General features: G+C 68.2%; 436 protein-coding genes and 34 pseudogenes (1 of these 470 running past the window's edge). 220 read left to right on the forward strand and 250 right to left on the reverse strand.

The window, feature by feature from the left end; all coding sequences use genetic code 11:
- Positions 1-126 precede the first annotated feature (126 nt).
- The 7 genes from FBY35_RS18320 (at position 127) to FBY35_RS18350 (ending at position 4,431) form a co-directional block, all read left to right on the forward strand.
- Positions 127-357, forward strand: coding sequence for a hypothetical protein (locus tag FBY35_RS18320; RefSeq protein ID WP_222123085.1), 231 nt, complete (start codon positions 127-129; stop codon positions 355-357).
- 217 nt (positions 358-574) lie between these two features.
- Complete coding sequence (locus FBY35_RS18325; RefSeq protein ID WP_142211803.1) at positions 575-1,150, forward strand: hypothetical protein; 576 nt, start codon at positions 575-577, stop codon at positions 1,148-1,150.
- 145 nt (positions 1,151-1,295) lie between these two features.
- Positions 1,296-1,595 (forward strand): hypothetical protein, encoded by a 300-nt coding sequence (locus tag FBY35_RS18330; RefSeq protein WP_186356836.1) that lies wholly within the window; start codon positions 1,296-1,298, stop codon positions 1,593-1,595.
- Between the two features lie 41 nt (positions 1,596-1,636).
- Complete coding sequence (locus FBY35_RS18335) at positions 1,637-1,981, forward strand: hypothetical protein (RefSeq protein WP_142211804.1); 345 nt, start codon at positions 1,637-1,639, stop codon at positions 1,979-1,981.
- 127 nt (positions 1,982-2,108) lie between these two features.
- Complete coding sequence (locus tag FBY35_RS18340; RefSeq protein WP_142211805.1) at positions 2,109-2,825, forward strand: hypothetical protein; 717 nt, start codon at positions 2,109-2,111, stop codon at positions 2,823-2,825.
- Positions 2,826-3,182: 357 nt separating this feature from the next.
- On the forward strand, positions 3,183-3,440 hold the full coding sequence (locus FBY35_RS18345; RefSeq protein WP_142211806.1) for a hypothetical protein: 258 nt from the start codon (positions 3,183-3,185) through the stop codon (positions 3,438-3,440).
- A gap of 88 nt (positions 3,441-3,528) precedes the next feature.
- Positions 3,529-4,431 carry a replication-relaxation family protein gene (locus FBY35_RS18350; RefSeq protein WP_142211807.1) on the forward strand — a complete coding sequence of 301 codons (903 nt, stop codon included), beginning with the start codon at positions 3,529-3,531 and terminating at the stop codon, positions 4,429-4,431.
- Positions 4,432-4,549: 118 nt separating this feature from the next.
- On the opposite strand, the gene FBY35_RS36640 is transcribed toward FBY35_RS18350, so the two are convergent.
- From FBY35_RS36640 to FBY35_RS18375, 8 genes are all read right to left on the reverse strand, one after another.
- Positions 4,550-4,762 carry a DUF6336 family protein gene (locus tag FBY35_RS36640; RefSeq protein WP_222123086.1) on the reverse strand — a complete coding sequence of 71 codons (213 nt, stop codon included), beginning with the start codon at positions 4,760-4,762 and terminating at the stop codon, positions 4,550-4,552.
- 362 nt (positions 4,763-5,124) lie between these two features.
- A complete protein-coding gene (locus tag FBY35_RS18355) occupies positions 5,125-5,928 on the reverse strand; it encodes an MBL fold metallo-hydrolase (protein ID WP_142211808.1) in 804 nt (267 codons plus the stop codon).
- A gap of 200 nt (positions 5,929-6,128) precedes the next feature.
- Complete coding sequence (locus tag FBY35_RS38040; protein ID WP_222123087.1) at positions 6,129-6,425, reverse strand: DUF6336 family protein; 297 nt, start codon at positions 6,423-6,425, stop codon at positions 6,129-6,131.
- Positions 6,416-6,649, reverse strand: a complete 234-nt coding sequence (locus FBY35_RS37200; RefSeq protein WP_260848425.1) for a hypothetical protein — start codon at positions 6,647-6,649, stop codon at positions 6,416-6,418. The genes FBY35_RS38040 and FBY35_RS37200 overlap by 10 nt, the downstream gene beginning before the upstream one ends.
- 43 nt (positions 6,650-6,692) lie before the next feature.
- A complete protein-coding gene (locus FBY35_RS37205) occupies positions 6,693-6,887 on the reverse strand; it encodes a hypothetical protein (protein ID WP_260848710.1) in 195 nt (64 codons plus the stop codon).
- Positions 6,888-7,080: 193 nt separating this feature from the next.
- Positions 7,081-7,731: a hypothetical protein gene (locus FBY35_RS18365; protein ID WP_142211809.1), complete on the reverse strand. Its 651-nt coding sequence runs from the start codon at positions 7,729-7,731 to the stop codon at positions 7,081-7,083.
- A gap of 236 nt (positions 7,732-7,967) precedes the next feature.
- Positions 7,968-8,600 carry a hypothetical protein gene (locus tag FBY35_RS18370; protein ID WP_142211810.1) on the reverse strand — a complete coding sequence of 211 codons (633 nt, stop codon included), beginning with the start codon at positions 8,598-8,600 and terminating at the stop codon, positions 7,968-7,970.
- On the reverse strand, positions 8,597-10,051 hold the full coding sequence (locus tag FBY35_RS18375; RefSeq protein ID WP_142211811.1) for a hypothetical protein: 1,455 nt from the start codon (positions 10,049-10,051) through the stop codon (positions 8,597-8,599). Before FBY35_RS18375 ends, FBY35_RS18370 begins: the two co-directional genes overlap by 4 nt.
- A gap of 702 nt (positions 10,052-10,753) precedes the next feature.
- On the opposite strand from FBY35_RS18375, the gene FBY35_RS18380 reads away from it, so the two are divergent.
- From FBY35_RS18380 to FBY35_RS18395, 4 genes are read left to right on the forward strand one after another with little or no spacing between them, the layout of a single operon-like run.
- Entirely contained in the window at positions 10,754-11,686 is a 933-nt protein-coding gene (locus tag FBY35_RS18380) for a conjugal transfer protein (RefSeq protein WP_142211812.1), read from the forward strand.
- On the forward strand, positions 11,683-12,024 hold the full coding sequence (locus tag FBY35_RS18385; protein WP_142211813.1) for a hypothetical protein: 342 nt from the start codon (positions 11,683-11,685) through the stop codon (positions 12,022-12,024). Before FBY35_RS18380 ends, FBY35_RS18385 begins: the two co-directional genes overlap by 4 nt.
- The gene (locus FBY35_RS18390) at positions 12,021-12,599 is read left to right on the forward strand and encodes a hypothetical protein (protein ID WP_142211814.1); all 579 of its coding nucleotides are present in this window, start codon (positions 12,021-12,023) and stop codon (positions 12,597-12,599) included. Before FBY35_RS18385 ends, FBY35_RS18390 begins: the two co-directional genes overlap by 4 nt.
- Positions 12,596-14,980 (forward strand): ATP-binding protein, encoded by a 2,385-nt coding sequence (locus FBY35_RS18395; protein WP_260848711.1) that lies wholly within the window; start codon positions 12,596-12,598, stop codon positions 14,978-14,980. The genes FBY35_RS18390 and FBY35_RS18395 overlap by 4 nt, the downstream gene beginning before the upstream one ends.
- A gap of 118 nt (positions 14,981-15,098) precedes the next feature.
- Here FBY35_RS18395 and FBY35_RS18400 read toward each other — a convergent pair whose 3' ends face one another.
- Together FBY35_RS18400 and FBY35_RS18405 are read right to left on the reverse strand one after the other, a co-directional pair.
- The gene (locus tag FBY35_RS18400) at positions 15,099-15,947 is read right to left on the reverse strand and encodes an NAD(P)-dependent oxidoreductase (RefSeq protein ID WP_142215138.1); all 849 of its coding nucleotides are present in this window, start codon (positions 15,945-15,947) and stop codon (positions 15,099-15,101) included.
- A complete protein-coding gene (locus FBY35_RS18405) occupies positions 15,947-16,972 on the reverse strand; it encodes a hypothetical protein (RefSeq protein ID WP_260848712.1) in 1,026 nt (341 codons plus the stop codon). The genes FBY35_RS18400 and FBY35_RS18405 overlap by 1 nt, the downstream gene beginning before the upstream one ends.
- A 925-nt stretch (positions 16,973-17,897) precedes the next feature.
- On the opposite strand from FBY35_RS18405, the gene FBY35_RS18410 reads away from it, so the two are divergent.
- The 11 genes from FBY35_RS18410 to FBY35_RS18460 all read left to right on the forward strand — a co-directional run bounded on the left by FBY35_RS18410 (position 17,898) and on the right by FBY35_RS18460 (position 28,328).
- Positions 17,898-18,383, forward strand: coding sequence for an ATP-binding protein (locus tag FBY35_RS18410; protein ID WP_260848713.1), 486 nt, complete (start codon positions 17,898-17,900; stop codon positions 18,381-18,383).
- Positions 18,380-18,802, forward strand: a complete 423-nt coding sequence (locus tag FBY35_RS18415; protein ID WP_142215140.1) for a DUF6415 family natural product biosynthesis protein — start codon at positions 18,380-18,382, stop codon at positions 18,800-18,802. The genes FBY35_RS18410 and FBY35_RS18415 overlap by 4 nt, the downstream gene beginning before the upstream one ends.
- Complete coding sequence (locus FBY35_RS18420; protein WP_142215141.1) at positions 18,799-19,410, forward strand: DUF6302 family protein; 612 nt, start codon at positions 18,799-18,801, stop codon at positions 19,408-19,410. The genes FBY35_RS18415 and FBY35_RS18420 overlap by 4 nt, the downstream gene beginning before the upstream one ends.
- A complete protein-coding gene (locus tag FBY35_RS36650) occupies positions 19,347-19,550 on the forward strand; it encodes a DUF5999 family protein (protein WP_142215142.1) in 204 nt (67 codons plus the stop codon). The genes FBY35_RS18420 and FBY35_RS36650 overlap by 64 nt, the downstream gene beginning before the upstream one ends.
- A 267-nt stretch (positions 19,551-19,817) precedes the next feature.
- Positions 19,818-20,204 carry a hypothetical protein gene (locus FBY35_RS18430; protein ID WP_142215143.1) on the forward strand — a complete coding sequence of 129 codons (387 nt, stop codon included), beginning with the start codon at positions 19,818-19,820 and terminating at the stop codon, positions 20,202-20,204.
- 472 nt (positions 20,205-20,676) lie between these two features.
- Complete coding sequence (gene fxlM, locus FBY35_RS18435) at positions 20,677-21,882, forward strand: methyltransferase, FxLD system (protein ID WP_142215144.1); 1,206 nt, start codon at positions 20,677-20,679, stop codon at positions 21,880-21,882.
- Between the two features lie 65 nt (positions 21,883-21,947).
- On the forward strand, positions 21,948-22,139 hold the full coding sequence (locus FBY35_RS18440; protein ID WP_142215145.1) for an FxLD family lanthipeptide: 192 nt from the start codon (positions 21,948-21,950) through the stop codon (positions 22,137-22,139).
- An 86-nt stretch (positions 22,140-22,225) separates the two neighbouring features.
- Positions 22,226-25,129, forward strand: a complete 2,904-nt coding sequence (locus FBY35_RS18445; RefSeq protein WP_142215146.1) for a lantibiotic dehydratase — start codon at positions 22,226-22,228, stop codon at positions 25,127-25,129.
- On the forward strand, positions 25,126-26,364 hold the full coding sequence (locus FBY35_RS18450; protein WP_142215147.1) for a lanthionine synthetase C family protein: 1,239 nt from the start codon (positions 25,126-25,128) through the stop codon (positions 26,362-26,364). The genes FBY35_RS18445 and FBY35_RS18450 overlap by 4 nt, the downstream gene beginning before the upstream one ends.
- Positions 26,365-26,383: 19 nt before the next feature.
- Complete coding sequence (locus tag FBY35_RS18455) at positions 26,384-27,214, forward strand: thiopeptide-type bacteriocin biosynthesis protein (RefSeq protein ID WP_142215148.1); 831 nt, start codon at positions 26,384-26,386, stop codon at positions 27,212-27,214.
- Entirely contained in the window at positions 27,198-28,328 is a 1,131-nt protein-coding gene (locus tag FBY35_RS18460) for a hypothetical protein (RefSeq protein WP_142215149.1), read from the forward strand. Before FBY35_RS18455 ends, FBY35_RS18460 begins: the two co-directional genes overlap by 17 nt.
- 835 nt (positions 28,329-29,163) lie before the next feature.
- Here FBY35_RS18460 and FBY35_RS18470 read toward each other — a convergent pair.
- The 3 genes from FBY35_RS18470 to FBY35_RS18480 all read right to left on the reverse strand — a co-directional run bounded on the left by FBY35_RS18470 (position 29,164) and on the right by FBY35_RS18480 (position 33,524).
- Complete coding sequence (locus FBY35_RS18470) at positions 29,164-29,619, reverse strand: hydrogenase maturation nickel metallochaperone HypA (protein WP_142215150.1); 456 nt, start codon at positions 29,617-29,619, stop codon at positions 29,164-29,166.
- Between the two features lie 199 nt (positions 29,620-29,818).
- Complete coding sequence (locus tag FBY35_RS18475) at positions 29,819-31,627, reverse strand: fatty acyl-AMP ligase (protein ID WP_160159280.1); 1,809 nt, start codon at positions 31,625-31,627, stop codon at positions 29,819-29,821.
- 73 nt (positions 31,628-31,700) lie between these two features.
- Positions 31,701-33,524 (reverse strand): fatty acyl-AMP ligase, encoded by a 1,824-nt coding sequence (locus FBY35_RS18480; RefSeq protein ID WP_142215152.1) that lies wholly within the window; start codon positions 33,522-33,524, stop codon positions 31,701-31,703.
- A gap of 278 nt (positions 33,525-33,802) precedes the next feature.
- Here FBY35_RS18480 and FBY35_RS18485 point away from each other — a divergent pair, with 278 nt between their 5' ends.
- Positions 33,803-35,110 carry a beta-ketoacyl synthase gene (locus FBY35_RS18485; protein WP_260848715.1) on the forward strand — a complete coding sequence of 436 codons (1,308 nt, stop codon included), beginning with the start codon at positions 33,803-33,805 and terminating at the stop codon, positions 35,108-35,110.
- On the opposite strand, the gene FBY35_RS18490 is transcribed toward FBY35_RS18485, so the two are convergent.
- Complete coding sequence (locus FBY35_RS18490; protein WP_142215153.1) at positions 35,094-35,804, reverse strand: response regulator transcription factor; 711 nt, start codon at positions 35,802-35,804, stop codon at positions 35,094-35,096. The genes FBY35_RS18485 and FBY35_RS18490 overlap by 17 nt on opposite strands.
- A gap of 313 nt (positions 35,805-36,117) precedes the next feature.
- Between FBY35_RS18490 and FBY35_RS18495 the strand changes: the two genes are divergently transcribed.
- From FBY35_RS18495 to FBY35_RS18505, 3 genes and pseudogenes are all read left to right on the forward strand, one after another.
- Entirely contained in the window at positions 36,118-37,095 is a 978-nt protein-coding gene (locus FBY35_RS18495) for an AraC family transcriptional regulator (protein ID WP_160159282.1), read from the forward strand.
- A gap of 174 nt (positions 37,096-37,269) precedes the next feature.
- Positions 37,270-37,471: pseudogene (locus FBY35_RS38045) on the forward strand (VOC family protein); the annotation flags it as partial.
- A 274-nt stretch (positions 37,472-37,745) separates the two neighbouring features.
- The gene (locus FBY35_RS18505) at positions 37,746-38,411 is read left to right on the forward strand and encodes a hypothetical protein (RefSeq protein ID WP_142215156.1); all 666 of its coding nucleotides are present in this window, start codon (positions 37,746-37,748) and stop codon (positions 38,409-38,411) included.
- A gap of 26 nt (positions 38,412-38,437) precedes the next feature.
- Here the strand turns inward: FBY35_RS18505 and FBY35_RS18510 are convergent, their stop codons facing one another.
- Complete coding sequence (locus FBY35_RS18510; protein WP_142215157.1) at positions 38,438-38,668, reverse strand: hypothetical protein; 231 nt, start codon at positions 38,666-38,668, stop codon at positions 38,438-38,440.
- A gap of 870 nt (positions 38,669-39,538) precedes the next feature.
- Here FBY35_RS18510 and FBY35_RS36125 point away from each other — a divergent pair.
- From FBY35_RS36125 to FBY35_RS18520, 3 genes are all read left to right on the forward strand, one after another.
- Positions 39,539-39,685 carry a hypothetical protein gene (locus FBY35_RS36125; protein ID WP_160159284.1) on the forward strand — a complete coding sequence of 49 codons (147 nt, stop codon included), beginning with the start codon at positions 39,539-39,541 and terminating at the stop codon, positions 39,683-39,685.
- Between the two features lie 895 nt (positions 39,686-40,580).
- Entirely contained in the window at positions 40,581-43,826 is a 3,246-nt protein-coding gene (locus FBY35_RS37750; RefSeq protein ID WP_313904679.1) for a DNRLRE domain-containing protein, read from the forward strand.
- Complete coding sequence (locus tag FBY35_RS18520; RefSeq protein WP_142215158.1) at positions 43,814-44,335, forward strand: hypothetical protein; 522 nt, start codon at positions 43,814-43,816, stop codon at positions 44,333-44,335. The genes FBY35_RS37750 and FBY35_RS18520 overlap by 13 nt, the downstream gene beginning before the upstream one ends.
- Positions 44,336-44,809: 474 nt before the next feature.
- On the opposite strand, the gene FBY35_RS18530 is transcribed toward FBY35_RS18520, so the two are convergent.
- Positions 44,810-45,205: a hypothetical protein gene (locus tag FBY35_RS18530; protein WP_142215159.1), complete on the reverse strand. Its 396-nt coding sequence runs from the start codon at positions 45,203-45,205 to the stop codon at positions 44,810-44,812.
- Positions 45,206-45,226: 21 nt separating this feature from the next.
- Here FBY35_RS18530 and FBY35_RS18535 point away from each other — a divergent pair, with 21 nt between their 5' ends.
- Positions 45,227-45,640, forward strand: a complete 414-nt coding sequence (locus FBY35_RS18535) for a hypothetical protein (RefSeq protein ID WP_142215160.1) — start codon at positions 45,227-45,229, stop codon at positions 45,638-45,640.
- Here the strand turns inward: FBY35_RS18535 and FBY35_RS18540 are convergent.
- From FBY35_RS18540 to FBY35_RS18555, 4 genes and pseudogenes are all read right to left on the reverse strand, one after another.
- Positions 45,624-46,830 (reverse strand): annotated as a pseudogene (locus FBY35_RS18540) (IS3 family transposase). The gene FBY35_RS18535 and the pseudogene FBY35_RS18540 overlap by 17 nt on opposite strands.
- Before the next feature lie 36 nt (positions 46,831-46,866).
- Complete coding sequence (locus FBY35_RS18545; protein ID WP_160159285.1) at positions 46,867-47,748, reverse strand: DUF4158 domain-containing protein; 882 nt, start codon at positions 47,746-47,748, stop codon at positions 46,867-46,869.
- Positions 47,749-47,975: 227 nt separating this feature from the next.
- Positions 47,976-49,569 (reverse strand): annotated as a pseudogene (locus tag FBY35_RS18550) (MFS transporter).
- 134 nt (positions 49,570-49,703) lie between these two features.
- A pseudogene (locus tag FBY35_RS18555) lies at positions 49,704-50,632 on the reverse strand (NAD(P)/FAD-dependent oxidoreductase).
- A gap of 155 nt (positions 50,633-50,787) precedes the next feature.
- Here FBY35_RS18555 and FBY35_RS18560 point away from each other — a divergent pair.
- The 10 genes and pseudogenes from FBY35_RS18560 (at position 50,788) to FBY35_RS37240 (ending at position 58,326) form a co-directional block, all read left to right on the forward strand.
- Positions 50,788-51,378, forward strand: a complete 591-nt coding sequence (locus tag FBY35_RS18560; protein WP_222123146.1) for a helix-turn-helix domain-containing protein — start codon at positions 50,788-50,790, stop codon at positions 51,376-51,378.
- Positions 51,379-51,505: 127 nt separating this feature from the next.
- A complete protein-coding gene (locus FBY35_RS18565; RefSeq protein WP_142215163.1) occupies positions 51,506-52,378 on the forward strand; it encodes a trans-aconitate 2-methyltransferase in 873 nt (290 codons plus the stop codon).
- Between the two features lie 680 nt (positions 52,379-53,058).
- Positions 53,059-53,397: a hypothetical protein gene (locus FBY35_RS18580; protein ID WP_260848716.1), complete on the forward strand. Its 339-nt coding sequence runs from the start codon at positions 53,059-53,061 to the stop codon at positions 53,395-53,397.
- Positions 53,394-54,062 (forward strand): nucleotidyl transferase AbiEii/AbiGii toxin family protein, encoded by a 669-nt coding sequence (locus FBY35_RS18585; RefSeq protein ID WP_142215165.1) that lies wholly within the window; start codon positions 53,394-53,396, stop codon positions 54,060-54,062. The genes FBY35_RS18580 and FBY35_RS18585 overlap by 4 nt, the downstream gene beginning before the upstream one ends.
- Before the next feature lie 298 nt (positions 54,063-54,360).
- A complete protein-coding gene (locus tag FBY35_RS18590; RefSeq protein ID WP_142215166.1) occupies positions 54,361-54,645 on the forward strand; it encodes a hypothetical protein in 285 nt (94 codons plus the stop codon).
- A 314-nt stretch (positions 54,646-54,959) separates the two neighbouring features.
- A pseudogene (locus tag FBY35_RS37755) lies at positions 54,960-55,224 on the forward strand (transposase); the annotation flags it as partial.
- Positions 55,206-55,535: pseudogene (locus FBY35_RS18600) on the forward strand (IS30 family transposase); the annotation flags it as partial. The pseudogenes FBY35_RS37755 and FBY35_RS18600, both read left to right, overlap by 19 nt.
- 63 nt (positions 55,536-55,598) lie before the next feature.
- Positions 55,599-55,781 (forward strand): annotated as a pseudogene (locus tag FBY35_RS37230) (integrase core domain-containing protein); the annotation flags it as partial.
- A 532-nt stretch (positions 55,782-56,313) separates the two neighbouring features.
- Positions 56,314-57,879 (forward strand): pyridoxal-dependent decarboxylase, encoded by a 1,566-nt coding sequence (locus tag FBY35_RS37235; RefSeq protein WP_260848717.1) that lies wholly within the window; start codon positions 56,314-56,316, stop codon positions 57,877-57,879.
- An 84-nt stretch (positions 57,880-57,963) separates the two neighbouring features.
- Positions 57,964-58,326 (forward strand): hypothetical protein, encoded by a 363-nt coding sequence (locus tag FBY35_RS37240; protein ID WP_260848718.1) that lies wholly within the window; start codon positions 57,964-57,966, stop codon positions 58,324-58,326.
- A 453-nt stretch (positions 58,327-58,779) separates the two neighbouring features.
- Here the strand turns inward: FBY35_RS37240 and FBY35_RS18625 are convergent, their stop codons facing one another.
- The 4 genes and pseudogenes from FBY35_RS18625 to FBY35_RS18640 all read right to left on the reverse strand — a co-directional run bounded on the left by FBY35_RS18625 (position 58,780) and on the right by FBY35_RS18640 (position 61,273).
- Positions 58,780-58,989, reverse strand: a complete 210-nt coding sequence (locus FBY35_RS18625) for a hypothetical protein (protein WP_142215169.1) — start codon at positions 58,987-58,989, stop codon at positions 58,780-58,782.
- Between the two features lie 686 nt (positions 58,990-59,675).
- A pseudogene (locus FBY35_RS18630) lies at positions 59,676-59,951 on the reverse strand (transposase); the annotation flags it as partial.
- A gap of 49 nt (positions 59,952-60,000) precedes the next feature.
- A complete protein-coding gene (locus tag FBY35_RS18635; protein ID WP_186357012.1) occupies positions 60,001-60,468 on the reverse strand; it encodes a hypothetical protein in 468 nt (155 codons plus the stop codon).
- 10 nt (positions 60,469-60,478) lie between these two features.
- The gene (locus tag FBY35_RS18640) at positions 60,479-61,273 is read right to left on the reverse strand and encodes a hypothetical protein (RefSeq protein ID WP_142215170.1); all 795 of its coding nucleotides are present in this window, start codon (positions 61,271-61,273) and stop codon (positions 60,479-60,481) included.
- 1,221 nt (positions 61,274-62,494) lie between these two features.
- Between FBY35_RS18640 and FBY35_RS18645 the strand changes: the two genes are divergently transcribed.
- Positions 62,495-63,229, forward strand: a complete 735-nt coding sequence (locus FBY35_RS18645; RefSeq protein ID WP_142215171.1) for a dienelactone hydrolase family protein — start codon at positions 62,495-62,497, stop codon at positions 63,227-63,229.
- A gap of 328 nt (positions 63,230-63,557) precedes the next feature.
- Positions 63,558-64,352, forward strand: a complete 795-nt coding sequence (locus tag FBY35_RS18650) for a hypothetical protein (protein WP_142215173.1) — start codon at positions 63,558-63,560, stop codon at positions 64,350-64,352.
- Between the two features lie 52 nt (positions 64,353-64,404).
- Here FBY35_RS18650 and FBY35_RS18655 read toward each other — a convergent pair whose 3' ends face one another.
- The 5 genes from FBY35_RS18655 to tnpA form a co-directional block, all read right to left on the reverse strand.
- Entirely contained in the window at positions 64,405-64,785 is a 381-nt protein-coding gene (locus FBY35_RS18655; protein WP_186357013.1) for a hypothetical protein, read from the reverse strand.
- Positions 64,782-65,039, reverse strand: a complete 258-nt coding sequence (locus FBY35_RS18660) for a hypothetical protein (RefSeq protein WP_142215174.1) — start codon at positions 65,037-65,039, stop codon at positions 64,782-64,784. Before FBY35_RS18660 ends, FBY35_RS18655 begins: the two co-directional genes overlap by 4 nt.
- A 470-nt stretch (positions 65,040-65,509) precedes the next feature.
- Entirely contained in the window at positions 65,510-65,764 is a 255-nt protein-coding gene (locus FBY35_RS18665; protein WP_142215175.1) for a transposase, read from the reverse strand.
- A 163-nt stretch (positions 65,765-65,927) separates the two neighbouring features.
- Positions 65,928-67,220, reverse strand: coding sequence for a hypothetical protein (locus FBY35_RS18670; RefSeq protein ID WP_142215176.1), 1,293 nt, complete (start codon positions 67,218-67,220; stop codon positions 65,928-65,930).
- Positions 67,221-68,840: 1,620 nt separating this feature from the next.
- On the reverse strand, positions 68,841-69,269 hold the full coding sequence (tnpA, locus tag FBY35_RS18675; protein ID WP_142215177.1) for an IS200/IS605 family transposase: 429 nt from the start codon (positions 69,267-69,269) through the stop codon (positions 68,841-68,843).
- Between the two features lie 50 nt (positions 69,270-69,319).
- Here tnpA and FBY35_RS18680 point away from each other — a divergent pair, with 50 nt between their 5' ends.
- A complete protein-coding gene (locus tag FBY35_RS18680) occupies positions 69,320-70,513 on the forward strand; it encodes an RNA-guided endonuclease TnpB family protein (RefSeq protein WP_142215178.1) in 1,194 nt (397 codons plus the stop codon).
- Between the two features lie 49 nt (positions 70,514-70,562).
- On the opposite strand, the gene FBY35_RS18685 is transcribed toward FBY35_RS18680, so the two are convergent.
- Positions 70,563-71,828, reverse strand: coding sequence for an MFS transporter (locus FBY35_RS18685; RefSeq protein ID WP_260848719.1), 1,266 nt, complete (start codon positions 71,826-71,828; stop codon positions 70,563-70,565).
- A 146-nt stretch (positions 71,829-71,974) separates the two neighbouring features.
- Here FBY35_RS18685 and FBY35_RS18690 point away from each other — a divergent pair, with 146 nt between their 5' ends.
- Positions 71,975-73,057, forward strand: a complete 1,083-nt coding sequence (locus FBY35_RS18690; protein WP_142215180.1) for a DUF5937 family protein — start codon at positions 71,975-71,977, stop codon at positions 73,055-73,057.
- A gap of 578 nt (positions 73,058-73,635) precedes the next feature.
- Here FBY35_RS18690 and FBY35_RS18695 read toward each other — a convergent pair.
- Positions 73,636-74,487, reverse strand: coding sequence for a hypothetical protein (locus FBY35_RS18695; RefSeq protein ID WP_142215182.1), 852 nt, complete (start codon positions 74,485-74,487; stop codon positions 73,636-73,638).
- Between the two features lie 412 nt (positions 74,488-74,899).
- Here FBY35_RS18695 and FBY35_RS18700 point away from each other — a divergent pair, with 412 nt between their 5' ends.
- Positions 74,900-75,634, forward strand: coding sequence for an alpha/beta hydrolase (locus FBY35_RS18700; protein ID WP_142215183.1), 735 nt, complete (start codon positions 74,900-74,902; stop codon positions 75,632-75,634).
- Positions 75,635-76,300: 666 nt separating this feature from the next.
- Here the strand turns inward: FBY35_RS18700 and FBY35_RS18705 are convergent.
- Positions 76,301-76,891, reverse strand: coding sequence for a flavodoxin family protein (locus FBY35_RS18705; protein WP_142215184.1), 591 nt, complete (start codon positions 76,889-76,891; stop codon positions 76,301-76,303).
- Between the two features lie 109 nt (positions 76,892-77,000).
- On the opposite strand from FBY35_RS18705, the gene FBY35_RS18710 reads away from it, so the two are divergent.
- The 5 genes and pseudogenes from FBY35_RS18710 to FBY35_RS38060 all read left to right on the forward strand — a co-directional run.
- Entirely contained in the window at positions 77,001-77,435 is a 435-nt protein-coding gene (locus FBY35_RS18710) for a helix-turn-helix domain-containing protein (RefSeq protein WP_142215185.1), read from the forward strand.
- A 224-nt stretch (positions 77,436-77,659) separates the two neighbouring features.
- Positions 77,660-77,748, forward strand: a pseudogene (locus FBY35_RS38050) (site-specific integrase); the annotation flags it as partial.
- Between the two features lie 238 nt (positions 77,749-77,986).
- Positions 77,987-78,355, forward strand: coding sequence for a PQQ-binding-like beta-propeller repeat protein (locus FBY35_RS18715; protein ID WP_160159286.1), 369 nt, complete (start codon positions 77,987-77,989; stop codon positions 78,353-78,355).
- A pseudogene (locus FBY35_RS38055) lies at positions 78,279-78,446 on the forward strand (PQQ-binding-like beta-propeller repeat protein); the annotation flags it as partial. The gene FBY35_RS18715 and the pseudogene FBY35_RS38055, both read left to right, overlap by 77 nt.
- Positions 78,374-78,676 (forward strand): annotated as a pseudogene (locus FBY35_RS38060) (ISAzo13 family transposase); the annotation flags it as partial. The pseudogenes FBY35_RS38055 and FBY35_RS38060, both read left to right, overlap by 73 nt.
- A 302-nt stretch (positions 78,677-78,978) precedes the next feature.
- Here the strand turns inward: FBY35_RS38060 and FBY35_RS18730 are convergent.
- Positions 78,979-79,761 (reverse strand): DUF6585 family protein, encoded by a 783-nt coding sequence (locus FBY35_RS18730; RefSeq protein WP_222123147.1) that lies wholly within the window; start codon positions 79,759-79,761, stop codon positions 78,979-78,981.
- Between the two features lie 104 nt (positions 79,762-79,865).
- Between FBY35_RS18730 and FBY35_RS18735 the strand changes: the two genes are divergently transcribed.
- Positions 79,866-80,057, forward strand: coding sequence for a hypothetical protein (locus FBY35_RS18735; protein WP_142215188.1), 192 nt, complete (start codon positions 79,866-79,868; stop codon positions 80,055-80,057).
- A gap of 719 nt (positions 80,058-80,776) precedes the next feature.
- Here the strand turns inward: FBY35_RS18735 and FBY35_RS36455 are convergent.
- Positions 80,777-80,974: a hypothetical protein gene (locus FBY35_RS36455; protein ID WP_186357014.1), complete on the reverse strand. Its 198-nt coding sequence runs from the start codon at positions 80,972-80,974 to the stop codon at positions 80,777-80,779.
- Between the two features lie 171 nt (positions 80,975-81,145).
- On the opposite strand from FBY35_RS36455, the gene FBY35_RS18745 reads away from it, so the two are divergent.
- Positions 81,146-82,165: a DNA polymerase thumb domain-containing protein gene (locus tag FBY35_RS18745; protein WP_142215189.1), complete on the forward strand. Its 1,020-nt coding sequence runs from the start codon at positions 81,146-81,148 to the stop codon at positions 82,163-82,165.
- A gap of 4 nt (positions 82,166-82,169) precedes the next feature.
- Here the strand turns inward: FBY35_RS18745 and FBY35_RS18750 are convergent, their stop codons facing one another.
- From FBY35_RS18750 to FBY35_RS18765, 4 genes are all read right to left on the reverse strand, one after another.
- Positions 82,170-83,225: a DUF6292 family protein gene (locus FBY35_RS18750; protein ID WP_142215190.1), complete on the reverse strand. Its 1,056-nt coding sequence runs from the start codon at positions 83,223-83,225 to the stop codon at positions 82,170-82,172.
- Between the two features lie 67 nt (positions 83,226-83,292).
- Positions 83,293-83,748: a hypothetical protein gene (locus FBY35_RS18755; protein ID WP_142215191.1), complete on the reverse strand. Its 456-nt coding sequence runs from the start codon at positions 83,746-83,748 to the stop codon at positions 83,293-83,295.
- 287 nt (positions 83,749-84,035) lie between these two features.
- Positions 84,036-84,530 carry an LLM class flavin-dependent oxidoreductase gene (locus FBY35_RS38065; RefSeq protein WP_399208435.1) on the reverse strand — a complete coding sequence of 165 codons (495 nt, stop codon included), beginning with the start codon at positions 84,528-84,530 and terminating at the stop codon, positions 84,036-84,038.
- Positions 84,531-84,784: 254 nt separating this feature from the next.
- The gene (locus tag FBY35_RS18765) at positions 84,785-85,552 is read right to left on the reverse strand and encodes an MBL fold metallo-hydrolase (protein WP_142215193.1); all 768 of its coding nucleotides are present in this window, start codon (positions 85,550-85,552) and stop codon (positions 84,785-84,787) included.
- 58 nt (positions 85,553-85,610) lie between these two features.
- Here FBY35_RS18765 and FBY35_RS18770 point away from each other — a divergent pair, with 58 nt between their 5' ends.
- Positions 85,611-86,234: a CGNR zinc finger domain-containing protein gene (locus FBY35_RS18770; RefSeq protein WP_142215194.1), complete on the forward strand. Its 624-nt coding sequence runs from the start codon at positions 85,611-85,613 to the stop codon at positions 86,232-86,234.
- 120 nt (positions 86,235-86,354) lie between these two features.
- Here FBY35_RS18770 and FBY35_RS18775 read toward each other — a convergent pair.
- The 5 genes and pseudogenes from FBY35_RS18775 to FBY35_RS18795 form a co-directional block, all read right to left on the reverse strand.
- A pseudogene (locus FBY35_RS18775) lies at positions 86,355-86,795 on the reverse strand (peptidase dimerization domain-containing protein); the annotation flags it as partial.
- 261 nt (positions 86,796-87,056) lie between these two features.
- Positions 87,057-88,112, reverse strand: coding sequence for an asparaginase (locus FBY35_RS18780; protein WP_142215195.1), 1,056 nt, complete (start codon positions 88,110-88,112; stop codon positions 87,057-87,059).
- Between the two features lie 3 nt (positions 88,113-88,115).
- Entirely contained in the window at positions 88,116-88,367 is a 252-nt protein-coding gene (locus tag FBY35_RS18785) for a hypothetical protein (RefSeq protein WP_142215196.1), read from the reverse strand.
- Between the two features lie 549 nt (positions 88,368-88,916).
- Positions 88,917-89,840, reverse strand: coding sequence for a glutamate ABC transporter substrate-binding protein (locus FBY35_RS18790; protein ID WP_142215197.1), 924 nt, complete (start codon positions 89,838-89,840; stop codon positions 88,917-88,919).
- A gap of 555 nt (positions 89,841-90,395) precedes the next feature.
- A complete protein-coding gene (locus FBY35_RS18795; protein ID WP_142215198.1) occupies positions 90,396-91,136 on the reverse strand; it encodes a response regulator transcription factor in 741 nt (246 codons plus the stop codon).
- A gap of 434 nt (positions 91,137-91,570) precedes the next feature.
- Here FBY35_RS18795 and FBY35_RS18800 point away from each other — a divergent pair, with 434 nt between their 5' ends.
- The gene (locus FBY35_RS18800; protein WP_142218048.1) at positions 91,571-92,503 is read left to right on the forward strand and encodes a LysR family transcriptional regulator; all 933 of its coding nucleotides are present in this window, start codon (positions 91,571-91,573) and stop codon (positions 92,501-92,503) included.
- On the opposite strand, the gene FBY35_RS18805 is transcribed toward FBY35_RS18800, so the two are convergent.
- Positions 92,498-92,785 (reverse strand): Rid family hydrolase, encoded by a 288-nt coding sequence (locus tag FBY35_RS18805; protein ID WP_260848721.1) that lies wholly within the window; start codon positions 92,783-92,785, stop codon positions 92,498-92,500. The two genes, FBY35_RS18800 and FBY35_RS18805, sit on opposite strands and share 6 nt — an antisense overlap.
- Before the next feature lie 137 nt (positions 92,786-92,922).
- On the opposite strand from FBY35_RS18805, the pseudogene FBY35_RS18810 reads away from it, so the two are divergent.
- Positions 92,923-93,510, forward strand: a pseudogene (locus FBY35_RS18810) (LysR family transcriptional regulator); the annotation flags it as partial.
- A 480-nt stretch (positions 93,511-93,990) separates the two neighbouring features.
- On the opposite strand, the gene FBY35_RS18815 reads toward FBY35_RS18810, so the two are convergent.
- Entirely contained in the window at positions 93,991-94,992 is a 1,002-nt protein-coding gene (locus FBY35_RS18815; protein ID WP_142215199.1) for a GlxA family transcriptional regulator, read from the reverse strand.
- 74 nt (positions 94,993-95,066) lie between these two features.
- On the opposite strand from FBY35_RS18815, the gene FBY35_RS18820 reads away from it, so the two are divergent.
- The 8 genes from FBY35_RS18820 (at position 95,067) to FBY35_RS18855 (ending at position 100,383) form a co-directional block, all read left to right on the forward strand.
- Positions 95,067-95,651: a cysteine hydrolase family protein gene (locus FBY35_RS18820; RefSeq protein WP_142215200.1), complete on the forward strand. Its 585-nt coding sequence runs from the start codon at positions 95,067-95,069 to the stop codon at positions 95,649-95,651.
- A 403-nt stretch (positions 95,652-96,054) separates the two neighbouring features.
- Positions 96,055-96,657, forward strand: a complete 603-nt coding sequence (locus FBY35_RS18825) for a hypothetical protein (protein WP_142215201.1) — start codon at positions 96,055-96,057, stop codon at positions 96,655-96,657.
- Positions 96,658-96,675: 18 nt separating this feature from the next.
- The gene (locus FBY35_RS18830) at positions 96,676-96,813 is read left to right on the forward strand and encodes a phosphatase PAP2 family protein (RefSeq protein ID WP_142215202.1); all 138 of its coding nucleotides are present in this window, start codon (positions 96,676-96,678) and stop codon (positions 96,811-96,813) included.
- A 311-nt stretch (positions 96,814-97,124) separates the two neighbouring features.
- The gene (locus tag FBY35_RS18835) at positions 97,125-98,117 is read left to right on the forward strand and encodes a YihY/virulence factor BrkB family protein (RefSeq protein ID WP_142215203.1); all 993 of its coding nucleotides are present in this window, start codon (positions 97,125-97,127) and stop codon (positions 98,115-98,117) included.
- 75 nt (positions 98,118-98,192) lie between these two features.
- On the forward strand, positions 98,193-98,612 hold the full coding sequence (locus FBY35_RS18840) for a phage holin family protein (RefSeq protein WP_260848434.1): 420 nt from the start codon (positions 98,193-98,195) through the stop codon (positions 98,610-98,612).
- Complete coding sequence (locus tag FBY35_RS18845; protein ID WP_142215204.1) at positions 98,609-99,073, forward strand: DUF3618 domain-containing protein; 465 nt, start codon at positions 98,609-98,611, stop codon at positions 99,071-99,073. Before FBY35_RS18840 ends, FBY35_RS18845 begins: the two co-directional genes overlap by 4 nt.
- On the forward strand, positions 99,070-99,336 hold the full coding sequence (locus tag FBY35_RS18850) for a DUF4235 domain-containing protein (protein ID WP_142215205.1): 267 nt from the start codon (positions 99,070-99,072) through the stop codon (positions 99,334-99,336). The genes FBY35_RS18845 and FBY35_RS18850 overlap by 4 nt, the downstream gene beginning before the upstream one ends.
- A 654-nt stretch (positions 99,337-99,990) precedes the next feature.
- A complete protein-coding gene (locus FBY35_RS18855; protein WP_260848722.1) occupies positions 99,991-100,383 on the forward strand; it encodes a dirigent protein in 393 nt (130 codons plus the stop codon).
- Positions 100,384-100,881: 498 nt separating this feature from the next.
- Here the strand turns inward: FBY35_RS18855 and FBY35_RS18860 are convergent, their stop codons facing one another.
- A complete protein-coding gene (locus tag FBY35_RS18860; RefSeq protein ID WP_142215207.1) occupies positions 100,882-101,121 on the reverse strand; it encodes a DUF6480 family protein in 240 nt (79 codons plus the stop codon).
- Positions 101,122-101,774: 653 nt separating this feature from the next.
- Between FBY35_RS18860 and FBY35_RS18865 the strand changes: the two genes are divergently transcribed.
- The gene (locus tag FBY35_RS18865) at positions 101,775-102,152 is read left to right on the forward strand and encodes a hypothetical protein (protein WP_142215208.1); all 378 of its coding nucleotides are present in this window, start codon (positions 101,775-101,777) and stop codon (positions 102,150-102,152) included.
- A gap of 677 nt (positions 102,153-102,829) precedes the next feature.
- Here FBY35_RS18865 and FBY35_RS18870 read toward each other — a convergent pair.
- Positions 102,830-103,018 carry a DUF6381 family protein gene (locus FBY35_RS18870; protein ID WP_142215209.1) on the reverse strand — a complete coding sequence of 63 codons (189 nt, stop codon included), beginning with the start codon at positions 103,016-103,018 and terminating at the stop codon, positions 102,830-102,832.
- 692 nt (positions 103,019-103,710) lie between these two features.
- Here FBY35_RS18870 and FBY35_RS18875 point away from each other — a divergent pair.
- Positions 103,711-103,935 (forward strand): DUF5133 domain-containing protein, encoded by a 225-nt coding sequence (locus FBY35_RS18875; RefSeq protein ID WP_142215210.1) that lies wholly within the window; start codon positions 103,711-103,713, stop codon positions 103,933-103,935.
- A gap of 183 nt (positions 103,936-104,118) precedes the next feature.
- Here FBY35_RS18875 and FBY35_RS37250 read toward each other — a convergent pair.
- Positions 104,119-104,280, reverse strand: a pseudogene (locus FBY35_RS37250) (phosphatase PAP2 family protein); the annotation flags it as partial.
- Positions 104,281-104,966: 686 nt separating this feature from the next.
- Here FBY35_RS37250 and FBY35_RS18885 point away from each other — a divergent pair.
- The gene (locus tag FBY35_RS18885) at positions 104,967-105,212 is read left to right on the forward strand and encodes a DUF5133 domain-containing protein (protein ID WP_142215211.1); all 246 of its coding nucleotides are present in this window, start codon (positions 104,967-104,969) and stop codon (positions 105,210-105,212) included.
- A 543-nt stretch (positions 105,213-105,755) separates the two neighbouring features.
- Here the strand turns inward: FBY35_RS18885 and FBY35_RS18890 are convergent.
- From FBY35_RS18890 to FBY35_RS18905, 4 genes are read right to left on the reverse strand one after another with little or no spacing between them, the layout of a single operon-like run.
- Positions 105,756-106,136, reverse strand: a complete 381-nt coding sequence (locus FBY35_RS18890; RefSeq protein WP_142215212.1) for a hypothetical protein — start codon at positions 106,134-106,136, stop codon at positions 105,756-105,758.
- The gene (locus FBY35_RS18895) at positions 106,123-106,557 is read right to left on the reverse strand and encodes a hypothetical protein (RefSeq protein WP_142215213.1); all 435 of its coding nucleotides are present in this window, start codon (positions 106,555-106,557) and stop codon (positions 106,123-106,125) included. Before FBY35_RS18895 ends, FBY35_RS18890 begins: the two co-directional genes overlap by 14 nt.
- Entirely contained in the window at positions 106,557-107,786 is a 1,230-nt protein-coding gene (locus tag FBY35_RS18900) for an NRAMP family divalent metal transporter (RefSeq protein WP_142215214.1), read from the reverse strand. Before FBY35_RS18900 ends, FBY35_RS18895 begins: the two co-directional genes overlap by 1 nt.
- Positions 107,783-108,241: a hypothetical protein gene (locus FBY35_RS18905; RefSeq protein ID WP_142215215.1), complete on the reverse strand. Its 459-nt coding sequence runs from the start codon at positions 108,239-108,241 to the stop codon at positions 107,783-107,785. Before FBY35_RS18905 ends, FBY35_RS18900 begins: the two co-directional genes overlap by 4 nt.
- 446 nt (positions 108,242-108,687) lie before the next feature.
- On the opposite strand from FBY35_RS18905, the gene FBY35_RS18910 reads away from it, so the two are divergent.
- The 3 genes from FBY35_RS18910 (at position 108,688) to FBY35_RS18920 (ending at position 110,386) form a co-directional block, all read left to right on the forward strand.
- On the forward strand, positions 108,688-109,014 hold the full coding sequence (locus FBY35_RS18910) for a plasmid stabilization protein (RefSeq protein ID WP_142215216.1): 327 nt from the start codon (positions 108,688-108,690) through the stop codon (positions 109,012-109,014).
- 326 nt (positions 109,015-109,340) lie between these two features.
- On the forward strand, positions 109,341-109,901 hold the full coding sequence (locus tag FBY35_RS18915) for a hemerythrin domain-containing protein (protein ID WP_142215217.1): 561 nt from the start codon (positions 109,341-109,343) through the stop codon (positions 109,899-109,901).
- A gap of 68 nt (positions 109,902-109,969) precedes the next feature.
- Positions 109,970-110,386 (forward strand): CBS domain-containing protein, encoded by a 417-nt coding sequence (locus tag FBY35_RS18920; protein ID WP_142215218.1) that lies wholly within the window; start codon positions 109,970-109,972, stop codon positions 110,384-110,386.
- Positions 110,387-111,251: 865 nt separating this feature from the next.
- Here the strand turns inward: FBY35_RS18920 and FBY35_RS18930 are convergent.
- The 5 genes and pseudogenes from FBY35_RS18930 to FBY35_RS18950 all read right to left on the reverse strand — a co-directional run bounded on the left by FBY35_RS18930 (position 111,252) and on the right by FBY35_RS18950 (position 116,407).
- Positions 111,252-112,100 (reverse strand): galactosyltransferase-related protein, encoded by an 849-nt coding sequence (locus FBY35_RS18930; RefSeq protein WP_222123148.1) that lies wholly within the window; start codon positions 112,098-112,100, stop codon positions 111,252-111,254.
- Positions 112,082-113,107 carry a UDP-N-acetylglucosamine--N-acetylmuramyl-(pentapeptide) pyrophosphoryl-undecaprenol N-acetylglucosamine transferase gene (locus FBY35_RS18935; RefSeq protein WP_142215221.1) on the reverse strand — a complete coding sequence of 342 codons (1,026 nt, stop codon included), beginning with the start codon at positions 113,105-113,107 and terminating at the stop codon, positions 112,082-112,084. The genes FBY35_RS18930 and FBY35_RS18935 overlap by 19 nt, the downstream gene beginning before the upstream one ends.
- Complete coding sequence (locus tag FBY35_RS18940; protein WP_142215222.1) at positions 113,104-114,174, reverse strand: glycosyltransferase family 4 protein; 1,071 nt, start codon at positions 114,172-114,174, stop codon at positions 113,104-113,106. The genes FBY35_RS18935 and FBY35_RS18940 overlap by 4 nt, the downstream gene beginning before the upstream one ends.
- Entirely contained in the window at positions 114,171-115,082 is a 912-nt protein-coding gene (locus FBY35_RS18945; RefSeq protein WP_260848933.1) for a glycosyltransferase family 1 protein, read from the reverse strand. Before FBY35_RS18945 ends, FBY35_RS18940 begins: the two co-directional genes overlap by 4 nt.
- A gap of 920 nt (positions 115,083-116,002) precedes the next feature.
- Positions 116,003-116,407: pseudogene (locus FBY35_RS18950) on the reverse strand (SRPBCC family protein).
- A gap of 212 nt (positions 116,408-116,619) precedes the next feature.
- Here FBY35_RS18950 and FBY35_RS18955 point away from each other — a divergent pair.
- From FBY35_RS18955 to FBY35_RS36130, 4 genes and pseudogenes are all read left to right on the forward strand, one after another.
- Positions 116,620-116,943, forward strand: a complete 324-nt coding sequence (locus FBY35_RS18955; RefSeq protein ID WP_142215224.1) for a plasmid stabilization protein — start codon at positions 116,620-116,622, stop codon at positions 116,941-116,943.
- Between the two features lie 783 nt (positions 116,944-117,726).
- Positions 117,727-118,617: an SDR family oxidoreductase gene (locus FBY35_RS18960; protein WP_142215225.1), complete on the forward strand. Its 891-nt coding sequence runs from the start codon at positions 117,727-117,729 to the stop codon at positions 118,615-118,617.
- Positions 118,618-119,248: 631 nt separating this feature from the next.
- The gene (locus FBY35_RS18970) at positions 119,249-119,797 is read left to right on the forward strand and encodes a phosphatase PAP2 family protein (protein WP_260848723.1); all 549 of its coding nucleotides are present in this window, start codon (positions 119,249-119,251) and stop codon (positions 119,795-119,797) included.
- Between the two features lie 391 nt (positions 119,798-120,188).
- Positions 120,189-120,395: pseudogene (locus FBY35_RS36130) on the forward strand (NAD-dependent epimerase); the annotation flags it as partial.
- Positions 120,396-120,427: 32 nt separating this feature from the next.
- On the opposite strand, the pseudogene FBY35_RS18975 reads toward FBY35_RS36130, so the two are convergent.
- The 3 genes and pseudogenes from FBY35_RS18975 to FBY35_RS18985 all read right to left on the reverse strand — a co-directional run.
- Positions 120,428-120,622, reverse strand: a pseudogene (locus FBY35_RS18975) (gas vesicle protein K); the annotation flags it as partial.
- A 189-nt stretch (positions 120,623-120,811) separates the two neighbouring features.
- The gene (locus tag FBY35_RS38070; RefSeq protein ID WP_260848724.1) at positions 120,812-121,552 is read right to left on the reverse strand and encodes a hypothetical protein; all 741 of its coding nucleotides are present in this window, start codon (positions 121,550-121,552) and stop codon (positions 120,812-120,814) included.
- On the reverse strand, positions 121,549-122,262 hold the full coding sequence (locus FBY35_RS18985) for a YqjF family protein (protein WP_142215226.1): 714 nt from the start codon (positions 122,260-122,262) through the stop codon (positions 121,549-121,551). Before FBY35_RS18985 ends, FBY35_RS38070 begins: the two co-directional genes overlap by 4 nt.
- Positions 122,263-122,710: 448 nt before the next feature.
- Here FBY35_RS18985 and FBY35_RS18990 point away from each other — a divergent pair, with 448 nt between their 5' ends.
- From FBY35_RS18990 to FBY35_RS19000, 3 genes and pseudogenes are all read left to right on the forward strand, one after another.
- Entirely contained in the window at positions 122,711-124,171 is a 1,461-nt protein-coding gene (locus tag FBY35_RS18990; RefSeq protein WP_142215227.1) for an aminotransferase class I/II-fold pyridoxal phosphate-dependent enzyme, read from the forward strand.
- A gap of 204 nt (positions 124,172-124,375) precedes the next feature.
- Positions 124,376-125,335 carry an LLM class F420-dependent oxidoreductase gene (locus tag FBY35_RS18995; RefSeq protein ID WP_142215228.1) on the forward strand — a complete coding sequence of 320 codons (960 nt, stop codon included), beginning with the start codon at positions 124,376-124,378 and terminating at the stop codon, positions 125,333-125,335.
- An 84-nt stretch (positions 125,336-125,419) separates the two neighbouring features.
- Positions 125,420-126,123 (forward strand): annotated as a pseudogene (locus tag FBY35_RS19000) (metal ABC transporter permease).
- An 82-nt stretch (positions 126,124-126,205) separates the two neighbouring features.
- Here FBY35_RS19000 and FBY35_RS19005 read toward each other — a convergent pair.
- Both FBY35_RS19005 and FBY35_RS19010 read right to left on the reverse strand, forming a co-directional pair.
- Positions 126,206-127,239, reverse strand: a pseudogene (locus FBY35_RS19005) (IS701 family transposase).
- A 481-nt stretch (positions 127,240-127,720) separates the two neighbouring features.
- A complete protein-coding gene (locus FBY35_RS19010; protein ID WP_142215229.1) occupies positions 127,721-129,058 on the reverse strand; it encodes an FAD-dependent oxidoreductase in 1,338 nt (445 codons plus the stop codon).
- A 425-nt stretch (positions 129,059-129,483) separates the two neighbouring features.
- Here FBY35_RS19010 and FBY35_RS19015 point away from each other — a divergent pair, with 425 nt between their 5' ends.
- Positions 129,484-130,029, forward strand: a complete 546-nt coding sequence (locus FBY35_RS19015; RefSeq protein WP_142215230.1) for a hypothetical protein — start codon at positions 129,484-129,486, stop codon at positions 130,027-130,029.
- Positions 130,030-130,297: 268 nt separating this feature from the next.
- Here FBY35_RS19015 and FBY35_RS19020 read toward each other — a convergent pair whose 3' ends face one another.
- The 8 genes from FBY35_RS19020 to FBY35_RS19055 all read right to left on the reverse strand — a co-directional run bounded on the left by FBY35_RS19020 (position 130,298) and on the right by FBY35_RS19055 (position 138,615).
- Positions 130,298-131,335 carry a phosphotransferase family protein gene (locus FBY35_RS19020; protein WP_142215231.1) on the reverse strand — a complete coding sequence of 346 codons (1,038 nt, stop codon included), beginning with the start codon at positions 131,333-131,335 and terminating at the stop codon, positions 130,298-130,300.
- Positions 131,328-132,110, reverse strand: coding sequence for an SDR family oxidoreductase (locus FBY35_RS19025; protein WP_142215232.1), 783 nt, complete (start codon positions 132,108-132,110; stop codon positions 131,328-131,330). Before FBY35_RS19025 ends, FBY35_RS19020 begins: the two co-directional genes overlap by 8 nt.
- A 1-nt stretch (position 132,111) precedes the next feature.
- Complete coding sequence (locus FBY35_RS19030) at positions 132,112-133,341, reverse strand: acyl-CoA dehydrogenase family protein (RefSeq protein WP_142215233.1); 1,230 nt, start codon at positions 133,339-133,341, stop codon at positions 132,112-132,114.
- A gap of 45 nt (positions 133,342-133,386) precedes the next feature.
- The gene (locus tag FBY35_RS19035) at positions 133,387-134,205 is read right to left on the reverse strand and encodes an SDR family oxidoreductase (RefSeq protein ID WP_142215234.1); all 819 of its coding nucleotides are present in this window, start codon (positions 134,203-134,205) and stop codon (positions 133,387-133,389) included.
- Positions 134,206-134,349: 144 nt separating this feature from the next.
- On the reverse strand, positions 134,350-135,042 hold the full coding sequence (locus tag FBY35_RS19040) for a TetR/AcrR family transcriptional regulator (protein WP_142215235.1): 693 nt from the start codon (positions 135,040-135,042) through the stop codon (positions 134,350-134,352).
- Positions 135,043-135,126: 84 nt separating this feature from the next.
- On the reverse strand, positions 135,127-136,650 hold the full coding sequence (locus FBY35_RS19045) for a class I adenylate-forming enzyme family protein (RefSeq protein WP_142215236.1): 1,524 nt from the start codon (positions 136,648-136,650) through the stop codon (positions 135,127-135,129).
- A gap of 139 nt (positions 136,651-136,789) precedes the next feature.
- Positions 136,790-137,416 (reverse strand): HAD family phosphatase, encoded by a 627-nt coding sequence (locus FBY35_RS19050; RefSeq protein ID WP_142215237.1) that lies wholly within the window; start codon positions 137,414-137,416, stop codon positions 136,790-136,792.
- A complete protein-coding gene (locus FBY35_RS19055) occupies positions 137,416-138,615 on the reverse strand; it encodes an acetyl-CoA C-acyltransferase (protein WP_142215238.1) in 1,200 nt (399 codons plus the stop codon). Before FBY35_RS19055 ends, FBY35_RS19050 begins: the two co-directional genes overlap by 1 nt.
- 387 nt (positions 138,616-139,002) lie before the next feature.
- On the opposite strand from FBY35_RS19055, the pseudogene FBY35_RS37260 reads away from it, so the two are divergent.
- A pseudogene (locus FBY35_RS37260) lies at positions 139,003-139,302 on the forward strand (alpha/beta fold hydrolase); the annotation flags it as partial.
- A gap of 42 nt (positions 139,303-139,344) precedes the next feature.
- On the opposite strand, the gene FBY35_RS19065 reads toward FBY35_RS37260, so the two are convergent.
- The gene (locus FBY35_RS19065; RefSeq protein ID WP_142215240.1) at positions 139,345-139,608 is read right to left on the reverse strand and encodes a substrate-binding domain-containing protein; all 264 of its coding nucleotides are present in this window, start codon (positions 139,606-139,608) and stop codon (positions 139,345-139,347) included.
- 759 nt (positions 139,609-140,367) lie between these two features.
- Positions 140,368-141,336, reverse strand: a complete 969-nt coding sequence (locus FBY35_RS19070; RefSeq protein ID WP_160159290.1) for an endonuclease/exonuclease/phosphatase family protein — start codon at positions 141,334-141,336, stop codon at positions 140,368-140,370.
- A 532-nt stretch (positions 141,337-141,868) separates the two neighbouring features.
- On the opposite strand from FBY35_RS19070, the gene FBY35_RS19075 reads away from it, so the two are divergent.
- Positions 141,869-142,120, forward strand: a complete 252-nt coding sequence (locus FBY35_RS19075; RefSeq protein ID WP_260848726.1) for a GntR family transcriptional regulator — start codon at positions 141,869-141,871, stop codon at positions 142,118-142,120.
- A 314-nt stretch (positions 142,121-142,434) separates the two neighbouring features.
- Here the strand turns inward: FBY35_RS19075 and FBY35_RS19080 are convergent, their stop codons facing one another.
- On the reverse strand, positions 142,435-142,998 hold the full coding sequence (locus tag FBY35_RS19080) for a hypothetical protein (protein ID WP_186357015.1): 564 nt from the start codon (positions 142,996-142,998) through the stop codon (positions 142,435-142,437).
- Positions 142,999-143,185: 187 nt separating this feature from the next.
- On the opposite strand from FBY35_RS19080, the gene FBY35_RS19085 reads away from it, so the two are divergent.
- The gene (locus tag FBY35_RS19085; protein WP_142215243.1) at positions 143,186-144,412 is read left to right on the forward strand and encodes a cytochrome P450; all 1,227 of its coding nucleotides are present in this window, start codon (positions 143,186-143,188) and stop codon (positions 144,410-144,412) included.
- 650 nt (positions 144,413-145,062) lie between these two features.
- Here the strand turns inward: FBY35_RS19085 and FBY35_RS19090 are convergent.
- Positions 145,063-145,440, reverse strand: a complete 378-nt coding sequence (locus FBY35_RS19090) for a hypothetical protein (protein WP_142215244.1) — start codon at positions 145,438-145,440, stop codon at positions 145,063-145,065.
- A 349-nt stretch (positions 145,441-145,789) separates the two neighbouring features.
- On the opposite strand from FBY35_RS19090, the gene FBY35_RS19095 reads away from it, so the two are divergent.
- Positions 145,790-146,239, forward strand: a complete 450-nt coding sequence (locus FBY35_RS19095) for an HD domain-containing protein (protein WP_142215245.1) — start codon at positions 145,790-145,792, stop codon at positions 146,237-146,239.
- 295 nt (positions 146,240-146,534) lie between these two features.
- Here the strand turns inward: FBY35_RS19095 and FBY35_RS19100 are convergent, their stop codons facing one another.
- From FBY35_RS19100 to FBY35_RS19130, 7 genes are all read right to left on the reverse strand, one after another.
- Positions 146,535-147,128, reverse strand: coding sequence for an ATP-binding protein (locus FBY35_RS19100; RefSeq protein ID WP_142215246.1), 594 nt, complete (start codon positions 147,126-147,128; stop codon positions 146,535-146,537).
- A gap of 204 nt (positions 147,129-147,332) precedes the next feature.
- Entirely contained in the window at positions 147,333-148,205 is an 873-nt protein-coding gene (locus FBY35_RS19105; protein ID WP_142215247.1) for a hypothetical protein, read from the reverse strand.
- A 191-nt stretch (positions 148,206-148,396) separates the two neighbouring features.
- Positions 148,397-149,353 carry an ROK family protein gene (locus FBY35_RS19110; RefSeq protein WP_142215248.1) on the reverse strand — a complete coding sequence of 319 codons (957 nt, stop codon included), beginning with the start codon at positions 149,351-149,353 and terminating at the stop codon, positions 148,397-148,399.
- On the reverse strand, positions 149,353-150,132 hold the full coding sequence (gene nagB / locus FBY35_RS19115; protein ID WP_142215249.1) for a glucosamine-6-phosphate deaminase: 780 nt from the start codon (positions 150,130-150,132) through the stop codon (positions 149,353-149,355). Before nagB ends, FBY35_RS19110 begins: the two co-directional genes overlap by 1 nt.
- 1 nt (position 150,133) lies before the next feature.
- A complete protein-coding gene (locus FBY35_RS19120; protein WP_142215250.1) occupies positions 150,134-150,466 on the reverse strand; it encodes a hypothetical protein in 333 nt (110 codons plus the stop codon).
- A complete protein-coding gene (locus tag FBY35_RS19125; protein ID WP_142215251.1) occupies positions 150,463-150,729 on the reverse strand; it encodes an HPr family phosphocarrier protein in 267 nt (88 codons plus the stop codon). Before FBY35_RS19125 ends, FBY35_RS19120 begins: the two co-directional genes overlap by 4 nt.
- A gap of 39 nt (positions 150,730-150,768) precedes the next feature.
- The gene (locus FBY35_RS19130) at positions 150,769-152,004 is read right to left on the reverse strand and encodes a PTS transporter subunit EIIC (RefSeq protein ID WP_142215252.1); all 1,236 of its coding nucleotides are present in this window, start codon (positions 152,002-152,004) and stop codon (positions 150,769-150,771) included.
- Between the two features lie 341 nt (positions 152,005-152,345).
- Here FBY35_RS19130 and FBY35_RS19135 point away from each other — a divergent pair, with 341 nt between their 5' ends.
- The 6 genes from FBY35_RS19135 (at position 152,346) to FBY35_RS19155 (ending at position 156,432) form a co-directional block, all read left to right on the forward strand.
- Positions 152,346-153,071, forward strand: coding sequence for a GntR family transcriptional regulator (locus FBY35_RS19135; RefSeq protein WP_222123149.1), 726 nt, complete (start codon positions 152,346-152,348; stop codon positions 153,069-153,071).
- 215 nt (positions 153,072-153,286) lie between these two features.
- Positions 153,287-153,517, forward strand: a complete 231-nt coding sequence (locus tag FBY35_RS37265) for a PTS transporter subunit EIIB (RefSeq protein ID WP_399208453.1) — start codon at positions 153,287-153,289, stop codon at positions 153,515-153,517.
- Positions 153,514-153,639 (forward strand): hypothetical protein, encoded by a 126-nt coding sequence (locus tag FBY35_RS37270; RefSeq protein ID WP_260848989.1) that lies wholly within the window; start codon positions 153,514-153,516, stop codon positions 153,637-153,639. Before FBY35_RS37265 ends, FBY35_RS37270 begins: the two co-directional genes overlap by 4 nt.
- A 56-nt stretch (positions 153,640-153,695) precedes the next feature.
- Entirely contained in the window at positions 153,696-154,379 is a 684-nt protein-coding gene (locus tag FBY35_RS19145; protein ID WP_142215253.1) for an HAD family phosphatase, read from the forward strand.
- The gene (locus tag FBY35_RS19150; RefSeq protein ID WP_142215254.1) at positions 154,376-155,416 is read left to right on the forward strand and encodes a Gfo/Idh/MocA family protein; all 1,041 of its coding nucleotides are present in this window, start codon (positions 154,376-154,378) and stop codon (positions 155,414-155,416) included. The genes FBY35_RS19145 and FBY35_RS19150 overlap by 4 nt, the downstream gene beginning before the upstream one ends.
- Positions 155,413-156,432, forward strand: coding sequence for a Gfo/Idh/MocA family protein (locus tag FBY35_RS19155; protein WP_142215255.1), 1,020 nt, complete (start codon positions 155,413-155,415; stop codon positions 156,430-156,432). Before FBY35_RS19150 ends, FBY35_RS19155 begins: the two co-directional genes overlap by 4 nt.
- 44 nt (positions 156,433-156,476) lie before the next feature.
- Here FBY35_RS19155 and FBY35_RS19160 read toward each other — a convergent pair whose 3' ends face one another.
- The 6 genes from FBY35_RS19160 to FBY35_RS19185 form a co-directional block, all read right to left on the reverse strand.
- Positions 156,477-157,259 (reverse strand): hypothetical protein, encoded by a 783-nt coding sequence (locus tag FBY35_RS19160; RefSeq protein WP_142215256.1) that lies wholly within the window; start codon positions 157,257-157,259, stop codon positions 156,477-156,479.
- A 41-nt stretch (positions 157,260-157,300) separates the two neighbouring features.
- On the reverse strand, positions 157,301-158,827 hold the full coding sequence (locus FBY35_RS19165) for a sugar ABC transporter ATP-binding protein (protein WP_142215257.1): 1,527 nt from the start codon (positions 158,825-158,827) through the stop codon (positions 157,301-157,303).
- Positions 158,828-158,971: 144 nt separating this feature from the next.
- Positions 158,972-159,970, reverse strand: coding sequence for a sugar ABC transporter substrate-binding protein (locus FBY35_RS19170; RefSeq protein ID WP_142215258.1), 999 nt, complete (start codon positions 159,968-159,970; stop codon positions 158,972-158,974).
- 109 nt (positions 159,971-160,079) lie between these two features.
- On the reverse strand, positions 160,080-161,111 hold the full coding sequence (locus FBY35_RS19175) for an ABC transporter permease (protein WP_142215259.1): 1,032 nt from the start codon (positions 161,109-161,111) through the stop codon (positions 160,080-160,082).
- Complete coding sequence (locus tag FBY35_RS19180; RefSeq protein ID WP_160159291.1) at positions 161,108-162,085, reverse strand: Gfo/Idh/MocA family protein; 978 nt, start codon at positions 162,083-162,085, stop codon at positions 161,108-161,110. The genes FBY35_RS19175 and FBY35_RS19180 overlap by 4 nt, the downstream gene beginning before the upstream one ends.
- Positions 162,082-163,005: a Gfo/Idh/MocA family protein gene (locus tag FBY35_RS19185; RefSeq protein WP_260848727.1), complete on the reverse strand. Its 924-nt coding sequence runs from the start codon at positions 163,003-163,005 to the stop codon at positions 162,082-162,084. Before FBY35_RS19185 ends, FBY35_RS19180 begins: the two co-directional genes overlap by 4 nt.
- 3 nt (positions 163,006-163,008) lie before the next feature.
- On the opposite strand from FBY35_RS19185, the gene FBY35_RS36460 reads away from it, so the two are divergent.
- The 10 genes and pseudogenes from FBY35_RS36460 (at position 163,009) to argJ (ending at position 171,641) form a co-directional block, all read left to right on the forward strand.
- On the forward strand, positions 163,009-163,377 hold the full coding sequence (locus FBY35_RS36460; protein ID WP_186357179.1) for a hypothetical protein: 369 nt from the start codon (positions 163,009-163,011) through the stop codon (positions 163,375-163,377).
- Between the two features lie 130 nt (positions 163,378-163,507).
- The gene (locus tag FBY35_RS19190) at positions 163,508-164,407 is read left to right on the forward strand and encodes a helix-turn-helix domain-containing GNAT family N-acetyltransferase (protein WP_142215262.1); all 900 of its coding nucleotides are present in this window, start codon (positions 163,508-163,510) and stop codon (positions 164,405-164,407) included.
- Between the two features lie 126 nt (positions 164,408-164,533).
- Positions 164,534-164,707, forward strand: a pseudogene (locus tag FBY35_RS37275) (IS630 family transposase); the annotation flags it as partial.
- Between the two features lie 330 nt (positions 164,708-165,037).
- Positions 165,038-165,421 carry a hypothetical protein gene (locus FBY35_RS19200; RefSeq protein WP_142215263.1) on the forward strand — a complete coding sequence of 128 codons (384 nt, stop codon included), beginning with the start codon at positions 165,038-165,040 and terminating at the stop codon, positions 165,419-165,421.
- On the forward strand, positions 165,418-165,813 hold the full coding sequence (locus tag FBY35_RS19205) for a hypothetical protein (protein ID WP_142215264.1): 396 nt from the start codon (positions 165,418-165,420) through the stop codon (positions 165,811-165,813). Before FBY35_RS19200 ends, FBY35_RS19205 begins: the two co-directional genes overlap by 4 nt.
- Positions 165,814-166,401: 588 nt before the next feature.
- Complete coding sequence (locus FBY35_RS19210) at positions 166,402-167,478, forward strand: site-specific integrase (protein ID WP_142215265.1); 1,077 nt, start codon at positions 166,402-166,404, stop codon at positions 167,476-167,478.
- Positions 167,475-167,798: a helix-turn-helix transcriptional regulator gene (locus FBY35_RS19215; RefSeq protein WP_054231981.1), complete on the forward strand. Its 324-nt coding sequence runs from the start codon at positions 167,475-167,477 to the stop codon at positions 167,796-167,798. Before FBY35_RS19210 ends, FBY35_RS19215 begins: the two co-directional genes overlap by 4 nt.
- Positions 167,799-167,803: 5 nt before the next feature.
- Positions 167,804-169,090, forward strand: coding sequence for a hypothetical protein (locus tag FBY35_RS19220; RefSeq protein ID WP_222123150.1), 1,287 nt, complete (start codon positions 167,804-167,806; stop codon positions 169,088-169,090).
- Positions 169,091-169,242: 152 nt separating this feature from the next.
- Entirely contained in the window at positions 169,243-170,052 is an 810-nt protein-coding gene (locus tag FBY35_RS19225) for a bifunctional 2-polyprenyl-6-hydroxyphenol methylase/3-demethylubiquinol 3-O-methyltransferase UbiG (RefSeq protein ID WP_067385110.1), read from the forward strand.
- 392 nt (positions 170,053-170,444) lie between these two features.
- Complete coding sequence (argJ, locus tag FBY35_RS19230; RefSeq protein WP_142215266.1) at positions 170,445-171,641, forward strand: bifunctional glutamate N-acetyltransferase/amino-acid acetyltransferase ArgJ; 1,197 nt, start codon at positions 170,445-170,447, stop codon at positions 171,639-171,641.
- A gap of 525 nt (positions 171,642-172,166) precedes the next feature.
- On the opposite strand, the gene FBY35_RS37280 is transcribed toward argJ, so the two are convergent.
- Positions 172,167-172,421 (reverse strand): hypothetical protein, encoded by a 255-nt coding sequence (locus FBY35_RS37280; protein WP_260848731.1) that lies wholly within the window; start codon positions 172,419-172,421, stop codon positions 172,167-172,169.
- Between the two features lie 339 nt (positions 172,422-172,760).
- Entirely contained in the window at positions 172,761-173,351 is a 591-nt protein-coding gene (locus FBY35_RS19240) for a TetR/AcrR family transcriptional regulator (RefSeq protein ID WP_142215267.1), read from the reverse strand.
- Between the two features lie 106 nt (positions 173,352-173,457).
- Here FBY35_RS19240 and FBY35_RS19245 point away from each other — a divergent pair, with 106 nt between their 5' ends.
- The gene (locus FBY35_RS19245; protein ID WP_142215268.1) at positions 173,458-174,423 is read left to right on the forward strand and encodes an NAD(P)-dependent oxidoreductase; all 966 of its coding nucleotides are present in this window, start codon (positions 173,458-173,460) and stop codon (positions 174,421-174,423) included.
- 313 nt (positions 174,424-174,736) lie between these two features.
- Here FBY35_RS19245 and FBY35_RS19250 read toward each other — a convergent pair whose 3' ends face one another.
- A complete protein-coding gene (locus FBY35_RS19250; RefSeq protein WP_142215269.1) occupies positions 174,737-175,384 on the reverse strand; it encodes a type III effector protein in 648 nt (215 codons plus the stop codon).
- Between the two features lie 128 nt (positions 175,385-175,512).
- Here FBY35_RS19250 and FBY35_RS19255 point away from each other — a divergent pair, with 128 nt between their 5' ends.
- The 3 genes from FBY35_RS19255 (at position 175,513) to FBY35_RS19265 (ending at position 176,941) form a co-directional block, all read left to right on the forward strand.
- Positions 175,513-175,944 (forward strand): Hsp20/alpha crystallin family protein, encoded by a 432-nt coding sequence (locus FBY35_RS19255; RefSeq protein ID WP_142215270.1) that lies wholly within the window; start codon positions 175,513-175,515, stop codon positions 175,942-175,944.
- 93 nt (positions 175,945-176,037) lie between these two features.
- A complete protein-coding gene (locus FBY35_RS19260; RefSeq protein WP_142215271.1) occupies positions 176,038-176,433 on the forward strand; it encodes a DUF2267 domain-containing protein in 396 nt (131 codons plus the stop codon).
- Positions 176,434-176,506: 73 nt separating this feature from the next.
- The gene (locus FBY35_RS19265; RefSeq protein WP_399208462.1) at positions 176,507-176,941 is read left to right on the forward strand and encodes a DUF2267 domain-containing protein; all 435 of its coding nucleotides are present in this window, start codon (positions 176,507-176,509) and stop codon (positions 176,939-176,941) included.
- Positions 176,942-177,107: 166 nt separating this feature from the next.
- Here the strand turns inward: FBY35_RS19265 and FBY35_RS19270 are convergent, their stop codons facing one another.
- Positions 177,108-178,169, reverse strand: coding sequence for a LacI family DNA-binding transcriptional regulator (locus FBY35_RS19270; RefSeq protein ID WP_313904681.1), 1,062 nt, complete (start codon positions 178,167-178,169; stop codon positions 177,108-177,110).
- Between the two features lie 332 nt (positions 178,170-178,501).
- On the opposite strand from FBY35_RS19270, the gene FBY35_RS19275 reads away from it, so the two are divergent.
- Genes FBY35_RS19275 through FBY35_RS19290 form a run of 4 tightly spaced genes read left to right on the forward strand, consistent with a single transcriptional unit; the run spans position 178,502 to position 183,416 of the window.
- Positions 178,502-179,800, forward strand: a complete 1,299-nt coding sequence (locus FBY35_RS19275; protein ID WP_142215273.1) for an ABC transporter substrate-binding protein — start codon at positions 178,502-178,504, stop codon at positions 179,798-179,800.
- Positions 179,801-179,811: 11 nt separating this feature from the next.
- Positions 179,812-180,867, forward strand: a complete 1,056-nt coding sequence (locus tag FBY35_RS19280) for a carbohydrate ABC transporter permease (protein WP_142215274.1) — start codon at positions 179,812-179,814, stop codon at positions 180,865-180,867.
- The gene (locus FBY35_RS19285) at positions 180,864-181,697 is read left to right on the forward strand and encodes a carbohydrate ABC transporter permease (protein WP_142215275.1); all 834 of its coding nucleotides are present in this window, start codon (positions 180,864-180,866) and stop codon (positions 181,695-181,697) included. The genes FBY35_RS19280 and FBY35_RS19285 overlap by 4 nt, the downstream gene beginning before the upstream one ends.
- 45 nt (positions 181,698-181,742) lie before the next feature.
- The gene (locus FBY35_RS19290; protein WP_142215276.1) at positions 181,743-183,416 is read left to right on the forward strand and encodes a glycoside hydrolase family 13 protein; all 1,674 of its coding nucleotides are present in this window, start codon (positions 181,743-181,745) and stop codon (positions 183,414-183,416) included.
- 200 nt (positions 183,417-183,616) lie between these two features.
- On the opposite strand, the gene FBY35_RS19295 is transcribed toward FBY35_RS19290, so the two are convergent.
- The 8 genes and pseudogenes from FBY35_RS19295 to FBY35_RS19325 all read right to left on the reverse strand — a co-directional run bounded on the left by FBY35_RS19295 (position 183,617) and on the right by FBY35_RS19325 (position 190,316).
- Entirely contained in the window at positions 183,617-184,591 is a 975-nt protein-coding gene (locus FBY35_RS19295; RefSeq protein WP_186357017.1) for a GNAT family N-acetyltransferase, read from the reverse strand.
- A 303-nt stretch (positions 184,592-184,894) separates the two neighbouring features.
- Positions 184,895-185,047: pseudogene (locus FBY35_RS37285) on the reverse strand (DDE endonuclease); the annotation flags it as partial.
- On the reverse strand, positions 184,998-185,480 hold the full coding sequence (locus FBY35_RS36465) for a hypothetical protein (protein ID WP_186357018.1): 483 nt from the start codon (positions 185,478-185,480) through the stop codon (positions 184,998-185,000). The gene FBY35_RS36465 and the pseudogene FBY35_RS37285, both read right to left, overlap by 50 nt.
- 146 nt (positions 185,481-185,626) lie before the next feature.
- Positions 185,627-186,667, reverse strand: a complete 1,041-nt coding sequence (locus FBY35_RS19305; protein WP_142215277.1) for a zinc-dependent dehydrogenase — start codon at positions 186,665-186,667, stop codon at positions 185,627-185,629.
- Positions 186,664-187,110, reverse strand: coding sequence for a PTS sugar transporter subunit IIA (locus FBY35_RS19310; protein ID WP_142215278.1), 447 nt, complete (start codon positions 187,108-187,110; stop codon positions 186,664-186,666). The genes FBY35_RS19305 and FBY35_RS19310 overlap by 4 nt, the downstream gene beginning before the upstream one ends.
- Positions 187,103-188,500: a PTS mannitol transporter subunit IICB gene (locus FBY35_RS19315; protein ID WP_142215279.1), complete on the reverse strand. Its 1,398-nt coding sequence runs from the start codon at positions 188,498-188,500 to the stop codon at positions 187,103-187,105. Before FBY35_RS19315 ends, FBY35_RS19310 begins: the two co-directional genes overlap by 8 nt.
- Complete coding sequence (gene pfkB, locus FBY35_RS19320; protein WP_142215280.1) at positions 188,497-189,558, reverse strand: 1-phosphofructokinase; 1,062 nt, start codon at positions 189,556-189,558, stop codon at positions 188,497-188,499. The genes FBY35_RS19315 and pfkB overlap by 4 nt, the downstream gene beginning before the upstream one ends.
- Entirely contained in the window at positions 189,555-190,316 is a 762-nt protein-coding gene (locus FBY35_RS19325; protein ID WP_142215281.1) for a DeoR/GlpR family DNA-binding transcription regulator, read from the reverse strand. The genes pfkB and FBY35_RS19325 overlap by 4 nt, the downstream gene beginning before the upstream one ends.
- A 271-nt stretch (positions 190,317-190,587) precedes the next feature.
- Here FBY35_RS19325 and FBY35_RS19330 point away from each other — a divergent pair, with 271 nt between their 5' ends.
- Together FBY35_RS19330 and ptsP are read left to right on the forward strand one after the other, a co-directional pair.
- Complete coding sequence (locus FBY35_RS19330) at positions 190,588-190,854, forward strand: HPr family phosphocarrier protein (protein WP_142215282.1); 267 nt, start codon at positions 190,588-190,590, stop codon at positions 190,852-190,854.
- Positions 190,851-192,500 (forward strand): phosphoenolpyruvate--protein phosphotransferase, encoded by a 1,650-nt coding sequence (gene ptsP / locus FBY35_RS19335; protein ID WP_142215283.1) that lies wholly within the window; start codon positions 190,851-190,853, stop codon positions 192,498-192,500. The genes FBY35_RS19330 and ptsP overlap by 4 nt, the downstream gene beginning before the upstream one ends.
- A gap of 318 nt (positions 192,501-192,818) precedes the next feature.
- On the opposite strand, the gene FBY35_RS19340 is transcribed toward ptsP, so the two are convergent.
- Complete coding sequence (locus tag FBY35_RS19340; RefSeq protein WP_142215284.1) at positions 192,819-193,250, reverse strand: SCO4225 family membrane protein; 432 nt, start codon at positions 193,248-193,250, stop codon at positions 192,819-192,821.
- 722 nt (positions 193,251-193,972) lie between these two features.
- Here FBY35_RS19340 and FBY35_RS19350 point away from each other — a divergent pair.
- Complete coding sequence (locus FBY35_RS19350; RefSeq protein ID WP_142215285.1) at positions 193,973-194,641, forward strand: class I SAM-dependent methyltransferase; 669 nt, start codon at positions 193,973-193,975, stop codon at positions 194,639-194,641.
- 243 nt (positions 194,642-194,884) lie between these two features.
- The gene (locus FBY35_RS19355; RefSeq protein ID WP_142218055.1) at positions 194,885-195,706 is read left to right on the forward strand and encodes a MerR family transcriptional regulator; all 822 of its coding nucleotides are present in this window, start codon (positions 194,885-194,887) and stop codon (positions 195,704-195,706) included.
- A 158-nt stretch (positions 195,707-195,864) separates the two neighbouring features.
- On the opposite strand, the gene FBY35_RS38075 is transcribed toward FBY35_RS19355, so the two are convergent.
- From FBY35_RS38075 to FBY35_RS37290, 9 genes and pseudogenes are all read right to left on the reverse strand, one after another.
- Complete coding sequence (locus tag FBY35_RS38075; RefSeq protein WP_399208468.1) at positions 195,865-196,194, reverse strand: helix-turn-helix domain-containing protein; 330 nt, start codon at positions 196,192-196,194, stop codon at positions 195,865-195,867.
- The gene (locus tag FBY35_RS36135; protein ID WP_399208471.1) at positions 196,085-196,387 is read right to left on the reverse strand and encodes a hypothetical protein; all 303 of its coding nucleotides are present in this window, start codon (positions 196,385-196,387) and stop codon (positions 196,085-196,087) included. The genes FBY35_RS38075 and FBY35_RS36135 overlap by 110 nt, the downstream gene beginning before the upstream one ends.
- A gap of 554 nt (positions 196,388-196,941) precedes the next feature.
- Entirely contained in the window at positions 196,942-197,808 is an 867-nt protein-coding gene (locus FBY35_RS19365) for an AraC family transcriptional regulator (protein WP_142215286.1), read from the reverse strand.
- Positions 197,809-198,221: 413 nt separating this feature from the next.
- Positions 198,222-198,647, reverse strand: a complete 426-nt coding sequence (locus tag FBY35_RS19370) for a DUF3592 domain-containing protein (protein WP_142215287.1) — start codon at positions 198,645-198,647, stop codon at positions 198,222-198,224.
- 268 nt (positions 198,648-198,915) lie between these two features.
- Entirely contained in the window at positions 198,916-200,034 is a 1,119-nt protein-coding gene (locus tag FBY35_RS19375) for a haloacid dehalogenase-like hydrolase (protein WP_142215288.1), read from the reverse strand.
- A gap of 354 nt (positions 200,035-200,388) precedes the next feature.
- Entirely contained in the window at positions 200,389-200,781 is a 393-nt protein-coding gene (locus tag FBY35_RS19380; RefSeq protein WP_142215289.1) for a nuclear transport factor 2 family protein, read from the reverse strand.
- Positions 200,782-200,846: 65 nt separating this feature from the next.
- Entirely contained in the window at positions 200,847-201,590 is a 744-nt protein-coding gene (locus FBY35_RS19385) for an alpha/beta hydrolase family protein (protein ID WP_399209454.1), read from the reverse strand.
- Between the two features lie 20 nt (positions 201,591-201,610).
- Positions 201,611-201,759: pseudogene (locus FBY35_RS38080) on the reverse strand (IS5/IS1182 family transposase); the annotation flags it as partial.
- Positions 201,760-201,911: 152 nt separating this feature from the next.
- A pseudogene (locus tag FBY35_RS37290) lies at positions 201,912-202,103 on the reverse strand (SAM-dependent methyltransferase); the annotation flags it as partial.
- Between the two features lie 132 nt (positions 202,104-202,235).
- Between FBY35_RS37290 and FBY35_RS37765 the strand changes: the two are divergent.
- Positions 202,236-202,541 carry a hypothetical protein gene (locus FBY35_RS37765; protein WP_313904682.1) on the forward strand — a complete coding sequence of 102 codons (306 nt, stop codon included), beginning with the start codon at positions 202,236-202,238 and terminating at the stop codon, positions 202,539-202,541.
- Entirely contained in the window at positions 202,538-202,792 is a 255-nt protein-coding gene (locus FBY35_RS37770) for a hypothetical protein (protein ID WP_313904731.1), read from the forward strand. The genes FBY35_RS37765 and FBY35_RS37770 overlap by 4 nt, the downstream gene beginning before the upstream one ends.
- Here the strand turns inward: FBY35_RS37770 and FBY35_RS19405 are convergent.
- Positions 202,740-203,015 (reverse strand): transposase, encoded by a 276-nt coding sequence (locus FBY35_RS19405; protein WP_399208475.1) that lies wholly within the window; start codon positions 203,013-203,015, stop codon positions 202,740-202,742. The two genes, FBY35_RS37770 and FBY35_RS19405, sit on opposite strands and share 53 nt — an antisense overlap.
- Positions 203,016-203,630: 615 nt before the next feature.
- Here FBY35_RS19405 and FBY35_RS19410 point away from each other — a divergent pair.
- A complete protein-coding gene (locus tag FBY35_RS19410; protein WP_160159293.1) occupies positions 203,631-205,142 on the forward strand; it encodes a S8 family serine peptidase in 1,512 nt (503 codons plus the stop codon).
- 590 nt (positions 205,143-205,732) lie between these two features.
- Here the strand turns inward: FBY35_RS19410 and FBY35_RS19415 are convergent.
- On the reverse strand, positions 205,733-206,434 hold the full coding sequence (locus tag FBY35_RS19415) for a metalloregulator ArsR/SmtB family transcription factor (protein WP_260848934.1): 702 nt from the start codon (positions 206,432-206,434) through the stop codon (positions 205,733-205,735).
- Positions 206,435-206,518: 84 nt separating this feature from the next.
- On the opposite strand from FBY35_RS19415, the gene FBY35_RS19420 reads away from it, so the two are divergent.
- The 3 genes from FBY35_RS19420 to FBY35_RS19430 all read left to right on the forward strand — a co-directional run bounded on the left by FBY35_RS19420 (position 206,519) and on the right by FBY35_RS19430 (position 209,713).
- Complete coding sequence (locus FBY35_RS19420) at positions 206,519-206,956, forward strand: hypothetical protein (protein ID WP_142215292.1); 438 nt, start codon at positions 206,519-206,521, stop codon at positions 206,954-206,956.
- A 189-nt stretch (positions 206,957-207,145) separates the two neighbouring features.
- Positions 207,146-208,261 carry a transaldolase gene (gene tal, locus FBY35_RS19425; protein ID WP_142215293.1) on the forward strand — a complete coding sequence of 372 codons (1,116 nt, stop codon included), beginning with the start codon at positions 207,146-207,148 and terminating at the stop codon, positions 208,259-208,261.
- A gap of 201 nt (positions 208,262-208,462) precedes the next feature.
- Positions 208,463-209,713 (forward strand): NAD(P)/FAD-dependent oxidoreductase, encoded by a 1,251-nt coding sequence (locus tag FBY35_RS19430; RefSeq protein ID WP_142215294.1) that lies wholly within the window; start codon positions 208,463-208,465, stop codon positions 209,711-209,713.
- Between the two features lie 499 nt (positions 209,714-210,212).
- On the opposite strand, the gene FBY35_RS19435 is transcribed toward FBY35_RS19430, so the two are convergent.
- The 3 genes from FBY35_RS19435 to FBY35_RS19445 all read right to left on the reverse strand — a co-directional run bounded on the left by FBY35_RS19435 (position 210,213) and on the right by FBY35_RS19445 (position 214,743).
- Entirely contained in the window at positions 210,213-211,271 is a 1,059-nt protein-coding gene (locus FBY35_RS19435; RefSeq protein WP_260848733.1) for a hypothetical protein, read from the reverse strand.
- A gap of 434 nt (positions 211,272-211,705) precedes the next feature.
- Positions 211,706-213,736, reverse strand: coding sequence for a spermidine synthase (locus FBY35_RS19440; protein WP_142215295.1), 2,031 nt, complete (start codon positions 213,734-213,736; stop codon positions 211,706-211,708).
- A gap of 659 nt (positions 213,737-214,395) precedes the next feature.
- Positions 214,396-214,743, reverse strand: a complete 348-nt coding sequence (locus tag FBY35_RS19445) for a hypothetical protein (RefSeq protein WP_142215296.1) — start codon at positions 214,741-214,743, stop codon at positions 214,396-214,398.
- A gap of 215 nt (positions 214,744-214,958) precedes the next feature.
- Here FBY35_RS19445 and FBY35_RS19450 point away from each other — a divergent pair, with 215 nt between their 5' ends.
- Positions 214,959-215,900 (forward strand): hypothetical protein, encoded by a 942-nt coding sequence (locus FBY35_RS19450; protein ID WP_142215297.1) that lies wholly within the window; start codon positions 214,959-214,961, stop codon positions 215,898-215,900.
- A 358-nt stretch (positions 215,901-216,258) separates the two neighbouring features.
- On the opposite strand, the gene FBY35_RS19455 is transcribed toward FBY35_RS19450, so the two are convergent.
- Positions 216,259-217,980: an acyl-CoA dehydrogenase family protein gene (locus FBY35_RS19455; protein WP_142215298.1), complete on the reverse strand. Its 1,722-nt coding sequence runs from the start codon at positions 217,978-217,980 to the stop codon at positions 216,259-216,261.
- Between the two features lie 109 nt (positions 217,981-218,089).
- Positions 218,090-218,647: a PadR family transcriptional regulator gene (locus tag FBY35_RS19460; protein ID WP_142215299.1), complete on the reverse strand. Its 558-nt coding sequence runs from the start codon at positions 218,645-218,647 to the stop codon at positions 218,090-218,092.
- A gap of 253 nt (positions 218,648-218,900) precedes the next feature.
- On the opposite strand from FBY35_RS19460, the gene FBY35_RS19465 reads away from it, so the two are divergent.
- The 4 genes and pseudogenes from FBY35_RS19465 to FBY35_RS19480 form a co-directional block, all read left to right on the forward strand.
- Positions 218,901-221,936 (forward strand): FAD-binding and (Fe-S)-binding domain-containing protein, encoded by a 3,036-nt coding sequence (locus FBY35_RS19465; RefSeq protein WP_142215300.1) that lies wholly within the window; start codon positions 218,901-218,903, stop codon positions 221,934-221,936.
- Between the two features lie 47 nt (positions 221,937-221,983).
- A complete protein-coding gene (locus tag FBY35_RS19470) occupies positions 221,984-223,786 on the forward strand; it encodes a thiamine pyrophosphate-requiring protein (RefSeq protein WP_142215301.1) in 1,803 nt (600 codons plus the stop codon).
- A 22-nt stretch (positions 223,787-223,808) separates the two neighbouring features.
- Positions 223,809-224,939, forward strand: a complete 1,131-nt coding sequence (locus FBY35_RS19475; protein WP_142215302.1) for an enolase C-terminal domain-like protein — start codon at positions 223,809-223,811, stop codon at positions 224,937-224,939.
- 623 nt (positions 224,940-225,562) lie between these two features.
- Positions 225,563-226,017 (forward strand): annotated as a pseudogene (locus FBY35_RS19480) (transposase); the annotation flags it as partial.
- A gap of 65 nt (positions 226,018-226,082) precedes the next feature.
- Here FBY35_RS19480 and FBY35_RS19485 read toward each other — a convergent pair.
- Positions 226,083-227,261 (reverse strand): hypothetical protein, encoded by a 1,179-nt coding sequence (locus FBY35_RS19485; RefSeq protein WP_142215303.1) that lies wholly within the window; start codon positions 227,259-227,261, stop codon positions 226,083-226,085.
- Between the two features lie 404 nt (positions 227,262-227,665).
- Between FBY35_RS19485 and FBY35_RS19490 the strand changes: the two genes are divergently transcribed.
- A complete protein-coding gene (locus FBY35_RS19490; protein ID WP_142215304.1) occupies positions 227,666-229,072 on the forward strand; it encodes a hypothetical protein in 1,407 nt (468 codons plus the stop codon).
- Between the two features lie 108 nt (positions 229,073-229,180).
- Here the strand turns inward: FBY35_RS19490 and FBY35_RS36140 are convergent, their stop codons facing one another.
- The 4 genes and pseudogenes from FBY35_RS36140 to FBY35_RS38085 all read right to left on the reverse strand — a co-directional run.
- Positions 229,181-229,357 carry a hypothetical protein gene (locus tag FBY35_RS36140; protein WP_160159294.1) on the reverse strand — a complete coding sequence of 59 codons (177 nt, stop codon included), beginning with the start codon at positions 229,355-229,357 and terminating at the stop codon, positions 229,181-229,183.
- Positions 229,358-229,650: 293 nt separating this feature from the next.
- On the reverse strand, positions 229,651-230,712 hold the full coding sequence (locus FBY35_RS19495; RefSeq protein ID WP_142215305.1) for an IS630 family transposase: 1,062 nt from the start codon (positions 230,710-230,712) through the stop codon (positions 229,651-229,653).
- Positions 230,713-230,889: 177 nt separating this feature from the next.
- The gene (locus tag FBY35_RS37295) at positions 230,890-231,081 is read right to left on the reverse strand and encodes a hypothetical protein (RefSeq protein ID WP_260848734.1); all 192 of its coding nucleotides are present in this window, start codon (positions 231,079-231,081) and stop codon (positions 230,890-230,892) included.
- Positions 231,082-231,101: 20 nt separating this feature from the next.
- Positions 231,102-231,296: pseudogene (locus tag FBY35_RS38085) on the reverse strand (transposase); the annotation flags it as partial.
- A 550-nt stretch (positions 231,297-231,846) separates the two neighbouring features.
- On the opposite strand from FBY35_RS38085, the gene FBY35_RS19505 reads away from it, so the two are divergent.
- Positions 231,847-232,743 carry an oxygenase MpaB family protein gene (locus FBY35_RS19505; protein WP_142215307.1) on the forward strand — a complete coding sequence of 299 codons (897 nt, stop codon included), beginning with the start codon at positions 231,847-231,849 and terminating at the stop codon, positions 232,741-232,743.
- Positions 232,744-232,860: 117 nt separating this feature from the next.
- On the opposite strand, the gene FBY35_RS19510 is transcribed toward FBY35_RS19505, so the two are convergent.
- The gene (locus tag FBY35_RS19510) at positions 232,861-233,064 is read right to left on the reverse strand and encodes a cold-shock protein (protein ID WP_142215308.1); all 204 of its coding nucleotides are present in this window, start codon (positions 233,062-233,064) and stop codon (positions 232,861-232,863) included.
- Positions 233,065-233,468: 404 nt separating this feature from the next.
- Between FBY35_RS19510 and FBY35_RS19515 the strand changes: the two genes are divergently transcribed.
- On the forward strand, positions 233,469-233,936 hold the full coding sequence (locus FBY35_RS19515) for a hypothetical protein (RefSeq protein WP_142215309.1): 468 nt from the start codon (positions 233,469-233,471) through the stop codon (positions 233,934-233,936).
- 274 nt (positions 233,937-234,210) lie between these two features.
- On the opposite strand, the gene FBY35_RS19520 is transcribed toward FBY35_RS19515, so the two are convergent.
- Positions 234,211-234,816: a TetR/AcrR family transcriptional regulator gene (locus tag FBY35_RS19520; protein ID WP_142215310.1), complete on the reverse strand. Its 606-nt coding sequence runs from the start codon at positions 234,814-234,816 to the stop codon at positions 234,211-234,213.
- A 71-nt stretch (positions 234,817-234,887) separates the two neighbouring features.
- On the opposite strand from FBY35_RS19520, the gene FBY35_RS19525 reads away from it, so the two are divergent.
- The gene (locus tag FBY35_RS19525; RefSeq protein ID WP_260848935.1) at positions 234,888-236,261 is read left to right on the forward strand and encodes a cytochrome P450; all 1,374 of its coding nucleotides are present in this window, start codon (positions 234,888-234,890) and stop codon (positions 236,259-236,261) included.
- A 320-nt stretch (positions 236,262-236,581) separates the two neighbouring features.
- Here the strand turns inward: FBY35_RS19525 and FBY35_RS36145 are convergent, their stop codons facing one another.
- A complete protein-coding gene (locus tag FBY35_RS36145; protein WP_160159295.1) occupies positions 236,582-236,734 on the reverse strand; it encodes a hypothetical protein in 153 nt (50 codons plus the stop codon).
- 603 nt (positions 236,735-237,337) lie between these two features.
- Between FBY35_RS36145 and FBY35_RS36150 the strand changes: the two genes are divergently transcribed.
- Both FBY35_RS36150 and FBY35_RS19530 read left to right on the forward strand, forming a co-directional pair.
- The gene (locus tag FBY35_RS36150) at positions 237,338-237,487 is read left to right on the forward strand and encodes a hypothetical protein (RefSeq protein WP_160159296.1); all 150 of its coding nucleotides are present in this window, start codon (positions 237,338-237,340) and stop codon (positions 237,485-237,487) included.
- 437 nt (positions 237,488-237,924) lie between these two features.
- Positions 237,925-238,878, forward strand: a complete 954-nt coding sequence (locus FBY35_RS19530) for an IS481 family transposase (protein WP_142215312.1) — start codon at positions 237,925-237,927, stop codon at positions 238,876-238,878.
- A 39-nt stretch (positions 238,879-238,917) separates the two neighbouring features.
- On the opposite strand, the gene FBY35_RS19535 is transcribed toward FBY35_RS19530, so the two are convergent.
- Both FBY35_RS19535 and FBY35_RS19540 read right to left on the reverse strand, forming a co-directional pair.
- A complete protein-coding gene (locus FBY35_RS19535; RefSeq protein ID WP_142215313.1) occupies positions 238,918-239,658 on the reverse strand; it encodes a class I SAM-dependent methyltransferase in 741 nt (246 codons plus the stop codon).
- Positions 239,659-240,042: 384 nt separating this feature from the next.
- Positions 240,043-240,735: a hypothetical protein gene (locus tag FBY35_RS19540; protein WP_142215314.1), complete on the reverse strand. Its 693-nt coding sequence runs from the start codon at positions 240,733-240,735 to the stop codon at positions 240,043-240,045.
- Positions 240,736-241,194: 459 nt separating this feature from the next.
- Here FBY35_RS19540 and FBY35_RS19545 point away from each other — a divergent pair, with 459 nt between their 5' ends.
- Positions 241,195-241,419 carry a hypothetical protein gene (locus FBY35_RS19545; RefSeq protein ID WP_142215315.1) on the forward strand — a complete coding sequence of 75 codons (225 nt, stop codon included), beginning with the start codon at positions 241,195-241,197 and terminating at the stop codon, positions 241,417-241,419.
- Between the two features lie 624 nt (positions 241,420-242,043).
- Here FBY35_RS19545 and FBY35_RS19550 read toward each other — a convergent pair.
- From FBY35_RS19550 to FBY35_RS19560, 3 genes are all read right to left on the reverse strand, one after another.
- Complete coding sequence (locus FBY35_RS19550; RefSeq protein WP_142215316.1) at positions 242,044-244,671, reverse strand: NACHT domain-containing protein; 2,628 nt, start codon at positions 244,669-244,671, stop codon at positions 242,044-242,046.
- A gap of 249 nt (positions 244,672-244,920) precedes the next feature.
- Positions 244,921-246,549, reverse strand: coding sequence for an acyl-CoA dehydrogenase family protein (locus tag FBY35_RS19555; RefSeq protein ID WP_142215317.1), 1,629 nt, complete (start codon positions 246,547-246,549; stop codon positions 244,921-244,923).
- On the reverse strand, positions 246,546-247,145 hold the full coding sequence (locus tag FBY35_RS19560; RefSeq protein ID WP_142215318.1) for a TetR/AcrR family transcriptional regulator: 600 nt from the start codon (positions 247,143-247,145) through the stop codon (positions 246,546-246,548). The genes FBY35_RS19555 and FBY35_RS19560 overlap by 4 nt, the downstream gene beginning before the upstream one ends.
- A 502-nt stretch (positions 247,146-247,647) precedes the next feature.
- Here FBY35_RS19560 and FBY35_RS19565 point away from each other — a divergent pair.
- Positions 247,648-248,463, forward strand: a complete 816-nt coding sequence (locus FBY35_RS19565) for a DUF899 domain-containing protein (RefSeq protein WP_142215319.1) — start codon at positions 247,648-247,650, stop codon at positions 248,461-248,463.
- Positions 248,464-248,631: 168 nt separating this feature from the next.
- Here the strand turns inward: FBY35_RS19565 and FBY35_RS19570 are convergent, their stop codons facing one another.
- Positions 248,632-249,249, reverse strand: a complete 618-nt coding sequence (locus FBY35_RS19570; RefSeq protein ID WP_142215320.1) for a TOPRIM nucleotidyl transferase/hydrolase domain-containing protein — start codon at positions 249,247-249,249, stop codon at positions 248,632-248,634.
- A 489-nt stretch (positions 249,250-249,738) separates the two neighbouring features.
- On the opposite strand from FBY35_RS19570, the gene FBY35_RS19575 reads away from it, so the two are divergent.
- The 3 genes and pseudogenes from FBY35_RS19575 to FBY35_RS37300 all read left to right on the forward strand — a co-directional run.
- On the forward strand, positions 249,739-249,990 hold the full coding sequence (locus tag FBY35_RS19575; protein WP_160159297.1) for a PD40 domain-containing protein: 252 nt from the start codon (positions 249,739-249,741) through the stop codon (positions 249,988-249,990).
- A 474-nt stretch (positions 249,991-250,464) separates the two neighbouring features.
- Complete coding sequence (locus tag FBY35_RS19580) at positions 250,465-251,013, forward strand: DUF1062 domain-containing protein (protein WP_142215322.1); 549 nt, start codon at positions 250,465-250,467, stop codon at positions 251,011-251,013.
- A gap of 123 nt (positions 251,014-251,136) precedes the next feature.
- Positions 251,137-251,245 (forward strand): annotated as a pseudogene (locus FBY35_RS37300) (VOC family protein); the annotation flags it as partial.
- Between the two features lie 348 nt (positions 251,246-251,593).
- On the opposite strand, the gene FBY35_RS37775 reads toward FBY35_RS37300, so the two are convergent.
- Entirely contained in the window at positions 251,594-252,328 is a 735-nt protein-coding gene (locus FBY35_RS37775) for a hypothetical protein (RefSeq protein ID WP_313904683.1), read from the reverse strand.
- A gap of 1,265 nt (positions 252,329-253,593) precedes the next feature.
- Here FBY35_RS37775 and FBY35_RS36665 point away from each other — a divergent pair.
- Both FBY35_RS36665 and FBY35_RS37305 read left to right on the forward strand, forming a co-directional pair.
- Positions 253,594-254,067 (forward strand): DUF5994 family protein, encoded by a 474-nt coding sequence (locus tag FBY35_RS36665; RefSeq protein WP_222123153.1) that lies wholly within the window; start codon positions 253,594-253,596, stop codon positions 254,065-254,067.
- Positions 254,068-254,627: 560 nt separating this feature from the next.
- The gene (locus FBY35_RS37305; RefSeq protein WP_313904684.1) at positions 254,628-255,251 is read left to right on the forward strand and encodes a flavodoxin domain-containing protein; all 624 of its coding nucleotides are present in this window, start codon (positions 254,628-254,630) and stop codon (positions 255,249-255,251) included.
- A 132-nt stretch (positions 255,252-255,383) separates the two neighbouring features.
- On the opposite strand, the gene FBY35_RS19605 is transcribed toward FBY35_RS37305, so the two are convergent.
- The 5 genes from FBY35_RS19605 to FBY35_RS19630 all read right to left on the reverse strand — a co-directional run bounded on the left by FBY35_RS19605 (position 255,384) and on the right by FBY35_RS19630 (position 259,509).
- Positions 255,384-256,253, reverse strand: a complete 870-nt coding sequence (locus tag FBY35_RS19605) for an IS5 family transposase (protein WP_142215324.1) — start codon at positions 256,251-256,253, stop codon at positions 255,384-255,386.
- A gap of 97 nt (positions 256,254-256,350) precedes the next feature.
- Positions 256,351-256,764, reverse strand: coding sequence for a RacP protein (locus FBY35_RS19610; RefSeq protein ID WP_142215325.1), 414 nt, complete (start codon positions 256,762-256,764; stop codon positions 256,351-256,353).
- A 2-nt stretch (positions 256,765-256,766) separates the two neighbouring features.
- Positions 256,767-257,822, reverse strand: coding sequence for a DUF6192 family protein (locus FBY35_RS19615; protein WP_142215326.1), 1,056 nt, complete (start codon positions 257,820-257,822; stop codon positions 256,767-256,769).
- Positions 257,823-258,163: 341 nt separating this feature from the next.
- The gene (locus tag FBY35_RS19625; protein ID WP_142215328.1) at positions 258,164-259,189 is read right to left on the reverse strand and encodes a pentapeptide repeat-containing protein; all 1,026 of its coding nucleotides are present in this window, start codon (positions 259,187-259,189) and stop codon (positions 258,164-258,166) included.
- Between the two features lie 173 nt (positions 259,190-259,362).
- The gene (locus tag FBY35_RS19630) at positions 259,363-259,509 is read right to left on the reverse strand and encodes an alkaline phosphatase (protein ID WP_260848735.1); all 147 of its coding nucleotides are present in this window, start codon (positions 259,507-259,509) and stop codon (positions 259,363-259,365) included.
- A gap of 100 nt (positions 259,510-259,609) precedes the next feature.
- On the opposite strand from FBY35_RS19630, the gene FBY35_RS19635 reads away from it, so the two are divergent.
- Positions 259,610-261,613 (forward strand): DUF1996 domain-containing protein, encoded by a 2,004-nt coding sequence (locus FBY35_RS19635; RefSeq protein WP_142215329.1) that lies wholly within the window; start codon positions 259,610-259,612, stop codon positions 261,611-261,613.
- Between the two features lie 251 nt (positions 261,614-261,864).
- Positions 261,865-262,497: a hypothetical protein gene (locus tag FBY35_RS19640; RefSeq protein ID WP_142215330.1), complete on the forward strand. Its 633-nt coding sequence runs from the start codon at positions 261,865-261,867 to the stop codon at positions 262,495-262,497.
- 95 nt (positions 262,498-262,592) lie between these two features.
- On the opposite strand, the gene FBY35_RS19645 is transcribed toward FBY35_RS19640, so the two are convergent.
- Both FBY35_RS19645 and FBY35_RS19650 read right to left on the reverse strand, forming a co-directional pair.
- Positions 262,593-263,732: a protein kinase family protein gene (locus tag FBY35_RS19645; RefSeq protein ID WP_260848736.1), complete on the reverse strand. Its 1,140-nt coding sequence runs from the start codon at positions 263,730-263,732 to the stop codon at positions 262,593-262,595.
- A 150-nt stretch (positions 263,733-263,882) separates the two neighbouring features.
- A complete protein-coding gene (locus FBY35_RS19650; protein ID WP_142215332.1) occupies positions 263,883-264,872 on the reverse strand; it encodes an NAD-dependent epimerase/dehydratase family protein in 990 nt (329 codons plus the stop codon).
- A gap of 819 nt (positions 264,873-265,691) precedes the next feature.
- On the opposite strand from FBY35_RS19650, the pseudogene FBY35_RS19660 reads away from it, so the two are divergent.
- Positions 265,692-266,336: pseudogene (locus tag FBY35_RS19660) on the forward strand (tyrosinase family protein); the annotation flags it as partial.
- A 117-nt stretch (positions 266,337-266,453) separates the two neighbouring features.
- On the opposite strand, the gene FBY35_RS19665 reads toward FBY35_RS19660, so the two are convergent.
- From FBY35_RS19665 to FBY35_RS19690, 6 genes and pseudogenes are all read right to left on the reverse strand, one after another.
- Complete coding sequence (locus FBY35_RS19665) at positions 266,454-267,458, reverse strand: BtrH N-terminal domain-containing protein (RefSeq protein ID WP_142218058.1); 1,005 nt, start codon at positions 267,456-267,458, stop codon at positions 266,454-266,456.
- A gap of 288 nt (positions 267,459-267,746) precedes the next feature.
- Entirely contained in the window at positions 267,747-268,292 is a 546-nt protein-coding gene (locus FBY35_RS19670) for a GNAT family N-acetyltransferase (RefSeq protein WP_142215335.1), read from the reverse strand.
- Between the two features lie 262 nt (positions 268,293-268,554).
- Positions 268,555-270,717, reverse strand: a complete 2,163-nt coding sequence (locus FBY35_RS19675) for an NACHT domain-containing protein (protein WP_142215336.1) — start codon at positions 270,715-270,717, stop codon at positions 268,555-268,557.
- The gene (locus tag FBY35_RS19680) at positions 270,714-271,055 is read right to left on the reverse strand and encodes a cellulose biosynthesis cyclic di-GMP-binding regulatory protein BcsB (RefSeq protein ID WP_142215337.1); all 342 of its coding nucleotides are present in this window, start codon (positions 271,053-271,055) and stop codon (positions 270,714-270,716) included. The genes FBY35_RS19675 and FBY35_RS19680 overlap by 4 nt, the downstream gene beginning before the upstream one ends.
- 384 nt (positions 271,056-271,439) lie before the next feature.
- Positions 271,440-271,886, reverse strand: coding sequence for an ester cyclase (locus FBY35_RS19685; RefSeq protein ID WP_142215338.1), 447 nt, complete (start codon positions 271,884-271,886; stop codon positions 271,440-271,442).
- Between the two features lie 444 nt (positions 271,887-272,330).
- Positions 272,331-272,765: pseudogene (locus tag FBY35_RS19690) on the reverse strand (1-acyl-sn-glycerol-3-phosphate acyltransferase); the annotation flags it as partial.
- On the opposite strand from FBY35_RS19690, the gene FBY35_RS36470 reads away from it, so the two are divergent.
- Complete coding sequence (locus FBY35_RS36470; RefSeq protein ID WP_186357180.1) at positions 272,717-272,950, forward strand: hypothetical protein; 234 nt, start codon at positions 272,717-272,719, stop codon at positions 272,948-272,950. The pseudogene FBY35_RS19690 and the gene FBY35_RS36470 overlap by 49 nt on opposite strands.
- 119 nt (positions 272,951-273,069) lie before the next feature.
- Here the strand turns inward: FBY35_RS36470 and FBY35_RS19695 are convergent, their stop codons facing one another.
- Positions 273,070-273,453: a VOC family protein gene (locus tag FBY35_RS19695; RefSeq protein ID WP_142215339.1), complete on the reverse strand. Its 384-nt coding sequence runs from the start codon at positions 273,451-273,453 to the stop codon at positions 273,070-273,072.
- Positions 273,454-273,652: 199 nt separating this feature from the next.
- Positions 273,653-275,161 (reverse strand): alpha/beta fold hydrolase, encoded by a 1,509-nt coding sequence (locus FBY35_RS19700; RefSeq protein WP_142215340.1) that lies wholly within the window; start codon positions 275,159-275,161, stop codon positions 273,653-273,655.
- 97 nt (positions 275,162-275,258) lie between these two features.
- Between FBY35_RS19700 and FBY35_RS19705 the strand changes: the two genes are divergently transcribed.
- A complete protein-coding gene (locus tag FBY35_RS19705) occupies positions 275,259-276,179 on the forward strand; it encodes a MerR family transcriptional regulator (protein ID WP_142215341.1) in 921 nt (306 codons plus the stop codon).
- A gap of 413 nt (positions 276,180-276,592) precedes the next feature.
- Positions 276,593-276,991, forward strand: a complete 399-nt coding sequence (locus tag FBY35_RS19710) for a DUF6221 family protein (protein ID WP_142215342.1) — start codon at positions 276,593-276,595, stop codon at positions 276,989-276,991.
- A 113-nt stretch (positions 276,992-277,104) separates the two neighbouring features.
- On the opposite strand, the gene FBY35_RS19715 is transcribed toward FBY35_RS19710, so the two are convergent.
- Positions 277,105-278,682 (reverse strand): alkaline phosphatase family protein, encoded by a 1,578-nt coding sequence (locus FBY35_RS19715; protein ID WP_160159299.1) that lies wholly within the window; start codon positions 278,680-278,682, stop codon positions 277,105-277,107.
- A gap of 733 nt (positions 278,683-279,415) precedes the next feature.
- On the opposite strand from FBY35_RS19715, the gene FBY35_RS19720 reads away from it, so the two are divergent.
- Both FBY35_RS19720 and FBY35_RS19725 read left to right on the forward strand, forming a co-directional pair.
- A complete protein-coding gene (locus tag FBY35_RS19720; protein ID WP_399209457.1) occupies positions 279,416-280,696 on the forward strand; it encodes an MFS transporter in 1,281 nt (426 codons plus the stop codon).
- 100 nt (positions 280,697-280,796) lie between these two features.
- A complete protein-coding gene (locus FBY35_RS19725; RefSeq protein WP_142215345.1) occupies positions 280,797-281,825 on the forward strand; it encodes a TolB-like translocation protein in 1,029 nt (342 codons plus the stop codon).
- Between the two features lie 132 nt (positions 281,826-281,957).
- Here FBY35_RS19725 and FBY35_RS37310 read toward each other — a convergent pair whose 3' ends face one another.
- Positions 281,958-282,182, reverse strand: a complete 225-nt coding sequence (locus tag FBY35_RS37310) for an aminoacyltransferase (protein WP_260848737.1) — start codon at positions 282,180-282,182, stop codon at positions 281,958-281,960.
- 175 nt (positions 282,183-282,357) lie between these two features.
- Between FBY35_RS37310 and FBY35_RS37315 the strand changes: the two genes are divergently transcribed.
- Together FBY35_RS37315 and FBY35_RS19740 are read left to right on the forward strand one after the other, a co-directional pair.
- Positions 282,358-282,837, forward strand: a complete 480-nt coding sequence (locus FBY35_RS37315; protein WP_260848738.1) for a hypothetical protein — start codon at positions 282,358-282,360, stop codon at positions 282,835-282,837.
- Between the two features lie 66 nt (positions 282,838-282,903).
- Positions 282,904-283,731 carry a transposase family protein gene (locus FBY35_RS19740; RefSeq protein ID WP_142215348.1) on the forward strand — a complete coding sequence of 276 codons (828 nt, stop codon included), beginning with the start codon at positions 282,904-282,906 and terminating at the stop codon, positions 283,729-283,731.
- A gap of 166 nt (positions 283,732-283,897) precedes the next feature.
- Here the strand turns inward: FBY35_RS19740 and FBY35_RS19745 are convergent, their stop codons facing one another.
- Positions 283,898-284,113: a hypothetical protein gene (locus tag FBY35_RS19745; RefSeq protein WP_260848740.1), complete on the reverse strand. Its 216-nt coding sequence runs from the start codon at positions 284,111-284,113 to the stop codon at positions 283,898-283,900.
- Positions 284,114-284,441: 328 nt separating this feature from the next.
- Complete coding sequence (locus FBY35_RS19750) at positions 284,442-286,787, reverse strand: immune inhibitor A domain-containing protein (RefSeq protein ID WP_142218059.1); 2,346 nt, start codon at positions 286,785-286,787, stop codon at positions 284,442-284,444.
- Between the two features lie 305 nt (positions 286,788-287,092).
- Here FBY35_RS19750 and FBY35_RS19755 point away from each other — a divergent pair, with 305 nt between their 5' ends.
- The 4 genes from FBY35_RS19755 (at position 287,093) to FBY35_RS19770 (ending at position 292,115) form a co-directional block, all read left to right on the forward strand.
- Positions 287,093-287,599: a SigE family RNA polymerase sigma factor gene (locus FBY35_RS19755; protein WP_142215349.1), complete on the forward strand. Its 507-nt coding sequence runs from the start codon at positions 287,093-287,095 to the stop codon at positions 287,597-287,599.
- A gap of 657 nt (positions 287,600-288,256) precedes the next feature.
- Entirely contained in the window at positions 288,257-289,537 is a 1,281-nt protein-coding gene (locus tag FBY35_RS19760) for a bifunctional glycosyltransferase family 2/GtrA family protein (protein ID WP_142215350.1), read from the forward strand.
- A 173-nt stretch (positions 289,538-289,710) separates the two neighbouring features.
- Complete coding sequence (locus tag FBY35_RS19765; RefSeq protein WP_260848741.1) at positions 289,711-290,856, forward strand: glycosyltransferase family 39 protein; 1,146 nt, start codon at positions 289,711-289,713, stop codon at positions 290,854-290,856.
- A 32-nt stretch (positions 290,857-290,888) separates the two neighbouring features.
- Entirely contained in the window at positions 290,889-292,115 is a 1,227-nt protein-coding gene (locus FBY35_RS19770; RefSeq protein ID WP_260848742.1) for a hypothetical protein, read from the forward strand.
- Here FBY35_RS19770 and FBY35_RS19775 read toward each other — a convergent pair.
- Complete coding sequence (locus FBY35_RS19775; RefSeq protein ID WP_260848743.1) at positions 292,090-292,530, reverse strand: nuclear transport factor 2 family protein; 441 nt, start codon at positions 292,528-292,530, stop codon at positions 292,090-292,092. The genes FBY35_RS19770 and FBY35_RS19775 overlap by 26 nt on opposite strands.
- Positions 292,531-292,580: 50 nt before the next feature.
- On the opposite strand from FBY35_RS19775, the gene FBY35_RS19780 reads away from it, so the two are divergent.
- The 3 genes from FBY35_RS19780 to FBY35_RS19790 all read left to right on the forward strand — a co-directional run bounded on the left by FBY35_RS19780 (position 292,581) and on the right by FBY35_RS19790 (position 294,595).
- Positions 292,581-293,063, forward strand: coding sequence for a MarR family winged helix-turn-helix transcriptional regulator (locus FBY35_RS19780; RefSeq protein WP_222123154.1), 483 nt, complete (start codon positions 292,581-292,583; stop codon positions 293,061-293,063).
- Positions 293,064-293,456: 393 nt separating this feature from the next.
- Entirely contained in the window at positions 293,457-293,888 is a 432-nt protein-coding gene (locus FBY35_RS19785; protein ID WP_142215352.1) for a subtilase-type protease inhibitor, read from the forward strand.
- Between the two features lie 323 nt (positions 293,889-294,211).
- A complete protein-coding gene (locus tag FBY35_RS19790) occupies positions 294,212-294,595 on the forward strand; it encodes a hypothetical protein (RefSeq protein ID WP_313904686.1) in 384 nt (127 codons plus the stop codon).
- A 63-nt stretch (positions 294,596-294,658) separates the two neighbouring features.
- Here FBY35_RS19790 and FBY35_RS19795 read toward each other — a convergent pair whose 3' ends face one another.
- The 4 genes from FBY35_RS19795 to FBY35_RS19810 form a co-directional block, all read right to left on the reverse strand.
- Positions 294,659-295,708 (reverse strand): M4 family metallopeptidase, encoded by a 1,050-nt coding sequence (locus FBY35_RS19795; RefSeq protein ID WP_142215354.1) that lies wholly within the window; start codon positions 295,706-295,708, stop codon positions 294,659-294,661.
- A 402-nt stretch (positions 295,709-296,110) separates the two neighbouring features.
- The gene (locus tag FBY35_RS19800) at positions 296,111-297,025 is read right to left on the reverse strand and encodes an AAA family ATPase (protein WP_142215355.1); all 915 of its coding nucleotides are present in this window, start codon (positions 297,023-297,025) and stop codon (positions 296,111-296,113) included.
- A 2-nt stretch (positions 297,026-297,027) separates the two neighbouring features.
- Complete coding sequence (locus tag FBY35_RS19805) at positions 297,028-298,236, reverse strand: RNA ligase (protein WP_142215356.1); 1,209 nt, start codon at positions 298,234-298,236, stop codon at positions 297,028-297,030.
- Positions 298,237-298,408: 172 nt separating this feature from the next.
- The gene (locus FBY35_RS19810) at positions 298,409-298,666 is read right to left on the reverse strand and encodes a hypothetical protein (RefSeq protein ID WP_142215357.1); all 258 of its coding nucleotides are present in this window, start codon (positions 298,664-298,666) and stop codon (positions 298,409-298,411) included.
- Between the two features lie 1,021 nt (positions 298,667-299,687).
- Here FBY35_RS19810 and FBY35_RS19815 point away from each other — a divergent pair.
- Positions 299,688-300,239 carry a DUF3455 domain-containing protein gene (locus tag FBY35_RS19815; protein ID WP_260848744.1) on the forward strand — a complete coding sequence of 184 codons (552 nt, stop codon included), beginning with the start codon at positions 299,688-299,690 and terminating at the stop codon, positions 300,237-300,239.
- A gap of 257 nt (positions 300,240-300,496) precedes the next feature.
- Here FBY35_RS19815 and FBY35_RS19820 read toward each other — a convergent pair whose 3' ends face one another.
- The 3 genes and pseudogenes from FBY35_RS19820 to FBY35_RS19830 all read right to left on the reverse strand — a co-directional run bounded on the left by FBY35_RS19820 (position 300,497) and on the right by FBY35_RS19830 (position 301,647).
- Positions 300,497-300,889 carry a nuclear transport factor 2 family protein gene (locus FBY35_RS19820; protein WP_142215359.1) on the reverse strand — a complete coding sequence of 131 codons (393 nt, stop codon included), beginning with the start codon at positions 300,887-300,889 and terminating at the stop codon, positions 300,497-300,499.
- Between the two features lie 53 nt (positions 300,890-300,942).
- Positions 300,943-301,183: pseudogene (locus FBY35_RS19825) on the reverse strand (VOC family protein); the annotation flags it as partial.
- Positions 301,184-301,236: 53 nt separating this feature from the next.
- Positions 301,237-301,647, reverse strand: a complete 411-nt coding sequence (locus FBY35_RS19830) for a hypothetical protein (RefSeq protein WP_160159300.1) — start codon at positions 301,645-301,647, stop codon at positions 301,237-301,239.
- Positions 301,648-302,091: 444 nt separating this feature from the next.
- Between FBY35_RS19830 and FBY35_RS19840 the strand changes: the two genes are divergently transcribed.
- A complete protein-coding gene (locus tag FBY35_RS19840; RefSeq protein ID WP_260848746.1) occupies positions 302,092-302,415 on the forward strand; it encodes a hypothetical protein in 324 nt (107 codons plus the stop codon).
- Between the two features lie 37 nt (positions 302,416-302,452).
- Here the strand turns inward: FBY35_RS19840 and FBY35_RS19845 are convergent, their stop codons facing one another.
- The 3 genes from FBY35_RS19845 to folE all read right to left on the reverse strand — a co-directional run bounded on the left by FBY35_RS19845 (position 302,453) and on the right by folE (position 305,151).
- Entirely contained in the window at positions 302,453-303,121 is a 669-nt protein-coding gene (locus FBY35_RS19845) for an NUDIX hydrolase (protein ID WP_142215361.1), read from the reverse strand.
- A gap of 69 nt (positions 303,122-303,190) precedes the next feature.
- Complete coding sequence (locus tag FBY35_RS19850) at positions 303,191-304,495, reverse strand: CynX/NimT family MFS transporter (protein ID WP_260848747.1); 1,305 nt, start codon at positions 304,493-304,495, stop codon at positions 303,191-303,193.
- 122 nt (positions 304,496-304,617) lie between these two features.
- Positions 304,618-305,151: a GTP cyclohydrolase I gene (gene folE, locus FBY35_RS19855; RefSeq protein ID WP_142215362.1), complete on the reverse strand. Its 534-nt coding sequence runs from the start codon at positions 305,149-305,151 to the stop codon at positions 304,618-304,620.
- 545 nt (positions 305,152-305,696) lie between these two features.
- Between folE and FBY35_RS19860 the strand changes: the two genes are divergently transcribed.
- Positions 305,697-306,353, forward strand: coding sequence for a hypothetical protein (locus FBY35_RS19860; protein WP_313904687.1), 657 nt, complete (start codon positions 305,697-305,699; stop codon positions 306,351-306,353).
- A 36-nt stretch (positions 306,354-306,389) separates the two neighbouring features.
- On the forward strand, positions 306,390-307,010 hold the full coding sequence (locus FBY35_RS19865; protein ID WP_260848748.1) for a hypothetical protein: 621 nt from the start codon (positions 306,390-306,392) through the stop codon (positions 307,008-307,010).
- Between the two features lie 71 nt (positions 307,011-307,081).
- Here FBY35_RS19865 and FBY35_RS19870 read toward each other — a convergent pair whose 3' ends face one another.
- On the reverse strand, positions 307,082-307,690 hold the full coding sequence (locus tag FBY35_RS19870) for a BlaI/MecI/CopY family transcriptional regulator (protein WP_142215363.1): 609 nt from the start codon (positions 307,688-307,690) through the stop codon (positions 307,082-307,084).
- 451 nt (positions 307,691-308,141) lie between these two features.
- Positions 308,142-309,077, reverse strand: coding sequence for a hydroxymethylbilane synthase (hemC, locus tag FBY35_RS19875; protein ID WP_142215364.1), 936 nt, complete (start codon positions 309,075-309,077; stop codon positions 308,142-308,144).
- Between the two features lie 978 nt (positions 309,078-310,055).
- Here hemC and FBY35_RS19880 point away from each other — a divergent pair.
- From FBY35_RS19880 to rox, 6 genes and pseudogenes are all read left to right on the forward strand, one after another.
- On the forward strand, positions 310,056-311,141 hold the full coding sequence (locus FBY35_RS19880; protein ID WP_142215365.1) for a hypothetical protein: 1,086 nt from the start codon (positions 310,056-310,058) through the stop codon (positions 311,139-311,141).
- Between the two features lie 108 nt (positions 311,142-311,249).
- A complete protein-coding gene (locus tag FBY35_RS19885; RefSeq protein WP_142215366.1) occupies positions 311,250-311,516 on the forward strand; it encodes a hypothetical protein in 267 nt (88 codons plus the stop codon).
- A gap of 9 nt (positions 311,517-311,525) precedes the next feature.
- The gene (locus FBY35_RS36155; RefSeq protein ID WP_160159301.1) at positions 311,526-311,672 is read left to right on the forward strand and encodes a hypothetical protein; all 147 of its coding nucleotides are present in this window, start codon (positions 311,526-311,528) and stop codon (positions 311,670-311,672) included.
- Positions 311,673-311,940: 268 nt separating this feature from the next.
- Positions 311,941-312,599, forward strand: a pseudogene (locus FBY35_RS19890) (glycoside hydrolase family 15 protein); the annotation flags it as partial.
- Between the two features lie 7 nt (positions 312,600-312,606).
- The gene (locus tag FBY35_RS19895) at positions 312,607-313,548 is read left to right on the forward strand and encodes a cyclase family protein (RefSeq protein ID WP_186357019.1); all 942 of its coding nucleotides are present in this window, start codon (positions 312,607-312,609) and stop codon (positions 313,546-313,548) included.
- A gap of 309 nt (positions 313,549-313,857) precedes the next feature.
- A complete protein-coding gene (gene rox / locus FBY35_RS19900) occupies positions 313,858-315,285 on the forward strand; it encodes a rifampin monooxygenase (protein ID WP_142215367.1) in 1,428 nt (475 codons plus the stop codon).
- A gap of 41 nt (positions 315,286-315,326) precedes the next feature.
- On the opposite strand, the gene FBY35_RS19905 is transcribed toward rox, so the two are convergent.
- Positions 315,327-315,779 (reverse strand): iron chaperone, encoded by a 453-nt coding sequence (locus FBY35_RS19905; RefSeq protein WP_142215368.1) that lies wholly within the window; start codon positions 315,777-315,779, stop codon positions 315,327-315,329.
- 282 nt (positions 315,780-316,061) lie between these two features.
- On the opposite strand from FBY35_RS19905, the gene FBY35_RS19910 reads away from it, so the two are divergent.
- Together FBY35_RS19910 and FBY35_RS19915 are read left to right on the forward strand one after the other, a co-directional pair.
- Positions 316,062-316,547 (forward strand): gluconokinase, encoded by a 486-nt coding sequence (locus tag FBY35_RS19910; RefSeq protein WP_142218066.1) that lies wholly within the window; start codon positions 316,062-316,064, stop codon positions 316,545-316,547.
- A 168-nt stretch (positions 316,548-316,715) separates the two neighbouring features.
- Positions 316,716-318,296 (forward strand): GMC oxidoreductase, encoded by a 1,581-nt coding sequence (locus FBY35_RS19915; protein WP_142215369.1) that lies wholly within the window; start codon positions 316,716-316,718, stop codon positions 318,294-318,296.
- A 430-nt stretch (positions 318,297-318,726) separates the two neighbouring features.
- On the opposite strand, the gene FBY35_RS19925 is transcribed toward FBY35_RS19915, so the two are convergent.
- From FBY35_RS19925 to FBY35_RS19930, 3 genes are all read right to left on the reverse strand, one after another.
- Positions 318,727-319,692, reverse strand: a complete 966-nt coding sequence (locus FBY35_RS19925) for an NAD(P)/FAD-dependent oxidoreductase (protein ID WP_260848749.1) — start codon at positions 319,690-319,692, stop codon at positions 318,727-318,729.
- Between the two features lie 168 nt (positions 319,693-319,860).
- The gene (locus FBY35_RS37320) at positions 319,861-320,085 is read right to left on the reverse strand and encodes an FAD-dependent oxidoreductase (RefSeq protein WP_313904688.1); all 225 of its coding nucleotides are present in this window, start codon (positions 320,083-320,085) and stop codon (positions 319,861-319,863) included.
- A 6-nt stretch (positions 320,086-320,091) separates the two neighbouring features.
- Positions 320,092-320,931, reverse strand: coding sequence for an SDR family oxidoreductase (locus FBY35_RS19930; RefSeq protein WP_260848750.1), 840 nt, complete (start codon positions 320,929-320,931; stop codon positions 320,092-320,094).
- A gap of 499 nt (positions 320,932-321,430) precedes the next feature.
- Here FBY35_RS19930 and FBY35_RS19935 point away from each other — a divergent pair, with 499 nt between their 5' ends.
- Positions 321,431-322,039, forward strand: a complete 609-nt coding sequence (locus FBY35_RS19935) for a hypothetical protein (protein WP_142215370.1) — start codon at positions 321,431-321,433, stop codon at positions 322,037-322,039.
- A gap of 134 nt (positions 322,040-322,173) precedes the next feature.
- On the opposite strand, the gene FBY35_RS19940 is transcribed toward FBY35_RS19935, so the two are convergent.
- From FBY35_RS19940 to FBY35_RS37780, 3 genes are all read right to left on the reverse strand, one after another.
- Positions 322,174-323,514, reverse strand: coding sequence for a cytochrome P450 (locus FBY35_RS19940; protein WP_260848751.1), 1,341 nt, complete (start codon positions 323,512-323,514; stop codon positions 322,174-322,176).
- Between the two features lie 300 nt (positions 323,515-323,814).
- A complete protein-coding gene (locus tag FBY35_RS19945) occupies positions 323,815-325,242 on the reverse strand; it encodes a cytochrome P450 (RefSeq protein WP_142215371.1) in 1,428 nt (475 codons plus the stop codon).
- Between the two features lie 256 nt (positions 325,243-325,498).
- Positions 325,499-325,771: an FxLYD domain-containing protein gene (locus FBY35_RS37780; RefSeq protein WP_313904689.1), complete on the reverse strand. Its 273-nt coding sequence runs from the start codon at positions 325,769-325,771 to the stop codon at positions 325,499-325,501.
- A 535-nt stretch (positions 325,772-326,306) separates the two neighbouring features.
- Here FBY35_RS37780 and FBY35_RS19955 point away from each other — a divergent pair.
- Positions 326,307-327,494 carry a damage-control phosphatase ARMT1 family protein gene (locus tag FBY35_RS19955; RefSeq protein ID WP_142215372.1) on the forward strand — a complete coding sequence of 396 codons (1,188 nt, stop codon included), beginning with the start codon at positions 326,307-326,309 and terminating at the stop codon, positions 327,492-327,494.
- Between the two features lie 91 nt (positions 327,495-327,585).
- Here FBY35_RS19955 and FBY35_RS19960 read toward each other — a convergent pair whose 3' ends face one another.
- The 7 genes from FBY35_RS19960 to FBY35_RS19990 all read right to left on the reverse strand — a co-directional run bounded on the left by FBY35_RS19960 (position 327,586) and on the right by FBY35_RS19990 (position 332,690).
- Positions 327,586-328,404, reverse strand: coding sequence for an SGNH/GDSL hydrolase family protein (locus tag FBY35_RS19960; protein ID WP_142215373.1), 819 nt, complete (start codon positions 328,402-328,404; stop codon positions 327,586-327,588).
- On the reverse strand, positions 328,391-328,531 hold the full coding sequence (locus FBY35_RS19965; RefSeq protein WP_260848753.1) for a hypothetical protein: 141 nt from the start codon (positions 328,529-328,531) through the stop codon (positions 328,391-328,393). The genes FBY35_RS19960 and FBY35_RS19965 overlap by 14 nt, the downstream gene beginning before the upstream one ends.
- A 126-nt stretch (positions 328,532-328,657) precedes the next feature.
- On the reverse strand, positions 328,658-329,845 hold the full coding sequence (locus FBY35_RS19970; RefSeq protein WP_142215374.1) for an RNA polymerase sigma factor: 1,188 nt from the start codon (positions 329,843-329,845) through the stop codon (positions 328,658-328,660).
- Between the two features lie 6 nt (positions 329,846-329,851).
- On the reverse strand, positions 329,852-330,262 hold the full coding sequence (locus FBY35_RS19975) for a YciI family protein (protein WP_142215375.1): 411 nt from the start codon (positions 330,260-330,262) through the stop codon (positions 329,852-329,854).
- 228 nt (positions 330,263-330,490) lie between these two features.
- Positions 330,491-330,625 (reverse strand): hypothetical protein, encoded by a 135-nt coding sequence (locus FBY35_RS37325; protein WP_260848754.1) that lies wholly within the window; start codon positions 330,623-330,625, stop codon positions 330,491-330,493.
- Between the two features lie 41 nt (positions 330,626-330,666).
- Complete coding sequence (locus FBY35_RS19985) at positions 330,667-332,091, reverse strand: MFS transporter (protein ID WP_142215376.1); 1,425 nt, start codon at positions 332,089-332,091, stop codon at positions 330,667-330,669.
- Positions 332,088-332,690, reverse strand: a complete 603-nt coding sequence (locus FBY35_RS19990) for a TetR/AcrR family transcriptional regulator (RefSeq protein WP_142215377.1) — start codon at positions 332,688-332,690, stop codon at positions 332,088-332,090. The genes FBY35_RS19985 and FBY35_RS19990 overlap by 4 nt, the downstream gene beginning before the upstream one ends.
- A gap of 177 nt (positions 332,691-332,867) precedes the next feature.
- Between FBY35_RS19990 and FBY35_RS19995 the strand changes: the two genes are divergently transcribed.
- From FBY35_RS19995 to FBY35_RS20020, 6 genes are all read left to right on the forward strand, one after another.
- A complete protein-coding gene (locus FBY35_RS19995) occupies positions 332,868-333,254 on the forward strand; it encodes a cupin domain-containing protein (RefSeq protein WP_142215378.1) in 387 nt (128 codons plus the stop codon).
- 213 nt (positions 333,255-333,467) lie between these two features.
- Positions 333,468-334,547, forward strand: coding sequence for a GlxA family transcriptional regulator (locus FBY35_RS20000; protein ID WP_222123156.1), 1,080 nt, complete (start codon positions 333,468-333,470; stop codon positions 334,545-334,547).
- The gene (locus FBY35_RS20005; RefSeq protein WP_222123157.1) at positions 334,544-336,307 is read left to right on the forward strand and encodes a thiamine pyrophosphate-binding protein; all 1,764 of its coding nucleotides are present in this window, start codon (positions 334,544-334,546) and stop codon (positions 336,305-336,307) included. The genes FBY35_RS20000 and FBY35_RS20005 overlap by 4 nt, the downstream gene beginning before the upstream one ends.
- Positions 336,279-336,932: an SRPBCC family protein gene (locus tag FBY35_RS20010; RefSeq protein WP_142215379.1), complete on the forward strand. Its 654-nt coding sequence runs from the start codon at positions 336,279-336,281 to the stop codon at positions 336,930-336,932. The genes FBY35_RS20005 and FBY35_RS20010 overlap by 29 nt, the downstream gene beginning before the upstream one ends.
- Positions 336,929-337,948 carry a 3-oxoacyl-ACP synthase III family protein gene (locus FBY35_RS20015; RefSeq protein WP_142215380.1) on the forward strand — a complete coding sequence of 340 codons (1,020 nt, stop codon included), beginning with the start codon at positions 336,929-336,931 and terminating at the stop codon, positions 337,946-337,948. Before FBY35_RS20010 ends, FBY35_RS20015 begins: the two co-directional genes overlap by 4 nt.
- A gap of 441 nt (positions 337,949-338,389) precedes the next feature.
- Positions 338,390-339,043: a TetR/AcrR family transcriptional regulator gene (locus tag FBY35_RS20020; RefSeq protein ID WP_142215381.1), complete on the forward strand. Its 654-nt coding sequence runs from the start codon at positions 338,390-338,392 to the stop codon at positions 339,041-339,043.
- A gap of 37 nt (positions 339,044-339,080) precedes the next feature.
- On the opposite strand, the gene FBY35_RS20025 is transcribed toward FBY35_RS20020, so the two are convergent.
- The 3 genes from FBY35_RS20025 to FBY35_RS20035 all read right to left on the reverse strand — a co-directional run bounded on the left by FBY35_RS20025 (position 339,081) and on the right by FBY35_RS20035 (position 342,732).
- Positions 339,081-339,560 carry a diadenosine tetraphosphate hydrolase gene (locus FBY35_RS20025; protein WP_142215382.1) on the reverse strand — a complete coding sequence of 160 codons (480 nt, stop codon included), beginning with the start codon at positions 339,558-339,560 and terminating at the stop codon, positions 339,081-339,083.
- Between the two features lie 165 nt (positions 339,561-339,725).
- Positions 339,726-341,375 (reverse strand): carboxylesterase/lipase family protein, encoded by a 1,650-nt coding sequence (locus tag FBY35_RS20030; protein ID WP_142215383.1) that lies wholly within the window; start codon positions 341,373-341,375, stop codon positions 339,726-339,728.
- 112 nt (positions 341,376-341,487) lie between these two features.
- On the reverse strand, positions 341,488-342,732 hold the full coding sequence (locus FBY35_RS20035) for a choice-of-anchor Q domain-containing protein (RefSeq protein WP_142215384.1): 1,245 nt from the start codon (positions 342,730-342,732) through the stop codon (positions 341,488-341,490).
- 596 nt (positions 342,733-343,328) lie between these two features.
- On the opposite strand from FBY35_RS20035, the gene FBY35_RS20040 reads away from it, so the two are divergent.
- Positions 343,329-343,778: a DUF3592 domain-containing protein gene (locus tag FBY35_RS20040; protein ID WP_142215385.1), complete on the forward strand. Its 450-nt coding sequence runs from the start codon at positions 343,329-343,331 to the stop codon at positions 343,776-343,778.
- A gap of 314 nt (positions 343,779-344,092) precedes the next feature.
- Here FBY35_RS20040 and FBY35_RS20045 read toward each other — a convergent pair whose 3' ends face one another.
- Complete coding sequence (locus FBY35_RS20045; protein WP_142215386.1) at positions 344,093-344,503, reverse strand: Fur family transcriptional regulator; 411 nt, start codon at positions 344,501-344,503, stop codon at positions 344,093-344,095.
- A gap of 205 nt (positions 344,504-344,708) precedes the next feature.
- Here FBY35_RS20045 and FBY35_RS20050 point away from each other — a divergent pair.
- Together FBY35_RS20050 and katG are read left to right on the forward strand one after the other, a co-directional pair.
- Positions 344,709-345,055 (forward strand): annotated as a pseudogene (locus FBY35_RS20050) (transcriptional repressor).
- A gap of 33 nt (positions 345,056-345,088) precedes the next feature.
- Entirely contained in the window at positions 345,089-347,320 is a 2,232-nt protein-coding gene (gene katG / locus FBY35_RS20055; protein WP_142215387.1) for a catalase/peroxidase HPI, read from the forward strand.
- Positions 347,321-347,385: 65 nt separating this feature from the next.
- Here the strand turns inward: katG and FBY35_RS20060 are convergent, their stop codons facing one another.
- The 6 genes from FBY35_RS20060 to FBY35_RS20085 all read right to left on the reverse strand — a co-directional run bounded on the left by FBY35_RS20060 (position 347,386) and on the right by FBY35_RS20085 (position 356,405).
- Positions 347,386-348,945, reverse strand: a complete 1,560-nt coding sequence (locus FBY35_RS20060) for a serine/threonine-protein kinase (RefSeq protein ID WP_160159302.1) — start codon at positions 348,943-348,945, stop codon at positions 347,386-347,388.
- 169 nt (positions 348,946-349,114) lie between these two features.
- Positions 349,115-349,894, reverse strand: coding sequence for an alpha/beta fold hydrolase (locus tag FBY35_RS20065; RefSeq protein WP_142215389.1), 780 nt, complete (start codon positions 349,892-349,894; stop codon positions 349,115-349,117).
- A 67-nt stretch (positions 349,895-349,961) separates the two neighbouring features.
- Positions 349,962-350,201 carry a hypothetical protein gene (locus FBY35_RS36475; protein ID WP_186357020.1) on the reverse strand — a complete coding sequence of 80 codons (240 nt, stop codon included), beginning with the start codon at positions 350,199-350,201 and terminating at the stop codon, positions 349,962-349,964.
- A 70-nt stretch (positions 350,202-350,271) separates the two neighbouring features.
- Positions 350,272-352,584: a transglycosylase domain-containing protein gene (locus FBY35_RS20075; protein WP_142215390.1), complete on the reverse strand. Its 2,313-nt coding sequence runs from the start codon at positions 352,582-352,584 to the stop codon at positions 350,272-350,274.
- A 129-nt stretch (positions 352,585-352,713) separates the two neighbouring features.
- Positions 352,714-355,200: a SpoIIE family protein phosphatase gene (locus FBY35_RS20080; RefSeq protein ID WP_260848755.1), complete on the reverse strand. Its 2,487-nt coding sequence runs from the start codon at positions 355,198-355,200 to the stop codon at positions 352,714-352,716.
- 110 nt (positions 355,201-355,310) lie between these two features.
- Complete coding sequence (locus FBY35_RS20085) at positions 355,311-356,405, reverse strand: PP2C family protein-serine/threonine phosphatase (protein ID WP_313904690.1); 1,095 nt, start codon at positions 356,403-356,405, stop codon at positions 355,311-355,313.
- Positions 356,406-356,977: 572 nt separating this feature from the next.
- Here FBY35_RS20085 and FBY35_RS20090 point away from each other — a divergent pair.
- Positions 356,978-357,484 (forward strand): hypothetical protein, encoded by a 507-nt coding sequence (locus FBY35_RS20090; RefSeq protein ID WP_142215392.1) that lies wholly within the window; start codon positions 356,978-356,980, stop codon positions 357,482-357,484.
- A 109-nt stretch (positions 357,485-357,593) separates the two neighbouring features.
- Here the strand turns inward: FBY35_RS20090 and FBY35_RS20095 are convergent, their stop codons facing one another.
- From FBY35_RS20095 to FBY35_RS20100, 3 genes are all read right to left on the reverse strand, one after another.
- Entirely contained in the window at positions 357,594-358,091 is a 498-nt protein-coding gene (locus FBY35_RS20095; RefSeq protein WP_399208514.1) for an Asp23/Gls24 family envelope stress response protein, read from the reverse strand.
- A 141-nt stretch (positions 358,092-358,232) separates the two neighbouring features.
- Entirely contained in the window at positions 358,233-358,400 is a 168-nt protein-coding gene (locus tag FBY35_RS36480) for a hypothetical protein (RefSeq protein ID WP_186357021.1), read from the reverse strand.
- A gap of 33 nt (positions 358,401-358,433) precedes the next feature.
- Positions 358,434-358,790 (reverse strand): PRC-barrel domain-containing protein, encoded by a 357-nt coding sequence (locus FBY35_RS20100; protein WP_142215393.1) that lies wholly within the window; start codon positions 358,788-358,790, stop codon positions 358,434-358,436.
- A 1,096-nt stretch (positions 358,791-359,886) separates the two neighbouring features.
- Here FBY35_RS20100 and FBY35_RS20105 point away from each other — a divergent pair.
- Together FBY35_RS20105 and FBY35_RS20110 are read left to right on the forward strand one after the other, a co-directional pair.
- Complete coding sequence (locus FBY35_RS20105; protein ID WP_160159303.1) at positions 359,887-361,293, forward strand: asparagine synthase C-terminal domain-containing protein; 1,407 nt, start codon at positions 359,887-359,889, stop codon at positions 361,291-361,293.
- Positions 361,290-361,952 (forward strand): lasso peptide biosynthesis protein, encoded by a 663-nt coding sequence (locus FBY35_RS20110; protein ID WP_142215395.1) that lies wholly within the window; start codon positions 361,290-361,292, stop codon positions 361,950-361,952. Before FBY35_RS20105 ends, FBY35_RS20110 begins: the two co-directional genes overlap by 4 nt.
- A 398-nt stretch (positions 361,953-362,350) precedes the next feature.
- Here the strand turns inward: FBY35_RS20110 and FBY35_RS20115 are convergent, their stop codons facing one another.
- Entirely contained in the window at positions 362,351-363,004 is a 654-nt protein-coding gene (locus FBY35_RS20115) for a TetR/AcrR family transcriptional regulator (protein WP_142215396.1), read from the reverse strand.
- Between the two features lie 210 nt (positions 363,005-363,214).
- Between FBY35_RS20115 and FBY35_RS20120 the strand changes: the two genes are divergently transcribed.
- The 4 genes from FBY35_RS20120 to FBY35_RS20135 are packed head-to-tail and all read left to right on the forward strand — an operon-like array spanning position 363,215 to position 368,118.
- On the forward strand, positions 363,215-363,772 hold the full coding sequence (locus FBY35_RS20120; protein WP_142215397.1) for a (2Fe-2S)-binding protein: 558 nt from the start codon (positions 363,215-363,217) through the stop codon (positions 363,770-363,772).
- Positions 363,769-364,761 (forward strand): xanthine dehydrogenase family protein subunit M, encoded by a 993-nt coding sequence (locus FBY35_RS20125; protein ID WP_142215398.1) that lies wholly within the window; start codon positions 363,769-363,771, stop codon positions 364,759-364,761. The genes FBY35_RS20120 and FBY35_RS20125 overlap by 4 nt, the downstream gene beginning before the upstream one ends.
- Positions 364,758-366,920, forward strand: coding sequence for a xanthine dehydrogenase family protein molybdopterin-binding subunit (locus FBY35_RS20130; RefSeq protein ID WP_142215399.1), 2,163 nt, complete (start codon positions 364,758-364,760; stop codon positions 366,918-366,920). The genes FBY35_RS20125 and FBY35_RS20130 overlap by 4 nt, the downstream gene beginning before the upstream one ends.
- Positions 366,913-368,118 (forward strand): XdhC/CoxI family protein, encoded by a 1,206-nt coding sequence (locus FBY35_RS20135; RefSeq protein ID WP_142215400.1) that lies wholly within the window; start codon positions 366,913-366,915, stop codon positions 368,116-368,118. The genes FBY35_RS20130 and FBY35_RS20135 overlap by 8 nt, the downstream gene beginning before the upstream one ends.
- Here FBY35_RS20135 and FBY35_RS20140 read toward each other — a convergent pair.
- Together FBY35_RS20140 and FBY35_RS20145 are read right to left on the reverse strand one after the other, a co-directional pair.
- Positions 368,087-369,043, reverse strand: coding sequence for a hypothetical protein (locus tag FBY35_RS20140; RefSeq protein ID WP_260848756.1), 957 nt, complete (start codon positions 369,041-369,043; stop codon positions 368,087-368,089). The genes FBY35_RS20135 and FBY35_RS20140 overlap by 32 nt on opposite strands.
- A 250-nt stretch (positions 369,044-369,293) precedes the next feature.
- Positions 369,294-369,767: a cupin domain-containing protein gene (locus tag FBY35_RS20145; protein ID WP_142215401.1), complete on the reverse strand. Its 474-nt coding sequence runs from the start codon at positions 369,765-369,767 to the stop codon at positions 369,294-369,296.
- A gap of 3 nt (positions 369,768-369,770) precedes the next feature.
- Between FBY35_RS20145 and FBY35_RS36160 the strand changes: the two genes are divergently transcribed.
- The gene (locus FBY35_RS36160) at positions 369,771-369,929 is read left to right on the forward strand and encodes a hypothetical protein (protein ID WP_160159304.1); all 159 of its coding nucleotides are present in this window, start codon (positions 369,771-369,773) and stop codon (positions 369,927-369,929) included.
- A 435-nt stretch (positions 369,930-370,364) separates the two neighbouring features.
- Positions 370,365-371,402 carry an NAD-dependent epimerase/dehydratase family protein gene (locus FBY35_RS20150; protein WP_142215402.1) on the forward strand — a complete coding sequence of 346 codons (1,038 nt, stop codon included), beginning with the start codon at positions 370,365-370,367 and terminating at the stop codon, positions 371,400-371,402.
- A 33-nt stretch (positions 371,403-371,435) separates the two neighbouring features.
- Here the strand turns inward: FBY35_RS20150 and FBY35_RS20155 are convergent, their stop codons facing one another.
- Genes FBY35_RS20155 through FBY35_RS20190 form a run of 8 tightly spaced genes read right to left on the reverse strand, consistent with a single transcriptional unit; the run spans position 371,436 to position 374,774 of the window.
- Positions 371,436-371,714, reverse strand: coding sequence for a gas vesicle protein K (locus FBY35_RS20155; RefSeq protein WP_142215403.1), 279 nt, complete (start codon positions 371,712-371,714; stop codon positions 371,436-371,438).
- The gene (locus FBY35_RS20160; protein WP_142215404.1) at positions 371,711-371,908 is read right to left on the reverse strand and encodes a gas vesicle protein; all 198 of its coding nucleotides are present in this window, start codon (positions 371,906-371,908) and stop codon (positions 371,711-371,713) included. Before FBY35_RS20160 ends, FBY35_RS20155 begins: the two co-directional genes overlap by 4 nt.
- Complete coding sequence (locus FBY35_RS20165) at positions 371,905-372,705, reverse strand: GvpL/GvpF family gas vesicle protein (protein WP_142215405.1); 801 nt, start codon at positions 372,703-372,705, stop codon at positions 371,905-371,907. The genes FBY35_RS20160 and FBY35_RS20165 overlap by 4 nt, the downstream gene beginning before the upstream one ends.
- A complete protein-coding gene (locus tag FBY35_RS20170) occupies positions 372,702-373,040 on the reverse strand; it encodes a gas vesicle protein (protein ID WP_142215406.1) in 339 nt (112 codons plus the stop codon). The genes FBY35_RS20165 and FBY35_RS20170 overlap by 4 nt, the downstream gene beginning before the upstream one ends.
- Positions 373,037-373,285, reverse strand: coding sequence for a gas vesicle protein GvpG (locus tag FBY35_RS20175; protein ID WP_142215407.1), 249 nt, complete (start codon positions 373,283-373,285; stop codon positions 373,037-373,039). Before FBY35_RS20175 ends, FBY35_RS20170 begins: the two co-directional genes overlap by 4 nt.
- A gap of 3 nt (positions 373,286-373,288) precedes the next feature.
- Positions 373,289-374,005, reverse strand: coding sequence for a GvpL/GvpF family gas vesicle protein (locus FBY35_RS20180; RefSeq protein ID WP_142215408.1), 717 nt, complete (start codon positions 374,003-374,005; stop codon positions 373,289-373,291).
- On the reverse strand, positions 374,002-374,427 hold the full coding sequence (locus tag FBY35_RS20185) for a gas vesicle structural protein GvpA (RefSeq protein ID WP_142215409.1): 426 nt from the start codon (positions 374,425-374,427) through the stop codon (positions 374,002-374,004). Before FBY35_RS20185 ends, FBY35_RS20180 begins: the two co-directional genes overlap by 4 nt.
- A gap of 41 nt (positions 374,428-374,468) precedes the next feature.
- Positions 374,469-374,774, reverse strand: a complete 306-nt coding sequence (locus FBY35_RS20190; protein WP_142215410.1) for a gas vesicle protein — start codon at positions 374,772-374,774, stop codon at positions 374,469-374,471.
- 149 nt (positions 374,775-374,923) lie between these two features.
- Between FBY35_RS20190 and FBY35_RS20195 the strand changes: the two genes are divergently transcribed.
- The 3 genes from FBY35_RS20195 (at position 374,924) to FBY35_RS20205 (ending at position 378,298) form a co-directional block, all read left to right on the forward strand.
- The gene (locus tag FBY35_RS20195; RefSeq protein WP_142215411.1) at positions 374,924-375,214 is read left to right on the forward strand and encodes a hypothetical protein; all 291 of its coding nucleotides are present in this window, start codon (positions 374,924-374,926) and stop codon (positions 375,212-375,214) included.
- A 103-nt stretch (positions 375,215-375,317) separates the two neighbouring features.
- On the forward strand, positions 375,318-377,798 hold the full coding sequence (locus tag FBY35_RS20200) for a molybdopterin oxidoreductase family protein (RefSeq protein WP_142215412.1): 2,481 nt from the start codon (positions 375,318-375,320) through the stop codon (positions 377,796-377,798).
- Positions 377,795-378,298, forward strand: a complete 504-nt coding sequence (locus FBY35_RS20205; protein WP_142215413.1) for a hypothetical protein — start codon at positions 377,795-377,797, stop codon at positions 378,296-378,298. The genes FBY35_RS20200 and FBY35_RS20205 overlap by 4 nt, the downstream gene beginning before the upstream one ends.
- 124 nt (positions 378,299-378,422) lie before the next feature.
- Here FBY35_RS20205 and FBY35_RS20210 read toward each other — a convergent pair whose 3' ends face one another.
- From FBY35_RS20210 to FBY35_RS20220, 3 genes are all read right to left on the reverse strand, one after another.
- Positions 378,423-378,653: a DUF5133 domain-containing protein gene (locus FBY35_RS20210; RefSeq protein WP_142215414.1), complete on the reverse strand. Its 231-nt coding sequence runs from the start codon at positions 378,651-378,653 to the stop codon at positions 378,423-378,425.
- Positions 378,654-378,769: 116 nt separating this feature from the next.
- Positions 378,770-379,315 carry a hypothetical protein gene (locus tag FBY35_RS20215; protein ID WP_142215415.1) on the reverse strand — a complete coding sequence of 182 codons (546 nt, stop codon included), beginning with the start codon at positions 379,313-379,315 and terminating at the stop codon, positions 378,770-378,772.
- 531 nt (positions 379,316-379,846) lie between these two features.
- Positions 379,847-382,777: an AAA family ATPase gene (locus FBY35_RS20220; RefSeq protein WP_142215416.1), complete on the reverse strand. Its 2,931-nt coding sequence runs from the start codon at positions 382,775-382,777 to the stop codon at positions 379,847-379,849.
- Positions 382,778-383,129: 352 nt separating this feature from the next.
- Here FBY35_RS20220 and FBY35_RS20225 point away from each other — a divergent pair, with 352 nt between their 5' ends.
- Entirely contained in the window at positions 383,130-384,248 is a 1,119-nt protein-coding gene (locus FBY35_RS20225) for an isoafricanol synthase (RefSeq protein WP_222123158.1), read from the forward strand.
- A gap of 74 nt (positions 384,249-384,322) precedes the next feature.
- On the opposite strand, the gene FBY35_RS20230 is transcribed toward FBY35_RS20225, so the two are convergent.
- Complete coding sequence (locus FBY35_RS20230; RefSeq protein ID WP_142215417.1) at positions 384,323-384,973, reverse strand: TetR/AcrR family transcriptional regulator; 651 nt, start codon at positions 384,971-384,973, stop codon at positions 384,323-384,325.
- Between the two features lie 85 nt (positions 384,974-385,058).
- Here FBY35_RS20230 and FBY35_RS20235 point away from each other — a divergent pair, with 85 nt between their 5' ends.
- On the forward strand, positions 385,059-387,257 hold the full coding sequence (locus FBY35_RS20235; RefSeq protein ID WP_142215418.1) for an MMPL family transporter: 2,199 nt from the start codon (positions 385,059-385,061) through the stop codon (positions 387,255-387,257).
- Positions 387,258-387,370: 113 nt separating this feature from the next.
- Here the strand turns inward: FBY35_RS20235 and FBY35_RS20240 are convergent, their stop codons facing one another.
- Together FBY35_RS20240 and FBY35_RS20245 are read right to left on the reverse strand one after the other, a co-directional pair.
- Positions 387,371-387,562 carry a DUF6381 family protein gene (locus tag FBY35_RS20240; protein WP_142215419.1) on the reverse strand — a complete coding sequence of 64 codons (192 nt, stop codon included), beginning with the start codon at positions 387,560-387,562 and terminating at the stop codon, positions 387,371-387,373.
- Positions 387,563-387,643: 81 nt separating this feature from the next.
- Positions 387,644-387,925: a hypothetical protein gene (locus FBY35_RS20245; RefSeq protein WP_142215420.1), complete on the reverse strand. Its 282-nt coding sequence runs from the start codon at positions 387,923-387,925 to the stop codon at positions 387,644-387,646.
- Positions 387,926-388,017: 92 nt separating this feature from the next.
- Here FBY35_RS20245 and FBY35_RS20250 point away from each other — a divergent pair, with 92 nt between their 5' ends.
- The gene (locus FBY35_RS20250) at positions 388,018-388,668 is read left to right on the forward strand and encodes a formylglycine-generating enzyme family protein (RefSeq protein WP_399208525.1); all 651 of its coding nucleotides are present in this window, start codon (positions 388,018-388,020) and stop codon (positions 388,666-388,668) included.
- A 24-nt stretch (positions 388,669-388,692) separates the two neighbouring features.
- Here the strand turns inward: FBY35_RS20250 and FBY35_RS20255 are convergent, their stop codons facing one another.
- Positions 388,693-389,082 carry a helix-turn-helix domain-containing protein gene (locus FBY35_RS20255; protein ID WP_142215422.1) on the reverse strand — a complete coding sequence of 130 codons (390 nt, stop codon included), beginning with the start codon at positions 389,080-389,082 and terminating at the stop codon, positions 388,693-388,695.
- A gap of 127 nt (positions 389,083-389,209) precedes the next feature.
- Here FBY35_RS20255 and FBY35_RS20260 point away from each other — a divergent pair, with 127 nt between their 5' ends.
- The 7 genes from FBY35_RS20260 (at position 389,210) to FBY35_RS20290 (ending at position 394,223) form a co-directional block, all read left to right on the forward strand.
- Positions 389,210-389,734, forward strand: coding sequence for an STAS domain-containing protein (locus FBY35_RS20260; RefSeq protein ID WP_160159305.1), 525 nt, complete (start codon positions 389,210-389,212; stop codon positions 389,732-389,734).
- A gap of 125 nt (positions 389,735-389,859) precedes the next feature.
- Positions 389,860-390,930: a YihY/virulence factor BrkB family protein gene (locus FBY35_RS20265; protein ID WP_142215424.1), complete on the forward strand. Its 1,071-nt coding sequence runs from the start codon at positions 389,860-389,862 to the stop codon at positions 390,928-390,930.
- A gap of 187 nt (positions 390,931-391,117) precedes the next feature.
- Entirely contained in the window at positions 391,118-391,537 is a 420-nt protein-coding gene (locus FBY35_RS20270; RefSeq protein WP_142215425.1) for a phage holin family protein, read from the forward strand.
- The gene (locus tag FBY35_RS20275; RefSeq protein WP_142215426.1) at positions 391,534-391,965 is read left to right on the forward strand and encodes a DUF3618 domain-containing protein; all 432 of its coding nucleotides are present in this window, start codon (positions 391,534-391,536) and stop codon (positions 391,963-391,965) included. The genes FBY35_RS20270 and FBY35_RS20275 overlap by 4 nt, the downstream gene beginning before the upstream one ends.
- A complete protein-coding gene (locus FBY35_RS20280) occupies positions 391,962-392,228 on the forward strand; it encodes a DUF4235 domain-containing protein (protein WP_142215427.1) in 267 nt (88 codons plus the stop codon). The genes FBY35_RS20275 and FBY35_RS20280 overlap by 4 nt, the downstream gene beginning before the upstream one ends.
- A gap of 28 nt (positions 392,229-392,256) precedes the next feature.
- On the forward strand, positions 392,257-393,816 hold the full coding sequence (locus tag FBY35_RS20285) for an FAD-dependent oxidoreductase (RefSeq protein ID WP_142215428.1): 1,560 nt from the start codon (positions 392,257-392,259) through the stop codon (positions 393,814-393,816).
- Between the two features lie 140 nt (positions 393,817-393,956).
- Positions 393,957-394,223 (forward strand): GlsB/YeaQ/YmgE family stress response membrane protein, encoded by a 267-nt coding sequence (locus tag FBY35_RS20290; RefSeq protein WP_142215429.1) that lies wholly within the window; start codon positions 393,957-393,959, stop codon positions 394,221-394,223.
- Between the two features lie 150 nt (positions 394,224-394,373).
- On the opposite strand, the gene FBY35_RS20295 is transcribed toward FBY35_RS20290, so the two are convergent.
- From FBY35_RS20295 to FBY35_RS20360, 14 genes are all read right to left on the reverse strand, one after another.
- Entirely contained in the window at positions 394,374-395,558 is a 1,185-nt protein-coding gene (locus FBY35_RS20295; RefSeq protein WP_142215430.1) for an alcohol dehydrogenase catalytic domain-containing protein, read from the reverse strand.
- An 87-nt stretch (positions 395,559-395,645) separates the two neighbouring features.
- Complete coding sequence (locus tag FBY35_RS20300) at positions 395,646-396,176, reverse strand: hypothetical protein (RefSeq protein WP_260848757.1); 531 nt, start codon at positions 396,174-396,176, stop codon at positions 395,646-395,648.
- A gap of 18 nt (positions 396,177-396,194) precedes the next feature.
- Positions 396,195-396,653, reverse strand: coding sequence for an SRPBCC family protein (locus tag FBY35_RS20305; protein WP_142215431.1), 459 nt, complete (start codon positions 396,651-396,653; stop codon positions 396,195-396,197).
- A 94-nt stretch (positions 396,654-396,747) separates the two neighbouring features.
- Positions 396,748-396,960: a CsbD family protein gene (locus tag FBY35_RS20310; protein ID WP_142215432.1), complete on the reverse strand. Its 213-nt coding sequence runs from the start codon at positions 396,958-396,960 to the stop codon at positions 396,748-396,750.
- Between the two features lie 98 nt (positions 396,961-397,058).
- Positions 397,059-397,319 (reverse strand): gas vesicle protein K, encoded by a 261-nt coding sequence (locus FBY35_RS20315; protein WP_260848937.1) that lies wholly within the window; start codon positions 397,317-397,319, stop codon positions 397,059-397,061.
- 74 nt (positions 397,320-397,393) lie between these two features.
- Positions 397,394-397,654 carry a gas vesicle protein gene (locus tag FBY35_RS20320; RefSeq protein WP_399209460.1) on the reverse strand — a complete coding sequence of 87 codons (261 nt, stop codon included), beginning with the start codon at positions 397,652-397,654 and terminating at the stop codon, positions 397,394-397,396.
- A 5-nt stretch (positions 397,655-397,659) separates the two neighbouring features.
- The gene (locus tag FBY35_RS20325; protein ID WP_142215435.1) at positions 397,660-398,460 is read right to left on the reverse strand and encodes a GvpL/GvpF family gas vesicle protein; all 801 of its coding nucleotides are present in this window, start codon (positions 398,458-398,460) and stop codon (positions 397,660-397,662) included.
- A complete protein-coding gene (locus FBY35_RS20330; protein WP_260848758.1) occupies positions 398,457-398,840 on the reverse strand; it encodes a gas vesicle protein in 384 nt (127 codons plus the stop codon). Before FBY35_RS20330 ends, FBY35_RS20325 begins: the two co-directional genes overlap by 4 nt.
- Entirely contained in the window at positions 398,837-399,286 is a 450-nt protein-coding gene (gvpO, locus tag FBY35_RS20335; RefSeq protein ID WP_142215436.1) for a gas vesicle protein GvpO, read from the reverse strand. The genes FBY35_RS20330 and gvpO overlap by 4 nt, the downstream gene beginning before the upstream one ends.
- 3 nt (positions 399,287-399,289) lie before the next feature.
- Positions 399,290-399,541, reverse strand: a complete 252-nt coding sequence (locus tag FBY35_RS20340; protein ID WP_142215437.1) for a gas vesicle protein GvpG — start codon at positions 399,539-399,541, stop codon at positions 399,290-399,292.
- Positions 399,542-399,543: 2 nt separating this feature from the next.
- Positions 399,544-400,350 (reverse strand): GvpL/GvpF family gas vesicle protein, encoded by an 807-nt coding sequence (locus FBY35_RS20345; protein ID WP_260848759.1) that lies wholly within the window; start codon positions 400,348-400,350, stop codon positions 399,544-399,546.
- Positions 400,347-400,790 (reverse strand): gas vesicle protein GvpJ, encoded by a 444-nt coding sequence (gene gvpJ / locus FBY35_RS20350; RefSeq protein WP_142215438.1) that lies wholly within the window; start codon positions 400,788-400,790, stop codon positions 400,347-400,349. Before gvpJ ends, FBY35_RS20345 begins: the two co-directional genes overlap by 4 nt.
- Positions 400,791-400,796: 6 nt before the next feature.
- Entirely contained in the window at positions 400,797-401,873 is a 1,077-nt protein-coding gene (locus FBY35_RS20355) for an SRPBCC family protein (RefSeq protein ID WP_142215439.1), read from the reverse strand.
- A gap of 6 nt (positions 401,874-401,879) precedes the next feature.
- Complete coding sequence (locus FBY35_RS20360; RefSeq protein WP_142215440.1) at positions 401,880-402,368, reverse strand: hypothetical protein; 489 nt, start codon at positions 402,366-402,368, stop codon at positions 401,880-401,882.
- Positions 402,369-403,246: 878 nt separating this feature from the next.
- On the opposite strand from FBY35_RS20360, the gene FBY35_RS38090 reads away from it, so the two are divergent.
- Positions 403,247-403,687, forward strand: coding sequence for a DUF5133 domain-containing protein (locus FBY35_RS38090; RefSeq protein ID WP_142215441.1), 441 nt, complete (start codon positions 403,247-403,249; stop codon positions 403,685-403,687).
- A gap of 10 nt (positions 403,688-403,697) precedes the next feature.
- Here FBY35_RS38090 and FBY35_RS37330 read toward each other — a convergent pair whose 3' ends face one another.
- The 4 genes from FBY35_RS37330 to FBY35_RS20380 all read right to left on the reverse strand — a co-directional run bounded on the left by FBY35_RS37330 (position 403,698) and on the right by FBY35_RS20380 (position 406,528).
- Positions 403,698-403,868 carry a hydrophobic protein gene (locus FBY35_RS37330; protein ID WP_142215442.1) on the reverse strand — a complete coding sequence of 57 codons (171 nt, stop codon included), beginning with the start codon at positions 403,866-403,868 and terminating at the stop codon, positions 403,698-403,700.
- Between the two features lie 473 nt (positions 403,869-404,341).
- Positions 404,342-404,473 (reverse strand): hypothetical protein, encoded by a 132-nt coding sequence (locus tag FBY35_RS37335; protein ID WP_313904691.1) that lies wholly within the window; start codon positions 404,471-404,473, stop codon positions 404,342-404,344.
- Positions 404,474-404,564: 91 nt separating this feature from the next.
- The gene (locus FBY35_RS20375) at positions 404,565-405,452 is read right to left on the reverse strand and encodes a hypothetical protein (protein WP_142215443.1); all 888 of its coding nucleotides are present in this window, start codon (positions 405,450-405,452) and stop codon (positions 404,565-404,567) included.
- A 317-nt stretch (positions 405,453-405,769) separates the two neighbouring features.
- Positions 405,770-406,528: a hypothetical protein gene (locus FBY35_RS20380; RefSeq protein ID WP_260848760.1), complete on the reverse strand. Its 759-nt coding sequence runs from the start codon at positions 406,526-406,528 to the stop codon at positions 405,770-405,772.
- 196 nt (positions 406,529-406,724) lie between these two features.
- Between FBY35_RS20380 and FBY35_RS20385 the strand changes: the two genes are divergently transcribed.
- From FBY35_RS20385 to FBY35_RS20420, 8 genes are all read left to right on the forward strand, one after another.
- Complete coding sequence (locus FBY35_RS20385; protein WP_142215444.1) at positions 406,725-407,117, forward strand: helix-turn-helix transcriptional regulator; 393 nt, start codon at positions 406,725-406,727, stop codon at positions 407,115-407,117.
- Positions 407,114-407,416 (forward strand): hypothetical protein, encoded by a 303-nt coding sequence (locus FBY35_RS20390; protein ID WP_260848761.1) that lies wholly within the window; start codon positions 407,114-407,116, stop codon positions 407,414-407,416. The genes FBY35_RS20385 and FBY35_RS20390 overlap by 4 nt, the downstream gene beginning before the upstream one ends.
- Before the next feature lie 146 nt (positions 407,417-407,562).
- A complete protein-coding gene (locus tag FBY35_RS20395; RefSeq protein WP_260848762.1) occupies positions 407,563-407,979 on the forward strand; it encodes a cation diffusion facilitator family transporter in 417 nt (138 codons plus the stop codon).
- A 231-nt stretch (positions 407,980-408,210) separates the two neighbouring features.
- Positions 408,211-408,621, forward strand: coding sequence for a hypothetical protein (locus FBY35_RS20400; RefSeq protein WP_186357023.1), 411 nt, complete (start codon positions 408,211-408,213; stop codon positions 408,619-408,621).
- 102 nt (positions 408,622-408,723) lie between these two features.
- Positions 408,724-409,398 carry a DUF6766 family protein gene (locus FBY35_RS20405; protein ID WP_142215445.1) on the forward strand — a complete coding sequence of 225 codons (675 nt, stop codon included), beginning with the start codon at positions 408,724-408,726 and terminating at the stop codon, positions 409,396-409,398.
- Positions 409,399-409,453: 55 nt separating this feature from the next.
- Positions 409,454-409,990 (forward strand): cysteine hydrolase family protein, encoded by a 537-nt coding sequence (locus tag FBY35_RS20410; protein WP_142215446.1) that lies wholly within the window; start codon positions 409,454-409,456, stop codon positions 409,988-409,990.
- Positions 409,991-410,133: 143 nt separating this feature from the next.
- The gene (locus tag FBY35_RS20415; protein ID WP_142215447.1) at positions 410,134-410,796 is read left to right on the forward strand and encodes an HAD family hydrolase; all 663 of its coding nucleotides are present in this window, start codon (positions 410,134-410,136) and stop codon (positions 410,794-410,796) included.
- Between the two features lie 48 nt (positions 410,797-410,844).
- On the forward strand, positions 410,845-411,816 hold the full coding sequence (locus FBY35_RS20420; protein WP_142215448.1) for an LLM class F420-dependent oxidoreductase: 972 nt from the start codon (positions 410,845-410,847) through the stop codon (positions 411,814-411,816).
- 21 nt (positions 411,817-411,837) lie between these two features.
- Here FBY35_RS20420 and FBY35_RS20425 read toward each other — a convergent pair whose 3' ends face one another.
- Positions 411,838-412,161, reverse strand: coding sequence for a plasmid stabilization protein (locus FBY35_RS20425; RefSeq protein WP_142215449.1), 324 nt, complete (start codon positions 412,159-412,161; stop codon positions 411,838-411,840).
- Positions 412,162-412,540: 379 nt separating this feature from the next.
- Positions 412,541-412,897 (reverse strand): DUF6479 family protein, encoded by a 357-nt coding sequence (locus FBY35_RS20430; RefSeq protein WP_142215450.1) that lies wholly within the window; start codon positions 412,895-412,897, stop codon positions 412,541-412,543.
- A 277-nt stretch (positions 412,898-413,174) separates the two neighbouring features.
- Here FBY35_RS20430 and FBY35_RS20435 point away from each other — a divergent pair, with 277 nt between their 5' ends.
- Complete coding sequence (locus FBY35_RS20435) at positions 413,175-413,456, forward strand: CDGSH iron-sulfur domain-containing protein (RefSeq protein WP_142215451.1); 282 nt, start codon at positions 413,175-413,177, stop codon at positions 413,454-413,456.
- 53 nt (positions 413,457-413,509) lie between these two features.
- On the opposite strand, the gene FBY35_RS20440 is transcribed toward FBY35_RS20435, so the two are convergent.
- Positions 413,510-414,163, reverse strand: a complete 654-nt coding sequence (locus FBY35_RS20440) for a HemK2/MTQ2 family protein methyltransferase (protein ID WP_142215452.1) — start codon at positions 414,161-414,163, stop codon at positions 413,510-413,512.
- Complete coding sequence (locus FBY35_RS20445; RefSeq protein WP_142215453.1) at positions 414,160-415,170, reverse strand: iron-containing redox enzyme family protein; 1,011 nt, start codon at positions 415,168-415,170, stop codon at positions 414,160-414,162. Before FBY35_RS20445 ends, FBY35_RS20440 begins: the two co-directional genes overlap by 4 nt.
- 139 nt (positions 415,171-415,309) lie before the next feature.
- On the opposite strand from FBY35_RS20445, the gene FBY35_RS20450 reads away from it, so the two are divergent.
- Positions 415,310-416,581 (forward strand): peptide ligase PGM1-related protein, encoded by a 1,272-nt coding sequence (locus FBY35_RS20450; RefSeq protein ID WP_142215454.1) that lies wholly within the window; start codon positions 415,310-415,312, stop codon positions 416,579-416,581.
- A 108-nt stretch (positions 416,582-416,689) separates the two neighbouring features.
- Here the strand turns inward: FBY35_RS20450 and FBY35_RS20455 are convergent, their stop codons facing one another.
- Positions 416,690-416,902 carry a CsbD family protein gene (locus FBY35_RS20455; RefSeq protein WP_142215455.1) on the reverse strand — a complete coding sequence of 71 codons (213 nt, stop codon included), beginning with the start codon at positions 416,900-416,902 and terminating at the stop codon, positions 416,690-416,692.
- A 306-nt stretch (positions 416,903-417,208) separates the two neighbouring features.
- On the opposite strand from FBY35_RS20455, the gene FBY35_RS20460 reads away from it, so the two are divergent.
- The 4 genes from FBY35_RS20460 (at position 417,209) to FBY35_RS20475 (ending at position 420,573) form a co-directional block, all read left to right on the forward strand.
- Positions 417,209-417,913 carry a UdgX family uracil-DNA binding protein gene (locus tag FBY35_RS20460; protein WP_142215456.1) on the forward strand — a complete coding sequence of 235 codons (705 nt, stop codon included), beginning with the start codon at positions 417,209-417,211 and terminating at the stop codon, positions 417,911-417,913.
- Positions 417,910-418,278 carry a low affinity iron permease family protein gene (locus FBY35_RS20465; RefSeq protein WP_142215457.1) on the forward strand — a complete coding sequence of 123 codons (369 nt, stop codon included), beginning with the start codon at positions 417,910-417,912 and terminating at the stop codon, positions 418,276-418,278. The genes FBY35_RS20460 and FBY35_RS20465 overlap by 4 nt, the downstream gene beginning before the upstream one ends.
- Before the next feature lie 193 nt (positions 418,279-418,471).
- Positions 418,472-420,187 (forward strand): cytochrome c oxidase subunit I, encoded by a 1,716-nt coding sequence (gene ctaD, locus FBY35_RS20470; RefSeq protein ID WP_142215458.1) that lies wholly within the window; start codon positions 418,472-418,474, stop codon positions 420,185-420,187.
- Positions 420,184-420,573: a cytochrome c oxidase subunit 4 gene (locus FBY35_RS20475; protein WP_142215459.1), complete on the forward strand. Its 390-nt coding sequence runs from the start codon at positions 420,184-420,186 to the stop codon at positions 420,571-420,573. Before ctaD ends, FBY35_RS20475 begins: the two co-directional genes overlap by 4 nt.
- 31 nt (positions 420,574-420,604) lie before the next feature.
- Here FBY35_RS20475 and FBY35_RS20480 read toward each other — a convergent pair whose 3' ends face one another.
- On the reverse strand, positions 420,605-422,242 hold the full coding sequence (locus FBY35_RS20480; protein WP_142215460.1) for a ubiquinol-cytochrome c reductase cytochrome b subunit: 1,638 nt from the start codon (positions 422,240-422,242) through the stop codon (positions 420,605-420,607).
- Positions 422,243-422,692: 450 nt separating this feature from the next.
- Between FBY35_RS20480 and FBY35_RS20485 the strand changes: the two genes are divergently transcribed.
- Positions 422,693-423,109: a VOC family protein gene (locus FBY35_RS20485; protein WP_142215461.1), complete on the forward strand. Its 417-nt coding sequence runs from the start codon at positions 422,693-422,695 to the stop codon at positions 423,107-423,109.
- Positions 423,110-423,260: 151 nt separating this feature from the next.
- On the opposite strand, the gene FBY35_RS20490 is transcribed toward FBY35_RS20485, so the two are convergent.
- Positions 423,261-423,596, reverse strand: coding sequence for a hypothetical protein (locus FBY35_RS20490; protein WP_142215462.1), 336 nt, complete (start codon positions 423,594-423,596; stop codon positions 423,261-423,263).
- A gap of 419 nt (positions 423,597-424,015) precedes the next feature.
- Here FBY35_RS20490 and FBY35_RS36485 point away from each other — a divergent pair, with 419 nt between their 5' ends.
- Positions 424,016-424,663, forward strand: coding sequence for a DUF6300 family protein (locus tag FBY35_RS36485; protein ID WP_186357024.1), 648 nt, complete (start codon positions 424,016-424,018; stop codon positions 424,661-424,663).
- 44 nt (positions 424,664-424,707) lie between these two features.
- Here FBY35_RS36485 and FBY35_RS20500 read toward each other — a convergent pair whose 3' ends face one another.
- Positions 424,708-425,442 (reverse strand): YoaK family protein, encoded by a 735-nt coding sequence (locus tag FBY35_RS20500; protein ID WP_142215463.1) that lies wholly within the window; start codon positions 425,440-425,442, stop codon positions 424,708-424,710.
- A gap of 199 nt (positions 425,443-425,641) precedes the next feature.
- On the opposite strand from FBY35_RS20500, the gene FBY35_RS20505 reads away from it, so the two are divergent.
- Positions 425,642-426,262: an L-threonylcarbamoyladenylate synthase gene (locus FBY35_RS20505; protein ID WP_142215464.1), complete on the forward strand. Its 621-nt coding sequence runs from the start codon at positions 425,642-425,644 to the stop codon at positions 426,260-426,262.
- Positions 426,263-426,483: 221 nt separating this feature from the next.
- On the opposite strand, the gene FBY35_RS20510 is transcribed toward FBY35_RS20505, so the two are convergent.
- The 4 genes and pseudogenes from FBY35_RS20510 to FBY35_RS20525 form a co-directional block, all read right to left on the reverse strand.
- Positions 426,484-428,415, reverse strand: coding sequence for an NAD(P)-binding protein (locus FBY35_RS20510; protein WP_142218078.1), 1,932 nt, complete (start codon positions 428,413-428,415; stop codon positions 426,484-426,486).
- Positions 428,416-428,677: 262 nt separating this feature from the next.
- Positions 428,678-429,130 carry a hypothetical protein gene (locus FBY35_RS20515; RefSeq protein ID WP_142215465.1) on the reverse strand — a complete coding sequence of 151 codons (453 nt, stop codon included), beginning with the start codon at positions 429,128-429,130 and terminating at the stop codon, positions 428,678-428,680.
- 241 nt (positions 429,131-429,371) lie between these two features.
- The gene (locus FBY35_RS20520; RefSeq protein ID WP_160159306.1) at positions 429,372-429,521 is read right to left on the reverse strand and encodes a hypothetical protein; all 150 of its coding nucleotides are present in this window, start codon (positions 429,519-429,521) and stop codon (positions 429,372-429,374) included.
- Between the two features lie 23 nt (positions 429,522-429,544).
- Positions 429,545-430,375: pseudogene (locus tag FBY35_RS20525) on the reverse strand (GTP-binding protein); the annotation flags it as partial.
- Positions 430,376-430,881: 506 nt separating this feature from the next.
- Between FBY35_RS20525 and FBY35_RS20530 the strand changes: the two are divergent.
- On the forward strand, positions 430,882-431,073 hold the full coding sequence (locus FBY35_RS20530) for a DUF6381 family protein (RefSeq protein ID WP_142215467.1): 192 nt from the start codon (positions 430,882-430,884) through the stop codon (positions 431,071-431,073).
- A 300-nt stretch (positions 431,074-431,373) separates the two neighbouring features.
- Positions 431,374-431,649, forward strand: coding sequence for an isoamylase early set domain-containing protein (locus tag FBY35_RS20535; RefSeq protein ID WP_142215468.1), 276 nt, complete (start codon positions 431,374-431,376; stop codon positions 431,647-431,649).
- A gap of 244 nt (positions 431,650-431,893) precedes the next feature.
- Here FBY35_RS20535 and FBY35_RS20545 read toward each other — a convergent pair whose 3' ends face one another.
- Positions 431,894-432,199 carry an amidase family protein gene (locus FBY35_RS20545; RefSeq protein WP_142215469.1) on the reverse strand — a complete coding sequence of 102 codons (306 nt, stop codon included), beginning with the start codon at positions 432,197-432,199 and terminating at the stop codon, positions 431,894-431,896.
- A gap of 144 nt (positions 432,200-432,343) precedes the next feature.
- Here FBY35_RS20545 and FBY35_RS20550 point away from each other — a divergent pair, with 144 nt between their 5' ends.
- The 3 genes from FBY35_RS20550 (at position 432,344) to FBY35_RS36490 (ending at position 437,124) form a co-directional block, all read left to right on the forward strand.
- The gene (locus FBY35_RS20550; RefSeq protein WP_142215470.1) at positions 432,344-434,473 is read left to right on the forward strand and encodes a SpoIIE family protein phosphatase; all 2,130 of its coding nucleotides are present in this window, start codon (positions 432,344-432,346) and stop codon (positions 434,471-434,473) included.
- A gap of 2 nt (positions 434,474-434,475) precedes the next feature.
- The gene (locus FBY35_RS20555) at positions 434,476-436,905 is read left to right on the forward strand and encodes a SpoIIE family protein phosphatase (protein WP_142215471.1); all 2,430 of its coding nucleotides are present in this window, start codon (positions 434,476-434,478) and stop codon (positions 436,903-436,905) included.
- A gap of 72 nt (positions 436,906-436,977) precedes the next feature.
- The gene (locus FBY35_RS36490; protein ID WP_186357025.1) at positions 436,978-437,124 is read left to right on the forward strand and encodes a hypothetical protein; all 147 of its coding nucleotides are present in this window, start codon (positions 436,978-436,980) and stop codon (positions 437,122-437,124) included.
- A gap of 30 nt (positions 437,125-437,154) precedes the next feature.
- On the opposite strand, the gene FBY35_RS20560 is transcribed toward FBY35_RS36490, so the two are convergent.
- The 6 genes and pseudogenes from FBY35_RS20560 to FBY35_RS20585 form a co-directional block, all read right to left on the reverse strand.
- A complete protein-coding gene (locus FBY35_RS20560; protein WP_142215472.1) occupies positions 437,155-437,376 on the reverse strand; it encodes a DUF5999 family protein in 222 nt (73 codons plus the stop codon).
- A gap of 300 nt (positions 437,377-437,676) precedes the next feature.
- A complete protein-coding gene (locus tag FBY35_RS20565; RefSeq protein WP_142215473.1) occupies positions 437,677-438,858 on the reverse strand; it encodes a 4-hydroxybenzoate 3-monooxygenase in 1,182 nt (393 codons plus the stop codon).
- Positions 438,859-439,139: 281 nt separating this feature from the next.
- Positions 439,140-439,633 (reverse strand): annotated as a pseudogene (locus FBY35_RS20570) (lyase family protein); the annotation flags it as partial.
- Between the two features lie 41 nt (positions 439,634-439,674).
- On the reverse strand, positions 439,675-440,865 hold the full coding sequence (locus tag FBY35_RS20575) for a thiolase family protein (protein WP_142215474.1): 1,191 nt from the start codon (positions 440,863-440,865) through the stop codon (positions 439,675-439,677).
- A 31-nt stretch (positions 440,866-440,896) separates the two neighbouring features.
- Positions 440,897-441,550 (reverse strand): 3-oxoacid CoA-transferase subunit B, encoded by a 654-nt coding sequence (locus FBY35_RS20580; protein WP_142215475.1) that lies wholly within the window; start codon positions 441,548-441,550, stop codon positions 440,897-440,899.
- Entirely contained in the window at positions 441,550-442,305 is a 756-nt protein-coding gene (locus tag FBY35_RS20585; protein WP_142215476.1) for a CoA transferase subunit A, read from the reverse strand. Before FBY35_RS20585 ends, FBY35_RS20580 begins: the two co-directional genes overlap by 1 nt.
- A 179-nt stretch (positions 442,306-442,484) precedes the next feature.
- Here FBY35_RS20585 and FBY35_RS20590 point away from each other — a divergent pair, with 179 nt between their 5' ends.
- Positions 442,485-444,164: an IclR family transcriptional regulator C-terminal domain-containing protein gene (locus FBY35_RS20590; RefSeq protein ID WP_142215477.1), complete on the forward strand. Its 1,680-nt coding sequence runs from the start codon at positions 442,485-442,487 to the stop codon at positions 444,162-444,164.
- Between the two features lie 36 nt (positions 444,165-444,200).
- On the opposite strand, the gene FBY35_RS20595 is transcribed toward FBY35_RS20590, so the two are convergent.
- From FBY35_RS20595 to FBY35_RS20610, 4 genes are all read right to left on the reverse strand, one after another.
- Positions 444,201-444,965: a YqjF family protein gene (locus tag FBY35_RS20595; RefSeq protein ID WP_142215478.1), complete on the reverse strand. Its 765-nt coding sequence runs from the start codon at positions 444,963-444,965 to the stop codon at positions 444,201-444,203.
- An 89-nt stretch (positions 444,966-445,054) separates the two neighbouring features.
- On the reverse strand, positions 445,055-446,071 hold the full coding sequence (locus FBY35_RS20600; RefSeq protein WP_142215479.1) for an NAD(P)/FAD-dependent oxidoreductase: 1,017 nt from the start codon (positions 446,069-446,071) through the stop codon (positions 445,055-445,057).
- Positions 446,068-446,613, reverse strand: coding sequence for an isoprenylcysteine carboxyl methyltransferase family protein (locus FBY35_RS20605; protein WP_142215480.1), 546 nt, complete (start codon positions 446,611-446,613; stop codon positions 446,068-446,070). Before FBY35_RS20605 ends, FBY35_RS20600 begins: the two co-directional genes overlap by 4 nt.
- Positions 446,614-446,625: 12 nt before the next feature.
- A complete protein-coding gene (locus tag FBY35_RS20610; protein WP_142215481.1) occupies positions 446,626-447,681 on the reverse strand; it encodes a type III polyketide synthase in 1,056 nt (351 codons plus the stop codon).
- 120 nt (positions 447,682-447,801) lie between these two features.
- Between FBY35_RS20610 and FBY35_RS20615 the strand changes: the two genes are divergently transcribed.
- Positions 447,802-448,671 carry a UbiA family prenyltransferase gene (locus FBY35_RS20615; protein ID WP_142215482.1) on the forward strand — a complete coding sequence of 290 codons (870 nt, stop codon included), beginning with the start codon at positions 447,802-447,804 and terminating at the stop codon, positions 448,669-448,671.
- Between the two features lie 18 nt (positions 448,672-448,689).
- Here the strand turns inward: FBY35_RS20615 and polX are convergent, their stop codons facing one another.
- Positions 448,690-449,522: the 3' end of a DNA polymerase/3'-5' exonuclease PolX gene (polX, locus tag FBY35_RS20620; protein ID WP_142215483.1), read on the reverse strand. 901 nt of this gene lie beyond the right edge of the window; the window shows 833 of its 1,734 coding nt (coding positions 902-1,734); its start codon lies off the right edge, out of view — the gene reads right to left on this strand; its stop codon occupies positions 448,690-448,692.

The raw sequence follows: 449,522 nt of genomic DNA on the forward strand, positions 1-449,522 counted from the left end.
GCGCGAGCTCGGCCGCCCGGCGCGGATCCTGAAGGTCATGGGCCTGCGCAGCGACGAGGGCCCCGACCGCAGGAAGCGCCCGCCATTCCAGAGGGTGCTGACCAACTCGGCGCGGATTGTGGACGAGTGGCTGCCGGTCAAGGACTGGCCAACCGCCGCGGCGAAGAGATCATCCGTAACCTCGGCGACCGCATCGAAGAGGCCCGCGCCAACGGCTGGCTCGGCGAGGTCCAAGGACTCCAGACCAGTCTCGAAGCCGCCCGCAACAAGCTCGCTTCGCTCGACCGACTCACCCGAACCCGCAATCGCACGCCCGTTGTCCTGGGCATGCCGATCATCCCAGGAAATAATCTGTGACCCAGCAGACGCACATAACCGAACCCCTTCCGCCAAACTATCTCCCTGCCTGAATCAACGACCTACACTGGTCGGATGCAGCATCGGCTCCCAGTTGGGAGATTGGGTTGGCGTGCGACACATGCCCAGATAGAGGAGAGCAGGCGGGACGCTACGGCACCCATACCTTCCGCTCTGGGAGTAGGTAGATCTCCGCACACTCGGGGGGAGCGGCGCAGTGGAGCATGCATTCGACCTGCTAGATGGCAAGGATTTCAATTTAGTCACCCTCGCACTGGCTGGGATTGGCGCCGCCCTCAGTACAATTGCCACCCACTACAGCAGGCGCGCACTATTCCCGCCTAAACGGCAATTGACATGCCTCATCGACGCGTGCATGGACATCACCCCTTCAGCATGGATGATCAGTTTTCGCCTACAGAACACCGGGCGCCATGCCGTGGCGAGCGAGCACTTCGATCGCGACAGGCCCTTGGAAGTCGACCTTGGGGTTCCCATTAAAGAACTATTTCCCGGGAAGGGCGCAGCCAGCAGTTTCCGCTACGAAGGTTCCAAGATTTACTTTGGTCCAGAATTTATAGACAGAAAGAAATCAGTCCGCTGCGGTGCGTCCATTAAAGGTGAACCCACAGTGACAATACAGAGCTTCCTAGTGGACGCTACAGTAAAAGCGAAATGGGTGACACCGGAAGCCAAGAAGATGAATCGGTCTTGCCTTCTGGGCTGCTTGGTACCTATTATATTTTATACATTATTCGCGATTGCTGCACTCAATGGTGTCATAAATAGGTGACTCACTTCATTTTCATGCCTCTTGATCGAGCGCCATAACTGATATCAATTTCGTTCTCACCTCTTGAGCAACGGTCAGTGCGCTCTACAGCTTAAGGCGCCTCGTCGGCGCAGAAGTTCGGTAAAGCTGTTCCTGCTCGATGTGCGTGTTCGCCTCCAAACGCGACGTACTGCTCACTCTCGGCCGGCGGCCGCGGCTGGCCGCCCTGTACGCCGAGATCGAGCAGGTGCGCGACGACAGCTTCTGCGCCGGCTGGCGAATCACCGATCTGATCCGCCACGCCGAAAACTGCGGGGCGCCCGACCCCGGCATCGTCTGCCCGGACGACGGCCCGGAGTTCACCGCCCTCGAGAACCAGGCGCGGGCAGCGCTACAGGAAGAGCCCCGCAAGGAACCCAAACTGGCCCGCGGCAGCGGCCGCGCCATGTGCGACGGCTGCGGCTGACCACCACACCCGCCTTCACCCCCTTGTCGGAGGGATACTCAATGACGATGACAACGACCCAGCGCATCCTCGACCTCGCTGCGGCGGCACCGGCCAGCCACGGCGAGGACCTGGCGCTGCTCCTGAGCAAGGCGAACGAGCTGTACCAGCAGGGTCTGCAGGATCTGCATCGGAGTGTGGCAGCGCGCCTTGGCGGGCGGGCCACTGCGGAGCTGATGTTCGCCGCGGACACGGCCGGTATGCCCTGCGATGCATCGCAGGACCGCGACGAGGTAATCCTGTTGCTGGCCTTGGCCGAGTGGGAGATGACGCCGACCGCCCTGGCGTACGCGGAGATGGCGGAGGACGCCGCGCGCCGTGGCGTCTGCTTGATCCCTGAGGATTGAGCCGTGAGCGCGGCCGTCCGGGAAGAACCTTGAACCGCGGGCTAGACTTCCAACCGCAACTCCTGCCATTATTTGCGTTTTGAGCCGGGCAGGCCGGCCCACTTCTGACAGGACGGATGGTTCTGCCATGACTTCGCGCCGTGAGCCTCGCCTGGCCGACGCTGCCGAGATCGCGGCTGAACAGGGCCTGACGCCCGCGCGCATCAGCGGCCTCTACACCGAGCGCGCGGAAAACGCGGCCGGCGTGCCCTTCCCCGAGATCGCGGACATGCGCGGCCGCGCCCGCCTGTGGGACCACGCGCAGGTCACCGAGTGGTTCGCCCACCGCACGCCGGCAAGGCTCCAGGAACACACACCGCCCTCCCGCGACCCGGAGGAGTTGCTGAACGCGGCGGATGCCTCGCGGTTCCTCGGCTACAAGAACTCCAACCAGGTCACCACCTTCGTCCGCGACCACCCGGGTTACTTCCCCGACCCGGACGTCGTCGAAGAGTTGGGCACGGCCGAGAACCCCTACCGCCGGCAGCTGTGGCGCGTGCAGACTCTGCTGGACTGGATGGCCACCCGGCCCGGCCGCGGAAGACGAGCGGGAGCCAAAGCGGTACGGCCCCTGCCCGATGTCCCCGTCGACGGCGATCCCGACGAACTTCTGGGAGCGACGCAGGCGGCCGCCTTGCTGGGGTACAAGAGCGTCGGCTCCTTCTCCAGCAGCCTGTCCCAGGGCAACCTGCCGCTGCTGAAAACGCCGGACGCGCTCGCCGAGAATGCTGGGCGCCAGAACGGGCGCCGACGGTGGACGCGCCGACACATCCTCGAGCAGGCCGCCCAGCGGTCCAGGAAGTAGAACCCGGCGGTGAGCGCACATCCGCCCACCGTCCCATGAACGCGGCAGCCGGTTACGGGCGTTGGTCCCTTGCGGGCCGACTGTCGCACGATGGCCGGCATGGCGTGGCTCGCCACCGCGCCCCGCAGCAGCAGATGCTGCTGCGGACCGGCCATCGCCGAACTTCTAGGTGCCGCCCTCGCAGCCTCGTGGTCGGGGGCATGGATGCCGACCACGGTGCAGACCACGAGGTTGTTTCGAGTTCGTGAACATGGTCGGGGCTTCGTGGTCGGGGATCTGGTCGGGGACCACGGGTTTCCTCATCAGCAACCGAAGGTTCTGACGGAGACCGCCACGGCCCGCGGAAGGAAGACCCCCATGAGCAGCGCTTGGACGTGCGACGGCTGCGGCGTCCCCAACATCGACCGCGCGTCGTGCGAAGCGTGCGGTACGAGCAGCCCGACCGCCACCGGTGCCGATCTCGCGAGAACTGCTCTGAAGGACGCGGCTGCGGCCCGCGCGGCCCAGGTCGAGGAAGCCGCTCGCGGCAATCACCGGTTGGCTGACCACCTCGGCAGCGTGACCGATGCCCACCTCGACGACGCCCTCGCGATGCGACGCCTCGGCATCGCGTGACCGGCACGTCGAGGGACCCGTGTTCTTGTGCGTGGAGCCGCCCAGTGCTCAGCGCCCAGGCCGCAGGCGTGCGTCGAAAGGATTTCGCATGACCAGCACTCCGGCCACGAGCTTGGCTCCCAGCCCCGCTGAACCCCTGAGTCACCAGGTGCTGGCCGCGCTCGGCCAGCACCGCATCGCCACCACCAGCCAGCTGCGCCGGATGCTGCGGCCGGACGGCACACGGCAGCTGCTGTCCCGCGTCCTGAACAAGCTGCGCTCCGACGGCTTCGTCGACTGCACGGTGCTACCGGACGCCAACCGCTCACGTACCCACGCCTGGTACCTCACGCAGGAAGGCTCGCGCCTGACCCGGGATCTGCCTGTCCTGCGGGGGCGGCCGCCCTACCCCATCACCTCGGATACGGCAGCGTCGCTGAAGACCCCGCACACGCTCGCCGTCGTGCGCGCCCATCTGGCCTTTGCCGCGGACGCCCGCCGGCTCGGGCACGAGCACGGCCCCTGGGACTGGACCCCTGAGGTATCTCACTCCATCGGCGAAGGCGACCGGATTGTGGCCGACGCTGTCATGTACTACACCGCCGTCGAAAGCGAACACCGGCGAAAGCTGCGCGCGTTCGTGGAAGTCGATCGCACCACCATGAGCAGCGAGCGGCTGGCCGTGAAGTTGATCGAGTACGCCCGTCTGTTCCAGTACGAAGCCCAGCCCGTCGGCCGCCGCAGGCCGGCCGCCACAGGCCCTGCCTGGCTCCGCTGGTATCCGGTCTTTCCCCGCGTGCTCTTCGTGCTCACCGGCGCCTCCCGGGCCAGACTGGACAATCGGATCAGCGATCTGCAGGCGATGGTTGCCCAGCACCCACTCGTAACGGCCCTTGCCCGCGAAGTCCGGCTCGGAGCCGCCGTGCTGGAAGACATCGAGCAACACGGTCCCGCCCAGGCCGTGTGGGTGCCTCTGGCCGGCGGCAAGCCTCGCCCGTGGACCGAGTTGTGAGTCCCCTGCGCGAGCGATCGGGGGTGACCAGCCTGCCGCCCCAGGACTGGTGTCCTGAAGCGGCAGGCGTTCACGACGCCCCGGGCCATCGCCTGGGGCGTCCCGCGTCCGTCCCGGCTTAACTCCCGTACAGCCAGCTGTCGTATGCGGAGTTGTCGACCAGGTGGTAGAGCCCGAGGGCGCCGGGGAAGAGCACCAGGGCGAGGACACCGGCCCGTACGAGAACGGGGGCCTTGATCATGACGCAACCTGTCTGGCCGGTGATCGTACGCACGTCACGCCACCGCCTGATGTCACCCCCGTAGGCCGTCCAAAAGAGGCCCCCGAACACGATCCCGGTCCCGGTCCCGCGAGCACCGCGGAGAATCCTGCCACCACGGCAAGGAACGTTTCGCGGTCATGGTGAACATTCCCATGGCTTTATCGAGCAGTAGTGACGTCACTTGTCGATGGGTTTGGGAGGCGCCCAAAACCACGGTCGGGTGATGTCGATGAGTTTGGGAGGCATGGCAGCTCTTGCCGGGGCAGCATCGGATGCTCTTTGTGAAAGGTGCTGGTCATGCCGCAGATGTCGAAGGTCGAGCTGTACGCGGCGATCCGGCGTGACCATCGCGGCGGCATGGTTGCCTGATCCGGCACTAGACGGCCGAGCGGCTGCGCGCGCTCGCGGAATGACCGGCCCCGCCGGGTGGGTCAGCGGGCGATGAACGGCTCGGTCAGGTGCGGGGTCGCAAGGTAGAGGGTGCTGGCGGCCCGGCTGTGGAGCACCTGTTCCCTTGAGGCCCTTGCCCGCTCAGGGTCCATCTCGTGAGCGTAGGCGAGTTCGGGGTGGAGCAGCTGGATCGCGTGCACGAGCAGGTCACCGGTGACGGCGACCAGTTCGCGCCCGGACGCGACGAGCACGCTCTGGTGCCCGGGCGTGTGCCCGGGCGTGGCGAACACGCGCTCGCCGCTGCGCAGCGGGGTGTCGCCGTCGAGCAGCCGTAGCTGATCGGTCTTGCGGAGCGGGTCGATCACAGTGGACCGCAGCTGCGGGTTGACCTCCTCGATCACGTCGAGTTCGGCCTGCTGCAACAGGTATTCGGCGTTCGGGAAGAACGGCCGCGTCTGCTCGCCGCCGACGACGGCCCAGCCCACGTGGTCGGTGTGGAGGTGCGTGAGCACCACGGTGTCTACTTCGGATGGTTCGATACCCGCGGCGGCCAGCGAAGCCGGGAGCGCCCCGGGCACGGGCGCCCACGAGGCCGCCGGGCTGTCGGCCGGGCCGATCCCCGCGTCGACCAGCGTCACGCCCTGGTCGCTGCGGATCGCGAACGCGCGGAACTGGAGCCGCCAGCGCCCGTCGGCGTCGAGCGCGCCGGGATCGAGCTGGTCGGCCGCCGCCCACTGCTCGGTGGTGGCGCCGGGGAACGCCTCCGACCTGGGGGAGAAGAAGGGGCCCGCGCCGTCGGCGAGCGCGATGACGGTGTACGGGCCGACCTGAATGGAAGGGGGCATCCCACAGATAGTGCCACCGGCGGGCGGCCCACGACCAGGCGGGTTGCCCCGGAGTTCACTCCAGGTCGTGGGCGCATCGCAGAACTGACAGACCTTGACCTCGTGCATGGCTCGGGCGTCGGCCGCTTCCGTCTCAATTGACACGCGCGTACTTCTTCAGGACCACAAGCCTGCCTCCCGCGCAGATTGTGCCGTCATTCTCATCGACAATCAGGCGACGAGAGGCCACCAACCGCCTCCCAACCCCATCCACATCTGCTGTTCCTAGAGATGCACAACGCCATTCCCACGAAGAGCAGGACGACGACGGCGATTCCCTGCACCGCCCCTCGCACCACCACGTCCTTGAAGAGCAGCCGCGGCAGACGTACCCCATCCTCATCCGGGGCTACCGACGAAATGCGCTGCTCCGGGTGACGAAAGTCTGCAGTGATCGTTTCCCGTGATCCTTTCCCAGTCCGCTGTTCAGGCTGGGGCGACGCCAGGACTACGGCCACACGACCTCGCCGTCTCGAACCACCAAGGGCTCGAACCGGTCCGACTCGCAGAACCTGGTCCAGCCCAGCTGGACCGTAGCGGTGGAGGGACGGTGCCGGTCATCGACTTTGGTAGCCAGCCAGCTGAGCAGTTCACCAGTGCGGTCGAATTCGTCGGGGTGGATCTCCTGCCGAACGGCCAGAGCCCACGACCCGTAACCGGCGTCCTCCGGACGCAGCAGCACTGAGACGAGTGCTCGTCCACTCTCCAGGCCTGGCCGTGTCGGCCTAGCAGAGGCACAGGATCGTCCTCTGTGACGAGTTCGCCGCGGTCGTCCTCCACCACGACCGGAAACTCGGCACGATGTGGAGAATCTCCGGCTTGGGGCCCAGCCCGAGATGCCACCGAAGCTCTGCGACCTCCTCGTTGGACAGATCTTCCCCGAGGTTCAGGACGATCGAGAGCTCATAGATGTCAGCCATAACTCCGAATCGTCCACGACTGGTGAGGAACTCGCGGTCCACGCCCGCACCAGCGATCGACCGGTCAGCCCCTTCAAGGCACGGGCGAGCGCAGAGACAAGCCTGATGCGACAAGGAAGTCGGTACCCCAAGTTGGCGACCATATATGTCAAGAGGGCCGCCGGGACTGGCCCGACGGCCCTCCCATGGTCGGTCACGTCAGCTTGAAGAAGAGGGTGTCTTGGGTGTACCAGTCGACGTTCTTCGTGGCGTACTCCCACTCATTGTGCTCGAAGTCGAGCTTGTCGATGAGCTCCTGGACGTCGTACCGAAAGTCCGGGTCCATCCGATCCAGGACGGCGCGGTAGGCGTCGGCGGCGGGCTTTGTCTTGGCCAGCGGCAGGTGGCCAATAGCCGGGTAGCCGTCTATCGAGTACGGGACGTAGGGGAAGTCGTCGGGCAGCCCGCCGTAGAAGTAGCCGTGGGGCAGGAGGTCGGCCGGCACGCCGAGGCGGCGCATCTCATCGTCCACCAGGCCAAAGAACGTCGAGGGCTTGGAGTAGGTGCCCAGCTGGGAGGGGTCGGAAGCGTTGTGATCGATGATGTGCTGCAAAGCGGAGTTGTACGCGTTGCCCGCACACTCCGCGTCCGAATCGGTGCGCCCGGCGATGAGGTGATCGAGAGCGTCAGGGATGGACAGGCCCCAGTCGACGCCCTGGCGGTCGAGATCATCCTGAAGGGCCCGGGCGTCCTTGCGCATGCCGTCGAGGCGGCGCCGCTGGTCCCCCGAGAGGTTGCCGTTACTGCCCAGGTAGGCCAGGACGTCGGCCTTGTCGGCGGTGGAGTACGCAATGTTGTGACTCATGATCGCAATAGTGCCAAGAGGCACTGACATCTGGTCGTCGGTGGGTCAGAGTTGAGCAGGGTCACTCCCCGGCGTAGCGCCACGCGCTGGGCACCACGACCGGGGATGCGGTGGTCGATCCGGTGCTCGTTCTTGGTGCAGCCCGCCCGCCCACCCGGCGCGGCACCGGTTCGCCTGCCGGTGCCGCGCCCTGCCCTCGCCTGAAGCGGGGCAGGTGACGCAGCAGTCGTCGAAGGTCAGCCCCAGGGCACGCGGTTCATAGCCGTCACGGCCGTCGGCAGCATGGAGGACGTAGGTGTGCGCGGCGGCCAGGCGTGCAAGTACCGGGCAGCGGACGGGTCTCGGAGGATCCGGACATGCTGTTGGGCGCGGACGTCGAGCCGGTCGGGCAGATCCTCGGCGAGCAGCGGGGCCAGCAGCGCCAGGGGCAGGGCGATTCCGACGGGAACACCGTGGACGATCGCGTACAGGGCCGCGGCGCAGCCGACGAGAGCCAGCAGGGCCGCGGCGTAGCGCAGCGACCCGGGGATCGAGGCCGCCAGGCCGATGCGCCGGGCGGGCCGCCGGGTGAGCCAGCGCACCGCCAGACTGTCCGCATGCGTCGCGGCGGGCGGGAGAACACCGATGCGATAGGGCAGTTCGGGCAGGCTGCCATCGGCGGGAACTGTCCAGGCGAGCCATCCCCATCCGGTGCGTTCGTGGACCAGGCAGGGCTCGCCAGCCGTGGTGGAGGCTCCGGCGTCGTCGTACGGGAGATTCCCGGTGTGCAGAGCGCGGTCTCGCTCCGCCTCCCACCGAATGGGGTCGTGGGCGAAGGGCCGCAAGGGGGCCGTGGCGGCAGGCGGTGGAGTGTGCAGGGTGTCCGTCATGATCTGCTTCCTTCGCTCTCGCGGGTCAGCGCTGCATGGCAGGTGGTGCAGCTGCCGTCACCGTCGGGGTGGGCGCGCCGCGGTGTGGGGCCAGGGCACGTCTGGCACAGCGGCCAGCGCAGGCAGGCCGGGCAGAGGTCTTCGCCGGGGGCGGTTCCGGGAACGCCGCAGCCGGCGCATTCGACGAGGGCCCGATAGGTCAGGGCCTCGGTCGCGGTGCGGGCGGCGGACGCTGTCGATGAGCGTTCGGTTGTCGCCGGCGTGAACGGCTCGTCCCACGGGGGCGCGTCGTGGTGGTCCGCTGCGATGGCGGGCGGCGGGTAGGCCTGGGCGGCGCGGAGCCGGGCGGCGATGATCGCACCGGCCGAGGTACGCACCGGGGTCGGCAGGGGGCGGTCGGTGATGACGTGGCGCAGCTGCGCGGGGCTCCAGCCGGCGTCCATCATCACGGTCGCCACGCGGCCCTGATCGGTCAGCGCTTTCCCGGTCAGCAGCAGTTCAGGACGGCTCGCCCCGATCTCCAGCAGCAGCCGGATTCCCGGATGCATCTCGTCTGCCGGAGGCGGCGGTGCCAGGGACGCTGTCGCGTCCGAGGGGCCCGTCCTTCCGTTGGTGCGCGCGGCGTCGCCGCGGTCGCACGGACGGAGGGGGTGGGTCTTCTGCTTGTTGGTTTTCTTACTGATGGTGTTCTTAGTGCCGGGATCGGCCAACCCTGGCTCAGCCAATCCTGGATTACCCGACTCTGGTTGTGAGCTGGGGTTTTGCAGGGCAGGCAGGTCGGTGATGAAGTACAGCGCCTGCCCGAGGGTGCCGTCGGCGTTGCGGTCGCGTTCGCGCAGCAGGAATCCGTGCTTCTGCAGTTCCTCCAGGCCGGTGGTCACCGCGTCTACGCGTTCGCGGCCGTGTCGGGCCAGGTTGGCGACGGTTACCTGCCAGCCGTCCCGGTGGGTGCTGATGTAGCCGAAGAGCCCTTTCGCCTTGAAGGAGATCCGGCTGTCGCGGAACAACCCGTTGGCGATCTGCGTGAACTGATCTCCCGCCATCACCCCCCGGCGGATCCCCGCGCCGAAACCTGCGTCGCTGCCCGGCTCCTGGAAGGCGGGTGCCGATGCCGGGGCGATCAGCGGGACCTCCGAGGCGGCGGGGCAGTCGGTGATGCTGTAAGCGATCTCTCCGAGGGTGCCGTTCGGGCGGCGCAGGCGATCGCGGACCAGATAGCCGCACTTCTCCAGCTCGTTCAGCCCCGCCCGCACTGCATCCCGTCCGTCGGGGCCCAGGGCGACGAGCGCGGCGATGGTCACCAGCCAGCCGTTTCGGTGCGTGCTGATGTAACCGAAGAGCCCCTTCGCCCTGTACGAGATCCGGCTGTCACGGAACAACCCGTTGGCGATCTGCGTGAACTGATCAGCCGCCATCACCCCACGGCGGACCCCGGCCCCGAAGCCGCTCATCGCCCTGCCCCTGGCGCAGGCCGTGCGTAGTGGCCACGGAAGTGCACCGTGCCCACCGGGGTGGGGCGGCCGGTGGGCACGGGTGCGGAGGCGTACGCGAGTTCCATGCCCTCAGCTCACCCGCCGACCCCGACCAGGCTGACGGCCACCAGCCCCGACCATCGGTCACGATCCGGCAACACAGCCCTCTAGCTGCCGTGGTCGGGGTCACGGTCGGGCCACGCGTCCCCAGCACCGGCGCACATGTGGTTGCGCAGGCCGAATGCGCAGCCCCGGCCGGGCGGTGCGCAATCGATCTGCGCAACCGATCTAGGTTCGTGCGCAGTCAGGTTGCGGAGAGCGGATGCGCACTCCCGCCCACGGCGCCCGATGTCCTGATGCTCAAAGCCGGGTGCCGCAATGCGCAGGCGCCTGCCGCAGCCGGGCAACGTCCGTCTGCGCAACGGCGTACGGGGCCAGCCGCGGTATGGCATGTGAGCGTCACCGCGCTCGCCGGCCGGGGACTGGTGGCCGACAGGTTGAGCTCCCACCGACCGACGGCCAACCCGTGGTCGGGCCCGTGGTCGGGCCGACCATGACCCCGACCATGAGCTTCGTATCCCCATCGTGACCGTGGTCGGGGTCTCGTGGTCGGTGGTCAGGTCGGGGTCGCCGGGTTTTCTCAAGGTCAGCAATCACACACTCTGACCTGGGAGTTTGACCATGTCTCCTGGCAAGCAGGCCTCAGGCAACGAGACCGCTGCTCCGATGGTCGCGGGCGCCCGGCTGGAGGCGATGCGGCGCCGCGTACGCCTTTCACGCCTGGCGGTCTGGACCGTCATCGCAGCCGGACCCGTCGCCCTGGCCGCCGCCATCACCTCCACCCCGACCACGGTCGAGACGGCCGCCGCCGCCAAGCCCACCGCCGTGCGCACCACGGCGCACGCCGCCGACCCGGGCGGCTATGCGCAGCTGTTCGTCAGCGCGTGGCTGCGCAGCAGCGCGGACGACGCCACCAGTGCGCAGGCGCGGCTTGCGCAGTCGATGGCGCCGGACGTCGAACTGCCCGACCCAGCCACGGATGCGCAGTCGAAGCCTCAGTCCGTGACCACGGTGCGCAGTGCGCAGCGCGAGGGCGGCACCTGGTCGGTGACGGTGGCCGCGCAGTACGCCGACGGATCGGTGCGGTACTACGCCGTACCGGTGGCCGCGGACCGCGCAGGCGCCTCGTTCACGGTGACCGGTGCGCCCGGCGTGGTCGCCGGCCCGGCCAGGGCCGCGGCGCCGACGCCGCCGTATGGCGTGAGCGTCCCGGAGGGTGATCTGTCCTCCGCCGTCGGGGAGTTCCTTGCCGCGTACCTGACTGGTGCCGGGGAGGTCAGTCGCTACCTCGCGCCCGGCGTCAAGGTGTCGGCCGTCTCCCCCGCCCCGTACACGACGGTCGCGGTGCAGCAGGTACTCGCTGTCGAGGAGGCGGCGGCCGCCGAGCAGGTGCCGGCCGACGGCACCGAGGTCCGCATCCTCGTTCAGGTGGAAGCCCGGGACGAGGGCGGGCGGTGGCCGCTGGCGTACGAGGTCGCGTTGAAGGCCCGCTCCGGCCGGTGGGAAGTCGCGGCGCTGGAGTCCGGAACCGCCCAGGCGGGGGGTGCCCGGTGAACACGGTGCACAGCCTGATGCTCGCCGGGCAGCTCGACGACCTCGGCGACTCGTGGATCAACATGTTCAAGGACTGGGCGACCAAGGGTCTGCAGGCCGGTCTGGTCTGCCTGGTCGTCATCATCATGATCCAGAAGTTCAGCCTCAAGGCCGGGATCGGCGCCTTGCTGCTGATGATCATCGCGCTGGGGTTGTACAACTCCCGCGAAGACCTGGCGAACATGTTCAAGGACGAGGTCAAGAACCCGGCCAAGGGCGCGCCCGCCGTCCCCGGCATCGTCCGTGGTCCCGATCCCGTCATGCGGGAGCACTCCGCAGGTGCGGAAGGCCGGCTGTGAGCGCGGCCGCCGCCGGACGGGTAGGACGTTTCTACACCTCGGCCCGCCGCCATCCCTGGGTGCTGGGGAAGGTGGCGGACTGGAAGATCCCGCTCGGGCCGTACACCCCTGCGCAGATCGCGGTCGCCGTCGGCGGCGGCTTCCTTCTGGTCAAGACCATCAGCTGGTGGTCGTGGATGGGGCCCGTACCGATCGCGGCCTGGCTGCTGGCGATCTGGGCGGTGCGCCGCCCGAAGATCCGGGGCCGCGCACCGATGCAGGCGGCGCTGGGCTGGGTGCTGTTGGGCTGGCAGCCCCGAGGAGGCCGGATCGGCGGGCGAGCCGCCCGCGACCGTGCTCCCCGCCCGCTGCTCGGCGGCTTCACGATCGAGGACGCACTCACCCCCACCACGGCGGCCACACCGGCCCATGCGGCTCGGCGGCCTGCCGACCGGACACCGCGCCAAAGTCCCGCCCCAGTTCCCTCCTCCGCCCGCCATCGCACCCAGACGGCTGCTCCCGCGGCGCCGGTACAGCCGGTGTCGGGCATGCAGCAGCTGCTCGCACTCGCCGAGCGGGGCGGTGGTGTCCGGTGAGGATCCCGATCCGGCACATCGCCGGACACCTTCTCTGGTCGACGCACGGCAGCGTGTGGGCCCTCTACCGACTGCACCCCGGCCCGGACGCCCGCGGCCGCCGCGAGGAAACCGTCCAGGGCACGTACGTGCCCGCCGCGGTCCGCGACGAACAGCTCGCCAGGATCACCCACCTGATCCGCTCCCTGTCCGGCGCGCCACGACTGATCGGGCTGTGTGCGCAGATCGATCCGGGCGAGGTCGCCCTGCGCATGATCGAAGGCATCGAACCGGCCGACACCGCACCGGATGACGGCCCGCACCCGTGGGTGGAAAACGTCGAGGCCACGCTGGATCTGCTGGACGGCCAGGAGATGCACCGCCGCACGCTGTGGCTGGCCGTACCGCTGCAGACCGAGACAGCCGGCCTTCAGGTGTCGGCGTCGCTCGGGGCCATGTGGGCGGAGCTGTCCCCGATGCTGGGCATGCGCCCGGCGCCGGTGACGCGCCATGAGGTGAGCGCCTACCGCGAGCAGGCCGCCCGGGTGGAGGCCGCGCTCGCCGGCGGCGCCGCCTTCCGTCCGGCCCGTCCGGCAGAAATCGTGTGGATCGTCCAGCACGCCCTCCACCGAGGCCTGCCTGAACCCCTGCTGGCCGAAGCCGAAGCAAGCGATCTGTACGGCGGACAGGTCCGTGATGGCGTACTGCGCTCCCCCAGCTACGCCGACCTCGGACAAGTGCGCCTGCAGGAAGGCGGCATCAACCCCGCACTCGACAACGTGGAGAACCTCAACAGCGCAGGCCAGATCACGCGGTCGGGGCGCAAGGCCTGGTGGCGGCTGAACAGCGCCTCCCCCCTCAGGCGGCGTTGGCTGCAGGTCGAAGCCGACGCCGGCACCGGCTACCAGGCACAGTTGGCGCTGGCCGAATGCCCACCCGCCGTCAGCCAGGACTCGGCCGACCTCTTCGCCCAGCTGGAAACCCTGGACTTCCCCGTCGACTACACCGTCGACCTCGCCCTGGTGCCCGCAGAGAAGGCTCGCGACCAGGTGCGGCGCAAGAAGAACGAACTGATCGACCAGGCCGACCAGTACGAGGCCCGGCCCACCGGGATGCCGGCCTCGCTGACCGATGCCGCCCGCGACCTGGGCGAGCTGGACGCCCGCCTCTCACGCACCTCGGTCGAAGTCGAGGTCCAGTCCGTCACTGTGCTGACGGTGTGGGGGCCGACCGCAGCCGTCTGCGACGCGCGGGCCCGGGCGTTGGCCGCGCTGCTCGGCGGGGCCGACTACCGGGCGGTGCGCCCGGCCGGCCTGCAGGAGGCCCTGTTCACCCTGGGGCTGCCCGGCACGGTGCGGCCCGGAGTGGTGCGGGAGTTCACCCAGCATCAGGTCTCCGAGGACTGGGCGCTGGGCGGGGCCTTCACCGCCTCGGAGGTCGGTGACCCGAACGGGATGTTCCTCGGTATCGACCTGGACTGCGGCACGACGCGCCCCGTGACGATCAACGTTGCGGACGCCCCCAAGGTGGATGCGTCCGCGTCAATGGGGATCGTCGGGGACCTGGGGGCAGGCAAGAGCGTCCTGGAGAAGCTGATCGCGGAGGCGGTGTGGGCGCGCGGCGGCTGCGCGATCTGCATCGACCGCACCCCCGTGCGCGAATGGGCGACCTTTGCCCGTACGGCCGCGAAGGGCCGCGTCCAGATCATCGACGCCGCCAAGGCCGAGGTGTCGATCGACCCGCTGCGCATGTTCAACGGACCCGAGGGCCGCCACTACGCCCTGTCCTACCTCACCCTCCAGCTCGGCATCGGCCCGATGAGCACCAGCGGCGAGGTCCTGCACCACGCCGTCGAGCAGGCCGCCGCCAGCGATGCCCCTTCCATGCACCGCGTGCTTCAGGTCCTCGAGGAGATGGCCACGAGCGAGGCCGGCAAGCGGCAGGACGCGGCCGCCACCCTCGCCGGACTCGTCCGTGTTGTGGCCACCAACTCCCTGGCCCGGATGGTGTTCGACCCGACGCTGCCGCCGGTGCGGCTGGACGCCTCCAGCACATCCGACATGATCGTGATCACCACGACCGGGCTGAAGCTGCCCGAGAATCGGTTGACGGCCTCCGCAGTTACGTACCTCGGCTCCGCCGACGGACAGTGCGGATGGTGGCTCCACTACACCAGGCGCGAGGAGGGCTTCGGTGAAGATGGCGACCTGGCCCACGTCCTCACCCTCATCGCCCCTTGCGCCTGCGGCACCTACATCACCGTGGAACTGGTCGACGAAGACGCGCTGATCGTGATGCTCGACGAACTCGACACCCCGCCCGTCGCCTGCAACTACCGGTTGCGAGTCCGGGAGGCCAGCTGGGCCGACGCCCGGCACGACAGCACCGAGGCGCCCTTCTAGGGCCCGCGCATACTCCCCGGGCGCAGACCGCACGATGCAGCGACCCGTGGCTGGTCACCCGCCGGTTGGCCCGAGGGGCGTTTCGCGGGGCCGTTCGCCCGATCGGGCGTGCCAGTGATCATTGGTGCCCGAGGTCCGTCCTTCGCAGGTGGGCGAGCACGTCGGCGAGCGGGAGATCGTTCTGGTCCTTGTCTTTCTCCCAGAGCTGCATTACCGCGGCCGCCGCTTCGGCCATCTGTGGAGGCAGGCCTGCCGCACGCAATGCTTCCGCGACCTCGCCCATCTCTGGCGCCCATCGCCAGGCTCGCGCCGCGACACTCGGCAGGTAGCCCGGGTCGGAAAGGATCTCGGACGTCATGACCTTCGCTTCCGCGGTCAGAAGGTGAGCCACTCCGTATTGCTCGGCGAGTGCGTGTGAGACGCCGGCGAGGGTGCGGGCGACCTTCTGGAAGCTGGCGAAAGCCATCTTCAGTGCCGATGCCGCGCCAAGTTCTGCGCCAGCCCGCCTGACATCGATTTCCGTGTTCTCAAACAACTCACCGATCAAGCCAACGACATGGGGGTCTCCAGAGAGGTAGAGACGGGCACGCCGGCCCTGGCCAGGCGGCGGACCGATGATCGCACCGTCCAGGATTGCGCAGCCGGGTGCCATTCTTTCCGCGGTCCGAAGCATTCGCTGCGGGCTGATCGCGTTGGCATCCACATACGTGCCCTCGAACTCGTGCGTCGCCACCGCGGCCGCGACGCTCTCGGCGGCCTGCGGTGGGCAGACGGAGAGCACGATCTCGCTCGCCGCCAAGGCCTCACCGAGCGACGAGCACGGGATGAGTCCTGCCTTCTCGGCTCGCGAGCGCGTGAGATCGCTGCGGCCTTCGGCAACCCACAGAACCCGATGGCCGGACAGCACCGCCTGAGCGGCAAGTGGTGCGCCCATGGAGCCGGGGTGGAGCAGGGTCACCGTGGTCACTACATGCCTCCGGATGGCAGCTCGAGGGCGTGCCGTTCGTGATGGGTGGCGAGAGCCTCGCGCAGTCCGATCGCCGTCGGCGCCTTGGCCCCGGGGTGGAGGGCGAGGTTCCGCGTGAAGTGCCCGAGCCGCTTCCTGACACTTTCCGTGCCGCGCCGCGCATTGACCTCAAGCACGGCGTGCACCTGGTGTGCGGCGCCGTCCAGGTCTCCACGGCCCATGCGAGCCATGGCCAAGTCCATGCGGGCCAGTGACATCTCGCCGAGCCGACGTTGTTCTGGAGCAGCTGACTCGAAAATGGTGACCGCTTCGTCTGCGGCTGCTTCAGCATCGCCAAGGTGCTCGCTTCCACCGAGCCACAGATGGGTGCTGCTGGCGTAGAAGAGCTGCTTCTCGAAAGGGAAGGACAGCATCCCGCCGGGCAGATCGTCGCCGGCGGTGACTCGCTCGCGCATGGCCTCGGCTTCGAGAAGGGCGGCGAGTGCGTCGGTCGGCTGGTTGAGCTGGCCGTGAGCACGTGCCTTGATGCTCATCAGCCGGATGTGAGCCGTTCCCTGCTCGGGCATGAATCCACTGCCGGCTTCTGCAAGCCGTACCGCGTCGCCGGGGCGGCCGTCCCAGTAGGCAATCAGAGCCTGCAACCCACGAACCCAAGCTCGCAGGCCATTGTGTCCGGCGAGCTCACCACACATGAACGCCGTACGAGCCTGCGTCTCGGCGGCGACGTATTTCCCGAGGTCGAAGCTCGCGTTCGCCAGCACACCGCAGAGCACGCCGGCGGCCACGTACAGATCTCGGGTGAGATGTGGGGCCTGGCGGCCTTCCAGAAGTTCGAAGGAGCGGTTGCGGAGGTCCCTGACCTCGTGAAACAGCGGCCCCACGGGACGGTTCGGATAGGTGATCACTATCCGCCGAATGTCCGCCTCCAACTGCTCCATGGTGTGTGGGCCGCAGTTGCTGCCCTCCACCCTGGCCGCAAAGCTGGCCGACTCGTTGGCCGCTGCCATCACCACATCCTCGGGCACGTACTCGCTCTGCACTCCTGCCCCGCATTCTGCGGGATCGCCAACGGCGAGAGCGGGCCGGGCAGCCGCCTGCGCTGCCGGTGCGAAAAGCGCACTGATCGGAGTCGGGCGGAAGAGGTACTCAAGGATGCGCCTGGCCTCTGTCCTGGGGAGCCCCTTCATCTCGCCGTGGGCCCACCGAAGGAACTGTCGCCGCTCAATTGTGGCGGTGGCCAGACCGGTCGGGCCCTCAAGACTGGCGAGCTCTCGCGCGGCGTTCTCGTACCGCTGCCGGAACACCTCGTAGCTCTGCCAGTGGCGCTCGTTGATCAGTAACTGGAAGAGGGTCCGATCTGTCGGCTCCATGACCACCTCTTGGGCTCGTGATTGCGCTGCCACCCACGCTAGACAGCAACTGCGGCGCCCAACAGTGGCGTTGGCGCTCGGGAAGCGCCATGCGAGAAGAAGACACAACTAAGGCAGAAGACGGCACAACAAGACACAGCTATGGCACTCGTTAAGTCCTGGTGCCCGAGCCAGACTGCCACTCCACCGTCACAGATACCGATCTGCCAATCACTTTCCGTTCAACTACGTACGGATGGCTGACGAGGGGAAACTCGATGGTCTCGGCCATGACCGCCACCATGGCACCCTGCCGCGCCGACAACGCTCGTCGTCGGAGGGCTGCGTCTGGCCAGCAGGTCGTTTCCTTCGCATGCACTCGGCCATCCTCCGGGGAGGAAACCAGACCGGAGGATGCTCGCCGCGTGGCCCAGATCCGCCGATTAGCCTGCGCCTCACTGCGTTTCCGGGGTTTTGACATGGTCACCGTGTCGGCGGCGCTCTTGATCAGCGAGCTCGTCACCAACGCACACCAGCAGGACCTGGGCCCCGCCGGCCTTCCCAATCCACTCGCAGGGCATACCAGGGGAGGCGGAGCGCAATGACGGCTGGATCCGCCGAGAGCCTCGCCGAGCGACCGGCATTCACCCCCGAGAGCGTGCGCGACGACCTGGCCCTGCGCATCGAGCGCGGGGCTAGAGCGGAAGGCGAACCCATGCCGGAGTACGAAGGACAGTGGGTCGGACGCCTTCGCCGGATTGGCGCCGCCAAGCTGCGCCACTGGGGACTCCCGTGCCTCGTCGAGAGCGCTGAACTTTTGATCAGCGAACTCGTCACGAACGCGCTGAGGCATGGGACGGGCGGCGAAGTCGCTTTTCGATTCCTCCTCGCCATGGACGTGCTCGTGATCGAGGTAGACGACGGTTCCCCTGGCCGGCCCCGCGTCCACGAAGCCGACCCGGATGAAGAGAGCGGCCGCGGCATGCTCATCGTCGCCTCTGTCGCCGCGAGCTGGGGCGTGAGTCCCGACGGAACCACGACCTGGTGCACCCTCACGATCCCCACAACCACGCGGAGCAGCCGATGACCGTCTCTGTGACCGAGGCTCCAGTGATCGCTGTTGCGAGCGTCAGACGGTACTCGGGCGACGTCGGAACCCGGACCCGAGTGCTGGCCAGACTCAGGGAAGTGGCCCTTCAAGACTCGGCCGAAATCCCCGCGCTGGACGCCGTATTCGACGACCTCGAATCCGTGCTTGGCGAACGTGCCGAACTGACGGGGGACGAAGTCAAGTTGCTCACTCCCTGTTTACACAAGGTCTTCCGGAGGATTCTCGGGATGGCGGAGGCGTCCAATGTCGGAGTAGCCCCTGACACGATCGGGCGCGCTCGCGAACTTCTGGTGGAGCGGTTTCCCGGGGACTTCTTACCTGCCCGCGCGCACCTTCGGCGACTGGCCATGGCTGTTGAGGACGTGTTTGACCAGTTGCTGGAGGACATGCCGTGACCGCTCGCGTTGCTCGTTTTAGCCAGCATGAGCTTCCGCCACTGACGATCGCTGTACTGCCCGCGCGCGAGGCGTACGACTACGAAACCTTCAGGCATCGGCTGGCAGACGTCTCGGTCCTTGACCAGAGCGTTGCGATTCGCGTCTTCCGGATTCCTCTCCTGGCCGTCCCGGCCGGCGGCCGACGCCGAGGCGGCTACTTCTCCACCGCCAGCCTGTCCGTCGGCCTGGCCGTGCGAGGCCTGCTGCAGGGCCGTCCCGGCTTCACGTCGCCGCGCCTGCGCTGGTCGCCCTACCGGGATGCCTGCCACATCGTCGAGTGGGGCGAGACACCGCCCAGTTGCTGGGACGACGTAGCCCGGGGCCGCTTCTACGGCGACAGCGACATCGCCTTCGCCGACTTCTGCGCCGCGCTGCCGCCGCCGCTGCCCGCGGCCCATGACCCCCTCTTCGGCGTTCCGGAGCCGTTCCCCCGCAGCTTCGTAGAACGCCGAAGAGGGCCCACCTCCCCATCAAACGAGCACGCCCGAGAGGAAGAGCGCACATGTGTCGGCATGTTCCCCCCTGTCCTACAACTGAGGCGCCCGATCGCGAAGCCGCCACGGTGATCGCGCGCCACGACGATCAGGGCTGGTCGCTGCTGTGCAACGGCCTCCCCCTTTTCGAGGACACCGGTGGATTGCTGCCCGACGGCAGCGTGGTGGCGCCCCACCGCCCCATCCCTGCCGCTCAGAAAGCGGCCGCATGAGCCAGCGCCAGTTCTTGTGGAATGGCCTTCGTGTGCCCTTCATCGCGCCCTGGTCGAGCGAGAAGACGCGTCCGGGCACCATCGTGCTGCGGCGTGGTGCCGACGGCGACGGTATCGGCTATGCGGACGAGTGCAGCAGGTCCGATCGAAGGGACGGCGCGCTGCGGGTCCGGATGGCCGCTGTACGCGGAGTCGGCAGGCCGCTCCTCGCCAAGGTCCACGCGCTGCGCCAGCGGCAGGCGATGAATCACATGCTGTGTCAGGTCTGTGGCGTGCTCCACTCTGGGCCGCGGCACCGAGCGGCACCTCTTCCTGATGCGCGACACGGACGGGCGGCCCATCCGTGAGGGCGAGCAGACGGCCATGCCGCCCATCCACGAGACGTGTGCGTCCGAAGCGATGCGGGACTGCCCGCATCTGCGGGAGGGCTGTGTGGCGGCGCTGGTGGAGTACGCCCCCGCATGGGGTGTCGCCGACATCGTTCACGAACCAAAGACGCCCCAGCCGCTGCCACCCGAGGACGGCGCGGAGCTCACGTTCGTGGCGTACCGCGACCCGAGAATCCGATGGACCCTTGCAGCACGCGATGTCGTCGTCCTGCAGGGCTGCGCCGCCGTCGACCTGGACAATCTCGCGGCTCGCGCCGCGGCCTAGATGACCACCCGGCGGGCCGGCTGCTTCGGCCCGGCCCGTTGGGTGGTGCAAGACCCGGCGCGGGGCGACAGCTTCACGCCCCCGTCCCCGCGAAGGGAAACCCCGCGTCGGGACACAAAAGGCAAGGTCTCAGCCACCCTCGGCGCGCGGCCCCTCACGAAAGGCAACCGGTGAATAGCCTCCTCAACGTGGAAGCCGCAGGGCACCAGCGCGGTGCGCAGATAGGGCCTTTAGCCGCCCCCGAGGGACATGGGCGCGACGCCGACCTGCCCGCCCAGCGCGGTCGGTCTCCTCGCGGCGGCCCCGGCCCGGTCTACCGCGTCTACCCGGCCAACACCCGCGATGACCATCGCGGGCGACCGGGTCGTCGGCAAGGTCCACAGCCGGATGTCCTGGCCCCGGTGCGTAGCAGTCGGGAGCCAGGAGTCATGCACCACTCCGACAATAAACCCCAACAGAAACAGGTAATCGGATGACTGCTATTGGTGGCTCGACTGTTCGTGATCCCGACGCGCTGCGTGCGGGCATGGTCCGCGCGCTCCGTGACCAGGACGCGATCACGTCAGAGCCTGTCGCCGCTGCCTTCGCCGCAGTGCCCCGTCACCGGTTCGCACCCGACGCGCCCCTGGACCTCGCCTACGACCTCCACCGCACCGTGCCCGTCAAGAAGGACGAGGACGGCCTGGACATCAGCGTCATGTCCGCCGCCCACCTCCAGGCCGTGATGCTGGAGCAGGCCGACATCGAGCCCGGCATGAAGGTCCTGGAGATCGGCTCCGGCGGCTACAACGCCGCGCTCATCCAGGAACTCGTGGGCAGCGACGGGACGGTCACCACGGTCGACATCGACCGCGACATCGTCGATCGCGCCCGGCTGTGCCTGGACGACGCCGGGTACGGCCAGGTGAAGGTGGTACTCGCCGACGGCGAGGCAGGCGTTCCCGACGGGGCCCCGTACGACCGGATCATCGTCACCGCGGCCGCGTGGGACATTCCTCCGTCGTGGATCAGCGAGCTTGCCGAGAAGGGCAGGCTCGTCGTCCCTCTGACGTCCCGCGGCACGACCCGCTCGATCGCGTTCGACCGCGACGGCGGGGACCTGCTCAGCCGTTCCTACTGCCTGGCCCGCTTCGTGCCCATGCAGGGCGACGGCGCCGCCGAGGAGCGCAAGGTGATGCTGCGTGATGGCGTTGCTGTGCAGACCGATGACGTGCGGGTGCGTCTCGCTGGCCAAGCGCTGAACCAGGCTCTGGACACCCCGACGCTGGAGCGCTGGTCCGGGGCAGCCTATGACCTGCCGGACGAGCTGGAGTTGTACCTCTCGCTCAACCTTCCGCGCGCGGCCCGGCTGCACGCGGCTGAGCACATCGTCGAGCAGGGGCTCGTGGAGCCCTCGGCGCTGTACGGCGTGCCCGCCCTGGTCGGCGAGGACAGCATCGCTTATCGCACCCGCCGTGAGAACGAGGACACCGGCGGATTCGAGAGCGGCGTAATCGCCCACGGTCCGCAGGCCGAAGCCCTCGCGGACGAGTACGTGGACCTGCTCCGCCGCTGGGCCCAAGACCACCGCCGCCGGGGAGCTGCGACGTTCCGGTACCTGCCGGGCCCCGCCCCGTCCTCCCTGCCCCAGGACGCCGTGCTGAAGCGCCACGGCATCGTCACGGTGTCCTGGCACTAAGACTCCAGGGCCTTCTCGGGCCCTGGGACCTTGCACCATCAGCCCACTGCCCCATGGAGGCATACATGACCGTTCAGCTGGAGCGCCCGGTTGCTCCTGCGCAGCTGGCCGGCGAAGACCAGCAGGCGCCCGGCCTGGCTGACTTCGACCTGGACATCACCATCGTCGAAGGCGGCCCCGCCGCGGACCAGCTCATCCGCCTGACGAGCGACGGCTGCAACTCGACGTGCGCGACCGCGTGCGTGAGCTGCCCGTAGCAGCACCGGACCGGCGTTTATCGCGGTGCCCGGCCGCGCCTGACCCATGGGCGCGGCCGGGCACCGCATGGCCACAGGAGGTGTGTGTGTATCGGTACGTTGATGCAGCAGTGGTACGGGCGGCCGCGTGGAGCCCCGACCGTCAGGTGGTCTGGCCGGAGCTGACCGGACCGTCCGCGAACACAGCGTCGTGGCGGGCGTGGCTGCAACAGACCTGGCAGACGGCCGACTTCGCGGCCGCCGTCACAGCCGCCAGCCCGGACCTCGCGAGTCGAGTGGACCAAATCTGTGCCGGCCGACCGCTGCCGGACCCTGACGTACGCCGCGCGGTGCTGTCCGTGCTGCGCTACCTGCTGCGCGCCCGCACGCGCGCCACCCCGTTCGGTCTGTTCGCCGGGGTCGCGGCCGCGCGAATAGCGTCCGCCCCCGCGTTGCGCGTGGGCACCGCGCACCAGGCAGCCGCCAGGCCCGACGCGGCATGGACCACGGCCCTCATCGACCGGTTCGAGGAGCACAGCGGACTGCGGCCCCATCTCATGCTGCTCACCTCCAACCTCACCGTCGAGTACGACGGGTACGTGGTGATCGAGCACCGCCCACGCGGCGAGCGCGACGGCGCTCCCGAACACGTGCAGATGCGCGTGACCGAGCCGGTCCGCGAAGCCCTGGACAGCGCGCGGACTCCGATCCTGTGGAGCGACCTCACCGCAAAGCTCTCCACCAGCTACCCGACCGCGCCGCTCGCCGCGATCGCGAAGCTACTCGCCGGCCTTGTCAGGCAACGATTCCTGATCACCAGCCTCCGCCCTGCGATGACGGTCACCGACCCGCTCGCCGCCCTCCTCACATACACGCAGCATCTCGCGCCCGCTGAGGCAGCAGAGTTACGCAAGGCCCCCAAGCCCGCGCTCGACCTGCGGGTGGACTGGGATCTGGTCGTCCCCAAGACGGTGGCGAAGGAGGCGGCAGCGGCAGCCAAGGCGCTCACCCGCCTCGCACCCCTTGCGGCGCTGACCGGATGGACCGAGTGGCAGAGCCGGTTCCTTGAGCGGTACGGGCCAAGGGCGGTCGTACCCGTCGTGGACGCCGTCGACGCGCTCGGATACCCGTGCGGCTATCTCGGGGCCACCACCGCGCAGGCGCCCTCCCCGCTGCCCGACCGCGACAGCCGACCCATCAAGCTCGCTCACGCCGCCGGGATGCGGCGCCGCCTCGAAGTCCAGCTCGACGATGCCGCGCTCGAGGAACTGGCCGCCACAGATCCTGGGCACCCCGTGCAGCCAAGCACCGAGGTGACCGTCCGCATCCACGCCGCGAGCGTTCCGGCACTGGAACAGGGCGAGTTCACACTGCACGTCGTCGGGGTGGCACGCTCGGCCGGAGCGACCACCGGCCGCTTCCTGGGCGTGCTCGACGCTAAAGACCGCGATCGCATGACCGAGGTGTACGCCGGACTGCCCGGCGTACAGCGGGACGCGCTCGTCGCCCAGATCAGCACCACCCCGCTGTACGTACGCGCCCAGAACGTCGCACGCGCACCTCAGGCGACAGAGCTCGTCATCTCACTCGGCGACTACCAGGGCTCGGACACGAGCCTCATTCCCGTGACGGATCTGGCCGTGACCGCCGACGCCGAACGACTGCACCTGGTCTCGCTCTCCCGCCGCCGCCCGGTGCACACGCTGCTGCTGAACGCCGTGGATCTGGGACACCACACCCATCCGCTGGCACGGTTCCTGATCGAGGCACCCGTCGCGCTGGCCGTCCCGTGCACCGGGTTCATGTGGGGCAGCGCCGCCTCCAACCTGCCGTTCCTCCCTGCGCTGCGCTACGGGCGCACAATCCTGTCCCCGGCCCGCTGGAACCTCAACAGCGACGACCTGCCCAGCGCGCCGGCACCATGGCCGCAGTGGGACGAAGCCCTGACCCAATGGCGCCGCGATGTTCATCTGCCCGTGAGGGTGTACCTGAGCGAGGCCGACCACAGCATGGCCCTGAACCTGGCGGAGCCCTCACACCGGGCCCTGCTGCGTACGCACCTGGACCGAGACGGCAAGGTGACGCTGCGCCCCGCGCCCAAGCCCAGGGACCTGGGATGGACCGGCGGCCGCGCTCACGAGGTCGTCATCCCCCTGGCCGCAGCAGACCAAGCCATCGCCCCTGTCGTGGGACGGGGCCACGTTGCCAGCCGCGAGCACGGCCATCTGCCCGGCTGTGACAACCGCATCTACCTCCAGCTCCACGGGCACCGCGACCGGCAGAACCCCCTCCTGACCCGGCACCTGCCGACCCTGCTGGAAGAACTGGGCGGAGTTCGTTGGTGGTTCGTTCGTTACCGAGACCCCGAGGATCACCTCCGCGTCCGTCTGACCTGCGCGCCCGGCACCCTCGGCTCCGCCATCGAGAAGGTCGGCGAGTGGACCCGGCAGCTTCGGCACAGAGGCCTGATCACCCACGCCAGCGTGGAGACCTACCACCCGGAGACCTGCCGCTTCGGCGGCCCCGCAGCCATCGACGCAGCCGAGGCGTATTTCGCCGCCGACACCGCCGCCGCCCTGGCTCAACTCGCCGTCCAGGCCGGGAAGAACGTACCCGACCCGCGCGCGCTGACTGCCGCGAGCATGGTGGACATCGCCGTCGGCCTGCTAGGCAAACACGCCGAGGCGATGCGCTGGCTGATTGACCACACCCGCACGGAGAGGACCCCGCCGCCCCGCCACGTCTATCGCCAAGCCGTCGGCCTGGTGAACGCGGCCCCTGCGGGCCTGGAGCGCGTCACCACGGCCTGGTCCGCACGCCGCGTGGCTCTGGCCGCCTTCCGCAGTGCGCTGGAGAACGGGGCGACGCGCCCCCAGGACCTGCTCGCGGACCTGCTGCATCTCCACCATGTCCGCATGTGCGGGCCGGGACTGCCCCAAGAACGCGCCCACCTGCACTTGGCCAGAGCCGCCGCCCTGAGCTGGACGGCACGAGCAAGGAGGACACCGTGACCACGACAGCCCCCGCCGCGCTGTCGACCGCCGATCAACTGGCCCACGCCCTGGCCGACCCCCGCGCCGTGTGGCCCGGCGGCCGGCCGGACGGCGGCCGCTCCTGGCCGCAGTCGCTCGCCGGGGGAGCCTCGGGCATCGCTCTGCTGCACATCGAGCGCGCCCGGACCGGCCGCGGCGACTGGGACACCGCGCACACCTGGCTGGCCACGGCCGTGCACGGCGAAGTGAGCGCAGCAGCCAACGCGAGCCTGTACTTCGGCGCGCCGGCCCTCGCGTTCATCACGCACCGCGCGGCCACGGCATCGAGCCGGTACCTGCGTGTCCTGGGACACCTGGACGAGGCGACCCTCACCGTTACCCGGACCCGCCTGGCCGAGGCCCACCGGCGCATCGACCGCGCCGAGCGGCCCCCCATGGAAGAGTTCGACCTGATCCAGGGCCTGTCTGGGCTGGGGGCCTACCACCTGAGCCGCCACCCGCACGACGAGATCACCCGGGACGTCCTGGCCTACCTGGTGCGCCTGACCGAGCCCATGCCCGATCCGGCCGGACTGCCGCCGTGGTGGATGAACGTCGCCCCTACCGGTGCACCCAGCGCCGACTACCCCCAGGGGCACGGGAACTTCGGGCTCTCCCACGGCATCGGCTCCGCCCTGTCCGTGCTGTCTCTGGCTCTGCTGCGCGATCTGGCCGTGCCCGGCATGGTCGACGCGATCGAACGGATCTGTGCCTGGACCGACCACTGGCGCCAAGGTGATGAGACCGGCCCGTGGTGGCCGGGCCTGATCTCGATGGAGCAGGCGAGCGACGGGCACGTCCATCGCAACCTTCGTCCTCGGTCCTCCTGGTGTTACGGCGTCAGCGGCACCGCCCGCGCCCAGCAGTTGGCCGGACTCGCGCTCCGCGACCCGGCACGCGTTCAGGCAGCCGAGAACGCGATCCTCGCGACCCTGCGCGAACCGCTCCAATTGGACAAGCTTCCCGAGATCGGGCTGTGCCACGGCACGGCCGGACTGCTGCACGCGGCGTGGCGGATGGCCACCGAGACGGGCAACACCGCCATCACAGCGGAGCTGCCGCGCCTGGCCGACCGCCTGATCACAGCTCTCGACCAGGACGACCACGACCCGGAACTCCTCGACGGAGCCGCCGGCGCGGCCCTCGCCCTGCACACCCTCGGCACGGGCAGCACGCCCGGACCGCACTGGGACACCTTCCTCACCCTGGCGTGAACACCCCGGAGACCGCCTCATGAACTCACCCACCTGGTGCCAGGCAAACGTCGCATTCCCGGACTGGGAACGCGCCGAGATAGTTGCTCTGGCCCAACTCGCCCCGCTCCTGCTCGCCGCAGAGGGGGAGGGCGCGCTCACCGCGTGGTTCCTCGTCCGTAAGCGTCCGTGCTGGCGGGTGCGCTACCTGCCTGCAGCCGGCACGCAGGACCGCATCGGCCCGAGCCTGGACGCGCTGATCGCCGACGGGTACATCAGCGGGTGGACGGAGATCGTCTACGAACCCGAGGTGTACGCCTTCGGCGGCGCCGACGCCATGGCATCCGCTCACCGCCTCTTCCACCGCGACAGCCGCAGCATGGTCGGCCACCTCCAAGGCGACGCCGGCAGACACCGGCGCGAGACATCCCTCATGCTGTGCAGCCTCCTGATGCGCTCCGCCGGACTCGACTGGTACGAGCAGGGCGACGTCTGGGCACGCGTCGGCGCCCACCGCGCGCTCTCCCCTGACACCGAACGCAACAGCCGCGACCGACTTCACGCCGCCGTGCACCGGCTCATCTCCGTGAACGCGGAAGAACTGATGCGCACGGGCGGAACACTGGCCCACGCCGCCGACTGGGCCCACGCCTACACCGACGCCGGACGGGAACTAGCCCACCTCGCATCTTCCGGGCAGCTTCACCGCGGCATGCGTGACGTCCTGGCCCATCACGTGCTCTTCGCCTGGAACCGGATCGGCCTGCCCTACGCCACACAGGCCGCCCTCGCCGCCGCCGCCAAGACCGTCATCTTCGGCCCGGACCCCACCACCGAAAGGAGCGCTGCGGACCATGTGGAAACTTCCTGACGCCGTAGCCCAGCGCTTCCCGCTCATCGCTCGTCCCCGCCCTGCCTGCCTCCCTCTGCCCCAGAGGGTGCACGCCCTGGTCGAACTCGCCGACACCGCAGCGAACCTGGGCGACCCGAGCATGGCCTCCACGGTCTACAACCAGGCCGCGCTGATCGCCTCCGACGTAGGCGCCCCGGAAACCGCCCGCGCGATGTGCCACCAGCACGCCGCCGCCTACCTGCACGCCGCCCCCTTGCCCGGCAGGGTCGCGATCCGCGCACTCGAACCCGTCGTCAACCTCGCGCGCCTCCAAATCCGCGCCGGGCAGCACGACGTCGGCCGCCAACGCCTCCTTGCACTGTTCGACGCTGTCAGCACCGGGGCTCCTGCCCAGGTCGAGGACATCGCCGTACCCGCTTACCTCGTAGCGAACGCCGACGACCGACAAGAGGTCCGGGTCTGGCTATGGAGCGTCCTCCTCGCCGACGGCACACGCGCCCTGGCCACTGCCGGCCGCTGGGCCGAAGCACTCGCCCACGTCGAGGCGCACCGCGGCGTCGGACAGCGCATGCTCGATGGCCGCCAAGTCGCCGTCCTCGCCGCCCTCGCGAGCGGAAACACCCTCGACGCCAACAGTCTCCTGGCCCACACAGTGTCCGGAGAGGCATGGGAAGGCGCCGTCACGGACTGCCTGACGGTCCTGTGCCGCCGCATATCGGGGCCGACCTGGCGGCGCTCCCTGCAGAACCTGGTGACCACCTACCTCGAACGTCCAGACAGGGACGACATGACCGTCTTCAACACGCGGCTGGGACTTGCAGTGCTGGACGTGATCGCTTCGCCCGAGGATCCGGCTGCCCGACTGGTGGTCGTGGAGCTGCACCGCCGGACGAACAAAGCAACCGATGGCTACGCGGCCCGAGAGACCCTGGCGCATCCTCTGTTCACCGCCCTCGCTACCGATCGAGAGGCGCAGGACTGCCGAGCTCTCCTCCACGCCTGCGCACTCGGAACCGGGTCGCTCCCCAACGAGCTGCGCGGCCAACTCGTCAAGGCGCTGCGTAAGAGCGCCCACGTGATCCGGCAGAGCGTTGCCCATCTGGAGCGGGCTTGCCCAATTGGGCAAAAATGATCTTGGTACGCGGTGGTAACCCGCTGTTGCCGCGAGTCGATCAGCCGCCGGAAAGCCTCATCGGTCACAGGCGTTTCAGACGTCGGCGATTCGGCCATTCCTTGCTGCCAGACGAGGGCCCCAGCGCGGCGGCCGCACGTTCGACCCCTTGCGGTTCAAGGGGTTCAGCACGTCTGGAATCGAGCGCGTTCGATTCCTCCGCCGCGTCGTTATGCCGTGCACTGCCGAGCCACCAGGTGCGGTACCAACTCCACGGAGGGATGCAGGGTGACCGTGACTGACGCCTCGACTGCAAAAGTGGAGATGCCGCACCCTCCACCTCCGGCCAACCTCAGCTTCGAGGGGAAGTACGGCCAAGAACCCGCTGGCAGAGGCAAGTTTCGCGAAGATGTGCGGGCGCCTCCCCTCGGTGCTGAGGCACACCGCGTGCATGGCTTGGGCGGTGGACCGGACCGCCGTCGTGCTGCTGCTTGCCTGCCAGGTCCTCACAGGAGCTGCGGCCGCCCTCGGCCTCGCATTCACCGCTAAGGCAATGACGCACATCCTCGGAACCGGCCAGGTGTCCGAACGGCTCCACGCTGCGCTGCCCGCGCTCACCGTCGTGACGGCGGCCGCGGGCGTGGGCCGAATCAGCAGCGCCTTGTCCTCCTACGCCGACGGGCGGGTCACACCTCTCCTGATGACGGAGGCGGACGTCGCTCTCGTGGCTGCGGTGTGCCGCGTCGAAGCCTCCACATACGGAGAAGACGGGTTCTCCGACCGGCAGGAGGCCGCCGAAGTCGGCGTCACACGCACACGGATGATGGTGCAGGACGCCCAGCGGTTCATGGCCTCCCTAGTACGCATGATCGCTGCCGGCGGCGTCATCACGGCGCTCCACTGGATGATGCTGCCCCTCCTGCTCCTCGGAAATGGGTTCACGGGTGCGTTGGTGCCCCTCGCCGTCCTCCACGTGCACGGCGGCGATCTGCAGTTCGCGGCCCGAGAGCAGTTCGTCAGTCGCCTTTCCGCACAGCGGACAGCACAGCTGCGGCGGCATGCCGACCGCCCACTCGTCCGCGCAGGCCTCGCAGCGGGCACGCCCCGGGACGGACTCCGTGACCAGCTCGGCACCTTCCAGCACGGTTCCGGCACAGGCCAGTTCGAAGCAGAAGGCGAGGGCGTCGGGGACCACGCCGGCCAGCTCGCCGACGAGGAGCCGTACGGACGTCACGGCGGCGACATCGCCTGCCTCGGCGGCCGCCCGCTCCACCTGGTCGACGACAGCCACCGCGATGGACATCTCGAGCATCTCCGTCCTGGCGCAGGCCGACCGCGGTCGAACGCTCCGGGCCCGGTGGGCGTCGCCCGCCCGCGCAAGCTGAGGTCTGGGGGCCGTTCGGCACCCATTACAGGCCGGGACCACGTGGCCCGGAGCCCGGCACGCCGTCGCGGCCGGGCTGCGTACGCCGTTCGGGGCAGCGGCGGACATCACCGCCAACGACTGATCCCTACTCGATCAGGGCGGCCTCGAAGGAGCCCCCGAGGTACCGGTCCCGGCTGTCGCGCCGTTGCAGCTTGCCGGTCGTCGTCAGTGGCAGCGTCCCCGGCTTGAGAAGGACGACATCGTGAACCTGGATGCGGTGACCTGCATGGACGGCGCGCCTGATCTCCCGCTTGATCTCCTGGGCGTTCACCGGCTCATCACTCTCGCCGCCGGCTGCGGTCGTCGTCTCAGCGAGCACGATGAGCCGCTCGTGTGCGCCGTCGTCGACCGACACTGCGCACGTACCGAACTCGCGGACTGCCGGGTGGCTGGCCTCAACGGTGGCCTCGATGTCCTGCGGGTAGTGGTTGGCACCGGCGATGATGATGACGTCCTTCGCCCGACCGGTGATGAACAGCTCACCGCTGTGCAGGAATCCGAGGTCACCGGTACAGAGAAACCGCTCGCCCGGCTGGTCGGGAAGGGTCCCCATGAAGGTCTCGGCACTCTCCTTGGGAGCATTCAGGTAGCCCGTCGCAACGCTCGGGCCGGACACGAAGATCTCGCCCACCTCGTCCTCCTCGCAGGGCTTGCGTTTCTCCGTGTCGACAGCAATAGCCGTGCTCAACGGATGGATCGGGCCGCAGCCGACCAGCTCCCGACTGTCCTGTGCCGACGCGGCTGGGCGCACCTTTCCGGCGGCGAGCGCCTCGGAGTCCACCCGCAGGACTTCCGGGTCCTTGCCGACCGGACAGGCCGTGACCATCACTGTCGCCTCGGCGAGGCCGTACGCGGGGGACAGCGCCTCGCGTCGGAATCCGGCCTCTGCGAATGCCTCGCTGAAGCGGTCGAGCGTATCGGCGCGGACGGGCTCGCCTCCGACCAGAGCCATCTCCCAACGACTGAGGTCGAGTTCACGGCGCTGGGCGTCGGTCACCCGGCGGACGCACAAGTCGTAGGCGAAGTTCGGCGCGCAGCTGTCCGCGCGTCCGAGCCGGGAGATCGCTCGCAGCCAGGTGAGCGGACGCTGTACGAATGTCATCGTGGGCAACAGGGTGACGTCGCGGCCGGAGAAGAGGGGGTCGAGGACGTTGCAGATGAGGCCCATGTTGTGGTGCGACGGCAGCCACGACACCGACGACGGGCGGGGCAGCCCGGCATCGTCGGCAGGCCGGCGCGTGTTGTCGTATATCAACGACAGGTTGTGCAGCACATTGCCGTGAGTGATCGCGACGCCCTTCGGCACGCCGGTCGATCCCGAGGAGTACTGCAGGTAGGCGACCATCTCGGCGGCGGCCACCGGCGGGGTCCACTGGATGGCCCGGTCCATGCAGACCTCGTCGGTCGCCACCCGTGTGAGTCGGACGAGCCCGTCGATGCCGGTGAGGACCGGCTCCGCGGCGGCAAGCATCGGGCCGGTGGACAGGAACAGGGAGGGCTCGGCACTCGCGGCGATCGACTCCACCCGGGTCCACTTGGCGTTGCCCCGCGTTCCGTCGAGCGGAGCCACCGGTACAGGGATCAGACCCGCGTAGATGCAGCCCAGGAAGGCGGCGTGGAAATCCAGTCCCGGCGGGTAGCTCAGCAGCGCGCGTGCGCGCGTGGTGGGAACCTGCTTTCGCAGCGTCACGGCGATCGCCCGTGCGTGGTGGTCGAGTTTCGCCAGGGTCAATGAGTCCGATTCCTCGACCCCGTCGCCCAGGAACACAAAGCTCTTCCGGTCGGGCTCGGCCGCCGCACGAGCGCGGCACAGGTCGGTCAGCGTCGGCAGCTCGCCGTACTCGCCGGCCACCCCCTCGGGCAGTCGGACACCGTGCTGTTGATCAGTACGCATGAGACCACTCCAAACGGAGGAAGGAGGAAGGAGGCGGCGGCAAAGTGCCCGCCCTGCCTGCACGGAGCGAGGTTCAAACAGTCTCGAACGCCCGCGCCCGGTACCTGGACCGGCACTGGGCGCGCTGCAGCTTGCCGCTGGTGGTGAACGGCAGCGAACCGGCCTTGAGGAGGAGAACGTCGTCAGCCCGGAGGCCGTGGCCTGCGAAGACGGCCTCGCGGACGGCTTCTTCGACCTCATCCGCCCCCACGGTCACGCGGGCACCTGACGGGGTCTCCGGGGCATGGCCCGCTGCCACGCGGAAGCGGCTGTTGATCTCGGCCAGGACCACGAGGCGCGTGCGTCCGCCGTCCTCGACGGTGAAGGCACAGCAGCAGCCGTCCCGTATCGCGGCGTGGCTTCCTGCCGCGGACGCCTCGATGTCGTACGGGTAGTGCTGCATGCCTTCCACGACGATGAGGTCGGCCACCCGGCAGGTGACGAAGAGCTGACCGCCGTCCAGAAAGCCGAGGCTGCCAGTGCGCAGGAACCGGCGGCCCTCGTGTCCGCGCACGGCGGCGTTGAACGTACCTGCCGTCTCCGCGGGGGCGTTCCAGTACCCGGTACCGATACTCGGTCCGGAAGCGAGGATCTCGCCCGTCTCGTCCCGGGCGCACGGTTCGCCGGTGGCCGGATCCACCACCGCGATGGTCATGGACGGGTGCAACTGGCCCAGGCCGACCAGTCGGCGGGCCTCGTCCTGGGGCGCGGACGGCTGCACCTTGCCCTTCGCCAGCGCCACCGCGTCGAACCGGCGGATCACCGGTTCGGGCTCCACCGGCCCGCCGCTCAGCATGACGGTGGACTCGGCGATGCCGTAACTCGGGAAGAACGCCTCGCGGCGGAAGCCGAAGGGGGCGAGCATGGCGCTGAACTGGTCGATCATCTCTGCACGCACCGGCTCGTCCCCGACCACCGCGATCTGCCAGCCGCTGAGATCGACGTAACGCAACTGCTGCTCGGACACCCGCCGCAGGCACAGTTCGTACCCGAAACCGGGTGCCGAACTGATGCCGGCCCCGCGGTCCGATATCGCGCGCAGCCAGTTGGCCGGCTGCTGAGTGAACGCCGTGGGCGGCATCAGCACGGCGTCGTACCCGACATAGATCGGCTGAAGAACTCCGGAGATGAGTCCCATGTCGTGGAACACGGGCAGCCAGGACACGACCGGCGGCTGCCGTGCGAGATCGTCCGTGGCCCGGGAACCGTTGGCCAGGATCAGCGAGAGGTTGTGCAGGACGTTGCCGTGGGTGAGCACTACGCCCCGGGGCGGACCGGTCGTGCCGGAGGTGTACTGCAGGTAGGCAACCGTATCGGGGCCGATCCTGGGGGCGTTCCAGCCATCCGCGTCCGCCTCACCGATCTCGTCCGTCGCCACACAGGTCGGCCGGTGCGGTGTGGACATGTCCTTCAGCAACGCCTCAACACGGCTGAGCCTGGACCCGTTCGACAGCAGCAGATCCGGCCGGCAGTTGTCGACGATCGCCTGGAAGCGCGTATAGCGGTCGTCGACGCCGACGCGCAGCACCGGAGGAGCGGGCACGGCGATCAGGCCGGCATACAGGCACCCGAAGAAGGCGGACACGAAGTCCAGGCCCGGCGGGAAACTCAGCACGGCGCGGGCGCCCGGCGCGGCGTGCCTGCTCAGACGCACGGCGATCGCCCTTGCGCGGGCGTCTAGTTGGGCGAGGCTGAGCGAGTCGGACTCGTCGAGGCCGTTCTCCAGGAAGGCGAACATCCGTCGATCGGGCTCCCTGGACGCGCGATACGTGCAGAGCTCGACCAAGGTCGTCGGCTCGGGTCGGGAATCTGTGTTGGCATCCTCTGACATCGTGGTCCTCCTGTTCGGCTTGGCCATTGGCGTTGCCTTTGCCGTTGCACTCGAAGAGATGCTAAGTCGGCGGAGGAGTATGGGGTATTCGCCGTCGGACGGTGTCCCTCCCCTACCGGAGGCAAGTGCCGAGTAGCCCGGAAGGCGGACAGAAATTAGCCTTCGGTCGCCCTCACGGTTCCGTCCGTCGGCCGTTACGGAAAGCGTCTCGTACTGGCTACCGTCATGACCAAGGGCAGTGGACGACAAACGGCCCACGTCCAAGGGAGAACATTTCCCCAGAAGGCTTCAGAAAGGGAACCGTGATGTCCTACGAAGCATCTGACGACTACTTCATGGGTTATCCGAAGCTCCCGGATCTCCCCGTTCTCCCCGGTCTCCCGAACGGAACAGTCATCCGTACGACAGGCGTTGTGGTCACGGGTTTAGGAATGACGACGCCCCTGGGTGCCGACGTCCACTCCACGTGGACCGCTCTGCTCGCCGGCGAGTCCCCGATCGCCGTGCTGGACGAACCATGGGCCCGCGACCTGCCCGTACGACTGGCAGGCCGGCTGAGTCAGGAACCGACCGAGGTACTGGGCCGGGTTGAGGCCCGGCGTATGGACCGCTGCCAGCAGATGGCCATGGTGGCCGCACGACAGGCGTGGGCCGACGCAGGCGCACCCGAGGTGGCGCCGGAGCGGCTGGCCGTGGTGATCGGCACCGGCCTCGGCGGAGGAAAGACGCTGGTCGAGCAGCATGACGTCTCCTCGGCGAAGGGGCCGGACCGCGTGTCGCCGTTCGCGGTGACGATGCTGATGCCCAACGGTTCGGCGGCCGCCGTGAGTCTGGACCTCGGCGCCCGCGCCGGCGCCCACGCGCCGACCAGTGCCTGCGCCTCCGGAGCGGAGGCAATCGCCATGGGGCTCGCCATACTGCGTGCGGGGCGTGCCGATGTCGTTGTCGCCGGCGGCACCGAGGCGTGCATCGGCCGGTTGTCCATGGCGGCCTTCGCCCGTATGGGAGCCCTGTCCAGCCGTCATGAGGACCCACAGGCCGCGTCGCGGCCGTTCGACAGCGCCCGCGACGGCTTCGTCATGTCCGAAGGCGCCGGTGTCGTCGTACTGGAGCGAGCCGAATCCGCACGAACTCGCGACGCGCGGACGTACGCCACGCTCGCCGGTACGGGCATGAGCTCCGACGCGCACGCCATGACAGCTCCTTCGACGGACGGTCAGGTCAGGGCCATCCGCCGGGCCTTGCGCGCCGGTGGCCTCAGCCCGCAGGACGTCATCCACGTCAATGCGCACGCTCCCGGTACGCCCGTCGGGGACCGCATCGAAGCAGCGGCAGTGCTGGAATCGATCGGACCGCATGCCCTCGTGACGGCGACCAAATCGACAACGGGCCATCTCATAGGAGGATCCGGCGCGATCGAGGCCATCTTCACGGCCCTGAGCGTATTCACCGACGTGATTCCCGCGACCAGGAACCTCCACGACAAGGACCCCGAGGTGAAGGTGGAGCTCGTCACGGGAAGTCCGCGGCGCACCGAGGTCACCGCGGCCATCTCCAACTCCTTCGGTTTCGGAGGACACAACGTGGTCCTGGCGTTCACCAAGCCCGCCTGACCGCGGGCGCGGGACGGCCGGGAGGCTCAGTAGTCCGGGGTGACTGAACGAGGCCGCTCCGCTGGGCCATCAATGCCGCGTGCATCCGGTTCGGCAACTCGAGCTTGGCGAGGATGCGCGAGACGTGGGACTTCACGGTGGCGGGCGACACGTGCAGCTCGTGGGCGATCTCCTGGTTCGACCTGCCCATGGCTATACCCCACAGGACTTGCCTCTCCCGGCCGCTCAGGGCAGCCAGAGCGGCCGCGTGAGAACGCTCGTGCGGCGGCGGGAGGATCTCGAACCGATCGATCAGCCGCCGGGTCATCGTGGGGCAGATGAAAGCCGCACCGCGGGCGACCGCACGGACGGCTGAGGTCAGTTCCTCCTGGCTTGCGCTCTTGAGCAGAAACCCGCTCGCACCCGCCTTCAGCGACCCGAACAAATGACTGTCAAGGCCGATGCTGGTCAGGACAATGATTCCGGGTGCTGGCGCCTGGGCAGGCCGAGCGAGTTTCTGAATGAATTCGTATTCGGCGTCGAGGAGTACGACCTGCGGTCGCCGCTGCTCGACCATTCGGCATGCCGTCTCGCCGACCCTCGTATCGGCGACCACGGTAATATCCGACGCCTCCGCGAGGGCCTGCCGAAAACCCCTGCGCACAAGATCCTCATTGTCGACCAGCATCACTTCCACCGTGCTGAATTCGTACATCAATCACTCCGTCCGGGCGATTCGGAAATTCCATTACAGCGGTTGCACACGCGATGGCTGTGGGATGCGCCGAACCCCGGGCGACCATGGCTGATACCGCCTACGCGCGCTGGCCCGCACACGCATCCCGGATAGGCTGAATGGCAGCCCGCGGCGGGATACGCCGCATCGATCCCTTCCGATGCTAGGGGGATTGGTCGTGCTTGTTCCAGGCAAAGGCAGCCATGCTGTTGGCCGTTCCGGACACAAGGCGACAGCCGAAGTCTCCACAACTCCGCGGCTGTTCCAGCGAGGCATCGCAGGCGTCCGCACGATGGTCGACGTCGGGGTCGAGCACGGAGTGCCCGTACTGGCCTGCCTCGACGGCAGTGGCGTGGACCGGAACGCTCTCGCCGACGACACCGCACACGTCCGAGCCTGGCAGGAGCTCGTCGTGGCTCAGAACCTGGTCCGCGCCACAGGCGATACTCCCGGCCTGGGCCTTGAGGTCGGCAGCCGGATTCCGCTGCGCACGTACAGCGTGTGGGGCTTCGCACTCCTCGCCAGCCCGACGCTGCGCGAGGCGGCGGCTGTGGGACTGCGCTATCTGGAACTCACCTTCGCCATGGTCGGGATCCACCTTCAGGAAGACAGAGACGAGGTCCGCCTCGTCCTGGACGACAGGCTCGTGCCCCAGCCCGTCCGGCACTTCTTCGTCGAGCGGGAAATGGCCAACATTCGTACCATCCTGGACACCATTGTGGGCCGGCCCTTCACACCCCTCCGGCTGGACCTGCGCTTCCCACAACCTGAAGGGCCTTCACCGTACGAGGCGTTCGCCGAAACGCCGATCGCCTTCGGGGCGCCGCGCAACGCGATCGTCACCCGCGCAGCGGCACTGGATCAGTCGCTGCCGCAGGCGGACCGGCACACAATGCAGATATGCGAACGCGAGTGCGACGTCTTGCTGGCCCGCCGCGCCGACACCGGATTCGCAGCGCGGGTACGGGAAGTGCTCATGCAGTGGCAGGACGGGATCCCCGACATGGGTGTTGCCGCGGCCGAGCTGTACGTCTCCACCCGCACGCTGCACCGCCGTCTGGCCGCGGAAGACACGTCCTACCGGCGCCTGGTGGACGAAGCGCGGCACGCTCGCGCCGTCGAGATGCTGTCCACCCGCGCACTCGGAGTCGACCAGATTGCCGCACGGCTCGGCTACGCCGATGCGGCGACATTCATCCGCGCGTTTCGCCGGTGGACGGGCGCGACCCCGGGCGCTTACCGGGCCAGCGTGCCCACCTGGCGCTTCTGATCATTTCAGGACGGCCTACGGAGCGAAGTCCCACGGATTGAAGGCGGCGGCGACCGGGCGGAACGGCGGGGGCGGCAGCATGCCGACGTTCACGTGCCGGGGAGTCGCCCCGATGACCGGCAGCACGCGGCCTAATCTGCCAGAACTCACGTCTCATCACGAAAGGAACACCTCGTGCCCTCTCGCCTCAACCCGTACATCGCCTTCGACGGCGACGCCCGGCAAGCCATGGAGTTCTACAAGGGGATCTTCGGCGGCACCCTGGCGGTGAACACATTCGGCGACCTTCAGCCGGAAGGAAGCCGGAGACGCCGCCGACAAGATCATGCACAGCATGCTCCAGACCGACAGTGGCTTCACGCTCATGGCCGCCAACAACGCTGCTTGCGTTGGGGCATGTCGGGGACGACCTGCAGGACGGAAAGGGCGGGGTGGACGACGCTGGGAGTGTGCAGGGCACGGGGAATGACGCCGGTGACGTGGCCTCCGGCAGTGAGGGCGGCGTCAGCGAGCGCCAGGCTTCGGCGGGTGAGCAAGCAGGTCTCGTCGCCCTCCGCAGCAAGTCGTGCTGGAGACCGCCCCCTCGGGGCACCGCCCGGACAGGAGCGGGACCTCCGTATGATCAGCGGCTCACGACAAGGGGCGGGGACATGACGAGCGGCAGATACACGCGCTTCGCGGTGGCGGGGGCGACTGCGATGGTCCTGGTGACGGGATGCGCAACGGGCGGCGACAACCCGCCCGCGAAGGACACGAAAGCTACCGCAGCACCCAAGGCGGGTGCGGCCGTACTCAATGACAAGCAGGTGGGCGTCGCCCTACCGGAAGTGAATGCCGTCCCAGGGCTGAAGAACGGCATGCGGACCCCGCTTCCCGTTTGGGATCCGAGCACCGGGGACTGTGTCGCTGGGCAGCCGAATGGCTTCCTCTGCATGGGAGCCGTCTCCGTCGGGTCCTCCGTCTACACCGCGAAGGGGGAAGCGAGCGCCCACTTCATCCTCTACGCCTATGAGGACACCAAGGCGGCAGCCAACGCATACCGTGCGCTCCGGACCAAGAATCAGGTGGATCGAATCCTGAGCGAAGTACCCCTCAAGGCCATCGGGGAGCAGGGCACCGCCTGGCGGGGTACGGCCAAGACCACGGGTTACCCCAGAACTACCACCCAGGTACAGGTGGGTACGACCGTGCTGACGATCGACGCAGTCGGCAGTGCCAAGTACACGGAGATCGACCGGCTCACTGCCTGGGCCACGATGTTTGCCGAGCGCTCGCGAAAGGCGCAGGACAGCGCCGCGCTCCCCCCGGCCGGCTGAGCCCGCGACATCGGGGAGGGGCGGCCTCAGAACTCGCTCTGCAGCTGAAATGCGTTGCGGCCGCGTCCTTGTCCGGGGCGGGCGGTGTGAACGAAGGGCAGGTTCGCGCGGGCGCCCGAGTGGAATTCAACGCCGACGCACGGGTGCATGGCCGGGGTCGGACGGTCGCTGTAGCTGTAGGCGCGGGCGATCTCGTCGGAGGCGGCATTGACGAGGAGCGCCGCGAGGTACGGCTCGGCCCGCGCAGGGATGATCATTCCCTGTTCGTACAGTGCCGGCAGCGGCACTTCGGCAGGCGGCTCTCTCCTCACCGGCTTCTCGGGCTGGTCGAGTTTCTCGCCGGGGCGCGGCGACGCCGGTGATGCCGGCCCACAACTGCGCACCGGAGCTGAAGGTGATGGCGAGGCCTCGGGGACGTGAGCCTTCTTCGCTCCACCGCTCCACCGCGTGGATGTCCGGGCCCTTGGGGAGCGCGGCCAGGCAGAACTGCTGGAACCGTTCAGAACGCACGAGGCGGCGATCGCGTCGGGGGTGGTCGACGTGGGTGATGTGGCCGGGTGCGGTGGCGTCGGCGGCCATGGCGGCCAGCGTGCAGTTGCTCGCCGATCCGATCGTGGCGTTGATCCCGTGCAGGGCTAGGACGCGCAGTCTCACCAGCTGGGCCAGTTGGCGGGGGTCACGGTCGAAGTAGCGCAGCGAGCCGGTGTTAGGAACAGCTGGGCTGTCTCAAGGGCCGCGTTGTCTCAACTGAGCTGGTGGCCCTGAGGGCATGGACCGTTCTAATCACCGGGCGGGGCGTCTCAAAGGACGAGTGGGAACTTCATCCGTCGTCCGTGGCGGCGCGCATGCTGCTGGTTGACGGTGTCGTGGTACGGGTTCACGCGAAGGCGGAGCAGAGTGGGAGCGACCCGGCGTCGTCTGAACCCCGCATGGGTGGCGTGCACCACCGCGACGGCAGGTTTGCCACGGACGTGCCCGGCTTGCACTGCGCGCAGGCAATCACCTACTCCACCACCTTCACCAGTCGGGCGTGCAGGCTCTGCCACCGTGTTTCGGCCTGGTCGCGGCTTTGGCTCCCTTTGACTTGGCAAGGGCCGGTGGCGGGTCGGTGGGCACCGACCTTGCTGGTGAGCACGCACGATCGTGGAATCGACCGCGATGTCACAGTCGATCTCTCCGGCGACATCCGCCGCGGCCCGGACGGCCGCTCGCGGGGCGATCTCACCACCAAGTTCCACCTGAGCGCGGTGGGCTGCGGCTGGCTCCTGCCCTGAGCGTCACGATCCGCGTCCTCCGGCCGGGGCGAGGCAGACCGCGCAAGAAGCCGGACCGCCTCGCCGCCCACAGGCGTGCAGCATCGGGCCCTGAACTCAACTACCTGGGGCGAAAGGGTATTCTGCACGCCATCCTGGAGAAGACCGACAGTCAGGCGGCCGGCCTGCGCAAGGGCTCACGCGGCGGACGCCCACCCGGTTTCGACAAAGAGCCGTATAGGAAGCGCAACACCGTCGAGTGAGCCATCAACATCCGGGCCGGCCACCTGTCCCGCCGTCGGCGGCTCTGCCCCCGGGACGCCCAGCCGCCCCTTCATGCCTGACTTCCTTGCGACAGAGCCGAGTTGCCCACCTTTCAGGTCCCACATTCCGGAGCTAACTCTCCAACCGAAGCGCCATATTTCAAACTGGGGCACCAGAGTCGATTTTCATGATCGAAATATTTCGACGACCGATCGTCTTGATTTCTTGATCGACTTTACACTCCCTGTACCTCTTGGTTTGGCGTGAAGGCACCCTCGTTCGAAGCGAGTTGCTCAGCTCAAGGCCAGATCTGCACAGAAAGGTAAAGATTCACCTAGATCATTCCATTGCTGTCCCTTTACCTTTCATTGCAGTTGAAGCCCCTCCGCGGCATCGGCCAAGATCCTTCAATACGGGCATATCCCCGTCCGCCTTCCCGTGGCCGACCCGTTTTCGCAACTCCGTGGCACCCCCGGTTGGAGCACCGCTGGACCCCGGACTGTAAATCTCCTGCTTGATCCCCTGTGTGGAGATCTATTGAAGGAGACGTAATGGGTTTTCGGTTCACGAGCGGCCACCGGGGTGGCTCAGCGTGTCCCCTGCGCCGACCGCACGTAGACGGCTGCGCCGGATAGCTGGTTCTCTGTCGTTGTTGCTGGCCTTTGAGACGGCCATGGTGGTGGAGTCCACCGGGGAAGCAATAGCGCTGACCGCCGAGAGGCCAGCCGCATCCGCCCCGTCTGTGGTGGCGCCGGGGCCGGCAGAGGCACAGGATGAGGCTTCCGCGCTGCTGACGGCGCGGCTTCAGGACCGGAAGATCGAAGTCCTGTCGGAGCGGACGGCGGACTCGACAACGTATGCACTGCCGACCGGGGAACTGCAGACGTCCAGCTACGCCGGGCCCATCCGGGTCGACCAGAACGGCGTCTGGCGGGACATCGACACGTCGCTGTCCGACTCCGGTCCTGCGCTGACACCGGACGTCGCGGCCGCCGAAATCACCGTCGCCGACGGCGGCGACACTGCCCTCGCGAGCGTGTCCAAGGGGGAGAAGTCCTTCGGGCTCGGCTGGGCCAGCAAGCTCCCCACGCCGACGGTGAAGGACGACACCGCCTCGTACGGTCTGGGTGAGGGGCAGACGCTGACGGTCACTGCCCTGCCGCAAGGCTTCTCGCAGAACGTGCTCCTGGACAAGGCCCCGGCCGGTGCGGTGTCCTACCGCATGCCGCTCGACCTGGACGGGCTGAAGCTGTCCCAGGCCGACTCCGGTCATCTGCTGCTGCAGGACTCCAGCGGCAAGCTGGTCGCCGAGGCACCGGCACCGATGATGTGGGACTCGAGCAAGAACCCCGTCTCCGGTGAGCCGGAGCACCAGGCCAGGATCGCCACGAAAATCGAGACAGCCGCTGACGGATCCCAGACCCTGGTGCTCACCCCGGACGAGCACTTCCTGACCGAGGCCACGTACCCGGTGACGGTCGACCCGACCTCCACACTCGCGGTCACCACGGACACCTGGCTCCAGACTCCGGATTACACCGACTCGCAGGTCTCTTCGACTGAGCTGAAGTCGGGAACGTACGACGGCGGGACGCACAAGGCGCGCTCGTACCTCAACTTCGACGTGTCGAAGTTCGCGGGCAAGCACATCACCGACACGAACCTGTCCCTGTACTCGTACTACTCCTCGACCTGCTCCACGTCCGGGGCAGGCACGCAGGTCCGCCGGATCACCTCCAACTGGTCCTCGTCGACCATCACCTGGGGTGCCCAGCCGACAACCACCACCACGGGCGCGGTGACCAACACCGCCGCACTGGGCTACAGCTCCTCCTGCCCGGCCGGCACGATGAACTTCGACATCGACGCCATCGTGCAGGCCTGGGCCAACGGCTCGGCCAACTACGGCCTTCAGATCCTCGGGGCCAACGAGACCGACACCCTGACCTGGCGCCGTTTCCGCTCGGCGAACTACATCTCCGGGGACAACTCGGTCGAACCGCATCTGACGGTCACGTACAACTCCTATGCCACCACTTCGGCGCTGGCTATCTCGCCGTCGGTGGTGAACGCCTACAACGGCAAGCGGTACGTCACCTCGCTCACCCCCACGCTGTCGGCCAAGGTGAGTGACGCGGACGGCGGTAGCGCCCAGGCTCAGTTCGAGCTCACCGCGGATCCGGCCTACAGCGACACCACCTACGCGTACACGGCTTACGGCAAGACAGTGCCGACAGGGTTCACATCGACCCTTGCGGTGCCCTCGGCCAACGCCTTTCCGGCCGGCACTCACCTGCGCGCACGGTCTCGGGCCTTCGACGGCACCGACTACGGTTCCTGGTCTGGCTACACCACCTTCGTGCTGAACACCGGTCTGCCGGCCGCACCGACCGTGTCCTGTGCCACCTACGCTCAGGACACCTGGGCGGCCAAGGCCGCCGGGGCGGTGACCTGCACGCTGGATACAACATCCACCGACGGCCAGGGCTTCAAGTGGGGCCTGGACGACCCGGCTTTGTCCAAGCGGGTGGACGACACCGCCGATCACTCCATCCAGGGCCAGACCGTCACCGACACCGACACCGGCGGCCAGACCTACGCCCGTACCTACACCTACGACAACACCGGCCGCCTGACCCGGGCCGACGACACCGCCCCCGACGGCACCTGCACCCGCCGCGGCTACACCTTCGACAACAACACCAACCGCACCGCACTGGCCACATCCACCAGCGCGGCCGGTACGGCCTGCACCTCCACCGGCGCGACCACAACCACCAGCACTTATGACAGCGCCGACCGGCTGGTGAAGGCGGGCATCGTCTACGACGCCTTCGGCCGCACCACCACCCAGGCCTCCGGCGCGACCATCGGCTACTACACCAACGACCTCGTCCGGCAGCAGACCACGGCCACCAGCCGCCAGACCTGGACCCTGGACGCCGCCCAGCGCCTCGCCGCCTGGACCACCGAAAGCACCGCGGACGGCGGCGCCACCTGGACGCAGACCAGCGCGAAGACCAACCACTACGGCGGCGACGGCGACAGCCCCGACTGGATCAAGGAGGACACAGCAGGCGTCACCACCCGCAACGTCCAAGGAAGCAGCGGCAACCTTGACGCCACCACCAGCACCACGGGTGACACCGTCCTGCAACTGACCAACATCCACGGCGACGTCACCGTCCAGCTCCCCCTGGACACCACCAAGCCTGTCGTCGCCCTCGCCCACGACGAATACGGCAATCCGGAAGCCGGCACCGCCGCCACCCGCTACGGCTGGATCGGCAGCAAACAACGCTCCAGCGAAACCGTCACCGGCGCCATCCTCATGGGCGTCCGCCTCTACGACCAGGCCCTCGGACGCTTCCTCTCCGTCGACCCAATCCCCGGCGGCAACGCCAACGCCTACGACTACTGCACTGCCGACCCGGTCAACTGCTACGACCTCGACGGACGGTTCGGCTGGGGCAAATGGATCGACCGGGTAGGCACCGGACTTGCGATAGCCGGCATGTTCGGTTGCGCCGCCTGTTCCGCCATCTCCGCGGGGATCTCCCTCGGCCGCGGCATCTACAAGGTCCGCCACGGCGACCGGAGCGGCTGGATGGACATAGCCGGAAGCGCCACGTTCGGTGCCGGCAAGGGCTTCCGCTACGCCGGAAAATTCTGGAAGGGCCGCAAGATGGCCCGGTATGCCAAGGGAGCTCGCGGCCGCGGAAGGTACAACAAGCGGATGCGCAGCAGAGCAGCCAAGGCACACCGCCTATACCATCACCACTACACGCGGCGCGCGGACGGGATCGACCGGTGGTACGGCGGAGGTTCCATGGCCTACGGGCTGTACGGGGAGCATCACTCCTACCGGCAGCAAGGATGGCGACGATGGCTGTGGTGATCAAGAATCGCGAGCGGATCCTGCGAGCCTGCGAGACCCGCCTGGCCACTCTGGCGTTCCTCGTTTTCGCAAAAGGGGATCGAAAGGAAGCGGCGATCGCAGCCGCTGAAGCCGACAAGGCTGTGTCGGACCTACTCCAGGCGCGGCCCGGAAAGATCCGCCAGCAGGATGCGTGCGGCGTATGGCGTCCGGCTTCTGACGCACTGGCCCTTCGCTCATGGCTGTGGTTCGTGATCGCAGTCCTGCTCGGGGTCGGAAGTCTCTTGCTGATCCCGGGCAGTACAACCGCAGAGCAGTACGTGCGGATTGCGCTCTCGTTGGTCCCTGCAGTGCCCAGCGCGTTGTTCGTATCACGCCAGCTGAGCCACATGCTGGCCCAACGGTCCCTGAGAGCCGAGATGGCCGGACAGAATGTTCTCGTCTGGATCGGCCGCTGGCTCAGTGAAGGCGCCGTTCTCGTCCTCACGGTGGGAATGTGGGCGCTCTGGGTGACGGTCCTCGTCATTTAGTCCCGTCTACTCCTCCACTCAGCAATGCGGGGCGCCAGCTACCTGGCGCCCCGCATTCGGGGCGGGAACGGTGCCCCGCGCCCAGACGCGATAAGTACCGCGCCCGAGTCGACGTTCGTCCATGACTCGTCAAAGGCGAACTGCGTTTCAGCATCAGTGAACCGCTGGCCGGACAGCCACTCGTGGTGCACACAAGTCCAGCCCGTCCCGCCGCGCCAGACCCGCCCTGCCGCAGCAACAGCTTGGAGACCCGGTTGCGGGCATGGGCTAGGTCCCGGAAGGACGTCGTCCCGGCCCCGGACGAGATCGCGGGCGGCATCCTCGGTCGGCGTCGGCACCGCACCGCCGGCAGCTCGTCCATCCGCAGCAGCTTCGCCAGCCGCTGGGCATCCCGCTTGTCCGTCTTGATCCGGTGCCGTTTCCGTCGGTCAGCAGGGCCACGGCTTCGGCACGACTCATCCCACGTGGACAGTCCTATTTGGCGGAGGAGAAAGGGGCGAGTCTCCGGTTGTTGTCGCGCTTCTTCAGCGCCAGGTTCTCGTAGTACAGGTTCGCGGTGACCGCCGCGAGTGCGTCGAGTTTGCTCTGAAGTTCGGTCACCGTCGCTTTCGCCTCACGAAGCTGTCTGCGTAATACGGCAATGGTCTCGTCGCGGGCCGTCTCGCCCGGGGGGCGCAGCACGGGGCAGGCGACCTGGGCGTCCCATTCGGCCAGCACGTTCTGGGCCCGGTGCATGGTGGCGTGGCTGACCTGGGCCTCGCGGGCGAGGTTGGTTTTGGTCAGTGCGCCGCTGGTGTGCTGGGGCTGGCCGGCCAGCAGCCGGGCCATGGCGGCGCGTAGTTTCGCCTCGGTGGCGGCAGAGACGGGCATCAGGGGCTGTCTTCCTGTGGGTTGAGCGCATGGGTGATGCGCTGGACGTCGGCGAGGGCGGGCCAGGACGGCCTCGCGGCGGGCCGGGGCCAGGCGCCGGTCTTTGAGGGTGGCCATCAGGTCGTGTTCCTCAGCAATCCAGATCGGGGCGTGGGACGCGGTGATGGTGGAGTTGCGGCAACGGGCGGGCTGGCAGGCCCCGATCAGCGGGGCTTGGCCTCGCTGGTCATCGGGCAGGCCGCTCTGGCATTCGGCGGTCTCTGGTTGCCGCAGGCAGTGGTTGAGGGTGCCCAGGCGCAGGTCGGTGAACTCCTCGCGCAGCAGGGCACGTACGGTGCGCTCGTCGGCGTGGTGGGCTTGCAGCCCGCCGTGGGGGCGGAGGGCGTTGAGGTGACCCCCGGAGTGTGGACACAGGGTTTCATGCTGCGAGTGTGAGTCTACGTTCTCTCTGGTGTTGCTGTTCGAACTCGACGGGCGAGAGATAGTTGAGGGCGCTGTGGCGTCGGCGGGCGTTGTAGTACGTCAGCACTGGAAGATCTCCAGCCTCGCCTGACGCATCGTCGAGGAGAGTCTCTGGTGCATCGCTTCTCTCTTGAGGCCCTGCCAGAAACTCTCGGCTGGAAGACCCCAGCCGAAGCCCTCAACGAGCATCTACTATCGGCCCAGGAAGCCGGTGTTGCGACGACCGGTTGAGTCCAGGCTGCGAGCCGCGGTCCGCGTGGAAGATCACCCCGTCAACGGTGCCGCCGCGGGTCGCCACGGCCATCTTCAGGGCGTCGATGACCAGTTCGGCCCGCATGTGCGGGGCCATCGACCAGCCGAGCACCCGGCGCGAGCAGATGTCCAGGACACAGGCGAGATACAGCCACGTGCCGCCGACCTGGACGTATGTGATGTCGCCGCACCACTTCTCGTCCAGCCGCCTGGCGTGGAAGGTGCGGTTCACCAGGTCCGGGGCGGGCGGCGCGAGCCGGTCCGGGACCGTCGTGCGCTTGCGTCGCCGCAGGTGACGGCCCTCGAGCCCGTGCTTGCCATCAGGCGCTCGACGCGCTTGCGGTTGACGGCGTGCCCGAAGCCTCGCACAGCGTGGACACGGCGGATCCCATAGGTTCCCTTGTGATGGGTGTGGATCTCGTGGATCTCCGCGGCCAGGGCATCGTCGGCGGCCTGGCGCTCGTCACGGGCCTTCGCGCCGGCGAGCCACCGGTAGTAACCGGAGCGGGAGACCTCAAGGACCCGGCATATCCGCTGCACGCCAAAGGTCTCGGCATGGGCGGAGACGAAGTCCCAGCGGTGGGTCTTCACTTCATCTCCTTCGCGAAATACTGGGCCGCCCGGCGCAGGATCTCCCGCTCGAGCTCCCACTCCTTCTCGGCCTTGCGCAGCCGACCGTTCTCCGCACGCAGCCTCACCAGCTCCTCGTCCCGGCTCTCCACGGACTGCTCACCGCGGCCGCTGGTGCGGCCGGCCTGCTCATCGGCCTGGCGCACCCAACTGCGCAGGGTCTCCCCGGTCACGCCGACATCTGCAGCGACCGCCGCATACGTGCGCTTCCCACCCGCTCCCCGGTACAGCGCCACTGCGTCATTCCTGAACTCCGCCGGATACGGAGACCTACGTCTCACCAGGACACCTTCCCTCGGATCCACAAGATCCATTGTTCAGAGTGTCCACACCACGGGAGTCACCTCAACCACCCGCTCTACGCGGGCCGGCCGTTGGCCGGCCGGCCAGGCGCCGGTCTCCGGCGAGGTCGGAGACGGCCTGGGCGCGGGCGGCCTTGGCGAACCGCACCAGGGCCTGCAGCCGTCCCGGCGGTATCGCGTCCCCGGAGCCGCCGAAGGTGCGCAGGGATTCGTAGCGTTCCAGGGCCTTGCCCACGCCGCGCGCTGAGATGTCGCGCGGGGAGCGGCGCAGGCGGTCCAGCTCGAGAGGCGCTTGCCCGCGGGGACCACGACCAGCTGCTGCAGACGCTCGGCCTGCTCCGTGATCGGGGCGGCAGCGAGGGTGGCCCACAGGCGCTTCTCGGCGCGCTCGCGGGTGCCGGAGACCAGGCGTCCCAGCACGGTCACCCCGGGCAGCACCACCTTCTTGTCCACCAGGTGGCGAGGTCGAACAGCAGGGTGGGTCGTTCGTTGCCGATCCAGGCCCGCTGGTACATCCAGCGGGCGAGCCCGAACCACTGGTCGAACTCGAACTTCGTGTACCCGTAACTCCGTGCGGATCTGCTCCTGGTGATCCCAGCGGGCCTCACCGGTGCCGTACCCGGCGAGCTCGCCAGGGTCCAGACCGAGCTGCTCGGCGACATAGCCGACCACCACGGCGGGCACCTCCTCAGGATTCTCCAGGAAGGTGCCCAGGTAGCGGATGGTGCCGAGCTGAACGGCCCAGCCGATCCGGTTGCGCCCGCTGCGGACGGCTATTGCCCGGCGCCGTGCGGTCGGATCCAGTAGGAAGGACCCGGCGAGCTGTCCCTCGTCCGGGTCCTCGGTGAAGTGACCGAAGCGCCTGCGCTGTTCGTCGCTCAGAAAGTTGGTGGGCACCGCCCGCTCCTTGACCTGTCGGCGTGATTCGCGCGCGACGGTGCCAGGTGACCTGACGGTGCGTGAGACGATCCCTGGTTCCAGACCAGAGCATTACCCCATGTGATAGACCAGGTCACGAACCCGGCGCACGATCAGCCGGGCCGTGACCCGGTCGGCTGATCGTGCGGCTGGCGAACGCGGTGTACGCGGAGCGGTCTGCTTGCTGTGCGCCGGCTCTTGTGCGGTCAGCAGGCGGCGACGGCCTCAGCGGCTTCTGTCTCGTCCGCGACCGCGGAGGGCGTGTTCTTGGGGCCGCGGAAGGCGATGTAGACGAACAGGACGCCCATGACGGCGGCGCCTGCCCACATGGCCTGCTGCCAGCCGTCGACGAAGGACTGCTGGGCTGCGTGGAGCAGGTCCTGTGCGTTCGGGCCGGTGCTGCCCGCCGCTTCAACGGCGTTGGCGACGCCTTCACGGGCGGTGTCCGCGGCCCCCTGGGGGATGCCGTGCAGCCTGTTGTCGATGGCGCTGCGGTAGCCGGCGGACACGAGCGCGCCGAGCAGGGCGATGCCGAGTGCGGTGCCGAACTCGCGGGTGACGTCGTTGAGGGCGGAAGGCGACGCCCTGCTTCTCGCGCGGCAGGGAGGCGGTGATGGCCTCCGTGGACGGGGTCATCGACAGGCCCATGCCGACGCCCATGGCGAGCAAGCCGGGCAGGATGGACAGGTAGCCGCCGCCGACGGAGACGAACAGGGCCATGAGAGCCATGCCGACGCCGGCCATCGCAATGCCCACCACCATGGTCGAGCGAGCGCCGATACGTGCGGCAAGCTTGGGGGCCAGGCCGGAGGCCATCATCATCATGACGGCCATGGGCATCATCGCCACCGTGGACAGCAGGCCCGACCAGCCGAGTACGGCCTGGAAGAACGGGAAGAGGACCACGCCGATGCCCGCCTGGACACCGAAGACCAGCAGAAGCGTGACCGAGCCGCCGACCAGACCGCGCTCCCGGAACAGCCGCACGTCCAGCAGGGAGGCGTCGCGGCGGTGAAGCTCCCAGGCCACGAAACCGACAGTGGCGATGAGGCCGACGGCGAGGCTGATCAGCGTCTCGGGGGCGGTCCAGCCGCGTTCGGGGCCTTCCTGCAGGACGAAGATGAGGCCGACCACGGCGACGGTGGAGACCAGTGCGCCGACCGTGTCGAATCGGTAGGCCGAGGTTTCGCGGGAGTTGGGAACCGACTTCACCGTCATGGCCAGGGCCACGAGGACCAGGACCACCGGCAGGACGAACAGCCAGCGCCAGTCGGCGACGTCGACGAGGAGCGCGGAGAGGAACATGCCCAGGATGCCGCCGCCTCCGGCGACACCGGTCCACACGCCGATCGCCTTGCCGCGCTGCTCTTCGGGGAAGGTGGAGGTGATGACGGCAAGCGTGATCGGCATGATCATCGCGGCGCCGATACCGCTGGCCACGCGCGAGGCGAGCATCATCTCCGCCGTCGGGGCCAGGCCCGCGGCAACGGTGGCGATGCCGAAGACACCCAGTCCGGCGATGAGCATGGGCTTGCGGCCCAGGCGGTCGCCGAAGGCGCCGAGCGGCAGCAGCAGCGCGGCCAGGGCAAGGGTGTAGATGTTGATGATCCACAGGACCGTGCTCTGGGAGGCGCCGAATTCCACGGCCATGTGGGTCTGCGCGACGTTCAGCCCGGTCACCGACGCGATGACCGCCATCAGGGCGATGGAGACGGCGATCAGGATTGTGCGCTGTTGACGCTCGTCGGGGACACCCCCGCCGCTGGCTTGCGCGGCCTCTATGGGCTGGTTCGTACTCATGGATTCCTCTCAAAATGGGCATGTCGAGTCAGCGCCGGAGCAGCGCCGGTCGCCGAGTGAAGGGGTGGGCGGGCCAGGGCGCCGCGCGCATAGCTGAGTGCGGTCGAGCGGTGGGCCGGTGCCATGCCGGGACGTCAGGGGGCGGGGGTCTCGCCCTGGGCTGCGGCGAGGGCCGCGTCGGTGTCCGCGGTGGCCAGCAGGCCGTTTATGTGGGAGCCGGCCAGGGCGCCGGCCGCTGCGGAGGCGCCGACCTGGGCGGTGAGGTCGGTGGCGTTGCCGGCCACCCACACGCCCGGCACCTCGGTGGTACCGGCCATGCCGGAGGCAAAGCGGCGGCCCATGTTGTCGGGCAGGTCCTCCATCGGCAGCTTCAGACCGTCCAGGCCCTCGATGCGGGCCTGCATCTGCGTGGCGACCGCGAGGACGCGGCGGGCCACGACCTGGCCGTCGGTCAGGCGCACCCCGGCGAGGGTGCCGTCCTCGTTGGTGATGATCTCCTGCACCGGGGTGTCGACGATGCGGATGCTGCGGGCGGCGAAGCGGGCGCGGGTGTCCTCATCCAGGTGAGTAGCGTTGGTGAAGTAGGTCAGGTCCTCGGAACAGGAGTGCGTGGGCGATGGAGGCCGGCCGGTGGCGAGGATGCCGATGGGCTCATCGCGCACCTCCCAGCCGTGGCAGTACGGGCAGTGCACCACACTGTGTCCCCAGTGCTCGGCGAGGCCGGGGACCTCGGGCAGCACGTCCCGCAGGCCGGTGGCCACTTAGGACCCGGCGCCCGGTCACGCTTCGGCCGTCGGCCAGGGTGATGGTGAAACGCAGATCCCCGTCAGCCGACGGGGCGGCGGGCTCGGCCGAGCCCACCTCGCCGAAGACGATGCGCCCGCCGTACTGGCGCACCTGCTCCCGGCTCCGCCGAAGGATCTCGCGGGGGGGTGCCGTCCAGGACGATGAAGCCGTGCATGGCCTCTGCCGGCGCGTTGCGCGGGGAGCCGCTGTCGATCACGCCGAAGCGGGCGAGCATCAGCGCACCGTTCAGCCCCGCGGCGCCCCCGCCGATCACCACCGCGTCTACGGTCTCACCGGGCAGTGCGTCGCTCGCGTACGGAGAAGTCGTCACAGCCCTGTCCACCTACCCTTTCCTCGTGCGTGGTCCCAGACGTTGCGGACCATCTGCACGACGCTAACCCCGCGTTGCATCAAGGGCATACGATGTTGCTCATGACGCAAGAAGGTGGAGAGCTGGACAGCCTCGTACGCAAACGCATCCGCGCTCTGCGGGTGGCGCAGGGCTGGTCGCTGCAGGAACTGGCCACCCGCGCCCACCTCAGCCAGTCCTCACTGAGCCGCATCGAGAACGGCCAGCGCCGCCTCGCACTGGATCAGCTGGTCACTCTCGCCCGCGCCCTGGACACCACGCTGGATCAACTCGTGGAGACCGCCACCGACGACGTCATCACCAGCCCGACGATCGACAGCACCCACGGCCAGATGCGCTGGACCGTCAAGGCCGACCCCGGGATGAGCGTGGTGCGCCAGCGCATGACCGAACCACCCCCCGAGAACCCGGCGCGCATGCGTGCCCACCCGGGGCACGAATGGCTCGTCGTCCTGTCCGGCACCGCGATCCTCATGCTCGGCCACCGCCGCTTCCGCCTCGAGACCAACCAGGCCGCCGAGTTCCCCACGATGATGCCGCACGCGATCGGCGCCGAGGGCGGGCCCTGCGAGATCCTGGGCATCTTCGACCGCGACGCCCGCCGCGGCCACCAGCGCGACGGCGACGGTGGCGACGCGGGCGCTCCCGAATGACGGCGCGGGCCGCGCGACGGCCTCCGCAGCGGTGACCTCTTGCGCGTCGGGCAGCATCCCCGACCATCGTATTGCGTAAACGGGAAGATTTCGTGCCGCAGGCGCATAACGGTCTTAGCGTAAGAGCATGAACCAAGCACACACGCACATCCCCCACCACGGCGCTTCGCACGGTCACCACCACGAGCACGGAACCGACGGCCAGGCGGAGATCCTCGACCTGGACGCCGAGGTCCTCGCCGAGCACACAGCCTCCATCACCGCATGGCTGCCACTGCATACCGGCCCACACCACATCCTGGATCTGGGCTGTGGCACGGGCGCGGGCACCTTCGCCCTCCTCGACCGCTTCCCCGACGCGCACGTCACCGCCGTCGACGCATCCGCCGAACACCTTCACCGCCTGCGCACAAAGGCGTGCGCCCGCGGCATCCAGGAGCGCGTGCGCACCGTGCAGGCCGACCTCGATGAAGCCGCCTGGCCCGACCTCGGCTCACCGGACCTGGCATGGGCGTCGGCCTCGATGCACCACATGGCCCACCCCGACCGCGCACTGCGCACCGTCCACGACGCTCTCGCGCCCGGCAGCCTGTTCGCCGTCGTCGAACTGGCCGGCCACCCCCGCTTCCTGCCCGACAACGCCCCCAAGGACCGGCCCGGCCTGGAAGAGCGCGTCCACGCCGCGGCCGACCGCCGCCAAGCCGAACACATGCCCCAGCGCGGCGCCGACTGGGGCCCGATGCTGACCGCCGCCGGATTCACAGTCGAGGACGAACGCACCATCGCCGTGAACATCGAAGACTCCCGCAGCGAAGCGATCGGCCGCTACGCCCTCAGCATCCTGCAGCGCATCCGCAGCGTCATCGCAGACAGACTCTCCCCCGAGGACCTCACCGCGCTCGACCAGCTCCTCGACACCAGCAGCCCGCACAGCATCCTGCGCCGCCGCGACCTGACGGTACGCACCGAGCGCACCGTCTGGGCCGCCCGCCGCACCTGACCCCCAACACGGGCGGTTTAAGAACGTCACCAGTCGCAAACGAGGGGGTGTCACGTCCGGCGGGGCCGCGCTCAGCAACGCGTCCGGCGACTGCGTAGACGCCGGGTCGGGCGTACCGCCCCAGAGAACAGACGGAGGCATGCCGTACCGCCGCTGTTCTGGGGGCAACCGCGCTCCAGCAGGCACAATCACCTTCGCGTGCGAGGCACTGCTTGTCCTTCGCGTTCGGCACCATGGCGCCGAACGAGGGATCAAGGACAAGGCAGTGAGGAACCAGCCCGGCACGTCCGTGTAACGCAGGGTCATTCTCACAATGACCGTTTCTGCAGGTCGCCATTCGCAGAAGTCCTCTCAGAACTCGGGTGTTCTGCGAGACACTTCTGACACACTGATCGCGTGGATCTGGCGCCCAATCAAGCCGCAGCTGCGGTAGAACGAAACGACTGCCCGAAGTGCGAGGTGCCCGGCGGAAGTCCGTGCCGCACGCGCGGCGGGAAGACCGCCTCGAAGTACCACACCCTGCGCTTCGTTCTCATTGCCGCGCTGTGCGAGCAACTCGAAGTGCCCGTGCCCGCCGACCGTGGACCCGGACGGCCGTGGAAGGAAGGACCGGCGCCCGCCGCCGTGCCCGCCCAGCGCGGCAGGGCGCACGGAGCCCCGAAGACTGGGATACTGGTGGGGTGAGTGGAGAGATGTCGCTGCACCCGAGGTGGAGCCACCTGGCGGACCGGCTGCCGCCGTCACTGGAGGATCTGCACGGCCCCGCTACGGGTGTGGTGCGGCTTCCGCAGCACCTGGCGTGGTCCGGTCTGACCGAATTCGACCTCGGCGACGAGCAGCTCGTGATCGGCCTGTACCGGATCGTGCTGAACAACGGGCAGCGCGAAGACCTCGTGACCTACCTCAACACCGGTCTGCTCCGTGACCACTGGCCACTCCTGCGCCGCGTGATCGGCAAGCCTCTGCGCAGCTGCTGGGAGCAGCACTTCCCGCAGCTGGCTCCCGCGGCCGCCGCGTGAAACTCCCCCCTCTGCACGAGCGTCTGCTCGCCGACACGCTCCAGGCCGGCGCTCCGTATGGCCTCGTGCTCGCGGGCGGCTATGCGGTGCAGGCGCATGAGCTGGTGTCGCGGCTCAGCCAAGACCTGGACTTCGCCACCACCGACCCGGCCGGCCTGGACATCATCACCGCCCACCTCGCCCAGGAGCTCACCACCCAGGGGTGGCACGTAACGGTGATCGAGGTCGCGCCCCGCATGTCCCGGATGACCGCCACCGACCCGGTGACCGGCCAGGCATGCGAACTCGACGTCCTCCTCGAGGTCTTCACCAGTCCGCCGGAACAGACCGGCATCGGGCCGGTGCTCTCCCTCGACGACACGATCGGCCTCAAGACCCGAGCGGTACACGACCGCGGCTTCCCCCGCGACCTGATCGACGTCTACAGCGCCCGCCACCTCTACAGCACCCTCCAGATGGAACTCCTCGGCGCCCAGCACGAAGACGACTTCGACCTCGAAGAACTCCACGCCCGCCTGGAGGCAGCCGAGTTCACCCACGACCGCGAATTCACCGCCTACGGCATGACTCCGGACGACGTCGCCGACCTCCGCCGCTGGGTCCAAGACTGGGCCGACAACCTCGGACTACGCCTCGCCGCCCACTACAACGAAGAGACCGAATAGCCCGTAACGGTGTCGCTGCTGCAACGGAGCAACCGCCCGGTACGCACAGGCCGGGCCTGCCGGAACCACCGCCGGCCGGCACCGAGAGGTGCTGGCCGGTATCGAGTCAAAGCCACTGCGCGCCTGGCCGGTTTCTGCAACCCCGTCGGCCGGGCTCGTGCTGGCGGCCGTCGGCCCTGCGCATTCCACAGGGTGGCTGCACGCACACTGACCACTGCCCGGCCGAGGCCCGGGCAACCCACGGCCGAGGTCCGGCGTCCTAGGGGAGCCGGACCTTGATCCTCCCTCTGGGGAAACCATGACCTCACCTACCGCTCCGCCACAGCACCCGGTCACCACCAATACCTGGCCGATCCTCCCGCTCGCGCTCGCACTGCTGGTGTTGCGCGTCTTCGGGGACCACAGCTGGGCCTACTGGGCAGCGGCCGTGGTCGGCGGCCTCGGCATGATCGGTACCGCCATCGAGATCCCCCGTGCCGTGAAGCGCCTCCTGGCCAGGCGGCGCTCACTGGCAGCGAGCTGGACGATCGTCCTGCTGACCACTGCCTGCGTGCTGCTCGTGATCAGGCTCGCCGAGAGCTGAGCCTGGCCGCGGCGGGGGCGCAGAAGCGACGTCCACGTCCGGATCGCCGGTGTCATCGCCCACTACGGGCAGCGCGGACCACCCGGTCCGTCACCTCGCCCATGCCGATCCTGACGCCATCCGGGCCGGGGCCCACATTGGCCGGCGGAACGACGATCAGGCTTCGGCAAGCATCGATCTGCGTGGACGTGCGTGTGGCTGACCTCAGCTTTGCGGCCCACCCGGCTCAGCTAGCAGGCAACGTTTGCCCTGTTGTGATGTGACGCGCCGTACCGGTGCTGTGCCGGGCGGCGCGGGACGGTCACCCTGTCGGGGTGGCAGAACGAGTACGCGTGCGTGAGATCGATGACGACGAGGGCCGGCGGCTGTTGCGGATCATCCGCAGGGGCACCGGGTCGGTGGTGACCCGGCGGCGGGCCCAGATGGTGCTGCTGTCCGCGCAGGGCATGCCGGTGGCGAAGATCGCCGAGGTGTCGCTCACCAGTGACGGGGGTTCGCGACGTGATCCACAACTTCAACACCGACGGCTTCAACTCGCTGTATCCGAAGTACAAGGGCGGCCGGCCCAAGACGTTCACACACTGACCTGGGACCAGGGTGCGGAGATGGCCCAGCACGCTCAACTCCGCGTCGATACCGGCCTGGAGATCTACTTCGCCGATCCCCACAGCCCGTGGCAGCGCGGCACCAACGAAAACACCAACGGCCTGCTCCGGCAGTACTTCCCCAAGGGCACCGACCTGGCCCGGCACACGCGCGGCGACCTCGACGCCGTCGCTTCCGCCCTCAACTCCCGCCCACGCAAGACACTCGGCTGGCGAACTCCCGCGGAAGCCCTCAACGATCACCTACTCTCGCTACAGAGCAGCGGTGTTGCAACGACCCCTTGAACCTGAGCAGTACACTTCTCGGGAACTCGGGGGAAACTCCGCTCTTTGGGTCTCAGGGCATGAGTAGGCCGCACCGGAGTCTGCTGGGACAATGTGATGGCCGAATCATTTTTCGGCGCTCTGAAGAACGAGCTCGTGCACCGAACCTCGTTCCCTACGCGTCCACATGCCCATCGTGCGATCGTCCGCTACATCGAGATGTTCTACAATCACCAACGTCTCCACTCCGGACTCGGCTACCGAACCGGGCTGTGTGACCCGGGCCCGGCCAGTCCGTCGGGCGGGAGCCGCGTGGCGTTTGTGTGCCGCATCCTCCCGCCCGGCGGTGCCTTCATCGCTCTGACGGCTCATACGGGGTGTGGGCGGGCGTAGATGAGGTGGCTGACGTCTCCTGTCGACCCGTGTGGAGCCGATGACGTGGGCGCCCCTCCCGCCCCGATCCGGCCCGATGCGGGCCTGGCCATCCAGGATCTGCCGTCCGACGCGGCGGCAGACTCCGCCCACCTGCACCAGCCGGCCCGGACGCTGCACCATGGCGAGCACCGGGCATTGGGTCTTCCCGGCCACGTGGACGTCGCCCTGGCGGAGCTCGCTGCGCTGGGGGTGTGCTGCAACAGCGCGGACGGCCCCTACTCCCCCGACACCGCCGGCATCAAGACCGGTCCGTATGAGCTGGCGGTGCTGGAGTATTTCGCCCATGTCACTGGGGCCTTGCTGTCCGATGTGGACGGGCAGGTGGCGTCTTCCTCCAGTGGGGCGCTCCTGCGCTCTCTGGCCATTGCGCGCCAGGGTGTACGCCTCCGACCAGGCCCACGACAGCGTCAGGCGGGCGTGCGACCTGCTGCGCATGGAGCTGGTGAGGGTCGCGTCGCTGCCCGAGGGGGCCATGGATGCCGAGGACTTGCGGCTGCAGGTGCTGCTTCGGCGCCGCAGGGCAGGCGGCGCGATCGTGGTGGCGACCTGCGGCACACCGATGCGCGGCGCTGTCGACGACATCGTCGCACTGCGCGCGGCCGCCGAGGCGGCCGGAACGGTGCACCTTCATGTCGATGCTGCGGGCGGCGGTCTGGTCGCCGCGCACACCAGCCCGCAGCCGAACTGGTCGTTCGCCCACGGCGCCGACTCGATGAACATCTCCGGACACCCGGTCCTGGGGCTGCCGGTTCTGTCCGGTATCTCGCTGGTGCGCCGCGAGTTGCTGCTCGAGCCGGTCCGCGGGCAGTACATCGAGTCCGCCGACCGCACCCTGCCCTGCTCGCACAGCGGGCCGGCATCGCTGCTGCTGTGGGCGCGGCTGCGGGTCCTGGGGCGCAGCGGGATGGCCGCGCTGATCGGACGGTGCCAGGAAGTCGCCGCCTATGCCGTCGGCCGGCTCGGGGAAGCGGGGGCCGACCCGGGACGAGTGCCCGGCTCCCTGACCGTCACCTTCGCCCGGCCTCCCGACCGGGTGGTGGACACGTGGCATCTGGCCTGCGCGGGGCGCTTGGCGCACCTCGTCACCGCCGGGCCTGTCACCTACGACGGTGGACGCCCTCGCCGCGGATGTGGCCGCCACACGCCTGGAGGCCGCCGCGTGATCCCCGCCGTGCCCCTGCCTCGTTCGGTGCCTCCTCTGCCTGCCCAGGTGGGTGAGTTGGTGGACCACACCCCGCAGTCCGCGTACGCGCATCTGCGGGACACCAGTGCGGACTTGTTCCTCACCCCGCCTGGGGACGGCGCGATCGGCATCAGGCGCTGGCCGGTGACCGAAGGCCAGGTCATTCACCGCGACCAGAGGTGGATGCTGCTGCAGGACCCGGTCGTCTTCCCGGACGGCCGCCATGGCCGGTACCTGCGCATGGTCTCCCCGCAGCCGCAGCCGGAAACGGGCGCGGCCGTACTGCCGCTGCTGGGTGGCAACGTGGTCCTCATCCAACACTTCCGGCACGCAACCCGGGCCTGGCGCTGGGAAATCCCCGGGGCGGCGGCACTGCCGGACAGGCCGATGTCGACAACGCGGCCAAGGAGCTGCAGAAGGAGATCGGCGCTCCGGCGAGGGAGTTCATCGGCCTCGGAACGGTGCATCCCGACACCGGAATCCTGGCGGAGACGGTCCAGCTGTATGCGGCGCGGATCGGCGCGGTGGGAGCCATCGAGCGCGGCGAGGGCATCCGGCGGGCTCGCACCTCCCCTTCGCCGAAGCGGAACAGCTGGCCGAGGACGGCCAGATCACCGACTGCATCACCATCACCGCCCTCTTCAGGGCCCGCCGGGCCCGTCTCGCCGCCTGAGTGCCCGCCCGGTCACGGCTTCCATCGACAGCGTTGGAGGGCCGGTGAAGGCTGATGCGGCTGAGCCGGGCTGAGCCGGCAAGCCTGAGCCGCAAGTCAGATGCCATGGCGCGGTCTCCTCTGGCAGGATCTCCCCATGGCGTTCTACAGAAAGGCCCATGTCGCGTAAGCGGCCAGGGCAAGTCCGGGCGGGGCAGCACCTGCGGGACCATCTCACCTACCGGCCACGCATCCGTGGCCTGTCCTCGGCTGCTCATGCCGAAGTCGCCAGGGTCGAGACAAGCCGGAACCACCTGTACGTCGGATACACGGCCGACGCCGTCAGGATGTGGCGCAATCTCGTACACAATCCGTACCGCAGGCTCTGGGTCGAGTACGAGCACGACGGCTGCGGAGTGTGGCAATGCTGCGGCAGCCCCTTCGAGGCACGGACGTTGCTAGAAGCTGTGATAGTCGGCATGTCCCGACGCCGAGCTCGCGAGCTGCGGTCCCTCGTCGATCAACTCGACGACTTGTACTGAGCGTTCGGGCCAGACGTCAAAAGAGAACCTAAGCGGTGGACTGTCTCCGTTTGGCGGGTGGGCAAGTCTTGTCCCGTGCTCCCTGGTTGGGCTCGTCATGATGCAGTCGCAGCAGTACGGGATTCTCGTAGACGGCGGCGATGCCCTGGCCTCCAGTTCTCTCAAGGAGTCCGTGTCTCGGCGCGAACGGCTGCCGTTCGAGACGTACCTTCCGCCGGAAAGGCAGTGGGAGTTCACGGCGCGCTGTGTGATGCTCGGCATCCCAGGCTCCGGTTTGCTGCCGCCTGGGCCTTCGTCGTGCTTCCTGCTGGTGGGCGCGGACGGTTTCGAACCGCCAGCATCTGCTTTGTAAGTTCGAACCAAGCTCACAACGGTCTGCCGGAACCAGTCCCGCGCCTGACGGCAGGTATACCGGGGACCATCATGATCTGTAGCCGTCCGGCAGTGTTGATGTCACTTGGTGGTCTCAGCTTCCGACCGCTGCTTCTGGATAAAGCGAACCGTGTGCTCAGCAGCGGCGGCGATTGCAAGTGCCAGCAAGGCAGCAAAGAGCACTCGTCGCCAGACAGTTGTGTCCCAGATGACGTGCCCGCCAGACCACACAGTGGCGAACAACCACCACACGGGCCGCCAGTCGCGTCGACGTTTGTCGGCCGCCGTCATGCTGTTCTCCACTTGGCTATCGGGGGGCGGTGAGGATATCGCACGCGCAGGTGCGGATTTAGCGCGAGCTCCAGTTTGGAAGATCGCGTGACCGGGTCTGGCCTGACCTGGCGAGACGGTGACCTGCGCGTTCCCGGCGCTTCCGCCGACAATCCCCGTTGTTCCCCGCTGGTTACCTTCTGATCGGGCGCGGAAGGGGCACATGTGTCCTTCTGGGTGCTGCTCGGGCGGTCGGCGGCATTGGGAGCCGACGAGTCTCGACGGCTCCCTGTGCCGCCCCTAGCGCTCGTCGGGCTCGCGTGCCCAGTCGTAGGGCATCGGTTCAGTGTTGTCTATTACCCACGGGTGGGGGTATCTGGCGTGACATCCGGCGCACCGCGCGACGAATGTCCCGATCTCAGGGTTCGTCATGATGCTGTAGTGCGAGGACGGCACCGCACGGATCATGTAGCCATTGGCCGTGGTTTCGAGCGCTGGCCAGCTGGGCGAGCACTCACAAGACACGTTCGCTGCAAACGTCTCATCGTCGGGTGCGTGGTGGGTGCTCTTGAGTGTTTTGAAGAGCTCTTTCAGTGCCTGCACGGTGCTCTCGCATTCTGTGATCGTCTGACGTGCCGATCACGTAGCTCCCCCTGGAGCGGACACGGTATCGCGCGGTCGGTGTAGCGGCTTTGGGCTGGTCGGAGTCAAGCCGCTTGCGCGACCGGTGGGGCTGGGGTGAGCACCCGCCCGTCGCGCAGGAGCGCCCACAACACACCCGCCCGTCGGCGGGCAAGGGCGATGACGGCCTGGACGTGCTTGAGGCCTTCGCGGCGCTTCTTGAGGTAGAAGTCCCGGTTGGGGCCGTCGCGGATGATGCTGGTCTGCGCGGACATGTAGAGCACCCTGCGCAGGCGGCGGCTGTATCGCTTCGGACGATGAAGGTTGCCGGTCCGGCGGCCCGAGTCCCGGGGGACGGGAACTCGTCACCTGTTGGGTCTGCTGGGGGCAACAGCACTTCGCTCGCGCAGCTCACCGGACGGGCTCCAGGGCCCGGCGCGAGGCGGCCGCGACGACAGCGGCGAGGAGGACAGGGAGCGCCAAGGCGACCGGGAGACTGCTGAGCGAGGCCAGGGCGCCGATGACGACGGGTCCGCAGAGCATGCCGAGGTTGCCGGTGGACGCGACGGCGGCCACCGTGCGAGGCCCGCCTCGGCCTGCCGCGGTGTAGAGCGCCGGGATCACGGTGGACAGGCCCAGCCCGAGGGCGGCCCAGCCCGCCCGGGCGGCGGGTACGGTGCCGACGGCCAGCCCCGCGCCAAGGCCTGTGGCAGCCAGCGCGGCTCCGGCGCGGACCAGCGCGGCAGAGCCGTACCGGGCGGTGAGGCGGTCCCCGGCCAGGCGACCGGCGGTCATGGCAGCGCTGTACACGGCGTAGGCGAGGGCCGCGACCCAGGCGGAGCCGCCGACGGTGTGGACATGGACAGCCGACCAATCCACTGCCGCCCCCTCACCCACCAGGCACGCGGCGGACAGTGCGGCCAGCAGCCAGACCCGGGGCCGAGATATGCGCGCTGGACGTGCGGCGGCTGGGACTTGGCTGCCGATGGCAGCCTCGTTGAGGCCGGACAGGGAACGGGTCGCCCGAAGCGGTAGCCGCTGCTGCGGTCACGACGACGACCAGTTCGGCGCGGGGCCGGTAGGGCTGTTCCATCCGGTCGAGCAGGTCGGCCAGCTTCAGGCCGCTGCTGGTGACGAGTTCCCTGGTGGCCTGGTCGAGTTCACCGGCGGCGGCCATGGCCGGGGAGAGTACCGAGGGCGGCGGATGGCTTGCGAGGGCGCGCATGTGGCAGGACCAGGCGGCTGCTGCGGCGATCCATCCGAGCTCCAGTCCCTGGGGTGCTTCAGCGTAGCGTCGGTATGTCCAGCTGCCGAGCCAGGCGGTGAGCTGTGCTTCGTCGCTTGCAGGATCGCGCAGCAGGTCGGCGGCCAGGTCGCCGGGCGTGAGCTCACGCAGCGCTCCCAGGTCGGCGGCGCTGATGGCCAGTTGCCGCTGTCCGTCGTCGAGTTGCAGCCACCGGCGAAGGGTCTCCTGCTGCCCCCGGCAGACCTCCTGCAGGCTGAGGCGGGCGATCCCGTCCGCGCTGCGTACGGCGCCCGTCTCCCCCACGGCCGGTGCCTGCGCGCTCCCACAGGGGACCGGGTCAGTGTCGGTGTCGCCGTACGCCAGGGCGTAGGCGTCCGGTCCCGCCTCGGTCAGGAAACTGCGCAAGTCGTCGGGAAGGGAGGTGGTCTGCTCGCTCATCGCGGGACTCTCTGCTCGGCGGTGGCACGTGCGGCCGTGGACGGCGGCTGGCCGCAGCTTGCCCACGATCACGCCGGTCCGGCGGCGGAGCTCAGAAGCACTCCCGCGTGGCGGAGCGACCATCGGCAGTGACGTCCCGCAGGGCGGGAGGATGCGTGCGCGTCGGCCTGCCTCTGAGCCGGGCCTGGGATGCGCCTGCAGCGCCACAGCCGGGGCTGTCAGGCGTCGTCGCTGCGGTCATCCGCCGTGCCGGGCTGCTGCTGCGACCCGCCGTGTGCGATCCTTCTTGGGCCCGGCGGTGCGCCCATCATTGAAGCCGATGCCGGCCGGAGGCCGGAGGGGCGCGAAGACCGTACCGGACCGGGACGTTGCGAATCGGTCCGACAGGGGCCGACACGAAAGCAGCAGCCGCACGGGGCGGTGCCTGTGCCGCTTCTTGCTGTTATCAAGAATCCTGCCCAAGGCGCTGCGGGCGGGTCGGGGGCAGCTCTAGGGTGCGGGACGCGGCATCGCTGCTGCCGCGGATGAGGGGGAAGAAATGAGCGCGCCGCTCGCAGGAACCCCGCCGGACCCACCCAGCCCGCCAACCTCCGACCCGGACCCGCCCAGCCCGCCAACCTCCGACCCGGACCCGGACGTCCGACGAGAACGGGATGCTGCGCGCCCAATGGGGCCTGGCCGCAGCAACCGGCCTACCCGGACTCGCCGGCATCGCCTATGTGACTCAACGGCTTCCGCAGCCAGGAGCCTCGCATCACTCACCGCGAGATCATCCCGGACGCGATCCACCGCCCCTGAAAGCTCACTCAGCGTCATGGAACTGCCGACGCCAGCTACGAATACGCGACGCCTCAACATGCGGAGCTGGCCTGTGCGGCTCTCAGGGCATGATCCGCACGGCTGCGCCCGCAAGAGAGTTCGGCGCTCCTGGGCCTGCGCGTCGACCGGGTTCAGGATCCGAGACGCTGACCGAGATCATTCTCGCGAACAGCACTGTGGCCTTGGGGGTTGGCATCGATCCTGTCCGGTGGGCTACGTTGTGCGGCGATGACTACCGGGACGGCATTGCGCCACACACGGATTGGTGACCCGGCGCTCCTCTGAGCGCCGTACGGGCCGGTGCTGGCCCGCTGTTGGATCGAGGATCTGGCGCTGCTGCGCGGGCTCCGCCTCCTGTCGTGTTGATCACAGCTCGACACGTCAACCACGACAGGAGAACTCATGCCCACCAAGATGCTGCACATTCCCACCGCGGACGGCCAGGCCGACGCTTTTGCCGCCTTCCCCGACGGTGGTGAGCGGCACCCAGGGGTGCTGATGTACGCGGACGGCTTCGGCATCCGGCCCGTGCTGCGGGAGCTGGCCCGCGAACTGGCCGGGCACGGGTATTACGTGCTCGTCCCCAACCTCTTCTACCGGCACGGGCCCGCACCGGTCATCGAACTTCCCGAGCACATCGGAGAAGAAGTCCGGCCCGCGGTCTTCGCCCAGCTGATGCCCTTGATCGAGGCACACACTGCCGAACGTGTCCTGAGCGACGCCGACGCCTACATCAGGTTCCTCACGACCCAGCCCGAGGTCGGCGCCGGACCGGTCGCCGTGACCGGCTACTGCATAGGCGGCCTCCTGGCGATGCGCACCGCCGCGGCCCACCCCGGCCAGGTGGCCGCTGTCGCCGGATTCCACGGTCCCGTGGGCGCCGACGGGCCAGACAGCCTCTCCAAGCTCACGGCCCAGGTCCACCTCGGCCACGCCGAAGGCGACATGACGCCCGAGGCCCTCGGCGAGCTCAACCAGGCCCTGGACGCCGCGGGGGTCGGCTACACCTCCGAGATCTATCCCGGCACCATCCACGGCTTCACCATGTCCGACACCGACGCCTTCAACCCCGCCGCGCTGCAGCGCCATTGGGACCGCCTGCTGCTCCTCCTCGACCGCACCCTGGCCAACAGCTGAGGCTCCAGCTCGGAAACCAAACCGGCAGTACATGGCTCCGGAGTCCTAGCGATGTTTTGAAGCCGGTGTGAGGGCGGGCGCAGCCTTCCCTTACCGATTGGGACGCTACGCTACCGCGACCTACTTTGGGGTGGTGTCTGAGCTAGGACTCCCGGGCCGTACAGGGGTTCTCGGTGAACCCGTCGTCGGCCTCGCGGTAGCCGCGCGCATCAACGTGGAGCCCTCGGCCAAGCCGCCTCGTCAGCCACTGCGGGCTGCTCGGCGTGCCCGGGCGTACTGCTAAAGCCATAGGGCGGCCCACTGCCAGTTGCCGGACGAGCTGCATGAGATGGCCCTCTACTATCGGGCCAAAGCCCACCGTGATCTTGGCCGCTCCGAAGACTCGCGGCACGGAATGCAGTACGTCGCCGACCGTGGTGGCCGCCTCGCGCCCGCCGCCCCCCGGCGGGGCCTGGCACACCTGGCCCGCCTCGCAGGCGACTTCCCCGCCGCCCTCGCCACCGCCGACACGCTCGGCTGGGACGGCCGCCAACCTCGCGTCCGCGGACACATCTGGTGGCCGCACGGTGACATGCATCAAGCAGCCGCTGCGTATGAAACCGCTCGCACCGAAGCCGAGGAGCACGGCATCGCCGGCGAACGCGCCACCAGCCAGGCCCAACGCGCCTTCGCCCTCGCCTTCATGAGCCCCGACCAAGCCGCCGACGAAATCGAGCTGGCCGAACAACTCCTGACCGGGCTCGTCCTGCGCGTGACCAGCGCGACCGTCCGCATCGCCGCGCTCATCCGCGACGCCGGCACCACCCAGGACACCGAAAACCGCGCCGAGCTGCTGCGCACCGAGATCGGCCTCGCCGGCGTCACAATCGCCGAGCCCATCCTCGAACTCGCCCTGTGCTTCCACCACGCCGTCGTCGGCGCCGACGATGATGTGACCGCCGCGATCTCCCGGCTGCGCGACCTCACCCGCAGCGGCGACTACGCCGACATCGCCCACTTCATGGCCGACCTTCCTCACGACAGCCCCTCACCAGCACAGTGGCTCAACGGAGAACAGGCCACCCGCCAGCGGTGGCGGGACCTGGTCGCCGCCCGGCGCGATCACCTGCGCACCGCGGAGTGACGCACTGCGGCCCCTCCTGATCCGGCGGGGCCGCAGTCGTCTGCTGCTGTGATCAGGGGGTGAGGTCCAGTACGCGGACCGGCTCCCCTGCCCACCGGTGCGGGGCGGTGGTGGCGATGATCGCTCCGTCGGGACGGTCCGGGGTGGGCTGCGCCGCATACTGGCTGTGCGCCGCGGCCCAGGTCTCCTGCCTCGCGACGGCCAGGGCGGCAGCCAGGTCCAGATCGAGGACGGTGATGCCGGGCAGGGAGGCCAGATGCTCGGCCGTGCCGGGCCGGGCGCGATCGGCTTCGACTAACGCACACGCCGGGGCGTACAGGAACCAGTCCGCTTCGGCGTGGGCGCGGTGGATCAAGCGGGAGGCGAGGACGTTGCCCTGGCCGGCCGCGGCCATCGCGGTGTCGTCCAGGACGATGTGCACGGCGTCGCTCACCGGCCGGTCACCTGAGCCAGGCGCCGGTCCAGCTCGCTGTCCAGGTCCCGCTCCTCGGCGGCGGTCGGCGCGTAGCCGTTCCACTCCTTCAACGCGGCCAGGGCCTTCTCGGCCCGCTCGGCACGCTCCTCCGGCGTCAGAAGCGTCTCGGCGAGACGGGCGAGATACGCGCGCAGCGACAGACCCTCAGCGGCCGCGATCGCGGCCAGCCGGTCCTTGGCTTCCTCGGGGATACGGACGTTGGCATCGGACATCGTCGTGCTCCTTTCCATCCCGCCAGGGTACGGGTACGTACCCGTACCCGTCACGTGCAATCCATTTTCAGTCACGACCCTGCTGCGGCCGAATCCGGTGCAATGCTGTGCCGACGGTGATCCTCTAGCCCCCGGCGGAGCCCCCACCTGGACGCGCCGTCCATCCCGGCCTCCCCACGGGAGGGCCGACGTCTGCCCGCATTACACGCTCCGGCCGTTCCTCGAGCGCGGCGCCATCGGGGCTTGTTGAACTCGACGTCAACGTTGATCCGTCCGGCGACGGAGGCGCCAGTGAGCCGAACGTGTCCGTGTGCGCGCATCTCTGGCGCCCACAAGCCGGCCCCGTTCGCGCCTGGTTGAGCTGCAGCACCGACTCGGTCGTGCGGCGCCGTGAACTCCGCCGGCTTCCTGAAAGCGCCCCAGAGATCTGCCCCCGCCGAGCCGCACACCGACCCGCATACGGCAGTCCGTCATTCGCAGCACCCCGCGACCCTGTTGGTCGTGGCAGCCGGTGCATCCAGCGAGGCGTGCACGGTCTGGTCGTCCATCACGATCGCGGACGGATCCTCGTGCCGCTCCCGCGACTCTCGCGCGACCCGGGCCTGGTACAGGATCGCGTTGACGATCTCCCGCAGCTCGTACCGGCCCTGATGCCCGCTGACCGACGGATGCAAGCCCTCAATCCGGACAACGGCACCCACCACTCCCAGAGCACTCTCCGACATCGGCCTAGTCAGCCAAGGCATCCACGTTCTGTCCCAGCTCCTCGGGGGCGTGAGCGTGCCGCGTGCACGCATCCTCCGGCGTAAGGCAGCCGCACGGTCCGCCGCCGCGCCCAGGGCATGACGCACTCGGACGTCGCGGCCATGAGCCCTTCTTGCCGAGGCGTCAGCGACCGGCGTCGGAGACGAAAGGCGGCTCCGTTGCGTCCGCGTCCCTGGAGGGGGGAGCGTCCTGGACCTCCCGGTGCTCTTCGGCCACGTCCCCGGTGTCGGGGAAGAAACGCAATTCCTCGACGCGACCCAGCTGGACGAGGAGGTGGGCCAGCCGGAAGTCCCCGTGCAGGTCGTTCTTCAGTGCCGCGCGCAGCTCATCGAAATGGCCCAGTTCCGCCAGTACGCGAGCCATCTGCTGGTCGCTTGATTCCCGGGCGCCGGGAACTCGGGCGGCAGCCCGTCGGACGGCGACGGCATCGTCGATGCGGTCCTCATCGAGGAGCAGCTTGACGAGTCTGTCGGGGCTGTGGGGGTGGGCCTGGAGGAGGGTGATGGCCTCGTCCACCTGTCGCTGCTCGGCCAGGAGATCGACCAGCCGGAAAACGGCGTAGACGTCGTCGGCGTCGGCGCGCGCCCGCAGCTGGTCGATCCGGCCATGCTCGGCAAGCATCTCGGCCAGCCGGTAGGCAGGCGCGTGGTCGTCGGGCCGCGCCTCGGTGCGGGCGACCCATACGGCGATGGCGTCGTCGATACGGCCCTGGTCGGTGAACAAACGGGTCAGTCTGTAAGCAGCGAGATCGGATTCGCCGACGAGAGCGCGCAATTGGTCGATACTGCCACGCTCGGCGAGCAGATCGATGAACGCGGACACCTCGCGGTCACTGCGCGGATTCTCCAGCTGACGGGCGAGTGCGACGGCGGCGTACGTGTCACCGTTGTCGACAAGGACCCGCAAGTCTCCCGTACTGCGCTCCTGGAGCAGAAAGATCAGGCAGTCGCGGGCGTAACTGTCCCCGGCGTCGGCCCGGGCCCGCAACTCCTCCACACAGTCCTGCTCCGCCAGCATGCGGGCCAGGGCATCACAGGCCGCTTCCCGGGCGTCGTCACTGTCGCCGGCGTCGGCACGCCTCCGCAGCTCGTCGAGACGGCCGTGTTCCAGCAGCAGGAAAGCCAGTCGATCGGCGGCGTCGCTGTCGCCGGCGTCGGCACGGGCCCGTTGGATGTCGAGAGCCTCCTCCACCCGGCCGCGGTCGATCAGCAGGCCGACGAGAAGGCCGAGAAGAAAACCTGCGTCGGGAGATGTGTGGACCGCATCGAAACGTGCCTCTACCGCGACGGCATCGTCGAAGCGTCCAGCGTCGACCAGCGCGCTCACCAACTTCCCGGCGGCGTAATAGTTTCCGGCCTCGGCGCGGGCCTCTAGTACGTCGAGGCGGCCCTGCGCCGCCAGCGTGCTGTGCAGCAACTGGGAGACGATGTGTGAGTCGCTGGTGTCAGCAAGATCGCGCAGTTCATCGATCCGACCCTGCGCTGCCAGCAGACGCGCCAGATGCTCGGCCGCACAACTGTCGCCCGCGTCGGCCGGGCCCGCAACTCATCACTGCGGCCCAGCTTTGCCAGCAATTCACCCAGCCTGTACGCCACGCGTCTGTCGCCCGCGTCGAAGCGCGCCCGTAGTGCCCTGATCTCACGCTTGACGGAACGGCGCTCGCTGAAACGGCCATAGTTCACCATTGACACTATGACGTCACCTACCCCCGGCCACAAGGGCGACAATGTAGGCCGCTGTTGGGCCGCCTCTCACGCTCCGCGTTGCCGGCGAGGGGCACGGCGGTCACGACGCCGTGGGTCCCCGTTCGGATGTCAGTAGCGCTCGACCGTAGTTGCCCCGTTGTCTGCGGAATCGGGGTAGAGGGTGTGCTTCAGATCTCGCCGGACCTCAGGCGCTTGAGAGGGCGAGGGAGGTAAGGAAAGGTGGCGGGTTTCGCGTCGGCCGAGGCCGTGGATGGCGACGAGCGCGACGACGAACCTCGCCATCGCGGCGTCGGACCGGTCGAGCAGACGCGGAGCCGGTCGGTAGGGATGTGGACAGGCAGGCGCTCGACGGTCGGCAGTGAGAGTTTGCGGGTGGGGTCGCGGAAAAAGCTCACAGAACGACCTCTGAGCGTACTTCCGACGGTCGGCGCCCATCGGCCGCCCAGCCATCGCCCGAAACCAGGCTCCCCGATGCTGCACACGATGTCCGTGGCACCGTGACGTTGCCGCCATCCGGCCGCCCCGTCCACCGAAGTTGCCCATTACGTCTGTCTCCGGGCGAGCCGCCGACCGACGGCACGGGGCCGCTGCAAGCCCACGCCGTAGGCTTGCCGGGGAAGCAGCTACGCTCCTGATAGCGCACCTCCACGCCACATCAGAGGCTCCGGCCGGACAGGGGCTTGGTCGCGGGCGTAAAGGTAGGTGAGGTGGGGCAGGGCGTAGAGAGCGGCGTGTGCGGACGCCTCGCCAGCCGGTGAGACAACCGCGCCAGTGAGACAACCGCGCCCGCGTCGATGAGCAGCTCCAGTTCCCGCAGCGCCCGGTCCCGACCGTAGCCCGAAACTGTCGCGGCTTCCTCCAGGGTGAATCCCGTACCGGGGCAGCATCGTCAACCGGAGCAGCGCGGCACGCTGCGGCTGGGCCAGTTGCCCCGGTCACCAGAAGAGAGCCCAGGATGATGGCATGGTGCATTCTCAGCCCGACACCGACGGCGTAATACCCCAGCATGACCAGCGCGAACGAAGCCGCAGTGCCGCTGACCGGCAGATCGACCTGCGCGCCCGCGTTGCGTCAACCGGTTTGCGCGGCAAACTTCATGCAGGAGAACTGAGCTTCCACGCGTCGTCCCGCGTGGCGCGCCGGTGCGGGATGCTCGCTTCCCGGGATCAGCATGGTCACGCCACCCCTCGACGGCCCTGAGCCGACCGCCCGTCCTCTGCTGTCCATCCCTGATCTTCGCAGGGAATCCCGGCCTTCAGGCCGGGAGGGAATGCGATCCCTGGCCCGGAGGCGCGAAGGGCCGGAGTTCCCTCCGGCTCCGTGGTGACGGTCAGGCGGGCCGCTTCTGGTTCTCGATGTAGTCCTTCACCACCTGGAGTGGTGCGCCGCCGCATGATCCGGCGAAGTAGGACGGTGCCCAGAGGTGGCCGTGCATGATTGCCCGGTTCATCGTGCCGGTGTATTCCTGTCGCAGGTACCGGGAAGAGACGCCCTTGAGGCTGTTGACCAGCTTCGACAGGGCGACCTTGGGCGGGTAGTGCACCAAGAGGTGGACGTGATCGCCCTCGCCATTGAACTCACGTAGGTCGGCTTCGAAGCCTGTGCACACGTCGCGCATGATCTCCTCGCAACGGGTCAGCATCTCGTCGGTGAAGACGCCGTGCCGGTATTTGGTGACGAAGACCAGATGGGCATGCAGGTGGTAGATGACGTGACGTCCTCGGCGAAGATCGGGGTTTGGTTCCCAGCGTGGTGACATAGACCAAGCGTAGTATGATCAAGTGGACTCGACCGAAGGGGGTGGGCTGGATGATCCGCGCGTACAAGTTCCTCCTGCGGCCCACCGTCCGCCAGGACCAGGCTCTTCGCGAGATGCTGCGCGATCACTGCTCGCTCTATAACGGCGCCTTGCAGGAACGCCGCAACGCCTACCGACACGCCTCGAAGACCACGGTCCGATACGGGCAGCAGTCCGCGCAGCTCAAGGAGATCCGGGCATGCGATCCGGAATGTCAGGGCCGCTGGTCGTTCTCTTCCCAGCAGGCGACCCTGCGCCGGTTGGACAAGGCATTCGCCGCGTTCTTCCGCCGCATCAAGGCCGCAGACAAGCCCGGATACCCGCGCTTTCGTGGAGCGGCCCGCTTCGACACCGTGGACTTCCCCAAGGACGGCGACGGCTGCCGCTGGGACTCCACTGCGCACGACCCCGTTACCCGCGTACGCCTCCAAGGTGTTGGGCACGTCAAGGTGCACCAGCACCGGCCCGTGGTCGGCACAGTCAAAACGATCAGCGTCAAGCGCGAAGGACGCCGCTGGTATGTGATCCTGACCGCCGAGCAGACCGTCCCCGAGCCGCTGCCGCGGACCGGCAGCGTGGTCGGCATCGACATGGGCCTAGCCAACTTCCTCGCCGACTCAGGCGGCGGATTCGTGCCCAACCCGCGTCACGGGCAGAAGGCCGCCGCGAAACTCGGAGCAGCTCAACAGGCGCTCAGCCGGTGCAAGCGCGGCTCCAAACGTCGCGGCAAGGTCGTTGAGGAGGTTGCCCGGCTGCACCGCAAAGTGCGCCGTCAGCGGCTCGACCACGCACACAAGACCGCGCTTGACCTCGTGCGCGAACACGACTTCATCGCGCACGAAGACCTCAAGATCCGCAACATGAGCAAGGCCCCCGAGCCGCGTCCGAACGAGGACGGCACCTACGCCCCGAACGGAGCTGCGGCAAAGGCCGGGCTGAACCGCTCGATCGCCGATGCCGGATGGGGGGTGTTCCTCGCGGTCCTGAACGCCAAGGCAGAGTGCGCCGGACGGGAAGTGATGGCGGTGGACTCCCGCAACACCTCCCGGCGGTGCCCCGCATGCGGGCACACCGTCAAGGAGAACCGGCCCACCCAGGAGAAGTTCCACTGCGTCTCATGCGGCCACAGCGCGCACGCGGACACAGTGGGAGCCACCAACGTTCTACGGGCCGGGCTGGCCCGACGCGACGCCAACCCGGCATAGCGAGAAGCCCCCCGTTTAGAGGGGGAGGAGTCACGACCAACGATGCCGCTCAGTCCCCGTATCCGCGTGGGGTGTGGTCGGCAGGAGTCCCCCATCGTATGGCGACAGCTGCCAGCATGGTGGTGCCCGCCAGGACACCCCACAGCAGTCCCGGACCGACCTCGAGCAGCCCAGTGAGCGCCGCGGGTGCCATGGACCGGGCGATGCCGGTGGACAGCTGCCAGCGGGCGAGTGCCCGTCCCAACAGGTGCGGTGAGGCCGTGGCGATCACCAGAGCGGTGCCACTGCCCGTGTAGAGGATCTCTCCAGCTGTGTAGAGCACCGCCACTGCGGCCAATGCCGCTGTGCCCGCATGCCCGCCGAGCGAGCCCGCAGCCCAGAATCCGAGGTAGGACACGGCGAGCACTACCCCGGAGCCGGCCAGCACCATTCGCCTCGATCGTCGCGCGAGCCACAGCACCACCGTCACCTGGGTAACCACAACCATGAGGGTATTGCCCACGAAGATGCCTGCTGACCAGGACGGGGAGGCATGCAGGTGAGTCAACAGCAGTGCGGGCAACGCCACTTCGAGTACGTCGTAGCAGAATGCGTATGCCAGATTCGCGATCCCAAGGACGGCGACATGGCCCAGACCGCTGCCGCCATCACCGTCGGAGATGTCCTGGCGCTCGTTCCCCACGGACCCAACGGGCACTCGCATGGACCACACCAGGGCCGCCGCCACGAGGTAGCCCAGTGCCGTTACTACCGCCGCGCCCCGCAGTGCGCCGGTGCCGGCGGTCACCGCCACGGTGGCAATCAGCGCGCCCACCCCCAGACCAGCGTTGCGGAGCGACCTGCCGGCCGCCAGAGCCGCGTCCCGATGCCGGTCGTCCGCCAGGGCGGCGACCATCGCCGCGTGGGCGGTTGGCCAGCATTGGTTGCCGATGCCCAGTAGCACCGCCGCCGCGGTGAACCCGAGCGGCCCTGTGGCCGCCAGCAGCACGGCCGTACCCGCGACCCGGACCAGTAGCGTTGCGGCCACCGGGGCAGTGCGGGCGCCGTGGTCGATCCACCGGCCGGTCAGCGGGACCGCCCCCAGACCCGCAAACATCCCGATGGACAGCGCAAGCCCGGCGGTTCCCGGATCCAGGCGCATCACGCTGATCCCGTACAGCAGCAGGAAGGGCCTCAGCAATCCCGCAGCGAGAGCGTCTACCGCCAGAGCCGAGGTGTACCGGCCACCACCGGAGGCCCGGAGTAGTGCGGCCAGCGTGGGGCGCGTTGGGGGTTGCTCGGTGGGTCCCCGTGTCCGCAACCGGATGTCTGCCACTGGCTACCACCCGCAATTCTCATCGGTTTTGTGCCGTTCAGCGCTCATGGCCGCCACGATGCGCGCCCGCCAGCCGTCGGGCCTGACGATTGACCGTCAGCGATAATCCGCCGGACCCCGCCCGGCAAGGCTGCAACGATGGCGTGATGAGCGTGACCATTGACATCGCGGGTCTGCCGCCCGAACGCATCCGCTTCGCGCCCTCACCGCTGGGTGAACTGACCGCGATGCTGCACGTTCTGTCCGAGCCCGGTCACCACCCGGCGCTGAGCGGCTGGGCCGTCGCCACGGCGGCCCTGCTCGAGTCCGAGCTCGCCGACCGGCTGCTGGAAGCGGAAACCCTCTGGCGCTCCGCACGCGCCGACTTCCTCATCCCCGGCCGCCCCGGCCTGACGCTGGCCGACGAACTGGACGCCATCGACCGGATCGAAGACGAGGCGTACGTTGCCGCCGCGCTCACCTCTCAGCGAGCCTCGGCCCCCATCCACCCGATGCCCTCCCCCCTCACGGACCCGGCGGCCAGGCACCTCGCTCTGGACATCGCCCGTGCTCGCGGGCCACAGCAGGCGGCCTTCGCAGAGCTCCTTCTCGCGGATCCCCCCGCCGTGCGTGCTTGGGTGCGGCGGCTGTTGCACGACTGCGAGGAGGCCTTCTTCGCCGACACCTGGCAGCGCATCCGTAACTTCCTCACCGCCGACGCCCGGCAGAAAACCGACCTGTTGATTCGGCAGGGCCCGGCAAAGGCAATGGCCGCTGTGTCGAGCGCCGTCACCCTCGACGAGACACGGCATCGCATCGTCATTGACAAGCTCCAGGACGTGAGCACCAGCGCTGACGGGGACGGTGTCACCTTCATCCCGAGCATCCACGGCCGGCCCCACCTGACCATCGTCTTCTCACCAGGCTGGCGACCCGTGGTGCAATACCCCGCCACCGAAACGGGCCTGCCGCATCCGGTCCCGCCAGAGGTGGTGCAGCGGCGCCTCGAGGCACTCGCACACCCGGTGCGGATCCGCCTGTGCCGCACCCTGTCTCGCGGCGGGCACACAACGGGCGAACTGGCGGCATTCTGGCAACTCAGCGCACCGGCGGTATCCCGGCATCTGGCAGTGCTGAAGAAAGCCGGACTGCTGACCACGCGCCGCCGCGGCCGCTACGTACTGTACGAACTCGACCTCGACACCAGCGCCCGCCTCGGGATCGACCTGCTCGAAGCCGTGCTGCGGTAACGGCCGACTGCAGCAGCGCGCCGACGGCGATACCGTCGGCGACGCATCCATGCTGCCGGGCTGCTTCGCGGTCAGACAGCCCCCATCGGGATACACCCATCCGCAAGATCACCACCCGAACCGAAAACCTCAGTAGTTGGTCTCAGCCCGTCCCTCAGCCTCGGACCGGACCCGCTCGGGCAGCTCATGGGGAGGGACCCCGGGCCCCTTGTGCCGGCCCCAGCGGAGTGTGCCAGTTCCGGGGACCGAGCGAGTCGACTATTCGTTCATCGACCTCCGCCGCACCTTCCGGTGATCGTCTCCGGCCGGGTCACGACCCACCACCGGGACCGAGTCCGTCCAGTCGCGCAGGCCCAGTTGCGCCGTGTCTGCGCCCTGCTGAGACGGCGGCAAGAAGGTGCCGGGCCGCAAACGGCAGGTGATCACAACTGAGCGGTTTTCGTCGATCGTGTCCCCCTGCCGTGATGGAGGGGATCAGCCCTCGGTAGTGCCGGGGAGGGCCTGGGTGCCGGCGGTGGCAGAGACGGTGGCCATGCTCTCTTCGGAGAGGCAGCGGCGGGGGAAGCTGCCCTGGTCCCCTAGGGCGCCGCCAACGGGGCCGCGGATGCCGTTGGCGGCGGGGTTCGGTCAGCCGCTTCCCGGTAGTTCATGAACCAATGGGTGTCGAAATAGCGGGCCATCGTGAACGGGTGGTGCGGGTCGATGAGGATGCGGCAGACGAACTCCGCGGCCTGGCAGCCGAAGGGGACGTCCTCGCCGTCGAAGGACCGGACCACGACGGGCCAACGGTCGGGGTCGTCGGCGTCGACCCTCCAGCAGTACAGATCCTCGTGCTCCGTGCCCGCCCAGATGACCAGGCCGTCCTCCCTGAGGTCCGTCCACGGCTCCTGGTTCAGGGTCAGCCATCCGTCGAAGGCGCCCTCGCCGAACGTCTCGACCATGCGCTTGTAGTCGCTCGGCAGCGCGGTGCCCAGGCGCGACTCCACCTCCGCCCAGTCCACGTCCGGCCGCTGGGCGGGCTGCGTCCAGCCGGTGATCCGTATGAGCCGCTCCACCCAGTCGACGTCCTCGTCCTCGTCGGAAGCGACCTCCAAGGGTTCGGGCACCTCCCTGTGAACGACCACCAGCACCGGCCGCTCGGTCCCCTCGGCGTCCCGAGCCGTACCCGTGCCGACCCACTGATCCCCGTACGCCCACACCCGTATCGTCACGGCCCGGTCCTCGAAGGGAACGAGGAGAGCCGCGCCCCTGGACTCGTCGACCGTCGGATCGGTGAAGCCGTCGAGAACGAGGGTCCGCGGGGCACCGTACCTACTGCCGAGCAAGTCGGTCAGGTCCTGCGGGTCCAGGTCGCTGTGCAGGTACATGTAGCCGTCCCCCGGATCGAGTTGGGCCAGCAGTTCGTCGACGGTCGCTTGCGTGAGCTCCATGGCGACAGTGAAGCGCACCGCACTGACAATGGACGCGCTCACAGAGGTACCGGCGCCCTGCCCCCGCCGACCGCATGCGGGCCCGTTGGGCGACCGGCTACGCATCGTCCATCGCGGCTGCGCAATGCACAATCGGGCTGCGCGTCCTCTGCGCAATTCCTCTCGTCGGCGTGTGCGCGAGCCCAAGGAGTTCTGCGTGGTGTTCCGACTCCTTGGCATCGGCCACTGACCTCGCGCACGAACCCGTTTGGCGGACCACCGCGACCGCTGTTACGTTTCCGGAAGCCGTGCGAGAGATTGAGGAGGTGGTACCCGTGAACGCAATATCGACATGGGTGCTCCCCTCCGGGGTCACGGTCGGGCGGTAGGTCGTCCGGGAGCGCCGTTCAGTGCACTCCCGAAAGGCACGACCATGCATTTCACTTCTGAGCAGCGTCTCGACGACGGTGTCCTCGAGCGCGAATTCACCCTCGGTGAGATCCCCGGCATCCTGTGGACGCCTACATCCGCGTCCGCACCGGTGCCGCTGATCCTGCTCGGCCACCCCCCGCTCGGACTGCGCAAGATGTACCCCCGGCTGGCGGGGCGGGCCCGGCACGCCGCGGCGGACGGCTTCGCCGCGGCCACCATCGAGCTCCCCGGGAGCGGTGAACGGCCCCGTTGGCCCGCCGCCGAGCAGGCCCGCGCCGCCCTGCGCGGGGCCATGGAGGCCGGCGAGCCGGTCGGCGACGAGATCATCGACGCCCTCATCCTCCCGCTCGTCGAAAAGTCGGTCCCGGAATGGAGGGCCGCCTTGGACGCCCTCCTGTCGCTCCCCGAGATCGGCGGCCCTGTCGGGTACTCGGGGGGAGTGATCTCCATCGGCGTTCGCCTTGCGGTGGTCGAGCCGCGCATCGCGGCCGCCGGTCTCTTCGCCGGGAGTCTCGTGCCTCGCGCCATGTTCGAGGAGGCCCGCCAGGTCACCATTCCGCTGCATGTCCTGCTGCAGTGGGACGATGAAGGGAACGACCGGCAAGCGGCCTTGGACCTGTTCGACGCCTTCGGTTCCAAGGAGAAGACCCTGCACGCCAATATGGGCGGGCACACCGGCGTCCCGCAGTTCGCGGGGAACGCCGCGGCCCAGTTCTTCACCCGGCACCTGAAGTGAAGCCGGGCCGTCAGGCCGCCAGCAGACAGTAAGCCGCGCTGACCAGGATGCTGCTCGCCGGGGGAAGGTCCCGGCGCTCCTCTGCTGCTTGTGCGTGGCCCCTGCCAACTCGGCAGGGGCCCACGCTGCCCGAAGCCATGACCAGTTCGATTTCTGCAGTGCTTCAAGTGGGCGCAACAGGCGGTTGCGTTTTCCTTTCACGGCCCGGGGGCGGGGCCCTGCGCCACCCCCGGGGCCGCAGGCCTGGCTACTTGGCCAGTTGAGCCATACGGGCATCAGCAGATACCAGTAGCCCTCACCGGGCTGGACATCTCCGGCCCGTAGACGACGTTCCACGGGCCTGCCGTCGGCTTCGCTCGGGGCTCCAGCACCATCACGACCGGTTCCTGCCATCCGAACGGGATCACCGTGTGACGGGCCGACTCGGTCCTCTCGCCGAGCAGCCACCTGGTGACAATGCCCGTGCACGTCTCGCCAGTCTCGGGATGCTCCCACGACACCCAACTACGCCGCGAGAAGGCCCCGGCACAGTGCCCCTACGGCGATCCCGCCGCCAGGCCCGCACCTTATCCGGGGTGTCAAGGGCGTAGGACGGTTACATAGGGAAGAGCCCGTCACCTCGGCCTCGGTGACGGGCTTTTCCGCTGTGTGCGGCCGGGTACGGCGTCAGGCGGCGACGGCCGCCCGGCCTGCGATGAATGTACGAGCGGTCTCCGCAACCCGGCCGCCGAGGTGCTGCGCGGTCGCGATGTCGGCCTTGTGCACGCCCTCCGGACCCTCGTCGGAGTTCGTCTGGGCACCGGCGCCGAAGAAGAAGCCGAGGCGGTTGAGGTCGTGCTCTGAGCCCTCCGTGGAGTTCCATCCGGGCTTCAGTCCGAGGTTCACCCAGTGCATGCCGTGCTGAGCGGCAAGCGTCGCGAAGTACTGCAGGGTGTGCAGCTTGTCGCCGCTCTTGGAACCGGAGTTGGAGAAGCCGGCCGCCAGCTTGTTCTTCCAGGCATCGGTGAACCAGCGCTTGGAGGAGTCCTCGGCGAACGTGTGGAACGCGCCGGAGGCGGTCCCCATGTAGGTGGGTGACCCGAAGACGATGGCGTCGGAGCCGTCGAGCAGCTCCCACTGGGCCTCGTCGATCTCGTCGACCTTGATCAGGTGGACGGTGGCACCGGCGGCGGACGCTCCGTCGCGGACGGCCTCGGCGATCACGGCGGTATGGCCGTAGCCGGAGTGGTAGGCGATCGAGACAACAGGCGTGGTCATGTAGAGGCTCCTCGAAAGCGATGTGCTCGTCGTTGGGGACCCCAGAGAAACACTAACTTTCGGAAAGCGCAACCCTCCCGTTAGCACTGTGCGCTAGTATGGTTGCAGTATGGAGACCAGCGAGACCAGTACCCAGGAAGAGAGCAGCGGAGCCTGTCCGGACGATGGCCTCGCCTTTGACGTGTTTTCCCGCAACTGCCCCTCGCGCGGCACGCTGGAGCACGTCACCGGCCGCTGGGGCAGCCTCACGGTCGGGGCGCTGCACGACGCCACATTCCGCTTCAACGAGCTGCGCCGCCGGGTCGACGGCGTCAGCGAGAAAATGCTCTCCCAGACCCTGCAAAACCTCGAGCGCGATGGCCTCGTACAACGGGAGGCGCAGCCAACGAACCCACCACGGGTCGACTACGAGCTCACCCCACTGGGCCACGAAGTCGCCGAGCGGCTACTGGACCTCATCCACCTCCTGGAAGGCCGAATGCCCCAGGTGCTCGCCGCACGGGAGCGCTACGACCAGACGCACAAAACCCATGGCAGCCGCTGACAGCCGAGGGCACAGCGCCGCCACCGGCCCACCGCCCAGCACCGCCCCACCCGCCGCCGAGTCCCGGGCGAAAGCCCCAGACTGCAGCAGGGATCCACTCCCCCACCACCGGACCTGCGCCCCCGCCCCCGAGGGGCAAGAGCGTCAGCCCCAACTGACGCGCAGGCCCCGGGCCCGGGGCCTGCGCTAGCCCCCGCAGCTCGCACAGCCACAACCGGACGTAGCCCGGAGACGTCCGCCGCTACTTCAAGCCGTCCCCAGAGGCGATCTCCGAGCTGACGAGCAGCTCGCTCCCGGCGGTGGCAGCCGATGAGTCTCGTTCCTTGATCGTTTTCAGCGCTGACTGTGCCAGCCCCATTCTCCTCGTACGGCCTGTCCCTTGACACTGCGTCGCCCTTTCGCGCCTCGAGGGGACGCGGCCGCTGAGGAAGTAGCGGTGCGTCGCCGCGGAGCCGTGGCCTTCCGCTGCTCCGGTTTTTGGGAGAGCCTGCGGGATAAGCCCGGACCGGTCGTGTGGTTCGCGGCCGCGAGGCGGAGGCGGGGGTACGTCTGTGAGTTCCGGCGCGTGCAGGCAGCGGTGGCGTTTGCGAATTGGGGACACGACGGGTCTGACCGTGGTGGACGGTGTGGTGTACGTCACCGGAAATTCAGAGATCTACGCCCTGGATGCCGCAACCGGGCGGCAGGAATGGCAGTTTTCCACCGAGCAGTACTGGAACGGTCTGTCGGCGCCGACGGTGGCCGGCGGGGTGGTGTACTTCGGCAGCAAGCCCCCCGACGGTCACCTGTACGCGATGGATGCGCTCACCGGACAAGCAGCTGTGGCGGACTACCACCGGTTCCCTGACTACCTCGCCCGTCACAGTGGACGGGAGGTGCGTCTACATCGGCACCCTCAGCGGCCTGTGTGCCGTGGATAGCGCCCCCGGACAGCAGCGCTGGGAGTTCTCCGGCGGCACGGTGCTGGCTCGTCCCACGGTCGCCGGCGGGGTGGTGTACGCGAGTGTCGCGCCCCAGGACGGCGGCGGCCTGTACGCACTGGACGCCGTCACCGGAGAGCAGAAGGCGACCAGAACCCGGCCGTCCGCAAGGCGCTTCTCACACTGGTCGAGCCCGATGTCCGGGGAGATCCCATGTCGCCCCTGCGCTGGACCACCAAGTCCACTCGCAAGCTCGCCGGGCAGTTGACCCGACCAGGCCACAGGATCTCTGCGGATACGGTTGGCGGTCCCTTGCGCGAGTAGGGCTTCAGCCTGCAGAGCAACGCCAAGACGCTCGAAGGCAAGCAGCACCCCGACCCGGGACTCGGTCGCGATGAAGACGTACGGCATAGAGTTCGCCCGCCTCTGCGCCGTGGACAAGATCCGGACAGAGGCCCTGACTGCGGGTTATGACGCCGGTCATCTCGTTGAAGACGAAGCCGGCGGTTCGCCAGTCCGAGGTCGGGGCGAGCCCGAACTCATCGCAGGGCAGGCGTGCCGGTCTGCTCCGCTGCCAGCGCGGTTTGCGCGACCGCTGTGGGAGGACGACGTCGGCGCGGGGGTCAGTGACTGCTCTGCTCCCCGGGCAGCTGCTTGGCGAGCGTAACGAACAGATGGGCGTTGGGAATCGCGTCAATCGGCTCGCTGACCCATTCCTCGCCGTGGGTGTCCCTGATGGCGACGTGGCGCGGGTGGAGCACCAGGCTCTGCGCCTGCTCCCAGGTGAGGGTCCTCCCGCCGTGGTGGACTCCTCGGCTGTCGAGCGCGAGGTTTCCGAAGACGACCGTGCCTCCGGCGCGTACGGTCTCCAGCGCACCCGGCAACCGTGCCTCGGTGACTCTCTCCGAGACAAGCGACACCAGTTCGCCACTCGCTACGAGACCGTCGATACCGCGCGCATAGTCCGTCCCGTCCTCCCTGCGTAGGGTGATGGTACTGGCGGAGTACGTGACCCCGTTAATGGTTGCTGTATCTCTACTCGTGCGGTACTCGACGACTTCCTCCCAAAAGACCACGCGCGGGACCTTGCCCAAGTAGTCGATGAGCCCGTTCGCGTGGACCTCCACGCGGTTCGACGTCTCCCACTTGATCAACCGGCTCGTGTGGACCCACATCCAGGCGATCAATCCGATGCCCAGGCCCGCTACGCTGCCCGCGAAAAGCAGCGAACTTCCCCTTCCGAGCAGGACCAGGCCGAATATCAGGAAGACACCACACGCCACCACGGCTGTACGCGTGGCAGCGGCTCTTCGCCGTTCGGCCGGGGGCTTTCCACCCAGATCGACGTGAGCGAAAACCCGCTCGCGGCGTCCCAACTCCTCGTCAAGCCATGCCTGGTCCCCCACAACCCCTCCACCCCTTCGACGTACCGACATTCTGAGACAGCTGAGCGCCGCCCGCAGCGCCCCGCCGAAAATCACGGTGATCACCTGGTGCCGAAGCGGCTTGCATGTTCCCGTCCGGCAGCCGTCCGCCGTGCGGCGGACACCTGGACTGCGAGGGCGGGGTGATGTGGGCGACCGGCCGCCGCTGCGACGTGTGCGCCGAAGTCGTCGCTGAGAAGTTCGCCGCCCGCCAGCGCACCCGGCTCCCGGGGCAGGTTCTGTACTCCTGTCCGCTGGTCGAACTCATTCCGTCGTAAGACAGGCGTGCCGGATACGGGAATTACCTTCTCCCGCTGCCCGGTCGGCCAATCCGGGGCCGGGGTCCTGACCTGCTGACGGCTCACCCAGAGCCCAACCCCGCGGAGCCGGTCGCGTGGCGTCGGCCGGCGGGGCCATGCGACGGGACGGCCGCCCGGGTCGGTGCGCCACCAGGCGGGGCCCGGATCATCTGCCCTGGCCAGGTGCTGACGATCCCCTGGCGGGGAAGTCATCCCACTGGACGGGCTGCCGGATGTCGAAGCCGTACCGGCCGGGCGAAGGCCGGCCAGCTCGGGTCGTCGCGCTTCCCTTCGGCCGCGGCAGTTCGTAGGTCAGGGTCTGCTCGCGGGTGAGGAGAACTCGCTCGATCTTGGCCCAGCAGTTGGTGCGTGCGACCCAGTCGCGTCGGATGTCGTCGCCGGAGCAGTCGAAGTCTCCGATGTAGAGCAGGACTGCAGGGCGCGGTTCGCCGGCGGCGCGCGCGGGCGATGTCGACGTAGGACTGCGAGCTGAAGCCTCGTACGACCAGGACCGGGGTGCCGAGGTCGGCGAGCCAGTCGGTGGACATGCGGCGCAGGGTGTCTTTCTCGGCCGCGACGTACAGAGCGGTCTTCTGGCCGGCGGTTCGTTCCAGGGCGAACCAGTCGGGGACGTCGGCGAGGAAGTCGCGGGCGTCGGCCCCGGGCCGGGAGGACGTGGACTTCGCGGAGGGCGTCGATCAGGTCGGGGAAGTGGCCGTCGCGGCGTGCCTGCGCGAGTCGGGAGGACAGGCGCCGGTAGGTGGGCGGGTGTTGGGGATGAGGCCTTCGGCGACGAGCCGGTAGTGGACCTGGCGCAGTGTGCAGCCCAGCTCCCCGTAGCCGGTCACGATGTCCCGGGCGCGGTCGACGATGGCGGACCAGTGGATGCGTCCCATACCGGTACATTTGTACCCGTCCGCCGTTGTTCCAGTTCAGGCGGCTGAGCAAGTCTCGGGGCGTGTGGTTGGACAAGTCTGGGATGTCGGTGGGCAAGCCCCTGTAGGGGCTGCCGCGAACGATGTGCGTTCGATTTTTGTTCGAGTACGGTGAGGGTGGGAGGTGTCGTCATGGACGAGCAGCACGACCAGGCCGTGGGGGCCGGTTCGCCGATCCTCCATCTGCGCTGCCCGATGGACGTGGATCCCGAGCTGTACCGGCTGCTGCTCCGCCTGGCAGGCGAGGTGACGCCGGTGGTACAGGCCCTGCCGCCGGCCGCTCTGGCGGCGGACGTCTCCGGCAGCGTGCGGTTCTTCGACCGGGATCCGGCCGAGCTTGCCCGCATGATCCGGACTCGGGCGCTGGCTCTGTACGGGCTGCCGGTGGCGATCGGTGTGGGGCCGAATTGGACGATCGCTGCAATGGCGTCGCGGGAGCCGGGGCCGGGCGGGGTGCGCGCGGTCGGCTCCAGTCCGGAAGCGGTGGCGGCATTCCTCCATCCGCGGCCGGTCGGCGAGCTCCACGGAATCGGCCGCGCCCAGGAACGCACCCTGACCACCTACGGGGTGCACACGATCGGACTGCTGGCGAGCCTGCCGGAGGCGACGGTGCAGAGGGTGCTGGGCGAGAAGTCCGGCCGACTGCTGCGCGAGCGTGCCCGCGGCGTCGACCGGCGGAAGGTGATGCCGGCCGACCTGCCGCACAGCGCGGCCGCGCAGCGCCGCTTCCCGACCGACACCCTGGCCCCGGAGTTGGTGGGGGCCGCGCTGCTGTCACTGGCGGTCGAGCTCGGGGAGCGGCTGCGGAATCGCCGGCAGGCGGCGAGGGCCGTGACGCTGACGGTGACCTTCGCCGACCGTACCCAGATCCATCGCAGCCGCCAGCTGCCCGGCGGCCCGTCCGCGCACACAGACGATCTGCGTGACGCGGCGTACGAGATGTACCGGGCCCTGGGTCTGCAGCGTGCCCGGGTGCGGGCGGTCGCCCTGCGCTGCGAGCAGCTGCTGGACGCGGCTGCGGTCGCCGAGCAGCTCTCCTTCGATGCCGGCCGGGAGCACCGGCTGCGTGCCGAGCGGGCCGTCGATGAGCTCAACGCCCGCTTCGGCTCCGGCACCGTGGGTCCTGCAGCAAGCTACCCGCAGACCGGCTGATCCCTCAGCTACTGAAGGCCTTGGGACGCTTGGAGCCCTTGCGGCCGTCGGCAAGCGCCTCGAGCAGCTCGGCCGGCTTCGGCCGGATGCTGCTGCCGAGGTAGCGGATGCCCTCGCCTTCCGGGGCGCTGTCGGTGTCCTTGCCGATCGGGTGGCGCCGGCTGGTCGCAGTGCGCCATCCGAACCGCTCGTCCCACACCAGTGCCGGCGACGGCTGCCCGGCGGTGAGCGGGAGCGCCGCCGCCAGGTGTTCGTCGGCCAGCTGCCGCACCTCGACCTGGACCGGCTCGGCTACGCCGGCCTCGGCCAGGGCGTCGGCCACCTGCTGCAGGTACGGGCGGGCCCGGCGGGTGCGCAGCTCGGCCTCGGCGATCGCCACGGCGCCGCGGTGGGTGACGGTGGGGTAGCCGAGCCGCTCGGCGGCCTCGAGCGGGGTGAGCGCGGGCTCGGCCTCGACCAGGTCGGCGATCCGCCGGCCGCGCACCTGCGCGAGGCCGGCCTGGGCGGTGGGGAACTTCGCGATGCCCAGGGTGTCCGCGGCTTCGGTGAGCGTGATTGCCCGGTTGTCGTCGAGCAGTTCGGCGATCCGGGGCAGGATCTCATCGCGCGGGATCATGTCGCCGCTGCCGGCGCGGCGGCCGCCACCGGCGCCGCGGCCGGGCCGGGATGCCTTGAACTTACGGACGATGTGCCGCGGCCAGTGCTCGGTGCCGCCTTCGCCGGCCGGGACCAGGACGACGTGCTCGGACAGCTTCGGGTCGCTCTTGTACTTGTTCCAGCTGCCCGGCGCCACGCCCAGTACGGCCGCGGCCTCGTGACGGTCCAACAGGTCCTCGTCGCTGTCGACGTCCGGCAGGGCCGGGACGGGCTTGCCGGCGTAGAAGGCGGCGGTCTGCTCGCTGTCCCACAGCAACGCCCGCGAGTCAGGGGAGCTGATCGGGGCCGGGTGCCCTTCCTGGGTGTGCGGCCTCTTGTTGCGGAAGGTGCCGAGCGGCACGCCCAGATGGGCGGCCAGGTCGGCCATGGTCTGCGCGTACTTCAGGCGTCCGGCGCGAATCATCTTCTTCGTCTCTCCATCACGGGGCGAGCAGGGCGCCGGTGTCAGCGCCCCGCCCGGAACGGGAGGTTCAGGTGGTTGAGGGGGCCGGCAGGCAGTTCGGCAGGCACGGCTCGCCGGGCTCGGCTCTGCATCCCTCGCAGCCGCGAGCGGCGGCATCGATGAGCGTCTTCAGGTAGGCGAGGACGCCCGCGGCGTGAGTGAGCGGGACCAGGGCCACGGCGGTGACGACATACAGGGGTGCGGGGTGCGGGGCGCGGCGCGTGGTGCGCACGCGGATACCGGCGGTGTCGCCCGGGCCCGAGGCGAAGTCCCGCAGGACGAGACCGTCGGGGTGCCACTGCACGGTGACGCCGGCGTCGGCCAGGTCGCGGGCGAGCTCGGCGAGTTCGGTAGCCGCGGCGGTGGCGGGCCGGGCCAGGTGCGCGCTGTCGAAGGCGGCTCGGTCGGCGGCGTCGCTGACGGCGGGGGCCTCGAGTTCCTGGACGTGGGTGTCGGCATCGCGCCGGGTGAGGTAGACGGGCATGGGGCTGCTCCTTGCGTGGGGTGTCTTCGGTGCTGGCGTGCTGCCACCGCACACCAACGAGAAAACAATACCACCTTTACATCATCCTCGGCAAGCAGGCCCGTACCGCCGTGTCGTGCGGATACACTCGATGACGAGATACGCCTCTCGGGTTCTCCCGCGGAGTGTGTGTTTTCGGTTGGCCGGCGCCCTTGCCACCCGCCTCGGCGGATTGGGCGCCGGCCGTTTGCGTGCCCACCGATCCCGCTCCGTGGCGCCGGACTCGCGAGAACTCAGGCGCCAGCCCCTCACCTCACCGAGCCAGCGCCAATGTGACGCACGGCATCTCCAGGACGTACTGCCGGATCGCTGGGGCCTGGCCGGCGGTGGTGGGAACACCGAGCCGACCTCCCAGCTAGACGGACAGTTGCGTTGTCCGGGCTGCTGAGCAGGTTGGTGCCGGGCGGGAGCGCCTCGCTGGGGCCAGTGGCCGGGCCGGTGAACACGTGCAGACCGCGCCGGGTCTGGTCGGTGAAGTGATGTATCGGGACGTCGACTTCGTAGCGGGACAGCTGTGTCATGACGTCCATCTCCACTCGTGCAATCGGAGCCTGGTTGGTGCCCGGGGCGCGGCCCAGACCGAGGTCGATCCGGCCCCGGGCGAGGGCCTGAAGCAGGCCGTACTGCTCGGCGACGATCAGTGGGGGATGGTTGGGCGGCATCACTCCGCCCGCCCCGAGCCGCAGCCGCGTGGTGTGCGCGGTCAGCCGGGCCAGCCGGACGGCGGGGCTGCAGGAGGACACGCCGGGCATGGAGTCGGTGCTCGGTCTCCCCGTAGCGGGTGAAGCCGCGCCTCTCGGCGTCGGCGGCTGATGCCGCGGCTGGCCAGGGCGGTGTCGAGGATGGACAACGGCGCGGGAGCGGATCCGCGAGCCGTGCCCTCGATCGGGTCGTTCACGGGGTTCTGGGGTGCATTGGTCCCGGTGCAGGGTGGTAGGACCGTGGAAGGGGCGCTGCTGTGCGCTCGTGGCGCACCGCAGCGGCCGGGCCGGCGGGTTCAAGCCAGTTCCACGCGGTCGTTCAGGCCGGCGGTGGTGAAGGCGTCCACCAACTGCTCGCGGCCCTCGGTGAAGTGGGCCCAGCTGTCGAAGTGCACGGGCACAATGCGGCGGGCGCCCAGGATGCGGGCCGCCTCGGCGGCCTGAGCGCTGTTGAGGGTGAGCAACTGGCGCTCCAGGACGGAGGTGCGGACCGCGCCGGCGAACAGGACGGCGGTGTCCACCGGCCCGAAGCGGTCGGCGATCTCGCGGACCAGCGTGAGTTGGGCGTTGTCGCCGCTGACGTAGACGGTGGGCAGGCCATCACCGGTCAGGACGAAGCCGACGACCTCGCCGACGACCGGCTCGAGGTCCTCGCGCGCCCCGGGGCCGTGCAGGGCCGGAACCCCGGTGATGGTGATCTTGCCGCCACCGGGGCGGTTCAGCTCGATGGACTCCCAGTCCGGCAGGGGACGGGCGGTGCCGCCCAGGCGGCCTGCGCCACTGGGCGTGGTCAGGGTCAGGGGTACGTCGGCGAGCAGGGCGCGCCCCGAGGCATCGAGGTTGTCGTCGTGCTCGTCGTGCGACAGCAGCACCACGTCGATACGGCCCAGGTCAGCGGGTGCGGCGGAGGCGGGCGCGGTCTTGGTCAGACCCGAGGCGTAGGTGCCCGGGGCATCGAAGGTCGGGTCGGTCAGGAACCGCAGCCCGCCGTACTCGATGAGCGCCGTCGGCCCGCCGAAGACACGGACGGGGACCTGCTCACTGGACGTGTCGGTTACTGCCATGACGAAATCACCTCACGGATAGGTTGGCGTACATCCGTGACCCTAGGCGTGGTCACGGATGAAGGCAAGCTGTACCGTGAGATGCGTGAGTAAGACCGCTACCGCCGACAACCCCGGACTGCCGCCGGCGTCGGGCGCCGGGCAGTACCCCGCGCTTGACCTCGCCAACAGCGCCATCGCCCTGCCAGGCGACCGGTTCCTCGACCTGCTGGGCACGCCGTCCGACGCCAACCAGTGGCTGGTCGACCACAACCTGGCCCCCGCGGACGCCGGACTGCAGGAGATCTGCGCGGCACGCATGCGCTCTCTGCGCGAGCAGGTACGCACCCTGCTCGCCGCCCAGGTCGGCGGCCATCCCGCCCCAGCCGCCGCGCTGGCCGCCGTCAACGACGCCCTCACCCGGGTCCCCACGGCCTCCCCGCTCGGCTGGGATTCCGTCCGAGGCATGCACCGCACCGCGCCACACCCCATCGACCAGATCGTCGACCAGGCCCTCGGCATCCTCGCCGCCGACGCCGCCGATCTGCTCACCGGCCCCGACGCCGAACGGCTGACGGCCTGCCCCTCCGCGCCCTGCAACCGCTACCTGCTCCGCGCCGGACGCCGCCACTGGTGCTCGGTCCGCTGCGGCGACCGCGCCCGTGCCGCCCGCGCCCGCCATACCCAGACCACCACCGACTAAGTTCCGCCAGCCCGCCCCGCCGACGGTCACGGAGGCCCACGCCGGGGCGCGGTCCCGCACACCCTCAAGCCGCCGGTACGGACGGGCACGCCTTGCCCTCCACCCGGACTTTTCCCCATTCTCGAGTTCGGCCCGTGCCTCCGCCGGACCCTCATAGAGCCGGACGCCAAGTCTGCCCTCGGCAACCAGAAGGTCGGGCACGCTGCTCGCCCAGTCACCCGAGCGCAGCGCGCCCACGGACAGCGGATACGGAATCGCGTACTCGGCCATCAGCGGATCAGGGCTGGTGTTGCGCCGCGCCTCGAGGCGAGCCAGTGCGTGGTGGATCGGCAGATACGCGTCGATAGCACTGACGCCCGTGTAGCGGGTGCTGGCGTGGGTCGCTTTGCCCGGCACCTCGATACAGAAGGTGAGCGCGCCGGCGTTGGCGGTCACCAGAGTCCCGCCGGTTGGTTCGGTGATGAGGCAGGCATCGCCGGTATGACCACGCCGGAGCGTGCCGAATGCACCAAGACCGCCGTCCTCCTCGCTGACCACAGAGGCTAAGCGGCCCCGGGATGCCCGGGCGGCGTCGCGGGCCATGGCTGTCGCCTGGCTGCGTTGTCGTCAGTCGCCGACGCTCCGCGTGGACTCTCCCCCTGCCTTCGACAGGGGGACCCCCATCCTCCGCCTTGCCGGACTCGGCCCTCGACCCTCCCCCCATAGCCCTTCGAGCACGGGAGGCGCCCCCACCTTCACCCACCCGGACTTCCCCGGCACCGCTTAGTTGGCGGTATACGCCTGGGCCTTTCGCTGTGTTCCCATGGCGCCGGCCGTCTGCTCCTATGCTTCAGAAGCCGGCGGTACGGCGGGAAGGTCGAGGGTCAGTGCACCGGCGGCTCTTAGACTGCCGATCATGGTCATGCCGCTCAGTAAGGGCCTGTTGGCGAATTCGGCGAGGGCGTCCCGGTCGACTCCGCACAGCGCGAGAGCCGCTGCGGCCACCGGCATCCGGGCACGGTCGGCTCCGTCGGCGATTTTCACCCCGACAGCGCGGCCATCTGGCAGGGCGGCCACTTGGACCCCTTCGAACCCGTCCTTGGCCAGCAGGCCCGGGACGGCTCGCATCAGCCGTGCGACATCCCGCCAACTCCCGGAAGCCATCTCCGGATACTCGCGTATGGCGTCGGCGACACTGGCCTCCATGGTGCCCGGCGCCGCAGCGGCGATCCGAGCCACAGCTCGGGTGAGGCCGTGCAAGGAGACGGAGAAGAGCGGTGCTCCACACCTGTCGACCGTCACTTGCGCGATACTCTCCCCCGTCAGATCCTCCACCGCAGCGGCGATTGACTGCTGCAGCGGATGCCCGGAGTCGAGGTAAGTGTCGAGCGGCCAGCCCCGGGCCTGAGCCGTCATCAGCATGGCTGCATGCATGCCGGAACCGTTCTGCGCGAGCCGGGACAAGCCGTGTCCACCACGGACCCACGCTTCACGCACCGCGGGATCGCATGGCCAGTCGGGCGTATTGCCCAGGTCGGCTTCCATCAGCCCGGCAATCGCCAAGAGGCGCAGGACGCCGACCAGATGGCGCTCCTCGCCCGAGTGACTGGCCGCAGCCAGCGCCAGCAATTCGCCATCCAGGGGCAGCCCCGCGCGCAGCAAGCCCACGACCTGGACCGGCCGGAGTGCGGAGCATGGGCAGAACGCCGCCTCGATGTCGCCGGTTTGGAACTGCACGCCGCCGTCGGCGGACAGGATGACGACCGAGCCGTAATGGACCCCTTCGATGAGGTCTCCGCGCACCGCATGGGCGAGCGGGGCATGGCGGGGCTCACGAATAGCTGCCGCCTTTGCCGGCGCACGCTCCGGGTTGCCAACTTCCCCGTCGGTCTGCGCCACCCGTCAGGCCCCGAACTCACTGTCCGCGGCTACCGCGGCGCTGGGTATGGTGTCCACCCGGCGGCTGGCCACGAAACAGCCGTCGACCGGGGCGGCCACGGCCAGCGGCAGGCACAGCACCGGGGTGCTGTATGCCCCCTTGTCGGCATACATCAGCAGCTGGTTTTGGGCGTCGGTGGCCCAGGGCAGTTGGTAGCGGGCTCGGGTGACCCGGCAGTCCTCGCAGCGGGTCCACAAGAGTAACGAGCAGACCATGATCAGGCTCCAGGTGCCGAGGGGGCCGGGGCCGCTGGTCGCCCGACAAGCGCGTAGGTTTCGGTAGCCAAACCGCCACTGTGCCAATGGTCCTTGTTCATTCAGAGACCACACTCCGCCGCCTCCTAGCGAACTGAGTCAGTGATCCGTCGCCGGATGGTTTGAGTCCTCCCGGAAGTGATAATTCAGGCGCGGCTCTCTTTCCCCGGCTGCGTGCGCTTGTTCATCCGTACGCAGCGAGGGGCTCACGCGTAGGGGGCGAGTGGGTCGGCGCCGCGCGGTCACGGATCGCTCTTGAGCGCGCTGTGGGCCACACACGCGATCGTCGAGCTGGAGATCGGCCCTGCTCACCGCCGCCTCCTACCGGCGGTTAGTGATCTGGGCTTGAGTTGCCTCGTCGCATCGTGAGTCGCGTTCCGTCCCGGATTGGTGGTGTGGATGGTGCTGGGGTGTGCGGTCTGCTGTTGATGTGGGTGACAACAGGCTTGAGCCGCTGGTGTTGTCCGATGCCGAGCGTCGGATGTTGCAAGGGTGGACCAGGGCCTCGTGTCAGTAGCGCTCGACCACCGGCGCCCCGCCGTACTTCGAGCCGGAAAGACCAAGCGTCGCGGCGTACGCCCTCTTGTGGTCGCCGTTCTCGTCGTGCGCCTCGAGCGCGGCCGTCACCGCTTCACGCAGCACCTCGTCGTCCTTGTTCATGCCGATGCCGTAGGGCTCCTCGGTGAACGGGTTGCCGACGACCTTCAGCTTGCCCGGGCGCTGGGCGGCGTAGCCCATCAGGATGGCGTCGTCCGTGGTGACGGCGTCGATCTTCTTGTCGAGCAGTTGCTGGACGCACTCCGTGTCCTTGGTCGACTCGACCGTCGTGGTGTTGTAGTCGGGCTTCTGGATCTCCCGGAGGGCGGTCGACCCCTTGACCGCGCAGACCGTCTTGCCCTCCAGGGAGTACGGGCCCCCGATCGTGCTGTCGTTCTTGCGGACCAGGAGGTCGGCACCGGCCATGTAGTACGGGCCGGCGAAGCCCACCTTCTTCTTGCGTTCGTCGTTGATCGTGTACGTGCCGACGTACAGGTCGACCTCGCCGCTTGAGATGGCGGCCTCACGGTTCTTCGTGTCGACCGTCTTGAACTCGATCTTGTCGGGCGAGAACCCGAGATCCGCCGCGACCATCTTGGCGATCTCGATGTCGAAGCCGGAGCGCCTGCCGTCCTTCTCCTCGAAGCCGAGGAACGGCTGGTCGTTATGGGCGCCGATGACGAGCTTGCCGGCCTTCCGGGCCTTGCGCAGGGTCGGGGAGTCGATCTTGACGTTCTTGGCGACCGTGTACGTGGGCAGCCGCGGGTGGGTTCCGTTCGAGCTGCTGGTGGGCTCGTCACCGGAGGCCTTCCCGGACTCTCCGCTGCAGGCGGTGGCGGTGAGGGCGACCGCGAGTGCAGCGATCGTCGCGAAGGCAGCGGACTTGGAGGAATTCATAATGCAGCGTCCTTTATTTTCTCAACAGGTTGAGTAGCCTGCGCCCCGAGCCGATCCCGCCGAGCAGGGCCGCGCCGCGGTCCTGTCGATCGGTGCCTGACAGTTAGGCCTGGTCGAGCTCCTTGCCGGCAGGCCGTCGTGGAGATCGTCGCCGACGCCGGCTACCAGGGAGCCGAGCTGTATGGCTCAGCGCAGCATGTGTTCGCCTGGCGTTCGATCAGTTGCCAGGCGGCGGCTGCACCATTTCGCCGGCCTTCTGCATGGGCGGCGTTGACGACATCCCGGAGGATGCCGTCCTGTCTGTCGGGACAGTCCCATATCCCGATAGTCACCGGTTGGGTCCCCCCACCGGTTCGTTGGACATGACGAATGTTCCCTTTCCTGTACGGGAGACGGTGCGGCCCACTGCAGGGCCCTGCAACCTCGCGGATCAGACGGCTGACTTCCGGCTGCCGGCAGAGCTTCGCCTATGAGGGCAGGGTGGTTTCCGCCGAACCCTGTCAGACTGTCCGGCAGGTTCAGGCGAGGAATGGTGCTTGGCATGCGGACGTGCTGTCAAAGGGGGTCTCGCCGCGTGTAGCGGGAAGTTGGGGAGCGCCCCACGGCCTCGCCGCACTGGGGCAGGGTGCCTGGATCTCTTGCACTCCCGGTGCGGAAGGTGGCCAGCCCCCACTGCTGATCGACGACCAGTTCCAGGGCGTGATCAGCGAAGGTGGGCAGCAGCCGCCGTATCCGTGCTCTCAGTGCCCGCAGTGTCATGGGAAGGCATGGCGTTCCCAGGAGCAGTCTCAGATGGTGGCAGCAGACGGGATCCTGCGCTCTGGCGAGCACGTCGAACAGGAGGCGCTGGCTTGCGGTGCCCGTCGCATACGCAGGAGGCGGCGGTGTGGGCGGGCAGCGTCTCAGGTCGGCATGGATGCGCCAGGCCAGCTCAGCGGCCGGGGCTCGCCGGTCGATGACATCGAACGCCCCGCCGGTGAATGCGGCGACGGCATCGACTCCCTCGTGCCGCAGCACGGCAACGGGGGCGATTAATGACGCGGCCCGGACGAGCCTGGCCATGCTGTCAGCCTCTGTCGTGGGCAGATCGAGCAGCATCATCGCTGGTCTTCGTTCCAGCAGGGAGGCACAGGCCGACTCGCTTCCCCACCGCACAGCTCCGCTGAGAGCGAGGCCGGCACGTTTCAGCCGCGGGGCCAACGTCGAACCCGAGGGCTCATCCATCGACACCACGATCGGCTGCTTTTCTTGAACCGGAAGATCAGGATAAATCCGCCGTACTGACTGCTTTTGCATCGCTTGTTCCTTTGTCGTGCTGCTTTGGGCTCGTCGCCGCTGCGGAAAGGCAGTGGGTGTGTCTTGGCGGACCGAGAACAGTGAAGAGCAGGTTTCAAGCAGCTCCCGCAAGAGCCGGGAGGAGAGCGACCAGCGCGCGGCTGGGCAGGCCGGGCGCAGCGAGCAGGACAGGTGATCGCGCTGAGGATTCAGGGACGGACGGACGGCAGGGTCACAGCCGGATGGTCGTCCCTGGCGGCCGCCAGGATCGGTCAGTGCGTCCGATCAGGAAATGTGGCACGGAGCAGCCTTGTGAGCGTGATCCGCGGCAGGTAGTGCACGGAGCGGTGGTCGGCTCTGCAGCACGCGACCACTGTGCCGACAGACAGCCCCTTGTTCCAGCGCATGTTTTCGAGCAATATTCATTGAGAAAACCGACTGTTCGCGAGGTCTTGATGTTTGATCTACATCGGCTCCGCCTTCTGCGGGAGCTCAAGCACCGCGGCACGCTTGCCGCGGTCGCCTCCGCTCTGTCGTACAGCCCTTCCACAATCTCCCAGCAGCTCGCGCTTTTGGAATCAGAAGCTGGGGTCCCTCTCCTAGAGCCCGTCGGCCGACGCGTGCGCCTGACTCCGCAGGCCGAGATCCTCGTCGCCCACACCGAAGCCCTGCTCGAGCGGCTCGAACAGGCGGAAGCCGACATCGCCACCTCCTTGACCGACCTCGTCGGCACCATGCGCATCGCCTCCTTCCAAACTGCTGCGCTGGCTCTCGTCCCGACGGCGCTGACGCTTCTCCGCAACGCCCATCCGCTCCTGCGCGTCCATGTCACCCAGATGGAGCGGGAAAGCGCTGTACCGGCTTTGCTCTCGCGCGATTTCGACCTGGTCATTGACGTGGAATACCCGGGCGATCCCAGCCCTCGTCCCGCTGAACTCGAGCAAGAGGACCTGTGCGAAGACTCCCTGCACCTGGCTCGACCGGGCAACGCCGACTCGAGTGCGCCTCAGGAGGCGCTGCGCGCGCTGGCTGACCACCCGTGGATCATGGAACCGGAGGGGACGGTCGCCCGCCGGTGGTCGATGACCCTGTGCCGTGATGCGGGATTTGAACCCGATGTGCGCTACGAGTCCACCGACCACTACCTTCACCTGCGGCTCGCTGAGCAGGGGCATGCCGTCGCGCTCCTCCCGGCCCTCGTGTGGCAGGTCTGTCCGCCGACCGTGGCCTTGCACCCGCTGCCGGCAGGCCACCAGGCGCGCAGACTGTTCACCGCCGTACGCCGCGGCAGCTGTCAGCACCCCGCCATCCAGGCCATTCGGCAGGCGCTCCGGCAAGCGGTCAGACAGACCTCCCGTGTGGCAGACGACAGCCCGCCATCCTCATAGGCGTCGCGAACAGGTGGGGATCGGCGAGACCGCAGCATCGTGGCGGCCGACCGGACCTCGCCACCGGCGCAGGACCGGCCAGCAGGGCTCGAAGTCGGCCCGATCGGGCAGCAGATACCGCACCCGCACCACGTCGGCGAAGGTGCACTTCGCCTCGGCCAGCGCAGCCTCGATGTTGCGCAGGCACTGCTCGGCCTGCTCCACCACGTCCTCGGAGATCGTCATGGTGGCGTAGTCGAAACCGGTCGTCCCGGACACATACACCCAGTCGCCGTCGACCAAGCGCGGGCATAGCCGATCTGCTCCTCGAACGTCGAGCCGCTGAGGATCGCACGTCGCTCTGTCCTGCGCCGAACGCTAAGGGACCAGCACAAGTACGTCGATTACGGCCACAGCCATGGTCCGATATCTCTGAGCATATGGAGCGTCCCGAACTTCCCCCTCCCACAGCTGCACGCCTTCGTCGTGCTCGCTGAGGAACTCCACTTCGGCCACGCCGCTGCCCGCCTGGGCGCGCACAGCCCCCGCTGAGCCAGCAGATCCGCCGCCTGGAAGACAAGGTCGGCCACCCTCTGTTCAGCCGCGAACCGGGACGCATCACGCTCACCCCGGCTGGCCGAGAGGTGCCGCCCGCCGCTCAGCGGGCCCTCACTGACCTCACGGACGGCCTGGCGGCAGCCCGGGCCGTCGGCAGCGGCAGGTCGGCCGCCTGCGGATCGGCTTCGCCGCCTCCCTCGCGCTGACCGTCCTGCCCGGCCTGCTGCGCACCTTCCGGGAGCGGTTCCCCGGCGTTCACCTGGACATCTACGAGATGACCACCACGCCGCAACTCGCAGCCCTGCACGACAAGACCATCGACATCGGCCTGCTGCGTGAGCCACCCGCCGACGAAACACAGCTCGGATTCAAAACGGTACTCACTGAGCCCTTCGTCGCCGTGCTGCCCTCCGCGTCCGATTACGGCCCAGCGAGCCGTCCAGGTAGGGCAGTTGGCGAACTCGCCGTTCGCCAGCCAGCTGCCTGGAGTGTGGAGCGTCCTGGACCGTGGGTGTCGAACGTCCCGTCTCGGCAACGTACTGCTCTCCCCGCTGTCGCAAACGGGCCTGGCACAGGCGGCGCACGCAGCAGCGCGAGTTGTGAGACCGCGTATCCGGCAGCTGTAGAGCCGCTCCTACCAGCGGTCCCGCTCCGTATGTAATCCCGGATCAGCGCGTATCCACCCTCGCCTGGGCAGGGCTCCGGCCAGCCTCAATTCCCCGGCATTGGCCCAAGACCCATCTCGGACATGTCCTGATCGCCACCGGACTCAACTTCCACCGGGATGCGTGGTCGAGTGACAGCCCGGTCGGCACCACTCACGTCAGCAGATTCGCCCGGCTCGGATTGGAACTCACTTCCCGATCGGAACCCATCCGCCACAAAGTCCTTCAGGCGGTGGACGAAGCCAAGGAGTCTGCTGCCTGAAGGTAATCGGCGATGAACGCCGTCTATCGTGCGAAGGGGCTGCTGCCGGCCGCTTCCGCTGCCGGAGCCGTGCTGAACGCGGCTCGGTAGGCGCGCGGGCTGGTGGCGAGGCGCGATGCGAAGTGCTGGCGCATGGTGACCTCGCTGCCGAAGCCGGCGCGGCGGGCGACCTCGGGCATGGGGAGATCTGTGCGTTCCAGGAGCTTCTGTGCGGCGGCGATGCGCTGGTCGAGGAGCCAGCGGAGGGGGGTGGTGCCGGTCGCCGTGGTGAAGTGGCGGGCGAAGGAGCGCGCGGACATGCCCGCGTGGGCGGCCAGGCGGGCGACCGTGAGCGGTTCGTGGAGGTGGCGGAGAGCGTGTGCGCGTACGGCGGCCAGGGCGTCGCCGTCGCGGTCCGCGTGAGGGGTGGGGTGCTCGATGAACTGTGCCTGGGTTCCGGTGCGGAAGGGCGCTGTGACCATGGAGCGGGCGATGCTGGCGGCGGCCTCGGCGCCGTGCGCGGTGCGTACGAGGTGGAGGCAGAGGTCGATGCCGGCGGCGGTCCCGGCCGCGGTCCAGATGTTGCCGTCCTCGATGAAGAGGGCGTCGGGGACGACATTGACGTGGGGGTGCTGTGCGCGGAGGAGCTCGACGAGCTTCCAGTGGGTGATGGCGCGGCGGCCGTCGAGGAGGCCGGCCTGGGCCAGGGTGAAGGCGCCGCCGCAGAGGGCTGCGATGGTGGTGCCGCGGGCGTGGGCGCGGCGGAGGGCATCGAGGACGGGTGGGGGTGCCGGGGTGATGTGGTCGTCGAGGCCGGGGACCACGATGAGGTCGGCGCGGGACAGCCAGGCGAGGGTGCGGTCGGGGAGGAGGGTAAGGCCGCCGCGCATCGGGACCGGGATGGTGTCGGTGGCGGCGCGGTGCAGGTCGAAGGCGGGGAGGCCGTGGTCGGTGCGGTCGGCGCCCCAGACTTCGGTGATGACGGAGACGTCGAAGGCGCGGATACCGGGGAAGGCGACGAGTGCGACGCGGTAGCTACGCTCCATGCTGGCAGTAAATCATCGATCACTGACTTTTGTGGATCTGGGGTGAGGATGTCAGCGGCGCCAGGCTGGTGAGCATGGACATCGCACAGAACGCAGCGCTAATTGTCGTGGACGTACAGAAGGGCTTCGAGGAGCTCGACTACTTCGGACCGCGGAACAACCCCGGGGCGGATGACAGCATCGCGTCCCTCATCGACGTCTGGCAGGCAACGGGCCGGCCGGTCGTCGTCGTCCGCAACGACTCGGACAAGCCGGACTCGCCTCTGCGGCCCGGGTACGAGGGCAACGACTTCAAGGAGTACGTGCAGCAGCGGCGCGGCAAGGGAACCGGAGCGGAACTGCTCGTGACGAAGTCGGTGAACTCCGTCTTCCTGGGCACGCCCGATCTGGACGCCTGGCTGAAAGCGGCGGGCATCTCTCAGCTTGTCCTGGTCGGGATCCAGACCAACATGTGTGTGGAGACGACCGCGCGGATCGGCGGGAATCTGGGGTACGACGTGCTGTTCGCGTACGACGCGACGTACACCTTCGACATGGAGGGCCCGTTCGGCTGGCGGCGGACAGCGGACGAGCTGTCGCAGTCGTCGGCGGTGTCCCTGCACGGGGGCGGCTTCGCTCGCGTGGTGACGGCGAAGGAGGTCGTTGACGCGGCGAAGTGACCCGCCGCCCCCGAGAGGCAGGTCGGTCCTTCTTTCCGGAGGCCGGTTCGTTCGGGGCCGCGGCCTCAAGCCGCTTCCAAAGCGGCGATGACCGCGGCCCGTACACCGTGGCCTGCCTGGGGTGGCTGCGCACGCCTTCACCGTGCCGGTCGCTCAAGCACGGCCGCGCCCTGCCCCAGGGGCAGCCGTTTCCATCAGTGGCCACGGGACGACGATCTCGCACCGCCAGCCGCCGCCACGGCACCCGTCACGGTCGGGGATCACCTCACCGGGGTCGCCCGAGCGCACCGGGATCGTCCCCGGCGTTGAACCGGTGTGACTGCGACGATCACGGCACCGAGGAGACAATGCAGTGACGTCGGAACACAGTGCGAAACCATGGTGGGCGGCGCTTGGGCAGTCAGTGTCCTCAGCGACATCGCCCGTACTGCAAATCGCTGCTGACGGCTACTGGGAAACAGCAGCGGCGGTCACCCTCGCGGAGGGTCGTATCCGTGCACTGGAGGCCGTAGAGCAGGTCGCTCGGTCGGCTCAGCACGACCTCGCCGTGGAGATCATGTGGCCGGCGAACGCCATCTTCGGCGTACGCTGGACCGTCGACCGGCGGGACGAGGCCGCCCTTCGGACCGGGCACGCATACGACGCCTTGGCTGCCGGTCACACGGCAGAGGCGGCACTGTTCGCTCTGCTTGGCGGCGCCCCGCAAGCCAGGGTGGAGTTCGCCGAACTCGGTGCGGTGAACGCTTGGCGGTCGGTCGGGCCCGTGACCCTGTGGCGCCAGGGCGAGGAACTCAGCAGGGAAACGGTCGACACCGCACTGCGCCGCCGCCCCGACATCGAGATCTGCGAAAACCCGTTGGCGGTCGAACTCGCTGTGACAAGCCCTCACCCTTGTTGGATCGGCGTCTATGTCTCGGTGCCACACCGGCAGGTCCACCGTCTCGACCGCCAGGCACTGAACGCCGTGCTCGACAGCGCGATGCCCGGTGACAAGCACAGCCCCTGATACGCACCAGCTCAAGTGATGGTGGCCACCGAACGGATCCACAGAGGTGCGCACTACCCCAGCGACGTTGCCGCCGGAGCAGCGATCGGCCTGGCCGGCGCCTGCCTTGTCCACCACACCCCTCGCCTCCTGCTGCGTCGGCTGCCGCCAGGCTGACGGCGGCCAGGGAGACACGGTCCGGACAGGCAGCGGTTGCGGCGTGCTGAACCGTTTGGTGCTGTTGGAAGTGGATTACCCGCGAGGAACGAACTGCATCCAGGAGTCACGAGGGCTTCGGCGGAACGACCCCTCCCTCGCCCGCCCCTACCGACGGCCATGCCCGCGCGCAGCCCCGGCAGATCAAGGCCCCCGCCCGCGAATCGGGCAGAGCGCCGACGGCGCACGGGGCAGGCCCGTGGCCCGACGCGGGCTGGGAACGCCCGCGGACCGGGTTGCCCTTTCCTCAAGGAAGTGGTGGTGAGTGGATCATGGCGCGACACAGGCCAGATCACAGCGAAGCGGTCGGCTCCGAGCCGGAAAGGACACGGCCGGACAGGACACGGCCTCCGGCCGAGAAGCCAACGGACCTTCCGAAAGAGTCCTGGTGGGCGGTGCTGAAACGCACGGTGGAGGAGTTCAAGGAAGACAACCTCAGCGACTGGGCGGCTGCCCTGACGTACTACGGGGTGCTGTCCATCTTCCCGGCCCTGCTGGCGCTGGTGTCGATCCTGGGGCTGCTGGGCAGCTCGACCATCAAGCCACTGATCGACAATGTGGGTGCCCTGGCGCCCGGATCGGTCCGCAACATCCTGAACAGCATGCTGACGCAGCTGCAGAGCAGCCAGGGCAAGGCAGGAATCGCGCTGATCATCGGTATCGCCGTCGCTCTGTGGTCGGCCTCCGGCTACATCGCGGCCTTCATGCGCGCCTCCAACGCCGTGTACGACATCGGCGAGGGAAGGCCAGTGTGGAAGACCCTGCCGACCCGGCTCATCATCACGATCGTCGTGGTGGTGCTGCTGGCCGCCATCGCGGTCGGTGTGATCTTCACCGGCGCCCTGGCCAAGAAGACCGGGGAAGTCCTCGGGGTCGGCGACACGGCCGTCACGGTATGGAACATCGCCAAGTGGCCCGTGCTGATCCTGCTGTTCAGTCTGGTGATCGCCCTGCTGTACTGGGCGGCCCCGAACGTCAAACGAGGATTCCGCTGGGTCAGCCCCGGCAGCATCCTCGCGGTGGTCATCTGGATCATCGCCTCCGCTGCCTTCGCGCTGTACGTGGCGAACTTCTCCAGCTACGACAAGACCTACGGCAGCCTCGCCGCAGTGATCATCTTCCTGATCTGGCTGTGGCTCTCCAACATCGCCATCCTCCTGGGCCTGGAGTTCAACGCCGAACTCGAACGCCGACGCGCCATCGAAACCGGCCACCCGGCGGAAGAAGAGCCCTACGTCGAGCCCCGCGACACCCGAAAACTGTGACCCGTCTCGAAGCGGTGAGCCGAAGCGCCGTGGCCCCGATTTGTTCAGCAGCGATGAGGAAGGCAGGTGAAGGTGATGGATTCCTCTGAGGACCGCGCCGGACACAGCGACGGCGAGGATTCGATGGGCGCGCTGGTCTCGCAGGTATCGCAGCAGCTGACGCAGCTGGTCCGCGACGAGCTGCGCCTCGCGCAGGCGGAGATGACCCAGAAAGGGAAACGGTTCGGCCTCGGCGGCGGCCTGTTCGGCGGCGCCGGAGTGGTGACACTCCTGGCGCTGCAGGCGCTCGCCGCCACCGCGATCGCCGCCCTCGCACTGGTCTTGCCGGTATGGGCGGCCGCGCTGATCACCACCGGTGTCCTGCTCGCGATCGCCGCCGTTCTCGCCGTGGTGGGCAAGAAGCAGGTCGGCCAGGCCACCCCGCCCGCGCCCGAGCAGGCCATCGACAGCGTCAAGGCCGACGTCGCCGAGATCAAGGAAAGGACGCACCGATGACCGACGAATACGATGCGAACAGCTCCGCCCCCACGCCCGAGGAGCTGCACGAGCAGGTGGAGGAAACCCGCGAGGAGCTGGGGCAGACCGTGGAGGCCTTGGCCGCCAAGGCCGATGTGAAGGCGCAGGCACAGGAGAAGGCAGCCGCCGCCAAGCAGCAGGTGAGCGAGAAAGCGGCGCAGGCCAAGGCCCAGGTCCAGGACAAGGCCACGCATGTGCTGCAGCGCGCGCAGGACAAGACTCCCGATCCCGTGCGGGAGAAGGCCGGGCAGGCCAAGACCCGGCTGAACGACACCGCCACCGCTGTGGCCGGCAAGCTCCAGGACAAGACACCGCAGCCCGTGCGGGAGAAGGCCTATCTGGCCGCGCAGGCCGCAGGGGAGAAGCGGTCTCTGCTTCTGGTCGCAGGCGCCGCGCTCGTGCTCCTTCTGCTGGTACGCCGTAGCAGGAGGCACCGATGAAGGCAGCGAAGGTGGCCTACAAGCCTGTCGGCCTGGCGCTGGGGGCCCTCAGCGGCGTCCTGGCCGGCGCGGTGTACAAGCAGGTGTGGAAAAAACTCGGGCACGAAGAAGACGCCCCCGACGCCACCGACGAGGAACGCACCTGGAAAGAAGTCCTGCTCGCCGCGACACTGCAGGGCGCCATCTTCGCCGCCGTCAAGGCAGCTGTGGACCGCGGCGGCGCCGCCACCACCAAACGCCTGACCGGCACGTGGCCCGGCTGAGACGACCGTATACGGCCTCCCAGCGCGCGGAAGAAGGGCCGGCCCTGGAGGTAAGGTCCCCGGTTGCTTTCCCGAGCGTTTGGCCGAGGACCGCGACGCACCTGCTCCCGGTGACCGACTGTCATGGCAGGTGGCCCCTGGGCTTCCCCTCGAAGACCTGGGGGCCAGCAACGTCAGGCCGTCGGCTTCAGGGAGGTGGACGGACGGCGGGTGAGGCTGCGGATGGCCGCGCTGGAGCGGGACCCCGAGGACCCCAACGCATCGCGGCAAAACAAGCCGCCCATTTCCTCACTGGCTGATCGGGCCGGTCTACCACCGGGGGTGCCTGTAGTGCTTCAGTCGTCTGCCGTCCCTGACTCCTGTCGATTCATCCGGTCTGTCGGGCAACGGCACCCGTCTTCGATGCCGGTCGGGTGGGTGGCTCCGGTCGTTTCACCTGAATGGGCAGGCGGGAGTCGCGGAGCTCTGTGATCCACATGAGGCTGATCTGGGAATCGGTTTCGTCACGTGACACATCGTCAGTGAACCGCCCCCTAGGTCCCACAGGAGCACAGTGTGCGTCACTTCAAGCATGTCGGTCTGAGCGCGGCCACCGGATTGGCTGCCCTCCTTGTCTGCTCTCATCCGGCGTCGGCTTCCAGTAGTACCGTTCCCGTGCCCGAGCAGGTTTTCCAGCTGGTGGCGAGGCAGACCCAGATCAGTTCCATCGATGTGGACGGGTCGTCCGGGCCCAGCCAAGGGGACGAACTCGTCGTCAGCGGGGATCTCCTCCGTGACAGCGCCACGGTCGGCAACTTCGGCGAGGTCTGCACAACGACCCGAACCGCCCCTGGTGATGAGTTCGACCTGCAGTGCGCGGGCTCCCTTTCCCTGACCCAGGGGCAGATCACCTTCCAGGGACGGTTCAACGTCACCGCTGCCGGCCCCGGCGACGTCAGCCTCGCTATCACCGGAGGCACGGGGAGCTACCGCACAGCCCGCGGCTTCATCCACGCCGACAATGTCAGTGACACGGATACCCAGCTCACTGTCCACCTCATCCGCTGACAAGCCAGGAGAGGCAGGCCCCCGAGCGGCTCGGCCGTCTCGGGGGCCCGACCGAACGCCAGTCCGGCAGCACAGGCCAGCCGAAGGCCCACCTTCGAACCAGGCACTGACGCTCCCTTGCTTCCTGCCGCGGCCATGCCAGACAGTGCTGTTGCGACGCTGCCCCGGGGGTATCGAGGGGGAGACTTGAGGGGTGGGCGGCGTATCGGGCGAGGGCGAGGTCCTGCCGGAGTTGTGTGATCTCTGCGGGACGACGGTCTCCGGCGGGTCGGTGGTCTACGGACTCGTGCCGGATTTCGTCGGCCATCCATGCCCATGACGCGAAGTTCGACGGGAAACGCATGGTCGTCGCGTGCTCCCGCGGGCACCTGGCCGAGCTGGTCGAGCGGTACAAACGGCGCCCGTTCGTGGATGCGGAGCGGCGGGAAAGATCGCCCGTGTGAGGGACCGGCATCCGGAGGGCGTCAGCGCGGAGGACCTGGCCGACGAGACCGGACCTCAGAAGATCAGCACGAGCGCGTAGACAAGGAAGAAGGCCGCGATCAACAGGACGAGCACGGCGATCGCTGCCATCGGGCCCTTGGCCCAGCCACGTGTACGCGTCTCGCGCGGGCCGGCCCCGGAGGAAGTGCTCGACTCTGCGGGCGGGGTCTCCCCCAAGGGCACCGAACCACCTTCCAGTCCGGCCGTGTGGCGGGGGTCGGGGTCGGGGTTGTACTCGGGATGGTCAGCACTCATATCGCTCCAGTGCCCGATTTAATCCCATTCACCGCCATCGCCGTAGTTATTTGTTGCTTTTGGGCGGGCGAATCGGCCTGCACCGCCTGGTCCACGCGCGCAACCCGGTGGGCCGCTGGTGTGCTGGGTGCCCAGCGGTGATACCGTGCACGGCTCGAAGTGGTGGCGCGTCCAGTCCGCCAGCACCAGGAAATGCCAGGCCGCCGCGCCCTGGTTTTTCGGGTCTCCCGGTTGCACTCCTCGCCCTTGACGGTCAGCATGCGCCCGTGTTCGTGCGGACGCTGCGGATTGACCGCGTGCGGTGAGGACATGCCATCCGGCGGATCGCTCCCGTACAGGAGTCGGTCCCACCGCCCGGAGAGCGACGGTACGGCCCGAGCGCGCCAGCTCCCGTGCCGGGCAAAGCCCGGCCATCCCGCCGCCGAGCACAGCGGCGCCACCCCGCGGTTGCTCTGCAGGGTCGGATACTCGGGCCCGGGAGCGCCCCCCGTTGTCCGGACACGGTCATTGCTGCACCGTGGCTGGGCTTATCGCTGCGTGTGCACCGGTTGTCTCTGGGCGGCTACCCAGCCCGCCGGACCTGACATCGGAGTGGATTACGTAAAGCCGGGCAGACGGTCCTATACCGCAACAAACAGGAAGAGGAGAGCCTCATGTCGAAGAAGCATCCGCCACACGGCGAGGGGCCCAGCCGATACAACGGACCTGACCAGCACGGATGGTCCGAAGACCTCGATGACGCGAACCAGGACAACCCCAGCGGTCACCGGTCCTTCCATCCGGATGACCATGCACCTGGGCCCAAGAGGTCCGGCCGGCCTTCTGAGCGGGACAAGGAGGCATCACTGTCCGGGACCCCGGTCGAGAGCGAGACCCGCAGCGGCGAGGACCACGCCGGGAAGTCCCAGGAGAAGGGAAGGGAAGGAAAGGGCCGCCGCGGCCGCTCCCAGCGCCCCAGCGGTTCCAAGGGCTCGTCGGCCTTCACCGGCGTTGACCCACAGGATCCGCCCACCAACCATTCCGGACGGTGAGAGCAGCCGACAACGCAAACATGTCCAAGCGGCCAGCTATGTGTCTCGAAGTGGGCGCCGGGAATTGGTGAGTAGGTACCACTCGGTGGTTCCTCGGCCCAGGCTGAAGACCGGGTCCTACCCGGAGAGCAGTGGTCGTCACCGTTGCACGACGTCGAGGGCAAGGAAGCCGCCACGGACGGCAGAAGCTGCCCGTCGAGCTGGTCTCGCTCTGAGCCATAGCGCCTTCGGGCAGCAGCGGTTCGAGAACGGCGAAGTCACCGTCGCGGGCCTTCTGCCGCTTCCCCGGGCCGGAATGCCTCAGGGCCTGCCGTGCGCCATCGCGCCACGACCGGCGCCGCGGCTCTACCGACCGCACACTCGCCCGAAGCTTGTTCGCAGCGCCGTGTCCCTCTCGCCCTGCACAAAGCCCTCGGAGCATGCGCACCCGCTCCCGCGCCACCTGGCCCTGCGGAGTGACACCACCACCCCGCGAATACCTCATAGCGACGAACTACCGCAGGGATGAAGGGACGTCACCCTCGACAACGGAAAGTCAGTAACACACCGTCGCCAGCACCTTCACGCATGGTCCGCAGCCAGACGGTGCGGGAGGACGATCTGGAGGACGGTCCGGCGACGCTGTTTCCATGGAGGAAGGCAGCGCCACCGGAGATGCCGCACACGGCGGAGACCTACTACATCGGGTCCATGCCTCGGGTGTCCGCGCCGCTTTCCTGCTCGCTCTGCTCTTCCATGCGGCGCGCCTTGTCCATCAAGCGTTGGCGCTCCTGGGGGTCGTTGGCGCGCTCTGCCGCGTCCTTCAACTCCTCTGCCTTCTGGCGCATCTGCTGGGCGCGGCCGCCGGGTTCACCTGCAACGCTCATGATCACTCCTTTGTGATGAGGGAGAGCGGTCACCCAAAGCGAAACAGCGCCGTGGGTCGACCGCACGTTGAGCAGTCACGGAACGTGATCCATCCTCGGAACGGCGCGGACTGACCCCGCAGTCTTCTCTGAGTCCGGCGAAGGAAACCGACACGTGAAACTCGTCATGCGGGAGCTGAGGGTGGTGCGTTGGGGCACCGATGAGTGCGAGTTTGGTGCCGATCGGGACGGTGGTGCCCTCTGCAACCAGGGTCTCCTTCAGAGTGCTGGAGATAGCGGAGTGGATCTTGCAGACGGACAACGCTTAACCCTTGGTAACAAATCGCTTCAGCCCACGGGTGACAGTGCTCTCAAGGATGCCGAGGGCATCAAGCAGAAGCACCGAGGTGCCACTTACGAACCGGGGGCCCTGAGTGCCAGGGCCTGGTGGATCGTCGGGCGGCGACCCGGGTCTTTCTCATCAGCCGCGTGATCAATTCCGGGAGCCGTCCCGCGCTGCGGCGGGGGCGTGGGTTCATGCCTGGGCCCCCACGATTTCGGGTTGACAGCGGCCTCGCCATGGTTCTGTGCCGCCGCGGCAAGCTGCTGAGGACGCCTCAGGGCAGGCCCCGGATGCGACAGGTGCCGACGGCTGCGACCGTATGGGTGAAGGAGTTGGCCCGGCCGGGTTACACCGGAAGGGAGAGACAGCCTTGATCGCGACAAGCCCTCCGCTCCTGCGGGAGCTGGTCGAACGATGCGAAACGCTCAGGCGCGGCCTGGCCGCTGACGCCAGCACCGAGACCGCCCGCCAGCTTGAGGCCGCGACCTACACACTGCGTGTGATCACCGGCACCCGCCAGCTGGACACAGCCCTGTTCGTCGCCCGACAACAGATGGCCGAGGCAATGAGACGAAAGCAGCCCCTCCCCCGCTGACAACAGCACCAAACGGTTAAGCACACCGCAACCGTTGCCTGCCCGGACGGTGTCTCCCCAACTGCCGACAGCCGGGGAGCAGCCGACGCAGCATGAGGCGAGGGGTGTGGCGGACAAGGCAGGCGCCAGCCAGCCGCCGGCGGCGCCGGCGGCGATGTCGCTGGGATAGTGCGCGCCGCAGTGCACGCGCTCGAGAGCCACCATCACGGTGGGGATCGCGGCGGCCGCTCCCCACCCGCGGGAAGAGACGGCCACTGCGGCCGTGAAGCCCACCGCGGCAGCGGTGTGCCCGGAAGGGAACGAGGAGCTGTCGGGCCGGTCTTCCACGTCGCCGTGCGGGATCACCTGCCGGGGTGGCTGCGCCGGTCCGAGAGCTGCTTTCCCACCACGTTCGCCAGCAGTTGCGCGGTGAGCATACTCAGCACGCCCGTCCCAGCGGCCATGCGGCCGGAGCGTCCCCAGTCGCGGCCATCAGACCGGCTATACCCCACCACAGCTTGGTGCCTTCAGCCGCGGACTCGACGACAGGCAGCACATCCTCCACCCCGGGGCGACTTCGAACAATCGCTCGACAATCGAGGCGACCGGTCCGGGCCCGCCGAAGGACACCCCCGCCGCACGGGCATGCTCGCAGGCGTCAAGCAGCACATTCAGCCCGGAACAATCGCAGAACCACACCTCTCGCAAGTCCACAACGACACGCGGAACGCCACCAGCCGAGGGGAGGACAGGTGTCGGTCGTACAGGGCCGAGTGCTCAGCAACGTGCAGACCCCGCGAGCGAAAGCGCCGAGGGCCGGCCCTCGCGGGAGGAGGCTCGGGGAGCCTCCCTGCGGACCTACAGATCCGGCGCGTAGTACGAATCGCATCCTGGCGTCCTGCAGGATTATTGATGCGACAACAGGCGCAAAAGGGTGATTTGGGCGAACAATGGCGCTGCGGTCTCCTTTCCTGATGTCGCCGATGCGCCTCGCATCTTGGCGGGCTCCGTCCTGGGCACCGCCTGGGTCCACGTCGCTTGAGGAAAATGCCATGCTGATGCCCAGTGAAGAGGTAATCACCGACGTCCTGAGCAAATACCGGCTACTAGAACGTGGAATGTTCCGCGACCCGAGCGATCCCGAGATCAGAGCTCGCTTCCATGACACCGCTTACACCCTCTGCGTCCTTATGGGCCGACGCACTCCTCTGGAGGCGGTCCGTGTGGCAGAGAGCCGCCTCGCCGTGCTCCGAGACCGCAAGAAGTCTCCGGATTCGGACACCATGGCCGCCGGCTGACCCGCGCCCACGCGTTCCGTCACATCCTCACGAAGAGCCGCTTTGCGTGCACCCGTTGGCACGTGCTCGCAACTTCGAGGAAGCTGGTTCAGGCCTCAAGGCCCACCGGCATGAGCCCTTGCACCTCCTCCGGCGGGTAGGGCCAGTGCACGAATGTCTGGCGGAGTGACCGCGCCGTCAGGATGGAAACGGCAATCAGTGCTCCGCCGAAACCGAAGCCGACGCGACACATGCCTACCTTCGACTACGGCAACCTTTCCAAGGAGGCAGTGCCAGGGCACTCGAAACTACGTTCGCGACTCAGGTCGGCTGGGCGGGGAAGGCCTGACGTCTCCACACGTATGTAGTCATCGCCGTCTGGGAAGCCGGTTCGACCGCCAGATGGTTCAGCGCAGTACCGGTGCCGATCCGCCGGACGAGGGCTCCAGCCGCTTGGCGCGGCCGGTGCCCGGCCACATTTTAGGCAAGTGGATTCCGGCGGGTAGAGGGCGAGCAGTTCCCAGGTGCCTGCCCAGTTGCGCCGACCGTGGACCACGCTCGCGTTTATGGGGCCCATTGGTGGTGCACGTCGGTGATCAGGGGCAGTTCTTTGAGAGGGCATCGCAGGTGGATGGTGGCAGGCTCGCCCAGCCGTTCGGGGAGGTGGTGGGAGGCGATGCGGTCCCAGGGGGCCCAGCGGGCACGGTGGGCTGCTTTGCGGGCGAGGCGGGCCAGTGGCCAGGGGCCTTCGACGGGGCGGTGGTCGTAGGCGACCAGTTGGGTGCGGCGCCTGGTGGCCACGACCAGGCCTTCGATCTGCAGCACTGTCGCCCCGCTGATGTCGCCCGGCGCTGGGTGTTCGACGAGGCGGACATCGCTGACGTGGCCGATCTCGGCGCCGGTGGGTTCCAGGACGCGGGCCCCCATCAGGTCAGCCAGTCGCATGACCGGCTCCCGGCAGTCGGCCGATCACGTTGTCGCGCATCCATTCCTCCAACGCGTGTACGTGGTCGTGTCCTTCGGGCAGGGCTGCGGTGAGGACGGCTCCGATGTGGGTGACATGGTGGATGCTGAGGCGGGCGGGGTCCTCGGTGCGGCTGATGCTCATCCGTCGGGTTACTGCGGCGAGCCAGCGGGCCGGCAGTCCCTGAAGACGCGGTGCCAGCGCGGCCGGCCCCACCAGGATGGCGGTGACGTGGAGCCGGCCGTGCTCATCGTGGGCGAGATCCAGGTCATCGACCTTGCACACAGGTTTCCCGTCCGGGTCGACGACCTGGCGGTCCAGGAGGTGGAAGCGTGCGCTGTAGGCCCGGCCTGCTGTACGTCGCTCAGCGTCCCTTTCCTGGCTGCGGTTGCGTGCGTTCACTACAAGCCTGCTTTCGTGATGAGCATCAGCGGGATGGCGGCGATCGCGGCGACAAGGACGACGATCAGATAGATGCCGCCCATGACGTTGGCCAGCTTTCCATTGACGGAGTTCCCCATGTATTCGGGGTCGTTGGCCACCACGAGGATCGGGAGGTAAGTCAGCGGCAGTGCCACGGCGGCGAACACCAGGGAGTACTCGGTTACCTTGATGGGATCCACGCCGGTCAGCATGAGCATCATGCCTGCGAACAGGGCGACCATGAGGACGGCGTGGAAGCGGGAGGCAGTGCGTGGCGCCGCGGTCTTTCCCCAGGTCCAGCCGAAGTACTGCGCGACGGTGTATCCCGACGACAGCGCGGTCTCCAAAGCGGCGCCGAAGGTGGCGGCAAACACGCCGAGGAGAGCCAGCCCGAGGCCGATCTTGCCGAGGGAGACAGCGACCGGCAAGGTCACCTGGGACAGATGGTCGACCGCGATCCCGGCAGGATGCAGCACCAGAGCGGCGACCGCCATGATGGCCAGGGCCAGCAGTCCGCCCAGAGGGAAACCTATGAAGGCGTTCATCCGGGCGGTGATGAGATCTTTTCGGCCCCAGCGTTCCTCGATACCGCCGGAGGAGAAGAAGAACACCTCATAGGGGGTCATGGCGCTCGCGAACAAGGCGATGCCGTAGTAGAAGTACGTCGGCAGTCCCTCACCACCAGGGACGTCAGGATGCGTTACCCGCTCCAGAACAGCGCCCCAGTCCGGGCTCAGGTGAAACACGGCGACTACGAAGACGGTCAGTGTGAGCCCGGCCAGGCCGAAGACCCGTTCCATCGTTTCAAAGCGGGTGCGCCAGATCACCAGCCACACCACCAGCCCGACCGCGGGGATCCACAGCAGGTAGGCCACCGAGGTGATGAGCTCGATCGCCAGCGCGACACCGGCGAGCTCGGCGGCGAGCGTCAGCAGCGTCACCAGCAGTGATCCGGTCAGGTTGACCAGGGCCATCCGGGGGCCGAGGCGTTCGCGCACGAGGTCGAACGTCGGCCGTCCCGCGACGGCCGCCACGCGGCCGGCCATCTCCGCATACACACAGATCCCGACGATGCCCAGGACAAGAACCCACACCAGCGAGAACCCGAACCGGGCCCCGACCAGGGAGGAAGCGACCAGGTCACCGATATCGACGAAGCCGCCGATCGCGGTCAGGATCCCCAGGGTGACGGCCAGAAGGCGTTTCACGCAGACAGCTCCTTCTCCAGCCGGTCCAACCGCTGCGCCACGCTCGGCAGATCACGGCCCGCTGCCGGAAGGTCCTGCACCTGTCCGCGACGGGCCGCGATACGCACCTGAGCGAGGGCGTCGGCCGCGTCATTGAGGATCTCCCCGAGCCGGTCCCGGACGTCGTCAGCCTCCAAGCTCGGCGGCTGCCGCGACTCGAAACTGCTCTGCGCATCCAGCAGATCCGTTTCCGCCTCCCCCAGCAGCGTGGAAACGTAAGGGCCGGTAACCCGCCCCTCACCCGCCGCCTGCACCCCAATCCGTGCGGTGTTCACCGCCGACACGGCCGCCTCGGCCGTATTCGCCGCCTTGCGCCGGTAGTCCTCATCCGTACGCGACGAACCAGCACACCCTGCCAGCAGCACCAAGACAACCACGGCCGCGACCAGACCCGCCCCCGGCCGCCGCCCGCTCATCGGCCCCTCACCACGAAATAGAAGCCCACAGCCAGCAAGACGCCCAACTGGCCCCAAGCCGCCAGCAGCACCAGACCCTGATCCATTGCACGCCACCTCGCCGTCCCTACTCGCAGATGAACTGGTACCCCCAAACTCCATCCGGAAGCGCCACGCAGCCCACCCCGCTCAGCCGCCTGCCCTGCAGGCCAACGGCCCATCGTTCGTGGAAAAAACCGGCCCGTCCGGGCGATCGTGCCGATGCCCTCGGCGCTGCTGGTGGGCGTTCCGGTCGTCCGTGACCGAGGAACGAGCGTGCGTGCATCACCCGGTTGGCGCTCTGGTGTCGCGGAGGGAACGGGTCCCAGATGGAGTGGGGCTGAGGTTGTTTGTGTGTATTCGTCGGTCGCGGGCAGGTGCAGAGCGAGACCAGACCACTCGGCTGTCCCACGGTGAGGAGAGGTGTCATGCCGGCAGGTTCCAGCCCCAAGCGGGAGCGTCAGTACGAGCACATCAAGGAGAGCGCCGAAAAGCGCGGCGCCTCCACCGGGCGCGCGAAGGAGATGGCTTCGCGGACAGTCAACAAGGAGCGGGCCAGGTCGGGGGAGGCGAAGTCCGCCGGCAAGACCTCCACGCAGGACAAGAAGTCCGCATCTCAGCGCGGCGGCGAGCGGTCCCGCAGCGGCGCGCAAGGACCGACGAAGGACCAGCTGTACGAGGAGGCGAAGAAGCGCAACATCGACGGACGCTCCTCGATGAACAAGCAGCAGCTGCGCAAGGCACTGGGCCGCTGACCTCCGGCGCACGCCTGCTGCGAGCCCGCAGCAGCCGCAACGCAAATCGGCTCGCAGCTGTCGAGCGCTGTCAGCGGCGGCCCTTCGAACGACGGCCTGTCGCATCCACGGTACGCAACATTTGCCGTAGGCCCGCAGGCGGGGGCAACAGGGCGTGACCTGCGACGCTCGCCGACATGCGTCGTACCTGGGCCCTCCGGTGAACCGCAGGCGCCGGGTGCTGCGTCGGCACCCTGCGTACTGCGCGTGTTGAAGGGCATCGGGGGTACGCGCTGTGGAACGGTGAGCTGACTTCAAGATCACGGCAAAGCGGAAGGACTTTCTTCATGGGACACGGCGGAAATGTGATTGCCGAACTCACCACCGATCACCGCGAGGTCGAGGCACTGTTCGCCAAGATCGAGACCCAGCCAGTCGGCGACAAGCAGCGCCGGGAACTTGCCGATGAGCTGACCATGGAACTCGTACGGCATTCGGTCGCCGAGGAGCAGTATCTGTACCCGGCGGTACGCGAGCACGTCAAGGGCGGGGACGAGATCGCGGACAAGGAGATCGCCGATCACGCCACGGTGGAACGGCTCCTCAAGGACCTGGAAGGGCTCGATGCTCACGATGATGAGTTCGATCACCTGGTAGCGAAGCTCAGGCTCAACGTGAGCGAGCACGTACGCGACGAGGAGCACCGGCTGTTCCCCCTCCTCGCTGCGGCCTGTACGCCCGACGCGCTGGACGAGCTGGGCGACAAGATCCGCACCGCGAAGAAGGCCGCCCCCACCCGGCCCCATCCCTCCGCACCCGACACCCCGCCGGCCAACAAGCTGTTGGCCCCCGGCGCAGGCCTGGTGGACCGAGCCCGGGACCTGCTGACCGGCCGCGGCAAGAGCTGACATACCCCGCAGAGTGTGATGCCTCCGGCGGCTGGCCGGATCAGGTGCAGAGACAAGGAGACAAGACGATGACCACCGCACGGGAAATCATGACCGAGGGCGCCGAATGTATCGGCGCGGACGAGAGCGTTCTGGAAGCGGCGAAAAAGATGAAACAGCTCGGTGTCGGAGCACTGCCCATCTGCGGCACCGACAACAGGCTCAAGGGCATGCTCACCGACCGCGACATCGTGGTGAAGGTCCTCGGCGCCGACAAGGACCCTTCCTCGGTCACGGCCGGCGAGCTGGCGCAGGGCGAGGCAGTCACGATCGGCGCCGACGACGACGCAGGAGAAATCCTGCGGACGATGATCGACCACAAGGTGCGCCGACTGCCGGTCATCGACGGCCACGACCTGGTTGGCATGGTCGCCCAGGCCGACGTCGCCCGCGGCCTGCCGGACCCGCAAGTAGGTGACCTCCTCGAAGCCTTGTCCACCGACTGACCTGGTCCCTTGCCAGGCCCCGGTTTGCCTCCCCGCGACCGGGGCCCTGTTGTTGCCTCGCAGGCCGTCGATCATTACGCACCGCGTCAGGTTCGCCCGTCAGGACCTCGCCCAGACCATTACCGGCCCGTACGCCACTACCGCCGAATCGCGGAGCACACCGGCATGACGGAGGAAGAGCTGCTGGTGGGTCGGACGCATTCGAAAGCTTCACCGCGCTGTCCCTCGACGCCGATTTCCCGGTTCGGAGGGCGAGCTGTCGGCGAAGCGAGTCTGGTGCTCACTCATGCGGTATGCGACTGGACCGGTGTCCCGCTCCCCGCCGACGAGGCGGAGGAGACAGCGCCCGACATGGTGGCCATGGTGGACGGATTCGCCACCCCGGGCCCCGGTACTGGCGGGCACGTCGTGCACGCGCCCGCCAGGAGCGGCGTCTGGAGGCGCTCATCGGGCACGAACGCGCGCGCGAACCCGACGCCGAGTGTACGGCGGGCTCCGCCCTGCGAGCCGTGGCCCTGCACCGCGACGACGGCCAGTTGCGCGGGGCTTCGAGCAGCAGCTACGCCGCCCTCTCGCGGGGCGCTGCCGACCGAGCTCCCCTGCCAGCCGAGCCTCTGCCGCGTCTGCGCTCGCGCTCACCTGTGTGGCCACCAGCACGGCGAAACTGTCAAGGACATCGGCGACATGGCCCAGCAGCTCCGAGCGCGAGCCCCTCCGGGCGCTGAGTCCGGATGGACCCACTCCGGTTTGCGGCCACGAGCTCGTCGACCACGAGGCGGCCGGAGTGGCCGGGACTGCAAGATGCAGGCTTCGGCACACCGCTTCGCCACCTCCTTGTGAGCACGGTCGGTTGGGGACAGGCGAGTCATGGCCCCCCTCTGCGGCGTGAGTCGGCCCTGACCCACATGTCGGTCGCCGAGTCGTGATGGACGAGCCCACGCCGCGCGAACTCCCTGAGCCATCCCTGCATCGGCCACACGTTCCACCGCCGTCGGTACAGCGCGCCATTGCGCAGGATGTCGTCGAGGTGCTGCACAGGGGGACTGCTCACGGGGTGGTACTGGTGGTAAGCGGGGGCGCCGCCGAGCCACCGAACATCCGCCCCTGCTTGTGAGGCAAGGCGTGCGAAGTCGGTGTCCTCGCCGCCATATCCGGTGTACTCCTCGCAGAATCCGCCGATCCGCACCCATGTGCTGCCCGTCACCGCAAAGGAGAGTGACCAGAAGAGATCGAGATCGCGTGCGGCCAGCTCCTGGTCCGGTGCAGGGGCAGGGCGCGCCGGATGGGGACTGGCCATGACAGGCAGATCCTGCAGCCGGTATCCCTCCGGGGGCGGTGGAGGGAGGTAGCTGACGGTCCCGCACAACAGCACACCGTCACGCGCCGCGGACGCATAGCGTGCCACGGTGGTGATTCCGGGCACGCAGTCCACATCCAGGAAGACCAACACCTCTGCCCCGGCAGTGAGTGCGCGCCGGGCTCCAGCGTTACGCGCGGCTGCAAGCGGCAGCCGATGTCCAGGATCCAGTACGGGAACGGCAACGGGGTCGCCCGTCGGCGTCCTACGTGCGACGAGGCGCGCGGCTGCCGGATCGTCCATGGTGACGACCACGTAGGGCTCGGGACGCACATGGCCTGCCGCGAGCCCGTCCTGCTGGAGAGCCAGGTGGCTGTGGCGTCCGGCGACGGTAGTGATCACAGCGGTTTGCGGCATGCCGACTCCTCGCTGTACCCAGCGGCCAGTCCGTCCAGGTGTGCCGCGGCTCGTTGTGCCCCGTCTCCCGGAGCCCATCGGACCCAGCCCTCTCCGCCGAGTGCTGTCGCGTCGTCGAGGACGCGGAGCCACTCGCCGGGCTCGGGCCACTGCTCCCGTACGACAGCGAGCCCGCCGGATGTCAGGGCTCGGCCGGTGGCGTGCTGCTCATTGAACGGCCGGACCTGTGGCAGGACGACAGCAGGCCTGCGTGCCGCAGCGCATTCGGCAATCGCGTTCTGACCGCCGTGCACGACGACGACATCGGCCTCGCAGAGCAATGGCCACGGGTCCTGGCACCAGACTCCGGCCGGGCCGCCGAGAACGTGCCAGTTCCACGAGGGGGTGGCGGCGCGGGCCGCACACAGCTTTTCGGCCGTGACTTCGGAGCCACCTGCACCCAGCATCATCACGACTCGCCGGTCATTGTGGCGGCACTGCTGGGTCGTGACCCGCTGCCTGCCGTCATGGCGGGAGAACGCGCCGCTGTGAACGGTCTTCGTCCGCCAGCGCTGTGGCCACGCAGGTTCCGGAAATTCGGCCGGCCACGGTGCCAGCAGCGAGAGAGCGAGATCGTAACCCAGGAGATGAGGCTCATCGGTGCGACTGCCGCGCATCGCAGCGACGACGAGGGGAACGCCCAGGAGGCGGGCAAGGCAAGAGACTTCCACGCTCACATCGCTCACCAGAAGCGCCGGGTCGGTGCGGACGATCCATTCGGCGATCGCCCCCATCCGCCCGCGGTACCCGGAATGGCGCAGCGGCGCCCAGTGCAGCCGGCCTGCGGCCTGGACATCGCGGTGATCGTTCCCGCCCGTGTCGTCCGTCAACTGCAACCAGCCGCCCGGCCACTCAGGGGGGCGGCTCAGGCTGGACAGTCCGGTTACCGGCTGCCGCAGATGCCGGGCGATGCACACGGCGCGGTGGAGATGGCCGCGCCCGTGATGGTGGATGTAGTAGCCGATCACGCTATCAGCTCCTCGTACAACCGCTCATAACGTTCCGTCATGAGGCCCAAGGAGCAGAAGCGTTCCGCCCGCTGGCGGCAGGCACGACGGCTGAGCGCCGCAGTTACGTCTACCGCCTCGGCGAGGGCGTCCACGTCGGGGAAGGGAACGAGGAGGCCGCATTCAGGGCTCAAGATCTCATGGAGAGCTCCCCGGTCGAAGCCGCAGACGGGCGTGCCGCAGGACAAGGCTTCGGCGACCACCAGCCCGTACGGCTCGTCCCAGCACGGTGTCACCAGCACGACGGCGGCACCGCCCACGAGCCGTACAAGTGCTTCACGGCCCAGATGACCGACGTATCGAATGTCCCCGTCCAAGAGCGGGACGATGCTCTCCCGGAAGAAGTGAGGGTCGGAGAGCGGACCAGCGAGCAGCAGAGACCGTCCGGCTCGGCGTGCCGCCTCGATCGCCAACTGCGGGCCCTTCTCCGCGACAATGCGCCCGAACCAGACAAGATCTCCACCGCCTGGTCCAGGCCGCCACCGTGAGGTGTCTATACCGTTGTGGATCACTTGGGCGCCGGGAACCAACGGCCGCCAGGCGCGGGCAGTATGAGCACTCACCGCCGAAAAACGGCCGGAACATGTGGCATCGGTCTGGATCGCGGACTCCAGCCACGGAGTGGGCGGAGTGTGAAGCGTCGTCAGGACGGGTGCGTGCACCGCGGGCGCCATCGCCACCGGGAGGTAGTGAAGGCTGTTGTTGTGCACGAGATCGAAGGAGCGCCCCTCTTCGCGCGAGAGGGCAACCATCAGCCGTAGGTACGCGTGGTGTTCGGCAAGGGCCTGGGGGTCGGTCATGCTGACATCGGACCGTGCGGCCGCGCTGAAGGCAGGCTTGGGTATCCGGATCTCGTGCACGCCGAGTGCGGGGTCCGAGCCGGGTGCAGCGAAGAGGGTGACGTCGTGTCCGCAGCCTACAAGGGACGAGGCAAGGGACCAGGTATGCGCCTCCAGTCCCCCAGCAAACGGTTCCCGGATGGGGTGCCGGGCCGACGCTATCAACGCGATACGCAGGCGCCGCTTCATTTCAACACGTCCTCGTACAGCACCCGGTGGGCGTCGGCGACTGCGACGCGTTCGGCGATACGCACGGAAGGCCTGGCACGCGGGGCCGGCCTGCTTTCGTACGCCTCACGTACGGCGGACTCGAGTGATGCGACATCGAGGCCGCCGTCACCCAGGTGGTAGCTGTGGCAGTGACGCTGCTGGGCGTAGTAGCCGCAGTCCGGGGCGGCAACAGCCGTGCCCAGGTCGTAACAGGCCTCCAGCCACCCGGAGTGGGTACCGAAGGTGTACGGCAGAACGGACAGGTCGAGACCGCGCAGATACTCCCAGAGCTCGTCGTCGGTGAAGTAGTCGTGAACCCGAAGATCCACCAGTCCGTCGTGTGCAAGAGAACGCAATTCACCAAGGACCTCAGGTGCGTACGCGAAGGCTTTCGGGTCGCCTGTCTCCATATGAATGTCGACCCGAAGTGTGGCCCCGGGGAGCTCTGGGATGATCTTCGCCAATGCACGGACGATCGGCACCGGCTCCATGTTGGGACGTACGCTCTTTGCGTGCACCCCCACCTGAAAGCCCTCGTGTGGGGGGCGGGGCCGGGATAGTTCCGGTTCCTCCACGACGTGGGGATGTGGCAGGACCCGCGCCCGCCGCTTCCACCGTCGTCCGATCTCCTCCGCCGCGCCGGAAGTGAGGGTGATCAATCGATCGGCAGACGGTACAAGTACGTCCAGGGCCGCATCGTGGGCTGCGGGATCCGGATGGTGAGGGTTGCGCAGATCGTGCACAGTCTGGACGAGAGGCTTCCCGTGCCGGCGCAGGACTTTGACGAGTGCTCGGAGCTGCTGCGGTGACTGGGCATCGAAGCCGAAATGCAGGTGATAGAGATCGAATTGGTCGTGATGCAGCTCCACCCACTCCGGGTCGAGCATCACCGGCGGCCACCACCGCTGGGATGTACTCGGAGCACCGTTAGGCCGCGGGTCGGCCAGACGGGTGACCTGGTCGGAGCCGTCTGGCCTGCGTATGTGGGACACGTAGACATGACCCGCAGGAACGGATGCGACACGGAGTCGTGGGACGGCGGTCGGGGCCCCCGCGCGTGGAGGGCGTTTGGGATCTACCGGCATACTCACCTGCGTCCTTCCGTCCAGGTACAGAGCGATGCGGTCCCCGGCTCAGGTCGTGCCGTGCCATCGCCCCACGAACCCTCCAACGAGCCGAGGGCGCTTACATGGGGACGGGTACCCGGTTCTTCCGATGGCATGATCCCGGCCGTTCTCCTGCCAGGAGGGCGTCGGACGGCGGTGCGGAAGGCGGCGGGGAAGTCCTGGGTCTGCCAGGTCCCGGCACAATGCTCTCCTGCGTTCGGCAGACGTCCGGCAGTTCAGCGACTTGACACTCGAGCGGCATGAGCACGTTTCCTCCCCAATGGAGAAGAATCAGCATCCGGTGCTGAGCGGATGCCACGCGACCGATGTTGGGCGATACGCGCTTGGCGTTTCCCCCTGGACACTACTATTCGGCCTCATCCTCCGTTCCGCCTGTTGACGGATCAACCAAGGGTGCGACCGTACGACGGCCGCGTGCTCGTATGCGACGCCGAACGGGGAATGCAGCACCTGGCCCCGGGCGCGGCGCCGCGGTCGAAGTCCTCGTCGACCCGACTGCGCCCGCCGCTCCGACGCGTCGCCGGGGTGCTCGCCGTCGACCAACACGGCCGGGTTGTGCATGGCATGCGACGGCGCGCATCGGCAGACTCCGTGATCACCCGTGTCAGTGAACATCAGAAGATCGCGCCGGAACCTGTGTGGCTGGTCCTGGTATGCCGGGCAGGAGCCGGCGTGGTCGATCAGGCGCCCGTGCCACCGTCGACCCTCAGCCGTACGCTCTCCTCGAGACGCTCAAGACTCCGATCGAGGTTTCGTGCACAGTCTTGTCCCCGGGATCACGCGCCTCGTCGGGGAACGAGAGGTGCACCGTCACCTCACCGGATCCACTGCCGATTCCGGCCACCTGCAGCCATCCGGTGTAGTTCCCCTCCGCCCGGGTCCCCCATTCGAGCCGCATCTGGTCCCTCTGGGCCCGCAGCAGGGCACGGGTGTCCTCGTCGATGCGGTCCTCATGCAATCCGCAATTCCTCTTGGTGAACATGGAGAGTGTCCGGCAACCAGTCGTTGAGCTGATCAACGTTGGCTGCCGGGTCAAAGATGGCTCTGGCAGGGCGGCACAGTAGTGAGCGCTCGTATTCGGTCATCGCTCCAACTTCCTCGCGCTGTCCCGCCCTCGCTCTCGGAGGCGACCAGGGCCGAGTGGCGGACAGCGCGCCTCCGGGACGTCGTTGGACATGCGGCGACACTTGCGACGATCACGCACCGACGCGGCGCTCCCGATCGCGGAAGTGCCGACGAGGACGGACGATGAATACAAACCCACACTCATCCCACATGAAATATTGAAGGAGTCGTCATGCCTCGCGGATCGAGTTCCAAGCGGGAGCGGCAGTACGAACACATCAAGGAGGACGCGGAACAGCGAGGAGAGAGCACGAAGCGGGCCAAGGAGATCGCCGCTCGTACGGTGAACAAGGAACGTGCCCGTTCGGGGGAGTCCAAGACCGCGAGCAAGAGCTCCACCCAGGACATGTCCTCCTCGAAGCGCGGTGGCCAGCGTTCTGGAAAGGGTTCGGAGGGACCCACGTACGACCAGCTGTACGCGGAGGCTCAGCGCCGCAACATCCACGGCCGGTCTTCGATGAACAAGTCGGAACTCAAGAAGTCGCTCGGCCGCTGAGCCGAAGCGGGCCGCAGACCGCCGCGCCGTGAATCAGCACGCGTGGCCGCTCGTGGGTGTCGGCGACGCACTCAGCGGCGGCTTTGGCCTGTAGCCATCATCCGGTGAGCGCCACTGCGAGTCGCCGGCTTGCATGTCGAACACGCTGTCTGTGTCGGGTCCCGCTTGTCCGGCACCGTTTGTCCTCGTCCGCGGCCTCCATTCGGAACGAGTCCTCCGGCTCGCGGGAGGTCATGTTGACGAACGTGTGGAACCCCTTGCACACCACTTGGTTACTCCTGCGGCGCCGCTGCGAACGGCTCAGCGTCGGTCGCCCGTCCTGCCTGCGGCTCGTCAAAGAGCGGCTCCGCCAAGTTTCGGCTTGACTTGCTGCTGTCGCCGGCAGAATGCGTCCCGGCTGCCTCCCGACGGGGTTGACGCTGGCGCCCCGTGGCGGCTGCCCCACCCGACGTATTGCCAGCGGGAGGCCCGGAGCGGGTAGACGTGGCGGGGGCGTCGAACGGGTGCACCGACGCATGATCACCACGACATCTGCGGACGCGAGTAGCGCGAGGACGCCGACACCGCGCCGCGCAGTGCCGCGAAGGTCCCAGCAGCGACGGGTCTGGCGACGGGAGGGGCTCGCCCCCCGTCACGAACCGCGCCGTGTCGGCCGACGAGATGAACAGGCCGGGGCAGCGAGGTGACGGCGCGGCCTCCGGGCCGTGTCTCACATCCGCCACAGCGGGTACTCGCAGCTCAGAAGCATGGAACCCACAGTCACCCCCAGTCGAGGAGGCCCTTATGGCAGCTCAGGAGAGGCACCAGGCGAACCCGGTCACGGCTCACCCTCAGCCGGATTTCCCGGACCAGGATCAGGCTCACCCAGGCTGGACAGGCCCGATGGACCCGCCACCCGATCATGGGGAGGAGTCGTACGAGGGGCACGGGCTCCTCGAAGGCCGGGCGTCGGTGATAACCGGCGGCGATTCCGGCATCGGCAGAGCGGTGGCGCTGGCGTTTGCACGTGAGGGCGCCGACGTCCTGTTCACGTATCTGCCCGAAGAGGCGGAAGAGGCGCGAAAAACCTCCCTGCTGGTGGAGGGAGCAGGCCGCAAGGCGGTAGCAGTCGACTGCGACATCCGCGAGGAGAAGCAGTGCCGGGCGCTCATCGAGCGGGCGCAGGAGGAATTCGGGCGCATCGACATCCTCGTCAACAACGCGGCGTACCAGATGTCCCAGCCGGACGGGATCAGCGCCATCACCACCGAGCAGTTCGACCGGGTCATGAAGACCAATCTCTACGGCATGTTCTGGCTCTCCAAGATGGCGCTACCGCACATTCCGAAGGGCGGCAGCATCATCAACTCGACGTCGGTCCAGGCGTACAAGCCCAGTCCGCATCTGCTCGAATATGCGATGACGAAGGCGGCTATCGTCAATTTCACGCACGGCCTGGCGCAAATGGTCGCTTCCGATGGCGTACGCGTCAACGCGGTCGCGCCCGGGCCCGTCTGGACGCCGCTGATTCCCGCGACCATGCCCGACACCGTGGAGTTCGGCAAGCAGTCCCCGCTGGGCAGGCCGGCGCAGCCTGCCGAGATGGCGCCGGCTTACGTCTTCCTCGCGTCGGGACGTGCCAGTTACATTACGGCGGAGATCGTCAACGCCACGGGGGGCACCCCACTACCTTGATCCGCTGCATCGGCGGCGGCCGCCGACTGTCCGCGCGAGTCGGCGGTCGCCCTGACTCCGGCATCCGCGACGTCCAGGACCGGCGTTCGTCACAGCGATAATATGGCCGCCTCGACCTCGGCCGCGTCTCGTTGCAGCCGCTCGGCCTGCGCGACCAGCGTTGCCCTGATCTCCCAGGGGTCGGTTCGCCTGCATGGCAGTGTCCGTGCACTCATGGATGGTCGGACTGTTGCTCCGGGGGTGTACCTCCGCCCTCGCCTCCGCCTTTGTTACCTCGGTCCGTGCCGCGAGGAGTGTCCTTCTTCGGCGCCTTCCGGCCCGACTGGGCCGCCTTGAGCTACTGACTGTCCTGCGGGGTGGCGCCGCCCTTGTCGTTGCGACGCGTCTCCGGCTGCTGGGGATTCGACATTTCCACTCCTTCCGGAAAGAACAGCACACAAACGGCGCCTGCCCAGCGCATCTGCGCCGGAACTGCCGCCTTAGCAGCCAGTCGAACCAGATCCGGGTGCCGCGTATGAGTAGCCGGGGCGCAACGCACACTTCATGGCATTGCCGGCACGCGCATCCTGCCCCAAGCCCTCTCGTGCTCGCTGGTGGTGTGGACCCGCAGGAAAGAGGGAAACCGCTGGTCATGAATGTGCTGGAGGGCCTGGACGATGGTGATCGGCGGCTGACGAAGCGGATGTCGGCCTGGGATTCATGGTGGGCTCGGCGGATGCTGCCTATGGCGGGGAACGCGGCGGAGCGGACCAAGGTGTGGTGGGCGGCGGCCGTGGTGATGTCGGCAATGGGCGGCTGGAGGGGACGCAAGGCCGCTGTGGCGGGCCTGGGCAGTGTTGCTGTGGCGGAAGTGCTGTCCAACGGGGTCGCCAAGCACTTGTCCGAGCGGCCTCGACCTCCGAAAGAGTGGATTCCCCACAAGGACGTGCAGGAGCGGCCGGAGAGTTCCTCCTTTCCTTCAGGGCACACTGCTGCGGCCGTCGGTTTTACCGCCGCTGTGGCGCCCATATGGCCGTTGGCGGGTGCCGCCTGCGCGATACCCGCCGTGATAGTGGCAGCGGAACGGGTGCACAGTGGCGCCCACTACCCAACTGACGTGGCCGCCGGAGCCGTCATCGGACTGGCCGCAGCCGCTCTGGTTCGCCGCCTGCCTCGCCTGGTGCTGCAACATTGGCTGTGAGGCAGCCGTCTGGAAAGAACGGTCACGCGTAGGCGTCAGTTGCCGCCATCAGTGGCGGTGCCCACCGTGGAGCGGCCCTGGTTCCGCAACACCCGCAGACTGCGGAAACGTGTGGCAGCCACCCGGCTCTCCAGAAACCGCGTGAGCAGCAGCTCCGCCCTCTCGCGGGCGGTGTCGGCCGCGGCGATTCCGGGCAGACCAGACGATGATCAGCCGTCCGGCGCGGACAGCGCGGTCAGCGCGTCCCGGGCCTTGCGTGCTCCTCGGGGGCCCGAGCTTCGGCTGTCCCACGGCGATGTAGCGCTCCGCCGCAAGGACCGCCTCCCTCGCTGTGCGCTCACCGATAGTGCTCATGCGCCCGGTAGCGGCCCATCAGCGAGGGTGACGACACGCATGGGGACTCCATCTGGCACCGGCGTCACCCCATCTGTTCGACGCCGTGCTGCGACTGCCTCTCCTCGATACGTCTCGCGCGCACAGCGAGCTGGACTGGCAGCCCACCCGTTCCTCCACCGAGGCAATCGAGGAGTTCCTGCGCGGTGTACGGCAGGGCAGCGGGGAGCCCACTCCGCCGCTGGTGGGCCACAAGGCGGGCTGAACGCTGCTGGGTCACAGCCGAACCGCCTCGCATCACCTGGGCAGCAACGGCCCAAGCGGCCCGAGGTCGATGTTGAGGTCTTCCGGCTCCAGGCCGAACTTCTCTCTCAGGAGCTCCATCCGGTCCTCAAGAAGCATCAGAGTGAGCCCGATCCGTTCCTCCTGCGCCCCGGTCAGGTCCCCCACCTCCACGCGACGCAGCGCCTGCCGCTCCATGAGCTGGCGCAAGGGGCCGCGCCTTCCTCCCGGCCTCCCTACGGGAGGGTCGACGGGCTGTGCAGGCGCGCCGATGTCCAGGCGGTGGTTGAGGGGGTGAGGGAGTGGAGCGGTTCCGACGAACAAATTGCCGCCGCCTGGCTGCGGGCGCACTGCCGTCAGGAATGCAGGGCCCGACCCAGGAACGCGGCCAGGCACGGTTCAGCCGGGCCAGGTCCCGGTCGGGCGGTGCACGGTGCTGGCGCGGCCGCGGTTGACAGCCGCCTTGACCGTGTCGGATCCCGCTTTCCCCTCCAGCACCACCGTGGTGATGATCCGCACGACAGCCGGTTTTCGGGGGGCCGAACCGAACCCGAAGCGCACGGCGGGCTCGACCGGCGCAAGCAGACCCAGGTCAGTCCCCTGAAATGCGGCCCTGGCCGCGGTGACGGGCAGGAGGTCCTGCGCGCCGTAATACTCCCGACGGCCCGCCCCGGCCATGCCATGTGTACGCACGCCGGGAATCAGACGGGCGGGAAGATCCATCAGTGCGCACCAGGCCGGACGGGTGGCGAGTGAGTCAGGCACGGCGCGGAGCAGGTGTCCCAGGAGACCGCGCCGACCGACGGTAAACCGCAGGGTCAGGGAGGCTGCTGCGACTGTCCAAGTCCCCTCAGCGACGTCTACGGCGACCGGTGCGATCCGCACCTCGTCGAAGGTGTAGGTCCGAGCAATGAAGTCCGCTGTTTCCCGGGAGGGAGCAAGCAAAAGACGCTCCCCGCTCGCCCGCTCGAGCATGACGTCACTAAATGGCCCGAATGGCGAACGGACCCAGTACCCCACCACGACGCGTGTTCCGGCAGAGGTCCCGATACCCGCGATCCAGCCATGGAAGCGCAGCCGTGCACGCTCAGGCCGTCTCGGTCCCAGGAGACGGCGGAATGATCGCAGACAAGGGATCATCCTGCGAGGCACACAGGTCTCGAGATACCAAGGCGCACCTGCCTGACTCCTTCGGAGAAGTGAACCAGGGGCTCTGAGCTGGGCGACGGAAGGCCTGCGGCCGTGGTCAAGTTTTCCTGGAGTTCTTCAATGCCGGCTTCGCACAGCGGCCAGGGTTCGTGCTCGACAGGCGTCTCCCAGACCATGCCCAGGCTCCGCGTATAAGCTCGCCATCGCGAGGTCAGCCACACGTCCCGGTGTGTCGGAGCGATCGGCTCGCCAGGCCGGACGGTGATCCGGTAGGAGGGTTCCCGGCCCCATCGGGAGCCGGTGTACTCGAACGAGTCCCCGTGCCGGGACATCTTCAATTTCCCCACGCTGTACGGCGCGCCCACGGCGCGGGCCGCCAGCATGAGCGGGCAATTCACGTCGATGGACAGAAACCACAGCCCGTCCCGGCCGTCCGGGCGCCTGACGTAGGTACGCAGATTGGTCTCAAGAAACATCGACAGGACAGGCGCCGCGGGCACCCCCGGCGGTCGTACGTCGGCCATGACAAAAGGCGTGAAGCTCACCCATGCCGACCCCCCGTACTCGTCCACCACCAGCCCCTCCGGCAAAAGGGCCTGGACCGAGCCCGGCGGGAAGGGCCAGTGGACAAAGGTCAGAGACAGCCAAGCCGCTTGCAACGAGGGGACATGAACCGGCTGCTCAGCTTCGTGCGACACCACGTCGAGCGAGTGCCCGTACCTCCCGCCGCGAAACGTGCCCGGAAGCGCGCTGAGCTGGTCGCTCTTTAAAGTGATCTTGCCAGAGCAGGAACGAGACGAGTGTGAACGCCGCTTCGCAGGAGGCGGCGGTCTTGTCTACCTCGTTGCGATCCCACGGAAGTACGCGAGCGCGTTGGTTGGGTAGGCCGCCCGACGAGATGCCTGCAATGTGCAGGTCCTTTTCCGCACGGCCCTCATCCGAACTGCGGAACGCGCAAGAACGTAGGCCCTGTCTGCCACTCCGTGCCCGGGACGGCACCGCGGGGCCGAGGCCGAGCACCCGTAGGTGATTCCAGTTGGGCCATACCTGGGGCGCACCTGGGTACTCGCCCGACACGGGCTCCTGCTGGGCGCCCTTTTTTGGAAGCGGCGCCACTGACAGCGAGACGTGAGGACGGCCGAAGGACCTATGGATCACTCTCAGGTACCGGTACTGCACGCGCTGGGGAAGTTCCGGCGGAGGGGCGATGTCGTATACGGCCCGCCCGGCCACAAACAAGGTCGCGGAGTTGATCCTCGCGTACTGGCCGTACTCGGCGACGGTCTCTTCCGGTCGGACGTGCTGATGATGAACGGACTTGATGACCGTCGCCTCTCGCACGGTGTGCTTCTGAAAGCCGAAGAGCTCATGGCCGACGCGGTCCGTGCGCAGCACGCGTTCTTCTCCACGTGTGGGAGTTCGCTTTCGGTCAAGACGGCGATGCTGGCCGTGGCCGGCCCCAGTGAGAAACTCCTGGTCTCTCGCAATACCCACAAGTCCGTCGTCGCGGCCTTGATCATCAGCGGCGTCGAACCGGTCTGGGTCCATCCCCGTTTCGACGCCGAGCGCCACCTGGCACACCCCCCGGAGCCGGATGACGTACGACGAGCCCTTAACGACCATCCCGACGCCAAAGGCATGCTGCTCATCACCCCGACCGACTGGGGCACTTGCGCCGACATCGCGGGTGTCGCCCGGGTAGTCCACGACCATGACGTACCGCTTATCGTCGACGAGGCGTGGGGGGCACATCTACCGTTCCATGACCGGCTGCCGACGTGGGGCATGGACGCCGAGGCCGACCTCGTCGTCACGAGCGTGCACAAGATGGGCGGCGCCATCGAGCAGAGTTCGGTCTTCCACCTTCAGGGCGACAGGGTGTCACCGACGCTGCTCAGGCAACGCGAGGACCTGCTGGGCACCACCAGCTCATCGGCGCTGGTATACGCCTCTCTCGACGGCTGGCGCCGCCAGATGGTTGAAGAGGGAGAGTCTCTCCTGGCGTCGGCGATCCAGCGGGCCCACAGGATCCGCAAGGAGATCGCCGACCTGCCCGGCCTGCGGCTACTCGGCAGGGAGGTCACCGAGGCGGGCGGGGCAGCTGATCTGGATCCCCTACGGATCACGGTCGACGTCAGCGAGCTGGCCATCAGCGGCATGCAAGCCGCTGAATGGATGCGCACCCACTGCCGCGTCAACCTCGGTGCATCGGACACGCTCCGGGTCAACGGCCAGATCACGCACGCGGACGACGACGCGACCGAACGTCTCCTCATCGACGCCTTCCAGCGGCTCACCGAGGCTGCCGCCACCATGGAGCGACGACCCGACGTCGCACTGCCGCCCCCGAACGCCCTCGAACTGGAGCAAGCGGTGCTGCCACGCCAGGCCTTCTTCGCGGACGCCGAGCAGGTACCTGCGCAGGCGACGGTAGGACGTGTCGCCGCCGAAATGGTCAGCCCGTATCCACCCGGTGTCCCGGTCATTGCCCCTGGCGAAGTGATCAACCAGCAGGTCATCGACTATCTGCGCAGCGGCGCCCGGGCGGGGATGCTGATCCCCGACGCCGCCGACCCCTCCATGGAAACCATCCGGGTCATGGCTCGCTGACCCTCGGCATGCCGCCGCCCCGACGGACCGGACGCACACCGCGAAGTCTGTCGGCGGGGGGAGCGTGTGGCCAAGCTGCGGGAGCGGCAGCGATCCCCGTGGGCTGCAGCTGGCAGCGGGGAAGCTCTGCCGGAGGAGGCACGCCGGTTTGATCCGTCGGCCCACGGCTACCCGCTCGAAGAGCATCCCGAAGGGAGGAGTGCCATGACCGCATACGGATACTTTCTGTCGTGCGAGGAGTTCGGTCCGGCTGAGCTTGTGTCGCAGGCCAGGTCCGCCGAACAGGCGGGGTTCGAAGCGCTCGCCATCTCGGATCACTACCACCCCTGGAACGGTGAACAGGGGCAGAGCCCGTTCGTGTGGTCGATGATCGGTGCGTTGTCCCAGGTCTGCTCGCTGCCCGTGACCACGCTCGTGACCTGCCCGACCATGCGGATGCACCCCGCGGTCAACGCGCAGGCCGCGGCCACGTCCGCCGTGCTGACCGGCGGCCGCTTCCGATTCGGCGTGGGCACCGGTGAGGCTCTCAACGAGCATGTGCTCGGAGATGCGTGGCCCGATGCGGAACTGCGGATGGAGATGCTCGAAGAGGCTGTCCATGTCATGCGGCACCTCTTCACCGGCAAGCAGATCACCCACCGGGGCCGGCACTACACCGTGGAGAACGCCCGCATCTACACGCTCCCCGAGGAGCCGCCACCGATCTATGTCTCGGGATTCGGTCCCCGGGCAGCGACGCTCGCGGGCCGCATCGGAGACGGGTTCGTCACAATGACGCCCGACCGGGAGCTGGTGGAGCAGTTCCGCAGCGCCGGAGGCGGCCGCAAGCCGGTCGTCGGCGGCCCGAAGGTCTGCTGGGGAACTGATCGGGATCAGGCAGTCAAGACGGTGCACCGGCTCTGGCCGAACGCGCACCTGCCAGGCGAGCTGGGTCAGATCCTGCCGACCCCGAAACACTTCGAGCAGACGTGCGAACTGGTCACCGAAGACATGGTCCGGGACAACGCCGTCTGCGGTGACGACGTGGATGAGCATGTGCGAGCGGTCCGCGCCTATTCGGAAGCCGACTTCGACGAGGTGTACGTCAACCAGATCGGCCCGGATCAGCAGGGGTTCTTCGACTTCTACCGCAGCAGCGTCCTGCCGCGGCTGCGTGATGTTTGATAACTACCGCCTGAACACGCCCTGCACAACGGGGCACGGAGGTGAACACGGCGTGGTCCTGGAGGCGGAAACCGCCTGACCGAGTTGGATGTCCTGGCTCTGGAGGACGCGCTCCATACGCGAGGCGCGGTTTACGCAGGGAGCCCTGCCGCCTACTCCATTGACGGGGTCCAACTACCAGCAGGTGCCGATCGGGGTGGTCGTCCGCCGGACTGTCGAGGGGTCCTAGACGGGCCTAGCCGTGGCCTGGGTGTGCTCTTCCCCGCCCCGTACAAGGGCCGGGCCGCGAACAAGTTCGGCCTGCTCACCGGCCAGATCGTCGCCGTGGACACCCGCAGATGGCCTGGCTGCTCGGGACCTCGGCGGTGGTTCTTCTCGGCCTGCTGGTGATGTGGCGGCCGTTGACCTTCGCCAGCGCCGACCCCGATGTCGCCGAGGCCCGCGGGGTGCCGGTGCGCGGGCTGTCGTTCGCCTTCATGCTCGCGCTCGGGCTCGCGGTAGCCCTGTCGGTGCAGGTCGTCGGCGCGCTGTTGGTCCTCGCCCCGGTCGTCACGCCGGCCGCGGCCGCCGCCCGCGTCACCGCCTCGCCGGTGCTGCTGCCCCTGCTCAGTGTGGTCTTCGCGGTGGTGTCGATCGAGGATGGCATCCTGCTCGCCCTCGGCAGCAGCATCCCCATCAGCTCCTACGTCACGACGATCTCCTTCACCATCTACGCCGTCTGCCGACTCGTCGGCGCCTACCGCACCCGCAGGTGGGGGGCCAGGAGGTCAGCCCCGCAACCCGCATGAACCAGTAGGACTCCGTTCTGGCTGGTGGTGGATGTTCTGGGCAGGGGGCGGTGGCAGGTGGTGCAGGTGCCGGTCCAGCAGTTCAGCAGGTCTTGGATGGCGTCGAGGATCTGGTAGAGGCTGAGTCCGCTGTATCGGCTTTTGGGTCCAGGCGCTGTTCGGTGAGGAACGCGTGGGCGGCGGTGACCAGGGTGACGTGGTGATGCCAGCCCATCCAGGAGCGGCCCTCGAAGTGGTCCAGGCCGAGGCCGTGTTTGAGTTCGCGGTAGTCGTGCTCGATGCGCCAGTGGATCTTCGCCAGGCGGGCCAGTTCAGCCGGCGGGGTGTCGGCGGGCAGGCTGGTGAGCCAGTAGCCGGTGGGCGCCTCGGCGCCGGCTTGCCATTCGACCAGTAGCGTCACCTCGGGCAGGACACCGTCCCAGCCCTCCCGGGCGGTGGCGGCGGCCTGGGCCAGGCGGCGGGCTCGGACCCCAGCCGGCCGCACCCGCAGCGCCAAAAGGTGCGAGCGCATCGGCCCGCGGGAGCCTTCCCGCCAGGTGACCGCGGTGAAGGCCTGCCGCCCATGGCCGGCCGCGAGCGCGGCGACCGAGGACGGTTTGTCGCGGTAGCGGCGCTGCGGCCTGCGGCCGTTTCCGGACCACGCCGGGGCGGTGGGCTGCGCGTCGTGCGGGTGGACGGTCACGTCCGAACGGACCGCCACGACATATCCGATGCCCCGCTCGCTCAGGCCGTCGCGGAAGTCGGCGTTCTGCCCGTAGCCGGCGTCGGCCACCACCACCGGCGGCACCAGACCCCACCCGGCCAGCTCGTCGAAGGTGTCCAGGGCAAGGCGCCACTTCTCGCGTGCACGCTCACCGCGACCTGACAGTTGGCCTGCTTGCCCAGCGCCCCGCAGTACTGGTGCGCGACCGCCACCGACATCTTCCCGTCCTTCGGGAACGACACATCATCGACCGCCCAGGCATCCGTGCCGATCTGCGGCACCATCCGCTGCGCGATCCGCCGCCGCACCGGCACCGGATCCCAGGTCGACTGGTTCACGAACTGCTGCAGGTTCTGCTCGTTGCCGTCCGGCAGCCGCTCCGCCATCGACTGGATCGACTTGCGCCGCAGCATCAGCCCCGCAGACAGCAGTCACCCTTCGCCCGCTGATCCTTGCGCGGCACCGACGCGAACACATCAGCCACGTATAACGCCAACTCCGCCCGAGCACGGTTGACTTCGTATGCATCCACACCCCCAACATGCCCCCAAACAGGACCGACAGGCAGACGTAACGGAGTCCTACTAGGAACCAGATCGGCAGGGTGCCCGGCCGCACGGCTGGGCACCCCGCCCGCCCACCACGATGATGCGCTCGGCACCTGATGGTGCGGCCGCGGTGACGGTACGGGAGCGACGCGGCAACTCCGGCACCCCAGCAAGCTGGGCCATGTTGCCCCGGCCGGCCAGCGCAACATCCTCCCCCGTCAGAGCTGCTAAAGGAGCTCCGCCCTGCTTCTGAATGAGAACGGATTTCGAGAACCGATCGGCGATTGAGTGGAGTCGGGCGGCCGATTGCCGATCTTGCTGGGCAAAGGACCGTTTATGAGAATGGTCAGGACTGCATGTGCTGCAGGGCTCTTATCGCGCTGTCGACGACCTCGTCGTCGGACGCCCGGGCGAGCCGGTGAGCGTGGTCGCCACCATTGAAGCCGAGGAGGACGGGCTTGCCGAAGGTCTTGTATCCGTTGACCCACCAGGGCCACAGGCCGGGGTTTTTCGGGTCGGACCATTCGATGACGTCGGCGTCCTTTTCCCAGAAGAGATTGGGGAATTCGAGCCACAGTTTGTCGAGGAGGCCGGCTCCGAGGCTTTCAATGGCCTTCTGCTTGAGGGCGGGTAGGGCCGGTTCGAAGTCGATGGTCGCGGCTTTGAGCACTCCGATCGGGACGGTGATCACTGCGCGGTCGGCCTTCACGGTGTTGCCGTCCCGTAGGGTCACGCTCACACCGTCGGTGCCGTACTCGATGCCGGTGACGACCTGCCGCCTGCGCACGGGGACGTCGCCGCGGACGTGCTCGAGGAGTCGGCTGTAGCCCTGCGGCAGCAGGAGGTCCGGGCCTTTGGGGTCGCGGCCTTCGAGGGTGGCTGTCACCGAGAGCTGATGGGGCTCTGCGGCGTATTCCAGGGGATAGTTGATGGTCAGGGCGGTGCGCAGCGCGGCGGAGGGGTTGCGGGGCATGACCGAGGCGACGGTGGCTTCGTCCGGGTCCTCGAGGTCCTCCAGCTTCTCCTCATAACGGGCGAGCTCGCGCATCGCCTGTTCATCCTCACCGGTGACGTTCTCGTAATCGAAGGTGTAGCTCGGGTCGCCTGTTTCCTTCAGGACGCGGGTCATGACGTTGCCCGAGGATCCGTGGATCCATGAGGCCCCCATCTCCGCCGGGACTCCGGCGATGTGCTGGGTCCAGATCCGCCCGCCGATGCGGTCGCGCCCTTCGAGAACCGTCACCTGGTAGTCCTCGTCGAAAAGCGCGCGAGCACAGCCGAGTCCGGCGAACCCGGACCCGATGATCACTATGTGCTCGCCCTCCTCGGCCGCGTCGATGACTTGCCTGGCCGCGCGCCGTCCACTCTCCAGAGCGCCGTGGGCTGTGGAGGGCGCCTCGGAGGACGTCGCCTCCCCGGCGAAGTACAAGCGCTCTCCCACCGGTGCGGCCAGCATTGTGCGTGCCTGCGCACCCAGGCTGCTGGGCCCGAGATAGGAGTAGGAGCAGCGGGCAAATGGGTCGATTGACCAGGACGTTCGCAGGTATCTCACCGGTTCCCGGACCCTGGGGTTGCCGCGTCTTGGCGTTGTGCCCGGCTTGCAGGAAGGCACCGTCCCGGTGACGGCCATAGCGAGAGCCGAGCCGAGCAGCCTGCGGCGCCCGATTTCGTCAGGTGACTTCATGCAAAGAAATCCTGTCCAGATGAGCGGTAAGGGAAGGTGGTTTGCAAGACCAGAGCATGACAGTCGTGGTTACGCAATTGCCGTTTACTTCCTGGCGACGACGGCTGGCTGCCCGGCCTGGCCTCGCGCAACGCCCCCGGGCGGCCGCTGAGGTCCCTTGTCGGGCGCCGGCCGCGCCGGGACTCCTTGCGGCGCGGTCTCTTGCGCTGTGCGGCCACTGCCCGTTCAGAGCGCGGCGCCCCGTGGCGCTCAGCTCCGAGGACAAGGAGGCCGAACGGGGTGGCCAGCCGCGCCTACAGGGCGCGCACGGCTGCGTCGTTGCCTGCGGAAACCGGCGCGGCCTACTGGGAATCACCAGGCATGTGTCGCACGTTCGGAGCCTCGCAGTGCATGCGCTCGCGGTGAAGGCTCCGTACGGTGACCGGATGGACAGTTCTGTCGTCTTCAACGTCGCGACCACGGGCATCGCCGTCGTCGCAGTGGTGACTTCCATCGTGTTCAGTGCGCGGCAGGCCCGCATCGCGCGGCACGCCAACCACATATCGGTGATGGTCGATTTACTTCAGGAGTTCCGGTCTGCCGAGTTTCACGAGCAGCACGACTACGTGTGCACGCGCCTGGGGGCGGAGCACGATCCGGAAGCTGGAGTGCGAGGGTTGCCGGGTGAGGCCAAGACGGCCTTCTACAGCGTCGTGTACTACTACCAGTCCTTCGCCAACCTCGCCGTCTTCGGGCTGCTCGACGAAACCCTGATGGTCACGGTCCTGCGGACCCGGATCGTCTCGGTCTGGCAGGCCGTCCGGCCGTTCGTGGAGCGGGAGCGGGAGTTGCGGGGCGAGAGCGGCGGAGGAACGTATATGTCGATCTTCGAGGAGCTGGCCCGACTGGCCGCTGAACTGCCGCCGGAGCACGTCCGCAACTGGATGACCGAGAACCGACGCAGACTGACGCGCCTGAGGCTGATGCGCTGAAGCGGGCCGTCAGGACAGCCTCTCGCGGCGCGAAGCGCGGTCGGAAGACCGGCCGTTCGACAAGCGGGTGATCAGCGCGGTTACCTTCTCTGGTTGGACTGTTGACGGATTGTCATGAAAACCTCCTCCGGCGAGATCTACCCGCATCAACTCCTCAGGGCCACGATGAGCGGCGCCCCCGCCCGTCAACCCTGGCTCGGGAGTCGATACTCAAAGGGAGCGATGGGCCACACGCCCGCCCTCGCGGGCGTGGGCCGCAGGCCCCTCTTCAGATCCCCGCTTCGTCGGCGACGCGGCATGCCTTGTCCACGAGCGCATCGATGCGTTCCACGGTGGGCGTGCCTGTGGCGCTCCTGTTCCTCGGTTCGTCGATCGCTCGCCTCATCACACCCTCGGCGATCACGGCCACCTTCCACAGCCCCAGCACGTGCCAGAACGTCAGTGCCGCCGGGTCGCGGCCTGTTTCGGCCAGGTACGCCTGAGCAAGCTCGGCGCGGTCCGGGAAGCCTTCGAGGGCGGAGGCGGCAAAATCGCCTCCGGTTTCCTCCTCGCCCGGTTCCGGCCAGTACGCCAGCAGGCTGCCCATGTCCGCCAACGGATCTCCCAGCGTCGACAGCTCCCAGTCGAGCACCGCGGTCACCTCCCCGTTGTCGTGGGAGGTGATGACATTGCGCAGATGGAAGTCGCCGTGTACGAGCGTCAGTTCGCGCTGCTCCGGGACGGCCGCCGCAAGGCGCCGGGTGAGGTCCTCGAGGGCGGGCAACTCGCGGGTCCTTGACTTCTCCCACTGGACCGACCACCGCTTGAGCTGGCGCTGCGCATACGGTTTGTGGCTGGCGAGACCGGTCAGCCCGGTCGCCTCGAGCTCGACCGCGTGGATCTTCGCGAGCGTGCGCGGCAGTGACATCCCGATCGCCCGGCGGCGCTCGGGCGTCAATGACCGCGCGACCGACATCCTGTCGGCGACCTGGCCGTCCACGAACTCCATGAGCAGCAGCGGCACATCGGTCACAAGGGGATCATCGGTCAGCCCGAGCACCCGCGGGGTCGGGACGGCGGTGCCCTCCAGAGCGGTCAGAATCCGCGCCTCACGGGCCACGTCGTGCGCCGACTCCAGCCGGTGACCCAGCGGGGGGCGCCGCAGCACCCACCTGCGGCCTTCCCGATCCCGCACCAGGTAGGTCAGGTTGGACTGGCCAAGCCCGATCCGGTCGTAGGTCAGCGGTCCGGCGAAGTCGACGCCGAGGGTCCTGAACCAGCGGTTCACCGCCCCGGCGTCGATTCCGACGATGTCAGCACTAGACACCGATGCCGACTCCTTGCCTGAACGCGAGCGCGTCACCGAGCAGTTGCCCGCCGTCGATCACCATGGTCTCGCCGGTGATCCAACTCGCGGCGTCCGAGACGAGGAAGGCGACCGCCGAGGCGATGTCGGCCGGCTCCCCTATGCGCCCGAGCGCCATCGAGGCGGAGACAGCCTCCTCGTGCTCCTTCCACAGAGCCTCGGCCAGCTTGGTGCGCACCACACCCGGTGCCACCGCGTTGACGCGGATCTTCGGCGAGAGTTCCAGGGCGAGTTGCTTGGTGAGATGGATCAGTGCGGCCTTCGACGCGTTGTACAACCCGATGTTGGCCTCGCTGGCCAGGCCGCCGACCGACGCGGTGTTGACGACCGCACCTCCGTGCTCGCCCATCCAGGCCCGGGTGGCCAGACCCGTCCACAGGACGGGAGCCCACAGGTTGACGTCGAAGGTCTTGACGAACCGACCGTGGTCCTGGTCGATGACCGGACCGAAGGCCGGGTTGGTTCCCGCGTTGTTGACGAGGATGTCCAGACTTCCGAAGCGCTCGAGCGTCAGATCCACACAGCGCCGGGCCGCCTCTTCGTCGACCGCGTGCGCACCCACGCCGACCGCTGTGTCTCCGACCTGGGCCGCGGCTACGTCCGCCGCCTCCTGGGAGCGGGAGGTGAGGACGACGTTCGCGCCGGCGGCGGCGAGGGCCTGGGCGATCGCCAGCCCGATACCGCGCGAGGCGCCGGTGACGACGGCGGTGCGACCGGTGAGATCGAGTCCCGCCATCTCAGCTCACCGCCGTCGTGGCCGTGTCGCGGTACTGCCGCAGCTCCTGCTTGGCGATGGCTCGCTTGTGGACCTCGTCGGGACCGTCCGCTATCCGCAGCGTCCGCAGGGATGCGTACATCATGGCCAGCGGGAAGTCGTCGGTGACGCCTGCTGCTCCATGCACCTGGATCGCTCGGTCGATGATCTTCAGCGCGATGTTCGGGGCCGCCACCTTGATGGCGGCGATCTCCGTGCGCGCTTCCTTGTTCCCGACGGTGTCCATCAGGTACGCGGCCTTGAGCGTGAGCAGGCGGATCATCTCGATGTCGATCCGCGCTTCCGCGATCCAGTCCTGGATGTTGGAGCGTTCCGCGATCGGAGTGCCGAAGGTCACCCGTGACTGCGCGCGGCGGCACATCAGCTCCAGCGCCCGCTCGGCCGCGCCGATCGCCCGCATGCAGTGGTGGATACGACCGGGGCCGAGGCGGGCCTGGCTGATCGCGAAGCCCTCGCCCTCGCCCTTGAGGACGTCCTTGGCCGGCACCCGTACCTCGTGGAAGTCGATCTCGGCGTGCCCCTCCCGGTCCTGGTAGCCGAACACCGGCAGGCCGCGCATCACCGTGATCCCGGGGGCGTCGATGGGGACGACCATCATGGACTGCTGCCGGTGCGGTGCGGCGGTGGGGTCCGTCTTCCCCATGACGATGAGCACCTTGCAGTTGCGGTGCAGGGCGTTGGACGCGAACCACTTGCGGCCGTTGAGCACGTACTCGTCACCGTCGCGCTCCATCCGCAGCTCGATGTTGGTGGCGTCGGAGCTGGCGACACGCGGCTCGGTCATCGCGAAGGCCGAGGCCATCGTTCCGTCGAGGAGGGGCTTGAGGTACTTCTCCTTGTGCTCGTCGCTGCCGAAGAGGGTGAGCACCTCCATGTTGCCGGTGTCGGGAGCGTTGCAGTTGCACGCTTCGGAGGCGATGTGGCTGCGTCCCATGATCTCCGCCATCGGCGCGTACTCAAGGTTGGTCAGCCCCGGCCCCCACTCGGGGTGCGGGTGGAAGAGGTTCCACAGTCCGCGCCGGCGCGCCTCCGCCTTGAGTTCCTCGATGATCGGCGGGTGGAAGTGCGGGTCGCCCGACGCGATCATCTGCTCGTGGTAGACCGCCTCGGCGGGGTAGATGTGCGCATCCATGAACTCCAGCAGATCCGCCTGGTACTTCTTGGCGCGGTCCGACATCTCAAACAAGGACATCCGAACTCCTGAGGTGTAGAGGGAAATTGGGCTTGGCTGGCGGGTTCACGGCTGCGCCAGCAGGGAGCTCTGGTAGCGGCGCATCCCGCGCAGCCACCGGTCGTAGTCCGAGCCCTTCTGCCGGTACATCTGAAGAACGTCTTCGTGCGGCAGGATCAGGAAGCGCTCGTCCTCGATCGCGGCCAGGACGGCGTCGGCGACTTCGGCCGGCTCCAGGACGTCACCCGCGGACGTGACGGCCCGCGTCGCCGCTCTTCCCAGCGCGTCCCCGGAGTCCTCTCCGGAGGACAGCATCCGGGTGTTCACGCCCATCGGGCACAGGCAGCTGACCCGGACCCCGCGGTCGCCGTAGGTGACACTCAGCCATTCGGCGAAGGCCACGGCCGCGTGCTTGGTGACGGCGTACGTGGCGGAGCCGATCTGGGTGAGCAGCCCGGCCGCCGAGGCGGTGCTGACGAAGTAGCCCTCGCCGCGTTCGAGCCACCCCGGCACCAGCAGCCTCGCCGCACGGATGTGGGCGCGAAGGTTGACGTCGATCGAGAGGTCCCAGTCCTGCTCGCTCGCCTCGAGGCCGGGGGCCCCGGCGATGCCCGCGTTCGCGAAGTAGAGGTCGACCGGACCGAAAGTGTTCTCGGCCAGGGCGATCAGCTGCTGGATCTGGGCGGTGTCCGACACATCGGCGCCGGCGCTGACGGTGCTTCCCGGATGGTCGGCGTTGACTCTCTCCGACACCGCCCGCGCGGTCTCGGCATCGAGGTCCGAGACGACGACTCTGGCACCCGCGCGAGCGAGCCGCGCGACCAGCGCGCCGCCGATGCCGCCACCACCACCGGTGACGATGGCGGCTCTTCCTGCAACGTTCACGGTGGACCCTCTCGGTTGACAGCGTGCGATACTCCCCCACCTGTATAATTGAATCCGACGTCAAGTTCAACACCTGCCCGCACGGTGCCGCAAGGAAAAAGCCGCCCATCCCCCGCGGGGATGAGCGGCTGTCAGGCAGGCGGATCAGCGGTGGCCGGGGAACCGCAGGGCGTTCGCCCAGAGCCGGGTCACCGTGGACACGAGTTCCTCGAAGTCCACCGGCGTACCTTCTTCCTGCCCCTCGCTGAGCACGAAGGCGTTGTAGGCCATGACGCTGACCATCCCCGACAGAGCACGGGACGCCATCATCGGATCGACCTCACCGTCCGCGACACCCCGTGCCTGCAGTTCGGCGATGCCCCGGGCATTGCGGCGGATGAACGCCTCCCCGCGCCGCCTTCGGAACTCACGGAACTCCGGCTCCACTTGGGCGACCTGCTCCAGCAGCGCCATCAGCTTCGCGTTCCGCTTGTACGCCGCGAGATACGCCCGGTTGCTCGCCTCGAGCACCGCATAGGGATCGTCGGTACCCTGCACCCGGCCCATGCCGGGGTGCATCATGTCCTCCTGCGCCTCCAGCAGGACGGCGGCAAGCACCTCTTCCTTGTTGGCGAAGTAGGTGTAGAAGGATCCGGCCGCGCAGCGAGCCTCCTTGGTGATGTCGGTCAGGCGCGTGTCGAGGTAGCCGTCCCGTTCGAACACCTTCCGCGCAGCCTTCACCAGAGCGGCCCGCGTCCGTGCCCCGCGCTGTGTCGTGGGCGGCTCGCGCAGCTGTGAGAAGGGCGCCACCGGCGGTGCCTGCTCGCTGTCGATCTCCTCTGGCGCAGTGGTGTCCATCCGCGGGACTTTACTTGAATCCGACGCCATAGTCACAAATCCAAAAGGGCAGAAGGGCCCGGTTGATGTCCCGGTCTCCGGGGTTCAGCGGCGGGCGGCAGCGTCGCCGAGCGCGCTGTCGCGGTTGAAAGCGCTGCGGTCGATGGACCGCTTGAGGATCTTCCCCGTCGGGCCCTTGGGCAGCGCGTCCACGAACCGGACGATGCGTGGGATCTTGTAGGCGGACAGCCGCTCCCGTGCCCAGCCCGACACCTCGGCGGCACCGAGTTCCGAACCGGGCCGGGTCGCGATGAGCGCGGCGACCTCCTCGCCGTAGTGGTCGTCGGGAACGCCGATCACGGCTGCCTCGACGATGTCGGGGTGCTCGTAGAGGACCTCCTCGACCTCACCGGGGTAGACGTTGTAGCCGCCGCGGATGATCAGGTCCTTGATACGGTCGACGATGCGCAGGTCCCCGTCCGTGTCCTTTTCGCCGAGGTCGCCGGTCCTGAACCAGCCGTCGGGTGCGATCGCCGCGGCGGTGTCCGCGGGGCGGTTCCAGTAGCCGCGCATCACCGTGGGCCCCTTGATGTGGACCTCGCCGACACCACCCGGCGGGCACTCCTTGTCGTCGGCGTCGCGCACCTGGACCTGCAGCCCCGGGACCGCCCTGCCGGTACAGCCGGTCTTGCCGCCGCGGTCGATGTCGTTGAAGGTGCCGAACGCGGTGGTCTCCGTGAGCCCGTACCCTTCGAGAATCGTGCAGCCGAATCGGTCCTCGAAGGCCCGCGCGATCTCCCCGGGCAGCGAGGCGCCGCCGGAGACGGCGACACGGAGCTGGGCGAAGTCCGCCGGGTTCGCGTGGCCCGACGCGTGCAGCATCGCGTTCCACATGGTCGGCACGCCGGCCATGATGGTGAGCCGGTCGCGGCGCAGCATCTCCAGCATCGACGCGGGGTCGAACCGGGCCAGCAACGACATCGAGCCGCCCGCGGTCAGGGCCGCCATCAGGACCGACGCCTGGCCGAAGACGTGGAACAGCGGGAGTCCGGTGCCAATACGGTCGGCGCTCGAGGCGCGGCTGCACTGGGCGCCGATCTCCCCGGCGGACAACAGGTTGCCGACCGTGAGCTGGGCCCCCTTCGGCCGTCCGGTGGTGCCGGAGGTGTACAGGATGGCCGCGGTCTCGTCACGGTCCCGGTCGACGACGTCGGCAGGGGTTGCTCCGGTGACCGACGCGCCCGGGGCCAGCGTCCACAAGGGCACCTTGAGCGCCGCGGCCGCCTCGGCGACGGCGGGGCCGAGGGCGTGCCAGGCGATCGCCAACGAGCACCCGGCGTCGCCGAGAACGTACTCGACCTCGGCCCGGGTGGCCATCGTGTTGACCGGCACCACGACACAGCCCGCGGCCTGGATCCCGAGGTAGGCCACCACGAACTCGGGCACCGAAGGCGCCGTGAGCAGCACCCTGTCCCCGGGGGACAGGCCCGCGGCGGCCAGGGCGCCGGCGTACCGGAGGCTCGCGTCACGCAGCTGAAGGTAGGTCCACTGATCGCTGGCGCCGCGCAGGGCGATGTTGTCGGGAGTGGCGGCCGCGTGGCGGCATACAGGATCGAATACGCTGGTCATGGGTGGTGCCTTCCGGCTGTGTGAGCAGATGTCGGTGCGGGTCTCGCCCTCGCGATCGGTTGGGTTGGCCCGGCCTCCCCGGCAAGCCTTCAGCCGGGGGGCCGGATGACGCACCTGGCTGCGCCGATCCGCCGAGCGGTCAGGTGGTGATACCGAAACGTTCGGCGAGTTGGCGGCGGGTGTCGGGCGCACCGGTGTGCAGCACGCCCCCGATTCCGATCCGCGCCGCCCCGTCGAGGTTCTGTTGCAGGTCGTCGATCATGACCGCCTCCTCGGGGTCGACGCCGAGGCGTTCGCATGCGATCGCGTAGATCCGGCGGGAGGGCTTGCGGATCCCGACCTCGGAGGAGATGACGACCACATCGGCGACAGCGGCGAGGTCGACGCCGTCGTAGGTGCCGGTACCGAACGAATTGGACACCAGCGCGACGGGACGACCGGCGGCTCGAAGATCACCGAGCAGCGCCAACATGTCCTGGTCGATCGACATCCCCGCTTGCATCCGGGCAGTGAGGCCCTCGGCCGGCACGTCGGCGCCGTGGACGCGGAGACGCTCGGCGAATCCTCGCTCGAAGGCCTCGGCGTCGATACGGCCGCACTCGTGGTCGGCCAGGAGGGTACGTGACTGCTGGTCGCGGGCGAGGAGGTCCAGCGGCAGGCGGGGATCGCCGCCGAGCGAGGCGCCGAAGTCGGTGAAAGCCTGCAACACGCTGGAGGTGATGACCCCGCCGAAGTCCACCAGGACCGCGGTTCGGTCCTTCCCCATCACGCGACCTCGAACAGTCCGGCAGCGCCCATTCCGCCGCCGACACACATCGAGATCACCACATACCGGACGCCTCGGCGCTTGCCCTCGATGAGGGCGTGCCCCACCAGGCGGGCACCGGTCATTCCGTACGGATGGCCGACCGAGATCGCGCCGCCGTTGACGTTGAAGCGCTCAGGGTCGATGTGCAGCTCGTCCCGGCAGTACAGCGCCTGGGAGGCGAACGCCTCGTTGAGTTCCCACAGGCCGATGTCGTCGATGGTGAGGTTGTGCTGCTTCAGCAGTTTCGGAATGGCGAACACCGGACCGATGCCCATCTCCTCCGGCCCGCAACCGGCCACGGTCATACCCCGATAGACCCCCAGCGGTTCCAGTCCGCGGCGCGCCGCCTCCCCCGCCTCCATCAGCACCGACGCCGAAGCCCCGTCCGACAGCTGCGAGGAGTTGCCCGCCGTCACGCTGGAATGCGCGCTCACCTGACCGTCGGGCAGCACCGGCGCCAGCCCGGCCAGGCCTTCGAGCCTCGTCGACGCGCGATTGCCCTCGTCCCGGGTCAGAGTGACCTCCTCGTCCCGCACCTCCCCGGACTGCCTGTCGAGCACCTTCTTGACGCTGCTGAGCGCGACGATCTCCTGGTCGAACCGGCCGGCCTCCTGCGCCGCCGCGGTGCGCTGCTGCGACACCAGCGCGAACTCGTCCTGGCGCTCCCTGCTCACACCGTAGCGTTCGGCGACGATCTCCGCCGTCTGCAGCATCGGCAGGTAGATGCTCGGCTTGTGCTCGACCAGCCAGGGATCCGTCATGCGATGGGTGTTCATGTGGTCGTTCTGCACCAGGGAGATCGACTCGACACCGCCGCCGACCGCGACCTGCATGCCGTCCGCGACGATCTGCTTGGCGGCCGTGGCAATGGCCATCAGGCCCGACGAGCACTGGCGGTCGATCGTCATCCCCGACACGGCGTCCGGAAGTCCGGCGCGCAGAGCTGCCTGGCGCGCGATGTTGAAGCCGGAGGAACCCTGCTGCACGGCGCAGCCGAACACGACGTCCTCGACCTCGCCACCCTCCAGCCCCGCGCGCTGCACCGCGTGCCGAAGGGCATGAGCGGCGAGTTCCTGCGCCTGGGTGTCGTTGAACGCGCCGCGGTAGGCCTTTCCGATCGGCGTCCGTGCCGTCGAAACGATGACTGCTTCCCTCATGTCGCCTCACTGCTTCCTGTTGGTCCGATTCGTCCGGGAGCTCGGGGCCGAAATGCCGAGCTCCGTGAGCCGGGCTCGATGCGAGGAGGCGGCCCCGAACGCCAACTGCGGCGCTGCGAGCGCGCATTGCTGTCCCCTCCCCTGACCGATGACAGCGCCATGGCCGCGGAAGGGACGGAAAACGGCCTCCGGGTCGGTTATAGTTGAACTCGGCGTCATGTTCAACCATGACCGTGAGCCGCTCGGTCTTGACAGCCCGCCTCCCCGCCTGAAGGATACCGACCAGTCGGTACGAAGAGATGGGTCGTGACCGAGCTGAGCATCTCCACCAGTGCGGGCGTGTTCGACGCGATCGTGGCGGGTCCGCGCGAGGGCCGCCCGGTGCTGATGCTGCACGGCTCCCCGCAGACGGGACTGGTGTGGCAACGACAGATCGCGGCGCTGGCCGCCCGCGGCTACCGAGTGGTGGTACGACCAGCGTGGGTACTCCCCCGGCGCCCGCCACAGAGGCCCGAGGACTATCCCATCGGCCTTCTCGTCGACGACGTGGTCGCGATCACGGAGGAACTGGGCTGGGCAGCCTTCGACCTGGTCGGCCACGACTGGGGAGGCGCGGTGGCCTGGCGGACCGCTGACGCCCGCCCGGGGCGCGTACGTACCCTGACGGTCGTCTCCACCCCGCACCCCGGCGCCCTGGCCCCGCAGCCGGACTCTGGACATCGGCCTTGTTCAGTAACGGCATGTGCTGGCTCGGATGATGAGGCGGGCGGGCAGCCTCCACTGCGGTGCGGTGCCGTCAGTTGGGCGGCCATTGTGGTCGAGGAGGAGGCGGGCCGCTGTCTCGCCTTTCTCGGTGACGGGCTGCCGGACGGTGGTGAGAGGGACGGGCGCGCTGACGGCTGAGGGGATGTCGTCGTAGCCGATGACAGCGAGGTCCCCGGGGAAGGTGAGGCCGTGATCACGGGCGGCAAGGCAGGCTCCGGCTGCCGGCAAAGCTGCGTGTCAGGCAGTGACATCGGCCCCCTGCCCGCCCTTCAGGCGCGCTCGCCGACCGGTGTCGGCTCGGGAACTGCGGCTTCCTCGACGGCCGTTCGGCGCTCGACGAACCCGAGTGCCACACCGCGATGATGATCACGCCGCCGAAGACGTGCGCGAGCCGGACTGTCTCTCCGTGGATCACCACGGCAACGAGGAGCACGGTCATCAGCGGATAGGAGGCCACGATCAAACCGTCGAAATCGACGCAACGGAGCTCGCCGTGATCCTCCGCGAACTCTGTCGCGAAAGGGCTTTCGAAGTTGAGCGGGGTCGGACTCCGGGTGGGTTGTCGCCTCGCCACGGGCGGTGAGAATCGGGCGGGTTTGGTCTGGGGCGCCTGAATTCTGAACCCGAACTGAGCGGCCACGCCCTCGCGTTGCACTCGGCGGGAATGACGACGATGCAGGGGTGAGCGCACTCCCCTGGCGGGTTCCGTGGGTCAACTCGCCTCGCGTCGCCCGCCCGGGCGATGGCAGTGGCGTCGCTCGCGGTGACGGCGGCGCTGGTCCACGGCTGTCGGCGGGCGGGGCGTCAGACCGCTCCTGCGCCGGACGAAGAGTGAAGGCATCAACCCGTGATCAAGCTCGTCGCCCGAGCCGCCCACGGCTTCCGCAATCCGGCCTACCAACGCCTACGCACACGCTCCGTCACCACCCACCGAGCCCGCGGGCACCTGCGGCCCGCCTACATTCCAAGACCCGGTATGGCAAGGGGCTAAAGGTCGAGCACCACCCAGGCGGGGTCATGATCCGATCCGTCACCGCTATGCCTGGTACGTCGGTCGATGTGCGAGCCCTTGTGCCGTGTTGTGAGGCTCTTGCTGAGCCAGATCTGGTCGAACAGCTCGTACTTCGCGGGCTGCCCGGCCTCCTTGAACCGATGGGTCCACGACCCTGAGGCAGGCGGCGGAGGATTGTCGGGCTTGGGTTGCCGGGTCTCCTCCGGATGCGCGAGCGCCTCCGTCAGGGTCAACTGGTGCGTCGGTTCGGCCAGTTTGGCGAGCGTCGGCGCATCCGGGGTGTCATTCATGTCACCCAGCACGACGTAGCTCCCATCGGGGCGGGTGCGTTCGCCGACGATCCGGACGATGGTGTCCACCTGACGGGTGCGCCGCTCGTCGGCCAGGCGCTTGCCTTCCTCGCGGTCCGTGGCCGGGTCGACGAACTGGCTCTTGAGATGGTTGTTGAAGACGGTCAGCAGATGCTGGTCGGGGTCACGCGGATCCAGTATGTGAACCTCCAGCAGGTCCCGGCTGAAGATGCGTTCACCGGGCACGTCCGGGTGGACCGCGTGCTGCCAGGAGGTCACCGCCCCGACCGGGAATTTGGACAGCACTGCGAGATCGATCAGTCGGGGATCATTGCCCTCGATCAGCGAGAGATGCGGATACGCACTGCCAAGGTGCTGGGTGACGAAGAAGCGCAGAGTGTCGATGTCCTCGACCTCCTGCACGGCCAGTATGTCCAAGTCCATTTCGCCGATCCGCCGGGCGATCACCTTCTGCGCCTCGGGGTCTTTTCCCTTGACCAGCTTGCCTTTGTACGTACGTATCCGCACCTTCTCGGGGTCGTCGAAGGCATAGCTGGAGGTCAGCTGGCCGTCGGCGCCCACCGGATGGACATCCGAGATTTCGGCATGGAAGTTGAACCGCGAAAAGAGATTGTTGAGGTTGAATGTTCCCACGGTGACATCCATGACGACCGACCTCCCAGATCAGCCCAATTGCCCCCACTTACCTCGAACGTGTCGAGCGTAACGCGACCGGCTCGTCGGCGAAAACGGAAGGGGGCCCCTGGCAGTTGAACGCGCAACGGGCCAGGCGCGCACGTGAGTCACCGCCGTATAGAGCAGAAGTCTGCGAGGGCGTTGCGGTCGACGTCACCTGAATCGCGGCGCGTCCTGCGGTCGCTTCATGCCTCAGCCTGCGGGACATGGGCCCGCTGGCGCGAGTATGGGTTCGGGCAGGCAGACTCGCTGCTGCCCGCGCTTTCCCCTTGCCCTCTACGAGGAAGAAGAACTCCACCCTTACGAACGTGGGAATGCCATCGTTGCGCGGGTCACGCCAATTGTCGCCGACTGTCGCGTAGACAACCCTATGGCCCTCAGGGCCGCGCCGTCGAAGTGCTTCAGCAAGGGCCGTGCGGCAGGTGCGCCGGCACCGGAGGGCGTCCCTTTCTTTGCGTCGGAGGGAACTCCCCTGTGCCAGACCGGCCGGTTGGCCGAGGGTGAGCGCCTGCCGACCGTGCGTCAGCTCGCCGCCGACCTCAGCCTGGCGCCGGGCACCGTGGCTCGCGCCTACCGCGAGCTGGAGGGCTCCGAGCTGATCCGCACCCACCGTGGCGGGGGCACCCGGGTCGCGGCGCTCCCGTCCGAGCCGCACGCCCACGATGCCGACCAACTCACCACGCTGGCACGGGACTTCACTTCCGCCGCCCGAGCGCTCGGCGCCGACACCGAGGACTCCTGACCGCCGCCGTTGCGCCCTGGCCCCGGAGCCCGCCTCCTCTTCCGCCACCGCCGCCAGCGGAGCCGGTAGCCCCAAGAAGGCCGAGGCGTCGGCGCACGTCACAGGAGTGAGCAGCAGACGTAAGTGACAGACGTATGGGTGATGAGCCACTGTTGCGCCACGGCGCGGCCCCTGAAGTGCTCCGTTCCTACGGTCCTGACGCAGCCGGAGAACGTCCACCCCGGATCGGCCGGAGAACAGGAACGGCGCCGGCCTGTGACGCGCCGCGTGCAGCTCCTCGTCGGACGCCGCGCAGCTTTCTGCCGGGCCGCGGTTCATCGGGGGGAAAGACTCTGCTCCAGCCGGCCAGGTCCTGGAGGGCACTGGGGTGCGCAGTCGGGGCAGACGTACACCGCCCTGGCGGGACCAACGGGGGATTCGATGATGCGCACGAGGACCGGCGCCTCGGTGCTGCGCTCGCAGCGGCAGCAGTTGCGTGCCAGCGAGCGGGGCAGTGTGGTCGCGGCCAGCGCAGTGTGGAGCGCGGAGTGCAACCGCTTGGTGCTCGTCCAGTACTGCTCTCGCGTAGGCGGAACGTGCCAGTGGAGCCCCGGCCCGAACGTACGGTGCTGGGGTGGAACCGCCATATGGCAGTTCTGTCCGAGCACTTGGACCTGCGGCGACTGCCAGTGGTCGGCGCTCCCTGGCCGGATCAGCCAGCAGAGCATGCTGCCGTAGTCGTCTTTGATCACAGCCCTCACATCGTCTCCGAGGTACTCGAGGGCACGGACTCCGAGGCTGAGCGGCACGCGTACGGCGTCCCACCACTGCCCTGCGGGCAGTGCCTGGACCTCCCGGCCGCACAGCTGCACCCATCGCGGGACGCTGTCGATTGTCATAGGCCTTCACCGGTCTCTCCTGTCGATGCCCATGACGGTAAGAGGGTACGAGAAGCGTCACTTGTCTGTACGCGTAGGGAAGTTGCCATGGCACGCAGCGTGCGCAAGGTGCTCTCGCTCCGAGTTGCTACCACGGCGTAGCGTGATGGGCCGGGTCGTAGTGGAGTTCGAACCATTGGAGTCTCAAATGGCAGACCAGCACCCTGTGGTGATAGATCCGACCGGCCGCGACATCCATGGCGAAGCCGCCCGCATACGTGAGGTGGGAGCGGTGACGCGTGTGGAGCTCCCCGGTGGTGTGGAGGCGTGGGCGGTCAGCAGTCCTCGTCTGTTGAAGGAACTGCTCACCGATCCGCGGGTCTCCAAGGATCCTCGCCGGCACTGGCCGGCCTGGATCGACGGGGAGATCTCCCCGGAGTGGCCACTGTTCACCTGGGTGGCGGTGCAGAACATGTTCACCGCGTATGGCGGCGAACACAAGCGCCTGCGGACGCTGGTCGCCAGGGCGTTCACCGCGCGTCGGACCGCCGCGCTGCGGCCGCGCATCGAAAAGATCGCCACAGGTCTGGTGGACCGTATCGCCGCGGCCGGGCAGCAGGGGGACGTGGTGGACCTGCGGGAGCACTTCGCCTATCCCCTGCCGATCCAGGTGATCAGTGAGCTCTTCGGCCTCCCCGAGGAGCACCGGGAGGAGCTGCGCCACCTCGTCGACAGCATCTTCCACACGTCCGCCGATCCGAAGGAGGTCACCTCCACCTACGCACGTCTCTACGCCGTACTGGGCGACCTCGTCACCGCCAAGCGACAGGCGCCCGCCGACGACATGACCACCGAGCTGATCGCCGCACGCGACGACGAAAGCAACACCCGGCTGAGCGAGCAGGAACTCCTCGACACCCTGGTGCTCATGATCAGCGCCGGTCACGAAACCACGGTCAATCTCATCGACAACGCCATCCACGCCATGCTCACCCACCCCGAACAGCTCGCGCAGGTACGTACGGGCCGGGCGTCGTGGGACGACGTCATCGAGGAGACACTGCGGTACGACGCCCCCGTCGCCAGTCTGCCCCTGCGGTACGCCGTTGAGGACATCACGCTGGACGGGACGGTGATTCGCAGGGGGCAAGCGATCCTGACCGCGTACGCCGCAGCCGGCCGTTGTCCCGAGCGGTACGGGGAGGATGCCGACCGCTTCGACGCCGGCCGGGCCGACAAGGAGCATCTGGCCTTCGGCCATGGCGTGCACTTCTGCCTCGGCGCTCCCCTGGGCCGCCTGGAGGCATCCATCGCGCTCCAGGCTCTGTTCGAGCGGTTCCCCGGGATTGCCCTCGCCGTGCCGCAGGAGGAGCTGCGGCCTGTGGACTCCTTCATCTCCAACGGCCACCGTGCCCTGCCCGTACGCCTCTTCTGACTGTCCCGCGGGTCGCGTCGCGGCACCGGTCGCCGTCCGCGGCGAGTCCTCCGGAGTCCTGGACCTTCGGCAGGCCACTCGGCCCCCGGACGGCGGCGAGAACCGTGGCGGCGGGGCATAGCGCATACGACCGGCCGTCGGGCCGGTTCGTCGAGGCGGACCGCCAAATCCATGCCGGGGGGGCGCAGCAGTTCCCGAATGCCACGTCGCGATGAGCAGGCCGCCAGGCGTGTTGCCCCCCTGCGCAAGGGAATTGCCGTAAGGCGCAGAGCCCACGACGACGCACAAACATGCGTGGTTCACGGAGCCTGCGGCGATCAGGAGCCTGTATTACACTCCGCGCTCAGACAACTACCGTTATCGGCCGGTTAGTACTTCGGGGTGAGTCCCCGGGAGATGCGGTACCGCAGCCGCTGCCCCGGTGACCGTCCCGCCTGAGCCGTCCGGCGAGCGCGTCGGCCAGGTCGAGCTCGGCGAGCATCGGCCGGAAGACGGTGACGTCGCGCGGGCGAGCATTTGCACATGACAGCGAGCCCTATGGAGTAACCGGACCTTGGCGCCGCCGCCCGTTTCGGCGATGGCCGGAGACGCACCCGCCACGCGAACTGGCATAGCTGGCCGCCTCGACATCTTGACGTTGTCGGCTGCTCTCACCGTCCGGAATGGCCGGTGGGCGGATCCTGTGGGTCAACGCCGGTGAAGGCCGACGAGCCCTTGGAACCGCTGGGGCGCTGGGAGCGGCCGCGGCGGCCCTTTCCTTCCATTCCCTTCTCCTGGGACTTCCCGGCGCGGTCCTCGCCGCTGCGGGTCTCGCTTTCGACCGGGGTCCCGGACAGTGATGCCTCCTTGTCCCGCTCAGAAGGCCGGCCGGACCTCTTGGGCCCAGGCGCATGGTCATCCGGATGGAAGGACCGGTGACCGCTGGGGTTGTCCTGGTTCGCGTCATCGAGGTCTTCGGACCATCCGTGCTGGTCACGTCCGTTGTATCGGCTGGGCCCCTCGCCGTGTGGCGGATGCTTCTTCGACATGAGGCTCTCCTCTTCCTGTTTGTTCCGGTATAAGACCGTCTGCCCGGCTTTGCTCAACCCACTCGGATGGTGCATCGATGGGTCAGGGCCGGCGGGCCGGGTAGCCGTCCACAGACAGTCGATGCACACGGCGATAAATGAGAGCCCAGCCCGCATCAAAACCCGCAGGTTCGGCAATGACCGTGTCCGGACAACCAGGGGGTTGCTCTGGACTGCGAAAAGTACTCACACGGGCCGGGACCTTCTTCAATGGTGCGTGCCGAGCGCCGGTCGGAACTGCCTTCAGCTGCCGGCCGCAAGCAGCCTTGCCGGGCGGCGAAGGCACGGCGCCGCCCGTAGAGTTGTACCTGTGCCGGACCTCACGCTCGACCAGGTCGAGGCGATCGCCCGCGAAGGCCACGCACGCCAGAGGGACAAGGCGGGACGGCCCTACCTGGAGCATGTGCAGGCGGTGGTTGAGGGGGTGAGGGAGCGGGGCGGCTCCGACGAACAGGTTGCCGCCGCCTGGCTGCACGACACGATCGAGGACGAGGTGCTCTCCCGCGAGTGGCTCGAGTCAGCCGAACTTCCGCAGGACGTGAAGGACCTGGTCGACGCTATGACCAAGCGCCCAGGCGAGGACGACGAGTCGTACACGCAGCGGATCCTCGCCACGCCGGGCGCCCGCCTCATCAAGGAGGCCGACCTCGCCCACAACGCCAACGCGGACCGGCTCGCCCTGCTCGACGAACCTACCCGGACCCAGCTCGTCGAGAAGTACGCGAGGATGCGGCGGCTGCTCGGCCTGCAGGAGCCGTGATGATCTCTCGGTAGACGGTGAGACACATGGTTCCTGCAACCACACGCCGACTCGTGTGACGGCGGCCCTGACCCCCGGCCGCTCGGCGCCACGGGCGCCATCCCGGCGGCCCCGCGGCATAGCTTCGAGATCACAAGGGTGTCGCCCTGAGCAACCATCAGCGGCGCCAACAGTGAACGTTCGACGCGGGAGTCCCCCCGGGCACGGAGTCCGTGAACTGCGTAGCCGTTCCACGGCTGCAGCCCCTCATACCGGCCAGGAAGAACCTTTTCTGTCTCCCGGAGCCGGCCGGTCGTCAGGGGTTCAGCTCCGCCCAGCAGGTGGACCCGCCCGCATAGTTGATCGTGCCATACCGAACCGCCATCGCGGCAACGATGAGCATGCCGCGGCCGTGTTCCTCATGCTGGCCAGTTTTCGGAGGTGGGTTGGGGCGCGGACCACCGTCGGTGACTTCAATCCGCAGGCCATGTTGCTGGATGCAGCGCACTCGCAGAGCGGCCGGCGGCAGGGCGTGGAGTACTGCGTTGGTGACGAGTTCGGAGATGATGAGCAGGGCATCGTCAAGCGCCGCAGGCGACACTTTGAGGCCCGTAAGGAATTCCTTCGCAAGGCGCCGTATCCGGCTGACGTCTCTGGCATCGGCGCTCACCACGGCGAGGCATCGGTCACGTGCGCCGTCCGGGGCGGGCCCCTGGCTTTCGCACTGGAGCTGATCGACCCTGACCCTGGAATTGGTGTTCGGTGCGAGCAGTTCGACCGAGCCAGCCGTTTCAGGGGGTGCTTGAGCAGTCATGACAACCTCGGGTTTCTGCGGATGCGACGAGCGGTCGTCGCATCCGCCGAGCGTAGCCCAGAAGTGGTAATTACCAGATACGACCAGTTTGCGCACCGGATGGTGAGGTTGTCAATTTCGATATCGCAAAAGATGCAGCAAGAACCCGCGAATTCGGTGGTGGAACGGTTCTATCGACGCCGATCCAGTCGCCTCGACCCACCGGTGGGTGGAGGCGGCCTGAGCGGACTTCCGCGAGAGGGCAAACATCATTGCCGTCACGCTCGACAGACACACACAGCGCTCCGCGACCACACAGGGTCACCGTGGTGCCCGCTGACTCCGGGCTCGAAATGCCCGTCGGTGCGACTCCCGGACCTGTTCCAGCGGGTCGCCGTCCAGTTCCCAGGGCCAGGAGGTGGCGACCGCCGCGGTGGCCTCGAAGACCGAACACGCGTCCTGCATGCGTACGGCTTTCGTCAGCACGTAGGCGAGGAGGTTCAAGTCGGTGAGTACTGCCGCGTGCCTGAGGAAGCCAGGCTGTGTCCAGGTCGCAAGGGCGTCGTCGACGAGGGGGCGTTCGTGGGCCTGGTCCCAGTGCCGGCGTGCGGTCAGCGCCGTGATTCCTCCGGCTGCCAAGGCCCTTCGGTACCGGTAGAGGCTGGCGGCGAGGCTCAGGGCCGCTACGGGGGAACCCTCCAGCCCGGGACCAACGACTGAGTCGGTGAACTGGACGGTCAGGAGGTTGGACCCGCATTCCTCCGGGGAGACGTAGTGCAGCATCTGCCAGTGAGCCTCGCGATTCCACGGATCACGCGTCTTCACGGCCGTCCATATGGGGTGTACTTGAGCCCACGGTGCCCGCAGCAGTCGGCAGCAGCTCAGCAGCGCGACCCATGGGGCTGGGTCCGCCGGCGCCAGCTCAGCCGCTTCCCGGCAGAGGGAGATCGTTGCGCCCAGATCGCTGATGGCGCCGCCTGCCCGGGTCAGGGCGATGTCGGCAAAGGCCTGAAGAAGCATGGCGTCGGCGCTGGCGGGATTCCAGGCGCGCCATTGGCCGGCCAGGACATGCGCATCGGGAAGAGTGCTGAAGACGAGCAGCCGGTGGATCCGCCGGTCCCAGTCCTCTCCCGGATCGCGCAGAGCCTGTTCTATCGGATAGGTGAGAGCGCCACGGTCGTTGCACTCAGCCAAGTTGTTGCCCTGGGCCGCGATCTGCGCTTCCAGCTGTATCAGGGCGCGGACGAGCGGCCGGTCATCGAGCTCAGGCTGCAGCCGACTTGGAGGCCGCTGACTTCGTTTTCGGGGCCACACGGTGACCTGCTCCTTCCATCCGCGGTCGACGTGTCGGCTGCGCGACGTCGTCGCTGCCGGACAGGGGGCGATTACCTCGGTGCGCGCTGTCCCGGCGCGGCGGTTTCGACGCGTCTGTTGTAGGAGTGCGGGAGTCCTGCGGCGTCTGTGGCCCGCAAGGCCGCTCCGAGGAGTCCGGCATCGGCGCCCAGGGGTGAAATGTTGACCTCGGGGGCGGCACGCCAGGTGAGTCCGTCCTGCAGGGCATGTCGGACGGGGTCGGTGAGCGCGTTTCCGGCAGCGGCCATGCCGCCGGCCAGGACGATGCGCTGCGGGTCCAGCAGGACCGTCGTGGCGACGAGCGCCCTTCCGAGGGCGTCGGTTCCCTCGGCCCACAGCCGGGCGGCATCCGGGTCGGTCTTCAGTCGTGCGGTGACGTCGGCGGCGTTCTCCGCGATGCCTCCGGCGCGGCGGTAGCGGCGGACCAGCGCACTGGCGGACACGTAGGCTTCCAGACACCCGTGCTGGCCACACGCGCAGAGCTCACCGTCGGCATGGACGGGGATGTGGCCGAACTCGCCGGCGAAGCCCTTGTCACCTCGCAGGAGCCGACCACTGCTGACGATCCCCGCGGCCACGCCGGTGCCGAGCACGACCACGAGCAGGTCCTGTATGCCGGTGCCGAGTCCGAGCCGCTGCTCGGCCAGGCACGCTGCCCGGACGTCGTGCTCGAGCGTGACTGGGAGGCGGAGCCTGTCTGCCACGGCCGCGGTGAGAGGTGTGTCGCGCAGTCCGAGATTCGAGGCGTACCGAACGACACCGGCGGCGTCGTCGATCAGTCCCGGGGCACACAGGCCGACAGCCGCAGTACCCAGCCGGACGAGGGTAGTGGCGGCCCGTACGACAGCGGCGACAACCGCTTCGGGCCCTTCGGAGAATGGGGTGGCCAGCCGCAGGGTCTCTTCCGCGACTCCCTGCGCGTTGAACCGGGCGGCTTTGATCGTGGTACCGCCGAGGTCGACGGCGACAACATGGGCGGGACGTCTCATCAGTACCCCTGCCCGGGGGGCTTGTGCTGGGCTATGTGACGGTAGTAGGGCTGCTGTTCCAGTCGGGAAGCGGCTAGCTCGTCGACCACGACCGTGGCATGCGGGTGCAATTGGAGAATCGAAGCCGGGCACATCGCGCTGACGGGTCCTTCGACGGCGGCGGCGACCGCGTGAGCCTTGTGCGGACCGGTAGCGATCAGCACCAAGTGGGATGCCCGGCCGATGGTGGCCAGGCCCTGCGTGATGACATGCCGGGGCACCTCGTCGATCCCGCCGAAGAAGCGTGCGTTGTCGCGGCGGGTCTCGTCGGTGAGGGTCTTGATCCGGGTGCATGAGGCGAGGGAGGAGCCGGGCTCGTTGAAGCCGATGTGGCCGTTGACGCCGATCCCGAGGATCTGCACGCCGAGCGGCCCCGCGGCCGTGAGCGAGCGCTCGAAACGGCGGGCCTCTTGCTGCGGGTCCGATGCCGTGCCCTGGGGGGCGTGTACCCGCGTGGGGTCGAGGTCGACGTGGTCGACCAGTTCGCGTCGTATCACTTTGGCGTAGGACTGCGGATGGAAGATCGGGAGGCCGACGTACTCGTCGAGCAAAAAAGCGTCGACACCGGCGAGAGTGAGGCCCTCCTGCCGGTGGCGGCGGGCCAGGTCCCGGTAGACGCCCAGGGGCGAGGAGCCCGTGGCCAGCCCCAGAGTCTTCGCACCATCGACGATCGCGTGCTGGATGATGCCGGCTACGGTACGGCCGGCGTCGTCGGCGTCGGGTCGGATCACCACCTCCATGTCAGGCCTCCCGCCGTTCGCCCGCTGCGTCGAGGCACGCGTCACCGATCCGCTGCGCCGTGGCACGCGCCGCCTCCGGTTTGCTGGCGCAGAGCGCGTTCGCGGCCGGGTCCTCGCACTGCTGCAAGGTGAGTTGTGCGAGTGCGTCATGGACCGGGGCGACGGCCGGAGTGGCCGGAGCCTGCCGCACGCGAGGTGTTTCATGCCCGGGATCGTCGCCTGGGCCTTCGCCGGGGTGAGTGATGACCGGTGGCAACATGCGGGGCAGTGGTGCGCATGCCGCCCCCAGGCTGACGCCGTAGCCGGTCATGGTGGTGGAGGAGGAGGCGCTCACGAGTCGAGCTCCTTGCCCGGCAGAGTTGCCCGCTCGTCCAGGACGTCCTCCGCCCGGTCACCCTCTGGGGTCAGGGTGACCTGGTCGCCGTAGCCGACGCCGAGCGCCATGAGGCCGAGCAGGTGGCCGGCGGGGACCGGGGCCTTGCCGTCGACGGCAATGGTCACCGGGACCGGTGCCTGGACGGCGGCCTGGACGAGGGTGGCGGCGGGCCGGGCGTACAGGCCACTGCCTGAGCCGACGGAGACGACGCGCTGCGCCATGGGCGGTTCCTTTCGACGGTTCATTCAGGGACGCGGCTGCTAGACCGCGGGGTGCGGATGGCGTTCTTGGACTTCGTCCGGGTTCTCCTCCTCACGGCCGGGCGTGCGCAGGTTCCAGCGCCGGATGACGAACCGGAACACCACGTAGTAGAGGGCCGCGTAGCCCAGGCCGATGGGGATCAGCAGCAGGGGATGGGTGGCCTTGCCCCAGTTGAGGACGTAGTCGATGAGGCCGGAGGAGAAGGTGAATCCGTGGTGGATGCCGAGGGCGTTGACCAGGGCCAGGGAAGTGCCGGTCAGCACGGCGTGTACGAGGTACAGCGGCCAGGCGACGAAGAGGAAGGAGAACTCGATCGGCTCGGTGATGCCGGTGAGAAAGCTGGTGAGCCCGGCCGAGAGCATGATGCCGCCGACAGCCTTGCGGTGCTCGGGGCGCGCTTCGCGCCAGATGGCCGCGGCTGCGGCCGGAAGAGCGAACATCATGATGGGAAAGAAGCCGGTCATGAAGATGCCTGCCCCGGGGTCACCTGCGAAGAACCGGTTCAGGTCGCCGTGGGCGCCGTGGTAGCCGCCGAGGATGAACCACACCACGGAGTTGAGAATGTGGTGCAGGCCGAGCGGGATCAGCAGCTTGTTCGCGGTTCCGTAGATTCCGCCGCCGATGACGCTGTTCGCGTCGACGGCCTCACCGATCGAGGTGAGGCCGTTGTTGAACAGGGGGTAGATGAGGCTCATCAGGACCCCGAGAACGACAGCGGCCACCGCCGTGAGGATGGGGACCAGTCGCCGGCCACTGAAGAATCCCAGATAGGGCGGGAGCGTGGTGCGGTAGAAGCGCTGCCACAGCATCGCGGCCAGCAGCCCGATGACGATGCCGCCCAGGACCCCGAAATTGACCACCGCCTGCTCCCCACCAAGGTCCGTTTGGCCTCTGAGGACGATGGGCGACATAGCCGTGAAGACACCGTCCAGGACGAGGTACCCGACCACAGCGGCGAGAGCGGTGGAACCGTCCGCCTTCTTCGCGAACCCGATGGCGATACCGACAGCAAAGATCAGCGGCAGGTGCGTGAACAGAGCTCCGCCGGCGGCCGAAATGACGTGTGCGGTGTCCTCGAACCCGGAGAACCTGCCCAGAACATCGTCCTGCCCCAGCCGCAGCAGGAGACCTGCGGCGGGGAGCGTGGCGATCGGCAGCATCAGGCTGCGGCCGAGCTTCTGCAGGCCCGCCAGGCCCGGGCGGCGGCCGGCGGATGGGGATGTACTGGTGCTCATGACGACCTCAAAGGGTGTGCAGGAGGGGCGGGAGCGCAAAAGGAACCAGGGCGGGAACCCAGCCCAGGACGACTGAAACAATCAATGAACAGGACCGGTAATACCTGGTCATGACCAGTTGCGGAACAGCATGGCCTCGCCGTTGCGCGAGTGTCAATGCTTACGGCGGTCCGACATCGGAGAAAAGAACGGCACTATCCGTGGGGCCGCCGGCGCCTCCAGTCGGAGAGCACGACAGGACCACGCCGAGGGGCGAACGGTAAGGTAGATGCGTGATGCATACTGGTAATAACCAGTAGGGGAGGCCATCGCGCCTCTCCCGGACCGAGAGTGGGGTCGCAGTGGCTCAGCAGATTGTCGCCAAGGGCATGTTGCCCAAGCACGCACAGCTCCGCGCGATCCTGGTCGACATGTGCACCAATCAGCTGTCACCCGGCGACGCACTGCCCAGCGAGCGCCAACTGTGCCTCGACCACGGGGTCAGCCGCGTGACGGTGCGCGAAGCGCTCGGACAGCTCGTGGCCGAGGGCCTGGCCGTCCGCGTCCACGGGCGCGGGACCTTCGTGGCCGAGCGGGCGTACCGTTCGGAACTCCGCCTGGCCTCGTTCCACGAGGACATGCGCCGCCTCGGCCTGGAGCCGGGCACTGTCGTCCTGTCCATCGGCCAGGACACCCCCTCCCCCGCCTCCACCACGGCACTGCAGATGAGCGAGAAGCAGAAGGCATGGCACGTCCGCCGCCTCCGGCTGGCCGACGGAACGCCCATCTCCATCGACGATGCGTGGTACAGCGCCGATCTCTTGCCGGATCTGGACCGCGTGGACTTCACGATCTCGATCTACGAAACGCTGGCCACACGCTTCGGATATCCCATCGACCGCGCGGAGCAGACGGTCGGGGCCGGGCCGGCCTCTTCAGAGACAGCCGCACTGCTGGGCATTCACAAAGACGCTTCCGTCATGACCTTCGACCGGATCGCCTACAGCGGCGGCCAGCCCATTGAGCACGCGTACTCATGGTTCCGCGCCGACCGGTACCAGCTACACATGACGCTCACCGACCGGTGACTCAGCAGCCTCCGAAAACCGCCTGAGGCAAGCAGACCAGACCACGCCCTCACCATCTCATGATTTGGCATGAGCATGATCTATTCTCGCTCGGCCTCCCGGCATTGCGCCAGGACACACAGAGAGGTACTGTCTAGTTATTACTGGTTACTACCAGTAAGGATGAGGCGCGGTGGAAACGTCGCAGCCACACGTGATCTATTGGGAGGGGACTGATGTCCAAAACGCGGCTGATCGTCGAAGAGCTCGGCGGGGTCGACAATGTCGCCGACATCGAGGCCTGCATCTCCAGGCTCCGCACCGAAGTGAACGACGCGGACGCCCGTCGACGTCGAGGCCCTCAAGAAGGCCGGAGCTCACAGGGTCCTCGTCGCGGCCTGCATCGTGCAGGTCGTCGTCGCCCCGAAGCGGAGTGCCTGGCCGAGGACATCAAGGAGATGCTGTGAGCCTCGCCGTCTACGCCCTCATGTCCGTCGTGCTCGACTCCCAGCCCGGATCCGCGCAACGGCCGCCTGAAACCGGCCTGATCCAGGCCGGAGCACTCATGTTCAGCTCGGCCGCGTCGTGACCGCCGCCGACATCCGCCACACACAGAGGTCCGGCCCAGCGTGCGAGGCAGTCCTCATGGACCTGGACGGCACCCTGGTGATCAGCGAGGACGTGCACCGGCGTGCCTGGCAAGCGTTCTTCGATACGTGGGGCGTGGCCGTCACCGACGCCGACTACGAGCAGCACTACATGGGACGGCGCCCCAGCGACGTCATCATGGGCGTGCCGGGACCCTGGTCGGGGACAGACGCGGCCGCCGCTCTCGCCACCATGACTGCCTTCACACTGGAACATGCCGACAGCGTGAGGGTCGTACCCGGCGCCGCCGCTCTCATCCGACAGCTACGCGTGAAGTACCCCCTATCCGTCGTCACCAGCGCCGGAGCCGCTTGGGCCCAGCACCTCCTCAACGACGTCCTCGACGTGCGCGACCTGGTCGACGTGGTCATCACCTCCGAGGAAATCACCTGCGGCAAGCCGTCACCCGAGGGCTACTTGAAAGCCTGCGCGGCCCTGCGGGCACGGCCTGAACAGTGCGTCGCCTTCGAGGATTCGCCCTCGGGAATCCGGGCGCTCGTCGCGGCCGGTGTGCGAGACATCGTCGGTGTCACGACGACCACCGCCGCAGCCGATCTCACCCGCGCCGGAGCACGCTGGACAGTTCCCGATCTCACCTCCCGACGCCTACAGAACATACGCAGCTCCATCAGCGCAAAAACGGCGGCCCGGGGACGCGACGACCAGGAGGTTGACGGATGAAGAGACTCGACGTGGCCGTGATCGGTGCCGGATTCATTGCGCGGACCCACTTGCCGGCCTGGATCGCCCTCGGGGCACGAGTGCGCGTCTATTCATCCGACGGCCAAGCCGCCCGCCTCGCCGAAGAGTTCGCAATCACCGAGACCTCCACCCTCGAAGAGGCGCTGGAGTGGGCCACGGTCGTTGACATCTGCACCCCCACTCCCACCCATCGTGACATTGCTCTGGCCGCCTTTGAGGCGGAGGCGGACGTACTGTGCGAGAAACCGATCTCGCTCACCCCGGCGGATGCTCTGGAGATGACGAACGCCGCAGAGGAAGCAGGTCGTCAGCTCTACCCCGCACACGTCGTACGGTTTTTCCCCGCCTACGTCCGGCTCCACGAGGCCATCAACTCCGGTGCGCTCGGCCGCGTTGCGGTGGCCCGCTTCACCCGCACCGGCCGCTATCCGTCATGGAGTTCCTGGTTCGCGGACACCGCGCTCTCCGGCGGCATCGTGACCGACCAGATGCTCCACGACATGGACATCGCCAGGTGGCTGTTCGGGGAAGTCGTCACCGTCCACGCCACCCAGCACGGCCACCTCACCGCACCCGCACCCGCACCCGCACCCGCACCCGAGGGGGCCGTGGCCACCGGCAGCGCAACCCTCACCCACGCTGGCGGCGTCATCTCGCAGGTCCTGGGCGTCTGGGCACCACCGGACACGCCGTTCCGCTACACCTTCCATGTCGCCGGCTCCAACGGCACCCTCACCCACCACTCGCTCGCCCACCCGTCGCTGCGCCTGATCGGCAAAGCCGGCGCCGAAGCCGACGGCGTTCCCAGCGCCGACTTCGGTGAGGACCCGTTCGCCACTCAGATCCGCGAGTTCGCAGCCGCGTTCCAGGGCGGCCCCGCCCCCCGTGTCAGCGCATTGGATGGTGTGGCAGCCGTTCGTATCGCCGCTGCCGCGCGCCAGTCCGCGGCGACCGGCCGGGCCGTTGCGGTCGAAGACACGTCTCCGCAGCAGCTCATGGAAAGAAGGCACCGATGAAGATCGCCGTCCTGTCCTTCGCCCATGTTCACGCCACAAGGTACATACAGCTACTGCGCGATCGCAGCGACGTCGAGCTCATCACCACCGACCCCGATGCCCCGCCCGGCGACCCGACGCGCGGAAAGGCCCTGGCCGACGAGCTCGGCGTCACCTACAGGGCCGGCTACGAGGAAGCCTTCGCAGAGCGCCCCCGAGCCGTCATCGTCACCAGCGAGAACACACGGCACCGGCAGCTGGTCGAACAAGGCGCCGCCGCGGGCGCACACGTCCTGTGCGAGAAACCTATAGCCACCACCGAAGATGACGCACGCGCCATGATCAATGCCTGTGAGCAGGCCGGGGTCAGCCTCATGACCGCATATCCCGTTCGCTTCCACCCGGCATTCGCCGCACTGCGCCGCACCCTCGCCGAAGGCTGGCTCGGATCCCTCCTCAGCGTCCACGGCGTCAACAACTCCTCAGCTCCTGGCCTGGATCGCCCGTGGTTCGCCGATCCCGCCCTCGCGGGAGGCGGCGCCGTCATTGACCACACCGTGCACATCGCAGACCTTCTGGACGTCCTCCTCGACGGCGAACAGCCCACACAGGTCTACGCCGTCGCCAACACACTCCTGGCACAAGGCGGAGCGGACGAACCAAAAGTGGAATCTGCCGGTCTCCTCACCCTCACCTACGCCCGCGGGCTCGTCGCCACCATCGACTGCAGCTGGAGCCACCCGTCCACCCACCCGACCTGGGGAGGCCTGACGCTCACCTGCGTAGGGGATCGCGCCCTCGCCGAATTCGATGCCTTCCCGCCGCTCCTCGATGGCTATGACACCACCCAGGCCACCTCCCGCTGGGAACACGGCACCATCGACCTCGACGCAGCCATGCTCGACAGCTTCCTCGCTGCCGCTCGCACCGGCCAAAGAGCCCACCCCGACGGCGAGACCGGACTACGCACCCTCCGAACCGTCCTGGCCGCCTACGAATCCCTACGGACCGGACAACCCGTAGCCACGGCGGCTTGAGCTGGGCCCTCCCCCGCTCAAGTTCCCGCGACCGGGTCCGCAGGTCATTGCTTCTCGGAGGCAGCTGCGAGATGGCGGCGGCAGAGGTCGACGGCCGTGACGTGGGGTTTGTGCAGCGCATCGCTGTAGAGCCGCATCTCACGAGCTGCTCGGTCGAGGTGCTGCCAGAAGGTGAGCGGCAGGTCGACGTCATCACCGAGGGTCACGCGCCTTTCGCACCTACCTGTTGGAGCGGCAGGCTCGACGCCCGCTATTTGATGCTGAAGACTGCCGAGGATGCCTGTCCCTCGCCGAATTCCCATCCGGCTATCGGCTTGTGACCGGGCAGGGCGGCGATCCGGCTGAATTCGCCAGGGGATCTGCCGGCCAAGGTAGTACGCACCGTCGCAGCGTGCGTCCTCCTCCGTCAGAGACAGCATCCGAAGGTGGCCGCGCAACCGGGTGTCCGAGATCCGGCGCAGGTTCCTCTCCCACTCCGGCTCCACCTCAGCCTCGTCCAGCAACCCGACGAGGCTGCCTGGGCCGCCCATGGTCCATGTAGCGGCACGCATCGCGTCGAACAACGTTCCGTCAGTGCCGATCCGCACAAGCAACGTCGCCATTCCCACGAGCTCATCGCTGCCGACCCCGTCCAGGCCCTCGCCGTGCGCGGCAAGCGCACGCGCAGAGTCCATACCCGACACGGCCCGCTCTGATCCATCAGCAGCGACCGAGACCGCCCTCAGCACGACCGTACTCAAGTCCACCCCGCCGCTGACGTTTCTCTGTTGGTAGCGCGGGGCGACGCGGATCGCCTCCTTGCAGGCCGCCGACAGGGCGGCCTGCAAGGAGGCGACGTCGCTGATGAGGACTCGAGGGGCCGAATTACTCAGGCGCCTTGCTGCAACGAGCCTGAGGAGATGAGCTGAACAAGTTGTGCGTGGGTGACGTCGGCCGAGGTGCCCTGCCATTCGGTTCGTCCTTGCCGTAGGACGTGGAAGCGGTCGCCGAGCGCGTACAGCTCTTCCAAGTCGTCCGAGACGACGAGGACGGCGGCGCCGGAGTCGGCGCGCTCGCGCAGCAGACGGTGGATCTGTGCCTTTGTGCCGATGTCGACGCCGGCCGTGGGCTGATCGATGACGAGCACGTCGGGATCGGCGGCGAACGTCTTGCCGAGGACGACCTTCTGCTGGTTGCCGCCGCTGAGTGTCGAGGCGTTGGCGTCGATGTCGCCCGGGGAGATTTCCAGGTCCTCGACGAGGCGGGTGCTCAGGCGCCGGACCGTGCCCCGTGGTACGACGCCCCAGCGGCCCAAGCGGCGGTGCATGGCCATGAGGCACAGGTTCCACGTCAGTGGTGCGGACAGGCTCAGTCCTTGGTGTTTGCGGTCCTCCGGTATGAGTGCCACGCCGTGGGCGATGGCTTGGCGCGGGGTTGGGAAGGTGACCTGGTTACCACGCAGGCGAAGGCGTCCGCTGGTGGGCTTTTCGGCACCGCTGAGCACTCTGCAGAGCCTGGTCCGGCCGGAGCCTACGAGACCGGCCACGCCCATGATCTCGCCTGCGCGCAGGCTGATGGTGACGTCGCGAAGGCGAGGTCCACAGCTGACCGAATCCGCTTCCAGGACGACGGGCTGCTCGTCGTCGGCGTGGTGGGAGGCGACCTCCTCGTCCAGGGTCTGTTTGAACTTCTTCCCCAGCATCAGCTCGGCCATCTGGACCACCGACAGGGACTTGGTCGGCTCCGACGCGATGGTCTTGCCGTTGCGCATCACCGTGAGCCAGTCGGTCGCCTCGCGGACCTCGTCGAGGAAGTGGGAGATGAACACCAGCCCCACGCCGCGGTCGGCCAGTTCGCGTACGACGCGGAACAGGGACTGCCGTTCGGCCTCGGACAGGCGGGCGGTCGGCTCGTCCATGACGAGCACCTTCACATCGTCCGCGAGGGCTTTCACGATCTCGATGCGTTGCCGAACGGCCGGGCTGAGTGTGCCAACGCTTGCGTCGAGGCTCTCGCCGATCTCGATGCCGACCCGCTCGACCAGGGCCTTTGCCCGGCTGTGGACTGCCCGTCGGCTGTATCGCCACCGTCCGGGCTCCTGTCCGAGGAGAAGGTTTTCGGCGATGGTCATCTCGGACACCAGGCTGAACTCCTGGTGGATGACAGCGATTCCCTCCGCTCTGGAGCGGCGTGGGCTGCCCAGCGTCGCGCGCTTGCCATCGATGGTGATCACGCCACCGTGGTCTGGGTACAGTCCGGCCAACGTCTTCACCAGGGTCGACTTTCCCGCACCGTTCTGTCCGATGAGTCCGTGGGCCTGTCCGGCGCGCACCTGAAAGTCGACGTGATCGAGCACCATGGCAGGACCGAACCGTTTGGTTACGCCCGAGAGCTGGAGCCTGATGTCGCTGGGCATGGATACTCATTCCTCTGTATGCGTTGGCGTGTCTGAACCGCGCGGAGATTCCGCGGTGGGAGATCGGCCGAGCCTGCCGGTGGGGCAGGGAGGCCAGCCCTGCGCGCCTGCGGTGCGAGATGGCAGGCGCGCAGGGCCATCAGGTCAGCCGCTCCACTCGGCGGGGTTGGTGTCCACATTGTCCTTGGTAATCAGTGGCAGCGGAATGTAGTAGTTGGGCTGCTTGACCTTGTCCTTCTGACCGGTCAGCCAGTAATTGGCGTACTGGGCGCCGAGCTTGCCTTCCAGGACAGGGCTCTGGTTGACGGTGCCGTAGAGGGCACCGGACTTGATCGCGGCCTCGACCTGCTTGGAGTAGTCGCCTGCGATGAAGCGGATCTCATTGCGCCCGATCTTCCGCGCATATTGGGCGCCGACGTACATCTCGGGGCCCTCGGCGACGATCGCGTCCAGCTTCCCCTTGGGGTACTTCGAGAGCAGGTCCTGCGTCACGGACAGGTTTTCGCTGTTCTTGAAGTTGTCGACCGGCGTGGCGACGATCTTGATGCCAGGGTGGCTCTTCAGGACGTCCTTGATGCCCTTGAGCCGCTCGACCTGCGGTGTGCTGCCCAGCGGTCCGAGCTGAACCGCGATCTTCCCGCCGTTGGGAAGCGCCTGGACGATGAGCTTGCCTTCGCCCTGTCCGTACTGGAAGTCCGAGGCGCCGATGTACGTCACCAGGTCGGCGCCGGGACTGAGCTGGGCGTTGAGTGCCATCACCGGGATGCCAGCTCGGTTGGCCTGCTTGATGGCGGGGATGACTGCGGTCGGGCTGGAGGAGCACACCAGGATCAGGTCCACTCGGCGGGCCACCAGGGTCTGAACGTTGGCAGCCTGCTTGGCGTTGTCGAGGCCGCCGTTGAGGGTGACGGTCTTCATGCCGAGCCGCTTCGCCTCGGCCTCGAAGGCGGAGTTCATGGAGGCGAGGAAGGGGATCGTGGTGTCGGCGTTGGCGAGACCGACGGTGAAGGTCTTGTCCTTGCCGCTGGATGCGGTGCTGCTGCTGTTGCCACAGGCAGCGGTGAGCACGGTCAGCGACACGACGGCGGTCGCGGCGGCCAGGCCGCGTCTGAATGTGCGGCGGGCGGGGATGGATGCGGACATGGTGCTCCCTTGGTGCGTGTCGTGCGGAAGTCCGCGGAGGACTTGGCTGGGTGCGGATTTGTGCGTGTCCTCAGCGCGTGGGTCGCGCAGGGGACGTACCAGTCGGCGGTCAGGTCGAGGCCGATGGCGTCAGTGGGGTGGTGGTGGGCGCGCCGGGCGCGGTAGAGGCGGGCAGGTTCCTGCTGCCGCGCCCGGCGCCGTTGTGGAGCCGGCTGTAGCGGTCGATGACGACGGCCAGGAGGATCACCAGTCCGGTGACGGCCGGCTTCCAGTAGGGCGAGACGTCGAGCTGGTTGAGGCCGTTGGAAATGACGCCGAGGAGGAGGGTCGCGGCGAGGACGTCCTCGATGCGCCCGACGCCGCCGGTCAGGGCGATGCCACCGACCACGCAGATGGCGATGGCCTCCAGGGGCCAGTCGGCCGCGGCCGAGGGCTGCCCGACGAGCGTCTGGCCGAGGAGCAGCAGCCCTGCCCCTGCGGCCAGCAGGCCGCCCATGGCGAAGGCGAAGATCTGCACGCGCTGTACGGGGACACCCGACAGGTGGCTGGCCTCGGCGTTGCCGCCGACGCTGTAGATGTAGTGCCCGTACTTGGTGCGGGTCAGCAGGAACCACACCGCAAGCAGGCAGCACACGAACACGGCGAAGATCACCGGGATGCCGGCGACCCGGGCGTTGGCAGCGCTCTCCAGCAGGGGCGTCACACCCTGCTTGGACTCGGCGCCAGTGGCGACGAACAGCAGGCCGGAGACGATACTGGCCATGGCGAAGGTGGCGACGAAGGCGTTGATACGGACCTTGGCGATCAGGATGCCGTTGGCGACGCCGACCGCGATGCCAGCAGCGAGGCCTGCGCCGATGGTCATGAGCGCGCCGTGACCGCGGCCGGCGACGACTGCCCCTACAACCGATGTGGTGGCTCCGACGGCTCCAACGGACAGGTCAAAGCCGCCGGAGATCATCATGACCGCCATGCCGCAGGCGACAATGCCGATGATGGCGTTCTGCTCCAGGATGTTTTCCAGGTTGGCCGAGGAGCGGAACGTCGGGGATACAACCATCAGGACGCTGGTGACGAGTGCGAACACCAGCCAGAGACCGAAGCGCCTCAGGATGCCGCTTCTGTTTGCCGTGCTCTTCATGCCGACCCGTCCTCCTGAATGTCGACGACTGTTCCGTACTGGGCTGATGTCAGGGCGGCGAGCGCGACCTGGGTGGCCTTCCAGCCGTCGTTCATCGGGACGGGTGGTGGTGAGCCGAGCCGGATCGCAGTGAGCCAGTCGTCGAGAAGCTCTGCGTCCATGCTTCGGCCATACGGCAGGTGGGCGATGGTGCCGTCCTCGTCGACGAACGAGCCGTGGCGTGCGAAGGCGTCGATCGAGAGCCGGCCGTTCTCGAACCACAGGGTCATCACCAGGTCGTTGGCCCCCGGCATGCCGACGGGACGCGACCAGCTCGGGTCGATGCTCGCCCAGGCGCCGTCGGTGGTCGTGACGACGACCTGCCCCGCGTCCTCCACGTCACCGACCCGGCTGAATCTGCCGGCCTCCGCGTAGACGGTCCGGTACTCACACCCGGTCAGCCAGCGCAGAGCATCGGCCACGTGGACCACGTGGTCGATGAGAGCACCGCCGCCCGATTCGCTGCGGGTGCCGAAGAACCCACCGGGGAAAGCGGCGTGATTGGTTCCGCTCATGGCGACCAGGGCTCCGAGCGATCCGTTCTCGATCGCCGCCTTCGCCTGCCGTACGGACTGGGCGTAGCGGACGGGAAAGGCCATCGAAAGCCAGGCACCCGCATTCAGAATGGCCTTGGCGGCCTCGGCCGACGTGCCGAGAGGCTTCTCACAAAGCACGGGGACACCGGAGGCGGCAGCCACGGCCACGTACTCGGGGTAGGTCACGTGCTCGCCGGTGATGATGACCGCGTCGACCATGGCGCACAGGTCCTCAGGGGTCGGCGCGACAGCCAGATCACGGCCGGCGGCGAAGGCGTTTACGCGGGCACGATCGTGGTCGAAGACAGCGACGGGGCGTCCCTGTTGAGAAAGGCGCAGCACTTCGCAGTAGGTGGCAGCATGCACATGCGCACAACCGAGGAAACCGATCGTGATCACGTCAGGGCTCCTTCCAGGGCGATGGCCCGACCGGTGTCGAGGCTGCGCTGGGCAGCCTCGATGACCTCGACGGCGTCGCATGCGTCGGCGACGGTGGCGAGCGGCGGCGGCCCGCCGCGGAACCAATCGATCGCCGCCCGCAGCTCCATCACGTAGGGGTCGTCGCTCGCCGACGCCGGGGGGAGATACGTCCGTCCATGGCCTCGTGCGGATGCAAATCCTGCGCTTCCGGAACCGTCCGCGCTGAAGAGGCCTTGTGTGCCGGCCACCTCGAGGCGGGTGGTGAAGGATTCTTCCCGCCAGCTCGCGTCGATGTACGAGATGGTGCCTGCGGCATGGCGCATGGTCAGAGCGATGACGGGGCTGTCCGGGCCACCTGCTGATACCGCGTACACACGCGCGGCCGGCCCGAAGGTCCACAGGCACCAGTCGACGTCGTGGATCGCCATGTCGAGGAGGACACCGCCGCTCCTGGCCACGTCGCCGTACCACTCGCCGACACCTGCCGGAACTGTGTTCCAGCGGGCCAGGCGGGCCACGGACGGGGTGCCCAGCTCGCCATACCGGACCAGGTCGCGAGCCGCGGCGTACTCGGGGAAGTACCGCACGACGTGCCCTACGGCCAGCTTCACACCCTGGGCGGCGGCACGGTCGCGGACCAGGCGCGCCTCGGCAGGCGTCCTCGCGAGCGGCTTCTCCAAGAACACCGGCAGTCCGGCGTCGATCGCACGGAGCGCATAGTAGGCGTGCGTGTCCGTCGGCGTCGCGATGATGACCGCGTCGACACGCTCCGGGGCGAGGACTTCATCGACGCCCGCCGTGTCGGCACCTGTGGAGCGGACAGCTTCCAGGGCGGCGGGCGAGACCTGCTCCGAAGTGACAGTCGCCAACCGGCAGCCCGGCACCGACGCAAGGTTCACCGCGTGGAGGGCGCCCAGAGCGCCCGCGCCGATGAGACCTATTCGCATTTCCAACACTCGTGCCTTTCTCAGATCTTCGGAGACGGCTCAGCGGCATTGAGCGGCGAGCCCGATGCGGCAAAGCCCCACCACGCCGTCCCGGGTGGTGCAGCCCTGCCCACTCCGCAGCTGGTAGTGTCTGGTCATGACCAGTTGAGAGAGAGCATGAGTGAAGGGTCAGGGGATGTCAACCACCGAACAAAGAGAAAAACCAAAGAGCGCCGAGTCGATCACGTCGCGCCAGAAGAGACCCAGGAACTGCGCGAGTTGAGGCAGGAGCGTGCGGCGACGGCGTTCATGCTCATCGCTGCGAATGCAACGATCACGGTCTGACACACGGGCCCGAAACCGCAACCTTCGCGAGACGGGGCAGCCGGCCTGCCGGGGCAACCTCGACGGCAGCCCGGCAAAGGACGCACAGGCCCCTCTAGCTCGCACGAGATTCTCTGACTAGAGTCAGAGAATGAATACGGCGCAGATCGACCAGGTGCGGCGGTTCAACCGGACCGTCACCGAACGCGTGGGCGTGCTCCACGACCACTTCCTTGGGCGGGACCGGCCCATCGGCGAGGCCCGGATGCTCTGGGAGATCGGCGAGCACGGCCAGGACGTACGGCGGATGCGCGAGCGCCTTGGGCTCGACTCCGGGTATGTCAGCCGTCTGCTGCGTTCCCTGGAGACCGACGGCCTGGTGACGGTGGAGCCGCAGCCTCGGGACAGACGGGTACGCACTGTCCGGCTCACCGACGCGGGCCGCGCGGAGCGTGCCATCCTCGATCGCCGCAGCAACGAGCTGGCCGACTCCATGCTGGAGCCGCTCAACGCCGCCCAGCGCACCCGGCTGGTCGCTGCCATGGCCGACGTCGAACGGTTGCTGACCGCCGGGACGGTCACGCTGGACGTCGTCGACCCGGAACACCCCGACGCCCAGCACTGCCTGCGGTCCTACTTCACCGAGCTCCAGGAGCGCTTCGAGACCGGCTTCGACCCCGCACGGAGCCTGCTGCCCGACACGGGCGAACTCCGAGCGCCGCACGGCCTGTTCGTGGTCGCGCGGCTCCACGGCGAACCTGTCGGCTGCGCCGGTCTGAAGCTGCCGCCCGGCGCCCCGGCCGAGATCAAGCGCATGTGGGTCGCGCCCCACGCCCGGCGCCTCGGCCTGGGCCGCCGGTTCCTGGCCGAGCTCGAGTCGCGGGCCGCCCAGCACGGCTGCGATGTGCTGCGCCTGGACACCAACAAGGCGCTCAGCGCCGCGATCGGCCTGTACCATTCCTGCGGTTTCCAGGAGGTGGCTGCCTTCAACGACGAGCCGTACGCCCACCACTGGTTCGAGAAGCGGATCACCACAACACCGTCGGGGTGACGGTTCGGCGGCGGATAGTTCTGCGACGGCCTTGGCAGTGACGGGTGTGCAGATTATGGCGACGTGTGGGCTCGTCGTTTGTCGTGGGCTGTGGCGGACCTGGTGTTGGCGGCGTCTGCGCCAGGACGGACAGTGACGTGGAAGGAGCCACCGGATCCCGAGCACGACGTCAAACTCGACCGCATCGAGCACGTTTGGGATCACTCCCCGGACCGAGTCTTCGCGTTCGACGCGTTCGGCCCACTCGGGGTCCGACCCACCGCGGGTTCGGGCTGGACCGAACAACAACACGCTGGCCGCAGCGGAAGCCCACCGCGGTGACGGTTGGCGCTACGACGACCCAGCGGTGCCGTCCCGGTCGCCCTGAGAACTTGGTTCCATGCGGGCGACACGGTGCGTGACGTCCCGGCTTCGCGTCCATCGCCGCAGGACACAGCCATGGCCTCTTTGCATATTGAATTTGACAATTCTGAACGTTGAAATAGTCGCACACCGTTACCGAAACCGGAGCACACCTTCCCCTCAATACGAGCCGCCCAGGCTGGCCAGGATGCGCTTTGGGCATACCGTAACTACGCTGAAGAGAGTAGGTACGCACCAAGATCATGCTCAAATTAACAGGGTGAAAAAATGACTCAGAATGTCACCGCCCAGACCACGCAACCAACGCCAGAGCAGCTCAAAGAGCTGAGTAAAGTGCTCGCCGAAGTGGCGTCACATCCCGAGTTCACGAAAATACTCAAAGAAATCGAGCAAACCCCAGAATCCGAGCGCCTCGCGAAGGCAACACGCTTGGCAAGCGTCGATGAACTGACGAGGAGAGGAATACCGGTCCCTGAGGGATTCCGCCTCACTACACGGTACTTCGAGAATCCCTCGTCGGTGACCCGAGGTGATGTGGCAGTCACACTTCCACAATTGCCTGCAGGTGGCGATGAGCTCGAAAGAATCACCGTGTGTGCTTCGGTGGGATACATCGTGTGCGCATCCGTGGGCGGCGAGGTCCTGCAGTGACGGCCGACGAAGCTCTCGCAACGGAGATCGAAACTGCGCTGTCCGAACTGACGTCCTTTGTCTGCTCTCCTGCAATGGAAGGCGTCATGCAGGAATTCTCCAGCCTTCCGGAGGAACATCGAGCACAGTACGTTCTCGATGTCCTTCTTGATACCGAGGAACTCAAGAAGCGTGGGGTCAATGTGCCTCCCGGAGTTATCATTCAACGCTCGGCCTTCCGAGACAATCGGCGGACTTTGTTCTGTGCCACGAAATACTTGCCACCCGGCCTCGGGTGGAAGAAAGTTACCGTGACCTTCGATAACCCCAGCGGAAAGCCAGCGCTCTCCTTCTCTGAATTCGAAGCCTCGAAACAGGGAACTGATACCGGCGGCTCGTTCCGCGTTTCCTAAGGGCTGTCCCGCAATACCCGGCGGATGAGCGCGCGGCGTCAGATGCGGTGCATCGCAAGGCGGAGAGTCGTCCTCATACAGGCGTATTCGGGCGATTCGACAACGCAGCGAGGTGCCAGGCTGCTGACCTGGCGCGCGACTTCGCCACCCGGGGTACCTCCTGACGCCGGGATACACCGCGGCGGCCGCCGACCACGCCGGCCGCGCATCTGCGCCAAGCGAAGGCGATCGCCGCCGGTTCCCCGCCGACATCGCGCACGCGCCCGAAGCCTGGGCCTGACCGAGGAGGAGTTGGCCGTCCTCGATAAGCCGGTCAGTCCCGCGACTTCACCACGAACCCACGGGTGGACCGCGGGTTTCCGCTGAAACCCCTTCAGTTTTCACGAACTCGCGGGTGCCTCGGTTGGGCAATAGTCGCTGAGTTCCCTGCCTCGTCCACGGATGACGGGCCGTCTGAACGTGCCTGGACCAGGGCCTGTTACCTCGTCCGGGTGACCGCAGACTGTTCTGACCCAATCTCGCTCGTAGTGCGCAACTCTCATCTCTGTCGGGATTCCTTCAGTCTGGGTGAAGTCGTGGAGGCGTGGGTTGGCTCTGGCCGTAGTGCGCGATCTGCGCGAGTACCGGGCGCCGGTGAGCGCGGAGGAGCTCGCCGAGTTCGAGACCGACGTGCTGGCGGGGTTCGTGCTCGCGCGAGCCTCGGCCGGCCTGGTCGACAGCACGATCCGCAACGACACCAACCACCTGGAGCTGATCCGGGACTGGTTCGGCCGTCCGCTGTGGGAGATGGAGCCGGCCGACGCCGACGTCTATTTCGGCAAGGTGCTCCGCGACGCCAAGCCGTCGACCCGGACCGGCCGGGCGGGTGCGCTGGCGGTGTACTTCCAGTTCCTTGAGCTGCGGCACAAGGTCGAGCTGCACAACCTCACCGGCCGTGTGGTCGAGTGCCCGCTGGACGAGATGAACCGGCCGCGGGCCTCGGTGGAACCGCAGCTGCGGATCCCGCCCAGCGAGGCGGAGATCGAGGCGCTGTTCGCCGGATGGCGCGAGGAGCTGGTGACCTGCCGCAAGTTCGGTCCGGCCGCCCGCAACTACGCTGTCGCCCGGCTGGCAGCGGACGTGGGACTGCGGATCAACGAAGCACGGATGCTCGACCTGGACGACGTCCGGTGGGAGCTGGGCCGGTTCGGCAAGCTCAACGTCCGGCACGGCAAGGGATCCCGGAGGCGCGGGCCGAAGCCGCGGCTGGTGCCGCTGATCAACGGCGCCGACCGCAACCTGCGATGGTTCATCGAGGACGTGTGGGGCCACTTCGACGCCGACCACACCCGGCCCGGTGCCCCGCTGTTCCCCTCCGAGCGCAAGAACCAGGACGGCTCCTGCTCACGGGCGACCGCCGACGTCTTCCGCCGGGCGCTGGCCGATGCCGCCGCCCAGCACCTGCCCACCTGGGCCGGGAAGCTCACCCCGCACGTACTGCGGCATTTTTGTGCCTCCCAGCTCTATCTAGCCGGCATGACCTTGTTCGCCATCCAGGAGCTACTCGGACATACCTGGACCGGAACCACGGCCCGGTATATCCACGTCCATGGCACCCACGTCGAAGACGCCTGGGTCGCCGGACAGCAGCGCGCCACCGACCGATGGAAAGGACTGGCCCAGTGAAGTGGAACCTTCGCCTGGCGGCCGCCAACCGCGGCATCTGGAAGGCCAGCGAACTCCAACGGATGCTCGCCGAACGCGGCGTGGTGATCAGCGCGGGGAAGATGTCGGGCCTGTGGTCAGGCCAGCCGAACACCGTCAAGCTCGACGAGTTGGACGTCATCTGCGCGGTGCTCGCCTGCGGCGTCGAGGAACTGCTCCTGCCCGAGCCGGAGCGAGTGCCGGAGCCGACACCAGCAACCGACTCACAGGCCACTGCGGTGGGCCAGCCACGCGCCGTGGCCCCGCGTCCTCGCACCGGCCGGTCCCTGCCGCCACGATGACCTGCGTGCACTGCGGCAAGCCGCTGCCCGAAGGATCGCGGCGGGACCGGGCGTACTGCGACAACAAGTGCCGGGGCCTGGGCTCCTACTACCGGCGCAAGGCGGGTGTGCCACCCCCACCGCGCTGGCAGCACCCCGCCCTCACCTCGGACAACCCTGTGCTGCGGTCGGCCGCAGCACATGCCAAGCAGCTCGGCGAGGCCAACGGATGGTCGCCGTCACTCGTGCGGTGCGCGATGGACGGCCTGACGGTGGTGCTGGGCGAATGCCCGCCCGGCAAGCCCGTGAAGCTCACCGAAGTCCGTGCGCGAATACCGCGACACGCCTCCAGCCTTCGGGTCGCCGAGGTCCTCACCGAACTGGAGCTGTTGGAAGACGACAGCGTGTTGGCGGTCCGCTCCTGGATCGAGAACCGCACCGCCGAGCTGCCCGCCGGGTTCGCCGGCGACGTTCGTGCCTGGCTGCTGGTCCTGCTCGACGGCGACAGCCGTGCCAAGCCCCGATCTCGCACCTGCGCCTACGTCTACTTCGGCGGCGTCCGCCCCCTGCTGGAGAACTGGGCGACGACCCGTGGGCACCTGCGCGAGATCACCGTCACCGACGTTATGGCCGGGCTGTCACCCCTGTGCGGATGGCAGCGGCGCAACGCCATCGCCGCACTGCGCTCACTGTTCCGCTTCGCCAAGAAGCGCGGCCTGATCTTCGCCAACCCCACCGCCCGCCTGAAAACCGAAGACATCCAGCGCAACTTGCTGCCGATGACCGACGCTGAGGTCCTCGCCGTCCAGCGGGTCGCCGTCACACCGGCGCAACGGCTGATCGTCGCCCTGGCCGCCGTCCACGCCGCCCGCGCTACGGCCATCCGACGCCTTAGCTTGGACGATCTTGACCTGCCCAACCGCCGGATCACCATCGCCGGACACGCCCAGCGGCTCGGCGACCTGCCTCATCAGACCCTGCTGGCCTGGCTCGCCCAGCGTCGCATCACCTGGCCGAAGACTCCCAACCGGCACGTATTGATCAACGCGAAGACAGCCCTGGGAACCGGGCCTGTCAGTGCCGAATACCTCAAGCGGCACCTGCTGCACCAGGGCGTCTACCTCGAACGCATCCGCGGCGACAGGGTCCTGCACGAAGCACTGACCGTCGGCGCCGACCCGCTGCACCTCGCCCTGGTCTTCAACCTGTCCCACACCGCCGCGAGCCGCTACGCGGCCATCGCCCAGAACCTGCTCGACGACCAGACGGGAGTCCACCGAGATGCGGTCGGAAGGGAGAGCGGGCGCTCTTGACGGTCCGCCCGTAAAGGGATCCGCGACCGAACGACGCTGGCAGAGCAGACAGAAAGGACCGACACGGCTGCTGTCGAGGAGCTGCCGTTAAACCAGTGGCGTCCCCGTGGACGAACCTCATAGCTTGTGCACTCGTGACTGATGCTCCGAAGATGCGCCCGAATCCACACGACCTCGGCCGGGTGTTCAACGAGGTGCCGGAGCTCTACGACCGGGTCCGGCCGGGATACCCCGACGAGCTGTTCGCGGACCTTGTCGCCGTCACCGGCACGGACGACAGGTCGTCGGTGCTGGAGGTGGGCTGCGGCACCGGTCAGGCGACGCGCTCGCTGGCAGCACTCGGATGCTCAGTGACCGCCATCGAGCCGGGCGCAGACATGGCCGCACTCGCTCGCCAACGGATCGCATCCTTCCGCAACGTCGAAGTCGAGACGTCGACGTTCGAGGAGTGGGACGACCGCGGCCGACGCTTCGATGCTCTCGTGGCTGCGTCGTCGTGGCACTGGGTCGACCCGTCGATCGGCTGGCAACGGGCGCACGACGTGCTCCATCCCGGAGGCTGGATGGCGCTGCTCGGCCACGTCGTTGTCCGCCGGCCGGGAGAGCCAGAGGTATACGCCGAGACCGCCGATCTCCACGAGCAGTTCTGCCCCGGGAACCCCGGCTGGGGTCATCCTCCCCTGGAGGACGACGTGCGCACCACCGACGAGGGCTGGGGCCTGGTCGACGATCCCGGAGGACTGTTCGGCCCAACGATCGTGCGCTGGTACCCGACCGTTCAATGGTTCAACGGAGACGGCTTTGCCGATCACCTTCGCTCGTTGTCGCTGTATCGGAGGCTCGACCGCGACGTCCGTGAGCCCCTGCTCGACGCAGTAGCCGAGCGCATCCGCACGCGGATGGGCGACCGGGCATCACGCCGTTATCTGAGCGTCCTCCGTGTCGGACAGCGCGCCGAGTGAGCCCAGTGGTGAAGGACCTGCCGATTCAGCGGCGACGGACCCACCGCACTTTCATGCCTGCCTGCCGAAAACGCCGTGGGTTCCCGGTGAAAGCACCTCAGTCGCACTGAACCCACGGCGGACGTGCCGGTAAGAACCGTGTCACCAGCCGCAAACGACGGAATTCTCGCGCATGATCCCGCGCCGATCCGGCCGCTGACTGGCGCTTTCTGATCTTGCTCAGGAATCGGCGGCGCGCTCAAGCAGTCAGCGCATCACCGCTGTTCAGAAGGCCAGCGTAGACCTCAGCCGGAGTGCGGTAGCCATGGGCCTATGCAACGAGGCGGAGTGGATTCGGGGCGGCACTCGAAAGTGGATGGACAGCCCACCACTATGGTGTAAATATATGCCGCATGACGCATGATCATGCATGGACTCAAGAATCTGGCCCTCTGGCCTGGCCGATGAGCTTCCGTGCCTACACAGGGCACGGCGGACTGCGCGAGCACGGTGACGACATTTCAATCGTCGCGTCGGACCGGCCGGCCACCAGCGCCGCAATGTTCACCCAGAGCCTCTTCGCGGGTCCGGCCGTAGTCCTCAGTCGTGCACATGCCACGGCGCAGAACCTGCGTGCCGTGACGACGCTGGCGCAGAACGCGAACGTCGCCACCGGCCGTCAAGGCGAGGAGAACGCCGCCGAGGTCGTCCGCTGCGTCGCCGGGATTCTGGGCATCCCGCAGGACGAAGTACTCATCGGCTCCACCGGCGTCATCGGACGCCCGCTGCCGATGGGCACCATCCGTACGCACTTCGACGAGACTGCCAAGCGCGGCTACGCGGCGTTCATGGCCAAACCGCTGGATGTGGCCCGCGCGATGATGACCACCGACACCCGCCCGAAGACCGCCGTACGGACCGTCGGGCAGGCCCGCATCGTGGGCATCGCCAAGGGTGTCGGCATGCTGGAACCCAACATGGCCACGATGCTGGCCTACGTGTTCACCGACGCGGACCTGCCCCCGACCGACCTGGACAGAGCATTGCGCGGAGCGGTGAATCGCACGTTCAACTGCCTGAGCGTCGACACCGACACCTCCACCTCTGACACCGTGGCAGTCATAGCCAACGGCGCCGCAGGACCAGTCGGCCCGCGGCAATTCGCCGAAGCCCTCACCGACCTGTGCCTGGACCTCACCCAACAGCTCGCCAGTGACGGCGAAGGCGCGACCAAACTCCTGCGCGTCACCGTCGGCCAGGCCGGCGACTACAAACAGGCCAATCGCATCGCCAAGAGCGTACTGAACTCCCCTCTGGTCAAGAGCGCCGTCCACGGCGCCGACCCCAACTGGGGCCGAGTACTGATGGCCATCGGCAAGAACACCAACGACACCGACATCGCGCCGGGCAACGTAACCGTGAGATTCGGCGACATCGAGGTGTACCCCGAAGAGCCCGAGGCCGACACCCTCGACAAACTCGCCGGCATCATGCGCCACGACGAGGTCGACATCGCCATCACGCTCGGCCTCGGGGAGGCCGAAGCCACGGTCTACGGCTGCGACCTCTCCGCCGACTACATCCGGATCAACGCGGACTACACGACATGACCGGACTCGACCGCAAAACAAACCCCACACCGCTCTCGTGATCCCTCAGTGGCACCGGTCGGCTGCACGCAATCCCTCAACGGCCGGCTGACGGTGCGCACCGGCTGAAGCAAGTTGAACCGGTCGCGCGCTCCTTTGGGGACCATCCCCGCGGGTGCAGTGAGCAGTTGGCATTCGTGACCGGAACAGTTCATCGGGACCACCCTCGCGGGTGCGGCGATCAGGCACCGTCTGTTTGGCGAGTCCCCCGTTACATCTTTCGTGGCTCCGCAATGGGGCCTTCGGGGCACGATGCGCCGGGACGTAACCTTCTACGAACCTCGGCCCGTCCAGGCCGTCGCCCGGCCAACCTAAGGGCTGTCCCGCAATACCCGCCGGGCGCGCGACGACAGCTACGGCACCTCGCTGCGTTGTCGAATCGCCCGAATACGCCCAGTATGAGGACGACTCTCCGCCTTGCGATGCACCGCATCTGACGCCGCGCGCTCATCCGCCGGGTATTGCGGGACAGCCCTTAGACCATGGTCAGGAGGTGATCCGCGGGGCTGTAGTCGATCTTCCAGTCGGCATAGACCCGCGGAATCCGTCCTTGATGCACCGCAGGCCCACGGTCACCCAGCGGACCGATCCGTCGTCGCCGAGCGAGAACGCGACCGCTGATTCGAACTCCTCGCTCCCGCACGGGCAGCCGGCCGCACCAGGCTCGTCGTCCTCCCAGGACTCCTCGTTCCAGTACTCCTCGCTGTCCGCGATGAACGCACGCCGCCGCAGCCAGAACACTCCCGTTCCGCCCCGGATGCATTGACCAGCACGCAGAACACGCGGCCGCCGCAACCTCCGCAGACCGAAGGAGCGATCTTCACCGGGCGCCCATCCACGGCACCCCGGAGGAACACCGCTAGCTCCGCAGGGACACCCTCGCCAACCTGATCACCAGCATGCACGAGCACATCGTTCCAGACGCCTCATCGACCACCTGACCGTGGGACCACCCGCGCGGGTGCGCGGAGCAGGCTGCGGGACCTGCGACTTTAGCGCGGGCGCCGCCGTTCTGGAGTACATCCAGTAATTCCGGCGAGATGCCGTAGTTGTGGATCACGCCCCACACGTATCGGCCGGTCAGCCATCGTTGCTCACCGCTGCGTCGAGGAGGGGGCCGAGTTCCCTGGTGACGGTCGTCAGAGCACGTACGTCCTGCTCTGCCCGGGACATGAGGATTGCGCCCTCCAGGGCGCTGATCATGAGCGTGGCGAGTGCGTCGGCCCGTTCCTCGGGCACGCCCATCTCGGCCAGTGCCCGTGCCACCGGCCCGGTCCAGGTGGCGAAGGCGACGGCGGCCGCCTCCCGCGTGGACACGGTGGACTCCGCACAGTCCACTGTCGCGGCGGCCACGGGGCAGCCGCCCGCGAAGCCGGCGCTCTCGTACTCGTCCGTCCACTGCCGCACCATCTCGCCGAACAGCCCGCTGGGCGTCGGCTCGGGCAGCGCGGCGAGAAAGCGGGCGACACGGTTGCCCGCGTACCGGCCGGCCCAGCCCACGGCCTCGTTGACCAGCTGTTCCTTGCCGCCGGGGAAGTAGTGCTGAAGCGAACCCCGCGGGGCGGCGGCGTGCGCGGCGACCTCGCGCATGCCGGTGGAAGCCACTCCCTCGCGCCGGATGAGTTGGGCAGCGCTGAAGACCATCCGCTCGCGCGGCCCTCGTTCGGACATCCTCGGTCTCCCCATTCGTCGAGCTCCCCGACACCCATCCTATGACTGTCGTCATAGAAATCGGCTACTATGACCGCTGTCATAGTCGGCAGGGTGGTGGTGCGTCGTGTGCGTCGGTTTCGTCGGCCTCGGGGTCATGGGGCAGCCCATGGCACTCAACCTCGCCCGTGCTGGGACACCCCTCGTCGTCTGGAACCGCACCCCTGCCCGGTGCGAGCCCCTGCGCGCCGCCGGAGCCGAGGTGTCCTCGAGCCCTGCCGAGGTCTTCGACCGTGCCGAGACAGTGATCCTCATGCTGGCCGACGAGGCCGCCATCGACACGGTGCTGGGGCGCGGCACTCCGGGTTTCGCGGCGCACGTCGCCGGTCGCACCGTCGTCCACATGGGCACGACCTCGGCCGAGTACTCGGGCAGCCTGCAAAACGACATCCACGCGGCGGGCGGCCGCTATGTCGAGGCCCCGGTCTCCGGCTCCCGCGTGCCCGCCGAGCAGGGCGAACTGGTGGGGATGCTGGCGGGTGACGACGACGCCGTGGCGGCGGTACGACCCCTGTTCGCCTCCATGTGCAAGGAGACGTTCGACTGCGGGCCGGTCCCGGGCGCGCTGCTGATGAAGTTCTCGGTCAACCTGTTCCTGATCACGATGGTCACCGGTCTGACCGAGGCGTATCACTTCGCCGACCGGCACGGCCTCGACCAACGCCTGCTCCGCGACGTCCTGGACGCCGGGCCGATGGCAAGCGCCGTCTCCCGGGTGAAGGGACCCAAGCTGCTGACCCGCGACTTCACCGTCCAGGCGGCCGCCGCAGACGTCCTGAAGAACAACCAGCTGATCGCGGAGGCCGCCCGCAAAGCCGACCTGACCTCCCCGCTCCTCGACATCTGCCACACCCTCTACGGCGAAACCGTCGAACAAGGCCACGGCGGCGAGGACATGGTGGCCGTACTGCACGCCCTGGAGACCCGCACCGACGGCAGCTCTGTACCCATCCGAGTCAACTTCCAAGAGCCGACCACCAGCCGTCCCACCGACACCAGACCGGCCTCAGGCCGATCTCACGCGTCTGCCTGATTTGCCGAATCGAGCTGGCGCCGGTCGACGGGGCGCAGCAGCCGGCCGCTTCCAGGAGGTCGGCGACCAGTGCTGGCTGGGATCGGCGTAACGGGTGTGTCAGCACGGCTAGTTGACGCAGCTGGCGTCATTGAGCAGCCGACTGTTCCGGGTCCGCGGAATGCCGTTCCGCGCCATAGGACGGTAAGCCGTCGGGGGCAACGTCGATACGGAGCCGTGATTGCCCCGATCCACCCCGACGGCCAGCATCTGTCCCTCCCGCAGGACACCGGTGCCCGCTGTATTTAGGTCCGCCTGCTTGCGTGCCAGCCGGTCAGTCGGGGGTGGCTGGGCGCGTGGCGGATTTCGTGAGCGTGTCGAGTTGGGTGGCGAGGTCGGGATGGGCGGGTGCCAGGTGGGGGCGGGCCGCGTTGAGGGGGTGAATGAGGGCGGCGGGGTCGTCGTGGGCGAGGGCCGCGTGGAGTTGGCTGAGCGGGAGACGAGCGGCGGCGGGGAGGTCGGGGAGGGCGGTGATCTGGCCGGCGATACGGCGCAGGTCGGCGGCGTTGTGGCGGGCCCAGGTGGCGGCGGTGCGGTCGGCGGCGCGGCGTTCGCGGGTGGCCTGGACCCTTTGTTCGCCGGTGGTTCCGGCGGGGCCGGGGCGGTTGCGCAGGTAGCGGCGTTCGGCGGCCTGGCGGCTGGCGACGCCGAGAGGGTGGGCGAGGTCCGCCCAGCTGGCACCTGCATGGCGGGCTGTTTCGATCAGGCCGGTTTCCCATCCGGCGAGCTGCTCGCGAATCTGCCGCAGCAGGAGGAGGGTGGCCAGGGCCTGCTCTGGGCCTGCGTCGGGGGTGCCGGCAGTCTCGTGCTGGGCGGCGCGCAGGGCGCCGTCTATGGCTTCCAGGGCCGCCGCCGCGGCGAGAAGCGACGCCGGGCTGTGGTCCTCGGTAGGGGAAGAGACCGGCTGGTCGGCTGCTGCCATGGGCACCTCCTTGCAAACTGTCACCCTTTGGACGACACCATGTTTGTCATCCATTGGATGACATGTTACAACGGTTTCAGTGAAGCGCATTGGCAGGTACTGCCCGAACCTTCTGGAGGTGTTTCGCGATGTTGATGCGCACCGACCCGTTCCGCGAACTCGACCGGCTGACTCAGCAGCTGATGGGCCCTGGCACCTGGTCGCGGCCGTCCGCGATGGCGATGGACGCCTACCGCGATGGTGAGGAGTACGTGGTGGCCTTCGACCTTCCCGGCGTCAGCGCTGAGGCGATCGACATCGACGTCGAGCGGAACATGCTGACCGTCAAGGCCGAGCGTCGGCCCGTGGCGAAGGCCGACGATGTGCAGATGGAGCTGTCGGAGCGGCCACTGGGTGTCTTCTCCCGTCAGATCGTGCTGGCCGACACGCTGGACACCGAGCGCATCAAGGCCGACTACGAAGCCGGGGTGCTGACCCTGCGCATCCCGATCGCCGAGCGTGCCAAGCCCCGCAAGATCTCCATTGGCGGAGAGTCCTCCCACAAGCAGATCTCCGGCTGAACCCCGGCTACCGGGGCGAAAAGCGGCGGAGGGCGGGCACCGATCTCCCCCTCGCCCGTCCTCCGCACCGGACCAAGGAAGGTGGCGGCCGCCGTGGTGTTGCGATGGGAAGCGTTCCTCGACCATGTGAAGGAACGCGGCGAGTACGGGAGCCATCGGGAGGCAGAACGCGCGGCCCGCGTGGTGCTCGCCCTACTCGGCGCACACCTTGTCGGAGAGGAGCGCGCCCGACTGGCGGCTCGTCTGCCGGAAGCCTTCGCCCTGGTCCTGCTCAACCCGCTGCAGAGCGCCGAACCGCTCCCACCAGAGCGATTCGTGCGCGCGACGGCGGCCTGGATCGAGGGAGCAACCGAACAGACCGCGGCCTGGGACGTCAGCGCCGTCCTCAGTACGGTCGCCGACGCTGCCGGCGAGGACCTGCTCAGGCAGATCCTGCTCCAGCTCCCCGCGGGCTACGACCTGCTCTTCGGCCGCCCCCAGCCCACCTGACCACGCTGGTGTCCGCGCGCCCCTCGGGTGCCGGCACCACCATCTCAGCAACAGAAAGGCCAACACCGCAGTGATGTCCGACCGGCGTGCACCGCTCCAGCATCTGCCCGTCATGACGTACGAGCAGATGCTGGAGAAGGTTCGCTACGAAGGTGCCTACCCCACCCGGGAACGAGCCGAGGAAGCCGTCCAACTGGTCCTCGCAGGACTCGGACGCCAGCTGACGGGCGACGAACGCGTCGAACTCGCCGCCCGCCTGCCCCTGGAAGCCGCACGCATCTTCACCGCTCAGTTCCCCGACGCCCAGCCGCTGACCGGCTGGGCCTACGTCCAGGACCTCGCCGCCCGCGCCGGCGCCCCTGTAGGCACCACTCGCTGGGACACTGGCTCCGTCCTCTGTGCCGTCGCAGCCCTGGCCGGCCCCGGCCTCCTCACCCGCATCCTGCGCCAGCTCCCCTCCGGCTACGCGCTGCTGTTCGGCCGCGCCGAACTCAGCCCGGCCGCATAGGCGACGCATGTGAAGGCTCGCAGAGAGTTGTCGCCCCCTTTTACGCGGCGTCCCGAGGGCCCTGAGCACCGTCGCGGGGGGTCATGCGCTCGCGCGAGAAACTGTCGCCTCGTCAAGCCGCCGAGCCGGCGCAAGTCCGAGGAGCGCCATCACCGCTCGACCGGAGTCAGGAGGGCGTCCGCCGGGCCTCCAGCTCACTCTGGGGGCCGGGCGGCGGGGCGGTGGTGGCCCGCGGAATCAGGTGAGTGGGCAGGATGATGTGCCGCGTACGGTCCGCCTCTGAGTCGTCGATGAGCTGCAGGGCCAATTCGCCGGCCACCCGGCCCATGTCCGACGGGGACTGGGCCACCGTGGACAGATCGAACCAGTCGGCGACCTGGTGGTCGTCGAAACCGATGACGGACATCCGCTCGGGCACCTGGATCCGGGCCTGGCGCAGTGTATGGATGACGGCGACGGCCAGTTCGTCCTGCTCGGCGAACAGAGCGGTGGGCGGCTCTCTCAGACTCAGCAGCTTCCCGACCCCGGTGATGAGGTCGCGCTTGTCCCCGAGCGCCATCGTGACCACCAGCTCGTCGTCGATCGGGATGTCCGCCTCGGCGAGCGCCTGCTGGTAGCCGAGCAGCCGTTCGCGGGAGCTGAAGCAGAAGCCGCTGGCTCCCACAGTGGGCGCGAAGGCGATCCGGCGGTGGCCGAGGTTGAGCAGGTGCCGGGTGGCATTCAAGGCTCCGGCCACGTCGTCGACATACACGCTCGGGCGGCCTTCGGCGTGCTGGCTGACGTAGATGACCGGCATAGCGAGGTCGTCCAGTCGCGCAGTCTCCTCGTCGGTGAGATCGAATCCGAAGACGAGCAGCGCGTCGGCGTTCCGGCGGGCCGGCAGGCGTTCGAAGAACGAGGTGCGCTCGGCAATGTCGGGGGTCACGTAGACGTTCAGCTCCATGCCGGCCGCGCGCAGCAGCGGGCCCAGGCTGGACAGCGCCGATCCCATGAACCATGAGTTGAGCGTGGTCACGAGCACCGCCACGACCCCGGTTTTCCCCGTGACCAGGCTTGCGGCCTGACGAGAAATCGCGAAGTTCAGCTCGCGGGCGGCCTGTTCGACCCGGGCGCGGACGTCCGGCGAGACGGTCGGCAGGCCGCGCAGGGTGCGGGAGACGGTGGACGGTGAGACGCTGGCGCGTTCGGCGACGTCGGCCATCGTTGGATGCCGCTGAGCGGGTGACATGAGCGGAAGTTAGCACAGTATCGCTCTCACTCACAGGCTCTCATGACAGCGCTGTCACGACTCCCTCATGGATCAATATCCAAACCTTTGCCCAAGAATGCGCTGGTCAGTGCATCCAAATCTGTGCGAGTTACCGGCAAGTTACGGATTGACTTCCCTTAGCCGCACTCCTAGCGTGCAAGCGTTGTCTCGGCCCGAGCGAAATCGCTCTCGCCGATCCATCCTTCAGGCCCTTTGACCTGCTGCTTTCCTTGAAGAAGTGCCGTGACAGCACAGTCTCACAACACGGCGACCAGCCGTGCCTTCGGTTCCGCATGACCAGGAGAGACACAATGAAGACCAGGACCACCAGAGCCCTCCCGTGCTCGGCGACGTTCGTCGCCGCCGCGCTCCTCCTCACCGCCTGCGGCTCGTCCGGGGGCAGCGGCTCCCAGGAGCAGGGCGGGAGCCTCTCGTTCGAGGGCCGCGGGCCCATCACCTACGTGGCCGGCAAGGACACGTCCGGCATCGTGCAGAAGGTGATCGACCGCTGGAACACGCTGCACCCGAAGGAGAAGGTCACCTTCGTCCAGCTGCCCACGGACGCGGACTCGCAGCGGCAGCAGATGATCCAGAACGCGGAGACGAAGTCCGACGCCTACACGGTGCTCTCCCTCGACGTCGTGTGGACGTCGGAGTTCGCCGCCCACCAGTGGATCGACCGCCTGCCCGAAAGGCAGTTCCCGCTGCAGAACATGCTCAAGCCCGTGGTCGAGACGGCGAAGTACCGCGGCGCTCTGTATGCGGCTCCGGCCAGTTCCGACGGCGGACTGCTTTACTACCGCACCGACTTGCTGAGGAAGGCCGGCGTCAACAGGCCCCCGGCCACCTGGCCGGAGATGACGGCCGCCTGCGCCAAGGTGAAGAAGCTGCCCGAGGCCGAGGGTATGTCGTGTTACGCCGGTCAGTTCCAGAAGTACGAGGGGCTGACGGTCAACTTCGCCGAGGCCGTGGACTCCGCGGGCGGTGTCGTCACCAACGCGAACGGCCAGCCGGACGTCGACACCCCTGCGGCGAAGAAGGGCTTGGACTTCCTCGCCGGTGCCGTCAAGGAGGGGACGATCCCCAAGGAGGCCATCACCTACCAGGAGGAGGACAGCCGTCAGGCCTTCGAGTCCGGCAAGCTGATATTCCTGCGCAACTGGCCGTATGTGTACGCACTGGCCGCGAAGGGGAAGGTGGCGGGGAAGTTCGGGGTCGGGCCGCTGCCCGGCCTGAACGGGCCCGGCTCCTCGAGCCTGGGCGGTCACAACCTCGCCCTGTCGTCCTTCGCCAAGAACAAGGCCACGGCCCTGGACTTCATGAAGTTCTTCAGCAGCAAGGACAGCGCCAGCATGTTCCTGAAGGAGGGCTCCCTTGCCCCGCCGTACACGGACCTGTACGACGAGGCATCGCTGGTCAAGCAGTATCCCTACCTGCCGGTCCTCAAGCAGTCCATCCTGCGCGCCGTGCCGCGTCCGCGGGTCGTGCACTACGGCGATGTGACCTCCTCGATCCAGCAGGAGGCCTACGCCGCGCTGACCGGCAGCAAGAGCACCACACAGGCGCTCAAGGACCTGCAGAGCGCCCTGCAGAAGGCCACCGCGCAGTGAGGGGCGGGACCATGGCCGACACCACGATCCCGGCCGAAAGCAACGCGTATGAACCCGGCAACACTTCCGGGCAGCCCTTCGCGCCGGTGAGGCCGCGCCGTCGCACGGGGCCCCGGGCTACGGCGGGTTCGGGCCGGCTGGCCGCGCTGCTGGTGTCCCCAACGCTCCTGGTGCTGACGGTGGTCGTGCTCTATCCGACACTCATGGCGGTGCGGGAGTCGCTGTACGGGCCCAAGGGACTTGACCCGGCCACTGGCTTCATCCGCACCACCGCACCGTTCGTCGGGCTGCGCAACTACGCCGACATTTTCGGCGCCGCCGGGGACCGGTTCTGGAACGCATTCTGGAACACCACGTTCTTCACCGTCGTCACGGTCGGCCTGGAAACGGTGATCGGTGTGGCGATGGCACTGATCATGCACCAGGCGTTCCGGGGCCGGGCCCTGGTGCGGGCCGGCATCCTCGTGCCCTGGGCGGTGCCCACGGCCATCTCCGGCCTGCTGTGGCGGTGGATCTTCAACGGCAACGGCATCGCCAACGCCATCCTCGACCACCAGATCCTGTGGACCACCGAAGGCTTCCACGCCAAGGTCGCGGTCATTGTCGCCGAGGTGTGGAAGACCGCCCCCTTCATCGGGCTGCTGGTGCTGGCCGGTCTGCAGGTGATCCCGCAAGAGGTCTACGAGGCCGCCCGCATCGACGGAGCCAGCGCCCCGCGCCGGTTCTGGCACGTCACCCTGCCGCTGGTAAAGCCCGCGCTGCTGGTGGCGGTGCTGTTCCGGTGCCTCGACGCGCTGCGGATGTTCGACCTGCCCTACATCCTCATCGGCGCACAGAAGAACTCGGTGGAAACCCTGTCCATGCTGGCGCAGAACGAGGCTTCCAACGTCCGCTTCGGACCGGCCTCCGCCTACGCGGTGATCCTCTTCCTGTACGTCCTGCTCATCGCACTCGCCTTCGTCCGGCTGCTGGGCGCGGGCCTCGTCGGCGATCGCGGCACCCCAAGGGCGAGCAAGAGCAGGCGTCGACGCATCGTGGCGCTCCGCCGTGCGGAGGCGGCGACATGACCCTTACGGCGAAATGGCGCAATCGGCTGATGTACGTGGGCGTGGCCGGGGTGGTGGCTTACTGCCTGGCCCCGTTCTACTGGATGCTCGTCTCCAGCCTGCGGCGCACCTCCGACATCTTCGACACCTCGCTGCTCCCCTCCCCGGTGTCGTTCGAGAACTACCGGGCGGTGTTCAGCCCGTCCCAGGGATTCACACACGCGCTGCTCAACAGTCTGGTCGTCGCCGGCATCACCACCGCGCTGGCGCTGGTGCTGGCCACGTTCACCGCCTATGCGATGGCCCGGCTGGAGTTCCGGGGCAAGCGGCTGATCCTCACGCTGGTCATCGCCACCTCGATGTTCCCGGTGGTGTCGATCGTGGTTCCGCTGCTCAAGCTGTTCACGGACATCGGCTGGATCAACACCTACCAGGCCATGATCGTGCCGAGCATGTCCTTCGCGCTGCCACTGGCGGTGTGGAACCTCACCACGTTCTTCCGGCAGATGCCGGACGAGCTGGAGCACGCCGCCATGATCGACGGCTGCACCCGCGGCCAGGCATTCCGTAAGATCATCATGCCCCTCGCCGCACCGGGCATCTTCACCACCGCGATCATCACCTTCATCGCCGCCTGGAACGAGTTCCTCATCGCCCTGTCGATGACGAACAAACCCGCCATGCAGACGGCACCGGTCGCCATCTCGAAGTTCTCCGGCGCGACCCAGTTCGAGACCCCGTTCGGCAGCCAGATGGCGGCGGGCGTCCTAGTCACCATCCCGCTGGTGGTCATGGTGCTGCTCTTCCAGCGCCGCATCGTCGCCGGACTCACCGCCGGCGCAGCCAAGTAGAACCACCCGCCCCCTCCCAGACTCTCGAAGGACCCACTCCACATCATGTCCCGCACCGCACCGTGGTGGCGCAGCGCCGTCATCTACCAGGTCTACATCCGAAGCTTCGCCGACGCGAACGGTGACGGCGTAGGCGACATCGCCGGCATCCGATCTCGCCTGCCCTATCTCAAGTCTCTCGGCGTCGACGCCCTGTGGATCAACCCGTGGTACAAGTCGCCGATGGCGGACCACGGTTACGACGTAGCCGACTACCGCGCGATCGACCCGCTGTTCGGCACCGTGGCCGAAGCCGAGCAACTCATCGAGGAAGCACACCAGCACGGGATCCGCGTCATCCCCGACATCGTCCCCAACCACACCTCCTACCAGCACGCCTGGTTCCAGGCAGCCCTGGCGACCGGGCCCGGCAGCCCCGAACGCGAGCGCTACATCTTCCGGCCCGGACGCGGACCCGACGGCGCCGCCCCCCCCAACGACTGGGTCTCCTGCTTCGGCGGCCCGGCCTGGACCCGGCTGCCCGACGGGGAGTGGTACCTGCACCTGTTCGCACCCGAGCAGCCCGACCTCAACTGGGAACACCCCGACGTGCGCGCCGAGTTCGAGTCGATCCTGCGCTTCTGGTTCAGCCGGGGCGTGGACGGGTTCCGCATCGACGTCGCCCACGGACTTGTCAAGAACCCCGATCTGCCCGACCTGCCGCCCCGCCGGGAGCCCGCGGTCCTGGGTCCGCTCGTCTCCCGGGAGATGGCCGACGAGCGGCCCCGGCAGCACCTCGATCACCCCCACTGGGACCGCGACGAGGTCCACGACATCTACCGCGCCTGGCGCAAGGTGGCCGACGAGTTCCCCGGCGACCGGTCCTTCGTCGCCGAGGCATGGGCGGACACACCCGAGCGGCTCGCCGCCTACGTCCGCGAGGACGGTCTGCACACTGCCTTCAACTTCGACTTTCTGATGTCCAGTTGGGACGCAAAGGACCTGCGCGCGGTCATTGACGACTCGCTCGCCATGCTCGGCGTGGTGGGCGCACCGGCCACCTGGGTGCTGTCCAACCACGACGTCATGCGCCACCCCAGCCGCTACGGCCGCAGGACTGTCAAGCGCTGGATCGCCAACGAGCCCTACCGGCCCGAAGGCCCCGTGGACCTGGAACTGGGCACCCGACGCGCCCGCGCGGCCGCCCTGCTCATGCTTGCCCTGCCGGGCGGCGCCTACATCTACCAGGGCGAGGAGCTCGGCCTGCCGGAGGTGGAGGACCTGCCCGAGGACGTGCTCCAGGACCCCGTCTGGGAACGGTCCGGGCACACCGACCGCGGCCGCGACGGCTGCAGGGTGCCGATCCCCTGGGCCGAAAAGGCCGCAACCTACGGCTTCAGCCCCGAGGACGCCTCCACCGCGCCCTGGCTGCCGCAGCCCGGGAATTGGGAGCAGCTCAGCGTCGAGGCGCAGGCCGGGGACCAGACGTCGATGCTGGAGCTCTACCGCAGCGCCCTGCGCCTGCGCCGCGAGCACCCAGCGCTCGGCGACGGCACCCTCACCTGGCTCGACGCATCCGCGGGAGTCCTCGCCTTCCGCCGCGAGCCCGGTTTCGTCTGCGTGGTCAACCTCTCCGCCCAGGCGCACCGGCTGCCCGACCACGCCTCGGTCCTGCTGTCCAGCGGTCCCGTGGAGGAGGGCCTGCTCGCACCCGATCAGGCGGCCTGGCTCGCGGTATAGCGCGGAGCCCGGGCGGGTGACCGCCCGGGCCTCGCACCCCCCGGCCGGCAGGATGCCGGAGGTACGAGCCCTGCGGCATGCCAACGTGGTCAGTCGGAACGGTGACGGGCGGTCAGCGACAGGTCGTTCAGCGTGGAGTCCTGGTGTCAGTCGTCTCCTGACGGCATCGGGTCTTCCCGAAGCCGAGTATCGCGGTGGACTCAGCGCCAGTCGTCGATCACGTAGGCGTCTGTGTGGCTGTAGCCAGGTTCGTTGGGCTTGTGCATGGTCACGCCTTGCAGCCAGGTACGGTAACCGCGGTCGACCATGCGCCGGTAGGCATCCTGGCGGGCCAGGCTCATTCCGGCGTCCAGTTGCCCCAGTCCCTTCTCGGTGGCCAGCTGCTCGCACGCATTCAGCAGTCGTTCGAACCGGTCCGCGGCGTCCGGGCCAGGGCGTACGGCGCCGAATTTGACGAAGCACACGTCCTCACCGGCCTCCGACCCCGCTCCGCAGTGGCAGACAGCCAGACCGTCGAGGCCGGAGTCGGCGCCCTCGAGGAGGATGGTGTCACCGATCCCCTGCGCCTGTGTGGCCATGATCTCGCGCTCCAAGCTCAGGCCGTCGTACACGGCCCCCGTCAGTGCGCGACTGAGGCTCAGTGCGTCGGGCCGCTCAGCCGCGGTCAGCTCGCCGTACAGCACTCGGCCGGGGACAGCAGCACTGACTGCGACCTGTTTCTTCATGATGGCTGTAAGGAATCGGGGCCAGAAACCGTACCGGCGGTAGAGCTCGAGGTGCTTGGGACTGTGCGAGAAGGTGAACAGGCCGAGGTGGCGGTTCTCCCAGGTGTCGAAGCAGGCCATGACCGGTTCCATGAGGCGCCTGCCGATGCCCTCGTCCCACAGATCCGGACGTACGGTCAGCGGGCCGAAGAACCCGACGCTGCCCCAGTTGGCGGCGAAGTTCGATCCGACGACCTCGCCCTCGACGGTCGCTGCGAAGGCCGCGTGTGGATCTGCCGCCCAGCGGGTGCGGACATAGTCGGCGGTCCCGAAGAACGTCTCCGGCTCAGGGGCCCCGAGGAAGGTCCCGAAGGCGACCCTGAAGATCTCGTCGGCCCGATCCAGGTCCTGCTCAACCAGCGGGCGGACCGACACCGAGGCGGCGACACTCGTTCGCTTCGCTGCGGGCATGATCGCTCTCCTTTCCGCCCCCAGTTCCATCGCACCACGGACGTGCGCCGCGGGCGAAGCGACAGGTCCGGCGGTACCTCAAGGATCGAGCGGCGGCGTTCCCCGACGACCGGGCGGCCGTCTTCCTGCCGATCGACAACCCGCTGGGCCCCGGTCCGCCGGGGGTCTCCGAGGAGCCGGAGGAGCGCCGGCTGTGCCTGCTCTACCGCCTCGCCCCACCATGGTTATCAACGCCGTCGACAAGTTCGCCCAGCGAACTATTGGAGCCCGCCATGGCTACTTGACCTTGAATGCGTGATGTCGTCATGGTGGCTGGCGTCGGAGGCCGGTGCCGGTGAGGCAGCCGTCGAGGACGTCGTGGCGGTACTGGAGCCGGCGGAGGCCGCGTCGGACGGCAGTGATCAAGTCATCGGGGTCGGCGAAGGCAAGACTGGCCACGGTGGTGCGTCGCAGGACGACGGTGGTGGTCCGGGGCGGGGAGGGGCACCGGCACAGGCGTCCGGGCCGGGCGGTGACTCTCCGCCCAGCCGTCGCCGGGTACATGTCTCGGACGCCGGCCTGGGAGTTCGACGACCCGGCAGCCGAGGTTCTGGAGTGCGTTGCCGGTTGTTCTGGCGTCGCCGTCCCTGATGGAGAAGACCCACCAGCCGGGCACGAGGACGGTGGTGAAGTGCCTCTGCTTCACGAGCTGGAAGAGGTGGTGGAGACCGGGCAGGTAGGCGTGGGACGCGTATCCGTTGTCGGTGAAGGGCTCCGTGTCGACGAATCCGAGGTCGCGGGCGAAGTGCCAGAGTGCTTCGCGCAGCGAATGCATGTGCCAGAAGTCGGCTGGATGGCAGCGCAGGTACACCGCGGCGACGGAGGCCGACGGAGAAACGGAAGTGATCATGGTGGGGCCTCTGGGGGGTGAACTCTCCGGCAGGTGTGTGAGGGTGCACCTGCCGGAGAGGTGTCGACGGGCTCGGCCCGCCCCCGGGATCAGCGTCTACGCCACTCAGTGGTCATCAGCGTCAGTGGCGCGCCCGGCGGCGGGCGTCAGGGTTCGATGGTCACCTTGATCGCCTCTCCGGCCGCGACGGTGCTGATCGCCTCCGGGACCTTGTCCAGTGGCATGCGGTGGGTGATGAGGTCGTTGACGGGTACGGAGCCGGAGGCGATGAGTTCCAGGGCGCGTTTGTTGTGGGCGGGGCTGGAGCCGTTGGCGCCGACGACGGTCAGTTCTCGGTAGTGGACGAGGTTGGAGTCGAGGGTGATGGTGGGGGCGTTTTTGGGGAGGCCGCCGAAGAGGCTGATGCGGCCTCTGCGTGCGGTCATGCGCAGTGCGTCTTCCTGTGCCGCGCCCGAGGCGGCGGCGGTGATGACCACGTCGGCGCCCCGGCCGTCGGTCAGCTTGAGGATCCCTTCCACCATGTCCCCGTCCGCTCCGCAGACCGTCTCGTCCGGTCGTACGAGGGCGGCCGACTTCTCCAGCCGCGCCGCGTTGAGATCGGCCAGGATCACGCGTCCCGCGCCCCGGGCGCGGGCGAGGCGTACGTGCAGACAGCCGATCGGTCCGGCCCCCATGACGACCACCTCGTCGCCGCTGCCGACCCCGGCGAGTTCCTGGCCGTTGAGGACGCAGGCGAGGGGTTCGGCGACGGATGCCTCGGCGAAACTCACGCCGCTGGGGATCCGGTTGAGGCCGTCCACCTTGAGCACGGCGTGCGGGACGATGAGGTATTCGGCGAATCCCCCGTCGTACTGGTAGCCGACGGAGGTCTGGTTCGGGCAGATGGTCATGCGGCCGTGGCGGCAGTCGCGGCAGTCGCCGCACGGTACGGCGGCGATCACCTGCACCCGGTCGCCCACGGCCCAGCCGTCGACCTCGGCGCCGACTTCGGTGATCTCGCCGGCGATCTCATGCCCCATCACACGCGGCGGGGACAGGTGCTGGTGGCCGTGGTTGAAAATCTTCACATCGGTGCCGCAGGTCGAGCAGTTCCGGACCCGGATCTTGACCTCGTGTCGCTGCGGTGAGGGCTCCGGTACGTCCTCCAGGCGCAGGTCGCCGGGGGCGTAGAAGCGTGCCACTCTCATTCTTGGATGTCCTTACTGATCGACTGGAGCAGGTGGTGGATCTCGTTCGGGTCGGAGGAGGAGCGCAGTTTCTCGGCCTGGTCGGGCTCCAGCAGGATCTGGGCGAGTGAGGACAGCACCGCGACGTGTTCGTCGCCCTTCGCTGCGATGGCCACGCAGGTGGTCACGCGCTCGCCGTCCCAACTCACGCCGATAGGAAACTGGAGGACGGCGAGGGTCGTGCGGCGGACCAGTGCTCGGCTGGCGTCGGTTCCGTGGGGGATCGCCACGCCTTCACCGACGTAGGTGCTGATGGACTGCTCGCGTTCGAGCATCGTTCTTGCGTATCCCTCCTCGACGGCGCCGAGTTCCTCGAGCACCGCGCCGCACTGGCGCACGGCGTCCCACCGGTTGTCGGCGCTCAGGCCCAGGCGGATTCCCTCGCGGGGCAGCACGTCAGGCATGGACCTCACCGCCGTCCCGGATGGCGGCTTCGAGTTGGTCGAAGGCCGGGTCGTTGAGGAAGGACTGGAAGGGGATGATCACCGCTTCCGGTACCACCGCGCGGGCGCGGTCGGCGAGGTCGGCGTGCGTCACCACGACCTGGGTGCTCTCGGGAATGTCGTTGACCGCCTTGTGCGTGACCTTCACGCCATAGGGCTTGAGACGTCTGGTCAGTTGGCTGGCCAGCATCACGCTGCTGCCCATGCCCGCGTCGCAGGCGACCACCACGGAGGTGATGGCCGTGACCGGGACGGACCGCATCGCGGTCGCTTCCTCCTCGACCTCGTCGGCCTCGGGCTCCGGAGTGCGCCCAATACGCAGCAGGGCGGCCGCAGAGGCGAAGGACACGCCCGTGGCGACCACGATCGAGGCCAGCACAGGGAAGTAGCCTCCCTTGGGGGTGACCGCGAGGTAGGCGAAGATGCTGCCCGGTGACGGCGTGGCGACGAGACCGGCGCCGGTGATCATGGCGGTCGCCACGCCGGCCATGCCGCCGGCGATCGCGGCGAGGATGAGGCGCGGCTTCATCAGCACGTAGGGGAAGTAGATCTCGTGGATGCCGCCCAGGAACTGGACGATGATCGCGCCGGGCACGGTGGGACGCAGCCGCCTGGGGCCGAAGAACCAGTAGGCGAGCAGGATGCCCAGGCCGGGGCCGGGGTTGCTCTCGATCATGAACAGGATCGACTTGCCGTGCTCGGTGGCCTGCTGCACGCCCAGCGGGGAGAGCACTCCGTGGTTGATCGCGTTGTTGAGGAACAGGACCTTGGCGGGTTCGACGATGATTGACACCAGCGGCAGCAGCCCGGCGTCGACAAGGAAGTCGACGCCGTTGCCCGCGGCCTTGGTGAGTGCGGACACGACCGGCCCGATGCCGAGCAGTCCGGCCAGGGCCATGGCGCCGCCCAGGATGCCGGCGGTGAAGTTGTCCACCAGCATCTCGAGGCCGGGGCGGGTGTGGCGGGCGGAGACGCCGTCGACGAGCTTGAGCAGGTAAGCCGTGAGCGGGCCGATGATCATCGCGCCCAGGAACATCGGGACGTCGGAGCCGACCGCCACGCCGACGGTGGCGATCGCGCCGACCACCGCCCCTCGCTGGCCGTGTACCAGGCGTCCGCCGGTGTAGCCGATCAGTACCGGCAGCAGCATGGTGATCATCGGCCCGACCAGCTTGGCCAGCGTCTCGTTGGGCAGCCAGCCGGTGGGGATGAACATCGCGGTTATCAGGCCCCAGGCGATGAAGGCCGCGATGTTCGGCATCACCATGCCGGCGAGGTGACCGCCGAGACGTTGCACCCTGGCCCTCAACCCATGGCCTTCCAGGTGCTTGAGCCGGGTCAGGTCTGTCATGGCTCTCTCCGATCCGAATCGGTACAGGGATGTTGAATGTCCGGGCCCGTACCGGCGCAGTTGCGCCCGCTCGGTTCCCGTTCCCCGACCTGATGGCCGGCCATGGGCCGGCCGGTCCGGCCGCCGAGCGGCCGGTTCAGCGGAATGTCCGCCGTGATGGTGACTCCGGCCGGATCCAGATCGGCCGGTGTCGGCATTACGCTGCCCGGCAGCTTCACCGCGGCGGCACCGTGTGCCACCGCCGCTGCCAGGGCCTTCGGTCCGGCGCCGCCTGCGCCGAGGAAGCCTGCGAGCGAGGCATCACCCGCTCCTACATCACTGCGGACGGCGGCCACGGGAGCGCTGCCGTACCAGCTGCCCTCCCCCGCGATCAGCAGCATCCCGTCCGCGCCGAGGCTGGCCAGCACCTGCTGGGCACCGCGCTCACGCAGCTCGCCCGCCGCGTCGACCGCGTCGCCGACCGTGGCCAGTTCCCGGCCGACCGCCTCGGCGAGTTCCTCCCGGTTGGGCTTGACCACGTCGGGACGGGCTGTGAGCGCCGCCAGCAGCGCGGGACCGGAGGTGTCCAGCGCCATGCGGGCGCCGCCGTCATGCACTTGTGCGACCAGATCGGCGTACCACCCGGGCGCGAGTCCGCGCGGCAGACTGCCGCAGCAGGCCAGCCAGTCGGTCTCGGGCCCGGTGAAGCCCCGTGCGGTGGCCAGCAGTGCGGCCGACTCTTCGGCGGTCAGTTCCGGGCCCGGCGCGTTGATCTTGGTCAGCGCGCCGCTCGCCTCCACCACGCTGATGTTGATCCGGGTCTCGCCGCGCAGCCGCACGGTCGCCACCTCGATGCCCTGGCGCCTGAGCAGCTCGGACAGCAGCATTCCGGAGAACCCGCCGAGCGGCAGCACGGCTGTGGTCGGGTGCCCTGCGGCGTTCAGTGCTCGCGAAACGTTGACGCCCTTGCCCCCGGGGTCCACCCGGTCGACTGCCGCACGGTTGATCTCGCCCCGGAACAGCCTCTCCAGTTCGAAACTGCGGTCCAGGCTCGGGTTCGGAGTGATGGTGACGATCATGCCCGGATCACCTCCGGTCCCAGGGCGGCGATCTCGGCGGCCTGCTCATCGGTCAGGCCGCTGTCGGTGACCAGCACGTCCACCTGAGCCCAGGTGGCGAACCGGGCGAAGTACCGGGCGCCGTACTTGGAGGAGTCGGCGATCAGGACCACCTGGCGGGCGCTTGCCACCATGGCGCGCTTCACCGCGGCCTCGGCGAGGTCCGGGGTGCTCAGTCCGGCCTCCGGCGAGAAGCCGTTGGTCGCGATCACGGCCATGTCGGCGTCCAGGTCCGCCAGGTCGCGCAGGGCCCAGGCGTCCACCGCCGCCTGGGTACGGTGCCGCAGCCGGCCGCCGACCAGATGGAGGTTCAGCTGGGGGTGTTCGGCGAGCCGGGCGGCCACCGGGAGCGCGTTGGTGACCACGGTGAGCGTGCTGTCCAGCGGCAGCTGCGCGGCCAGCCGGGAAACGGTGGTGCCGGCGTCCAGTAGCAGGCTGCCCTCCTCGGGCAGCAGCGCAAGGGCGGCCTTGGCGATCCGGTCCTTGTCCGCGGCGGCCGTGGAGTCCCGCTCGGCGAGCCCTGGCTCCAGGCGCAGACCACCGCCGGGCAGTGCCCCGCCGTGCACCCGGCGCAGCAGCCCGGCCCGGTCCAGGGCGCTCAGGTCGCGCCGGATGGTCTCCTGCGTGACGCCGAACTCCTCCGCCAGCGAGGGCACATCGACCCTGCCGCGCTCCTGGGCCAGCTCAAGGATCCGCTGCTGACGCTCGGGTGCGTACATGTGGGATCAGGTCCGTTTCATGTGGGGTAATGCCTGTCTAGGACGGGACCCTACTCGCATTCGCCGCAAAGACAAGGGGTCCGAGTAAGTTGATTCTTTTTCCGAGTGTGTTGACATCGGTCGACTCTTGGTCGTAGAACCGTCGAAACCACTCGATGCGGGTGGCAAACACAGACGTCCGGACGCGTTCTTCCCCCGACCGCGGGTCCGGGCCCCGGGGGCAGCCCGGCCGCCTCGGGCTGCCCCCGACCACCCCTGCAAAGGAATCGCGATGCCAAAGATTCTGGTCACCGTCGGCGCGCGGAGCGGACTGCACGCCCGCCCGGCCTCCCTGTTCGTCCAGGCCGCCGCCCGCCAGCCCGTCAAGGTCACCGTAGGTCGCCCCGGCCGGCCCCCGGTGGACGCCAAGAGCCTGCTGTCCGTGCTGTCACTGGCAGCCGAACACGGCCACACCCTCCAACTCGCCGCCGAGGGCGAGCAGGCGCAGGCGGCCCTGGACGAACTCGCCCAGCTGCTGTCACAGGACCTTGACGCATGAGCCAGGTCCTCCCAGGCATCGGTGTCGGCATGGGCAGCGCCTCGGGCCCCGTGGCACGTATGGCACCACCGCCACAGCTGCCCGCACCCCGCCCCGTCACCGACCCCGAAGCCGACACCGCCGCCCTGCGCCGGGCTCTGGCCGCGCTGGTCGCAGACCTCGAAAACCGGGCCACGAGGGCACCCGAAGGGCCCGCAGCCGACGTGCTGTTCGCACAGGCGCAGATGGCGTCCGACCCGACGCTGGCCGAGCAGGCGGGCGAAGCGGTCCACCGGGGCGCCGACCCCGTCCACGCGCTGAGCGCCACCTTCGACGGCTTCCGCGCCCGGCTCCTGGCCGCCGGAGGCTACTTCGCCGAACGCGCCACGGACCTGGACGACCTGCGCGACCGCGCCGTCTGTCACCTGCTCCAACTCCCGATGCCAGGACTGCCCGACCCCGGCCACCCCCACGTTGTGGTGGCCGACGACCTCGCCCCGGCCGACACCGCCTTCCTCGACCCCGCACGCGTACTGGCCCTGGTCACCGTGCGCGGCGGCCCCACCAGCCACACCGCGATCCTGGCCAAGGCACTCGGCCTTCCCGCCGTCGTCGGCTGCCCCTCGGCGGCCGACCTCAAGGACGGCCAGAAGGTGCTCGTTCACGACGGCACCGTGGAAGTCGACCCGTCACCGGAAGCCGTCTTTGAGGCGGCCAGGCGGGAAGAGCGACGCCGCGGCCGGGCGGCGGCCGCTCACGGTCCGGGCCGTACCGCGGACGGCCACCCCGTCGCACTGCTGGTCAACCTCGGCGCAGCGCACGAACTTCCGCGCGCCGCCGCCGCCGACGCCGAGGGCGTGGGACTGTTCCGCACCGAGTTCCTGTACCTGGACCGGACCGAGCCGCCCACCCGGGACGAGCAGACGGTCGCGTACCGCGGGGTCTTCAACGCCTTCAGCGGCCGCCGGGTGGTCGTACGAACTCTCGACGCGGGCGCGGACAAGCCGCTCCCCTTTGTCACCGCCCCGGACGAGGAGAACCCGGCCCTCGGCGTCCGCGGCCTGCGCACCGCCGTCCGGGACCCGGGGCTGCTCGACACCCAGCTGGCCGCCGTCGCCGAGGCCGCCCGCGGCAGCAAAGCCGATGTCTGGGTCATGGCGCCCATGGTTTCCCTGCCCGACGAGGCAGCGGAGTTCGCCGCCAGGGTGCGCTCCTACGGACTGCCGGTGGCCGGCGCCATGGTCGAGGTCCCCGCAGCCGCACTGCGCGCCGACCAACTGGCGCAGGTCTGTGACTTCTTCAGCATCGGCACCAACGACCTCGCCCAGTACACCTTCGCCGCCGACCGTACCCTCGGCGCCCTCGCCGAACTCCTCGACCCCTGGCAACCCGCTCTGCTCGACCTGGTTGCCACCACGGCCCGCGCCGCCTCCGCCTTCGACAGGCCGGTCGGCGTCTGCGGCGAGGCGGCATCCGACCCGGGGCTCGCCCTGGTGCTCGCGGGGCTCGGCGTGGGCAGCCTCTCCATGGCCCCAGCCTGCCTGCCCGAGGTCCGCGCCACCCTCGCAGCGCACTCCTATGCCCAATGCCAGGACATGGCCAACGCGGCCCGCCGCGCGCCCGACGCGGCGACAGCACGCGCGGAGGTCCGCCGCCGGATGATCTGAGCGGCCGGCATCCGCCACGGCCCCGGGACCGCAACATCCACGGTCCCGGGGCCCTCCCAACCCGGACCCCTCATCATCCACCGAAAGGACAGTGACCCGCAGGTCACGGGCCACAACGGCAGGCCCGTCCCCCAGGGAGAACCGCTCGGCCGCCTCCAACTTGCAACCGCTCACGAAACGCCCGGCGTTCGTCGGTCAGCCCCCGCCCGGCGCGTACCTCACGAGCGCGATCAGGATCTCGGGTGGGCAGAGGCTGCGCAGGTAGCGGCAGAACTCTCGGGGCGCATGGGATCGCAAGGCGAGGCCAAAGGCTCGGCGTCAAGGCCGGCGACGACACCTCGGGCCGGGTGGATCGGAAGGCGCCTGGCTGGCAGTCAGTGGCCGTGCGGCGTCCGACGTCCGACGTCCAGCGTTGTCCCAGTCAGGCGCCAGGGCGGTCCCGCTTGAGCATCCTGGGCCCCGTCGGGCGGTGCGAACAAGCAGCCCCAGCAGGAACGCCTGGAAGGCGTACGTGAACAGGAGGATGCCCCACATCATCGCGTCCGTCTCGGCCCAGGCGCCGAGGGAGTCGACGACAGCGAGAACGGCAGCGCCTGTCGGTAGGGCAAGGAACAGGGCGAACAGTCCGGCGACCTGGCTGCCGTCCTCTCCAGCGCCGACCAGGAGGAGAAAGCCGGCCAGGCCAAGGTAGGCGCCTGAAAGCCAGTTGCCGAAGGTCAGGGTCGCGATCGTTCGCAGTCCGGAACGCACGTTGCTCCTTGATTGTTAACGGACACGCGCCCTTGCGTGGGCCGTCTCGCAGGTCGTACTGGCAGGCCCGCCGACCGGGCTGTGATCACCATCGTGGTGTCGGACACCCTGACGGCGTGAGAGTACGGATACTCAAGTGGCTCTGGAGTCAGTCGCTCTCCCCCCGCAGCGAAGAACTCGCCTGCTCGGCCCCTGGACCAATCGCCACAGCTATGACTCGTCCGGTCGATCACGTGTCCGCTTCGGGGCGGTCGTTGCGTTCGGTGGCGCGCCGCCGGCCTTCGGGGACAAGGGACACCTTCGCGCGACCAGGCCACGTCTCGTGGCTCACCAATCGCAGGTGTGGAACGCGCAGAGGCGGACCTCGACGATGTCTGGGAGTCGGTCGATCTCCTCCCTGAGCCCGTCCTTGCTCCGCTTGGTGCCGCGACCACGGACATGCCGCGCCGAGGGTAGCTGTCCGGCAGTGCCTCAGCCTGCGGGACGTCGAAGAACCGGAGATCTTTCGTAGCCATAACCGGCTTCTTCACGCTCTGGCCGTGCTCGTCCACGCGGGTGTCAGTGCCCCGCCCGTCATCCCGCACGGATAGGGAACCGTCGGGATGGAGGACAATGACGCATCGTACTTGACCCCTGCTTGCCGCTTCGTCGGCGGCATAGGCAAGCACCTCACCAAGGCGGATATCAGTCCCAAGCCCGTTGCAAAGTCCTATCGTTGGCTGATGCCCGCCCACCATATTGACCGCCCGGCCGATCTCGACGTGGTCCGTGAGTCCTATGACCGCGTGGCCGACAACTACGCCCACATGGTGGTGACAACGGGAGTCGGCGACATCCGTCGCCATCCATGGCACAAGGCATCAATCGACGCCTTTGCCGACACGGTGAGCGGGCTTGGGCCTGTCCTCGACGTCGGCTGCGGACCCGGAACGGTGACCGCCTACCTTACCGAACGCGGACTCGACGTGTCCGGGGTCGATCTCTCTCCTCGCATGATCGAGAACGCGCGCCGTCTTCATCCGCGATGCCGCTTCAGCGTCGCCTCTGCCACCGACCTGGACCTTGGCGAAGCTTCCCTCGGCGGCGTGCTCGGGTGGTGGTCACTGTTCAACCTCCCCCGTGACGTCCTTCCTCAGGTTCTCGCCCTGTTCGCGCGCGCCCTGAAGCCAGGCGGACATTTCATCACCGCAACACACGTCGGCGACGAAGACGCGGTACGCACCGAGGCCTACGGAGGTGTACCCGTTCGTTGGACGACACACAAATGGCGGCCGGAACAACTCGTGGACCTGATCGAGCAGGCTGGACTGCGCCCGGTCGCCGAACTTCGGCTCCCCCCGGAGGAGTACTGCGGGCCGGGTCTGGTCGTCATGGCCCAGCAACCCGGCTGAGAATCATGCATCGGAAGCGGCACAAGGTCCCATGCAGTGCAAGGCTCCTCCGGACTGTCGCGACGCCGATCGAAGGTGCTGCCTCTACGGGTCACAGGCGGGGCATGCCTACTGAACTACGACCACACACCGTTACCGGCTTGCTCCGGACTCGCCCGCCCCCTCACCCAAAGCCTCCGACACCCGTCCGCCAAGTAGCTTCTTGACCCTCACACCATGTCAGGCGGTCAGCTCGGAGACATCATGTTCACCATCGGAGACTTCGCCCGGCACGGCCGCGTCTCAGTCCGGATGCTGCGTCACTACGACGCGACCGGCCTGCTGCGCCCGGCTCGCGTCGACCCCGCCAGCGGCTACCGCTACTACACCGCCGCCCAGCTCGCCCGCCTCAACCGGATCATCGCGCTCAAGGACCTCGGCTTCACCCTCCAGCAGGTACAGGACATCGTGGACGAGAAGGTCAGCGCCGAGGAACTGCGTGGCATGCTGCGGCTGCGACGGGCCGAACTGGAGACCGCAATTGCTGCCGCAGGAGCACGGCTGGTCCAGGTCGAGGCGAGGCTCCGAGCGATCGAGAGCGAGGGGCACATGCCCACGAACGACGTCGTCATCAAGAGCGTCCCCACCGTCCGGGTGGCGGAGCTGACCGCAACGGCCGCGAGTTTCGGGCCCGAGGACATCGGCCCGGTCATCGGGCCGCTCTACGAGGAGCTGTTCCAGCGCCTGGAATCGGCAGGTATAACCCCCACCGGACCCGGCGTCGCCTACTACGAGGACGCCCCGGAGGGGGGCGGCAGGATCAGCGTCCACGCCGCCGTTCAGGTCTCCGCCCCCCTCCAGGACGGCGCCTTCCGAATCCTCGACCTGCCGTCCCTCGACCAAGCGGCAGCCATCGTGCACCGCGGCTCGATGGACACCGTGCTCCCCACCACCCAGACCCTGGCCCGCTGGATCGATGCCAACGGCTACCAGTCGGCCGGATACCCCCGCGAGATCAACCTGGAGTGCCCCGACAACCGCGACGAATGGGTGACGGAACTACAGGCACCGGTGACCCGAGCGTGATCAAGCGCGCCCCAGCCTGACCACTGACGACGTCCGGGCAGCGGGCGCCCGCGGATGCGCACGGAAGGAAAGCAGTTCCCAGTCCACTGCGGCGTGCCCGCGCTGACCTGCATAGTCGGGACTCCACCGCCGGTCCAGGCGCTCTTGCATGACCTGCCTTAGTTCACCAGCCAGTTCGATCCTTGCGAGCCTGGGCCGCGGGCGGCGGGCCTCGGCCCGTGCCTGGGGGCGTGAGGCCGGCAGATGCCGCTGCGGGGATGCCGGTTGCGGCGCATCTGCCGACTGACCGTCGACGGACTCCGTCCCAGCTCGGCGGCGATGGTCCAGACCGTTGCCTTCTCGTGTATCCCTCCGGGCGCTGCGCGCCGCGGTTCGGCATCAGCGATCGCCGGTGATCGGTTGCCGGTCGAAGCACACGTAGTTCGGGGCCGCGCTCGCGGCCTGCCGGCCCTTGATCTCCACACGTGCGCCGGCCTTGATGGCGTCATACACCCACTTCCCGTCTTCCGGCGCGAGGGCGATGGCGCCGGGGCCGGAGTCGTGGCCGATACTGGCGAGACCGGCGGCGGGGTCCAGTGCGTTCCTGAGTAGCCGCTGGTGGTGGCTGCGGTCGGTGAAGGTGACGGACCACTGCCTGACGTCCACATACTTGGTCAACTGGGTGATCTTGTTGGGGGGCATTGTCGGGGTCGGGTACTTGGCAGTGTCTGTGACTGTCGTCTCGCCGATCGGGCATTGTCCTGCAGCCCGCCGATGCGGAACTTCCTGCCCTCGATGGTCAGTGTGTGGGCGTCCAGGTCGACCGTCGCCCGCTGGACGGGCGCCGGCGACGGGTGGGGCACGGACGTCGCAGGGGATGGGCCTGCTCGGTGAGGGAGCCGACGGCACCGGTGGTGACGGCGGTGATGGCGGCCGCAGCCAGCGCGGTGGTGGAGAGCGGAACGCGTCGGCCGCGGCGGCGACGTACTGCCTGGCTCCTCACCTGTGCCCCCGTGGCTGGGGCCGGGACCGCGCCGTGCGCGGCCAGGTCACGCAGCCCGGCAGACAGCTGCCCGACGCCGTACCGACAGTGTCGTCGATGCGCAGCTGGATGATGGCCTGGAAGGGGAGGCCGGCGCCGCCGCGCCTGACCGGAGTCCGTGAACGACGGCGCCCAGGATGTGACTGAGCGCATCGGCCGGCCCGAAGACCAGCCGATGCGCTATTCACGCCTGCCCCGGTGGCTTGCCGCCTTGTCAGCCGTGCTCGGGCTCCACCGGGAGCCACAGTTCGGCGTCGGCCTCGGTCTTCTCCGGTGACAGGCGGGTGCGCAGGATCTCAGGGCCAGGGCGGCTGCGGTACGGGTTTGACGGGAACCACTCGATGAAGACGTCCCGCCACAGTTCCTGGATGGCCTGCGGCGCGGGCCCGGAGGTGGTGAAGACCGCCCAGGTTCCGGCCGGGACGGCCAACGTGGTTGTGCCCTCGGGAGCGGTTACGGAGGTAATCACGCCGTGGTAGTAGTCGAGTTCGGTGCCCTCGGCACGGCTGGGGTCCAGGTCGTCGCATACCGCGACGATGCCGTGCGGCTCCTGGTCCGACAGCTTCTCCAGGCGCTCCATGATCTGCGGGTCGATCCCGCGGACAAAGTCCATGAGCGCCTGGTTCGGCCCCGCATGCACCAGCGGTACCCTGGTCTTGAGCCCGACGACGGCGAAGTCCGCCTTGTCCACAACGCGGTATCGCATACTGCTACTCCCTTCGATGGTGAGGCGGAAGGCCATCCGGGACTGGGAGCTGAGCGCGGCGCCGGTACGGCGGGCCTCGCCCGGTCCGATGCCGTGCATGGCACGGAACGCCCGCGCGAACGCCTCGCCGGAGCTGTAGCCACAGCGCACCGCGATCTCCAGCAGCGTCTCACGCCCCGCGAGTACTTCGGCGCCCGCGAGGGTGAGCCGACGTCGCCGGATGTACTCCGACAGCGGTATGCCGGCGAGCGCCGAGAACATCCGGCGCAGGTGGTACTCCGATGTGGCTGCGATGCGTGCCAGCTCGGCCACCTCGATGTCCTGGTCGAGATGGCGCTCGATGTGCTCCATAGCCTGGTTCAGCCGCTCCAGCATGCCCGGTCTCCTTCCTGTTGACGATCACCACGCTAGGCAGCGCCCACCATGCCGGACCCGACATCTTGTGCCCGATCAAGTCGGGTGCACGAGGCAGCCCAGAAGGTCGAGGGCCAATGGTCGACCCGGCTCACTCTCCCTTTGAAGAGGGGCAGCCGGTTGCCCCGCCAGGTCACGCCCTGCGCTTACACGGGCCAACTCAACCGCTCAGAAGCCAACTGACGGGCTTAGTCGCACAGGAGCACTCACTCAACCCCGCTCGGTGAGAATCGCTCAGCCTTCGCTGCGACAGGTCAAGGAGTGTCCTGTCGCCCCGAACCTTGAGCAGTCTCACCGGAGTTTGGGCACAGGCGGCCCTGATCGCGTCGGCACGGACGCGTCGTGGCGGAAGCGCAGCTGAGGGTTGGCCACGGTCAGAGGGTGAGCAGCCGGACGACCAACACCGTCACCGTGCCCACTGTGAACATCGCCCCCAGCACGGTGAACAGCAGGTCGACCGCCCTCAGGTCCCAGCCTTCGATCGCAAACCGGTGTGGGGCTTCCGGATCGTATTGGACCACGACGTACGCCCCCACGCCGAAGTCGTTCCCGACGACTGCGCGGCCGAACCTGGATGAGTACTCGCAGGTGCGCCCGTCCCGGGCGGTCCAGGCCGCAACCGGGTGGTAGAACGTGGCGCCTTCGTCGTCCCGCCTGACATCGTGGCGGACGATCCGAGCCTTGGCAGTGATACCTGTGCGGCGTAGAGCGCTGGCGTGGCGGACGCCGTACACGCCGAAGCTGAAGAAGACCGCGCCGATCGTCAGGGGGATGAGGGAGAAGAGCCATTCGCGTTCCACGTGTTACGTGACGCGTGCGCTGGGCCGTCGGTTGCCCTGCCCCGCTACCAGCTTGACAGCGCCAGGCGGCTTCAGAGGTCTGAACGTGCTACCGCGTTTCCGCAGCAAGCTAGACCTTGGCCCGACCCGAGCAGCAGCAAGCCCCTATCTGACACATCTCGTCCTGACGGAGTGCCAGGCCGGCATCGCAAGGCGCTGCGGCCGGGCTTACCGCCCGGCCGCAGCGCCGATGTTCGGGGTGGTGCTCAGCGTGAAGGGGTGCGCGCGCTCAGCCGCCGATCTCTGCAGGCTTGACGACGATCCAGTTGCGGTCGGCGTCGACGCGAACTCCCGCCTCCTTCTGCTCATCGACCCGCTTGGCCTTCTCCAACTGCAGCGCGTCGGTGTACTTCTGCTTGCGGTTGACCCACACCCTTTCACCGCCGGCCTGCACATCGGTGTCGAAGAGCATGAACCAGTCACTGGGTGCGTCACCGGCGACGAGCACCGGCCGCTTGTAGTGGGCGATGTATTCCTTGATACCGGCGAGCTTGCCGACATACCAGGTGCCCGGGGTCCACAGGTAGGGCGTGACCTCCATCCCCATGTGCTTGCTCTTCGGGTACTCCGCGTCGAGGAAGTGCCCCTTCTCGATCTGCTTGCGTGCGGTGGTCAGTTCGCCGGTTGCGGGATCGCGCAGCAGTGTGGTGACACCGATGACGTTCTTCGGATCGATGCCGAGGCCGTAGGCAGGGTCGGAGACCACCATGCGTACCAGCTCTTCATGAGCGGCGGTCATGACGTAGACAGTGATCCCGTGCTTGCGCAGTTCGTTGATGAGCTGGCGCTGGCCGGGGTAGATGCGTGGCGGGTTGACCGTACTGTGCACGGTTTCGTTGCCCTCGTAGTACGCGACCGGTATGGGCTTGCCGTAGGCGAAGAGGTCGTCGACATGGCCCTTGAGTGTCTCGAGGGTGAGCCCGGAGAAGACCTGCGCGACCCACGGGTAGCAGACCTTGTCGTCGATTTCGCACAGCCGCACGTAGTAGGAGTAGAGGCTCTCACCGTCGCGGAAGGGGATCAGTTTCAACGACGGATCGAGGTGGTCCCGGTCCAGCACGCCCTTCATCTCGAGGTAGGGCAGCAGTGATTCCTCGAGGTCGTAGCGCCAGATGGTGTTGTCCGCGTCGAAGACGGCGTAGTCGCCGTGGTCGGAGAACTTGGAGATGAGTTTCTGCAGCCGCTTCTCCTGGGCGTGCGGCCAGGAGCTCAGGTCCGCGTGGCGGCTGCCCCCGGCGGCGCCCGCGGGACCGTCGGCGGCCTGTGCCAGCACGGGGCCGAGCGTCAGCGCAGCAACAGCGGTTACGGCGCTGAGGATGCTGACCAGAAAACGCCGGGCAGTGGGCATGGAACTACCGCCTCTCGGGGTCGGTTGCGGTTCCGCATTACGCAATGCCATGTGGCATGCGCAACGAGGGAAGCGGATCCGGGCGATGGGTGTCAAGAGTCAGGACGCCCCCTGATGCCCGCGGCTTGAAATGGGCTGCGTGGTGGCGGTGTGGCCGCGGGCCACCCGACTGCCTCTACCTGCGCACTTGGGGGCACCGACCGTCGCGAACATGCGAAGCGACCGGCAGCCGGCCGCCACGTGCTGATCTATCCCATGATCTGGGGCCTGCCAGGAAAGGCCCCCGGGACCGACCACCGTCGCGCCTTCCAGGTGGACCTGCACTGACTCACTGCATCACGCGCCGCGACCCATTCAGCGGGCGCTGCCGAGGTTGCGGTCGGCGTCGGAGCCCTTGAGCATCAGGGTGGCCTCCTCGATGCGTTGGAAGCGGCCGTCGGGGGCGACGTCGGCGAAGACGTAGACCTCCATGCTGACGGTCGAGCCGTCCTTCTTCGTGATGTGGCAGGTGTGCCGGTCGGCGTACTTGTTGCCGTCGTACAGCTCCTCGTGCACTTCGACTTCGCCGCCGGCGACGAGCGTGCGCAGGTGGGCGATGTGGTCGAGGAACTGGGTTCGGTCGGCCCACTCGCCGTCCGTGCGCTGGCGGTAGTCGGGGGTGAAGTGGCGGTCGGCGGCCTCGTCCAGGGTGATCTCGTCATTGAGAAGCAGGTCGGTGAGTGCGGCCTTGATGCCGGTGCGGGTCATGAGAGTTCCTTACGTGCAGATTCGAGTGAGACGGGATTCGTGGCGGTGCCTGGCGGCCCGGGAATTCAGGCTGTCGTGGCGAAGGTGTCGTCGAGCCAGTCATAGATGCGGGCAAGGGAAAGGCGCATGGCTCCGGGGTGGCAGTGGGCGCCGGCGCCTTCTTCGGCGGTGAACACCATGAAGGTCTTGGGGCAGGTGAGGTGGTCGTAGAGCTGCTCGGGCTGGCCCTTGAAGAATTCATCCTCGGCGGCGTCGCAGACGAGGGTGGGGCACTGAATCTGTTCGGCGATGCCGTTGTCGAGGGTGTAGTCGAGGTAGGAGGCGCTGAAGGCGCGGGGGGTGTCGACGCCCATGACGTACATGCCGTGGTTGATCGCCCAGCGTGCAGTCGCGTCGTTGGCCATGATCTGCTCGAATGAGGCATCGAGTTCGGGGGCGGACTGCGCACGCAGGAACTGTTCGGCCGCCTTGCGGTCGCCCGGGATGTTGCGGACGGATATCTGGCCGAGGTCGTAGACGCCGTCGACGGCGATCAGCGCGGCGAGCCGGTGCTCGAAGGCAGCGGACCGCGGCGCGAGGATGCCGCCCATGCTGGAACCGAGCAGCGCGATACGGCCGTTGTCGACCTCGGGGAGGGTTTCCGCGAAGTCCACCACGGGAGTGATGACGTTCTCCCAGTCGGGGCGGAAGACCAGGCCCTCGCGGTGCCGCGGCCCGGGCTGTCCGGGGCCGTCGAAGACCAGCACGGTGTAGCCGCGTTCCACGGCCGCGAGCGCGCCGCTGAAGTGAAGTTCCTCGCCGCCGGCCATGTCGGCCAGGCGCTGATCGTGCCGCAGCACGGCCAGCACGATGGTCGCGATCCTCCCCGGCCGACAGTGCCCGCCACCTGGACCGTATCAACCTCAGGTGGCCGCGCAGCAGATCGGCGAGGTGGTTCACGGTGCGCGTGGACAGCGGCAGGCGGCACTGGTAGACCAGGGACACGGTGTCCCCGGCATGCTTATTGGTTTTCGTCACACAATTCCAACAGCCGCCGGGGGCACCTTGGTTACACCACGTGGTGATACGGCCCTGCCTCACCACCACGCGCACAGGGCAAGGCCAGTGGCATCCATCCCGGCCATGCGGAGCTACCGCGTTGGCGGGAATGGGTAGACGGAGACGTGCGAACGCGATTCGGCGGTGAATGTGGCGCCGGCCCAGTCCGCATGCCTGGTCTCCAGTTCGAAGCCGGCCAGCTGGGGCCACAAGGCGAGTTCGGCCGGCCAAATGCAGCGATGAGGGCTGAGGAACAACCGGGCCTGCTGGGTCTCATCGAAGCGGGATTTGTCTTGCAAGCCCAGAAGCAACTTCTCAGAAGCCGTATCTCAACCGAACGTGATCCCTTGATTCCTACTGGTCAGGCATGGTTTTGCTCGGGGTGAGGGAGGCATGCGGCGTCTTGTGTCCGCTTCATGACCGAGGGGTGCGCGGTGGCGTCGGTGCTGGGAATGCTGGAGGAGCGGGAGGTGGCTGCCCGGGTTCGGGTGGAGGGGTTGCGGGAGGAAGTCGCGCGGTTGGCTGAGGTGTTGGAGGCCGCGGAGATCGAGCTGGACCGGCGGGTGATCGCGCGGGAGGAACTGGTCGAGGCGTTGGCCGCCTCGGCGGCCGAGGCGACTGCCGTGACCGAGCCCCCGACCGAGTCCGAGCGGGCAACAGCGCCTTTGGCTGCACCGGTGCCGGGCTCGATGGTGCCGCAGTGGCGGGACGGGTGCCGGTGACGGTGCTGACGCAGGACTACCAGCGGATTCTGGACGTGCTGGAGGAGCGGCGGTCAGCGGGCAGGGGACCGGCGAAGGCCAAGGAGATCGCGGTGGGGCTGGGTCTTCCGACGACGCCGGCGAAGGTCGAGGGGGTACGCTCGAAGGCCAGGCGCCTGGCGGAGCGCGGGTGGCTCCTGCAGGAGACGTCGGGGATGTTCAGCGCCGGCCGGCGGCCCGTGGCCGCGCCAGACGCCGGCCCGTCCGCGTGACCATCGACCACCGGATCACCGCTTCGCTGGTGGCGGGCAGGGTCTCGTAATCACGGGCCAGACGGCGGGAGTTCATCAGCCACGCGAACGTGCGCTCTGCTACCCAGCGTCTGGGGAGCACCACGAACCCTGTCATGTCGTCGGTGCGCTTGACGATCTCCAAGGTCAGGGCGAGTTTGTTCCGGCACCAGTCGACGAGGCCACGTGCGCGAGGCAATCGCACGACACGGCGGGCGAGTTGAAGTGAACGGGCTCGGGCGCGTACAACTGCGACAACAGGGCCTCCTGGTACTGCTCGGTTCGGTTCGTACCTCCGAGCTACCAAGGGGCCCTGCCTTCATGCGCGTACGGGCGGAAGATCACCCAACCAGGAACTCCGTTCGACTTGCAGGTTCCAAGATCGGTAGAGATACGGCTTCTAAGACCGCTCTGCGCAGGCGCGAGCAGGGAGCTTCAACATCCACTCGCCCGCCGGGCTCGCTGAACCGCAGGCCGCCGTCGTCGGCCATTCCGGACGCAGTTGGTCGTGGAGAGTAGCGCCACCGCTGCCAGCTCAGGCGATCACCTCGGCATTTCGTCAGCCCGTCACCACCTGCATTTCGTCGGTTCCCCAGCACTCCGAGAGGGCGTGGGCCCGGCGCCGATGCCCCGGTGTCGCCGGCCTGGGCTGATCGGCGGATTCTTCCCGGCCCGGTGAGACCGGCCCGGCGAGGCGCCTGCCTGACCCGCTGTGCTGCTCCTACCGTCCCATCCTGTCGATCTTCGGTGCTGGATGCTGGAGGAACTGGTGGGACTGCCGCGTTGTCTCTCGTTGCGTTCCGGTGCGGTCGCTTGTGCCGTGCTGTCAGCGGTCATTGCCACGACCGCCGTTCCCGGCCGTGCGCGGGCTGTGCCCGCCGCGGACGCTGCGGCGGTGGAGCGGTGGATCGTGGTGCTGAAAGACTCCGTGGCCGATCCGGGCGCGGTCGCCAACCAGCACGCGCAGAGCGAGGGTAAGGGCCGGGTGCGGCATGTGTACAACGCCGCCGCGGGCGGGAACGCCCTGAAGGGCTATGCCCTGGAGGCGACCGCCACGCAGATCCAGGCCATCCGCGCCGACCCGCGCGTTGCTTCGGTCGAACGCGACCAGAAGGTGTCCCTGCCCAAGCCCCTCAAGGGTGCCGCACCCCGGGCGCGGCGGAAACTGTCGGGCACGCCGGGCAGCGGGGGTGTGCGGTATGCGGGCGACCCGCTGCTGGCCGGGCAGTGGGGCCCGTTCCGGATCGGAACCGTGGGAGGCGCCGACAAGGGGTTCACCGTGCCCGCACCCGCCCGGGTCGGGGTGGCCGAGCTGGACTCCGGTGTCGACTTCAACCACCCGGACCTTCGGGTGGCCGGCAGCGTCAACTTCTCCGACGCCCCCACCGCGGACGACCTCCTCGGCCACGGGACACACGTCGCGGGGATCATCCAGGCGCTCAACAACGGCATCGGCGTGGAAGGCACCGCCCCCGGCACCAAACTGTGGAACGTCAAAGTCCTCGGTGACGACGGCACTGCAGACTTCTCCGATCTTGTCGCAGGCTTGGACTGGGTCACCCGGAACGCCAAGGCGAAGAACATCCGTGTCGCCAATATGAGCCTGACTTCACCAGTCAGCAGCCCGGCGCTGCACGAAGCCGTCCGGGTGGCCACTCGGGCGGGAGTCACCGTGTCGGCCGCCGCAGGCAACGAGAGTACGAATCAGCCGCAGTATCCGGCGGCCTACCCGGAAGCGATCGGCGTCGCCGCCACCACAGTGTTCAACCAACGGGCCGACTTCTCCAACTACGGAGCGACGTGGGTGGACATCGCCGCCCCCGGCACAGACATCCTCTCCACCGGGCCCACTCACCCCAACGGCTTCTTCCTGCCGGAATACGCCTACCTCTCCGGCACGAGCATGGCCACACCCTTCGCCTCGGGCACCATCGCGCTGTGCCTGACCTCCGGGCACTGCCGGGGAACCACCAACGACATCCTGGCCACACTCGGCCGGGACTCCCTGCGCATCTCCGGCACCGGCACGGACTACCGCTACGGACTGGTCCAGGCCGCCTGCTACTGGCAGCACATTCCCAAGTGCCACAGCATCACCGTCGGCCGCGGCAAAGTCGTCTCCAGGAAGTCCCTGAAGGCCCGCACACAACCCACCAGCCACTCCGCCGAGGCCGGCAACCTCCGCCCCGGCCAGACCATCACGATCGACTGCAAGGCCAAAGGCCAATGGGTCAAGGGCAACAACATCTGGTACAAACTCGGCCAGAACCCACGCGGCTGGGCCCCCGCACGCCACATCAAGAACCTCAACGCCATCCCCTACTGCACATGAACACACCAGAGGTAAACAGCCGGATCAGAAACAGTCCACCATGTCTCTGACGGGACGCCTCGCCAGCGTGAAGATCCCTCGTCGATCCCACCCGCCGGACCCACGACCTGGTCCGCCAGCTCAAGGTCCTCGGCCGCGACGTCACCCTCGCGCCAGCAGCCTGACCAGCAACTCCGTCCAACCCCTGGCCAACGATGGGCGCAGCCTGCCCTGATGCAGGGAGGCCGGCCACCATCACGGCGCAGGGAAGGGCTCACACGCGTCCGCAGTGTTGCTGGTTCTCATCGACATTTCCGGGCTCTGTGATCGCTAAGTGCTACCCAAAACCGTCGCCAAACGTTCCTCGATCTCACTTACAGAACCAATCACGGAGCGTGTCGCGCTGTGCCGGCCCCTGCGGTACGGGCAACGGGGAGGGCTCAGGCCCCATGAACAGGCGGCGAGAACGGATACGCATGCCGGCCGTCGAGGGCTTCGAGGCGGGTGAGAAGAACACGGCTATCGCGAAAACCTGCGAGTCAGTGTGCGATCAGTAGAGCGCTGGAAGCGGTCCTGGCGCGAGAACGCCATGGACGGCGTCGTGGTACGCCTCAGGAGGGCCGTGCGGTCCCGGACGGTGAGGAAGCCGGGTGCAGGCGGACACAGCAGTGACCGGGGCTGGGCTCCAGGCATGCCTGGAGCCCGTCTTCGTCGAGCCCTTCCAGCACGCCTCGGAGCAGGTGGAGGTTCATGCCGCACACGGTCTGGGTGTGTTCGCGTGCAAGCGCGTGGAAGGGGCAGTTGCCCAGGACGATCGCATCACCTTCACAGCGGGGTTCGAAACCGTTCCCTTCCAGCAGGTCGAAGACACCCGTCTTGCCTTCGGCGAGCTGTGTGCCCAGCTCTCGGGCCTTTCGGTGCAGGGCGGTCCGCACCGGTTCGCCCGTGGCTTCGGATTCCTCCAGGGCCTGGGCGAGGAGCCGTCCGGCCAGTTCGTAGTGCCGCTCGGGCAGGCTGACGGTGACCTGCTTGGTGGAGCGCTTGTAGAGCTTGGCGGGCCGGCCGGCACCCGGACCGGTCCGGCCGCTGCGCCGCTCGTAGACGACGTCGAGCAGCGATTCGTCGGCCAGGCGGTCCAGGTGGAAGGCCGCGGTCTGCCGGGCGAGGCCCAGGGCCTCGGCGGCTTCGTCGCGGCTGACCGGCCCCTGCTGGCGCACGACGTGGTTGTAGAGCCTCCTGCGGGTCGGCTCGTCGAGAGCGGCGACGGCGGAGACATCGGGTCGTGCTGCTTCTTTGGGGTGGTCCATGAACACCAGTGTAAAACCAGCAGCCATTGACTAAAGAGAAATTCCGCGCTTCTATCGTTAGTGAAAGTTGTCGATAGAAAGAAGGGCGTCATGTCGTCCGCAACCACAACCACCACGTCCGCCACACCCCGGCGGGCCGTGCTCACCGAACCCGGCTACCAGGCGTTCGTCATCCTGCGTACCGGCTTCACCGTGGCGCCGATCCTGTTCGGGCTGGACAAGTTCGCCAACCTGCTCGTCGACTGGCCCACCTACCTCGCGCCATGGATCAACGACATCGTTCCCGGCAGCGCCCAGGCAGCCATGTACGCCGTGGGAGTCATCGAGATCGTCGCGGGCCTTGTCGTCGCTCTCACCCCGCGCTTCGGCGGCTGGCTGGTCGCCGGATGGCTCGCCGGCATCATCGTCAATCTGCTGACCATCCCCGGCTACTACGACATCGCGCTGCGCGACTTCGGACTCCTGCTCGGCGCGGTCGCCCTCGCCCGGCTCGCCCAGCACTACCACGGCAAGCGGCCCTCTCACTAACGACAGGCAGCAGCCACAGAAGGTGACGAGGCGGGTGGGCCCCGCAGTCGGCTCACCCGCACGCGTTGCCGTGGCGGCCTCGACAGCCCCGAACGCAGTACGCACCCGCCCGGCATCAAATCGCCGGTGTGGTCGCCGGCCTCCCGGGTGTGTGAGTGCCCTGCCCGAAGCGACGCAAGGGAGAAGATCATGAGTGAGAACCTGGACCGGCTGGCCGCAGAAGGCGTAGCGATCTGGCTGGATGATTTGAGCCGGGAGCGGCTCGCCAGTGGCGGCCTGGCCGACTTGGTGCGTGAACAGCAGGTAGTGGGCATCACCAGCAACCCGACGATCTTTGCCAAGGCGATCCGCTCGGGTGCCCGCTACGACGAGCAGGTAGACGATCTTGCCCGGCGCGGGATTAGGGTCGAGGAAGCCATCAGGTTGCTGACCGCATTCGACGTGCGCTGGGCCTGCGACGTGCTGCGCCCGGTGTACGAGGCCAGCGGCGGGGTGGATGGCCGGGTTTCGATCGAGGTGGACCCGCGAGTCGCCCACGACACGGCGGCAACGATCGCCGAGGCACGGGCCCTGTGGTGGCTGGTGGACCGGCCGAACATGTTCGTGAAGATCCCCGCCACGCAGCAGGGCCTGGAGGCGATCAGCACGGCGCTCGCCGAGGGCATCAGTATCAACGTGACGTTGATCTTCTCTCTGGACCGTTACGACCAAGTGCTCCGCGCTTTCCTGGACGGCGTGGGCAGGGCACAGGCAGCGGGACGTGACCTGGCGTCCATCGCGTCGGTGGCCTCCTTCTTCGTCAGCCGGGTGGACACCGAGGTCGACAGCCGACTGGACAAGATCGGCACGCCGGAGGCGGGGGCCCTGCGCGGCCGGGCCGCGATCGCCAACGCACGCCTGGCCTACCAGCACTTCGAGCAGGCGTGCGCGTCAGACCGATGGAAGGCCCTGGCGGCGGCCGGGATGCGCCCGCAACGACCTCTGTGGGCCTCCACCGGGGTGAAGGACCCCGCCTACGACGACACCCGCTACGTCGACGAACTGGTGGCGAAAGAGGTGGTCAACACCATGCCGGAGCAGACCCTGCGCGCGGTTGCGGACCGCGGCCGCGTCCAAGGCGACACAATCCATGGCACCTATGCGGCAGCCCAGCAGGTACTTGATGGCCTGGAGGCTGTCGGAGTGTCGTATGACGACGTGGTGCGTGTGCTGGAGGACGAGGGCATCAGCAAGTTCACGGCCTCCGCCGACGAGCTGTTCGAGCAGCTGAATACCGAACTGCACACCAAGCGCGCCGCAGCCTGATGCAGCCGGCCGCCGACGGACGATCCCGGCGTAGCTATCTCCTGCGACCACCGATCGGCAGACACACCGGGCACAGATCAACCGTCCGTACAGCAGCGCCACCGCCGAGATGGACTGGCCATATGCAACGCTGGCGGGGACCAACTCGCGAGCGGACCGGCATCGTTCTGCGGGCAGAGCCAACGCAGCAGAGGAGAGGACATGTCCGCGAACACAGCATTCGTGATCATCGGAGCCGGCCTGGCTGGTGCGAAGGCAGCACAAACCCTCCGGGCAGAGGGCTTCGACGGCCCGGTCGTGCTGCTCGGAGAGGAGAGCGAGCGCCCTTACGAACGGCCGCCGCTCTCCAAGGGCTACCTGCTGGGCAAGGACGAGCGTGAGTCGGTCTACGTCCACCCCTCCCAGTGGTACGCCGAGCACGACGTCGACCTGCGCCTGGGCGCCACCGTCGAGGCGATCGACCCGAGCGGCCATGAAGTGACGCTCGCTGACGGCAGCCGGCTCGGCTACGCGAAGCTGCTCCTGACCACCGGCTCCTCACCGCGCCCCCTGCCGGTGCCCGGCGACGGCCTCGACGGGGTCCATTACCTGCGCCGGCTCGCCGACAGCGACCGCATCAAGGAATCCCTTGAGTCCGCATCCCGCATCGCGGTGATCGGCGCCGGCTGGATCGGTCTGGAGACGGCTGCCGCAGCTCGCGCGATGGGTGTGGAGGTCACGGTGCTGGGGTCAGCCCAACTCCCCCTGCTGCGCGTGCTGGGCCGCGAAGTCGCCCAGATCTTCGCCGACCTGCACACCGACCACGAAGTCGACCTGCGCTCCGGTGTCCAAGTCGCTGAGATCACCGGGGCTGATGGCCGGGCGAACGGCGTGCTGCTGGCCGACGGCAGCCACGTCGACGCCGACGCGGTCATCGTCGGTGTCGGCATCACCCCCAACACCCAGCTCGCCGCAGCCGCCGGCCTCGACGTCGACAACGGCATCCGTGTCGACGCCCACCTGCGCACCTCACACCCGGACGTCTACGCCGCCGGGGACGTCGCCAACGCCTTCCACCCGCTGCTCGACAAGCACATCCGCGTCGAACACTGGGCCAACGCCCTCAACCAGCCCCAGACCGCGGCCAAGACGATGCTCGGCCAGGACGTGGCCTACGACCGCGTTCCGTACTTCTTCACAGACCAGTACGACCTGGGCATGGAGTACACCGGGTACGTCGAACCCGGCGGATACGACCAGGTGGTCTTCCGCGGTCGGCCCGAGACCCGCGAATTCATCGCTTTCTGGCTCGCCGAGAGCCGGGTACTGGCCGGCATGAACGTCAACGTCTGGGACGTCACGGACCCGATCCGCAGCCTCGTCGTCTCCGGGCACCAGATCGCCCCCGCCAGGCTCGCCGACCCCAACGTACCTCTGGACGAACTCCTGGAACGTCCCGACTCGACGACGTGACACGGGACAAGGGGTCGGCCTTCCAAGGTGACAGCCACGCCCATCGGAGCGCACACCGACGGAGGGCGTCGCGGGCCATGGAGGGGCCTGAAGACCGGCGACGTCGTTGCGTGGTGGTGGTTCATCAGCTGCCCGGGCGGGGGCGCCGGCTCCCTCGGGCAGGAGCGGGGCGACTCAATCGCCCGACCTCGCCCATGGTGTTGACGGTGCCGGGTTGGTACGGGCTCCTGCCGGGAGCTGGCCGACTCGACCACGACCAGGATCCGCGGAGTGGCCCGATGGATCTGCGCACGCTATACGGGACCGCTCAGAATCGACGAGATCACCGCCGTGGCGCAGATGTGAGCCAGGCCGAAGCCGAGCGGAGGTCCGCCCTCCTCAGCCTTGAGAAGTACGTAGTGGAAGTTGATCTCACTGAGCGGCCCGTGGCCGTCCGTCCCTCATTCCACCCGGTTCAGCGGCCATCACGCCCTCCTGCCATGCTGACATCCGCTTCGCCTCATGGCGCGGAGGGCGCAAACATCAAGAGGTACACGCCGTAGGTCAACGAGAACGCGGCGAGACCGGCTCCCAGCACTGCGCCGGTCCGCAGCCTGGCTTTGGACATCGCCATCGCCGCCGGGAGGAGCAGAGGGAAAGCCGGAAGGAGGAGGCGCGGCTTCACGACGAAGTAGTTGGCGCCGCCGAAGGCGATCACCACAAGGACACCGGTGTACACCAGGAGGGGCAGAGGCGGCCGGTCGAGGATGAGCAGTACCAGAGCAATCAGTGCCACGGCCAGAACGGCAGCCACCACGTATTCGGAAAGCCTGCCCCCTTTGAAGATCAGCTGTCCTGTGAAGGCCATGGCATGGCGGCCGAAGTCGAACCGCGACCCCCACTCCCGCTGAACCTCGAAATATCCCAGGGGGTTGCCGGAGCGCATTCCCACCCAGGCAACGTACCCGAGCCACCCAAGTGGTGCGAGCGGGAGCACCGCCCAGACCCGGGGGTTTCTGCGGGTCTGCGGCCGCGACCACAGTGCGGCGACGGCGGTGCAGATGACTGCCGCGGCGACCGCTACGCCATTGGGGCGAGCAAGTCCCGCGAGCAGAGCCAGGCAGCCGGACCATATCCAGCGGTTGGTGAGTGCCGCGTAGAGCGACCAGGCTGCCAGGGCCGTCATCAGCGACTCGGTGTACGCCATGGTCTGCACCACTGCGTGCGGCAAGAGGGCCCAGAGGATGACAAGGCACGTGCCCACCCGCCGGCCGTACACATGGGCGCCGACGGCGTAGATACCCCAGGATGCTGCACCCGCTGACAGCCAGGCGACCAGGAGTCCCGCGCTGACGAGGCTGATCGGAAGGACAGCGGAAGCAGCCCTTTCGAGACCGGGGAAGAGCGGGAAGAACGCAAGGTCGGTGTGGGAGATGCCCAGCTGGGACCTTACGACCCTGCCGTAGCCGTCTCGCGCCACACTCGCGTACCAGGCCGCGTCATACGAAAGCCCCAGCAGCTTGCGTGGGTGCCGGCCCCCTGCCCATGCGCAGGCTGCAATGACAGCCAGGCCGGCCATGCGCACCACGGCATAGATGCCGATGGCCGGCGCGGCCCTGCCCCATGCGTCACGCGCACGTTTCCACGCACCTTTTGTCCACTCAACGCTGGACGTTGCAGGGGCCGCCACAGCACACCTCCGACGCGAACCTCGCAGCCTTGCGGCCCCGCAGGAGGACGCCGTGGGGGCACCTGCAACCCTGCGCGCCTGGTATAGCGTGTGCCACTTGGGATGATCCAGTCGGAGGACGGCCCATGGCAGCGGCGGCGAGCTCGCCCCGGCCCAGGTCACTGAGGGGCCGTGGACTTCGAGCGCCCCTGGCGCGCTCGGACTTATGCGGCGGCTGGGCGTGCGCCGCACAAGCAGATGAAGCGGCGGGGACTGGAAACGGAACGTCAACCGCCGCGCCAGTCCCCTCCCTACTGAGATGACGGCTACAGCCGCCGCTTCTTTCAGCCGCGGACGGTGACGTTGTCGCCGACGTGCCCTTCAAGGGACGTGGGCGGCCCCGGGCGGCGGCCGCCGATCCGCATCGCGATGCAGGCGCCCGCGTACAGCACGGCCACCACGAGCAGCAGCGCCTGATACCCGGTGAGCAGGGCGAGGTATTCGAGCGTGCCGCCGGTGAGGGCGCCCAGCAGGTTCGCACCGAAGGCCGCTGTGGGATCCGGGGCGAGCGCGAGGCGGTCGGAGAAGAGGAGATTGGCGCAGAAGATCGGCGCGAAGGCCAGGGCGATCGCCGCCGCGAGCCGTGGGGCGACGGGCAGCGCCAGCACCAGGTGCGCGGGGACGAGCCAGGCCACGGCCAGCGACGCGAAGAGCAGCAGTTGGAGCACCGTCCGGTTGGGCGATGCCAGACGGCGCCGGACTTCCACGGCGGCCAGCACTGCGAGGAGCACGCCGATGAACACCAGGGCGTTCACCAGCCACGTCGTACCGAAATAGAGGGCGAAGCCGATCACGTTCTTCGTTTCCAGCAGCATGAACGCCGCGCCCATCAAGAACATGTCCGTGTAGCGGACGGTCCGCCGGATGCGCACACCGGTGAGGCGCACCGACAGGACCGTCATCAGCAGGATCGCTCCCAGCGCCCCCAGGTAGAGCCTGGGGATCGTCCGGTGAAGGAGGTAGGGGAACGGGTGGTCGTCGGTTACGGCGGCAGGCACGGCGCCGCTCGGCTGCCACTCCTTCGCGCAGGACTGGTCCGCCGGTGTGCGGCCTGCCACCAGAACCGCCCAGTTCTTGCTGAACGTCGTCATGCACGGCGCGTGGCCGTACACATCGGTGAGGCTGCCGCCGAACCGGTCGATCAGCCAGCTCTGCCGGTAGAAGTTGTACATGGCGAACGCGCCGTGCGGGGCGACATGCTTGCGTGCTGCCTCGAAGGCCTGCCGGGTGAACAGATAGCTCTCCAAACGGAGATTGCTCGCGCCCCCTACGAGTGTCAGCGAGTCGGGCAGCGCCAGGACGACGAGGTCGTACCGAGCGCTGGTCTGTTCCAGGAACGCCCGCCCGTCGTTGATGTGCACGTGCACCCTGGGGTTGGAATACGGCTTCGCGGGGTGGTGCTGGGCACCGATCTGCTGCAGACCGGGATCGATCTCGACGGCATCCACGCGCTCGGCTCCGTGCGCCAGCGCGACCGCTACGTCGTTCCCGTTCCCCGCTCCGATGACGAGCACGCGTTTGTGCGGGTTGGCGGGGGTCTCGTCGTACGGCTGCCTGTACGGCGTATGCCGCATCAGCACCGGGAGCGGCGCGATGCTCTGATGCGGCACGCCGTTGGCGGAGATCCTGTAGGACCGCGTGTGCGTGACCTGGATCTTGTAGTAGGGCGACCAGGACACACCTGGCGTCATGGACTCGAGCGCGAGGGCAGCCACCATCGCGGCCAGCGGGATCGTGTACAGGACGGTGTTCCGGCGTCCGCCGAGGACCAGCATTGCCAGGGCGGCGAGCACGCCCCACACGACCGACGGAGCGCGGAGCCAGGACAGCAGTGCGAAGGAGACGGAGCCCGCCAGGCTGCCGAGCAGGTCGTACCGGTAGGCGGTCAGCGACGGCAGCCGGCGGAACAGATCCGCCGTGATCTTCCCGATCGCGGTCATGATGAGCGCGGTCAGCAGGAACAGGGCGGGCAGCGTCACCCACGCCGGAAGGCCCGTTGCCACCACGGAGGTGAAATAGATGACCTGGCCGCTTTCCTGTCGCACCTGGACCGGGAACTCGCGTACCAGGACGACGAGAAGGGCCAGTGGTACGGGGGCCAGACGTTTCAGCCACTGCCCGCGCGCCGCGGGAATCAGGAATCCCAGACCGATGCCGAGGAACGAGCCCAGTAGAATGAAATTCGAGAAGTAGCTGAGATGGACGACATTGGCACCTGACCAACGGATCAGCGCCAACTCGACGAACAGCATCGTGGCGCTGGCCAGCAACAGCCGTGGGGGCACCGATCCGAGGGATTTTCCGGTGTCTTTCATGCCCCCGCACGGTGCCATCTCACGCGCGGTGAATCGACGCGCCGTGCCGAGGTTCCGCCGGAGGAAATGGCAAAGCCGGCGGCGCGCGGCGATGCGACGGGATGTCGCGGGAATCGACGTGTACTGACGCTCTACCAGGTCTCCAGAGAAACGCAGCTACTTCTCGCCCCGCGGACCGTCATGTGAGCAGGGCGCGGATCGCCGCGCGGAGTGCATCAGGGCCGGGATCTGCGCTGCCCCGCGCCGACCAGGCGATCGAAGACGACGCCGTCGAGGCCTGAACGACGACGGACGCCCGCCGTGCGGCATTCGGGATGCCGACAGCTGTCAGGAGGTCCGCCACCGCTGCCCGCACGGCGGCGCCGCTGGTGGTGCTGGGAGGTTCGGGTGCTCGAACAAGCCCCCGAGTTCGGTGAAGTGGGAGCTGGGATTTCGCTGTGGCCAAATGCCTTCCGGGCACTGGATGCGCTGGTGGGGGTAGGGGCGCAGATCAAGGAGCGGGTCCTGCGCAACGTGACCGGAGGCATCCGGAATCCGAAGGGTGTCTGGCTGTCACGCACCGACACTCAGGCATTGGAGAGGCGCTACGGACAATTCGCTGTCTTGCATCGGGCAGATCTGCTCGACGTCCTCTGCACATCTCTGCCCAGGCAGGCACTTCAGCTCCCGGCATAGCGGTGCGCCAGGTCCACGCAGACGGCACGGTTGTACACGACGGCGGGGAACTGCACGCCGACCTTGTGGTCGGCGCGGACGGCATCCGCAGCGCCGTGCGCGACTCGCTGTGGCCTACGGCATCCCCCCGGTACGCCGGCTACACCGCCTGGCGCATGGTCACCGACCCAGTGCCAGTCGGTGGTGGTGGCGAGACCTGGGGCCGGGACGAGCGCTTCGGCTACGCGCAACTTCCCGACCAGCGGGTCTACGCCTTCGGCGTTGCCACCGCACCGGAGGGTGCCGCCAGCGGAGGGCCGGCCGAACTGCGGCGCCGCTTCGCTGCCTGGCACGACCCCATCCCGGCCCTGCTCGGGGCGGCCGACGAAGCCGCGGTCCTGCACCACGACCCCCCTCTATGCGCTCCCGCGGCCGCCTCCGAGCGAAGGTCGCTTCCAGCTCCACCAACAGCGCGGCCACCAACAGCGCGGCCAGCAGCGGGCGCTGCTGGACCCAGCCTGGCCGCACAACTGGCAATACCTCTGCCGGTCTTGAAACACGGAACCTGGTGACCACCCGGCGCGACTGCCGGGCTGTCAGCCTGGCCATCAACAGCCCGAACAACCGAAACGGACCGTCGAAACAACCGACGGACCGTCACGAAAGGCGGCTACGGCCGACACCGCGCAGAAATCTCTTCCTCGATGACGGTCTGCGCGATCCTGTCACTCTCCAGCTCCGCTTCCAGAGCAGCGATATCTTGCCTCAACTGCTCGGCCCTGACCGGATCCGACTCGTTCCGAAGCCTGTTGTTCAGGAACGCAAGGCGCCTCTCTTCTTCTTCAATTTCTTTCGCGCCCAGAGCGTTTCTCCCACCCGTTGTGCGCAGCGGGTCGATAATCGCCTCGTGGGCACCGACGCCGATCTTGCCCGGGGCCGTGCGTGCTACGCCGCAGAGGCCTGGCTCGAGGCCTTCGAGTGCCTGAGTGCCGCCGACGGAGCCACATCGATGGGCCCCGACGACTTGGAGCTGCTGGCCAGATCCGCCTACATGCTCGGCCGCGACGACGAATACGTGGCCGGGCTGGAGCGGGCGCATGCGATGTGGCTGAAGGCCGGCGACGTACCCCGAGCCGTCCGCTGCGCGGTTTGGATCGGCCACAGCATGCTGTTCCGGGGCCACGGCACGCGGGCGAGCGGCTGGTTCTCCCTCGGTGAGCGGCTCCTGAAGGCTGACGGGCGGGATTGCGTCGAACGCGGGTATCTGCTCATCCCCGTGTGGCTGAGCCAGATGGGCGGGGGTGACTGGCAGTCCGGCCACGCGACGGCGAGCGAGGCCGCCGAGGTCGGCGAGCGGTTCGGCGACGCAGATCTGGTGTGGCTGGCACGCGACGAGCAGGGCCGGGCTCTGGTAAACCTCGGCCGTGTGCGCGAGGGCCTGCGCCTGGTGGACGAGACGCTCGCGAGGTCGACTCGGAGAACGCACTCGCCGACCGTCCACTCGGCCTGAAGCCGTCGCCGGCGCCTGTCACCTACTAGGCTCTCTCGTGCCGCCGGGCGGCTGCCCGCCCGGCGGCACGTACTGCACCCTGCCGCTCGTCTCACTCACCTCGTGGGCGAGAGCGGCAGATCTCCGGTGAGTGCGAGCTTTCCGTCCGGGCCAATGGTCCAGCTCGGTCCCGACGGCGGGGTGGTGCCCGTTCGAAGTCTCACTCAGCACCGCCGGGCGCAAACGCCTCGCAGAGCGCCGGTGCATGGGGTCTGGTCCCGGGTCGCACCCCGGCTGCCCGCCGCCGAGCCGCGGGGAGCGCCTTGGCTTGCGGCGCCCCTGCGGGCCTCGCGGGCGGGCAGCCCGGCTTGCTCCGTTGTTACGGCGCCATCTCGTACGCCCCGGACAACGCCTCGACCCGCTCCCAGACGCGCGCCGAGCGGGCGTCGTCGACGACCGGACGCCGAACCGCGGCCAGCGCCCAGCGCTGCTGTTCCTCGGTGGCGGAGTCCTTGCCGTGCAGTTCGACGGCGTGCGCGGAGAAATCGCGTACGAGGACGGCGAACAGTTCGTCGAGCACGTCCTCGTCCAGGCCGGTCAGGCGTGCCTGCTCCAGGATCAGCTGGCCGTGCACGACGAGCGCGAACAGCTGGCCGACGGCAAGGAGAAGATCGAGGTCGCGGCTCTGCTCCTCATCGGGGGCGGCGGCGGTGACGATCTCGCACAGGGCGTCCGCCTGCTCCCGGAAGCGCCCGACGTTGGGTACATCGGCGTACGCGTCGTAGGCGGGGCGCCAGTCGTGGAACTGTACGGAGCCCAGACCGCGGGCCGGTCCCTGCCCAAAGAGGAACGTGTCGTCGGCCGCGTCGAGGCGGGTCGGCACGGGCGCGTACTCGGCCGGACGCAGCAGGTGGTTGCGCATGAACTTGAGGATCAGCGCGAGGTTGACGTGGACCGTGCCTTCCAGCTTGGGCAGTCCCCGGATCTCGGTGGCGGCCTGGGCGAAGTAGGTGTCCTTCTCAAAGCCCTTGGCGGCGATGACGTCCCACATCAGGTCGATGACCTTCTCGCCCTCGGTGGTCACCTTCATCTTCGTCATCGGGTTGAAGAGCAAGTAGCGGCGGTCGTCGGGTCCGGCGGAGCGGAAGTAGTCGACGGCGCGGTCGCTGAACAGCTTCATGCCGACGAGGCGGACGTACGCATCGGTCAGCTCGCGGCGAACGTGCGGGAATGCGCTGACGGGGCGGCCGTAGAGGATGCGATTGTGCGCGTGGGTGACGGCCTCGTACATCGCGTGTTCACAGATGCCTATCGAGGCCGTGCAGAGGTTGAACTTGCCGACGTTGACGGTGTTGAGGGCGGCGTCGAAGGCGGCGCGGCCGGTGTGCAGTATGTCGTCCGGGCCGACCGGGTAGTTGTCGAGGCGGAATTCGCTGACGTACTTCGAGGAGTCGACGACGTTCTTGACGAGGTGGTACGCCGGGTGACGGCTGTCGGCGGCGAAGAAGACGTAGCCGTCGGGGCCCTCGATGTCGGTGCGGCGGCCGAAGACGGAGACGAGACCGGCGGCGTTTCCGTTGCCGATGTAGTACTTGGAGCCGCTGGCCCGGAAGCCGCCGTCGCCGTCGGGCTCCAGAAGCATGTCGGTGGAGTAGATGTCGGCGCCGTGAGTCTTCTCCGACAGGCCGAAGGCGAACACCTCGCCCTGGGAGAGGAGTTCGGCCGCGCGGGTGCGGGCGGCGGCGTTGTCGCTCTGCCAGACCGGGCCGAGACCGAGGATGGTGACCTGCCAGGCGTACCAGTAGTCGAGCCCGTAGAAGCCGAAGATCTCGTTGAGGGCGGCGATCCGGGCGGTGTCCCACCGCTTGTCGTGCCGCTGGTCGGCGTCGGAGGCTGGAGTGAGGAAGGTCGCGAACAGCCCTTCCTTGGCGGAGAACGCGAGGAAATCCGCCAGCCAGGCACGGGAGCGATAGTCCTCGATCAGCCTGCGCTTGCCGCGATCTTCGAACCAGTCGACGGTGGCGCGCAGCAGCCTGCGGGTCTCGGGGTCGAAGTGCGCCGGGTCGTAGGTCCGCGGGTTGAACAGCAGCGGGTGGACCATGGATGTTCGCCTTTCGGCTTGAGAGTTGAGGGTTGGCGGGCTGGAGAGTGCATCAGGTGCGGGACGGTGAACGGAGTCGTCGGGGCGGGCGGTGACGCGTCGCTCGGTTTCAGCGCTCGGCACCGAGCCGGTGGAGGGTCGCGAGTACGTCGTCGAGCCAGGCGAGCGTCATCCGCTCGTACGCGATGCCGCCGCGCAGCACGACATGCTGGAGTTCCTGCCCGGCGTCGGGCGTTTTGGGGGCCCTGGGTCCGGTGAAGTCACGCAGTTCCCCCGCGAGGTAGTGCGCGAGGCGGCGGGTATGCGTCTGGTGGTGCCGCTCGACCTCGCGGATCAGGACGGCCGGGTCGTCGAAGGCCGCGCCACGGATCTTCACGGCGAGGTCGTGTCGGACACTCTCGGGTTCGATCGGCTCGTGCAGCCATTGGGCGAGGGCGGCGCGGCCGGGCGGGGCGACGGAGTACTCCTTCTTGTCTGGCCGGGCCTGCTGCGGCACCTCGCGGACGTCGATCCAGCCACCGCTCTCCATACGCTTGAGGACGCGGTAGATCTGCTGATGGGTGGCGGTCCAGAAGTAGCCGATGGACCGCTCGAACCGCCGGGCCAACTCATAGCCGGAGCCCGGCTGCTCCAGCAGAGAGACGAGGATCGCGTGTTCGAGCGCCATGCCCCGATCTTTCTATGCAACTCGTTGCATAGACAAGTGGGCGCCGTCCCGGTGAGACACGGCTCACCCCGGAGGCCGGGCGGAGCTGCAGCGCACACGGGCTCACGGAGGGGGACGGTCGGCCGAAGAGGTCCAGCAGATCCTCGGGCGGTGCTGCCCTGCCGGTGCCAGCTGACCGCGGCTGTCAGGGCCACGACGGTTTTCGATGGCGGTGCACGGGTACCCGGGCGACCGAAGGGAGTGAGGGCCAGCGATGGACGTGGCTGCCCTGGAGAAGGCCCTGCGCAGCCGCATCGAGGGGGAAGTGCGCTTCGATGCGGGGAGCCGCGGTGCGTATGCCACCGACGCTTCGAACTACCGCCAGGTGCCGATCGGTGTGGTCGTCCCGCGCAGTACGGAAGCCGGGGCGTCCACGGTCGCGGTGTGCGCGGAGTTCGGTGCCCCCGTGCTCTCCCGGGGCGGTGGGACCAGTCTGGGCGGCCAGTGCACCAACACTGCGGTCGTCATCGACTGGACCAAGTACTGCGACGGCCTGGTGGCTGTCGATGCCGAGCGGCGCACCTGCACGGTCGAGCCGGGCATCGTCCTCGACGAGCTGAACCGCCGACTCCTGCCTCACGGACTGCAGTTCGGGCCCAAGCCCTCCACGCACAGCCACTGTTCGCTCGGCGGCATGATCGGGAACAACTCGTGCGGCGGCTCGGCCCAGGCGTACGGCAAGACCGTGGACAACATCCGGCGGCTGGAGATCCTGACCTACGACGGGACGCGCTGCTGGGTCGGTCCCACCTCGGACGAGGAGTACGCACAGATCGTCGCCGCCGGGGGACGGCGGGCCGAGCTGTACCGAGGGCTGCGGGAGATCATCGACCATCACAGGGCCGAAGTCCGGCGCGGCTACCCCCGCATCCCGCGCCGCGTCTCCGGGTACAACCTCGACTCCCTGCTGCCCGAGAACGGCTTCGACCTCGCCCGTGCGCTCGTGGGTAGCGAAGGAACACTGGTCACGGTTCTTCACGCCGAACTGGACCTGGTGCCGGTCCCAGCGGCGGAGGCCATGGTGGTGCTGGGCTACAGCGACATCTGCGCCGCCGCCGACGAGGTCCCCAGGCTGCTGGAGCACAGCAGTCCGACCCAGCTGGAAGCTCTTGACGGCCGGATGGCGCAGCTCATGCGTGAGGAGCACGCATACCTCGAGTCCCTGGACAGCTTCCCCGAAGGGGAGAGCTGGCTGTTGCTGCAGTTCAGCGGCGCGAGCCAGGAAGACGCGGACTCCCAGGCGCGGGATGCGCTCAGGGCCGTCGACCGGTGTGAGGACGACACATCGGTGGCATTCTCCGACGACCCGGCGCGCGAGCACAGAATGCTCAAAGCGCGCGAAGCCGGTCTCGGAGTGACCGCCCGACCGCCGGACGACCGGGAGACGTGGGAGGGCTGGGAGGATTCCGCTGTGCCTCCGGACCGGCTCGGAGACTATCTGCGCGATCTGAAGCGGCTCTTCGCGGACTTCGACCTCGACCACCCTTCCCTGTACGGGCACTTCGGACAGGGGTGCGTCCACACCCGTATCCCCTTCGATCTCACCAGCGCGGAGGGAGTCGCAGCCTTTCGCGCCTTCCTGTTCAAGGCCGCCGATCTCGTCGCGTCCTACGGAGGATCCTTGTCCGGAGAACACGGCGACGGCCAGGCCCGCGGCGAACTCCTGCCACGCATGTTCGGCGCAGAGCTGGTCGCTGCCTTCCGTCAGGTCAAGCAGCTCTTCGATCCCGACAACCGGATGAACCCCGGCAAGGTCGTGACCCCCCGCAGGGCGGACGAGGATCTGCGGCTGGGCCCGCAGTGGCGCCCCAACAGCCATGACACCCACTTCGGGTACCCCCACGACAAAGGCTCCTTCAGCCGGGCCGTGATGCGCTGTGTCGGCATCGGCAACTGCCGCACACAGACGGGCGGCGTGATGTGCCCCTCGTACCGGGCCACCCGCGAAGAGGAACACTCCACCCGCGGCAGGGCCAGGCTGCTCTTCGAGATGCTCGACGGGCACGCAGACTCGGCCGTCACGGACGGCTGGCGCTCGACCGAGGTCCGCGATGCCCTCGATCTCTGCCTGGCCTGCAAGGGCTGCAAGTCCGACTGCCCGGTCGGCGTCGATATGGCCACGTACAAGGCCGAGTTCCTCTCGCACCACTACGAGGGACGACTGCGACCCGCAGCTCACTACTCGATGGGATGGCTCCCGCTGTGGGCACGGCTTTCCCGGCTCGCACCCCGGCCGGTCAACGCCGCACTGCATGCCCCCGGGCTGGCACGCATCGGAAAGGGGCTGGCGGGCGTGACATCACAGCGCGAAGCCCCCGTCTTCGCGCAGGAGTCGTTCACCCAGTGGTGGCGTTCGCACAGCGCCCAGGAGCCGGACCCGGCCGACTCGCGGGCTGTCCTGCTGTGGCCGGACACGTTCACCAACTACTTCCACCCCCACATCGCCATGTCGGCGGTACGGGTGCTGGAGGACGCGGGTTTCCGGGTCGCCGTTCCCGGCCGGACGGTCTGCTGCGGCCTGACGTGGATCTCCACGGGCCAACTGGGCACAGCGAAACGAGTACTTGGCCGCACCCTCGACGTACTGCGCCCCTGGCTCGACTCCGGCACTCCCATCGTCGGCCTGGAACCGTCGTGCACAGCTGTCTTCCGCGCCGACGCGCCGGAGTTGATGCCCGACGACCAGGATGTGCAGCGTCTCTCACGGCAGTTCCGCACCTTCGCCGAACTGCTACTCAATGAAACCTCCCCCAACTGGCGACCGCCGCAGCTGACCCGGCCCGCCACAGTACAAACGCACTGCCATCAGCACGCCGTCATGGCCTACGACGCCGACCGCGAGCTCATGCGCCGAGCGGGTCTCGACGCCGACGTGCTCGACGCCGGCTGCTGCGGACTCGCCGGCAACTTCGGCTTCGAACGAGGACACCACGATCTGTCGTTGGCCGTCGGCGAACAGGGCGTACTCCCGGCCGTGCGGAACTGCGCGCCGAACGCACTCGTGATCGCAGACGGGTTCAGCTGCCGCACGCAGATCGAACAGAGCAGCACCGGACGACGCGCTATGCATCTCGCGGAAGCACTGGCCCTGAGTCTCGACCCGCACGCTCCGGCCGATCACCCCGAAAAGCTGATCGCCCGCCCCACCGTCTCCCGCACCGACGCCCGCCTGGTCACGGCGTCAGGACTCGCCGCACTCGGCGCCACGGCAGCAAGCACCTACCTCGCCCTGCGCCGACTGCGCAGGTGAGCTGGGCGTACGGCCACCAGACCATCGTCGACAAGAGAGGAATTCCGGTGTCTGTCAAGGTCTCCGACTACATACTGCAAAGGCTGCGCGAGTGGGGCGTCGAGCTCGTGTTCTCGTACCCGGGCGACGGAATCAACGGCCTGCTCGCCGCATGGGGACGAGCCGACAACACGCCCCGGTTCATCCAGTCGCGTCATGAAGAGATGTCCGCGTTCGAAGCGGTCGGCTATGCAAAGTTCTCCGGCCGGGTGGGTGTGTGCGCGGCTACGTCCGGGCCCGGCGCGATCCATCTCCTCAACGGCCTCTACGACGCCAAACTCGACCATGTGCCCGTCGTCGCGATCGTCGGCCAGACCAACCGCAGCGCCATGGGCGGCTCCTATCAGCAGGAGGTCGATCTGCTGAGTCTGTACAAGGATGTCGCATCCGGCTTCTGCGAAATGGTGACCACACCCGAGCAGCTCCCGAACGTCATCGATCGTGCCATGCGGACCGCATACGCCAGGCGGACGGTGACAGCCGTCATCGTCCCTGCCGATGTGCAGGAGCTCGACTACGCCTCGCCGCAGCACGAGTTCAAGATGGTTCCTTCCAGTCTGGGCATGGCGCCCTACGCTCCCGTGCCGGCACAGTCCGAGATCACACGTGCTGCGGAGTTGCTCAACCAGGGTGAGAAGGTTGCCGTGCTGGTCGGCCAAGGAGCACGCGGTGCACGGGAACAGATCGATCAACTTGCCGACACACTGGGCGCGGGAGTGGCCAAGGCGCTGCTCGGCAAGGATGTGCTGCCGGACGACCTGGCGTATGTGACGGGCTCCATCGGCCTGCTGGGCACGCGCCCTTCGTACGAACTCATGCGGGACTGCGACACCTTGCTCGTCGTGGGATCCAGCTTCCCGTACACCCAATTCATGCCGGAGTTCGGCCAGGCGCGCGCGGTGCAGATCGACATCGATCCATTCATGATCGGCCTCCGCTATCCCTTCGAGATCAATCTGGTCGGCGACTCACGAGAGACGCTGGACCGCCTGCTGCCCCAGCTGAAGCGAAAGAAGCACCGTTCGTGGCGCAAGAAGATCGAGAAGGACACCGCGCGTTGGTGGGAGGTGATGGCGCGCCGCGCAGGAGTGGAGGCTGATCCGATCAACCCGGAGTACGTGGTTCACACCCTGGACCAACTGCTACCCGACCACGTGATGCTGACCTCGGACTCGGGCTCGGCCGCCAACTGGTATGCCCGCCACCTTCGTATGCGCGGCTCGATGCGCGGCTCACTCTCCGGGACCCTGGCGACCATGGGACCGGGTGTGCCATACGCGATCGGTGCCAAGTTCGCACATCCGGAGCGTCCCGCGATCGCTCTGGTCGGTGACGGCGCCATGCAGATGAACGGCCTCGCCGAGATGATCACCGCCGCCAAGTACTGGCAGCAGTGGCAAGACCCGCGGCTGATCGTGGCCGTACTCAACAACCAGGACCTCAACCAGGTCACTTGGGAGATGCGGGCCATGGAAGGCGCCCCGCAGTTCCTGCCCTCGCAGGCGATTCCGGACGTCCTCTACGCAGACTTCGCCCGGTCCATCGGGCTCGGCGGCGAACGTGTCGAGAAACCCAGCGACGTCGAGGGCGCCTGGCGCCGGGCCCTGGACGCGGACCGGCCCTTCGTGATCGATTTCCGTACCGATCCGGCCGTGCCGCCCATTCCGCCGCACGCGACGCTCGACCAGATCGAGGCGGCCACCGGCGCGATCCTCAAGGGGGACAGCGACCGCGCCGCCATGGTCCGGCAGGGTCTGAAGGCGAAGGTGCAGGAGCTGCTTCCGGGTGGCCGTCACCGAGGGACCCACTGACAGAGCGGGAGAGCACAGGGCCATGAGCGCATCAGCCGCCGAACGCGGCGAGAAGCCGGAGGTGCAGGCCGTCGACGTCGCCGTGTACACCGTTCCCACCGATGCGCCCGAGGGCGACGGGACTCTGACCTGGGACTCGACGACGCTCGTCCTCGTACGTGTGCGTTCAGGGCGAACCGAGGGACTCGGCTATACCTATGGCGCCCCGGCCACCGCGCAGGTGATCAGCGGTCAGTTGGCGGACATCGTCGTCGGCCGGTGTGCTTGGGACGTCCCGGCCGTGCACGAGGCAATGAGCCGAGGGGTGCGCAACGCCGGCCGGCCGGGGCTGATCGCGGGAGCGATCTCGGCCGTCGACGTCGCCCTGTGGGACCTCAAGGCGCGCCTGCTGGGGCTTCCGCTCGTGCGCCTGCTCGGCGCGAGCCGGGCAGAGGTTCCGGTCTACGGCAGCGGCGGCTTCACCACCTACGGTCACCAGCAACAGGACCGCCAGTTGCGCACCTGGTACGAGGAACAGGGCATCACCCGCGTCAAGATCAAGATCGGGGAGTCGTGGGGCGCGGCCCAGGACCGGGACAGCGATCGGGTCGCGCGCGCCCGTGCGAGCATCGGGGACAACGCGGAGCTGTATGTGGACGCCAACGGCGCGTACACACGTAAGCAGGCGATCCGCATGGCCACTCACCTTGAGGCCCATGGCGTCAGCTGGTTCGAGGAACCCGTCTCTTCCGACGACCTGAGCGGGCTGGCGCAGATCCGGGCTGCGATCACCGCCGACGTGGCCGCCGGCGAATACGGCTACTCCCTGGCGTACTTCCAGCACATGCTCGCCGCCGGCGCGGTGGACTGTTTGCAGGCCGATGTCACCCGATGCGGTGGGATCACCGTCTGGCTACGGACCGCAGCCCTCGCAGAGGCGAACGGACTGCAGCTCTCCGGGCACTGCGCACCTCATCTGCACGCCCATGCCGCAGCATCGGTGCCCAATCTGCGACATCTCGAGTGGTTCCATGATCACGCGCGCATCGAGACGCTGTTCTTCACCGGAGCGCTCGACCCCGTGGGCGGAACACTCCGTCCCGGAGCGGATGGAAGAGCGGGACACGGTCTGAGACTGCGCAGTGAGGTGGCTGAGCCATACCGCACCGGCTAAAACGGCCCCCGCACCGGTGCTGAAAGGAGTGGCCGAGACCGTGTGATCAGCACCGCTTCGCCGGTGACCCACCGGGGCACGAGCCCCGATGGGCCACCGGCGCATGGCCGGGGGAGGGTGCGACGCACCGTGGTACCCCTGTGCCCGGGTGTGGGGAGCCTGTGCTTCACCCTGCTGGCGCTGCCAGCCTCCCGCACCCCGCCGCAACCATCAGCGGGATAGGCCAGCGCAAGGCGGCGGTGGCTGTTCTCGTCGGGCAAACGCGTGATCACCGGGGCGGTACCGCTGCCGTACGGCTCCGAGGCCAGGAACCACTTGCCGGTGAGCGGCGCGCGGCAACCTCACGCTCCTCCAGGCCTCCGCCATCACCGACGGGGGCGCTAGTCTTCCGCAGATTGCTGAGCTTGCCGTCGTCGGTGCGGATTGATTGCCTGGTTGCCGCCGCCGAGGGGCCTCGCCGTTTCGCTCGGGTACGGAGGCTGTTGAGGCGGAAACGCGAAAGCGCCTTCCTGACCTGGGACGATGAACCTTGCTGAGGGGTTCTGTCGGTCCAGACGGAGGGCACTTTCTAGGTGCAGAGTATCGGGTTGCCTCCCAAGGTCCAGGTCAGTGCAGATGGTGGTTTCGGCTACCACCCGCTGCTGTGCTTCCTGGCCAACACCGGCGAAGCACTGTCCGGCCGGCTGCGGCCCGGGAACGCCGGCGCCACCACCGCGAGCGACCACATCACGGTGCTCGACCAGGCACTCGCCCACATCCCCGACGCCCAGCGCCACGGCACCGACATCCTCATCCGCACCGAGAGCGCCGGATCCGCGATTGCCTTCCTCACCCACATCCGCGACCTGCGCAAACGAGGAATCGGTGCCTCTTCTCAGTCGGATACGCCATCACCGAGCCGCTCCGCCGCGCTGTCCGGGCCATGCCCGCCCCCCTCTGGCACCCCGCCCTGAACCAGGACGGGACGCTGCGTGACGGGGCTGAGGTCGCTGAGCTGACCGGCATGGTCGACCTGACCGGCTATCCGACCGGCACCCGCATCATCGTGCGCCGCGAACGCCCGCACCCCGGAGCCCAGCCGCGATCAACCACTCCTCATCGCCTCAAGCCGAAACGGCGAGGCTGACTTCGCGGCATTGGGAGTTACAGCGAACGTTTTACAGTCCCGCCTGGGATAGGCAAGCGGCCGCCGGGCATAGTCCGCGCCGGTCTCTTCGCAGACTGTTCGTCTTCGCACCGGAACTGTGCCATGGGTGCGGCTGCCGGTAAGCGCGTAGTGCCTCGGTGGCTGGGGCTGCCGATGCCGCGGGCCATGAGGGCGGAAGGTCTTTCCCTCTTTCTCCCTGGTGGTTGCGCTGCTTCGTCGTCCCCGGGGCGGCGAGGCTCGGGCTTGTCCGGGCGGTGGGGCAGATACGCCACGGGTTGGCCGCGGCCCATCGCACGCTTGTTAGGGGGGCTGCCCGCCTCATCACCGTGCACCGGGCTGTTGTTCGGGTCCGATCCGTAGAACTGATCCAGCAGGAGCGAAGCTCCAAGAGCATGCTGGGTCAGTTTGCGCTGCGTCGCCTGAAGCGCGCGCAATCCGGCAGGAAGGCCGGCCGCACGGTGCTCCTGACTGTTTCGGGCGCCGCCTGGAACAGTCGTGACCCACAGGCTGTCGTGCGGGGGGCATTCGTTGCGATCCGTAGTCAGTCGGCGATGCGTGGCAAGCCAGCGCGCCAAAAGGCCGGCGCTGAGCGAGTCCAGCGGATACCACTCCCCTGCGACGCGTGCGCGAGGCAAAACACGGTCCAGTGCGATGTCACGTGGGCTCATGGTGTGCAGGTCTGCCAGGCCCCGGCGCGTGCATACGGCCAGCGCGATGACGGCAACGGAACGCTCCCAGGTCTCGGTGCGCATCTGGGCCGGGTGGTGGGCCGCCAGTAGCCGCAGCGTGCGGTGCGCCTCGACAGCTGACAGACGGGGAGCGCGCTGGGCCCGAGGACGTGGTAAACGCAGCGGGATCCCGCAGAAGCGAGAGAACGTGTTGACCGTAGTCGTACGGGCCGCCATGGAGTTGGCCGCGGCCGTGGAACGGGGCCCCGCGTGTCCAGCGCGCCGGCGAGTGGCTCCACTGCGGGCGGCGGCCATCCAAGCGTCGATGTTGGAGCGGTCGAGAAGGTCGTCAACGGTCAGACAGTCCTCTGCGCACTGCCGGAAAGAGCAGAGGAAGATCAGGTACTCGCTCAGGTAGGTACGGCGTTGGCTGCGAGTACTGCCCTTCGCGAAGGTGCCTAGAAACCGCTCGATGGCATCACGGGCGCCGCGTTCGGTGTTGGCCATGGGCCGCAGTATGAGTGGCTTCAGATGAGATTTTGAATGACTGCGAGAGCCTGATGTCGAAATAACAGTGATCAACGCCACCGCCGGTGTTTTCACCGAGCCGTTCGGCTCCCGCTCCCTGAGCTGGAAGCCTTACCCCGACAGCCTTCTATTATTTTTCAGCACATGGCTCCGGCATAGTCCAAAGATTTGTCGGTTATTTTTCTCATTGTCTTCCAATCGGGCGGATCCTCTTCCTTCGACGTGCGGAGGAACCAAATAGAGGGGACTATCAGTTTGTCTCTTCCGGGATTTACTCCGCTGCCGCGAGAGGAAATTCGATACCGGAACGGGGTCGTACATGGGGCCCCGGGCGCGCGCCAAACAGTGCCGAGAAAAGCATCCTTCAAGGAAAGGAAGAGAACATGCCAGGAACAGAAGCAGCGCAGGTGGCAATCGCGCAGAAGATCGCCGAAGAAGCCGGCCGGACCCTCGGCGGCACACACCGCCTCTCCCCAGTGGATGTCTCGGGAAGCGGCAACTTCCCGTACAACTACAAGACGTCCGACAACGTCTTCTACGACCAGACGTGGACCTACCTCAACCAGTTGATCGTGCCGAAGGGGGACGGGCTGGTTGGCTTCGGGGACGTCCTGGGCAACCGCTACGGCACGCTGCTCAACGCGCTCAACTTCGAGTTCTCCTCGGCCGACCGGACGAGGAAGAACCAGCAGGTCATCAACCAGATGCAGCTCGCGCAGGCCATCGTCTCGCAGTACGAGCAGATCTACGGCACCATCACGCAGCAGCAGCTCGATGTATCCGGCCAGTCCACGAAGGTCGACTACATCACCATGTACAAGCTGGGCCAGTGGGCCAAGCCCAATGTGCTGCGACTGACTGCTCAGAACATCGCGAACCTCACCGACGTGCTGCCGAACCTTCCGGCGTCGGCGCAGCCGCTGCTGTCTCCCATCACCTCATACCTGGAGGAGATGGTCTCCGTGCTGGGTGTGCTGAACAGCGCGGGCAACGCTTCGGTGCTGCTGAGCACGCTCAAGCGGAACGCTGGGCAGCCCAGCGCGGACAACGGCGGTCTGTACACCATGCCGGACGGAAGAACACACATCGGGTTCGAGATCGCCGAAGGACCGGAGACGATCCAGAGCGGGCTTCGCAACGACGGCGCCGCCTTCACCCTCACCATGTCGTCCACAGAAGCTCACGAGAACAACGTGCAGCTGAGTATCGGAGGGAAGGCGGCTGGTGTGATCCCTGTGATGAGCCTGATCGGGATCAGTGCCCAAGGCAGCGCCGAGTACAGCCTCCACGACCTCAACACCGAAGACAGCCGGTTCGAGGTCAGTATGACGTTCAAGGGAGTGACCGGCGTCTCCGTCAAGCCGACCAGCTTCTACCAGGACACCCAGAGTGGCTGGTGGAACCCCCAGCCCCTGCGCGAGGCCTTCGCCAACCACGGAAAGGACGTCAGCGGTTGGCAGTTCCAGCCGTACCCGACGGACGAGTCCTTCAGCATGATGAGCTACCTGGCGATCAGTCGACCGCCCGACGTGACGGTCAACTTCAGCAGCGGTAAGGCGAGCTCCCATGCCAGGAGCCTGCAGGCCGAGGGCAAGCTCGCCATCTCCTTCCTGGGCGTGCAACTGCTCAGCGGCACCCAGCACTACAAGTCCGCGGAAATGAGCGAGACCAGCGGCAGCGAGGGGTACTCCATCACCTTCACCCCCGCGGCCGCCGCCGGCGGAGCGCTCGACCAGCGCGCCTACGTGCTCGGCGCCCAGGTGGAAAACCCCCTCAAGCAGGGCTCGTAGCGCTGGGCTGGCGCCAGGTATCGCAAGCCACACGCACCACGAGACCGGCGGGGGCCGCCCCCATCCGCAGCCTGCGGATGGGGGCGGCCCCCGCGACCCAGCCCGGGCTCACTGCCCCACGACCGTGGTCCGAACCACCACGGGAAGGCACATCAGTGAAGCCAGTTCCATCAGGCTGGCAGCCTTCTCCAGTGCCCCTTTCTGCGCCTGCGTCAGTCCGCCGGGTGCACGCTTGAATTCCTCCCGGACTTCGGTCAGTAGTTTCCTCGCGCCCCAATCAGGCATGTCACGTCCGTGCGGAGGATGAGTCTTGCCAGCAAGACTTACTCCCAGCATCTCGGAGAATCATCACGGCCCTATCGTAGTCGCGCTCACTAACAGTCATGATCACTCCTTCGGAGAATCGTGAATTCTGGCCATCCAAGAGCAGGGTTGATTTCCCGAATAGGAAAGCCAGACGTACATGTGCCACCGTATGACTTGCATGCAGTAGTGTCACTTCTTCATGCAATATTAGAAATAGCCGACATCGTCCGACTGTGATTACTGAGATTTGACTCGTGGTGTCGTGCCGTTGTTCAGGCGGGTCTGATGGTCAGGCCCGTCTCGGCGAGGCAGCCGTCTATGAGCTCGCTGCGGTACTGGATGTGCCGTAGGCCGCGCCGGATGGGCTGGACGAGGTGCTCGGGGGTGCTGAAGGCGACGTTGGAGAGCCAGCCGCGTCGCAGGAGGGACCAGATCCCCTCGACGGGGTTGAGGTCGGGCGCATAGGGCGGCAGGTAGTAGATGGTAAGCCAGTCCCGGGCTTCGGCGAACTTCCGCAGATCGGCGGTCTTGTGGACGTTGAGGTTGTCCCAGACGAGCACGATCGGGCCGCCGAGCTGTTGGTGGGCGGCGATCAGCAGGTCCCGGTAGTCGCGCCAGGAGAAGCTCTTGCGCCCGTCGCGACGGCCGTCGTCCCGGCGGGGCCGGTAGATCAGCCTGGAGCGGTGACCGGGTTTGTAGCAGGTCAGCGCGGCGATGGAGACCCGTCTGCGGGAACGGCCCCGCACCCGCACCACCGGGGTCCGGCCGCGCAGTGACCAGGTCTTCGCCTGCGGCGGCGTCATGGAGAATCCGGCTTCGTCCTCGAAGACGAGCTCCACGGGCCGCCGCGAGTCTTCCGCGCAGGGCCACACCTCCTTGACCCACCCGGCAACCGCATCGTCGTCCCGTTCCATGGCCCGTCGGGCCGGGACCTGGCAGGACCAGCCGTTACGTACCAGCAGCTTCCGCACTCCCTGGATCGTGTAGGCCAGGTGGAAGCGCCGGCCGATCACCGTCTTGATCCGTGCCAGTGTCCAGCGCTGGTCCTCCCAGCCGTGCGCGGCAGGCCCCTTGGCAAGCTCACGCTCCAGCTGCGTGAACTGCTTCTGGCTCAGCCTCGGCAGCGACGCCGGCCCCTGCGACCGCAGAGCCCGCGGACCGCCCTCCTCCCACGTTTGCCGCCACCGCTGCACCGACCGGACGCTGACCCGCAGGTCCTTGGCGATCACCGCACTCGCCTCGCCCTGAGCGAACCGCTCGGCTGCCTGGAGCCGTAACTCCTCACGGAACTCCTGTCGTTCGGCGGTCAGCCCGCCCCCTTGTGGATACCGCATGCCACCGGTGATACCGCAGCGGACGACCGGCCGTCAGCCGCTACGACACCACCAGTTCAACCTCAGTAACGGGTGTAGCGGTGGCGGCGGACCAGGACGGCGGCGCGTCCGGGCCGGTGTCCGTCGGGGGTGTCGTCGGGCTGGATGTCGAGCATGGCACGGCGAGGTCGGTGACGGTCAGTCGGCCGACGGCAGTGTCCACACGGTGGTCGGTGCGGACGGCCAGGGCGCAGCCGAAGCCGAGTGGGCTGTGCGGCGCAGTTTCCTGCCGCCGTAGACCTCGTCGCCGGCCAGCCATCGTGCCTGTATGCCCAGGTCACGGGCGCGAGTGAGGAGGGTGGCGGCGATCTGGGGTTCGGTCGCGAACATGACGTCGTCGGGGACATGGGTGAGCAGGCGTCTTTCTCGTCGGCAGCCCACTCGGCGCCGCGGTACAGGGCCCGGTCGATCGGGGCGTGCCCGTGCCGGCTGGCGTAGGTGAGGTGGACGGCGACCTTGCACAGTCCGATACCGCCCAACGCTCCGGAGTATTGGCAGGCCGCGCCGACACAGTCCGTGGAGGACTTCTCGTCCCTTGTGATCATGCTCGGAGGACTCTGCCAGCTCGGCGGCCCCGGGTCAGTTCGCCCTGGAGCCGGAGTCCCCCGCAATCTGTGTGTTCGCACCGGAGGCGACCGCGATCGCGGATAAGGAAGAGCCACGAAGCCCCGGCACCCTGCGAGCGGGACGAAGCTGTGCGACGCTGGCCGCAACCTGGCCGTTCGACCACGGAACGGAGATGGTCATGGACCAGCTCGGAGAAAAGCCGGAAGAGGTCCGCAAGCACATTGAGGACGAGAAGCGCCAGGCCCCACGGAAGCGGGAGGATGAGTCCGCCTCCGACAAGGACACGACGTCCGCAGAACCGTCCCCGACCGAGCGGACGAGGCCGACACCGAGGAATGAGCCGTAAGTCGGCCGACGCCTGCCTGGGGAACGCTCCTGGCCCCGCATCGTTTCCCTTCAGCCCGCGGCTCGGGGGCATAGGCGCTCGGCCTTGTCCGTAACGCTCAAGGGCCGGCAGCCACTCGGGCCGCGACAGCGAGAGGCGCCGGAGCCACTTACCTTCCGCGTGTTCCGGCGGATACTTGTCGGATGAACTTGTCCGCACCCATGGTCTCCGACCTGCAGGAGCGACTCGGCAGGAGCCTTTTCACCCGCGTCGCGGGCCCGGCGGGCCCAGAAAATCGCGCACGCATCCACGGCACGCCGGGGCCTCGCTGGTTCGGTCTGGACCGGCCCATCCGTACCGTCCACGGCGACGCCTCGATGTTCATCGGCGGGCTGAGGGCCCTCCTGCTGCAGTCACTGCACCCGCTGGCCATGGCCGCCGTGGAGGCCCACTCCGGCTACCGCAGCGACCCGTGGGCACGGCTCCAGCGGACGAGTACCTTCCTCGCCGTGACGACCTACGGCACCGCGGACGACGCGCAACAGGCTGTCAACCACGTCCGGGCAGTGCATGACCGGGTGAAAGGGACCACTGCCGACGGAGAGAGATACCACGCCGCAGACCCGCACCTGCTCGGGTGGGTACACGTCGCCGAGATCGACAGCTTCCTCTGCGCACACCAGCGCTACGGCGCGCGCCCACTGGATGCCGCCGCCTGCGACGAGTACATCGCCGACATGTCACAGATAGCGGCAGCGCTCGGGGTCATCGACCCTCCACGTGACCGGGCCGAGCTGGCCGACCGGCTGGCTGCCTACCGCCCCGAGCTGCGCGCCACGCAAGAGGCACGAGATGCCGCGCATTTCATTCTTCTTCACCCGCCCCTGCCGTGGGTCGCCCGAGCCCCATACGCCGTCCTCGCCGCGAACGCGGTATCCACGCTCCCGCCTTGGGCGCGCAAGCCGCTGGGACTGCCCCGCGTGGCAGGTGTCGAAGAAACCTGCGTACGACCAGCCGGACATGCGCTGACGAGAGCGATCCGATGGGCCATGACACCCCTCCGCCCATCACGTACCTGGGCTCCCCCGCAGCGAGCCTGAAGCGGGCGCATCCGAATCGCAGTGCTGCGCCAACGTCCTTACCCCGAGAATTCAGCCCACGCATGCCGATGCCCGCCCTCAAACGACCCGAGAGCGGACACCGGTAACGCTCGTGGCTCAGGCGGGGGTGATGTTCTCCGCCTGCGGGCCCTTCTGGCCCTGCGTGATGTCGAACGTGACCTGCTGGCCCTCCTGCAACTCACGGAAGCCGGAGGCGTTGATGTTCGAGTAGTGGGCGAAGACGTCCGGACCTCCGCCGTCCTGGGCGATGAAGCCGAAGCCCTTCTCCGAGTTGAACCACTTCACCGTTCCGCTGGCCATATGTCCTCCAAGGACTCGACGTCGGCTCCCGCACCTTGCGGAAGCCGGAGGTGATCGTCCTGGTCCTCAGACACGCAGCACTGCATGCCGCCCATGGACATCAAGTTCACGGGCGACGGTACTTCGAACCACGACAGCTGAAGATCACGCTACACGGATCGCTCCCGCAACACTGTGCAGATCATCAGGTTCTGGCGGGACGGCGGACGGGAGGGCCAGCTCGCCCGGACTGTTTCGCACGCCATGCTCGACTCGCCGTTGTCGATGTCCAAAGGGTTCAGCCCCGGCAGTCAGTCGCGAAGCGAGGTCATTGCCACTGCCCCCGCCGCGCTGGGCTGCCGGTCCCCCGCGAGACAGCCCAAAACAGCTACCTCTGGGCACGGAGGTTCCTACACTCCGACGTCATGGAGTGGCTAGGGCTCGCGGGAACGGGACTGGGTGCGATCGTGGGCGTAGGGGCCACCCTGCTCGCTGATCGTGTGCGTTGGAGGCGGGACAGTCGGGCGCGCGAACGAGAAACACTGCGGCTGCTCTACGCGGAGTACTTAGAAGCGATTGCCGCGGCTCGGGACGAAATATCCCGAGCGAGCGCCGATGTCGAGCAGCCGCTCGTCGAGCGAGCGTTGGCCGCACACCGGGCAGTACGTGAGCACGAGATCTTCGCCAAGCAGTACCAGTTGGAGTTGTCGGCGCCGCCCGCCGTGGCGGAGCTGGTGGTGTCGGCAACGCAAGGCCTGGTCGACTACCGAGACGCGGTCGCCGGCGGAGCCACACGCGAGGACGACGCATGTACGGCGGCACGGCGAGCATTCCGCGCCGCTCGCAAGACCTTGATGGAAGCGATGCGGGCCACGCTTGTCGCCCCTCGGTAGCCTCGGCTATGAGATCCACACCACGGCTGTCGGCGTAGGCCTCCTCGTCATCGTTCCGGCTGCGGCATTTCCGCGCGCGGCCATCGTCGTCCGCCTCATCTTCAACGGCACCAGTACGAAACCGGCACGGATTCCTACCACCTCGCCAGCACCAGGGCACGAGCAAAAAGCACATGCCGATGCCGGTTGAGCACACGTCTGTCCGGCCCACGGCCGCCGACCGTTGAGACGGCGCCCGGTGGGGCCGATCGAGGCCGCCCGGGCGGGGAACAGCTCATCGCGGGTCGGGCGCGAGAAACGGCGCAAGGGCTCCCAGAGCCTGGAGAACTTGGTCTGCAGTGGGTGTGCCAACGGGATCGAGCAGCCACTGGAGCATCAGACCCTCGCTCAGGGCGATGAGTATCGAGGCCATGACCTCGGCGGGCACCGGGAGGTCCAGGCCGGCTTCGGTGCAGGACCAGGTGATGAGCGCTGCGCCGGACTTGCGGGTCTCGGCCAGGTGGGCGGCGAGCTGGGTGCGAAGTTCGGCCGAGCGCAGGGCAGGCGGGAAGGATTCGACGCAGCCGATGATCGTCGGACGCATCTCGTCGAACACGTCGATCATCGCGGTGAGCGCCAGTTTCAGTTGCTCCCGTGGGCTGGCTGCCGGCGCTGCGGAGACCGCCTGTTCCACCCGCCTGGTCCAGGTCCGGAAGCATTCGGCCAGCGCGGCATTGAGTAGCGCTTCCTTGCTGCCGAAGTGGTAGCCAATGGATGCAAGGTGCGTTCCCGAAACGGTGGCCAGGTCACGAGCGGTCGTGTGGGCATAGCCCTTCTCCTGCAGGCAGGTGACGGCTGCGGCAAGCAGCCTTTCGCGGGGACTCTCGGAGGGCTGTCGCATACAAGCAATCTTATGGTAATTAGATGTACGTCCGTCATTGACGTACGTACATCTACGGAGCCTCCATGACCATGCCTCCGCCCGGCTCAGTGATACCCAGCCCGATCCAGGTCGTCCGGCTCGTTCGTGATCCGATACGTTTCTTCGAAGATCGTCGGCGCCGATACGGTCCGGTGTTTCGCGCTCCGGTCTTCCGGATCGGCTGGTTCAGCCGGCCCAAGGAAGTGTTCGTCGCGACTGCTGAGCTGGCCGAGCGCATCTATGCCACCGATGCCGGTGGCGGCAGGGCCGGTGAAACGCGGCGCGACTTCATGGCCCCCGCGGTCGGCGAGCACTCCCTGCTGAGCCTGGACCATGAACCCTGGCAGCGGCACCGCAAGCTGCTCACGCCTCCGCTGCGCGCCAAGGCGATCGCCGGATACCGCGACGAGATCGACAGGATCGCGGCGCAGAACATCAGCCAATGGCCCGTGGGACGCCCGTTTGCGCTGCGGGACCGCATGCAGGAAATCACCCTGGAGGTGATCATGCGGCTGGTGTTCGGTATCACCGACACCCAACGGCTGGACCAGCTGCGCCCGTTACTGCCCACGCTCGCCGATCCGGGCGGCCCGTACACACTCATGCTGATGCCGACGGCTGCCCGGGATCGTATCCTCGGTTCCCGACTGCTGCGGCGGATTCGCTTTCTGCCCACCACCCGCTTCCTCGCCGCCCGCGACGCCGTGGACACACTGCTGTACGAAGAGATAGCCCGGCGCCGATCCGAGCCGCAGGAGAACACCACTGACGTGCTGTCACGGCTGCTCGCCGCCCGAGACGACAACGGCCGGCCGATGACCGACCAAGAACTTCGAGACGAACTCATCACCATGCTCGAAGCCGGGCACGAGACCACGGCGACCGGCCTGGCCTGGACGTTCGAGCGCCTGCTACGCAACCCACCCGTACTCGAAAAGCTCCGCGCCGAACTCGACACCGGCCAGGAGACCTACCTGGACGCCGTGATCAAAGAAGGACTGCGCACCCGTCCCGTGGTGTATTCGGCGCTCCGGCTACTGGACGCGCCGCTCCAACTCGGCGGCTACACGGTCCCGGCCGGCTGGGCCGTCGGCCCAGCCATCCCCCTCATCCACCACGACCCCGTCGCCTTCCCCGAACCCCACGAGTTTCGTCCCGAACGATTCTTCGGCGACGGTGCCGCCGCAGCCAACAAGTCGTGGATGCCCTTTGGGGGCGGCCGCCGCTACTGCGTGGGCGCCCAACTCGCCCTCCTGGAAATGCGCGTGATCATCCGCCAGATCCTCAACCAGATGGACCTGACCGCCGAAGACACAGAACCCGAACTGCCGCAGATCAGGCACGTCACTCTCGTGCCCTCTCGCCTGGCCACCGTTACAGCACGACTGCGCGCCACCACCACAGCAGGAACGCAAGACCAATGAACATGCTCAGATCCGGCCGATCATGAGACCGACGAAACGCGCACGCACCCCATCGTTCCGGGGTTTCCCGAGTGGCAGCAGCTGCAGACCATTCCGGGGGCCGCCGGCACGTCTGGAACACCATCCAGGAACACGCCGGTACCTACTGGAACAAACTGCGCAACGACGTGCGCTTCCAGGGCTACTGGCAGACGGTCTCCATCCGCGCCTGCAAGGCGATCGCCTACTCGCAACCGCCGCAGACCGAACCCGGCGCAGCACAGCAGGTGGCCTGCGCAGCTCTGCCGGTCATCATCGAGACGGGCGATCGCAGGCGCCGCCTACGTGGGAGTTTCGGAGTGGCCGAGTTGGCTGTTCAGGGCGAAGCAGTAGATGCTCACATGCCCGTTGGCCTTGTCGAGGATGTCCAGGGCTTCTTCCCGGTAGATGTGTCGCAGATAGCGGCGGCGAATCGGAGCTCCGGCAACCAGCAATATCGGCGAAGCGATGATGATCGCTATGGGGTAAACACCCTGGCCAGGGTCAGTTTGAGCGTCTCATCGACTCGCATGGGATCAGTGTGGTTGTCACTGCCGTTGCCTGTCAGCTGTCCGGCGGGGTTTGATGCCCGCGTTGTGGTGGGTGGGTCGGCTGAAGGCCTTGCCTGCGGCGAGAACGCGTCCCTCCTCGTGGCGGGTTGCCCCACGAGCGCCGAAGATCGGTGGCCAGCAGGCGGGCGAGCCGGAGCTGGGTGGAGAGGTAGTTCCTGGCTCGGCCGGGTCACGCCGTATGGGAGTCAAGCGTCTGAACCGGCGCAATCGTCCGCGGAGTTAGCCGCAATGTCAAAGTTCAAGCTCCGCTCTTGTACACATACGGCTCATGACGGTGAGTAGGGGACCGTGGGTAGTGTGGTGGCTGTCGAAGCCCCTCGAAACAACGAGGGGAGACCTCCCCGGAGCCGATGCTTGCCGGCCCAGCTTCGGGGAGGTCTCCCACTGTTCGTCGGGTGCCACCCCTATGTGAGGAGATCGGACACCATGACGTCTAACGACCGTACCTTAGAGGAGCAGTCAAGCCGCCCCCGCCTGCTCCTTGGGATGACCACCATGACCGTACTGCTGTCCGTCGTCGGCGTGGTGGTGCTCGCGCTGACACACCATCCAGAGGCTGCGACCACGGTCGGCGCCATCGGCACTGCCATGACAGCCTTCAACATCCCACGAGAGGCCAGTCGACCGCGTCAGTAATCCGGAGCCCGCCCCGCTGGCACCTGAGTCCGCGGCAGGCGCCCACCGACGGCACGAATACCGACCCAGCAGTTGCGAGTCCTTGCCGGACCGCCGTCCGAGCAGCCCTGGTCTGGGCGCTTCGCGACGGCGAACTGGCCCTGTCCGGTTGAGACAGTCCCGCCGATGGTGCCGGCTGAGCCGAAGGAGGGGCCTGACCACCTTCGGGTCTGGTGACGGTGTGAAAGCCGGTCGAAGACGACGCCTGCGAGATGGAGCCGCTTTCCTTCGGCGTGGACGACGCAGGGAAGCGCACCGGATGCCGGTCCGTGACCGCCTAGGTGTTCTGTCCACGGAGGTTGGTGACAGTGATCACGGTCGTGTGATCTTGAACGAGTGAGGGCCTTCCGGGTTCGGTGTGGATTGCGACATCGCCATCGAACGATCAGAAGGCCCTCATGCCCCACCGTAATGCACCCCTGACCGAGACCGGCCGGCTGCGTCTGGCCCTCTGTGTGGTCGATGACGGCTGGACCCTGCGCAGGGCCGCCGAACGCTTCCAGGTCTCGCCCACGACGGCTCAGCGGTGGGCCGGCCGCTACCGCGAACTGGGCGAGGCCGGCATGGCCGACCGCTCCTGCCGGCCTCACCACAGTCCGCGCCGGACACCGACCCGTGCCGAGCGGCGGATCATCAAGGTCCGTGTCCTGCGTCGCTGGGGACCGGCCCGCATCGCCTACCTCCTCGGACTGAACCCGGCGACCGTGCACCGCGTTCTGACCCGCTACCGACTGGCCCGCCTGACCCACCTGGACCGCGTGACCGGCCGGGCGGTCCGGCGCTACGAGCACGCCGCCCCGGGCGACCTCGTGCACGTCGACATCAAGAAACTCGGGAACATCCCTGACGGCGGCGGCCACAAGGTCCTCGGCCGGCTGGCGGGCCGCAAGAACCGGGCCGGCGCCGGCATGAGCTTCCTGCACAACGCGGTCGACGATCACTGCCGCCTGGCCTACAGCGAGATCCTCATCGACGAGAAGAAGGAAACCGCCGTCGGATTCTGGCAACGGGCCAACGACTTCTTCACCGCCGCCGGTATCACCGTCCAGCGGGTCCTGACCGACAACGGCTCCTGCTACAAGTCACACCTGTGGCGCAACTCCCTTGCACAGCAAGGCATTTCACACAAGCTGCCCCGCCCCTACCGGCCCCAGACCAACGGCAAGGTGGAGAGGTTCAACCGGACCCTGCTGGACGAGTGGGCCTACGCGAAGGCATACCGAACCGAGACCGAACGACGCGACGCCTACCCCATCTGGCTCCACACCTACAATCACCACCGCGGACACACCGCACTCAAGGGCCAACCACCCGCCAGCCGCGTCCCCAACCTCACGGGTCAATACACCTAGCCCGGCCCGGCCGATGGCCGGGCCGAGGAGGGGCCGGCCTCAAGCCGACTTGCGCCACACGGAGATGTGCTTCGCGGAGTCCTGGGTGAACGGAGCCCCGTCCCAGTCCGCGACGCGCCGTTCCAGCTCAAGCCCTGCGATCCGTGCCATCAGGTCGAGCTCCGCCGGCCACGCGTACCGGTGTCGGGAGTAGCCGCGGCGGTATCGGCCGTCATTGCCGTCGCGGGTGAGGTGCTGCGAGACGAGAATCTGCTCGACCAGGTCGAAGGTGTCGAAGCCGAGATGCCGCTCCGAGACATCGAACGGCACGGCGACCTGGCCGGGCGGCAGGAACCGCAGCGGCGGCACGCCCAGTTCGATGACAAATCGACCGCCGGGCGCAAGGTGACGTGCGGCGTTGCGGAAGCACTCCACCTGCTCGTCCTGCGTGAGCAGATTCGTGATGGTGTTGTAGACGAGGTAGACCACGGTGAACTCGCCGGGGACGACGGTCGTGGCCATGTCCCCAATGGCGACCGGGAGCGTGTCCTCGTCGATCTTGCGCCGCAGGACCGCAGCCATGTGTTCGGACAGTTCGATGCCCACTACCTGCACGCCGCGTTCCCGGAGCGGGAGGCCCACTCGTCCGGTTCCGATGGCGAACTCCAGTGCCCGGCCGTCTCCGGCGAGTTCGGCGAGGAAGGCGAGAGTCGGTCCGAGAACGGCGGCCGAGGACATCTCGGTCTCCTCGGCGTCGTAGCGGTCGGCGGTCGCACGGGTCCACAGCTCACTGCTCGTCACGGGCGGCCACTTTGCCGGGCGTGGAAGGGTGCTGTCGACGCATTTACGAAGGTGGTAGGCCAGCCATCCCCTGGGGACTCAAGAACGCTCTCCCGTCAGCCACTGCACGGGCGATCGGACGAATGGACGCCGGGGTGACTTCGCTGGTTGGTGAAGAGGCCAACTGGGGGCTGGGGGCGCGTCGACCAGGCAGGTGGTGGCCCCTGCCACCCGGCCAAGCCGCGCGCGGCAGGCCGGGGGCCGAGCGGCTGGGCGGCCGACGGCTCAGCCGTCAACGGCCGATGGCGGTGTCGCCGCGCCGACTCCCGGTACAGCGCAACCGGTAACGGACCGGGGGCGTTTCCCGGCCGGGGGGCCAACCCGAGGCGGCTGGGCCCCCGGCGCTCAGGCCTGAGCCGGTGAGTTCCCGCTGGGTGTGTCCGCGACGCGAACGGCCCGGACCCGCCGGGCCACCACCCACAGCCGTGCCAGCGCGACCGCGGTTCCGGCGCCGACGGGAACAAGCGGCCAGAACGCGGGACGGTTCCCGAAAGCCGCGCACACGATCAGCACGAGAATCGTCGCCACTCCGACGAAGAACCCGAGCACGCAGGGCCCGGACCGGTCCTGCCGCTCCAGCCGCACCAGGCCGCTGAGGCCGGCCAGGTACCCGGCGGCGGCCACGACGAGGGCGATCAGATAACCCATGAGCAGCGGGTACAACACGAACAGCGTGATGTCCCACGCCCCAGGGTGCCAACCCGGCCACACGTCACGCCCATTGATCTCCACAACCCGCCCGCGCCACAGACCCGCCTCGACCCGCTGTCCCTTGTGGAGGTCGTACGCGCGCTCGTTCGGGACGCCGTCCACCGCCTTCCGTTCGTCGCCGATGCGCAGTTCGATCGTGTACTCGGTGTGTACGAACCAGTGGCCGCTGCCGCCGTCCTGGCCTCCGCCCTCTCTCCCGGACTCCGTGTGGGACGTCAGCTCCGTAATAGTGGCCTCGGCGGTGCGCAGCGACCCGTTCGACCGCGCAAGAGCGACGGCCGTCTCCTCGTAGGTGCGCACGGCGAGCAGCAGGATCAGGGCAGCCATGACGAGGCGTAACACCGCGCGCGCCAAACGGGCTCCTACTGTCTTGGCCCGCCTCGTGCCCGGTCTCGTCTGCGACGTCGCGTCCCCGGTCGGGTCCTGCATCATCGGGTCCCCCCTCGCCTTCCGTTCGGGGACGTGCGAAAGCTGTCCCACCGGATCACACGCCGCACGCCCGGTCTTGGTTGCGGCCCTCCTCGATGACGACGCAGGGTCAGAAGTGGAGGTGGCGGAGCGATAGTTGGTGAGCTGTGGCGATGGCTGCGGATGACAGCCGCGGGTCACCGACCAACGAGGGGCGCCGGCCGGGGCGCTGCAGGTCAGGCTGGAAGATCACCACTAAGGGTTTTGCAGCCTCCCACGCCGTCAGAGAGCGGAGGGCTTGCGCATGTTCAGACACCGAGCAGCCAAAGCGAGCGGGATTATCACCTCCGTCAGTGCAGCGATTGTCGCTGCCTTCTCATGTCGACATTCACTCCTGCGTCAGACGCCACGACCACCACTCCCGTCGGCCAGCTCGCCGATCCGGTGCTGGTCGGCGCGGGCGGCATCGCCACGTCCGGCTCGGGCGACACCACGACCGCCAACCTGCTGGACAGCATCTCAGGCACCGTGTTCACCGCAGGACAACGCCTACCCCGACGGCACGGCGTCGAGTTCACCCTGCACGCGGGCAGCTACGACTGACAGTTCATGCCCCAGGCAGGCAAGCCCTACAGCCACAGCGGCACCACCAGCTGCCACTGACCCGGTCCGGGTCCGTCTTGCTGAAGTGCCGTGCCGCACTGGGTGCGCCCGTCGCGCCCGCCGCGGCACGGCACAACCCACAACCACTGGCGGTCGCCCCAACTCTGGTCAGCCCAGGCATCACCCCTGGAGCTTGAGGCCTCCAAACCAGGCCCGACCAGCAAGGGCACGAACTCCACGACGCTGCGCGAGGCAACACCGTTGAGCACGTACGGATCAGTGGCAGGATCTGGTCAAGGTCCTCGACAGGCATCCCGGCAGCGAGGTAGACGCCACCCACCAAAGGAACTTGGCGCACAGCTGCCAGAAGCAGTCGCCGTGAAATGAGGTCGTCCAGCCAGTCGCCGTGAGCTGGTCTCCACGGGTCCACTTCCTCCAGCGGTGCCGTATAGGCCACTGTGACAACGAACATGTTCGGACCGTAGCCGAACCCGAAGTACCCCAGCGACCCAATTCCCTGATCCGGTGTGTCAGCACCCGCAGTACTTGACGCGGTGCCAGCGGCACCCGCCCCCGAAACCACCTGGATCAGCGTCTGCGTACCAGCGTGACTGGGAAGCGTGGCTACGGCAGCGACAGGCGTGACGAGTCGGGCCCCTGGCACCGCGCCGGACCGGCGAGGTGGTGGTGCAGGTCGATGTGGCGAAACTGGTGTACCGCTCCTACCTGGCGCAGTACGCCGCGTCGTTCGTGGGCATCGGTGAGGAAGGCTGTCAGGTTCCAGGGGAGGTGTCGGCGCATCGCCAGGTGGTGGCGGGTGAGCGTGTAGTACCACCAGGCGTTGTGGCTGAGCGCTGCCGCGAGCCCGACGGTGATTCCGTAGGCGAGGCCGCGGTCGAGAATGTGGGGCGGACTCATCTGGATCTTCCCGGAGCCTGCCGCTCCACGGGTCAGACCGTACGGGAACCCGTCGTTTACGGCGTACTCGATGCCGTAGCAGAGCAGGAACGCGGCGCCGACGGCGAGGCCGATCGCGGCCCACAGCCTGCAGAATGTATTGCGGTCCTGCTCCAGGAGGGCGGTCGGACCGACCGCTGTGGTGAGGTCGGCCGGTTTGCCCGTCAGGCCGTGGACGAGTCCTACGGCGAGCCCGAACGCGCAGGCGAAAGACAGCATCGTGGCTAACGTGTAGGAGGGAAGGCCGGTGAGGAGGGACTGGAGTCTCAGGACGGCCCAGTGGGTGATGCCGATGGTCGAGCCGCTGGCGAGTCCGACCGTGAAACCCCGCCAGTCCCAGGCCCACTCGGTGCGGACGGTCGGGGCGGCGCCCGGGCGGCGCACGGACAGGCTGCTCGCCCGCGCACCGACGGCTCCGCCGGCCAGGCCGTAGACGGCCCCGTTGCCGAGGGCACCGGTGGCTGCGGCCGCAGGTCCGTAGCCGGGCCGGAAGGAGAACCAGAGGCCGACACCAGCGGTGAAGCCGAGGAAGCACATACGCGAGTCCCAGGCCCAGTTAGTCCCCGCGTCCCCGGCCCCCCGGCGACGGTTGGTGAGTCTGCTGGACAGCGCACCGACGATCCCGCCTGCGAAGCCGTAGGCGAGCCCGTTGGCGGTCGTCGTCGTCAGCGATCCCGCCTGCCCAGAAACCAGGGCGTGGGTAATCCCCTCGGCGAGGCCCCCGGTCAGGCCCGCAGCGATGCCGCAGCCGATACCGCCCGCGATCCCTCCGGCCAGGCCACCAACGATCGCGGCAGGCGGGCCCGTAAGCCACCCGGTGTCCAGGCCGGCAAGCAGAGCGGTGAATCTGCCCACCGCGGCGGTGGCGACCCAGGCCACGGCACCCAGCACGGCTGCCGTCATCATCTGGGCGCTACGGGATGGCAGTGCACGGCGCAGCTGCCACCAGGCCAGGTCGGTGGTGCCGCCCAGGGTGTGCTGCAGGTGCCGTGCCAGATACCGCAGGGCGTCCTCGGCCTGCCGGGCAGACCACCGGCAGGGATAGCGCGGATGCGGCCGGTAGGCGGCGGGCACGAACGCGTCGAACAGATGGCTCCGAACCGCGGCGGGATCGGGGAAGCGGATGGGATCGCACAGGTCCGCGGGCGCAGGGAGGGCGGCGGCCTGCTCCCCCGGACGGGGGTTGTACACCGTCCTGGCAAGGAAGAGCATCAGCGGTGTGGTCAACGCCCGTGCCACAGGGCTGTCGGTGCCGAGCAGGCGGATCACCGGTTCCCACCGGGCAGCCGCCGGCGTGTCCTGTCCCCCGGCGTCCCTGCGCAGGTAGTCGGCGATATCCGGCGCGTCGAGCGGCCGCAGTTCGACTGCGGCGGCACCGCACAACCTGACCGGTACCCCGCAGGCCGGGCCCAGCGTGTCCCCGTACTCGGTCACCCGGCTCGACAGCACCACTGGCTGGCCCAGTGGCAGGGCGGCATTGATCGAGTCCAGCGCGACGCCGCGGAACCGTTCGGGAATCTCGTCGAATCCGTCCAGGATCGGCAGGATCAACCGGTGCTCCAGCAGCGCCCGGGCATGGCCGACCTGCCCGGCGTGCCCCGCCTGCGGGTCGCCGAGACCGGTGTAGTCACGCGCGAGCCGTTCCGCCATCCAGTCCTCCAGCGTCTGCTCCCCCGGATTCCATGAGGCCAGCGAGAACAGCACCGGCACCGCGCCGCCCTGTCCGCGCTCGGCGACAAGGGACAGCAGCAGACGGATCAGCAGCATCGTCTTGCCGCTCCCGGGACCTCCGAGGAGCAGAAGGCGGCGGGTCGGCACCCGTCGAAGGAACACCTCGGTGATCTCCCCGCCGGTACCGGCCAGTTCGGCGGGCGCAGTGACCCATCCGTCGGGATCGCGCATCCGGCCGGACGGCCAGCTCTCGGCCATCTCCCACAGGAGGGACCACGACTCGGCGAACCGCTCATCGGCTGCCTGCCAGGACACCGGAACTGGATAGGGGTCGTTCAGCCGACGCACCCGAGCCTCGGCGTCCCATTGGCCGCGCACCGCGACCGCCAGCCGATCAGCGATCTCGGCCACGCCGTGTCCACGCCCCTCGGCCGCCTCCTGCTGATCGGCGCAGAACGCCGCCCAGGACAGATACAGACCGCCCACCGACGGAAGCAGCGCCGCCACCGTCCCGGCCACCGGCAGGTCGAACCGGGAGGCGACCCACACGGCTCCTGCCATGCCGCCAACCGCCAGCACGAGATAGAGCACACCGACCCGTCGCGTCCGCCGACCACCACCCATGGCCGGATTCTCCAGCAGCGGACCGGCACGCCCCGGGAAGAGCGGCGCTGCTCCCCTGTATGAGTGACTGGAACCGGGCTGCGGACAGATGCCGTACTGCCCCAACCTCCCTTCGTCGAGCGCACGGTGGTCACGGCAGGAGTCGTGGGGGCAGCTTGTCGAGCCGCCGCACGAGATGCTGTTCAGCCGGGCAGCGTGCGTCGATGGGCAAGCTCCCGGCCCCCGAACGCAGCGGTCGGCACGAGCCGGTCAGTTCACCTTCGGCGTGGCTCGGGCGATGATCGCGGCGAGGTCGGCACCGGACGGAAGAGTGCCCAGGGCATGGCCCCAGTCGCCGCCCAGCCGGGAGGCGCAGAAGGCGTCGGCCACTGCAGGATGCCCGTACCGGACGAGCAGGGAACCCTGGAGCACCAGCGCCATCCGCTCGACGATGCGGCGGGCCCTCATCTCGATGTCCTCCAGGTCGGCGAGTTCGGCCCGCAGCCGGAGCACGGCGTCGTCCAGCCGTGCATCGGCTCCGGTGGCGGCAGACACCTCGTTGAAGAACGCTTCCACTGCCTGCGGCTCCTTGGCCATGGCCCGCAGCACGTCCAGTGCGGCGACGTTGCCCGACCCCTCCCAGATGGACATCAGCGGGGATTCGCGGAACAGCCGGGGCATGCCCGACTCTTCGACGTATCCGTTGCCTCCCAGACACTCCAGCGCCTCGGCGGTGTGTGCCGGCCAGCGCTTGCAGACCCAGTACTTACTGACGGCCAGTGCAAGGCGCTTGAACACCGTCTCGGACGCGTCGCCGCGCACGGACCGGTCGGTGGCACCGGCCAGCCGCATCATGAGCACGGTCGCGGCCTCGGACTCGACCGCCAGATCGGCCAGGACGTTGCGCATCAGCGGCTGGTCGACGAGGTACTTGCCGAAGGCCTGCCGGTGCACAGCGTGGTGGGTGGCCGTGACCACACCCTGCCGCATCCCGGACGCGGCACCGATCACACAGTCCAGCCGGGTCAGGTTGACCATCTCGATGATCGTGTGCACGCCCCGGCCCTCGTCGCCCACCCGCCAGGCGACCGCGTTCTCGTACTCCACCTCCGAGGACGCGTTGGACTTGTTGCCGAGCTTGTCCTTCAGACGCATCAGCCGCAGCGGGTTGAGCGTACCGTCGGACAGCACACGAGGGACCAGGAAACAGGTCAGGCCCTCGGGTGCCTGGGCGAGCGTCAGGAACACGTCGCACATCGGCGCTGAGGTGAACCACTTGTGCCCGGTCAGGCGGTACGAGCCTTCCGCCTGCGGCCGTGCCACGGTGGTGTTGGCGCGGACGTCGGAGCCGCCCTGCTTCTCGGTCATCGACATGCCGGCCAGGAGGCCGGACTTGGTGAGCGGCGCGCGCAGCCCGAAGTCGTACGATCCCGCCGACAGCAACGGCTCGTACTCGCCTGCCAGTTCGGGGCTCTGGCGCAGGGCAGGTATCGCGGCGTAGGTCATGCTGATGGGGCAGCCGTGGCCGGCTTCGGCCCGCCAGGTGTAGAACTTGGCGGCGCGGGCGACGTGCGCACCCTCGCGGTCGTCGGCCCAGACCGCGGCGTGCAGGCCGTGCGTCACGGCCGTGCGCATCAGCTCGTGCCAGGCCGGGTGGAACTCCACGGTGTCGATGCGGTGCCCGTACCGGTCATGCGTACGCAGAACCGGCGGGTGCTCGTTGGCCAGCCGTCCCCATTCCTGGACCTCGGCGGAACCCGATAGTCGCCCGAGCCGGTGCACCTCGTCGGTGGCCCAGCTCGCACCCTCGCGGACGAGACCATCGAGCAGGGCGAGGTCCTCGGCGGTGTCGTGGCCCACGAGCTCGGGTACCTGGTTGAACACGTCATGCGTCGTCACGGCTGGACTCCTAGGGCGCGGCGGGCGAAGGCGATGAGGGCGGGAATGGTGTCGGGACCGGCCGAACCGGCCGCGAGGGGGCCGACCAGGGCTTCGCTGATGGCTCCCACCATCGCGGTGGCGCTCACCTCGGGGTCCTGATCGGGCAGTTCACCGCGGGCGATGCCCTCGGTGATGTAGCGGGCGAAGCCGTCGGCGTAGGCGCGGCGGAAAGCCAGGCGCTCGGAGCCGACGGCGGGGTCCACGGGCTCGGCGAGCAGGGCGTAGGCGAGCCGGGGCGACGCGAGGGCGCGGCCGGCGAAGGTCTCGACGATCGCGGCCAGCCGGGCACCCATGGTCTCTTCCAGGTCCGCCGCCCGGGTCACCGCGTCGATCTCGCGCTGCGATGCGGTACGGAAGACCTCCGCCACCAGGTCGGACTTGGCCGGGAAGTGGCGGTAGACGCTGCCGGTCGCCACATCGGCGCGCGCGGCGACGGCGGCGACCGAGCAGCCTGCGTAGCCCTGCTCGGCGACGATGTCCAGCGCAGCCATGAGTATCCGCTCGCGCAGAGCGGTCAGCCGGGCCTGCATTCCGGGTGTTCTGCGGTAGGCCACACAAGAAGTGAACCATGGTTCATTTGTTTGACTCAAGAGGCGTCCGCCACCAAGCTCCCGACAGCACACGAGGGACGGCTCCGGACGCGTCCTCCGGCGGCACGACGCGGTCCCGGCCGGCAGCGGACGAGGACCACGCGCGGAGGGATCAGCGTCCGTCTCCGCCCACCGCCCGGCCGAAGCGGAAAAGATCTGGCCGGCTGCCGGACGCGAAGCCACTCTGGGTGCGGTCTCTCCGCCGGTTACGCAGGAGAACCTGTCGTCGACGATCTGCCGCAGTGGCGGCTACAGGCTGATGACCTGCAGCAGCTTCTGAAGCTGATCGAGCAATCCCTGAGACCGAGAGCGCGTCTGTGAATTTGTCAGACCGACGCGGTGGGTGCACGCTCGGCGTAGGGCGCCCCCTGCCGCGATGAATGCGAGCCGGGTCGCGAGTCTGGTCTGGTGAGAGTCGTAGGGCGTCGTACGACACCGCCCGGCACGAGACACCCCGGAGGACACCATGACGACCACACCCGGCAACGCGAGCAGCAACCTTCCCGGCAAGCCGCCAGTCGTCGACCTGGCCACGTGGCAGGCGGCGCGCGAGGAACTCCTGGTCCGCGAGAAGGCGCACACCCATGAAGGCGACGCGATCGCCGCGGCCCGGCGGCGGCTGCCGATGGTGGAGATCGACGGGACGGTCGAAGTCGTGGGACCCGACGGCCCGGTCCGGTTCCTGGACCTGTTCCAGGGTCGCGACGAGCTCGTGGTCTATCAGCACATGTGGTACGACGGTGCGCCGCACCAGGGGCAGTGCGAGGGCTGCACCACCACGGCCTGGCACGTGAAGGATGCCGTCTACCTGGGCGCCCGGGGCGTCTCGTTCGCCATCCTGACCACGGGTTCGTGGGACGAGGTGGCCCCTTACGTCGAGTTCATGGGCTACACCCAGCCCTGGTACTCGGTGCGGGGCGTGGAAGCGCCGGTCGGCGGAGAGATGGGGCACATCGTCTGCTTCCTGCGCGACGGCGACCGCGTGTTCCTCACCTACTCCACGACGGGCCGTGGCAACGAGCCGGTCAACGGGTCTCTCGGCCTGCTGGACATGACGCCCTACGGCCGCGGCGAGGCGTGGGAGGACAACCCCGAGGGCTGGCCCGTGATCGGCGATGTCCGCGAGGGGTACCCGTCCGAGGGCGGCCAGGCCTGCTGGTACTGGCGCTCGGACGCCGACGGCGTCGCCACCTGGGGCCCGACCAGCCGCCCCGTGCCGCAGTGGACCCGCCCCGGCGCGACTCCCGTGGAGACCCTCGGCCGGCACGGCCACCACCACTGACGCACCTTCGTCGCAGCGTCGACGAAAGGTGTCAAGTGCCGGGCGGAACCTCCGGTCGAACTGGGCGAGGGAAGTTCGCGAGTACGGGCAGCCAGGTTGCGCAAACGGTGCAGTTCCGCATCGGGACACCGGCCCGGTGACGGCCCGATACGCACCTTCGTGCGCCGGTCACAGGCTCGCGAGGAGATCGTCGAGCGGGGTCGGTACCTGCCCGGGATCGAGGGCCTCGACAAGGAGGCGGCCGTAGCGGATCTTGCGGCCCTTCTTCGTGCCGAGGAAGCGCCGCAACTGCTGCTGCCGGGGGCGACCGTGGTGCGCGGGCTGGCACAAGAAGGTCTGCCAGGCACGGAGATCGCCTTCGGCCCGGACGACCTCCTCGACTCTCGCTGTGCCCAGCGCGCGGATGAGCTCGTCCTCCAGGTCTCTCACGCACACGAAGAAGCCCCTGCGCGGCACCCCTGCCCGCTCCAGGGCGCGGTCGTAGAAGCCCTGCTCGCCCTCGTCGCACAGTCCTGCCAGGCGCAGGCCAAGGCCGGGCGGACCGAGGAGGCCGGCGTAGCGGCCGACGCTCATCGCCCCGCCCATCGGTACGACGCACACCCCCTCGGCGGCAAGGTCCCGGCCTCGCCGTGCGGCCAGAGCCTCAACGGCCGCGAGGTCACTTTGCCCTTCGAGCAGGACCGCCGCCCCTACCCCGAGCCGCACGGCCAGATCACTCGCCGACCCGCCGGGACCGCCCTTTGCCCAGTCAATGACCGCGTCTTGGAATGCCCTCATGTCCGCCACGCAGCGATTCTGCACCTCCGCCGACGGCATGGCACGGAATATTCGGCCGCCCCGTTCGACATGCCCGACGCCTTGTCCCCTCCGGCGTCATCGCGGACCACGACACCTCCACCGCCTTTGCCAATGCGTGACCAGCAACTTGTCGCCTACCAGGAGCTGTTCAGTCACTACGCGAGTTCACGATGGAATTCAGGCGAGCGCATGGTGACCGACGTGGACGGGATTACGATTGGGGCGAGTGGAGCGCGGCTTTGCTGCGTGTAAGCCTGGTCGCCCCTCCAGAAGTCGCGACTGAGATCGATGACTTCGGCCGCGCCTCAACTCCCTGGACCAAGTGGCGCGGCAGCGCGACCCGCTGCGTGACCCGGTGAGTCCGGAAGAGTTCGAGCAGGCCAGACAGGCACCCGCCGAGGCGCAGGTGAAGCTGGTCAATGCCGCGGACCGCCGAGGCCCGACTGGTCACGCGGCAACCGGATCGCCTTCAGCCGCTTGGACTCCTCGGGCTTCGCCCACCTCTACCTCGTACGCCCCGACGGCACCGGACTGCACCGCATCAACGCGGCGCGCCTCAACGACAAGAACCCCTCGTGGTCCCCGGACGGCAGGCGCCTGGTCTTCACCAGAGGCGGTGCCGACGACGCGGACCCCGAACACCTCTACCTGGCACGGGCCGACGGCTCCGGACTGACCCAGCTGACCAAGACCGCCTCCCATCACCTGGAGGCGGACTGGCTCCCGTAAGGCGCCCGTCAGCAGCCGGTAGCCTGCCGACCAAAAACAGCTTCCTGTTCTTCGTCGTCGAGGTACCGCCGTCGGCTGCGGGCTTGGACGGGTAGGGCCTGGCCGGCGGATCATGTGGCTGGGTTCGGGCCGGGGTCGTTGCACCCGTGTGGAACGGAGAGATCGGACGAATGACGAGTCGGCCCGACAGGCACGACGAGCGGGCCTACGTCTTCCACGGCACCGTCGTCGTCGCCGCGATCTGGCTCTTGCTGCGTCCATGATTGGCCGGACAGGACCTGGCGGTGAGGCGCTCGAAAACCAGTGGAGCAGTACCGCTGTGCGCCATTACCGTGCTGCCGAACCAAGTCGTCTAGTCAAGGATGTGCCGTTGTACACCAAGTGAGACCTCCCGAGCGCTGATTCGTCGCGCGTCGCGCATGGGCGCCGCGCTTCTTTTTGCTGCGGACTTCTCACTGAAACCGGTGTACTTCTGTGCTCAATAACTGGGTGGTCGTGCCCACCTGCCTGCCGCTCGTTCTCCGCCGTTGCCACGTATGCGCGTCCGAGCGCTTCCGGGCAAGCGGTAAGTTTCGCGTCAACGCAAACCACAAGCTCATCGACGCCTCGCTCCTCGCGCTCTGCACCGCTTGCGGGGAAACTGCAAAGCTCACGGTCCTGGAGCGGATGAATGTGCGCTCCGTACGACCGGAGATGCTGGACCGGCTGCATGACAACGACCTTGGCCTGACAGCTGAGCTGCTCCAGGATCCGGTCGTTCAGCGCCGTAATCGCATCGCCCTCGACTGGGACAACGCCTGGCGCCTCGACACCGGCGGACCGGATCACCTGGACCGCGAGGTGATCGACGTCTCGGTCCGCTTTGCGGCGCGGATTCCGGTCCGGCCGGTGCGACTGATCGCTGAAGGTTGCCGTCTTTCGCGGGCAGAGGTCGAGAGACTGATCACGGAGGGGAAACTCATCTCGGCAGTCCGGCTGAGCGGCAAGCTCTCCGGCGACTTCACCTTCACGCTCAAGCGCTGAGCCCTCCTCGGGACAAGGGCCTGTCCGGCAAGATCCACCGGACAGGCCCCACCCGAAACTGCAGGCCAGTCGGCCCTCTTCATGCGAGTGCGTTTCGAAGCCCTGGGGGTCTAAGCTCGGCTGATGACCTTGGAATGGGAACAGTTAATTGTTCACTCGGTAGATCCGGGTGGCCTTGGGGCAGTGGTGGGCCGGGGCCCTTGGGTGGGTCGTGGTCCACTCCTCCGATGAGTTCTGTGTCCTTGGCCAACGGCGTCAGTAGCTAAGCGTTTGGTGCATGACGCAGGCCCTTGCACGCGTTACGCATCGTCTACGCATCCGCCGTACCCGGCAGCATCAACTGCCGTAGCTGCTCAGCCGTCGCCGGATTCACGACACCCAGCGCGAGCAGCACCAGGTCCGCGCCCGCGCCGTGAACGTGTACGGCCTATGCCACGTATCACCCACGGCTCCACCCTTTCGTCGTATCCGCCACCCCGGCTCGGGCGGCATCCCCGGGGCCGGCGCCCGCGCCCTACAGCGGCCCCGCACGACCACTCCACCACCCTCCACTACAGAAGAGAGGCGGGAGCGGCCGCGGTCAGCGTTTGACGCGGCCGCGGATGGCCAGGACGGCCAGGCCGAGCAGTACGGGTTCGGTGAGGCGGGTGGCCATCTCGGTGTAGGTGCCGGTGGTGGTCAGGTTCTGGCCGGAGGAGCGGAACACCACCGAGTTGATCACCACCTGCAGGGACTTCTCGAACCGCTCGGTCGACAGCAGACGCTCGCGGAACGGCCCGTCGGGGTTGACCGGATCGGGTGTTTCTGTGGTCGTCGTGATGCTGCGGCCGGTGAGGATGCCGGTGCTGGTGGGCTTCGGGTCGTCCTGCGGCAGGCCCCAGAGCATCATCGCCAGCACGGTGGCGGTCATGGCTGCCAGCAGCCACCCCAGAGCACGGGAGGCCCGTAGGCCATAGCCGGACAGCGCCCAGTACGCGGTGAGCAGACTCCGCTCGGCCCACGGAATGTCGTCGGCGTGGCGGCGCATCTCCATCTCGCCGTAGTAGAAGTCGGCGGCGCCCGGTTCGTGTTTGCCGTCTTCGAAGGCCTTGCGCAGTTGCCGATAGACCGGTGCCAGCGCGGCCGGTTCCAGTACTTCTTCCCCCCTCCGGTGCAGGCTTCCAGCCGCTCGTGGCGGTGCCGCGGCCGGCGCGCCAGTGGTGCTCTTCGGCCAGCGTCCGGCGCGGCGTCCAGCGCGTTGGTCGCATCCCCCGTCGACGCAGACCTGAGGGGGCGGCGGCCAGGGTGTATCGCCCTTCCAGCCGCAATTGGTCAAGGTGGATGGTCCCGGCGAACCGGCAGTCGGTGAGGTCGATGTCGGTGAGCACCAGGTGCGCCGCGTCCACACCTCGCAGGGATACGGCCCGTACGCGGGGATCCGGCAGACCCGCTTCGGCCATCTCTTCGCTGTCTACGGTGAAGGGCAGGGAGCGGGCGGCGATGCTCACCGGGTATTCCAGAACCGCGTCACTCAAGTCCACGGTGGCGTGCCGCAGTCGCAGCGCGGCAGTCTGGGCCCACCGCGTCCGCCAGCAGCGCAAGGCCGCGGTTGCCGCCTCGATGATCACCGCCTTCTCGAACACTGCCTCCGACAGATCCAGCGTCCCCGTGCACGCCAGCGGCCCCATCACTGCAGCGCGTTCAAACACCACCCCCAAAAACTGGGCGTCGCCGGCGATCAATGCCCCGTCGAAGCGGGCGTCAGTGCCCTTTCTCAACCTCCGGTATGGATCTTTGAGCGGGTTTGGTCTAGTTCGGTGGCCGGAACCGATGGGCCTGTAGGCGGGCGGTGTTTTGCTCGGGGGTGTGTCGTTCCAGGCAGTGGCGCCGGTTGCAGCGGATGAAACTGCGTACGGCCGCGCCGGTAAGGGGCAAGGGCCGGCGGGTGTGTCCGGTGTGCGGGATGGTCTGGTGGCGAGGCTGGATTACCGCCACAACGCGGTGCAGTGCTCGCCGCGGTGCCGTCGGAGCGGTGGGTGGTTCGGCCTCGATCTGCGAACCCGGATGACCCTACGGGAACACCAGTTCGACGGCGCCAGCCCGGAGCTGCGCCGGACACCCTCGCGGGCGCAGGGTCGACAGCTGGCCGGCCCGGGAAGGGGGGCGGCGCAACAGGCCGGTCAGGGCCGGGGTGTGCCCGGTCGGCCCTCACGGTGAGAGGGCCGATGGCGTATCCATGACATAGACCGCAGTGGTGCTCCGCAGGAGCCTGGGACGCCCTCAGGAGCACCCGACCCGTTGAACGCCCCGGCCATGGCCCCGGGGCGGCAGAGCCTTCTTTGGGGAGACGGGCTTCTGCGTGTCCCCGGTCGGGCGCACACAGCTCCTGACCGGGGATATTTCAGCGCCCGTGGGTCCCTGGGCGGCTCCGAGTGGTCGTGTGCCTGTTTGTGCCGTGCGAGCCAGCCAGTGACGAGTTCTGTGGAGAGTAGGCTGAGGTCACCGAGGGCATTGCGTGCGCTGGTGGCCATGCCGACGCCGTTTTCGGTGAACAACCATGCCGGGCCGGTGAAACCGTGCCTGGAGGCAGGTTCACATCCCATGGAACCGACTGCCGCTCATTTCGCGACCACCTCGACGCGCCCCTCCCCGCCACCGCCGGTCCGGCTTTCGCTGGCTCCGTACGAAACCGTCCCGGGCGGATTCGACGGCGCCTGGTGGCCGTATTCCTGCGACCTCACCGCCGAACTGCCCCCTCTGCTGGAAGCGATGGACGGGGTGGGCACCATCACCAGGGTCACTTTGGGGATCGACTCCTGGCCCGATGTCCCCCACCAGGTCGCCGCGGGCAGGCACTTCGTGACCGTGGGGTGGTTCGTCTCCGGTCGCGACCAGCACGAGATGCTGCTCTGCTCCTATCACCAGGGGTTCCGCACCTTGCTCGTCATCCCTCCCGTGACGACGGCCGACACGGCCGCCTGGCTGATGAACACGCCCGTCCCGGTCGACGGCAGCCGCACCGCCACCCAACTGCTGGAGATCGGTGAGGAGTCGGTCCGAAGCGATACCCGCTGACGGGCCGCTGCGATCCTTGGGACGCGGTGAGGTCGTCCTGCCGGGACGTGGGCGGTGCGGGGTGACGGTGGCCCGGGCGACCGTCAGTGCCTGTGTCCCGGCTTCGATTGACTATGGCGCAGTTCTGGAACTATTCCGGAATGACGGAAAAGCGTCCATCGCTCCTAAGAGAGGCAATGGACACCAGGAGTGCCATATCGCTCGCCGTTCGCAAGGCGTAGGGTCTCTGCCAGGCCCTGGACCCTGGCTGGTCATCCGCAGATGAAAGCCACAGGAATGGATTCCGTTCCTCGACCCTCACCCGTTCCGTTCAAACCACGAGCAACGGGAAACGGCGCTGGGATGCACCGCCCGCATGGCGGAACTGCCTCGCCTTCAGCGGCAGGACCAGCGCATCCTTCCCGACCCGTGGGCAGCAGCAGAAGTACGCACATCTTTGTATGTGGAGCTGCCCCGAGCCACCGGCAGCGGCCCGACCATGGGCAAGTGGCCCCTGCGGTCCTCGCCGCGATCGGAGTTCCCGGACTGCAGAAACTCTGAGAGGAGCGTTCACGGACAAGGTGCTTGTCGCTTACGCGACGAAGAACTGGTCCACGGCGCAGATCGCCCGCACCATCACCCAGGTCCTGCGCAACGAGGGCCTCGAAGCCGAGATGAGGCTGGTGTCAGAGGCCGGCGATGTCCAGACATACGACGCCGTGATCCTCGGCAGCCCGCTCTACGAGGGGTGGTGGCTCAAGGACGCCCACCGGTTCCTCAAGGATCAAGGTGAAGCTCTGCGTGCACGACCGGTGTGGCTGTTCAGCAGCGGTCCCCTCGACGATTCGGCGCGCGGAGGGGACATCCCGCCCGTCCCCGAGGTGCAGCACAGTTTCATCCGGATCAACGCGCGGGACCACGTCACTTTCGGTGGCTGTCTGCAGGAGGGCGCCAGGGGCTGGGTCGCCCAGACGCTGGTCAGTTCCGGAAAGTGCGGGGACTTCCGCGACTTCGAACAGATATCCGCCTGGGCTCGCGGGATCGCCACCGCACTGGTCAACAAGGCCACGGACCTGCCGAAGGGGTACGCAACGGGTATGCCGACACTGCCCTTCGGTACACCGACGAGGGGGCGATGGTGGAGTCTGCGCCGCCGCTCGGAGGTGCGTACGCCGGTAGGCGGGGGAGTTCGGCGGCGGGCTTGAGCAGGACCGTTTGGGGTCTGTTCCCGTTTCCTGCAAGAGGGCAGCGGAGTGAGTTTCGGCGCGCAGCTCGTGTGCCGCTCAGGGCTCTTGGCGGGTTGATCCACAAGTTGCGTCGGCCACCCCGTTTCCCGGTCATGCAGCCTGTGCCAGGTAGCACGGGGTGATGTCGCGCCGTTCGGCGGGACGCGCCGTGCGGCGGGTGAGGCGCCTTGTCATCAAGGTGATGGCCGCCCAGGTGATGAGTGATTCGCTCATCTCGGGGAGGCGTTCGTGGTCGCGGCAGTGACGGCGGGCCCGCATGATCCATGACCAAGACCGCTCGACCACCCATCGGCGGGGAAGGACGACGAAGCCTTTCGCGTCCGGTGGGCGGCGGACGGTCTTGATCGTAATGTCGAGGTAGGTCTTGGCCCAGGTCACGAGCTTCCCGGCGTAGGCGGAGTCGGCCCAGACGATGGCTATTTCAGGGTGGATGAGTGCGACGCGGAACAGCAGCTCCTTGGCCGCCTCGCGGTCGGTCACGTTCGCCGCGGTCACCATCACCAGAAGCACCAGACCTCTGTTGTCGCAGATGAGGTGCCTTTTCCTCCCGTTGTTTTTTTTGGCTTCGTCCCATCCCCGAGTGTCCTTGCCGACGGTCTCGGACGCCTTGATGCTCTGAGAGTCGACGATCGCCGAGGCGGCGCGGGGTGTCTTCCCGCTGGCCAGGCGGACCCTGCGGCGGAGATGGTCGCGGATGACGCGGATGACGCCGATGACACCGGCGGCGGCCCAGCGCCGCGCGAACCCGTAGATGGTCCGCCAGGGCGCGAAGTCGACGGGCATCGCGCGCCATTTTATTCCGTTATCGACCAGGTAGCGGATGCCGTCGACGATCTCTCGACGGGGGTGGGCCTCGGGATGTCCTCCGGTCGGTTTCTGGCAGGCCGGGACGGGCAACAGCGGCTCGATCAGGCGCCATTCGGCATCGGTCATGTCGGAGGGGTAGCGGGGCTCACGCATCAGGATGGTGGGGCCCGGCCCGGTGGCAAGCGCTGCGGACGCGTGGACCGGACCCCGGTCTCCTGATTCTGCGGTGAGCGTCCTGGCCGTGGCGGCGTCAGCGCGGTGGCCGGGCGGCCATCGCGAGGTTCGACTCGATCGCCTTCATCTGGTCGCTGAGGTAGCCGGCCCACGTGCTCTTGGGGAACAGGGCCAGGTGCGGGCCGATCGTGCCCGTGATCATCCGGCGGAACTGGGTGAGTCTCTCGCTGAGCCAGGCCCGCTCCCACTCCTCCAGCTCGGCCTCGCTCGCGCAGAAGTGATACCCCACCTCACGCCCCCAGATGACCGGTGGCCAGCCGCGTTCGGCGCACAGATCGCGCAGCGCGCCAAGTCCCCGTCTGGTCTGCCAGCGGCTGAGCTCGCACGCACCCATCAGGCGCGACAGGACCATGCCAGCGGGCGCGACCTCGAACAGGGCGGTACGGATCAGGTCGGCGTGGCGCTCCGCTGCCGGGGAGCGCTTGGCCACGGTTACTCGCCCCGCAGGATGCGGGCGAGTTCCTCGTCCATGTCGACCTCGCCGGTCTCCGCGGCGGTTTCGATCCAGTCCAGGACGGCCCGGCAGCGGGCGAGGTTCTGCGAAAGGACGGCCCGCTCGTCGCCGGACAGGTGCCGGTCGCGCAGTTGGGGAACGGTCTTCCCGCAGGCGGACACGAAGTGGTGGCAGGCGCCGACCAGGTCGAGGAACTCCTCGGTCCGCTCGATCTTCCGCACCGTCCGCCCCGCCGGTGTCTCGCGGCGGAAGGCGTCCGCCTGTTGCTGGGAGCGGTCGGTCTGTGCCCGGTTGACCGCGTGCCGGGCGGTGTCGTCGGCGACCACCCTGGCCGCGACTTCCGGACGGCGCAGCACGTCCGAGGCGACCTGCGCCGCGACCTGGTCGTCCTCGATGAGGTCGTGGACGACCTCGGTCTTGTGCTGGGTGGTCTGCGCTTTGTTGACCATGTGCCGGGCGGTGTCGTCCGCGACGACTTTGGCCGCCACCGCCGGACGGCGCAGCACGTCCGCGGCCACCTGGGCCGCGACCTCGTCGTCGCCGGCCAGGCGGTGAATGGCCGCCACCTTCTGCGCAGGCGTCTCGGGACGGTCCGGGCTCTGCCCGACGTGCTTCTTGGCCAGGCCCGTCGTCCAGCGCCGCACCCTGGCCTGCTCGTCCAGCGGAGGGGCGCCGATCGCCCCGAAGCGCTCGGTGTCGTCACCGATGGACGCCAGGATGCAGTGGACCTTGTGGGAGACGTCCTGGCGACGCTGTTCCTCAGGCCAGCGGTGGGCGGCGTACCGGTAGCTGCGGACCGTACTCAGCGCCAGACCGAGATCGTCCGCGTAGATCTGCAATGAGGCTTCGACGCTGAACAGGTCCTCGCCGACGGCCGGATGGGCGCCGCCGAGCGGCTGCATCGGCTCGATCTCCAGCGCGTGGTCCCCGATGGTGAACTGGATGCGCTGCATCTGCCCGACCAGTTCCCGGTCGCCGGCAACGATCTGCTCGTAGCGCTCGCGGGTTATGTGGCCGATCGTCGCGGTGGGCATGACGCCTCACCATCTCTCACGGGCAAGGGTCCGGCAGACCGGACCACCGGCGACAACACCCCGGCCCAACTCCCGCCAGAGTCAACCCACTTCGAGATCCAACACCAGCAATGACAGCAATTGACCGTTCGAAAGCAAATCGGACACATGAACCGTTCGCGAAAGCGTTTATCCGGACGATTGGACGAACGGTTCCTTCCGAACCACCCACGCCCTCCGGCGGCACTTCGCCGAGCAGTACACCGCGTTGCTGCGGTGATCCACCCCCGCCACCCAGACCGCCCCGCACACCGGACAGACCCGCCGACCCTCGTCCCGCTCCAGCGCGGCCGTCCGCAGCTTCACCCGCCGCAACCGGCGCCACTGCCTGGAACGACACAGGCCCGAGCAGAACACCGCCCGCGGCCCGGCACCCGGCCCCAGCCAGTCACCGCAGCCCGGACACCGCCGCCCGCGCACAGGCCCATCGATCCCGGCCACCAAACCAGACTAGACCCGCTCAAAGATCCATACCGGAGGAAGAGAAACAGGCACTCACCGCCGATCAACGCCTCGCTGAATGAGGCGTCGCCGCCGATCTCCGCTCCCCCGAAGCGGGCGTCACCGCTGAACTTCGCCCCGTCGAACCAGGCGTCGCCGCCGATCTTCGCCTGGCTGAAGGAGACGTCGCCGCTGAACTCCGCTCCGCGGAATCCGGCGTAGCTGCCGATCTCCGCCTTGCTGAACCATGCGTCGCCGTTGAACTTCGCATCGCGGAATCCGGCGTGGCCGCGAATCTCCGCCGCATCGAACGAGGTGTGGCCGCCAATCTCCGCGCTGCGGAATCCGGCGTGGCCACCGATCTTCGTCCCGTCGAACCGGGCGTGTCCGCCGCTTTTCGCACCGTCGAACCAGGCGTCGCCGCTGATGTCCGCCCCGCTGAACAAGGCGTCGCCACCGATCTCCACGCCGTCGAACCAGGCGTCGCCACCGATCTCCACGCCGTTGAACCGGGCCTCGCCGCCGATCTCCACGCCGTTGAACGAGGCGTCACCGCTGATCTTCGCCCAGCCGAACCTGGCATCGCCGCTGAACCTCGCGCCGCCGAACTGGGCGCGACCGAGACAGGGCCGGTCTGTGGCCAAGTCCCTGAGCGAGGTGAGCAGTTCGCTCAGCAGTTCCTCGGTGAAGACGGTGCCACGGTGGTCGATGTCGGAGCCGGGGGCCAAGGTGGCCAGGTAGGCGGTGCGCTCAGCATCGTCCAGGTGGGCCAGGCAGGCGTCGTGTCCAGGGACATGGATGCCGCGGCAGCCAACCGGGGCGGCCTGCGCCGCACTGCGGCCGCAGTGCGGCCAGCGCGGTGGGAGATCGGGGCTCGGATGCATCATGCCTCAAAGACGTTCCGGCACCCCCGGGCAGTTGCCACATCCGGCACCGGCCGGCGCGGGCACCTACGCCGGCCTGGCGGCGATGCGCCGGCAGGTCAATCGGGTGTCGCAGCCTCGTGACGACTGAAGGGGGAGCCCGGTGACCGGACTCCCCCTTCGCTTGTTCAACGTGTTCAGCGCAGGCGCAGCGCCTCGCTGATCGTGGTGAACAGGTCGGTCTGGTTCGTGACGCCGAGGACCCGGTACGCCAGCGGGCCTTGCCCGGCGATGCGGACCTGGGTTCCGGCGTGGTCATTGGATGTTGCTACGAAATCCGTCATGGACTGAACGCATCACGCGCCACTTCCGTATGTAGCTCAGCGCTTCCCCCGCAGCCGGGCCAGGTACCGGGCCGACCGGCTATGAAGCATAGGAGTTGCAATGGGACATTCAGCCAGAAGACGCTCAAGACGAGGCGGGAGAGCATTCGTTGCCTCGATCGCGCTGATGCTGGGCGGGGGTGGTCTCATCGCGGTCAACTCCTACGCCTCCGCCGGCGAAGTGTGGGGTTCTTCGACCGGTGGCGAACAACAGCAGAACCAGACCCGGAGCGCCGAATCCTCTGCGTCCACCATCAAGTGTCCTGAGGTTGCCAACGCCCTGCCCGAGGTGCCGGAGACGGCGAAGCCCGAGGTCGACCGTGAACTGGCCACGATGGACAGCCAGATCACTGAGGCGTACCAGCGGTTCGTGGACCAGAAGGAGCAGATAGGCAAGGATCCACAGTTCGCCCAGAAGGCTGTCCTCAAGCCGCTGAAGGACAAGCGCGCGGCGAGCATCGACCGCATCTCTGCAGCCATCAGCCGTGCGACGGAAAAAAGTCCGCAGGGACTTGAGACTCTGGCACCGTGCACCCTGCAGGTCGACGACACGGACGAGGGCAAGAACCAGGGACAGCGCCAGGACCAGGGCGACGGCCAGAACGGCGACGGCAAGCAGGACAACGACAATCAGGCCGGCAACGGCGGCCAGAACGGCAACGGCCCCAAGGCCTCCGACTTCGTCGACATCCAGACCGTGCAGCCCAACGTCCGCAAGCCCGATGAGCTGAGTGACGCCTCCCGCGGCGTCTTCGCGACCGAATGCGGTGTCAACGCGAACGGAAAGTTCAACCCGGACAATGTGATCGTCGCCCCCGGCGTGAGCAACGGTGCCCACCACATGCACGACTACGTGGGCAACCAGGCCAACGACGCGTTTGCGAGCGACGACGATCTCGCAGGTGGGGAGACCACCTGCCGTAACCAAGGGGACAAGTCGACTTACTACTGGCCGGTCCTGCGTCTGCGGAACGGCCAGAACGAGAACGACGCCAATGCGGAGGGCGGCGGCAAGGACCAGAATGTCGGCGAGATCCAGACGCCGTCTCAGGTCACGCTGAATTTCGTTGGAAGCCCGGTCGGCAAGGTAACCGCGATGCCCCGCTTCCTGCGGATCATCACCGGTGACGCCAAAGCCCATGTCAACGGCAACGCAAACGCCAATGCCTCCTGGAGCTGCACCGGGTTCGAGGATCGTCAGCTGAAGGACAAGTACCCGATCTGCCCCGAAGGCAGCCGGGTGGTCCGTTCCTTCAAGTTCCAGAGTTGCTGGGACGGCCAGAACATCGACAGTGCCAACCACCGTACCCACGTGGCTTTCGCCGACCAGAACGGCCGCTGCGCAAACGGCTTCCGTGCCATCCCGCAGCTCGTGCAGCGGATCGTCTACGACGTGCCGCCGCCGGTCCTCGAGGGGGACAACCCCGCGGTGTTCGCGGTCGACTCCTTCCCCGAGCAGCTGCACAAGCCGGTCACCGACCACGGCGACTTCATCAACGTCTTCGATGACGACCTCATGCAGGAGTTGGTTCGCTGCATCAACGACGGACGCAAGTGCGGCTCAGGCGACCCGGCCACCCCTCCGCCCAGCAATGCAGAAGAGCCCGAGGTTGAGCCCTCCGGCGCCGCCACTCCCGGTGCCCAGGACACGCAGGAGCCCGCGAAGGAGGAGCAGAAGCCCGAGAACCCGACCGGTCCGGCCGTCAGCGCTCCCCCCGCGCAGGGCGAGCCGTCCGCCACGCCCAAGGTGCAGAAGCCGAAGGCCGCCGTGGCATCGAATGCCGCCACTCCCCGTGCGCAAGGCGAGCCGTCCGCCACACCCAAGGCGCAGAAGCCGAAGGCCGCCGTGGCATCGAATGCCGCCACTCCCGGTGCACAGGGCACGCCGGAGTCCGGTGGGAACAAGCCGGTGCCGAACGACGCCGGCAAGCCGCAGACCGCCGAGGGCGGACTTGCCTCCACCGGCGCCCAGCTGTGGCCCTCCGCGGCAGGAGCCGTGCTGCTGATCGCAGGCATCGTGCTTCTCCGGGCGGGCAAGCGCCGTGAGGCCGCCCGTCATCGGTGAAGTCGGCCTCGCATCGGCCCTGGCCGGATCCGCGAACGCGGGCCCGGCCAGGGCCGCCTGCGGCATCGTGTGGTGCGATCCGCAGGAGAGGCGTGCTCCGAGGAGCACTCGCGCAGGAGTCCGTCGGGCTCTCAAGGTCCGCCACTGCGGCCGTGGTTGTATGCGGGACTGCCGTGGGTTCGGCGTACCTGTCCGAGGGGCGGGTCATCCGCGGGGCATGCGGCTGAGCCGGTGAGATCGGCAGTCCGCCCATGACCACACCGCAGGGCGTCCACCGCCTCGACGAACTGGCGGGTGGCGGCGCAATCGTGCGTGCGGCAGGATTGCCACCGGAGTTGATCCACGCCGCGCTCGCCGTGGGGGACCGCAGCGTGCAGGCCCTGGTGCACGCGGCGGGTGAGGTGTTCGGGCTGGCGCTCGCCTCGCTGGTCAATGTCCTGAACCCGGATGCGGTCCGGGTCGCGGGTGGCACCCTTGGCTACCGAGGCTACTGGGACGCCGCGCTGAGGACCGCGCAAGAAAACGCGCTCCCCGAACTGTGGCACGCCTGCACGGTCGCCCGGATCGAGAACCCGGAACTGGTCGTCGCCCGCGGCGCCATCCGGCTGGCGACCGCGATGGCTGACGGTAAGGCTTGGGTCCGTCAGTACGCATCGGTGCTGTTTGCGCCCAGGGCCGGCGCCGCTCGTAGAAGCCCTCCATGCGAATCGCCACGATCAGCTCAACCTTGGACCCCGGCGCCGTCGACACCCCCTCCGCACGGAGCATGCCCATGCTCCAACCGCAAGCCGCCGCCCGACAACCAGCCCAAACCCAATGCTGGCATGGCCAGTCAAAGGAGGCCCGGAGGTAATCGCCGCAGGCGACGCCGGAAGCGCCCTTGACGGGACAGGGCGGCTCTCATCATGACCAGGCGGGGGCTCCAGCCAAGTACACGATCGTGTCACCTGTCGATGGCCATCCACCACCTCCAACTTCCTCACTCGTACGTTCGAGGGAGACGCGAGCCTGTGCACGGGTGGCGCGGCTCTCCTCCCGATGGCCCTGTCGCCGCGTCAGGCGGGCTGCCTTGCTGTCCGATCCGGCGGATCGCCTCCAGCGGGTAGGGGGTTGCCCGGCTCTCCTGCTGGAATTGGCGATAGAAGTCCCCCATCACTGCGGCGACCGGCGCGTGACGGACGAGGACTGCCGCGACCTCCGCTGGAATTTCCCCGTGGGGCACCACACCCTGGGCGCAGGTGCGCACAAACGCCCTGCGTTCTTCCGGCTCGTACCCGTACAGAGCGAAGGCCAGCCAATTCACCAGATACGTGACGGTGTAGCTCCGGTCGTAGGTGCGGTGCCGGTCGAAGAAGCCGGCCTCGTCCTGTGTGAGCTCGAACCGGGAGGAGATCGCGAGGCCGTAGTCGGCGAAGAAAAGCCGCCGACCGTCGGTCAGGATATTCTCGAAGTGGGCGTCGAAGTGAAGCAGCCCGCGGGCGTTCATGAACGAGATGCCGGCTTTCAGCTCGTTGTCCACCATGGCGCAGGCCCGCCCGGCCGCCTCGTCACCGGCGATCTGGACACCCAACCAGTCGTGCAGGTTCTGCGGAATGTACTCCAGGAACAGCATCAGGCTCGCCGAGGACTGCTGGAGAGCCTCGATCCGGCGGCGTATCCCCGATTCACCTCCCCAGTAGGCGACAGCTCGTTCCACATCGGCCAGTTCCTCGGGAAGTGGCCGGCCAGAGGCTGGTAGCACCCGCCAGTGGTACATCAGTGGGAAACCCTCGTAGTCTCCCGCGATCGCCCAGTTCGTCGTCATGGTGTGCACGGCCAGCTCCCGCCAAGCGCCGAAACCCGGGCCGCCGATACTGCCGATACCGTACTGGCAGAAGTCCGGCAGTCCGAACAAATTCGCCGTGGAGTGAACGTTCTCCGGCCGTCGCTCCAGGTCGGTCAGGCGTAGCTGCTTGACGAAGACCGAGGTTCCGTCGACCTCCAGCAGTACTGAGTTCCCGCCGATGCCGGAACCGATCGGTGTGGCGGCGTCCACGAGCTCGTGCAGTCTGCGATCGCTGCATAGCGCCAGCGATGTGGAAACAGCACCGTGGGCGGCCAAACGAGCACTGCGCGACATGTCAGGACTCTTCACCCGCAACTGTTGTGCCAACAGCTGCCGTTGGTGCTTGGCGATGCTCTCACCCTCCAGTTGTCAGGAGTCGCTCTCCCTGGCGATGAACGGCGCCGGACGGCGCGGACTGTGTCGGCGGGATCCGGACGATACGGCCTAGCGGCCCAGAGCCGCCAGGAGTTCGCGTTCGCGTGCCGGGGTCAGGCCGGCGCGGCGGGGGCGGGTCAGGCCTTCTTTGCGCTCCCATTGGAGGAGGTCCGCCAGGAGTTCCGGGCGGGGGCGGTGGCGTAGGCCCGCTGCGGATGCCGCGGTGCCGGGACGGGCGCTGAAGCCGGACCAGTCCGGGTCGGTCAGCCACATGGCCAGGGATTCCTCGCCCATGAACTCGGCCACGTTCTGGGACAGCAGCCATGCGGAGTCTGCTTCCACCACGGGGCCGCGGTGTCCGCCGATTTCCCGGGACAGGGCCACCCACTCGCCGAACGGGACGATCGGGCCCACCGCGTCGTAGGTGCCGGTGGTGCCCCGCTCGGCGCAGTCGAGCAGCCATGCGGCGAGGTCCCGTACGTCCACCACCTGGGTCGGGGTGTCCCGGGAGTCCGGGACCAGGAGCGGCGCCAAGGGGTCGCGGGCCGCGCGGGCGACCCAGTAGCCGGTGCGGCCGCTGGGGTCGCCCGGCCCGCCGATCAGTCCCGCCCGGGCCACCAGGAGGCGGTCCTTGACGGCGTGTGCCGAGGCTTCTTCGCAGGCCGCCTTGGCCTCGCCGTACTGGTCCCGGCCGGGTTCGTGCTGTTCGGTGGGGGGCAGTAGTCCGGCCGATTCGTCCGCGCCCGGCTGGGCGTGTGAGGCGTACGCGCTGACCGAGGAAACGTATGTCCAGTGGGCCGTGCGGTCCGCGAGGGCTGCCAGCGCTTTGCGGACGAAGCAGGGTTGCCACGACACCTCGACCACGGCGTCCCAGTCCCGGTCGGCCACCCGTTCGTAGGCCGATGCCTCACGCCGGTTCACGGGGAGCAGCAGAGCGCCCCCGGCCACCGTGCCGCTCTCGCCGCGGGCCAGGCAGGTCACCCCGTGCCCGCGTGCCAGTGCCTGTTGTGAGACCTCGCGGCCCAGCCATGCCGTTCCACCCAGTATCAGGATCTCCATCAGGCCATTCCAACACGGGCGTTCGGCTTGCTCCGCCCGCTTCGCCGACAGCTGAGCCGAGTGCGAGGCGTGCCGTGCTTGGCTGGGTCGGGAGCGGACGGCAGCAGTGAGGCCACCCGATCCCGGAGGTCGCCCGGCACAGCCAGCACGCCCCCGGACACCCTGCCAACCAAGATCGCCGAGGTCGGCGGTGAGCGTGGACGGCGCGGAAGGAACCGTTCGCCCAAGCGTCCGGACAAACGCTTCAGTAAACGTTCTTGTGCCCCATGCGGATTCGAACGGGTCAGCTGTGGACGTTACTGGTGGCCAGAGTCAGCGCGGCGCGGAACGCGCCGCGCCGGAGGCGTACGAACGCTCGGCATCGGCAGGCTGGGCTCGCCATGTGCCACAACTTTCCTGCCTCACAGGCGATCGAACCGGGTGCTGCGGATGATCTCCGTTCCTGGGAAGTTGAGGAATTAAGCACAGGGTGACCGCATTTGTCCCTGCTCCTCTTCCTACCGGCAGGGGCGCCTGACACCATCCGGGGCCCGGGTCCAGTAGAGCTCGGAAGCTTTCCATGAGCGAACTCACGATGGGAGACGAGTGTGTCGACTTTCACGCGACGACGAGTGCTACGAGGCTGCGTGGCTGCGATAGCTGCTGCTGCGACGGCAGCAGCAGCGGCCCCGGCGGCACAGGCCGGGACACACGGCTTCAGGTCCGGACGGGACGGGCATGGCAAGGGCCGACTCCCGCGCCAGGGAGAGCAGTGTGAAGGTCCGGCGCCGCTCGACGAGTTGTACCGGGGTCGTCGCATACAAGGCATTCCGGTGGCACCCTTCCGTGACACTGCCCTACTGGGACTGGACGGTGGACCGGGAGATCGGCTCCTCTCTGTGGAGCGCGGACTTTCTCGGCGGCACAGGGCGCACCCGTGACGGCCAGGTCATGAGCGGCCCATTTGCTCACCTCGCCGGAGGCTGGTCGATCCGCACGGGCGTGGACACCCGCCCCTTCCTGCGACGCAGGCTCGGCGACGGCGCAGTGTCGCTTCCCACCCGGGCGGACGTCGATTCCGTATTGGCGATCGAGACCTACGACATGCCTCCGTGGAACAGCGCCTCAAACGGCTTTCGAAACCTCTTGGAGGGGTGGCGCGGTCTGAATCTGCACAACAGGGTGCATGTGTGGGTAGGTGGCCACATGGCCACCGGCGCCTCTCCCAACGATCCCGTCTTCTGGCTCCATCACACGTTCATAGACAAGCTGTGGGCCGACTGGCAGAGGCTGCACCCCGATTCCGGCTACCTGCCGGCCACCGCCACCACCAACGTCGTGGATCTGCAGGCAACCATGCGGCCCTGGAACGATGTCACCCCCGCCGACATGCTTGACCACTCGGCCCACTACACCTACGACACCGATGGATCCGGGGCAAGGACCAGCACCGGCCTCACTTCACACAGCACGCTGCGCAGCTGAGGCACACCCCCCTCCCAAGGCGGATACCGCCGCGTTGCCTTGTGGGGGCAGGTTCTGACCTCGGCTGTGCGCCTGGGGAAGAGGTGCAGGGGTAGAGGTCGTCGTCGGGAAACCGAGCTACATAAACGCCCGTTCACTCCCCAGGCAGCTCAGTGCCTGCATGGCCTCGCGCTCTATGCGTGACAGATCGCAGAGGGCGGCGCCTGCCCGTACAAGGTACTGCTCATCGCCTGATTCACCTGCATTTGTGATCAGTGCTGCGACTTCCGTCCACAGGGTGGCTGCCTCGTTGTACAGCTCGTGGCCGGTGCGCAGTTGGCTGCTGTCGAGCAGTTGGGTGCATTCGGCCAGGAAGTCGCGGTAGAGGTTACGGAACAGGGCGCCGCCGGTGCCGGCCTTCTCCATCAAGAGGGCGGCCTGCGGTAGGTCCCGCTGCGGGTTGTCGGTCCGCTGGAGCCATGTGCGTACCAGCTTGCCGGCCTTCTCGACGCCGCGGTGACCCAGGTTGGCGATGGGCGGGTTGAGGAAGGCGTCGGCGCAGGCGGTGATGGCAGGAATGATCTGGCCCTGTGGGGACGGCAGGTTCCTCGGAGCGGTGAGGGTGAAGGACCGGTGCTTGGCGGTCATCGGGCCGCGCGCGGCTCTGGCCTGGGCGAGGCTGGTCAGGCTGGTGGATACCGCTCCACCTTGCTGGTCTGTGTCCACCAGGTAGGCGTCGTGGTCGTCGTAGCCGTACATGGCGACGACATGACCGCCGAAGTGCACCTTCGACCCGAAGTAGTCCAGGTAGTAACTGTCGAGCTGCAGTCCGACGGGGCGGTCGGCGTCGATGGCGGCCACCACGTTCGCCCATGCCCTGCGTGGGGAAGTGGTCTCCTGGACCAGAAGGTCCAGCCCGAGAGTGGTGGCCAGGTTTCTGGTGAGGTCGAAAGGTTTGGCTCGCCCCCCGAGGAAGGGGAAGCCCATGTTCTTGCTGTCCCAGTAGATGAAGGACAGACCGGAGCCGAGGCCGAAGAGCATGGGCTCGGACAGGTCGAGTCCTTGGTGCCGCAGCAGCACCCCCAGAGCTGTCGTCTCGCAGTGTTGCCTACCGCGAACATCGATGTCCTTTACCGTGGTCATGCCATGCTCTCCGATGGGGATGATCAGCCGGGTCATCAGTTCTTCTTGCGCTGACTCTGCGGGCCCGACGAGACAGGCCGCCGCACAGAGATTCTGCGTCCGCCGCGAAACTCAGCAGAACCAGCATCTCTGCTGCCACAGGACCTCATTCAGCCCACAGGTCTTGACTATTACTCAAGGCCCGGGAGTGCTCGGCCTTGCGCTTGTTGCGCCTGTGCGGGCCGCGGCAGCCATCCCTTGGCCGTCAATGTCTGCTCCGCGGCCCGCACTTGACGGTCGGCCCGCAACCTAGACGACCTTCGAGTCCTGCTTCCAGTCCTGGGCGAGGAGCCCCAGCAGCACTTCGTCCAGGAACTCGCCCATCACCCAGGCCGAGGAGCGCAGCACCCCCTCGCGGACGAAGCCGTTGTGCTCGGCTGCGCGCAGCATCGCGGCGTTGTCCGACAGCGTCTCGATCTGCAGCCGCTGCAGGCCACGCACGACGAAACCGTAGTGGCACAGCGTCGCGACCACGTCGGTGCCGTAGCCCTTACCACGGGCGGACGGCAGCATCCCCAGTCCGATGTGCGCAAACCGGTTGTGATTGTCGATGCCCCAAAGCGTCGCGCTGCCGACCAGGGTGCCGCCGTCCAGCTCCACCACGGAGAACTGGACGAGACCGTGCTCTTTGTCGTCCACCACGAGCCGCGGATCCTTCGAGCCGGGCGTGATCGGCCGCCACGGCCCGCCTTCGGCGCGCGAGGCGTTGACCACGTCGTCGTAGAGCTCGGTCCGCAGGATCGGGATGTCGTCCTCGTGCCGGGCCCTGAGCCCGACCTTGCTGCCTCTTAGCATGCAAGCTTCTTATCCGGCCGGACTGGCCGGCGGCAAACCAATATGTGGGAACTCGCCGCGGGTGCCGACGCTCTGGCGCTGCGGGGAACCGCATGACTGACCGGCCGACCACCCGTCCGTCCGTCCACAGCCTTGCATCGGTGAGCTCGAACAGCTCATCCCGCCGGGCGAACGAGCGCGCGTGTCACGGTCGCCGCGACACCAAGGGCGGCTCAAGGCCCGTACCCATTGGTGCTGCGTGCTGTGCGGTGCCTGACACCCATCAGCGACCACCTGCCGTCGACTGTTCGTGCTGCTTGTAGACCTCGGCCAGGCGATCCCGGAGCCGCGCGTGGCGGAACTGGTAGACCGCGCCAACCTGGCGCAGCACGCCTCGCTGGTAGGCGTCGTCCAGGAAGGCGTTCACAGCCCACGGAAGCCTCCCTGTCAGAGGTAGCCAGATGCGGACCAGGACCACCCACCGGCCCCAAGCGGTCAACGTGCCGAGGCCGAGCCCGACCGCGAGCCCGGTCGCGAGCCCACTCGTGACCCCGAGTGCGAATCCGTTCACGAGCGCGACGACGATCCCGAACCCGAGCCCCACCGCCAGTCCGACCGCGAGCACCTCGGTGAGCACGGTCGTGCGGTTCGTGTTCAACAGGTCCCAAGGGCTGACCGAGGATTTTGTCTCGATGAGAGCCTCAAGCCCCGCCATGAGCGCAAGGATGAGCCCGACCGCCAGTCCGAGTGCGAGCCCGACAACGAGCCAGTTCCCGAACACGACGGCGATCACGGTCCTGGGGTAAGCCAGGAGACCCGCATAGACCGCCATTCCGAGCCCGAACACAACCCCGAACACCAGCCCGCCCGCGAGTCCGCCCTGAATTCTGGGTAGGAAACTCGCCTTCACTCTCTTCGACCCGCCGCGGATCTGGATGTGCATGCGCGACGGTTCAAATGCGCCGCCGACCTTGAGCTTTGACCCGAATCCGTGCATGAGCCCGAAAACCAGCCCGATCCCCAGCACATTCAGAAGCACGTTGACGGATGCCTCTCTGGGCTCGCTCGTGAGCCCGAAGACGAGCCCGAGCATGGTCCCTGACACCAGCCCGCTCGTGACCCCGGAGATGAGCATGCGCGAAGAGAGGCTCATGGCCGTTCCCATCCGCCACCACTCGATGTCGTGTGTGTCGAGTGATTGCAGGTGTGTGGCGAGGTAGCCGAGCCAGTGGCGGGCGCGTTCGGCGCGCCACGGCCGGCGTTTCGCGGCGGGGCGGTTGCTGAGAAAGCGGTCGTAGGCGGTGGGGATGAAGTTGTCCAGGAGATGGTCTTCAAGGGCTCCTCTGGTGCTGAACTCCTCGTTCTCCAGCAGCTTCACCGGATCGCGGCCGGACTTGTAGACGGTGTGGGCGAGTGTGACCATCAGGGGGGTGGTCAGCACTGCGGCCAGATTGGCACAGGCCGGTATGTCGCGGTGGCGGCGCACGTTGTTCAGGACGTGCTCCCAGCCGGTCGGGGTGGCGGTGTCCGTGCCGTCGCGGGGGGTCGAGTGGGGGGCGGGCGTATTGGTGGGGTGCAGCAAGTAGTTGACGGAGTCGTCGAGGGTGAGGTCGGTCAGTTCGATCCCGGCGAACAGCGCGGTTGTTCCCACGGCGGCTTCGAGTTCGGCGCGGCGACTCGTCATCAGCAGCGGCACGGTGGTGGCCCTGAGGTCCAGCAGGGCGGCCTCGTGCAGGCCATCGGCGATCTCGTCGAACCCGTCCAGGATCGCCAGCACCCGGTCGGCACCGACCAGCGCGTCGGCCCACGTCGATCCGTCGGGGCCAACCCCGGCCAGAAAGGGGTGGTCCCGCTCCAATCGGTCGATCATCCAGTCCCGCAGCGGAGTGGTGGTGGGATTCCACGATCCCAGACTGAAGATCACCGGTACCGGTGCTTCGCCGGTTGGAGTGCGGGCTTCCAGTCGGGCCCTTGCAAAACGCCGGATCAGGATGGTCTTCCCCGAGCCCGCTTTGCCCAGCACCATCAGTCTGCCGGGCTTTGTCCCCTCGTAGAGCGCCGCAATCCGTTCCAGCGGGCCGGTCAGGTCCAGCGGCAGCGTGGCCACCGCCTTGGCCGAGTCGTCGAGGATGCTGTTCCGGCGGCCGGTCAACGTCGAAGGTGCCGGTCGCCAGCGCACAGGCAGCGGGGCCGGATCCCATAACCGCTGCTGCTCCTCCTCACGCTTCAGGAAGCCGCTGACCCTGTCCGCGAGCAGATTGGCCTTCCCGGCCAGCGAGTTCTCGGCGGGGTGCGCTGCGGGAAGGATGAGCACATTGCTCGCGTTGTCGCCGGTGCTCACGATGCCGTAGTTGTCACCGTCCAGATTCACCGACCGGTCGCCGCCCGACTGGTCAGGCTTGTGCTCGGCGGGGTCCGGCTTCTGCAGACCGGGCCTGCCGCTCACTGGTGCAGGGCGTTCTTCGCACCGTCGCCGGTGGAAATGATCCCGCAGTTGTTCCCGGCGACGGCGACGCTGCGCTCACCGTCGGTCTGGACGTTGGGACGCTCGGGCAGCAGCCCCGAGAGCTCATCGGCAAGGCCCGGGACGTCCCTGAGCGTCTCCCCCAGCGCGGTCCCCGACTCCGTGCGCCGCGAGGCGAGCACGTCCCGATCCTCGTCCGCGCCCGCGTCCGCCGGGCTGGTGACGGTGACCCCAACGGGGTCGGCGCCGGCGCCGGCGCCGCGGTTCAGGATCCTGGCGAGCAGCCGCTGCCTCTCAAGCAGCTCTTCGATCTCGAGCACAGGCGTTCCCCCTGTCGCGGAAGCGAATTCAGGTTCCATGCTAGCCAGGCAGGCACACCTTCGGTCAGCGGTTCGGCCACGAAATTGATCCCAGGTCAGGTCCACCCGGACGGTTGCGATGTCAGATCCCCCGGAGACTTCACCGGCCTGCCCGCATTTCCGGAGGGAAACGTTACGCTCCCGCACGCGTTCATGAGGCAGCAAACTCACCGTCATGGCCTTCGTCGTGGTCACGAGCGCGATGCGACCGCCGCCGGCGCCGGGCACCGGTCGTCCCTGGGGCAGGTGCACACCCTTCCACCAGGCCGCCCGGGGGCAGCGCCGGGACGTGCCCTCCCCGGCGCGGGCGAACACCCTACTTCTGACTCGGCGCTGCCTCCGGAATCAGCCCTTGTGAAGGGCACCGAGCTGGCGCAGCAGCCCGAGTTGGTCCTCAAGGCCCCACCGCGCGGCGATCTTGCCGTCCACGACACGGAACATGGCCATGCCGCTCATGGACACCCGCTTCCCCGTCGCAGGTACTCCATGGAACTCACCACTGTGGGTGCCGGTGAAGGTGAAACGCTCGGCGACCGTCTCGCCCTCGGCGACGAGTTCCTCGATGGCGCAAGCGGCATTGGAGAACCCTTTGTGCAACGCCGCGAAGATTTCCCGTACCCCGTCGATTCCCGGTGCTGCACCCGCCACAGTGCTGTTGAACTTCACGTCTTCATGGACGAGCTCGGCCAGCACGTCGAAATTCCCCTTGTTGACCACCTCCTCACTGAAACGACGGATAACACTCTTCGGGGTCTTCCTGGCACTTTTCGCCTCTGCCACGCCACCGCTCATCGATCGCCCTTCCGTTCCGCTCCGGCCGTCAAGAATCGACAAGCAGACTAGGACGGACGCCAAAGAACGCCCCGGCCATCGTCGCCCGATTCGCGAATGCCGCCCGACCGGCCTACCAGTCACCGCAGCCGATTTGCGGCCAAGGCCTCGAAGACGCCTGTACGCCAGCCCCTTGACCCGGCCGACCAGCCCGCCTCACGGCCGAGCCAACCTGCCACGGCGGATCCGGGAGCACGTGCTCCAGAACTCGGGCGCCTTAACCCGTACCTTCCTGCCGTCGCAGCGCGATCCCGGTCCGCTTCCCCAACCCCGCGGGATGACTGGGGAGCGGTTCACCGAAGTTGTCTGGAGATCCGCTCGATGCGTTCAAGTAGTTTCAGGTTGAGGGCCACGCGAAGCTCCCTGATTGCAGGCGCAGGCCTCGCCGTCCGGGCGCCGGATTGATCAGGCCGCGAGCGCTGCGGGCTCACCCAGGCGCCGGGCGGCGGTTCGCCAGGCGGCGGTGACTGCCTGGTGGGCGGCCGCGCTCGCTGCTGCAATCTCGCCGGGCAGCTGAATCGCGGCGCCGACGTGTACGTGTAGGCGTGGACGGCGGGCAGGGGCAGTCAGGAGTCCTGCGACCTGCTTGGTAGGGCTGCCGGATGTGACCCGGCGGGCTCCGGCCTGGCCGATCGGAATGATGGGGGCACCGGAGGCGAGGGCAAGGCGTGCGGGGCCGCTGTGGAAGGAGTCGGGGGCGGCTTCGGCGGCATCCCTGCGGCGCGGAAGCTGCCCCTCGCCGTAGATGAGCACGTGGCGGCCGACGTCGAGCGCTGCCGCGGCCCTGTCCAGTGATCGGTCTCGCCGCAGCAGCCATGCTGCGGGCGGCAGCCGCCAAAGTACCGGTCCACGCACCAGCGACGATCGCCTTCGGCGTTACCTGGCTCGGGGCCCGGCTGTCGCTTGCCTGGCGCCCCGAGTGGCCGATGCTCGCCCTGATGGCAGCCGTCGCGCTGGCGGCGGCCGCCGGGTGGAGCCTCATGGCGCTGCGCCCCGGTTCCGGCGTCAAGAGCGTCCGGCCGTAGGCGGTCACGCGGGGGCGGAACTCAGGCGCAAGCTCGCGCCCTGACGATGAGCAACCACCCTCACTTGAACGGTCGCCCGACTTGAACGGCCGAGCGGCTCGGTGCCAGAACGCACGTGGTCAGAGGGGCTTGAGCCGGTTGTGCAGGAGGCAGAATTCGTTGCCTTCCGGGTCGGCCAGGACGTGCCAGTTTTCGGTGCCGGTCTGACCGACGTCGACGAGCCTGGCACCGAGAGCAAGCAACCGCTCCAACTCGGCGTCCTGGTCCCGGTCGGTGGGGTTGACGTCGATGTGCAGTCGGAGCTTCCCGGTCCGCGGGTCGCTGCTGGGGCTGAGGATAAGGGTGGGCTGCGGGCCGCCGAAGCCGGCGTGGGGCGGCCCGATCTCGATGCTTCCGTCGTCTTCCCGGGCGAGTTCGACGTAGCCGAGGACCTCGCTCCAGAATGCGGCGAGCCGGTCGGGGTCGGCGCAGTCGATGATCAACTCACTGATGCGGCATGCCATGCCCGTCAGTGTAGGTAGACAACCCGAGAATCGATCGTCGGCCGCGTGCTGGAAGAACCGGGAGGCGGCAAGACGGCCTGGCGTTCGTCGCCGTCGACCGCCACGGCAACGGGTGGTCGCTAAAGGCCGCGACCCGCCCGCCTCCCCCTGCAGCGACCTGGAACCACGTGCCCGCGCCGTGCCCGCCGTGGCGTATGGCTCAGCTGCGCAGGTGCCCCAGCACCGATCGCACCGCACGGGCCACGGCGTCCCGTGCCTGCTCGGTGTGGTCGATCGTCTCGAACCCGTGGCGGCCGAGAGGTACGTCGACCACCTCGACATTGGCCTTGCATTCCCCGGCTGCGGTCAGGAATTCCCCGACCGTCGCCGCGATCTCCGAGCGCTCCAGCTCCACCCGGGTCAGCACGACCGGCAGTTGCCCCGCCGTTCGCACCGCGGCGGCAGGACGGAATCGCGAGTCGGCAAGGCCCCAGTTCGGCAGCGGCGCCATTACGGGATAGGTCGCCGCCACACACCGCAGCCATGCCGGGGGCGCCGCCAGCCAGTCCGCCGACAGGAGCCCGCCGGCGGAGAAGTACCACAACGCGACGCGTTCGCCGTCGACGCGCGGATCAGCCCGTACGAGCTCGACCGCTGCGGCGACATCCTCGGCAGCACGCCCGTAGTCGTCGAGAGTGTGCAGCCGGTGATCCAGCGTCACGCCGACCACTCCCAGGCTCGCCACATACTGGCCGTAGCCGACGAAGGTCGGCCAGTCCCGCGGCGTCGGCTGGACGCCGGGGGGAATCGGGCCGCCATGGACGAACACCACAGCGGGCCGAGGGGCGTCGGCATCAGGCAGGTGGAAGTCGACCTGTCCCACCCGCTCGCGACGCCGCTCCCGTACCTCCATGAGGAAAGGCCGAAGATGTGCGGGCTGCTCGCTTCCCGCGCCGGTCACACGGTGCCCTTCTCCTGCGGCGGCCCGGAGCAGTACGTCGGCCAGCTCGCGAGGGGTGGAGAGCATCGGCCAGTGCCCTGTGTCGAGTTCGAAGAAGGTCACCCTGGGGTCGGTCAGCGCCTGGAGACGGGGGTCACCGAGGCCCACCAGGCCCTCGACCATCGCGATGCTCGACCCATTGGCGGTGCACAGGACTCCTGTCGTCGGCAGCCCGGCGACCGCATCCGAGAGTCGGAGCGGCTGGGTGAGCGTGCCACGCGGCTGCGGTGCGGCAAGGCGGGTCAGCCGTGCCAGTGCGTCTGCGGGAACGCCGTCGACACTGCCCCAGCGCTGCCACTCCTCCAGTGGCGGCGGGGGAATCCGCCAGTCGTCCTCGCCCTGCCCGGTCGGGTCCGACAGTCGGTCACGCACCGCCCGATCGGGAACCAGATCGAGGGCCGCGACGCCGTCCAAGGGCATGCCGGTGTCCACGTAGACGATCCGGGTGATCCGCTCCGCGCGCCGGTCAGCGGCGCCCAGCACCGGGTGGATGCCGTAGCAGTGACCGACCAGCACCACCTCAGGCGCATCCACGTGGTCGATCAGCTGCACCAGATCCTCGATGTGCGACTCCAGGTCCGTGCCGGGTCCCGCCAGATGGCGGCGCTCCCCCATGCCCGTGAGCGTCGCCGGGTACACCTCGGCCCCCGACTCCCGCAGCCGGGCGGTCACCTCCCGCCAGATCCAGCCGCCGGTGTAGGTGCCCGACACCAGGATGAATGCCGTCATGAACGCCTCCTCGCATACCTCGCTCCACGCGGTCGGCCCGATCGGCCGTCCGCGCCTGCCGGTACGGTAGGAACTCCCCCTGAGGGAGGTTCAAGTCTTGTCCACTGACGACACGTTGAGCATCGGAGAACTCGCCGAGCGGGCGGGTGTCACTGTCAAAACCGTCCGCTTCTACTCCGATCGCGGACTGCTGCCCGAAACCGCCCGCAGCAGCGGAGGACACCGCCGGTACGGTCCCGAAGCGATCGACCGGCTCCGCCTGATCCGCTCGCTGCGCACCCTTGACCTGCCGGTTCCGGACGTGGGCCGCGTCCTCGATCAGGAGGATGCGCTGGAGGGCATCATCGCCGGGCAGCTTCAGGAACTCGGCTCGCAGGTGGCCGCCCTGCGCTGGCGGGAGGCCGCCCTCCAGCTGCTTCAGGAATGCGGGCCCGAAGAACGGGCCGACCGGCTGCGCCTGGTCGGTGCCGTGTCCGTCCCGCCCAGCACGGCCGCGCCGGTGCGCTTCTGGCGGCGCTGGCTGCTGCCCGCGCGACTCCCGGCCCGGCTGGTCTCAGCGATCATCGAGCAGGCGGTCCCGCAGCCCCCGGCGGAGCCGACCCCGGCCCAGGTACTGGCCTTCGCCCGACTGCACGCCTTTGTCTCCCGCCCCTGCCCCGGCACCGATCGTGGCCAACCCGCAGCACACCAGCCCGACAAGGGCTACCGCCCGGCCGTGCTCTACGACGGTCTCCGTGAGGCCTTCACGCTGGCGTCGCCTGCACTGCGGGATCAGCGGCCCCCGCACGAGGGCGAGGCTCTCGACTGCTTCGTCTCCGCGTACGCCGGCTCATGCGGCACGCACGACACCCCCGCCTTCCGTCGTCGGCTCCGCGGTGAGCTCAGGGCGGATCCCCGTATAGACCACTACTGGCAACTCGTCGCCGAACTGTCCGGCCCGTCGGAACCCACCCCCGGCGCCGCCCACGATTGGCTCCGCATCGCCCTCGACGCCGAGACCGCCCGACCGGCCGCCTGAACTGGACATCGCTCGGCGCCGGCGGCGGTCCTGGCAGCTTCAGGGGTGGTGGCCATGGTGGCCATGGCTTTGTCTCCCTCCCGTTCTGACTGTGCGGCATGAAGCCATACCCGGCGTCCCTGGATCCTTGGACTTTGCGACGGCCCGTCCGACCCACCAACAACGTAGGACCGCCTGATCCGGTCCTCGGCCACCGACAGCACGCGCCGCTCCAGCACCGTGAGGTGCTCGGGGCGGCGGCGCGTGCTGCGCGACCGGACGAGCGTCGGCGGCGCAGCCCTCGCGCAGCTCATGCGCAGACCGTCCACTCGCGCCACCGGCGCTGAGCCACTGCAGGCTGGATCACGGGGGCCCAGTTCCCCCAGAATGGCAGCTCAGTCCGCACAGCACGTCACGAGAGGAAGCTCAGGCGCATGGCCGGCAACGCAGACATGGTGGCCTTCATCGAAGCGCGACTTGCCGAGGAGGAGCAGGTCGCGTGGAATGCCGGAGGCGCGAACTGGAGGTGCCCGGCGGATGCGCCCGGAGAAGTCCATGACAGGAAGTCCGGCATCGCGTTCACTGTGAGAGGAGCCGACTACGACCAGCACATCGCGCTCCATGACCCGGCGCGCGCGCTGGCCCGGCTCGAGACCAATCGCGTCCTGCTCGGCGAGTATCTGGACGTGGCGGACCGGGACGTCGACCGGCCGACCGACGACTTCGCCTCCGGCCGGGCAGTCGGACTCGGCTTCGCGGTGCGGCAGCTGGCCGCCGAGTATGCCTGGCATCCCGGCTACAAGGCGAAATGGCTCCCCCGGTTCACCCGGTAACGCTCGTACCGGCAGGCCGGCGCCCTCCTCCGCGCTGCACGGAGGAGGGCGCCGCGCATGGTCCATGCAGGTGCCGCCGGTGGGGTCTCACCAGGACGTGGTGGGATGCCCGGTCACGGGGCCCAGATGTCGTAGATCGGGATGGCGTTCGTGTCGTTGGAGGTCATGCGGGTCAGGCCGAGCGCGTCCTCGACCGTCCGGGTCACGTTGTAGTGGTTGTAGTAGGTGTTCGACGTCGATCCGGCTGCCTTCAGCAGGTTCGGGGAGCCGACGATGATCGTGGGAATGGGGTTGGCGGAGGTCCAGTACCTGTCCTCGTCCCAGGTGATGATCAGCAGCGACTTCTGAGTCTTGAACGCAGGGGAGTTCAGGAGCGTCGGAAGGTTGTTCTTCATCCAGTTGTCACCGGCGCTCACGCACGTCTGGATGTTGGGGCTGCAGTTGTTGTGCATGGTGTTGTTGCTGTTGGGCACGAACCACACGTAATTGGGCGTGGTCGACGTGCTCCGGAGGTCCGTCCAGAACTGCGAGATCGGCTTCAGATGGTTCTGGCAGTACGTGGTGTCGTTCCCCACGCCCTTGAAGTAGAGGAACGGGAGGTCATCGGGGTCGTACGGGCCGTTGGCCGTGAGGTCGCAGTTGCTGCTCGTGCCTTCGATGTAGCCCTTCCATGTCTTGCCCGCGTCCTCGGTGATCGAGCCGAGATGCTTGGTGTTGATGCCTCCGACGCTGTGCACGTAGGAGAAGTTGTTGCCCTGGATGCCCAATTGGGCGGCGGCCAGTGCGACATAGTTGGGGTCGCTCGGGTGCATGACGCCGTGCGAGTTGGTGAGCGTGATGTTGCCGCAGGCGAGCTGGGACAGGTAGGGCGCGGGCGCCGTGCTGGGAGAGGCACAGTTGGGCTTGTTGTTGCTTGTGCCGAAGATGTCGCTGGGTGCCTTGTTCTCCATCATGACCATGAAGACGTGGTCCAGCGCCGGAACCGTGCCCGCCGCCGAGGGTGGCGAACCGATGTAGAAGTGCACCGGCACGCTGTACAGATCGCCGAGCTTGGGGTCGGTGGCCAGGTCGGTGCTGTATCCGTCGTTGTACAGGTAGTAGGCCACATAGCCACCGGGCGCCAGGCCGCTGGTCGAGAAGGTCACCGTTCCCGAGGCGCCGATCGCATATTTCCATGCGACGGAACTACCCGATCCGGGCGTGCCGTTCTCCTTGTAGATGCCGATCCAGTTGTTCTTGGCTCCCCACTGGTCGGGCACGCTGTACGTGGCGGTGATGGTTTCCCCGGCCGCGTAGCTGGGTTTGTCCAGGCTCAGCGTCGGCCCTACCCAGAAGTGACGGTTGGCCAGTTGGGAGTAGCCGTTGTTCCACAGGAGGTAGGCCACGTACTCCCCCGGAATCAGGGTGGTGCCTGCTGCCTGGTTGCTGTCACCCTCGGACGTGCCAGGGGCACCACTTCCGGCGAAGGTCAGCGTCCCCGAGGAACTGTTGGCGTACGCCCACTTGACCGCGGCGGCCGATCCGGGCGTGTCACCCGCCTTGTAGATGCCCACCCAGTTGTTGTTGCCGGCTGTGGTGGTGTACGTGACGTTGATCGTGTTCCCTTGCATGTACGTCGTCTTGTCAAGGGTGATCGTGTCCGTAGCGGCCGAAGCCGACGGTACAGCGACGAACGCTACGAGCAACGCCATCGGCGTGATCAACCAACACAGAAGCCTGAACGGTCTGCGTCTACGGGAGCCAGCCATGTCTCCACTCCTCGTGGGGGCCGCGTGCATGACAAATGGGGGGATGTGACCCCAGGGCGGTTGGACCACCAGGGGCCGCGGGGGGCGACGCGGACCGGCCCTCGATTGCGGGCACGTCGCGCGTCTATCACCGGTGCAGGGGTAGCCAGTTGAGGGATGGCGTACTGGCGGCGTCGAGGCAGATTACGCGAACGTGACGGTTTCCGCCGCAACTCCAATGCCGAGCGGGGTATCGGTCGGCCGTACTCTAATCCCGAGCCCATGGCGTTTCAATAGGCGCGCTCAAATTCGCATAGCGCAACGCAATGTTAGGCGTGTCTTAACCGAGGTGATCTGGTGCGACGTCAACCGCGCGCACCCCACCCGGTGCACGGCTGTTGATCGTTCTGCCCGGCTCGCTCCACGCGTTCCGTCCCATCCATTTTCTCCACCGTTCAATTTCCGTTCCCTTCAATGGCGTCGCAGAGAGGCAGCCTCGTCCAGGCCCCCCCATTGCATACGCCTACTCCACCCATGAGGCTTTCCGGACGTGCTGCAGGAGAGGTGATGCCATCGTCTTCGCCGAGCCCCGGCTGGTCGGAACCGCTGCAGTCTTTGACTCCAGGGGCTCGACACAGCGGTTCCCGCACATCACCCTGATTGACCAACGGACGGCCCGAGCCAGGAAGTGATGCCGTTGTATCTCGCTGACAGTCGGAGTACTCCTCCACCGCACACCAGCACCGGCGTTGGACGGCGGTCTGCCGTGCCCGGCACCGTGCTGGCGCTCGGTGCCGTCAGCCTGGTCACCGATGTGTCGTCGGAGATGGTCACCGCCATCATGCCGCTGTACCTGGTGACCGGACTCGGCCTGTCCCCGCTCGGCTTCGGCTTCCTGGACGGGATCTACAACGGGGCAGGCGCGCTGGTACGGCTGCTCGGCGGACACCTCGGCGACCGGGGCGGAAACCGCCACAAGTCCGTAGCCGCAGCGGGATACGGGCTGTCCGCCCTGTGCAAGCCACTGCTCCTGCTCGTCACCACCGGGCCGCTCATCGGTGCCGTGCTGGCGGTGGACCGCACCGGTAAGGGGCTTCGCACCGCTCCCCGGGACGCCATGATCTCGCTGGCCACCGAGCCCGCACAGCGGGGCCGGGCCTTCGGTGTGCACCGGGCCATGGACACCACCGGGGCACTGCTCGGACCCCTGGTTGCCTTCGCCCTGCTGCGCCTGGCGGTTGACGGCTACGACGCGGTATTCGCGGTGAGCGGGTGCATTGCCGCACTGGGTGTGCTGATCCTGCTGCTCTTCGTCCCCGGGCACCGGGGGACAGAGCCCGGTGCCGCCCGGCCGTCCGGGCATGAGCGCGGATGGCGGGCCGCGTTGGGGCTGCTGCGGTTGAGTGGACTGCGGCGCCTGACCGGCTGCGCGGTACTGCTCGGGCTGACCACAGTCAGCGACTCCTTCCTGTACTTGCTGATCCAGCGCCGACTCGGTCTTCCCGGACATCTCCTGCCCCTGCTGCCGCTGGGCACTGCCGCGGCATTTCTGGTGCTCGCCGTGCCGCTGGGCGTGGCCGCCGACCGGATCGGCCGACGCCGGCTCTTTCCCATTGGCCATCTCCTGCTGCTCGTCGGGTACGGATTGCTGCTGGTGCCGCTCTCAGACGGTTGGGCGGGGGTCCTGCCGGTGCTGGTGTTGCACGGGGCGTTTTATGCCGCCACGGACGGGGTGCTGGCCGCGGCAGCGGCCGACACCCTCCCACCGGCCCAGCGCGGCACGGGACTCGCCCTGGTCGGTACGGGCCAGGCGCTGGCCCGCTTCACCGGCTCACTCGTCTTCGGTGCCCTCTGGTCCGCCTGGGGTACCGGCATCGCACTTGCCACCGCCACGGGTGCGCTCGCTGTGTGCACAGCCGCCGCGATGGTCGTACTGCGCCGCTCCGGCAGCCGGATGGCGGCGGAGAGCGCTTCGTGACGCCGTTGCCGAGCCGCCCTGGCTTCTCCCGCACACGACACACCTGGGTGAGCCAACCCTGCGAACGGCCGGCTCGGCTCCATCGGAAAGGCACTGCCTGATGACCCGCAAGAGCCGCATTCTCGCTTTGCTCACCGCCGTTCTCGTGCTGGGTTCGATCGCCGCCTTCGCCGTGCACCATGCCGCCGAACGGGCCGACCGCCGCGGTCGTCCCCAGCCGGGCGGACCGGCAGTCGCGGACGGCCGGGTGTCACTGACCGCGCCTGCCGGCGCGGGGCGGCGCATGATCTTCCGCAGTACCGCCTACGGTCCGCACCGCGACGAACTCGCCTCGGTGCCTGCCGAACAGCCCGGCGGACAGCGCGCCACGTCGGGGGTGAAGTGCCTGCGCTTCTTCGCCGCGGGCGGCACCGGGATCTGCCTGCGGGGCGCGCAAGGGCCGCTGCGGAACGGCTACCGAGCGGTGGTCCTCGACGAGCGGCTGAACGAACAGCGCAGCTACCCGCTGGCAGGGGTTCCCAGCCGGGCCCGGGTCTCGCCGTCAGGGCACCTGGTCGCATGGACGGTCTTCGTCAAGGGGGACTCCTACGGCGCCACAGCCTTCTCCACGCGCACATCCATCCTGGACACCCGCACCTGGAAGCTCCAGGACAACCTGGAGGAGTACGACTTGAAGGTGGACGGCCACGGGTACCGATCCCTCGACGTGAACGTCTGGGGCGTGACCTTCTCCGACGACGACCACTTCTACGCCACGGTGTCCACCCGCGGGCAGACCTATCTGGCGGCAGGCGACGTCGGGGCGGCCACGCTGACCACTGTGCACAGCAATGTGGAATGCCCCTCGCTCTCTCCGGACGGTACCCGGGTCGCCTACAAGAGGCGGGTGCCCGGCCTGCCGGCCGACTCGCCCTGGCGGCTGAATGTGCTGGACCTGCGGACCATGACCGAGACCGCAACCGCCGAACACAGCAACATCGACGACCAGGCCGTTTGGGCCACCGACACAACCCTCGTCTATGCCAGGCCGGGGAAATTCGGGACAGACCTGTGGACCGTGCCCGCCGATGGCAGCGGGACACCAAAGCAGCTGGCGAGCGCGGCTTTGGCACCGGCTTTCATCGGTTGACCGCCGGAAAGCACGTTCCACCGCCCGGCATCCGGGCCGGCCCCCATTCACCGGACAGCTACGGGCTCGTGACGGCGGGCTCACCATGCCCGGCAAACGGAGGTGCCTCGACGACGACCGCTGCGGCCAGGGTCACCTGCGCCCCAGGTAGACCCCCAATGCGCGCTGCAGCACCTTGCCCAGGGCCTTCCACATGCGCTGGAAGTAGTCCAACGGGCGGGCCTTGAAGCCGTCGTGGGCAGCGGTCGCGGCGTACAGGCGGTAGAACTCGGGCAGGTCCGAGGCAGAGCCCCACGAGACATGGACGCCTGCCGTCTCGGCCGTGCGCAAGGACTGTTCCCAATGAGCTAATTCCATCCTGAAGTTGCAGGTCACAGCTCTGGTGTGCGGCTGGGTGGGGAGGCTCGGGCTGGTCGGGGGCGTGATCGTTAGCAGGAGATCGTCCGCCTCGTGGCCGGTTTGTCTGAATCGAGGCTCGGGGAAGCCGTGGCCTCCTACCCTCTGAAGGAGGGCAGGGCGGGAGGAGTTGCTGGTGGTGGACGTGTTGACGTGGGTGATGCAGCGGCGGCTGGTGCTGGCCGACCGCGCTGAACGGCTGCGTAAGGAGCTCGCCGATCTCGACGTCGAGGTCGCGCGGCTGGAGGCGGCCGAGGTGGTGTTCGGGCAGTTCGCCGACGCCCGGCGCGCCGGGCACACCGATGACCCGGAGATGGCCGCCGAGTTGGAGCGGGTCACCAGCGCGCCTGGGGCGGGCGGGATGCTGCTGATTCCGCACCGAGAGCATGGCATGGACATGAGCGCGCTGCCCGCCGACTACCAGGCGATCATGAAGATCGTGGCCGCGGCGTCGGAGGCGGTCCCGGCCAAGGACGTCAGCGTCGAACTGGGCAGGGGCGCCGGTCCGGGGCAGGTCGAGCCGGTCCGCAACAAGCTCAGGCGCCTGGCGGACCGGGGCTGGCTGCACCGGACCCCCGCGGGCCGCTTCACAGTCGTGCCGCAGCCGTCCGCCTGAGATCGACCGCGGCCGGAATTCGGCGTAACGAACGTTCCCCTGAGCGGAGTTGGGGTGTTCGTGCGAATGAACAGCCGCCCCGCAGAGGGCCCTGAAGGGTTTGTCTACCAATGCCGTTTGTCCCTGTCGAGCGTGACCGTGAACCTGGTCGCCGACCTGATCCGCGGCCATCTGAAGAAGATCCGCTCGCGCTGGCGCAAGCTGGGCCCGGGGCAGATCGTCGTGATCGTGCTCGCCGTGCTGCAGCACGACCAGCGGCTTTACGACATGGCCAGCGGCAACGACGTGTCCGCCTCCACCGTGCGCCGGTGGGTACTGGAAGTGATCGGACTGCTGGCGGCCCGGGCTCCGCGCCTGGACCGGGCGTTGAAGAAAATCGCCCGAAAGGGCGGTGTCGTCGTGCTGCTGGACGGCACGCTGGTCCGCACACGCAGACGAACCGGGGACGAGAACCGGCCGAACTACAGCGGGAAACACAAGGTCCACGGCCTGCTGTTCCTCGCGCTCACCGACGAGCACGGGAACCTGGTGTGGATCTCGGCAGCGAAGCCGGGACGCTCCAGCGAGATCACCACCGCCCGCCATAACAAGATCACCGCCCACCTTCGCGAGGCCGGGCTCGGCGCCCTGACCGACCTCGGCTTCACCGGCCTGGACGACGACCCCGACGACCCGGTCGTCATCACCGGCCGCAAGGCCAGTCGCGGCAAACCCCTCACCGAGGCACAGAAGGAGGCGAACCGGCTGGTCAGCCGCGAACGCGCGGCGAACGAGCACGGCTTCGCCGACCTCAAGAACTGGAGGATCTTGACCAAGGTCCGCATGAACGCGAAGCACGCCACCGCCCTCCTGCGGGCCCTGCTCGTGCTGACGAACGCGGAGGTCTCCCGCTGACGGACGATCACCGCGCGACGATCACGCCGCAGACCAGCCCGAGCCTCCCCACCCAGCCGCACACCAGAGCTGTGACCTGCAACTTCAGGATGGAATTAGCTCAATGCGGTGCGAGTGCGCTGCGAAGGTCGTCCACCGAGCGCCCCGCCAACGGGATGTGGCAGCCCTAGCGCGGCTGACCGAGACCGAAACCGCTGCCGTCGTCCTCCTTGCACGGCCGCCGCCCGAGCCGCCGCAGCCGCTCTGCGACGTCGAGCGCGAATCCGTCGATGCCGGCCGCAGGCAGATCGAGCAGATGACGTACGTCGGGGGCCTCGATGCCCGCCGCCACGGTGGCCGCGTCCCAGTGACGTACGACCAGGGGCGGTCCGATCCGGCCCACCGTGCTTGCCGCCCTTCCTGGGCGTGATGCCCAACAGGTCCGCCACAGACGCGATCAGGAAGATGCCCCCGCCCGCTCTCCGTATCCCAGTCGGATTCGGTGTACCGGACAGGCACTGGAGGTGAACGGTTGCCAACGGACATCCGAACTCCACCTTCCAGCAGCCTTGCGCAGTCTCTGCTCGCCCTCGTTATTGCAGGAGACATGGCGACGAGCTCCGGACGGAGTCACCCAGGTCTCGCTCGGCCGGGCCGCGGGCACCGTCTGCCACCTCGTCAGGTGGTGCGCCGTGAGGGACGGTGCCCGCGGGCGGCCGGACCGATCGCCGTCAGCCGTCGGAGGGTTCGACCCGCAGGACGACGTGGTGGCCGTCGCCGGCCTCGTTCAGAACGGTGATCCTGGTATTGGTGTCCGGGACGATCACGCCGCCGGTTGGGTTGGCCGGGTCGTAGTAGCGGTCACCGTGGTGGTCGTCGAAGACCGGCACACCAGGCGCCGTGGGCACCCGCAGCTCGAGGCCGTTGCGGTGCAGGGTGATCGCGTCGGTCGGCCGGAGACCGAAGGTGGAGTCGAAGGTCTGGATCAAGTTGGTCATCAGCGTGCCGTCGGGCCAGCGCAGCGGGGTGGGGTGGGCGTCGACGGGCAGGATCTCGCCGTGGCCGGGGTGCCGGCCGACCTGGTTGTCCGGCTGGGAGGTGTCCCACAGCGAGATGAGCAGGCCGTTCTGGAACGGGTAGTGCTCCACCCACCGGGGGCGGGTGTTGCGCCAGCCGAAGTTGTACGGGCCGGTCTGCAGGGTGGTGTCATAGGAGACGTACTGGCGGTTCTCGGCGATGTAGTACTGGGGGTACCGGGTGATGAAGGCCTCGCCGATACGGGAGAAGCCGCTCGCGGTCCAGCCGTTGTCGCCGCCCTCGGCGTCGTCGGCGAGCAGCGTGCCGCCGTCGGCGGTGATGGTGATGGCGTCGGCGGCGAAGCCCTTGCCCTGGACGGCTTCGTCGGTGGCGTAGCGGAACCTGACGTCGATCTTCTGGCTGGCGTAGGCGGTCAGGTCGTAGGCCAGGTTCTTGTAGGCGCCGCCGGTGCCGGTCAGGGCGGGCCTGCCGGCGCCGTCCTGGCTGATGGGCGCGCCGTCGGCGGTGCCGTTCAGGGTGGTCCAGGTGGTGCCGCCGTCGGTGGAGGCCTCGGTGTAGAGGAAGTCCCAGTCCTGCTCGATGTCCCACCAGCCCTTGAGGGTGAGGGCGGCGGTGGCCTTGCCGGTGAGGTCCAGGGGGCGGGTGAGGGTGGTGTTCAGCTTGTCGCCCATGCCCGACCACCACTGCTTGGTGCCCTGGGCGGGGGTGGTGATGGGGGTCCCGACCTCCTTGTCGGGCAGGTCGACGATCAGGGCCTGCGGGTCCTTGCTGTTGATCTCGGCGTAGCCGAGCTTGTAGGTGCCGTTGGTGGCGGCCTTGGTGGTGACGTAGTCGAGCCAGCCGAGCTGGAGCTTGTCCCATGCGTTCATGTCGCCGGGCAGGTCGCCGATGGAGTCCTTGCCTCGGCCGAGCAAGGAGCCCTGCGACATGACGCTCCAGGATCCGGAGGAGGATTCGCCGGTGCCGCTGGTGTCGTAGTGGTCGGGCAGGCCGAGGTCGTGGCCGTACTCGTGGGCGAAGATGCCGAGGCCGCCGTTCTCGGGCTGCATGGTGTAGTCGCCGACCCACAGGCCGGTCTCGCCGATGGGGGTGCCGCCGGCCTTGTTGCCCGCCGGACCGGTCTGGCCCCAGTTCTGGCCGTAGACGTAACCGCGGTGGGCCCAGATGGCGTTGCTCCCCTGGGCGCCGCCGCCGGCGGACTGGTCCTCGCCGGCGTGAACGATCTGGAAGTGGTCGAGGTAGCCGTCGGGCTCGTTGAAGTCGCCGTCGCCGTCGTGGTCGTTGCGGTCCCACTGGTCGTAGGAGGCGAGGTCGGCCCTGATCTGCTGGTCGGTGCGGCCCTTGGCCTTCTGGTCGGCCACCCAAGTGTTGACGGCGTCACGGACCAGGTCCTGGACGTTGTTGCAGATGCTGGCGCCGCAGAAGTCGGAGCCGTAGCGGGCCTCGTTGTTGGGGACCTTCACCCAGTCCACGACCGTGCCGTCCAGGGAGTAGCGGCCCGAGGACTGCCGCTCGTAGAACTTGTTCACCGACTCCTTGTCGGCATCGTGCGAGAAGTACAGGTCCTGGAAGTGGTCGCGGTCGTAGTCGGCCTGCCAGATGGTGGAGTTGTCCATGGTCCGGTCCGGCTGTGCGATCTGGTTGTGCGCCGGCCCGGGCTCGCCGCCGTACTTGACCACCGGCGGCTTGGGGCCGGCCCCGTCCGGGTCGTAGGTGGTCATGTCGTCGACCGTGTCACCGAACTCGGCGAGGATGACGAATATCCTGTCGGTCTTCTCGCGGCCGAGCTCGGCGTACTTGCCCTTGCCCAGGCGCACGACCTGGGAGGCGCCGCGCTTCTCGATGGACGCGTTGCCGGAGAGCACCTGCTCGAGGGCTTCCTTGCGCTGGGCCCGGTTCCTCTTGGTGAAGGGGCCGGGCAGGTCGTGCTCGTCGGGGCCGAGGTCCGCGCCGGGATCGGCTGTGGCGGCCGCGGCGTCGACAGTGGGGTCGGCGTCGGCCGTCGATGGCACGGCGGCCAGGGCGAGTGCGGCCAGCATGGCTGTCGCGGCGAGCAGGGTGACGGACGGACTGGTACGTCTCTGATGTATCAAAGGAGCCTCCTCTGTGATGTGTGACATTGCACAGTAGTGGAACGGGAAAGAGCAAGACCTGGGGCGCGTCCCAGAATGCGGATCCTGGCCTGCCCTCACGCCGTGATGATCTCGGTGTGCGGCATGAGGATCTCAACGGCGATCCGGTCAGCGGCAGTTATGTGATCCAGATCACTGGCAGTGGGTGCATAGCGAGGCGCCTGCCAGTGTCTTTCCCTTGGTGTAGGCAACTGGGGAAAGTGGGGGTGCGGATGGAGCGGGCTCGGGCCGGTGAGTTCGACGAGTTCGTGGCGGCCCGCTGGCCGGCGCTGGTCCACCTCGCCCGTCTGCTCGTCGGGGGCGATCGGCATCGGGCCGAGGATCTGCTGCAGGAGTCCTTGGTCAAGCTCTGGTTCGTCTGGCCGAAGGTCGCGGAGGACGCACCGGAGGCGTACGTCCGCAAAGTGATGGTGCGCGCGGCCGCACGCTCGGGCCTGCGGCGCTGGTGGGGGGAACGCCCCGTCGAACGGCTGCCCGAGGAGGCCATGGTGGGTGATCTGTCCGCGGAAGTGGTGGAGCGCTCTCGACTGGAGGCCGCGCTGGCTCAGTTGCCGCCGAGGCAGCGTGTGGCCGTGGTGCTGCGCTACTACCAGGATCTGCCCGAGCGGCATGTGGCGGAGGTGCTGGGGTGCCCGGTGGGCACAGCTCGGTCCCATGCCGCACGCGGAGTGGCGCGGTTGCGGCAGATCCTGGCCGATGTCATCGACCCGGTGCGGTGAAGGGGGAACCATGGATCACTTCGAGCGGCGGCTGGCGCAGATGATGCGCGACACCCAGGAACCCGCGTCCATCGAACCGAGGCACCGGGAACGTCTCCAGGCAGGCATTTCGGCACGCCGTCGCACCCGGACCGCACAGCGGGCCGCCGGCTCGGCGTTGGCTGTCGCCGGACTCGCCGTCGGGCTGCTCCTTCTGCCAAACGCCCCGGACCGGGTCGAGCCCAGCAGTCCCCGTCCACAGCCCGCGACGAGCCCAACGCCCTCCGCACCGGGTGCGACGCCGGAGGTGTCCCCGAGCGCGCCCACCTCCTCCGCCACCTCCACCGACCCCGCACTCCCGGATGATGTATCCAACACGGCCACGCCGCCTGCCGCTACCGGCAGTTCGACCGCGACCGGCACTCCGTCCGGCAGCGGGGTCACCACGCCACCGTTCTCGACGCCACCCCCGCCTTCGGGCACGGCGACCACGCAAAGCCCGCCCTAGTCGCCCGGGTCCGGACAGCGCGCCCGGCGAGGGTGCCAGCCGCCCCCGGAATCGGCAGCCCGTGACCCGCACCCCGTAACGCCCTGCCGTCATCACAACCCTTCTCCCCGGAGCGCACCGCCCCGAGTGCCTTCGGCATGCCCTGCATCAGAGCAGTACAAGGACAAATCATGGCAAATCAAGGGCTGTTCGCCCTGAAGGACTTGAACGAGGCCGCGGTTCAGGATCTGAACCGTCTGCCGCGACGCGCACCGGTGCGGACGCACCACCAGGAGCCCGTCCTGGACGTGGTCGTCCCAGTGTTCAACGAGGAGGCAGATCTGGAGCCGAGCGTGCGGCGGCTCCACGCACACCTGCGCGAGACCTTCCCCTATCCGTTCCGTATCACCGTCGCCGACAACGCCAGCACGGACCGGACCCCGCAGATCGCCGCCCGGCTGGCCCGCGAACTACCCGAAGCGGAGTGGCTGCGGCTGGCTGAGAAGGGGCGCGGCCGGGCGCTGCGCGCCGCCTGGTCGCAGTCGCGGGCCCCGGTGCTCGCGTACGTGGACGTAGACCTGTCCACGGAACTGGCCGCGCTGCTGCCGCTCGTCGCCCCACTGATCTCCGGGCACTCCGACGTGGCCATCGGCACCCGCCTGGCCCCCGGTTCCCGGGTGGTGCGCGGCCCCAAACGGGAGATCACCTCCCGCTGCTACAACGCCCTCCTGCGCTCCGCCCTCGCCGTGGGATTCTCCGACGCGCAGTGCGGTTTCAAGGCGGTGCGGCGTGATGTGGCCGAGCGCCTGCTGCCCCTGGTGCGCGACTCCGGGTGGTTCTTCGACACCGAACTGCTGGTGATCGCCGAGCGGGCAGGGCTGCGTATCCACGAGGTACCTGTCGACTGGGTGGACGATCCCGACAGCCGTGTCGACATCCTCGCCACGGCACTGGGCGACCTGCGCGGCATCGCCAGGATCGGCACGGCGCTGGCCCGCGGCACACTCCTGCCGATCACACTGCACCGCAGCGACGGCGGCGAGCCGCCGGGCGGTCTGGTCACCCAACTCGCGCGCTTCGCCGTCATAGGAGCGGTGAGCACCCTCGGACACCTGCTGCTGTACACTGCGTTGCGCCCGGCCGCGGGATCCCAGGCCGCCAACGCGCTCGCCCTGCTGGTCTGTGCCGTAGCCAACACGGCCGCGAACAGACGGCTCACCTTCGGGCTCCGCGGCCGCGGCGGTGCGCTGCGCCACCAGGGCAGAGGGCTGGTGGTCTTCCTGGCCGGCCTGGCACTCACCAGTGGATCGCTCGCCGCCCTGCACCACGCGGTGCCTTCGGCCTCGCATCGCACCGAACTCGCCGTACTGGTCGTCACCAACCTGACAGTGACACTGCTGCGATTCCTGCTCTTCCGGGCGTGGGTGTTCCGCGCCGGGCCGAGTCGTGACCGGACGAGGTCCGTCGCCTGATGAAGACCACCGGCATGGATGCGACCGCAGCCCGCTCGATCGTCACTCCCCCGCCCACCCCCCACCCGAGTGCCCGGAACCCGAGACTGTCGGACAAGCCCCGCGGCCATCGTCCTCCCGAACGGTGGGGGCGGCTGCGCTGTGCAGCCAGGCACTACGGTCCCGTACTGGCCATGTATGGCACGCTCAAGCTCATCGGCTTCTCCGTCTTCATGTACCTGCTGCACTCCGCCGGGGACTACCGGGAGAAGCACCCGCGTTTCGGCGGCGGGGACCACCCGTGGGACGTACTGGCCACTTGGGACGGCTGGTGGTACCAGCAGATCGCCGAGCACGGATACCACCCCGAGCTCGTCCAGATCCCCGGAGCCGCCGGCCTGATCACCCTCAAGGGCAACTCGGCCGCGTTCTTGCCGCTCTACCCGGCACTGATGCGGCTGGTCTCCGAGGTCACCGGCCTCGGCCTGTACGGCGCCGGCCTGCTGGTCTCGGTCGTCGCCTCCATCGTCGCCGCCCTCGGGATCTACACCGTCACCGCGCGGTTCGGTGGCAGGCGGGCCGGGCTGGCCGCGGCCGGGCTGTGGGCCGTCTGGCCCGGTTCCGGTGTGGAGTGGGCGGTCTACTCCGACTCCCTCTATGTGGCTCTGGCCGTTTGGGCCTGCCATGCCGTCATGAGCCGCCGGTGGCTCGCCGCGGGTCTCCTCACCTGCGCGGCCGGGCTCAACCGCCCCACCGCCGTGGCGCTGATCGCCGCCCTTGCTGTCGCCGCCCTGCTCGCACTCCGCCGGCACCGGGACCGGGACGGCGTCCTCGGTCCGCTGGCCGCGATGGCCGTCGCACCGCTCGGCCTCATCGCATACCTCGGCTGGGTGGGTCACCAAATGGGTGACTACGGAGGCTACTTCAAGCTCCAGTCCGGCGCCTGGGCCCACGAGTTCGACTACGGCCGGCACACCCTCGACGTCCTCACGTCCGTCCCGGTGGGTCATTCCGACTACCTCTCCGCGTGGCCCTTCGCGGACCTGATCGGCGTCGGTGTCGTCCTGCTCGCACTCGCGCTGCTCCCACTGCTCATCCGGCTGCGTCCCCCGGCCGTACTGGTCGTCTACACCGTCCTGACCCTCGTCCTCGTCCTGGGCAGCCAGCAGATATTCGGCAACGTCTCCCGCTATCTGCTCCCCGTCTTCCCGCTCTTCCTCCCGCTCGCCCTCGGCCTGCGCCGCCTCAGCGCGATCCACCAGTTCACGCTGCTCGGCATCGCGGCCCTGGCCTCCGGCTCGTACGCGGGCTACGCCCTCTTCGAACTCGGCGTCCCGTAGCCGACGGACACGGACCAAGGAATGGATGCCCGATGACCGCGACCCTGCGCGTCGCCGAACGGAACCCTTTAAGCCCCCCGGGAAAGAAGCCCCCGGTTGCTCCGGTGCGGCAACGGCTGCTCGACCGGTTGACCCCCGCGGACCTCCAGGTGCTACGGCTCTATCTGTTCACGCGCCTCGGGCTGTGGCTCGTCGCCTACTGCACCTCCTGGCTGTCGCCCGCCGGATCCGACGCCAAGACACCCGCCCGCTGGCTGTCCCGCTGGGAGCAGTGGGACTGGGCGCACTATCAACACATAGCCGAATACGGCTACTTCGGCCCCGTCCCAGGGGCGGAAGGCGCAGCCGACAACCTGGTGGCGTTCTTCCCGGGCTTCCCGCTCACCTTGGGCGCCGTACACACCGTCATCCCCGACTGGACCGTGGCCGGCCTGCTGATCTCCCTGGTGAGCGGTGCGGTGGCCGTCGTTGCCCTGGCCCGGATCGCCGGACTCGGCCGACCGGACAGCGCCCTGGCCGGCCAACGGGCCACGGGTTTCATGCTGTTGTCGCCGGCAGCGGTGTTCCTGGCCGTCGGATACACCGAATCGCTCTTCCTCGCGTTCGCGCTGCCGGCCTGGCTCGCGGCGAAGAACCGCAGGTGGCCCCTCGCTGCTCTCCTCACCGCCGCGGCCACCACCACCCGGATCAGCGGCCTCTTCCTGGCCGCCGCGATCACGGTCGAATTCCTGTTGGCGCACGACCGCGGCGGGCAGCGCCGTCTGCGCTCCCTGTTCTGGTGCGCGGTGCCCGTCCTGCCCGCAGCGGCCCACACCGCCTACCTGTACGCGCACACCGGCGACTGGATGGCCTGGAAGCACGCCCAGGAACGCGGCTGGAACCGAAACTTCCGCACCCCCGCCGAAGCGTTCCGGAACACCTGGCACAACGCCTTCGACCACCTGCAGACCACCGGCTACGCCTGGGAGTTCCAGCTGGAACTGGCCGCGATGGCGACCGGACTCCTGCTGCTGGCCTGGCTGCTGTACCGCCGCCGCTGGCCGGAGGCCGTCTACATCGCGCTCAACCTCTGGGCCCTGGGGACGTCGTACTGGTACCTGTCCATCCCCCGCGCCACCCTGCTCTGGTGGCCCCTGTGGACCGGCCTGGCCCACTGGAGCCTGCGACGCGGCTGGGTACAGGAGGCATACGTCGGCGCGGTGGCCCCGCTGACCGTGGTCCTCGCGGTGACCTTCACATCGGGCCACTGGAGCGGCTGACTGCGGGTGTGAGTCGCTCGTAGCAGTCGTAATTCCGCTGGGCGATGATCTTTCCATCGCGAAATTCGAGGAAGGCCGCGATATGGGCCCGCAGGGTATGTCCCGCGGGCAGGTCGCCCAAGGGTACGGCGGTCGTCCCGGTCCAGAGCACCTCCAAGGCGACCTGGTCGCCCACGGCGAGGGCGTTGACCACGTCGAAACTCTGCGCGCTCAGGTTTGCGCGGCCCGTTTCGGCCGCAGCGCACAAGTCGGCCACGTTCCGGATGTTGCCGTCGGGGAAGAGCGCGTTGGGCAACTCGTGGTGGGTGGCATCGGGATGAAAGAACGCGGCGAGTTCCTCACCCGTAGCGAAGTCGGAGACAGCCTGGTGGTAGCGGACCGCAGTGTCGATGTTGGGATGCTGTTGCTGTGACATATCAACAACCATAGTTGCACAACTATGGTTGTCAAATGCAGGATGGTGCCATGCCACCCTCAATCGACCCGCAGCAGCTGGACACCGGAACACTCGCCCTTTTCGTCGGCCAGGCAGCCGCGGCACTGGTTCAGGAGCAGTTGGCCGACCAGGGGTTCGGCGATCTGCGCTTCTCGCACGGCTATGTCTTCCAGCACCTGATCGACAACGAGCCCACCGTTGGCGAGCTGGCCACGAAACTGGCCATGACCCAGCAAGGAGCATCCAAAGCCGTGGCAGAGCTCGAACGACTCGGTTACTGCGAGCGCACACCCGATGCCACTGACGCCCGCATCCGCCGCGTCCGACTCACCGGTCGCGGCCAAGACGCCGTGGACGCGGCACGACACGCCCGCACCTCTCTCGACCAGCGACTTGCCCACCGCTTCGGTAAGCAGCGCCTGGCCGAGCACCGAGATCTGCTGGCTCGGCTCCTGGACGAGCTCGGCGGAACCGCGGCGGTGGAGGGTCGGGCTGTACGACCGCCGCAGTAGCCCCGCGTCCGGGCGGCCCGCCACTTGCCGCACAACCCGGTCAGCAGGCGCACCATCACCTTGGTGCGTTCAACAGAGTGACAAGCGCATTGCGATGAAGCCTGCTTCACTTTCCGGTGATCGATGAATCACGCGGGTCGAAGGCTGGGTAGCGGACCGTTCCGGCCGAATGCGATCCGGGGTGATTCGGCCGTCGGGCCCGGTAGGGACGGACACGGGGCGTCGGCCGCCAGGGAAGTTTCCTTTCCGCGCCGTTGCGTCCTGGCCACAAATTGAACGTGCAAGGTATCTGAAACGCATGGGGTGCGCGTGCCGTTGCTGGGAGCGCTAGGCAAACTCGAGAACGCCGATCGGTTCCCGCACAATTCAGCACAGCCAGAAAGGATGCGCACCATGCGGAAAACCACTCGATGGACTGCGGCCGGCGTTCTCGTCGCAGGAGCGATGCTGGGATCGACGGCCGGTACCGCGCACGCCGAGCCCTCCTCGCTCTTTGCGCCCTCGGCGCTGGTCCTGACCACGGCACACGGAGAGAGCGCCGCCACCGCGACTCCGGAGCGCGCCGTGACCCTCACCTGTACGCCCGACGCGACCGGCACGCACCCGGCAGCCGAGGACGCCTGCGCCGCCCTCACCCAGGTGAACGGCGACTTCAGCAGCCTGGCGGAAATCAGCCGCGGCCAGCCCCGTTTCTGCACCAAGGAGTACGCCCCCGTGACCGTCACCGCACAGGGGGTATGGGACGGAAAGCGCGTGACCTACGAGCACACCTTCCCCAATGAGTGCATCAAGAAGGCCGAAGGATCGAGCGTCTTCGAATTCTGACGGCACCTGAGTGCAGCGGCTCAAGGGCATCGATCGGTGGTTTTGGGGCCACCATCGGTGCCCTTGCCGAAAGCATTCTGGTGTATGCCGTACGGGTACCTCAAACTGATAGCGGAAAGTGGGAGCAAGCTGTGAAGCGTTTATGGGCAGTGAGTGCGGCACTGGTGCTCGCCGGAGCGGGCTCGACAGGCGCGGCGGCGCCGTCGGGGGCCGCGATGCCGGGCACGGGGGCGACGGCATCCGCCTCAGCATGCTCGACCGCATGGGGAAGCGGCGTGAAGTCGGCCACTGAGGCCGGTGTTGTGCCGCTGAGGAACGTGAGCGTGAGCCGGGGCGCGTGCTTCGACCGGATGGTCTTCCATGTCACGGGCGCGTCGGGCAAGGTGGGCCATCACGTCGGATATGTCGAGGAGTTCCGTCAGGACGGCTCGGGTGACCTGATCCCTGTGCGTGGGGGCGCCGTTCTGGAGATCTTCGTCTCGGCTCCCAGCTATGACCCACTGACGCTGCGCCCCACGTATGCCGGCAGGGCCGGCAAGCCGTTGCCCGGAGTGGACGTAGCCGGGTACAGGACGTTCCGGGACACCAGGTTCGGGGCGAGCTTCGAAGGACAGACGCAGGTAGGGCTCGGTGTGAGGGCGCGACTACCCTTCCGGGTGCTCCAGTCCGGCGGCAAGCTGATCGTGGACGTCGCCCATACGTGGTGATCCGACGACCAGCGGACGCAAAGGTGGCCGCCGCTTCGAGCGACGGCCACCGATCGGCAAGCGTTACTGAATGCCGGGGATCTCGCGGCCCTTGAACGCACTGCGGACCGTGTCCGCCGCGCTCGTGCCGTACATGCGCTCGGCGGTCGCGATCGTCGTCAGTGCCGCGTCCTTGAAGCTGGTGTCGGGCGCGAAACCGAACTGGGCGTTGATGATGATGCGGTCAGCGGTCCTCGCGCCCAGCGCGTTGCGGATGTCGAAGAGCGCGCGGGACCAGATCTCACCGTCCGCGTGGACCTCCCCCACCCGGTCCCCGTATACCTTGCTTCCGTCGATGCGGCGCAGGCAGTGCGGGGCGCTGCTGTACGTGACCGAGTCCCAGTCGGCGACGCATGCCAGGTCGGCCTTCATCGGCCAGCCGTACGTGGCATCCGCGTGTGCGCCGACTTCGACGGCGAGGTAGTCGCCGAAGGCCTCGCCGATCGAGCCGGCCTCCAAGGACGTGCCGAAGCCGGGCACTTGGGCGTGGTGCACGGCGTGCCCGTACTCGTGGACGATCACCTCGGCGTCCTCGGCGTCGTCCACACCGCCCTTACCGAAACGGATTTCGGCCTTCTTGTCGGTAAAGAAGGAATTGTCCGCACCCCACTGGTTGATACGGACGGGCTGGGCTCGGTTGTTGGCCCCGCGCAGTTCGCTGCCGAAACCCAGGCCCTGCAAGTACTCCTGCGCCTCGTTCACCCAGAAGTAGGCCATGACTTGCTCGAACTGGTCGTCGTGCCGGGTGTACGAGCCGACGTCAGTCGTCTTCGCCGAGCCTCCCGTGTCGGATCTCACGGTCGCCCAGGTCCCGGACAGGCCGCCACTGCCGTCCAGGTTTCGTAGCGCAGCGATGGCATAGGCAGAGGTCGGTACGGCCCCAGCAGCATCCTTGGCGTCGGTGAGCAACTGATCACCGGACGACTGGACGGGATTGACCATGAAGACGCGGGCCTGCGGCGCAGCCGGAGCGGATCCGGAGGCCGAAGCCGAACCGGCCGGTCCGGCCAGGGTGACCAGCGCCACGGTGGCGGTGGCCGCTGCAGCCAGGCCGCGGGATGTGCGGCGAGCCATATACATCCTCCATCAATGGGACGTGATGAGCCGGACTTGGGGGGTGGCTCGGTGCGCGTGATACTTGCGCATCATGGGCCGCTTTGGCCATGGGTTGCCCACGAATTCGCCGATGAAAGGGGTCGCCAGCGGGACAATCCGGCGCCTGAAGAGGAACGCGCCGGACGAATCACGCCCGACGAAGCGGCGCCGCATCGGCGCTGCGCAGCTGCACCTTTGCTCCTGGCAGTTCAAAGACGCCGTTGGCGTATATCCGGACAATCCCGATCAGACCGGATGGGACGGTCAAGGACGACCACGCCGAACCCCTGGGCAAGAGCCCGCCCATTCCCACGCCGATGGGCACAGCACGCCGGCTCGCGTCGCGGGGGTGGAGCGGGCTCAACCCCCGCGACACACCCTTCAGAAGTTGCCGTAGTTGACCTGCCACGTCGGCAGACCCATGCGGCGCCACACAGCAACGACCCTGTCGCGGTCGTCCAGGGAGACTCGCACCGCGAAGCGGTGGCGGACGTGCCGATCGAAGAGTTCGGCCTTCACGACATCGTCGCGGCGGCCGTCGCCGGCGGCCCGCATCCACAGTTCGTCGTACGGAACCTCGTGCCGACGCAGCCACGCCTCCGTTGTCTCGCGGTGCTCCTCGCCGCGGCCCGAGAGCAGGACGATGACATCGCCGTCCGCGCGCCGGAACGAGCACAGGGCCCCGCGCACCGACACGTTGAGAAGGTCCTCGTCGCAACGGGTGAAGTCGTAGGGGAACCTCTCGCCCCTGATGGCGAGCGTGCCGTCGATGTCGCACATCACCGCTGTCGGCAGTGCCGGGTCGGCGACATACGGCTCGACCGAGGGTTCGTCATTCAGCCATGCCTCGGTGAGCCGCCAGCCGCCCTTCTTCGCCTTCAGGTGCTTGTCGGCCAGGATCCGGATGATCTCCTCGCCCACCGCCTTCTCCCGTTCGGCGTCGCGCCGTATGCACTCCTCCACCGACACATCGGTGAAGTCGTGCACCACGAAAGTGGCCTGCGCCGCGACCGCGGCCTTCAGACGCTTGGGGATGTGCGGCGTCAGGTGCGTGTTGTCCACCACAACGTCGAAGCCGTCGTCGACGGCCGCCCGCACCGCCGCGTCCTGGATCGCCAGTACGGTCTGCTCGTGCGCATGAGACCGGCCACGCTCAGACGCCGGGATGTCGAGCATCGCCCGCAGGTCATCCAGATTCACCCGCCGCATCCGGCCCCCGGAATCCGCCTGCAAGCTGCGCGCGGCGCTCGTCTTGCCCGAGGCCGGAAGCCCCGTCATGACGTGTACTACGGGCACGGTCAGTTCTCCTCGTCGGTCTTGAACGGGTCGGACGCCTCCGGCCGGACGGAACGGTACGTCACGAGCTCGGTCGGGCGCCCGTCCAGGCGCAGGAACAGGGCGGGGCGGACGGCGGCGTCGGGCAGCGCCTTGGCAGCGCGGGCGAACGCGCCCCGGTCACCGGCGAGATGGGAGAGGGACTGGTATCCCTCGTTGATCGCACGCTCGCGGTCGGTCACGTCCTTCTCGATCCGCGCGATCACCTCGCGCACCCAGGCGTCGAATTCGTCGGGCACCTGTTCCAGCAGCGCGTCCAGGGGCTTGCCTCCGGACGCCTCGATGTCAGACACCGAGCAACCCAACGCCTGGGCCAGCTGCTTGACCGGAAGGCCGGCGAAGCGCTGAATCCCGTGGCTGCGCCAGATGTCCCGCTCGGTGACGCCGGTGAGCACCTTGTGGAGCCGTATGTACTCGGAGAGTTTGGCCTTGGCCCGTACACCCGACGCGAATCGCAGCACGAAGCCCTCCGCCTCGGTGCCTTCGGCGGTCCGTCCACCGGGCAGCTGGTTGGCCTCGGCCAGGGCGAGCAGTTCGGCGAGCGGCATGGCGGGCCAGACGGTGACGACCGAGCCGATGCCCTGCCAGTCGGCAGCGGCTTCTGCCAGGGGAACTTCCGTGCCGTCCTTGGCAAGGGCAGCCAGAAGTACCAGGTCCCGGCGGTCCCCGTAGTCGACCACGATCCGGTTCTGCGGGTAAAGGATCTCAGCGAGGTAGGTCACTCCGGGATGCAGGGCGCAGGTGTCCTTGCCGTCGAGCAGGCGCTGGGCCCAGGTGGCCTGGGCGCTGATGAAGGACCCCTTGGACGCGACCCGCCACCGGCCTGCGTAGTGGAACACCACCGCGAGGCTGCCGTCGACCTTGTCGTACACCTCGAACGGTTCGTCCGGGAGAGCGGGTGCGTACGGCAGACCGGCCTCGTGCTCGCCGACGTTGAAGAACTTCGGCAGCGGAAGCGCGACGATTTCCCCGGTGGCGTCGTCGGCGACCAGACCACGGCAGCGCGTGGTCACCCGGTTCCAGACGCGCTCGTACTGGCATGTCCGCGTGTATGTGTAGATGGACAGCGGCAGTTCGGGGTGCGCCTTGCGCGTAACGTGCCCGGCATCGAGGGCTGCCGCCAGATCCTGTGGCGGCAGCAGCTCGTGGAGAGTCAGGTATGCCTGGCTCATGGTGTTCCTCCCGGTAGTGGTCCTTGATTCTCACGTGCGGGAGGCTCAGGTGAGTACCGATTTACCTGCGGATTCCGTCCGATGAGCCGTGCTGTGAAGCTCCCACCCCGACGGGCATACGCCCGGGAACGCAACGTCCCTTGGGGGCAGATGGGTGCCCGCGGGGGTCTGGTCACCTGCGCTCCGCGGCCTTCCATCTGCGCAGTGCCCCTGCCGCGCTCCTTCTGCATCTGCGCCATTCCGACGGTGAGATGCGTGCCCGATGCCCACCGCTGGTGATCATCGCGTTCACCGGCGTCATGGGATCCGTCGCCAACGCCTTGGCCAGCAGCGCGCCGACGACGACGAGCGGGAGCAGGGCCATGGCCAGGGCCGTGCCGGTGCAGGTGACGTGTTGCATACGGGGGCGCCGAGGTGCGTCAGGAATCATGGTTCTCATTCGATCAGCGGCCGCCGGGGGCGGGGATCCGGCGACGTACTCAGCTCGTTCGTCCTCAGGTACTCATACCCGGCCCTGCCGGAGGGCGTGGACGCGGCAGTTCGCCGGGGGTGCGTTTCAGGCGCTGCTGAGACCGGGGCCGATCGCGCGGGTGGCTCATCACGGAACCTGTCGGCGAATTCTTGCAACGGTCCTGGCGCGATGCCGCTCCGTGGCGAGAAGGGCGGAAACAGTCACCGCGCCGACTGCTGGGAAACGAACGCCGATCACATTCGGAAGTCCGAAATCGCTTCCCCGGCCGCCTTCACGCCGTCGACCAGCATCTCGCGCGGACAGCATGCTCGAAAAACCTGACGAGAAAGGCGCACACGGCGAGAGGCCATGACATCAGGGCGCGGTGGCCGCAGGCAAGTGCGACGGCCCGCGGACCGTAATGTTTCGGTCGCCCCGGTTCAGCGTTTCGGTCCTCAGACCAAAAGATTTCGGGACCCCCGAACGGAAACCCAAGAGGGCTCTCCTGAACCGCCCTGACCTGCCATTATTCTTGACAACTGCTCCCCACGTGTTGGGTTTGGACACTCCCCCGCCACCGCGCCCCGGCACGATCACGCAAGGGGTTCGGCGACATCTGAGTACCTGGTGGACCCCGCGCGCACATCAAGATGCAGAGCAGATCTCTGCACCGGTCGAATGACCGGGCGGGGTCCCGGCAATCACCAACCAAGTGGCTCCGGTAAAGCGGTTGTTGTGGGTTGACATCCGCTCCGGAGAATGGAGAGGGTGACCGGAAGGCGCGCACCACCTCGCCCTGGAATGCGACCTTCACTGCTTTCCACGGTGCGATTCTCAACTCTCTGTAGGCGATGACGAAATGAGGAGTGGAATGTCCAGGAAACGAACCGCTACCCGGAGAAAGCAGCTTGCCTGGCTGGTCGCAGGCGCCGGCACAGTCGCAGGCGGCTTCGCGGTGACAACCGGATCAGGCTTCGCATCTCAGACCGCGGAGGCCGACGTGCCCCAGGCTGCCGCCGCAGCTCGGGGCACCGTCGAGCGGACCCTCCGGGCATCGGTGGTCTCCGGCGTCCAGATCTACGCCTGCACCCAGCAGGCGGACGGCACCTTCGCCTTCACCCAGCGCGGCGTCCGCGCCACCCTCCAGGGCGGCATCAAGCACTCGTTCGTCAACCCGGACTCCGGCCCCCCACAGTGGATCGCCCGGGACGGCAGCGCCGTGACCGGCAAGGTGGTGAGCAAGACCCCGCACGGCCCGGGCAACATCCCTGAACTGGAGCTGATTGCCACACAGTCGGGCAAGTCCACCGGCAAGCTGGCCGAGGTTGTGAAGATCCGCCGTGTGAACACCCGCGGCGGTGTGGCCCCGGCCGGATCCTGTGACCCGGCGAAGACTCCGACCGCCGAAGTGCCCTACGGCGCCGACTACGAGTTCATCAGCGTATGCCGCCGCACGGCGGCACCCACGCCTCCGGCACGCCCTGACGCACGGAGCATTCGGGCGCTCCCCCACGAAGGGATCGCAGCGTCCTTCACACCACCTCACCAATGACCGGTGAGACACGGGAGTCCGTGCGGGTGGCGGTCACGGTGGCGCCCGGCCGGCACTGATGCTTCCCCGCAGCTCTGGGCTCACGTAATTCTCAGCCTTGCGGGGAACGGGGCGACTCTGCTCAATTCCGAGAGGCCGCTGGACTGGAGCCCGCGACCTGTGGGAACGAGCAGGGCCCACGGGCCGGGCGCCAGCGATGGACACCCTGGCGCATCCCCGCGCCGTCCCCTTGAGCAGCGACTTCGGGATGTGGTGACTCAGCGGGCGCTTCCGAGGTTTCGGTCTGTCTCTGCGCCGACGAGCATGAGGGTCGTCTCCTCGATCCGGCGGAAGCGCCCATCAGGTGCGAACTCACCGAAGAGGTAGACCTCCATACGGGCGGTGGATCCGTCGGTCTTGGTGACATCGACGGTGTGGCGATCGGCGTAGCGGTCACCGTCCACGAACTCGTCCTGCACCTGGACGGTACCGCCTGCAAAGACCGTGCGCAGGTGGGCGATGTGGGTGAGGAACTGCGTGCGGTCGGCCCAGCGGCCGTCAGTGCGCTGACGGTAGTCGGGGGTGAAGTGCCGGTCGGCGGCCTCGTTCAGGTCGAGTCCCGGGGTGAAGAGCAGGTCGGTGAGCGCCGTGTGGATGTCGGTGCGGTTCATGGGTGTCCTACCTTTGTCGTTCAGGGCGAGTCACCGCCTGTATGTAGGCGCGGTCAGGCGGGCTGCCACAGCTCGACCCGATTGCCCTCAGGATCGGGGACCCAGCCGAAGACCGACACCCTCCATGTCCTGCGTCTCCTCAGCCACGTCCGCTCCCTTGGCGCGCAGTTGCGCGAGCATCGCGTCAAGGTCGCGGACCCGGAAGTTGAGCATGGTCTGCTGGGCGCGGGACCCGAAGTAGTCACTCTCCGACTCGAACGTCGCGAACACCGTCGGCCCGGCATGAAGTTTCCACCGATTCCAAGCACACGTTCCATGCCGCTATTGCCAGCCTGAGGGGCGGTGGATCAGCCGGTGATGGTCCGCGAGTCCACCCGGACGTTGCCACCCGCTTGCTTGGTGATGTAGCCGCGGGTCATGTACTTCGATCCGGAGACCCGTCGGCTCTCACACGACCAACTCTTGGTCTGCAGCGCGGAGAACGTCTCCACGCGCGCGCCCTTGCAGATGCTGACGCTGCCGTTGATGTACCGGAACGTGGTCACCTGGGTCTTCTGCGTCCGGTCAATCAGGTTGCGGACATAGTGCCGGTGCTTGATCTTGGTCCCGCTCTCGGTGATGACGCAGGCCCGCTGCTGAAAGTTCTCCACCTGCTTCCAGGCGGTGCAATACGTGGCCGCCTGCGCCGGACTGGCGCCGAACGCCAGCATCCCCGAGGCCACCATCATGCCCGCCAACGTGACACGCGCTAACCGCATCGACGTTCCCCCTCTTCTTGCTTCTTGCCAACAGTCGTCTGCTCACAAAGATCGTGCCTCACACTGGACCTGTCAACGACACAATGACATCAGCCGGGTGGACGGCCAGAGCGAACCGTCGGGCGCCGTACCCGGGCCAACCTCCTTTCCCGCTCGCGCACTTCAGCGCAGACGACGCGCCGCGCGGCGAGGGCGGCAGGATCCGGGGCATGCCCGGAAATGACTGCACCATGGCCGGATGTCACCGAGGGCGCCTGCTCCCGTACAGTCCGTGGTGCCAGTGCTCCGTCACGGCCGAGCAACAGCGGTTCACCAGGAGAAGATCACGGACCCCGAAGCCCGCCTCGCCTCCCTTTCCCACGTTCCCGGAACAGGGCGGCCGGTCCCCGAAGCCGAGCTTGGACTCGTGCAGCGGTGGCGCTCCGGAGGAGGTGAACTGGTCAGGTGCTGTCCCACGTGCGCGAGTCGTCCGGCAGCATCGCCGCGTTCCGCCTCGGACCGACTCCCACGGGCGCCGCCCGTATCGAGTCCTCCTGGTCAAGCCTGCCCGGCCGCCGCGCGCTGCTCGCCGACGCGAACCACTGGGCGCTTACCGACTACGGCTCGCTCGTCGCGTGGCTCCAGACCACCGGTCTCGTGACAGCGACGGCGCGGGCCGCGCTCGTTGGCTCCGGCGACCCGGTGGTGACGCTCGCTGAGGTACGGCGCCGGGTGGGGACCTTTTCGCCCGCCATCTGTTGTAGCGGGACCATGAGCAGGCGGCGCTAGGCTCCGGCTGTGCCGGTGGAGTTTCCATTGGGGCGCGTCATTCCGTTCGCTTCGCAGTTCCCTCCCCGGGAGTGTGCCCGACAGAGTGCAGAAGTCTGCTGGAATACCGATCGATGATGTGTTCCACGGCGAACGTCGGCTGGGAGGACAGGGCTTGGTCAAGAGTGAGCCAGAGGGGCGCCTCGCCCTCCTCGTTCACGGTCAGTTCCCCTTGGGCTCCGGCTGCCCGGTGGTCGTCGACGTCCAGCAGATAGGCGTGCCAACGATGGGCGTCGGAGCCCCTCCTGCACACGTCTCCGTTGAGATGCTCGTCCACAACGAGCCTGAGGTTCCCGTGCGCGTCGGGGATTCCTACTTCCTCCCAGAGCTCCCGCGCTGCCGCGCGCTTGGCGTCCTCTCCGCGTTCGACATGACCTGCGGGTACCGTCAGACGGTAGGGGAAGGCAGTTCTCTGGAAGAAGAGAAATCTCCCCCGTGGGTCCCGTACGAATACGCCTGCACTCTCATGCCAGTACTCGCCGTCTGAATCGGTCCACCAGCAGATGCGGGGATCGACGACGACGGCTCTTTCGGCCTCGCGGCCGCACGAACCGCAGATACACCGCTTCCTTCCCTCCACGAAGATCCATTCGACGGTTTCCGCGTGGCAGTACAGGCAGTACTCGCCATAGGTGTCGTCCCGCAGCGGGAGGAAGTCGATTTTCATCCTGCTCCCTTTCAAGGAGAAGGCCGCTGTCAGCCGTATGGCATTGGGGGCCCCACAGCCGTGGCTCGGTCAGATTCTGTTGCGGTTGGGCCTGCTGACGTCCAGCGCCTTCCGCAGGGGCTCCGATTCCTCTCCCACGTCCACACGGTCCTGTGCATCGAGCGACCGGGCCACGCCGTGCGCAGTGCCGGTCCCGGACGTGCGGGCGCCCGGCAGCAGAAGAACTGTGCCAAGTCCGCCGAAGACAAAGGTCGCGGCAGCGACAGCGCCCCATCCCGCCGCAGCGATGGCCACGCCGAACACCGGCGGTCCCATCAGCATTCCCACACTGCCGAGTTGGTTGAGGATGCCATTGGCGACATCGACATCCTCAGCCCGGCTCACCGCGGCGGGGACGGCGGCGAAGACTGCCGAGATCAGCAGTCCGTCGACGAGGAGAACAAGGGTGGCGGCGCCACCGCTGACCGCGAGTGGGAATTCGGCCGAGAAAGCGGGGAGGCAGGCCACCGGCATCAGTGCACCCAGCGGGACGAGCGAGGAGAGAGCCAAACCGCGCCGCAGCAACCAGCTGGCGGCAAGCCCCCCGACCGCACTCCCCAGACAGACGAGTGCCACCAAGGTCCCGGCCGCTGTCGGCGTTACCTCTCGGCGCTCGGTGAGAAAGAGCGGGAGGACCATCACCACAGCGACGCCGACCAGCGACAGGCTTCCGTACGCCGCGCCGAGCCTCAGCGCCCCCTTCCAGGCGCCGACTGCGCGATAAGGGTGCTGCACGGGCGCTCTCGGCAGCCGAGGCAGGACGGCGGTGAGCACTCCCGCCATGATCAACGGACCGAGCGCCGTGAGGGCCAGCCATCGGTTCCACGTCCACCGGGATGCCAGGACTCCGCCCGCGGCCGCGGTTATGGCCAGGCCCATAGGAACGCATGTACCCCACAACGCGAGCGCCGCCGATCGGATACCGCCCCGCGTCACGCGGGTGAGAACGACCGGACCCGCGACGAACACCAGAAGGTAGCCGACACCTTCCGCGATACGCGACCCCAGCAGCATGCCCCAGGATCCGGCGGTCGCCCCGGCGACGGTAGCAACCGACATGACGAACAGGCCCCAGGACAGAGCCCGGTGGGCGCCGAGGCGCCGGATCCACCATCCCGCCGGGATGCCGAGGACGGCGCTCACGGCCGTAATGCTCGATGTGGCCCAGGCGAGCTCACCGGTTGACAACCCCAGTGACGAACGCAGGGCGGCTCCCGCCGGTGAGACGGCCCCCAGGCCGACTGCCGCCAGCACGCCGGCGAACCACGTCGCCACAACGTATTTCCAGGGTGACGTCGACACGCGTCGGTGACTGCCCCTCTTCCTGTCACTCACAGGTTTCTCCTTGTGGTGCCTGACCTGCTGGTCCCGCACGGCGCTCGTGCAGGGCCGGGACCGGACCGGTGCCGCGTGGCGGAAGGGTCGATGCTGAACACCTCCCGCCACGCGAGTGCGGATCAGTCGTCCAGGCCGAACTTGGCCATCAGCTCCTGATGGCCCGCCACATATGAGGTGTCGGTGATTACGGTCTGGTCGGAAGGACCACGGCTGCACATGCAGAGGTGGCGGCTACGGGAGGTGACTCGCACGGCTTTTGCTCCGCCGGAGGACATGATCTCTTCAGCGATGTCCTTGACGAGGTACTCCTGGATTTGGAAGCGCCGGCTGAACGCCTGGACCAGACGAGGGAATTTCCCAAGTCCGAGAATGCGGTCACCGGGGACGTAGGAGATGTTGACCTTCCCGAAGAACGGCAGGAAGTGGTGGGCGCAGATCGAGAAGAAGTTGTTCTCCTGGACACGCACCACGCCGGTGTGCTCGCCGTTCACCAGGCAGGTGGTCTTGAGGATCTTTGAGGTGTCGATCTCATAGCCGCTCAGCAGCTCGCGGTAGGCCCGGACGATGCGGTCCTCGCACTCCGGGCCGCTGTACCAGCCGAGTGCTCTCGTGTCGGTGGTTACATTAGTTTTGAGCCATTCTTCAATGGTCACCTGCGGCCTCCATTCCCACTTCCACCAAGGGCTCCGAACCCGGTGGAGTTATTTCACTATCCACCCAGTCGTATTCAAAGAGAACATCGCCCGCTTGGCTGACACTCGATCAGCCCAATGTGCGGGTGATATGGCAATACTCAAGTATTCAAATCCGCCGGGAAAATAAACGTTTCCCCTGTGCTTGAACCAGGTGAGTAGCGGGAACCCAGCGCCCGAATGACAGAGAATAACCACCTGTTGAGCGCCGGAGCACGGCCCGCTCATTCTGCCCGTCGTGCCATGTCTCAACACTGCGCCCCCCGGGCGGTCCGGCACTCGGGGAGCGGAGCCGGCCGACATAATGAGTTCTCGGAACGCGTCAACACGACGAGGTGCTACGGCTGAAGCTGTTCGAGTCCCCTTGCGTCGGGCGTTCCCACCGTGCCCGACCAGCCCGGACTCAGGGGCCGTTGAGACCCCGCTGCAGGCCCCGGCGGTTCCCAGTCAGCTGGACCCACGTGGTGCACTCCCCATAGCCTTCGACCACGCCGATTCGAGGAACGTTGACCCCGTACTCCCTGGCCTTCTACACAGACGTCGTCACCACCGGCACCGTGCTCGGCGTGCACCCCACGGACTCTCCCGACCGCGTCACCGAGGTCCTCGGGTCGGACTTCGCCGAGAACCGCTTCGGCGACCACAGCATGTTCCGTGACTACGGCCTGGCCGAGTTCTCCTGGGACCGCGCTTCCGCCGACCTCCCCTGGTCGGGCCACCACTTCACCTTGCAGGTGCACAGGCTCGCGTACGGGGGACGCACCCTCGTCAACGACGGGCTCCGGGCCCGGTACGGGCGGTTCACCCCAAGGCTTCGGTTCGAGAAGTTGCAGCGCCTACTGCAGCGCCGCGGCATCACTTTGCTGGAGATCCCGGAGAGCTCGGCGAACGCACCGTACTACCGCACGTTCTGGCAGCCCGACTCCCAGGTGGCCGTCTCTGTCATCGGCACCTACGGCGAGTACAGCACACCCGCCAAGCTACGGGTCGGCGACTTATACAGCATCCATGCCCCGATGACTGCCGACGAAGTGGAGTGGCGGAGGGCGCGGGTCGGGTGGCACGGGCCGCCGTGGAAGGCTCCCGGTCAGCGCCCCGCCAGGCGGGACCCGGATCGTGTGCCCCGGCGAGGTGCTGACGATCACCTGGCGGGGAAGTCATGATGTGTCGACACTGATTTCTTGAACGGACGGCTGCATGTGAGCACTACCCCAACCGAACTACCCACCGGGCGTACGCCGGGCCGTACCTGGACGGTGCGGCTGACCGGCCACGCCGACCGGACAGCCACTGTCTCTTGCTCCACGGGCGCCTGCACCATGCCACCGCGGTCCCGGGACGTCGCCGCACTGCGCCGCTTCGCCGCCCTGCACGCCGCCTCCCACGCCAAAGCCGCCCGGGTGCGGGAGCGGGCCACCTGCCAGTGCTGGGCACACAGTTGCGCCGCACACGAGGGCATGCGCGTTCACTGCTCCGGCAGCACCGTGCTCGTTCTGCGACACGACCCGGCCGTCGCCTGCGTGTGGCACCTCGCCGAAGTGTGCGCCGCCTGCGCAAAAGTCATGACCCACAGCCGCGTCGTCGGCCTGCCCGCACCAACTGCCCGGCCGGACACAGCGGCACCGGAGCGGCGACCAGAGCGCAGTGAGCGGGCCGGGCAGCGCGCCCCGGCACCCGCCGCAACCGCCGCACCTGCTCCGGTGGCGGTCGGGTTCTCCTCCCCCACGCCCACCGGCGGAGACGAGGCTCCACACCGTGCCCCGGGGCAGGCCAGGCGCGGCCGGCGACACGGCGCTCCACGCCGCGGTCAGCGCCGCTGACGCCCAGCAGGGCCCAGCAGTGACGTCACTTCCGGGCCCTGCTCCTGGTGCGTGAGTTGAACGCGGGGCGGTCAGGAGGCTGCCGCGGCAGCCTCCTCGGCCGGCCCGGACGCGGCGGGTGCCGCATCAGGCCTGGCCGTGTAGTAGACGGTCGATCCCTGCTTGACCCGGTCGACGCGGCCTCGGGCCACCAGACGCTCGGTGGTGGTGCGCACGAGGTTGTCGTTGACGTTCCGGCCGGGGTTCGCGTCGGCGACAGCCTTCGCGATCTCGCGTGCAGTGCGCGGCTCGCTCTGACCACTGAGGTGGGCATGGATCAGTTCGGTCAGCGCCGGCCCCTTGTCCGCACCGGTATTGGCTGCCTTCGCCCCGCCCTTGGCGGTCATGGTCTTCTTCGCGGAAGCGTTCTTCGCAACTGGCTTCTTCGCGACCTCCTCCTTCGCAACTGCAGCGGTCTTCTTCGCCGCCTTGCGGGGTGCGGGCACCCCTCCGGTGGTGTCGCCCAGGGCGGCGCTCACACCTTCCAGCAGGGCGTGATCGTTCTCCAGGGCGGCGAGTTGGGCTTGCAGTGTTCCGATCTCCGCACGGATGCGGTCCTGCTCGGCGGTGTTCTCCGCAAGGTCGGCGGCAACCTTGCCGGCGTACGCGGCCTTGAGGGTGGTGTTCTCCTGCACGGTCATGTGAGGGCTCCCTTGTGTGCGGGGTGTTGGGTGGGGACTTTAGATCACATGTCTGCGCGCGTGCGAGGGTTCGGGCAACACATCACCCCTGCAGGACCCTGGCAGGAGCCGGTCACCCGCATCCGCCGTCGGCCCCGACCAGGACCTGCTACAGACTCCGCGGACCTCATGGGCAAGCCCGGCGAACCGAGCGTACGGTGCCCCCGCACCTCAGGTGGGCGACGACGATCAAGGCCTGACGCCTGCGGCGCCTGACCAGACAGACGTCCCCGTCACTGCTTGAACCACGACTACTCAACCCGGCAGCGACCAGCCACTCTGACGCAGTATGCTCCGGCATCTACCGCGTGCGCGGCGGGACGGCATCCAAGCGCTCCCGTGTGCGGGTCTGAAGACAGGCGGACGGTACGAACCCCGGGGCATCGCTTTCCTCGGCATCACCGCAGGTTGTTCAGTGCGCGATCGAGTCGATCAGCTCCCGAGCGCCTTGGCGCAGCAGGGTGACGGCGACAGAGGTGCCCAGGGTGGCGGGGTCGAGGGGTCCGGCCCATTCGTGGGCGTTGAGGACGGTCTTGCCGTCGGGGGTGAAGACGCAGGCCCGCAGGGAGAGGTCGCCGTTGCGGTGAGCCTTGGCGTACCCGGCGATCGGGCTGTTGCAGTGGCCTTGGAGGACGTGGAGGAACATGCGTTCCGCAGTGGTCTCGCGGTGGGTGTCGGGGTCACCGAGGCCGCTGACGGTGTCGATCAGTTCGGTGTCGTCTTCGCGGCACTGCAGGGCCAGGATGCCTGCGCCGATCGGCGGGCACATCACCTCGGGTGAAAGGATCTCGCTGATCACGTCGGTGCGGCCGATGCGCTCCAGGCCGGAGACGGCGAGGAGGAGGGCGTCGGCTTCGCCGGCGGCGAGCTTGTCCAGGCGTCGGTTGGCGTTGCCGCGGAACGGCACACAGTCAAGGTGGGGGTGGGAAGCGGCAAGTTGGGCGACGCGTCGGACGGAGGAGGTGCCGATCCTCGTCCCGGCCGGGAGCTGATCGAGGGTGAGCCCCCCAGGGTGGATGAGGGCATCGCGGATGTCGTCACGCTTGAGGAACGCAGCGAAGACCGTGCCGGCGGGCAGGGGCCGGTCGGCGGGTACGTCCTTGACGCAGTGCACCGCAAGGTCCGCCTCCCCGGCGAGCAGGGCCGCGTCGACCTCCTTGGTGAATGCGCCCTTGCCTTCCACCTGAGAGAGGTCGCCCATCCACTTGTCACCGGTCGTCTTGACGGGGACGACCTCGGTGCGGATGCCGGGGTGGAGCGCGGCCAGGTCGGTGCGCACGCGCTCAACTTGGGCCAGGGCCATGGGCGAGTCACGGGAGACGATACGGATGAGCTCAGGGGCGGACATGCCACCCACGATAGACCGTCAGATCGGTGCGCATGTCACCAACCGGGACGCTCATCTCGGTGGTGCGGCGGCACGTCGCGGCTGAGCCTCCCGGTCTTCCGCACCCGGACCCTGCGCGAGGTGGAGCGCCGTCCGCACCGAACAAGTCTGACGCGTGCGACGTCGATGCCAAGGCGGGCGGTCCGGCGCAGAGGTACGTATGTGTCCCGTCCCGGTTGAGGACCCCCAAAGCCCGCCTCCCGGAAATGCATTCGTTAAAAGCAGGCCGATTCGCGTAGCACCCGATGAACTGTTCGAAATTCCAGGGAACGCAAGAAGCCGCGCTGCACCTGTGCCGTGACCCGTGGAGAGGGGGTGTGAGCCGGAGCGTGCGCTCCAATGCGCCACTTCGCCATTCTTCTGCCCTTTCCAGGGAGTAGCTGCGCGGCTGCGGTTATGCGACTATCTGTCTGCGCAGGTGGAATGATCAGCAGAATCCGCCTGGCATTCGACCTAGTTGTTGCTCGAAAGAGGTGGGGGTGCAGCCGGCCCGAATGGCCGGTTCAGATCCCGGCGGTGGGCGCCCGGGGGGTGTCAGCGCCCAGCGATGTCGGTGTGATTCATCGCCGCAAGTCGGCGGGTGACGCATGCAGATGCCGCTGGCGCCGAACGTGACTCCGTCCTGGCCCGTCGTTACCGCGGGAATCACTGTCATGAGGTCCTGTCGGCCTCCGCAGAAGGCGGAATGGCGTCGGCGCAAGGCTCTTTCTGCCGACGTGCCGACGTGCCTTGGTTGGCCAAGGCCGACTTCACTCAAGGTTCAAGCCCGTCATTGTCCGCGCCTGTGCTCGGACCGCGCGGGCCCCTTCGATGCGCTCCGCTCGGATCCGGCAGGAGACCAGGGCGCGCAAGCGCATCCCCATATTCCGCTCTCCCGCATTCCGGCACTGTCAGGTGCCGTGTGCCGCGCCAGAGGAAAGAAAGGGAAAGACAATGCACATGAGATTCTTGACGGTTCTCAGGGGGTGGGGCGCCCGAACGCTGGGCGCCCTGGTGACACTTGTGCTCAGCGCCGGCATGGTCGCTCTCGTGCCGTCCACCGCACACGCGGCGGCGAACCGGGGCTTCGCCTACGTTTGGGCGAACCAGGCGTCCGCCCCGCTCAACACGCCCTACACGCCGTCCAGTCTCTACAGCAGGAATTCGACCGGTGGTGTGAACACGGTCGTCCGCACCGGTGTCGGCCAGTACACGGTACGGCTGCCGAAGCTGGGCCTGCTCGGCGGCACCGTGCACGTCACGGCGTACGGAGCGACCTCCCACTCCTGCAACGTGGCCTACTGGCTCCCGGTCGGTGACCGGCTCGACGTCCATGTACGGTGCTTCACCCCAAGCGGCTTCCGGGCCGACACAAGGTTCACCGCCAGTTTCGTGAACACCGCCTATCCGGGCGGCCGTTTCGGCTATGTGTGGGCGAACCAGCCCAGCTCGGGCGCGTACACACCCTCCCCCACCTACCAGTTCAACTCGGCCGGTGCCACCAACACCATCACCCGAAGCGGTGTGGGCCAGTACGCGGTACGACTTCCGGCGATCGGCTCCGCCACAGGGCATGTGCAGGTGACCGCGTACGGGGATGTGACAGCGCGCTGCAAAGTCGTCAACTGGTACCCCTCGGGGACCGCTCAGTTCGTCAACGTCCGCTGCTTCACCCTCCCTGGTGCACTGCGTGACACCAGGTTCACGCTCACCTACACCCGCAACACCGGCCTCCTGCGCATCACGCCCGCGGCGTACGCCTGGGCAAACCAGCCGATCGCAGCCGCGTACTCGCCGGCCACGGCGTACCAGTACAACTCCAGCGGCAGCACCAACCGCATCACGCGGCACGGTGTCGGCCTCTACCGATTCCACACCCCCAACATGCCTCTGGGGTACGGCAACGTGCAGGTGACGGCCTACGGAGGCGACTCCAAGCACTGCAAGGTCGACTACTGGACGCCGAGCACCGGCATCCAGGTTCGGTGCTTCACTGCCGCTGGAGCGCCGACAGACACGTACTACGACGTGTCGTTCGTACGGTAAGAGCAGCGCACACTGTGCCCCACGGGAGCCGCTGAGCGGCGGCACCCCGCCCGGTACGGGCTTGCCGTAACGGATCCGCGAGGTTGTCCAACCCTCCGGACCCCATCCGTGCAGGCCCGTACCGAGCTCCGGCAGTCCGGGGAAGCGATCACCAGGACCGGGCGCGTCCGGCGGGCATGTCATCGGCTCGACGGCGACCGCGCGGCGCCGCTCCCCCGGCGGCAGCGTGTCGCCCGTGCAGAGCTGCACGTAGTCGGCGCCATCACCGAGCCACACGTCCGTACCGAAGGCACCCGACGGGTGGGCCAGGCGGACCACCGCTCGCCCATCCTCGTCCCGGTCGAGGTCGTCGAAGGGGGAGTCCAGCCGACGTGATCCTACGGCGTGCGGTGCGCGCAGGTCGTACGCCGTCCCGGCGACCGGCTCGGCGGCCACTGGCAGGCCACGCTCGTCGGTGCGCAGCCACGTCCGCGCAGGGACGGTCAGCACCGCATCGTCGACGACCGCAGTGCCCGCCAGCTGGTCCCCTGAGGTCGCCCGGACGGCCCCTGCCGTGGCACCGTCGGCGATGGCCCTCAGCCAGGCCTTACGCCGTAAGGCGTGCCGCCCCGCGAGCCGGGGGGACGAGGGCGAGCGGTCGCCACGCCTCGGCATGGCGAGGACCACCGGGGTGAGCGATGGTGGATCTCAGGAGCATCTCCCAGCCCCCGGAGTGGCCATGGACCGCTACCCTCCCATCGCCGAGCACGGCCTGGTGGGCAACCTGCAGACCGCTGCCCTCGTCTCGTCGCAGGGGGTGGTCGACTGGTTCGCCGACGCGTGGGACCGGCCGGACGAGGGCATCTGGGAAACCGACGGGGGCAGGAAGGACTTCACCTACAGCCGGGGCATGTCCTGGGCGGCCTTCGACCAGGGGCTGCAACCGGCGGACCGCTTCCGCAGGCCCGCCGATCTGGAGAAGTGGCGCACCGCGAGGGACGCGGTCTTCGAGCACGTCATGAACGCGGCTGGAGCGAGCGGGAGCGTGCCTTCGTCCAGCACTAAGACGGCGACGTCCTCGACGCCTCCCTCCTGGTCATGCCCAGGGTCAAGTTCCTCGCCCCCAAGGACCCCGTCTGGTCTGTCCACTCTCGACGCGATGGACCGCAAGCTCGTCTCCGACAGTCTCGTCCACTCTGCGACCCGTCGGCATCACCGGACGGCCTGCGCGGTTCAGAGAGCACCTTCAGTCTGTGCACCTTCCTCTACGTGGACGCTCTGGCCCGAGCAGGACGGCTGCCCATGGCCCGGTACACCTTCGAGAAGATGCAGACCTACGCCAACCACGTCGGCCTCTTCACCGAAGAGGTGCGTCCGAGCGGGGAGCAACTGGGCAACTTCCCCCAGGCGTTCACCCAACTCTCGCTGATCATGGCTGCCGTCACACTGGACGATGCGCTCGACCGGGAAGGAGGGTAAGCGCGGCATGACCACCCCGGCGGCTGAATCGCCGCGGCTGAGCGCCCGCGACTTCGCCGCACTCTACGCGCGCGTCCGCCGGGAGACCGGCGCCGGCGGTGTCTCGCGCGGTGCCCTGGACGACATCACGCCGCGTCATGTGGTGGCGGCCGCAGCCGAGGTGCGGTCGGGCCGCACGGTGACGATGGCGGCGCAGGTCGAGACGGAGCAGGGACCCGACAATCCTGAACCGTCGGGGCACGTCATGACGGGCGCCGTACGGGGCGGGATTGAATCGAGCGGGCTCCAGTTCGCCAGGGACCGCTTCACGATGAACGTTCACGGCGACGCCGACAGCCATCTCGACGCCCTGTGTCACGTGATCTACGACGGCACGCTGCACGGCGGCGTGGACGCGAGCAGCGTCACGCAGGCCGGGGCCACGGCCCTGTCAGTCGACGCGGCCCGCGACGGGATCGTCGGACGCGGCGTGCTGCTGGACATTCCCCGGCTGCGCGGCGTGCCGTGGCTCGAACCAGGCGATCACGTGACTCTCGACGACCTCACCGCGGCCGAGAATGCGCAGCGCGTCCGGGTGTCCGACGGCGATCTTCTCTTCGTCCGGGTCGGGCACCGCCGCCGCCGCAACGAGTTCGGAGCATGGCACGCGGCTGACATGCGCGCAGGGCTCCATCCCTCCGCGATGGAGTTTCTGGCGGACCGGCGGGTCGCGGTGCTCGGCGGCGATGGGAACAACGACACTGCCCCCAGCTCCACGGAGGGCGTCGACTTCCCCGTCCATGTGCTGGCCGTCCACGCCATGGGCCTCCACCTGCTGGACTACCTGCAGTTCGAAGACCTTGTGGCAGTCTGCGAGGCGGTAGGGCGGTGGTCTTTCCTGTGCGTCATCGCCCCGCTGAGGCTGCCGGACGCCACCGGCTCACCGGTCAACCCGATCGCTGTGTTCTGAATATCGCGTAGCGGCGGTGGCCCCGTCGGCGGTCGCCGCCGTTCGCGGCGTGGCGACCGGTCCGCCAGGGGCTTGTCCGTCCACAGAGGACGACAAAGGCAAGGAGACTACCGACTCCTTGCCACTCTCAACGTATAGCGCACTGGGGGGCTTGCGGCAAGGCCCGGGGCATGCCGCAGAATTGTCGGCCAAGGCCAGGACCTGCGGAAACAACAGATTCACGCGGTGCGCGTGCTGTTGTCGGCGTATGGGTCGCGGGGGCTGCGCGAAGCGACCGGCCGAAGTTCAACTTCACTGAATGGGGGGTTCATGATTGACGTGATCGTGGTCGGCGGCGGACCGACCGGCTTGATGCTGGCCGGCGAACTGCGGCTGCACGACGTGCACGTGGCGGTGCTGGAGAAATTGACCGAACCGACCACGGAGACCCGCGGGCGTGGCCTGCACACGCGCAGCGTCGAGATGATGGACCAGCGCGGTCTGCTGGACCGGTTCCTCGCGGTCAGTGAGAAGTTCCAGGTCGGCGGCTTCTTCGGCGGTATCCACAAGCCGTGGCCCAACCAGTTGGACACGGCTCACCCCTACGGCCTGTCGACTCTGCAGCCGGTCACCGAGCGGCTGCTCAACGAGCGGGCGCTCGAACTCGGTGCCGAGATCCGGCGCGGCTGCGAAGTGGTCGGGCTGGTCCAGGACGAGGACGGGGCGACCGTCGAGCTGGCGGACGGCACGCACCTGCGCTCGCGTTACCTCGTCGGGTGCGACGGTGGCCGCAGTGTGGTGCGCAAGCTGCTCGGCGTCGGTTTCCCCGGCGAGCCCGCCAAGGTCGAGACGCTGCTGGGCGACATGGAGGTGGCCGAAGGTCAGGCGACGGTTGCCGCCGTCGTCGCGGAAGTCCGCAAGACCCAACTGCGGTTCGGCACCATCCCCAACGGGGACGGGACGTACCGCGTCGTCGTGCCCGCCGACCGCGTGGCGGAGGACCGGGCGGCCGCGCCGACCCTCGAGGAGTTCAAACAGCAGCTGCGGGCGGTCGCGGGTACCGACTTCGGCGTGCACTCGCCGCGCCGGCTGTCCCGGTTCGGCGACGCCACCCGGCAGGCCGAGCGCTACCGGGTCGGCCGGGTGCTGCTGGCCGGCGACGCGGCGCACATCCACCCGCCGACCGGCGGGCAGGGGCTCAACCTCGGCGTCCAGGACGCGTTCAACCTCGGCTGGAAACTGGCCGCCGAGGTCAACGGCTGGGCACCGGAGGGGCTGCTGGACAGCTACCACATCGAACGGCACCCGGTGGGCGCCCGCGTGCTGGACAACACCCGCGCGCAGATCACGCTGCTGGGGACCGATGCGGGTGCGACCGCGCTGCGGGAGCTGCTCTCGAAGCTGATGGACTTCGATGAGGTGAACCGGTACGTGACCGAGATGATCACCGCGGTCGGGGTCCGCTACGACTTCGGCGAGGGCCACGAACTGCTCGGCCGGCGGATGCGGGACGTGACACTGAAGCGGGGGCGCCTCTACGAGCTGATGCACGGCGGCCGCGGGCTGCTGCTCGACCAGACCGGCGGGCTTTCGGTGGCGGGCTGGGATGATCGGGTCGACCATGTCGTCGACGTCAGCGAGGAGCTGGACGTGCCCGCGGTGCTGCTGCGGCCGGACGGCCACGTGGCGTGGGTTGGCGAAGATCAGCAGGAGCTGCTCAGCGCGCTGCCGCTGTGGTTCGGCGCTGCCGTCAGCTGAGCGCGCAGTCGTGACCCCGTCCCGTTCACCGGGCGTGCGCTTCAGCTCACTGCCTGCTTTACGAGCGCACCAATCCGCGCCTCCAACTCGGCTGTCACCTCCGTCAGGGCGAAAGAGGTGGCCCACATCGTCCCCTCGTCCAGCTTTGCCTGGTCACTGAACCCCAGCGTCGCGTAGCGCGCCTTGAACTTCTCCGCGCTCTGGAAGAAGCAGACGACCTTGCCGTCCAATGCGTAGGCGGGCATCCCGTACCAGAGCTTAGGCTCGAGGACCGGAGCGCTGGCCGTGACCACGGCGTGGACGCGCTCGGCCATGATCCGGTCCGAGTCCTGCATCTCGGCGATCTTCGCCAGCACGTCCCGCAGCGCCTCCGCCGCCTTGTCCGCGCGCGAGCTGCGGCGCGATGCCTTCTTCAGCTCTTGGGCGTGGTCCTTCATCGCTGCCCGCTCCTCGGCCGTGAATCCCTCGTACCCTTTGCTACCGGTGTTGCTCATGGCAGATCTCCCCCTTGAGGATCTTGATGTGCAGAACGTGAGAGGGACCTTATCCAGGCCCACTGACAACGGGCTCGGCTCAGCGGTGACCAGCACATACGGCGGGCGCAGCCCTGGCCCGTCACCGATCGCGCCGCGCGTCGAGCCCATAATCCGAATGTAGAGTCTGTCGGCCGGTCGGGCAGCTCACCGGACGGGTCTGGCGTGGGCTCGGGTCGGACGGACGAAGCTGGGAGGACCGCCGTGCGAGCAGCGTCTCGGGTGCCGCCGGTGGTGGTTGTCATGGGTGTGTCCGGTTCGGGGAAGTCCACGGTGGGGCGGCTGCTCGCGGACCGGCTAGCGGTGCCTTTCGTGGAGGCCGACGAGTTCCACTCGGCGGCGAACCGCGCCAAGATGGCCGCCGGCCGACCGCTCGACGACGAGGACCGCAGGCCGTGGCTCCTGTCCCTCGCCGACTGGATCCAGGAGGCGACGGGCTCCGGCCGGGGCGGGGTGATGGCCTGCTCGGCTCTCAAGTACGAATACCGGGACCTGTTCCGCCGGGCGGGCGCAGGCGTCCTGTTCGTGCACCTTGCGCTCAACCGGGCCTCCGCCGAACGAAGGATCGCCGGACGCGGAGGCCACTTCATGCCGGCCCGGCTGGCCGACTCCCAGTACGACACCCTCGAACCACTGCGGCCCGACGAGCCCGGAGTGACTCTCGACGCGGCGGCCGACCCGCAGACCATCGTCGACCAGGCATCGAGCGCCGTACGGGCGATCGGGTGAACGGGGACTGGTTCAGAGCCCATCCGGTCGCCGCCACCAAAACGGCCCGATAGCTTCGGATTCGGCACTGATGTCCCTGCGCATGCAGGTGCAAGCGAAACGCACACCTGGCCTGACGGGCGAGCGCTACGGCGAGGGCAGCCAACGACTCCTAGAACGGGACCCCGCGTGGCCGACGAGCAGCACTACGACGTCATCATCATCGGTACGGGCGCGGGCGGCGGCACACTCGCCCACCGGCTGGCCCCCACCGGCAAGCGAATCCTGATCCTGGAGCGCGGCGACTACCTGCCCCGCGAGCGGGACAACTGGGACTCCATCGCCGTCTTCGTCAAGGGGAAATACCGCGCACGCGAGTTCTGGTACGACAAGCACGGCAATGAGTTCCCCCCGGAGGTCAACTACTGCGTCGGGGGCAACACCAAGTTCTACGGCGCGGCGCTCTTCCGGCTCCGGCCCGAGGACTTCGGCGAACTGCGCCACCACGACGGCATCTCTCCGGCCTGGCCGATTCGCTATGAGGACCTGGAACCGTACTACACGCAGGCGGAGCAGCTCTACCTCGTACACGGGCGCCACGGCGAGGACCCGACCGAAGGCCCGGCCAGCGGCGAATATCCGCACCCCCCGGTTGAGCACGAGCCGCGTATCCAGCAGCTCAGCGACGACCTGGAAAAGAAGGGGCTCCACCCCTTCCACCTGCCCATCGGCGTGAACCTCGCGCAGGACGAGAACGGCAGAGCAACACACGACAGTGTCTGCATCCGCTGCGACCGCGTGGACGGCTTCCCGTGCCTGATCGGCGCCAAGTCCGACGCCCAGGTGATCTGCGTCGACCCTGCGCTGGAGCACGACAACGTCACGATGGTGACGGGCGCCAATGTCAGGCGCCTGGAGACCGACCCGACCGGACGCACCGTCACCAGAGTCGTTGCCGAGCTCGAGGACGCATCGACGCAGGGATTCAGCGCCGACATCGTGGTGGTCGCCTGCGGCGCCGTCAACTCCGCTTCCCTGCTCCTCCGTTCAGCGAACGACAAACACCCGAACGGCCTGGCCAACAGCTCGGATGTGGTGGGACGCCACTACATGCGGCACAACAACCTGGCGCTGATGGCGGTGTCGAAGGAACCGAACCCCACCAAGTTCCAGAAGACACTGGCACTGCACGACTGGTATCTCGGGTCGGACGACTGGGATTTCCCGCTCGGCGGCATCCAGATGCTGGGCAAGTCGGACGCCGATCAGATCCACGGCGAGGCACCGCGCTGGGCCGGCGCGGTGACCCCGAACATGCCGTTCGAGATGATCGCGCACCATGCCGTCGACTTCTGGCTCTGCGGGGAGGACCTCCCGCTGCCCGAGAGCCGCGTCACCCTCTTCAAGAACGGCGACATCCACCTGGCCCTCGACGAGAAGAACAACATCGCGGGGCTCAAGCGCCTCCAGCACAAGCTCCAGGGGATGCTCGGTCACCTGGGCATGCACGAGCACCACCTGCTGTCGCACAGCATCTACCTTCACAAGGGCATGCCCATCGGCGCCACCGCCCACCAGGCCGGCACCGTCCGGTTCGGCACCGACCCTCGCAGCTCGGTCCTGGATGTCGACTGCAAGGCCCACGACCTCGACAACCTATACGTCGTGGACACGAGCTTCTTCCCCAGCATCGGCGCAGTGAACCCGTCGCTGACCGCGATGGCCAACGCCCTGCGAGTCGGCGACCGTCTCATCGAGCGGATGCGCTGACAGCCGTAGCGCGTCGTCAACGGAACCGCCGGGCTCCACTACAGCTGGTCGCCGGGCGCTCTGGCCGCCAGCGTGTCCGCGTCGGTCAGCGGCTCCAACTCACCCCGTGTGTCGAGCCGGTAGAGCAGCACCAGAGCCGGCCCGACCAGCACGACCGCGATGCCCGTGACGATCGCCAGCCAACGCAGAGTATGAGAGGCGCCGGCAGCCCTCGGCCACCATCAGTGAGGTGGGCAGAGGGACCAGCAGGATGTGCGAGGCCAGGGTGAAGGCCATCAGCTCACGAGCCGACAGGAGTTGGGGCGGGGTGTTCGCCAGGATGGCCGCTGTACTGAGCATGTGTGCCTCGAGTCTGCCCCGCGGGCGCGGGGGTGAGGAACGACAGGGTGCGAAGGGGCGTCGGCCGGAAGGTGCCGGCAGGGTGCCGTGGTCAGGGTGGCGGTGGGGATGCCTGCGGCCCCGGCGCCCGGCCGACCGGCGCGTCGGCGTCGGCATGGCCACCGGCGTCGGACGAGGTGAAGGCGCGCTCACGCCGCGAGCTGGTGGCGAAGGCGACGGACCAGCTGAGCACCGCACCCAGCCTGCTGCGGTATCCAGTCAGGAAGGCAAGGTGAATGAAAAGCCGGGCGAACCAGCCGATCGCGCCCGACAGGTGCAGCGGTCCCGCCTTGAGGACTGCCCGGCCACGCGAGATGTAGGCGGCACTGCCGAGGTCCCAGTACTTGAAGGGCTTCGGCTGCTTCGTCCTGCCCTCCACCGCGTGGCGCACGGCCCGGCCTGCGTATGCGCCCGACTGCATGGCGACCTCGGCCAGGCCCGGCAGCCGGTCCAGGCTCATCGCATCGCCCGTGACGCGGATCTCCGGATGGCCGGGGACGGTGAGGTCGGGTTCGACGGCAATGCGTCCGGCCCGGTCCTGCGTGGCGCCGGTTGCCCGGGCCAGCGCGGCGGCGATGGGCGGCGCCTCGACCCCGGCTGTCCACAGGACGGTGCGTGCCTCGAACCGCGTCGTTGCGCCGTCACGGCCCTTCACCGTCAAGCCGCGCGCGTCGACGTCGGTGACCGTCGTGCCCAGGTGGAGCTCCACACCGAGGCTGTGCAGGGTTCGGGCCGCGCGGCGGGCCAACGGAGGTCCGAACGCTCCCAGCACCTCGTCGGCCCCTTCGAAGAGCAGCACCCGGGCCTGGGCGGAGTCGATCGTCTGGAACTCCCGGTCGAGCGTATGGCCGGCGATCTCCCTGATCTGGCCTGCTAGTTCGACACCGGTCGGCCCGCCACCGACGAGCGCAAAGGTGAGCCACTGCTGCCGCTCCCGGGCGTCCGTGGCCGATTCGGCCATCTCGAACGCCTGGTAGATCCGTCGCCGGATGTCCAGCGCGTCGTTCAGGGTCTTCATGCCGGGGGGCGTACGCGGCGAACTCGTCGTGCCCGAAGTAGGACTGCCGCATGCCGACTCCGACAATCAGATCGTCGTACGGCGGCTCGACAGCTGCGCCGTCGGGCCGCCGGGCCTGGACCAGCCGGGCTTCGACATCCACGTCGGTGGCCTCGGCGAGCAGACAGGTCACGTTGTGGTGGCGTCGCAGAACCGCGCGGAGCGGTTGGGCGATCTGACCCTCGGACAGGATTCCGGAGGCGCACTGGTAGAGCAGCGGTTGGAAGAGGGGTGGGCACAGCGGTCGACCACGGTCACCGCGACCGGTGACCGCCGCAGCGCGCGAGCGGCGAACAACCCGGCGAACCCTCCGCCGAGGACAACCACCCGGCGGGGCGTCACATGGTCGTGCACAGGGGATCAGCCTCCGGTGGCGAAGCCGGGGAAGAGCGTCATCCCACCGTCGACGTAGAGCGTGGTGCCGACGACGTAGTCGAGCAGGTCCGAGGACACGGCGACGACGGCGTTGGCGATGTCGTCCGGGTCACCCACACGGCGGTACGGGATCAGCTGCAGGAGGTCGGCCTCGGCCTCGGGGGTCGACCACGCGTCGCGATTGATCGGCGTGCGGATCGCGCCGGGTGCAACCGCGTTGACCCTGATCCGATGGGGGGCCAGCTCTTGGGCGAGGGTCTGCATCAGCATGCCCACACCGCCCTTGGAGGAGGCGTAGTTCACGTGCCCCGCCCACGGGATGATCTGGTGGACCGAGCTCATGCAGATGATCTTCCCGGCCGACCGGGACACCTCTTCCACCACGCCGCGCCGCATGAACTCCTTGGCGGCCTCCCGAGCACAGAGGAACTGTCCGGTCAGGTTGACGTCGATGACCTTCTGCCATTGAGCGAGCGTCATGTCCGCCAGGGCCGAGTCCCGCTGGAGGCCGGCGTTGGCCACCAGGATGTCGATGGTTCCGAACTCCTCGACCATCCGGGCGACCATGGCGACCACCTGGTCCTCATTGGACACGTCGGCCTCGTGGGCGTACGCCCGGACCCCGAAGTCCTTGATCTGCGCCACGACCTTCTCGGCCTCGTCCGCGCCGACGACGTAGTTCACCACCACGTCCGCTCCGGCTCGGCCCAGGGCAACGGCAGTCGCCAGGCCGATGCCCGAGTTGGCGCCGGTCACCAGCGCCTTCTGGCCTCTGAGCAGATGCGCGGATGTGGTTCCGCGGCTCTCGTCGACTCCAGTTGCCACGATCTCTCCTCCGGCGTTTTCGAACGGCCCGCCCGCCCACGTGAAAACGCCGCCGGGCGATGCATGAGGGGGAGGTTGGTCCTCGGACTGCCCGGACGGGCCCACAGGAGCAGTCGCCAGCCAGCGCACAGACGAAAGCACCCTGCGTGATGAGCAGGACGGACCGGCGCGCCACGCAGACGTATTTCGGCTTGGCATGTCACACGGTCGGGCTACGGGCCCCGAGCGTCTGTACCGGAAGAACATTCCGGCGGCGATCAGCCTCAGCCGGGTTCAGCCGATCCGCGCAAGGACACCGCGGGAGTGGCACGAGCTTGCACGAGCCGATGGTGGGTGGGACCTCAGGTGACCTGGCTCAGTGTCGTATGCAAGATCGCGGACGCCACAGCTGGTCGGCCCAGTGTCTACCCCACGGCTCGCCGGACCGGGCGGTCCGTCCTAGCGTCGGGTACAGGAGCCGGTGGCTCCATCGGCTTGGCGATCGGTACGAGGAGTACTCATGTTCATCCAGGTCATCCAGGGCCACGTCAGCGACGCCGCGGCGCTACGGGCCCGGCTCGACCGCTGGCAGACGGAAATCTCCCCGGGCGCTACCGGCTGGCTCGGCTCCACAGGGGGCGTGACCGGTGACGGCACATTCGTGGGAGTTGTCCGCTTCGAGTCCGCGGAAGCGGCGCAGCGCAACAGCGAACGGCCGGAGCAAAGCGCTTGGTGGTCGGAGACCTCGAAGCTCTTCACCGGCGAGGTCACGTTCCACAACTGTCGTGAAGTCGTCTCGTACCTGCGGGGCGGCTCGGACGACGCGGGCTTCGTCCAGATCATGCAGGGGCGGGTAGCTGATCCCGCCCGCTTCCGTGAGATGTACGACGCGACCGACGAAGAAGGTCTTGCCGCGTTCCGGCCGGACCTGATCGGCGGCACCCTGGGCCTGCACGGCGACGGTGGGTTCACCGAGGCGGTCTACTTCACCTCGGAGAAAGCCGCTCGCGAGGGTGAGCAGAAGGAACCACCGGCCGAGCTGAAGGAAGAATTCGAACAAATGATGTCCCTCATGCAGGACGTCAGCTACTACGACCTCTCGGACCCCTGGCTCAGGTCCCCGAGTTAGCGGTCGGCAAAGCCGTCGGTCTCAACCTGTCACTTCCCCGGCAGGCACTGCGCGGCCAACATGACCGGTGGCTCGACATGCGCCGTCGGCATCAGCACTTGCCGGAGAGGATGGTCGGCGCCGCTGATGCTACGTCAGGCGGCACCTCGGGGACTGATAACCATGGGGACACGGTCGGGGTGAGCCATCGATGAGAAGGCTTCTCGGGGCGTGTGGCCCGGCACGGCGCGCAGCTGCCAGCGGGCGAGGATCGTTGCCAGTGCGATGGTGGCCACCGTCCAGCTGAAAGCGTCCCCAATGCATTTACGGTTGCCCGCACCGAAGGGGACGACGGCCTCCCGCGGAAGGTTCGCCCGCCGTTGCGGCAGCCACCGGTCGGGGTCAAAGGCGTCCGGGTCGGGGTAGAGAGTCGGGTCCCGGTGCAGTGCGTAGAGGCTGAAGGCGACCTCTTCGCCGGCGGGGAGGTGGAAGCCGCCGAGTTCGACTGGCTCGGTGGTGCGGCGCATGAGCAGCACAACCCCGTGCAGACGGATGACCTCGTCGAGGACCCGCTGGATGCGGGGGAGTTTGTACACGTCGTTGAATGTGACGGGCCGGTCGCCCACGACCTCGTCGATTTCGGCAACCAGCTGCTTCTCGACTTCGGGGTGCTCGGCGATGTGATGAAAGGCCCAGGACAGAGTGGAGGCAGTGGTCTCGCTGCCGGCGAACAGGATCGTCACCAGCTCGTCGCGGACCTCTTCGTCGGTAAGTGCCTCGCCGGTGTCTGCGTCACGTGCGGCGAGCAGCACCGACAACAGGTCCGCCCGGTCGGTCTGCCCCGACTCGCGGGCAGCCGCGACCACTTCGTCGATAACCTGGCGCATGCTCGCTGATGCCTGATTGAAGCTTTTCCAGATCGGCAGGTTGTCCAGGGCCTTCGGGGATGCCGCCCGGACCAGCATGTTCCTCAGGATGATCGGCAGGTCCCGGCGCACTGCCTCCACCGCCGGACGTCCGATGTCGGTGGAGAACAGTGTCGCGGCCAGCGTCTCGATGGCGAACGAGGTCATGACCTCGTGCACGTCGATGTTCTGTCCCTGCTCCCAGGAGTCGGCCAGCAGGCGGGCGCGGGCGCTCATCACCTCGGCGTACCCGGCCAGGCGTTTCTTGGAGAAGATCGGCTGGATCAGGCGGCGGTGGCGGCGGTGGACTTGTCCGTCGGCCGTGGCGAGCCCGTTGCCGACCAGCATGCGGACGCGGTCAAAGAGGCGGCCCTTTTCGAAGAAGCGGCCTTGCTTGACCATGACGTCGTTGATCAGGGGGGCGCTGGTGGCCACGTAGATCGGCATCGTGCCGATGTCGACGCGGACCAGCTCGCCGGTCTCCCGCAGGGACCTGACAAAGGCCAGCGGGTCGCTGCGCAACTTCAGGACGTGACCGAGAAGCGGCAGGCCGCCCGGAGCGCGGGGTATCGCAGCCAACTCAGCTGACACTGAGCATCCTTTCGCGAGGCGATCTCTGTGCCGACCCCGTCATGAAGGGGGCAACCCCTTGCATGCGTTCCGCACGTCGGGCGTCCGCCGGGAGGACGGCCCGAATGATCAACTGACTGGCATCGTACTCACACGCCCCTTCCGTTCCAATGGCACCAGTGCACAGCGCGAGACCACCAAGGGCCGCCCCGCACCTCGGAGAATTCGTTCTCAACGAGGCGGCACGACCCCCAGTGACCCCACGAGACTTCTTCCGGCGAAAGTCCTGCCCCGTGTGCACCGGCCGGGACAGTCAGCCTGCTATCGCCGCACCAGCAGCCGCCTCCACCAAGGAAGGCGCTCAGTGGATACGGAAGCCGGTTCCGCCACCGGGACGGGAACAGGAGCCGTGGCGGGCAGCGGCTGGGACTTCGGCGACCCGGCCAGTGCGCCGCTATGACCTGCGCCGCTCGAGGGCTTGGTACTGAAACGCACCGGCAGGGAGTACACGCGCTCCGACAGCCATGCAGCCTGCGTTTCCAGCTCAGCGGGCGAGATGGCCAGCTCGAGGCCAGGTAGGAGCGTCAGCAGGGTGTCGATTCCGGTGTCCGCGATGGCGCGGCCGATGTCCTGGCCGGGGCATTCGTGGGGGCCGCTGCTGAAGGAGAGGTGGGCTCGGTTGCCGTGGACGGGGTCCGACAGATCGGGTCGGATGGCGGGATCGACGTTGCCTGCGGCCAGGCCGAGCAGGAGCATGTCGCCGGACTTGATCTGGTGACCGGCCAGCACGGTGTCGCCGGTGGCCCAACGACCCGGAATGACCGACAGGGGCGGGGCGTCCCACAGCACCTGCTCCAGGGCGTCGGGCAGGGTCATCTGGCCGCCTGACAGGCTCGCCCGGAAGCGGCGGTCGGTCAGGAGCAGGCGAAGGGTGTTCGCGATGAGGTTGACCGTGGTCTCGTTCGCGGCGACAAGGATGAGCCGGAGGTGCTCAACGACCTCTTCCTCGGTCAGGTTCGACCCGTGGCCGATCAGTCGGGACGCCAGGTCTCGCCCTGGCCTCTCCGACTTGCGCTTGACCAGGTTGCGCAGGGTCTGGGTGACGACCTCATTGCTGGCGAGTGCGGTTTCGGTGCCCTTCATCAGGTCGAGGGTGGCCTCGACCAGGCGCGGGCCGTTCTCCTCGGGCATGCCCAGCAGCTGGGTCATCACCAGCATCGGCAGCTGTTCGGCATAGTCGCGGATCAGGTCGGCCTGCCCGGTCGCCGCGAAGCCGTCGACGAGCTGCTTGGTGTAGCGGGTGACGTAGCGGCGCACGCCCTGGCGGTTGAACTGTCCAAGGCTGTCGGTGACCGCGCCGCGCAGGCGAGCGTGCTCATCGCCATCGGCGAAGACGCACAGCGGCTGCCAGCCCAGCATGGGGTGCAGCGGGGAGTCGGCCGCCACCCTTCCCTGCTCGAACTGCGTCCACCGGCGGGAGTCGCGGGAGTACAGCGATGGTGTACGCATCACCTCGAGGTTCTCCCGGTGCCCGAGAACCAGCCAGGCAGGGTGGTCGCCTTGGAGCATGACGGGCGCGACCGCTCCGTACTGCTGGCGCAGCTGTTCGTACAGCCCCCTCGGGTTGGCCTCCGCTTCAGCCCCGTACAGGCGACGTACCCCTTCGGGACTCATGCCGTGCGCTGGGCAGCCCGGGGGCGGCACCGCTGCGGAGTCTCCGGGAGAAACTTCTGGGCGCGGGGTGGTCACGAGGCCTCCGAAGCCATGATTGGAGCGGCCACCGTCACGGAGGAGAATCCCGGCAGGGCGCTCACGAACGTCTCTAGTGGCGTCGGACCACGAGGCCGCAGACCCGCTGCGGTCATACAAGATCCCGAGCCGGAGGCAGCATATCCCTGCTTGGTTTCCAACCTACAAGCCATCAGGTCAGCGACAGAGCGAGTGAACTCGGCGTGACGCAGTCCAGTTCAAGCGGAGGAACCGACGTGGCTCCAGCAGGATCGTTTCAGTAGCGCAGGGCCGCTGCGACCTTGGTGGTGATGTCGCCCGACAGCTTGCGGGTGCTGCGCGCGACGACGTCCTTGGACTTGCCGGCCGGGACGTCGGACACGGTCACGACGCTCACGTCCTGCAGGTTGCCGTCCTTGTCGGCGAAGTCGACCTGCACCGCGAAGGATTTCGCCGCGTCGGTGGTGTTCTTCACGGTGACCTTGACGGTGGTCCGTCCGTCGTCGTCCGAGGTCGGGTCGCCAAGGGTCACGGCGTCCTTGGCGTTCACGCCGCCCTTGACCTCGTCGAGCTTCCGCTGCGCCTAGGCAGTCGCGGACGCCACCGCTGACGCGGCATCGTGGCCAGGCCGGACGCCTCCGAGGCCAGGGACGAGGCGGCGGCCGTGACGTCCGAGCCCACCGAGCCGACCACCGACGCAGCCTTGGAAACGGTGTCCGATGGGTTCGAGTCGGTATCCGAGCATCCCGTCGCAGCGACGACGACTGCCATGGTCAACGCCGCTCCAGCCAGTCCACGAGCCCGCGTCCCTGCCATGACGTTCCCTCCGGTCGGCTGCCGTACCGGTCAATGTCCGGGGGCCGCCGCGTGCATATCCGGTTACGCGGTTCAGGTGATGCGGGGCGCGGCTGAGGTCGCCCGGACTGCTCAGCGCCTTGCGTGCCACTCGTGCGGGGCTCCGGAAAACGGTGGGCGTGATGCGGCTCGCCGTGAGAATCAGCCTCGACACGAGCACCGCGTACGGTGACGCTGCTCCCGTGCCCCTCCGCACCGTCCGATGTATCCGCCGAAGGAGTCCGTCGAGCATGTCGCAGCCATACCCCGCCGAAGCGGACCACGCATCCGTCGTTGTCAGCAACCTCGTGGGCTCCTTCGCCTGGGGAGTTCTGCACGACCGCCACCCCGCGCTGATCGAGCGCGTACGCAAGGCGACTCCCTTTCCCCCTACGGCACAGCACGCTCTGAATGCCCTGCTGGGCGAGATCGCCGAGGGCGGCGTCATCGAGGCCCTCGACGACTCCGAACCGGATGCCGCGCCATGGCAACAGTGGGGCGAGGGCATCGGGCGCCGCTGGGCAGACGTGCCGTTCCTATGGGCGGAGAGCTACTTCTATCGCAAGCTGCTGGGCGCGCTGGGCTACTTCGCGCCGGGGCCGTGGCGGGGCATCGACCCGTTCGCCCCCTTCAAACGTGCCGAACTCATGGGCACGGCCGTCGATTCGGAGCTCGCTGCCCTCGATCAGACGCCTCGCCAGCCGAGAGCACTACAGGACACGGCACTGGTGCACGCCTCCTTGTGGGGGAACAGGGCCGACCTCGGTTTCCAGCTCTCCACCGGCGAGTCCGGTCTCGGCGAGCGGGTCGCAGGGCTCGTTGTCGACGACACCGCGGTGCTCTGGGATCTGCTGGAGAGCGGACGGCCAGGCAAGGTATGCCTGGTCGCCGACAATGCCGGACCGGAACTCCTGCCCGATCTGGTACTCGCCGACCATCTGCTCGCCACCGACCGCGCCTCGTCCCTGAGCCTGCACATCAAGCCCTGTCCGTACTACGTCTCCGACGCCACCACGTCCGACGTCCTCGACTGCCTGGCACGCATGTCCGCGGCTTCCGGACGAGCCTCGCAGATCGGTCAACGGCTGCGGCAGGCGCTGACCGACGGGCGCCTCGTCCTGCGCGCCCATCCCTTCGCGTGCGCTCCACTCCCCTACATCGACATGCCGGTCGAGCTCCGGGAGGACTTCGACTCTGCCACCTTGACCCTCATGAAGGGCGACCTGAACTACCGCCGACTCGTCGGCGACCGCCACTGGCCCGCCACGACTCCCTTCTCTGAAGTGACCGCGTACTTCCCGGGACCGGTCGCGGCGCTGCGGACGCTCAAGTCCGATGTCATCACCGGCCTCGCCCCGAACACGCTGACGGAACTGGAAGCGACAGGCAGTGCCTGGCGAACCAGCGGCACACACGCCCTTGTTCAAGTGAGGACATGAAGGAACGTCACGTGAGCCGCACAGCTGTCGGCAGCCGGCGGTCCGGCTCGCAGGGGCGCGGAGCGTCGGCGCCTGACGACAGCGCAACACCCTACGAAGATTCCCATTGACCGGTGTCGGCCGGGGAGCCGGGCGCGGCGCTGAGGGGCAGGAGCTGGGGGCGTTTTGCGGTGCGACCGTCGCCGGAGGACTGGCCGCGCGGTCGGCGTCCGAGCCAGGGGCCGAGGAACGCGGCCGCCCAGCGCAGTTCGGCTGCCAGTGCTTGCCGGCCGACGGGCACCGCCTGGGGCGGCAGGGGGAGCGTCCAGGCATCGTCGCTTCCGGGCAGGTGGATCGCGTGCGCGACGGCCGCGGCGATCCGCTCATGGCCGAGGGGGCTGGCGTGGAGACGGTCCGCGCTCCACAGCCGTGGGTCGGTGGCGACGGCGTGCCGGCCGGTTTCGGCAACCGTGACGTTGTGACGGTCGGCCGCAGCGCGGATGCGGGCATTGAGGTCGAACACCCGGGACCTGACTGGCCGGGCAAGGGGCGCGATCTTGCCGACGTCGGGAAAGGTGAGGGTGACCACGTGAGCTCCGGCGCCAGTGAGCGCGGCGAACATATCCTCCAGGTGCACGGCCACCTCTGCGGCGTCGAACCGGGGCCGGAGCAGGTCGTTGACCCCGGCGACTACGGTGGCCAGGTCGGGGCGCAGGGCCAGGGCGGGCCCCAACTGCTCGGCGCGGACCTGGTCGGCGACGCGTCCTCTCACGGCCAGATTGGCGTACCGGAGCCCGGGATTGACGGCCGCGAGGTGCTCGGCGAGCCGGTCGGCCCAGCCCCGCAGGCCGGCAGTGTCGTCGCCGTCGCCGAGCCCTTCGGTCTGGCTGTCGCCCAGGGCGACATAGCGCAGGTATTCACCGCTCGGCATGAGTGGTCCTTTCCTTGGGGAGGGCTGCGATCCGCAGGCACCAGTCCCGGTGCTCCTGCTCAAAGCCCAGGCCTCGCAGGCAGTTCTGGTCCCGGAGCGCCGTCAGCACGGCATGCCGCAAGGCCATCGCAGCAGCCCCCTTCCCTTTCCTGGTCCGCCACCGCATCATACTCAAGAAAATGACTAGTAACATTCTTGAGTATAAGGAGAATGCCGACCGCTAGAGGTGCCACACGGCAGGAACGGCCAGGTCCTACTCGGTGGCTCGCGCGCGGGCTGCCTGACGGACCAGGTGATCGCGTTCGGCGACGTCCGTGGCCCGACGGGCGGCATCCGCGTACGCCGTGGCGGCGGCAGGGAGGTCGCCGCTGAGCTCGTGCAGGTGGCCGCGGACGGCGTGCCACCGGTGCCGCTCGCCGAGCACTTCGCGTAGCCGCTCGGTCTCGCGCAGCCCGGCGGCGGCGCCGAGGACATGGCCGACGGCGACCGCGCGCCCGAGCACCGCGGCGGGGTCCTGGCGCACCGGGTCGTCGGTGAGGGCGACGAGGTCGTCGTACCAGGCGAGGATCTGCGGCCAGTCGGTCTCCTCGGCGCTTGCCGCGTCGTCGTGCAGGGCGGCGATGGCCGCCTCGACCTGGTAGCGGCCGGGGCGCTGTACGGCCAGCGCCGACTGCAGGACGCGCACGCCCTCGGCGATCTCACGGGTGTCCCACAGGCCACGGTCCTGTCGGTCGAGCGTGACGATGCGACCCTCCGAGTCGAGTCGCGCCGGTAGGCGGGCGTGGTTGAGAAGCATCAGCGCGAGCAGCCCGAGCGCCTCCGGTTCCTCGGTGGCGAGGGTGAGTTGGCGGGCGAGCCGGATCGCCTCGCCGGCCAGGTCCACCCGGCCTGCGTGGCCGGCCGTGTAGACGAGGTAGAGCACGCGCAGCACGACGGCGAGGTCGCCGGGCTTGTCCAGGCGGCGCCCCTGGAGGGCGCGCTTGGCCCGGCTGATGCGCTGCGCCATCGTCGCCTCCGGCACGTAGAAGGCGTCGGCGATCTCCCGGGTAGTGAGGCCGCCGACGGCGCGCAGGGTCAGCGCCACCTGCGAGGCGGGCGCGAGGTCGGGTTGGCAGCAGCAGAAGAGCAGGAAGAGGGTGTCGTCGCCCTCCTCGGTCGCGGTGGGCCGCGGCTCGGCGTACGTCGCCTCCTCGCGGCGGTAACGGGCCGCCTCGCTGCGGCGGGCGTCGACGAGCCGCCGGGTCGCGACCGTCGCCAGCCACCCAGGCGGGTTGCGCGGCGGGTGGTCGGGCCACACCCGCAGCGCCTCAAGCAGCGCCTCCTGCAGCGCGTCCTCGGCGGCATCGAAGTCCTCGCCACGCCGGACCAGTCCCGCGAGCACCCGGGGGACGAGGGCGCGCAGCGCGCCCTCGTCCAGCCGTCGCGTCGGTTCGTCGATCACGACGAGTCAATCGTCCGAGGGCGCCGCGGACATGACCTCCCGGATGTCGATCCACTCGTAGAGCGGCTCCCCGCCCGGGCCGGGCTCGGAGGAGACGTAGGCCGCGAGTTCGACCGCGCGCTCATGCGACTCGACGTCGATCATGTACCAGCCTGCCACGAGATCGCTGGTCTCGGGCAGCGGGCCGTCGGTGGTGACCGGCGCGGCGTCGGGGCCGCCGTAGCGTACCCAGGTGCGCGCCGGCGTGAGCGCCTGCGCGTCTACGAATTCGCCGTTCTTCTCAAGCAGCTCGCTGACGTGCTTGAGGAAGGCCATGTGCGCCTCCACGTCCTCCGGGGCCCACTGATCCATCGGGGGCACGGGACGGTGCGGCTCCGGGCCGCCGCGGTAGTGCTTGAGGAGCAGGTACTTCGGCATGGTGGTCTCCTGGTGTCGTGGGCCGCGTCTGTCGTGGCCTTCACCTGGTGAGCGGAGCCGGTCGGGGCTTCTCGACATGAAATCACTCATCCGCCTCCAAGACCGTCGTGCAGCCGGCTCCAAGACCGTTGTGCAGCGGGATCGGCCACCGGCTCAGGCTGCTGCCGCAGCGGCGGCGCAGTTGAAGCCGTCGGTCCGGCGCCACGTGCGCAGGAAGCGGTGCGGCGTTCAGCGGTCGGACGGTGGCCATTCGGAGACGCCCTCGCGGATCTCTTCCAATGAGTCCTGGAGCAGGCTTGTGGCGCGGGTGAACCAGTCGGCAAGTACGGCGTTTTCGTCCGAGGCGTAGTCGGCGAAGAGCACGCCCAGGCGTTCGGACCATCGGCGCTTTGATCCACGGTCGGCTACGCGGCGGTCCGCGGTCGCGGGGAAGCAGAACCCGTCGTACGGCCCGGCAGCCCGCTTGCCAGGATCGCGCCGGCGGCAGCCACGGCGGCGAGCACGATCAGCGCAGGGCCCATTGCGGAAATGAAGGCCGCACCGGATCCGCCAGGGACCTCGCCGCGCGACCCGAGAGTCATCAGGGCGGTTGCCGCGGCGATCCCTACGATGGGGCCGATGTTCAGGGCTGTCTGCTGGAGACCGCCGACCACCCCGGCGTGCTCCGCAGGCGCATGGCTCACTATGACCGCCGTCGCCGTCACCATCGCACTGCCGAAACCTGCGCCCACCAGGAAAAATCCGGCGCAGATCGCCACCGTGGCCGATGCACCGTCGAGGCGCGACAGCAGGAGCGCGCCGAAAGCCAGGAGGGACATCGCGGTCGCAGTCGTACGCCGCGGACCGTACCGACGCATCAGCACGGCGGCGAGCGGCGCGGCCAGCACCATCGCCGCGGCGCCCGGTAGTGCAGTCAGAGCGCTTCGGAAGGGGTTGAGACCGAGGATGCCCTGAAGGAAGTACGTACCGGCGAACAGCGCCCCGAACAGCACAGCCGAAGCGGACACCAGGATCCCGAGCGCCGAGGCGACGGTCACCGATCCGAGCACCTCCGGCGCCACCAACGGGCTCTGCGTGCGTCGTTCGTGGCATACGAACGCCCCGCCGGCGACCGCCGCGACGACGAATCCCGTCACGGTCGCCGCCTGCCGGCTGCTCTCCGGCATGGAGACCAGCGTGTGCACCAAGCTGCCCAAGGTCACCGCCAGGAGGCAGGCACCCGGCAGATCGAGCCTATGGGCGGACGCCCCCGCGGGTTTCGCATCGCGTACGGCAGGCTCCCGTACGGCAAGGACGAGAACCCCGATCACGAGCGCGGGTACGACGTTGAGGAGGAAGACCGCCCGCCAGTCGAAACGTGCGGCCAACGCCCCGCCTACAAGCGGGCCCGCCGCAGCCGCGACCCCGATGGCGCTGGTGCGCAGCGCGACGGGCATCCCCAGGCGGTCGGGCGGAAAGGCGGCCCGCAGCATCCCGAGGGTGGCGGGCTGAAGCAGCGCCCCGAAGACGCCTTGGGAGACGCGAAGCACGATGACCCAGCCGATCCCCGACGCCTGGCCGATCCCCCAGGATGCCGCGCCGAAGCCCAGGATTCCGACGGCGAAGACCTGCCGGTGGCCATACCGATCGCCGATGCGGCCGGCGAAGACGAGCAGACTCGCAACCGCGATCAGATAGACGGTGCTGGTCCACTGAACCTGATGGAAGGACACGTGCAGATCGCGCTGCATGGCGGGCTGAACGATGGTCAGAACGGTGCCGTCGAGAGCGACGACCGCCGCCCCGACGACGCTGCCCGTGAGTGTGAGCCGTCGGTAGGCCGTGCTCATCGGACGTCCGGACCGAGATGGGCGTCCAGGACCGTACGCAGAAGCGGTTCGACGTCGTCGGTGCCTGTCGCGAGCTGGAGGCTGCCCCATCCCCACAGCTGGGCGATGCCGTGCAGATTCGCCCACAGTGCGCTTGCGACAACCTGCGGCGCGACGCCGCCGGGCCGCGACCGGACCCGGGCCACGCAATCCACGAACAGGCCGAAGAGCGGCAGACTCGTCTCCCGCAGGCCGAGATGGCCGCTCTTGAGCAAGTCATGACGGAACATCAGCTCAAACATGCCGCCATTGGTCCGCGCGAAGTCCAGATAGATCCGGCACAACGCCGCGACCCGGTCGCGCGGGCTCGGAATCTCCTCGCCATCCTGGCCGGCTTCAAGCGCCTCGGCGGCCCTGTCCGCCAGCTCGGCGAAGCCCTCGCGCGCGATCGCGGAGAGCAGGGACACATGGGTCGGAAAGTAGCGGCGGGGAGCGCCGTGCGAGACCCCGGCGGCGCGGGCGATCTCACGCAGGGACAGCGTCTGCGCCCCGCGGGCGGCGACCAATTCGACCCCGGCCGCTACGAGTCGGACACGCAGCCCTGCTTGCTCTTCGTGCATAGACACTGTCTACCAGATCGCGTAGACAGTGTCTACGCCGCGGGCGGCGGACGAGCGGGGGCCAGCCGGACGGGGACGGGCCGGGAACCCGGCTAGGCTACGAGTGGGAAGCGACCACCCACGTAGCACGGCGTCGAGTCCGGACCACGACTCGAGGGCCGGGCGGAAGGAGTCGTCATGGACCCTCAGCGAGATCAGGTTCTGGTCGTCACTCCCCATGACAGAAAGCCGGGGCCCCACACCGAGGGGATGGACCGGCAAGAGGCTTTCGCCACCGAGGGAACGTGGTCGGGTTACGTCCGCACGGAAGCCGGGATGGTCTCCGCCTGGCACCACCACGGCGAGTGCGAATCAGTGATCTACGTCCTCACCGGCGCGCTGAAGATGGAGTTCGGCCCGGACGGCTCGAATACGGTGGAAGCAGGCCCCGGCGACTTCATCTACGTACCGAAGGGCGCCGTGCACCGGGAGAGCAACCCCTCCGCGGAGGCCGCCGACATCATCGTCGTGAGAGCCGGGACCGGGAAGTCCACGTTCAACGTCGACGGGCCGGCGCCGGGCTGAGACAGGCCGTTCACCCGTACGCGACTCGCCGCGCCGACGCCGAGCCGCAACCGGCCTCTGAGCTCTTTCAGTGCCGGATGCGCCAGGTGCCGTACAGCCCGGCGACTCCGAAAGAGCGAGGGAAGCGCCCTGTGACGTGCCTCACCCGCACCAGTCGGTCACGCGCACAAACTGCCTGGTCAGCGTCGCCAACCAGCAGTTGACGGGGGCCCGTTGGCCGAATTCGTCAACAAGCTGTCATTGCGGCCCGTTCGGCGTCGGATACAGGGTGTGACCGTGTTACAGCGACGCGTTGTGGTGGTTGTGTATTCCGGTGCGCAGGCCCTGGACATCACGGGACCCGTAGAAGTGTTCGATACCGTCAACCGGCTCCTCCCCGAATCGGGCGCCCCTTACCGGATCGAGTTCGTTTCCATCGACGCACCACTGGTGCGCACCAGTTCGGGAGTGATGATTGAAGCCGCGCCGCTGGAGGCAGGGCATGGTCCTATCGACACCCTCCTCGTCCCCGGCGGATGGAGCCTGAGGGACGCGCTGAAGAACCGGGCGCTGGTCTCGTGGATTGGGCAGGCGGCCGCCCGGTCGCGGAGGGTCGCATCCGTATGTGGCGGGTCCTTTCTGCTGGCGGAGGCCGGCCTGCTCGACGGGCGGCGAGCCACGACCCATTGGGCGTACTGCGAGGAGATGGCTTGCCGCTACCCGGCCGTGACGGTGGACCCGGAGCCGATCTTCGTCTGGGACGGCCGGTTCGTCACTTCGGCGGGGGTGTCGACCGGGATCGACATGGCCCTCGCTCTGGTGGAGGCCGACCACGGCGCGGCGCTCGCGCTGGAGACAGCACGGTTTCTGGTGCTGTTCCTCAAACGGCACGGAGGGCAGGCTCAGTTCAGTGCCGTCCTGGACGCCCAGTTGGCCGACCACGCGCCGATCCGGGCCGCACAGGAGTGGATCCTGGACAACCTCGAAGACCCGTTACCCGTGGCCGAGATCGCCCAGCGGGCCAATATGAGCCTGCGCAACTTCGCCCGGGTATTCCGGCGCGAGGTGGGCACAACCCCCGGCCAGTACGTCGAGCGGAGGCGCATCGCCCGCGCCCGCGAGCTCCTGGAGACCACCGATCTGACGACGGGCCAGGTGGCGCGCCGCTGCGGATTCGCGGCCCCCGAGACGTTCATCCGCTCATTCGGACGAGCCCTGGGACTCACTCCGAACCAGTACCGGCACCGCTTTCAGGTCGTCTCTCCGTCCGGCCTCGTCGTCCAGCCCGACCAAGCGGACAGGAGCTCCGTATGACAGCCATGACACACGAGATGCCCGAAGAAGGCGGAGTGCGCCTGGTCGACCACCTGGCCGCCCAGCTGGTCAGGGCCGGCGTCACGCACATGTTCGGCGTGGGCGGAGCGAACATCGAGGACCTGTACGACGCCGTCCACCGCACCGGCACCATCCGCGGCGTCGTCGCCAAACACGAGTTCTCCGCTGTCACCATGGCCGACGGATACGCCCGCGCCACGAGGCGCCTCGGCGTGGTCGCAGCCACCTCGGGCGGCGGTGCGATGAATCTCGTGCCCGGCCTGGCGGAGGCATACGCCTCCCGCGTGCCGCTGCTGGCCCTCGTGGGACAGCCGCCCACCGCACAGGAGGGCCGCGGCGCGTTCCAGGACTCCAGCGGCAAGGCAGGCTCGTTCGATGCTCGGGAGGTGTTCACGCCCGTGTCGCGGTTCTGCGCTCGGGCCGAAGACGCGGACTCGTTTGCCGAGTTGCTGCCCCAGGCGATCGCGGCGGCACAAGCCGATCCCAAGGGACCCGCGGTACTGCTGCTGCCCAAGGACCTGCAGCAGGCACAGGTCACAGTGCCCGCGCCCGGCGTGACGTCGACGCATGCCGTGCCGCAGCGGTCCGCCTCGGCGGCAGGCATGGAAGCCGGCACCCAGGATGCCGTATCGCACGCGCTGCGCGGCGCGAGCCGTGTCCTCGTCATCGCCGGCGAGGGCGTGGCAGCCGCGGATGCGCGCGAGGAACTGGCCGAGCTGGCCCAGAGGCTCGGGGCGTGGGTGGCGGTCACGCCGGACGCCAAGGACGTGTTCGACAACCGGGACCCCCGGTTCGCAGGTGTGGCCGGAGTGATGGGTCACGCAAATGTCGAAGACTGCCTGCGCAGGGCCGACTTGTGCATCCTGGTCGGCACCCGGCTGCCGTTGCTGGCACGCGGAGGGCTGGACCAGCCCCTGGCCGCCACTCGCGTCGTCTGCATCGACCCCGAACCACCGTTCGTGGCCGGCATCGCGCTGGGCGGAAACCTGCGGGACACGCTGCGCGCAGTCGTCGGCCGGCTCCCCTCGCGCCCACTTCCCTGCCCGGAGCACACCGGCCCCATACCGACGCCCACGCCAACTCCCGTTCTGCAGGCCCTTGGTGGAATCGTCTCCTACCCCGAAGCGGTCGCCGCGGTCGAAGTGGCACTCCCCCAGGACGCCCACGTCTTCGTGGATGCCGGCAACGCAGGGGCCAGCGCCATCCATCTGCTTCCCGCACCGCGCCACGGCCGCTTCGTCGTCGCGGTCGGCATGGGCGGCATGGGTTACACCTTCGGAGCCGGCATCGGCGCCGCGCTCGCCACGGGCCGACGCACCTACGTACTCGCCGGCGACGGAGCGTTCTTCATGCACGGGATGGAGGTGCACACCGCCGTGGAGTACGCCGCACCCGTGACCTTCGTGATCTTCAACAACAACGCCCACGCCATGTGCGCGCTGCGCGAGGAGTCCTTCCAGGGCGGCGTCCGCAGCGACGACCTGTTCGCCCGGACCGACATCGCCGCCGGGGTGGCCGCCGCCTTCCCGGCCCTCGACGTCACCTTGGCCGACGACGCAGCGCGGCTGCGCCGGGCGCTGCTGCGCAGTAACGCGAGCAGCGGTCCGGCGTTCATCGCGCTGAACTGCGACGCCCGGGAGATCCCGCCGTTCCTGCCCTTCCTGTCCGTCACCGAAAGCACCGACAGCGCCGAACACGAGGAGAGTTCCGATGAGCGCGGACCCGTCCATGTTGGCTGACATCCCCGGCCTCATGCGGATCGAGAACACCGACAGGGAGGAGATGACCGCCCACTGCATGGACCTCACCCACGCGGTCTATCCGCACCACCAGGTCTACGGGCAGTACTGCACCATCCAGGAGCATGTCGACTGCCCGCCGGAGCAGGCCTATGACTACCTGCGCCTGGGCCACCACCTGGAGGAGTGGACCTACAGCCTGCGGGGCTTCGCGCCCACGGCCACCCCGGGGCTGTGGGTCGGCCACGACCGGCTCGAGCAGGAAACCAGCATCTACTGCAAGGTGGTGGCCAACCCCGAGGCCATGACCGTGGACTATCACTGCTCCTGGGACCAGGGCGACAAGCTGTGGATGATTTACCTGATGCGCGTCGTCCCTGCCCGGCTGGTGCTCGACAAGCCCGGGTCTGTGATCACCTGGACCAACTGCCACCACCCGTATTACGACAACAACCCGCATCCCGAGATGTCGCCGCGCCCGGACCGGCCGTGGGTCGGCGACTACTGGGATCTGTTCTACGCGGGCCACACCGTGGAGATGAAAAACCTCAAGGCAATCCTCGAGCACCGCCACCACGGCGGCCTGCCCGTCAGCGTGCCGCCGGTGACGGCGGTGGTCCGTTGAACACGGTCAGCCTCACCGATGTCGCGAGCTACCTTCCCGGCGAACCGGTCCCCGCCGAGTTCTACACCGAGTACCCCGGAGCCGAGGACAAGCTCCGCCACCATCCCATGTTCAAGATCCCGCCTCTGCGGCACCACGTCGCCGCCGACGAGACCAACGCGGACATGATCGAGCGCGCCGTACAGCCCCTGATCGAGCGGCACGGCAGAGATGAGATCCGCAACGTGGATGTGCTGTTGGTGCACAGCCAGCTGCCGGACCTGCCGTTCGTGGGCGCGGGCACCGAAGTGGCACGCCGTCTCGGTCTGCAACCGGAATGGCTGATCGACGTGGCCAACGCCGGCTGCGCCTCATTCGTGTACATGCTCAAACTGGCCCGGCGGCTGCTCACCACCACCGACGCGAGGACCGCCCTGATCTGCAACGCGCAGAGCGCCGCCGGCCAGTGCTTCACCCAGTCCGAGGTACGCAGGCTCGCCCAGGCCGCGATCCCCGGCGACGGCTGCGGCGTCGGATACGTGACCACATCGGCCGGCGCCCCGGTGCTGGACGTGGAGACCCGGCACATCGGCGACTACGCCGGGGACATGACCGTGATGCTCGACGACGGCCGCAAGTACTGGGAGGCCGGGGAATCCCAGCTGCGGATCGGGTTCACCGAAGCGAGCATCGCCAAGGTCCTCGCACGCGGGAACCGCCTCGTACCGGAGGTCGTCACGGACCTGTGCGGGCGCCTAGGGGTATCGACCACCGAGATCGACGTCTTCATCACCAACCAGCCCAACCGGGCCTTCCTGCGGAACTGGCGCGAAGCGCTGCAACTGCCGCCCGAACGGCACCTGCACACGTTCGATCAGTGCGGAAATCTTTTCGGAGCGGCGATCCCGATCACATTGGACCGCGCCATCCACTCACAGCATGTCAAGGACGGCGATCTGGTGGTGCTGGGGGGATTCGCCCACGCCGGCGACTTCGCCGGTGCCGTCGCCATCCGCTGGCACAGCGCGCAGGGATGACCGCGGCCTCCGATAAGAGAGCACAGCCACTGGCCGACCTTTCCGGCCGACTCATCAACTGGCCCATGGCCCGCGCGTGCTCGTACGCCTCACCGCCTCACCGCCCCGCAACGCGAAGTGCTTCATCGCCCCGCCCCGGTGATGGAAGGCAGAGCGCACGCTGGGGCGGCCAATGAATGCCCGCCGGCCAGGGCCTGGCCGGCGGGACACTGTTCAACGAAAGAGTTCCCGGGCCCGGTGTGCGACCTCCTCGGACGTCAGGTTCTCAAGGTGGGTAAGGAAGACCCAGACGTGGCCACAGGGGTCTCGCAGTATGGGAGAACGTCAAGGGTGAGGGCTCAGATCTGGCGGTCGTGGCGGCCAAGGGGTCCACCGAGCATGCACTTTCCGGTCGCATTCGACTCGCTGAACAGACGCGAACTACTCGTCTAGAGTCGGGGCATGACGGAGGCACCGGCCCACGACCGCGGCATGAGGTCCCGCGACGCGATACTCGACACCGCCACCGAGTTGATGTCGCTGCACGGCTTCGCGGCCACTTCCATTTCGATGATCTCCGCCGCCTGCAATCTGCCCGCCAGCTCCATTTACTGGCATTTCGGCAGCAAGGACGGCATCTACGTCGCGGTGCTCCAGCGGGCCAGGATCACGTTGCTGGCACAACTGCCCCCCGTTGAGATACCCGGCGCAGACGTCGCACAGCGGCTGGACACCTTCCTCGATGCAGTCAGAGACGGCTTCCAACGCAACCCGCACGGCCTGAAGCTACTGCTCGGCCTCGGCATGTTGCAGCAGAACGCCAGCACGGCGGCCGTGGCCGAGCTGCACAACTACCGAGATACGCTCACGGTATGGACGCGGGACGCACTGAGCGTCGTCTTCGACCTGTCCGACCAACCTGAAGTGCGGGACGAACTTGCCCGCTTCACCCTCAGAACGGCGAGCGGAACCGCCATCGCCCGGTGGTTCGATCCCACCACTGCCGTGGACACCGAGCCGCTGCGGGTCGCGTTGCTGGCCCTGGCGGCCCACCACGGCGTTCCCGTGGAGAAGGCCTCCTCAGCGTTTCCTCCCGGACGTGTCACCAGCCCGTAGGCCCGGGCAGACCCGACCTGCCGCCGCCCCACTCCGGTCAAGCCACCGATCGCAACTGGTCCAGTTCGCTACCGATCGCATTCCGCAGCACGTCATGCTGCGGACCGAGCCTGAACTGCTCGTCGCTCCACCGTTCATGCGGATAGAGCCACACCGGAGCACCCACCAAATCGGCCCGCTCCCACTCGTACCGCGGCCACACATGCGCATGCAAGAACGTATCCGTGTTCCCCAGGATCTCCAGATTGACCCGCCGGAAGGCCGGATCCAGCCGACGACACGCTCGCTCAATCGCTTCACCGAGCTGATCCATGTCGGACAGGAACGACAGCCGCTTTGCTTTCGGCAGATCTGACAGCCGCTGCACATCCGGTTCATCGACGAGCAGAACCGAGTAACCCGGCAGGAACTGGACATCGCCGATCGCCGCGAATCCCGACGTCAACCGCCGCAGCACAGTTGGGTTCTCGCCCCTCAGAGCAGTCCCGATCCGATCCGTCCGCCAGTCACCAGTCATGGCCACAAACTACCTGCCGGTGATCAAGGACCGCTCCTCGCCCCCACCCTCCCCAACATGGTTCAAAGACCAGGCAAGTGGGAGCAAGGAGCGGTCCCCTGCCACCTCAAAGATTCCCAACCGAGACGGGCACAGTGCCGGCTCTCAAAGGCCGAAGAGTGCCCGTCAGGAGGTGCTGGAGCGCTGCCAGAAGTCGCAATGGTGGTCGGCAGCGAAGCCGGTGGTGGGGGCGGGCCGGTCTGGTGCCAGCACCTGGATGCGGTCGTGGTCGGGGGTGTAACGCGGCCAGGTGGGGGCGCCCGGCCGGTTGGGGTTGCCGGTGGTGGCGAATCTGGCCCAGTAGCCGGTCATCGTGACGGACAGTCGGCGCTGGGCGGCACTGAGGGGTGGCACGGCATCCGTCGGGAACAGGTAGGCGAGTTCGGCGGCATGGAAAGCACCCTGAGGGGTGTGCGACGCCGGGATGAACGGCGGTGCTTGCGGATCGTTGAACTCGTAGGCGTAGACGGGCATCCGTCCGCTGTACAGGCGGCTGTCCGCTCTCGCCGGGCAGGCGAACCGCTGGTCGGTGGCGACCGCGGAGTAGGCCAGGTTGGGCGAGGGATACGCGGAGGCGGGGTAGGTGTCCAGGACAGCGTCCGCCCGGGCGGGATGCTGCAACTTGATCAAGGCGGCGTAGGTCTGGGGTGTGAGCGGCCCGCCGCCGAGCAGGTCGACGTACAGCGCTGTGAAGTAGCGGTACTCATCGTGGGTGCTGCCGCTCAGTATGGGGACCGCGTTCACCCGCCCCACAGCCCATGCCTGGGATGGCGGAACGGGAAGTATGCCCGGTCCGGTGTTCGCTGCCCACAACGACGCGGGTCCTGCGCCGCCGCGGATGAGCTCGGTGGTGGGTAGGGCACGGAGGCAGGCCGGGGCGGCCGAGGGGGCGGTGCAGCCGAGTGAGGCCGCGACACTCTGCCCTTTCTTCTCGGCCTCGGCCAGGCTGAGCGGGGTGAGAGCGTCTTCGGACACGCAGCTGCCGCTCTGCTGGATGGCGCGGTGGAACAGGCCCTTCGCGGTCGGCGATGTGATGTGGAGACAGGTGCCGACGGACCCGGCGGACTGGCCGCCGAGGGTGACGCGGTTGCGGTCGCCACCGAATGCGCCGATGTTGCGCCGTACCCAGCGCAGCGCTGCCTGCTGATCCATCAGTCCGTAGTCGCCCGAGGCGTGCTCCGCGCTTTCGTCGGACAGTGCGGGGTGGGCGAGGAACCCCAGGGCCCCCAGGCGGTAGTTGACGGTGACGACGACCAGGCCCCTGGCGGCCAGCGCCGCGCCGTTGTAGTCGCTGCCGGCGCCGTAGGTGTTGCCGCCGCCGTGCAGCCACACCAGCACTGGCCGGGGCTTGCTGCTGGTGGGAGCCGGGGTCCACACGTTGAGGTACAGGCAGTCCTCCGAGGTACTGCCGGTCCGGTTGGAATCACCGGGCAGGACCGGTCCACCGTCCGGGAGCAGGGTCAGCGGTAACTGGGGACAGGGGCTGGCCGGTGCGGTGGCGTCCCGTACGCCGGACCATGGTGCGGGCGATTGGGGCGGGCGCCAGCGGAGTTCACCCGTCGGGGAGGCGGCGAAGGGAATGCCCTGGAATACACGGCCGCCGTGGGGGCCGGGTGCGCCGCGCACCGAGCCGTGCGCGGTGGCCACAACCAGCGGCCCGGGGCCGCGGCCCAAGTCGGTGGAGGCGGAGGCGGAGGCGGAGGCGGTCGGGGGTGTCGCGACCGTCAGCAGCAGGGCCGCGACGGCGGTCGCGGCGCGTGTGACGGTATGGCTCATGCTGCGGAGTCTCATCGGTCTCCTTCGGTGGTCTTGCGGTCTCCCCCGGCTGCGGGAGGCACCGCACGGTCGATCCTTGTCTGATGTCCCGTGGCAGCCGGGTCGACCGGGGTCACTGCTGCTGCTCGTAGGCGCCGATGTCACAGGCGGCACCCTGGGGACGCGTGATGCCGCGTTGGTCGGTGGCGGGACAGTGGGCGGCTGAGTCGAGGGCGGGGCTGCCGTGCAGCAGCGCATTGGTGTCCGTGGGCCCGCCGTTGTCTCCGAGAGGGCCGACCAGCGGGGCCCGGCTCGGCAGGTCGCCCACGGCGTCGAGATGGCAACTGCCGTCACCGTCGATGTTGTGGCCGTGCGATGCGATGTCCGCGAAGGCTCTCTCGCAGTCACCGGCCGCGCGCTCGCTGGCATTGCCCGCGACGATCGAGTTCTTCAGGATGAGGTGTCCCAGCGGCAGATCGAGGATGTCCCTGATCGGCCCAGGCAGGCTGTCCAGGTAGGCGGGGGCAATGTTGATTCCGCCGCCGTGGGGCGAACTGTTGCCGATGATCGTCGCGTTGAGGAACTCCACGGTCCCAAGCCCCCGGATGTCGACACCTCCGCCGTAGCCACCCAGGCTGCCGGGACGGTCGCCGGGGTCGGTCACGTGGTTGTCGGCGATGGTTGAGTTGACGACTGTGCCGCTGTCGTCGAACCTGATCCCTCCGGCTTCTCCGGCGCGGTTCCCGCTCACGGTGCTGTCGATCAGATTGAGATGCGAATCGGGGGAGTTGAAGACGCCACCCCCGTATCCGGCGGAGTTCCTGGTCACGGCAACCCGCCTCAGGGTCATGTTCTTGCCGTTGGCGATGCCGCCGCCACCGGTGTCGGTGATGGGGACTTCGCGCTGCTTGGCGACCCCTCCGGTGATCGTGAGATCGGACAGCCGGGTGTCCGCTCGCATGCGGAATGCCCGGTCGATGTGGTTGGCGTCGATGACAGTGGTGCGTGTGCCGGCGCCGAGAATAGTGGTGGGCGCGTTGACGTTCAGGTCGCCGGTGCTCGGGTCGGGGTGCGAGCCGACGAGCAGCAACGGGTTGGGCGGGATGGTCAGCCGGTAGCGGCCGGCGGGCAGCGTGATCGTGCTGCCCGGCCTGGCGTTGGCGGCCATCACTGCCGCGCGGAGACTGCACGTACCGGTCACGGTGCGACAGAGCCCGTCCGACGGGTCGGCGTCCACCGCGTCGAGGGCCGTGTCCACGGTGAATTCTGTCGGCCCTGCGGCTTCGGCCGCGGCGGCGACGCAAGCGGGGGCGGCCCAGTTGACCGCCATGGCGAGTGTGACAGTGGCGAGTGCTCCTGAGGTGGTTCGGTTCCTCATCTCGTGAACTCCTAGTCCGCGAAGGAATGCTGACTGGTGCTCCAACCGGCGAGATCTGCCGGGGATGAAGGACGAACGCGATCCCCACCGCCGAGTGAGGGAACGAAGAGCCCGCGGCTCGCCGATGGCCCCGCCGAACACGGCTGCGCACGCGGCGGCCCGAGGCGCCAGGTCGTGGCCCACCGAACTGCCGTCACAACTCTGCGGTGCAGGAAGGACGAAGCGCTCTCGGCGACAACCCGTCCTCTCTGTAGCGAGCGTTCCATTCAGAGTCGCTGATGTCTACAGGGCCGACGGGGAAGACTGTCCGCACTGTCAGGCGGGCGATGCCATGGCCAGACGCACCGACCAGACCGCCCAACGGGGCGGCCTCCCTGGGGAGTTCGCGGCTGCGGTGTCCACCTGAGTTTGTACGCGGCTCACAGTGCCGGGCTGCGCATGGCATTCCATCAGCCTGCACGCTTGACCCGGGTGGCCCGAGGACGACGCCTGGACGGTGGACTCAGCCACGTCCCGTTCCGGTGGCGCGCGGCCCGCTCAGGTAGGGTCCGCCTGCAGCGCGGCTGCCGTGGCCGCGGCGTATGCAGCCAGACGCGATGTCTCAACTACGGGGGAATCTGGTGGGTTTCGTCTTCCATGTGCTCTTTCCGCTGATCATCATCATGTTGATCTGGGCCGCGTACACGCTGATACGCAGGACCAGGGAGCGGCGTGCGGCCTGGGAGAGCGGGCTGAGCGCCCGGGCGCGCGTCGTGCGCGCCTATGTCAGGGTCCGGATGGTCAACAATGTGGCCCGGCGCATCCAGTATCACGAGTACGACTTCGTCACAGCGGACGGGCGGCCGGTCCGCTTCGAGGAAGCCGGCGGGCCGCCGAGCCGGGGCGAGGGCGACGAGACGGTCGTGTACTACACGAGTGAGCAGCCCGAGAAGGCCACCGCGTCGGAACCTGTGCCCGGCAAAGACATGACGCGGGCGGTGCTCGGTGTCGGCGTCATCGGTGTGGGTGTCGTCATCCTGCTCAACGTAATGATCAAGTACGGCTGAACCTGGTCGGCCCCGACACTCCCCTGGCGCCCTGGACCATGGTCAGCCCGGATCGGAGGACGCCGCCGTCCATGCCGAGGTCCTTTCCGGTCGATCAGGCCGGATCAGTGAGCAGCCCGCCGCGGAGCGGCTGATGTCACCGCGGTGCGTGCAGTTGCAGGCCGGAGGATGGGCCCCGCCGAAGGCAGGGGGAGAGCCCACGCGGAGCGTCGGCGACTGACCCAACGCAGCGTGGGGGCACCTCCCGTGCCCGAAGGCCTCCGGGGGAGTGCGTGCCAGGGCACGCGAGTCCGGCAAGATCGGCTGGGCGGGGGCTAAGCGCAGGATGGGCACAGCCCTCGATAGGTGACCTCCACCTCGGACACCGTGAAGCCGAACCGTTCCTCCGCCGGGAGGTCGGCCAGCGGATTGCCGGTGGGGTGAACATCGCGGATGGTGCCGCAATTCGAGCACACGAGGTGCTGGTGGGGGTGGTGTGCGTTGGGGTCGTAGCGCTTGGCGCGGCCGTCGGTGGAGACCTCAATGACCTCACCGAGCAAGACCAGTTCGCCCAGGGCGTTGTAGACGGTCGCCCGGGAGATCTCGGGCAGCCGTTGTGCCGCGCGGTCGTGCACTTCGTCGGCTGTGAGATGCACGTGGTCGCCGCTGAGGACCTCGGCAACGACACGTCGCTGGGAGGTCATTCGCCAGCCACGCCCCCGCAGTCGCTGCAGCAGGTCACTCATGTCGGTTCACCTATCCAGGTTCGGTTGGATACCCGAAGTTTACTGGTGGACATCCGGGATCCGATTGGATGTGGGTTTGGCGCGCTTATTGACTTGGACTCTGTCCATTGTAGGATCAGTTCCGGCGATAGCCAAGGGACAGGAAGACTCCAGTACGGCAGGAGACAGAGACGTGACCACCGCCGAGGAGCAGCGCGGTACCGGCATGCGGGTGGCGGCCGCCCCGGTCGCGCTGCGGGAGACCGCACGAGACGGTGACCACTGCGGCGACACGGTGATCACCTCCGGGGTGCGCCATCGCGCCGGCGATCTCCCTTCGGGTCGTGTGTGAGGCCGTCCATGTGCTCACCGTGGCAGGACTCGTACGCCGCATCGAACCGGCTGGGAAGCCCCGGCACGGTTCGAGGGACGCGTCGTGTCGTCGCTGACGTCGACTGCGGTCGGCGCGGCCCCCTGCCTGACCTCCTGCGGCGACCACGGCTACTCGATCGACAAGGCCGAGGTCATCTGCTGGAGCCCTTGCCCGACTGTTCAACCGCCCGCAGTTCCTGAGCACCGTGATCCGCTTGGTCCGGAAGGATTCCCATGTCTGAGAACCATGATGCAATCGTCGTAGACGCGAAGGCGGAGGGCGGAGGTGGTTGCCCGGTCGCGCACGGACGCGCCCCGCACCCGACTCAGGGTGGCGGAAACCGCCAGTGGTGGCCGGAGCGGCTCAATGTGAAGATCCTCGCCAAGAACCCCGCCGTGGCCAACCCTCTCGGCGAGGAGTTCGACTACGCCGAGGCGTTCAAGACCCTCGACCTCCCGGCCGTGAAGCAGGACATCGCGGAGGTGCTGACGACCTCGCAGGACTGGTGGCCCGCCGACTTCGGCAACTACGGCCCCTTCATGATCCGGATGGCGTGGCACAGCGCGGGCACCTACCGGATCAGCGACGGCCGCGGCGGTGGCGGAGCCGGCCAGCAGCGCTTCGCCCCCCTCAACAGCTGGCCGGACAACGGGAACCTCGACAAGGCCCGCCGCCTGCTGTGGCCGGTCAAGAAGAAGTACGGCCAGAGCCTCTCGTGGGCCGACCTCATGATCCTCGCCGGCAATGTCGCCCTCGAGTCGATGGGCTTCGAGACCTTCGGCTTCGGCGGCGGTCGCGCGGACGTCTGGGAGCCCGACGAGGACGTCTACTGGGGTCCCGAGACCACCTGGCTCGGCGACGAGCGCTACACCGGCGAACGTGAGCTCGAGAACCCCCTCGGCGCGGTCCAGATGGGCCTCATCTATGTCAACCCGGAGGGCCCGAACGGCAACCCGGACCCGATCGCCGCGGCCCGCGACATCCGTGAGACGTTCCGCCGCATGGCCATGAACGACGAGGAGACGGTCGCCCTGATCGCGGGCGGTCACACCTTCGGCAAGACCCACGGCGCAGGCCCGGCCGAGAACGTCGGTGCCGACCCCGAGGCCGCCTCGATCGAGGAGCAGGGCCTCGGCTGGAAGAACTCCTTCGGCACCGGCAAGGGTGGCGACGCGATCACCAGCGGTCTTGAGGGCATCTGGACGAACACCCCGACCACCTGGGACAACAGCTTCTTCGAGATCCTCTTCGGCTACGAGTGGGAGCTGTTCAAGAGCCCCGCCGGTGCGTACCAGTGGCGGCCGAAGGAGGGCGCCGGGGCGGGCACCGTCCCCGATGCCCACGATGCGTCGAAGAGCCACGCGCCGACGATGCTGACGACCGACCTGTCGCTCCGGTTCGACCCGGCCTACGAGCAGATCTCGCGTCGCTTCCTCGAGAACCCGGACGAGTTCGCGGACGCCTTCGCCCGCGCATGGTTCAAGCTGACCCACCGCGACATGGGCCCGGTCGTGCGCTACCTCGGCCCGGAGGTCCCGTCCGAGACGCTGATCTGGCAGGACCCGCTCCCCGAGGCGACGCACGAGCTCGTCGACGCCGAGGACGTCTCCTCCCTCAAGGGCCAGATCCTCTCCTCGGGCCTGTCGGTGTCCCAGCTGGTGTCCACCGCATGGGCGTCGGCCTCGTCCTTCCGCGGCAGCGACAAGCGCGGCGGCGCCAACGGTGCGCGCGTCCGCCTGCAGCCGCAGATCGGGTGGGAGGTCAACGAGCCCGACGAGCTGGCGGCGGTGCTGCGGAGCCTGGAGGGGATCCAGCAGTCCTTCAACGCGGCCCAGGCCGGCGGCAAGCAGGTCTCGCTCGCCGACCTGATCGTGCTCGCCGGTGCCGCGGGCGTCGAGAAGGCCGCCAAGGACGCCGGCTTCGAGGTCGACGTTCCCTTCACGCCCGGCCGCGTGGACGCGTCGCAGGAGCAGACGGACGTGGAGTCGTTCGCCGCGCTCGAGCCGACCGCCGACGGGTTCCGCAACTACCTCGGCAAGGGCAACCGGCTGCCGGCCGAGTACCTGCTGCTCGACAAGGCGAACCTGCTGACCCTGAGCGCCCCCGAGCTCACGGTCCTCGTAGGTGGCCTGCGCGTCCTGGGCGCGAACTACCAGCAGTCGCAGCTCGGCGCCTTCACCGAGACCCCCGGGTCCCTCACCAACGACTTCTTCGTCAACCTGCTCGACCTGGGCACGACCTGGAAGTCGACGTCAGAGGACCAGAACACGTTCGAGGGTTGCGATGCCGCCACGGGCGAGGTCAAGTGGACCGGCACCCGTGCCGACCTCGTCTTCGGATCCAACTCCGAGCTGCGCGCGCTCGCGGAGGTCTACGCGAGCGACGACGCCAAGGAGAAGTTCGTGAACGACTTCGTCGCCGCGTGGGACAAGGTGATGAACCTCGACCGGTTCGATCTCGTCTGATCACCGCGTCCGGGTCGGCCGGCCCTCGCCGGCCGGCCCGGACGTCCTCTGTACAGCCGTACGGGTCACGGGCGATTCCGGGTGAGGGTGGACGGCGCCCCGGCGGACTGCGCACCTTCGGCCTCCAGGCCCAGGGTGTCGCGGCCGGTCATCGTGACGACGTAGATGTTGCCCTTGGGGCAGGTGAGGACGGTCGATTGGTCGGTGGGGTGGCTGGTGACCGCCTCGAAGACCATCGATGTCCTGCGTACCTCCCTCAGTTGCAGGGCCTCGGTGCATCCCAGCTCACGGCCCGTGCCCACTTCGCTCACCTTGCTGACCTGCTTGCCCGCCAGCTCCCCCCGCCGTGCCGGGTGGAGGGTCAGGGTGACGGCGAACCTGTCGGTCCGGGCCTGGGTGAGGCCGTCGACGGTTGGGGTGCCCGGGCCGGCGCCGACCCATGTACCGGCCCAGGACGCGGGAAGAGCAGCGACGGTGGGCGACGGCGAAGGCGTCGCGCCGGATGCGTCCTTGCCGGAGAAATGCTGCACGACAAGCGTGCCCGCCGCGGCGATCAGGACCGCGGCAATGCCCCCTGCCGCCGTCCAGGCTGTCCGGCCGGCCAGCCGCCGTCGCGGAGAACCGGCAGCCGGCGCGGCGGCGGTCCCCGCGCCGCCAGAAGCCGGATCGTCCTCGGACTCACCTGACACAGCCGCCACCGGCAGCGGTCGCACGGCTGCAGAGACCAACGCGTGCGCCTCGTCCTCGCGCACGGCGAGATCCCTCTCCAGCGCCTCGGGCAGCATTTGCGGCCAGATACCGGTCCGGCCGCCCAGGCGTTCCAGCAGCGCGCCGACAGCGCCTGTCGAGGGCCGCCGCTGCGGGTTCTTGGCCAGACAGGACCGCAGCACCGAGACCAGGGCCGCCGGAACGCCGTCAAGGTTCGGTTCCTCGTGCACAATGCGGTACAGCAACACCGCGGCCGAGAACTCCTCGTCCGGGTGGGAAAACGGGCCCTGTCCTGTTGCCGCGTACACCAACACCGCAGCCAGGGAGAAGACATCACCCGGCGCACCCGATCCCCCGGCGCTCGCCTGCTCCGGCGCCAGGTAACCGGGAGAACCGATCACGCCGCCGGTCCTCGTGTGACGCGAGTCCTCCGTGGCGCGCGCGATCCCGAAGTCGATGAGCAGGGGACTACGGCGGCCCAACAGCACATTGGACGGCTTGACATCCCGGTGTGCCAGCCCGGCCTCGTGTACGGCCCGCAGCGCCCCGCACAGCTCGGCGGCCAGAGCCAGTACGGACGGCTCCGCCAGCGGGCCATGCCGCTGTACCCACTCCCCCAGCGACGGCGCGGCCACGTACTCCGTAGCCAGCCACTGCGGGCGCTGCCCCGCAGGGCTGTAGTCCACCACCGCTGTGGTCCAAGGGGAGCGCACTCGGTCGCTGTTACGGATCTCACGCGCGAACCGCTCCTCGAACCCCGGCTCCCGTCCGAACTCGGCACGCACCGTCTTCAACGCCAGCGGACGCCCCGACACCGTCCGGGACAGATACACCCGCCCCATGCCGCCCTCACCGAGCAGCGCCAGCAGTGGATAACCACCTATGGCCCCCGGATCCGACCCGTCCAGCAACTCCACGCCCCCGCCGCCCCTCACACCTACGCACTGCCACACCACGTTCAGTCCCGGAACGGCCCAACCAGGCGCCGCATCCGTCATCATCCACACCAAGCATCACCTGCCGCATCCACAACAGGCCACGCCATCGAGGAGTTCCCCCAGGCCGCAGCCGGTCCGGCCTACCGCCTCATGCCCGGTCGGTCACGAACGATTCGAGCGCGGCGGTCAGTTCCGCCGGCTTCTCCACCGGCAGTTCGTGTCCGGCGTCCACGATCCGGACCAGCGCGTTCGGATAGGCCTTCGCCATCCGCAGCATCTGCGATACGGGCAGCTGGATGTCGTGGTAACCGTGCACCAACAGGGTGGGCGTGCGGATCTCACCGACCCGGTCGAGGACGTCGAAGCCACGCATGGCTGCGTAGCACGTCATGACAACCTCCCGCGATGTGGCCGAGGAGGCCCGGATGTACTCGCGGATCTCATCGCGCGGGTAGCCGGGGGCAAAGGCGCGCTGGATGTTGGCAGCGACGAACAACTTGAACGGCGCCAGTGTGGATGCCGCCATGAGCAGCCCCCTCCCCCGGCTGTAAGTCATCCGGCTGATCGAGTCCACCAGTACCAGGCGCTCGATCCGCTCCGGATGGCCGAGGGCGATGGTCTGCGCGATCATCCCGCCCATGGAGTGGCCGACGAGTACGAACCGGTCGACCTGCAGATGGTCGAGGAGGGCGAGGACGTCCTCGGCCAGCTCCCCGATCGTCCGCGATCCCGACCCGCTGCTGTCGCCGTGCCCGCGCAGGTCGAGCCGTATGACACGCCGCTTCGGGGCGAAGTGTGCCATCTGGTGGTCCCAGCGGTGCCGGTTGGCCGTCCAGCCGTGGACGAACACCAGTGGTACGCCGTCACCGTCACGAAGGCCCTCGTCGTCATACGTCAGTGCTGCACCATCGAGAGCGAGCTGCGGCATGGGTCGTTGCCTCCTGGAAGCGGTTCGGGTACGGCCGGGGGCTGCCGCTCGTCCGCCCCGGATGCCGTCACCGCCGCTTGCCGAGGAGATCGAGGAAGCGCCCGAACACGTGACCGTAGCCGGGAAACTCGGCGTACGCCACGTCCAATTTCGGTGTACGCCGCGTCCAATTTCGGTGTACGCCGCGTCCAATTTCGGTGTACGCCGCGTCCAATTGCGGCTGCCATGCTTCGGCGAAGCGCCAGTTCAACCCTTCACGACCCCGGTCGCCAAGGCGCTTGCGCATCTGGTGGGGCGCGAACAACATGCCCGGTCCGGTCTCGGCGGGTGTGGTGCCATGGTGAGCCGCACGGCGTGCGTGGCCTTCGCCGCCTCGGTTACCCCGGTGGAGATTGCTCCGTGGGCCCCGCCGAGGGGGTACCCGGATCCTCCGACGGCGTCGACGGTACGGCCGTCGGTGTGCTCGGGCCCGGCGAGGGCGTGGGCGTAGGGGGAATCACCGTCGGTGTGCCCGGGCCCGGCGTAGGCGTCGGCGTCGGCGGAACCACCGTTGGCGTGCTCGGGCCCGGCAGCGGCGTAGGCGAAGGCGCCCGTGTCGGCGCGGTCGGCGTGGGCTTGTGGGCAGGTGCCGTGGTGGAACTGTCCGTCTCGGGCGGCGCCATCAGCTGGAAACCCTGCACCGGCCGGTCCTCCAGAGCCGCGGCCATGTAGGCGGTCCAGATCCGGGTCGGGTATGACCCGCCATTGACGCGGCTGATACCCGCCGCGGTGCCGAGAGAGATCCGCTGATGGGTCGTGGGATCCTCGGCGAACATGGCCACCGAGGTGGTCAACTGCGGGGTGTAGCCGACGAACCATGCGGAGAGGTTGCTGTCCGTGGTGCCGGTTTTGCCGGCGGCGGGCCGGCCAAGGCGGGTGGCAAGGTAGCCGGTGCCCTGCGGACTGACGACGCTCTTCAGGACCGAAGTGACCTGGTCGGCGGTTGCCCTGGAGAATGCCTGGACGTCCTCGTGGCCGGGGAGTTGGTACACCTTGTTGTTCCGGACGAGCTTCTGGACCGACCACGCGGCGATGTGCCTGCCGTGGTTGTCGAAGGTCGCGTACGCCTCGGCCATGTCGAGTGGGCTGGGTGCCGCCACGCCGAGAGCCAGGGCCGGGTTGGCGCTCATGTCGGGTGTGTCGGAGGGGAGGCCCGCGGCGATGGCGGCCCTTCGGACACCGGCCAGACCGGCGTCGGCGCCCACCTGTGCGTACACCGCGTTCACGGACTTCATCATCGCCCTGCGCAGGGTTATCCGGCCGTAGTCGTGATCGTCCTCGTTGGGCGGGCAGTAGCGCAGTCCTCGGGGCAGTCCCTGGACGCAGCGGCGGCTGGTGCCGTCGTAGCGGGTGCCGGGGTTAATGGTGTGCCCGTCCTGAGTGGTGGCGCGGTGCTGCAGTGCGGCGGCGAGATCGAACGGCTTGAACGTGGAACCGGCCTGGAGGTCGTGACGGATGGCGTCGTTGAAGGGCTGGTCTGCGTAGTCCGCCCCGCCGTAGGCAGCGAGGATCTTGCCGGTGGAGGGGTCCACAGAGGCGGCGCCGACGCGGATGGCCTTGGCCTTGCGGGTGTCCGGCAGCCGCCGCAGTTCCTTCTTCACCGCATTGACCATGGCCCCCTGGTACTTCTTCACGAAGGTGGTCGTTATGTGCCAGCCACCTGTGGCGAGCGTCGCGTCGTCGATGATCTTGTTGTCGACGAGGTAGCGGCGGGCGATGTCGATGAGGTACCCGGCCTGGCCGACGACCCCGGGGGTGGGGCGGGGTGCCTTCGGCGTCGGGAAGGCCATCGTGGCGCGCTCGCCGCTGGTGAGGTAGCCGAGCTCGACCATGCCGTCCAGGACATAGTTCCAGCGCGCGACGGCCGCGGCCCTGTTCGTCGCGGTCGCTGTGGAGACGTCGTACACGCTGGGAGCCTTGAGCAGGGCCGCGAGGTAGGCGCTTTGCCGGACGTTCAACTGTGAAGCGCGGATGCCGTAGTACGCCTGTGCGGCGGCCTGGACGCCATAGGCATTGCGGCCGAAGTAGCTGGTGTTCAGATACCCGGCCATGATGGCGTCTTTGCTCAGCGTCTCATTGACCTTGATCGCGATGACGGCCTCCCTGACCTTGCGGCCGAGGGTCTGTTCGCTGGTGAGGTAGTAGCTCCTCACGTACTGCTGGGTGATCGTCGAGCCGCCCTGCAGTCCTTTGCCGGTGACGGTGCGCCAGGCTCCGCGCAGGATGCCGCGGACGTCCACCCCTTGGTTGGAGTAGAACGTACGGTCTTCGGCGGCGACGACGGCATGCTGCACGTCGACCGAGATCTCGGAGAGGGGCACCGATGCCCGGTTGACCGCGCCGGTACGGCCCAGTTCGGTGCCGTCGGCGTAGTAGTAGATGTTGCTCTGGCTCAGGGCGGCGGCGTTGGGGCCGGGGACCTGGACGCTCACGTAGAGAGCGGTGAAGGCGGTGATGCACAGAAGGAGAACGGTGAGCAGTCCGCTGAGCATCATCCGCCAGGTGGGGAGCATCCGGCGCCACCAAGGCATCGCACGGCGTGCATCCCTGCGCATCTGCCGGGCCAGCCTGCGGGCCTGTTTCGTGGTCCGCAGCAGGTCGCGCCAGTTGGCATCCGCTGGGGCAGCCGATTCGCTCGGCCCGCTGCTCATGGTTCACGCAGCTCCTCCGACCGGCACCTTCGGGTTGCGCCGTGCACGCTCCGTATGCGCTCAGGCCCGGTCCGGCCGATCTTGCCGGGCTCGCACTGATCGACCGGACAGGACCTTAATTGTTAGCACTTACCCTTTTGATCCGTACTCAGTCAGCAGCAGGGCGATGTCATCGGCACGGTAGGAGTAGCCCCGGGCGTTGTGCAGCAGCCGGTCGGCCAGTTCGTCCAGTGAATCCGCACGGGCATGGGCAAAAGATGCTCGCAGGCGGTCGATCCCGACGCTGACGTCGGCTCCGCGTTCCTCGACGAGGCCGTCCGTGTAGAGGGCGAGTACGGACCCTGGCGCCAGAGCGATCCGGGTTCCGGGATAGGTGGCCGCGCGATCCACACCGAGGAGCGGACCGATGTCCAGGTCAAGGACGTCGGTCGTCCCGTCGGGACGGCGGAGCAGGGGTGGGGGGTGGCCGGCGGTGACGGCGTAGGCATCGTGGCCGTGGGGTTCGAGGTGGATGTAGCAGCAGCTGGCCAGCAGCCCGGGGTCGAGGTCGATGAGGGTGAGGTTGACGCCCGCCATCACATCGCGGGGAGTATGGCCCACAGCCGCAAAGGCACGTGCTGCGCTGCGCAACTGCGCCATCGTGGCTGCCGCGGCGATGCTGTGCCCCTCCACGTCTCCGATGACGAGCGAGACCCCGCCAGCCGTGGGGATGACGTCGTACCAGTCGCCTCCGATGTCCATTCCGCTCGTGCCGGGCAGATAGCGCGCGACGGTGCGGATGCCCGGGATGGCCGGGAGCCGGTGTGGCAGGAGCGCCTGCTGCAGCCCGCGCGCAAGGGCGTACTCCGCGTCGTAGAGCCGCGCTCGTTCCAGGGCCTGGGCGATCAGCCCGGCAAGTGCCGTGAGGACGCCGCGGTCGGTCTCCGTGAACTCATGGATCTCGTCGAAGCCGAGGACGCAGGTGCCTACAGGGTGACTGGAGGCGATCAAAGGCAGATATGCCCACGACCTCGCCCCGCCCGTGGGGATGCCGGGGTACCCCTGGGAGAGGTCCTGCTGCGACTCGATGAAGAGCGGGGCGCCGGAGGTCAGGGTCTCTGTACCGGGCAGGCGGGCGTGCAGCGGTACGCCCTCGAGCCAGTCGAGGAAATCCTCGTGGTGACCGGTGTGGAAGAGCAGGTGCATCGTCCCGTCACGGACCACATAGATCGCCAGTTGCTGGCCTCCGAAGGCCGGGAGGAGCTGGTCGGAGACGACTTCACAGACTTCGCGGGCGGTGACGGCCTCGGTCAGCGCACTGCCCAGTTGCAGGACGTGATACATGACACCCAGGCGGGCCGGTGCGGCAGCGGTTGCGCTCTTGGCCGAGGAGGCGGAGGGCGTCGAGGACGAGGAGGCGGAGGGCGTCGAGGACGAGGAGGGATGACCGAACGGCACAACCCTGCCGGTCACTCCGTCCGCGTCCGGGTGCAGGGTGAAGGAGAGCCACCGGTCCGGCGGACGGCATGCCTGGAAGGAGACCGGCGCCTGCGAGATCATCGCGGACCGGTGCCGGTACTCGATGTCGGGATCGGACAGCCACGGCACCACGTCCCAGAGGAAGCGTCCCAGCAACTCGTCGACCCGGACGCCGACCAACTGATCAAAGCTGTGGTTGGCGTAGGTGACCCGCCCGTCGGGGGTGAGGGCGAACAGCCCGTCCCGCAGCCGCTGGGAGGCTGCGACGGCCGCGCTGCCGGCCTGGGCGTCGATGACCGCGCCGACCAGGTGAGTGCTCACCGGCTCGTCGTCGCCCTCCGGTACGCGGCCCCGCACCTCGACCGTGCGGTACCCCTCGCGGCCGTCCCTGCGATCCCGTACGCGCAGGGGCCGCACGGTGAGACGGCCCGCGGCGGCCGCCTCCCGGGCCCCCGCCCGGAAGGCGGCAACGTCGCCGGGATGCAGGCAGGCAGCAAGCGTTTCGGCTCGTCCGTCGAAAGCACGAGGATCGAGCCCGAAGATCGCGCAGAGCTCGTCGTCGACGGTGAGGGTGCCGGAGACCAGGTTCCAGTCGAACGAGCCGACCCGTACGGCCGCCGGCGAGGGAGCCGGGGTCTCGACGGGAACCGTCTCCGGTGAGCAGTCAACAGGATCGCCGGTACGGGCGCGAAGGGCTGCGAGGGAGTCACCGAGCCGACTGCCGATGGTCCGCATACGGCGGCGCTGGGCCTTGGACAGCCCTTCGCTGCCCGGTGACGCCGCCCAGACCACCGCCAGAGACCCGAAGGCCTCCCCACCTGCGCCCACCGGCACGGAGCAGGAGCCGAAGGCGTGCGGCAGAGCCACCGCGAGCTGGGGATACCGGCGCATGGTCTCCTCCGCGTCGGCCAAGTGCACGGTGCGCCCGGAACTGTATGCCGTGGCGACCGGAATGGGACTGCTCACCGGAATGCGGCCCCAGCCACCGAGCAGGGACGGCGGCATCCCAGCAGTCGCGGCGAGCACGATCGACCGGCGGTCGCGGGAACGCAGAAAGACGCTCCCGGCATACGCGCCGGTCGCTTCGACGGCCTCGACCACTGCCGCAGCGAGCAGTTCCTCACGCTCCGCCGTCTCCCCGACGGTCATCTCGCGCATACATCCAGTGTGCGCACAGGGTCGGCCCACCGGCCCAAGGGAGCGCGACGCGACGATCACAGATCTCGCGGGCCTGTTACCGGCACGCGGCGCTCGGCAGCTGCGTGGACCTATGTGAGTACATCGCTGTCCAGCCGGTCCACCACCATCATCGCCACATCGTCCGTCAGGCGGCCCTCGGTGTGGCGAATCAATCCCTCGTGCAGTTCCTCCAGGAACTCGGGCGGGGTGCGGTCGTGGGCCGCTTCCATGGCGTCGGACAGGGCGAAGAATTCGTCGTCGCGATCACGGGCTTCGACAACGCCGTCGGTGTAGAGCAGCAGACGGTCGCCGGGTGCGAACGGATAGCTCTCCGCCTTGGCGGGAGGGCTGGTGATGAACTCCTCCAAGCCGAGGGGCGGCAGTGGTGAGGTCGGCACCAGGGCCTGCACCTTGCCCTCGTTGAGCACCAGCGGAGGCGGATGGCCACGGTTGACCAACTCCACCACGAGGCTGTCCGGCACCTGAGCCACCAGCACGGTGACGAACGATTCCGCCTGTTCTTCCTCGTCCTCCTGACCCATCCCACGCGGCATGGCGCGCTCCCGTCGCAGCGCAGCGGCGCAGTGGTTGATGACCTCAACCAGATCTTCTTCATAGTGCACGGACTCCCGGAAGGCGCCCAGCACGGCCGCCGCGGAGCGCACAGCGGGAAGCCCCTTGCCGCGCACGTCTCCGACGATCATCCGGACCCCGTACCTGGTCTGTACGGCCTCGTACAGATCGCCGCCGATCTGCGCCCCCTTTTCTGCCGCGACATACCTGCTGGCCACCCGCACGGGACCGAGTCGGGCCTGTATGGGCCGCAGCAGTACCCGCTGTGCCGCGATGGCGATCCGGCGTACCTGGTCGAGCTCACTTTGCCTGTGTGTATACACGGCGTTACTCGTCGTGACGCTGGCTGCGGATACCAGCAGCAGCGCCACGACATTGGTATAGACCTGCAGAGTGCCCCACGCCTCGTTGTACGTGGCCGTGGCAATGCTTACGAGCATTGCGAAGGCCGCCGCCGCAAGCGTGCCTTTGGGGCCCATCGCCACCGCGGCCAACGCCGGCGTCGCGGTGAGAAGTGGACCGGTATACAGAAAGTGCGCAGGTGAGAACTCGATGACCACCACGAGCAAGGCGATTGCGAACGGCAGACACTCCGCGAGTGTGTACAGCACACGACCAGGACCGCCCGCCTCTGGTCGAGTGGCCGAGCGCAAGAGCGACCGCATGGGTACAGCCTGCCCCCTCGAAGCGCCATGCTCCACTCGGCGGCACCCACCACGGGCGTCGCCTTGCGATGGGAGCGCCGGCATTGATCGACAGTTGAGCGGCGATGATATGGGGCTGCCGGTGGGACCCGGTTGCTCTTCGCAGCGACACCGCGCTTCAGGCCGACCGACTGCGGTGGACCGGTGGACGTCCCGTTCGACGCCAGGTGGACAGGGATGCTGCTCGCGGCTGACAGCGTGTGCTCCCTGACGCGGACTGCGGGGGTGTGCCGCCGCCACTCGAGGCGGTCGTGACCCGGATTGCAGGCAGCCAGGGCAGTGTGCAGGACGAGCAACACCCCGCCGCAGTCCCCCGCTCGCCCCCTCAAGTGTCAAAGTCACCGCACAACCGCACAAGATGGCCTCCCTTGTGCGGGCCCGATGCTCCCCTCCGTGCCCCGTGACGGGGGAAAACCCCACCGCCGACCTTCATGCAGGCACGATCGACCCGGTGTGCAGGCGGCTGTGATCGTGGATGCATGAAGATCACTCAACAGTCACATCGCCGTGCCGCCCGTTCGTTCCTCTCCAAGACCGTGGGCAGGCCCGGCCGGTCGGCGGTCCGGCAGGGGATCACGTTGTTGCCGGTGGCGGCTGCCCAGTTCATCCGCGCCGTATCGAGGGGGCGCTTCGCCGACGCGTTCGCGCCGATCGTCGGAATGGGACTGGGGCTCGTCGCCTGGCTCGTCATCCTGATCAGCACACAGGCGGCTGTGAACGGCGCTCTTTACCCGCTCTTGGATGCCCACGATTACGAGAACTCCTGGGGCGGGCCTACCCTGGCGGGCGCCTGGGCGGTACACGCTGCGCTGGCCCTGCCCATTGTCCTGGCCGCCGTATGGGTACTGCGCGGACTGGTCGTACTCGGTTCCCAAGGTCAGGAATCGTCCACCGGAGCGAGGTCCCATCGGTGGAGCAAGCCGCTCGCCCTCGTGGTGGCCGCAGCTGGAGCGGTGCTGTTCGTGGGATGGGTAAACCAGCTGTGACTCCCGGAGGAGCACTGGCCGGCGGCTCCTCGCGCCTCCACGCTGAACGAGCGGGCGCCGCATACGAGCGGCGCGCGCTCAGCTTGCCTCGGGCTTACGAGGCGGTCGGCTACTGCAGGCGTCCTTCCGTCCCCTCATCGGCGTCCTCTTCGGGCAGGTAGACGTCGTCGACATCAATGTTGACTTCTACGACTTCCAGCCCAGTCATGCGCTCCACGCCTGCAATGACGTTCTCGCGGACCTCGACCGCCACGTCGGAGATGGCGAACCCGTAGTCCACGACGACCGCAAGGTCGACGGCGGTTTGCCGCTCGCCGACCTCGACCTTCACGCCGCGGCTGACGGACGGGCGCCCACCTGGGACCTTGTCCCGTACCGCGCCCACGGTGCGGGCCATCCCGCCTCCCAGAGTGTGAACTCCCGGCACTTCGCGTGCCGCCATCCCGGCGATCTTCTCCACCACTCCGTCGGCGACGGTTGTCCTGCCCCGTACGCCTGGTCCGGTCTCCGCACCTGTCTCGTGAGCCCGCAGCTGCCTTGTTTCCCTCTGCGGGCGGGATGCGCGGGGCTCGGTTGTGGGAATTCTTGCGCTGGTCGACTGTGTCACCTGAAGCCGCCTCCTCGATCGTAGGGCCTCGTCAGATGTATTCGGTGTATTCGGTGGCGTATTACTCGGAGTACGGGGAGTACACGGAGTTCAGCCCGGGCCGCGGCTGCGGCGTAAATGGCCGCGCTCCAGTGATCGTTGCTATCGCCGCGGGCGTCGCATCCGGCTGGACAATCGCGTGGCAGCGACGGCCAGAGTGCCCACGAACAACACGATGGCGATGATGAGCAGATATCCCATCCCTTCCGCCACGGCACCGATGAGTCCCAGCACGATGGCCACGAGAATCAGGAGCAGGAAGAGAACCATGACGCGATCGCATCCTTTGACTTGCGCGGGCGATCAGCGACGCGCGAGCTGTCGTTCGCCGTGAGTTCCCGGCTGGTACTTCATGCCGTAGTGCTGGAAGATCGCTTCTTCCTCCTGCACGGGCAACACGTCGTCCGTCCCGATCCAAGGAGCGTTTTTCACCAGTGCCCGCGCATAGGAGACCTTGACGTATCCGGGGCCCACGATCGCGTCGCCGACGGGTACGAAAACCAGGCGGCGGCGCGTGGGCAGGCCCGTGCGGACCGTGGCCATGGCCGGTTCGTCGGTCGTGGTGTCCACATAGACAGCCTCGAGGACACCGATCTTGCGGCCGCCGGAGTCGACCACGTCGTGGTCGCGCCACTCACGGATGTCGGCTGCCTCGATCATCGTTGCTTTCCCTCGATCGCGTGCCCCGTGCGGCCGTGATGAAGGCGTCCGGCCGTGATGCGGGCCGGGCCACCAATATCTCCAGGCAGCCAGGCCAAGGCGTTCCTAGTCCCAGCCTGCCCCTGTCTGCCGCCGGGCGCCAGGCGGGACCCGGACCGGGCTGGGACCGGGAAACCACTCGACGAGGCGATCGTCGCGCGGCCGGCCGAGGAGCGGTGCTCGGCCATGGGCACGGCTGCGTGGCTGAGGCCGAGCTGACTGACGCCTCATCTCCGTCCGCACCCGCTGATCGAGCACGATCCCTCACGGCGGGATGCCAGGGCCGTCGTCCAGTGTTCAGTCCGTACAGCCCGTCTGACAGAGCGTCAGCCATTTTCGGCCACGCCGGGGTAAACCGGCCCCGGTCTTTCGTGGGTCGAAAGACCGGGGCCGCCTGTGCGCGTGCCCACACGCCCCGCAGGGGCTCCCCCGTATGCCGGGCGACCGCCGCAGGAATGTGGTGCGGTGGTTCAGTCGCCCTGGCTCTGCTGGAGCCCGGCGAGGGTCAGGACGTCGCCGCCGATGGGACCGGCGTGGCCCGGGGGTTCCGGGTACGGCTGTCATGGAGTCGCCGCTGGATGGCTCAGAGAACTTGGCCGCCCGAACGTGAGCGCCGACTGAACCGGCCTCCGATATCAGCCTGTTGTGGACTGGCGGAGGGGCAGGCCAATTCTGATGGTTTCCAGCAGTTGAAGGATTCCGACCAGGGGTTCGGCCGGGGGCGAGGGGGGCCGGGCATTCCGTACGGATTCGGCGAAACCGGTGGTGACCATTCCCGGCGGTCAACTACGTTGTTGCCCTCTGCTCCCTGCGCCTTTCTAGGAGGTAGCGTGCCCGAGATGCGAACCACAGGGGAAGAAGACTCCGACGCCTACGAAATGGTGGGCGACGCCGCGGAATTGACCCGCAATGGACGAGCGGCGGTGACGGAGAACAATCGAGGCCACGGCTGACGGCCCGGCTCCGCGCTTCCAGGTGGCCCGCCGGGGTTCCCCACGGCGGGCCACCGCCACGCTCCATCCCGAGAGGTACCCGACGCGGCCAGGGGGGCGATGGCTTGCCATCATCGGACGCCGATCAGTACGAGTCCCGCGCACGGGGCCGCACCACCCGTTCGCTCAGCCTGTGGGAAGCCGCCGAGGCGACCGGCGGCTTTGTTCCGGACGCGACGGCTGTGAGCGACTACCTGCACTACCCCCTGCTTCCCGCGGATCCGGAACGCAGCCTGCTCGCCGGGGTGCGGCGCATTCCGGGCACCGCCTCCACGTACGGACGGGAATCCGGAGAAACCGGCGGGCACCCCAGCCGTCGGCGGACCACCGGCCTGACGGCGGTCGTTGACGCGATCGAGCACCATGTGGCCGCGTCCGTGCGCCATGCGGTCAAGGACCGGCAGCGCGTCGCCGTCCTGGCCACGGGCGGCGTGGACTCCTCGCTCGTCGCGGCCCTGGTCACCTCAGTCACAGGCACGCCACCCCTGCTCGTGTCCGTGCGCGGAGGTCTGTGTGGCGCACAGGAGACTGCTCTGCAGAACCGGCTGTCGGAGTTCCTGAAGGCAGAGACCCTCCGCCTGGACCGCATCCGCGAGTTCTCCCTCGACTCGGTCCTGCGCCTCAACCGCGGCTCCGACTTCCCGCGCGGGGGCGTGTTCACGCATGTCTGGGACCAGGCGTGCGAAGCGGCGCGCGAGGCGGGCGCGGACGTTCTGCTGACCGGCGAGGGCGGTGACGAGATCTTCGCCCCCGGCCCCGCCCTGGGCCGAGACCTGTGGAGGGCCGGACGGCCGGTCCACGCCCTGATGTCCCTGGGGCGCTACCGGCGGACGAACGGCACGGGCTATGTGCACGGCATGTGGGAACAGGCCGGCGCGCATCTGCTGCCCACCCTGATCCACCCCGCGGGCGCGCAGGTCTCGGTGGCCTGGCGCGGGCGCTACGCTGCCGACCACCGCGAGGCGGCCCGCCGCAGACGCCGGCAGCTGCACCGGCTGCGGGAGACGGGCGCCTCGTTCCACGAGGCCGTGTCCACCGTCTGGCTCGACCGAGTCGACCTGCACGCCGCACAGGACAGCACGGGCCGCCTGGCCTGCATGTCGCCTCTCGCCGAATGCGCGGAGCTGGTCCACATGCTGCGGCAGGTTCCCCCGGAGCTCGTCAATCCGCTGCGCACGGGCTGTCAGGAGAAACACCTGCTGCGGCTTGTCGCGCGCCGCCACCTGCCCGCGGTCATCTCCGAGCAGCGCAAAGTGGGGCTGGTCAACCAGATCTCCGTACTCCTGCGGAACCTGTCCGTCCGGGAGCAGACCGACCGGCTCGGACCCGCGGCCCGCTGGCTGGGCGTCGTCCTGGACGAGAACTTCCACCGCCCCTCCGCGCTGCCCGCCGAAAACGGCCTGGACTGGACTCGCCTGCTGGCGCTCTGCGCCTGGGCCGACAACGCGATCGAGCGGGGGGAGCCGGCATGACCGGAGGCTGGGAGAACGACGGGTTATCCGTCGTCAGGGCGCGCGACGACGTACGAATCCTTCAGGACCCGACCGGGCCGAGGATCATGGTGCTCGCCTCGAAGACCGGCACGTATGCGCGGCTGCCACAGCGCGCGGTCGAGTTCCTCCGCGAGCTCACCGGACGTCCCTGCGGGATGACGCCCCTGGAGGCGGAGCGGGAGTTCCCCGGCGTCCGACTGCCCGCCCTGTGGGAATTCGGCCTGATCGATGTGGTTCCGCCCGGCGGGCTGGCCGTCGACCGGCGGCTGGTCCTGCGGCTGTGGAAGGAGAACCTCAGATTCCGGTCGGCCCTGGCCCGCCACGGCTGGCGGCCCATGGCCACGGCCCTCGACCGTCCGCCCTCCCAGGGGAACACCCCGGTGTGCCGTCCGCTTCTGTTCGACGCGATCGAGTCCGCGGCCCGCGTCAGCTTCTCGCTCCCCGGAACCTCCCGCCAGTGCACCACGGTCTCCCTGGCGGTGGATTCCGTCCTGCGCGCGAACGCGTACGCCGCCCGGCCGGCCGTCCTCGGCGAGCACGACCAGATCTTCCTCCACGCGTGCGTGCGCGTCGGAGCACACGTCGTCGATCCGGGCGACACCCTGCCCGAACTCAGGGAGTTCACACGCCTCGGCTGAGCCCACCAAGAACAACGGAACCTAGGGACCCATGGATCCACGGGAGGAACTGTGCCCTTCTTCAAGTCCAAGGAACGCAAGGAGCTCGAATCGAAGCTCTACCAGCTCTCCAACCTGCTGGCCGGGCTCGCGATCGGAACAAACCCGCCGGGCATGGTGGACGAGATGCTTCCGGTGTTCTCCGACGAGATCACATCGCTCGCCCGACAGATCCGGGATGCCGAAGGAACCGGCGCCCTCAAGGGGGCCCGCGCCAAGGGCATCTCCTACGCCCACAGCTTCCTCCTTCCGCACAGCCCGCCGCTCTACCGCAACTACCAGGAGCTGACCGCGGAACTGCTCGCACCCCAGGCGCCCCTAGACCCCTCCAGGCCTCCTCCGGGCCCTGTCCACCCGCCTCAGGCGCGCCTGTCCCCCGGGCCGTCCGCTTCCGAATTGTCGGACGCTCTCGCTCGGGGCGCCCCTGCCCGAAGCCCGTCCATCACAAGGTCCAGCAGTCGCGTCGCACGCGGCTGCCAGTCGCCGCGAGGGTCGATCTGCCAGAGTCCGGCAATGGCCAGCACGAAGTCGTCGGGGGTCATCCCCGGGCGGATCGTGCCGGCCTCCTCGTTTGCCTTGAGCAGAAGCGTGACCGCCTGGGTCACCGGGCCGTGACCGACCTGGGCCAGGCTGCCGTAGCTGCTGGTGGTCTTGCGCAGCGCGTCGGCCAGGCCGGCCTTGGCCATGGCGTACTGGGCCAGGCGGTCCATCCACTCCCTCAGGGCCCGATCAGGTGCGCGGGTCTGGAGCAGCTGGGCAGCGGTGTCGGCGACCTGCTGCATCTCGTAGCGGTACACCTCCAGGACGAGGGCCTCGCGGTTGGGGAAGTTGCGGTAGAACGTCCCCTGCCCGACGCCCGCCTTCTTCGCGATCGCGCTCAACGGGGCGTCCGCAGCCCGCGTCAGTTCGGACAGTGCGACATCCAGGATGCGCTCGCGATTCCGTTGCGCGTCCGAGCGCAGAGCCGCGCTCTTGTCTTGCTGCACTCGTCCTCCTCCCGGAATCACATCCATGTCCGGCCTTGCTAACCGGACAGTTGTCCGGTAAATTCGACGACTAACGGACAGCTGTCCGCTTAGCTCCACCATAGCGGCAGATCAGGCCAGTGTGGCCGACCGGCGCCATCGTCACCGGTTCATTCACCCGCATCGCCCCTCCCTCCCGGACTGTCTGCCGGGATCATCTCGTTCGATGCGCATCAGCAACGCGAAAGTAGGCTGATCATGGCCCCATCGACGTCCAGCGCCATCACCTTGAACATCAATGGCGAGAAGTACACGCTGCCCGTCGACCATCGCACCACCCTGCTCGACGCCCTGCGCGAGCATCTCGATCTGACCGGCACCAAGAAGGGCTGTGACCAGGGCCAATGCGGCGCCTGCACGGTGCTGCTAGACGGGCGCCGGGCCGTCTCCTGCCTTCAGCTCGCGGTCGCGGCCGAAGGGCGCGCGATCACCACCATCGAAGGCGTCGCCGATGGTGAGCGACTGCATCCCGTGCAACAGGCCTTTCTCGACCTCGACGGCTATCAGTGCGGTTACTGCACACCCGGTCAGATCTGTTCGGCCATCGCAGTGATCGAGGAACACGCGGCGGGCTGGCCGAGTGCCGTGTCCGACGATGTCCGGCCCGAAGCGGGCGTCCCCGCCCTCACCGCCGAAGAGATCCGCGAGCGGATGAGCGGCAACCTGTGCCGCTGTGGCGCCTATGTATCGATCGTGCAGGCGGTCGCGCAGGCGGCAGAAGCCGCTCAGGCCGAGACCAAGGAGACTGCGGCATGAGGGAATTCGGCTACGAACGCGCCTTCGACGTCTCGGGAGCCCTCGCCCTGCTCGGCACCGCCCCCGACGCCCACTTCCTCGGCGGCGGAACCAACCTCGTCGACCTGATGAAGGCCGGCGTGGAAAGGCCCGCCCTCCTCATCGATGTACGCGAACTCCCCCTCGACGGAATCGAATTCGCTGACGACAGCGGGCTGCGCATCGGCGCGACCGTCACCAACAGCGATCTTGCGGCCCACCCGGCCGTCCGGCGTCACTACCCGGCCTTGGCGCAGGCCGTCCTGGCCGGCGCCTCGGGACAGCTGCGCAACATGGCCACGGTCGGCGGGAACCTGCTCCAGCGGACCCGCTGCGGCTACTTCACCGAACTCAGCAAGCCCTGCAACAAGCGTGCCCCCGGCAGCGGTTGCCCGGCCCTCACGGGCGAACACCACAACCACGCCATCCTCGGCGCCTCCGAGCACTGCGTCGCCACCCATCCCTCGGACATGGCGGTAGCGCTCGCGGCCTTCGACGCCGTCATCTCGTACGAAACGGAGGACGGGCCGGGCGAGTTGCCGATCGCCGAGTTCTATCTGCCCGTGGGCGACACCCCCCACATCGAGACCGCCCTTCCCCCCGGCGCCCTGATCACCGGCGTCACACTGCCGCCGGTCCCGGTCGCCGCCCACTCGCGGTACCGGAAAGTACGCGAGCGCGCCTCGTACGCCTTCGCGATCGGCTCCATCGCCGCCTTGCTCGACATCCAGAACGACGTGGTACGCGAAGTGCGCCTCGCGTTCGGGGCGGTCGCGTCCCGGCCGTGGCGGGCCCGTGCGGCCGAGCGGGCGCTGATCGGCGGGCCGGCGAGCGCTGAGGCCTTCGCCGCCGCGGCGGATGCGGAACTGGCTGGTGCCGAGGCGCTTCCCGAGAATGGATACAAGGTGACGTTGATACGCAACCTCGTCGTGGCGGTGCTGACCGAACTGACCGAGGAGGCCGCACGATGACCACCACTGCCGGAATCTCAGCCGTGACGGGAGCCATCGGCTCCGCCCGCACCCGCGTGGAGGGATACGACAAGGTCACGGGGACCGCCCGCTACGCCGGAGAAATACCCTTCGCCGAACTCGCCCACGGATGGCTGGTGTTGTCGACCGTGGCACGTGGCCGTGTCCGCTCCGTGGAGGACGGCCCCGTCCTGGCCATGCCCGGCGTCCTCACCGTGCTGCACCACCAGAACGCGCCGCGCGTGAACACCGACTACGTGGGCATGGTGGGACGGCCGAACCCGGTCCTCGGGATCTTCCAGCACGACCGTGTGCCCTTTGTGGGCTGGCCGGTGGCGTTGGTCGTGGCCGAGACGTCAGAGCAGGCCAGGGAGGCCGCCGAGGCACTGGTCGTCCAGTACGACCAGGAGCCGCACGACGTCGCGTTCTTCGCCGGACACTCCGAGGCTTACACGCCGGAGGACAGCCCGATGGTCCGGGCCCAGACACTGAAGGGGGACGTAGAGGCCCAACTCGGCGCTTCCGCAGTCGTTGTGGACGAGGAGTACACGACACCGGAGGAGCACCACAACGCGATGGAGCCGCATGCGGCGACGGCTCGCTGGGACGGCGGCCGGCTCGACGTCGTCGACTCCAACCAGGGCAGCACCTGGGTGGCGAGCGAACTCGCGCAGCTCTTCTCCCTCGATCCGGCCTCCGTACGGGTGCGGTCCGAACACGTCGGCGGCGGCTTCGGATCGAAGGGAATGAGCCCCCACCAAGTGGCCGCCGTGATGGCCACGACCGTCCTCAACCGCCCGGTCCGGGTCGTACTGACCCGCCGTCAGATGTTCTCCCTCGTCGGTTTCCGCAGTCCCACGGCGCAACGGATCAGGCTCGGCGCAGACACCGACGGCCGACTGCGCGCATTCGACCACCAGGCGCAGAGTCTTACCTCGACCGTGCATGAATTCGTCGAGTCCAGCGCCTCGATGGGCCGTGTGATGTACGACGCCGACGCGCATCGCACCCTTCACCGGCTCGTCCGGCTCGATGTGCCGACTCCGGCCTGGATGCGCGCACCGGGTGAGGCACCGGGATCCTTCGCCCTCGAATCCGCCCTTGACGAACTCGCCGAGAAGTGCGGCATCGACCCCATCGCGCTGCGCGCACGCAATGAACCCGAGACAGGTCCCGTGTCGGGGTTGCCGTTCAGCAGCCGCAATGTGCTCGCCTGCTTCGAGGAGGGCGCCCGCAGGTTCGGCTGGGCGGACCGGGACCCGCGTCCCGGCCTGCGCCGCGAGGGGCGCTGGCTGCTCGGGACCGGAACGGCGGCGGCGACCTATCCCTCGGGAGCCGGTCCGTCCACGGCGGCCGTGACCGCGGAGCCGGACGGCACCTTCACCGTGCGGATCAACGCGGCGGACATCGGGACCGGGGCACGGACCGCGATCACCCTGGTCGCCGCGGACACGCTGAAGGTGGATCCGGACCGCATCCGTATGCGCATCGCGGACAGCGACCTCGGCGCGGCGATGTTCGCCGGCGGCTCGATGGGAACGCGCTCCTGGGCCTGGGCTGTGACGGTCGCCGCGGACGAACTGCGGGGGCGACTGGCCCTGGGCGGAAGCATTCCGCCGGAGGGGATCACCGCCCGGTCGAACACCGCCGAGGCCATCGGCGCCCTCACCGAGAAGGAACGGCACTCCTTCGGAGCACAGTTCGCCGAAGTCGCGGTGGATGTCACCACCGGTGAGGTGCGTGTGCGACGGCTGCTCGGGATCTACGCCGCGGGCACCGTCGTCAACCCGCTCACTGCCCGCAGCCAGCTCATCGGCGGAATGACCTGGGGGCTGTCCATGGCCCTCCACGAGGAGGCGATCAGGGACCAGGCCTCCGGGGGCCACGTCGGCGCCGACCTGGCCGGCTACCACTTCGCCGCGCACGCCGACGTGCCACTCATCGAGGCGGACTGGGTGGACGACCCCGTCCCGGACGACCCGGTCGGGATCAAGGGCATCGGCGAGATCGGCGTCGTGGGCGTCGCCGCCGCGATCGCCAACGCGGTGTGGCACGCAACCGGCGTACGCCACCGCGACCTGCCGATCCGTCCGGACCGCGTCCTGCGGGCGGCGGACGAGGCCAGGCGTCGGGCGTCCGAGGAAGCACCAAGTGCTTGACATCGCCGAGGAGTTGAACCGCTGGTTCGAGCAGGGCCGGGACTTCGCCGTCGCCACCGTCGTGGCCGTGGGCGGCAGCGCACCGCGCGGTCCCGGCGCCGCCCTCGCCGTCGACCGTCACGGCACCGCCATCGGTTCCGTCTCCGGCGGTTGCGTGGAAGGGGCCGTGTACGACCTGTGCGTCCAGGCGCTCCAGGACGGCCGAACGGTGCGCGAACAGTTCGGATACAGCGACGAGGACGCCTTCGCGGTGGGACTCACCTGCGGCGGCGTCATCGAAGTCCTGGTGACGCCAGTGCACGCGGACGTGCCAGTGTTCCGGGCAGGCGTGTCGGCCGCGGACCGAGGAGAGGCGGCGGCGCTCGCCCGGGTGGCCCGTGGCCCGGCCGAACTGCTGGGCAGGGCGCTGCTCGTCCGCCCCGACGGATCGTACGAGGGCAGCCTCGACGGACATCCGGAGCTGGACCGGACGGCGGCACAGGAAGCCCGCGCGATGCTGGACACCGGCCGCACCGGCAGCGTCGAGATCGCGGAGGACGGGTCACGCTGCCCGGACGGCGTGACACTGTTCGTGGAGTCGAGAGTGCCGCCTCCCCGGATGATCGTCTTCGGCGCCGTGGACTTCGCGGCGGCGCTCGTACGGGCGGGCAAGTTCCTCGGCTACCACGTGACCGTGTGCGACGCCCGGCCGGTCTTCGCCACCCGCGTCCGCTTCCCCGACGCCGACGACCTCGTGGTCGACTGGCCGCACCGCTACCTCCGGCGTACCGCGACAGACCAACGAACCGTCCTGTGTGTACTCACCCATGACGCCAAGTTCGACGTTCCTCTGCTGGAGACGGCCCTGCGGCTGCCTGTCGCGTTCGTCGGCGCGATGGGCTCGCGCCGGACCCACGAGGACCGCGACCGGCGCCTGCGCGAAGTCGGACTCGCCGACAGCGAGTTGGCACGACTTCACTCCCCGATCGGCCTCGATCTCGGCGCGCGCACCCCCGAGGAGACCGCCCTGTCCATCGCGGCGGAGATCGTCGCAGCGCGCCGGGGTGGGACGGGGGTTCCGCTGACGGATTCGGGGACGCTCATTCACCATGACGTCGACGGGAGGGAGGAAAGCGAGGACGGTGTTCGCCAAGGGAGCCGTCAGGACCCACGCGCCGGGCTCACGGTCATCGCTCGACGAGCACCGGCTGCTCGCTGACCACCAGGGTGTCTCCGGGACGTACCGGCGTTGTCCCACCGTCGAGCCGGTGTACGGCCTTGGCATCCGGTTCCGCCGTCATCGCGGCGGTGCCGGAATCGGTCCAGCGGATGACGGCCGGGTGATTTCGCTGCGGATCCGAGACGGTGAACTCGCACTGCCACACATTGCCGGGCAGATTGGCCGACAGGCCGTGACCGCACGAGCGGATCCGGGCGTGGACGAGCCAGCGCTGCAACTGCTCCACGGCCAGCGCCGCCCGTGTCGGAGGGCCGCCTTCGGCCTGCAGCACGATCGGAATCTTTGTCCCGCCCCAGTTGTAGAAGTACATGCGTTCCACGTTCACCGCGTGCGCGTACAGGCCCACCAGATAGAAACGAACGGCGTAGTTGGTCGCTCGCACGCTGTCCAAGGAGCCCTGCAGCGGGATTTCGTACATTGTTCCCGTGCTCCACAGGCGTGGGTGGACCCCGGCGGCGTGCAGGACCCGGTCCACCTTGCTGGTGAGACCGAGCATGGTCTCCGGCGGGTCCGATGCCGTGCGCTGATAGAGCTTGATTCCCGCGACGTCGCAGTAACCGTAGCCGCCGAGCTCCGCGAAGCGCCGCAGCACCGCCAAGCCGCCGGGCTCCCACAGCCGCCCCATCCCCGGGCACACCACGGTCGCCTTCGGGTCGGCTGCCCTGATGATCCGGCCGGCGCGACGGGTCATCTCGACCAGCGTCTCGACCCTGCCGTTGTAGAAACGGCGATCGTTGGCCAGCACCCACAGTTCGTACGCGTCGATGCGCGCCCGATACCGGTGGACAACAGCCTTTACGAAGGCGTCCCAGTCGGCGAGGCTGTCCGGCGGGGCGGCACGGGAGCCGTCCTCGTACGGTCCGGCCGGGCCGTTCGGGGCGGCCCACCGGGGTGTGCCGCCCATCACGAACAGGGACGCCCGCTGCGCCGCTTCAACTCCTCGAGAAGCGTCCCCAACTCCTCGTCGTACGGACGTCCTTCAGCCATGTCCCCCGCCCCCGGTCCGGTGCCGGCCCCCACCGTCGCGCGTAGAGTACCGCCCCGGCCCAAAACCGCCATCCCGTTCTGCGCGGCCTCCGCAACCGGCGTTTCAACCAGCTGTCATAGCGGTTGCGGGGTGGTGGGCAACACCAGGCTGCGACCGGCCAACACACTCAGCCCGCGGAGGTCGTCCGGTACCGTCCGCGGAACTCCGCCAGCAGTTCGTCAGTCACCTCGGCGCCTTCGGCCACCGCCGCGTGCACCTCGCGGAAGTACCCCTCATAACCGGCAGGAGTGTAGAGGCACAGAGCTCGCACGGTCTCCGTGCCGGCATTGCGGAATCCGTGAGGTGTGCCGCGCACCGCGGCCAACAGGTCACCGGGGCCGGCAGTCACCTCACCGTCCCCGTTGTGGAGGGTCAACTCCCCCTCCAGGACGTAGAAGTACTCGTCGTGTCCGCGGTGGACATGGGGACGGGCGCCGACGATCCCCGGTCCCAGGGTGAACTCCTCAAAGGCGAACCGGCCTTCGGTGTGCTCGGCGGTCAGCCGGAAGAAGTGCTCGACCCCCGCCACATCGATCAACTCCCCCTCTTCGGAACGGCGAAAGAGCGGGCGACGAACGGACGATTCATACTCGATCATCATCGCATGATGGCAGAGATCAGCATGGAGCGCGCCGGCGGCGGCTGTGGCCCTCTGGGCGGCCTCGTCAACAACCGGCTCGGCCTCCCGGCGAAGGCCGGAAACGCGATCACCTTGTCCGCGTACTACACCTTCAAGACGTACGACCAGCTTCCGCCGCGCTGACGTCGTCCGCGGCGTGGCCTCGGCGTGTCGGCCCAGGTGTATTGACCCGCAGAATTGGTCGCGTGACTACTCCCCGTGAGACCGGCAGGCCGGGAGTCCGATCCGCTCCCGTTTCGCCGGCCTATTCCTGGGGACTCGGAGCTAAAGGGCTGTCCCGCAATACCCGCCGGGCGCGCGACGACAGCTACGGCACCTCGCTGCGTTGTCGAATGGCCCGAATACGCCCAGTATGAGGACGACTCTCCGCCTTGCGATGCACCGCATCTGACGCCGCGCGCTCATCCGCCGGGTATTGCGGGACAGCCCTTAGGTCTGTCGTTTGGATCAGGCCGGATCAGTGAGCGGCCCGCCGCGGAGCAGGGCACGCGAGCCCGGCAAGATCCAAACGACAGACCCCAAGGCCGGGGGGTCGTCACCAACGGCAGGGAGTACCCCATGAGCCCGGAATCAGGACTGCGGGTCGTCGTCACCGGGGCCACCGGCAACGTCGGTACCAGCGTCGTGCGAACTCTCGCGGACGCCGACCGGATCGCCTCCGTACTGGGACTCGCGCGCAGGGTTCCCGAGATGACAGCCTCCAAGACGAAGTGGGCCGCCGTGGATCTGGCCCAGGACGCCGACACGGACCGGCTGACAGACCTGTTCGCAGGGGCCGACGCGGTTATTCATCTGGCCTGGCGCTTCCAGCCGACCCATGGCCCGGTGGTCACATGGAGAACAAACGTTCTCGGCTCGCTGAGGGTCTTCGAGGCCGTCGCGGCTGCCGGCGTGCCCGCCTTGGTGCACGCGTCCTCGGTCGGCGCGTATTCGCCGGGGCCGAAGACGGAACCCGGTGTCGATGAATCCTGGCCCACCCACGGCTGGCCGGATGCCGCGTACTGCCGCGAGAAGGCCTATCTCGAACGGGCTCTTGACACCTATGAGCTGCAGCATCCGGATATCCGCGTGGTGCGGATGCGGCCCGGATTCCTGTTCAAGGAAGGCGCTGCGAGCGAACAGCGGCGCATCTTCGGCGGCCGCTTCATGCCCGGGCCGCTGATCCGGCCTGCTCTGCTGCCCGTCGTACCGGCCCTGGAAGGCCTGCGTTTCCAGGTGCTGCACACCGACGACGCGGCCCAGGCCTACCTCCAGGCCGTGCTGCGAGACGTGCGGGGCGCGTTCAACCTGGCCGGAGTTCCGCCCGTCGACGCGGAGGTGCTGGGCGAGCTTCTTCAGGCCAAGGTCGTACGGGTGCCTCGGCAACTGGTGCGCGCCGCACTGTCGACGGCCTGGGGACTGCATCTGGCACCGGCGTCACCCCATCTGTTCGACGCGGTGCTGCGACTGCCTCTCCTCGATACGTCTCGCGCGCACAGCGAGCTGGACTGGCAGCCCACCCGTTCCTCCACCGAGGCGATCGAGGAGTTCCTGCGCGGTGTACGGCAGGGCAGCGGTGAGCCCACTCCGCCGCTGGTGGGCCACAAGGCGGGCTGAACAGTGGTGGGTCACAAGCCGAACCGCCTCGCATCACCTGGGCAGCAACGGCCCCAGCGGCCCCAGGTCGATGTTGAGGTCTTCCGGCTCCAGGCCGAACTTCTCTCTCAGGAGCTCCATCCGGTCCTCAAGCAGCATCAGGGTGAGCCCGATCCGTTCCTCCTGCGCCTCGGTCAGGTCCCCCACCTCCACGCGGCGCAGCGCCTGCCGCTCCATGAGCTGGCGCAGGAGTTCCACCACGGTCAGGACCAGCGCGGCGAGATCGCGTTCGACGGTGTCGGGATTTAGGGTGACCCTTCGCCTGTCGCTCAAGTGTGCTCCTCCCAAGGGACTGCGATTCGCTCGTTCACCGAGCTGACCAGCGCATTGAGATCGATGCGTACGAGATCGATGTCGGCGATCCGCAAGGTGATGTGGCCGGTTATCACAACGCCGCCCGCGAGCAGCCGGTCGAGCAGATCGACCAGCGCGATTTCGCGGTGGGCAAGCGGCGCCGGGGCGGTCACCGGTCACCCGCCCCGACCGTGGGCTCGAGCGTGAACTCGCCAGTGAAGGAGTACGGGGCCCAAGGCCCGGTCAACACCACTCGTATTCCGGGCTCCTGCGGTCGCAGCTCGTCCAGGCTCTGCACAAAGGCCACACTCTCTTCACGGGGAACGAGATAAGCGGCGTTGAGGACGTTGTGGCCGGGCGACCCGGAGAGCCGGCCCTGCTGCGGGCGGTGCAGCCTGTCCGCCTCCGCGTGGCGCGAGAGTACCTCGTGCAGCCGCCGCGACACCGCGTCGGCGCGCTCCCAGGTTCCCTCGTCGGCTCGGCGCTGCTGAAGGCGCCTGCGCAGGTAGTCGCGTCCGCTCGACGCGGCGGCGGGCCTGGTCACAGGCGCGGCAGCCGCAGCTCGGGGTTGGGGAGTTTCCGCATACACCTTGACGCCCCATTCGACGCGCCCGTCGAGCCTGTCCAGCGTGCGGACGAACCGGTCGTGGCCCGAGTCGATCAGCCGTCGCACCCCGTTGTCGTCCCGGCAGACGGTGGCGAGCCGCAGCGGCAGCGGACTGGTCAGCGAAGCGAGGGCCGCGACCACGGCCTGGTGTGCGCGGGCGGTCCCGCTCAGCCAGTCGAGGTCTTCGAGATGGGCACGGAGCGGGATTTCGTCGAAGTCGTCGGCGGGCACCGCGGACACGACGGCGATGAGGTCCCTGTGGAACAGCGGATACGGGCGTGCGGCCGCCACTCCGCGGAGATCTTCGCCCAGCGGCACGCCGAAGGGGCGGGACACGGCGTACACATACCTCAGCTCGTTCATGCCGACTCCCTCCCGTCCCCACTGGGTCGGGCAACCGATTCCAGTTCCGTGATGCGGCGCTGCAACCGCTCATTCTCTTCAGCCAGTTCGCGGCGCCGGGCGCCCGAGGAGAGCGCAGGATCGTCCTCCCACCAGTCGATCCCCATTTCCTTGGCCTTGTCGACGGAAGCAACGATCAGGCGGAGTTTGATCGTCAGGAGCTCGATGTCCAGGAGATTGATGCGGATGTCGCCCGCTATCACGATTCCCTTGTCGAGTACGCGCTCGAGGATGTCGGCGAGGTTCGCGCCCGCGGAGTCGCCAAAGGCGTCCGGGAGCTTGCTTGCGGTGGTCATCGGGTTCCTTGCTCTCTGTTCTGCGTGATCTGCAGCCGCTCCAGAAGTTCGTCCTCGCGCCGGTCGAATTCGCCTTCGCCGATCTCACCGGCATCCAACTGCGCTGCGAGAACGGCCAGTTCGCCCTGAATGGCTGCCGGGTCGTAGTACTGCCGTTCCGCCTCATCCACCACCTGCCGCAGCACCCAGAGAGTGCCGCGTACAGGTGCGGCGGGCAGCATCAGCAACTCTGAGAACAGCCCCATCGCTCACTCCACAAAGCTGTACGGAGGAAGGGGCCCGGTCACCGTCAGTACCAGGTGCGGCTGGTGTGTCCGCAGCTCGTCGACCGCGTTCAGGAAGGCGGCGGCGCGTGTGCGGGCCACGAGGAAGGAGAGGTTCGTCAGCCATCCGGCGCTGTGCGGTCCGGCGCTCACTTCCTCGGCCGCCCGTTCGAGAGCCGCCCGCACCACATCGGCGTCCGAGGTCTCGCGCAGCTGCACGGCTTTCGCGATGCGCTCGCCGAGCTGCATCTTCTGCTGGTGCGAACCTCCGCCGGCGGTCCGGTTCGCCTCGGCCGTCGCACGCAGTGCCGGGTTGTCCGCGAGCACGCGGTGCAGGACGGACTGCTCGTCGTGGCTGGCTTTGACGTTGTATTCGCTCTTGCCGTCGAGTACCGCCAGCCGCTCAAGATAATGATCTTCACGTTCCTCGAGCACGGATGCCAGTGTCTGGTCATCGGGCGAGAGGCCGCCGAAGCGCAGCGGCAGTACCGTGCCCTCCTCGCCCGCCTCGCGCAACACGTTCTGGTGCGCCAGCAGATCGCGCCGCTTGGGCTTCAGATCATCGGGCGCGTCACTGACGAAGGCTGCCAGCCGGCCCTGCCGCAGGATGCGTACCGGCCGTGGTGGGTCGCCCACGCCGCTGGCCCTGTCCGGAAGGCTGGGGTGCGAGCTCCTCGCGATGCCGTAGACATACGTGCTCATTCCGTCGCCTCCTTCTTGGCCGACGACGCCGTGCGCCTGGTTCGGGGCTTGGACTCCTTCTCCTTCTCCTCGTCACCGCCGGGGTGGAACGCAGTCGAGAGCTTCTCCGCGGCACCTTCCAGCACGCCCTTGGACTTACCGCGCGCGCCGGACTCCGTGATTTCTCCGACCACCTCGGGGAGCCCCGGGCTCTTGCGCTGCCCGGCCTCCAGGTCGAGTCGGTTGCAGGCTTCCGCGAAGCGCAGATACGTGTCGACGCTGGCGACCACGATCCGCACATCGATCTTCAGGATCTCGATGCCCACGAGGGACACGCGCACGAAGACATCGATGACGAGCCCTCGGTCGAGGATGAGTTCCAGAACGTCGTAGAGGCCGGTACTGCCTCCCCTTTGAGCTTGCTGTGCCGGCACAACAGTCATTGATGCCACTCCTCCTTGTCGGTCGGGTGCGCGGCGGGCGGCTATCTGTGGTCGGCCCGGCCGCGCTCGTAGCGGTGAATGCGTCGGTAGCCGGTCAGCTCGCCCCGGGCGTCGAGGGTCACCTCGTACGTGCCGAGAAGGCTGGTCGTCGCGGGGATGCGGGGCACTTCGAGCACCTCGACCTCCAGCAACCACCCGTCCTCCCGCTTGACGAACGACGAGACCGATTCGGCCTCCATGCCCGTGAGCTCAGTCAGCCGGGCGCGTGCTGTGCTCAGCAGCTCCAGCGGGCCCGGTTCTGCCGCCGCACTTCGGTTCTCGGATGTGTTCTCTGATGAATTCGCCATGGCTCCTCGGTGCTGCGAGTAACACGCCTGAGCCACCTGAAACCCCAACTGGCCTGTCTCGATGGGAAGTTGAGAATTCCGGTTATCTCCAGAGGTTTAGCGCCATGGGAGGGGGGACCCGTGAAGAGTCCCCAGGAAAGGACCAGGCCATGGCACTCATCGCCGTACTCATACCGATAGCGATGCTGGGCATCGTCCTCGCACTCGGCCGCTACGAAGAGCTGCTGCTGCCACCGAAGGGGGTGACCGCCGCCGCCACGGCCGAGCGCGGGCAGTCGTTCCGCCCGGCAGCCCCGGCACGAAGCACAACCGCAGTCCGCGTGATGTGCGCGTCGATTCCGACCTGGCGGGGCATTCCTCCTTCGCTCGCGGCGTCTCCCCTGCCTGGGAACACGAGGGCGATGCCCGCCTCCTTTCCCAGGCTGGTCTCCAGCCGATGACGGACGAGATGCGGACTGCGTGTCGTCCGGCCGGATCGTTAGAGATGGGCAGCGTGGGGTACCCGGACGGGGATGGCGCATGGCCTGGTGAAAGAGGCAGAACATGGACGCATCGGTGGACCGCATCGCCAATCCGTGGGGCGGTCGTACTCCGTACCCGCGGGGCGCGCCGTGGCCGTACCGGGTGGACACCTACCTGTCCGAGCAGAACGATCCGGCCGACGTCGAGCGATGGGTGCAGACCGCCTCGATTCTGCACTCCGACGGTGACGCGATGGATGTGGCGGTCCGGGACGGTCGCATGGTCGGCGTACGCGGCCGTGCTCAGGACAGAGTCAACCGCGGGCGGCTGGGGCCCAAGGATCTGTTCGCCTGGCAGGCCAACGGTTCGGGAGATCGCCTGGCCCGGCCCATGATCCGCCACGACGGACAACTGGTCGAGTCGGACTGGACGACTGCGATGGAACGGATCGTGTCCCGCACCAAGGGCCTTCTGGAGCAGCAGGGTGCCGGGTCCATCGGCTTCTACACAAGCGGGCAGTTGTTCCTGGAGGAGTACTACACGCTGACGGTTCTCGCGCGGGCCGGTATCGGCACCAATCATCTGGACGGCAACACTCGCCTGTGCACGGCAACGGCGGCAGAAGCGCTGAAGGAGTCCTTCGGCTGTGATGGGCAGCCCGGCTCGTACGACGACATCGATCATGCGGACACCATTGCCCTGTTCGGGCACAACATCGCTGAAACCCAGCCAGTCCAGTGGATGCGGATTCTGGACCGGCTCGAAGGCCACACTTCGCCCCGGCTTGTGTGCGTGGATCCCCGGCCCACGCCGGTCGCCCGCCACAGCACGGTGCACCTGGCCCCACGGATCGGCACCAATGTGGCCCTGCTGAACGCCCTCCTGCACGAGGTCATCCGCACCGGCCGGGTCGACCACGACTACCTTGCCGCCCACACGGTCGGCTTCGAAGGCCTACAGGAGCGCGTCAAGGACTGCACGCCCGCCTGGGCGGCAGGAATCTGCGACGTCCCCGCCGCCCGAATCATCGAGGCAGCCGAAATCATCGGCGTCGCTGACCGCCTGTTGTCCACCGTCCTCCAAGGGATCTACCAGTCGCACCAGGCGACCGCCGCTGCCGTTCAGGTCAACAATCTGCACCTGATCCGCGGCATGATCGGGCGTCCCGGCGCAGGAGTGCTCCAGATGAACGGGCAGCCCTCCGCGCAGAACACCCGCGAGTGCGGAGCCAACGGCGACCTGCCGGGCTTTCGCAACTGGGCCAACGATCAGCACGTCACCGACCTGGCCGGAGTGTGGAACGTCTCGGCTGACGCCATTCCTCACTACGCACCACCCACTCACGCCATGCAGATGTTCCGCTACGCCGAGCAGGGCTCGATCCGCATGCTGTGGATCAGCGGCACCAACCCGGCGGTCTCCCTGCCGGAACTCGCCCGCATCCGATCGATCCTTGCCCAGGACAGGCTGTTCCTGGTGGTACAGGACCTGTTCCTTACTGAGACCGCACAACTGGCTGACGTCGTCCTGCCCGCCGCGACCTGGGGCGAGAAGACCGGCACCCTCACCAACGCCGACCGCACCGTGCACCTGTCGGAGAAGGCAGTCGAGCCACCCGGCGAAGCCAAACCGGACCTGGACATCTTTCTGGACTACGCACGTGGCATGGACTTCCGCGACAAGGACGGCGAACCGCTCATAGGCTGGCACGACGCGGAAGGGGCTTTCGAGGCCTGGAAGCGGTGCAGCGCCGGCCGCCCCTGTGACTATACCGGCCTGAGTTACGACATACTGCGCGGCGAGAGCGGTATCCAGTGGCCCTGCAACGCCCAAGCCCCCAACGGCACCGAACGCCTCTACACCCAGGGCATCAGCTGGGCCCACCCGGACACCTGCGAGAGCTACGGCAAGGACCTGGTCACCGGCGCCTCCGACGGCGTCGTGGACTACCAATCCCTGAATCCCGACGGCAAAGCCATGATCAAACCTGCCGAATACTTGCCGCCGCACGAGGAACCCAGCGAGAACTACCCCTTCCAACTGACCACCGGCCGCACGATTTACCACTTCCACACCCGCACCAAAACAGCCCGAGCGCCCCAGCTCAACGCCGCCGCCCCTGAGGTATGGGTGGAAGCCTCCGCCACCGACGCCGCCGCCCTCGGACTCGGCGAGGGAGACCTGGTGGAAGTCCGCACCCACCGCGGCTCCCTCCGCGGTCACCTGCGCGTCACCGACATTCGCCAAGGCCTGCTCTTCGTACCGTTCCACTACGGCTACTGGGACACCGACACCCCAGCCGGCCCCGGCGGCCAGACACCGGGCCGTGCCGCCAACGAAACCACCGTCACTGACTGGGATCCCGTATCGAAGCAGCCTCTGTTCAAAACCGCTGCCGCAGCCCTCACGCTGGTCCAACGGGGCGCCGGACCGCCCGCCCCCGCACCAACGACGACCGCGTCCGCCCCCCTCGGCCATGTTGGCGCCACCGAGGGCGGACCCACCGCCCGCGTGAGGCAGTCGAGCAATCCCCCCAACAGCACGAGGGGAGAGACGACATGAACGGCATCACCCTCACCCTGCGCGCTCTCCACCTCGGTGAACAGCACCTGGCGCGCGAGCTGCTCACGGCAGCAGAGCGGCACCGCGCCGAGCACGAGGTCCACCACGTCGCCATCGACCTCTCCCGCTGGTCCCACGAACATGCATCCCGCATCGCCGAGGCAAGCCGCGACCACGGTCTCAATCTCGCCGATCCACCTCAAGCCCCCCACCGCGCCCTGCCCTCCCTCGCGGCGGCAGCCGACGAGGAGACAGCCGGGGCCCCAGGCTCCCGGCTTCCACCGGACCTGCGGCTCCTGTACGACCTGCGCCACCTCCATCTGATGGCTACGGGGAACTCTCTGTACTGGGAAATGCTCGTCCAAGGGGCCCAAGCCGCCCACGAGGATGCGCTGCTGCAGCTCGCATCCTCGTGTCGCCCCCGGACATTGCGGCAGATCCGCTGGACCAACACCATGATCAAAAACTTGGCCCCCCAAGCCCTCCAAGCCCTGCACTGAGCTGCCGAAAACCTCCGGCCGGAGCGCGAGAGTCAGGCACGCCGGCCCCGGCGCTTCCCTCTCGCTTCACTCTCCACGGCGCCGCACAGAGCGTAGGAAGCGGGGGGGGGACGACACGCGGCGTTCACAGCTCGGCCAGTACCGAGTCGTCGCCCGGCCGGGCGCCAGGCAACTGGTGCCGTGCCGCGATCAGAGCGGCATCGCCATCACGAGTCCCGGTGGAAACGCACAGTGTGTGGGCGACATCGTCCATGCGGCGACGCACGGTGCTGCTGCCATTCTCGGCGTGCAGAGCCCTCAGCATTTCGTACTCGTCGGTCAGGTTCTTCAACACCGCAGGGTGGGCCAGCAGCATGATGAGCCTCCTTGACGTAGAACGCTCCCGTATTCCAAGAGCCCGGCTACCCCCGCGCCCCGCGAAAATGCGCTCGCCCCTCATCGCGGCTCGGATGACGGCGGGTGACCCCTACCTCAGTAGCCGACGGGAGCCCTCCGGGCCCGGGCCCGGTCGCGGAACCACGCAGCCGCCCCCACCAGCACCGCCGCCCCCACCCCATACATCGGCAGCCACAGAGTCGTCGTGGCCGCCAGGCACTCGGCAACGGCCTTGCGGGCCTGGACGTCCTGTACGAACGCCAGGGCAGCACCGTCACTGCCGGCCAGATTCCCCAGCGCGGCCTTCGCCTGGAGGGCCTGGTACCTGCCCATCAGGCCGCACTCGCTGCGCGTACCGGGCATCGGGAACAGCCAGGCTCGGCGCTGCAGCAGGGGTGCGAGTGCGACCGCCACGCACAGGCCGACGACCAGCGAGAACGCGACCAGGCTGCGCATGTACGCCGAGCGGATGTCCGGCGTCCACGCCGCCCGGCGCTGGAAGGCGAGCATGACCGCAAGGAGCGTCACTCCGATGAACGTGGCGAACCACTGCCACGAACCCTGGGCGAGCGCGAACGTCAGCACCGCGGCGAGTCCGATACCGATGACCCCGGGAGCGGGAATGTCATCATTTGCCGCCACGGATGTCCGCTTTGGGGTCACTCGAAGGCTGGGATCACTCACGGGCCTCTCCTGCTGGGGGAGGCATCAGCATCCGCCGCGGGGCGCCACGGACCAGGGCACCATGCCGGACGGGCCCGGCGCCTCGCACGGATGGCCCGCACCTGCTCGGCCACGCGGGCCCCTGGCAGGGGGCGCGTGGCGTCTCTTCCGGATCATGCCTGGCACGTGAGAGACAGGCCTAGCGAACCTGACCGCCTTCGAAGTACGCGATCAGCTCCGGGTCGAGGGCCGGGACGTCGTACGGCACGCCGCCCTCACGCAAGGAACAGGTCGCCAGGGATCACGGATCCCTGTCCCGGCCAGTGGGCACAGATGGCGATGGAGCGACGAAGGCCGAGCCCGACGACGCCAAGTCGCAGGTCTGACACGGGAGTCCCTTCGTCCTTGTGTGCACCGGTGCAGGACGGAGACTACTCACACACGACTGCCCTGGTATCCCGGCGGACGGAACACCGGAAGGCACAGACCGGGGCAGCGCCCACTCGCCGCTCACTGAGGCTGTGTCGGCCGTGCCTCACCCTGCCTCCCGATGAGCCGTGACAGGCCCGCCTGATCGGAGCCGACCTTGCGGTATATGTCCGACAGCAGGCGCGTCACCTCCGCCTCCTGGGCGCCCAGCTCCTCCGCGATGCGAGCGCTCAACCAGCCCTGGGCAGCCCATTCGGCCACGGTCCGCTCCTGTGCTGTGAGCGACTCCGTGGCCGTGGTACGCAGTTGGACCGGCCACAGACCAGCCGCGTCCAGCTCCTCGCGCGCCCGCGCCGCAAGGGCGTCGGCCCCGCACTGAACGGCGCCTTCCAGTCCGCGGTGGAGCTGCTCGGCTGCGTCCTGCGGCAGTCCGACATGGCGCAGTGCAATGCCGTGGTCCACCAGCGCACGCGCCAGGTCGTAGCCGGCTGGGGAGCGCTCGAGGTGTTCGACTGCCTCGGCCAGCAGGGTGACCCGTTCTCCGCCGTGGGCCACCGAGGCCTGGGCAAGCAAGGCCTGCCCGATGGCGGACTGGGTACCGAATCGGCGGGCCCGGTGGACTCCTTCGGATGCGTACTCGAGGGCACGTCCCGGGTCGTGGGCCTTCAGTGCCTCGGCCAGGTGGAGCTGCCAGGGGCACCAGGCAGGGTTGCGCATGCCGCGCGATTCGAGCCGCATGCCGACCCGGACAAGCTGATGTTCGGCCTCTCGGCGCATACCGAGTGCGAGCAGCAGTTCGCTGTAGACGGTCTGGGAGTCCGGATAGACCACGGCACTGGGCACGACATCGCCGTATCTGTACGTGGTGGCGAGGTCCTGGGCGTCCGTGGTGCGACCGCGGGCGAGCAGGATCTCGATGAGGATGCCGATGGCGAAGTACTGTGCGGGCACTTGGTGCCCGACCCTGTCCGCGATGCGCAGTCCTCCGCGGACCAGGTTCTCGGCCTCGTCAAGGCATCCGCGGCGATAGCGGATATACCCCAGGAGTGTGTAACCGAAGGACAGATGGGCTCCGCGCCAGCCCTTGCTCTCACATTCCGCGATGCCCTTGTTGAAGAGCTCCTCCGCTCGCCCGGGCTGGTCGCAGTACATGAAGGTGAGAGCGACCAGGACGGGGACCTCGAAACCCCATTGCTCGTCGGTCCATTTGAGGCCGTCGCCGAGGGCTTCTTCCGCGTAGTGCAGCGCGGTGGCAGCGGGTTCGCCGCGCACCATGGCGTCCCAGGCACGCAGCCCGAGGATGTACCGCTCCGCCAGGCCCCGGCCGGTGAGGTGTGTGGCCAGCCTGGCCAGCTTTCGCGAGCGCGCGGGCGAGTCCTGTTCGTCGGCCCGGAAGGCGTTCCACATGAACTGCTCCGCCTGCATGCGCAGACGGGTCCTGGCGTCGGTGGCCTCCCGCGCGGCTTCGGCAACCGTCTCGGCGGCCTCGGCCATCCGGTCCGAGTGGCCGAGGGCCTGCGCCAGCCGGTAGACGACGGCCTCGCGCAGGGACGGGTCGAGGACGGGCTCGTCCAATGCGGCCCGCAGATGGTTGACCGTGGTCGCAGGTTCGGTCAGCAGGGCGGAGCAGCCGAGTTCGAACAGCACATCGGCCCGCTCCTCCAGCGCGGGTGGCTCGCGCAGGGCCCGGGCGAGGCAGCGCCGCGCGGCCTCGGGAGCACCTGCCCTGAGGTATTCGCGGGCGGCTTCGCGGAACTGCCGCACGGCCCAGGGGTCGCTCTCGGGGTGCACCTCCAGCAGGTGCCGGGCCGTTGTGGTGGCGCCCAGGCCCGCGCTGGAGACAACAGCGGCGGCCTGGCCGTGCATGGCCACGCGGAACGCCGCGGGGATCGCCCGGTATACGGCGGTGGCAACCAGCGGGTGGAAGAACTCCAACCGGTCGTCCTCGGGGGCGTCGGGCGCCGGATCGGCGAGGATGCGGGCCTGGCGCAGCCGGGCGACGGCGTCGGCGGACTCCGCCTCGCCCAGTCCACCGACGCTCGCGGCCAGGTTCCGGGACGCGCCGGCGCCCAGCACAGCAGCGCTCCAGGCGAACCGGACGGCCGAGGTGCCGAGCCGCTCCAACCGCTCGACGAGCCCGCCGCCCTTCACGTCGGAGGCGAGCTCCCGCAGTTCGGGCACGTGGACGACCTGCGGTTTCAGCCCGCGATCGGCGACCCTGGCGGTGAGTTCGACGGTCTCGAACGGGTTTCCTCCGGTGACCGCCCAGGCCTCGCGGCAGAACCCCTCGTCGGCCTCCTCACCCAGGGTGTCCCGGACGATGCGGCCGACCGCACCGGGGGTGAAGGGTACGAGGTCGAAGGGGCGCGATCCGTCGCGTTCGGCAAGCCTGCCGAACGCCGCAGCGTCAGGCGGGAGTTCATCGGACCGGTAGGCCACGACGAGCAGCAGCGGGAGTTCGGTGACCCGCGGAGCGAAGCCGGTGAGCCAGGCCAGCGACTCGGCGTCGGCCCAGTGAGCGTCGTCAAGCATCACCACCAGCGGCGCTTGCTGCACGGCGAAGCGGGTGGCGATCCAGTCCAGGCCGTCCCGCACGCCCTGCGGATCGGGTGAGCCGTTGTTCGTGCCCGCCACGAGGCCGACCGCAGGGGCGACGATCTCATACCAACTGCCAAGTATCTTGCGGTGTTCCTTCTCGGTGGCTGCCGCGAGTACGGGCTGGACGAGCTGGCGTACGACGTGGAAGGCGACGCCCTGCTCCTGCTCTCCTCCGCGGGCGAAAAGCACGGTGCAGCCACGGGCCAAGGCCTTCCTCCGCACCTCTGTCAGAAGTGTGGTCTTGCCGAGTCCGGCGGGCCCGGCAAAGGTCAATAAGCCGCCCGTGCCCGGTGCGGCCGAGCCCGGGGACGATCCGCTCAGGTCGGTCAACAGAGCATCCACTGCCGCGAGTTCCGCGTCACGTTCCAGCAGTAGCCGACGCGGTCGCCCCGGCCGGTCTCCTGTGTAGGTCACATCCGTTTCCTTCGACCGTATGTCGTCCAAGTACGCGAAGAGTACGCCCTTGGAGACGGTCCGTAGCCCGTCGGGGAAGCTTTTGCCCCATGGGGACGAAATTCTGGTAACACCGGTGACCGCACGGCGCTTCCCTTTTCACTCCGCCTCGCTCATGTTCCACCGAAGAGGGCGCGTACGCGGTCGCGTGCGCTGGTATTGCGCCACATCGCACCCGACGACAGCGGCTGTACGGGTGAAGCGGCGTCTAGCCTCGAGGGATGGCGAGAACACGCTAGGGTCTGATCCAAACGACAGGCCCTGAGTCTGCTTCGTCGCGGCGGGACGCGCCGCGGACACCCAGGGGGTGTGAATGGCGAACGCGAGGACTTTCGGCCCGAACACGGTGCCCACCGACCCTACGCGGCGCACCGCAGCAATCAGGATTCCGTTTCCCGCCCGCTTCAACTCCCATGCGGAGCGCGCACGGCGGCACTCACTGCAGTGGCTGCAGGAGACGGGCCTACTGATGGGGGAAGCCGCGACCGCGGAGTACGACGCGCTGCGGCTCGAACGGCTGATGGCGTATTTCTACCCCGACGCCACAGGCAACGACCTTGAGCTCGCGGCTGACTTCAACGCCTGGTTCTTCATCTTCGACGACCAGTTCGACGGGCACCTGGGGATGCGGCCCGAAGCCATCGAACCAGTGGTGGCATCCCTCGTAGGGACCATGAAGGCGGACGGCCCGCCTCAGGTGTCCGGCGAGCAAGGCCCGCCGCTCGTCCAGGGGTTCGAGGACATCTGGCGCCGGGCGACGTCAGGCACACCGTACAACTGGCAACGCCGGTTCCGTACGCACTGGCGGGCCTACATGACCGCCCACCTGGGGGAAGCACACAACCGGAACGCGCAACGCCTGCCTTCCCTGGAACAGTTCCTCAGGGTCCGGCGGGACTCCATAGGGGTACAGCCCTGCCTCGACTTCACCGAGCGATGCGGCGGCTACACGCTTCCGGACGAGTTGCACGACTCCTTCCCGCTGCGTGAGATGCGTGAGATCACCGGCGATGTGGTGATCTTCGTCAACGACATCGTCTCGCTGGTCAAGGAACTGGCGGCCGGGGATGTCAACAACAGCGTCATCATCCTTCGTGAGCAGCGGCGTTGCACCCTGGAAGAGTCCGTCGAGTGCATCGCCGCCCGCGCGAACACGCACTTGGCCCGCTTCGCTCAGCTCGCGGCGGCTCTCCCCAAGACGCTGAGCGAACGAGGCGTGCTTCCCGAGGTGCGCGGCCACATCGAGCACTACGTGGAGGGCATGGGTCACCTGATGGCGGGCAACCTCGCCTGGTCCCTTGCGACATCCCGTTACGACGAGACCGGGATCGCAGCCGTGAGCGGCGGACGGCAACGCCCTTGGGCGCATCTCGCCGTGGCACGCGAGCCCTCGGGCAGAGGTGCAGGGCGGAACGTGCCGACAGGGCGTTGAGGACCATGTGGCGCGTCCGCGCCACATGGTCCTCACCACCATCCACGCGGTGGGGCGCCAGGTGAGGACGCCTACTAGCGTGTCAGTCCGGCGGAGAGAGTGGTGAGGGTGCGGTCGACGACCGCGTCGCGCTGGTCGGGGGGCAGGTGGGTGAGCGGGCCGTCGAGGATGAGCAGGGAGAGACCATGGACGGCCGACCAGGCGGCAACCTCCGCCGCCGGCCGGTTCTCCGGTCGCATCCGGCCCGCGGCGACGAGCATGTCGAGCGTGTCCGAGAGCAGCACGAACGCCGCGTACTCGGGCCTGGTCTCGGGGGCTTCGAGGCCGGTGAAGTCGCTGCTGTGCACCAAGGACGTACGACAGAAGGCGGTGCGGTAGAGCCCAGGGTGCTCGATTGCGAACCGGACATACCCGCGCCCGATCGCCTCGGCCCTGCGAACAGCCTGCTCACCCGGGTCGTCGAGCGCCGGGAGCACGCGCACGGCCTCGGCCATCGAGTCGGCGAGCGCCTGCTGGCCGACGATCTTCACCGCCTCGAGGAGATCTCCCTGGCCGGTGAAGTGGCGGTACGCGGCGGTGGGTGACACGCCGACGCTGCGAGCCGCCTCACGCAGTACGACACGCTCGGGGCCGCCTTCGGCCGCGAGTTCGACGGCGGCCTCGATCAGCGCGTTGCGGAGGTCGCCGTGGTGGTAGCGGGACTTGCTGCCCCTGGTCGATTCCATGACTCCATCCTGCCCGAAGTTGACGCCATTAACATAGTGTGCCAACGTCGAAGTTAATGGTGTAAACATCGGTGAGGTGATGACCATGTTCGACAGAATCGCTGAGCTGGCCCTGAACCGGGGCAGGCTCGTACTGACACTCACCGTCGTAGCCGTGATCGCCATGGGAGCCATCGGCTTCGGGGCGTTCGGCAAGCTCCTCGGCGGCGGATTCGAGGATCCGAGCGCGCCCTCGGCCCGCGCCCAGGAACTCATCGACGAGAGGTTCGGCGGCGAGAGCAACCTCGTCCTGCTCGTCCGGGCCGACGACGGCGCCATCGACTCCCCCGCCGCCGAGCGTGGCGGCCACGCCCTCACCTCGCAGCTGCGCGGCGAACCCACCGTGGCGAATGTGATCTCGTACTGGGACAGCCCCACCCCGGCGCTGACCTCCCGGGACGGGAACGAGGCGCTGGTACTGGCCCACGTCAAGGGCGACGACAGCGAGCAGGGCGAAAACGCCTCGGCGATCATCGACGAGTACACCGGCGACCACAACGGGCTGACGGTGCAGGCCGGCGGATCGGCCGCGGTCGGCGACGAAGTGCCCACCCAGGTCGCCAAGGACCTCGTGCTCGCCGAGAGCATCGCCGTGCCACTGATCCTCATCCTGCTCGTGGTCGCGTTCGGCAGCGTGGTGGCAGCACTGTTGCCCCTGGTCATCGGGCTGATCGCGATCGTCGGCACCTTCGCCGAGCTCTATGTGCTCGGCAGCCTCACCAGCGTGTCGGTCTTCTCGATCAACCTCACCACGGCCCTCGGCCTGGGCCTGGGCATCGACTACGCCCTGCTCATGATCAGCCGGTTCCGGGAGCACCTCGCGCAGGGCGCCCCCGTCCCCGAAGCGCTCCGGCACACCGTACGGACGGCTGGGCGGACCATCACCTTCTCCGCGGCCACCGTCGCCGCCGCACTCGCCGCTCTGCTGGTCTTCCCGCAATACTTCCTGCGCTCCTTCGCCTACGCCGGCATCGGCGTGGTGGCCGTCGCCGCCGTCAGCGCCCTGCTCGTCATCCCGGCGCTGCTCGCCGTGCTGGGCCACCGGGTCAACAACGGCCGGCTGCCCTGGGCGCAGACCGTGCGCAGCGCCGAGGCGCCCCTGTGGGGCCGGCTGGCCCGCACGGTCATGCGCAGGCCCGCCCTGACCGCTCTGCCGGTCCTCGCGGTACTGCTGCTCGCCGCGAGCCCCTTGCTCGGCGTCTCCTTCGGCACGCCGGACGAGCGAGTGCTTCCGGAGAGCGCCCAGAGCCGGCAAGTCGCCACCGCGGTGAAGAGCGACTTCACCGGCAGCGACGAGTCGGCGGTACAGATCGTCACCGGCGGCCCGGTCACCCCGGTCGGCCTGCGTACGTACGCGACGGACATCTCGCGGCTCGACGGCGCGGTCCGGGTGGAGACCTCCGCCGGCACCTTCCGGGACGGCCGCTTCGCCCCGCCCGGGCCCGCGAACGCCGCGCTGGGCCGGCCCGACGCCCAGCGGATCACCGTCGTCACCGACCTCACCCCCAAGTCGGGCGAGGCACAGAACCTGGTCAAGGACGTGCGGGCGGTGGATCCGCCCGCCGGGACCGAGGCCCTGGTCGGCGGAACCGACGCGCGGCTCATCGACTCCAAGGCCTCGATCGCGGACCGGCTCCCGGCCGCCATAGGCCTCGTCGCGGGCAGCACGTTCCTGATCCTCTTCCTGTTCACGGGCAGCGTGGTCCAGCCACTGCGAGCGCTGGTCCTCAACGCCATCAGCCTCAGCGCGGCCATCGGCATCATGGTGTGGATCTTCCAGGACGGCCACCTGTCGTCCCTGCTCGGCTTCACACCACAGCCGATGGACACCTCGATGACGGTGCTCATGTTCTGCATCGCCTTCGGCCTGTCCATGGACTACGAGGTCTTCGTTACCAGCCGGATCAAGGAGCTGCACGACGCGGGCGCCGACACCGAGACCGCCGTCACCAGCGGGCTCTCACACACCGGACGGATCGTGACCATGGCAGCCGGGCTACTCGCGGTGAGCTTCTTCGCCTTCGGCACGGCCAATGTCAGCTTCATCCAGATGTTCGGGCTCGGCAGCGGGCTGGCGATCCTCATCGACGCCGTGGCCGTACGCGGGGTACTCGTACCGGCGGCCATGCGGCTGCTGGGGCGTACGGCCTGGTACGCGCCGAGGCCGCTGCGCGCGGTGCACGGGCGGCTCGGCCTCACCGACTCCGCGCCCGCCGAGGACGAGCGGACACCCGCCAAGGTCTGACGCGCGCACCCGCGCGAAAGTCTCTGGCACACAGCGCCGCGCCTGCCGCGGCGCTGTGTGCCGCACCCGGCCGAGGCGTGCCGGTCTGTGCCTTCGTCGGCCTGCCTGACCACTCACTCCTGGGGGTAGATGTCCCCTGCGGCCATGGCGCTCTCCTGCTCGCTCAGCGCGAGCAGCCTGCGCGCCTTGTCCTGGAGCCGCTGCCGCTCCTGCGAATCGGTCGCCCGCTCCGCCTCCTGATTGAGCCCCTCAGCCTCCTGTCGCAGCTGACGGACGTGACTTCCGGATCCGCTTCCATCACTCATGGTCACTCCTCGGCCGTTCGGAATGAACCCTCTATCCAGAGAATAGGCGGGCCGTTCAACCCTGAGCGGAGCCGTGGATCATCAGATCTCCATCACGGCATCGCACTGGGCGCACACGAGTTGGGCGTACTTCGGTGTGTACCACGATGAACCGAGATGCTCCGACGGCTTCCAGGAGGCCGTCCCCATCGCGAACGTGTCCCGACCGCACATGGTTCGTGGCCCAGGAGTGGTCGAAGACCCAGGAGCGGCGTTCGCAGCGTGCACGCGCACGACAGGACGCTCCTCGGCCGGTGACGTTGCGGCCGACGATCGCGCTGCGGCAGGCTGGTCGAGCTCGTACATCACGAAGATCTCGCTCATGTTCCGACGGTAGGCCGGTAGGACGGATCACGCATGGGTGAGACAGGCGTCGGTAGGGTTGCCTGCCTATGGACGTGAGCGCAGGAAACGCGATGACTGCCATCCCGCCGGGTCAAGTGACGCTGTCGGACCGGCGAACGCAGCGCAGTTGGTCGGTCGAGCTTGCGCCATATCGGCTCGCGGCGTTCCCGATCACCCAGGAGCGGTACGCACAAGTCACCGGCCAGTGGCTGGGCGCGTCACCGGGCGACCAGTTCCCTGTCGAGGGTGTTTCATGGATGGACGCGGTCCGGTTCTGCAACGCGCTGTCCCAGCGCGAGGGGTTGACGCCCGCGTACCGCCTCGATGACGGCGCCGACGGTATTAAGTGGGACACATCCGCCAACGGGTACCGGCTGCCGACGGAGGCCGAGTGGGAGCACGCATGCCGTGCCGGTACGACCGGCGCGCAGTACGGGCACCTCGACGAGATCGCTTGGCATCGCGGCAACTCGCAGGAGCGGATTCACGAGGTGGGCGGCAAGCGGCCCAACGCGTGGGGCCTGTACGACATGCTGGGCAACGTCTGGGAGTGGTGCTGGGACCTCTACGACGCCGAGGTCTACGGCACCTATCGGGTGCTGCGTGGCGGCGGGTGGTTCGACGAGCGCTGGAGCTGCCGGGCCTCCGTGAGGCGTCGCAGCCACCCGACCTTCCAGGTCGACGACGTGGGATTCCGCGTCGCGCGTTCCATCGCGCGCTGACGTTGCCGAAAGCGGCCGGCCCGGCTACGCGTTGCGAGGCTCGTCGTGCGAGCGTGCCGTGTCGCGGTTGCGGCCCTCCGGAACCGTCTGGGCCGTCGAGTTGCCCTGCCCACCGTCGGCCCCCTGGGCTTCGAAGATTTCCAGGAGTGGCGCAATGTCCCGCTGCTCTTCCGCAGGATGACGGAATCTGCCCCCGATCAGGTGGTACCTGTTCCGGCGGCCTTCGCGCGTGTGCGAGAGATATCCGGCCGATTCCAGATCGGAGACCACGGCCTGGACGGTCCGCTCGGTCAGCCCGAGCCTCCCGGCAAGATCACGAACCCGGATCCACGGATCGCGTGAGATGGCCATGAGCACGCGCGCATGGCTGGTCAGGAACGTCCACGTGGTACGTGGCGCAGGGGCTTCCTCCATTCCCCCATCGTACGATCCCTCATACAGGCTTCGCACTACCTGAAATAAAATTCAGGTATCCCTTGACGTGTCTTTGGGTGGGGCACAGCATGAGGTCAGACCAATTTCCCGTCCTAGGGAGATGATCATGGCTTCCGCCACAGGCGCCTTCGAGGAGCCTGGACCCCGCCCTGCGCGCCCCGTCGCCGCCTCCACCGACATGAGCCGCCTCGCCGTCACCGTGACCGCGTCCGCTGGTCACCGCGCCCGAATGGTCGTGGTCGGCGAAATCGACCTGGACAGCGCAGCAGACCTGCGTCGGGTGCTCACCGGTGCCCTGCACGCGTCCACTGCGCTCGAAATCGATCTCGCCAGGGTCTCCTTTTGTGACTGCTCCGGCCTGCATGCCCTCATCGACACCTGGCAATGGGCACGGTCGCGGGGTCAGACGGTAGTCGTGATCGAGACCAGCCCGTGCGTGCGGAGGCTGTTGGACCTGACCGACACCCTTGGCCTGCTCACCACCACGACCCGCGCCGAGTCGGACAGCGATCCGCCCACGCTTGATGGTGACGAGCGAGCCGTGGCCGAGTCGGACGGGCGAGATCACCCAGGTCGGCCAGGGCCGCCACCGCTACGGCATGGTCCCGATGATGCTGATGTCGGCTTCTGACGTGGTCCTCGTCGTTCCCGCGGGCATATTGCCGGCGTGAGGCGTCCGGGCGGCCACCGCTCGCCTCGCGACCAGACACCGAGTTCAGGATCGAATTTCGTGGTTACCCGCAAGGTGTGGCACCGATGTGGCAGCGCAAGCGCAATGACCTTCACCAGCAAGAGGGTGGGGACGTGAGTGCCCGCCGTGGGGCAGATTCGCAACTCGGGGGCGGGCCGGGGCCGGATCCGCAGGTGGAGCATGCTGCCCCGGACGGGCCCACGGCGATGGGGAAGAAGTCGTGGTGGGCAGTGCTGAAGCGGACGGTGGCGGAGTTCAAGGACGACGAGTTGGCCGACCGGGCAGCGGCGCTGACGTACTACGGGGTGCTGGCGCTCTTTCCCGCTCTGCTGGTCCTCGTCTCGCTGCTCGGCATCGTGAGTGAGTCGGCGACCCAGAGCATTCTGGACAACATCAAGAAGATGGCCCCGGGCTCGGCCCGGGATGTCATCACCAACGCGGTCGAGCAGCTCCAGGGCCAAAGCGGCACGGGTTCTGTGCTGGCGATTGCCGGCCTGCTGCTGGCGCTGTGGTCGGCGTCCGGATATGTGGCGGCGTTCATCCGCTCCTCCAACGCCGTCTATGACATCCCCGAGGGCCGGCCGGTGTGGAAGGTGCTGCCGGTGCGGCTCGGCCTCACCGTGGTGCTGATGGCCCTTGCCTGTGTCAGCGCATTGATGGTGGTTTTCACCGGCGGACTGGCTCGAGAGGTCGGCACGGCGCTCGGGATCGGGGACACGGCACTCACCGTTTGGTCCATTGCCAAGTGGCCGGTGCTGGTGGTGCTGGTCACCAGCATGATCGCGATCCTCTACTGGGCGTCACCGAACGCGAAGGGCCGCGGATTCAGGTGGATCACCCCGGGGAGTCTCCTGGCCCTGGCGATCTGGATGGTCGCCTCAGCCGGCTTTGCTCTGTACGTCGCGAACTTCGGCTCCTACAACAAGACGTACGGCACCCTGGCCGGAGTGATCATCTTTCTGATCTGGCTCTGGATTACCAATCTCGCGATCCTGCTGGGCCTGGAATTCGATGCGGAGCTGACCCGCCAACGGGCGATCATCGGCGGCCTCCCCGAAGAGGAAGAGCCCTACGTCGAGCCACGGGACACCCGCAAATGGACCGACGAGGAACGCGCCGAGATGGGCGACGTCTGATCGCGGGCACGCATCCCTGCCGCCCACCCGCCGTGCGGGAAACCGAATGGGGCGAACCGGCTCGGGTACCCGCTGAGGAGATCAAGACGTGTACATGGCTGCTAATGGACGCGACAAGGAGGCACAGCCCCCTTCACAGGCGGCCACTTCCAGCCCACCCGCCCAGGAGCGAAAGGAAGGGACGACGATGGACAGGTCGCTGGACCAGCCGCCACGTCAGGACTCTGATGCGTCCGCGAGCGAGCTGGTCAGGCAGGCATCCGAGCAGATCTCCCAACTGACGCGTCAGGAACTGGCACTGGCGCAGGCAGAGATGCAGCGCAAGGCCAAACAATTCGGGACCGGGGGCGGACTTCTCGGTGGCGCCGGCGCGGTCGGTTTCATCGCGCTGCAGGCCATCGCGGCCACCGCGATCGTGGCTCTGGACCTGATCTGGCCGCTGTGGGGGGCCGCACTGACCGTGACCATAGTCCTGCTCGCGGCGGCCGGTGCGCTCGCAGCCATGGGCAAGAAGCAGGTTGGCAAGGCCGCCCCGCCCACCCCCGAGCAAGCCATCGACAGTGTCAAGAACGACATCGCCGAGATCAAGGAGAGGGCACAACGATGACGGACAAGTCTCAGAACAACGACTCCGTACCTACCGCTGAAGAGCTGCGCCGGCAGGTGGAGGAGACCCGTTCGGAACTCGGAGAGACCGTCGAGGCGTTGGCCGCCAAGGCCGACATCAAGGCCCAGGCGCAGCAGAAGGCGGCGAAGGTCAAGACCCAGGTACAGGACAAGGCCGCCCACGCCCTCCATGTGGCCCACGACAAGACTCCCGAGCCGGTACGCGAGAAGGCCGCGCACGCCAGGCAAGAGCTGACGGAGAGGGCCCATACCCTCGGAGCGAAGATCCACGACACCACCCCGGAGCCGGTGCGTGAGAAGGCCGGCCGGACGGCGCAGTTCGCGCGCGGCAACCGCGCCCGGCTGATCGCCGGGGCAATCGCGCTGACTGTCATCCTCGTCGTCGGCCGTAAGAGGAGGAGCACATGAAAGCTTCCAAAATCGCCTACAAGCCGGTCGGCTTGGCCCTCGGAGCGGTGAGCGGTGCCCTGGCCGGTGCGGTCTTCAAGCAGGTGTGGAAGGCGGTCGGCCACGACGAGGATGCTCCTGACGCCACCGACCAAGACCGCAACTGGCGGGAAGTCATGCTCGCCGCCACCCTGCAGGGTGCGATCTTTTCGGCGGTCAAGGCGGCCGTCGACCGCGGCGGCGCCACCGCCGTACACCGCCTGACCGGAACCTGGCCCGGCTGAGCCGCTACAGCAGAGAGGAGGGCGACCCATGACCTCGCTGCCCGGCCTGCCCACGTCGTACTGGATGGAAGCGGAGACAAAGGGTTCCCACCCCCCGCCGGAACACGACGAGGAAGCCGATGTCGCTGTGATCGGCGGCGGCATGGCAGGGCTCTGCACGGCATGGGAGATTGCGCGCGCCGGGCGTTCCGTGATTTTGGTGGAGGCGAATCGGCTCGGGTCCGGCGTCACTGGGCACACCACCGCAAAGCTGTCCGCTCTCCAAGGACTCACCTACGGACATCTCCGGTCCGCCTTCGGGCCCCGCACGGCCCAGCTGTACGCCACCTCGCAACTGGAGGCCGTCGAACAGGTCGGACAAGTCAGCGCCGAGTTGGGCATCGACTGCGAGTGGGAGCGTTGCGACGCCTACAGCTATGCCACCCGCGACGGCGCGGTCGACGAGCTGCGTACGGAGGCAGATGCGGCCGAGGAGGCTGGTCTGGCCGCGGAGTTCGTACCCGGTACGGGGCTTCCGTTCCCTGTGTCCGGCGCCGTCCGCGCGAGCGGACAGGCACAGTTCCATCCGCTCAAGTTCCTGGCGGGCCTTGTGGATGATCTGAGCGAGCGCGGCGGCCGCATCGTCGAAGGCACCCGCGTGACCCGGCTGCGGGAAGGCTCTCCGTGTCGGCTGACCACGTCGAGAGGGGTCCGCATCACGGCCCGCGATGTTGTGGTCGCCACGCACTACCCGATCTTCGACCGCGCTCTGCTGTTCGCCCGGATGGCCTCGCGCCGTGAACTGGTCGTCACCGGGCTGATTCCGAAAGAGCTCGATCCACAGGGGATGTACCACACCCAGGAGCAACGGACACGGTCGGTGCGTACCGCCCCGCACGACGCCGAACGGCGACTGCTGATCGTCACCGGAGAGAAGTTCACACCGGGGGCCGGGCAGGTGCGGGAGCGGTATGAGCGGCTGAGCTCGTGGATGCGAGAGCACTTCCCGGCTGCCGAACCGGCTCACCGCTGGGCGGCGCAGGACAACTGGACCACCGACCAGGTCCCCTTCGTCGGGCCGCTCCATCCCGCCGCCCGCCACACCTATGTCGCGACCGGTTTCGGCGGCTGGGGGCTGAGTGGTGGCGTGATGGCCGGCCGGCTTCTCACCTCACTGATCACGGGCGGCGATGATCTGCCCTGGGCCCGTCTGTACGACCCGCGGCGGCTGCACCTGCTGCGCGAAGGCCGCGCCTTGGCCGAGCGCCAAGTGGACACTGCGCGGCACTTCGTCGGTGACCGGCTCTCCCCACCCCGGCCGGACCGCCTCGCCGAGCTCCCGAGGGGCAGTGGCACCGTCGTACGCAGTGGAGCGCGGCACCTTGCCGTCTACCGCGAGGAGGACGGCTCACTGCGCGCGCTGTCGGCGCGGTGCACACACCTCGGCTGCCTGGTGCAGTTCAACGACGCCGAGCGGACCTGGGAATGCCCCTGCCACGGCTCTCGCTTCGACACTGATGGCAGCGTGGTGCAGGGGCCGGCGGTGCGTCCCTTGCAGGCTCGTGCAGAGACTGAAGCGCCCTCTGACGAGCGCCGGGGACCCGGCTGACTGCCGCGGAGGTTCTCGACCCGCGCACCGGGGCCTGGGTGCTCGTTGGGGACGTGGTCCGGGATACCAGGGCTGAGTGTTCCTGCCCGTAAGGGGTATCCAACCAGAAAAGGGTGGGAGAGCTGCAATGAAGGACAGTCATGGAAATCTCGGGCATTATTAGCGCGATTGTGATCGGTACGGTCATAGGTGTGCTCGGCCGGCTCGTGGTCCCAGGACGTCAGCGCATAGGCGTCCTCTGGACGATCGCGGTCGGCATCGTGGCCGCCTTTGTGGGCTCGGCCATTGCCTCAGCCTTCGATGTCGCCGACACCGAGGGCGTCGACTGGGTCGAGTGGCTCTTCCAGATCGGCTTGGCCGCCCTTGGTGTCGCAGCGGTCGAGCGGGTCAAGCTCCGACGACGCTGAGAGCCGGCCCCAGGCCCGGTGGCCGAAGTGTCCTCCTCTGACCGGAGGGCCGGAAAGGGCAGTATCCATGGGTATCGCCGCGCCTCCGGTCTCCGGTCGGAGGCGCCGCCGGCCGGCCGTGGCCCCACACGCGGTCGCGACTCGGTGCGCTCACGGCTTCAGGAGGGTCTTGATCATGCCGTCCGTCTTGTGCTGGAACATCTCGTAGGCATCCGGACCGTCCTCCAGCGGCATCGTGTGAGTGGCGAAGCCCTCGACTCCGAGTACGTCCTCGTCGTTGAGCAGCGGCATGATGTCGTCCACCCAGTGCTTGACGTTCGCCTGTCCCATCCGGAATTGGATCTGCTTGTCGAACATGGTCAGCATGGGCAGCGGATCGGCCGCGCCGCCATAGACGCCGGCCAGCGAGATCGTGCCGCCGCGTCGTACGACGTCGATCGCGCCGTAGAGCGCGTTCAGGCGGTCGACCCCGGCGTGCTCCATCAGTCGCGCGGCGAGGGTATCGGGCAACAGGCCGGTGATCCATTGGGCGGCCCTCGCGATCGGTGCGCCATGCGCCTCCATGCCGACGGCGTCGATCACGGCGTCCGTTCCCCGCCCGTTGGTCAGTTCACGGATGGCGTCGCCCAGATCCTTGCCGTGCCGGCTCGCGTCGAGCACGTCGACGCCGCGGGCAGCGGTCCGAGCGAGCCTGGCGGGCACCAGGTCGACGCCGATGACCATGCTCGCGCCCCGATGCTGGGCGATACGGCCGGCCATCTCGCCGATCGGCCCGAGGCCCAGAACCGTGACCGTACCGCCGGGCAGGAAGTTGGCGTACTCCACCGCCTGCCAGGCGGTGGGCAGGACATCGGACAGATAGACGTAACGCTCGTCGGGCGGACCTGGTGGCACCTTGATCGGAAGGCTGTCCCCGAAGGGAACCCTGAGGAACTCAGCCTGCCCGCCCGGCACTTGGCCATACAGCTTGGTGTAGCCGAAGAGCGCGGCTCCCATGCCCCGTTCGCGAACCTGCGTGGTTTCGCACTGCGACTGCAGGCCTCGTTCACACATGAAACAGTGTCCGCACGAAAGGTTGAACGGAATGACGACCCGGTCGCCGACAGCGAGCGAGGACACCGCCGTGCCAACCTCTTCGACGATGCCCATGGGCTCGTGTCCGAGAATGTCGCCCGGATCGAGGTACGGCCCCATCACTTCGTACAGATGGAGATCCGAACCGCAGATACCGGTGGATGTGATCCGGACAACGATGTCCGAGTCTTCTTTCAGCACCGGATCCGGCACGGTGTCGACTCGCACATCCCGCTTTCCCTGCCATGTCAGCGCGCGCATGCCGTCCTCCTCGTCGCAGTGATGGACTCGCCGTCATCCGGGGCCCCCGACGTGACCCGCCAGTCGCCGGTGTGCTCAACCGGAACGTCAGCCACTGCGGTGGGTCAGAACTGATGCAGCTGCGGCGTGATGGAGCGAATCGACGGTTGTCATCTGGGCGGACGCCCGGTCCATGAGGCCTTGGAGAACCGATGTTTCGAGCTGGTCCAATTCGGCGGCCACAGGCACCAAAGCCTGCCACATTTGGTGTTTGCCCTCGATGCCCAGCCGCAGGACCTCCAGTTCGACGAGGGTACTCAGCCCCGAGCGACGGTAGACGCGGCCGTTGGGCTTGAGCCGGGCCACCTTCTCCGCGATCCAGCCTCCGTACATCCTGTATCGGTGCGGAGCGATCTCAAGGGAATTCATCAGTTCGATGAGGCTCTGGCGGTCCTGGTCGATGTCCTCAGCGAGACGACGCATCTCCGAGGCACGCGCCGACGAGCGGTGTGCGCGAGCGACCCGCCGCGACAGCTCGACTCCCGCGGTGGCGCCGGCCAAGTGATCGTTCAGGTAAATCCTGAGAGGTTTGTCGTACACGGAGCGTTCCCTTCGCCTGTCATTGCCCGACCAGGACATGTCTCGCTCCCTCACACATCATCCAGGGGTGACGCGGCCACGCCATGCGCCGGATTCGCCGCCGCGCTGCTCGATGTACTCCTTGAAGCGCCGCATGTCTCCCTTCACGCGGCGGTCGATCATGCCGAGCATGTCCGCGCCCTTCTCCGCTACGCCAGTGCCTTCGACGTCCATCACGAGTTCGACCCGTGTGTGCGTCTCGTCCAGGCTCTGGAAGCGGACCATGCCCTTCTGCTTGGTGTCGCCGCTGGTCGTGCGCCACGCAATCCGCTCGTCAGGGAGCTGGTCGATGATCTCGGTGTCGAACTCCCGCCGGACACCGCCGATCTCGGTGGTCCAGTGGTTGTGCCGGTCATCGAGCTGCCTGACCTCCTCAACCCCTTCCATGAACTTCGGGAACTCCTCAAACTGCGTCCACTGGTTGTAGGCCGTGTGGACGGGAACGCCAACTTCCACCGCTTGCTTCACCGTGCTCATTACTCGGGCTCCTTTCAGTGGTGCATTCGCACAATTGGGCAGGGCCCCGCCGGGTATCAGGGGCCCTGATTCTGTTTCGCACCGCGAACGATGCTCACTTATGCTTGCGGGCCTTTCCCTTGGCCTCCTCCGCCGTACCCTTCGCCACGTCCTCCATCTTTCCCGCCGCCTGACGGGTCTTTCCCTCGACCTGGTCTGCCTTGCCCTTGGCGCGGAGGTCGCTCTTGCCCGTAGCGCGTCCGGTCGCTTCCTCGGCCTTGCCCACGGTCTCCTGGGTCTTGCCGCGAATCTTCTTGCCCTCAGCCATGCGGATCAGTTCTCCTCGTTCGAATGACAATTCCTTCGGATACCGTGCGGGTACCTCGACGCAGGACCTGCAAACATCATTCCTGCCGGCGGTTGCACTCAATGCTCAGGAGGCAGCAGAGGGCCCAGCGGGCCGAGATCTATGTTCAAATCATCCGGTGACAGGCCGAAGTGCTCCCGCAGCTCTTCGACGCGCTTTTCCAGTGCCATCAACGTGAGCCCGAGCTGTTCGATCTGCTCGTCACTGAGGCCTCCGTCTTCGATGCGGCGCAATGCCTGCCGTTCCATCAACTGGCGCAGCAGTTCGACGATGGTCAGCACCAGACCGGCCAGCCCTCGCTCCACCGACTCGGGGTCCATCTCGACGCGTTCGGGATATCGACGTGCCTCGTTCTTTGACGTGCCGCTTGCGCGATCTTCGCCATGTCGACGGTTCATCGCGGGCGCTCCACAGCGCGTGCGTCTGACTCCGCGGCAAGCGAGTCCTCCATGCCGGGACGGATGGAGGCGACGAGCGCGCGCAGCGAGATCCGGACGAGGGCGACATCGGCGATACTCAATGTGATCTCCCCGGCGATGACCACACCTCCGGCCAGCACCCGGTCAAGCAGGTCGACCAGCGCGACCTGCTGTCCCTCGAAGGCGTACGGCACTTGGGACTGCTGCGGTACGGGCGATTGCTGGTCGTCGGCCACGGCTCTCACGTCCGATCCGGCGTAACGTCGTCCCCGGTGAAGGAGTAGGCGGGCCACGGGCCGACAAGCTCGATTCGCACATCGGGAAAGCGGCCTCGTACGTCCTGCACCGCAGTGACAAATTCCTCTGTGAGGGCATTCGGCACGAGATACGAGGTGTTGAGGATCATCGAGCCCTCGTACCGAGCCAGGCGGGCGTCCTGAGGTCGATGGTGGGCCGACTCCACTGCGAGTTCCCGGAGCGCGACATGGATCTGTTCCGCACGGTCCTGAGCTTCCCGTTGCGCGGTCTCCTGCCCCTGTCGCTGCGCTTGCCGACGCAGGAGGTAGGCAGTGCCGGGGCTGCCGCCGTCCTCGGGGCCCGTATCGGATGCTTCTTGCCGCTCGAGCGTCCGCGGGCCGACGTACGCCTTGATGCCCCACTCCGTCCGCCCGGCCACCCGGTTCAGCGCCGCGGCGAAGTCCGTCCGGCGCTTGGCCAGGAGAGAGTGCACACGGTCGTCGTCGTGGTAAATCGTCGCGAAGCGCAGAGGGATGATGTTCCCCTCGCGGGCCACCGTGGAAATCACCTTGTGGTGGGCCCGGGCGGCTGCTTCGAGCCAGTCGAGGTCCTGGAGGCGTTCGTGCAGTTCCTCTTCGCCGAAGTCGCTGACGGGCACTGAGCCGACGATGCCGAGGAGGCCGGACTCCTCGACGACATGAACTGGCTCACCGGCCACCCCCGTCAAGTCGGTCGTTTCTCTGATTCCGGTGGCGGGGTGGGCGAATGCGATGGCATAGAGCCAGGTGACGAAGGACTCGGTCATCGCTCCTTCTCCTCGTCGTCCGGCCGGACGGTCGCCGCATCGTCCCCACTGCCCCGGCCCGCTTCCTCCAGCTGACCGATACGGCGGCGCAAGCGGCGGTTCTCCTCGATGACGTCACGTTCCCCGGAGGAAAGGGTGGGGTCGTGTTCCCACCAGTCGATGCCCATTTCGCGGGCCTTGTCGACGGACGCCACCAGAAGACGGATCTTTATGGTGAGCAGCTCGATGTCCAGGAGGTTGATCCGGATGTCACCGGCGATGACGATGCCCTTGTCGAGGACGCGTTCCAGTATGTCGGCCAGGTTGGCCGGTTCGGGCCGGGCCACCAGCGAGGGGTCTCCTCGCCGGCTTACACCACTCCAGCCCGAACCCTGGCTCATGCGTCACTCCTCTCCGCCCTGCCCCGGTAGTGGCGCTTTTCGCGGCGGTAGGAGATCAACTCGCCCTCGTCATCCATCTCGACGAGGTAGACGGCGAGGATGTCGGTGGAGTCGGGTATCCGATGCGTCTCCACGACCTCGATTCCCACCTGCCAGCCCTCATCCGTCTTCTCCAGAGAGGTCACAGCCTCGAGATCTTTGTCGGCGAGTTCGCGGACGTGCTGCGCGGCTCGTGCGGCGGCCCGGCGGCCGCTGAGGCGGTGCGGGGATGAGGCCCGCTTCTTGGGCTCCGGCCCATCGCCTTCCGACCGGTGCGGGGATGAGGACTTCGTCGTCCTGCGCCTCGTGCCCTCGGTCGAGCCGCGCTCGGACGCACGTGTCGCAGACTCCCGCTTCTGCCGGGCCTGCTTCCTCGGCTCCGGCCCAGCGCGTTCCGACCCGGGCACGGTTCACACCCCCATGCCGCCGTCGGGGAACCGCGACGCCATGAGGCGGCGTACCAGCTCTGCTTCCTGTTGGGCCGCTTCCTCATCTGTGATCTCCCCGGCGTCCCGCGCGATGTCCACTTCCTCCAGGCGCTGCCGGATGACGTCCGGGTCACTGAGTTCGCGCTCTGCCACGTCCTCGACTCGCTCTGCGATCCACACCACTCCGCGGACCGGCGCGAGCGGCCAGGTGAGCAGTCCGCTGAGAAGTCCCATGGCTACCCGCCCTCCTCGATCTGGCTCGCCGCCTCGTCCACGAAGTCGTAGGGCGCGAGCGGCCCGAGGAGGCGCAAATGGATCCTGCCGTGCCACTGAGCAGCGAGTTCCTCGGCCGCCTTTTCAAACGCGGCCCATTTCGCCTGCGGAACGAGGAAGGAGGCATTCACCACCCCCTCCGCGACAGTCGGTTCGGCAGTGGCCGTGGCGACGGCGAAGGGAGCGAGGCGGCGTTGGATCTCGACCGTATCCGAGTTGCGTTTGTCGGCGATCGCATCGGTGATCGCTCTGCCGAGCTCGACCCGTTGGTAGTAGCCCGCCGCTTCGTCCCTCGCCGCCACCTCTTCCCGCAGTCGGGCTATCTTCGGATTCTCGCCGAGCACCTCGCGCAATACCGCGTCCTGGACGTACCGGGCTCTGAGGGTGAACTGCGCCTGGCCGTCGAGCCGTTCCAGGATCTCGGTGAAGTCGTCACGGCCTTCTTCCAGCAATTCATCGACCACTGTCCGTACATCCGGCAGTACGGTGCCGAACCGGAAAGGGACGACGGCAGCAGTCGAGGCGGCCAGGGAGTCCAGCACGCGTGCGTGGGCGTGCAGATCTTCCGGCGTGCCCAGCGGGCGGTCGGTGGGAACTGCGCTGACAACAGCGGCAATTCCCCGGTGTCGTACGAACGTGGCCTGTGCTTCCGGGTCGCCGACGCCGGGCAGGTCCAGAGCGGGGGCGCGGTCCTCGGGCTCGGGGACGACGCCGTATACATAGCAGGCGCCCTCCACCGGCGGAGCCGTCCTCGCCTCGTCGGCGGTCACCGCTCCCGCTCCTTACGGCCTTCCGGCCTGGACCTGCGGCGGGGCCGCTCTTCGGGCTCCTTCTCCTCTTGATCCTCGTCCTCCTCGTCCTCGCCCTTGCCGAAGGTCTCAGTCACCTTCTCTTTGACGCCCTCGAGAGCACCGCGGGTCTTGTGCTTCGCGCCACCTTCCCGGAGATCGTCCACAAGTTCCGGCAGCCCGCGTTCGGTTCCGCTGCGGGCGAGGTCGAGACGATTCGCGGCTTCCGCGAATCGGAGGTAGGTGTCGACGCTCGCGACGACGATGCGTGCGTCGATCGTCAGAAGTTCGATGCCGACGAGAGAGACACGGACGAAGATGTCGATGACGAGGCCCTTGTCCAGGATGAGGTCGACTACCTCGACGAGGCCGCTGGAGGACGGCCGGTCCAAATAGCGACTGCTCTGGCTGGCTACGGTCATTACACTTCACCTCGATTTTGCCCTGCTGGACCGCCGACGAGCAGGTGCGGGCTTTTCCTCGGGCTCTTCCTCTTCCTCTTCCTCTTCGGGCTCTTCCTCTTCCTCTTCCTCCTCCTCTTCTTCATCCTCCGGAGGAGAACCCTCGTCCTCGGCTTCGTAGTCTTCGTCCTCGTCCACGTACTCGGCTTCTTCCGGTTCCTCGCCCTCGGCTTCCTCGCGCTCTCCTTCTTCCTCCTCGCGCACTTCCTCGTCGGTGCGGACGACTTCGCCGTCACGGACCTCACCGCGCCAGCCCCTGACCTCTTCAGGGTTGAGAAGGGCCTGGGACATGGCCTGTCGCCGGAAGTGCTTGAGTTCCAGCCGGACGCGGCGCCCCTGCGCCCGGAAGAGGTTGCCGGTCCCCTCGAACAAGCCTTGCGGGTGGTACTGCAGGACCAGCAGGATCCTGGTGAGGTTCGGCGCGATCTCGTGGAAGGTCACAGCACCGTCCACATGGCCCTTCTCGGCCTTGGAGCGCCAGACGATCCTCTCGTCCGGCACCTGCTCGATGACGGTCGAATGCCATTCGCGGTGCGAGAGGAAGATCTGGGCCTTCCAATCGAGTTCCGTTTCGGATTCCTGCTCGACGCGCTCGACCTTCTTCATGAAGCTCGGGTAGTCCTCGAACTGGGTCCACTGGTTGTACGCGACCGACACGGGGACGCCCACGTCGATTTCTTCGACGATATTGACGACCTTGACCTTCTTGCCCCCGTCCTTGTCGCCACCGCCACCACCAGGAAGCGCCTCTTTCGCCTTGTCCTTGACCTTTGACAATCCGGCGCCGGCAACTGCCTTGAGAGGTATGTGTTCCACGAGCTGGCGGCCTCCCTCGGCGACCGCTTCCTTCAATCCGTCGCCATCCCCGCCGGGATGGGCCAGGTGCTTGACACCCCCGCTCGCCTTTTCCGTGACAGCGGACAAGGCCCGCTGTCCGAGGGCGGCAAGGAGGTTCTCGAGCTCCTGTATCAAGCGGTCCGTCGGGAGACCTTCCAACAAGGACCCGTGTCCGCTCCCGCGCTTCTCGTCCGATCGCTCAGCCATCGGTCATCACTCCCCGCTCCGCCGCGAGGATGCGCCGGAGGGCTTCTTCCGCGGCGAACTGCTGGACGTCTTCTTTGCCGGAGCCCGCTTCTTGGGCGCCTGCTCCTCTTCCGCTCCCTCGTCTTCTTCCTCGGTGTCTTCCTCGTCCGGGGTCTCCTCGCGGTCCTCGGGTTCCTCTGATTCCTCGGTTTCCTCCGCTTCGGGTTTGACGCGAAGCGACTCTGTACGGGATTGCAGCCGGTCACTCAGCGAGTCCATTCGGTTGCTCGCCGTTGCCACAACGGCCTTCCGGCCCGCCGACATCAACTGCTCCCGCACGTCGTGCGTCAACCGCGACAATTCCGGGGACTTGGCCGCGCCTGCCGCGAGGCGACCTGCACCCATCCCCCTGCCGGCCGCCGTAATTCCGGCAAGGGCGAGCGCCCACCGCATCTTGTGCGTGCGTCCGAGGGCGTAGCCGGCGGTCAAGGCAAGGGCCACCTGGCCATTTTTCATGATCTAAACCGCCTCAGTTGGTGGGGTGCGTCCCGCCACCTGCGGGTGTGGCTCTCGCGCCGTCGGGGTGGAGTATCCGAAGAACCCCACTCCCCATGAGCAGGCGCCGAGACAGTCGTTACATACAAGTATGAGGCATATGTCCGTATTGCAAACCTGGGATGTGAAGCAACAAACGTAAGACTCGCGGGGTGCCCAGCCTGCTGGGCAATTCGTCGACGCGTCTTTGCCCGCGCGCCGCTGGGCCTCACGGTCGCGGCCGCAGCAACCCCGCCCCGGCAGCAGCGACCAGGGCCGTACGCGGCGGCATTGCGGGTCGTATGTGGAGAGATTGTCGCAACGAGAGTTCCGAGTCGGGGCACGTCGACAGTCCCGCAGCTCCGATGGTGCTGAGAGGGGGACGGAATGCCGGGCAGGCGCAGGCCGACTCTGTCAAATTTCTGACAGGACAGGACGGGCACGGAGTCCATGGACTCCGTGCCCCTGTCCCAACTTCGCGGCCGCTCAGCCGCACATCGCGGGTGCCCTTGGCGGCTGGGACCAAACCCGTCAGCCCAACGGTTTTCACTGGTCGGGTCACCCGAACTGATATCGCCCAGCGCGGGGCGGGGGTCGCGCTCGATAGCCAGAGGGCCGAGGGTGAGCCGCTGCGCGGTCTTGAGGACCTTCAGCACTGGAGAGAACCAAGCCCGTTTCCGCGGACGTTACGCAGACCCGCTTGCGAATGGTTGAGCGGCCAACAGGCGCGGAACGCGGGTTGTGAGGAACAATGGTGGTGCACGGCGCGGGCACTTTTCTGGTGCCAGCATGCGCGCCATCTCCTCGTTGCACCCGCCTTGGGCACTGAGCTGCGTGCCCATGTCGCTTGAGGAAGATGCATGCTGACGCCCAACGAGTCGGTGACCACAGAGGTTCTGAGGACATACCGCTTGCAGGAACGCAGGATTCTCCGCGACCCGGCCGACCTCGAGAGCAGGGCACGCTTCCAGGACATCGCCTACACCCTCTGGGTCCTGATGGGACGGCGCACCCCGCTGGAGCAGCCCGTCTCGCGGAAGGGCACCTCGCTGTGCTACGGGCCGACGAGAGCGAGCCGCAACGATCAGCGAGGACATAATTCAAGTGCCCGCCCGCAGTTGAGCAGCAGGCGCGGCGTCCTGATGAATGGTCGGCGACGGCGATCATGCGGCGCGTTGGCGTTGCGCTGCTCCCGCCGGAGCGGAAGCACGGCGCGCCAGTGGCGTCCCCCAACATGCGGGCAGGCCAACTCCACCAGCCAGTTGGCGGCTCGCACGAGTGGAAGCAGCCGAAGTCCGTGAAAGGCCTCGTCTACCAGCGGTACCAACGCGATCGTCCGCCTCCGGTGACCGGGCCCCGGAACAGGAACCCCAGGAGCCAAACAGCCAGCACGACCAGCGCGATCCACCAGAGAACGTGGGCCGCGAACCCGACCCCGAAAAGAATCAGGACCAGAAGGAGCACCAAGAGCAGCGGGACCATAGCGATACCTCCTCGTCTCCAGGCCTTCGGCATGCAAGTGCCCCGAACATGGGGACTTACGCATTACGGCAAGAGTCAGCTTGACTCCGAATACCCCGGAATCCGAGAATCACGCGTTGGCGGCTCACCCGGAGCGGGCTGGAGACGAAAAGGTCTGCCGCGCCCGGCTGTGCCGGATCTCAAAGATTGCTGCGTGCAATGAATGCGCCCGTTGAACATCCAGCCGCGGATTCCGGCGAATTCGAGCCGCTGAGCACATCGGACGAAGCCGAAGCCGCACCGCGGCCCGCTCCTTTCCCGCTGAAGGAGCGTGCGGAAATCCGGATCACGCTTGTCCGTCAAGGCCCCGCTCGCACGCGCCAGCAGCGCCACTGCCGTTCCCCGGGCACCAAAAGCCCGCGCCGTTGGCACGGCCCACCCCTGCGCTCGCTCCCGTCACAACCACCGTCTGCGTACCCGCGCTCATCCGGGACTCACATGTGCCGATTCGCGTGCTTGTCGATCTTTCCGATGGCCCCGTCGGTCGCCTTGACCTTGTAGCCGACGAGCTGCGCACCCGGTACGAGTCCCGAAGCCTCGCGGTAACCCCAGATACCGCCATCCATGGCGACTTCCTCTCTGCCCGTAAGCCTGTGTTTGCGGCTACCCGAAGGCGCGCGCCGCAATCGAAAGGGGCGCGCGAAGGCATCGCACGCTCTACATGTCGTCGGTTGCGACACGTTCCGCATGCGCGGCCGCGTCCTGGGCCTGGCGGCGCGCTCTTCGCGCCGTTGTCCCGGCCTCCCGGGCGCGGTTTCGGGCCTCGCCCAGATCATCTCGGGCAGCCCGCCGGCGTTCATTGGCCTCCTTGAGCTGGTCGGCCAGCGCTGCGGTCTCCTCCTCAGCCGTCTGCAGCCGCCTCTCGGCCTGCTCTTTGTCCGTTTCGGCCTGTGCCAGCTCCTCCTCGCGGGCACGCGCCTGCTGCTCGGCTGCCTTCGCGTCCTTCTTGGCCCGGGCGAGCTGTGCGAGCTGCTCCCTGCCTGCCTTCGTGCGTGCCTCGGCGGCGGTGTCCGCCTGATCGGTGGAGGGCCCAGGGCTCGGTGCCGTGCGCGGGACGATGTCCGCAGTGGCGGCGGTGAAACCGACAGGCGGACTCAGCGGTCTCGTGAGCCGGCCGGCGGCCCACTCCTGTGCCGCCTGCGAGTCGGCAAGGACCGCATGCAAGGTGGCCTCGATCTCGTACTGGACGCCCTCGCTCACCGGGTGGCCCGCCTCGGCCGCAAGTTGCCGCGCCTGTCGCGCCACCGCCCCCACCAGGGCGTGCTGCTGCCTGCTGAGCTCGCGCAGCTGCTCGCCGTCGAGATCGCGGTGGGCCTGGCGCAGGCCTTCGCCGAGGCTGATCAGCGTCTGAACCTGATCCGGCTGACGGCGTACGAGCTGGTTGCCGGCCCAGGCCGAGATGGTCGGGCGCCGTAGGGCCTGGATCTGACCAGCCAGCTCGCGGTCGCCCGCCTTTCTCACGGCAGCCGCGCGCGCGTTTCTGGCCGCGGTGAAATCGGCCGGGTACAGCGCGTACAGCTCGTCAGTGATGCTCTCCAGATCCACAGCTCACCCGCGCCCTTCACTCTGAGCCCGTAGTTCGCCGGCGCCCCTCTCGTCTCTCTCACGCTGTGCGCGTGAAGGTCACCACCAGCGTGCCCGGAGATCACGTCCTTCGCCCGCCCGGCGGAAATCCCGGTGTCCGAGATCTGGCCGGGATCCCATGCGGAATGGGGTGTGGTCAGCGTATTGGCGAGAACCGGTGCCACCGCTCCGTGGGAGCACTGGCTGGCTTTGTTCACGAGAACGGACAGCAGATGTTCACGACTTCGAGCGGCACCGGCGGAGGCCACTGTTCGAATGCTCCGTGAGGGTGCCCCCTGTCAGTGTTCGCTGGTGGCGATGTAGGTGCCGTGCCAGGTGTGGTCCCATACGGCGCCGGTGGAGGCGTTGACCGACAGCATGCCGTTGATCTTCCCGGAGCGCAGGGTGTGCAGGGTGTAGTAGCCCGGGAACGCCTCGGCGTCACCGGCGGTCAGGTTGCTGCCCCGGTCGCGCAACCACTGCTGAGCGCGGTCCTGGGCCTGCTCGGAAGAGATCCGGGTCTGGGTCCGGGTCTGGCCGCGGGGGTGCATGCCATAGTCGGTGTTCCACATCATCGCCGGGCCGTACTCGATCCCGGTGTCACCGTCGGCCGGGTCGACGAGGATCTCGGTGGCCAGCTTCCCGGAGGGGGTCTCCAGTTCGGCGTAGAAGTTCTTCGAGAACTGCATGACCTCGCCGACGCGCAGGTCGAGCCGGTCGGCGAAGGCATCGGCGCGCTGTCGGGCCTGGTCCAGGGTCTTCACCGGGGTGCCGTCGCCTCGCTGCCAGTAGTGCCCGCCCATCATGCCCGGACCCCACGTGCAGTCGTCGCCCATCATGCCCGGCCCCATACCGGGCCCCCACGAGTCCCAGTCGTCCCAGTCGTCGCCCGATGTGTCCGACCTCCAGCAATCGCTGCCGGAGGGGCTTGGCGCGGCGGCCGGGCGGAGTGAGGCGCTGCTGGACGTGCTGGTGTCTGCCGCGCATCCGGCGGCCAGCGTGCCGGCCAGCGCGAGGGCCGCCAGCGCGGCGGCGGTCCGCCTGCTCGCTCTGGGCATGATCATCACCCTCCGGGTCGTCCCTGGCCGCGACCGCCGGGCCCAGCGGACGCGGGCCTGCCGACTCCAGCCTCTCTCTGCGCGCAGGAAGCCGCCCAGGGGTCGTCCGGACCTGCCGGTGCCCCGATCGGCCCGCTTCATGAGACGAGCAGCCCCATAGATGACATCGCCTGACATAGCTATCATCGCAAGGCGCATGGCGATAAATAGTGCGGCGGCCACACCGGTCACCACCTCGTGCGGGGCGCCGTCGGCGGCGGTAGCCCTGTTCCGCTCGCTGGGCGACCCGGCACGCCTGGCGATCCTGCGCCGGCTCGCCGAGGGCGAGGCCCGCGTCACCGACCTGGTGCACTGTGTGGGGCTGGCGCAGTCCACGGTCTCGGCACACCTGTCCTGCCTGCGTGACTGCGGCCTGATCACCTCCCGGCCGCAGGGAAGGGCCACCCTGCACGCGCTTGCGCACACCGAACTGCTGGACCTGCTCGCCGCCGCCGAGCAGCTACTGGCCGCCACCGGCGAGGCCGTCGACCTGTGCCCCGCCTACGGCACCCGCCCCGCCCCCGCTGCCGCCGAGGAGCCCGCCCGATGAGCACCGCCCCCGCCACCGTTCCCGACATGACCAGCCCGGCCGCGCACCGCGCCGTCCGGTACGCGAAGTTCACCATCGGCTACAACGTCATCGAGGGCATCGTCGCGATCTCCGCCGGCGCGGTCGCCGGTGCGGTCTCGCTGATCGGGTTCGGCATCGACTCCGGCATCGAGGTCGCCGCCGCAGTGGTGGTGCTGATGCGGCTGCTTGCGGAGATCAAGGGCGGCGAGCCGGACGAGGCCAAGGAGCGCCGGGCGCTGAAGTTCATCGCCCTCACCTTCTTCGCGCTCGCCGCCTAAGGGCTGTCCCGCAATACCCGGCGGATGAGCGCGCGGCGTCAGATGCGGTGCATCGCAAGGCGGAGAGTCGTCCTCATACTGGGCGTATTCGGGCGATTCGACAACGCAGCGAGGTGCCGTAGCTGTCGTCGCGCGCCCGGCGGGTATTGCGGGACAGCCCTTACGTCACCATCGAGGGCATCCGCGACTTGATCGGCGGGGAGAAGCCCGACACCTCCCTCGCCGGCATCGTCCTGACAGGTCTCTCGATCGTGATCATGCCGTGGCTGGCCCGGGTCAAGCGCAAGGCCGGGCAGGAGATGAACTCCCGCCTGGTCGTCGCGGACGCCGCCGAGACCAAGCTGTGCGCCTGGCTGTCCGTGTCCACCTTCGCCGGCCTGCTGGCCTTCGCCTTCTTCGGCTGGACCTGGCTCGACCCGGTCGCCGGATTCGTCATCGCCGCCTTCGCCATCATGGAAGGTAAGGAAGCCTGGGAGGGCGAACTCGTCTGCGACGACGGGTGCAACGACGACAAGCGCGCCGCGACCAGCACGACGACATCGTGCTCCGACGGCTGCAACTGACCAGTCCACTTCAGACACGACGCGGGCCCCTGCAGCGCAAGACGCCGGGGCCCGCAGTTCTCACCGAGGCCGATGTTCGATTCCGATCCGGGTTCAGCGCCTCCCAAACTGGTGCACAAACGCTCCTCAAACTCGTGAGCAAAGCCAACTGGCGTTTCCAAGGGCGTCAAACCCTGCGGTGAGTTCACAATGAGGCATTCCTGTAGTGGGCAGTGGGCTGGAGGGGAATAGATGCCGTGGCGATACGTTCCCACCGTTGCGCTGACCGTCCTCGCGCTGGCAACCCTGGCCGGATGCGGTGGAACTGGTCCCCGTGAGGCTGGTGCTTCCGAAGCATCCGAGCACTTCGAGCGGCAACTCGTCGCCGGTCGTACGGGGGCGGCGTGCGGAGCGCTGGCGCCCGGCACGCGCATGGAGCTGGAGGAGTCCGAACACAAGCCATGCTCCGAGGCGCTCGCCGCAGAGCAGCTGCCGGAGGGCGGCTCCGTCCGGAAGGTGGATGTGTACGGCCGCCAGGCACTCGTCGTGCTCGAGGGCGACACGCTGTTCCTGTCGCAGTTCGCCGACGGCTGGAAGGTCGTGGCCGCGGGGTGTCGGCCTGAGCCTGACAAGCCGTACCAGTGCACGGTGAAAGGCGGCTGAGGCTGTGCGGACCCTCTTCTGGCTCTGCCTGATCACGGTGCTCGGCGGACTGGCGTACTTCATCACGATCGGGCTGCTGCACCGATGAGTGGGGGGCGATCCATGCGCAACTTCGTCCGCAACAACGGACTCACATTGGGTTTCGGCGCCGCCTTCCTGCTGGTTCTGGCCGCGCAGGCGATTGCGGGTCGCGCCGAGTTCAATCAGCAGCTGGCGGTCGAGGGCCTGCAGCAGATCGGGTTCGGCAGCTACCTGATGTCCTCGGACTTCGCGGTCGACGTCACAGAGAACTGGCAGTCGGAATACCTGCAGTTCTTCCTCTATATCTTCGGGACGGTCTGGCTGTTGCAGCGGGGCTCCCCCGAGTCGAAGGAGCTGCACAAAGCCGGACCACAGTCCGACAAGGAGCAGCGGGTCGGCGAGCACGCCGGGCCCGATTCGCCGTCGTGGGCGAGGGCGCGGGACTGGCGGCAGGCGGTGTTCTCCCGGTCTCTCGGCCTGGTGATGGCGACGCTGTTCGTGCTGTCGTGGCTCGCTCAGTCGATCGCCGGTGTGGCCGCATACGACGAGCAGCGGCTGCGCCGGCTCCAGGCGCCCGTCGGCTGGGGCGAGTACCTGATCTCGGCCGACTTCTGGAGCCGTTCGCTGCAGAACTGGCAGTCGGAACTCCTCGCAGTCGCATCCATGGCCATCCTGTCCGTCTACCTCCGTCAGCGGGGCTCCCCCGAATCCAAGCCGGTCGGCGCAGCCCACACCTCCACAGGTATCGAAGGCTGATGCTGCCCCCGCAGCGCGTCGGGCCGAGTGTCACACCGTGGGCCACCATGGCTGTATGAGCAGGACGGCACTCATCGTCATCGACATGATCAACACGTACGACCATGCCGACGCGGACCTGCTCCTTCCTTCCGTTTCCGAGGTCGTGCCCGCCATCGTCAGGCTGTTGGGCAGGGCGCGTGCCAAGCACATCCCCGTGATCTACGCGAACGACAATTTCGGCGAATGGCGATCTCACCACGGGGAGATCGTGGAAACCGCTCTGTCGGGCAGTCACGCCGATCTGGTCGAGCCGATCAAGCCCGACGACGCATCACTCTTCGTGGTCAAGGCGCGTCACTCGATCTTCTACGAGACCCCCCTCTCGTACCTGCTCAATCAGCTGGAAATCGATCGTCTGATTCTGTGCGGGCAGGCGACTGAGCAATGCATCCTGTACTCGGCACTGGACGCCCACATCCGGCACCTGAAGGTGACCATTCCGGATGACGCTGTCGCCCACATCCACGCCGACCTGGCTCAGGCAGCGCTGCGGATGATGGAACGGAACATGGGTGCGGAGATCCTTTCGGGCGATTCGATAACACTGTGACGGATGCCGAGACATGCGAGACATGGCAGAACGCCTCGCCCGGATTCACGCCGTGCAGATGCGTTGAACCGCCCTCTGGAGTGACATGAAGGGACGGGAGAGGGCACAGACAGGCAGCTTCAGCACACGACGGAAGGAGCGCCATGGCACGCGCCGCCGTGTTCGACGTCGACGGGACGCTGGTCGACACCAATCACCTTCATGTGGCCGCCTGGTGGGAGGCCCTTCGGCAGGCGGGCCACATGGTTCCCATGCATGCCATCCATCGGGCTGTCGGGCTCGGGTCCGCCGACCTCATTGCCCATCTGCTGGGAGACGAGCGCGACCGCGGCGAGGACGACACCATCGCTGCAGGGCACAAGGCTCTGTACGGGACGTACTTCGGCCGGCTGCCCGCGTTCAAGGACGCCGGCCCGCTCCTGCGCGTACTGGCCGACAAGGGCTGGACCGTTGTCCTTGCGACGTCCGCCAGTGGGAGGGAACTCGAGGCCCTGAAGCGTGCCATCGACGCCGACGACGCCATCAGCGCCAGCGCCAGCGCCGACGACGTGGAGGCCGGGAAACCGGCGCCGGACCCCGTCGAGCAGGCGCTGGAACTCGCGGGTGTCCCGGCGGAGCGAGCCGTCTTCGTCGGCGACACCGTCTGGGACATGCGGGCGGGCTCCCGGGCCGGTGTCACCTGTGTGGGTGTGCTGTGCGGCGGCATTCCCCGAGGCGATCTGGAGAATGCCGGAGCCGCCGCGATCTTCGACCACCCGTCCCATCTGTTGCATTCCCTGGACGACAGCCCCCTGGCGGGCACCTGACGCCTCAGCCCCCGCTGCCTGCCTCCGAGCCAGAACGGATGCCTGATCATGACGCAATTCGGATACACGATGATGACCGAACAGGCAGGACCCCGGGCGCTGGTAGACCATGTCGTCCGGGCCGAAGACGCTGGATTCGACTTCTCGGTCGCGTCGGACCACTACTTTCCCTGGCTCCGCTCGCAGGGCCACGCCCCCTACGCGTGGAGCGTTCTCGGTGCGGCCGCTCAGGCGACCTCACGCATTCCGCTCATGACGTACGTGACATGCCCGACGTTTCGCTACCACCCTGCAGTGGTGGCGCAGAAGGCGGCCACCATGCAGTCGCTGTCCGAGGGCAGGTTCCGGCTGGGGCTGGGATCCGGGGAGAACCTCAACGAACATGTCGTGGGCGGTGGTTGGCCACCGGTGAATGTACGACACGAGATGTTCGAGGAGGCGGTCGGTATCATCCGCGCGCTCTTCGAGGGGGGCCATGTCACCCACCACGGCACCCACTTCGATGTGGACTCGGCGCGGCTGTGGGATCTGCCGGACGACCTTCCGCCCATCGGGATCGCGGTCTCTGGAGAACAGTCCTGCTCCATCGCCGGCCGCCTCGCCGACTTCGTCATCGCCACCGAGCCGGAAGCGGATCTGCTCACCTCGTTCGACCGGCACGGCGGAGAGGGCAAGGCCCGCGTCGGACAGCTGCCGGTCTGCTACGACCGTGACCGGGACACCGCGGTACGGCGAGCCTATGACCAGTTCCGCTGGTTCGGCGGAGGCTGGAAGGTGAACGCGGAACTACCGCACCCGGAGTCCTTCGAGTCGGCCACCCAATTCGTACGTCCTGAGGACGTCGCAGGCGCCATTCCGTGCGGGGACAGCATCGACGACTTCGTCGAAGCTGTACGTCCGTTCATCGACGCCGGCTTCACGGAAGTGGCCCTCGTACAGATCGGCGGCGAGACCCAGCATGAATACCTGGACTGGTCGGCAAAGAGGCTGTTGCCCGCCCTCAGCGAGGCCTTTGTGTAACTCCGGGCAACGCCCTTTGGCTCAGCGTCCCAGCGACCGTTTCAACTCGGCCTTGTTCATCGAGGACCGTCCATGGATATTGCGGCGCTGTGCCTCGGCATACAGCTGGTCGTACGTGGGACCCTCGGAACCGCTGTGGGAGCGCTGACCACCACGCTTCGACGACGACATGTCCTGCGTCGACGACTTGCTCGCGGTGCGTGACTCACCCGAGCGCGCGCGCTCCTTGTTCACCGTGCGGGCCGCGATTTCCTCCGCCCGCTTCTTGCTCTCTCCTCGTTGCTCGGCACTCTCCTTGATGTGCTCGTACTGGCGCTCCCGCTTTGGACTCGAACCACGAGGCATGATCACTCCTTACTTCCTGGGCTCGCCCCCGAACCGGGCTATTCAGTCCTCGCCACGGACGATGTTCCATTCCGGACCGCTGTCCGTTTCCCTCTCCCGCTCTCCGTTACCCGTCCCGAGGACTGCAGCGCGGCACATACGGACGCTCTGTTCAGCGGTAGTCTTACCCCTGATCGGTTCGGTATCGGTCAGCAATTCCACGGCTGACATCTCCTCAAGCCGTTGAGCCGTCAGTTCGTCGGCTCCAGCCTGCAAAGACGGGCCGCAAGCGATTCTCGCTCGCCTGACGACGTTCATGAACTCGGGTACCCAGGCCGGAGCGGATCACTCACCATGGGACCTCAAGCGGGCGCCGGCCGCGGCCTCCACTGCCGAATGCTCATCCGCTGTCGCCATCGTGTTTCGGGCGTTCCCCGTCGCGAGCCGGCCGGGAACCCTGGTTTCCGTAACCCCTCAGCTCATGAGGAGTGAGCCTCTCGCCTTCGCTCCCGAAGTCGTCCGCTTCACGAGTTTCCGCAATGGGTGTGCGACGTGAAAGGCGGCGGGGTTGTTCGCCGCGGCGGGCCGGCAGGCCACGGCCGCGTTTGATCCCCCAGCCGACCAAGCCGATCAAGAAGACCACCACGACGATTCCGACGATGAACGGGGCAATTCCGGCCATCCATTCGTTCTCGGCGGCAACGCCGACCATACGTTCGCGGCCAAATGCGAAGGCGGATGAGTTCATGGCGATCATCTACTCCCTTGAAGGTGTGGTGCAAGCGGGGCCGGCACGAGTTTCAGAAGGTCCAGCGCCACGACACAATTGCGGCGAGGCGTGCTGGACGATGGGACCCTCCACTGCGGCTCTCATCGGAGGATCACCCTCTGTGCCATGCACTGCGGGTAACCAGAAAACTCGCTCATGAACTTCGGGTCCATCTCGCCGACTCGGGTCCGCTCCGCCGCATGTTCGCCCGGCTACCGGGCAGGCGCGGAAGATGTCGGCCCAACGGACGAAGGGGCGGTTGGCCATGCTCGAATTGAACGCGAATACCGACGCTCATCCGGAGGACTCGGCCCAGCTGGACGTACCAAGAACGCCGAACGTACCGACGGCCAGGACGCCACGGGTCACCCCACTTCAGGACGGCCCGCTGCTCATTGAGGGACCGGTGGAGATCGTGATGCCGGACGGGACCGTCCAGCGATCGGAACGCCCGACCGTGGCCTTCTGCACATGCCGACGCAGCCTGCGATTCCCCTTCTGCGATACCAGCCACCGCCGCCACGTGCGACTCGGCGGGCGTCTTTGAACTCGCTGTCCCCATCGCTGCGGGCCGAGGCAGTTCCGGAACGCACGTGCGCGTCATTGGGGCCTTTCCGCCCGGATCACCACCAGCTCTTCCTTGTCCCCGTCAGGCCCCAGCAGGCCCATGTGGCGCAGCCAGGACCGACGGGACCGCAGCACGGGGCCGAACGTCACGAAACGGCGCTCGGTCACCATGGCCCTCAGGCCGGCTGAGCGCAGACGCTCCAGAGTGCGCGCTTCGCCGCTCAGCGCGGAGTGCACCACGAGCAGCACCCCGCCTTGCCGGAGCAGTGGCGGTGCCTCCGCGCAGATCCGATCGAGGATCAGCCGGCCGTCGCTGCCGCCCTCCCATGCCCGCGCGGGGCCTCGGCGGGGCTGAGCCACCGCTGGGCTCGGCACATAGGGCGGGTTGGTCACGATGAGGTCGAAGGTGCGGCCCGCGACGGGTGCCGTGAGGTCGCCGCGCAGCACCCTCACCCGTTTCCCAGCCAGGGTTGCGTTGAGACGTGCCGTCCACACGGCGCGGCGTGAGATGTCCACCGCTGTGACTTGCGCTCCTCGCAACGCAGCGGCCAGCGCCAGTGCTCCGGTGCCTGTGCCGACATCGAGGACCTGGGCCCGGGGCGGCAGTACCTCGTCCTGAAGGGACCCAGCCAGCAGCGCTGTGTCGTCCTGCGGGGCGTACACGCCCGGCGGGACTACGAACGTCATGATCCTTCAGCCTGTCCACTCACGTACAGTGACGTCCTGCCGTCCCGCCACGCATCGAGAAGATGGCTGCTGAGAAGGTCCTCGAGGTGAACGGTCGCATCGATACCGAAGGCGATGTCGGCTTCCAGATGAGGCTCCGTCTCCAGGAGTCCGCCGATGACCTCACGCCGGACGATCTGCTCATGTACGGCGTCGGCCTCGACATGCTCGCTGTAGAAGAACTCCGCCGCAGGCCCGGCCCCGGTGCGACGCATGGCGTGGGCCAGCCGCCGGGATCCAGGGGACGACGTGACCTCGACGGCCGCGAAGTGTCCGACCAGGCATCCGCGCAGCGCCCGGTGCAGCCCGAAAAGCGACATCAGGTTCACCGTGGCCAGCATGGGTGCCCCAGCGGCATCGACGTAGTGGCCGTAGGTGGCATCGAGACCCAGGTCCCTCATGAGGTCGGCAAAGAGCTGCGCATGCACTCGCTCCGCCCGTCCGCCGCCGTATTCGTCGAATTCCACTGCTGCCATCCCGGCTTTGGCGCGCCCCCAGAGTCGGGGCAGGACCCAGACCTGCGGATCGGCCTCCTTCAGGTGGTAGACGGATCGCAGTGCGGCGAACTCGTTCAGCTGCCACAGCTCTCCCTTGTCCCGGAGGAAGTGAGAGACGCTGGTGCCCTGCAAGGGCTCCACAAGGAGCCCCGCCAGAGCGGCATCCACGGTTTCGTGGCGCCCGGCGTCCTTCCGCAAGGTGGTGAGAAACTGGTTCTCGAGGCGGCTGCGCAGGCTCAGCAGCGCAGGATCCCACTCGAAGGACGGGCTGACCCCCGCGAACCCGCGGTAGTGGAGTTCGTAGCAGACATAGAGAGCCAGTTGAAGATCGTCCCCGTAGGGGTCCAGGTCTTCGGGCAGCACATCCGTGGCGGATGGCAGCGAGCCCTCTCCGCCGAGGAAGTCAATCACCGCTGCCGAGAGTTCCCCACGGCCCTGCGGCAGCGCCGGACCCTGCCTGTCGATGTCCATTGGACCCTGCCTGTCGATGCCCATTTCGGTCATATCGCACGTGTACCCCGTCCACGCCCTGCCACCGATCGATCCGCTGTTCCCGCAGTCGCGATTCCGGCAGGTGCGACCCCGGCCCCGCTCGGGTAGGCATGGCACGGTGGAGCTGCACCGCAGTGCGCTGATCATTTACGCGAACTTCCACTCCGACATGGCAGTGGAGGTAACCACTCACGACGTACTGAGCCGGTGGGCCGAGCAGGCTCCGCGCAAGATCTGGCTGATGCGGCCCGGCGACGTACTTGTCACGCCCGTCTCTCTCAGCCCCGCATTCAGGCGATACGCGGCCGAGTTGCTGCGCGTGCCGGCCGACTCCGTCACCGTGGTCACGGTGCCCCCTGTGCGCGGAGTTCCCATGGCGGAGGCCGTGCGCCGGGCCGGGCTGATGGACATGCTTGATGCACTCACCGCCGAGCGGCCCGGGATTCAGCTGCTCCCCGTCGCCTTGGACACCTCCACCGTCGACTTTGCGGCGCGGCTCGGCGTACCGGTGGCTCCGTACGGGCCGGAGGGACCGACGGCGAGCGCCGTGGAGGCCGCGTACCGCCTCAATACGAAAAGCGGCTTCCGTGCCGTCGCCGATGGTCTGGGCATACGGCTGGCGCCCGGAGAGGTCTGCGGCGGCAAGAACCTCTCGCGGACCGTCGGCGCCGTGCTGGCTCGCTATGAGCGGGTCGTGGTCAAGCCGGACCGCTCCGCCGGCGGATACGGGCTGAGGTTCGTCTCTCGTACGGACCCGGTGCCCGCCGCCGGGGAGCAGGCAGGCACATGGGTGGTGGAGCAGCGCCTCGACACCGTCCAGGCCGTCAGCGTCCAGATGGAGGCGCTCCCCGCGGGACCTCGCGTGCTGTTCAGCGGCGAGATGCGTACGACGACCGGCTCCTTCGTGGGCTATGTCTCGCCCCTGGAGGACCGGGCGGGCACGTCCGTGAAGGAGCTGGAGCACTGGGGCTCGGCGCTCGGACACCATCTGACCGGGCACGGGTACGTCGGCCCGTACGGAATCGACGCGGTCCTGGCCTCCGACGGCAGGCTGTACGCCACGGAGAGCAATGTCCGCAGGACCGCGACCATCACGCCGGGGTTCATGGTCGATCGGCTCAGCCGAACCGGGAAGATCAGCGACCCGGCCTGGCTCCTGGGAAGGGGGCGGTCGCGGGCACAGCACAGCTTCGCCGGCGCGGTCAGGCTGCTGCGGGCAGAAGATCTGGCCTGGGAATCGAGCCGCGGGGAAGGCGTCGTGCTGTATGCGGACGTTCCTGCCGACAGGCGGACCTGGCGCTATGCCGTGATCGGAGCCGACCGCGCGAGAGTGACGGAATTCGAGGCGGCCTTGCGAGACGTCATGAAACTCGAAGTCATCCTGGCGTGACCCGGACGCGCCGCCTTACGTCCTGAGCAGGGAAAGTGCCCGCAAAGCGCCCCCGGACGGGGGATTCAATTCCATCCGAGGCCAGTGGCATCACGCAGTCACGACCCCTCACTTGTGCCTGCGCATCTTCCCCTTGAATTCCTCCGCCGTACCCTTGACCTTGTCTGCCATCTCCCCCACGGCCCGGCGCGCCTTCCCCTCGATACGGTCGCCCGTCCCCTTCACGCGCAGGTCGTCCCGCCCCGTTGCTCGCCCGAACTTTTGCTTGGCCTTGCCCACTGTCTCCTGGGCCCTGCCGCGAATTCTCTTAGCCTCAGCCACGCGGATCAGCTCCTCGACCGAGTAACGGTCCTTTCCGTTACCTTGTGCGACTACCTCGATCGGGACGTGGCAAACGTCATTCACGAGCGGCGCTGACGCCTTCCCGCGCGCCGGAGGCAAGGGCCGGGACGGTTTCCCGGCAATCGTGCGGGTAACCGCTGAGCGTCGGTTTGCGGCGCACCCCGGGCGGGCGCACGGTGAACAGGGCACCGAGGCTCCCTGCCGCATCGGGGAGGACAGCCGTCCTGATGATCAAAGGCGAGGAGAAGCGTCGCACCGCAGCGGGCGGGACGAGAGGCGGTAGCCATGGACAGAGCACCTGCCGAGCGAGGCGAGCGGGACTACGACGCCACGCCCTTCCTGCCCGGCGGACGCGCGGGCTTGCCAGGTCTTCGGAGAGCTGCGGCCGACTGCCGTGGATGCCCCCTCTACCAGAACGCGACACAAACAGTCTTCGGCGAGGGCGATGTCTCCGCGCGCGTGCTTCTGCTCGGGGAGCAGCCCGGAGACCAGGAGGACCGGCAGGGCAGGCCGTTCGTCGGCCCGGCGGGCAAGGTTCTTGCCAGGGCCCTCGCGGATGCGGGCATCGACCCCGGAGAGGCGTACACCACCAATACGGTCAAGCACTTCAAGTTCACGCTCCCCGAAGGCCGTAAACGCCGCATCCACAAAGCCCCGGACCTGCGGGAGATGACGGCATGCCGGCCATGGCTCCTCGCAGAACTGCGGGTTGTGGCACCGGAGTTGGTCGTGGCACTCGGCTCGACCGCGGGCAAGGCACTGCTCGGATCGACGTTCCGGGTGACCCAGCAGCGGGGCGCACTGCTGCCGTGGCCCACCCTTGACGAGCACGGTGAGGCCGACGAGGGGATTCGAGGCCTGGTGGCCACGATCCATCCTTCCGCCGTGCTGCGCGCCGACGACCGAGAGTCGGTCTACCAGGGCCTCGTCTCGGATCTGCGCGTCGTTGCGGAGGTTCTGGACGGCCGGGGAGGTACCCAGGTCTTATGACATTTCAACATCCTGCCGATCGCGGAGGCCGGGGGCGGGGGCGATTCGAACGGCTGGCCGAGGCCGTTTCGAGGTTCACCAGCTCCCCGGCATTCTTCCTGTTCTGTCTGGCCCTCGTCGCCGGTGTTACGGCTGTGCACACCGCCGGGCTTGACCTGGGATGGCAACTGTTCGCCCACGGTTGGATGACGGCGGTGACGCTCCTCCTCGTGGCCCTGCTGAAGAACTCGGAGCTGCGGGCCGAGCGCGCGATCCAGCGGAAGCTGGACGCCATCGCGGCGGCCCTGCTCGAACAGCAAGAGGGCAAGCGCGGAAAGGCACACGCCGACCTTGAGGCCGCGATCCGGATGGAGGAGGAGACCTGAGCGCCCCTTCGCACAGGCGGGATGGGAAGGCCGCACGCCCCGATCCCCACCCCCGACGCAGCTCATGCCCTCCACGCCGGTGAACTGACGAAATTCGAGGCTTCCCCGCCAGTCGCACACGCCATCCATGATGCAAGGCTCCACCATCAATTCCGAAGCCGGAATGTGCTGTATCAGGGCGGACGGGGAAACGATGTCGCAGGACCAGCAGGAAGCCATCTCGACCGAGGCGGCAGTCAGTAATCGGCGGATCAGTGCCGGCGTCCGGCTGTTGGGCTGGCTGACGACCACGGACCACAAGGTCATCGGCAATCTCTATATGGTCACCGCTTTCGGCTTCTTTCTGCTGGCCGGGCTGCTGGCGATGCTGATGCGCGCGGAACTGGCCCGCCCCGGTCTGCAGATCGTCAGCGCCGATCAGTACAACCAGCTGTTCACCGTGCACGGCACCATCATGATGCTGTTGTTCGCGACGCCGATGTTCGCGGGGTTCGCGAACGCCGTGATGCCGCTGCAGATCGGCTCACCCGACGTCGCTTTTCCCCGTCTCAACGCGCTCACGTACTGGCTCTTCCTGTTCGGCGGACTGATCATCGTGTCGGGATTCATCGTCCCGGGCGGCGCAGCAGCCTTCGGGTGGTTCGCCTATGCCCCCCTGAACAGCGCCGTGTTCTCACCGGGCGCCGGCGGTGACCTGTGGACGATGGGCCTGGTTCTCTCCGGGATCAGCACGACGCTGGGAGCGGTGAACTTCGTCGCGACCATCGTCTGTCTGCGCGCTCCCGGGATGACGATGTTCCGGATGCCGATCTTCACATGGAACGTACTCTTCACATCAATTCTGGCATTGCAGGCTTTCCCGGTGCTCGCTGCCGCACTGCTCGCGCTCGAAGCAGACAGGAAGTTCGGGACCCATATCTACGATTCCGCCAACGGCGGCGCGCTGCTGTGGCAGCACCTGTTCTGGTTCTTCGGCCACCCAGAGGTCTACATCGTCGCCCTGCCGTTCTTCGGGGTGGTGAGCGAGATCATTCCGGTGTTCAGCCGGAAACCGATGTTCGGATACGTCGGCATGGTCGGTGCCACAATCGCCATCACCATGCTTTCGGCGGTCGTGTGGGCCCACCACATGTTCGCCACGGGAGCGGTTCTGCTGCCGTTCTTCTCGGCCATGTCGTTCATCATCGCCGTGCCCACAGGAGTCAAGTTCTTCAACTGGATCGGCACGATGTGGCGCGGAAGCGTCTCGTTCGAGACTCCCATGCTGTGGTCGCTGGGATTCCTCGTCACCTTCCTGCTCGGCGGCCTCAGTGGTGTGCTGATCGCCTCTCCCCCGCTGGACTTCCAACTCACCGACTCGTACTTCATCGTGGCCCACCTCCATTACGTGCTCTTCGGAACGGTGGTCTTCGCGATGTTTGCCGGTTTCTATTTCTGGTGGCCCAAGTGGACCGGACGGATGCTCGACGAACGCCTCGGGCGAATTCACTTCTGGACTCTGTTCGTCGGCTTCCAGACCACATTCCTCGTCCAGCACTGGCTGGGAGAGAGCGGAATGCCGCGACGTTACGCCGACTACCTTGCGGCGGACGGCTTCACCCTCCTCAACACGATCTCCTCGATCGGCTCGTTTCTGCTGGGCCTGTCGACGTTTCCCTTCCTGTTCAACGTGTGGCGCACCACTCGCCACGCGCCGAAGGTCGAGGTGGATGACCCCTGGGGGTTCGGTAGGTCGATGGAGTGGGCGACCTCATGTCCACCACCGCGCCACAACTTCACGGCTCTGCCGCGCGTACGCTCCGATTCCCCGGCATTCGACATCAACCACCCCGCTGCAACGGTAGGACCACCGATCCGCAGAGATGGCACCACACCGACGCGGGACGCGTGGGGGGACACGAGCGCATGAAGACCGAGGCCATCCTCTTCGCCGGGGTCGCGGCGTTCTTTCTCGTAACCGATGTTCTGTACGCCGCGTGGTCCAAGGATCCCGCCGGCACGGCTGCGCTCACCGTCGCTTTCCTCATGGCACTTCTCGTGTCGTTCGTCTTCGCCACGAACTACCGCAGGAAGGGACTGCGCCCCGAAGACCGAAACGAGGGAGAGGTACATGAGCGGGCCGGGCCGGTGGACTTCTTTCCTCCGCACAGCGCCTGGCCGGTGCTGATCGCGACCGGCGTGGCCGTAGGCGCTCTCGGAACGGTCTTTGGACTGTGGCTCTTCCTGATCGGGCTGGGCGTGGTCCTGGCGGGAGTGTGCGGAATGGTGTTCCAGTTCTCGCGGCCACCGCTCTGAGACAACCGCCGCGCAGCGAACAGCCGAAACCTCACTCCTGGCCTTCACCGAGGCGCTCAGGTGGAGCAGTCCGCTCCGCGATGGCGGACTGCTGCTCCCGCGTCGCCGGCAGATCGACACGGTCGCCGTAGTACCAGTTGCTCAGAGCCGTTCTCAGGCGCAGCCGACGCGAGAGAGGGCCTTCCGCGGGCAGCTGAAGAGGCATCGGGACCTCGCGTACCAGGAGACGATGGCGGGTGGCCTTGCTGATGCCTCGGTGCCCCTCCTGGAGTCCGCCGTAGGGAGACTGGGTCACTTGACCGGTCTCCTCCCCCTTTGTCAGCCGACCACGGTCCCGCATCTGAAGGGCGAGGCAGATGCGTTTGGTCACAGCGAATGCCACGAGCGGTGCGACCACCAGCGCGATCCGGAGAATCCAGGTCATGGCGTTGACGGAAACTCGGAAGGACAAGGCGATCACGTCGTTGCCCCCGGCCGTCAGAAGAACGGCGTAGAAGACGATGGCCGCCACGCCGAGTCCGGTGCGGGCCGGGCGGTTGCGTGGCCGATCGCACAAATGGTGTTCGCTGCGGTCGCCCGTCACCCACTTTTCGAAGAAGGGGTACAGGAACAGGAGGGTGAACACGACGCCGGGCAACGCCACTGCCGGAATGAAGACATTCCACATGATCGTGTGTCCCGCGATGTTCGTCTCCCAGGGCGGCATGAGCCGCATCGCGCCTTCCAGGAATCCGACATACCAGTCCGGCTGCGCATCACCGGAAACCTGGTCGGCGCGGTAAGGACCGTAGTTCCACACGGGGTTGATCTGAGCCAGAGCTCCCATGAGGGCCAGGACGCCGAAGATCATCAGGAAGAAGCCGGTCGTCTTCGCCGTGAACTGGGGAAACATCGGCATGCCCACGGCATTTCGGTTGGTCCTGCCCTGAGCAGCCCAGTGCGTGTGCTTGAGATACACGATCAGGATGAGGTGAGCGGTGATCAGGGCCACAAGGAGGCCAGGCACGAGCAGCACATGGACGATGTACAGGCGGGGGATGATGATGTGCCCCGGGAACTCCCCTCCGAATACGAACATCTCCAGCTCTGTGCCGACGAACGGGATGGATCCCACGATCGTGGCCGCTGTCCTGAGACCGGTGCCCGACAGCAGGTCGTCGGGCAGGGAGTAGCCCGCGAACCCTTCGAGGAGCGCGAGGACGAACAGCGATACACCAATGATCCAATTGACCTCTCTCGGCTTGCGGAAGGCCCCCGTGAACAGGATCCGCAGCATATGAACGGCGATGGCCGCAAGGAACACCAGCGCTGTCCAGTGGTGGATCTGACGGATCAGCAGGCCTCCGCGCACGGCGAAGCTGATGTTCAGGGTGGTCGTGTACGCCTGCGTCATTCTCTGGCCGTACAGGGGCTCATAGGGACCGGTGTACGTGGCCTCCACCATGCTCGGGTCGAAGAAGAGCGTGAGGTAGGTGCCGGTCAGGAGCAGTACCACAAAGGAGTACAGGGCCACTTCGCCGAGCAGGAAGGACCAGTGGTCGGGATAGGCCTTGCGCAGCAATTGCCGGGCGAGCTCGCTGAGGGGCAGCCGACCGTCCGCCGCGTCGAATCCGCGGACGGCCGCATCCTCGGCCTTGGCCTTCAATTGCGCCTTGCGCTTTTGGAGCATGCACCACTCTCCCGGCGTTCCTGTGCCACGCTTCCCGCTTGCGTTGGTACATGGGTAACACCCAGTGCACGCAATCATTCGTGTCGACGCACGGAGCCCACGGCCGGATACGTCGGTTGCCTTGGGACCGGTACGTCGCCAGAGCGCGGAAAGCAGACCTGGCGACCTGAGGGCGGCGCCCCGGACACGCGTAGCCGGGCAAATGGAGGGTACTCAGCGCGGGTCGGCCGGGTGCTTAACCCAGAAGTCCCCGCTGGATGCCCGGGAGCAGTTCGGCGTGTGGGGCGGGCTCGGCGAGAAGGAGCGCCGGGCGATATTCGGGCTCGTGGGAGGGGGCCCGCACGCCGGAAACCCGGAACCCACGGGGCAGTCGGCCTCGTATGAACACACTCACCGACGACAGCAAGAGCACACCGTGTGCGCAGAATGGCTGCGGGTAGGCGAGGGCGTATGACAGTCAAGAAGACAAGTGTCCTCGTACTGGACTGCGCCGAACCGATGGAGCTGGCGGAGTTCTATGCCGGCCTGCTCCAGGCGGAGATCCATACCGGGAGCGACGCCGACTTCCTGGAGCTCATCGGCCAGGACGGAGTTCATCTGGCCATCCGCAGGGATTACGGATACGCGCCGCCGAGCTGGCCGCGCCCGGAGGACTCCCAGCAGGCTCACCTGCGCATCCTGGTGGACCGTGGCGACATGGACGAGGCCGAACGCGAGGCGATAAGCCTGGGAGCCAGGCCCGTGGACACCAAGGACAACAGCGGCCCGCGCGACGTACGGATCTACTCCGACCCGGCCGGGCACAGCTTCTCGCTCGCAGTGTCCCCGCAGCGGCGGGCTGCTCGGCCGCGCACGAGTTCCCTGTAGGCCACGACCGTCGAAACGGATACGGGCGCAACCGGCTGAGCCACAAGTGGGCCGCCTGGGCTCCCAGCGGAACTCTGCACACGGGCGATTCCCCCGGCCGTGCCTGTCAGCGCCGCCGGGTGGACGGCGGCGCTGCCAGCACGGCCACTCGTCATCCGCGACCAGTAATCCACCGCACAACGGTGGTGAGCGTGTCGTCGTCGAGTGTGCAGAGGGCACTGATTGCGTCGAGGTCGCCGGGACGCGGTGCGATCCCTTTGGTGGTCAGGGCAGCATGCAGGTCCAGACGATGCCGGTCCGAGGCCGGAAGAACGTACGGAAACCGCTGCACGGGATCCGGAGAGGGCAGGACGTGGTCGCGGGCCGCATCAACCTCTCCCGCAGCGGCCTCCTCCAAGTCGTATGTCTGCGTAGCGGGGAAGCGATAGGCATCAAGCGCCCACTGCGGCGTCGTGAAGGGACGGGCAGCAGCGTGTGTGGCGTTCATGGGGACCTCCCGGATGTAGTTCTCTCACCGGCAGGAGTCCCGCTTGCCGTTGCCCAGTTGCAGGCGAGGCCACCTACCACCCGAATGCCGCAATTGCGCCATTCCAGTGCCCACGGTCTTGGGGCCCTGGGCACCGGCAGCAGAGGGCGGTCACTATGGCAGGGCTCCCCCACCGGCAGCAGCGGCTCGCCCAAGCGCGCTGCTGGGTTTCAGGGTCAGCGCCTGGCTGGCGGATACGGTCCGGGCGTCGTACGACATTTCCGGGCAGATCATGGTGCGACGGGCATGAGCTTGGCAGACCGAAGCCGGAACACGGTGTGCGGGCTTCGACTTCCCGCCGCAGCAGAATGCGGCGAGGAGGTTGACGCTGCAGATCACGCGGGCTTTGGTAGGCGCAGGTGACAGCAAGGAGGCTGGGCGTGACCCAAGTGGAACTCGCAGAGAGGTTGCCGTCGTGTTCACGATGCGGCGGGCCGCTGATCACCAGCGCCGTCATGCCGCAGGAAGACGCGGACGGCTTTCCGATCCACCTGGAACTGTGCTCTTCCTGCGATACCGAGAAACCGGCCGCCGGCGCACTGCTGCGCTGGTTCGCCACCGGAGGCGGGCACGACATGTCACGCGTTCAGGAAGGCGCGGACCTGCTGATGGATTGGACCAAGGAGGGCATGGCCGAACACGGCTGGTGCTGGTCCGCGTACCAGGCGGACGAGGCGACGGGCGAGCCGGACCGCCCCGCTCCGCATGAGACGAACCTCCAGGTACTGATGACCCAGGACATCCCCGGCAACATCGCTGACGTCGAACGCCTCCAGGAGATCCGCGACACCCTTCGCGCCCAGCTCGCCACCGCGACTGCGGAGGAACGCGCACGGCTTCAGGAGGTCATCCGGCACTTCGGCGAAGCCACCGCAGAGGGTCTGGCCGCGCAGGACCCGACGGCCGCGGAACTGCGTGACGAGGTCCCCCAGCGACCGGACCCATTGAGCCCAGAGGCTGAGCGAGGCCTGACGGACCTGTTCCGGCATCTCACGGAGGAGCCGCCACGACCCGACACAGACGGCTGAATCGAGCGAGGTCGAGCGCCGACGGCCCTGCGCGAAGGCGGAACTCACAGCGGAACAGTCCAGGCGGCGTTGGACCGGGTCATCGCGAACGCGGCCACCGTGCCCACCGCGAGCAGCACGGAGGCGAGCAGCAGAGGCAGGGCTGGGTCGCCGTGCAGGATGGCGGCGGCGCCGACGAGGGCACCGCAGAACATGGCGACCACCGCGAGCACACGCCGCCCGGCCCTGCCGCCCTCGCCCCCGGCGGCGCGGCTGTCGGAAGCGATGCCGGTGATGGTCTGGGTCAGTACGGTCGTGGTCAGGTCGGGGACCGCGAGAGCACGAGCGGCGGCGGTCTGGACGCCCATGCCGAGCCCGAGGAGGGTGATCAGCCCGTACCGGACGGTCCCGGTGTCGGGGGTGGCGTCGGTCTGGGCGATGACGTAGGCCGACAGAACCAGCCCGGTCTCGAGCACGAGCGCCAGATGCAGGACCCGCCCGCGGTGAGCACGAGCCCGGTGTGCGACACGGCCGCCCAGCAGGGCCCCGACGGCGAACGCAGCGAGGGCCGCCAGCGAGGCCGCCGGGGAGAATCCCGCAGCGCCGGCGACGGCGAAACCGGAGAAGACGACGTTGCCGGTCATGTTGGCGACGAAGACGTGCCCCAGCAGCAGAAAGCTGACGGCGTCCACCAGTCCGGTCACCACCGTCAGCACGAGCATCATCGGCGGGAGCGGTCCGTGCCGGTCCCTCATGTCGGGGACCACGGTGGTCCATGCGTCCTGCAATGCGGCAAGCATGACGGCGCTCCGATTCGCGAGGTCCGGGAGGCCGTGTCCGCCCGGCTGTCTCCTCCAGATTCCGACCGACTCGGCGTTCTGTGCTGTCGACACACCCGCAGGCGCTTGCCGGCGCCGATACGGCCACCGCGGGCCGCCCACGCGGCCGCCCGGCACCCAGTCGGCGCTCGTGTACGGGACAGGCGTCTAGACTCGGCGGATGGCGAAGTACTTCGACGTGCACCCCGACAATCCTCAGAGGCGCACCATCAGCAGTGTGGCTGACAGCATCCGGTCCGGCGCGCTCGTCGCATACCCGACGGACTCCTGCTACGCCCTGGGATGCCAGCTGGGCAGTCGTGACGGCATCAGCCGGATCCGGTCGATCCGGAACCTCGACGATCGTCACCACTTCACCTTGGTGTGCCAGAACTTTGCGCAGCTGGGACAGTTCGTGCATGTCGACAACGACGTGTTCCGCGCGATCAAGGCGGCCACGCCTGGCAGTTACACCTTCATCCTGCCCGCGACGAAGGAGGTGCCGCGCCAGCTGCTGCACCCGAAGAAGAAGACGGTCGGGGTGCGGATTCCCGACCATGCCGTTGCCCAGGCCCTGCTCGCCGAACTCGGTGAGCCCCTGCTCTCCAGCACTCTGCTCCTGCCCGACGAGGACGAGCCGATGACCCAGGGCTGGGAGATCAAGGAACGCCTCGACCATGTGGTGGACGCCGTGGTCGACTCGGGCGACTGCGGCACCGAGCCGACCACCGTCATCGACTTCTCCGGCGGCGAACTCGAGATCGTACGCCGAGGGGCAGGCGACACCGCGCGCTTCGAATAGCGCGGGCGAGCGGAAAACATGGCAGTGCCCCGCGGCCCCGCTCAGCCGGTCCGCCGCACCGCGGACAGCCGCGACGGCCGCCTCCACACGGACCCGGGTCCGCCGCGCCTGTGCCAGTCCCCGCTGCGCCGGGTGGCCACACAGCCCTACCCGGCGGTACGCGAACTCCGCGCCGCCACGAAAGCCCGCCTCCTGGGCTGTCCCGACGGATCTCACGGCGCTCAGGCCGAATGCGGGCCGGGGCGGGATCCGGTTCGCCGTCCGAGGAGTTCGGCCAGCCCCCGGCGGGTGGCGGCGACGACGACACGGTCCTCGGGCCGCAGGACGTACCCGGGGTGGAGGTCCCACAGCAGCCGGGCGCCGGTGCGGTCGCCCCCGTACGGACGGGAAGCGGCAAGGTCCGGCCGACGCTCCGCGGGCTCCGCCGTGTCCAGAGCGATCACCCGCCACGCACCCGCCCTGAACGCCTCGGCCACGGTACGGCCCTCGAACTGCGGATGCCCGGCGACATCGAGCGCCGCGAACAGCAGCACCTTACGCTCCACCGGGATGGCGCCGAGTATCTGACGGCCCATCATCGCACCGGCGAAAGCGGGGGCCGCGAGCGTCGACACACTGCGGCTGCGGGTGAGCGCGTCGGGGTGGGCGGCGCGCAGGGTGCGATAGACGGCGGTGGCGAAGTCGTCCTCGTACAGCCGCAGCGCGACCCGCAGATCCGGCTTGACGGTACGGGCGTACAGCGCCGCTTCGAGGTTCGTCGTGTCGGCGCTGGTCAGCGCCAGCAGCGCATGGGCCCGGTGGATCTTGGCAGCTTCCAGCACGCCCTCGTGGGTGACGTCGCCCAGCACCACGGGCACGCGCAGCCGGCGCGCGAGCGGGATGCCCCGCGCCGCCGGATCCTCCTCCACGCACACCACGGGGATGCCGAGTTCACGCAGCCGGGCCAGCACGCGCGTACCGACCTTGCCGAGGCCGAGCAGCACGACGTGCCCGGACAGTCCACGCGGCGGGCGCAGCAGCCCCGCTGCTCCGCGGAACGCGCCGAGGGCCTCCAGTGATCCGGCGACCAGGACCGGCAGCAGCGCAAGACCCACCAGTCCGGACAGGAGCTGGAGCACCTGACGGGCGGCGGGTTCACCGACGGCCGGGTCCCCGATCGCGAACAGATCGAGGAGCGTGAGGTACGCGGCGTGCAGGGGGTGGTCGCCGGTCGTGAGCCAGGACGCCACGGCAAGACCAACCACGGCCGCGGCGACACCGGCGAGCGCCCAGCGCAGCCGCCGCGAGAAGATCTCTCCGAGCGGGGCGCCCCGGCCGGCCAGACGACCGGACGGCACCGGCAGCCCGGCGTACGAGATCGTCTCCAGCACGACGGTCCCCCGCCCGGTGGCGGCCGCGACCGTGGCGTCGTCGGGCAGCAGACTCGGACCCTGAGGGCCGCTGCTGTCCGAACCCTCCGCGCCCGCAGGGTCGTTGGTGGTGGACGACAGCAGGGCGAGCGTGCACAAGCCGGGATCGGGTGCCTCGCCGCGCCCCGGCGGGGTGCGCTCCGCGGCACGCAGCAGCAGCCCGTCGGCCTGCACGACCTTGCTCGTACCGGCCACCGCGGTCGCCGCCAGTGCGGGCGCTGCCGTGTCCGCGTCGGACAGAACGGTGGTGGAGGCGTCCAGCGCAGCCGCGTTCAGGCCCGGCACGGCGAGGACGGCCGCCTGGTCGAGCAGGCCCTCCAAGTACTGGCCCAGTTTGCGGTTGTAGAGGCGGATCACCAGCCGCAGCCGGGGGTTGAGCCGCCGTGCGGCCAGCGCTGCCCGGATGTTCATCTCGTCGTCGTCATACACGAGGGCCAGAGCAGCGGCCCGCTCCACACCGGCCTGACGCAGTGCCTCCTCCGACGGCTCGGCGGCCTCCATCTCCCTTACCGGAAGGAGGAATTCGCCACTGGAGCCGACCTCGTCGGCACCACCCGGCCGGTTCATCGCAGCGGACACACGCCCGAACAGCGCGGAAGTCCGGATACGGTTCGGCGCCACGGCAGGCTGCCCACCTGTCGAGGAGCGGGCGGGCGGCACGACGAGCGTCACCCGTTCCCCGTAGACGTCGTGCAGTTCGGAGGCGAGACGGGCAGCCAGCGCGTCGTCACCGCAGACAATCATCTGCCCTGCGGGGACGCCGTGTTGAGCCTGCTGAGGAAAGAGTGAGGACACATCCCCAAGCCTCTCCTGCCGGCCCGGCGAGGTCGAAACCGGGGTATCGGGCCTGCTGCCTGACAACGGGCGAGCCGTCGGGCGTCGCAAAAAACAACCCTGTCCGGTCCGGGTAAGGACCTGCCACCCCACCGCGACCTCGCTGGGGTCGAAGTCGCGTGCGGGAATGGGCATCAACACAGTCGCATGGTTGCCTCCTTCCTGTACGCGCTCACGGGTGGGCCCTCACCTCGTACGGACCGCTGCTCGCATCCCCCATGGTCTGTTCGACGAACTCCGCATGCTCGGCACACAGGTGGTACAGCTCGCGCCACCGGCTCTGGTGCTCCGGGTGCTCCCGCCAGCAGGCAGCGGTGCGGCACAGGAGGTTCCACCGGGAGCGGATGTCCTGGCGCAGGGTCTGCACATGGCCTGCCTGGTTCTTCTGCCCACGGGCCACATGCCCGCCCCATGCCAGCAGGCCGTCGGAGAGACCGATGCAGTCCAGTGTGACGTGGTCCATCAGCGCTGCGACGGCAAACCGTTCGTCGCTTCCCGGCGGTTGGCGCTCGATGAGCTCGGTCAGCCGCGCGGTGAGAAAGTCGCGCAGCGGCTGTACGTCCGCCTCGACCAGGTCGTCGGAGAACTCCAGCACGTCCACAGGAGCCCTGGTGGTGCCTGTCACCGGCTTGCCCTCTCTGTCAGCCACAGAGGTCGCGCACACGCGGACCGCAACGAACATCTCAGAACCGCGGTCCGCAGGGTAGACCTGCACGACCGAATCGTCCGGGCCGTTCCCATTGCCCCCGTATCCACCTTGGCCATCGTGCGGATGGCCCCGTTGCACCGTCTGCGGGTCAACTCCTCTCGACGATGAGCGCCGGTGATGGCCCCGCCCGGGATGGGCGGGGCCATACGCCCGCGTTCTAGCGCGCCGGCATCGCGTTCAACACGCCGCTCGGTACGGGGGCGTAGCCGGTGGCCCGGCTGGTGAAGGTGCCCCGGCCCTGGGTCCGGCTGCGCAACCGGGACGCGTAGCCGAACAGTTCGGCCAGGGGGACCGTCGCGGTGATCACGGCGGTTCCCGCCCGGGTGGTCGAGCCTCCAGCAGCGGCTCGATCCCACGATTGCGGTAGGCCGATCCGCACAGCACGACCACGGCGTCGCCGGCGAGTGTCAGATCCCGCAGGGCTACCGCCAGTGTCTGCGCGGTGACCGCTGACTGTGCACAGAACTCCTCCAGTGCGACCGGGTGGAGTTCCGCCACCGCCTCCTCGAGCAGCCGACGGCGCCGGCGTGCCTCGTCCTCCAAGTCCTCAGGTACGGGGCCCTCGTCGAAGGTGTCGCACCCCTCGGACCAGACCAGCGACCGCATACGCAGCAGGTCCACCACGCCGGTGAACCCGTCCTCTCGGCCGATCGGCAGCTGGACGACCAGCGGAACCGTGTGCAGCCTTGTCCTGATCGACTCGACCGCCAGGTCGAGGTCGGCACCGGTACGGTCGAGCTTGTTGACGAACGCAATCCGCGGCACCCCGTAGCGGTCGGCCTGTCGCCATACCGACTCGCTCTGGGGCTCGACCCCGGCGACGGCATCGAACACCGCGATGGCACCGTCGAGCACGCGCAGCGAGCGCTCCACCTCGTCGGCGAAGTCGACGTGACCGGGGGTGTCGATGACATTGATCCGGTGACCGTCCCAGTCACAGCTCACCGCGGCAGCGAAGATCGTGATGCCGCGATCCCGCTCCTGGGAGTCGAAGTCGGTGACCGTCGTACCGTCATGGACCTCGCCTCGCTTGTACGTTGCGCCGGTGGCATACAGGATCCGTTCGGTGACGGTGGTTTTGCCGGCGTCGACGTGGGCGAGGATGCCCAGATTACGGACGCCTGTGAGCGGATTGTCGAAGTGACGGAGTTCGGTACGCACAACTGTGGCCTTTCAGGAATGACCGACAACAAGCCAGCGCGATTTCCCGGACGGACCAGGGCCTGCATTCGGGCCGGGCACAACCCCTCAAGGCGGCGCAACGCCCCGTGATGATTACGGGGCATTGGTCCAGGCCGAACAGACAGGGGGTCAGGTGCTCGTCGCGGAGATCCGGCGTCGGCCGCGCAGCCGACGCCGGACAGACGAAGACACCAGGATCACCTCGTACCGTGACGGGGGAACAACGACAGCGGTGCGGTCACGTCACTCGTCACGACGCGCGCTGCGATGCCGTAGCGCGCGATTCCTGGTGAGTGTAAGGAACGTGATGGGTCCGGTGCACAGGCTTTTTTGCGACGGGCCCGCTGCGCGGCTGCCGGGGGTCGCCGTACCCAGAGCCTGTGGGAACTGGGCGGATCACGGTGGGTGAGCGTTCGAGATGCGCGGGTTGGAGGCCGCTGCTTCGCTGGTGTGGCCCGCTCTCCCCCGTCACCAAAGGAGTGATCATGAGCGTTGCAGACGAAACCGGCGGTCGAGCCCGGCAGATGCGCGAGAAGGCGCAGGAGTTGGAACAGGCCGCGGAGCGTGCCGCCGACCCGCAGGAGCGTCAGCGGCTGAAGGAAAAGGCCCGTCGGCTCAAGGAGCAGAGCGAGCAGCAGAGCAGCATGGCGAGCGGGGACTTCTACCCGCAGGACTGACACCGCGCACCTGTCGGCCGGTGGCTGCCCCCGCGGCCTTCCCTCAGGCGCGGGAAGCCACCGGCCGACCGGCGCGTCCGACTCGCAGGGGAGCCGATCCGGGCTCCGCCGCCCCGCGTCCGCGCGCCCGGTCGTCGACACCCGCGCGGACGGTGCCCAAGGCATCCCGGCGAGGGAGACACGGCGTCCCGGGGGCCATACGGGCGACCGGAGGCGCCGTTGGCGCAGCCGGGCGCGACGGGAGAGCACCGGCATGGCCATGCTGACCCCCAACTGCTCTCCGAAGAGGAAGGTATCTCCATGCTGGAGCGTTCCCGTCGCAAGAACGACACCGAGATCACGTTCGTCATCCCCGCCGACCAGCCCTGCGGCCAGGTCAGTGTCGTCGGCGACTTCAACGACTGGCAGCCCGGCGCCCATCCTCTGGTGGCGAGAGAGGACGGCACCCTCGCCGTCACCCTCAATCTGCCCACTGAGCAGCGCTACGGATTCCGCTACCTGGCCGCCGGCGACTACTGGTTCGACGACGAACACGCCGACGCGCACGACGGCAACAACAGCATTCTCCACACCTGATCCCCCGCCCCTGCGACACCGCGGGGGCGGCGACGTCCGGCCACCGTCGGCAGGTGGCCGGGAATCGCCCCACCGGCCGTGCACGGCACACTCACTGTGAGTGCGCGCCGGTGCCGCCGACACCACCGGCGAACAGCGCGTGCAGCCACCCGCGACCGCAGCGCCGCCGACCGATCCGTCACCGCCTGGACCCGAGGCAAAGCGGCCGGCCTGCGCGGGCTCACGCCGGATCACCGCTCTCACCTCATGCGGTGGCCGCTCGGCCGTCCTGGATCCGGCGCCACGGCTGGTCGGCCTCCCGCGCGAACGCAATGTCCAGCAGCGTGCGTTCGTCGCCGTTCCGGGCGGAGAACATCACGCCGATGGGCAGGCCGTGCTCGGTCGCCCCGCGCGCTGGCAGGGAGATCGCGGGGCTGGCGACCACATTGTTCAGCGGGGTGAAGGCAACGGAGGAAGTGAGCCGCCCCCAGCCGCCCGGCGGGACGACCGCACCGGTGCCTGTCGCCCCGTACAGCGCCTCGGATAGGCTGATACCCGTACAAAACCGCACCTAGGAGATGCACCCAAGAGCTGCGCCCGAAGTCGCCATACCCGATGACGCTGCAAGGACAGTGCGTCAGCAGCGCTCGGCCGGACGATCGCCAGGGAGTGGTCGGCAGGCAGAGGCCCCCGCGCCCCGGTGTGAGGTCATTGCGTGGACACACACCAGTCGACGAGTGATGTGCCGGACCACCCCCTGTCGGCGGTGGGATACGCGGGCGTGCTCCGCGACCTGCTCCCCATCGCGCTGTGGAGGGCGGATGCGCAGGGCCGCATCGTGGAGTGGTCCCTCGCCGCCCGGGAACTGCTCGGTTACGCGCCCGAGGAACTGCTGGGCGAGTACGGGATTCCGATCCTGGTCCCCGAGCCCAATCAGGAGCCGGCCGAACAGCTGACCGAGAGGGTCCTGGCGGGTGAAGCGGTTGTCGGAGCCCTCCCGGTACGGCATCGCGACGGGCACCTGGTGCCGATGGAGATGTGGATCTGCCCGAGTGCGGACCCGCAGGGAGAAACGGGCATCCTGGCCATCGCCGTGGAGACCTCGGCGGTGTTGAGAATGCGGGATTCGCTGGCGGCCCTGGATGGTCTGTTCACCCAGTCCCCCATCGGTCTGGCCATGGTCGACCCCGATCTGCGATTTCTGCGGGTCAACGACGCGCTGGCGCGGATGAACGGCGTCTCCGCCGCCGAGCACCTCGGAAAGCGGCTGACGGAGGTCGCACCGGGGGTCAACGCCTCCGAACTGCAGAAAGTGATGCGGCAGGTGCTGGACCGCCGCAAGGCGGTGGTCGACGTGCGCCGCACCGGCCGCACCCCGAGCGACCCCGATCACGACCGGACCTGGTCCTGCTCCTATGCCCCGCTGCTCGGTCACGAAGGGCGGCCCCTGGGACTGATCGCTTCCCTGATCGACATCACCGACGGACAGCAGGCGCATGCCGAGGCCGAGCGGGCAAGGCAGCGCTTCGCTCTGCTCGCCGAAGCCGGCGAGCGCATCGGAACCACCTTGGACCTGCGCAGGACCGCCGAGGAAGTGGTGCAGGTGCTGGTGCCCCAGCTGGCCGATTCCGCCGACGTACAACTGCTGGAAGCGGTGCTCGACCCCGATGAGGCCACCGCATCCACTCAGGGCGTGGTGCGCCGTATGGCGGCCGCCTTCCCCGATCCGTCAGCCCCCACAGCGAAGCTGACCCCGGGCATGACCTTCCAGGTCCCGCTCGGCTCGGTGTACGAACAGGTCATCGCCGAGGGGCACCCCATGAACCTCTACCAGGCCGACATCCCCGAGCTGATCCCCGATCCGCAGGCCGAGCGACTGCGGGACTACCTCAGCGTCCGTATCGGCTGCGCGCGGCTGGTCCCGCTGAGCGCCCGGGGCAAGGTGCTCGGCGCCGTCGTGGTGACACGCACCCGCAGCCGTGAGCCGTTCGACGAGCAGGACTGCGTACTGATCGACGAGCTGGTCGCCCGGGCCGCTCTGAACATCGACAACGCCCGCATGTACACCAGCCAGCGGGAAGCGGCCCTGACCCTGCAGCGCAGCCTGACGAACAATGCGCTGCCCGACGTCACCGGCCTGGAACTGACCGGGCGCTACCTGCCCGCCAGCGACCACGAGGTCGGCGGCGACTGGTTCGACGTCATCACCCTGCCCGAGGGCAGGACCGGTCTTGTCATCGGTGACGTCATGGGGCACGGAATCCATGCGGCGGCCGTGATGGGCCAGCTGCGCACAGCAGTGCGGACGCTGGCACGCCTCGACATCCCCCCGGCTCAGATGCTCCGCTCCCTGGACGCCGCCGTCGCCGATCTGGGCGAGAACGAAATGGCCACATGCGTCTATGCGGTCCACGACCCGGCCGCGGGCGGCTGCCTGATCGCCAGGGCGGGCCATCCGCCTCCGGCCCTGGTCGACGCCCAAGGAACGCTCGCCTTCCTCGACGGCCCCTCGGGAACACCTCTGGGCACGGGCGGGCAGGAATTCCGGACCGAGGAGGTGCCCCTGCCCCCCGGCAGTCTGCTGGTGCTGTACACCGACGGCCTCATTGAGGCCCGCAACAGAGATCTCGACCAGGGCATGCAGGAGCTCGCCCGGGCATTGCGGCACCTCGACCACCCCTTGGAGGCGATCTGCGACCGCATCCTCGGCCGGCTCCTGCCCTCGGCGGCGCAGGACGATGTGGCGGTGCTCCTCGCGAGAACTGTGCGCCCGTCCATGCCGGTGAGCCATCACCCCGAGCGGTATCGCCTGGGCGGTCCCGCCCGGGTGGTGCCAGGGTGGTAGTGATGGACACACCTGTGACGACGTTCAGCGAGGGCCCGGAAGACCCGTTCGCAGTGCGGCGCGCGGCCTCGGCGGTGCTGGACGACCGCGGGGTGGTCGTCGGCTGGAGCGAGCGGGCCGAGGCACTGCTGGGCTACCCGCCCGAGGAAGCGATCGGGCGGCCGGCCGTCGGTTTCCTGCTCGATCTGCGCGACTACTACGTCGCCGTGGACGCGGCGGCCGCATGCGTACGTGACCGGGGGTGGTTCGGGGTCGTGCCCGTCAGGCACCGCGACGGCCATCGCGTGGAGCTCGGGTGCAGGGCCCGGGGGATCGTGCGGGGCGACGCCCCCTCCGAATGGTTCCTCGTCGCCGCGCCCGCCGAGGAGGTGCTCCAGTGGGAGACGGACAGGTCGGTCCTGGACGGTTTGTTCCGCCGCTCCCCGATCGGTCTGTCCGTCTTCGCACCGGACTTGAGCATCCTGCGAGTGAACCGGGCGATCGCGCGCTTCAGTGAGCTACCGGTCGAGCAGCACCGTGGGCTCCGTACCAGGGACTTCCTGGTCCAGCAGGACACCGACACCGTGGTGAGGCAGTTGCGGGAGGTGCTGGAGACAGGCCAGTCATCGGTCTTCACCGAGCAGCCCTGCCGTCTGCGGCGAGACCTCGGCCGCGAGCTGGTCGTGTCGATCTCGGCATTCAGGATGGAGGACCCCTCCGGACGGATTCTCGGAGTGACGCAGACGGTCGAGGACGTGACCGAACGCTATCGGGCCCGACGTCGCCTTGCCCTGCTCAACGAGGCCAGTGCCCGCATCGGGACCACGCTCGACGTCGCGAAGACAGCGGACGAGCTGGCCGAGGTGGCGGTCCCGGATCTTGCCGACTGCGTCTCCGTGGACCTGCTGGAGCCGGTGCCCCACGGTGAAGGGCCCGTCCAGGAAATATTCGGCCCCGTGCGCCGGGCGGCGGTTCGCAGCATCCTGACGGACACGGCAGAGTTGATGTTTCCGGTGGGCCACACGATTCACATCCCGCCGGAGACCGTGCAGGCGCAGTGCCTGGCCGAGCAGCGTCCGATTCTCGACGCGCACATGGAGGGCCCCACCGCGTGGCTCGCCATGGACCCGGACCGGGCCGAGCGCGCTCTCAAACTGGGCATCCACTCGCTGATGGTCGTACCTCTGGTCGCGCGCGGGCTCGTACTCGGCCTGCTCAGTCTGTGGCGGTCGCAACGGCTCGAGCCGTTCGAGGACGACGACCTCACACTCGCCGTCGAGTTCGCCTCCCGTGCCGCCGTCTGCATCGACAACGCGCGCCGCTACACCCAGCAGCACGAGGCGGCGCTCACCCTGCAGCACAGCCTGCTCCCCCACGAGGTTCCCGGTCACCCCGCGGTCGAAGTCGCCCACCGCTACCTGCCGGCCGACGCCACGACCGGCGTCGGCGGTGACTGGTTCGACGTCATCCCTCTCTCCGGACTGCGCGTCGCCCTCGTCGTCGGCGACGTGGTCGGCCATGGCATCCACGCGGCGGCCACCATGGGCCGACTGCGCACCGCGGTACACACCCTGGCCAATCTCGACCTCACTCCCGACGAGGTCCTCTCCAACCTCGACGATCTCGTGGACCGACTGGCCGCCGAGCAGGAGCCGACCGACGAACGGGCCCCTCAAGTCGTCGGGGCGACCTGCCTGTACGCCGTGTACGACCCGGTTTCGCGGCACTGCGCCCTGGCCCGGGCGGGACACCCGCCGCCCGCTTTGGTGACCCCGGACGGGCGGGTCCACCTCCTCGACATCCCCGCGGGTCCGCCGCTGGGCCTGGGCGGGCTGCCGTTCGAGACCGCCGAGCTGCAACTGGCCGAAGGCAGCCTCCTCGCCCTCTACACGGACGGCCTCATCCAGGGCCGGAAGCGAGACATCGACGAGAGTCTGGCCGATCTGAGCAGGACGCTGGCCGTGCCCGCCCGCTCGCTGGACGACACATGCAGGGCGGTTGAGGGAGCACTGCTGCGCGGCCGGCCCACCGATGACTTTGCGGACGACGTGGCTCTGCTCATCGCCCGTACCCGTGTCCTGCCGGGGGAGAAGGTGGCGACGTGGGAGCTGCGCGTCGAGCCGACCGCCGCTGCTCAGGCCCGGGCGCTGGTGGCATCCCAATTGGCCCAGTGGGGGCTGGACGAGATGGCCTTCACCACGGAGCTGATCGTCAGTGAGCTGGTCACCAACGCCTACCGGTACGGCGGCGGGCCGATCACCCTGCGGCTCATCCGTGACGGCCACCTCATCTGTGAGGTGTCCGACACCGGCAGCACCTCACCCCACCTCCGCCGGGCCCGCTCCACCGACGAGGGGGGCCGCGGGCTCTTCCTGGTGGCTCAGCTCACCGAGCGCTGGGGGACGCGGTACACACGCGACGGCAAGACGATCTGGACCGAGCAGCTGGTGTGACGGCTTGCATAGCTATGCACCTTTTGGCATAGTTTTCCTATGCACAGCCCTCTACCCGAGGAAAATCACCTGATGAACACCGGAGCCCACCCCGACGCTCCTGCTCCCCGCGCGAACATCGCCCTGGCCCGCGACTGCGACGAGTGCCGCGGCTGGGGAAGTGTGGTCCACGATGGCCGCTACGAGCTCTGCCCCTACTGTCAGAACCTCAACAGATGACCGCCGGGGCCGGCACCGGCCCCCGGACCCTCAGGCCGCCACGACCAGTCCGACGCGGGAGGGCATCGTCGTCACGACGGGACGATGCGGCGGAATGATCCCGCCGTCCGGCAGCAGCTCACCGGTGTCGTCGAAGACGACCGTGCCATTGCACAGCAGGCTCCATCCCTGCTCGGGATGCGCGGCGACGATGCGGGCTGCGTCACGGTCGGGGTGGTCGGCGGTCGGGCACGTGGGCCGGTGTGAACACATCTCAGGTCTCCGATTCTTGATCGTCCGGTACTCGCTGTCCTTGCTGCTCGGACTTCGGCTTCGCACGTCTCATGGATGATGCTGCGCTCTGTTCGTACCGCTTGTGTCACTGGACATGACCGGACCGGAAACGAGAACTCACCGGCCCGCGGCGTTCGTTGTGCGTCTTGCCTTGGTCGGCAACAGCCTGGCACCCAGGACTGACAAACCGGTGACGGCCGCACGACGGCTGAATTCTCCCTGCGCACCGCACAGGCTCCCCCGGCCGCCGCGGTTCGTCGGGCACCGGGGCGCCAATCCTCAGCCGATCGGCAAGCCTGTGTAGTTCTCGGCCAGTTCGGCCGCCGCGTGCCGCGAGTTCACCACGCGGTGCAGCTGTGACAGCTGCAGACGGGTATCGAAAGCGGACTGGGCCGGATCCTTGTGGAGCATCGTCGTCATGGAGTACGAGAAGTGCTCCGCCCGCCAGACCCGGCGCAGGCAGGTGTCCGAGTAGGCGTCGAGCAGCTCCGTGGAGCCGCTGTTCTGCTCGTGGATCAGCGCGCGGGCCAGGACAATGACATCGGACACCGCGAGGTTGAGGCCCTTCGCGCCCGTCGGCGGGACGATGTGGGCCGCGTCCCCGGCCAGGAAGACACTGCCGAAACGCATCGGCTCGGTCACCGAACTGCGCATGGGAAGAACGGCCTTGGAGGAGACATGGCCTCTCTCCAGCTTCCAGCCGGGGTCGGTGTCGACGGCGAAGCGGGCGTCCAGCTCGTCCCAGACGCGCCCGTCCGGCCAGTCGGTGGGATCGGTCCCGTTGGGGACCTGGAGGTAGAGGCGGCTGACGGCGGGCGACCGCATGCTGGCCAGGGCGAAGCCCCGCTCGGAATGTGTGTAGATCAACTCGTCGTAGACCGGCGGCGCTTGGGCGAGAATCCCGAGCCAGGAGTAGGGGTAGGACCGCTCATACGTCGTGCGGACCGACTCGGGGACGGCATTGCGCGTCACGCCGTGGAAGCCGTCGCAGCCCACGACGTAGTCGCAGGTGAGGGTCTTTTCCCGTCCCTCGTGGAGGTAGCGGACGAGCGGCTGGTCGGTGTCGGCGCCCTCCACCGAGCGCACCTGGGCCTCGAACAACAGCGGGATGCCGCCAGTCAATTGACGGGATATCAGGTCCTTGACCACCTCGGTCTGCGCGTACACCATGACACTTCTGCCGCCCGTGAGGGCCGGGAAGTCGAGCCGGTGGGTGCTGCGGTCGAAGCGCAGTTCGATGCCGTCGTGGACCATCCCTGCGCGGTCCATGCGCTCGGCCACTCCGGCGGAGCGCAGGGCGTCCACCGTGCCCTGTTCGAGGATGCCTGCCCGCTGGCGGTCCTCGACGTAGGCACGGTCGCGTGACTCCAGGGTCACGCTGTCGATGCCGGCGTTGCGCAGCAGGCGGGCGAGCAGCAGTCCGGCGGGGCCGGCGCCGATGATGCCGACAGTGGTCTGCATCAGCAGCCTTCCTTCCGGGGGTGGGTTCACATTGTGCCCGCATCTCCAGAAGACTGACGTGTAGGTGCTGTGGTGAAGAGTCCTCAGTGGTGCCGCTGGAAGAGTCCTCAGTGGTGCCGCTGGGGGTGGCGGGTGAGCGCGCGGTCGGTGAGCGCGGCGGCGGAGCCGAGATGGCCGAGAGGGTCGGCGAGGGTGTCCGGCGGCACCTACGGGGAGCGGGTCCGATTCCTGTCTCAGGGCCTCGACGATCCCCGTGCCCTGTTCGGCGGCGCGCCGCGAGGCCTGGCAGTGGACGCGATCAGGCGGCTCTGACGGGTGTTCTTGTGCGGCATGGCGGAGGAGTCGCCGCCGGCCGATTCGGCGACCTCGCCGATCTCGGTACGGGAGAGCACGAGCACATCGGCGGCGATCTTGCCCAGTGCTCCCGCGGTGAACGCGAGTACGCCGCCGAGGTCGGCGACCGGCGTACGGAGTGTGTGCCAGGGCAGGTCGAGGGCGGCGAGGGCGAGTTCACAAGCGTAGGCGACGATCAGCGCCAGGCCCACGTCGCCGTCGACGCCGGCATCGCTCCCGTAGCGTGGAAGGCGGCCAAGGTGCCTGCCGCTCCGCCGAGTTGAGCGGGCAGGGTGGCCCGGACCCGGGCGAGACGGTCGTGGGCGTCCAGGACGAGGGAGCGCCAGCCCGCGGCCTTGAGACCGAACGTGGTGGGAACGGCGTGTTGCGTGAGCGTGCGCGCCGCCATCGGTGTGTCGCGGTGCGCATCGGCCAGCAGGGCGGGCTCTTCCGGGAATCGCCGGCCGTGTGACGGTCATCCGGTCACTTCTCCAGTACGAGTGCCAGGCCCTGGCCGACCCCGATGCACAGAGCGGCGATTCCTGTGCCGGAGCCTGCCGCGGCGAGCTGGTGGGCAACGGCTCCGGTGATACGGGCGCCCGACGCGCCGAGCGGATGGCCGATGGAGATGGCGCCGCCGCGCGGGTTGACCACGGCCGGGTCCAGTCCCGGCCACTGTCCGATGCAGGCGAGCGCCTGGGCGGCGAAGGCCTCGTTGAGTTCGAGGGTGTGCAGGTCACCGACGCCGCGGCCGGCCTTCTTGAGCGCGCGGTGGACCGCTTCGACGGGCCCTGCCCCGAAGTACTGCGGCTCGATGCCGGTCACGGCCGTGGCGCCGATCCTGGCCAGCGGTTCGCGCCCGGTGGCGCGCAGGCCGTCCTCGTCGGTGAGCAGCAGGGCTGCGGCGCCGTCGTTGAGGGGTGAGGAGTTGCCTGCCGTGACGGTGCCGCCCTGGCGGAAGACGGGCTTGAGTTTGGCGAGGGCCTCGGTCGACGTGGAGTCGCGGATGCATTCGTCGCGGGCCAGATCGACGCCGTCGACGAGGGCGATTTCCGCGTCGTACAGTCCCGCGTCCCAGGCCCGGGCGGCCTTCCGGTGGCTTTCGAGGGCGAAGGTGTCCTGTGCCTCGCGGTCGATGCCATACCGGTCGGCGACCAGTTCGGCGCCTTCGCCGAGGGCGACCGTCCATTCCTTGGGCATGCGCGGGTTGACCATGCGCCAGCCGAGGGTGGTCGAGAACATCTCCTGGTGTCCTGCGGGGAAGGCGCGTTCGGGCTTGGGCACCACCCAGGGCGCGCGGCTCATCGACTCCACGCCGCCGGCGACGGCGATGGACGCGTCCCCGACGGCGATGGCCCGGGCCGCCTGGATGACCGCTTCCATGCCGGAGCCGCAGAGCCGGTTGACGGTCGCGCCGGGCACGGTGACGGGGAGCCCGGCCAGCAGCACGGCCATGCGGGCCACGTCGCGGTTCTCCTCGCCCGCCCCGTTGGCGTTGCCGAAGCAGACGTCGTCGATGCGCGCCGGGTCGAGGGCGGGCGTACGGGAGACAAGGGCGCCGAGCACATGGGCTGCCAGGTCGTCGGGGCGTACGCCGGACAGGGCGCCGCCGTACTTGCCGATCGGCGTGCGGACGGCGTCGACGACGTAGACATCACGAAGGCGGTGGGTCATGTCAGCTCCTGGTGCGGGCGGAGGGAGATGGTCAGGGTGTGCCGGCCGGCGGCGACGGGACGCGCACGGGCGCGGCGGTCTTGTCCCGCACCTCGTCGGGGGTGACTCCGGGGGCGGTCTCGACGAGGTGCAGTCCGTCCTCGGTCACGTCGAGCACGCCGAGGTCGGTGATGACGCGGTGCACGCAGGCCTTGCCGGTGAGCGGCAGGGTGCACTCCTGGACGATCTTCGGGGAGCCGTCCTTCGCCGTGTGGCCGGTCAGGACGATGACGCGGCGGGCGCCGTGGACCAGGTCCATGGCGCCGCCCATGCCCTTGATCATCCTGCCGGGGATCGACCAGTTGGCCAGATCGCCGGTGGCGGAGACCTGCATGGCGCCCAGGATGGCAGCGTCGATGTGGCCGCCGCGGATCATGCCGAAGGAGAGCGCGGAGTCGAAGAACGCCGCTCCGGGCCGGACGGTGACCGTCTCCTTGCCCGCGTTGATGAGGTCCGGGTCGATCTCGTCGTGGGTCGGGTAGGGCCCGACGCCGAGGATCCCGTTCTCCGAGTGGAGCACCACATCAACGCCCTCGGGAAGGAAGCCGGGGACGAGCGTGGGCAGCCCGATGCCGAGGTTGACGCAGGAGCCGTCGGTGAGTTCGGCGGCCGCGCGGGCGGCCATCTCCTCGCGTGTCCAGGCCATCAGGCTCGAACCGTCCTCTTCTCGATCTGCTTGTCGTCCGCCTGCTCGGGGGTGAGCACCACCACGCGCTGGACGAAGACCCCGGGCAGATGGACGGCATCGGGGTCGATCTCGCCGGGTTCCACGAGTTCCTCGACCTCGGCGACGGTCACGCGGCCCGCCATCGCGGCGAGTGGGTTGAAGTTCCGGGATGACTTGCTGAAGACGAGATTGCCGTGACGGTCGCCCTTGGCGGCCCGTACGAGCGCGAAGTCGGTGGTGATGCCGTACTCGAGGACGTGCTCGAGCCCGTCGAAGGTGCGGATTTCCTTGGGCAGGCTCGGTACGGCCACCTGGCCGTCCGGAGCGTACCGGCGGGGCAGGCCGCCGTCAGCGACCTGGGTACCGACGCCGGCGGGGGTGAAGAAGGCCGGGATCCCGCAGCCCCCGGCCCGCAGGCGCTCGGCGAGGGTTCCCTGCGGGACGAGCTCGACTTCCAGCTCGCCGCCGAGGTATCGGCGGGCGAATTCCTTGTTGTCGCCGATGTAGGAGCCGGTGACGCGGGCGATACGGCCGGCTGCGAGCAGGGTGCCGAGCCCGGCACCGTCCACCCCGCAGTTGTTGGAGACCACCTGCAGCCCTCGGACACCACGAGCCAGCAGTGCCGCGATCAGCGTGTTGGGCACACCGCTCAGGCCGAATCCCCCGACGGCCAGTGAGGCGCCGGCGCCGATGTCGGCGACCGCCTGCGCGGCGCTCTGCTGGACTTTGTCCATGGAGGGGGTTCCTTGCCGTCAGCTGACAGTACCTGTGGGGATGTGCTTGTTCGCCAGATGAACTACAGTTCATTTCTACTGGAGTGTGCGTTCACCGGCCACGCAATGTCAACGGCTGCACGGAACGCCGAGGCTCGAAGACGCAGAAGGAACCCGCTCCGCACCCGCACGGAGGGCCGATGGCCGTCACGACGCCGACCCACGACACGGCACCCGCCGAAGCCGTAGGGCCGCTGATCCGCGGCATCTCCGTGCTGCGTGACATCACTGAAGCGGGCGGCGCGATGACCGTGAGCGAGCTCGTACGCTCCACCGGCCTCGCCCGCTCCACCGTCGACCGGATCGCCGCCACCCTGGCGCGCATGGGCTACCTCCGGCTGGACGGGTCCCGTGTCGTCCTCTCACCGCGGCTGCTGGAACTCGCCAACGCCTACCTGGCCGCCATCCGGCTGCCGGGACTGCTCGGCCCGCTCGCCGAGACGCTTGCCGAGGAACTCGACGAGTCCGTGTCCCTGGCCGTACCGGACGGTGACGGTATCCGCTTCGTGCATCAGACCACCCGGCGGCGGGCCATGTCCCTCACCTTCCGTATCGGGGATCTGCTGCCGGCAGAACGCACCGCGCAGGGAACGGTGTTCGCCGCGTACTGGAGCGAGGAGGAGTGGTCGCACTGGCATGCGCGGCGGGCCGCCGACCCGCACGGCCACGCCTTCCTGCCCGCTCTGCCGCCTCCCCACGCGGCCGTTGACGGGCCCGCCTTCGAAGAGCGCGCCGCACAGGCGCGCACCCGGGGCTGGGCCGTGGACGACCAGCTGATCGAGCCGGGACTGATTGCCCTCGCACTGCCGGTCCGGGCTCCCGACGGCGAAGTGGTCTGCGCGGTGAGCACGGTGAGCCACACCAGCCGCCACAGCACCGAGTCGCTGCGGCAATCGCTGCTGCCGCGGGCGCGCGATGCCGTGGCCGCGATGGAAGAGCGCCTGCGCGAGAGCCACCCGGCCAAGGCGGAGGAGCGGGCCGACCGGCGGCGGGCAGCCGGACTCGCCGACTGGACCAGCGCCTCCAAGCAGGAACTCGGCGCGGAGTTCGTGGAATCGCTCGCGCGCGGCCTCACGACGATCACCGCCTTCGGGGACGGCAGGGCGGAGCTGACTCTCGCAGCGATCGCCGAGGCCACCGGGCTCGCACGCGCCACCGCCCGCCGCGCCCTCATCACACTGAAGCACCTTGGGTACGTCGAGGCACGGGATCGGACGTTCCGCCTCACCCCGAGCGTGCTCGCCCTCGGCTGTCCGCTCCTGTCGCGCACCACACTCTCCGAGATCGCCTCACCTCATCTGGCCACCCTCGTCCAGCAGGTGCACGACTCTGCGTCCCTGGCGGTGCTCGGCGGCGACTCCATCCAGTACACGGCCCGCGTCGCCACCGGCCGGATCATGAGCGTCAACATCCAGATCGGTACGAGATTCCCGGCGTACGCGGCGTCCATGGGCCGCGTCCTGCTGGCCGACCTGCCACCGCAGGAACGCGCCTCCCGATTGGAGCGCACCGAACGTCGGGCGCTGACACCCCGGACCGTCACTGGTCTGCCGGAACTCGAAGCGGTCCTGGAGCGCGTGGCGGCAGAGGGATACGCGCTGGTCGACGAGGAACTCGAAGAGGGCCTGCGCTCACTGGCCGTACCAGTGCGCGATCCCGAGGGACGAGCCGTCGCCGCCGTGAACGTCGCCATGCACAGCAGCCGCCGCACGGTTCAGCAGTGCCTGACCGAGGTCCTTCCCGAACTGCGGGCGACCGCCGCCAGGATCGAGGCCGACCTGCACATCGCGGGGCGCTTCGCACGGATCCCGACGGCCTGAGACGGGCCCTGGAGCGCGCCAGGCCCGCGGGGACACTCAGGGGGTAGGGATACCGCCGGGTCGGGCCGGGCGGCCGAACTGCACGGGGACTCCAGGCGAATAGAGCACGCTCACCGGTTCTCCCGCCGGTTCGGCCAGTCCTGCCGCCCTCACCAGGTCCTCGTCACACTCGATGAGCTCGCCCCGGTGCAGGGGCCAGCGCGGATGCGTGTTGGGCAGGTATACCGACCGGCCGAAGAACGTGCTGTGCATGCCCCAGCGGGCGGTCAGGAAGTGTTCCAGCTCGCTGGGGTCCTCGACCCGGTCCCCGATCCGCAGGGCAATCCGGCTGTGCGCGCCTCGCGGTCCCGGCCAGCGCCGCGTGCTGGTGCAGGTGAGTACGTCTCCATCCCTCCGGATCGACATGCGTGACCACATGTACGGCAGCCGGAAAGCCGCTCGTGCGACCGCCACCGGGATCAGCCGGGAGGCGTCGAGCGACCGGAAGACCACCCCGCGCCGTCCATGGGCATCGACCGAGTAGAGACGGACGTTGGTCTCGGGAAAAGTGCCCAGGTAGGGGACGCCGGGGAGGCGGAACCAGCCCACCCGGTGCATCCGGAACGCGACAAGTCCGATGTAGGTGACCCCGTGGAGGGTGTCGGGAACCGTTCCGGGCGGCAGGAGCGGCGCCACGTCCGCCGGATCGGCCGCCCAGTGCAGGAAAGCCAGGTCCAGCCACGACTGCGTGAGCAGCGGGCTCACCTCGAGGTGCGGCGAGTCCGCGGTTATGGACTGGGGAGGACGTGGGGTCTGAAGCACCCCGTCAGCATCTCAGAGCCCCCTCGCCCGCCGGGCCGGGGTCGCGATCGGGCTCCTGGGCTGCGCCTACCGCAGTGCGTGTACCGCCGCTACTGCAATGCGTGTACGGCCGCCCGGAAGACAGCCGGGACACGGTGTGCCGCGGGAACGATCAGGCGGGCCGTGGCGGGATACCGGGCGGCTCGCAGCAGACCCTCGGTGAGCAGACGGTGACTCCGAGTCAGCCGCGCCCACTGCGATGGATAGTCCTGAGGGCGGCCGGCGGCCAGACACCGAACGGCGGCCGCGGCCGTCGCCATGGCCAGGGCGACACCCTCACCCGTCAGGGCATCGACATAGCCGGCCGCGTCACCGACGAGCAGGGTGCGCCCGTACCACTGGGTCCGTGCCCGCTGCCGCAAGGGCCCGGCGCCGCGTACCGAATGCGCCTCCCGGTCCCGGAGCACCTCGGCGAGTACGGGAAATCCCGCCAGGTGCTCCTCGTAGGAGCGACGATGGCGGCTGAGCACGGCGACCCCCACCAGGTTGTCACCGACCGGCGTCACATACGCCTCACCGTGGCTGGACCAGTGGACTTCCACGAAGTCGGCCCACGGCGCGATGCAGTAGTGGCGCCGCAGGCCGTAGCGGCGATGTCCCGCGCCCCCGGGACGGTCCAGGCCGAGCCCACGGCGCAACGGTGAGTGAAGGCCGTCGGCGGCGATCAGCCAACGCGCCGTCAGCCCCGCAGCCGTGACGCGGTCGTGGCTCTGGTGGACCTCCCCCACCTTGCCGGGCACGATCTTCACCCCGCTGTCCAGGGCCCGTTGATGGAGGGCGTCGTGCAGCTCCGTCCGCCGTACGCCGAGCCCTGGGCGGCCCCGGAACGTCGCCTCGGCGCGACGCACACCGTCGAGGTAGCGGATCCCGCGCAGGTCGCGGCCCGCCACCTCGACACCCAGCGAACGCAGCGCCGCCACACCGCTGGGCATGATCCCCTCGCCGCACGCCTTGTCGACGGGAGCGGCGCGCGGCTCGACGACCACGGCTTCCATCCCCGCCGCGGCAGTATGGATCGCGGCCGCCAGCCCGGCTGGGCCTCCGCCCGCGATCAGCACGTCGATCACGTCCGTACGCCCGCTGCCGTCGTTGCTGTGGCTGAAGTCGCGAGCGCCAGCGCCCCGTCCTCGCACCGGATGCGGACCGCCATGAGCACGGCGTTGAGCACCGTGAAGGCGAGGGCGGTCGCCCACGCGCCATGGACCAGTGGCAGGGCCAGCCCCTCGGCGGCGACCGCCACATAGTTCGGGTGGCGCAGCCATCGGTAGGGCCCGCCGGTCACCGGGGGAAGGCCCGGGACGACGATGACGCGGGTGTTCCACCGATGTCCGAGCGTACGGATGCACCACCACCGCAACGCCTGAGCGGCCACTACCACGGCCGCCATGGTCCAGCCGACCAGCGGCAGGAACGGGCGGCCGGCCAGCCGCACTTCGGCCAGAGCCCCCACCAGCAGGGCGGTGTGCAGAGCGACCATGGCCGGGTAGTGCCCTCTGCCGGTTTCGATGCCGCCGCGTGCCCGGCTCCAGCGGGTGTTGCGCAGCGCCACGGCGAGTTCGGCGAGTCGCTCGGCCGCGACGGCCAGCACCCCGGCGGTGTACCAGATCACGAATCCTCCGAACTACCAGCGCAGCAGCACCAGTTCGCAGCAGAACCCCGGTCCCATGGCCAGCAGCAGACCGGGCGTTCCCGGTTCGGGGCGCCTGTGCACCAGGGTGTCCCGAAGGACATGCAGGACCGAGGACGAGGACAGGTTGCCTACGTCGGCGAGCGAGCGCCAGGTGACGTCGAGGGCGCCGTCGCGCAGGCAGAGGACGTCGGAGACGGCTTCCAGGACTTTGGGGCCTCCGGGATGGCATACCCAGTGGGCCACATCCTTCGGTTTGAGGCCGTGCTCCTCCAGGAATCCTTCGACGTCGTCGGCGAGGTACCGGCGGACGACATCGGGGATGGCAGCGTCGAGCACCACGCCGAAGCCGGAACTCCGGATGTCCCATCCCATGAGGCCTTCGGTGTCCGGGTACATGCGACTGCGGGTGGCCACCACCTCGGGGCCGGCTGCCCGGTTCGCCTTTTCGCCGACGGCGACCACGGCTGCCGCACCGTCACCGAACAGCGCGGTCGCCACCAGGTTGGCGGGCCTCGTGTCGTTGCGCTGGAAGGTGAGGGAACACAGCTCGACGGACAGGAGCACCGCTACGTGGTCGGGCCGGCCGAGCAGGTAGTCGTGCAGCCTGGCCACACCGGCGGCCCCGGCGACGCAGCCCAGACCGAAGACCGGTAGCCGCTTCACGTCCGGCCGCAGGCCAAGACGCCCGACGAGCCGCGCGTCGACGGAGGGCGCGGCCACTCCCGTGACCGAGGTGAACATCAGCAGGTCGACATCGCTGGGCCGCAGCCCCGCCGTCCGCAGCGCACCGCGGACCACCTCGGCACCCAGGTTCGTGGCCGCGGTGATGAACACGTCGTTGGCTGCGCCAAGGCCGTCCAGCTCGCCGTAGCGATCCAGGGGCAGCACCGTATGCCGGGTGCGCACCCGCGCGTTCTCGTGAACGCGATCGAGGACACGCCGGTCGGCGCCCGGTGGCAGGCAGGTGCGAGCCACCATGTCGGTGATTTCGCGCTGGGTGTGGCGATGGGGCGCCAGGGTCCCGTGAACAGCCGCGATCCGGGTCATCCGGCTTGCCGCCTTGGAGGCATCATGGGCCCATTCTTAGCCCGCGCGCGGGCTAGGAACACCTGAAGTAGCCCGTGCGGCTGTCATGCTGGTGCGCGGCGGAGTGCCTACGATCACACGATGGGCACCATGGACCGGTCACCCGTATACGCCCCGGCCTCGTGGCCTCTGCGCCCCGCGGTCGGGCTCGCTCTGTCCTGTCATCCGGGGCCGGTGGTCGCGGTGACCGTCCTGGCCACCGGACTGGCCGTCAGCGCCCGCCTCGGCGGCCCCCGTTGCGCCCTGGTCGGCGCGGCCGTGCTGGCGGGACAGCTCTCGGTGGGCTGGTGCAACGACGCCTTCGACGCCGGGCGCGACGCCGCGGTCGGCCGCCGGGGGAAACCTGCGGCCGACGGTTCTGTGGGCCCCGGTGCGGTGTGGGCTGCGGCGTTCGCCGCCCTCCTGCTGTGTGTGCCGCTGTCGCTGGCCTGCGGCCCCGCCGCCGGTACGGTGCACCTCGCCGCGGTCGCGGCGGCATGGGCGTACAACGTGAAGCTCAAGGCGACGGTGCTGTCCTGGCTCCCGTATGCGATCGGATTCGGCAGCCTCCCGGCGGTCGTCACCCTGAGCATGCCCGGTCGTCCCTGGCCGGCGTGGTGGGCCGTCACGGCCGGAGCGCTCCTCGGCATCGCGGCCCATCTGGGCGACGTACTCCCGGACATCCCGGACGATCTGAGGACCGGCGTACGCGGACTGCCGCACCGGCTGGGCATCCCCGGCACCCGGCTGCTGCTGCCGGTCCCCCTGGTGGCGGCATCGGCGGTCCTGGCCCTTGGGCCCCCGGGACCGCCGGGCGCATGGGGAGCCGCCACGCTGTTCGCGGCAGCGCCGACAGCGGCCGCGGGACTCGCACTTGGCCGGTACTGGCGCAAGGCGGCCTTCGCGGGGACGGTCGCGGTGGCGGCGGCCGATGTGGCACTGCTCCTGGCGCGCGGTACCGCCCTTTCATGACTGGGGCATCAACACCAACTACGCCCCGGCACCACCCTTGCGCAGGAACCGGCGCAGCTTCGTGAGCGGCCATGTGTTGATGACGTCGTCCTTGGTCAGCCATCCGCGCTGCGCCGTGCCCACCCCGTAGCGCATGTAGGGCAGATGCGTGGTGGAGTGCGCGTCCGAGTTCACCGCGAACTTCACGCCGTACCGCTTCGCGCGCAGGATGTCCTCGTCGCAGAGGTCCAGACGCTCCGGATGCGCGTTGATCTCCAGAGCGGTGCCCGTCCTCGCGCAGGCTTCGAAGACCGCGTCGAAGTCGGCGTCGATGCCGGGGCGCTTGCCGATCCGGCGCGTGGTGGGGTGGCCGATGACGGCCACGTACGGGTTCTCGCAGGCACGGACCAGCCGACGCGTGAGCGCCTGCCGGCTCTGGTTGAAATGTGAATGGACGGAGGCCACGCACAGGTCGAAGCCCTCCAGGAAGTCGCCGGGCCAGTCGACCTCCCCGTCGGGACCGATGTTGAGCTCGGTGCCGTGCAGAAGCCGCATCCCATGGTGCTTCCGGTCGAGTTCGCGTACGCGTTCACGCTGCGCCAGGATCTTCTCCTCGGTCATGCGCTGCATGTACAGGTTCGGGGCGTGGTCGGTGATCGCGTAGTACGCGTAGCCGCGGCCGGCAGCGGCGGAAACCATGTCCTCCAGCGGGGCGAGGCCGTCGGTGAGGTCGGTGTGGGTGTGCAGGTCGCCCCGGATGTCGTTCTCGGCCAGCAGGTCGGGGAGTTCGCCGCGCAGTCCTGCCGCGATCTCCCCCCGGTCCTCACGCAGGGGCGGCGGAATCCAGGGCAGGCCGAGCCTGGCGTAGATGT

This window comes from Streptomyces sp. SLBN-118 (genome assembly GCF_006715635.1).
In the GTDB taxonomy this organism is placed as follows: domain Bacteria; phylum Actinomycetota; class Actinomycetes; order Streptomycetales; family Streptomycetaceae; genus Streptomyces.

Excerpts from the sequence above, each read along its gene's own strand:
- FBY35_RS20165 (WP_142215405.1), bottom strand. The coding sequence starts at position 372,705 with ATGAACGAGCTGAGGTATGTGTACGCCGTGTCCCGCCCCTTCGGCGTG.
- FBY35_RS20110 (WP_142215395.1), top strand. The coding sequence starts at position 361,290 with ATGACCGGAGGCTGGGAGAACGACGGGTTATCCGTCGTCAGGGCGCGC.
- FBY35_RS19355 (WP_142218055.1), top strand. The coding sequence starts at position 194,885 with ATGTTCACCATCGGAGACTTCGCCCGGCACGGCCGCGTCTCAGTCCGG.
- FBY35_RS18665 (WP_142215175.1), bottom strand. The coding sequence starts at position 65,764 with ATGTCGGAGAGTGCTCTGGGAGTGGTGGGTGCCGTTGTCCGGATTGAG.
- FBY35_RS20210 (WP_142215414.1), bottom strand. The coding sequence starts at position 378,653 with ATGCTGCTGGCCCACCCTGCGGTGTTGAAGAACCTGACCGACGAGTAC.
- FBY35_RS19965 (WP_260848753.1), bottom strand. The coding sequence starts at position 328,531 with ATGGCCTTGCGGCATGCCGTGCTGACGGCGCTCCGGGACCAGAACTGC.
- FBY35_RS20265 (WP_142215424.1), top strand. The coding sequence starts at position 389,860 with ATGTGGCAGCGCAAGCGCAATGACCTTCACCAGCAAGAGGGTGGGGAC.
- FBY35_RS20180 (WP_142215408.1), bottom strand. The coding sequence starts at position 374,005 with ATGAGCACGTATGTCTACGGCATCGCGAGGAGCTCGCACCCCAGCCTT.
- FBY35_RS20380 (WP_260848760.1), bottom strand. The coding sequence starts at position 406,528 with ATGCCCAGAGCGAGCAGGCGGACCGCCGCCGCGCTGGCGGCCCTCGCG.
- FBY35_RS19375 (WP_142215288.1), bottom strand. The coding sequence starts at position 200,034 with ATGCCCACTGCCCGGCGTTTTCTGGTCAGCATCCTCAGCGCCGTAACC.
- FBY35_RS18510 (WP_142215157.1), bottom strand. The coding sequence starts at position 38,668 with ATGATCATCCCTGCGCGGGCCGAGCCGTACCTCGCGGCGCTCCTCGTC.
- FBY35_RS18565 (WP_142215163.1), top strand. The coding sequence starts at position 51,506 with ATGAACCAAGCACACACGCACATCCCCCACCACGGCGCTTCGCACGGT.
- FBY35_RS19440 (WP_142215295.1), bottom strand. The coding sequence starts at position 213,736 with ATGAAAGACACCGGAAAATCCCTCGGATCGGTGCCCCCACGGCTGTTG.
- FBY35_RS18340 (WP_142211805.1), top strand. The coding sequence starts at position 2,109 with ATGACTTCGCGCCGTGAGCCTCGCCTGGCCGACGCTGCCGAGATCGCG.
- FBY35_RS19515 (WP_142215309.1), top strand. The coding sequence starts at position 233,469 with ATGGAGTGGCTAGGGCTCGCGGGAACGGGACTGGGTGCGATCGTGGGC.
- FBY35_RS19290 (WP_142215276.1), top strand. The coding sequence starts at position 181,743 with ATGTCCCGCACCGCACCGTGGTGGCGCAGCGCCGTCATCTACCAGGTC.
- FBY35_RS19315 (WP_142215279.1), bottom strand. The coding sequence starts at position 188,500 with ATGACAGACCTGACCCGGCTCAAGCACCTGGAAGGCCATGGGTTGAGG.
- FBY35_RS18455 (WP_142215148.1), top strand. The coding sequence starts at position 26,384 with ATGAACTCACCCACCTGGTGCCAGGCAAACGTCGCATTCCCGGACTGG.
- FBY35_RS20200 (WP_142215412.1), top strand. The coding sequence starts at position 375,318 with ATGGACGCATCGGTGGACCGCATCGCCAATCCGTGGGGCGGTCGTACT.
- FBY35_RS19380 (WP_142215289.1), bottom strand. The coding sequence starts at position 200,781 with ATGACCCGCACCGGCATCAAGGCCGCACTCACCGACCTGCTTCTCAAT.
- FBY35_RS18845 (WP_142215204.1), top strand. The coding sequence starts at position 98,609 with ATGACCGACGAATACGATGCGAACAGCTCCGCCCCCACGCCCGAGGAG.
- FBY35_RS20040 (WP_142215385.1), top strand. The coding sequence starts at position 343,329 with ATGTCTCAACTACGGGGGAATCTGGTGGGTTTCGTCTTCCATGTGCTC.
- FBY35_RS18735 (WP_142215188.1), top strand. The coding sequence starts at position 79,866 with ATGTTCCCGTCCGGCAGCCGTCCGCCGTGCGGCGGACACCTGGACTGC.
- FBY35_RS20340 (WP_142215437.1), bottom strand. The coding sequence starts at position 399,541 with ATGGGACTTCTCAGCGGACTGCTCACCTGGCCGCTCGCGCCGGTCCGC.
- FBY35_RS36490 (WP_186357025.1), top strand. The coding sequence starts at position 436,978 with ATGAACACCGGAGCCCACCCCGACGCTCCTGCTCCCCGCGCGAACATC.
- FBY35_RS19200 (WP_142215263.1), top strand. The coding sequence starts at position 165,038 with ATGACTCAGAATGTCACCGCCCAGACCACGCAACCAACGCCAGAGCAG.
- FBY35_RS36140 (WP_160159294.1), bottom strand. The coding sequence starts at position 229,357 with ATGCCTGATTGGGGCGCGAGGAAACTACTGACCGAAGTCCGGGAGGAA.
- FBY35_RS19420 (WP_142215292.1), top strand. The coding sequence starts at position 206,519 with ATGTCGTCCGCAACCACAACCACCACGTCCGCCACACCCCGGCGGGCC.
- FBY35_RS18650 (WP_142215173.1), top strand. The coding sequence starts at position 63,558 with ATGGCCCTCTACTATCGGGCCAAAGCCCACCGTGATCTTGGCCGCTCC.
- FBY35_RS37330 (WP_142215442.1), bottom strand. The coding sequence starts at position 403,868 with ATGGTCCCGCTGCTCTTGGTGCTCCTTCTGGTCCTGATTCTTTTCGGG.
- FBY35_RS19025 (WP_142215232.1), bottom strand. The coding sequence starts at position 132,110 with ATGGCGGGACTCGATCTCACCGGTCGCACCGCCGTCGTCACCGGCGCC.
- FBY35_RS18560 (WP_222123146.1), top strand. The coding sequence starts at position 50,788 with ATGACGCAAGAAGGTGGAGAGCTGGACAGCCTCGTACGCAAACGCATC.
- FBY35_RS18380 (WP_142211812.1), top strand. The coding sequence starts at position 10,754 with ATGTCTCCTGGCAAGCAGGCCTCAGGCAACGAGACCGCTGCTCCGATG.
- FBY35_RS19090 (WP_142215244.1), bottom strand. The coding sequence starts at position 145,440 with ATGTCGAAGAAGCATCCGCCACACGGCGAGGGGCCCAGCCGATACAAC.
- FBY35_RS19695 (WP_142215339.1), bottom strand. The coding sequence starts at position 273,453 with ATGGCATGCCGCATCAGTGAGTTGATCATCGACTGCGCCGACCCCGAC.
- FBY35_RS20505 (WP_142215464.1), top strand. The coding sequence starts at position 425,642 with ATGGCGAAGTACTTCGACGTGCACCCCGACAATCCTCAGAGGCGCACC.
- FBY35_RS18690 (WP_142215180.1), top strand. The coding sequence starts at position 71,975 with ATGAGCGTGACCATTGACATCGCGGGTCTGCCGCCCGAACGCATCCGC.
- FBY35_RS19955 (WP_142215372.1), top strand. The coding sequence starts at position 326,307 with ATGTCGCAGCCATACCCCGCCGAAGCGGACCACGCATCCGTCGTTGTC.
- FBY35_RS18890 (WP_142215212.1), bottom strand. The coding sequence starts at position 106,136 with ATGCGACTGGCTGACCTGATGGGGGCCCGCGTCCTGGAACCCACCGGC.
- FBY35_RS19165 (WP_142215257.1), bottom strand. The coding sequence starts at position 158,827 with ATGCCCAGCGACATCAGGCTCCAGCTCTCGGGCGTAACCAAACGGTTC.
- FBY35_RS18765 (WP_142215193.1), bottom strand. The coding sequence starts at position 85,552 with ATGGCAGTAACCGACACGTCCAGTGAGCAGGTCCCCGTCCGTGTCTTC.
- FBY35_RS19460 (WP_142215299.1), bottom strand. The coding sequence starts at position 218,647 with ATGGCGCTCGAACACGCGATCCTCGTCTCTCTGCTGGAGCAGCCGGGC.
- FBY35_RS18335 (WP_142211804.1), top strand. The coding sequence starts at position 1,637 with ATGACGATGACAACGACCCAGCGCATCCTCGACCTCGCTGCGGCGGCA.
- FBY35_RS20580 (WP_142215475.1), bottom strand. The coding sequence starts at position 441,550 with ATGGCCTGGACACGCGAGGAGATGGCCGCCCGCGCGGCCGCCGAACTC.
- FBY35_RS19565 (WP_142215319.1), top strand. The coding sequence starts at position 247,648 with ATGACGACCACACCCGGCAACGCGAGCAGCAACCTTCCCGGCAAGCCG.
- FBY35_RS20230 (WP_142215417.1), bottom strand. The coding sequence starts at position 384,973 with ATGGAATCGACCAGGGGCAGCAAGTCCCGCTACCACCACGGCGACCTC.
- FBY35_RS19540 (WP_142215314.1), bottom strand. The coding sequence starts at position 240,735 with ATGGCTGCCCTGATCCTGCTGCTCGCCGTGCGCACCTACGAGGAGACG.
- FBY35_RS37205 (WP_260848710.1), bottom strand. The coding sequence starts at position 6,887 with ATGGCTGACATCTATGAGCTCTCGATCGTCCTGAACCTCGGGGAAGAT.
- FBY35_RS19910 (WP_142218066.1), top strand. The coding sequence starts at position 316,062 with ATGGGTGTGTCCGGTTCGGGGAAGTCCACGGTGGGGCGGCTGCTCGCG.
- FBY35_RS19085 (WP_142215243.1), top strand. The coding sequence starts at position 143,186 with ATGGCAGACCAGCACCCTGTGGTGATAGATCCGACCGGCCGCGACATC.
- FBY35_RS20475 (WP_142215459.1), top strand. The coding sequence starts at position 420,184 with ATGAAGACCGAGGCCATCCTCTTCGCCGGGGTCGCGGCGTTCTTTCTC.
- FBY35_RS19830 (WP_160159300.1), bottom strand. The coding sequence starts at position 301,647 with ATGCGGTTAGCGCGTGTCACGTTGGCGGGCATGATGGTGGCCTCGGGG.
- FBY35_RS19520 (WP_142215310.1), bottom strand. The coding sequence starts at position 234,816 with ATGCGACAGCCCTCCGAGAGTCCCCGCGAAAGGCTGCTTGCCGCAGCC.
- FBY35_RS19365 (WP_142215286.1), bottom strand. The coding sequence starts at position 197,808 with ATGCTGGAGCGGCTGAACCAGGCTATGGAGCACATCGAGCGCCATCTC.
- nagB (WP_142215249.1), bottom strand. The coding sequence starts at position 150,132 with ATGGAGGTGGTGATCCGACCCGACGCCGACGACGCCGGCCGTACCGTA.
- FBY35_RS20290 (WP_142215429.1), top strand. The coding sequence starts at position 393,957 with ATGGAAATCTCGGGCATTATTAGCGCGATTGTGATCGGTACGGTCATA.
- FBY35_RS20005 (WP_222123157.1), top strand. The coding sequence starts at position 334,544 with ATGACAGCCATGACACACGAGATGCCCGAAGAAGGCGGAGTGCGCCTG.
- FBY35_RS18830 (WP_142215202.1), top strand. The coding sequence starts at position 96,676 with ATGGTGGCCACCGAACGGATCCACAGAGGTGCGCACTACCCCAGCGAC.
- FBY35_RS18930 (WP_222123148.1), bottom strand. The coding sequence starts at position 112,100 with ATGCCGCAAACCGCTGTGATCACTACCGTCGCCGGACGCCACAGCCAC.
- FBY35_RS18460 (WP_142215149.1), top strand. The coding sequence starts at position 27,198 with ATGTGGAAACTTCCTGACGCCGTAGCCCAGCGCTTCCCGCTCATCGCT.
- FBY35_RS19350 (WP_142215285.1), top strand. The coding sequence starts at position 193,973 with ATGCCCGCCCACCATATTGACCGCCCGGCCGATCTCGACGTGGTCCGT.
- FBY35_RS19775 (WP_260848743.1), bottom strand. The coding sequence starts at position 292,530 with ATGTCACAGCAACAGCATCCCAACATCGACACTGCGGTCCGCTACCAC.
- FBY35_RS20590 (WP_142215477.1), top strand. The coding sequence starts at position 442,485 with ATGGCCGTCACGACGCCGACCCACGACACGGCACCCGCCGAAGCCGTA.
- FBY35_RS18745 (WP_142215189.1), top strand. The coding sequence starts at position 81,146 with ATGGACGAGCAGCACGACCAGGCCGTGGGGGCCGGTTCGCCGATCCTC.
- FBY35_RS18785 (WP_142215196.1), bottom strand. The coding sequence starts at position 88,367 with ATGGTCTGCTCGTTACTCTTGTGGACCCGCTGCGAGGACTGCCGGGTC.
- FBY35_RS19985 (WP_142215376.1), bottom strand. The coding sequence starts at position 332,091 with ATGAGCACGGCCTACCGACGGCTCACACTCACGGGCAGCGTCGTCGGG.
- FBY35_RS19700 (WP_142215340.1), bottom strand. The coding sequence starts at position 275,161 with ATGACGGCATTCATCCTGGTGTCGGGCACCTACACCGGCGGCTGGATC.
- FBY35_RS36665 (WP_222123153.1), top strand. The coding sequence starts at position 253,594 with ATGGAACCGACTGCCGCTCATTTCGCGACCACCTCGACGCGCCCCTCC.
- FBY35_RS20390 (WP_260848761.1), top strand. The coding sequence starts at position 407,114 with ATGAGCACCGCCCCCGCCACCGTTCCCGACATGACCAGCCCGGCCGCG.
- FBY35_RS19175 (WP_142215259.1), bottom strand. The coding sequence starts at position 161,111 with ATGAAGAGCACGGCAAACAGAAGCGGCATCCTGAGGCGCTTCGGTCTC.
- FBY35_RS18860 (WP_142215207.1), bottom strand. The coding sequence starts at position 101,121 with ATGAGTGCTGACCATCCCGAGTACAACCCCGACCCCGACCCCCGCCAC.
- FBY35_RS19710 (WP_142215342.1), top strand. The coding sequence starts at position 276,593 with ATGGCCGGCAACGCAGACATGGTGGCCTTCATCGAAGCGCGACTTGCC.
- FBY35_RS19550 (WP_142215316.1), bottom strand. The coding sequence starts at position 244,671 with ATGGGTGGTGGTCGGCGGACGCGACGGGTCGGTGTGCTCTATCTCGTG.
- FBY35_RS20035 (WP_142215384.1), bottom strand. The coding sequence starts at position 342,732 with ATGAGGAACCGAACCACCTCAGGAGCACTCGCCACTGTCACACTCGCC.
- FBY35_RS19795 (WP_142215354.1), bottom strand. The coding sequence starts at position 295,708 with ATGGCTCGCCGCACATCCCGCGGCCTGGCTGCAGCGGCCACCGCCACC.
- FBY35_RS19645 (WP_260848736.1), bottom strand. The coding sequence starts at position 263,732 with ATGTCGCGCAGTGCTCGTTTGGCCGCCCACGGTGCTGTTTCCACATCG.
- FBY35_RS36150 (WP_160159296.1), top strand. The coding sequence starts at position 237,338 with ATGACCACCATGACCGTACTGCTGTCCGTCGTCGGCGTGGTGGTGCTC.
- FBY35_RS20490 (WP_142215462.1), bottom strand. The coding sequence starts at position 423,596 with ATGAACGCCACACACGCTGCTGCCCGTCCCTTCACGACGCCGCAGTGG.
- rox (WP_142215367.1), top strand. The coding sequence starts at position 313,858 with ATGATTGACGTGATCGTGGTCGGCGGCGGACCGACCGGCTTGATGCTG.
- FBY35_RS18410 (WP_260848713.1), top strand. The coding sequence starts at position 17,898 with ATGACGGCTGGATCCGCCGAGAGCCTCGCCGAGCGACCGGCATTCACC.
- FBY35_RS18520 (WP_142215158.1), top strand. The coding sequence starts at position 43,814 with ATGGCTGTGGTGATCAAGAATCGCGAGCGGATCCTGCGAGCCTGCGAG.
- FBY35_RS19820 (WP_142215359.1), bottom strand. The coding sequence starts at position 300,889 with ATGAACCGCACCGACATCCACACGGCGCTCACCGACCTGCTCTTCACC.
- FBY35_RS19785 (WP_142215352.1), top strand. The coding sequence starts at position 293,457 with ATGCGGAAAACCACTCGATGGACTGCGGCCGGCGTTCTCGTCGCAGGA.
- FBY35_RS37335 (WP_313904691.1), bottom strand. The coding sequence starts at position 404,473 with ATGGATGGCGGTATCTGGGGTTACCGCGAGGCTTCGGGACTCGTACCG.
- FBY35_RS19895 (WP_186357019.1), top strand. The coding sequence starts at position 312,607 with ATGACCACCCCGGCGGCTGAATCGCCGCGGCTGAGCGCCCGCGACTTC.
- FBY35_RS20560 (WP_142215472.1), bottom strand. The coding sequence starts at position 437,376 with ATGTGTTCACACCGGCCCACGTGCCCGACCGCCGACCACCCCGACCGT.
- FBY35_RS18475 (WP_160159280.1), bottom strand. The coding sequence starts at position 31,627 with ATGCGTACTGATCAACAGCACGGTGTCCGACTGCCCGAGGGGGTGGCC.
- FBY35_RS18790 (WP_142215197.1), bottom strand. The coding sequence starts at position 89,840 with ATGAATTCCTCCAAGTCCGCTGCCTTCGCGACGATCGCTGCACTCGCG.
- FBY35_RS19265 (WP_399208462.1), top strand. The coding sequence starts at position 176,507 with ATGTCCGACCGGCGTGCACCGCTCCAGCATCTGCCCGTCATGACGTAC.
- FBY35_RS20285 (WP_142215428.1), top strand. The coding sequence starts at position 392,257 with ATGACCTCGCTGCCCGGCCTGCCCACGTCGTACTGGATGGAAGCGGAG.
- FBY35_RS20245 (WP_142215420.1), bottom strand. The coding sequence starts at position 387,925 with ATGAGCGAGATCTTCGTGATGTACGAGCTCGACCAGCCTGCCGCAGCG.
- FBY35_RS18495 (WP_160159282.1), top strand. The coding sequence starts at position 36,118 with ATGGTCGACGTCGGGGTCGAGCACGGAGTGCCCGTACTGGCCTGCCTC.
- FBY35_RS20170 (WP_142215406.1), bottom strand. The coding sequence starts at position 373,040 with ATGACCACCGCAAGCAAGCTCCCGGACGCCTTTGGCGACTCCGCGGGC.
- FBY35_RS19665 (WP_142218058.1), bottom strand. The coding sequence starts at position 267,458 with ATGACCACGGTAAAGGACATCGATGTTCGCGGTAGGCAACACTGCGAG.
- katG (WP_142215387.1), top strand. The coding sequence starts at position 345,089 with ATGTCTGAGAACCATGATGCAATCGTCGTAGACGCGAAGGCGGAGGGC.
- FBY35_RS19845 (WP_142215361.1), bottom strand. The coding sequence starts at position 303,121 with ATGAAAATCGACTTCCTCCCGCTGCGGGACGACACCTATGGCGAGTAC.
- FBY35_RS20430 (WP_142215450.1), bottom strand. The coding sequence starts at position 412,897 with ATGATCGCCATGAACTCATCCGCCTTCGCATTTGGCCGCGAACGTATG.
- FBY35_RS18505 (WP_142215156.1), top strand. The coding sequence starts at position 37,746 with ATGACGAGCGGCAGATACACGCGCTTCGCGGTGGCGGGGGCGACTGCG.
- FBY35_RS36160 (WP_160159304.1), top strand. The coding sequence starts at position 369,771 with ATGATGGCAGAGATCAGCATGGAGCGCGCCGGCGGCGGCTGTGGCCCT.
- FBY35_RS20075 (WP_142215390.1), bottom strand. The coding sequence starts at position 352,584 with ATGAGCAGCGGGCCGAGCGAATCGGCTGCCCCAGCGGATGCCAACTGG.
- FBY35_RS19255 (WP_142215270.1), top strand. The coding sequence starts at position 175,513 with ATGTTGATGCGCACCGACCCGTTCCGCGAACTCGACCGGCTGACTCAG.
- FBY35_RS20100 (WP_142215393.1), bottom strand. The coding sequence starts at position 358,790 with ATGATCGAGGCAGCCGACATCCGTGAGTGGCGCGACCACGACGTGGTC.
- FBY35_RS18590 (WP_142215166.1), top strand. The coding sequence starts at position 54,361 with ATGACCTCACCTACCGCTCCGCCACAGCACCCGGTCACCACCAATACC.
- FBY35_RS20090 (WP_142215392.1), top strand. The coding sequence starts at position 356,978 with ATGAAGATCACTCAACAGTCACATCGCCGTGCCGCCCGTTCGTTCCTC.
- FBY35_RS19485 (WP_142215303.1), bottom strand. The coding sequence starts at position 227,261 with ATGGCCAACACCGAACGCGGCGCCCGTGATGCCATCGAGCGGTTTCTA.
- FBY35_RS18915 (WP_142215217.1), top strand. The coding sequence starts at position 109,341 with ATGGGACACGGCGGAAATGTGATTGCCGAACTCACCACCGATCACCGC.
- FBY35_RS18820 (WP_142215200.1), top strand. The coding sequence starts at position 95,067 with ATGGACATCGCACAGAACGCAGCGCTAATTGTCGTGGACGTACAGAAG.
- FBY35_RS18920 (WP_142215218.1), top strand. The coding sequence starts at position 109,970 with ATGACCACCGCACGGGAAATCATGACCGAGGGCGCCGAATGTATCGGC.
- FBY35_RS19630 (WP_260848735.1), bottom strand. The coding sequence starts at position 259,509 with ATGACGGATTTCGTAGCAACATCCAATGACCACGCCGGAACCCAGGTC.
- FBY35_RS20205 (WP_142215413.1), top strand. The coding sequence starts at position 377,795 with ATGAACGGCATCACCCTCACCCTGCGCGCTCTCCACCTCGGTGAACAG.
- FBY35_RS38090 (WP_142215441.1), top strand. The coding sequence starts at position 403,247 with ATGCTGACGCCCAACGAGTCGGTGACCACAGAGGTTCTGAGGACATAC.
- FBY35_RS18440 (WP_142215145.1), top strand. The coding sequence starts at position 21,948 with ATGACCGTTCAGCTGGAGCGCCCGGTTGCTCCTGCGCAGCTGGCCGGC.
- FBY35_RS20300 (WP_260848757.1), bottom strand. The coding sequence starts at position 396,176 with ATGTCCTGGTCGGGCAATGACAGGCGAAGGGAACGCTCCGTGTACGAC.
- FBY35_RS20460 (WP_142215456.1), top strand. The coding sequence starts at position 417,209 with ATGGACAGAGCACCTGCCGAGCGAGGCGAGCGGGACTACGACGCCACG.
- FBY35_RS20615 (WP_142215482.1), top strand. The coding sequence starts at position 447,802 with ATGGGCACCATGGACCGGTCACCCGTATACGCCCCGGCCTCGTGGCCT.
- FBY35_RS37265 (WP_399208453.1), top strand. The coding sequence starts at position 153,287 with ATGTCCAAAACGCGGCTGATCGTCGAAGAGCTCGGCGGGGTCGACAAT.
- FBY35_RS20280 (WP_142215427.1), top strand. The coding sequence starts at position 391,962 with ATGAAAGCTTCCAAAATCGCCTACAAGCCGGTCGGCTTGGCCCTCGGA.
- FBY35_RS20295 (WP_142215430.1), bottom strand. The coding sequence starts at position 395,558 with ATGCGCGCGCTGACATGGCAGGGAAAGCGGGATGTGCGAGTCGACACC.
- FBY35_RS20260 (WP_160159305.1), top strand. The coding sequence starts at position 389,210 with ATGGCTTCCGCCACAGGCGCCTTCGAGGAGCCTGGACCCCGCCCTGCG.
- FBY35_RS19285 (WP_142215275.1), top strand. The coding sequence starts at position 180,864 with ATGACCCTTACGGCGAAATGGCGCAATCGGCTGATGTACGTGGGCGTG.
- FBY35_RS19130 (WP_142215252.1), bottom strand. The coding sequence starts at position 152,004 with ATGAGCACCAGTACATCCCCATCCGCCGGCCGCCGCCCGGGCCTGGCG.
- FBY35_RS18905 (WP_142215215.1), bottom strand. The coding sequence starts at position 108,241 with ATGAGCGGGCGGCGGCCGGGGGCGGGTCTGGTCGCGGCCGTGGTTGTC.
- FBY35_RS19145 (WP_142215253.1), top strand. The coding sequence starts at position 153,696 with ATGGACCTGGACGGCACCCTGGTGATCAGCGAGGACGTGCACCGGCGT.
- FBY35_RS20425 (WP_142215449.1), bottom strand. The coding sequence starts at position 412,161 with ATGCCTCGTGGTTCGAGTCCAAAGCGGGAGCGCCAGTACGAGCACATC.
- FBY35_RS20310 (WP_142215432.1), bottom strand. The coding sequence starts at position 396,960 with ATGGCTGAGGGCAAGAAGATTCGCGGCAAGACCCAGGAGACCGTGGGC.
- FBY35_RS20610 (WP_142215481.1), bottom strand. The coding sequence starts at position 447,681 with ATGACCCGGATCGCGGCTGTTCACGGGACCCTGGCGCCCCATCGCCAC.
- FBY35_RS18375 (WP_142211811.1), bottom strand. The coding sequence starts at position 10,051 with ATGAGCGGCTTCGGGGCCGGGGTCCGCCGTGGGGTGATGGCGGCTGAT.
- FBY35_RS18640 (WP_142215170.1), bottom strand. The coding sequence starts at position 61,273 with ATGAGCGAGCAGACCACCTCCCTTCCCGACGACTTGCGCAGTTTCCTG.
- FBY35_RS19055 (WP_142215238.1), bottom strand. The coding sequence starts at position 138,615 with ATGAGGGAAGCAGTCATCGTTTCGACGGCACGGACGCCGATCGGAAAG.
- FBY35_RS19615 (WP_142215326.1), bottom strand. The coding sequence starts at position 257,822 with ATGCCCACCGCGACGATCGGCCACATAACCCGCGAGCGCTACGAGCAG.
- FBY35_RS20585 (WP_142215476.1), bottom strand. The coding sequence starts at position 442,305 with ATGGACAAAGTCCAGCAGAGCGCCGCGCAGGCGGTCGCCGACATCGGC.
- FBY35_RS18795 (WP_142215198.1), bottom strand. The coding sequence starts at position 91,136 with ATGCAAAAGCAGTCAGTACGGCGGATTTATCCTGATCTTCCGGTTCAA.
- FBY35_RS20415 (WP_142215447.1), top strand. The coding sequence starts at position 410,134 with ATGGCACGCGCCGCCGTGTTCGACGTCGACGGGACGCTGGTCGACACC.
- FBY35_RS20115 (WP_142215396.1), bottom strand. The coding sequence starts at position 363,004 with ATGGATGTGATTCCGGGAGGAGGACGAGTGCAGCAAGACAAGAGCGCG.
- FBY35_RS19640 (WP_142215330.1), top strand. The coding sequence starts at position 261,865 with ATGACCACACCGCAGGGCGTCCACCGCCTCGACGAACTGGCGGGTGGC.
- FBY35_RS18990 (WP_142215227.1), top strand. The coding sequence starts at position 122,711 with ATGGATCACTCTCAGGTACCGGTACTGCACGCGCTGGGGAAGTTCCGG.
- FBY35_RS36465 (WP_186357018.1), bottom strand. The coding sequence starts at position 185,480 with ATGATCACTTCCGTTTCTCCGTCGGCCTCCGTCGCCGCGGTGTACCTG.
- FBY35_RS38075 (WP_399208468.1), bottom strand. The coding sequence starts at position 196,194 with ATGACGCCATCAAGGCCGGCGCACGTGTGGAGATCAAGGGCCGGCAGG.
- FBY35_RS19715 (WP_160159299.1), bottom strand. The coding sequence starts at position 278,682 with ATGGCGTTGCTCGTAGCGTTCGTCGCTGTACCGTCGGCTTCGGCCGCT.
- FBY35_RS20535 (WP_142215468.1), top strand. The coding sequence starts at position 431,374 with ATGCTGGAGCGTTCCCGTCGCAAGAACGACACCGAGATCACGTTCGTC.
- FBY35_RS20400 (WP_186357023.1), top strand. The coding sequence starts at position 408,211 with ATGCCGTGGCGATACGTTCCCACCGTTGCGCTGACCGTCCTCGCGCTG.
- FBY35_RS18470 (WP_142215150.1), bottom strand. The coding sequence starts at position 29,619 with ATGCTCGAGATGTCCATCGCGGTGGCTGTCGTCGACCAGGTGGAGCGG.
- FBY35_RS37765 (WP_313904682.1), top strand. The coding sequence starts at position 202,236 with ATGACCGAGGGGTGCGCGGTGGCGTCGGTGCTGGGAATGCTGGAGGAG.
- FBY35_RS20325 (WP_142215435.1), bottom strand. The coding sequence starts at position 398,460 with ATGACCGAGTCCTTCGTCACCTGGCTCTATGCCATCGCATTCGCCCAC.
- FBY35_RS20510 (WP_142218078.1), bottom strand. The coding sequence starts at position 428,415 with ATGATTGTCTGCGGTGACGACGCGCTGGCTGCCCGTCTCGCCTCCGAA.
- FBY35_RS19385 (WP_399209454.1), bottom strand. The coding sequence starts at position 201,590 with ATGGCCGGCGGCGAGGAACTTCACTTCAGCGGCGCGCTCGCGGCCGTG.
- FBY35_RS20065 (WP_142215389.1), bottom strand. The coding sequence starts at position 349,894 with ATGCCGCAGCTCGCTCTCGATGGTGCAGCACTGACGTATGACGACGAG.
- FBY35_RS19050 (WP_142215237.1), bottom strand. The coding sequence starts at position 137,416 with ATGGGGAAGGACCGAACCGCGGTCCTGGTGGACTTCGGCGGGGTCATC.
- FBY35_RS37295 (WP_260848734.1), bottom strand. The coding sequence starts at position 231,081 with ATGTTCGCGACCGAACCCCAGATCGCCGCCACCCTCCTCACTCGCGCC.
- FBY35_RS20255 (WP_142215422.1), bottom strand. The coding sequence starts at position 389,082 with ATGGAGGAAGCCCCTGCGCCACGTACCACGTGGACGTTCCTGACCAGC.
- FBY35_RS19960 (WP_142215373.1), bottom strand. The coding sequence starts at position 328,404 with ATGCCGAGCGGTGAATACCTGCGCTATGTCGCCCTGGGCGACAGCCAG.
- FBY35_RS20555 (WP_142215471.1), top strand. The coding sequence starts at position 434,476 with ATGGACACACCTGTGACGACGTTCAGCGAGGGCCCGGAAGACCCGTTC.
- FBY35_RS19780 (WP_222123154.1), top strand. The coding sequence starts at position 292,581 with ATGCCACCCTCAATCGACCCGCAGCAGCTGGACACCGGAACACTCGCC.
- FBY35_RS20250 (WP_399208525.1), top strand. The coding sequence starts at position 388,018 with ATGACTGCCATCCCGCCGGGTCAAGTGACGCTGTCGGACCGGCGAACG.
- FBY35_RS19740 (WP_142215348.1), top strand. The coding sequence starts at position 282,904 with ATGAACAGCCGCCCCGCAGAGGGCCCTGAAGGGTTTGTCTACCAATGC.
- FBY35_RS20020 (WP_142215381.1), top strand. The coding sequence starts at position 338,390 with ATGACGGAGGCACCGGCCCACGACCGCGGCATGAGGTCCCGCGACGCG.
- FBY35_RS19650 (WP_142215332.1), bottom strand. The coding sequence starts at position 264,872 with ATGGAGATCCTGATACTGGGTGGAACGGCATGGCTGGGCCGCGAGGTC.
- FBY35_RS38070 (WP_260848724.1), bottom strand. The coding sequence starts at position 121,552 with ATGATCCCTTGTCTGCGATCATTCCGCCGTCTCCTGGGACCGAGACGG.
- FBY35_RS19080 (WP_186357015.1), bottom strand. The coding sequence starts at position 142,998 with ATGACAATCGACAGCGTCCCGCGATGGGTGCAGCTGTGCGGCCGGGAG.
- FBY35_RS18365 (WP_142211809.1), bottom strand. The coding sequence starts at position 7,731 with ATGAGTCACAACATTGCGTACTCCACCGCCGACAAGGCCGACGTCCTG.
- FBY35_RS18490 (WP_142215153.1), bottom strand. The coding sequence starts at position 35,804 with ATGTACGAATTCAGCACGGTGGAAGTGATGCTGGTCGACAATGAGGAT.
- FBY35_RS19975 (WP_142215375.1), bottom strand. The coding sequence starts at position 330,262 with ATGCCGAAGTACCTGCTCCTCAAGCACTACCGCGGCGGCCCGGAGCCG.
- FBY35_RS19170 (WP_142215258.1), bottom strand. The coding sequence starts at position 159,970 with ATGTCCGCATCCATCCCCGCCCGCCGCACATTCAGACGCGGCCTGGCC.
- FBY35_RS19310 (WP_142215278.1), bottom strand. The coding sequence starts at position 187,110 with ATGCCTGACGTGCTGCCCCGCGAGGGAATCCGCCTGGGCCTGAGCGCC.
- FBY35_RS19805 (WP_142215356.1), bottom strand. The coding sequence starts at position 298,236 with ATGAGCCAGGCATACCTGACTCTCCACGAGCTGCTGCCGCCACAGGAT.
- FBY35_RS20360 (WP_142215440.1), bottom strand. The coding sequence starts at position 402,368 with ATGAAAAATGGCCAGGTGGCCCTTGCCTTGACCGCCGGCTACGCCCTC.
- FBY35_RS20305 (WP_142215431.1), bottom strand. The coding sequence starts at position 396,653 with ATGAGCACGGTGAAGCAAGCGGTGGAAGTTGGCGTTCCCGTCCACACG.
- FBY35_RS37310 (WP_260848737.1), bottom strand. The coding sequence starts at position 282,182 with ATGGAATTAGCTCATTGGGAACAGTCCTTGCGCACGGCCGAGACGGCA.
- gvpJ (WP_142215438.1), bottom strand. The coding sequence starts at position 400,790 with ATGACCGTAGCCAGCCAGAGCAGTCGCTATTTGGACCGGCCGTCCTCC.
- FBY35_RS20235 (WP_142215418.1), top strand. The coding sequence starts at position 385,059 with ATGTTCGACAGAATCGCTGAGCTGGCCCTGAACCGGGGCAGGCTCGTA.
- FBY35_RS18945 (WP_260848933.1), bottom strand. The coding sequence starts at position 115,082 with ATGCTCGACCCGGAGTGGGTGGAGCTGCATCACGACCAATTCGATCTC.
- FBY35_RS20480 (WP_142215460.1), bottom strand. The coding sequence starts at position 422,242 with ATGCTCCAAAAGCGCAAGGCGCAATTGAAGGCCAAGGCCGAGGATGCG.
- FBY35_RS19010 (WP_142215229.1), bottom strand. The coding sequence starts at position 129,058 with ATGAAGTCACCTGACGAAATCGGGCGCCGCAGGCTGCTCGGCTCGGCT.
- FBY35_RS18960 (WP_142215225.1), top strand. The coding sequence starts at position 117,727 with ATGGCAGCTCAGGAGAGGCACCAGGCGAACCCGGTCACGGCTCACCCT.
- FBY35_RS18370 (WP_142211810.1), bottom strand. The coding sequence starts at position 8,600 with ATGACGGACACCCTGCACACTCCACCGCCTGCCGCCACGGCCCCCTTG.
- FBY35_RS19750 (WP_142218059.1), bottom strand. The coding sequence starts at position 286,787 with ATGCTGGCCGCACTCGCCCTGGCCGCCGTGCCATCGACGGCCGACGCC.
- FBY35_RS19905 (WP_142215368.1), bottom strand. The coding sequence starts at position 315,779 with ATGAGCAACACCGGTAGCAAAGGGTACGAGGGATTCACGGCCGAGGAG.
- FBY35_RS20565 (WP_142215473.1), bottom strand. The coding sequence starts at position 438,858 with ATGCAGACCACTGTCGGCATCATCGGCGCCGGCCCCGCCGGACTGCTG.
- FBY35_RS19045 (WP_142215236.1), bottom strand. The coding sequence starts at position 136,650 with ATGACCAGCGTATTCGATCCTGTATGCCGCCACGCGGCCGCCACTCCC.
- FBY35_RS20080 (WP_260848755.1), bottom strand. The coding sequence starts at position 355,200 with ATGCGCGAGATGACCGTCGGGGAGACGGCGGAGCGTGAGGAACTGCTC.
- FBY35_RS36475 (WP_186357020.1), bottom strand. The coding sequence starts at position 350,201 with ATGTTGTTCGCGCCCCACCAGATGCGCAAGCGCCTTGGCGACCGGGGT.
- FBY35_RS19455 (WP_142215298.1), bottom strand. The coding sequence starts at position 217,980 with ATGGTCCACCCGCTGCTGTTCAACCCGCGGACCTACGACCCGGCGCAC.
- FBY35_RS19880 (WP_142215365.1), top strand. The coding sequence starts at position 310,056 with ATGAGATTCTTGACGGTTCTCAGGGGGTGGGGCGCCCGAACGCTGGGC.
- FBY35_RS20045 (WP_142215386.1), bottom strand. The coding sequence starts at position 344,503 with ATGAGTGACCTGCTGCAGCGACTGCGGGGGCGTGGCTGGCGAATGACC.
- FBY35_RS20530 (WP_142215467.1), top strand. The coding sequence starts at position 430,882 with ATGAGCGTTGCAGACGAAACCGGCGGTCGAGCCCGGCAGATGCGCGAG.
- FBY35_RS19625 (WP_142215328.1), bottom strand. The coding sequence starts at position 259,189 with ATGATGCATCCGAGCCCCGATCTCCCACCGCGCTGGCCGCACTGCGGC.
- FBY35_RS18660 (WP_142215174.1), bottom strand. The coding sequence starts at position 65,039 with ATGTCCGATGCCAACGTCCGTATCCCCGAGGAAGCCAAGGACCGGCTG.
- FBY35_RS20435 (WP_142215451.1), top strand. The coding sequence starts at position 413,175 with ATGCTCGAATTGAACGCGAATACCGACGCTCATCCGGAGGACTCGGCC.
- FBY35_RS20385 (WP_142215444.1), top strand. The coding sequence starts at position 406,725 with ATGGCGATAAATAGTGCGGCGGCCACACCGGTCACCACCTCGTGCGGG.
- FBY35_RS37240 (WP_260848718.1), top strand. The coding sequence starts at position 57,964 with ATGTCGCGTAAGCGGCCAGGGCAAGTCCGGGCGGGGCAGCACCTGCGG.
- FBY35_RS18485 (WP_260848715.1), top strand. The coding sequence starts at position 33,803 with ATGTCCTACGAAGCATCTGACGACTACTTCATGGGTTATCCGAAGCTC.
- FBY35_RS20440 (WP_142215452.1), bottom strand. The coding sequence starts at position 414,163 with ATGACGTTCGTAGTCCCGCCGGGCGTGTACGCCCCGCAGGACGACACA.
- FBY35_RS18995 (WP_142215228.1), top strand. The coding sequence starts at position 124,376 with ATGACCGCATACGGATACTTTCTGTCGTGCGAGGAGTTCGGTCCGGCT.
- FBY35_RS20030 (WP_142215383.1), bottom strand. The coding sequence starts at position 341,375 with ATGAGCCATACCGTCACACGCGCCGCGACCGCCGTCGCGGCCCTGCTG.
- FBY35_RS20465 (WP_142215457.1), top strand. The coding sequence starts at position 417,910 with ATGACATTTCAACATCCTGCCGATCGCGGAGGCCGGGGGCGGGGGCGA.
- FBY35_RS19030 (WP_142215233.1), bottom strand. The coding sequence starts at position 133,341 with ATGTCCTTGTTTGAGATGTCGGACCGCGCCAAGAAGTACCAGGCGGAT.
- FBY35_RS20145 (WP_142215401.1), bottom strand. The coding sequence starts at position 369,767 with ATGATGATCGAGTATGAATCGTCCGTTCGTCGCCCGCTCTTTCGCCGT.
- FBY35_RS19605 (WP_142215324.1), bottom strand. The coding sequence starts at position 256,253 with ATGCGTGAGCCCCGCTACCCCTCCGACATGACCGATGCCGAATGGCGC.
- FBY35_RS19280 (WP_142215274.1), top strand. The coding sequence starts at position 179,812 with ATGGCCGACACCACGATCCCGGCCGAAAGCAACGCGTATGAACCCGGC.
- FBY35_RS18695 (WP_142215182.1), bottom strand. The coding sequence starts at position 74,487 with ATGGAGCTCACGCAAGCGACCGTCGACGAACTGCTGGCCCAACTCGAT.
- FBY35_RS18480 (WP_142215152.1), bottom strand. The coding sequence starts at position 33,524 with ATGGCCAAGCCGAACAGGAGGACCACGATGTCAGAGGATGCCAACACA.
- FBY35_RS19475 (WP_142215302.1), top strand. The coding sequence starts at position 223,809 with ATGAGCGCATCAGCCGCCGAACGCGGCGAGAAGCCGGAGGTGCAGGCC.
- tal (WP_142215293.1), top strand. The coding sequence starts at position 207,146 with ATGAGTGAGAACCTGGACCGGCTGGCCGCAGAAGGCGTAGCGATCTGG.
- FBY35_RS19155 (WP_142215255.1), top strand. The coding sequence starts at position 155,413 with ATGAAGATCGCCGTCCTGTCCTTCGCCCATGTTCACGCCACAAGGTAC.
- FBY35_RS20315 (WP_260848937.1), bottom strand. The coding sequence starts at position 397,319 with ATGGACCCCGAGTCGGTGGAGCGAGGGCTGGCCGGTCTGGTGCTGACC.
- FBY35_RS18345 (WP_142211806.1), top strand. The coding sequence starts at position 3,183 with ATGAGCAGCGCTTGGACGTGCGACGGCTGCGGCGTCCCCAACATCGAC.
- FBY35_RS36455 (WP_186357014.1), bottom strand. The coding sequence starts at position 80,974 with ATGGGACGCATCCACTGGTCCGCCATCGTCGACCGCGCCCGGGACATC.
- FBY35_RS36135 (WP_399208471.1), bottom strand. The coding sequence starts at position 196,387 with ATGCCCCCCAACAAGATCACCCAGTTGACCAAGTATGTGGACGTCAGG.
- FBY35_RS18530 (WP_142215159.1), bottom strand. The coding sequence starts at position 45,205 with ATGCCCGTCTCTGCCGCCACCGAGGCGAAACTACGCGCCGCCATGGCC.
- pfkB (WP_142215280.1), bottom strand. The coding sequence starts at position 189,558 with ATGATCGTCACCATCACTCCGAACCCGAGCCTGGACCGCAGTTTCGAA.
- FBY35_RS18865 (WP_142215208.1), top strand. The coding sequence starts at position 101,775 with ATGTCGAAGAAGCATCCGCCACACGGCGAGGGGCCCAGCCGATACAAC.
- FBY35_RS18800 (WP_142218048.1), top strand. The coding sequence starts at position 91,571 with ATGTTTGATCTACATCGGCTCCGCCTTCTGCGGGAGCTCAAGCACCGC.
- ptsP (WP_142215283.1), top strand. The coding sequence starts at position 190,851 with ATGAGCCAGGTCCTCCCAGGCATCGGTGTCGGCATGGGCAGCGCCTCG.
- FBY35_RS18955 (WP_142215224.1), top strand. The coding sequence starts at position 116,620 with ATGCCTCGCGGATCGAGTTCCAAGCGGGAGCGGCAGTACGAACACATC.
- FBY35_RS19325 (WP_142215281.1), bottom strand. The coding sequence starts at position 190,316 with ATGTACGCACCCGAGCGTCAGCAGCGGATCCTTGAGCTGGCCCAGGAG.
- FBY35_RS19305 (WP_142215277.1), bottom strand. The coding sequence starts at position 186,667 with ATGAGAGTGGCACGCTTCTACGCCCCCGGCGACCTGCGCCTGGAGGAC.
- FBY35_RS19250 (WP_142215269.1), bottom strand. The coding sequence starts at position 175,384 with ATGGCAGCAGCCGACCAGCCGGTCTCTTCCCCTACCGAGGACCACAGC.
- FBY35_RS20140 (WP_260848756.1), bottom strand. The coding sequence starts at position 369,043 with ATGGGCGGCACACCCCGGTGGGCCGCCCCGAACGGCCCGGCCGGACCG.
- FBY35_RS19465 (WP_142215300.1), top strand. The coding sequence starts at position 218,901 with ATGGACGTGGCTGCCCTGGAGAAGGCCCTGCGCAGCCGCATCGAGGGG.
- FBY35_RS18645 (WP_142215171.1), top strand. The coding sequence starts at position 62,495 with ATGCCCACCAAGATGCTGCACATTCCCACCGCGGACGGCCAGGCCGAC.
- FBY35_RS20270 (WP_142215425.1), top strand. The coding sequence starts at position 391,118 with ATGGACAGGTCGCTGGACCAGCCGCCACGTCAGGACTCTGATGCGTCC.
- FBY35_RS20120 (WP_142215397.1), top strand. The coding sequence starts at position 363,215 with ATGGCCCCATCGACGTCCAGCGCCATCACCTTGAACATCAATGGCGAG.
- FBY35_RS19545 (WP_142215315.1), top strand. The coding sequence starts at position 241,195 with ATGTCGACATTCACTCCTGCGTCAGACGCCACGACCACCACTCCCGTC.
- FBY35_RS18710 (WP_142215185.1), top strand. The coding sequence starts at position 77,001 with ATGGAGACCAGCGAGACCAGTACCCAGGAAGAGAGCAGCGGAGCCTGT.
- FBY35_RS19760 (WP_142215350.1), top strand. The coding sequence starts at position 288,257 with ATGGCAAATCAAGGGCTGTTCGCCCTGAAGGACTTGAACGAGGCCGCG.
- FBY35_RS19990 (WP_142215377.1), bottom strand. The coding sequence starts at position 332,690 with ATGCACGAAGAGCAAGCAGGGCTGCGTGTCCGACTCGTAGCGGCCGGG.
- FBY35_RS19150 (WP_142215254.1), top strand. The coding sequence starts at position 154,376 with ATGAAGAGACTCGACGTGGCCGTGATCGGTGCCGGATTCATTGCGCGG.
- FBY35_RS18755 (WP_142215191.1), bottom strand. The coding sequence starts at position 83,748 with ATGCCCGTCTACCTCACCCGGCGCGATGCCGACACCCACGTCCAGGAA.
- FBY35_RS20125 (WP_142215398.1), top strand. The coding sequence starts at position 363,769 with ATGAGGGAATTCGGCTACGAACGCGCCTTCGACGTCTCGGGAGCCCTC.
- FBY35_RS18415 (WP_142215140.1), top strand. The coding sequence starts at position 18,380 with ATGACCGTCTCTGTGACCGAGGCTCCAGTGATCGCTGTTGCGAGCGTC.
- FBY35_RS19270 (WP_313904681.1), bottom strand. The coding sequence starts at position 178,169 with ATGTCACCCGCTCAGCGGCATCCAACGATGGCCGACGTCGCCGAACGC.
- FBY35_RS18700 (WP_142215183.1), top strand. The coding sequence starts at position 74,900 with ATGCATTTCACTTCTGAGCAGCGTCTCGACGACGGTGTCCTCGAGCGC.
- FBY35_RS19770 (WP_260848742.1), top strand. The coding sequence starts at position 290,889 with ATGACCGCGACCCTGCGCGTCGCCGAACGGAACCCTTTAAGCCCCCCG.
- FBY35_RS18835 (WP_142215203.1), top strand. The coding sequence starts at position 97,125 with ATGGCGCGACACAGGCCAGATCACAGCGAAGCGGTCGGCTCCGAGCCG.
- FBY35_RS18885 (WP_142215211.1), top strand. The coding sequence starts at position 104,967 with ATGCTGATGCCCAGTGAAGAGGTAATCACCGACGTCCTGAGCAAATAC.
- FBY35_RS20175 (WP_142215407.1), bottom strand. The coding sequence starts at position 373,285 with ATGGGGCTGTTCTCAGAGTTGCTGATGCTGCCCGCCGCACCTGTACGC.
- FBY35_RS19510 (WP_142215308.1), bottom strand. The coding sequence starts at position 233,064 with ATGGCCAGCGGAACGGTGAAGTGGTTCAACTCGGAGAAGGGCTTCGGC.
- FBY35_RS18815 (WP_142215199.1), bottom strand. The coding sequence starts at position 94,992 with ATGGAGCGTAGCTACCGCGTCGCACTCGTCGCCTTCCCCGGTATCCGC.
- FBY35_RS36480 (WP_186357021.1), bottom strand. The coding sequence starts at position 358,400 with ATGGTTCTCTTCCTGCTCCTGATTCTCGTGGCCATCGTGCTGGGACTC.
- FBY35_RS19040 (WP_142215235.1), bottom strand. The coding sequence starts at position 135,042 with ATGGACACCACTGCGCCAGAGGAGATCGACAGCGAGCAGGCACCGCCG.
- hemC (WP_142215364.1), bottom strand. The coding sequence starts at position 309,077 with ATGTCCGCCCCTGAGCTCATCCGTATCGTCTCCCGTGACTCGCCCATG.
- FBY35_RS18870 (WP_142215209.1), bottom strand. The coding sequence starts at position 103,018 with ATGAGCGTTGCAGGTGAACCCGGCGGCCGCGCCCAGCAGATGCGCCAG.
- FBY35_RS19925 (WP_260848749.1), bottom strand. The coding sequence starts at position 319,692 with ATGAAGACCCTGAACGACGCGCTGGACATCCGGCGACGGATCTACCAG.
- FBY35_RS20025 (WP_142215382.1), bottom strand. The coding sequence starts at position 339,560 with ATGACTGGTGACTGGCGGACGGATCGGATCGGGACTGCTCTGAGGGGC.
- FBY35_RS19755 (WP_142215349.1), top strand. The coding sequence starts at position 287,093 with ATGGAGCGGGCTCGGGCCGGTGAGTTCGACGAGTTCGTGGCGGCCCGC.
- FBY35_RS18940 (WP_142215222.1), bottom strand. The coding sequence starts at position 114,174 with ATGAAGCGGCGCCTGCGTATCGCGTTGATAGCGTCGGCCCGGCACCCC.
- FBY35_RS20500 (WP_142215463.1), bottom strand. The coding sequence starts at position 425,442 with ATGCTTGCCGCATTGCAGGACGCATGGACCACCGTGGTCCCCGACATG.
- FBY35_RS19295 (WP_186357017.1), bottom strand. The coding sequence starts at position 184,591 with ATGCCCGCAGCGAAGCGAACGAGTGTCGCCGCCTCGGTGTCGGTCCGC.
- FBY35_RS19190 (WP_142215262.1), top strand. The coding sequence starts at position 163,508 with ATGAATACGGCGCAGATCGACCAGGTGCGGCGGTTCAACCGGACCGTC.
- FBY35_RS19225 (WP_067385110.1), top strand. The coding sequence starts at position 169,243 with ATGCGCCCGAATCCACACGACCTCGGCCGGGTGTTCAACGAGGTGCCG.
- FBY35_RS18840 (WP_260848434.1), top strand. The coding sequence starts at position 98,193 with ATGGATTCCTCTGAGGACCGCGCCGGACACAGCGACGGCGAGGATTCG.
- FBY35_RS19240 (WP_142215267.1), bottom strand. The coding sequence starts at position 173,351 with ATGTCCGAACGAGGGCCGCGCGAGCGGATGGTCTTCAGCGCTGCCCAA.
- FBY35_RS20225 (WP_222123158.1), top strand. The coding sequence starts at position 383,130 with ATGGCGAACGCGAGGACTTTCGGCCCGAACACGGTGCCCACCGACCCT.
- FBY35_RS20485 (WP_142215461.1), top strand. The coding sequence starts at position 422,693 with ATGACAGTCAAGAAGACAAGTGTCCTCGTACTGGACTGCGCCGAACCG.
- FBY35_RS19110 (WP_142215248.1), bottom strand. The coding sequence starts at position 149,353 with ATGAGACGTCCCGCCCATGTTGTCGCCGTCGACCTCGGCGGTACCACG.
- FBY35_RS19275 (WP_142215273.1), top strand. The coding sequence starts at position 178,502 with ATGAAGACCAGGACCACCAGAGCCCTCCCGTGCTCGGCGACGTTCGTC.
- FBY35_RS36650 (WP_142215142.1), top strand. The coding sequence starts at position 19,347 with ATGTGTCGGCATGTTCCCCCCTGTCCTACAACTGAGGCGCCCGATCGC.
- FBY35_RS18350 (WP_142211807.1), top strand. The coding sequence starts at position 3,529 with ATGACCAGCACTCCGGCCACGAGCTTGGCTCCCAGCCCCGCTGAACCC.
- FBY35_RS20575 (WP_142215474.1), bottom strand. The coding sequence starts at position 440,865 with ATGACCCACCGCCTTCGTGATGTCTACGTCGTCGACGCCGTCCGCACG.
- FBY35_RS20355 (WP_142215439.1), bottom strand. The coding sequence starts at position 401,873 with ATGGCTGAGCGATCGGACGAGAAGCGCGGGAGCGGACACGGGTCCTTG.
- fxlM (WP_142215144.1), top strand. The coding sequence starts at position 20,677 with ATGACTGCTATTGGTGGCTCGACTGTTCGTGATCCCGACGCGCTGCGT.
- FBY35_RS20420 (WP_142215448.1), top strand. The coding sequence starts at position 410,845 with ATGACGCAATTCGGATACACGATGATGACCGAACAGGCAGGACCCCGG.
- FBY35_RS18750 (WP_142215190.1), bottom strand. The coding sequence starts at position 83,225 with ATGATTCGCGCCGGACGCCTGAAGTACGCGCAGACCATGGCCGACCTG.
- FBY35_RS18625 (WP_142215169.1), bottom strand. The coding sequence starts at position 58,989 with ATGACGGCGGCCGACAAACGTCGACGCGACTGGCGGCCCGTGTGGTGG.
- FBY35_RS20410 (WP_142215446.1), top strand. The coding sequence starts at position 409,454 with ATGAGCAGGACGGCACTCATCGTCATCGACATGATCAACACGTACGAC.
- FBY35_RS18355 (WP_142211808.1), bottom strand. The coding sequence starts at position 5,928 with ATGCCCCCTTCCATTCAGGTCGGCCCGTACACCGTCATCGCGCTCGCC.
- FBY35_RS19685 (WP_142215338.1), bottom strand. The coding sequence starts at position 271,886 with ATGAGCGGTGGCGTGGCAGAGGCGAAAAGTGCCAGGAAGACCCCGAAG.
- FBY35_RS18970 (WP_260848723.1), top strand. The coding sequence starts at position 119,249 with ATGAATGTGCTGGAGGGCCTGGACGATGGTGATCGGCGGCTGACGAAG.
- FBY35_RS19870 (WP_142215363.1), bottom strand. The coding sequence starts at position 307,690 with ATGACCGTGCAGGAGAACACCACCCTCAAGGCCGCGTACGCCGGCAAG.
- FBY35_RS20150 (WP_142215402.1), top strand. The coding sequence starts at position 370,365 with ATGAGCCCGGAATCAGGACTGCGGGTCGTCGTCACCGGGGCCACCGGC.
- FBY35_RS20240 (WP_142215419.1), bottom strand. The coding sequence starts at position 387,562 with ATGAGTGATGGAAGCGGATCCGGAAGTCACGTCCGTCAGCTGCGACAG.
- FBY35_RS18680 (WP_142215178.1), top strand. The coding sequence starts at position 69,320 with ATGATCCGCGCGTACAAGTTCCTCCTGCGGCCCACCGTCCGCCAGGAC.
- FBY35_RS20405 (WP_142215445.1), top strand. The coding sequence starts at position 408,724 with ATGCGCAACTTCGTCCGCAACAACGGACTCACATTGGGTTTCGGCGCC.
- FBY35_RS19810 (WP_142215357.1), bottom strand. The coding sequence starts at position 298,666 with ATGATTCCTGACGCACCTCGGCGCCCCCGTATGCAACACGTCACCTGC.
- FBY35_RS20445 (WP_142215453.1), bottom strand. The coding sequence starts at position 415,170 with ATGGACATCGACAGGCAGGGTCCGGCGCTGCCGCAGGGCCGTGGGGAA.
- FBY35_RS20010 (WP_142215379.1), top strand. The coding sequence starts at position 336,279 with ATGAGCGCGGACCCGTCCATGTTGGCTGACATCCCCGGCCTCATGCGG.
- FBY35_RS19725 (WP_142215345.1), top strand. The coding sequence starts at position 280,797 with ATGACCCGCAAGAGCCGCATTCTCGCTTTGCTCACCGCCGTTCTCGTG.
- FBY35_RS19505 (WP_142215307.1), top strand. The coding sequence starts at position 231,847 with ATGAACTTGTCCGCACCCATGGTCTCCGACCTGCAGGAGCGACTCGGC.
- FBY35_RS18910 (WP_142215216.1), top strand. The coding sequence starts at position 108,688 with ATGCCGGCAGGTTCCAGCCCCAAGCGGGAGCGTCAGTACGAGCACATC.
- FBY35_RS20185 (WP_142215409.1), bottom strand. The coding sequence starts at position 374,427 with ATGACTGTTGTGCCGGCACAGCAAGCTCAAAGGGGAGGCAGTACCGGC.
- FBY35_RS19330 (WP_142215282.1), top strand. The coding sequence starts at position 190,588 with ATGCCAAAGATTCTGGTCACCGTCGGCGCGCGGAGCGGACTGCACGCC.
- FBY35_RS20130 (WP_142215399.1), top strand. The coding sequence starts at position 364,758 with ATGACCACCACTGCCGGAATCTCAGCCGTGACGGGAGCCATCGGCTCC.
- FBY35_RS19435 (WP_260848733.1), bottom strand. The coding sequence starts at position 211,271 with ATGGCCGGCCTGGCTGTCATTGCAGCCTGCGCATGGGCAGGGGGCCGG.
- FBY35_RS19670 (WP_142215335.1), bottom strand. The coding sequence starts at position 268,292 with ATGCTAAGAGGCAGCAAGGTCGGGCTCAGGGCCCGGCACGAGGACGAC.
- FBY35_RS19525 (WP_260848935.1), top strand. The coding sequence starts at position 234,888 with ATGCCTCCGCCCGGCTCAGTGATACCCAGCCCGATCCAGGTCGTCCGG.
- FBY35_RS20330 (WP_260848758.1), bottom strand. The coding sequence starts at position 398,840 with ATGAGCCAGGGTTCGGGCTGGAGTGGTGTAAGCCGGCGAGGAGACCCC.
- FBY35_RS20275 (WP_142215426.1), top strand. The coding sequence starts at position 391,534 with ATGACGGACAAGTCTCAGAACAACGACTCCGTACCTACCGCTGAAGAG.
- FBY35_RS19490 (WP_142215304.1), top strand. The coding sequence starts at position 227,666 with ATGCCAGGAACAGAAGCAGCGCAGGTGGCAATCGCGCAGAAGATCGCC.
- FBY35_RS18705 (WP_142215184.1), bottom strand. The coding sequence starts at position 76,891 with ATGACCACGCCTGTTGTCTCGATCGCCTACCACTCCGGCTACGGCCAT.
- FBY35_RS19015 (WP_142215230.1), top strand. The coding sequence starts at position 129,484 with ATGGACAGTTCTGTCGTCTTCAACGTCGCGACCACGGGCATCGCCGTC.
- FBY35_RS19430 (WP_142215294.1), top strand. The coding sequence starts at position 208,463 with ATGTCCGCGAACACAGCATTCGTGATCATCGGAGCCGGCCTGGCTGGT.
- argJ (WP_142215266.1), top strand. The coding sequence starts at position 170,445 with ATGACGCATGATCATGCATGGACTCAAGAATCTGGCCCTCTGGCCTGG.
- FBY35_RS19635 (WP_142215329.1), top strand. The coding sequence starts at position 259,610 with ATGGGACATTCAGCCAGAAGACGCTCAAGACGAGGCGGGAGAGCATTC.
- FBY35_RS19935 (WP_142215370.1), top strand. The coding sequence starts at position 321,431 with ATGTTCATCCAGGTCATCCAGGGCCACGTCAGCGACGCCGCGGCGCTA.
- FBY35_RS19125 (WP_142215251.1), bottom strand. The coding sequence starts at position 150,729 with ATGGCGCAGCGCGTCGTCTCCGTCGGCTCAGGCAGTGGCCTGTACGCC.
- FBY35_RS19495 (WP_142215305.1), bottom strand. The coding sequence starts at position 230,712 with ATGCGGTATCCACAAGGGGGCGGGCTGACCGCCGAACGACAGGAGTTC.
- FBY35_RS18850 (WP_142215205.1), top strand. The coding sequence starts at position 99,070 with ATGAAGGCAGCGAAGGTGGCCTACAAGCCTGTCGGCCTGGCGCTGGGG.
- ctaD (WP_142215458.1), top strand. The coding sequence starts at position 418,472 with ATGTCGCAGGACCAGCAGGAAGCCATCTCGACCGAGGCGGCAGTCAGT.
- FBY35_RS19995 (WP_142215378.1), top strand. The coding sequence starts at position 332,868 with ATGGACCCTCAGCGAGATCAGGTTCTGGTCGTCACTCCCCATGACAGA.
- FBY35_RS18770 (WP_142215194.1), top strand. The coding sequence starts at position 85,611 with ATGAAGGCAAGCTGTACCGTGAGATGCGTGAGTAAGACCGCTACCGCC.
- FBY35_RS20195 (WP_142215411.1), top strand. The coding sequence starts at position 374,924 with ATGGCACTCATCGCCGTACTCATACCGATAGCGATGCTGGGCATCGTC.
- FBY35_RS20190 (WP_142215410.1), bottom strand. The coding sequence starts at position 374,774 with ATGGCGAATTCATCAGAGAACACATCCGAGAACCGAAGTGCGGCGGCA.
- tnpA (WP_142215177.1), bottom strand. The coding sequence starts at position 69,269 with ATGTCACCACGCTGGGAACCAAACCCCGATCTTCGCCGAGGACGTCAC.
- FBY35_RS19765 (WP_260848741.1), top strand. The coding sequence starts at position 289,711 with ATGTATGGCACGCTCAAGCTCATCGGCTTCTCCGTCTTCATGTACCTG.
- FBY35_RS19530 (WP_142215312.1), top strand. The coding sequence starts at position 237,925 with ATGCCCCACCGTAATGCACCCCTGACCGAGACCGGCCGGCTGCGTCTG.